This is a genomic window from Enterobacter vonholyi, from assembly GCF_040834095.1.
In the GTDB taxonomy this organism is placed as follows: Bacteria; Pseudomonadota; Gammaproteobacteria; order Enterobacterales; family Enterobacteriaceae; genus Enterobacter; species Enterobacter vonholyi.
Map to the genome: position 1 here is coordinate 229,312 of NZ_CP162152.1, position 454,371 is coordinate 683,682.

General features: G+C 56.2%; 421 protein-coding genes, 8 tRNA genes, 6 rRNA genes, 3 pseudogenes and 1 other annotated feature (2 of these 439 cut by a window edge). Of the genes and pseudogenes, 231 read left to right on the forward strand and 207 right to left on the reverse strand.

Features of this window, described 5'->3' with window-relative positions:
- From nfi to AB3N39_RS01075, 4 genes are all read left to right on the forward strand, one after another.
- Positions 1-297: the final stretch of a deoxyribonuclease V gene (gene nfi / locus AB3N39_RS01060; RefSeq protein WP_025910411.1), read on the forward strand. 375 nt of this gene lie to the left of the window's left edge; only the last 297 of its 672 coding nucleotides appear in the window; the start codon falls outside the window, past its left edge; its stop codon occupies positions 295-297.
- A 41-nt stretch (positions 298-338) separates the two neighbouring features.
- Positions 339-929 carry a YjaG family protein gene (locus AB3N39_RS01065; RefSeq protein WP_008503468.1) on the forward strand — a complete coding sequence of 197 codons (591 nt, stop codon included), beginning with the start codon at positions 339-341 and terminating at the stop codon, positions 927-929.
- A 186-nt stretch (positions 930-1,115) separates the two neighbouring features.
- Positions 1,116-1,388, forward strand: a complete 273-nt coding sequence (hupA, locus tag AB3N39_RS01070; RefSeq protein WP_002445246.1) for a nucleoid-associated protein HU-alpha — start codon at positions 1,116-1,118, stop codon at positions 1,386-1,388.
- An 11-nt stretch (positions 1,389-1,399) separates the two neighbouring features.
- Complete coding sequence (locus AB3N39_RS01075; protein WP_115877041.1) at positions 1,400-2,092, forward strand: DUF1481 domain-containing protein; 693 nt, start codon at positions 1,400-1,402, stop codon at positions 2,090-2,092.
- A 58-nt stretch (positions 2,093-2,150) separates the two neighbouring features.
- On the opposite strand, the gene purD is transcribed toward AB3N39_RS01075, so the two are convergent.
- Both purD and purH read right to left on the reverse strand, forming a co-directional pair.
- Positions 2,151-3,443 carry a phosphoribosylamine--glycine ligase gene (gene purD, locus AB3N39_RS01080; protein WP_325848763.1) on the reverse strand — a complete coding sequence of 431 codons (1,293 nt, stop codon included), beginning with the start codon at positions 3,441-3,443 and terminating at the stop codon, positions 2,151-2,153.
- Between the two features lie 15 nt (positions 3,444-3,458).
- Positions 3,459-5,048, reverse strand: a complete 1,590-nt coding sequence (gene purH / locus AB3N39_RS01085; RefSeq protein ID WP_127729212.1) for a bifunctional phosphoribosylaminoimidazolecarboxamide formyltransferase/IMP cyclohydrolase — start codon at positions 5,046-5,048, stop codon at positions 3,459-3,461.
- A gap of 560 nt (positions 5,049-5,608) precedes the next feature.
- On the opposite strand from purH, the gene AB3N39_RS01090 reads away from it, so the two are divergent.
- The 8 genes from AB3N39_RS01090 to aceK all read left to right on the forward strand — a co-directional run bounded on the left by AB3N39_RS01090 (position 5,609) and on the right by aceK (position 16,737).
- Positions 5,609-7,150, forward strand: a 16S ribosomal RNA gene (locus AB3N39_RS01090).
- Positions 7,151-7,235: 85 nt separating this feature from the next.
- Positions 7,236-7,311 (forward strand) — tRNA-Glu (locus AB3N39_RS01095).
- Positions 7,312-7,494: 183 nt separating this feature from the next.
- A 23S ribosomal RNA gene (locus AB3N39_RS01100) occupies positions 7,495-10,399 on the forward strand.
- Positions 10,400-10,471: 72 nt separating this feature from the next.
- Positions 10,472-10,587 (forward strand): 5S ribosomal RNA (gene rrf, locus AB3N39_RS01105).
- Together the 16S, 23S and 5S rRNA genes with 1 tRNA gene alongside form the textbook arrangement of a ribosomal RNA operon.
- Positions 10,588-10,812: 225 nt before the next feature.
- Positions 10,813-11,742 (forward strand): homoserine O-succinyltransferase, encoded by a 930-nt coding sequence (metA, locus tag AB3N39_RS01110; protein ID WP_136195985.1) that lies wholly within the window; start codon positions 10,813-10,815, stop codon positions 11,740-11,742.
- Between the two features lie 270 nt (positions 11,743-12,012).
- Positions 12,013-13,614, forward strand: a complete 1,602-nt coding sequence (gene aceB, locus AB3N39_RS01115; RefSeq protein WP_367897010.1) for a malate synthase A — start codon at positions 12,013-12,015, stop codon at positions 13,612-13,614.
- Positions 13,615-13,645: 31 nt separating this feature from the next.
- Entirely contained in the window at positions 13,646-14,950 is a 1,305-nt protein-coding gene (gene aceA / locus AB3N39_RS01120) for an isocitrate lyase (protein WP_143344513.1), read from the forward strand.
- Between the two features lie 50 nt (positions 14,951-15,000).
- Positions 15,001-16,737, forward strand: a complete 1,737-nt coding sequence (gene aceK / locus AB3N39_RS01125; protein WP_367897011.1) for a bifunctional isocitrate dehydrogenase kinase/phosphatase — start codon at positions 15,001-15,003, stop codon at positions 16,735-16,737.
- Between the two features lie 37 nt (positions 16,738-16,774).
- On the opposite strand, the gene iclR is transcribed toward aceK, so the two are convergent.
- On the reverse strand, positions 16,775-17,602 hold the full coding sequence (gene iclR / locus AB3N39_RS01130; protein WP_223562133.1) for a glyoxylate bypass operon transcriptional repressor IclR: 828 nt from the start codon (positions 17,600-17,602) through the stop codon (positions 16,775-16,777).
- A 193-nt stretch (positions 17,603-17,795) separates the two neighbouring features.
- Between iclR and metH the strand changes: the two genes are divergently transcribed.
- The 5 genes and pseudogenes from metH to rluF all read left to right on the forward strand — a co-directional run bounded on the left by metH (position 17,796) and on the right by rluF (position 24,520).
- Positions 17,796-21,479, forward strand: coding sequence for a methionine synthase (gene metH, locus AB3N39_RS01135; protein ID WP_367897012.1), 3,684 nt, complete (start codon positions 17,796-17,798; stop codon positions 21,477-21,479).
- Between the two features lie 116 nt (positions 21,480-21,595).
- Complete coding sequence (locus AB3N39_RS01140; protein ID WP_111965810.1) at positions 21,596-23,227, forward strand: Na/Pi cotransporter family protein; 1,632 nt, start codon at positions 21,596-21,598, stop codon at positions 23,225-23,227.
- Between the two features lie 49 nt (positions 23,228-23,276).
- Positions 23,277-23,480: a type II toxin-antitoxin system CcdA family antitoxin gene (locus AB3N39_RS01145; RefSeq protein ID WP_127729223.1), complete on the forward strand. Its 204-nt coding sequence runs from the start codon at positions 23,277-23,279 to the stop codon at positions 23,478-23,480.
- A gap of 11 nt (positions 23,481-23,491) precedes the next feature.
- A pseudogene (locus AB3N39_RS01150) lies at positions 23,492-23,593 on the forward strand (taxon MazF); the annotation flags it as partial.
- A gap of 54 nt (positions 23,594-23,647) precedes the next feature.
- Positions 23,648-24,520 carry a 23S rRNA pseudouridine(2604) synthase RluF gene (rluF, locus tag AB3N39_RS01155; protein ID WP_111965811.1) on the forward strand — a complete coding sequence of 291 codons (873 nt, stop codon included), beginning with the start codon at positions 23,648-23,650 and terminating at the stop codon, positions 24,518-24,520.
- Here rluF and AB3N39_RS01160 read toward each other — a convergent pair whose 3' ends face one another.
- The 3 genes from AB3N39_RS01160 to rtcR all read right to left on the reverse strand — a co-directional run bounded on the left by AB3N39_RS01160 (position 24,521) and on the right by rtcR (position 27,468).
- Positions 24,521-24,793 carry a DUF3811 domain-containing protein gene (locus AB3N39_RS01160; protein WP_023309994.1) on the reverse strand — a complete coding sequence of 91 codons (273 nt, stop codon included), beginning with the start codon at positions 24,791-24,793 and terminating at the stop codon, positions 24,521-24,523.
- A gap of 50 nt (positions 24,794-24,843) precedes the next feature.
- On the reverse strand, positions 24,844-25,788 hold the full coding sequence (gene panS, locus AB3N39_RS01165) for a ketopantoate/pantoate/pantothenate transporter PanS (RefSeq protein WP_143344516.1): 945 nt from the start codon (positions 25,786-25,788) through the stop codon (positions 24,844-24,846).
- A gap of 105 nt (positions 25,789-25,893) precedes the next feature.
- Positions 25,894-27,468, reverse strand: coding sequence for an RNA repair transcriptional activator RtcR (gene rtcR, locus AB3N39_RS01170; protein ID WP_143344517.1), 1,575 nt, complete (start codon positions 27,466-27,468; stop codon positions 25,894-25,896).
- A 440-nt stretch (positions 27,469-27,908) separates the two neighbouring features.
- Here rtcR and AB3N39_RS01175 point away from each other — a divergent pair, with 440 nt between their 5' ends.
- Genes AB3N39_RS01175 through AB3N39_RS01185 form a run of 3 tightly spaced genes read left to right on the forward strand, consistent with a single transcriptional unit; the run spans position 27,909 to position 31,060 of the window.
- Positions 27,909-29,036: a slipin family protein gene (locus AB3N39_RS01175; RefSeq protein WP_133293567.1), complete on the forward strand. Its 1,128-nt coding sequence runs from the start codon at positions 27,909-27,911 to the stop codon at positions 29,034-29,036.
- Between the two features lie 4 nt (positions 29,037-29,040).
- On the forward strand, positions 29,041-30,267 hold the full coding sequence (locus tag AB3N39_RS01180) for an RtcB family protein (RefSeq protein WP_143344518.1): 1,227 nt from the start codon (positions 29,041-29,043) through the stop codon (positions 30,265-30,267).
- Positions 30,268-30,271: 4 nt separating this feature from the next.
- Positions 30,272-31,060 carry a nucleotidyltransferase domain-containing protein gene (locus tag AB3N39_RS01185; RefSeq protein ID WP_115876950.1) on the forward strand — a complete coding sequence of 263 codons (789 nt, stop codon included), beginning with the start codon at positions 30,272-30,274 and terminating at the stop codon, positions 31,058-31,060.
- Between the two features lie 41 nt (positions 31,061-31,101).
- Here AB3N39_RS01185 and lysC read toward each other — a convergent pair whose 3' ends face one another.
- A complete protein-coding gene (gene lysC / locus AB3N39_RS01190) occupies positions 31,102-32,451 on the reverse strand; it encodes a lysine-sensitive aspartokinase 3 (protein ID WP_033144379.1) in 1,350 nt (449 codons plus the stop codon).
- A 374-nt stretch (positions 32,452-32,825) separates the two neighbouring features.
- Between lysC and pgi the strand changes: the two genes are divergently transcribed.
- The 6 genes from pgi (at position 32,826) to psiE (ending at position 39,221) form a co-directional block, all read left to right on the forward strand.
- A complete protein-coding gene (pgi, locus tag AB3N39_RS01195; RefSeq protein WP_115876949.1) occupies positions 32,826-34,475 on the forward strand; it encodes a glucose-6-phosphate isomerase in 1,650 nt (549 codons plus the stop codon).
- A gap of 367 nt (positions 34,476-34,842) precedes the next feature.
- Positions 34,843-35,085 carry an exopolysaccharide production protein YjbE gene (gene yjbE / locus AB3N39_RS01200; protein WP_008503423.1) on the forward strand — a complete coding sequence of 81 codons (243 nt, stop codon included), beginning with the start codon at positions 34,843-34,845 and terminating at the stop codon, positions 35,083-35,085.
- A gap of 63 nt (positions 35,086-35,148) precedes the next feature.
- Entirely contained in the window at positions 35,149-35,787 is a 639-nt protein-coding gene (locus AB3N39_RS01205) for a YjbF family lipoprotein (RefSeq protein ID WP_127729233.1), read from the forward strand.
- Positions 35,784-36,521 (forward strand): capsule biosynthesis GfcC D2 domain-containing protein, encoded by a 738-nt coding sequence (locus AB3N39_RS01210; RefSeq protein WP_133293570.1) that lies wholly within the window; start codon positions 35,784-35,786, stop codon positions 36,519-36,521. Before AB3N39_RS01205 ends, AB3N39_RS01210 begins: the two co-directional genes overlap by 4 nt.
- Positions 36,521-38,617, forward strand: a complete 2,097-nt coding sequence (locus AB3N39_RS01215) for a YjbH domain-containing protein (protein WP_133293571.1) — start codon at positions 36,521-36,523, stop codon at positions 38,615-38,617. Before AB3N39_RS01210 ends, AB3N39_RS01215 begins: the two co-directional genes overlap by 1 nt.
- Before the next feature lie 193 nt (positions 38,618-38,810).
- Positions 38,811-39,221 carry a phosphate-starvation-inducible protein PsiE gene (gene psiE / locus AB3N39_RS01220; protein WP_000202963.1) on the forward strand — a complete coding sequence of 137 codons (411 nt, stop codon included), beginning with the start codon at positions 38,811-38,813 and terminating at the stop codon, positions 39,219-39,221.
- Between the two features lie 97 nt (positions 39,222-39,318).
- On the opposite strand, the gene malG is transcribed toward psiE, so the two are convergent.
- The 3 genes from malG to malE all read right to left on the reverse strand — a co-directional run bounded on the left by malG (position 39,319) and on the right by malE (position 43,085).
- A complete protein-coding gene (gene malG, locus AB3N39_RS01225) occupies positions 39,319-40,209 on the reverse strand; it encodes a maltose ABC transporter permease MalG (RefSeq protein ID WP_023310002.1) in 891 nt (296 codons plus the stop codon).
- A 14-nt stretch (positions 40,210-40,223) separates the two neighbouring features.
- Positions 40,224-41,768 carry a maltose ABC transporter permease MalF gene (gene malF / locus AB3N39_RS01230; protein ID WP_136195996.1) on the reverse strand — a complete coding sequence of 515 codons (1,545 nt, stop codon included), beginning with the start codon at positions 41,766-41,768 and terminating at the stop codon, positions 40,224-40,226.
- Between the two features lie 126 nt (positions 41,769-41,894).
- Entirely contained in the window at positions 41,895-43,085 is a 1,191-nt protein-coding gene (gene malE, locus AB3N39_RS01235; protein ID WP_045909150.1) for a maltose/maltodextrin ABC transporter substrate-binding protein MalE, read from the reverse strand.
- 370 nt (positions 43,086-43,455) lie between these two features.
- Between malE and malK the strand changes: the two genes are divergently transcribed.
- From malK to ubiA, 5 genes are all read left to right on the forward strand, one after another.
- On the forward strand, positions 43,456-44,565 hold the full coding sequence (gene malK / locus AB3N39_RS01240) for a maltose/maltodextrin ABC transporter ATP-binding protein MalK (protein WP_023310005.1): 1,110 nt from the start codon (positions 43,456-43,458) through the stop codon (positions 44,563-44,565).
- A 71-nt stretch (positions 44,566-44,636) separates the two neighbouring features.
- A complete protein-coding gene (locus tag AB3N39_RS01245; RefSeq protein ID WP_047173657.1) occupies positions 44,637-45,962 on the forward strand; it encodes a maltoporin in 1,326 nt (441 codons plus the stop codon).
- Positions 45,963-46,073: 111 nt separating this feature from the next.
- Entirely contained in the window at positions 46,074-47,033 is a 960-nt protein-coding gene (malM, locus tag AB3N39_RS01250; RefSeq protein ID WP_133295391.1) for a maltose operon protein MalM, read from the forward strand.
- Between the two features lie 180 nt (positions 47,034-47,213).
- Positions 47,214-47,711: a chorismate lyase gene (ubiC, locus tag AB3N39_RS01255; RefSeq protein WP_021242729.1), complete on the forward strand. Its 498-nt coding sequence runs from the start codon at positions 47,214-47,216 to the stop codon at positions 47,709-47,711.
- A 12-nt stretch (positions 47,712-47,723) separates the two neighbouring features.
- Positions 47,724-48,593, forward strand: coding sequence for a 4-hydroxybenzoate octaprenyltransferase (ubiA, locus tag AB3N39_RS01260; RefSeq protein WP_111965826.1), 870 nt, complete (start codon positions 47,724-47,726; stop codon positions 48,591-48,593).
- A gap of 87 nt (positions 48,594-48,680) precedes the next feature.
- Here the strand turns inward: ubiA and zntA are convergent, their stop codons facing one another.
- A complete protein-coding gene (zntA, locus tag AB3N39_RS01265; protein ID WP_367897013.1) occupies positions 48,681-50,852 on the reverse strand; it encodes a Zn(II)/Cd(II)/Pb(II) translocating P-type ATPase ZntA in 2,172 nt (723 codons plus the stop codon).
- Between the two features lie 76 nt (positions 50,853-50,928).
- On the reverse strand, positions 50,929-51,555 hold the full coding sequence (locus AB3N39_RS01270; protein ID WP_024906687.1) for a lysoplasmalogenase: 627 nt from the start codon (positions 51,553-51,555) through the stop codon (positions 50,929-50,931).
- Positions 51,556-51,684: 129 nt separating this feature from the next.
- Between AB3N39_RS01270 and AB3N39_RS01275 the strand changes: the two genes are divergently transcribed.
- Positions 51,685-52,041: a DUF2500 domain-containing protein gene (locus tag AB3N39_RS01275; protein WP_325814447.1), complete on the forward strand. Its 357-nt coding sequence runs from the start codon at positions 51,685-51,687 to the stop codon at positions 52,039-52,041.
- A gap of 60 nt (positions 52,042-52,101) precedes the next feature.
- Here the strand turns inward: AB3N39_RS01275 and AB3N39_RS01280 are convergent, their stop codons facing one another.
- Both AB3N39_RS01280 and rsmD read right to left on the reverse strand, forming a co-directional pair.
- Positions 52,102-52,383, reverse strand: a complete 282-nt coding sequence (locus AB3N39_RS01280; RefSeq protein ID WP_008500088.1) for a DUF1145 family protein — start codon at positions 52,381-52,383, stop codon at positions 52,102-52,104.
- On the reverse strand, positions 52,367-52,969 hold the full coding sequence (rsmD, locus tag AB3N39_RS01285) for a 16S rRNA (guanine(966)-N(2))-methyltransferase (protein ID WP_325814448.1): 603 nt from the start codon (positions 52,967-52,969) through the stop codon (positions 52,367-52,369). Before rsmD ends, AB3N39_RS01280 begins: the two co-directional genes overlap by 17 nt.
- A 127-nt stretch (positions 52,970-53,096) precedes the next feature.
- Here rsmD and ftsY point away from each other — a divergent pair, with 127 nt between their 5' ends.
- The 6 genes from ftsY (at position 53,097) to livJ (ending at position 60,082) form a co-directional block, all read left to right on the forward strand.
- Positions 53,097-54,557 (forward strand): signal recognition particle-docking protein FtsY, encoded by a 1,461-nt coding sequence (gene ftsY, locus AB3N39_RS01290; protein ID WP_325814449.1) that lies wholly within the window; start codon positions 53,097-53,099, stop codon positions 54,555-54,557.
- 2 nt (positions 54,558-54,559) lie between these two features.
- Positions 54,560-55,225 (forward strand): cell division ATP-binding protein FtsE, encoded by a 666-nt coding sequence (ftsE, locus tag AB3N39_RS01295; protein ID WP_045402529.1) that lies wholly within the window; start codon positions 54,560-54,562, stop codon positions 55,223-55,225.
- Positions 55,218-56,273, forward strand: coding sequence for a permease-like cell division protein FtsX (gene ftsX, locus AB3N39_RS01300; protein WP_111965831.1), 1,056 nt, complete (start codon positions 55,218-55,220; stop codon positions 56,271-56,273). Before ftsE ends, ftsX begins: the two co-directional genes overlap by 8 nt.
- A 251-nt stretch (positions 56,274-56,524) precedes the next feature.
- Positions 56,525-57,382, forward strand: a complete 858-nt coding sequence (gene rpoH, locus AB3N39_RS01305; protein WP_115876938.1) for an RNA polymerase sigma factor RpoH — start codon at positions 56,525-56,527, stop codon at positions 57,380-57,382.
- A 136-nt stretch (positions 57,383-57,518) separates the two neighbouring features.
- Positions 57,519-58,784, forward strand: coding sequence for a 4-aminobutyrate--2-oxoglutarate transaminase (locus AB3N39_RS01310; RefSeq protein ID WP_133293574.1), 1,266 nt, complete (start codon positions 57,519-57,521; stop codon positions 58,782-58,784).
- Between the two features lie 197 nt (positions 58,785-58,981).
- Positions 58,982-60,082: a branched chain amino acid ABC transporter substrate-binding protein LivJ gene (gene livJ / locus AB3N39_RS01315; RefSeq protein WP_143344528.1), complete on the forward strand. Its 1,101-nt coding sequence runs from the start codon at positions 58,982-58,984 to the stop codon at positions 60,080-60,082.
- A 177-nt stretch (positions 60,083-60,259) separates the two neighbouring features.
- Here livJ and panM read toward each other — a convergent pair whose 3' ends face one another.
- A complete protein-coding gene (gene panM, locus AB3N39_RS01320) occupies positions 60,260-60,643 on the reverse strand; it encodes an aspartate 1-decarboxylase autocleavage activator PanM (RefSeq protein WP_023334145.1) in 384 nt (127 codons plus the stop codon).
- Positions 60,644-61,067: 424 nt separating this feature from the next.
- On the opposite strand from panM, the gene livK reads away from it, so the two are divergent.
- The 10 genes from livK (at position 61,068) to ugpQ (ending at position 71,144) form a co-directional block, all read left to right on the forward strand.
- Positions 61,068-62,177 carry a high-affinity branched-chain amino acid ABC transporter substrate-binding protein LivK gene (livK, locus tag AB3N39_RS01325; protein WP_047653117.1) on the forward strand — a complete coding sequence of 370 codons (1,110 nt, stop codon included), beginning with the start codon at positions 61,068-61,070 and terminating at the stop codon, positions 62,175-62,177.
- Between the two features lie 46 nt (positions 62,178-62,223).
- Entirely contained in the window at positions 62,224-63,150 is a 927-nt protein-coding gene (gene livH, locus AB3N39_RS01330; RefSeq protein ID WP_133293577.1) for a high-affinity branched-chain amino acid ABC transporter permease LivH, read from the forward strand.
- Positions 63,147-64,424, forward strand: coding sequence for a branched chain amino acid ABC transporter permease LivM (gene livM / locus AB3N39_RS01335; protein WP_048226437.1), 1,278 nt, complete (start codon positions 63,147-63,149; stop codon positions 64,422-64,424). The genes livH and livM overlap by 4 nt, the downstream gene beginning before the upstream one ends.
- Positions 64,421-65,188 (forward strand): high-affinity branched-chain amino acid ABC transporter ATP-binding protein LivG, encoded by a 768-nt coding sequence (gene livG, locus AB3N39_RS01340; protein WP_024906698.1) that lies wholly within the window; start codon positions 64,421-64,423, stop codon positions 65,186-65,188. The genes livM and livG overlap by 4 nt, the downstream gene beginning before the upstream one ends.
- A 1-nt stretch (position 65,189) precedes the next feature.
- Positions 65,190-65,903 (forward strand): high-affinity branched-chain amino acid ABC transporter ATP-binding protein LivF, encoded by a 714-nt coding sequence (gene livF, locus AB3N39_RS01345; RefSeq protein ID WP_008500102.1) that lies wholly within the window; start codon positions 65,190-65,192, stop codon positions 65,901-65,903.
- 252 nt (positions 65,904-66,155) lie between these two features.
- On the forward strand, positions 66,156-67,472 hold the full coding sequence (gene ugpB, locus AB3N39_RS01350; protein WP_023310025.1) for a sn-glycerol-3-phosphate ABC transporter substrate-binding protein UgpB: 1,317 nt from the start codon (positions 66,156-66,158) through the stop codon (positions 67,470-67,472).
- A 127-nt stretch (positions 67,473-67,599) separates the two neighbouring features.
- The gene (gene ugpA / locus AB3N39_RS01355) at positions 67,600-68,487 is read left to right on the forward strand and encodes a sn-glycerol-3-phosphate ABC transporter permease UgpA (RefSeq protein WP_133293578.1); all 888 of its coding nucleotides are present in this window, start codon (positions 67,600-67,602) and stop codon (positions 68,485-68,487) included.
- On the forward strand, positions 68,484-69,329 hold the full coding sequence (ugpE, locus tag AB3N39_RS01360) for a sn-glycerol-3-phosphate ABC transporter permease UgpE (RefSeq protein ID WP_111964220.1): 846 nt from the start codon (positions 68,484-68,486) through the stop codon (positions 69,327-69,329). The genes ugpA and ugpE overlap by 4 nt, the downstream gene beginning before the upstream one ends.
- Before the next feature lies 1 nt (position 69,330).
- Positions 69,331-70,401: a sn-glycerol-3-phosphate import ATP-binding protein UgpC gene (locus AB3N39_RS01365; protein ID WP_133293579.1), complete on the forward strand. Its 1,071-nt coding sequence runs from the start codon at positions 69,331-69,333 to the stop codon at positions 70,399-70,401.
- Positions 70,398-71,144 (forward strand): glycerophosphodiester phosphodiesterase, encoded by a 747-nt coding sequence (ugpQ, locus tag AB3N39_RS01370; RefSeq protein ID WP_008503355.1) that lies wholly within the window; start codon positions 70,398-70,400, stop codon positions 71,142-71,144. Before AB3N39_RS01365 ends, ugpQ begins: the two co-directional genes overlap by 4 nt.
- Here ugpQ and AB3N39_RS01375 read toward each other — a convergent pair.
- Positions 71,128-71,505, reverse strand: coding sequence for a DUF2756 family protein (locus AB3N39_RS01375; RefSeq protein ID WP_021242742.1), 378 nt, complete (start codon positions 71,503-71,505; stop codon positions 71,128-71,130). The two genes, ugpQ and AB3N39_RS01375, sit on opposite strands and share 17 nt — an antisense overlap.
- 123 nt (positions 71,506-71,628) lie before the next feature.
- On the opposite strand from AB3N39_RS01375, the gene ggt reads away from it, so the two are divergent.
- Complete coding sequence (ggt, locus tag AB3N39_RS01380) at positions 71,629-73,374, forward strand: gamma-glutamyltransferase (protein ID WP_172621899.1); 1,746 nt, start codon at positions 71,629-71,631, stop codon at positions 73,372-73,374.
- A gap of 86 nt (positions 73,375-73,460) precedes the next feature.
- Here ggt and yhhY read toward each other — a convergent pair whose 3' ends face one another.
- Positions 73,461-73,949, reverse strand: coding sequence for an N-acetyltransferase (yhhY, locus tag AB3N39_RS01385; protein ID WP_021242744.1), 489 nt, complete (start codon positions 73,947-73,949; stop codon positions 73,461-73,463).
- A 256-nt stretch (positions 73,950-74,205) separates the two neighbouring features.
- Here yhhY and AB3N39_RS01390 point away from each other — a divergent pair, with 256 nt between their 5' ends.
- From AB3N39_RS01390 to gntU, 5 genes are all read left to right on the forward strand, one after another.
- Positions 74,206-75,243 carry an oxidoreductase gene (locus AB3N39_RS01390; protein ID WP_367897014.1) on the forward strand — a complete coding sequence of 346 codons (1,038 nt, stop codon included), beginning with the start codon at positions 74,206-74,208 and terminating at the stop codon, positions 75,241-75,243.
- A gap of 123 nt (positions 75,244-75,366) precedes the next feature.
- Positions 75,367-76,062 carry a pirin family protein gene (locus tag AB3N39_RS01395; protein ID WP_021242746.1) on the forward strand — a complete coding sequence of 232 codons (696 nt, stop codon included), beginning with the start codon at positions 75,367-75,369 and terminating at the stop codon, positions 76,060-76,062.
- A 101-nt stretch (positions 76,063-76,163) separates the two neighbouring features.
- On the forward strand, positions 76,164-77,159 hold the full coding sequence (gntR, locus tag AB3N39_RS01400) for a gluconate operon transcriptional repressor GntR (protein ID WP_021242747.1): 996 nt from the start codon (positions 76,164-76,166) through the stop codon (positions 77,157-77,159).
- 126 nt (positions 77,160-77,285) lie between these two features.
- A complete protein-coding gene (gene gntK / locus AB3N39_RS01405; RefSeq protein WP_008503362.1) occupies positions 77,286-77,813 on the forward strand; it encodes a gluconokinase in 528 nt (175 codons plus the stop codon).
- A gap of 3 nt (positions 77,814-77,816) precedes the next feature.
- Complete coding sequence (gene gntU, locus AB3N39_RS01410) at positions 77,817-79,157, forward strand: gluconate transporter (RefSeq protein ID WP_023310036.1); 1,341 nt, start codon at positions 77,817-77,819, stop codon at positions 79,155-79,157.
- A 116-nt stretch (positions 79,158-79,273) separates the two neighbouring features.
- On the opposite strand, the gene plsB is transcribed toward gntU, so the two are convergent.
- A complete protein-coding gene (gene plsB, locus AB3N39_RS01415) occupies positions 79,274-81,694 on the reverse strand; it encodes a glycerol-3-phosphate 1-O-acyltransferase PlsB (RefSeq protein WP_115876928.1) in 2,421 nt (806 codons plus the stop codon).
- 153 nt (positions 81,695-81,847) lie between these two features.
- On the opposite strand from plsB, the gene AB3N39_RS01420 reads away from it, so the two are divergent.
- From AB3N39_RS01420 to AB3N39_RS01435, 4 genes are all read left to right on the forward strand, one after another.
- Positions 81,848-82,216 carry a diacylglycerol kinase gene (locus AB3N39_RS01420; RefSeq protein WP_111964212.1) on the forward strand — a complete coding sequence of 123 codons (369 nt, stop codon included), beginning with the start codon at positions 81,848-81,850 and terminating at the stop codon, positions 82,214-82,216.
- A gap of 108 nt (positions 82,217-82,324) precedes the next feature.
- Positions 82,325-82,933 carry a transcriptional repressor LexA gene (lexA, locus tag AB3N39_RS01425; RefSeq protein WP_111964211.1) on the forward strand — a complete coding sequence of 203 codons (609 nt, stop codon included), beginning with the start codon at positions 82,325-82,327 and terminating at the stop codon, positions 82,931-82,933.
- A 62-nt stretch (positions 82,934-82,995) separates the two neighbouring features.
- Positions 82,996-84,333, forward strand: coding sequence for an MATE family efflux transporter DinF (gene dinF / locus AB3N39_RS01430; protein ID WP_143344532.1), 1,338 nt, complete (start codon positions 82,996-82,998; stop codon positions 84,331-84,333).
- A 120-nt stretch (positions 84,334-84,453) separates the two neighbouring features.
- On the forward strand, positions 84,454-84,663 hold the full coding sequence (locus AB3N39_RS01435; protein ID WP_024906712.1) for a CsbD family protein: 210 nt from the start codon (positions 84,454-84,456) through the stop codon (positions 84,661-84,663).
- Between the two features lie 47 nt (positions 84,664-84,710).
- Here the strand turns inward: AB3N39_RS01435 and zur are convergent, their stop codons facing one another.
- Positions 84,711-85,223, reverse strand: a complete 513-nt coding sequence (gene zur, locus AB3N39_RS01440) for a zinc uptake transcriptional repressor Zur (protein WP_008503369.1) — start codon at positions 85,221-85,223, stop codon at positions 84,711-84,713.
- Positions 85,224-85,338: 115 nt separating this feature from the next.
- On the opposite strand from zur, the gene AB3N39_RS01445 reads away from it, so the two are divergent.
- The 4 genes from AB3N39_RS01445 to pspG all read left to right on the forward strand — a co-directional run bounded on the left by AB3N39_RS01445 (position 85,339) and on the right by pspG (position 88,767).
- Positions 85,339-85,827 (forward strand): cupin domain-containing protein, encoded by a 489-nt coding sequence (locus AB3N39_RS01445; protein WP_115876925.1) that lies wholly within the window; start codon positions 85,339-85,341, stop codon positions 85,825-85,827.
- Positions 85,828-85,999: 172 nt separating this feature from the next.
- A complete protein-coding gene (locus AB3N39_RS01450; RefSeq protein ID WP_115876924.1) occupies positions 86,000-87,310 on the forward strand; it encodes a conjugal transfer protein TraF in 1,311 nt (436 codons plus the stop codon).
- A gap of 82 nt (positions 87,311-87,392) precedes the next feature.
- Positions 87,393-88,388 carry a tRNA dihydrouridine(20/20a) synthase DusA gene (gene dusA / locus AB3N39_RS01455; protein WP_136196007.1) on the forward strand — a complete coding sequence of 332 codons (996 nt, stop codon included), beginning with the start codon at positions 87,393-87,395 and terminating at the stop codon, positions 88,386-88,388.
- Positions 88,389-88,524: 136 nt separating this feature from the next.
- Complete coding sequence (gene pspG, locus AB3N39_RS01460) at positions 88,525-88,767, forward strand: envelope stress response protein PspG (RefSeq protein WP_111964222.1); 243 nt, start codon at positions 88,525-88,527, stop codon at positions 88,765-88,767.
- 184 nt (positions 88,768-88,951) lie between these two features.
- Here pspG and AB3N39_RS01465 read toward each other — a convergent pair whose 3' ends face one another.
- Positions 88,952-89,935 (reverse strand): quinone oxidoreductase, encoded by a 984-nt coding sequence (locus AB3N39_RS01465; protein ID WP_133293585.1) that lies wholly within the window; start codon positions 89,933-89,935, stop codon positions 88,952-88,954.
- A 66-nt stretch (positions 89,936-90,001) separates the two neighbouring features.
- Between AB3N39_RS01465 and dnaB the strand changes: the two genes are divergently transcribed.
- A complete protein-coding gene (gene dnaB, locus AB3N39_RS01470) occupies positions 90,002-91,414 on the forward strand; it encodes a replicative DNA helicase (protein ID WP_023310046.1) in 1,413 nt (470 codons plus the stop codon).
- Positions 91,415-91,430: 16 nt separating this feature from the next.
- Complete coding sequence (alr, locus tag AB3N39_RS01475) at positions 91,431-92,510, forward strand: alanine racemase (RefSeq protein WP_136196008.1); 1,080 nt, start codon at positions 91,431-91,433, stop codon at positions 92,508-92,510.
- Between the two features lie 51 nt (positions 92,511-92,561).
- Here the strand turns inward: alr and AB3N39_RS01480 are convergent, their stop codons facing one another.
- Positions 92,562-93,704 carry an ENY2 family protein gene (locus AB3N39_RS01480; protein WP_254208642.1) on the reverse strand — a complete coding sequence of 381 codons (1,143 nt, stop codon included), beginning with the start codon at positions 93,702-93,704 and terminating at the stop codon, positions 92,562-92,564.
- Positions 93,705-94,008: 304 nt separating this feature from the next.
- Here AB3N39_RS01480 and AB3N39_RS01485 point away from each other — a divergent pair, with 304 nt between their 5' ends.
- A complete protein-coding gene (locus AB3N39_RS01485) occupies positions 94,009-94,602 on the forward strand; it encodes a response regulator transcription factor (protein ID WP_240741472.1) in 594 nt (197 codons plus the stop codon).
- A gap of 80 nt (positions 94,603-94,682) precedes the next feature.
- On the opposite strand, the gene AB3N39_RS01490 is transcribed toward AB3N39_RS01485, so the two are convergent.
- The 6 genes from AB3N39_RS01490 to AB3N39_RS01515 all read right to left on the reverse strand — a co-directional run bounded on the left by AB3N39_RS01490 (position 94,683) and on the right by AB3N39_RS01515 (position 97,631).
- On the reverse strand, positions 94,683-94,973 hold the full coding sequence (locus AB3N39_RS01490; protein WP_111967849.1) for a hypothetical protein: 291 nt from the start codon (positions 94,971-94,973) through the stop codon (positions 94,683-94,685).
- Positions 94,974-95,381, reverse strand: a complete 408-nt coding sequence (locus AB3N39_RS01495) for a hypothetical protein (RefSeq protein WP_115876918.1) — start codon at positions 95,379-95,381, stop codon at positions 94,974-94,976.
- Between the two features lie 65 nt (positions 95,382-95,446).
- Positions 95,447-95,929, reverse strand: coding sequence for a ribonuclease domain-containing protein (locus AB3N39_RS01500; protein ID WP_115876917.1), 483 nt, complete (start codon positions 95,927-95,929; stop codon positions 95,447-95,449).
- Positions 95,930-95,946: 17 nt separating this feature from the next.
- Complete coding sequence (locus AB3N39_RS01505) at positions 95,947-96,396, reverse strand: lysozyme (protein WP_213802735.1); 450 nt, start codon at positions 96,394-96,396, stop codon at positions 95,947-95,949.
- On the reverse strand, positions 96,396-96,998 hold the full coding sequence (locus AB3N39_RS01510) for a DUF2589 domain-containing protein (RefSeq protein WP_087450023.1): 603 nt from the start codon (positions 96,996-96,998) through the stop codon (positions 96,396-96,398). Before AB3N39_RS01510 ends, AB3N39_RS01505 begins: the two co-directional genes overlap by 1 nt.
- Positions 96,999-97,073: 75 nt before the next feature.
- The gene (locus AB3N39_RS01515; RefSeq protein ID WP_045335167.1) at positions 97,074-97,631 is read right to left on the reverse strand and encodes a DUF2589 domain-containing protein; all 558 of its coding nucleotides are present in this window, start codon (positions 97,629-97,631) and stop codon (positions 97,074-97,076) included.
- Between the two features lie 206 nt (positions 97,632-97,837).
- Here AB3N39_RS01515 and tyrB point away from each other — a divergent pair, with 206 nt between their 5' ends.
- From tyrB to AB3N39_RS01535, 4 genes are all read left to right on the forward strand, one after another.
- Positions 97,838-99,031, forward strand: a complete 1,194-nt coding sequence (gene tyrB, locus AB3N39_RS01520) for an aromatic amino acid transaminase (protein WP_288460235.1) — start codon at positions 97,838-97,840, stop codon at positions 99,029-99,031.
- A gap of 216 nt (positions 99,032-99,247) precedes the next feature.
- Positions 99,248-99,961, forward strand: coding sequence for an acid phosphatase AphA (gene aphA / locus AB3N39_RS01525; RefSeq protein WP_133293590.1), 714 nt, complete (start codon positions 99,248-99,250; stop codon positions 99,959-99,961).
- Between the two features lie 113 nt (positions 99,962-100,074).
- The gene (locus tag AB3N39_RS01530; protein ID WP_111964202.1) at positions 100,075-100,491 is read left to right on the forward strand and encodes a secondary thiamine-phosphate synthase enzyme YjbQ; all 417 of its coding nucleotides are present in this window, start codon (positions 100,075-100,077) and stop codon (positions 100,489-100,491) included.
- A gap of 2 nt (positions 100,492-100,493) precedes the next feature.
- Positions 100,494-100,847: an MmcQ/YjbR family DNA-binding protein gene (locus AB3N39_RS01535; protein ID WP_111964201.1), complete on the forward strand. Its 354-nt coding sequence runs from the start codon at positions 100,494-100,496 to the stop codon at positions 100,845-100,847.
- 3 nt (positions 100,848-100,850) lie between these two features.
- Here the strand turns inward: AB3N39_RS01535 and uvrA are convergent, their stop codons facing one another.
- Positions 100,851-103,673, reverse strand: coding sequence for an excinuclease ABC subunit UvrA (uvrA, locus tag AB3N39_RS01540; protein WP_136196010.1), 2,823 nt, complete (start codon positions 103,671-103,673; stop codon positions 100,851-100,853).
- Positions 103,674-103,923: 250 nt separating this feature from the next.
- Here uvrA and ssb1 point away from each other — a divergent pair, with 250 nt between their 5' ends.
- On the forward strand, positions 103,924-104,454 hold the full coding sequence (gene ssb1 / locus AB3N39_RS01545) for a single-stranded DNA-binding protein SSB1 (RefSeq protein WP_023310055.1): 531 nt from the start codon (positions 103,924-103,926) through the stop codon (positions 104,452-104,454).
- Positions 104,455-104,517: 63 nt separating this feature from the next.
- Here the strand turns inward: ssb1 and AB3N39_RS01550 are convergent, their stop codons facing one another.
- Positions 104,518-104,799, reverse strand: a complete 282-nt coding sequence (locus AB3N39_RS01550; protein WP_136196011.1) for a YjcB family protein — start codon at positions 104,797-104,799, stop codon at positions 104,518-104,520.
- 644 nt (positions 104,800-105,443) lie between these two features.
- Here AB3N39_RS01550 and AB3N39_RS01555 point away from each other — a divergent pair.
- Positions 105,444-107,009, forward strand: coding sequence for an EAL domain-containing protein (locus AB3N39_RS01555; protein ID WP_133293592.1), 1,566 nt, complete (start codon positions 105,444-105,446; stop codon positions 107,007-107,009).
- A gap of 6 nt (positions 107,010-107,015) precedes the next feature.
- Here the strand turns inward: AB3N39_RS01555 and soxS are convergent, their stop codons facing one another.
- On the reverse strand, positions 107,016-107,342 hold the full coding sequence (gene soxS / locus AB3N39_RS01560; RefSeq protein ID WP_008503387.1) for a superoxide response transcriptional regulator SoxS: 327 nt from the start codon (positions 107,340-107,342) through the stop codon (positions 107,016-107,018).
- Positions 107,343-107,440: 98 nt separating this feature from the next.
- Here soxS and soxR point away from each other — a divergent pair, with 98 nt between their 5' ends.
- From soxR to AB3N39_RS01580, 4 genes are all read left to right on the forward strand, one after another.
- Positions 107,441-107,899: a redox-sensitive transcriptional activator SoxR gene (gene soxR / locus AB3N39_RS01565; protein WP_008503388.1), complete on the forward strand. Its 459-nt coding sequence runs from the start codon at positions 107,441-107,443 to the stop codon at positions 107,897-107,899.
- Positions 107,900-108,187: 288 nt separating this feature from the next.
- On the forward strand, positions 108,188-108,859 hold the full coding sequence (locus AB3N39_RS01570) for a glutathione S-transferase family protein (RefSeq protein WP_367897015.1): 672 nt from the start codon (positions 108,188-108,190) through the stop codon (positions 108,857-108,859).
- Positions 108,860-109,152: 293 nt separating this feature from the next.
- On the forward strand, positions 109,153-110,502 hold the full coding sequence (gene ghxP / locus AB3N39_RS01575) for a guanine/hypoxanthine transporter GhxP (RefSeq protein ID WP_115876909.1): 1,350 nt from the start codon (positions 109,153-109,155) through the stop codon (positions 110,500-110,502).
- Positions 110,503-110,652: 150 nt separating this feature from the next.
- A complete protein-coding gene (locus AB3N39_RS01580; protein ID WP_008503391.1) occupies positions 110,653-112,299 on the forward strand; it encodes a Na+/H+ antiporter in 1,647 nt (548 codons plus the stop codon).
- A gap of 66 nt (positions 112,300-112,365) precedes the next feature.
- Here AB3N39_RS01580 and AB3N39_RS01585 read toward each other — a convergent pair whose 3' ends face one another.
- Positions 112,366-113,253: a LysR family transcriptional regulator gene (locus AB3N39_RS01585; RefSeq protein WP_133293593.1), complete on the reverse strand. Its 888-nt coding sequence runs from the start codon at positions 113,251-113,253 to the stop codon at positions 112,366-112,368.
- 102 nt (positions 113,254-113,355) lie between these two features.
- Here AB3N39_RS01585 and AB3N39_RS01590 point away from each other — a divergent pair, with 102 nt between their 5' ends.
- The gene (locus tag AB3N39_RS01590) at positions 113,356-113,766 is read left to right on the forward strand and encodes a CidA/LrgA family protein (RefSeq protein ID WP_021242769.1); all 411 of its coding nucleotides are present in this window, start codon (positions 113,356-113,358) and stop codon (positions 113,764-113,766) included.
- On the forward strand, positions 113,759-114,448 hold the full coding sequence (locus tag AB3N39_RS01595) for an LrgB family protein (RefSeq protein ID WP_325848861.1): 690 nt from the start codon (positions 113,759-113,761) through the stop codon (positions 114,446-114,448). The genes AB3N39_RS01590 and AB3N39_RS01595 overlap by 8 nt, the downstream gene beginning before the upstream one ends.
- Positions 114,449-114,480: 32 nt before the next feature.
- Here AB3N39_RS01595 and actP read toward each other — a convergent pair whose 3' ends face one another.
- From actP to acs, 3 genes are all read right to left on the reverse strand, one after another.
- The gene (gene actP / locus AB3N39_RS01600) at positions 114,481-116,130 is read right to left on the reverse strand and encodes a cation/acetate symporter ActP (RefSeq protein ID WP_133293594.1); all 1,650 of its coding nucleotides are present in this window, start codon (positions 116,128-116,130) and stop codon (positions 114,481-114,483) included.
- Positions 116,127-116,441: a DUF485 domain-containing protein gene (locus AB3N39_RS01605; protein WP_008503396.1), complete on the reverse strand. Its 315-nt coding sequence runs from the start codon at positions 116,439-116,441 to the stop codon at positions 116,127-116,129. The genes actP and AB3N39_RS01605 overlap by 4 nt, the downstream gene beginning before the upstream one ends.
- An 82-nt stretch (positions 116,442-116,523) precedes the next feature.
- Positions 116,524-118,482, reverse strand: coding sequence for an acetate--CoA ligase (acs, locus tag AB3N39_RS01610; RefSeq protein WP_063144971.1), 1,959 nt, complete (start codon positions 118,480-118,482; stop codon positions 116,524-116,526).
- Between the two features lie 423 nt (positions 118,483-118,905).
- Between acs and gltP the strand changes: the two genes are divergently transcribed.
- Positions 118,906-120,219 (forward strand): glutamate/aspartate:proton symporter GltP, encoded by a 1,314-nt coding sequence (gltP, locus tag AB3N39_RS01615; protein ID WP_024906735.1) that lies wholly within the window; start codon positions 118,906-118,908, stop codon positions 120,217-120,219.
- A gap of 53 nt (positions 120,220-120,272) precedes the next feature.
- Here gltP and AB3N39_RS01620 read toward each other — a convergent pair whose 3' ends face one another.
- The 3 genes from AB3N39_RS01620 to fdhF all read right to left on the reverse strand — a co-directional run bounded on the left by AB3N39_RS01620 (position 120,273) and on the right by fdhF (position 123,691).
- Positions 120,273-120,947 (reverse strand): tetratricopeptide repeat protein, encoded by a 675-nt coding sequence (locus AB3N39_RS01620; RefSeq protein WP_115876905.1) that lies wholly within the window; start codon positions 120,945-120,947, stop codon positions 120,273-120,275.
- A 121-nt stretch (positions 120,948-121,068) separates the two neighbouring features.
- On the reverse strand, positions 121,069-121,221 hold the full coding sequence (locus tag AB3N39_RS01625; RefSeq protein WP_059386360.1) for a Hok/Gef family protein: 153 nt from the start codon (positions 121,219-121,221) through the stop codon (positions 121,069-121,071).
- A gap of 322 nt (positions 121,222-121,543) precedes the next feature.
- Positions 121,544-123,691, reverse strand: a complete 2,148-nt coding sequence (fdhF, locus tag AB3N39_RS01630; RefSeq protein ID WP_133293596.1) for a formate dehydrogenase subunit alpha — start codon at positions 123,689-123,691, stop codon at positions 121,544-121,546.
- Between the two features lie 256 nt (positions 123,692-123,947).
- On the opposite strand from fdhF, the gene AB3N39_RS01635 reads away from it, so the two are divergent.
- Positions 123,948-124,679, forward strand: a complete 732-nt coding sequence (locus AB3N39_RS01635; protein WP_133293597.1) for a response regulator — start codon at positions 123,948-123,950, stop codon at positions 124,677-124,679.
- Positions 124,680-124,682: 3 nt separating this feature from the next.
- On the opposite strand, the gene lpxO is transcribed toward AB3N39_RS01635, so the two are convergent.
- The 7 genes from lpxO to AB3N39_RS01670 form a co-directional block, all read right to left on the reverse strand.
- Positions 124,683-125,591, reverse strand: a complete 909-nt coding sequence (gene lpxO, locus AB3N39_RS01640; RefSeq protein WP_115876902.1) for a lipid A hydroxylase LpxO — start codon at positions 125,589-125,591, stop codon at positions 124,683-124,685.
- 143 nt (positions 125,592-125,734) lie between these two features.
- The gene (locus tag AB3N39_RS01645; RefSeq protein ID WP_111964190.1) at positions 125,735-126,739 is read right to left on the reverse strand and encodes a carbohydrate kinase family protein; all 1,005 of its coding nucleotides are present in this window, start codon (positions 126,737-126,739) and stop codon (positions 125,735-125,737) included.
- Entirely contained in the window at positions 126,739-127,599 is an 861-nt protein-coding gene (locus AB3N39_RS01650; RefSeq protein WP_136196018.1) for a ketose 1,6-bisphosphate aldolase, read from the reverse strand. The genes AB3N39_RS01645 and AB3N39_RS01650 overlap by 1 nt, the downstream gene beginning before the upstream one ends.
- A gap of 10 nt (positions 127,600-127,609) precedes the next feature.
- Positions 127,610-128,296 (reverse strand): D-lyxose/D-mannose family sugar isomerase, encoded by a 687-nt coding sequence (locus tag AB3N39_RS01655; protein WP_133293599.1) that lies wholly within the window; start codon positions 128,294-128,296, stop codon positions 127,610-127,612.
- A 49-nt stretch (positions 128,297-128,345) separates the two neighbouring features.
- Positions 128,346-129,287 carry an ABC transporter substrate-binding protein gene (locus AB3N39_RS01660; RefSeq protein WP_021242935.1) on the reverse strand — a complete coding sequence of 314 codons (942 nt, stop codon included), beginning with the start codon at positions 129,285-129,287 and terminating at the stop codon, positions 128,346-128,348.
- 30 nt (positions 129,288-129,317) lie between these two features.
- Positions 129,318-130,313, reverse strand: a complete 996-nt coding sequence (locus tag AB3N39_RS01665) for a ribose ABC transporter permease (protein WP_133293600.1) — start codon at positions 130,311-130,313, stop codon at positions 129,318-129,320.
- Positions 130,314-130,315: 2 nt separating this feature from the next.
- Positions 130,316-131,830: a sugar ABC transporter ATP-binding protein gene (locus tag AB3N39_RS01670; protein WP_133293601.1), complete on the reverse strand. Its 1,515-nt coding sequence runs from the start codon at positions 131,828-131,830 to the stop codon at positions 130,316-130,318.
- Between the two features lie 181 nt (positions 131,831-132,011).
- Between AB3N39_RS01670 and AB3N39_RS01675 the strand changes: the two genes are divergently transcribed.
- The gene (locus AB3N39_RS01675; protein ID WP_143344541.1) at positions 132,012-134,294 is read left to right on the forward strand and encodes an ATP-binding protein; all 2,283 of its coding nucleotides are present in this window, start codon (positions 132,012-132,014) and stop codon (positions 134,292-134,294) included.
- 69 nt (positions 134,295-134,363) lie between these two features.
- The gene (yjdP, locus tag AB3N39_RS01680) at positions 134,364-134,687 is read left to right on the forward strand and encodes a DDRRRQL repeat protein YjdP (RefSeq protein WP_033144428.1); all 324 of its coding nucleotides are present in this window, start codon (positions 134,364-134,366) and stop codon (positions 134,685-134,687) included.
- A 51-nt stretch (positions 134,688-134,738) separates the two neighbouring features.
- Here the strand turns inward: yjdP and phnP are convergent, their stop codons facing one another.
- From phnP to AB3N39_RS01760, 16 genes are all read right to left on the reverse strand, one after another.
- On the reverse strand, positions 134,739-135,497 hold the full coding sequence (phnP, locus tag AB3N39_RS01685) for a phosphonate metabolism protein PhnP (RefSeq protein ID WP_111964183.1): 759 nt from the start codon (positions 135,495-135,497) through the stop codon (positions 134,739-134,741).
- Positions 135,498-135,506: 9 nt separating this feature from the next.
- A complete protein-coding gene (gene phnO / locus AB3N39_RS01690; RefSeq protein ID WP_133293603.1) occupies positions 135,507-135,941 on the reverse strand; it encodes an aminoalkylphosphonate N-acetyltransferase in 435 nt (144 codons plus the stop codon).
- Positions 135,934-136,485 (reverse strand): ribose 1,5-bisphosphokinase, encoded by a 552-nt coding sequence (gene phnN, locus AB3N39_RS01695; RefSeq protein ID WP_115876894.1) that lies wholly within the window; start codon positions 136,483-136,485, stop codon positions 135,934-135,936. The genes phnO and phnN overlap by 8 nt, the downstream gene beginning before the upstream one ends.
- A complete protein-coding gene (gene phnM, locus AB3N39_RS01700) occupies positions 136,482-137,618 on the reverse strand; it encodes an alpha-D-ribose 1-methylphosphonate 5-triphosphate diphosphatase (RefSeq protein WP_115876893.1) in 1,137 nt (378 codons plus the stop codon). The genes phnN and phnM overlap by 4 nt, the downstream gene beginning before the upstream one ends.
- A complete protein-coding gene (phnL, locus tag AB3N39_RS01705) occupies positions 137,615-138,295 on the reverse strand; it encodes a phosphonate C-P lyase system protein PhnL (RefSeq protein WP_133293604.1) in 681 nt (226 codons plus the stop codon). The genes phnM and phnL overlap by 4 nt, the downstream gene beginning before the upstream one ends.
- A gap of 9 nt (positions 138,296-138,304) precedes the next feature.
- The gene (phnK, locus tag AB3N39_RS01710) at positions 138,305-139,060 is read right to left on the reverse strand and encodes a phosphonate C-P lyase system protein PhnK (RefSeq protein ID WP_133293605.1); all 756 of its coding nucleotides are present in this window, start codon (positions 139,058-139,060) and stop codon (positions 138,305-138,307) included.
- Complete coding sequence (locus tag AB3N39_RS01715; protein WP_133293606.1) at positions 139,057-139,902, reverse strand: alpha-D-ribose 1-methylphosphonate 5-phosphate C-P-lyase PhnJ; 846 nt, start codon at positions 139,900-139,902, stop codon at positions 139,057-139,059. The genes phnK and AB3N39_RS01715 overlap by 4 nt, the downstream gene beginning before the upstream one ends.
- On the reverse strand, positions 139,895-140,959 hold the full coding sequence (locus AB3N39_RS01720) for a carbon-phosphorus lyase complex subunit PhnI (RefSeq protein WP_133293607.1): 1,065 nt from the start codon (positions 140,957-140,959) through the stop codon (positions 139,895-139,897). Before AB3N39_RS01720 ends, AB3N39_RS01715 begins: the two co-directional genes overlap by 8 nt.
- The gene (gene phnH, locus AB3N39_RS01725) at positions 140,959-141,543 is read right to left on the reverse strand and encodes a phosphonate C-P lyase system protein PhnH (RefSeq protein ID WP_127729318.1); all 585 of its coding nucleotides are present in this window, start codon (positions 141,541-141,543) and stop codon (positions 140,959-140,961) included. Before phnH ends, AB3N39_RS01720 begins: the two co-directional genes overlap by 1 nt.
- Positions 141,540-141,992 (reverse strand): phosphonate C-P lyase system protein PhnG, encoded by a 453-nt coding sequence (gene phnG / locus AB3N39_RS01730; protein ID WP_133293608.1) that lies wholly within the window; start codon positions 141,990-141,992, stop codon positions 141,540-141,542. Before phnG ends, phnH begins: the two co-directional genes overlap by 4 nt.
- Positions 141,993-142,718 carry a phosphonate metabolism transcriptional regulator PhnF gene (gene phnF, locus AB3N39_RS01735; protein WP_133293609.1) on the reverse strand — a complete coding sequence of 242 codons (726 nt, stop codon included), beginning with the start codon at positions 142,716-142,718 and terminating at the stop codon, positions 141,993-141,995.
- A 20-nt stretch (positions 142,719-142,738) separates the two neighbouring features.
- Positions 142,739-143,518 carry a phosphonate ABC transporter, permease protein PhnE gene (phnE, locus tag AB3N39_RS01740; protein WP_136196024.1) on the reverse strand — a complete coding sequence of 260 codons (780 nt, stop codon included), beginning with the start codon at positions 143,516-143,518 and terminating at the stop codon, positions 142,739-142,741.
- 50 nt (positions 143,519-143,568) lie between these two features.
- Positions 143,569-144,585, reverse strand: coding sequence for a phosphonate ABC transporter substrate-binding protein (phnD, locus tag AB3N39_RS01745; RefSeq protein ID WP_133293610.1), 1,017 nt, complete (start codon positions 144,583-144,585; stop codon positions 143,569-143,571).
- A 24-nt stretch (positions 144,586-144,609) separates the two neighbouring features.
- On the reverse strand, positions 144,610-145,398 hold the full coding sequence (phnC, locus tag AB3N39_RS01750) for a phosphonate ABC transporter ATP-binding protein (protein WP_023618659.1): 789 nt from the start codon (positions 145,396-145,398) through the stop codon (positions 144,610-144,612).
- A gap of 172 nt (positions 145,399-145,570) precedes the next feature.
- Positions 145,571-146,011: a VOC family metalloprotein YjdN gene (yjdN, locus tag AB3N39_RS01755; protein WP_133293611.1), complete on the reverse strand. Its 441-nt coding sequence runs from the start codon at positions 146,009-146,011 to the stop codon at positions 145,571-145,573.
- An 80-nt stretch (positions 146,012-146,091) separates the two neighbouring features.
- Positions 146,092-146,427 (reverse strand): zinc ribbon domain-containing protein YjdM, encoded by a 336-nt coding sequence (locus AB3N39_RS01760; RefSeq protein ID WP_111964171.1) that lies wholly within the window; start codon positions 146,425-146,427, stop codon positions 146,092-146,094.
- 595 nt (positions 146,428-147,022) lie between these two features.
- On the opposite strand from AB3N39_RS01760, the gene crfC reads away from it, so the two are divergent.
- The gene (gene crfC / locus AB3N39_RS01765) at positions 147,023-149,377 is read left to right on the forward strand and encodes a clamp-binding protein CrfC (protein ID WP_367897016.1); all 2,355 of its coding nucleotides are present in this window, start codon (positions 147,023-147,025) and stop codon (positions 149,375-149,377) included.
- Entirely contained in the window at positions 149,374-150,249 is an 876-nt protein-coding gene (locus tag AB3N39_RS01770) for a diguanylate cyclase regulator RdcB family protein (RefSeq protein ID WP_111964169.1), read from the forward strand. The genes crfC and AB3N39_RS01770 overlap by 4 nt, the downstream gene beginning before the upstream one ends.
- Positions 150,250-150,307: 58 nt before the next feature.
- Here AB3N39_RS01770 and kdgT read toward each other — a convergent pair whose 3' ends face one another.
- Entirely contained in the window at positions 150,308-151,300 is a 993-nt protein-coding gene (gene kdgT / locus AB3N39_RS01775; protein ID WP_143344549.1) for a 2-keto-3-deoxygluconate transporter, read from the reverse strand.
- 649 nt (positions 151,301-151,949) lie between these two features.
- On the opposite strand from kdgT, the gene proP reads away from it, so the two are divergent.
- Complete coding sequence (gene proP / locus AB3N39_RS01780) at positions 151,950-153,452, forward strand: glycine betaine/L-proline transporter ProP (RefSeq protein WP_023334221.1); 1,503 nt, start codon at positions 151,950-151,952, stop codon at positions 153,450-153,452.
- 33 nt (positions 153,453-153,485) lie between these two features.
- Here the strand turns inward: proP and AB3N39_RS01785 are convergent, their stop codons facing one another.
- Positions 153,486-154,439 carry a nickel/cobalt transporter gene (locus AB3N39_RS01785; RefSeq protein ID WP_133293613.1) on the reverse strand — a complete coding sequence of 318 codons (954 nt, stop codon included), beginning with the start codon at positions 154,437-154,439 and terminating at the stop codon, positions 153,486-153,488.
- A gap of 494 nt (positions 154,440-154,933) precedes the next feature.
- Between AB3N39_RS01785 and AB3N39_RS01790 the strand changes: the two genes are divergently transcribed.
- From AB3N39_RS01790 to rrf (AB3N39_RS01805), 4 genes are all read left to right on the forward strand, one after another.
- Positions 154,934-156,475, forward strand: a 16S ribosomal RNA gene (locus tag AB3N39_RS01790).
- Between the two features lie 85 nt (positions 156,476-156,560).
- A tRNA-Glu gene (locus AB3N39_RS01795) sits at positions 156,561-156,636 on the forward strand.
- A gap of 183 nt (positions 156,637-156,819) precedes the next feature.
- Positions 156,820-159,724, forward strand: a 23S ribosomal RNA gene (locus AB3N39_RS01800).
- A gap of 72 nt (positions 159,725-159,796) precedes the next feature.
- A 5S ribosomal RNA gene (rrf, locus tag AB3N39_RS01805) occupies positions 159,797-159,912 on the forward strand.
- 235 nt (positions 159,913-160,147) lie between these two features.
- Here rrf (AB3N39_RS01805) and AB3N39_RS01810 read toward each other — a convergent pair.
- Positions 160,148-160,223: transfer RNA gene (locus AB3N39_RS01810), tRNA-Phe, on the reverse strand.
- 170 nt (positions 160,224-160,393) lie between these two features.
- Between AB3N39_RS01810 and AB3N39_RS01815 the strand changes: the two genes are divergently transcribed.
- Positions 160,394-161,239, forward strand: a complete 846-nt coding sequence (locus AB3N39_RS01815; protein ID WP_133293614.1) for an AraC family transcriptional regulator — start codon at positions 160,394-160,396, stop codon at positions 161,237-161,239.
- A 37-nt stretch (positions 161,240-161,276) separates the two neighbouring features.
- On the forward strand, positions 161,277-161,867 hold the full coding sequence (locus tag AB3N39_RS01820; RefSeq protein WP_248175597.1) for a LysE family translocator: 591 nt from the start codon (positions 161,277-161,279) through the stop codon (positions 161,865-161,867).
- Here AB3N39_RS01820 and AB3N39_RS01825 read toward each other — a convergent pair.
- From AB3N39_RS01825 to aspA, 5 genes are all read right to left on the reverse strand, one after another.
- Positions 161,864-162,439 (reverse strand): transcriptional regulator, encoded by a 576-nt coding sequence (locus AB3N39_RS01825; RefSeq protein ID WP_248175599.1) that lies wholly within the window; start codon positions 162,437-162,439, stop codon positions 161,864-161,866. The genes AB3N39_RS01820 and AB3N39_RS01825 overlap by 4 nt on opposite strands.
- A 49-nt stretch (positions 162,440-162,488) precedes the next feature.
- Positions 162,489-164,180: a protein-disulfide reductase DsbD gene (locus AB3N39_RS01830; RefSeq protein ID WP_252093323.1), complete on the reverse strand. Its 1,692-nt coding sequence runs from the start codon at positions 164,178-164,180 to the stop codon at positions 162,489-162,491.
- Positions 164,156-164,479 carry a divalent cation tolerance protein CutA gene (cutA, locus tag AB3N39_RS01835; RefSeq protein ID WP_111965412.1) on the reverse strand — a complete coding sequence of 108 codons (324 nt, stop codon included), beginning with the start codon at positions 164,477-164,479 and terminating at the stop codon, positions 164,156-164,158. Before cutA ends, AB3N39_RS01830 begins: the two co-directional genes overlap by 25 nt.
- A 113-nt stretch (positions 164,480-164,592) precedes the next feature.
- A complete protein-coding gene (locus tag AB3N39_RS01840; RefSeq protein ID WP_024907357.1) occupies positions 164,593-165,894 on the reverse strand; it encodes an anaerobic C4-dicarboxylate transporter in 1,302 nt (433 codons plus the stop codon).
- 115 nt (positions 165,895-166,009) lie between these two features.
- Positions 166,010-167,446, reverse strand: a complete 1,437-nt coding sequence (aspA, locus tag AB3N39_RS01845; protein ID WP_003855923.1) for an aspartate ammonia-lyase — start codon at positions 167,444-167,446, stop codon at positions 166,010-166,012.
- Between the two features lie 334 nt (positions 167,447-167,780).
- Between aspA and AB3N39_RS01850 the strand changes: the two genes are divergently transcribed.
- Positions 167,781-168,245, forward strand: coding sequence for an FxsA family protein (locus AB3N39_RS01850; RefSeq protein WP_023616652.1), 465 nt, complete (start codon positions 167,781-167,783; stop codon positions 168,243-168,245).
- Positions 168,246-168,269: 24 nt separating this feature from the next.
- Here the strand turns inward: AB3N39_RS01850 and yjeH are convergent, their stop codons facing one another.
- Positions 168,270-169,520: an L-methionine/branched-chain amino acid transporter gene (gene yjeH / locus AB3N39_RS01855; RefSeq protein WP_143344555.1), complete on the reverse strand. Its 1,251-nt coding sequence runs from the start codon at positions 169,518-169,520 to the stop codon at positions 168,270-168,272.
- 179 nt (positions 169,521-169,699) lie between these two features.
- On the opposite strand from yjeH, the gene AB3N39_RS01860 reads away from it, so the two are divergent.
- The 3 genes from AB3N39_RS01860 (at position 169,700) to AB3N39_RS01870 (ending at position 172,156) form a co-directional block, all read left to right on the forward strand.
- Positions 169,700-169,993 carry a co-chaperone GroES gene (locus AB3N39_RS01860; RefSeq protein ID WP_003855929.1) on the forward strand — a complete coding sequence of 98 codons (294 nt, stop codon included), beginning with the start codon at positions 169,700-169,702 and terminating at the stop codon, positions 169,991-169,993.
- Positions 169,994-170,024: 31 nt separating this feature from the next.
- Entirely contained in the window at positions 170,025-171,668 is a 1,644-nt protein-coding gene (groL, locus tag AB3N39_RS01865) for a chaperonin GroEL (RefSeq protein ID WP_023310114.1), read from the forward strand.
- A gap of 134 nt (positions 171,669-171,802) precedes the next feature.
- The gene (locus AB3N39_RS01870; RefSeq protein WP_023310115.1) at positions 171,803-172,156 is read left to right on the forward strand and encodes a DUF4156 domain-containing protein; all 354 of its coding nucleotides are present in this window, start codon (positions 171,803-171,805) and stop codon (positions 172,154-172,156) included.
- Positions 172,157-172,203: 47 nt separating this feature from the next.
- On the opposite strand, the gene epmB is transcribed toward AB3N39_RS01870, so the two are convergent.
- Positions 172,204-173,232 (reverse strand): EF-P beta-lysylation protein EpmB, encoded by a 1,029-nt coding sequence (gene epmB / locus AB3N39_RS01875; protein ID WP_111965409.1) that lies wholly within the window; start codon positions 173,230-173,232, stop codon positions 172,204-172,206.
- A 40-nt stretch (positions 173,233-173,272) separates the two neighbouring features.
- On the opposite strand from epmB, the gene efp reads away from it, so the two are divergent.
- The 3 genes from efp (at position 173,273) to ecnB (ending at position 174,284) form a co-directional block, all read left to right on the forward strand.
- Positions 173,273-173,839: an elongation factor P gene (gene efp / locus AB3N39_RS01880; protein WP_008502940.1), complete on the forward strand. Its 567-nt coding sequence runs from the start codon at positions 173,273-173,275 to the stop codon at positions 173,837-173,839.
- 58 nt (positions 173,840-173,897) lie between these two features.
- Positions 173,898-174,029 carry an entericidin A/B family lipoprotein gene (locus AB3N39_RS01885; RefSeq protein WP_024907352.1) on the forward strand — a complete coding sequence of 44 codons (132 nt, stop codon included), beginning with the start codon at positions 173,898-173,900 and terminating at the stop codon, positions 174,027-174,029.
- 108 nt (positions 174,030-174,137) lie between these two features.
- A complete protein-coding gene (ecnB, locus tag AB3N39_RS01890; RefSeq protein ID WP_003025482.1) occupies positions 174,138-174,284 on the forward strand; it encodes a lipoprotein toxin entericidin B in 147 nt (48 codons plus the stop codon).
- Between the two features lie 35 nt (positions 174,285-174,319).
- On the opposite strand, the gene AB3N39_RS01895 is transcribed toward ecnB, so the two are convergent.
- Positions 174,320-174,919 carry a LuxR C-terminal-related transcriptional regulator gene (locus AB3N39_RS01895; protein ID WP_115876639.1) on the reverse strand — a complete coding sequence of 200 codons (600 nt, stop codon included), beginning with the start codon at positions 174,917-174,919 and terminating at the stop codon, positions 174,320-174,322.
- 261 nt (positions 174,920-175,180) lie between these two features.
- Between AB3N39_RS01895 and sugE the strand changes: the two genes are divergently transcribed.
- Positions 175,181-175,498, forward strand: a complete 318-nt coding sequence (gene sugE / locus AB3N39_RS01900) for a quaternary ammonium compound efflux SMR transporter SugE (RefSeq protein WP_006178944.1) — start codon at positions 175,181-175,183, stop codon at positions 175,496-175,498.
- On the opposite strand, the gene AB3N39_RS01905 is transcribed toward sugE, so the two are convergent.
- Positions 175,495-176,025, reverse strand: a complete 531-nt coding sequence (locus tag AB3N39_RS01905; protein ID WP_045888999.1) for a lipocalin family protein — start codon at positions 176,023-176,025, stop codon at positions 175,495-175,497. The genes sugE and AB3N39_RS01905 overlap by 4 nt on opposite strands.
- A 105-nt stretch (positions 176,026-176,130) precedes the next feature.
- Positions 176,131-177,276, reverse strand: coding sequence for a cephalosporin-hydrolyzing class C beta-lactamase MIR-14 (locus AB3N39_RS01910; protein ID WP_063860838.1), 1,146 nt, complete (start codon positions 177,274-177,276; stop codon positions 176,131-176,133).
- A gap of 132 nt (positions 177,277-177,408) precedes the next feature.
- On the opposite strand from AB3N39_RS01910, the gene ampR reads away from it, so the two are divergent.
- A complete protein-coding gene (ampR, locus tag AB3N39_RS01915; protein WP_143344557.1) occupies positions 177,409-178,284 on the forward strand; it encodes a LysR family transcriptional regulator AmpR in 876 nt (291 codons plus the stop codon).
- A gap of 29 nt (positions 178,285-178,313) precedes the next feature.
- Here the strand turns inward: ampR and frdD are convergent, their stop codons facing one another.
- Genes frdD through frdA form a run of 4 tightly spaced genes read right to left on the reverse strand, consistent with a single transcriptional unit; the run spans position 178,314 to position 181,607 of the window.
- Positions 178,314-178,673 (reverse strand): fumarate reductase subunit FrdD, encoded by a 360-nt coding sequence (frdD, locus tag AB3N39_RS01920; RefSeq protein WP_020882959.1) that lies wholly within the window; start codon positions 178,671-178,673, stop codon positions 178,314-178,316.
- Between the two features lie 10 nt (positions 178,674-178,683).
- Complete coding sequence (gene frdC / locus AB3N39_RS01925) at positions 178,684-179,079, reverse strand: fumarate reductase subunit FrdC (RefSeq protein WP_133295394.1); 396 nt, start codon at positions 179,077-179,079, stop codon at positions 178,684-178,686.
- A gap of 10 nt (positions 179,080-179,089) precedes the next feature.
- Positions 179,090-179,824: a succinate dehydrogenase/fumarate reductase iron-sulfur subunit gene (locus AB3N39_RS01930; RefSeq protein ID WP_023310124.1), complete on the reverse strand. Its 735-nt coding sequence runs from the start codon at positions 179,822-179,824 to the stop codon at positions 179,090-179,092.
- Positions 179,817-181,607: a fumarate reductase (quinol) flavoprotein subunit gene (frdA, locus tag AB3N39_RS01935; protein ID WP_136195723.1), complete on the reverse strand. Its 1,791-nt coding sequence runs from the start codon at positions 181,605-181,607 to the stop codon at positions 179,817-179,819. Before frdA ends, AB3N39_RS01930 begins: the two co-directional genes overlap by 8 nt.
- A gap of 310 nt (positions 181,608-181,917) precedes the next feature.
- On the opposite strand from frdA, the gene epmA reads away from it, so the two are divergent.
- The gene (gene epmA / locus AB3N39_RS01940) at positions 181,918-182,895 is read left to right on the forward strand and encodes an elongation factor P--(R)-beta-lysine ligase (protein ID WP_133293621.1); all 978 of its coding nucleotides are present in this window, start codon (positions 181,918-181,920) and stop codon (positions 182,893-182,895) included.
- 44 nt (positions 182,896-182,939) lie between these two features.
- Here the strand turns inward: epmA and mscM are convergent, their stop codons facing one another.
- The 3 genes from mscM to rsgA form a co-directional block, all read right to left on the reverse strand.
- Positions 182,940-186,263, reverse strand: coding sequence for a miniconductance mechanosensitive channel MscM (gene mscM / locus AB3N39_RS01945; protein ID WP_133293622.1), 3,324 nt, complete (start codon positions 186,261-186,263; stop codon positions 182,940-182,942).
- Positions 186,264-186,282: 19 nt separating this feature from the next.
- Positions 186,283-187,251: an archaetidylserine decarboxylase gene (asd, locus tag AB3N39_RS01950; RefSeq protein WP_115876634.1), complete on the reverse strand. Its 969-nt coding sequence runs from the start codon at positions 187,249-187,251 to the stop codon at positions 186,283-186,285.
- A gap of 97 nt (positions 187,252-187,348) precedes the next feature.
- A complete protein-coding gene (rsgA, locus tag AB3N39_RS01955; RefSeq protein WP_367897017.1) occupies positions 187,349-188,401 on the reverse strand; it encodes a small ribosomal subunit biogenesis GTPase RsgA in 1,053 nt (350 codons plus the stop codon).
- A gap of 107 nt (positions 188,402-188,508) precedes the next feature.
- On the opposite strand from rsgA, the gene orn reads away from it, so the two are divergent.
- The 4 genes from orn to AB3N39_RS01975 all read left to right on the forward strand — a co-directional run bounded on the left by orn (position 188,509) and on the right by AB3N39_RS01975 (position 189,551).
- Positions 188,509-189,054: an oligoribonuclease gene (gene orn / locus AB3N39_RS01960; RefSeq protein WP_367897018.1), complete on the forward strand. Its 546-nt coding sequence runs from the start codon at positions 188,509-188,511 to the stop codon at positions 189,052-189,054.
- A 196-nt stretch (positions 189,055-189,250) separates the two neighbouring features.
- Positions 189,251-189,326, forward strand: a tRNA-Gly gene (locus AB3N39_RS01965).
- A gap of 37 nt (positions 189,327-189,363) precedes the next feature.
- Positions 189,364-189,439 (forward strand) — tRNA-Gly (locus AB3N39_RS01970).
- Between the two features lie 36 nt (positions 189,440-189,475).
- Positions 189,476-189,551: transfer RNA gene (locus AB3N39_RS01975), tRNA-Gly, on the forward strand.
- Between the two features lie 270 nt (positions 189,552-189,821).
- Here AB3N39_RS01975 and queG read toward each other — a convergent pair.
- On the reverse strand, positions 189,822-190,961 hold the full coding sequence (queG, locus tag AB3N39_RS01980) for a tRNA epoxyqueuosine(34) reductase QueG (RefSeq protein ID WP_133293623.1): 1,140 nt from the start codon (positions 190,959-190,961) through the stop codon (positions 189,822-189,824).
- Here queG and nnr point away from each other — a divergent pair.
- The 14 genes from nnr (at position 190,960) to rlmB (ending at position 206,725) form a co-directional block, all read left to right on the forward strand.
- The gene (gene nnr, locus AB3N39_RS01985; protein ID WP_143344558.1) at positions 190,960-192,483 is read left to right on the forward strand and encodes a bifunctional ADP-dependent NAD(P)H-hydrate dehydratase/NAD(P)H-hydrate epimerase; all 1,524 of its coding nucleotides are present in this window, start codon (positions 190,960-190,962) and stop codon (positions 192,481-192,483) included. The two genes, queG and nnr, sit on opposite strands and share 2 nt — an antisense overlap.
- Positions 192,476-192,937, forward strand: a complete 462-nt coding sequence (gene tsaE, locus AB3N39_RS01990; RefSeq protein WP_143344559.1) for a tRNA (adenosine(37)-N6)-threonylcarbamoyltransferase complex ATPase subunit type 1 TsaE — start codon at positions 192,476-192,478, stop codon at positions 192,935-192,937. Before nnr ends, tsaE begins: the two co-directional genes overlap by 8 nt.
- Before the next feature lie 16 nt (positions 192,938-192,953).
- A complete protein-coding gene (amiB, locus tag AB3N39_RS01995) occupies positions 192,954-194,288 on the forward strand; it encodes an N-acetylmuramoyl-L-alanine amidase AmiB (RefSeq protein WP_136195719.1) in 1,335 nt (444 codons plus the stop codon).
- 9 nt (positions 194,289-194,297) lie between these two features.
- Complete coding sequence (gene mutL, locus AB3N39_RS02000) at positions 194,298-196,142, forward strand: DNA mismatch repair endonuclease MutL (RefSeq protein ID WP_348942550.1); 1,845 nt, start codon at positions 194,298-194,300, stop codon at positions 196,140-196,142.
- Positions 196,135-197,085: a tRNA (adenosine(37)-N6)-dimethylallyltransferase MiaA gene (gene miaA, locus AB3N39_RS02005; RefSeq protein WP_023310135.1), complete on the forward strand. Its 951-nt coding sequence runs from the start codon at positions 196,135-196,137 to the stop codon at positions 197,083-197,085. Before mutL ends, miaA begins: the two co-directional genes overlap by 8 nt.
- Before the next feature lie 85 nt (positions 197,086-197,170).
- The gene (gene hfq, locus AB3N39_RS02010) at positions 197,171-197,482 is read left to right on the forward strand and encodes an RNA chaperone Hfq (protein ID WP_023334248.1); all 312 of its coding nucleotides are present in this window, start codon (positions 197,171-197,173) and stop codon (positions 197,480-197,482) included.
- Between the two features lie 74 nt (positions 197,483-197,556).
- The gene (gene hflX, locus AB3N39_RS02015) at positions 197,557-198,837 is read left to right on the forward strand and encodes a ribosome rescue GTPase HflX (protein ID WP_133293627.1); all 1,281 of its coding nucleotides are present in this window, start codon (positions 197,557-197,559) and stop codon (positions 198,835-198,837) included.
- A 56-nt stretch (positions 198,838-198,893) separates the two neighbouring features.
- On the forward strand, positions 198,894-200,150 hold the full coding sequence (hflK, locus tag AB3N39_RS02020; protein WP_133293628.1) for an FtsH protease activity modulator HflK: 1,257 nt from the start codon (positions 198,894-198,896) through the stop codon (positions 200,148-200,150).
- A gap of 2 nt (positions 200,151-200,152) precedes the next feature.
- The gene (hflC, locus tag AB3N39_RS02025) at positions 200,153-201,157 is read left to right on the forward strand and encodes a protease modulator HflC (RefSeq protein WP_111965392.1); all 1,005 of its coding nucleotides are present in this window, start codon (positions 200,153-200,155) and stop codon (positions 201,155-201,157) included.
- 71 nt (positions 201,158-201,228) lie between these two features.
- Positions 201,229-201,426: a DUF2065 domain-containing protein gene (locus tag AB3N39_RS02030; RefSeq protein ID WP_003855996.1), complete on the forward strand. Its 198-nt coding sequence runs from the start codon at positions 201,229-201,231 to the stop codon at positions 201,424-201,426.
- 104 nt (positions 201,427-201,530) lie between these two features.
- Positions 201,531-202,829, forward strand: coding sequence for an adenylosuccinate synthase (locus AB3N39_RS02035; protein ID WP_006178975.1), 1,299 nt, complete (start codon positions 201,531-201,533; stop codon positions 202,827-202,829).
- A 192-nt stretch (positions 202,830-203,021) separates the two neighbouring features.
- Positions 203,022-203,447 carry a nitric oxide-sensing transcriptional repressor NsrR gene (gene nsrR / locus AB3N39_RS02040; protein ID WP_111965420.1) on the forward strand — a complete coding sequence of 142 codons (426 nt, stop codon included), beginning with the start codon at positions 203,022-203,024 and terminating at the stop codon, positions 203,445-203,447.
- Between the two features lie 38 nt (positions 203,448-203,485).
- Positions 203,486-205,927, forward strand: a complete 2,442-nt coding sequence (rnr, locus tag AB3N39_RS02045; protein ID WP_115876625.1) for a ribonuclease R — start codon at positions 203,486-203,488, stop codon at positions 205,925-205,927.
- Positions 205,928-205,993: 66 nt separating this feature from the next.
- Positions 205,994-206,725, forward strand: a complete 732-nt coding sequence (gene rlmB / locus AB3N39_RS02050; protein WP_058840431.1) for a 23S rRNA (guanosine(2251)-2'-O)-methyltransferase RlmB — start codon at positions 205,994-205,996, stop codon at positions 206,723-206,725.
- 82 nt (positions 206,726-206,807) lie between these two features.
- Here rlmB and AB3N39_RS02055 read toward each other — a convergent pair whose 3' ends face one another.
- The gene (locus AB3N39_RS02055) at positions 206,808-208,082 is read right to left on the reverse strand and encodes an MFS transporter (RefSeq protein WP_133293629.1); all 1,275 of its coding nucleotides are present in this window, start codon (positions 208,080-208,082) and stop codon (positions 206,808-206,810) included.
- 193 nt (positions 208,083-208,275) lie between these two features.
- On the opposite strand from AB3N39_RS02055, the gene AB3N39_RS02060 reads away from it, so the two are divergent.
- On the forward strand, positions 208,276-209,898 hold the full coding sequence (locus AB3N39_RS02060; RefSeq protein ID WP_133293630.1) for an isovaleryl-CoA dehydrogenase: 1,623 nt from the start codon (positions 208,276-208,278) through the stop codon (positions 209,896-209,898).
- Here AB3N39_RS02060 and AB3N39_RS02065 read toward each other — a convergent pair.
- The 3 genes from AB3N39_RS02065 to bsmA all read right to left on the reverse strand — a co-directional run bounded on the left by AB3N39_RS02065 (position 209,895) and on the right by bsmA (position 212,752).
- A complete protein-coding gene (locus tag AB3N39_RS02065) occupies positions 209,895-211,826 on the reverse strand; it encodes a methyl-accepting chemotaxis protein (protein WP_367897019.1) in 1,932 nt (643 codons plus the stop codon). The two genes, AB3N39_RS02060 and AB3N39_RS02065, sit on opposite strands and share 4 nt — an antisense overlap.
- Before the next feature lie 172 nt (positions 211,827-211,998).
- Positions 211,999-212,274, reverse strand: coding sequence for a DUF1471 family protease activator YjfN (gene yjfN / locus AB3N39_RS02070; protein WP_143344565.1), 276 nt, complete (start codon positions 212,272-212,274; stop codon positions 211,999-212,001).
- A 148-nt stretch (positions 212,275-212,422) separates the two neighbouring features.
- The gene (gene bsmA, locus AB3N39_RS02075) at positions 212,423-212,752 is read right to left on the reverse strand and encodes a biofilm peroxide resistance protein BsmA (RefSeq protein ID WP_111965385.1); all 330 of its coding nucleotides are present in this window, start codon (positions 212,750-212,752) and stop codon (positions 212,423-212,425) included.
- A gap of 137 nt (positions 212,753-212,889) precedes the next feature.
- Between bsmA and yjfP the strand changes: the two genes are divergently transcribed.
- A complete protein-coding gene (gene yjfP / locus AB3N39_RS02080; protein WP_367897020.1) occupies positions 212,890-213,612 on the forward strand; it encodes an esterase in 723 nt (240 codons plus the stop codon).
- 165 nt (positions 213,613-213,777) lie between these two features.
- Here the strand turns inward: yjfP and yjfY are convergent, their stop codons facing one another.
- Positions 213,778-214,053, reverse strand: a complete 276-nt coding sequence (gene yjfY / locus AB3N39_RS02085) for a DUF1471 family protein YjfY (RefSeq protein ID WP_010427445.1) — start codon at positions 214,051-214,053, stop codon at positions 213,778-213,780.
- 341 nt (positions 214,054-214,394) lie between these two features.
- Between yjfY and rpsF the strand changes: the two genes are divergently transcribed.
- From rpsF to rplI, 4 genes are read left to right on the forward strand one after another with little or no spacing between them, the layout of a single operon-like run.
- A complete protein-coding gene (gene rpsF, locus AB3N39_RS02090; protein ID WP_014068637.1) occupies positions 214,395-214,790 on the forward strand; it encodes a 30S ribosomal protein S6 in 396 nt (131 codons plus the stop codon).
- 6 nt (positions 214,791-214,796) lie between these two features.
- On the forward strand, positions 214,797-215,111 hold the full coding sequence (priB, locus tag AB3N39_RS02095) for a primosomal replication protein N (protein ID WP_008502895.1): 315 nt from the start codon (positions 214,797-214,799) through the stop codon (positions 215,109-215,111).
- A gap of 4 nt (positions 215,112-215,115) precedes the next feature.
- A complete protein-coding gene (rpsR, locus tag AB3N39_RS02100; protein WP_000135199.1) occupies positions 215,116-215,343 on the forward strand; it encodes a 30S ribosomal protein S18 in 228 nt (75 codons plus the stop codon).
- A gap of 41 nt (positions 215,344-215,384) precedes the next feature.
- Complete coding sequence (rplI, locus tag AB3N39_RS02105) at positions 215,385-215,834, forward strand: 50S ribosomal protein L9 (RefSeq protein ID WP_024907318.1); 450 nt, start codon at positions 215,385-215,387, stop codon at positions 215,832-215,834.
- A 68-nt stretch (positions 215,835-215,902) separates the two neighbouring features.
- Here rplI and AB3N39_RS02110 read toward each other — a convergent pair whose 3' ends face one another.
- Positions 215,903-216,547, reverse strand: a complete 645-nt coding sequence (locus tag AB3N39_RS02110) for an OapA family protein (protein WP_133293634.1) — start codon at positions 216,545-216,547, stop codon at positions 215,903-215,905.
- Between the two features lie 233 nt (positions 216,548-216,780).
- On the opposite strand from AB3N39_RS02110, the gene fklB reads away from it, so the two are divergent.
- Positions 216,781-217,401, forward strand: coding sequence for an FKBP-type peptidyl-prolyl cis-trans isomerase (fklB, locus tag AB3N39_RS02115; RefSeq protein ID WP_008502892.1), 621 nt, complete (start codon positions 216,781-216,783; stop codon positions 217,399-217,401).
- Between the two features lie 311 nt (positions 217,402-217,712).
- Positions 217,713-219,122, forward strand: a complete 1,410-nt coding sequence (gene cycA, locus AB3N39_RS02120) for a D-serine/D-alanine/glycine transporter (protein ID WP_367897021.1) — start codon at positions 217,713-217,715, stop codon at positions 219,120-219,122.
- Between the two features lie 95 nt (positions 219,123-219,217).
- On the opposite strand, the gene ytfE is transcribed toward cycA, so the two are convergent.
- Positions 219,218-219,880 carry an iron-sulfur cluster repair protein YtfE gene (ytfE, locus tag AB3N39_RS02125; RefSeq protein WP_143344566.1) on the reverse strand — a complete coding sequence of 221 codons (663 nt, stop codon included), beginning with the start codon at positions 219,878-219,880 and terminating at the stop codon, positions 219,218-219,220.
- Between the two features lie 245 nt (positions 219,881-220,125).
- On the opposite strand from ytfE, the gene AB3N39_RS02130 reads away from it, so the two are divergent.
- Positions 220,126-221,775: a methyl-accepting chemotaxis protein gene (locus AB3N39_RS02130; RefSeq protein ID WP_111965380.1), complete on the forward strand. Its 1,650-nt coding sequence runs from the start codon at positions 220,126-220,128 to the stop codon at positions 221,773-221,775.
- Between the two features lie 79 nt (positions 221,776-221,854).
- Here AB3N39_RS02130 and AB3N39_RS02135 read toward each other — a convergent pair whose 3' ends face one another.
- The 3 genes from AB3N39_RS02135 to AB3N39_RS02145 all read right to left on the reverse strand — a co-directional run bounded on the left by AB3N39_RS02135 (position 221,855) and on the right by AB3N39_RS02145 (position 224,812).
- Positions 221,855-222,820, reverse strand: a complete 966-nt coding sequence (locus AB3N39_RS02135; RefSeq protein WP_252093330.1) for a DMT family transporter — start codon at positions 222,818-222,820, stop codon at positions 221,855-221,857.
- A gap of 75 nt (positions 222,821-222,895) precedes the next feature.
- Positions 222,896-223,720 carry an AraC family transcriptional regulator gene (locus AB3N39_RS02140; RefSeq protein ID WP_143344569.1) on the reverse strand — a complete coding sequence of 275 codons (825 nt, stop codon included), beginning with the start codon at positions 223,718-223,720 and terminating at the stop codon, positions 222,896-222,898.
- 48 nt (positions 223,721-223,768) lie between these two features.
- Positions 223,769-224,812, reverse strand: a complete 1,044-nt coding sequence (locus AB3N39_RS02145) for a GlxA family transcriptional regulator (RefSeq protein ID WP_232057364.1) — start codon at positions 224,810-224,812, stop codon at positions 223,769-223,771.
- Positions 224,813-225,066: 254 nt separating this feature from the next.
- On the opposite strand from AB3N39_RS02145, the gene AB3N39_RS02150 reads away from it, so the two are divergent.
- Positions 225,067-226,884 carry a beta-ketoacyl synthase gene (locus tag AB3N39_RS02150; RefSeq protein WP_232057365.1) on the forward strand — a complete coding sequence of 606 codons (1,818 nt, stop codon included), beginning with the start codon at positions 225,067-225,069 and terminating at the stop codon, positions 226,882-226,884.
- 85 nt (positions 226,885-226,969) lie between these two features.
- Here AB3N39_RS02150 and AB3N39_RS02155 read toward each other — a convergent pair whose 3' ends face one another.
- Entirely contained in the window at positions 226,970-227,818 is an 849-nt protein-coding gene (locus AB3N39_RS02155; RefSeq protein ID WP_367897022.1) for an SDR family oxidoreductase, read from the reverse strand.
- Between the two features lie 84 nt (positions 227,819-227,902).
- Here AB3N39_RS02155 and AB3N39_RS02160 point away from each other — a divergent pair, with 84 nt between their 5' ends.
- Positions 227,903-228,289, forward strand: a complete 387-nt coding sequence (locus AB3N39_RS02160) for a helix-turn-helix domain-containing protein (protein ID WP_111965375.1) — start codon at positions 227,903-227,905, stop codon at positions 228,287-228,289.
- Positions 228,290-228,380: 91 nt separating this feature from the next.
- Here AB3N39_RS02160 and AB3N39_RS02165 read toward each other — a convergent pair whose 3' ends face one another.
- Positions 228,381-230,324 carry a bifunctional 2',3'-cyclic-nucleotide 2'-phosphodiesterase/3'-nucleotidase gene (locus AB3N39_RS02165; protein WP_325849515.1) on the reverse strand — a complete coding sequence of 648 codons (1,944 nt, stop codon included), beginning with the start codon at positions 230,322-230,324 and terminating at the stop codon, positions 228,381-228,383.
- Between the two features lie 190 nt (positions 230,325-230,514).
- On the opposite strand from AB3N39_RS02165, the gene cysQ reads away from it, so the two are divergent.
- Positions 230,515-231,255 carry a 3'(2'),5'-bisphosphate nucleotidase CysQ gene (gene cysQ, locus AB3N39_RS02170; RefSeq protein ID WP_111965373.1) on the forward strand — a complete coding sequence of 247 codons (741 nt, stop codon included), beginning with the start codon at positions 230,515-230,517 and terminating at the stop codon, positions 231,253-231,255.
- On the opposite strand, the gene AB3N39_RS02175 is transcribed toward cysQ, so the two are convergent.
- Positions 231,249-231,806 (reverse strand): YtfJ family protein, encoded by a 558-nt coding sequence (locus AB3N39_RS02175; RefSeq protein WP_136195706.1) that lies wholly within the window; start codon positions 231,804-231,806, stop codon positions 231,249-231,251. The two genes, cysQ and AB3N39_RS02175, sit on opposite strands and share 7 nt — an antisense overlap.
- A 323-nt stretch (positions 231,807-232,129) precedes the next feature.
- On the opposite strand from AB3N39_RS02175, the gene AB3N39_RS02180 reads away from it, so the two are divergent.
- On the forward strand, positions 232,130-232,336 hold the full coding sequence (locus tag AB3N39_RS02180) for a DUF1107 domain-containing protein (protein ID WP_008501430.1): 207 nt from the start codon (positions 232,130-232,132) through the stop codon (positions 232,334-232,336).
- 71 nt (positions 232,337-232,407) lie between these two features.
- Here the strand turns inward: AB3N39_RS02180 and AB3N39_RS02185 are convergent, their stop codons facing one another.
- Both AB3N39_RS02185 and msrA read right to left on the reverse strand, forming a co-directional pair.
- Positions 232,408-233,745: a hemolysin family protein gene (locus AB3N39_RS02185; RefSeq protein WP_023310162.1), complete on the reverse strand. Its 1,338-nt coding sequence runs from the start codon at positions 233,743-233,745 to the stop codon at positions 232,408-232,410.
- A gap of 254 nt (positions 233,746-233,999) precedes the next feature.
- Positions 234,000-234,641 carry a peptide-methionine (S)-S-oxide reductase MsrA gene (gene msrA, locus AB3N39_RS02190; RefSeq protein ID WP_023310171.1) on the reverse strand — a complete coding sequence of 214 codons (642 nt, stop codon included), beginning with the start codon at positions 234,639-234,641 and terminating at the stop codon, positions 234,000-234,002.
- Positions 234,642-234,864: 223 nt separating this feature from the next.
- Between msrA and tamA the strand changes: the two genes are divergently transcribed.
- Genes tamA through AB3N39_RS02205 form a run of 3 tightly spaced genes read left to right on the forward strand, consistent with a single transcriptional unit; the run spans position 234,865 to position 240,718 of the window.
- Positions 234,865-236,598: an autotransporter assembly complex protein TamA gene (tamA, locus tag AB3N39_RS02195; RefSeq protein WP_127729377.1), complete on the forward strand. Its 1,734-nt coding sequence runs from the start codon at positions 234,865-234,867 to the stop codon at positions 236,596-236,598.
- Complete coding sequence (gene tamB, locus AB3N39_RS02200) at positions 236,595-240,371, forward strand: autotransporter assembly complex protein TamB (protein WP_133293643.1); 3,777 nt, start codon at positions 236,595-236,597, stop codon at positions 240,369-240,371. Before tamA ends, tamB begins: the two co-directional genes overlap by 4 nt.
- Positions 240,372-240,373: 2 nt before the next feature.
- Positions 240,374-240,718 carry a gamma-glutamylcyclotransferase gene (locus AB3N39_RS02205; RefSeq protein ID WP_111965369.1) on the forward strand — a complete coding sequence of 115 codons (345 nt, stop codon included), beginning with the start codon at positions 240,374-240,376 and terminating at the stop codon, positions 240,716-240,718.
- 157 nt (positions 240,719-240,875) lie between these two features.
- On the opposite strand, the gene ppa is transcribed toward AB3N39_RS02205, so the two are convergent.
- A complete protein-coding gene (ppa, locus tag AB3N39_RS02210; RefSeq protein WP_111965368.1) occupies positions 240,876-241,406 on the reverse strand; it encodes an inorganic diphosphatase in 531 nt (176 codons plus the stop codon).
- Positions 241,407-241,715: 309 nt separating this feature from the next.
- Between ppa and ytfQ the strand changes: the two genes are divergently transcribed.
- The 5 genes from ytfQ to AB3N39_RS02235 all read left to right on the forward strand — a co-directional run bounded on the left by ytfQ (position 241,716) and on the right by AB3N39_RS02235 (position 247,921).
- Positions 241,716-242,672, forward strand: coding sequence for a galactofuranose ABC transporter substrate-binding protein YtfQ (ytfQ, locus tag AB3N39_RS02215; RefSeq protein WP_014882271.1), 957 nt, complete (start codon positions 241,716-241,718; stop codon positions 242,670-242,672).
- A 57-nt stretch (positions 242,673-242,729) separates the two neighbouring features.
- Complete coding sequence (gene ytfR, locus AB3N39_RS02220; protein ID WP_367897023.1) at positions 242,730-244,232, forward strand: galactofuranose ABC transporter, ATP-binding protein YtfR; 1,503 nt, start codon at positions 242,730-242,732, stop codon at positions 244,230-244,232.
- A gap of 10 nt (positions 244,233-244,242) precedes the next feature.
- Positions 244,243-245,268, forward strand: a complete 1,026-nt coding sequence (gene ytfT / locus AB3N39_RS02225) for a galactofuranose ABC transporter, ATP-binding protein YtfT (protein WP_181574041.1) — start codon at positions 244,243-244,245, stop codon at positions 245,266-245,268.
- Positions 245,255-246,256 carry a galactofuranose ABC transporter, permease protein YjfF gene (gene yjfF / locus AB3N39_RS02230; RefSeq protein WP_023293434.1) on the forward strand — a complete coding sequence of 334 codons (1,002 nt, stop codon included), beginning with the start codon at positions 245,255-245,257 and terminating at the stop codon, positions 246,254-246,256. Before ytfT ends, yjfF begins: the two co-directional genes overlap by 14 nt.
- Positions 246,257-246,349: 93 nt before the next feature.
- Entirely contained in the window at positions 246,350-247,921 is a 1,572-nt protein-coding gene (locus AB3N39_RS02235) for a methyl-accepting chemotaxis protein (protein WP_367897024.1), read from the forward strand.
- Here the strand turns inward: AB3N39_RS02235 and AB3N39_RS02240 are convergent.
- Together AB3N39_RS02240 and fbp are read right to left on the reverse strand one after the other, a co-directional pair.
- Positions 247,893-248,249 carry a LysR family transcriptional regulator gene (locus tag AB3N39_RS02240; RefSeq protein ID WP_248175271.1) on the reverse strand — a complete coding sequence of 119 codons (357 nt, stop codon included), beginning with the start codon at positions 248,247-248,249 and terminating at the stop codon, positions 247,893-247,895. The genes AB3N39_RS02235 and AB3N39_RS02240 overlap by 29 nt on opposite strands.
- A gap of 150 nt (positions 248,250-248,399) precedes the next feature.
- A complete protein-coding gene (fbp, locus tag AB3N39_RS02245) occupies positions 248,400-249,398 on the reverse strand; it encodes a class 1 fructose-bisphosphatase (protein ID WP_023310178.1) in 999 nt (332 codons plus the stop codon).
- 197 nt (positions 249,399-249,595) lie between these two features.
- On the opposite strand from fbp, the gene mpl reads away from it, so the two are divergent.
- The gene (gene mpl, locus AB3N39_RS02250; RefSeq protein ID WP_367897025.1) at positions 249,596-250,975 is read left to right on the forward strand and encodes a UDP-N-acetylmuramate:L-alanyl-gamma-D-glutamyl-meso-diaminopimelate ligase; all 1,380 of its coding nucleotides are present in this window, start codon (positions 249,596-249,598) and stop codon (positions 250,973-250,975) included.
- Between the two features lie 77 nt (positions 250,976-251,052).
- Here mpl and yjgA read toward each other — a convergent pair whose 3' ends face one another.
- Positions 251,053-251,604, reverse strand: a complete 552-nt coding sequence (gene yjgA / locus AB3N39_RS02255; RefSeq protein WP_008501414.1) for a ribosome biogenesis factor YjgA — start codon at positions 251,602-251,604, stop codon at positions 251,053-251,055.
- A 95-nt stretch (positions 251,605-251,699) separates the two neighbouring features.
- On the opposite strand from yjgA, the gene pmbA reads away from it, so the two are divergent.
- The 12 genes from pmbA (at position 251,700) to AB3N39_RS02315 (ending at position 262,378) form a co-directional block, all read left to right on the forward strand.
- Positions 251,700-253,052 carry a metalloprotease PmbA gene (gene pmbA / locus AB3N39_RS02260; protein ID WP_008501413.1) on the forward strand — a complete coding sequence of 451 codons (1,353 nt, stop codon included), beginning with the start codon at positions 251,700-251,702 and terminating at the stop codon, positions 253,050-253,052.
- A gap of 38 nt (positions 253,053-253,090) precedes the next feature.
- Positions 253,091-253,477 carry a cytochrome b562 gene (gene cybC / locus AB3N39_RS02265; protein WP_008501412.1) on the forward strand — a complete coding sequence of 129 codons (387 nt, stop codon included), beginning with the start codon at positions 253,091-253,093 and terminating at the stop codon, positions 253,475-253,477.
- Positions 253,478-253,792: 315 nt separating this feature from the next.
- Complete coding sequence (locus AB3N39_RS02270) at positions 253,793-254,131, forward strand: glycine dehydrogenase (protein WP_115876605.1); 339 nt, start codon at positions 253,793-253,795, stop codon at positions 254,129-254,131.
- Positions 254,132-254,141: 10 nt separating this feature from the next.
- On the forward strand, positions 254,142-254,504 hold the full coding sequence (locus tag AB3N39_RS02275; RefSeq protein WP_010427372.1) for an SFCGS family glycine-rich protein: 363 nt from the start codon (positions 254,142-254,144) through the stop codon (positions 254,502-254,504).
- Between the two features lie 2 nt (positions 254,505-254,506).
- Complete coding sequence (locus tag AB3N39_RS02280) at positions 254,507-254,806, forward strand: DUF4312 family protein (RefSeq protein WP_006810338.1); 300 nt, start codon at positions 254,507-254,509, stop codon at positions 254,804-254,806.
- Between the two features lie 22 nt (positions 254,807-254,828).
- Positions 254,829-255,605, forward strand: coding sequence for a DUF4311 domain-containing protein (locus AB3N39_RS02285; RefSeq protein WP_024907277.1), 777 nt, complete (start codon positions 254,829-254,831; stop codon positions 255,603-255,605).
- Between the two features lie 13 nt (positions 255,606-255,618).
- On the forward strand, positions 255,619-256,260 hold the full coding sequence (locus AB3N39_RS02290; protein WP_003856081.1) for a DUF4310 family protein: 642 nt from the start codon (positions 255,619-255,621) through the stop codon (positions 256,258-256,260).
- 42 nt (positions 256,261-256,302) lie between these two features.
- Complete coding sequence (locus AB3N39_RS02295) at positions 256,303-257,436, forward strand: amidohydrolase/deacetylase family metallohydrolase (RefSeq protein WP_367897026.1); 1,134 nt, start codon at positions 256,303-256,305, stop codon at positions 257,434-257,436.
- Positions 257,420-258,538, forward strand: a complete 1,119-nt coding sequence (locus AB3N39_RS02300) for a DgaE family pyridoxal phosphate-dependent ammonia lyase (RefSeq protein ID WP_367897027.1) — start codon at positions 257,420-257,422, stop codon at positions 258,536-258,538. Before AB3N39_RS02295 ends, AB3N39_RS02300 begins: the two co-directional genes overlap by 17 nt.
- Positions 258,535-259,275, forward strand: coding sequence for a KDGP aldolase family protein (locus AB3N39_RS02305; protein WP_136195699.1), 741 nt, complete (start codon positions 258,535-258,537; stop codon positions 259,273-259,275). The genes AB3N39_RS02300 and AB3N39_RS02305 overlap by 4 nt, the downstream gene beginning before the upstream one ends.
- Before the next feature lie 36 nt (positions 259,276-259,311).
- Entirely contained in the window at positions 259,312-260,448 is a 1,137-nt protein-coding gene (locus AB3N39_RS02310) for a lactonase family protein (RefSeq protein ID WP_367897028.1), read from the forward strand.
- A 19-nt stretch (positions 260,449-260,467) separates the two neighbouring features.
- The gene (locus tag AB3N39_RS02315; protein ID WP_367897029.1) at positions 260,468-262,378 is read left to right on the forward strand and encodes a transcription antiterminator; all 1,911 of its coding nucleotides are present in this window, start codon (positions 260,468-260,470) and stop codon (positions 262,376-262,378) included.
- Positions 262,379-262,410: 32 nt separating this feature from the next.
- On the opposite strand, the gene nrdG is transcribed toward AB3N39_RS02315, so the two are convergent.
- The 5 genes from nrdG to treR form a co-directional block, all read right to left on the reverse strand.
- A complete protein-coding gene (gene nrdG / locus AB3N39_RS02320) occupies positions 262,411-262,875 on the reverse strand; it encodes an anaerobic ribonucleoside-triphosphate reductase-activating protein (RefSeq protein ID WP_325848676.1) in 465 nt (154 codons plus the stop codon).
- Positions 262,876-262,980: 105 nt separating this feature from the next.
- Positions 262,981-265,119, reverse strand: a complete 2,139-nt coding sequence (gene nrdD, locus AB3N39_RS02325; RefSeq protein WP_008501397.1) for an anaerobic ribonucleoside-triphosphate reductase — start codon at positions 265,117-265,119, stop codon at positions 262,981-262,983.
- A 375-nt stretch (positions 265,120-265,494) separates the two neighbouring features.
- The gene (gene treC, locus AB3N39_RS02330; protein WP_143344582.1) at positions 265,495-267,138 is read right to left on the reverse strand and encodes an alpha,alpha-phosphotrehalase; all 1,644 of its coding nucleotides are present in this window, start codon (positions 267,136-267,138) and stop codon (positions 265,495-265,497) included.
- A 51-nt stretch (positions 267,139-267,189) separates the two neighbouring features.
- Entirely contained in the window at positions 267,190-268,608 is a 1,419-nt protein-coding gene (gene treB / locus AB3N39_RS02335) for a PTS trehalose transporter subunit IIBC (RefSeq protein ID WP_029739268.1), read from the reverse strand.
- A 128-nt stretch (positions 268,609-268,736) separates the two neighbouring features.
- Positions 268,737-269,684 carry a trehalose operon repressor TreR gene (gene treR, locus AB3N39_RS02340; RefSeq protein WP_032651468.1) on the reverse strand — a complete coding sequence of 316 codons (948 nt, stop codon included), beginning with the start codon at positions 269,682-269,684 and terminating at the stop codon, positions 268,737-268,739.
- A gap of 391 nt (positions 269,685-270,075) precedes the next feature.
- Here treR and mgtA point away from each other — a divergent pair, with 391 nt between their 5' ends.
- Together mgtA and AB3N39_RS02350 are read left to right on the forward strand one after the other, a co-directional pair.
- Positions 270,076-272,784, forward strand: coding sequence for a magnesium-translocating P-type ATPase (gene mgtA / locus AB3N39_RS02345; protein ID WP_367897030.1), 2,709 nt, complete (start codon positions 270,076-270,078; stop codon positions 272,782-272,784).
- Positions 272,785-273,006: 222 nt separating this feature from the next.
- On the forward strand, positions 273,007-275,391 hold the full coding sequence (locus tag AB3N39_RS02350) for a beta-N-acetylhexosaminidase (RefSeq protein ID WP_367897031.1): 2,385 nt from the start codon (positions 273,007-273,009) through the stop codon (positions 275,389-275,391).
- Between the two features lie 50 nt (positions 275,392-275,441).
- On the opposite strand, the gene ridA is transcribed toward AB3N39_RS02350, so the two are convergent.
- From ridA to AB3N39_RS02370, 4 genes are all read right to left on the reverse strand, one after another.
- Positions 275,442-275,828 carry a 2-iminobutanoate/2-iminopropanoate deaminase gene (gene ridA / locus AB3N39_RS02355; RefSeq protein WP_008501391.1) on the reverse strand — a complete coding sequence of 129 codons (387 nt, stop codon included), beginning with the start codon at positions 275,826-275,828 and terminating at the stop codon, positions 275,442-275,444.
- A gap of 73 nt (positions 275,829-275,901) precedes the next feature.
- A complete protein-coding gene (pyrI, locus tag AB3N39_RS02360; RefSeq protein ID WP_023310197.1) occupies positions 275,902-276,363 on the reverse strand; it encodes an aspartate carbamoyltransferase regulatory subunit in 462 nt (153 codons plus the stop codon).
- 13 nt (positions 276,364-276,376) lie between these two features.
- The gene (pyrB, locus tag AB3N39_RS02365; protein ID WP_288462622.1) at positions 276,377-277,309 is read right to left on the reverse strand and encodes an aspartate carbamoyltransferase; all 933 of its coding nucleotides are present in this window, start codon (positions 277,307-277,309) and stop codon (positions 276,377-276,379) included.
- Positions 277,310-277,343: 34 nt separating this feature from the next.
- Positions 277,344-277,448, reverse strand: coding sequence for a pyrBI operon leader peptide (locus tag AB3N39_RS02370; protein ID WP_022646880.1), 105 nt, complete (start codon positions 277,446-277,448; stop codon positions 277,344-277,346).
- Between AB3N39_RS02370 and AB3N39_RS02375 the strand changes: the two are divergent.
- A pseudogene (locus tag AB3N39_RS02375) lies at positions 277,428-277,552 on the forward strand (hypothetical protein). The gene AB3N39_RS02370 and the pseudogene AB3N39_RS02375 overlap by 21 nt on opposite strands.
- Here the strand turns inward: AB3N39_RS02375 and AB3N39_RS02380 are convergent.
- From AB3N39_RS02380 to arcA (AB3N39_RS02400), 5 genes are all read right to left on the reverse strand, one after another.
- Positions 277,549-278,028 carry an arginine repressor gene (locus AB3N39_RS02380; protein WP_029739272.1) on the reverse strand — a complete coding sequence of 160 codons (480 nt, stop codon included), beginning with the start codon at positions 278,026-278,028 and terminating at the stop codon, positions 277,549-277,551. The pseudogene AB3N39_RS02375 and the gene AB3N39_RS02380 overlap by 4 nt on opposite strands.
- Before the next feature lie 80 nt (positions 278,029-278,108).
- Positions 278,109-279,512, reverse strand: a complete 1,404-nt coding sequence (locus AB3N39_RS02385; RefSeq protein WP_047742986.1) for a YfcC family protein — start codon at positions 279,510-279,512, stop codon at positions 278,109-278,111.
- A 46-nt stretch (positions 279,513-279,558) separates the two neighbouring features.
- A complete protein-coding gene (gene argF, locus AB3N39_RS02390) occupies positions 279,559-280,563 on the reverse strand; it encodes an ornithine carbamoyltransferase (RefSeq protein WP_133293664.1) in 1,005 nt (334 codons plus the stop codon).
- Between the two features lie 26 nt (positions 280,564-280,589).
- Positions 280,590-281,501 (reverse strand): carbamate kinase, encoded by a 912-nt coding sequence (gene arcC, locus AB3N39_RS02395; protein WP_133293665.1) that lies wholly within the window; start codon positions 281,499-281,501, stop codon positions 280,590-280,592.
- 10 nt (positions 281,502-281,511) lie between these two features.
- On the reverse strand, positions 281,512-282,732 hold the full coding sequence (gene arcA / locus AB3N39_RS02400; protein WP_008501384.1) for an arginine deiminase: 1,221 nt from the start codon (positions 282,730-282,732) through the stop codon (positions 281,512-281,514).
- Between the two features lie 675 nt (positions 282,733-283,407).
- Between arcA (AB3N39_RS02400) and AB3N39_RS02405 the strand changes: the two genes are divergently transcribed.
- The 5 genes from AB3N39_RS02405 (at position 283,408) to AB3N39_RS02425 (ending at position 290,205) form a co-directional block, all read left to right on the forward strand.
- Positions 283,408-283,860: a YhcH/YjgK/YiaL family protein gene (locus AB3N39_RS02405; protein WP_367897032.1), complete on the forward strand. Its 453-nt coding sequence runs from the start codon at positions 283,408-283,410 to the stop codon at positions 283,858-283,860.
- Between the two features lie 223 nt (positions 283,861-284,083).
- Positions 284,084-284,992: a 2-keto-3-deoxygluconate aldolase gene (gene yagE / locus AB3N39_RS02410; protein WP_367897033.1), complete on the forward strand. Its 909-nt coding sequence runs from the start codon at positions 284,084-284,086 to the stop codon at positions 284,990-284,992.
- Positions 284,993-285,006: 14 nt separating this feature from the next.
- Positions 285,007-286,974, forward strand: a complete 1,968-nt coding sequence (yagF, locus tag AB3N39_RS02415) for a xylonate dehydratase YagF (protein ID WP_367897034.1) — start codon at positions 285,007-285,009, stop codon at positions 286,972-286,974.
- Between the two features lie 226 nt (positions 286,975-287,200).
- Positions 287,201-288,583 carry an MFS transporter gene (locus AB3N39_RS02420; RefSeq protein WP_367897035.1) on the forward strand — a complete coding sequence of 461 codons (1,383 nt, stop codon included), beginning with the start codon at positions 287,201-287,203 and terminating at the stop codon, positions 288,581-288,583.
- Between the two features lie 11 nt (positions 288,584-288,594).
- Positions 288,595-290,205: a glycoside hydrolase family 43 protein gene (locus AB3N39_RS02425; RefSeq protein WP_367897036.1), complete on the forward strand. Its 1,611-nt coding sequence runs from the start codon at positions 288,595-288,597 to the stop codon at positions 290,203-290,205.
- Between the two features lie 4 nt (positions 290,206-290,209).
- Here AB3N39_RS02425 and xynR read toward each other — a convergent pair whose 3' ends face one another.
- The 4 genes from xynR to AB3N39_RS02445 form a co-directional block, all read right to left on the reverse strand.
- A complete protein-coding gene (gene xynR / locus AB3N39_RS02430; protein WP_133293670.1) occupies positions 290,210-290,968 on the reverse strand; it encodes a DNA-binding transcriptional repressor XynR in 759 nt (252 codons plus the stop codon).
- Positions 290,969-291,199: 231 nt separating this feature from the next.
- Positions 291,200-291,898, reverse strand: coding sequence for a DUF3828 domain-containing protein (locus tag AB3N39_RS02435; protein ID WP_306434533.1), 699 nt, complete (start codon positions 291,896-291,898; stop codon positions 291,200-291,202).
- A gap of 396 nt (positions 291,899-292,294) precedes the next feature.
- A complete protein-coding gene (argF, locus tag AB3N39_RS02440; RefSeq protein WP_367897037.1) occupies positions 292,295-293,299 on the reverse strand; it encodes an ornithine carbamoyltransferase in 1,005 nt (334 codons plus the stop codon).
- On the reverse strand, positions 293,269-293,364 hold the full coding sequence (locus AB3N39_RS02445; RefSeq protein ID WP_213014347.1) for a hypothetical protein: 96 nt from the start codon (positions 293,362-293,364) through the stop codon (positions 293,269-293,271). The genes argF (AB3N39_RS02440) and AB3N39_RS02445 overlap by 31 nt, the downstream gene beginning before the upstream one ends.
- Before the next feature lie 99 nt (positions 293,365-293,463).
- Between AB3N39_RS02445 and rraB the strand changes: the two genes are divergently transcribed.
- The 5 genes from rraB to AB3N39_RS02470 all read left to right on the forward strand — a co-directional run bounded on the left by rraB (position 293,464) and on the right by AB3N39_RS02470 (position 297,065).
- Positions 293,464-293,889 carry a ribonuclease E inhibitor RraB gene (gene rraB, locus AB3N39_RS02450; RefSeq protein ID WP_023334329.1) on the forward strand — a complete coding sequence of 142 codons (426 nt, stop codon included), beginning with the start codon at positions 293,464-293,466 and terminating at the stop codon, positions 293,887-293,889.
- Positions 293,890-293,935: 46 nt separating this feature from the next.
- Complete coding sequence (gene miaE, locus AB3N39_RS02455) at positions 293,936-294,694, forward strand: tRNA isopentenyl-2-thiomethyl-A-37 hydroxylase MiaE (protein ID WP_367897038.1); 759 nt, start codon at positions 293,936-293,938, stop codon at positions 294,692-294,694.
- Positions 294,695-294,724: 30 nt separating this feature from the next.
- Complete coding sequence (locus tag AB3N39_RS02460) at positions 294,725-295,447, forward strand: topoisomerase II (protein ID WP_143344595.1); 723 nt, start codon at positions 294,725-294,727, stop codon at positions 295,445-295,447.
- Between the two features lie 104 nt (positions 295,448-295,551).
- Positions 295,552-295,636, forward strand: a tRNA-Leu gene (locus tag AB3N39_RS02465).
- A 163-nt stretch (positions 295,637-295,799) separates the two neighbouring features.
- On the forward strand, positions 295,800-297,065 hold the full coding sequence (locus tag AB3N39_RS02470) for an integrase arm-type DNA-binding domain-containing protein (protein WP_032433398.1): 1,266 nt from the start codon (positions 295,800-295,802) through the stop codon (positions 297,063-297,065).
- A 45-nt stretch (positions 297,066-297,110) separates the two neighbouring features.
- Here AB3N39_RS02470 and AB3N39_RS02475 read toward each other — a convergent pair whose 3' ends face one another.
- Genes AB3N39_RS02475 through AB3N39_RS02485 form a run of 3 tightly spaced genes read right to left on the reverse strand, consistent with a single transcriptional unit; the run spans position 297,111 to position 300,005 of the window.
- Positions 297,111-298,826, reverse strand: a complete 1,716-nt coding sequence (locus tag AB3N39_RS02475) for a DUF2326 domain-containing protein (protein ID WP_032433400.1) — start codon at positions 298,824-298,826, stop codon at positions 297,111-297,113.
- Positions 298,810-299,052: an ABC-three component system middle component 6 gene (locus tag AB3N39_RS02480; protein ID WP_071994415.1), complete on the reverse strand. Its 243-nt coding sequence runs from the start codon at positions 299,050-299,052 to the stop codon at positions 298,810-298,812. The genes AB3N39_RS02475 and AB3N39_RS02480 overlap by 17 nt, the downstream gene beginning before the upstream one ends.
- Positions 299,046-300,005, reverse strand: coding sequence for an SMEK domain-containing protein (locus AB3N39_RS02485; protein WP_087847520.1), 960 nt, complete (start codon positions 300,003-300,005; stop codon positions 299,046-299,048). The genes AB3N39_RS02480 and AB3N39_RS02485 overlap by 7 nt, the downstream gene beginning before the upstream one ends.
- Positions 300,006-300,167: 162 nt before the next feature.
- Here AB3N39_RS02485 and AB3N39_RS02490 point away from each other — a divergent pair, with 162 nt between their 5' ends.
- Positions 300,168-300,311 carry an acetyl xylan esterase gene (locus tag AB3N39_RS02490; RefSeq protein ID WP_367897039.1) on the forward strand — a complete coding sequence of 48 codons (144 nt, stop codon included), beginning with the start codon at positions 300,168-300,170 and terminating at the stop codon, positions 300,309-300,311.
- 5 nt (positions 300,312-300,316) lie between these two features.
- Here the strand turns inward: AB3N39_RS02490 and AB3N39_RS02495 are convergent, their stop codons facing one another.
- From AB3N39_RS02495 to AB3N39_RS02505, 3 genes are read right to left on the reverse strand one after another with little or no spacing between them, the layout of a single operon-like run.
- Entirely contained in the window at positions 300,317-300,880 is a 564-nt protein-coding gene (locus tag AB3N39_RS02495) for a phage polarity suppression protein (protein WP_199160796.1), read from the reverse strand.
- A 28-nt stretch (positions 300,881-300,908) separates the two neighbouring features.
- Positions 300,909-301,127 carry an ogr/Delta-like zinc finger family protein gene (locus AB3N39_RS02500; protein WP_063923957.1) on the reverse strand — a complete coding sequence of 73 codons (219 nt, stop codon included), beginning with the start codon at positions 301,125-301,127 and terminating at the stop codon, positions 300,909-300,911.
- A 2-nt stretch (positions 301,128-301,129) separates the two neighbouring features.
- A complete protein-coding gene (locus AB3N39_RS02505; protein ID WP_201510888.1) occupies positions 301,130-301,873 on the reverse strand; it encodes a capsid protein in 744 nt (247 codons plus the stop codon).
- Positions 301,874-302,421: 548 nt separating this feature from the next.
- On the opposite strand from AB3N39_RS02505, the gene AB3N39_RS02510 reads away from it, so the two are divergent.
- Genes AB3N39_RS02510 through AB3N39_RS02530 form a run of 5 tightly spaced genes read left to right on the forward strand, consistent with a single transcriptional unit; the run spans position 302,422 to position 306,121 of the window.
- Complete coding sequence (locus AB3N39_RS02510) at positions 302,422-302,688, forward strand: AlpA family transcriptional regulator (RefSeq protein WP_013095392.1); 267 nt, start codon at positions 302,422-302,424, stop codon at positions 302,686-302,688.
- Positions 302,685-303,233: a host cell division inhibitor Icd-like protein gene (locus AB3N39_RS02515; protein ID WP_367897040.1), complete on the forward strand. Its 549-nt coding sequence runs from the start codon at positions 302,685-302,687 to the stop codon at positions 303,231-303,233. The genes AB3N39_RS02510 and AB3N39_RS02515 overlap by 4 nt, the downstream gene beginning before the upstream one ends.
- Positions 303,230-303,457, forward strand: a complete 228-nt coding sequence (locus tag AB3N39_RS02520) for a hypothetical protein (protein WP_336215784.1) — start codon at positions 303,230-303,232, stop codon at positions 303,455-303,457. The genes AB3N39_RS02515 and AB3N39_RS02520 overlap by 4 nt, the downstream gene beginning before the upstream one ends.
- Positions 303,454-303,774 carry a DUF5375 domain-containing protein gene (locus tag AB3N39_RS02525; RefSeq protein ID WP_367897041.1) on the forward strand — a complete coding sequence of 107 codons (321 nt, stop codon included), beginning with the start codon at positions 303,454-303,456 and terminating at the stop codon, positions 303,772-303,774. Before AB3N39_RS02520 ends, AB3N39_RS02525 begins: the two co-directional genes overlap by 4 nt.
- Before the next feature lie 13 nt (positions 303,775-303,787).
- On the forward strand, positions 303,788-306,121 hold the full coding sequence (locus AB3N39_RS02530) for a primase-helicase zinc-binding domain-containing protein (protein ID WP_367897042.1): 2,334 nt from the start codon (positions 303,788-303,790) through the stop codon (positions 306,119-306,121).
- A gap of 544 nt (positions 306,122-306,665) precedes the next feature.
- On the opposite strand, the gene AB3N39_RS02535 is transcribed toward AB3N39_RS02530, so the two are convergent.
- Positions 306,666-307,535, reverse strand: coding sequence for a phosphorothioated DNA-binding restriction endonuclease (locus AB3N39_RS02535; RefSeq protein ID WP_143344604.1), 870 nt, complete (start codon positions 307,533-307,535; stop codon positions 306,666-306,668).
- A gap of 87 nt (positions 307,536-307,622) precedes the next feature.
- Between AB3N39_RS02535 and AB3N39_RS02540 the strand changes: the two genes are divergently transcribed.
- The 4 genes from AB3N39_RS02540 to AB3N39_RS02555 all read left to right on the forward strand — a co-directional run bounded on the left by AB3N39_RS02540 (position 307,623) and on the right by AB3N39_RS02555 (position 309,607).
- The gene (locus tag AB3N39_RS02540; protein ID WP_288462468.1) at positions 307,623-308,090 is read left to right on the forward strand and encodes a SymE family type I addiction module toxin; all 468 of its coding nucleotides are present in this window, start codon (positions 307,623-307,625) and stop codon (positions 308,088-308,090) included.
- Between the two features lie 216 nt (positions 308,091-308,306).
- On the forward strand, positions 308,307-308,765 hold the full coding sequence (locus AB3N39_RS02545) for an STM2901 family protein (protein ID WP_325814047.1): 459 nt from the start codon (positions 308,307-308,309) through the stop codon (positions 308,763-308,765).
- Positions 308,759-309,091 carry a DUF1493 family protein gene (locus tag AB3N39_RS02550; RefSeq protein ID WP_064673157.1) on the forward strand — a complete coding sequence of 111 codons (333 nt, stop codon included), beginning with the start codon at positions 308,759-308,761 and terminating at the stop codon, positions 309,089-309,091. Before AB3N39_RS02545 ends, AB3N39_RS02550 begins: the two co-directional genes overlap by 7 nt.
- A gap of 18 nt (positions 309,092-309,109) precedes the next feature.
- Positions 309,110-309,607 carry a type VI secretion system tube protein Hcp gene (locus tag AB3N39_RS02555; RefSeq protein WP_023315311.1) on the forward strand — a complete coding sequence of 166 codons (498 nt, stop codon included), beginning with the start codon at positions 309,110-309,112 and terminating at the stop codon, positions 309,605-309,607.
- 50 nt (positions 309,608-309,657) lie between these two features.
- Here AB3N39_RS02555 and AB3N39_RS02560 read toward each other — a convergent pair whose 3' ends face one another.
- Entirely contained in the window at positions 309,658-310,005 is a 348-nt protein-coding gene (locus tag AB3N39_RS02560) for a hypothetical protein (RefSeq protein WP_047059065.1), read from the reverse strand.
- Positions 310,006-310,179: 174 nt separating this feature from the next.
- The gene (gene trpS / locus AB3N39_RS02565) at positions 310,180-311,184 is read right to left on the reverse strand and encodes a tryptophan--tRNA ligase (protein WP_288462480.1); all 1,005 of its coding nucleotides are present in this window, start codon (positions 311,182-311,184) and stop codon (positions 310,180-310,182) included.
- A 199-nt stretch (positions 311,185-311,383) separates the two neighbouring features.
- Between trpS and fosA the strand changes: the two genes are divergently transcribed.
- A complete protein-coding gene (fosA, locus tag AB3N39_RS02570; protein ID WP_133293691.1) occupies positions 311,384-311,809 on the forward strand; it encodes a FosA/FosA2 family fosfomycin resistance glutathione transferase in 426 nt (141 codons plus the stop codon).
- A gap of 108 nt (positions 311,810-311,917) precedes the next feature.
- On the opposite strand, the gene AB3N39_RS02575 is transcribed toward fosA, so the two are convergent.
- The 4 genes from AB3N39_RS02575 to AB3N39_RS02590 are packed head-to-tail and all read right to left on the reverse strand — an operon-like array spanning position 311,918 to position 316,664.
- Positions 311,918-312,739 (reverse strand): alpha/beta fold hydrolase, encoded by an 822-nt coding sequence (locus AB3N39_RS02575; protein WP_367897043.1) that lies wholly within the window; start codon positions 312,737-312,739, stop codon positions 311,918-311,920.
- A 30-nt stretch (positions 312,740-312,769) separates the two neighbouring features.
- A complete protein-coding gene (locus AB3N39_RS02580; protein WP_367897044.1) occupies positions 312,770-314,389 on the reverse strand; it encodes an MFS transporter in 1,620 nt (539 codons plus the stop codon).
- Positions 314,386-314,793: a DoxX family protein gene (locus AB3N39_RS02585; RefSeq protein WP_058648446.1), complete on the reverse strand. Its 408-nt coding sequence runs from the start codon at positions 314,791-314,793 to the stop codon at positions 314,386-314,388. The genes AB3N39_RS02580 and AB3N39_RS02585 overlap by 4 nt, the downstream gene beginning before the upstream one ends.
- On the reverse strand, positions 314,793-316,664 hold the full coding sequence (locus AB3N39_RS02590) for an amidohydrolase (RefSeq protein ID WP_367897045.1): 1,872 nt from the start codon (positions 316,662-316,664) through the stop codon (positions 314,793-314,795). Before AB3N39_RS02590 ends, AB3N39_RS02585 begins: the two co-directional genes overlap by 1 nt.
- Before the next feature lie 218 nt (positions 316,665-316,882).
- Between AB3N39_RS02590 and AB3N39_RS02595 the strand changes: the two genes are divergently transcribed.
- The 5 genes and pseudogenes from AB3N39_RS02595 to AB3N39_RS02615 all read left to right on the forward strand — a co-directional run bounded on the left by AB3N39_RS02595 (position 316,883) and on the right by AB3N39_RS02615 (position 324,188).
- Positions 316,883-317,569, forward strand: coding sequence for a hydrolase (locus AB3N39_RS02595; protein WP_133293695.1), 687 nt, complete (start codon positions 316,883-316,885; stop codon positions 317,567-317,569).
- A gap of 61 nt (positions 317,570-317,630) precedes the next feature.
- Positions 317,631-317,852, forward strand: a complete 222-nt coding sequence (locus AB3N39_RS02600; RefSeq protein WP_133293696.1) for a DUF1427 family protein — start codon at positions 317,631-317,633, stop codon at positions 317,850-317,852.
- Positions 317,849-318,109 (forward strand): XapX domain-containing protein, encoded by a 261-nt coding sequence (locus AB3N39_RS02605; RefSeq protein ID WP_111964146.1) that lies wholly within the window; start codon positions 317,849-317,851, stop codon positions 318,107-318,109. Before AB3N39_RS02600 ends, AB3N39_RS02605 begins: the two co-directional genes overlap by 4 nt.
- 23 nt (positions 318,110-318,132) lie before the next feature.
- Entirely contained in the window at positions 318,133-318,513 is a 381-nt protein-coding gene (locus AB3N39_RS02610; RefSeq protein ID WP_133293698.1) for a response regulator transcription factor, read from the forward strand.
- Positions 318,514-318,522: 9 nt separating this feature from the next.
- Positions 318,523-324,188: pseudogene (locus AB3N39_RS02615) on the forward strand (ATP-binding protein).
- Between the two features lie 3 nt (positions 324,189-324,191).
- On the opposite strand, the gene AB3N39_RS02620 reads toward AB3N39_RS02615, so the two are convergent.
- Positions 324,192-324,809, reverse strand: a complete 618-nt coding sequence (locus AB3N39_RS02620; protein ID WP_111964143.1) for a response regulator transcription factor — start codon at positions 324,807-324,809, stop codon at positions 324,192-324,194.
- Between the two features lie 284 nt (positions 324,810-325,093).
- On the opposite strand from AB3N39_RS02620, the gene AB3N39_RS02625 reads away from it, so the two are divergent.
- Positions 325,094-325,696 (forward strand): ATP-dependent Clp protease proteolytic subunit, encoded by a 603-nt coding sequence (locus AB3N39_RS02625; RefSeq protein WP_008501342.1) that lies wholly within the window; start codon positions 325,094-325,096, stop codon positions 325,694-325,696.
- Between the two features lie 59 nt (positions 325,697-325,755).
- On the opposite strand, the gene AB3N39_RS02630 is transcribed toward AB3N39_RS02625, so the two are convergent.
- The 15 genes from AB3N39_RS02630 to AB3N39_RS02700 all read right to left on the reverse strand — a co-directional run bounded on the left by AB3N39_RS02630 (position 325,756) and on the right by AB3N39_RS02700 (position 344,505).
- Positions 325,756-326,064 carry an SH3 domain-containing protein gene (locus AB3N39_RS02630; protein WP_367897046.1) on the reverse strand — a complete coding sequence of 103 codons (309 nt, stop codon included), beginning with the start codon at positions 326,062-326,064 and terminating at the stop codon, positions 325,756-325,758.
- Positions 326,065-326,193: 129 nt separating this feature from the next.
- The gene (locus AB3N39_RS02635) at positions 326,194-327,444 is read right to left on the reverse strand and encodes a hypothetical protein (RefSeq protein ID WP_367897047.1); all 1,251 of its coding nucleotides are present in this window, start codon (positions 327,442-327,444) and stop codon (positions 326,194-326,196) included.
- 1 nt (position 327,445) lies between these two features.
- Complete coding sequence (locus AB3N39_RS02640; protein ID WP_127729460.1) at positions 327,446-327,874, reverse strand: IrmA family protein; 429 nt, start codon at positions 327,872-327,874, stop codon at positions 327,446-327,448.
- 25 nt (positions 327,875-327,899) lie between these two features.
- Positions 327,900-328,376 carry a hypothetical protein gene (locus AB3N39_RS02645; RefSeq protein ID WP_367897048.1) on the reverse strand — a complete coding sequence of 159 codons (477 nt, stop codon included), beginning with the start codon at positions 328,374-328,376 and terminating at the stop codon, positions 327,900-327,902.
- Positions 328,377-328,427: 51 nt separating this feature from the next.
- Complete coding sequence (locus tag AB3N39_RS02650; RefSeq protein ID WP_367897049.1) at positions 328,428-328,910, reverse strand: hypothetical protein; 483 nt, start codon at positions 328,908-328,910, stop codon at positions 328,428-328,430.
- A gap of 11 nt (positions 328,911-328,921) precedes the next feature.
- The gene (locus tag AB3N39_RS02655; RefSeq protein ID WP_133293703.1) at positions 328,922-329,620 is read right to left on the reverse strand and encodes a hypothetical protein; all 699 of its coding nucleotides are present in this window, start codon (positions 329,618-329,620) and stop codon (positions 328,922-328,924) included.
- An 18-nt stretch (positions 329,621-329,638) separates the two neighbouring features.
- The gene (locus AB3N39_RS02660) at positions 329,639-331,174 is read right to left on the reverse strand and encodes an SUMF1/EgtB/PvdO family nonheme iron enzyme (RefSeq protein WP_367897050.1); all 1,536 of its coding nucleotides are present in this window, start codon (positions 331,172-331,174) and stop codon (positions 329,639-329,641) included.
- The gene (locus AB3N39_RS02665) at positions 331,164-332,345 is read right to left on the reverse strand and encodes an ABC transporter permease (protein ID WP_232057367.1); all 1,182 of its coding nucleotides are present in this window, start codon (positions 332,343-332,345) and stop codon (positions 331,164-331,166) included. The genes AB3N39_RS02660 and AB3N39_RS02665 overlap by 11 nt, the downstream gene beginning before the upstream one ends.
- Before the next feature lie 31 nt (positions 332,346-332,376).
- Positions 332,377-333,063: an ABC transporter ATP-binding protein gene (locus AB3N39_RS02670; RefSeq protein WP_136195670.1), complete on the reverse strand. Its 687-nt coding sequence runs from the start codon at positions 333,061-333,063 to the stop codon at positions 332,377-332,379.
- Positions 333,063-335,018: a vWA domain-containing protein gene (locus AB3N39_RS02675; RefSeq protein ID WP_133293705.1), complete on the reverse strand. Its 1,956-nt coding sequence runs from the start codon at positions 335,016-335,018 to the stop codon at positions 333,063-333,065. The genes AB3N39_RS02670 and AB3N39_RS02675 overlap by 1 nt, the downstream gene beginning before the upstream one ends.
- Positions 335,019-335,026: 8 nt before the next feature.
- Positions 335,027-335,986 carry a hypothetical protein gene (locus AB3N39_RS02680; RefSeq protein WP_252093360.1) on the reverse strand — a complete coding sequence of 320 codons (960 nt, stop codon included), beginning with the start codon at positions 335,984-335,986 and terminating at the stop codon, positions 335,027-335,029.
- Between the two features lie 6 nt (positions 335,987-335,992).
- A complete protein-coding gene (locus AB3N39_RS02685) occupies positions 335,993-338,656 on the reverse strand; it encodes a putative virulence factor (RefSeq protein WP_133293706.1) in 2,664 nt (887 codons plus the stop codon).
- Positions 338,656-341,661, reverse strand: a complete 3,006-nt coding sequence (locus AB3N39_RS02690) for a virulence factor SrfB (protein WP_248175318.1) — start codon at positions 341,659-341,661, stop codon at positions 338,656-338,658. The genes AB3N39_RS02685 and AB3N39_RS02690 overlap by 1 nt, the downstream gene beginning before the upstream one ends.
- Entirely contained in the window at positions 341,662-343,035 is a 1,374-nt protein-coding gene (locus tag AB3N39_RS02695) for an SrfA family protein (protein ID WP_133293708.1), read from the reverse strand. It abuts the gene before it with no gap.
- A gap of 249 nt (positions 343,036-343,284) precedes the next feature.
- A complete protein-coding gene (locus AB3N39_RS02700) occupies positions 343,285-344,505 on the reverse strand; it encodes a VWA domain-containing protein (protein ID WP_127729467.1) in 1,221 nt (406 codons plus the stop codon).
- 331 nt (positions 344,506-344,836) lie between these two features.
- Between AB3N39_RS02700 and AB3N39_RS02705 the strand changes: the two genes are divergently transcribed.
- Positions 344,837-345,958 (forward strand): cupin domain-containing protein, encoded by a 1,122-nt coding sequence (locus tag AB3N39_RS02705; protein WP_133293709.1) that lies wholly within the window; start codon positions 344,837-344,839, stop codon positions 345,956-345,958.
- 61 nt (positions 345,959-346,019) lie between these two features.
- On the opposite strand, the gene AB3N39_RS02710 is transcribed toward AB3N39_RS02705, so the two are convergent.
- Positions 346,020-347,438, reverse strand: a complete 1,419-nt coding sequence (locus tag AB3N39_RS02710; protein ID WP_111964141.1) for a PLP-dependent aminotransferase family protein — start codon at positions 347,436-347,438, stop codon at positions 346,020-346,022.
- 176 nt (positions 347,439-347,614) lie between these two features.
- On the opposite strand from AB3N39_RS02710, the gene AB3N39_RS02715 reads away from it, so the two are divergent.
- Positions 347,615-347,776 (forward strand): DUF1127 domain-containing protein, encoded by a 162-nt coding sequence (locus AB3N39_RS02715; protein WP_045357378.1) that lies wholly within the window; start codon positions 347,615-347,617, stop codon positions 347,774-347,776.
- Positions 347,777-347,815: 39 nt separating this feature from the next.
- Here AB3N39_RS02715 and AB3N39_RS02720 read toward each other — a convergent pair whose 3' ends face one another.
- Positions 347,816-349,204: a PLP-dependent aminotransferase family protein gene (locus AB3N39_RS02720; protein ID WP_367897051.1), complete on the reverse strand. Its 1,389-nt coding sequence runs from the start codon at positions 349,202-349,204 to the stop codon at positions 347,816-347,818.
- A gap of 101 nt (positions 349,205-349,305) precedes the next feature.
- Between AB3N39_RS02720 and AB3N39_RS02725 the strand changes: the two genes are divergently transcribed.
- On the forward strand, positions 349,306-349,785 hold the full coding sequence (locus AB3N39_RS02725) for a carboxymuconolactone decarboxylase family protein (RefSeq protein ID WP_133293712.1): 480 nt from the start codon (positions 349,306-349,308) through the stop codon (positions 349,783-349,785).
- On the opposite strand, the gene AB3N39_RS02730 is transcribed toward AB3N39_RS02725, so the two are convergent.
- Positions 349,772-350,674, reverse strand: a complete 903-nt coding sequence (locus AB3N39_RS02730; RefSeq protein ID WP_127729475.1) for a LysR family transcriptional regulator — start codon at positions 350,672-350,674, stop codon at positions 349,772-349,774. The two genes, AB3N39_RS02725 and AB3N39_RS02730, sit on opposite strands and share 14 nt — an antisense overlap.
- A 100-nt stretch (positions 350,675-350,774) precedes the next feature.
- Between AB3N39_RS02730 and AB3N39_RS02735 the strand changes: the two genes are divergently transcribed.
- From AB3N39_RS02735 to AB3N39_RS02765, 7 genes are all read left to right on the forward strand, one after another.
- On the forward strand, positions 350,775-352,190 hold the full coding sequence (locus tag AB3N39_RS02735) for an aldehyde dehydrogenase family protein (RefSeq protein WP_133293714.1): 1,416 nt from the start codon (positions 350,775-350,777) through the stop codon (positions 352,188-352,190).
- A 75-nt stretch (positions 352,191-352,265) separates the two neighbouring features.
- Positions 352,266-352,589: an antibiotic biosynthesis monooxygenase gene (locus AB3N39_RS02740; RefSeq protein ID WP_033144543.1), complete on the forward strand. Its 324-nt coding sequence runs from the start codon at positions 352,266-352,268 to the stop codon at positions 352,587-352,589.
- A complete protein-coding gene (locus AB3N39_RS02745; protein ID WP_367897052.1) occupies positions 352,582-352,959 on the forward strand; it encodes an amino acid-binding protein in 378 nt (125 codons plus the stop codon). The genes AB3N39_RS02740 and AB3N39_RS02745 overlap by 8 nt, the downstream gene beginning before the upstream one ends.
- Complete coding sequence (locus AB3N39_RS02750) at positions 352,952-353,647, forward strand: helix-turn-helix transcriptional regulator (protein WP_133293716.1); 696 nt, start codon at positions 352,952-352,954, stop codon at positions 353,645-353,647. Before AB3N39_RS02745 ends, AB3N39_RS02750 begins: the two co-directional genes overlap by 8 nt.
- Before the next feature lie 146 nt (positions 353,648-353,793).
- Complete coding sequence (locus AB3N39_RS02755; RefSeq protein WP_136195663.1) at positions 353,794-354,264, forward strand: MarR family winged helix-turn-helix transcriptional regulator; 471 nt, start codon at positions 353,794-353,796, stop codon at positions 354,262-354,264.
- Positions 354,261-355,328, forward strand: coding sequence for an HlyD family secretion protein (locus AB3N39_RS02760; protein WP_133293718.1), 1,068 nt, complete (start codon positions 354,261-354,263; stop codon positions 355,326-355,328). The genes AB3N39_RS02755 and AB3N39_RS02760 overlap by 4 nt, the downstream gene beginning before the upstream one ends.
- Positions 355,318-356,394 (forward strand): DUF2955 domain-containing protein, encoded by a 1,077-nt coding sequence (locus AB3N39_RS02765; protein ID WP_133293719.1) that lies wholly within the window; start codon positions 355,318-355,320, stop codon positions 356,392-356,394. The genes AB3N39_RS02760 and AB3N39_RS02765 overlap by 11 nt, the downstream gene beginning before the upstream one ends.
- Here AB3N39_RS02765 and AB3N39_RS02770 read toward each other — a convergent pair.
- The 7 genes from AB3N39_RS02770 to AB3N39_RS02800 form a co-directional block, all read right to left on the reverse strand.
- Positions 356,391-357,662, reverse strand: a complete 1,272-nt coding sequence (locus AB3N39_RS02770) for a DUF445 domain-containing protein (protein WP_032660921.1) — start codon at positions 357,660-357,662, stop codon at positions 356,391-356,393. The genes AB3N39_RS02765 and AB3N39_RS02770 overlap by 4 nt on opposite strands.
- Before the next feature lie 105 nt (positions 357,663-357,767).
- A complete protein-coding gene (locus AB3N39_RS02775) occupies positions 357,768-358,691 on the reverse strand; it encodes a DUF5655 domain-containing protein (RefSeq protein ID WP_367897053.1) in 924 nt (307 codons plus the stop codon).
- The gene (locus tag AB3N39_RS02780) at positions 358,684-361,944 is read right to left on the reverse strand and encodes a type I restriction endonuclease subunit R (protein WP_367897054.1); all 3,261 of its coding nucleotides are present in this window, start codon (positions 361,942-361,944) and stop codon (positions 358,684-358,686) included. The genes AB3N39_RS02775 and AB3N39_RS02780 overlap by 8 nt, the downstream gene beginning before the upstream one ends.
- A complete protein-coding gene (locus tag AB3N39_RS02785; protein WP_367897055.1) occupies positions 361,941-363,323 on the reverse strand; it encodes a restriction endonuclease subunit S in 1,383 nt (460 codons plus the stop codon). Before AB3N39_RS02785 ends, AB3N39_RS02780 begins: the two co-directional genes overlap by 4 nt.
- Positions 363,323-365,590 (reverse strand): class I SAM-dependent DNA methyltransferase, encoded by a 2,268-nt coding sequence (locus tag AB3N39_RS02790; RefSeq protein ID WP_136195657.1) that lies wholly within the window; start codon positions 365,588-365,590, stop codon positions 363,323-363,325. Before AB3N39_RS02790 ends, AB3N39_RS02785 begins: the two co-directional genes overlap by 1 nt.
- A gap of 177 nt (positions 365,591-365,767) precedes the next feature.
- Positions 365,768-366,406, reverse strand: a complete 639-nt coding sequence (locus AB3N39_RS02795; RefSeq protein ID WP_367897056.1) for a LysE family translocator — start codon at positions 366,404-366,406, stop codon at positions 365,768-365,770.
- A gap of 47 nt (positions 366,407-366,453) precedes the next feature.
- Positions 366,454-367,197 (reverse strand): AraC family transcriptional regulator, encoded by a 744-nt coding sequence (locus AB3N39_RS02800; RefSeq protein ID WP_136195655.1) that lies wholly within the window; start codon positions 367,195-367,197, stop codon positions 366,454-366,456.
- A gap of 151 nt (positions 367,198-367,348) precedes the next feature.
- Here AB3N39_RS02800 and AB3N39_RS02805 point away from each other — a divergent pair, with 151 nt between their 5' ends.
- Positions 367,349-368,719 (forward strand): NAD-dependent succinate-semialdehyde dehydrogenase, encoded by a 1,371-nt coding sequence (locus AB3N39_RS02805; protein WP_367897057.1) that lies wholly within the window; start codon positions 367,349-367,351, stop codon positions 368,717-368,719.
- Between the two features lie 51 nt (positions 368,720-368,770).
- On the opposite strand, the gene AB3N39_RS02810 is transcribed toward AB3N39_RS02805, so the two are convergent.
- Positions 368,771-369,316, reverse strand: coding sequence for a YfaZ family outer membrane protein (locus AB3N39_RS02810; protein WP_133293723.1), 546 nt, complete (start codon positions 369,314-369,316; stop codon positions 368,771-368,773).
- A gap of 410 nt (positions 369,317-369,726) precedes the next feature.
- On the opposite strand from AB3N39_RS02810, the gene AB3N39_RS02815 reads away from it, so the two are divergent.
- Complete coding sequence (locus tag AB3N39_RS02815; RefSeq protein ID WP_367897058.1) at positions 369,727-371,085, forward strand: esterase-like activity of phytase family protein; 1,359 nt, start codon at positions 369,727-369,729, stop codon at positions 371,083-371,085.
- Between the two features lie 62 nt (positions 371,086-371,147).
- Here AB3N39_RS02815 and yjiA read toward each other — a convergent pair whose 3' ends face one another.
- The 14 genes from yjiA to hpaG form a co-directional block, all read right to left on the reverse strand.
- A complete protein-coding gene (yjiA, locus tag AB3N39_RS02820) occupies positions 371,148-372,101 on the reverse strand; it encodes a GTPase (protein WP_115876542.1) in 954 nt (317 codons plus the stop codon).
- Between the two features lie 10 nt (positions 372,102-372,111).
- Positions 372,112-372,315: a YbdD/YjiX family protein gene (locus AB3N39_RS02825; RefSeq protein WP_003856610.1), complete on the reverse strand. Its 204-nt coding sequence runs from the start codon at positions 372,313-372,315 to the stop codon at positions 372,112-372,114.
- A gap of 65 nt (positions 372,316-372,380) precedes the next feature.
- Positions 372,381-374,534 (reverse strand): carbon starvation CstA family protein, encoded by a 2,154-nt coding sequence (locus tag AB3N39_RS02830; protein WP_111964124.1) that lies wholly within the window; start codon positions 374,532-374,534, stop codon positions 372,381-372,383.
- A gap of 191 nt (positions 374,535-374,725) precedes the next feature.
- Positions 374,726-375,643 carry a YafY family protein gene (locus AB3N39_RS02835; RefSeq protein WP_115876541.1) on the reverse strand — a complete coding sequence of 306 codons (918 nt, stop codon included), beginning with the start codon at positions 375,641-375,643 and terminating at the stop codon, positions 374,726-374,728.
- Between the two features lie 179 nt (positions 375,644-375,822).
- On the reverse strand, positions 375,823-376,335 hold the full coding sequence (locus tag AB3N39_RS02840; protein WP_111964122.1) for a 4-hydroxyphenylacetate 3-monooxygenase reductase subunit: 513 nt from the start codon (positions 376,333-376,335) through the stop codon (positions 375,823-375,825).
- A gap of 17 nt (positions 376,336-376,352) precedes the next feature.
- Entirely contained in the window at positions 376,353-377,915 is a 1,563-nt protein-coding gene (gene hpaB, locus AB3N39_RS02845) for a 4-hydroxyphenylacetate 3-monooxygenase, oxygenase component (protein ID WP_008501307.1), read from the reverse strand.
- A 184-nt stretch (positions 377,916-378,099) separates the two neighbouring features.
- Entirely contained in the window at positions 378,100-379,026 is a 927-nt protein-coding gene (gene hpaA / locus AB3N39_RS02850) for a 4-hydroxyphenylacetate catabolism regulatory protein HpaA (RefSeq protein ID WP_367897059.1), read from the reverse strand.
- Between the two features lie 9 nt (positions 379,027-379,035).
- Positions 379,036-380,388, reverse strand: coding sequence for a 4-hydroxyphenylacetate permease (hpaX, locus tag AB3N39_RS02855; RefSeq protein ID WP_325849481.1), 1,353 nt, complete (start codon positions 380,386-380,388; stop codon positions 379,036-379,038).
- A gap of 21 nt (positions 380,389-380,409) precedes the next feature.
- Entirely contained in the window at positions 380,410-381,207 is a 798-nt protein-coding gene (gene hpaI / locus AB3N39_RS02860) for a 4-hydroxy-2-oxoheptanedioate aldolase (RefSeq protein WP_367897060.1), read from the reverse strand.
- Between the two features lie 9 nt (positions 381,208-381,216).
- A complete protein-coding gene (gene hpaH, locus AB3N39_RS02865; protein ID WP_133293727.1) occupies positions 381,217-382,020 on the reverse strand; it encodes a 2-oxo-hept-4-ene-1,7-dioate hydratase in 804 nt (267 codons plus the stop codon).
- Positions 382,021-382,087: 67 nt separating this feature from the next.
- Entirely contained in the window at positions 382,088-382,468 is a 381-nt protein-coding gene (locus tag AB3N39_RS02870) for a 5-carboxymethyl-2-hydroxymuconate Delta-isomerase (protein ID WP_133293728.1), read from the reverse strand.
- A gap of 9 nt (positions 382,469-382,477) precedes the next feature.
- Positions 382,478-383,329 carry a 3,4-dihydroxyphenylacetate 2,3-dioxygenase gene (hpaD, locus tag AB3N39_RS02875; protein ID WP_115876535.1) on the reverse strand — a complete coding sequence of 284 codons (852 nt, stop codon included), beginning with the start codon at positions 383,327-383,329 and terminating at the stop codon, positions 382,478-382,480.
- A 2-nt stretch (positions 383,330-383,331) separates the two neighbouring features.
- Entirely contained in the window at positions 383,332-384,798 is a 1,467-nt protein-coding gene (hpaE, locus tag AB3N39_RS02880; RefSeq protein ID WP_367897061.1) for a 5-carboxymethyl-2-hydroxymuconate semialdehyde dehydrogenase, read from the reverse strand.
- Positions 384,795-386,072, reverse strand: coding sequence for a 4-hydroxyphenylacetate degradation bifunctional isomerase/decarboxylase (gene hpaG, locus AB3N39_RS02885; protein WP_248175333.1), 1,278 nt, complete (start codon positions 386,070-386,072; stop codon positions 384,795-384,797). Before hpaG ends, hpaE begins: the two co-directional genes overlap by 4 nt.
- Positions 386,073-386,342: 270 nt before the next feature.
- Here hpaG and hpaR point away from each other — a divergent pair, with 270 nt between their 5' ends.
- A complete protein-coding gene (hpaR, locus tag AB3N39_RS02890; RefSeq protein ID WP_023334396.1) occupies positions 386,343-386,783 on the forward strand; it encodes a homoprotocatechuate degradation operon regulator HpaR in 441 nt (146 codons plus the stop codon).
- 83 nt (positions 386,784-386,866) lie between these two features.
- Positions 386,867-388,531 carry a methyl-accepting chemotaxis protein gene (gene tsr, locus AB3N39_RS02895; RefSeq protein WP_133293732.1) on the forward strand — a complete coding sequence of 555 codons (1,665 nt, stop codon included), beginning with the start codon at positions 386,867-386,869 and terminating at the stop codon, positions 388,529-388,531.
- A gap of 92 nt (positions 388,532-388,623) precedes the next feature.
- Here the strand turns inward: tsr and AB3N39_RS02900 are convergent, their stop codons facing one another.
- The 18 genes from AB3N39_RS02900 to AB3N39_RS02985 form a co-directional block, all read right to left on the reverse strand.
- Positions 388,624-389,130 carry a GNAT family N-acetyltransferase gene (locus AB3N39_RS02900; protein ID WP_248175344.1) on the reverse strand — a complete coding sequence of 169 codons (507 nt, stop codon included), beginning with the start codon at positions 389,128-389,130 and terminating at the stop codon, positions 388,624-388,626.
- Between the two features lie 29 nt (positions 389,131-389,159).
- Positions 389,160-389,633, reverse strand: a complete 474-nt coding sequence (locus AB3N39_RS02905; RefSeq protein WP_023615762.1) for a hypothetical protein — start codon at positions 389,631-389,633, stop codon at positions 389,160-389,162.
- A 1-nt stretch (position 389,634) separates the two neighbouring features.
- A complete protein-coding gene (locus AB3N39_RS02910) occupies positions 389,635-390,375 on the reverse strand; it encodes a transcriptional regulator (RefSeq protein ID WP_367897062.1) in 741 nt (246 codons plus the stop codon).
- Positions 390,376-390,500: 125 nt separating this feature from the next.
- Positions 390,501-391,457, reverse strand: a complete 957-nt coding sequence (locus tag AB3N39_RS02915; protein ID WP_023326652.1) for a spore coat protein U domain-containing protein — start codon at positions 391,455-391,457, stop codon at positions 390,501-390,503.
- Entirely contained in the window at positions 391,448-393,736 is a 2,289-nt protein-coding gene (locus tag AB3N39_RS02920) for a fimbria/pilus outer membrane usher protein (protein WP_367897063.1), read from the reverse strand. Before AB3N39_RS02920 ends, AB3N39_RS02915 begins: the two co-directional genes overlap by 10 nt.
- The gene (locus AB3N39_RS02925; RefSeq protein WP_143344620.1) at positions 393,657-394,433 is read right to left on the reverse strand and encodes a molecular chaperone; all 777 of its coding nucleotides are present in this window, start codon (positions 394,431-394,433) and stop codon (positions 393,657-393,659) included. Before AB3N39_RS02925 ends, AB3N39_RS02920 begins: the two co-directional genes overlap by 80 nt.
- A 2-nt stretch (positions 394,434-394,435) precedes the next feature.
- Positions 394,436-394,930 (reverse strand): spore coat protein U domain-containing protein, encoded by a 495-nt coding sequence (locus tag AB3N39_RS02930; protein WP_143344621.1) that lies wholly within the window; start codon positions 394,928-394,930, stop codon positions 394,436-394,438.
- A 32-nt stretch (positions 394,931-394,962) separates the two neighbouring features.
- Entirely contained in the window at positions 394,963-395,505 is a 543-nt protein-coding gene (locus AB3N39_RS02935) for a helix-turn-helix transcriptional regulator (protein WP_115876527.1), read from the reverse strand.
- Positions 395,502-396,140, reverse strand: a complete 639-nt coding sequence (locus tag AB3N39_RS02940; protein ID WP_115876526.1) for an EAL domain-containing protein — start codon at positions 396,138-396,140, stop codon at positions 395,502-395,504. The genes AB3N39_RS02935 and AB3N39_RS02940 overlap by 4 nt, the downstream gene beginning before the upstream one ends.
- 180 nt (positions 396,141-396,320) lie before the next feature.
- Positions 396,321-398,612: a phosphatidylglycerol--membrane-oligosaccharide glycerophosphotransferase gene (gene opgB, locus AB3N39_RS02945; protein WP_367897064.1), complete on the reverse strand. Its 2,292-nt coding sequence runs from the start codon at positions 398,610-398,612 to the stop codon at positions 396,321-396,323.
- A 270-nt stretch (positions 398,613-398,882) separates the two neighbouring features.
- On the reverse strand, positions 398,883-399,365 hold the full coding sequence (locus tag AB3N39_RS02950; RefSeq protein WP_073001066.1) for a DUF2501 domain-containing protein: 483 nt from the start codon (positions 399,363-399,365) through the stop codon (positions 398,883-398,885).
- Positions 399,366-399,447: 82 nt separating this feature from the next.
- Complete coding sequence (gene dnaC, locus AB3N39_RS02955) at positions 399,448-400,185, reverse strand: DNA replication protein DnaC (RefSeq protein ID WP_014168503.1); 738 nt, start codon at positions 400,183-400,185, stop codon at positions 399,448-399,450.
- Positions 400,182-400,727: a primosomal protein DnaT gene (dnaT, locus tag AB3N39_RS02960; protein WP_248175340.1), complete on the reverse strand. Its 546-nt coding sequence runs from the start codon at positions 400,725-400,727 to the stop codon at positions 400,182-400,184. Before dnaT ends, dnaC begins: the two co-directional genes overlap by 4 nt.
- A 148-nt stretch (positions 400,728-400,875) precedes the next feature.
- Positions 400,876-401,304, reverse strand: coding sequence for an organic hydroperoxide resistance protein (locus AB3N39_RS02965; protein ID WP_013095463.1), 429 nt, complete (start codon positions 401,302-401,304; stop codon positions 400,876-400,878).
- 84 nt (positions 401,305-401,388) lie between these two features.
- Positions 401,389-401,841: a MarR family winged helix-turn-helix transcriptional regulator gene (locus AB3N39_RS02970; protein WP_111964164.1), complete on the reverse strand. Its 453-nt coding sequence runs from the start codon at positions 401,839-401,841 to the stop codon at positions 401,389-401,391.
- Positions 401,842-401,882: 41 nt separating this feature from the next.
- On the reverse strand, positions 401,883-402,524 hold the full coding sequence (locus AB3N39_RS02975; RefSeq protein ID WP_111964103.1) for a TetR family transcriptional regulator: 642 nt from the start codon (positions 402,522-402,524) through the stop codon (positions 401,883-401,885).
- Between the two features lie 67 nt (positions 402,525-402,591).
- Positions 402,592-403,065, reverse strand: coding sequence for a threonine/serine exporter (locus AB3N39_RS02980; RefSeq protein WP_020885295.1), 474 nt, complete (start codon positions 403,063-403,065; stop codon positions 402,592-402,594).
- The gene (locus AB3N39_RS02985) at positions 403,056-403,832 is read right to left on the reverse strand and encodes a threonine/serine exporter ThrE family protein (RefSeq protein WP_115876516.1); all 777 of its coding nucleotides are present in this window, start codon (positions 403,830-403,832) and stop codon (positions 403,056-403,058) included. Before AB3N39_RS02985 ends, AB3N39_RS02980 begins: the two co-directional genes overlap by 10 nt.
- Before the next feature lie 409 nt (positions 403,833-404,241).
- Here AB3N39_RS02985 and AB3N39_RS02990 point away from each other — a divergent pair, with 409 nt between their 5' ends.
- Together AB3N39_RS02990 and bglJ are read left to right on the forward strand one after the other, a co-directional pair.
- On the forward strand, positions 404,242-404,979 hold the full coding sequence (locus tag AB3N39_RS02990; RefSeq protein WP_367897065.1) for a LuxR C-terminal-related transcriptional regulator: 738 nt from the start codon (positions 404,242-404,244) through the stop codon (positions 404,977-404,979).
- Positions 404,976-405,611, forward strand: a complete 636-nt coding sequence (bglJ, locus tag AB3N39_RS02995; protein ID WP_115876511.1) for a DNA-binding transcriptional activator BglJ — start codon at positions 404,976-404,978, stop codon at positions 405,609-405,611. The genes AB3N39_RS02990 and bglJ overlap by 4 nt, the downstream gene beginning before the upstream one ends.
- Before the next feature lie 38 nt (positions 405,612-405,649).
- Here bglJ and AB3N39_RS03000 read toward each other — a convergent pair whose 3' ends face one another.
- A complete protein-coding gene (locus AB3N39_RS03000) occupies positions 405,650-406,108 on the reverse strand; it encodes a YbaK/EbsC family protein (RefSeq protein ID WP_115876508.1) in 459 nt (152 codons plus the stop codon).
- A 328-nt stretch (positions 406,109-406,436) separates the two neighbouring features.
- On the opposite strand from AB3N39_RS03000, the gene AB3N39_RS03005 reads away from it, so the two are divergent.
- Positions 406,437-407,783 carry a PTS sugar transporter subunit IIC gene (locus AB3N39_RS03005; RefSeq protein ID WP_133293741.1) on the forward strand — a complete coding sequence of 449 codons (1,347 nt, stop codon included), beginning with the start codon at positions 406,437-406,439 and terminating at the stop codon, positions 407,781-407,783.
- A gap of 127 nt (positions 407,784-407,910) precedes the next feature.
- Here the strand turns inward: AB3N39_RS03005 and fhuF are convergent, their stop codons facing one another.
- Both fhuF and AB3N39_RS03015 read right to left on the reverse strand, forming a co-directional pair.
- A complete protein-coding gene (gene fhuF / locus AB3N39_RS03010; RefSeq protein WP_133293742.1) occupies positions 407,911-408,699 on the reverse strand; it encodes a siderophore-iron reductase FhuF in 789 nt (262 codons plus the stop codon).
- Positions 408,700-408,794: 95 nt separating this feature from the next.
- Complete coding sequence (locus tag AB3N39_RS03015) at positions 408,795-409,859, reverse strand: diguanylate cyclase (RefSeq protein WP_029740020.1); 1,065 nt, start codon at positions 409,857-409,859, stop codon at positions 408,795-408,797.
- A 215-nt stretch (positions 409,860-410,074) separates the two neighbouring features.
- Here AB3N39_RS03015 and AB3N39_RS03020 point away from each other — a divergent pair, with 215 nt between their 5' ends.
- A complete protein-coding gene (locus AB3N39_RS03020; protein WP_367897066.1) occupies positions 410,075-410,344 on the forward strand; it encodes a DUF1435 domain-containing protein in 270 nt (89 codons plus the stop codon).
- A 69-nt stretch (positions 410,345-410,413) separates the two neighbouring features.
- Here the strand turns inward: AB3N39_RS03020 and AB3N39_RS03025 are convergent.
- Positions 410,414-410,499, reverse strand: a tRNA-Leu gene (locus tag AB3N39_RS03025).
- A gap of 172 nt (positions 410,500-410,671) precedes the next feature.
- Entirely contained in the window at positions 410,672-411,700 is a 1,029-nt protein-coding gene (rsmC, locus tag AB3N39_RS03030) for a 16S rRNA (guanine(1207)-N(2))-methyltransferase RsmC (RefSeq protein WP_111964095.1), read from the reverse strand.
- Positions 411,701-411,802: 102 nt separating this feature from the next.
- Here rsmC and AB3N39_RS03035 point away from each other — a divergent pair, with 102 nt between their 5' ends.
- From AB3N39_RS03035 to AB3N39_RS03070, 8 genes are all read left to right on the forward strand, one after another.
- On the forward strand, positions 411,803-412,216 hold the full coding sequence (locus AB3N39_RS03035) for a DNA polymerase III subunit psi (protein ID WP_008502079.1): 414 nt from the start codon (positions 411,803-411,805) through the stop codon (positions 412,214-412,216).
- Positions 412,185-412,628, forward strand: a complete 444-nt coding sequence (gene rimI, locus AB3N39_RS03040) for a ribosomal protein S18-alanine N-acetyltransferase (RefSeq protein ID WP_111964094.1) — start codon at positions 412,185-412,187, stop codon at positions 412,626-412,628. The genes AB3N39_RS03035 and rimI overlap by 32 nt, the downstream gene beginning before the upstream one ends.
- A 19-nt stretch (positions 412,629-412,647) precedes the next feature.
- Positions 412,648-413,325: a pyrimidine 5'-nucleotidase gene (gene yjjG, locus AB3N39_RS03045; RefSeq protein WP_127729548.1), complete on the forward strand. Its 678-nt coding sequence runs from the start codon at positions 412,648-412,650 to the stop codon at positions 413,323-413,325.
- Between the two features lie 91 nt (positions 413,326-413,416).
- Positions 413,417-415,006: a peptide chain release factor 3 gene (gene prfC / locus AB3N39_RS03050; RefSeq protein ID WP_008502076.1), complete on the forward strand. Its 1,590-nt coding sequence runs from the start codon at positions 413,417-413,419 to the stop codon at positions 415,004-415,006.
- A 299-nt stretch (positions 415,007-415,305) separates the two neighbouring features.
- Positions 415,306-415,923 (forward strand): molecular chaperone OsmY, encoded by a 618-nt coding sequence (osmY, locus tag AB3N39_RS03055; protein WP_039260909.1) that lies wholly within the window; start codon positions 415,306-415,308, stop codon positions 415,921-415,923.
- A 127-nt stretch (positions 415,924-416,050) separates the two neighbouring features.
- Positions 416,051-416,212, forward strand: a complete 162-nt coding sequence (locus tag AB3N39_RS03060) for a DUF1328 domain-containing protein (protein WP_003856556.1) — start codon at positions 416,051-416,053, stop codon at positions 416,210-416,212.
- 120 nt (positions 416,213-416,332) lie between these two features.
- Complete coding sequence (locus AB3N39_RS03065; RefSeq protein ID WP_024908268.1) at positions 416,333-417,385, forward strand: patatin family protein; 1,053 nt, start codon at positions 416,333-416,335, stop codon at positions 417,383-417,385.
- On the forward strand, positions 417,382-418,164 hold the full coding sequence (locus AB3N39_RS03070; RefSeq protein ID WP_367897067.1) for a TatD family hydrolase: 783 nt from the start codon (positions 417,382-417,384) through the stop codon (positions 418,162-418,164). The genes AB3N39_RS03065 and AB3N39_RS03070 overlap by 4 nt, the downstream gene beginning before the upstream one ends.
- Here the strand turns inward: AB3N39_RS03070 and AB3N39_RS03075 are convergent.
- Both AB3N39_RS03075 and AB3N39_RS03080 read right to left on the reverse strand, forming a co-directional pair.
- Positions 418,159-419,019 carry a YjjW family glycine radical enzyme activase gene (locus tag AB3N39_RS03075; protein ID WP_143344628.1) on the reverse strand — a complete coding sequence of 287 codons (861 nt, stop codon included), beginning with the start codon at positions 419,017-419,019 and terminating at the stop codon, positions 418,159-418,161. The genes AB3N39_RS03070 and AB3N39_RS03075 overlap by 6 nt on opposite strands.
- On the reverse strand, positions 418,994-420,541 hold the full coding sequence (locus tag AB3N39_RS03080) for a YjjI family glycine radical enzyme (protein WP_133293747.1): 1,548 nt from the start codon (positions 420,539-420,541) through the stop codon (positions 418,994-418,996). The genes AB3N39_RS03075 and AB3N39_RS03080 overlap by 26 nt, the downstream gene beginning before the upstream one ends.
- A 262-nt stretch (positions 420,542-420,803) precedes the next feature.
- Here AB3N39_RS03080 and deoC point away from each other — a divergent pair, with 262 nt between their 5' ends.
- The 4 genes from deoC (at position 420,804) to deoD (ending at position 425,096) form a co-directional block, all read left to right on the forward strand.
- Positions 420,804-421,583, forward strand: coding sequence for a deoxyribose-phosphate aldolase (gene deoC / locus AB3N39_RS03085; RefSeq protein WP_023303054.1), 780 nt, complete (start codon positions 420,804-420,806; stop codon positions 421,581-421,583).
- A gap of 101 nt (positions 421,584-421,684) precedes the next feature.
- Positions 421,685-423,007 (forward strand): thymidine phosphorylase, encoded by a 1,323-nt coding sequence (deoA, locus tag AB3N39_RS03090; RefSeq protein WP_288459185.1) that lies wholly within the window; start codon positions 421,685-421,687, stop codon positions 423,005-423,007.
- A 53-nt stretch (positions 423,008-423,060) separates the two neighbouring features.
- On the forward strand, positions 423,061-424,284 hold the full coding sequence (gene deoB / locus AB3N39_RS03095) for a phosphopentomutase (protein WP_288459182.1): 1,224 nt from the start codon (positions 423,061-423,063) through the stop codon (positions 424,282-424,284).
- Positions 424,285-424,373: 89 nt separating this feature from the next.
- Entirely contained in the window at positions 424,374-425,096 is a 723-nt protein-coding gene (deoD, locus tag AB3N39_RS03100; RefSeq protein WP_032643987.1) for a purine-nucleoside phosphorylase, read from the forward strand.
- A 61-nt stretch (positions 425,097-425,157) separates the two neighbouring features.
- On the opposite strand, the gene lplA is transcribed toward deoD, so the two are convergent.
- Positions 425,158-426,174, reverse strand: a complete 1,017-nt coding sequence (lplA, locus tag AB3N39_RS03105) for a lipoate--protein ligase LplA (RefSeq protein WP_367897068.1) — start codon at positions 426,172-426,174, stop codon at positions 425,158-425,160.
- 39 nt (positions 426,175-426,213) lie between these two features.
- Entirely contained in the window at positions 426,214-426,858 is a 645-nt protein-coding gene (locus AB3N39_RS03110; RefSeq protein WP_367897069.1) for a YtjB family periplasmic protein, read from the reverse strand.
- Between the two features lie 117 nt (positions 426,859-426,975).
- Between AB3N39_RS03110 and serB the strand changes: the two genes are divergently transcribed.
- From serB to nadR, 3 genes are read left to right on the forward strand one after another with little or no spacing between them, the layout of a single operon-like run.
- Positions 426,976-427,944, forward strand: coding sequence for a phosphoserine phosphatase (gene serB / locus AB3N39_RS03115; RefSeq protein ID WP_136195634.1), 969 nt, complete (start codon positions 426,976-426,978; stop codon positions 427,942-427,944).
- An 11-nt stretch (positions 427,945-427,955) separates the two neighbouring features.
- On the forward strand, positions 427,956-429,341 hold the full coding sequence (gene radA, locus AB3N39_RS03120; RefSeq protein WP_136195633.1) for a DNA repair protein RadA: 1,386 nt from the start codon (positions 427,956-427,958) through the stop codon (positions 429,339-429,341).
- A 35-nt stretch (positions 429,342-429,376) separates the two neighbouring features.
- Positions 429,377-430,609: a multifunctional transcriptional regulator/nicotinamide-nucleotide adenylyltransferase/ribosylnicotinamide kinase NadR gene (nadR, locus tag AB3N39_RS03125; RefSeq protein WP_006810194.1), complete on the forward strand. Its 1,233-nt coding sequence runs from the start codon at positions 429,377-429,379 to the stop codon at positions 430,607-430,609.
- Between the two features lie 64 nt (positions 430,610-430,673).
- On the opposite strand, the gene AB3N39_RS03130 is transcribed toward nadR, so the two are convergent.
- The gene (locus tag AB3N39_RS03130; RefSeq protein WP_136195632.1) at positions 430,674-431,675 is read right to left on the reverse strand and encodes a zinc-binding alcohol dehydrogenase family protein; all 1,002 of its coding nucleotides are present in this window, start codon (positions 431,673-431,675) and stop codon (positions 430,674-430,676) included.
- A 108-nt stretch (positions 431,676-431,783) separates the two neighbouring features.
- On the opposite strand from AB3N39_RS03130, the gene AB3N39_RS03135 reads away from it, so the two are divergent.
- Positions 431,784-432,683, forward strand: coding sequence for a LysR family transcriptional regulator (locus tag AB3N39_RS03135; protein WP_367897070.1), 900 nt, complete (start codon positions 431,784-431,786; stop codon positions 432,681-432,683).
- Between the two features lie 90 nt (positions 432,684-432,773).
- Here the strand turns inward: AB3N39_RS03135 and ettA are convergent, their stop codons facing one another.
- On the reverse strand, positions 432,774-434,441 hold the full coding sequence (ettA, locus tag AB3N39_RS03140; RefSeq protein ID WP_006810191.1) for an energy-dependent translational throttle protein EttA: 1,668 nt from the start codon (positions 434,439-434,441) through the stop codon (positions 432,774-432,776).
- Positions 434,442-434,668: 227 nt separating this feature from the next.
- On the opposite strand from ettA, the gene sltY reads away from it, so the two are divergent.
- Positions 434,669-436,606 (forward strand): murein transglycosylase, encoded by a 1,938-nt coding sequence (gene sltY, locus AB3N39_RS03145; protein WP_367897071.1) that lies wholly within the window; start codon positions 434,669-434,671, stop codon positions 436,604-436,606.
- Positions 436,607-436,661: 55 nt separating this feature from the next.
- On the forward strand, positions 436,662-436,988 hold the full coding sequence (gene trpR, locus AB3N39_RS03150; protein WP_047747961.1) for a trp operon repressor: 327 nt from the start codon (positions 436,662-436,664) through the stop codon (positions 436,986-436,988).
- On the opposite strand, the gene yjjX is transcribed toward trpR, so the two are convergent.
- Complete coding sequence (gene yjjX / locus AB3N39_RS03155) at positions 436,985-437,500, reverse strand: inosine/xanthosine triphosphatase (RefSeq protein WP_048961786.1); 516 nt, start codon at positions 437,498-437,500, stop codon at positions 436,985-436,987. The two genes, trpR and yjjX, sit on opposite strands and share 4 nt — an antisense overlap.
- A gap of 50 nt (positions 437,501-437,550) precedes the next feature.
- Here yjjX and gpmB point away from each other — a divergent pair, with 50 nt between their 5' ends.
- Positions 437,551-438,198, forward strand: coding sequence for a 2,3-diphosphoglycerate-dependent phosphoglycerate mutase GpmB (gene gpmB / locus AB3N39_RS03160; RefSeq protein ID WP_008502057.1), 648 nt, complete (start codon positions 437,551-437,553; stop codon positions 438,196-438,198).
- Here gpmB and robA read toward each other — a convergent pair.
- A complete protein-coding gene (robA, locus tag AB3N39_RS03165; RefSeq protein ID WP_111964082.1) occupies positions 438,195-439,064 on the reverse strand; it encodes an MDR efflux pump AcrAB transcriptional activator RobA in 870 nt (289 codons plus the stop codon). The genes gpmB and robA overlap by 4 nt on opposite strands.
- A 211-nt stretch (positions 439,065-439,275) precedes the next feature.
- On the opposite strand from robA, the gene creA reads away from it, so the two are divergent.
- Positions 439,276-439,749 carry a protein CreA gene (creA, locus tag AB3N39_RS03170; RefSeq protein WP_008502054.1) on the forward strand — a complete coding sequence of 158 codons (474 nt, stop codon included), beginning with the start codon at positions 439,276-439,278 and terminating at the stop codon, positions 439,747-439,749.
- 46 nt (positions 439,750-439,795) lie between these two features.
- Here creA and arcA (AB3N39_RS03175) read toward each other — a convergent pair whose 3' ends face one another.
- Entirely contained in the window at positions 439,796-440,512 is a 717-nt protein-coding gene (gene arcA, locus AB3N39_RS03175; RefSeq protein WP_003856501.1) for a two-component system response regulator ArcA, read from the reverse strand.
- 95 nt (positions 440,513-440,607) lie between these two features.
- Between arcA (AB3N39_RS03175) and yjjY the strand changes: the two genes are divergently transcribed.
- The 7 genes from yjjY to AB3N39_RS03210 all read left to right on the forward strand — a co-directional run bounded on the left by yjjY (position 440,608) and on the right by AB3N39_RS03210 (position 447,421).
- Positions 440,608-440,748 (forward strand): protein YjjY, encoded by a 141-nt coding sequence (gene yjjY / locus AB3N39_RS03180; protein WP_085928893.1) that lies wholly within the window; start codon positions 440,608-440,610, stop codon positions 440,746-440,748.
- 399 nt (positions 440,749-441,147) lie between these two features.
- Entirely contained in the window at positions 441,148-441,834 is a 687-nt protein-coding gene (locus AB3N39_RS03185; RefSeq protein WP_133293754.1) for a tRNA/rRNA methyltransferase, read from the forward strand.
- A gap of 211 nt (positions 441,835-442,045) precedes the next feature.
- Positions 442,046-442,114, forward strand: a complete 69-nt coding sequence (thrL, locus tag AB3N39_RS03190; protein WP_015572623.1) for a thr operon leader peptide — start codon at positions 442,046-442,048, stop codon at positions 442,112-442,114.
- Positions 442,053-442,170, forward strand: a sequence feature (Thr leader region). It overlaps the preceding gene by 62 nt.
- Before the next feature lie 24 nt (positions 442,171-442,194).
- Entirely contained in the window at positions 442,195-444,657 is a 2,463-nt protein-coding gene (thrA, locus tag AB3N39_RS03195) for a bifunctional aspartate kinase/homoserine dehydrogenase I (RefSeq protein WP_136195628.1), read from the forward strand.
- Between the two features lies 1 nt (position 444,658).
- Positions 444,659-445,588, forward strand: coding sequence for a homoserine kinase (gene thrB, locus AB3N39_RS03200; protein ID WP_048225593.1), 930 nt, complete (start codon positions 444,659-444,661; stop codon positions 445,586-445,588).
- A 3-nt stretch (positions 445,589-445,591) separates the two neighbouring features.
- Positions 445,592-446,878 (forward strand): threonine synthase, encoded by a 1,287-nt coding sequence (gene thrC / locus AB3N39_RS03205; RefSeq protein WP_069720140.1) that lies wholly within the window; start codon positions 445,592-445,594, stop codon positions 446,876-446,878.
- A gap of 246 nt (positions 446,879-447,124) precedes the next feature.
- Positions 447,125-447,421, forward strand: coding sequence for a DUF2502 domain-containing protein (locus tag AB3N39_RS03210; protein WP_115876475.1), 297 nt, complete (start codon positions 447,125-447,127; stop codon positions 447,419-447,421).
- A 32-nt stretch (positions 447,422-447,453) separates the two neighbouring features.
- Here AB3N39_RS03210 and yaaA read toward each other — a convergent pair whose 3' ends face one another.
- Both yaaA and AB3N39_RS03220 read right to left on the reverse strand, forming a co-directional pair.
- On the reverse strand, positions 447,454-448,227 hold the full coding sequence (gene yaaA, locus AB3N39_RS03215) for a peroxide stress protein YaaA (protein WP_045355099.1): 774 nt from the start codon (positions 448,225-448,227) through the stop codon (positions 447,454-447,456).
- Between the two features lie 66 nt (positions 448,228-448,293).
- Positions 448,294-449,724, reverse strand: coding sequence for a sodium:alanine symporter family protein (locus AB3N39_RS03220; protein WP_133293756.1), 1,431 nt, complete (start codon positions 449,722-449,724; stop codon positions 448,294-448,296).
- Positions 449,725-449,986: 262 nt separating this feature from the next.
- Between AB3N39_RS03220 and tal the strand changes: the two genes are divergently transcribed.
- From tal to AB3N39_RS03235, 3 genes are all read left to right on the forward strand, one after another.
- Complete coding sequence (gene tal / locus AB3N39_RS03225; protein WP_023310342.1) at positions 449,987-450,940, forward strand: transaldolase; 954 nt, start codon at positions 449,987-449,989, stop codon at positions 450,938-450,940.
- A gap of 110 nt (positions 450,941-451,050) precedes the next feature.
- The gene (mog, locus tag AB3N39_RS03230; RefSeq protein ID WP_111964074.1) at positions 451,051-451,638 is read left to right on the forward strand and encodes a molybdopterin adenylyltransferase; all 588 of its coding nucleotides are present in this window, start codon (positions 451,051-451,053) and stop codon (positions 451,636-451,638) included.
- Positions 451,639-451,760: 122 nt separating this feature from the next.
- A complete protein-coding gene (locus AB3N39_RS03235; RefSeq protein ID WP_325814085.1) occupies positions 451,761-453,083 on the forward strand; it encodes an MFS transporter in 1,323 nt (440 codons plus the stop codon).
- Here AB3N39_RS03235 and satP read toward each other — a convergent pair.
- A complete protein-coding gene (gene satP, locus AB3N39_RS03240) occupies positions 453,060-453,626 on the reverse strand; it encodes an acetate uptake transporter (RefSeq protein ID WP_367897072.1) in 567 nt (188 codons plus the stop codon). The genes AB3N39_RS03235 and satP overlap by 24 nt on opposite strands.
- A 296-nt stretch (positions 453,627-453,922) precedes the next feature.
- Between satP and dnaK the strand changes: the two genes are divergently transcribed.
- Positions 453,923-454,371 carry the beginning of a molecular chaperone DnaK gene (gene dnaK, locus AB3N39_RS03245; protein WP_008502041.1) on the forward strand. The gene runs 1,465 nt beyond the window's last position, so the window shows 449 of its 1,914 coding nt (coding positions 1-449); the start codon lies at positions 453,923-453,925; the stop codon falls past the right edge of the window.

Here is a 454,371-nt window from a genome sequence, read left to right on the forward strand (position 1 = left end):
CCGACCATTGGCGTCGCCAAGAAACGCCTGTGCGGCGCGTTTGAACCTCTTTCATCCGAGCCGGGTGCGCTGGCGCCGCTCATCCATAAAGGCGAGCAGCTGGCGTGGGTCTGGCGCAGCAAGGCACGCTGTAACCCGCTCTTTATCGCTACCGGGCACCGTGTGAGCATGGACAGCGCCCTCGCGTGGGTGCAGCGCTGCATGAAGGGCTACCGCTTGCCGGAGCCGACGCGCTGGGCAGACGCCGTGGCGTCTTCACGTCCGGCTTTTGTTCGTTGGCAGGAAATTCAGCGATGATTCAGGTAAACTGCGCCTAATTTTCGATTCGAGAGATCATCATGCTACAAAACCCAATTCACCTGCGCCTTGAAAAGCTGGAAAGCTGGCAGCACGTCACCTTTATGGCTTGCCTGTGCGAGCGCATGTATCCCAACTATGCCGCGTTCTGCAAGCAGACGGGTTTTGGTGATGGCCATATCTACCGCCGCATTCTGGATCTGATCTGGGAAACGCTGACGGTGAAAGACGCGAAGGTGAATTTCGACTCTCAGCTCGAAAAGCTGGAAGAGGCGATTCCGGTGGCGGATGATTTTGACCTGTACGGCGTCTACCCGGCAATTGATGCCTGCGTGGCGTTAAGCGAACTGCTGCACTCCCGACTGAGCGGTGAAACGCTGGAGCACGCTATTGAAGTCAGTAAGGCATCTATTACGACCGTCGCGATGCTGGAAATGACCCAGGAAGGTCGGGAAATGACCGACGAAGAGCTGCGTGCGAACCCGGCGGTTGAGCAAGAATGGGACATTCAGTGGGAAATTTTCCGCCTGTTAGCAGAGTGTGAAGAACGCGATATTGAGCTGATAAAAGGGCTGCGCGCGGACTTACGAGAGGCTGGCGAGAGCAATATTGGTATAATTTTTAACCAATGAGACAATAAATCTTGAGATAACGCCCGTTTTGTCGCTCCTCGACTCTTCCCTTTCGCCCCTTGTCTGGTCTACATTTGGGGGGCGAAAAAAAGTGGCTATCGGTGCGTGTATGCAGGAGAGTGCTTTTTTGGCATTTTCGTCGCACTCGATGCTTAGCAAGCGATAAACACATTGAAAGGATAACTTATGAACAAGACTCAACTGATTGATGTAATTGCGGACAAGGCTGATCTGTCTAAAGTGCAGGCTAAAGCTGCTCTGGAATCTACCCTGGCTGCTATTACTGAGTCTCTGAAAGAAGGTGATGCTGTACAACTGGTTGGTTTCGGTACCTTCAAAGTGAACCACCGCGCTGAGCGTACTGGCCGCAACCCGCAGACCGGTAAAGAAATCAAAATCGCCGCAGCTAACGTGCCGGCATTTGTTTCTGGTAAAGCACTGAAAGACGCTGTTAAGTAAGACGCGTGGCAGTGAACAGTTTTAGCGAAGGGGCGGTAACGCCCCTTTTGTCTTTCTGGCGTGGAACGCTCGCGCTGGCAGGCATGCTGCTGCTGTCAGCCTGTAGCCACGACACCTCCCTGCCGCCGTTTACCGCCAGCGGTTACGCGGACAACCAGGGCGCGGTTAGGGTCTGGCGCAAAGATTCCGGCGGCGAAGTTCATCTGCTTTCTGCCTTCAGCCCGTGGCATAACGGCAATACGTCGACTGCGGAATATCGCTGGCAGGGAGATGACCTGTCGCTGATTGAACTGAACGTCTACAGCAAAACCCCCGAACATGTGAAAGTGCGTTTTGACGACCATGGCGAGCTGAGCTTTATGCAGCGCGAAGTCAGCGGTCAAAAACAGCAGCTTTCCAGCGATCAAATCGCCCTCTACCGTTATCGTGCCGAACAAATCCGCCAGACCAGCGATGCGCTTCGTCTGGGACGCGTTGTGCTGCGCCAGGGGCGCTGGCATGCCGATGGGTCGGTGACAACCTGCGAAGGGCAGACGGTCAAGCCTGAGCTCGAATCCTGGGCAACCGAACACATTCAACGCCGTCAGCGTCATTCATCAATGGAAGTGAGCGTGGCGTGGCTTGAGGCGCCGGAAGGCTCTCAGCTGCTGCTGGTGGCGAACGAAGACTTCTGCACCTGGCAGCCGACAGAGAAGAGTTTCTGAGGTAAATCCCCTCTCCCTTGAGGGAGAGGGTCAGGGTGAGGGGGAACAGACGGTTCCGTTACTCCCCCTGCTCGCGTGCAATCGCGCGATAGCCGATATCCTGACGGCTAAAGCTACCGTTCCAGTGAATATCTGCCATCAGCGCATAGGCGCGCTTCTGCGCTTCTGCCACGGTATGGCCCAGCGCGGTTGCACACAGCACGCGGCCGCCGTTGGTGAGGACGCGATCGTCGCCAGCCAGCTTCGTACCGGCGTGGAACACCTTCGCACCTTCAATCTCTTCCAGCGGCAGGCCGTGGATTTCATCACCGGTGCTGTAGTTGCCCGGATAACCACCCGCAGCAATCACCACGCCGAGAGACGCACGCTCGTCCCACTCGGAGGTTTTCTCGTCCAGCTTGCCATCGCAGGCTGCCAGGCACAGATCCACCAGATCGGATTTCATGCGCAGCATGATTGGCTGCGTTTCCGGATCGCCAAAACGGCAGTTGAATTCGATGACCTTAGGGTTACCCTGCTTGTCGATCATCAGACCTGCGTAAAGGAAACCGGTGTAGGTATTACCTTCTGCCGCCATTCCCTTCACGGTAGGCCAGATGATGCGATCCATGGTGCGCTGGTGAACTTCGTCAGTCACTACCGGAGCGGGGGAGTAAGCCCCCATTCCACCGGTATTCGGGCCGGTATCGCCATTGCCCACACGCTTGTGGTCCTGGCTGGTGGCCATCGGCAGAACGTGCTCACCGTCGACCATCACGATGAAGCTTGCTTCTTCACCGTCGAGGAACTCTTCGATCACGATGCGGTGGCCCGCATCACCGAAAGCATTGCCCGCCAGCATATCCTGAACTGCGGCTTCGGCTTCGTCGAGCGTCATCGCGACGATCACGCCTTTACCGGCGGCCAGACCGTCGGCCTTGATAACAATCGGCGCGCCCTTCTCACGTAAGTAGGCCAGAGCAGGCTCCACTTCAGTGAAATTCTGATATTCCGCCGTCGGGATGTTATGACGCGCGAGGAAATCTTTGGTGAAGGCTTTGGAGCCTTCCAGCTGCGCGGCGCCTTCCGTTGGGCCGAAAATTTTCAGGCCCGCTGCGCGGAACGCATCCACCACGCCAATCACCAGCGGCGCTTCCGGGCCGACGATGGTCAGGTCGATTTTCTCGCTCTGGACAAAACTCAGCAGCGCCGGAATGTCGGTCACGCCGATAGCCACGTTCTGCAGCGCGGGTTCCAGTGCGGTACCGGCGTTGCCCGGTGCCACGAAGACCGTTGTCACCAGCGGAGACTGCGCCGCTTTCCACGCCAGCGCGTGCTCGCGTCCGCCGTTACCAATCACTAATACTTTCATTTTCAGCTCCGGGAATTAATGGCGGAAGTGGCGCATGTCGGTGAAGATCATCGCGATGCCGTGTTCGTCGGCAGCGGCAATCACTTCGTCGTCGCGGATTGAACCGCCTGGCTGGATCACGCAGGTGATGCCCACAGCGGCTGCGGCGTCGATACCGTCACGGAACGGGAAGAAGGCGTCAGAGGCCATGGCGGAGCCTTTGACTTCCAGACCTTCGTCACCTGCTTTAATACCCGCGATTTTCGCAGAGTAAACGCGGCTCATCTGGCCTGCGCCTATCCCGATAGTCATGTTCTCTTTCGCATAGACGATGGCGTTGGATTTTACGAACTTCGCCACTTTCCAGCAGAACAGCGCGTCACGCAGTTCCTGTTCGGTCGGCTGGCGTTTGGTCACCACGCGCAGGTCGGCTTTTGTCACCATGCCCAGATCGCGGTCCTGAACCAGCAGGCCGCCGTTTACGCGTTTGAAGTCCAGGCCCGGCACGCGTTCTGCCCACTGGCCGCAAATCAGTACGCGCACGTTCTGTTTTGCCGCGGTGATTTTCAGCGCTTCTTCGGAGGCCGATGGCGCGATAATCACTTCGACAAACTGGCGGGAGATAATGGCCTGTGCGGTTTCAGCATCCAGTTCGCGGTTGAAGGCGATAATGCCGCCGAACGCGGAGGTCGGGTCGGTTTTGTAGGCGCGATCGTAGGCATCCAGAATAGAGGTGCTTACCGCCACGCCGCATGGGTTGGCGTGCTTGACGATAACGCAGGCCGGCTCGCTGAACTCTTTCACGCATTCCAGCGCCGCGTCGGTGTCGGCAATGTTGTTATAGGAGAGCGCTTTGCCCTGAACCTGCTGAGCGGTCGCAACAGAGGCTTCTTTTACCTCTTCTTCTATATAGAAGGCAGCCTGCTGGTGGCTGTTCTCACCGTAACGCATATCTTGTTTCTTAATGAAGTTCAGATTCAGGGTACGCGGGAAGCGGCCAGAAGGATCTTTGCTTTCACCGTGGTAAGCCGGCACCAGGCTACCGAAGTAGTTGGCGATCATGCTGTCATACGCTGCGGTGTGCTCGAAAGCTTTAATGGCGAGGTCGAAACGGGTATCCAGAGTCAGCGACCCTTCGTTGGCATCCATCTCATTAATAATGGTCTCGTAATCGCTGCTCTTCACCACGATAGCCACATCTTTATGGTTCTTGGCTGCTGAGCGCACCATGGTTGGGCCGCCAATATCAATATTCTCTACGGCATCTTCCAGAGAGCAGCCTTCGCGGGCAACGGTCTGGGCAAACGGGTAGAGGTTAACGACAACCATATCGATCGGCGCGATGTCGTGCTGTTCCATAATGGCGTCGTCCTGGCCGCGACGGCCAAGAATACCGCCGTGGACTTTCGGATGCAGGGTTTTGACGCGTCCATCCATCATTTCCGGGAAACCGGTGTAATCGGACACTTCGGTTACCGGCAGACCTTTATCTGCTAACAGGCGAGCGGTACCGCCTGTAGAAAGCAGTTCTACACCGCGTGCAGAAAGTGCCTGAGCGAATTCGACGATACCGGCTTTATCAGAAACACTGAGCAGAGCGCGGCGGACTGGACGACGTTGTTGCATGGTAAATCCCCTGGATTTCACGATTACAGAGAGCGTTAGATGAATTTTCCTGCGAAAAACTCATCTAACACACCTGACGAGGCATCCTTGTTAAGCGCGAGCATTTTAACGAAAACGTTTGCGCAACGCTCGTACATTTTCACTTTTTCGCATCACTGTGGATAACTTTGTGCATAAAAGGGTATAAGGCGGGGTTTTGCTGGGGAATGCAGCAGTCAGTCATTTTTTTGCAACTTTTCGGTTGCGGTCGTTCGCGAACTCCCTATAATGCGCCTCCATCGACACGGCGGATGTGAATCACTTCACAAACAGCCCGGTCGGTTGAAGAGAAAAAATCCTGCAATAACGGGTTGACTCTGAAAGAGGAAAGCGTAATATACGCCACCTCGCAACGGTGAGCGAAAGCCGCGTTGCACTGCTCTTTAACAATTTATCAGACAATCTGTGTGGGCACTCAAAGTGACATGGATTCTTAATGTCTTCGGACAATAAATGAATACCAAGTCTCTGAGTGAACATGCGTAATTCATTACGAAGTTTAATTCACGAGCATCAAACTTAAATTGAAGAGTTTGATCATGGCTCAGATTGAACGCTGGCGGCAGGCCTAACACATGCAAGTCGAGCGGCAGCGGAAAGTAGCTTGCTACTTTGCCGGCGAGCGGCGGACGGGTGAGTAATGTCTGGGAAACTGCCTGATGGAGGGGGATAACTACTGGAAACGGTAGCTAATACCGCATAACGTCGCAAGACCAAAGAGGGGGACCTTCGGGCCTCTTGCCATCAGATGTGCCCAGATGGGATTAGCTAGTAGGTGGGGTAACGGCTCACCTAGGCGACGATCCCTAGCTGGTCTGAGAGGATGACCAGCCACACTGGAACTGAGACACGGTCCAGACTCCTACGGGAGGCAGCAGTGGGGAATATTGCACAATGGGCGCAAGCCTGATGCAGCCATGCCGCGTGTATGAAGAAGGCCTTCGGGTTGTAAAGTACTTTCAGCGGGGAGGAAGGCGTTGAGGTTAATAACCTCAGCGATTGACGTTACCCGCAGAAGAAGCACCGGCTAACTCCGTGCCAGCAGCCGCGGTAATACGGAGGGTGCAAGCGTTAATCGGAATTACTGGGCGTAAAGCGCACGCAGGCGGTCTGTCAAGTCGGATGTGAAATCCCCGGGCTCAACCTGGGAACTGCATTCGAAACTGGCAGGCTAGAGTCTTGTAGAGGGGGGTAGAATTCCAGGTGTAGCGGTGAAATGCGTAGAGATCTGGAGGAATACCGGTGGCGAAGGCGGCCCCCTGGACAAAGACTGACGCTCAGGTGCGAAAGCGTGGGGAGCAAACAGGATTAGATACCCTGGTAGTCCACGCCGTAAACGATGTCGACTTGGAGGTTGTGCCCTTGAGGCGTGGCTTCCGGAGCTAACGCGTTAAGTCGACCGCCTGGGGAGTACGGCCGCAAGGTTAAAACTCAAATGAATTGACGGGGGCCCGCACAAGCGGTGGAGCATGTGGTTTAATTCGATGCAACGCGAAGAACCTTACCTACTCTTGACATCCAGAGAACTTTCCAGAGATGGATTGGTGCCTTCGGGAACTCTGAGACAGGTGCTGCATGGCTGTCGTCAGCTCGTGTTGTGAAATGTTGGGTTAAGTCCCGCAACGAGCGCAACCCTTATCCTTTGTTGCCAGCGGTCCGGCCGGGAACTCAAAGGAGACTGCCAGTGATAAACTGGAGGAAGGTGGGGATGACGTCAAGTCATCATGGCCCTTACGAGTAGGGCTACACACGTGCTACAATGGCGCATACAAAGAGAAGCGACCTCGCGAGAGCAAGCGGACCTCATAAAGTGCGTCGTAGTCCGGATTGGAGTCTGCAACTCGACTCCATGAAGTCGGAATCGCTAGTAATCGTAGATCAGAATGCTACGGTGAATACGTTCCCGGGCCTTGTACACACCGCCCGTCACACCATGGGAGTGGGTTGCAAAAGAAGTAGGTAGCTTAACCTTCGGGAGGGCGCTTACCACTTTGTGATTCATGACTGGGGTGAAGTCGTAACAAGGTAACCGTAGGGGAACCTGCGGTTGGATCACCTCCTTACCTTAAAGAACCTGCCTTTGTAGTGCTCACACAGATTGTCTGATGAAAAGTAAATAGCAAGGCGTCTTGCGATTGAGACTTCAGTGTCCCCTTCGTCTAGAGGCCCAGGACACCGCCCTTTCACGGCGGTAACAGGGGTTCGAATCCCCTAGGGGACGCCACTTGCTGGTTCGTGAGTGAAAGTCACCTGCCGTCATATCTCAAAACTGACTTACGAGTCACGTTTGAGATATTTGCTCTTTAAAAATCTGGATCAAGCTGAAAATTGAAACGACACATCTTTAATGGTGTGTTTGAGTCTCTCAAATTTTCGCAATCAGAAGTGAAACATCTTCGGGTTGTGAGGTTAAGCGACTAAGCGTACACGGTGGATGCCCTGGCAGTCAGAGGCGATGAAGGACGTGCTAATCTGCGAAAAGCGCCGGCGAGGTGATATGAACCTTTGACCCGGCGATGTCCGAATGGGGAAACCCAGTGCAATTCGTTGCACTATCGTTAACTGAATACATAGGTTAACGAGGCGAACCGGGGGAACTGAAACATCTAAGTACCCCGAGGAAAAGAAATCAACCGAGATTCCCCCAGTAGCGGCGAGCGAACGGGGAGCAGCCCAGAGTCTGAATCAGCTTGTGTGTTAGTGGAAGCGTCTGGAAAGTCGCACGGTACAGGGTGACAGTCCCGTACACGAAAGCACACAGGCTGTGAACTCGAAGAGTAGGGCGGGACACGTGGTATCCTGTCTGAATATGGGGGGACCATCCTCCAAGGCTAAATACTCCTGACTGACCGATAGTGAACCAGTACCGTGAGGGAAAGGCGAAAAGAACCCCGGCGAGGGGAGTGAAAAAGAACCTGAAACCGTGTACGTACAAGCAGTGGGAGCACCTTCGTGGTGTGACTGCGTACCTTTTGTATAATGGGTCAGCGACTTATATTCTGTAGCAAGGTTAACCGTATAGGGGAGCCGAAGGGAAACCGAGTCTTAACTGGGCGTTAAGTTGCAGGGTATAGACCCGAAACCCGGTGATCTAGCCATGGGCAGGTTGAAGGTTGGGTAACACTAACTGGAGGACCGAACCGACTAATGTTGAAAAATTAGCGGATGACTTGTGGCTGGGGGTGAAAGGCCAATCAAACCGGGAGATAGCTGGTTCTCCCCGAAAGCTATTTAGGTAGCGCCTCGTGAACTCATCTTCGGGGGTAGAGCACTGTTTCGGCTAGGGGGCCATCCCGGCTTACCAACCCGATGCAAACTACGAATACCGAAGAATGTTATCACGGGAGACACACGGCGGGTGCTAACGTCCGTCGTGAAGAGGGAAACAACCCAGACCGCCAGCTAAGGTCCCAAAGTCATGGTTAAGTGGGAAACGATGTGGGAAGGCACAGACAGCCAGGATGTTGGCTTAGAAGCAGCCATCATTTAAAGAAAGCGTAATAGCTCACTGGTCGAGTCGGCCTGCGCGGAAGATGTAACGGGGCTAAACCATGCACCGAAGCTGCGGCAGCGACACTATGTGTTGTTGGGTAGGGGAGCGTTCTGTAAGCCGTTGAAGGTGTGCTGTGAGGCATGCTGGAGGTATCAGAAGTGCGAATGCTGACATAAGTAACGATAAAGCGGGTGAAAAGCCCGCTCGCCGGAAGACCAAGGGTTCCTGTCCAACGTTAATCGGGGCAGGGTGAGTCGACCCCTAAGGCGAGGCCGAAAGGCGTAGTCGATGGGAAACAGGTTAATATTCCTGTACTTGGTGTTACTGCGAAGGGGGGACGGAGAAGGCTATGTTAGCCGGGCGACGGTTGTCCCGGTTTAAGCATGTAGGCGGAGGTTCCAGGTAAATCCGGTACCTTATTAACGCTGAGGTGTGATGACGAGGCACTACGGTGCTGAAGTAACAAATGCCCTGCTTCCAGGAAAAGCCTCTAAGCATCAGGTAACACGAAATCGTACCCCAAACCGACACAGGTGGTCAGGTAGAGAATACCAAGGCGCTTGAGAGAACTCGGGTGAAGGAACTAGGCAAAATGGTGCCGTAACTTCGGGAGAAGGCACGCTGATATGTAGGTGAAGCCCCTGCGGGTGGAGCTGAAATCAGTCGAAGATACCAGCTGGCTGCAACTGTTTATTAAAAACACAGCACTGTGCAAACACGAAAGTGGACGTATACGGTGTGACGCCTGCCCGGTGCCGGAAGGTTAATTGATGGGGTTAGCGGCAACGCGAAGCTCTTGATCGAAGCCCCGGTAAACGGCGGCCGTAACTATAACGGTCCTAAGGTAGCGAAATTCCTTGTCGGGTAAGTTCCGACCTGCACGAATGGCGTAATGATGGCCAGGCTGTCTCCACCCGAGACTCAGTGAAATTGAACTCGCTGTGAAGATGCAGTGTACCCGCGGCAAGACGGAAAGACCCCGTGAACCTTTACTATAGCTTGACACTGAACACTGGTCCTTGATGTGTAGGATAGGTGGGAGGCTTTGAAGCGTGGACGCCAGTCTGCGTGGAGCCGTCCTTGAAATACCACCCTTTAATGGCTGGTGTTCTAACGTAGACCCGTGATCCGGGTTGCGGACAGTGTCTGGTGGGTAGTTTGACTGGGGCGGTCTCCTCCCAAAGAGTAACGGAGGAGCACGAAGGTTAGCTAATCCTGGTCGGACATCAGGAGGTTAGTGCAATGGCATAAGCTAGCTTGACTGCGAGAGTGACGGCTCGAGCAGGTGCGAAAGCAGGTCATAGTGATCCGGTGGTTCTGAATGGAAGGGCCATCGCTCAACGGATAAAAGGTACTCCGGGGATAACAGGCTGATACCGCCCAAGAGTTCATATCGACGGCGGTGTTTGGCACCTCGATGTCGGCTCATCACATCCTGGGGCTGAAGTAGGTCCCAAGGGTATGGCTGTTCGCCATTTAAAGTGGTACGCGAGCTGGGTTTAGAACGTCGTGAGACAGTTCGGTCCCTATCTGCCGTGGGCGCTGGAGAATTGAGGGGGGCTGCTCCTAGTACGAGAGGACCGGAGTGGACGCATCACTGGTGTTCGGGTTGTCATGCCAATGGCACTGCCCGGTAGCTAAATGCGGAAAAGATAAGTGCTGAAAGCATCTAAGCACGAAACTTGCCCCGAGATGAGTTCTCCCTGAGACTTTAAGTCTCCTGAAGGAACGTTGAAGACGACGACGTTGATAGGTCGGGTGTGTAAGCGCAGCGATGCGTTGAGCTAACCGATACTAATGAACCGTGAGGCTTAACCTTACAACGCCGAAGGTGTTTTGGCGAAGAGACAGAACAATCAATTTCAGCCTGATACAGATTTAACAGAATTTGCCTGGCGGCTTTAGCGCGGTGGTCCCACCTGACCCCATGCCGAACTCAGAAGTGAAACGCCGTAGCGCCGATGGTAGTGTGGGGTCTCCCCATGTGAGAGTAGGGAACTGCCAGGCATCAAAATAGAAGAACCCCGTACCGAAAGGTGCGGGGTTTTTTGCTTTTGTTTTTCACCCTCTCCCTGCGGGAGAGAGACGGGGCGAGGGGCATCAAACCGTACCATTCTCTCCTTGAAACTTTCTCACCTTCCGCTTGCAGACTCGACATTCAAACCATTTCTGGGTATCGTTAGCTATCTGGATGTCTAAACGTTTATACGTATGCTGTGAGGATATAAAGCTATGCCGATTCGGGTGCAGGACGAGCTACCAGCCGTCAATTTCTTGCGTGAAGAAAATGTCTTTGTCATGACGACTTCACGTGCGACAGGTCAGGAAATTCGCCCGCTGAAGGTGCTTATTCTCAATCTGATGCCAAAAAAGATCGAAACAGAAAACCAGTTCCTGCGTCTTCTGTCGAACTCCCCGCTGCAGGTCGATATTCAGCTGCTGCGAATCGATGCCCGTGAGTCACGTAACACGCCTTCCGAGCATCTGAACAACTTCTACTGTAACTTCGATGACATTCAGGGTGAAAATTTCGACGGACTGATTGTGACCGGCGCGCCGCTGGGCCTGGTGGAATTTAACGATGTCGCTTACTGGCCGCAGATCAAACAGGTTCTGGAGTGGGCAAAAGATCACGTCACGTCCACGCTGTTTGTCTGTTGGGCGGTACAAGCCGCACTGAATATTCTCTATGGCATCCCCAAGCAAACCCGCACTGAAAAGCTCTCCGGCGTATACGAACACCACATTCTCCATCCACATGCGTTGCTGACGCGTGGTTTCGATGATTCTTTCCTGGCCCCGCATTCTCGCTACGCCGATTTCCCGGCCCAGCTGATTCGTGATTACACCGATCTGGAGATTCTGGCTGAAACGGAAGATGGGGACGCTTACCTGTTTGCCAGTAAAGATAAGCGCATTGCCTTTGTGACCGGACATCCTGAGTACGATCCGCACACCCTTGCGGCAGAATATTTCCGTGATGTCGAAGCGGGTCTTAACCCGGATGTCCCGTACAACTATTTCCCGAAGGACGATCCACAAAACAAACCGAGAGCGACCTGGCGCAGCCACGGGAATTTGCTTTTTACTAACTGGCTCAACTATTACGTCTACCAGATCACACCATACGATCTGCGTCACATGAATCCAACGCTGGAGTAATCGTCTGCACTAAACGATCCTAAAGCGTTTCAGCTATTCAAATCAGGCACCTTCGGGTGTCTTTTTTATTTTCGAAATACCACTCATCATTCTTTAAAACTTTAATTTCAATAAAATCAATCAATTAAATTCAATTTATAATTAAAATGGAAATTGTTTTTGATTTTAGAAAAAATGGAGATAGTCTTAATTCTGCTGAGCGAAAACTACCCAACGATCTTTCGTTCGCATCGGGAGCGTGATTTTGGATCTTTGATGAGGAGCAGAGTAATGACTCAACAGGCAACGACGGTCGATGAACTGGCCTTTACCCAGCCGTATGGTGAGCAAGAACAGCAGGTATTGACGGCAGAAGCGGTAGAATTTCTGACTGAACTGGTGACCCGCTTTACGCCGCAGCGTAATAAGCTGCTGGCGGCACGCATTCATCAGCAGCAGGAAATTGATAACGGCAAGTTGCCTGGTTTTATTTCGGAAACCGCTTCCATTCGCCGTGGCGAGTGGAAAATCCGCGGCATCCCTGAAGATTTACAGGATCGTCGCGTTGAGATCACCGGTCCGGTAGAGCGAAAAATGGTGATCAACGCCATGAACGCGAACGTTAAGGTCTTCATGGCCGATTTTGAAGATTCCCTGGCGCCGGACTGGCGTAAGGTCATCGAGGGGCAGATCAACCTGCGCGACGCCGTGAACGGCACCATCAGCTATACCAACGAAGCCGGTAAAATTTACCAGCTCAAACCGAACCCGGCGGTGCTGATCTGTCGCGTACGCGGCCTGCACCTGCCTGAAAAACATGTCACCTGGCGTGGGGAAGCCATTCCGGGCAGCCTGTTTGATTTCGCGCTCTATTTCTTCCACAACTATAAAGCCCTGCTGGCGAAGGGCAGCGGCCCGTATTTCTATCTGCCTAAAACGCAGGCCTGGCAGGAAGCAGCCTGGTGGAGCGAGGTCTTCAGCTACGCGGAAGAACGTTTCAATCTGCCGCGCGGCACCATCAAAGCTACCCTACTGATTGAAACGCTGCCTGCCGTATTCCAGATGAATGAAATTCTGCACGCCCTGCGTGACCACATTGTCGGTCTGAACTGCGGACGCTGGGACTATATTTTCAGCTACATCAAAACCCTGAAAAACTATCCCGATCGCGTACTGCCGGATCGCCAGGTCGTGACCATGGATAAACCGTTCCTGAGCGCCTACTCGCGTCTGCTGATCAAAACCTGCCACAAGCGCGGCGCCTTTGCGATGGGCGGCATGGCGGCTTTTATCCCGAGCAAAGACGCAGAGCGCAACAATCAGGTGCTCAACAAGGTGAAAGCCGATAAAGAGCTTGAAGCCCGGAACGGTCACGACGGCACGTGGATTGCGCATCCCGGCCTGGCCGATACGGCAATGGAGGTCTTCAACCGCGTCCTCGGTGACAACAAAAACCAGCTGTTTGTCACGCGTGAAGACGATGCCCCAACGGCTGAAGAACAGCTGCTGGCCCCGTGCGCGGGCGAACGGACGGAAGAGGGGATGCGGGCCAATATTCGCGTTGCGGTGCAGTACATCGAAGCGTGGATCTCCGGCAACGGCTGCGTGCCGATCTACGGCCTGATGGAAGATGCCGCGACGGCGGAGATCTCACGTACCTCTATCTGGCAGTGGATCCACCATCAAAAAACGCTCAGCAACGGCAAGCCGGTGACCAAATCCCTGTTCCGCCAGATGCTGGCCGAAGAGATGCGGGTGATCCAGGACGAGCTGGGCGGACACCGCTTCAGCAGCGGACGCTTTGACGACGCCGCGCGCCTGATGGAGCAAATCACGACATCAGATGACTTAATCGACTTCCTGACCCTGCCGGGCTACCGCTTGCTGGCGTAATCCACCACATAACAATATGGAGCATCTGCACATGAAAACCCGTACCCAACAAATCGAAGAATTGAAGAAAGAGTGGACACAACCTCGCTGGGAAGGCATCCGCCGTCCTTACAGCGCTGAGGAAGTGGTGAAATTACGCGGCTCGGTCAATCCGGAATGCACGCTGGCGCAAAATGGCGCGGCGAAAATGTGGAAGCTGCTGCACGGTGGCTCTAAAAAAGGCTACATCAACAGCCTCGGCGCGCTGACCGGCGGTCAGGCGCTGCAGCAGGCGAAGGCCGGTATTGAGGCGATTTACCTCTCCGGCTGGCAGGTTGCGGCGGACGCCAACCTGGCCTCCAGCATGTACCCGGATCAGTCGCTCTATCCGGCTAACTCCGTGCCGGCGGTTGTGGATCGGATCAACAACACCTTCCGCCGTGCGGATCAGATCCAGTGGGCGGCGGGCATCGAACCCAACGATCCGCGCTTTATTGACTACTTCCTGCCGATCGTCGCGGATGCGGAAGCGGGCTTCGGCGGCGTGCTGAACGCCTTTGAGCTGATGAAATCGATGATTGAGGCCGGTGCAGCGGCCGTTCACTTCGAAGACCAGCTGGCGTCAGTGAAGAAGTGCGGACATATGGGCGGTAAGGTGCTGGTTCCCACACAGGAAGCGGTTCAGAAGCTGGTTGCCGCGCGTCTGGCTGCTGACGTGCTCGGCGTGCCGACGCTGGTCATTGCCCGTACCGATGCGGACGCGGCTGACCTGATCACCTCTGACTGCGATCCGTACGACAGCGAGTTCATCACCGGCGAGCGTACCAGTGAAGGTTTCTATCGTACCCACGCGGGTATCGAGCAGGCGATCAGCCGCGGTCTGGCGTACGCGCCGTACGCGGATCTGGTCTGGTGTGAAACGTCCACGCCGGATCTGGCGCTGGCAAAACGCTTTGCTGATGCCATTCATGCGAAGTATCCGGGCAAACTGCTGGCCTATAACTGCTCGCCGTCCTTCAACTGGCAGAAAAAGCTGGATGACAAAACCATCGCCAGCTTCCAGCAGCAGCTGTCCGACATGGGCTACAAATACCAGTTCATTACCCTGGCCGGTATCCACAGCATGTGGTTCAACATGTTCGACCTGGCGCACGCCTACGCGCAGGGTGAGGGCATGAAGCACTACGTTGAGAAGGTGCAGCAGCCGGAGTTTGCGGCGGGCAAAGATGGCTACACCTTCGTCTCTCACCAGCAGGAAGTGGGCACCGGCTACTTTGATAATGTGACCACGATTATTCAGGGCGGCACCTCCTCCGTCACCGCCTTGACGGGTTCAACGGAAGAAGCACAGTTCTAATCTTTTCCCCCTCTCCCCCTGGGGAGAGGGCTGGTGGTGAGGGGGAATATATGTCGCGTGGCCTGGAATTACTGATTGCCCAAACTATTTTGCAGGGCTTCGATGCCCAGTATGGTCGTTTTCTTGAAGTGACCTCCGGCGCGCAGCAGCGCTTCGAACACGCAGACTGGCATGCGGTTCAGCAGGCCATGAAGCAGCGTATCCATCTTTATGACCACCACGTGGGTCTGGTGGTGGAGCAGCTGCGCTGTATTACCGACGGTAAAAGCCCGGACGCGGAATTTTTACTGCGCGTGAAGGAGCACTACACCCATCTGTTACCCGATTACCCGCGCTTCGAGATTGCGGAGAGCTTTTTCAACTCCGTCTATTGCCGGTTATTTGACCACCGCTCATTATCTCCTGAGCGGTTATTTATCTTCAGCTCCCAGCCTGAACGGCGCTTTCGTACCATTCCGCGTCCGCTGGCGAAAGATTTCTTTCCCGATCGCGGATGGGAAAAGCTCCTGCACCGCGTGCTAACGGATTTGCCGCTGCGCCTGCCCTGGGAGAATAAAACCCGGGATATCGGGTATATCCACGCCCATCTCAAGGAAGCCTTCGGCGCGGAGGTGCTCAGCCACAGCCATTTGCAGGTGGCCAACGAGCTTTTCTACCGCAATAAAGCGGCCTGGCTGGTGGGGAAACTGGTTACGCCGACGGCCATTGTGCCGTTTCTGCTGCCCATTCACCGCACCGACGGCGGGGAACTGTTTGTCGATACCTGCCTGACCACCAGCGCCGAGGCGAGCATCGTGTTTGGCTTCGCCCGCTCCTATTTTATGGTCTATGCACCGTTACCTGCCGCGCTGGTGGAGTGGCTGCGCGAGATCCTGCCGGGTAAAACCACCGCCGAGCTGTATATGGCTATTGGCTGCCAGAAGCACGCTAAAACGGAAAGCTACCGGGAGTACCTGCGCTATGTCACCACGGCCGATGAGCAGTTTATCGAAGCGCCCGGCATTCGCGGCATGGTGATGCTGGTGTTTACGCTGCCGGGTTTCGACCGGGTATTTAAGGTGATCAAAGACAGATTCGCGCCGCAGAAAGAGATGACCGCCGCGCACGTCCGCGCCTGCTACCAGCTGGTTAAGGAGCATGACCGTGTCGGGCGCATGGCGGATACTCAGGAATTCGAAAACTTTGTGCTGGATAAGCAGCAGATCGATCCGGCACTCATGGCGCTTTTAATGCAGGAAGCACCTGCCAAAATCACCGATCTTGGGGACAAGATCGTCATTAGCCATCTCTATATTGAACGACGCATGGTGCCGCTGAATATCTGGCTGGAGCAGTCCGACGGTCAGGCTTTAAGAGATGCGATTGAAGAGTACGGCAACGCGATTCGCCAGCTTGCCGCCGCCAACATCTTCCCGGGCGATATGCTGTTTAAAAACTTCGGCGTCACCCGTCACGGTCGGGTGGTGTTCTACGATTACGACGAAATTTGCTACATGACCGAGGTGAACTTCCGCGATATCCCACCGCCCCGCTACCCGGAAGATGAGCTTTCCAGCGAGCCGTGGTACAGCGTTTCGCCGGGCGATGTGTTTCCCGAAGAGTTTCGCCACTGGTTGTGCGCCGATCCGCGCATCGGGCCGCTATTCGAAGAGATGCATGCCGATCTGTTTCGCGCCAGCTACTGGCGCGGACTGCAAACGCGGATCAAAAATGGGCATGTCGAAGATGTGTATGCATACCGCCGCAAGCAGCGGTTTTGCATCAGGTTTTCAGAGGGCATCATGTAGACCGGGTATGGCGAAGCCGCCACCCGGCAATGCATGCTTAACGAATCCCACCGTACGCCAGCGTCACCTCTTTCGCCGCCTTAATTACCAGTGCGCCCAGCTCGGTAACCCGGTCATCGGTCATGCGCGAAATCGGTCCGGAGATGGAGATGGCGGCAAACGGCTCGCGGTGCTCGTCAAAAATACAGGCTGCGATACAGCGCAGGCCCAGAGCATGTTCTTCATCATCAAACGAATAGCCGCGCTTGCGGGTCAGAGCAAGATCTTCTTTTAAATGCACGGGCGAGACCAGGGTGGCGTGGGTATAGGCGTGTAGCCCTTTACGGTGCAGCAGGCCTGTCACCTGCTCTTCGCTCAGCTGCGAGAGAAATGCCTTTCCCGCGCCGGAGGCGTGCATCGGCAGCTTGCCGCCAATCGGCGCGGACATGCGCATCAGCTGCGTGCACTGCACCTGGTCGATGATAATCGCCTGATGGTCGCTCTGGTCCAGCACCGCCAGGTTTACGGTCTCGCCGGAGTCCTCCATCAGCTTGCGCAGAATCGGGTGAACAATCGCCAGCAGGTTGCGGCTCTGCAGGAAGCTGCTGCCAACAATAAATGCATGCGCGCCCACCGCCCAGTGCCCCAGCTCGCCCACCTGGCGGACAAAGCCCAGCTGCTGCATGGTGGTCAGAAGACGGTGCGTCGTGGAGTTCGGCAGGCCAGCCTGCTGGGCAAGCTCCGTCAGGGCCACGCTGCTGTGCGACTCGGCTATCCACTCCAGCAGCTTCAAACCGCGCGTGAGCGATTGAACCTGTCCGCCCTGTTGTGCGGCGGTGGTGGCAGCAGGTTTTCTGCCGCGTTTAGCGGGAACGGTCGCGACCATGACGATCTCCTTTTTCTGTATCGTGGAAATCATTTTCGTTTTATTTGGTGAATTTGCAACCGTTATCCTGACTGATCGGAGGAGTGATGGTGAACATGTCTCATGTTACCGCTGAGCGGCTTTTCCACCCTGCGAGATTGTGCCAGTATGGAACGCAGCCTTTTGGCCTTGTTGAGCGTTGTCGGGAGCAAGTGTGAGCAGCAAAGTAGAGCAACTGCGTGCGCAGTTAAATGAACGAATTCTGGTGCTGGACGGCGGCATGGGCACCATGATCCAGGGGTATCGTCTGAGTGAAGATGATTTCCGCGGCGAACGCTTCGCTGACTGGCCATGTGACCTGAAAGGGAACAACGACCTGCTGGTGCTCAGCAAGCCGTCCGTGATTAAAGATATCCACAACGCCTACTTCGAAGCGGGTGCGGATATCGTTGAAACCAACACCTTTAACTCGACAACCATCGCCATGGCGGATTACCAGATGGAATCCCTGTCGGCTGAAATCAACCTGGAAGCCGCGAAGCTGGCGCGCGCCTGCGCCGACGAGTGGACGGCCCGCACGCCGGACAAGCCTCGCTACGTTGCCGGGGTGCTTGGCCCAACCAACCGCACCGCGTCGATTTCACCGGACGTCAACGACCCGGCGTTTCGTAATATCACCTTTGACCAGCTGGTTGCTGCCTACCGTGAATCGACCAAAGCGCTGGTGGAAGGCGGTTCCGATCTGATCCTGATTGAAACGGTATTCGACACCCTCAACGCCAAGGCCGCGATTTACGCGGTAAAAGAGGAGTTTGAGGCGCTGGGCGTTGACCTGCCGATCATGATTTCCGGCACCATCACCGACGCTTCCGGGCGCACTCTGTCCGGCCAGACCACCGAAGCGTTTTATAACTCCCTGCGTCACGCCGACGCGCTCTCCTTCGGCCTGAACTGCGCGCTGGGGCCGGATGAACTGCGCCAGTACGTGCAGGAGCTTTCGCGCATTGCGGAATGCTACGTCACCGCCCACCCGAACGCCGGTCTGCCGAACGCCTTCGGCGAATACGATCTTGATGCCGATACCATGGCGGCGCAAATCCGCGAGTGGGCCGAGTCTGGGTTTCTGAACATCGTCGGCGGCTGCTGCGGCACCACGCCTGAACATATCGCTGCTATGAGCAACGCCGTGGCGGGGCTGCCGCCGCGCAAGCTGCCCGAGCTTCCGGTTGCCTGTCGTCTCTCCGGCCTTGAGCCGTTGACCATCGGCGAAGACAGCCTGTTTGTGAACGTGGGCGAGCGTACGAACGTTACCGGTTCCGCGAAGTTCAAACGCCTGATCAAAGAAGAGAAGTACAGCGAAGCGCTGGACGTCGCGCGTCAGCAGGTGGAAAACGGCGCGCAGATTATTGATATCAACATGGATGAGGGGATGCTCGACGCCGAAGCGGCGATGGTGCGTTTCCTCAACCTGATTGCCGGTGAGCCGGACATTGCCCGCGTGCCGATCATGATCGACTCCTCCAAATGGGAAGTGATCGAGAAGGGGCTCAAGTGCATTCAGGGAAAAGGCATCGTCAACTCTATCTCGATGAAAGAGGGCGTGGATATCTTTATCCACCACGCGAAGATGGTGCGCCGCTACGGTGCCGCCGTGGTGGTGATGGCTTTTGACGAAGTGGGCCAGGCCGATACCCGCGCGCGTAAAATCGAGATTTGCCGCCGGGCATATAAAATTCTGACCGAGGAGGTGGGCTTCCCGCCGGAAGACATCATCTTTGACCCGAACATCTTCGCCGTGGCGACCGGTATCGAAGAGCATAATAACTATGCTCAGGACTTTATCGGGGCATGTGAAGATATTAAACGCGAGCTGCCGCATGCGCTGATCTCCGGCGGCGTGTCGAACGTGTCGTTCTCGTTCCGCGGTAACGACCCGGTGCGCGAAGCGATCCACGCCGTGTTCCTCTACTACGCCATCCGCAACGGGATGGACATGGGGATCGTCAACGCCGGCCAGCTGGCGATTTACGACGACCTGCCCGCAGAGCTGCGCGACGCGGTTGAAGACGTGATCCTTAACCGTCGCGATGACGCCACCGAGCGCATGCTGGACCTGGCGGAAAAATACCGCGGCAGCAAATCGGATGAATCGGCCAACGTTCAGCAGGCCGAGTGGCGCGCCTGGGACGTGAAAAAGCGTCTGGAATATTCGCTGGTAAAAGGCATCACCGAGTTTATCGAGCAGGATACCGAAGAGGCGCGTCAGCAGTCAGCCCGCCCGATCGAGGTGATCGAAGGGCCGCTGATGGACGGCATGAACGTGGTAGGCGATCTGTTCGGTGAGGGCAAAATGTTCCTGCCGCAGGTGGTGAAATCTGCCCGCGTGATGAAGCAGGCCGTGGCGTACCTGGAGCCGTTTATCGAGGCCAGCAAAGAGAAAGGCTCCAGCAATGGCAAAATGGTCATTGCCACCGTCAAGGGCGACGTGCACGACATCGGCAAGAACATTGTCGGCGTGGTGCTGCAGTGTAATAACTACGAGATTATCGACCTCGGCGTGATGGTCCCGGCGGATAAAATCCTCAAGACCGCGCGCGAAGTGAACGCCGATCTGATTGGCCTCTCCGGGCTGATCACCCCGTCGCTGGACGAAATGGTTAACGTGGCGAAGGAGATGGAGCGCCAGGGCTTCACCATTCCTCTGCTGATTGGCGGCGCGACCACCTCCAAAGCGCACACGGCGGTGAAAATCGAGCAGAACTACAGCGGGCCGACGGTCTACGTTCAGAACGCCTCGCGCACGGTGGGCGTGGTCTCCGCACTGCTCTCTGACGCCCAGCGCGACGAGTTTGTTGAGCGCACCCGCAAAGAGTACGAAACCGTTCGCATCCAGCACGGGCGCAAGAAACCGCGCACCCCGCCAGTTTCACTCCAGGCGGCGCGCGATAACGATCTGGCGTTTGACTGGTCGAGCTATACGCCGCCGGTCGCGCATCGACTGGGCGTTCAGGAGGTCAGCGCCAGCATAGAAACGCTGCGCAACTACATCGACTGGACGCCGTTCTTTATGACCTGGTCGCTGGCGGGCAAATATCCGCGCATCCTGGAAGATGAGGTCGTAGGTGAAGAAGCGAAACGCCTGTTTAAAGATGCCAACGATATGCTCGACACGCTGAGTGCTGAGAAAACCCTCAATCCGCGCGGCGTGGTGGGGCTGTTCCCGGCCAACCGCGTGGGAGACGACATCGAAATTTATCGCGATGAAACCCGCACCCACGTGCTGGCGGTCAGCCGCCATCTGCGTCAGCAAACCGAGAAAGTGGGCTTTGCCAACTACTGCCTGGCCGATTTTGTCGCGCCGAAGCTGAGCGGAAAAGCCGACTATATCGGCGCCTTTGCGGTAACCGGCGGTCTGGAAGAAGATGCGCTGGCGGACGCGTACGAAGCGCAGCACGACGATTACAATAAAATCATGGTGAAAGCGATAGCCGACCGCCTGGCAGAAGCCTTCGCCGAGTACCTGCACGAGCGCGTGCGCAAGGTGCACTGGGGCTACGCGGCGAATGAAAACCTCAGCAACGAGGAGCTGATCCGCGAAAACTACCAGGGTATTCGTCCGGCACCGGGATATCCGGCCTGTCCGGAACACACCGAAAAGGGCACTATCTGGCAACTGCTGGACGTCGAAGCCCATACCGGAATGAAGCTCACCGAGTCGTTCGCCATGTGGCCGGGTGCGTCCGTCTCCGGCTGGTACTTCAGCCACCCGGACAGCAAGTACTTTGCCGTGGCGCAGCTGCAGCGCGATCAGATTGAAGATTACGCCCTGCGCAAAGGCATGAGCGTATCAGAAGTCGAGCGCTGGCTGGCACCCAATTTAGGCTACGACGCAGACTAACGTCACTTTTCCTTACAACAAACAGGGCACCTCAAGGGTGCCTTGTCTCTTTCTTACGCTTAAACCCTTATACTGAACCTATGGAAAACGAATAACGATAAGGAGGAAAACCTTTCGTGCTGACCTTGTTACACCTGCTTTCTGCAGTCGCACTGCTCGTATGGGGCACCCATATCGTTCGTACCGGCGTGATGCGCGTCTTTGGCGCGCGCTTGCGTACCGTTCTCAGCAGCAGCGTTGAGAAGAAGCCGCTCGCCTTCTGCGCGGGTATTGGCGTAACGGCACTGGTGCAGAGCAGTAACGCCACAACCCTGCTTGTCACCTCCTTTGTGGCGCAGGATCTGGTGGCGCTGGCTCCGGCGCTGGTCATTGTGCTGGGGGCCGACGTGGGGACCGCGCTGATGGCGCGTATCCTGACCTTCGATCTCTCCTGGCTGTCGCCGCTGCTGATTTTTGTCGGCGTCATCTTCTTCCTCGGCCGCAAACAGACGCGGGCCGGCCAGCTTGGACGCGTGGGCATTGGCCTGGGGCTGATTCTGCTGGCGCTGGAGCTGATTGTGCAGGCGGTCACCCCTATTACCGAGGCCAACGGCGTTCAGGTCATCTTCGCTTCCCTAACCGGGGACATTATGCTCGACGCGCTGATTGGCGCGGTGTTTGCCATCGTCAGCTACTCCAGCCTGGCCGCCGTGCTGCTGACGGCCACGCTTACTGCCGCCGGGGCGATCTCCTTCCCGGTGGCGCTGTGTCTGGTGATAGGTGCCAACCTCGGCTCTGGCCTGCTGGCGATGCTCAATAACAGCGCGGCCAACGCTGCCGCCCGCCGCGTGGCGCTCGGTAGCCTGCTGTTTAAGCTGGTGGGCAGCCTGATTATCCTGCCCTTTATCCATCCGCTGGCGAACCTGATGGACAACCTCCCGCTGCCGAAGGCGGAGCTGGTGATCTACTTCCACGTGTTTTATAACCTGGTGCGCTGCCTGGCGATGGTGCCTTTTGCCGGGCCGATGGCCCGCTTCTGCGAACGTCTCATTCAGGACGAACCGGAGCTGGATGCGCGCCTGAAGCCGAAGCACCTGGATACGTCCGCGCTGGATACCCCGGCACTGGCGCTGGCGAATGCCGCGCGCGAGACGCTGCGCATGGGCGACGCGATGGAAACCATGCTCGAAGGCCTGCAAAAGGTGATGCACGGCGAGCCGCGAGAGGAGAAAGAGCTGCGCAGACTGGCGGACGATATCAACGTGCTCTATACCGCCATTAAGCTTTACCTGGCGCGCATGCCGCAGGACGAACTGGCGGAAGAGGAGTCCCGCCGCTGGGCGGAAATCATTGAGATGTCGCTTAACCTTGAGCAGGCCTCCGATATTGTTGAGCGCATGGGCAGCGAGATAGCCGATAAATCGCTGGCCGCACGCCGGGCGTTCTCCGTTGAAGGCTTAAAAGAGCTTGAAGCGCTGCACGAACAGCTGGTCAGCAACCTCAAGCTGGCGATGCTGGTCTTCTTTTCCAGCGACGTGCCGAGCGCGCGCCGCCTGCGCCGCAACAAGCATCGTTTCCGTATCCTGAACCGCCGCTATTCGCACGCCCACGTTGAGCGTCTTCACCAGCAGAACGTGCAGAGCATCGAAACCAGCTCGCTTCATCTGGGGCTGCTGGGGGATATGAAGCGTCTCAACTCGTTGTTCTGCGCGGTGGCCTACAGCGTGATGGAACAGCCGGATGAAGATGACGAGCGGGATGAGTATTAATCTCTGAAAGCGCCTCGCAAAACTTTTTTGCGAGGCGTGACACCTTATCATGCGCCATTTACACACTACACTTCGCCAATTCATGCGCATTCCGATGGGGGGCTCATGCGCACTACTCATGGCTGCACTGCAGGAGCAGTTTCGTGCGCATCAGCGCGCAGAGTGGTTAGCAGAAAATAAAGTTTCTATCGAGGCCATTAACCAGTGGGTTGATGAAAACGGCTCCTTTAGTGACTTTCAGAGGTCATTCTGATGGATCAATAGGCAGGCATATCGCCAAAAGAGTTAGGCGAGCGTGTCGCCGATCTTACGCAAAACAGTGCTTCATTGCGGGATGCACTCGATTTTTTGATCAACGGTTACTAACACTTTTTTGTCAGCCGCAAGGTAAGGTATATTTCGCCCTTCACAGGAGAAACTATGCTGCCAACTCAATCAACCCGATTAAACAAATACATTAGCGAGAGCGGAATCTGCTCACGTCGCGAGGCTGACCGTTACATTGAACAAGGTAACGTGTTTCTTAACGGCAAACGCGCCACCATCGGCGACCAGGTGGTCCCTGGCGATGTGGTTAAAGTGAATGGTCAGGTCATCGAACCGCGTGATGCTGAAGACCTGGTGTTTATCGCGTTGAACAAACCGGTTGGGATTGTCAGCACCACGGAAGACGGCGAGCGGGACAACATCGTTGATTTCGTGAACCACAGCAGCCGTATCTTCCCGATCGGCCGTCTGGATAAAGACTCTCAGGGGCTGATTTTCCTCACCAACCACGGCGATCTGGTCAACAAGATCCTGCGTGCCGGTAACGATCACGAAAAAGAGTACATTGTGACGGTGAATAAGCCGGTCACGGACGACTTTATTCGCGGCATGGGCGCCGGTGTGCCGATCCTCGGTACCGTCACGAAAAAGTGTAAGGTGAAGAAAGAAGCGCCGTTCGCGTTCCGCATTACCCTGGTGCAGGGCTTAAACCGCCAGATCCGCCGCATGTGCGAGTACTTCGGTTATGAAGTGACGAAGCTGGAGCGCACGCGCATCATGAACGTTAGCCTGTCCGGCATCCCGCTGGGTGAGTGGCGCGACTTAACGGACGACGAGCTGATCGAGCTGTTCAAGCTTATCGAGAACTCCTCGTCCGAAGCGAAGCCGAAGGCCAAAGCAAAACCGAAAGCTCAGGCGATTAAGCGCCCGGTCGTGAAGGCGCCGCAGGCGGAAGAGAAAGGGCGAGGCAAGCCGGGCAACGGAAAACGCTTTACCCAGCCGGGGCGTAAAAAGAAAGGGCGCTGATTAGCGCCTTCCACGGGTTGATGTGGTGGCGGACCAGGAAAAGGTCGCTTCTGCATCAGGTTTATAAGCCTGCTCTTTTTTCAGCTTGCGGGCCTTTTTCGCCGCGGCGTCACGTTGCGCCATCAGCTTATCGATGTACTCTTTTTTCACCTGATTGGTTTCGGCGTTCGTCAGCGTGCGGCCATGTGCGATACGAGCGCGGTCGAGAAGCGTTTTCAGCTCGCGCTGCTCGGCTTCCGTCATGTCTTTCTGGGTCAAACGTGGTGTAGCCATTGCTGAAGCCTCCTGATGTGGAGGCTTCAGTGTAAAGCAAGCAGCGTAAATTAACCCTGCTTCACCGCATCTTTTTTCGTTTGTTCATCAATCGGTTTGCCGGACCAGTAGCCCGCCAGCAGAGAGCCGGAGAGATTGTGCCAGACGGAGAACAGCGCACCCGGCAGGGCCGCCAGCGGCGAGAAGTAGATTTTACCGAGCGCCGCCGCCAGGCCGGAGTTCTGCATCCCTACCTCGATTGCCAGCGTGCGGCAGGTCGATTCGTCGAAGCCAAACAGTTTCCCGCCCCAGTAGCCGCCCAGCAGGCCGATGGTGTTATGCAGCACAACCGCGACGATCACCACAAAGCCTACGGAAGCAATGTGCGAGGCGGAGCCCGCCACCACGGCGCTGATGATGGCCAGAATGCAGATCATCGAAAACGCGGGCAGATACGGCTCAACGGCCTTCACCACGCGAGGGAACAGGTGGTGAATGACCAGCCCAAGCGCAATCGGGATCACCACGATTTGCAGAATGCTCAGCAGCATCCCCATCACGTCCACCTGAATATGCGCATCCACGTACAGGCGGGTTAACAGCGGCGTGGCAATCACGCCCACCAGCGTGGAGACGGACGAGATAGTGACGGAGAGCGCCACGTCGCCTTTCGCCAGATAGATCATGACGTTGGACGCCGTGCCGCTGGCCACGCTGCCCACCAGCACCATCCCGGCGGAGAGATCGGGCGGCATCTTAAAAGCCATCGCCAGCAGCCACGCCGCGAGCGGCATCACCAGGTAGTGCAGAAATATCCCTGCCGCGACGGGCGCAGGGCGAGACAGCACGCGCTTAAAATCGTCTACTTTCAGATGCACACCCATACCGAACATGATCAGCATCAGCAGCGTGGCGACCCACGGACCAATACCGGTGAACGTGGTGGGCGTGTAATACGCGAGTACGGAGAGCAGCAGCGCCCATAACGGGAACAGCCGCGTAATAGCGGATAACATAATGATTTCCTTGCGATGAATGTTGCGTGTGTTTGTTATAAAAAGCCGGGATCGAGCCCGGCTATAGTTATTGTTTATCGCGTAAGGAAGTAATATTCAAATGAATTATGACCGGATGCTTTCCCAGCTCAGACTAAAGCGAGCCAGATATTTACGCAGTCGGTCGGCGTCGTTAGGATTGGCTTTTTTGAGCCGTGAAACGGCAAACAGCTCACGTCCGGCTTCAGACAACGATGCGCTGCGGCGACATACCTCCAGCACCGTTTCCAGTTGCCGCTGGTCAAAGAGGTCAATCTCCATGTCAGTTGCAGGCTGCGTCACGTCAGTTTGCCAGTCGGTCTGAAGACGTGAGATCTCCTCCAGCACCAGATCCTGAGTAATACGCCCTCGTTCCGCCAGCGTCGCCATGCGTGCGACGCTGGCGCTCAGTTCGCGAAAGTTGCCCCGCCACAGCGCTCTGCTGGAACAGGCAAAGGCCAGATAGCCTTCGCGTGCCTCTTTATCGAAGCGGATTTGCGTCTGGCTTGCGCGAGAGAAACGTTGAAGTTCGTAGTCAACATTCGGCGTGATGTCTTCTTTCCGTTGGGCAAGGCCGGGTAATGCAAAGCTCCACATATTAATACGGGCATAGAGATCTTCACGAAAACGTCCTTCTGCCACCCACTGGCGCATATCACGGTGGGTTCCGGCGATAAGTTGAAAATCGCTGTGAACTTCTTTATCGGAGCCAAACGGGAAAAAAGTTTTCTCTTCAATGGCTTTGAGCAGCATCGCCTGTTCATCCAGGCCTAGTTCGGCAATCTCGTCGAGGAAAAGGACACCGCCATCGGCTTCACGCAGCAGGCCGCTGCGCGCCGACAGTGCGCCGGTAAAGGCCCCTTTCACATGGCCGAACAGCGTGGACATGGCGTTATCACCGCGCAGGGTCGCGCAGTTGACGGAAACCAGTTTGCCGGAAACCTGATGGCGTGACTGCTTAAGCTGATAAATGCGGTTCGCGAGGAACGACTTGCCCGCGCCGGTGGGGCCGGTCAGCAGGATCGGGGCTGTTGAACGTAGCGCCACGCGTTCAATCTTGTCGATCAGACTGTTAAAGGTGGCATTTCGCGTCTCAATACCCGCTTTCAGAAATGAGATTGACTGCTGCTGCTCGCGCTGAAAACGGTTGGTAAGGGTCGTGTAGCGGCTTAAATCCAGGTCGATAATTGAGTAAGTTCCGGCTGCAGTCTCCTCAGCAGAGGCTTCTTTTCTGGCAGGGCCAGTCTGCAAAAGGCTGGCGGGAAGATAGCGGGCTTCCGTCAGCAGGAACCAGCAGATCTGCGCCACATGCGTGCCGGTGGTGATGTGGACGAAATACTCTTCGCGATCGGTATCAAAAGTGTACTGGGTGGCGAAATCGAGAAACGCGGCATAAACCTCTTCGAAATCCCACGGGTCTTCAATGATTACCGTGCTGGGACGCACCTCGGTGTGGGGGGAAACCAGCACAATATCTTCCGCCAGTTGCTGAGCCATGCCGAGATCTCGCGGTTGATGTAGCAGCTCCAGCCTGTCGACCGGGAAATCCGGCTGTTGGCACAGCCCGACGGTCGGTCGCCATTTGCGAAAGCGATTAGCCCGCTTTCCCCGTTTATCCATCACGGTGCCAAGCACCCCGATCACCACCTTCCGCTTCTTCATGTTTATCCAGAAAGATAATTGTCGATATAGCAGGATAAGAAATGTTGAGCCGAACGGCAATGCATGAAAAGCGCGATAAATAAAAATCATTAATTATCAATAAAATAAAAAAATAAAACAGCGATTTTTGTTTTTGGCACGCTTCTGGCAATAAAGATAACGTCACGACGTTGAGCACACTGGGGTTAAGGCCCCGTCGGCGCACCAGGAACGGCAAGGCTGTTTTCCGGGGGCGTTCCGTCAACCAATGACAGATAGAAGGGTTCGATTCCCGATTCATTCTCCCAATGAAAACTGGTTGTAAACATCAAAGTAAAAACGGGTATTGCGCAGTCAGTAATCCCAATGAAGGTCGCCGGTAATGGCGCCGGATCGCAGGCGAAAAGGCATTCCCCTGTGATTTCGTGCCTGCACCCGCGCCTGACTTTAAGGAATATAAAATGGCTAAAAAAATCACGATAAAAAAAGGTCAGTTAGGACTGGTAGCAAAAGCTGGCGATTATTACCGGGTACTGGAGGCGGGTGAACACCGTCTGGGTTGGTTCAATACTGACGACGTGCTGGTGGTGAGCCAGGATGGCAGCGAGGTGCCGGGTGCGCTGGCGGATTATCTGCGCCGCTTTCAGCCTGACTGGGTGGTACGTTACTGCCTGGCGGTTGACCTTACTGCAGATGAAATCGGGGTGTTATCGAACAACGGCGTATTGCAGGAAATTGTGCCGCCTTCGACTCGTCGTCTGTACTGGCAGCAGGATGCGGCGTTGAGCCTGCAAAGAATCGATACCCGCGACGTGCGGGTGCCGGTGGACGTGATGAATGCTGCTCTGCAACCGCGTCGTAATGGTGCGCTAAAGGGGCGCGACGCGATGCTGGTCGTACAGGTACCTGCCTGGCACGTCGGGGTGGTGAAAATCGACGGAGAAATTCAGGCACTGTTACCGCCGGGACTGACGGCTTACTGGAAAATTAACCATCTGGTTGAGGCAGAGGTAGTGGATACGCGCCTTCAGGTGGTGGAAGTGAGCGGGCAGGAGATCCTGACGAAGGACAAAGTTAACCTGCGCCTGAACCTGGCGGCTAACTGGCGCTACAGCGACGTGCTGCAGGCCTGCGGACAGCTTACGAAACCGCTGGAACATTTGTACCGCGAACTCCAGTTCGCACTGCGTGAGGCGGTCGGCACCCGCACGCTCGATGAGTTACTGGAAGATAAGCAGATCATTGATGAGGTGGTCAGCAAACAGGTGCAAGGCCGCCTGTCATCCTTTGGAATGGAAATTGCGTCGCTTGGGGTAAAAGATATTGTTTTACCTGGTGATATGAAAACAATTTTATCCCGTCTGGTAGAGGCCGAAAAATCGGCCCAGGCGAATGTTATTCGCCGACGTGAAGAAACGGCGGCGACACGATCGCTGTTAAACACCGCAAAGGTGATGGAGAACAACCCGGTGGCGCTGCGTTTAAAAGAGCTGGAAACCCTGGAAAGGGTCGCGGAGCGTATCGACAAAATTTCAGTATTTGGTGGCCTGGACCAGGTATTACACGGCCTTGTTAACCTGAAAGGATAACGCAATGCAACAGAATGATTTTGAATTACTGACGGCGTCAAACGGCGCCCCGATCAAAATGTGGACTCACGGCGTTCCCGTGGAGCCAGAGGCACAGGCGCAGTTACTGAATACTGCAAAGATGCCGTTTATTTTCAAACACCTTGCGGTGATGCCCGACGTTCATCTCGGTAAAGGCTCAACCATCGGCAGCGTGATTCCGACCAAAGGGGCAATTATTCCTGCGGCGGTTGGCGTGGATATTGGCTGCGGGATGATTGCCGTTCGCACGTCGCTGGTGGCCGGTGATTTGCCGGATAATCTCAGCGGTTTACGTAGCGCCATTGAACAGGCAGTACCGCATGGGAGAACCAATACGCGTTCTCGACGGGATAAAGGCGCGTGGGAAACGCCACCGAAAGAAGTGGACGATCGCTGGTTGGTGTTGGCCCCACGTTTTAAACAACTCACGGATAAATACCCGCAGTTGCGGAAAACCAACAACTACCAGCATCTGGGCACGCTGGGTACCGGAAACCACTTTATTGAAATTTGCCTCGATGAGCAGCAGCGCGTCTGGGTGATGTTGCACAGCGGCTCGCGCGGCGTAGGAAACGCCATCGGTAATTTGTTTATCGCCCTGGCACAGCAGGATATGCAGCATCACCTGGGACATCTGCCGGATAAAAATCTGGCCTATTTTCAGGAGGGGAGTCGTCACTATGAGGACTACATTGAGGCGGTGGAGTGGGCGCAGGATTTTGCCCGCCACAATCGGGAAGTGATGATGTCGCGCGTGCTGGCGGCGCTCTCTCGCGAAGTGACAAAGCCCTTTATTACGCAGCAGGAGGCGGTTAACTGCCATCACAACTATGTGCAGAAAGAGCATCACTTTGGGGAAGAGGTACTGATCACGCGCAAAGGTGCGGTGTCGGCGCAGAAAGGGCAGATGGGGATTATTCCGGGCTCAATGGGCGCAAAGAGCTTCATCGTGCGTGGCCTCGGCAACGAGCAAAGCTTCTGTTCCTGCAGCCACGGCGCCGGGCGAGTGATGAGCCGAACGGCGGCAAAAAAACGCTATACCCTTAGCGACCATATTCAGGCGACCTCTCACGTAGAGTGTCGCAAAGACAATGAGGTGATCGATGAAACGCCGATGGCCTATAAAGACATTGACGCCGTGATGGCCGCGCAATCGTCGCTGGTGGAGATCGTTCACACCCTGCGTCAGGTAGTGTGTGTAAAAGGATAAAAAAATGAGCAACAACGATGTTGATAGCGCGATGCGCGCACGTGTCTGCGCGCAACTTCGCGATATAGAGCAGCGCTATAACGTGCGCGTGCTCTACGCCTGTGAATCGGGCAGCCGGGGATGGGGATTTGCCTCACCGGATAGCGATTATGATGTGCGGTTTTTGTACGTTCACCACCCAGAATGGTATCTGCGCGTCGAATCCCAGCGGGATGTGATCGAGCTGCCGATAGATGATGAACTGGACGTTTGTGGCTGGGAATGGCGCAAGGCACTGGGCCTGCTGAAGGGGGCAAACCCGACGCTTATCGAGTGGCTGGATTCCCCTGTTGTTTATCAGGAGGATGAGACGGTAGTGGCCGAGTTGCGTGCGCTGATACCTGCGTGGTTTTCGCCATTGCGCGCCCGCTGGCATTATTACTCAATGGCCCGAAAAAACTTCCGTGGATATTTACAGGGGGAAACGGTTCGGCTGAAAAAGTACTTTTATGTTCTGCGACCTTTGCTGGCGGCGCGGTGGGTAGAAGCGGGGAAAGGCGTTCCACCGATGCGTTTTGCCGAACTGCTTGCCGGGAGCGAACTGTGTGCGCCGTTACGTGCGGAAATCGATGCATTGCTGGAAATAAAACAGCGCGCAGGTGAAGCGGAATATGGTCCTAAACGGCCCTTACTCCACGCTTTTTTGCAAAGTGAGCTGGTGAGAGGAGAAGTGCCGCCGGTACTACCCGACAGCAGAGAAGGAAATTTAAAAGATCTGGATTCGCTGCTGATGAGAACAGTAATGAAAAGCTAAAGAATGGCCCGGTAGTGAAAACGCCCGGGCCACTCTTGCGCTTATTCAAACAAATTCTGATGAAGTTTCTGCACGACCTGCTCGGCCTGATCGGCTGGCACCAGGAAGCAGAGGTTATAGCTGGACGCACCGTAGCAAATCATGCGGATGTTGAACGGGTCGAGCACGCCAAATACCTCTTTGCCCACGCCGCAGGCGCGCGACAGCTTGTTGCCAATGATGGCAACCAGCGCCAGGTCTTCTTCCACTTCCACGCGGCACAGCTCAGACAGCTCAATCAGCAGCGACTGCGTCAGCAGGGTGTCACCCGTTGAGGTTGAACCGGTGGTGTCCAGCGTCAGCGCAATGCTCACTTCCGAGGTGGTGATCAGATCCACGGAGATGTTGTGGCGTGCCAGAATGCCAAACACTTCCGCCAGGAAACCGCGGGAGTGCAGCATATTGTGGCTGTGCAGGGTGACCAGCGTCTGGCGACGGCGCAGGGCCAGGGCGCGGAACAGCGGCGGGTTTTCCGTTTTCTTGCAGACCAGCGTCCCGCCCGCTTTCGGATCTTTACTGGAGCCGACAAAGACCGGAATATCGCTGCGTACGGCTGGCAGCAGCGTGGCCGGGTGCAGCACTTTCGCGCCGAAGGTGGCCATTTCCGCCGCTTCTTCAAACGCGATCACATCAATACGTTTCGCCGCAGAAACGACGCGCGGGTCGGTGGTGTAAATACCCGGAACGTCAGTCCAGATATCCACGCGCGTGGCATGCAGGGCCTCGCCCAGCAGCGCGGCGGTGTAGTCGCTGCCGCCACGGCCAAGCGTGGTGGTGCGGCCCTTCGCTTCACTGCCGATAAAGCCCTGGGTGATCACGATGCCGTCTGCCAGACGCGGGGCCAACTGCTGATTGGTCAGCTCGGCCAGTGCTTCAACGTCTGGCTCGGCGCGGCCAAAGCGGTCGCTGGTGCGCATCACTTTACGCACGTCAAACCACTGCGCCTGAACGTTACGCTCGCGCATGATTTCAACAAACAGCAGGGTGGACATCAGCTCACCGTGGCTGACCAGCTCGTCGGTCAGGGCGGTGGAGGTTGCCAGAGAAGCCGCTTCTGCCAGGGTGGTGATATTTTCCAGCAGACGTTCCACTTCCTCGCGGATGACGTTAGGGTTCTGCAGACGTTCAAGAATGTCGAACTGAATTTTGCGCAGTGCATCCAGCTTCACGAAACGTTCTGTCGCTTCCAGTCCTTCAGACAGAGAAACCAGCAGGTTCGTCACGCCGGCTGATGCAGACAGCACCACCAGGCGGGTATTCGGATCGGCCAGCACCACATCGGCGCTGCGGTTCATGGCATCGTAATCGGCCACACTGGTGCCGCCAAACTTGGCGACCACAAAACTCGTCATAACAACCTCGTGTCAGGGAATGAATAAGCGACCTTGGCACAAGAGTGAAACGAAAACAGGTGCAGGCGCAAAATACGGCCCTATAAATAAAATGCGGGGGAGGTCCTGTCAATGCTGGGATTATGCGGATTTTTTATGGGGGGGTACCCCTGAGAAACAGGACTTATAACAGGGCCAGATTTTATGCTCCGTTTTAGGGCATTTTGACCGACATTTCTCCGCTCCGGGAGGGCGCTTCAGCAGCTATACTTTTCGGGTCTTTTCACCTGTGTTTGATGCAGGCCAGGGCAATGGCATAAAAACCATCACAATTTTTATTTGCAGGCGCTACAATCGACCGCAGTCACAATTCTCAAATCAGAAGAGTATTGCTAATGAAAAACATCAACCCAACGCAGACCGCTGCCTGGCAGGCACTCCAGAAACATTATGATGAAATGAAAGACGTCACCATCGCGGATCTTTTCGCGAAAGATGCCGATCGTTTCAACAAGTTCTCCGCGACCTTCGACGACCTGATGCTGGTGGATTTCTCCAAAAACCGCATTACCGAAGAGACGCTGGCAAAACTGCAGGATCTGGCGAAAGAGACTGAGCTTGCAGACGCCATCAAATCCATGTTCTCCGGCGAGAAGATCAACCGCACCGAAGACCGTGCCGTGCTGCACGTGGCCCTGCGTAACCGTAGCAATACGCCAATCATCGTTGACGGCAAAGACGTCATGCCGGAAGTGAACGCGGTGCTGGAAAAGATGAAAGCGTTCTCCGAAGCGATTATCTCCGGTAGCTGGAAAGGCTACACCGGCAAACCGATCACCGACGTGGTTAACATCGGTATCGGCGGTTCTGACCTCGGCCCGTTCATGGTGACCGAAGCGCTGCGTCCGTATAAAAACCACCTCAATATGCACTTTGTGTCTAACGTCGATGGTACCCACATCGCCGAAGTGCTGAAGAACGTGAACCCGGAAACTACCCTGTTCCTGGTTGCGTCCAAAACCTTCACCACTCAGGAAACCATGACCAACGCCCACAGCGCGCGCGACTGGTTCCTGAAAACCGCTGGCGACAACAAGCACGTGGCGAAACACTTCGCGGCGCTTTCTACCAACGGTAAAGCCGTCAGCGAGTTCGGTATCGACACCGCGAACATGTTCGAGTTCTGGGACTGGGTTGGTGGCCGCTACTCCCTGTGGTCTGCGATTGGCCTGTCCATCATCCTGTCCGTGGGCTTCGACAACTTCGTCGAGCTGCTCTCCGGCGCGCACGCGATGGACAAACACTTCTCCACTACCGCGCCTGAGAAAAACCTGCCGGTACTGCTGGCGCTGATCGGGATCTGGTACAACAACTTCTTCGGCGCTGAAACCGAAGCGATCCTGCCGTACGACCAGTATATGCACCGCTTTGCGGCTTACTTCCAGCAGGGCAACATGGAATCCAACGGTAAGTACGTTGACCGTAACGGCAACGCGGTGGACTACCAGACTGGCCCAATTATCTGGGGCGAGCCGGGCACTAACGGTCAGCATGCTTTCTACCAGCTGATTCACCAGGGCACCAAAATGGTACCGTGCGATTTCATCGCTCCGGCTATCACCCATAACCCGCTGTCCGACCACCATCCGAAGCTGCTGTCCAACTTCTTCGCCCAGACCGAAGCGCTGGCGTTCGGTAAATCCCGCGAGGTGGTTGAGCAGGAATACCGTGACCAGGGTAAAGATCCTGCCACGCTGGAGCACGTGGTACCGTTCAAAGTGTTTGAAGGCAACCGTCCAACCAACTCCATCCTGCTGCGCGAAATCACGCCGTTCAGCCTGGGCGCGCTGATTGCCCTGTACGAGCACAAAATCTTCACGCAGGGCGCGATCCTGAACATCTTCACCTTTGACCAGTGGGGCGTTGAGCTGGGCAAACAGCTGGCAAACCGTATTCTGCCAGAGCTGGGTGACGATAAAGCGATTACCAGCCATGATAGCTCGACAAATGGTTTGATCAACCGTTATAAAGCATGGCGTGCGTAATTAAAACGACATGAAAACGTGCCGGCTTAATGCCGGCATTTTTTTATCGGATAATTCCTGATGTCTGTTAGTTAACTCAAATTCTGGATCTGAGTTTAATCCGAAAAAGACGCTTAACCCGTTAATTGCTGCGGTTTATTTTAAGAAAATACGCAGAAATCAGATAATGTAAATATATTATAAGTATTTGTTTTGTATTTCTTTTGTATTTTTTGGATTTGTCCTTCATTTCCATTTTAACCATTATTCCGAAAACCCGCTCCCTATTTCCCCTTACGGCAAACCCACGGCATGAGTTGTGTATACTCGATTCCGCCTGAAATTCTTTTCGGGCAAATCTCCATTCATTCATTGAAGGGAAATTGTTATGAAGAAAGTACTGTATGGCATTTTTGCCATATCTGCGCTTGCGGCGACATCTGTTTATGCAGCTCCGGTTCAGGTCGGGGAAGCGGCAGGGTCGGCTGCGACGTCTGCGTCTGCGGGAAGTTCTACCGCAGCCAGCGCCAGCACCGTAAGTTCAGCCGTGGGTGTCGCGCTGGCGGCAACCGGTGGCGGTGATGGCTCCAACACCGGAACCACGACCACCACGACAACCAGCACCCAGTAATAGCGGGTGTTTTAATCATAACCACACTTCGGTGTGGTTATTTCGCCCCTTCGGAGAAGAGTCGTGAAGCGACCTGCAATCATTCTGATTTGCCTGCTGCTGCAGGCGTGCTCGGCCACCACTAAAGGGCTGGGAAATTCACTGTGGGAAAGCATGTTCGGCACGCCGGGCGTGCATCTGACCGATGACGAACTTCAGAACATGCCTTATGCCAGTCAGTACATGCAGCTTAACGATGGCCCGCAGCTTTTTGTGGTGCTCGCTTTCGATGAAAACGGGCAGCAGAAATGGGTGACGCAGGATCAGGCCACCATCGTGACGCAGCATGGCCGTATCGTGAAAACCCTGCTGGGCGGCGACAACCTGCTGGAGGTGAATAATCTCGCCGACGACCCGCTGATCAAGCCGAACCAGATCGTCGACGGCGCAGGCTGGACGCGCACGATGGGCTGGACTGAACACAAGCAGGTGCGTTACGCCACGGCACGCTCGACCTTCCGCTGGGACGGCACCGACAGCGTGAAGGTCGGCAGCGACGAAACGCAGGTTCGCGTGCTGGATGAAGAGGTCATCACCGACCAGGCCACCTGGCACAACCGCTTCTGGATTGACGAGGAAGGGCAGATCCGCCAGTCATTACAGTATCTTGGTGCCGGATTCTTTCCGGTCAAAACCACCCTGATCAAGGCGGCGAAATCATGAAAATGCTCATCCACGCTGCGCTTATCGCCAGTTTTGCCGCGCCGCTGGCATGGTCCGCCGGGACTGTGAAGGTCTACACGCCGGACAGTGAAAAACCCAAAACCTTAACCCACGCCGAGCATCTTCTCGATCTCGTCGGACAGCCAAGGCTCGCCAACAGCTGGTGGCCAGGCGCGGTCATCGCTGAACGGCAGAAGACCGCTGAAGCGGAACAGCAGCACAAGGCGCTCCTTGCCAGGCTAACGGGATTAGCGGAGCAGGAAGACGGCGACGACGCGGCGGCGATTAATAGCGTTCGCCAGCAGCTGCAGGCGCTGAAGGTGACGGGCCGACAGAACGTCAATCTTGACCCGGATGACGTGCGCGTCACGGAAAACGGCAACCCGACCCTGGAAGGGGACTATACGCTCTGGCTTCCGGCGAAGCCGACGACGGTGACCGTGATGGGGCTGATCGGCAGCCCGGGTAACAAGCCCTTTACCCCCGGTCGTGACGTGGCGAGTTATCTCGACGAGCAGAGTCGGCTGAGCGGCGCGGATAACAGCTACGCCTGGGTGATTTACCCCGACGGCCACACGCAAAAAGCCCCCGTTGCTTACTGGAATAAACGTCATATCGAACCCATGCCGGGCAGCATTATTTTTGTCGGTTTTGCCGACCATTTCTGGACGAAGGCGTATGACGGGCTTAACGCCGATATCCTTCACTCCCTGATTCAGCGGATACCGGAATAATGAAAAGAACCTATCTCTACAGCATGCTGGCGCTCTGCGTGAGTGCCGCCTGCCATGCAGAAACGTATCCGGCACCCATTGGCCCGTCTCAGTCAGACTTCGGCGGCGTCGGTTTACTGCAAACGCCCACCGCGCGTATGGCGCGCGAAGGGGAAATTAGCCTTAACTACCGTGATAACGACCAGTATCGCTACTACTCGGGGTCAGTGCAGCTGTTCCCGTGGCTTGAAACCACGCTGCGCTATACCGACGTGCGGACGAAACAATACAGCAGCGTCGAGGCGTTCTCAGGCGATCAGACCTACAAAGATAAAGCCTTCGACGTCAAGCTGCGCCTGTGGGAAGAGAGCTACTGGATGCCGCAGGTCTCCGTGGGCGCCAAAGATATCGGCGGTACCGGCCTGTTTGATGCGGAATACATCGTGGCCAGCAAGGCCTGGGGGCCGTTCGACTTCTCGCTTGGCCTGGGATGGGGCTATCTCGGCACCAGCGGAAACGTGAAAAACCCGTTTTGCTCCTACAGCGATAAATACTGCTACCGCGATAACAGCTATAAGAAAGCGGGCTCCATCAACGGGGATCAGATGTTCCACGGTCCAGCATCGCTGTTTGGCGGTGTGGAGTATCAAACCCCATGGCAGCCGTTACGCCTGAAGCTGGAGTACGAGGGGAATGATTACTCGCAGGACTTCGCCGGGAAGATTGAGCAGAAGAGCAAGTTTAACGTCGGCGCAATTTATCGCGTCACCGACTGGGCCGACGTTAACCTCAGCTACGAGCGCGGCAATACGGTGATGTTCGGCTTCACGCTGCGCACCAACTTTAACGACATGCGGCCGCACTACAACGACAACGCGCGGCCTGCATACCAGCCGGAACCGCAGGATGCGATTCTGCAGCACTCAGTGGTGGCAAACCAGCTGACGCTGCTGAAATACAATGCCGGCCTGGCGGATCCGAAAATTCAGGTGAAAGGCGATACGCTTTACGTCACCGGCGAGCAGGTGAAATACCGCGACTCGCGGGAAGGGATCGAGCGCGCCAACCGGATCATCATGAACGATCTGCCAGAGGGGATCCGCACGATCCGCGTGACCGAGAATCGTCTCAACCTGCCGCAGGTGACGACGGAAACGGATGTTGCCAGCCTTAAGCGCCACCTCGAAGGCGAGCCGCTGGGACATGAAACCGAGCTGGTGCAAAAACGCGTTGAGCCGATCGTCCCAGAAACCACAGAGCAGGGCTGGTATATCGACAGGTCGCGCTTCGATTTCCATATCGATCCGGTGCTGAACCAGTCCGTCGGTGGGCCGGAAAACTTCTACATGTATCAGCTGGGCGTCATGGCGACGGCGGATCTGTGGCTGACCGACCATCTGCTGACCACCGGCAGCCTGTTCGGCAACATCGCCAATAACTATGACAAGTTCAACTACACCAACCCGCCAAAAGACTCGTCGCTGCCGCGCGTGCGTACCCGCGTGCGTGAGTACGTGCAGAACGATGCTTACGTGAACAACCTGCAGGCCAACTACTTCCAGTACTTCGGCAACGGCTTCTACGGCCAGGTGTACGGCGGGTATCTGGAAACCATGTACGGCGGCGCGGGGGCGGAAGTGCTTTATCGTCCTGTCGACAGCAACTGGGCGTTCGGGATTGATGCTAACTATGTTAAACAGCGTGACTGGCGCAGCGCGCAGGACATGATGAAGTTCACCGACTACAGCGTCAAAACCGGTCACCTGACCGCCTACTGGACGCCGTCGTTCGCGCCTGACGTGCTGGTGAAAGCCAGCGTAGGCCAGTACCTGGCGGGCGATAAGGGCGGTACGCTGGACATCTCCAAACACTTCGATAGCGGCGTCGTGGTGGGCGGCTACGCCACCATTACGAACGTCTCGCCGGACGAATACGGGGAAGGGGACTTCACCAAGGGAGTCTATGTGTCGATTCCGCTGGATCTCTTCTCGTCAGGCCCAACCCGCAGCCGTGCAGCGGTTGGCTGGACGCCGCTGACGCGCGACGGCGGCCAGCAGCTTGGACGTAAGTTCCAGCTGTACGACATGACCAGCGATAAGAACATTAACTTCCGCTGATGCCCCTCACCCTAACCCTCTCCCCAAAGGGGAGAGGGGATCGCTCGGTGCTGTCTTTTCCCCCTCGCCCCTTTGGGGAGAGGGCCGGGGTGAGGGGAATCCTCTCCGGTGCGCTAAACATAAACAAAAAATATAGATCTCCGTCACATTTTTGCGTTATACAGAAACCTCGCCCTGGAGAATGAGGTGCTGTATGACATCCCTGACTCGCCCGCGCGTTGAGTTTATCTCAACTATCCTCCAGACCGTGCTGAACCTCGGTCTGTTGAGCCTTGGCCTGATACTGGTCGTCTTTTTGGGTAAAGAGACGGTGCATCTGGCGGATGTGCTGTTTGCCCCTGAACAAACCAGCAAATATGCGCTGGTGGAAGGCCTGGTGGTCTACTTTCTCTACTTTGAATTTATCGCCCTGATTGTGAAGTATTTTCAGTCCGGCTTTCACTTCCCACTACGTTATTTTGTCTACATTGGGATCACCGCCATTGTGCGGCTGATCATCGTCGATCATAAATCCCCGCTCGACGTGCTGATCTACTCGGCGGCGATCCTGCTGCTGGTGATCACCCTCTGGCTGTGCAATTCGAAGCGGCTGAAACGGGAATAAAAAAATGGCGCTCCGAAGAGCGCCTAACAACAGTCACAAGTTGGGTCAATACAATACGTCTAAAGTTGAGGGTTGCAGTGGCATAACAAAATGAAACTTAACCTTTCACACCGCCCGCCGTCAGGCCGTTCACCAGCCAGCGCTGCGCCAGCAGGAACACCACGGTAATCGGGATGGCAGAGAGTACGGCCGCCGCGGCAAAGTCGCCCCACAGGTAGTTTTGCGGGTTGAGGTATTGCTGCATACCCACGGCCAGGGTGTAGCTGTTCACATCACGCAGTAACAGTGAGGCAACCGGTACTTCAGTGATCGCAGCGATAAACGACAGGATAAACACCACCGCCAGAATCGGCACCGACAGCGGCAGCAGCACCAGGCGGAACGCCTGCCACGGGGTAGCCCCATCCAGCGCGGCGGCTTCTTCCAGCGAGCCGTCGATAGTTTCGAAATAGCCTTTAATGGTCCACACATGCAGTGCGATACCGCCAAGGTAGGCGAAGATCACGCCGCCGTGGGTGTTCAGGCCGATAAACGGGACGTACTGGCCCAGGCGGTCAAACAGGGCATACAGCGCCACCAGCGACAGCACCGCCGGGAACATCTGGAAAATCAGCATCCCTTTCAGCAGCGTCGCTTTGCCCGGGAAACGCATACGGGCAAAGGCGTAGGCGCAGGTGGTGGAAAGTGCCACGATACCAATGGCGGTAATGCCTGCGATTTTCACCGAGTTCCACAGCCACAGCAGCACCGGGAACGGCGGCGGCGTGACGCGGCCATCCGCGTGTTCCACGCTAAAGCCCAGCGCGAGCTTCCAGTGCTCCCAGGAGATTTCGTCCGGGATCAGGCTTCCTGTCGCGAAGTTACCCGAACGCAGGGAGATGGCGATAACCATCAGCAGCGGGAACATGATCGCCGCGATGAAAATCAGCAGGCCTAAGTGCGTCGCCAGGAGGCGCAACTTCTGAGATTTGGGTTGTACCATTGCCATGATCGATGCCCTCCTTAGTCAAATTTCATACGTGTAGCTTTCAGGTTCACAATCGCCAGTGCGCCTACCAGCAGGAAGATCAGGGTGGCAATCGCTGCCGCCAGACCGAAGTCCTGGCCGCCGCCGCCTTCGAAGGCGATACGGTAGGTGTAGCTCACGAGCAGGTCGGTATAGCCTGCCGGCGTCGTAGTGCCGAGGCGGTCCGGGCCGCCGTTGGTCAACAGCTGAATCAGCACGAAGTTGTTAAAGTTAAAGGCGAAGCTGGCAATCATCAGCGGGGTGAGCGGCTTGATGAGCAGCGGCAGCGTAATCTTAAAGAAGTTCTGGAACGGACCCGCACCGTCCATCGCCGAAGCTTCGTACAGGTCATCCGGGATGGCCTTCAGCAGCCCCATGCACAGGATCATCATGTACGGATAACCCAGCCAGGTATTCACGATGATGATCATCGAGCGGGCGGTGGTTGGGTCGCTGAACCAGGCCGGTTTGATGCCGAACAGGGCGCTCAGCATCATGTTGATTTCACCGAAGCTCTGGTTAAACAGCCCTTTGAAAATCAGAATCGAGATAAACGACGGCACGGCATACGGCAGAATCAGCAGCACGCGGTAGATTGCTTTGCCCTTCAGGGATTCCCACTGGACCAGACAGGCCAGAACCATGCCCACGGCAACGGTCAGTATCACCGTCAGCACCGAGAAGACCACCGTCCAGACAAAGATGGCGAAGAAGGGTTTCTGAATGCCTTCGTCGGTAAACACGCGGGTAAAGTTGTCCCAGCCGATGGTGACTGTGTAGCCCGGGCTGAGCTTGTCATCACCCCATTTGCCGTCGGCAGTAATGGACTGATAGAAACCAATGTCGTTATTCGGACGGTACTTCACGCCGCTCTGGTTGTTGGTCAGCGTGCCGTCATCCGCCAGGGTATAGAGCGGTTGGGTGCCTGAGAACTGGCGCAGCGAGCTCATGGTCACTTTGCTTTCATCTGGCAGCACGGCGGTGAGCTGGGTCAGCGCCTGGCGGTTCTGGGTAATGACGCGCAGGTTGGCACGTTCACCTTCCGGCAGGGCCTCGGCCTCTTTTAAGGCCAGCTTCTGCTCGCCGCCAAATTTGAACGCGTCGGAAACGTAGTATTTGCCGCTTGCTTCGTCAGTAAGCGCTAACTTCCACTCGTTCCCCGCAGGATAGAGGCCGAAGTTAAAGGTCTTGCCTGCCTGATATGAGCGATCCAGCAGGACCTGCTGGGCGCGTTCCTGCGCAAGCTGGTTGGTGCTGCTGTAGTTGGTAAACGCAATGGCGATGGTGCAAATCAGCGGGAACAGGACAAACAGCCCCATCCCGGCCACGCCCGGGTAGACATAACGCCAGGCATAGGCTTTACGGTTGGCGAAAATATACAGGCCAGCAGAGCTTAAAATCAGCGTCATGATGGCGAACAGATATTCCCCTTGTACGTACATTAAAACAACAAGGTAACCCACCAGCAGACACAGCAGACCTATCGCTGACCACTTCAGCGCGTCGCTTTGCCACCAGCGTTTCTTTTTAATGACATCCATGGGGTTTTTCCTCTACAACGTTTGATCTTTTCTCCCTCTCCTGGGGGGAGAGGGCCGGGGTGAGGGCGTGCGAATAGCGACAACCCTCACCCTAACCCTCTCCCAAAGGAAGAGGGGACTACGTCATTACTTAGTAATACGACCCTGAGCATCTTTCAGCGCGGCATCAACGGTCTGGCGACCGCTTGCAGCGTTGATGACCGCGGTACGGGTGGCGTACCAGAACGCAGCCATCTGCGGGATGTTCGGCATGATTTCGCCTTTCTGGGCGTTATCCATGGTAGCCGCGATACGTGGGTCTTTCGCCAGCTGATCCTGGAAGGATTTCAGCGCAACGGCGCCCAGCGGTTTGTCCTTGTTCACTTCATCCAGACCCTGATCGGTCAGCAGGTAGTTTTCCAGGAACTCTTTCGCCAGCTCTTTGTTCGGGCTGGCGGCGTTGATACCCGCGCTCAGCACGCCAACGAACGGTTTAGACGGCTTGCCTTTGAAGGTTGGCAGCAGCGTCACGCCGTAGTTGATTTTGCTCTTGTCGATGTTGGTCCAGGCCCACGGACCGTTGATGGTCATCGCGGTTTCGCCTTTGTTGAACGCCGCTTCCGCGATGGAGTAATCGGTATCCGCGTTCATGTGTTTGTTCTTGATAAGGTCAACCAGGAAGGTCAGGCCCGCTTTCGCGCCCGCGCTGTCGACGCCCACGTCTTTCACGTCATACTTGCCGTTTTCAAACTTGAACGCGTAACCGCCGTCGGCAGCTATCAGCGGCCAGGTGAAGTACGGCTCTTGCAGGTTGAACATCAGGGCGGATTTACCTTTCGCCTTCAGCTCTTTATCCAGTTTCGGGATCTCTTCCCAGGTTTTCGGCGGGTTAGGTACCAGGTCTTTGTTATAAATCAGAGACAGGGCTTCAACCGCGACAGGATAAGCGATCAGCTTGCCGTTATAGCGAACAGCGTCCCAGGTGAACGGGAACAGTTTATCCTGGAAAGCTTTGTCCGGGGTGACTTCAGCCAGCAGGCCAGACTGCGCGTAACCACCGAAACGGTCATGCGCCCAGAAGATGATGTCCGGGCCGTCGCCGGTTGCCGCAACCTGCGGGAATTTCTCTTCCAGTTTGTCCGGGTGTTCTACGGTAACTTTGATGCCGGTGTCTTTCTCGAATTTTTTGCCCACTTCGGCCAGGCCGTTATAGCCTTTGTCGCCGTTAATCCAGATAACCAGTTTGCCTTCTTCAATTTTGGCGAGCGCCGGTGCGGAAATCATCATTGCTGCGAGGGCGGACAATGCGAAAACGCGTGCGCCAGTCTTGATATTCATAGCTGCCATCCTTTTTGGTGATGTCTCATGGTATGACTTCAGTGGTTCAACGTGTCTCAGTCTCCTTATTTGACATCCTCTTTCCATCCTCCCAACCCCTACGCCCCACCCCCCGTTTGTGTGATCTCCGTTGCATAAATTTAAGTTATGAGTGCTGGCGCACATAAAAACCCACCGAATTTTGCAGGCGGCTTCACGAATTTTGCCTCAGCCCTCCCGCGGCGGTCGCAGAGCCTGCTCTCTCATCCTCCCGCCTCCTCCCCCATAAAAAAGGCGGGGGGTGGAGGATTCGGGAAAGTAATGGATACCCCATAGTGAACTTATCTTGAATGTTTCTGTCGGTGACAGGTTGTAACGAAGGGAGAAGGGCATGGCGAGCGTACAGCTGCGTAATGTAACGAAAGCCTGGGGTGACGTTGTGGTGTCGAAAGACATCAATCTGGACATCAACGAAGGCGAATTCGTTGTGTTTGTTGGCCCATCAGGCTGTGGTAAATCTACTCTGCTGCGTATGATTGCCGGTCTTGAAACCATCACCAGCGGCGACCTGCTGATTGGTGATACCCGAATGAATGACATCCCGCCTGCCGAACGTGGCGTAGGCATGGTGTTCCAGTCTTATGCACTCTATCCCCATCTTTCCGTTGCCGAGAACATGTCCTTTGGCCTGAAGCTGGCCGGCGCGAAGAAAGAGGTCATTAACCAGCGCGTGACGCAGGTAGCTGAAGTATTACAGCTGGCGCACCTGCTGGAGCGTAAGCCGAAAGCGCTTTCCGGCGGTCAGCGTCAGCGCGTGGCGATTGGCCGTACCCTGGTCGCCGAGCCGCGCGTCTTCCTGCTCGACGAACCGCTTTCCAACCTGGATGCCGCCCTGCGCGTCCAGATGCGTATCGAAATCTCCCGTCTGCACAAGCGTCTTGGCCGCACGATGATTTACGTCACCCACGATCAGGTCGAAGCGATGACCCTCGCCGACAAAATCGTGGTGCTGGATGCCGGTCGCGTGGCGCAGGTGGGTAAACCGCTGGAGCTGTATCACTACCCGGCAGACCGCTTTGTTGCGGGCTTCATTGGCTCGCCAAAGATGAACTTCCTGCCCGTCAAAGTGACCGCGACAGCCATTGAACAGGTACAGGTGGAGCTGCCAAACCGCCAGCAGGTCTGGCTGCCGGTCGACAGCGCCAACGTACAGGTCGGGGCAAACATGTCCCTCGGTATTCGTCCTGAGCATCTGCTGCCGAGCCACATCGCTGATGTGACCCTGGAAGGTGACGTTCAGGTCGTCGAACAGCTTGGTCACGAAACACAGATTCATATCCAGATCCCCGCCATCCGTCAGAACCTGGTCTACCGCCAGAACGACGTGGTGTTGGTAGAAGAGGGTGCCACATTCGCTATCGGCTTGCCGCCAGAGCGTTGCCATCTGTTCCGTGAGGATGGCACTGCATGTCGTCGGTTGCATAAAGAGCCAGGCGTTTAAGCAATCCCAAAAGAAGACACGAAACCGACAGGTGAAGTGTTCAAAGAAAAGCAATGATCTCAGGAGATAGAATGATGATTACTCTGCGCAAACAAGTCCCTCTGGCAATCGCCATTGCGGCAGGCATCCTGTCTGCCCAGGCGGGTGCTGTAGATTTTAAAGGTTATGCTCGTTCTGGCATCGGCTGGACCGGGAGTGGTGGTGAACAACAATGTTTCCAGACCACCGGTGCGGATTCTAAATATCGTCTTGGTAACGAGTGTGAAACCTATGCGGAAGTTAAATTAGGCCAGGAAGTGTGGAAAGAAGCGGACAAGAGCTTCTATTTCGATTCCAACATCGCCTATAAAACTGCTCAGCTTAACGACTGGGAAGACAGTAACACGCCAGCAGTGCGTGAGTTTAACGTCGTAGGTAAAAACCTGATTGATTCACTGCCAGGGGCAAATATTTGGGCAGGTAAGCGTTTCTATCAACGTCATGACGTTCACATGATCGACTTCTACTACTGGGATATTTCTGGTCCTGGTGCAGGTCTGGAAAACGTTGATGTCGGTATAGGTAAACTCTCTCTCGCAGCAACTCGTTCTTCTGAATCCGGCGGCTCCTCGGCTTTTGGCGATCGCGATCCGAATACCGGTCTGCGTACCTATAACAACAAAGTGCCAAACGACGTGTTTGATGCGCGTTTAGCCGGTATGGAAATTAACCCGGGCGGTACTCTGGAACTGGGTGTTGACTACGGCCATACCAACATTCCTGACGATTACTACCTGCAGCCTGGTGCATCGAAAGATGGCTGGATGTTCACTGCAGAACACACCCAGAGCATGATGAAAGGCTTCAACAAGTTTGTGGTGCAGTACGCCACCGACTCCATGATTTCTCAGGGTAAAGGTCAGGCGCGTGGGGGTGCTGTTGATAATGACGGCAGCCTGATCCGTATCCTCGACCACGGTGCGATCACGCTGGCGGATAAATGGGACCTGATGTACGTCGGTATGTATCAGGATATCGATCGTGACAACAATCAAGGTACCACCTGGTACACCGTGGGCGTGCGTCCAATGTACAAATGGACGCCTATCATGAGCACCTTGCTGGAAGTGGGATATGACAACGTCAAATCTCAGCAAACCGGCGATCGTAACGACCAATACAAAATCACTCTGGCACAACAGTGGCAGGCGGGTGACAGCATCTGGTCCCGTCCAGCGATTCGCGTGTTTGCTACCTACGCCAAGTGGGATGAGAAATGGGGTTACGTGAAGACCGACTCTGAGGGTAACTTCTCTTCCACTGCTGCAAGCAACAGCACTGTAACTCCGTTCGGTACGACCAGCCGTGGTGACAGCGATGAGTGGACCTTCGGTGCTCAGATGGAAATCTGGTGGTAATTTTAGACGTTAATGTATTTAAAAGAGGGGCTTAGGCCCCTCTAACTCATAACGCATTTCTCGGAAAGTATGCGCTATTGCCTGGCTACCATGCTTTCGAATAATGAGGTCATAACGATGAAAAAAAGTCTCTTAGCACTCTGTCTGACGGCGGGCATGTTTGCTGCATTACCAGCAGTGAGCTTGGCTGATGTCAATATCGTTCCGCAGAACACGACTGCTGCGCCTGCGATCCCCTCTGCCACACTGCAAAGTCTGAACTGGGTGCCCGTGAATGTGGCACAAACCCAGACCATCGAGTTGGGGAATACAGGACAGACCCTGAATGTACCGGGAATTTCAGGACCGGTTGCTGCATGGAGTGTCCCTGCAAATGTGGGTGAGTTAACGTTAACGCTTGTCAGTGAAGCCGACAAAACACCCTCTGTATTTGCACCAAACGTGTTAGTGCTTGATCAAAACATGTCGCCTTCAGCTTTTTTCCCAAGCAGTTATTTTACCTATCAGAAACCCGGCGTCATGTCGGCTGACCGCCTTGAGGGCATACTGAAACTGACACCCGCTTTAGGCCAGCAAAAGATTTATATCCTCGCGTTTACTACGCCCGAAGATCTGCAGCGCACCACCAAAATGATTGATCCGGCAAAATCCTATGCTCAGGGGGCGGGTAACGCTATTCCTGATATTCCTGATCCGGTCGCACGCCACGTGACGAACGGTACGCTAAAACTCAAAGTTCAAACAAACACCAGCTCCAGTATTCTGGTCGGGCCGTTATTCGGATCCTCTGGCCCTGCTGCTGTCACCGTTGGCAACACTGCGGCACCTGCACCTGCCTATACCGCACCCGCTGCCACGGCAGCCGCACCGGTAGCGACTGCAGCGCCTGCCCCGGCGAAGAAAGCCGAGCCGGTACTGAACGACACCGAAGAGTACTTCAACAACGCCATTAAGCAGGCGGTGAAGCGCGGCGATGTCGATAAAGCGCTGAAGCTGCTTGATGAAGCCGAACGTTTAGGTTCAACCACTGCCCGTTCCACCTTTATCAGCAGTGTAAAAGGCAAGGGGTAACCGTTTCCCCACAGTGCTGATTTGTTAGTAGTTTGGTGCGCCTGAGTGGGCGCACTTTTTTTCGTATCGGCCAGGCTGTTGCGCCCATGTTGCGATCGTGATCGTTAAATAACGTTTGGCCCCCCTCAATCCGTGTTTCTGCGATACAATGCCATTACGTTATGTATCGGAGAGTCTGGCATGTCACACCCTGCGCTAACGCAACTGCGTGCGCTGCGCTATTTCGACCAAATACCTGCGCTTGATCCGCAGCAGCTGGACTGGTTGCTGCTGGAAGATTCCATGACGAAACGTTTTGAGCAACAGGGTAAAACGGTCACGGTGACCCTGATTCAGGAAGGGTTTGTCTCTGGCGATGAGATCGCCAACGAGCTGCCGCTGCTGCCGCACGAGCCACGTTACTGGCTGCGCGAAATTTTGCTCTGTGCCGATGGCGAGCCGTGGCTTGCCGGACGGACGGTAGTGCCTGAGTCCACCCTTTCCGGGCCAGAACTGGCACTGCAACGTCTGGGGAAAACGCCTCTGGGGCGTTACCTTTTCACCTCGTCTGAGCTTACCCGGGATTTTATTGAGATTGGTCGTGATGCTGAACTGTGGGGGCGTCGTTCCCGCCTTCGCCTGAGCGGTAAACCGTTAATACTGACGGAGCTTTTTTTACCGGCATCACCGTTGTACTAAGAGGAAGAAAAAATGGAGTGGAGCCTGACGCAGAATAAGCTGTTGGCGTATCACCGCTTAATGCGTACCGATAAACCCATTGGCGCGTTGCTGCTGCTGTGGCCGACCCTCTGGGCGCTGTGGCTTGCCACGCCGGGCGTGCCGCCGCTGTGGATCCTGGGCGTGTTCGTTGCCGGCGTCTGGCTGATGCGCGCGGCGGGCTGCGTGGTGAATGACTATGCCGATCGTAAATTCGACGGTCATGTTAAGCGTACTGCCGGTCGTCCGTTACCCAGCGGGCAGGTCACCGGGAAAGAAGCCCGCGTGCTGTTTATTGTTCTGGTGCTGCTCTCTTTCCTGCTGGTGTTAACCCTGAACACCATGACCATTTTGCTTTCCGTTGCGGCGCTGGCCCTGGCCTGGGTTTATCCGTTTATGAAGCGCTATACCCACCTGCCTCAGGTGGTGCTGGGCGCGGCGTTTGGCTGGTCGATTCCGATGGCGTTTGCGGCGGTTAGTGAGTCCTTACCGCTCAGCTGCTGGCTGATGTTCCTGGCGAACATTCTCTGGGCGGTGGCTTACGACACGCAATATGCAATGGTAGACCGCGACGATGACCTGAAAATCGGCATCAAATCCACCGCCATCCTCTTTGGTCGTCACGACAAGCTGATTATCGGTATCCTGCAGGTCGCGGTATTGGCGCTGATGGTGGCGATTGGCCGCCTGAACGGGCTGAACTGGGAGTTTTACTGGTCCGTGCTGGTGGCGGGGCTGCTGTTTGCTTATCAGCAGAAGCTGATCGCTAAGCGTGAACGTGATGCCTGCTTCAAGGCGTTTATGAACAATAACTACGTCGGTCTGGTGCTGTTTTTAGGCCTGGCGATGAGCTATTTCTTATAAAAAAGTCGGGTGGCGGCTTCGTCTTACTCGATCCACGATCTGGCAGGAAATGTAGGCCCGGTAGCGTTAGCGCCACCGGGCGTTTTTTTACCGGCGACGCAGCAGCCGAAGCGCGTTCGCCGTCACCAGCACCGTTGCCCCGGTATCCGCCAGCACCGCCAGCCACAGTCCGGTCATGCCGAGCAGGGTCGTTACCAGGAAAATCCCCTTCAGCCCGAGCGCGATGCCGATGTTCTGACGGATATTGGCCCGCGTCGCGCGCGCAAGATCGATCATCTGGGCCAGCCCGGTCAGGCGGTTGTGGGTCAGCGCCGCGTCGGCGGTCTCCAGCGCCACGTCAGTACCGCTACCCATCGCAATACCAATGGTGGACGCTTTCATCGCCGGGGCATCGTTGATCCCGTCACCGACCATCGCCAGCGGAGCCTGAGCGTTCAGCTCCGTCACCGCGCTGACCTTATCCGCAGGCAGCAATCCGGCTTTAAACGCCAGCCCCAGCTCACCGGCAATCGCTGCCGCCGCGCGAGGGTTATCACCGGTGAGAATCACGCCCTTCACGCCCAGCTGATGCAGCGCCGCCACGGCCTCTTTTGCGTCATCGCGCAGGGTGTCGCGTAGCGCCAGCATCCCTTTTGCGGTGCTGTCCTGCATGACGGTCACGACCGTCTGTCCGGTCTGTTCTAACGTCTCCACCTCTGGAGTAGAAGACTTACCCGCCGCGACAATCAGCACCTTTTTACCGTCAACGGTGGCCTCAATCCCTGACCCTACCAGCGCCCGCTGGGCGGTTGCCGGAGGTATGTTTAGTCCGCGCGACTGCGCTTCACGCACAATCGCCTGCGCCAGCGGATGGGTGGAGCCCTGTTCAACGGCGGCGGCCAGGGCCAGCAGTTCATCCTCACTGATATCCTGCGGATACACGCCGGTCACCTGCGGCTTGCCCACGGTCAGCGTACCGGTTTTATCAAAAGCGATATGCTGGACCTGGCTGAGCTGCTCCAGCGCCGCGCCGCCCTTAATCAGCGCCCCGCGACGTGCCGCAGCCGCCAGACCGGACGTAATCGCCGCCGGGGTGGAAATCACCAGCGCGCATGGGCAGCCGATCAGAAGCAGCGTCAGCCCTTTATAAATCCAGCCCTCCCACGGCGCGCCAAAGAACAGCGGTGGGACGACGGTAACCAGCAGAGCCACCAGCATAATGGCGGGCGTGTAGATCCGGCTGAAGCGGTCGATAAAGCGTTCGACCGGCGCGCGGCGCTCCTCAGCCTCTTCAATCAGCTTCAGGATACGGTCGATGGCGCTGTCGCCTGGCTCGGAAAGAACCTTAAGCTGCACCAGACGATCGACGCTGGTGGCGCCTGCAGGCACTTTTTCACCCGCCTCACGTTCAACCGGAATGGACTCGCCGGTCAGGGCGCTTTCATCAAAGCTTGCGGTGGCGGTAAGCAGCGCGCCGTCTGCAGGCAGGCGTCCGCCTGCCGCGACTTCTATCACGTCGCCCGGACGCAGCGTAGTGATGGCGACCGTTTCACGCGTACCGTTTACCACGCGCGTGGCGGTTTCCGGCTTCAGCGCCATCAGCGCGCTGACCCCTTTACGCGCCCGGCTCGCCGCCCAGCCCTCAAGACGTTCGCCGATTAAGAACAGCAGCAGCACCATCGCCGCTTCTGCCGTCGCGCCAATGAACAGCGCGCCGATGGCCGCCACGCTCATCAGCGTTTCGATGGCAAACCAGCTGCCGCTTTTCATCAGGCGCAGCGCCTGACGGGCAATCGGGAACAGACCGACCAGGGTGGTGGCGATAAACGCCAGATTGCCGAACGGGTGGTTAATCTGCTCCAGACCCCAGCTCAGGGACATCATGATGATGAGGGTAATGAGCGGCAGATTTTCTTTCAGGGAGGAGACTTTTTCAACGGGCGCCGTTTCGCTGCGCAGGGTATAACCCGCCTTGCTGACGGCGGCTTCAACCTGCTTGCTGACGTCGTTATCGGCGCTAACCAGCAGCTTTTCGGTGGCGAACAGCACCTGAACGTGACTCACGCCCGGCACCTGTTTGACGGCGTTTTCCACTTTGCGCGCGCAGGCGGCGCAGTCCATGCCGTTGACGACCCAGCTGTAGCGGTTGCCGCTTTCAGGAAGGGGTTGAGTTTGCGTTTCGCACGCGCCTTCGCAGCAGCAGTCGTCTTTCGACGGAGCCGGGCTGAGCTTAAGTGCCGAGAATTGAGGAACTTTTTTAGGTATTTCTGGAGTCGACATGGCAGTCTCCGGCAATGATAATTTTCTCATTAACCGCAGCATACACTCTGGAGTCGACTCCAGAGTCAAGCGCTATTTAGATATACAGCGAACGCACAATAAGGAAATGCCCGGCAAAGTAACAGGCGGCGGCAATCGCGTTATCCGCCCGGAAGCGGCGGCGATAGTGGCTGCCCAGCCAGACGACGTTACCTATCAGCAGCAGTGCGGCGCCGAAGAACGCTGACATCGCCGGAGCGGTCGGACGGAAGAACCACAGTTCACCTGCCAGCCATACCATTACCAGCGTCATGGCGATAAACGTACAAACCGGCAAACGCATCTCTTCCAGACGCGACCAGATCACCGCGATCAGCAGGGCGCCAATCACCAGCAGGACCAGCGGCAGCGGCCAGAAGAAAGAGAGCGTCATCTGGCTGGCGAAGTAGATGGTATACAGCAGATGCGACAGGAAAAATGCCCCTACGGCATACAGCAGGCGCTGGCGCGGCAGCAGGGTCAGGGCATCGCCAATCAGAGAGGCGCACAGCCCTGCGAGCACCAGATAGCTGACGGCGTTAAACATTGGCGCTTGCCAGGCCAGCAGCAGCAGGAGCAGCAGCGTGACCGGTTTAAACAACCAGCGCTGCCAGGTGGGACCACGGTACGACGCATCGACATAAAGCCATGCGGAAAAACAGACAGCGATAAATGACCAAAGCATATTAACTCCCTGTATCTGTTAAGCCTGAATAATCAGTTTCTGATCCAGTGTAGTGACGCGGGCGGGCGTTTGGCAATGGTGGGGAAGGCAAGGTATCCTGAATTCCGCATAATCTGATGGGATTTTTCAATGAGCAAGATGCCGCTTTTTTTCATTATCGTGGTGGCGATTATCGTCATTGCCGCCTCGTTTCGTTTCGTGCAGCAGCGCCGCGAGAAGGCGGATAACGATGCCGCACCGCTGATGCAAAAGCGCGTGGTGGTGACGAACAAACGCGAAAAACCGCTCAATGACCGCCGCTCGCGCCAGCAGAAGGTGACGCCTGCGGGCACAACAATGCGCTATGAAGCGAGCTTTAAGCCGGAAACGGGCGGCCTTGAGATGACCTTCCGCCTGGAGGCGCAACAGTACCATCAGCTGACGGTGGGAGAGAAAGGAACGCTGAGCTACAAAGGGTCGCGATTCGAAGGTTTTACGCCTGAATAAGGCGCGATTGGTTCCCTCTCCCTGTGGGAGAGGGTAAAGGTGAGGGCATCAGGCCGCACCTTACTTCTTCACCTGCGCCTTAAATTTTTTCATCCACACCAGCAGCTCAAACACGCCGAAAATAAAGACGCGCAGCTGCTGCCAGCCCGTCATCTGCGGGCCGTCTTTCGGCAGGCCGTTTTTCAGCATCACCATCTGAAGGGCGTGCATAAACGACGTGAAAATCAGCGCCACGTTAACAAAAATATTCATCGGACGCGGGAACGGGTGCACCAGGTTGAGCAGCAAAAACGCCCAGACGCCCAGCATCAGCAAACGTCCCAGATTAATCAGTACCGGCATCGGATCCTCCTTGTGCCTGACGGTGATACAGACGATAAGCAACCTGACCTGCCACTTTTTCACGGTGCAGATCCCAGTGGGCGGGAACCGGCGGCAAACCGTTTTCCACTTCGCTTTCCACGTAAATCAATGCGTCATCCGCCAGCCAGCCGTTTTGCTCCAGCAGGGATAACGTCTCTTCAAGCAGCCCCTTGCGGAACGGCGGATCGACAAACACCACGTTATGCGGCGTGCCCTTTTGCGCGAGGAAGCTCAGCGTGTTGGTGTTCACCACTTTGGCGTTGCTCGCCTTCAGCGTCGCCAGATTTTGCTGCAGCGTCTGCGCAACGCCGCGCTCCATCTCCAGCAGCGTGGCGCTGGCGGCAAAGCGCGACAGCGCTTCCAGCCCGAGGGCGCCGCTGCCGGCGAAGCAGTCAAGACAGTGGGCGTCTACCACAGACGGAGCCAGCCAGTTAAACAGCGTCTCGCGCACGCGGTCGGTAGTTGGGCGTAAACCGGGGCTGTCCGGCACCGGTAATTTCCGGCCTCGCCACTGACCGCCGATAATACGAATTTGACCGGCCGGGGCGCGGTTGGGTTTCTTCATCTCAGGAAAGCTCTGTTAACAATTGGCCTGCGATTGCGGGCGGTGATGTCAATTAAGTAAAGTGTTAGACTATTTCATCATTTTTTTAGCTTCCATGTATATAGCGCCGCGAGGAGTGTAGTCGCAGATGGCAAAACAAAAAAAACGTGGCTTCTTTTCCTGGCTGGGCTTCGGTGAAAAAGAGCAAGAAACAGAACAGAAAACCGAAGAGCAACAAGCCGTTGAAGAGTCATCGCAGCCTGAAACGCCAGTAGAAACCGCCGCGGTTGTTGACGCGGAAGAAACGGCGCACAGCAAAGAAGAGATTGAAACCTTTGCTGAAGAGGTGGTTGAGGTCACTGAACGGGTTCAGGAGAGCGAGAAGCCAGAACCGGTTGTCGTAGAAGCCGCTATCGAAGCACCACAGGCCGCTATCGAACACGAAGAGCTGCCGCTGCCGGAAGAGGTCAAAGCCGAAGCGGTGTCTGCCGAAGAGTGGCAGGCCGAAGCGGAAACCGTTGAAATCGTTGAGGCGGTGGAAGAAGAAGCGGCGCTCGAGCCGGAGCTGACCGACGAAGAGCTGGAAGCCCAGGCGCTGGCGGCGGAGGCAGCTGAAGAAGCGGTCATCGTTGTGCCGGTAGAAGAGCAGGCCGAAGACGAGATCGTTCAGGAGCAGGAAAAACCGACCAAAGAAGGTTTCTTCGCGCGCCTGAAGCGCAGCCTGCTTAAAACCAAAGAAAACTTAGGTTCCGGATTTATCAGTCTGTTCCGCGGCAAGAAGATCGACGACGATCTGTTTGAAGAGCTGGAAGAACAACTGCTGATTGCTGACGTTGGGGTAGAAACTACCCGTAAGATCATCGCCAATCTGACCGAAGGGGCGAGCCGCAAACAGCTGCGCGACGCCGAAGCGCTGTACGGCCTGCTGAAAGACGAGATGGGTGAAATTCTCGCAAAAGTTGACGAACCGCTTAATATTGAAGGCAAAACGCCATTTGTTATTCTGATGGTCGGCGTGAACGGCGTGGGTAAAACCACCACCATCGGCAAGCTGGCGCGCCAGTTCGAGCAGCAGGGCAAATCGGTGATGCTGGCGGCGGGCGATACCTTCCGTGCAGCGGCGGTTGAGCAGCTGCAGGTGTGGGGCCAGCGCAACAACATTCCGGTGATTGCCCAGCATACCGGCGCGGATTCCGCGTCCGTGATCTTTGACGCCATCCAGGCGGCGAAGGCGCGCAACGTGGACGTGCTGATTGCCGATACCGCAGGGCGTTTGCAGAACAAATCGCACCTGATGGAAGAATTGAAGAAAATCGTTCGCGTCATGAAGAAGCTGGACGAAGACGCACCGCATGAAATTATGCTGACCATCGATGCCAGCACCGGACAGAACGCCATCAGCCAGGCGAAGCTGTTCCATGAAGCGGTAGGACTGACGGGGATCACGCTGACCAAACTGGACGGCACCGCGAAAGGCGGGGTGATTTTCTCCGTGGCTGACCAGTTCGGCATTCCTATCCGTTACATCGGTGTGGGCGAGCGTATTGAGGATTTACGTCCGTTTAAGGCGGACGACTTTATTGAGGCATTATTTGCCCGAGAGGACTAACAATGATTCGCTTTGAACACGTCAGCAAGGCCTATCTCGGTGGGAGACAAGCGCTGCAGGGGGTCACATTCCACCTGCAGCCGGGCGAGATGGCATTCCTGACCGGCCATTCCGGCGCGGGGAAAAGTACCCTGCTCAAGCTTATCTGTGGGATCGAGCGGCCAAGCGCCGGGAAGATCTTTTTCAGCGGCCATGAGATCAGCCGCCTGAAAAACCGTGAGGTGCCGTTCCTGCGTCGCCAGATCGGCATGATTTTCCAGGATCACCACCTGCTGATGGATCGCACCGTTTTCGATAACGTGGCCATTCCGCTGATTATTGCCGGCGCCAGCTATGACGATATCCGCCGCCGCGTCTCTGCGGCGCTGGATAAGGTCGGGCTACTGGACAAAGCGAAGAACTTCCCGATCCAGCTCTCCGGCGGTGAACAGCAGCGCGTGGGTATCGCCCGCGCGGTGGTGAACAAGCCTGCGGTGCTGCTGGCGGATGAACCGACCGGTAACCTGGACGATGCTCTGTCAGAAGGGATTTTGCGTCTGTTTGAGGAATTTAACCGCGTAGGGGTTACCGTATTGATGGCAACGCACGACATCGGGCTGATTTCCCGTCGTTCGTACCGCATGCTGACCCTGAGCGACGGTCATTTGCACGGAGGCCACGGTGAATAAGCGTGATGCAATAAACCAGATTCGGCAGTTCGGGAACCGGTTTGACCGTTTCCGTAAGCCGCAGGGCGGGGGTGACGGCAATCGTAATGCGCCGAAGCGCCAGAAGGCCGCGCCAAAACCGGCCTCCCGTAAAACCAACGTCTTTAACGAGCAGGTGCGCTACGCGTTCCACGGCGCGCTGCAGGACCTGAAAAGCAAACCGCTGGCGACGTTCCTGACGGTGATGGTGATCGCCATCTCCCTCACGCTTCCAAGCGTCTGCTATATGGTCTATAAAAACGTCAACCAGGCGGCCTCCCAGTATTATCCGTCCCCGCAGATCACGGTCTATCTGGATAAAGCGCTCGACGATAACGCGGCGGCCCAGGTGGTTGGGCAAATTCAGGCCGAGCAGGGCGTAGAGAAGGTCAACTATCTCTCACGTGAAGACGCGCTGGGCGAGTTCCGTAACTGGTCTGGCTTTGGCGGCGCGCTGGATATGCTCGAAGAGAACCCGCTGCCCGCCGTGGCGGTGGTGATCCCGAAGCTGGATTTCCAGGGGACCGAGTCGCTTAACACCCTGCGCGATCGCATCACGCGCATTAAGGGCATTGATGAAGTGCGCATGGATGACAGCTGGTTTGCGCGCCTTTCTGCTCTCACCGGGCTGGTAGGCCGCGTCGCGGCGATGATTGGCGTGCTGATGGTGGCGGCGGTCTTCCTCGTCATCGGCAACAGCGTGCGCCTGAGCATCTTTGCCCGTCGCGATACCATCAACGTGCAGAAACTGATTGGTGCGACGGATGGCTTCATCCTCCGACCGTTCCTTTACGGTGGCGCACTGCTCGGTTTTTCCGGCGCATTTCTTTCACTGATATTGTCAGAAATTTTGGTGATGCGGCTTTCGTCTGCCGTGACTGAAGTGGCGCAGGTTTTCGGAACGAAGTTTGATATCAGTGGCTTAGGGTTCGATGAGTGCCTGTTACTGCTGCTGGTGTGTTCGATGATTGGGTGGGTGGCAGCGTGGCTGGCAACCGTTCAACATTTACGTCACTTTACTCCCGACTAATAAAAGCGTGATATAATCTTTCCCTGCACCGAGATGTTCGCTCTGCAGGGAAAGCGTCCCTGTTGTCTCTTCCCCTGTTATCATCTCCATGTCACATTTTGTGCGTAATTTATTCACCGTTGCACCTGGAACTTGTGGATAAAATCACTGTCTGATAAAAGAGTGAATGCTAATCTCGTTGCTCAAACGCTTTGGCATGGTTGTTGCCTGACGGGGACAACCTGGACCAGAAGAAACACTGAGAGGAATGAATGACCAAAGAAATGCAAACTTTAGCTTTAGCCCCTGTTGGTAACCTGGAATCTTATATCCGGGCTGCGAACACCTGGCCGATGTTAACGGCCGAGGAAGAAAAGGAGCTTGCTGAAAAGCTGCATTACCAGGGCGATCTGGAAGCAGCGAAAAAGCTGATCCTGTCTCACCTGCGCTTTGTTGTTCACATTGCTCGTAATTATGCGGGCTATGGCCTGCCGCAGGCGGACTTGATTCAGGAAGGTAACATCGGCCTGATGAAGGCTGTGCGTCGCTTCAACCCGGAAGTGGGTGTGCGACTCGTCTCCTTCGCCGTACACTGGATCAAGGCAGAAATTCATGAATACGTGCTGCGCAACTGGCGTATCGTGAAAGTCGCCACGACAAAAGCGCAACGCAAACTGTTCTTTAACCTGCGTAAAACCAAGCAGCGTCTGGGCTGGTTCAACCAGGATGAAGTGGAAATGGTGGCGCGCGAGCTGGGCGTAACCAGCAAAGACGTGCGTGAGATGGAATCCCGTATGGCCGCGCAGGACATGACCTTTGATATGTCCTCCGACGACGACGCCTCCGACAGCCAGCCGATGGCACCGGTTCTGTATCTGCAGGATAAAACCTCTAACTTTGCTGATGGCATCGAAGAGGACAACTGGGAAGATCAGGCCGCGAACAAGCTGACCCATGCGATGGAAGGCCTCGACGAACGTAGCCAGGATATTATCCGCGCCCGCTGGCTGGACGAAGACAACAAGTCCACGCTGCAGGAGCTGGCTGACCGTTACGGCGTCTCTGCAGAACGTGTGCGTCAGCTTGAAAAGAACGCCATGAAAAAACTTCGCGCCGCTATCGAAGCGTAATTTCCGCGAAGTACACCGAGAACCCCTGGATGAGAGTCTGGGGGTTTTGTTTTTTTAGCGCCCGCTCTGGCGAATTCCCTCCCCCTGGCAAACACTTACTGATGCGCTAAGCAGGCGACTTTCTCAGGGGGACAGGGTGAAAAACAACGAACTGAACGACCGGCGTTTACAGGCGACGCCGCGCGGCATCGGCGTGATGTGTAACTTCTATGCCGATAAAGCCGAAAACGCCACGGTGTGGGACGTGGAAGGCAATGAGTATATCGACTTCGCCGCCGGGATCGCGGTGCTGAATACTGGCCATCGGCATCCCAAAGTCATTTCCGCCATCGAAAAACAACTTCACGCGTTTACCCACACGGCCTACCAGATTGTGCCGTACGAAGGCTACGTGGCGCTTGCCGAGCGTATCAACGCACGCGTGCCCGTAGAAGGTCCTGCCAAAACGGCGTTCTTCTCCACGGGGGCTGAGGCGGTCGAAAACGCGGTCAAAATTGCGCGCGCCTATACCAAACGTCCTGGCCTTATCACCTTCGGCGGCGCGTTCCACGGCCGCACCTTTATGACTATGGCGCTGACCGGCAAAGTTGCGCCGTACAAGATCGGCTTCGGACCCTTCCCCGGCTCGGTTTACCACGCGCAGTATCCGAATGACCTACACGGCGTCAGCACCGCTGAGGCGTTAAAAAGCCTGGAACGTATCTTTAAAGCGGATATTGCTCCTGACCAGGTCGCGGCGATTATTCTCGAACCGGTTCAGGGGGAGGGCGGCTTCAACATTGCGCCTGCTGATTTTATGCAGGCTCTTCGCGCCCTGTGCGATACCCACGGTATTTTGCTGATTGCCGACGAGGTGCAAAGCGGCTTCGCCCGCACCGGCAAGCTTTTCTCGATGGAACACCACTGCGTGAAGCCGGACCTGATCACCATGGCAAAAAGCCTGGCGGGCGGGATGCCGCTCTCGGCGGTATCGGGCCGTGCCGACGTGATGGACGCGCCTGCGCCGGGCGGGCTGGGCGGCACCTACGCGGGTAATCCGCTGGCGATTGCCGCAGCGCACGCGGTGCTGGACGTGATTGACGAGGAAGATCTCTGCACGCGCTCGGCGCATCTCGGCCATCACCTGGTGGAAGTGCTCAACAAAGCCAAGGAACACTGCCCGTATATCGCTGACATTCGCGGGCAGGGCTCGATGGTGGCGGTAGAGTTTAACGACCCGCAAACGGGCCAGCCTTCTCCGGAATTTACCCGCCAGGTGCAGGAACGTGCGTTGAACCAAGGGCTGCTTCTGCTGAGCTGCGGCGTCTACGGCAACGTCATTCGTTTCCTCTATCCGCTGACTATCCCTGAAGCGCAGTTCCGGAAAGCGCTGGATATAATCTCCGCGTCGCTGACACGTTAAAGCCGCAAGCCCGGCGGTAAATCCTGCCGGGCTTATCATATATTCATTTCAAATTAGCTATTCCAAAATCATAAAAATCGGGTATGTTTTAGCAGAGTATGCTGAAAAAGCGCGGACAGCACACCTATAACTGACATAAAGCGCTGCACAACAACATCACAACAATCGTAATAACCATAATAATGGGGAATCTCAGGATGAACATGAAGGGTAAAGCGTTACTGGCAGGATGTATCGCGTTGGCATTCAGCACCATGGCACAGGCAGACATCAAGGTGGCTGTGGTTGGCGCGATGTCCGGTCCGGTAGCACAGTACGGCGACCAGGAATTTACCGGCGCTGAACAGGCGGTTGCAGACATTAATGCTAAGGGCGGTATCAAAGGCGAAAAACTGCAGATCGTAAAATATGATGATGCCTGTGACCCGAAACAAGCGGTCGCGGTCGCGAACAAAGTGGTGAACGACGGGATCAAATACGTTATCGGTCACCTGTGCTCTTCCTCTACTCAGCCCGCGTCTGACATCTACGAAGACGAAGGTATTCTGATGATCACTCCGGCAGCGACCGCACCGGAGCTGACTGCGCGTGGCTACAAGCTGACCCTGCGCACCACCGGCCTGGACTCAGACCAGGGCCCAACCGCGGCGAAATACATCGTTGAAAAAGTGAAGCCGAAGCGCATTGCTATCGTTCATGACAAGCAGCAGTACGGTGAAGGTCTGGCGCGTTCAGTGCAGGACAACCTCAAGAAAGCCAATGCCGACGTGGTGTTCTTCGACGGGATCACCGCCGGTGAGAAAGACTTCTCCACCCTGGTGGCGCGTCTGAAGAAAGAGAATATCGACTTCGTATACTACGGCGGCTACCATCCGGAAATGGGCCAGATCCTGCGTCAGGCGCGCGCTGCGGGCCTGAAAACCCAGTTTATGGGCCCGGAAGGCGTGGCGAACGTTTCTCTGTCTAACATTGCGGGTGAATCAGCCGAAGGTCTGCTGGTGACCAAACCGAAGAACTACGACCAGGTCCCTGCGAACAAACCTATCGTAGATGCCATCAAGGCGAAGAAACAGGATCCAAGCGGCGCGTTCGTCTGGACCACCTACGCGGCGCTGCAGTCTCTGCAGGCAGGTCTGAACCAGTCAGCCGATCCGGCTGAAATTGCCACCTGGCTGAAAGCGAATACGGTTCAGACCGTTATGGGGCCACTCTCCTGGGACGAGAAGGGCGACCTGAAGGGCTTCGAGTTCGGCGTGTTTGACTGGCATGCCAATGGCACGGCGACAGACGCAAAATAATTTTCCCGTCTCCTTTCGCGCCGCAGGTGCGTTGGCTGCGTTATTCAACCCCGGTCACTTACTTATGTAAGCTCCCGGGGATTTCATAACTTGCCGCCTTCCTGCAACACGAAATGCTTGGGAAAATACAGTGGAGAATGTAGGCCGGGTAAGGCGCAGCCGCCACCCGGCTTTCTTTTAGCGCTTCTCCCACCCGCTCTCCTGCGCCGTAAAGCCTAACGCCTGCATAAACGCTGCCATCACGCCGCGGTCTTCCACGCCCACGTCGGCCATCCACCATGAGGTCACGCTTGGGTTTTCGCGGATCACTTCTTCAATTAAATACTGTCCCACGCCGCGACGACGGGTGACGTCACGAACGCGCAGTGAGTCCAGCGCTCCTTCTGTACCGCTCAGGGTGACGCGAACCGCAGCCAGCAGGCGCTCGTTAAAACGCGCGGCATAAATGCGGTGGGTCTCATCAACGCGCAGCGACGAAGGGGAATATTCCGGCCAGATCTTGCCCAGGTCGATATGATCCTGGTCGCTAAAGGTCACCAGACGCACGATAGTCAGTTTCATTAGCTACTTGTCCAAATCAAATTGAGTAGAGGCAGTGTACTCAATTTATTCACTCAGCGGCTTCCTCTTTTTATTCTCATTAACCAGGTGATTAGTTTTTTGGCAACGCGATGGGCAGTTTGAAAACACATGGATCGAAAAATAAGCAGAATTTTAACCTGAATGGTAGTGATTTATTCGGCGCTTTGTACCGTTATTTTATGCTGCAAACTGCACTTTTATTTGTTTATCTCTGCCTGATTTCAGAATATTATCTTTGCTTAATCGCCTGAAAAATAGAGATTTTAGTCTGGTTTTTGACAAAAACCTGCGCTAAACCATTAAAGGCACTGGTAAAAATAGCGTTGTTCATTAAAAGTACAGAATGCTTTTTAACCATAATAAAACAAAATATAAACACGACATCACGAATGGGGATTCAGAGATGAAAAGGAACGCGAAGACGTTAATCGCGGGGATGGTCGCACTGTCGATCTCGCATGCCGCCATGGCGGAGGACATTAAAGTTGCGGTAGTGGGCGCGATGTCCGGCCCTGTTGCCCAGTGGGGTGATATGGAGTTCAACGGTGCGCGCCAGGCCATCAAAGACATCAACGCTAAGGGCGGCATCAAAGGCGACAAGCTGGTGGGCGTAGAATATGACGACGCCTGCGATCCGAAACAGGCCGTCGCGGTCGCCAACAAAATCGTTAACGACGGCATCCAGTATGTTATCGGCCACCTGTGCTCGTCGTCCACCCAGCCCGCTTCTGATATCTACGAAGACGAAGGCATTCTGATGATCACCCCTGGCGCCACTAACCCTGAGCTGACCCAGCGCGGATACCAGCACATCATGCGTACCGCGGGGCTGGACTCCTCTCAGGGGCCAACCGCCGCCAAATACATCCTTGAAACCGTCAAGCCGCAGCGTATCGCCATTATTCATGACAAGCAGCAGTACGGCGAAGGCCTGGCGCGCTCCGTTCAGGACGGCCTGAAAAAAGGCGGCGCAAACATCGTCTTTTTCGACGGGATTACCGCCGGTGAGAAAGACTTTTCCGCGCTGATCGCCCGCCTGCAAAAAGAGAATATCGACTTTGTTTACTACGGCGGCTACTACCCGGAGATGGGCCAGATGCTGCGTCAGGCGCGCGCCACCGGTCTGAAGACCCAGTTTATGGGGCCAGAGGGCGTGGGCAATGCCTCTCTGTCAAACATCGCCGGGGATTCTGCTGAAGGCATGCTGGTGACGATGCCAAAACGCTATGACCAGGATCCGGCCAACAAGGCTATCGTGGATGCGCTCAAGGCGCAGAAGAAAGATCCGAGTGGTCCGTACGTCTGGATCACCTACGCCGCCGTACAGTCTCTGGCCACCGCGCTGGAACGCTCCGGCAGCAAAGAACCGCTGGATCTGGTGAAAGATTTAAAAGCACACGGGGCGAACACCGTGATTGGGCCGCTGAACTGGGATGAGAAAGGCGATCTGAAGGGATTTGAGTTTGGTGTCTTTAAGTGGCACGCCGACGGTTCATCTTCGGCCGCCAAATAATTATCCCACCGCCCGGACTGACGGGCGGGTATAAAAAGGTTTGCATATGTCCGAGCAGTTTCTCTATTTCCTGCAGCAGATGTTTAACGGCGTTACGCTGGGAAGCACCTACGCGCTGATCGCCATCGGCTATACGATGGTTTACGGCATTATCGGCATGATCAACTTCGCCCACGGCGAGGTCTACATGATCGGTAGCTATGTCTCCTTTATGATCATCGCCGCGCTGATGATGATGGGCATCGACAGCAGCTGGCTGCTGGTCGCCGCCGGGTTTGTTGGCGCGATTGTGATTGCCAGCACCTACGGCTGGAGCATCGAGCGCGTGGCCTACCGGCCGGTGCGCAGCTCCAAGCGTCTGATTGCGTTGATTTCCGCGATCGGGATGTCGATCTTCCTGCAAAACTACGTCAGCCTGACCGAAGGCTCGCGCGACGTGGCGCTGCCAAGCCTGTTTAACGGCCAGTGGATTGTGGGGGCCAGTGAAAACTTCTCGGCCTCAATCACCACCATGCAGCTGGTTATCTGGGTCGTGACCTTTATTGCGATGCTGGCCCTGACGCTGTTCATCCGCTACTCGCGGATGGGACGCGCCTGCCGCGCCTGCGCAGAAGACCTGAAGATGGCGAGCCTGCTCGGCATCAACACCGACCGCGTGATTGCCCTGACCTTCGTGATTGGCGCCGCGATGGCGGCCGTCGCAGGCGTGCTGCTCGGCCAGTTCTACGGCGTGATCAACCCGTACATCGGCTTTATGGCCGGGATGAAAGCGTTTACCGCGGCGGTTCTGGGCGGTATCGGCAGTATTCCGGGGGCGATGATCGGCGGCCTGATCCTGGGTGTGGCGGAAGCGCTCTCCTCGGCGTATCTGAGCACTGAGTATAAAGATGTGGTGTCGTTTGCCCTGCTGATTCTGGTTCTGCTGGTGATGCCTACCGGTATTCTGGGCCGTCCGGAGGTAGAGAAAGTATGAAACCGATGCATTTTGCAATGGCGCTGCTCTCTGCCGCCATGTTCTTCGTGCTGGCGGGCGTCTTTATGGGCGTCCAGTTAGGTCTGGACGGGACGAAGCTGGTGGTAGACGCCGCCCCCGACATCCGCTGGCAGTGGGTATTTATCGGCACTGCCGTGGTGTTCCTGTTCCAGCTGCTGCGTCCGCTGTTCCAGAAGTCGCTGAAAAACGTCTCCGGGCCGAAATTCGTTCTGCCGGCCATCGACGGGTCAACCGTTAAGCAGAAGCTGTTCCTCGTGGCGCTGCTGGTGGCCGCCGTGGCGTGGCCGTTTGTGGTCTCTCGTGGAACCGTAGATATCGCTACCCTGACCATGATCTACGTGATTCTTGGTCTTGGTCTGAATGTGGTGGTGGGGCTATCTGGCCTGCTGGTGCTTGGCTACGGCGGCTTCTACGCCATCGGCGCCTACACCTTCGCGCTGCTGAACCACTATTACGGCCTCGGCTTCTGGACCTGTCTGCCGCTGGCGGGGCTGGTCTCCGCCGCAGCCGGTTTCCTGCTTGGCTTCCCGGTGCTGCGCCTGCGCGGTGACTACCTGGCGATCGTGACCTTAGGCTTCGGTGAAATCGTCCGTATCCTGCTGCTGAACAACACCGAAGTGACCGGCGGCCCGAACGGCATCAGCCAGATCCCGAAACCGACCTTCTTCGGTCTGGAGTTCAGCCGTACCGCCCGCGAAGGCGGCTGGGATACCTTCAGTAACTTCTTCGGCGTGAAGTATGACCCGTCCGACCGCGTGATCTGGCTCTATCTGGTAGCGCTGCTGCTGGTGGTGATCACCCTGTTCGTGATTAACCGCCTGCTGCGCATGCCGCTGGGCCGCGCGTGGGAAGCGCTGCGCGAGGATGAGATCGCCTGCCGTTCCCTGGGCCTGAACCCGACACGCATCAAGCTGACCGCGTTCACCATCAGCGCCGCGTTTGCCGGTTTCGCCGGGACGCTGTTTGCCGCGCGTCAGGGCTTCGTCAGCCCGGAATCGTTCACCTTTGCCGAATCCGCTTTTGTGCTGGCGATTGTGGTGCTCGGCGGGATGGGCTCGCAGTTCGCCGTTATCCTCGCGGCCATCCTGCTGGTGGTTTCGCGCGAGCTGATGCGCGACTTTAACGAATACAGCATGTTAATGCTGGGTGGTTTGATGGTGCTGATGATGATCTGGCGTCCGCAGGGCTTGCTGCCGATGACCCGTCCACAGCTGAAGCTGAAGAACGGGCAAGCGAAAGGAGAGCAGGCATGAGTCAGCCATTATTATCCGTTAACGGTCTGATGATGCGTTTTGGCGGCCTGCTGGCGGTCAACAATGTGTCACTGGATCTGCACAAGAAAGAGATTGTCTCCCTGATTGGCCCGAACGGCGCGGGGAAAACCACGGTCTTTAACTGCCTGACCGGCTTCTACAAGCCGACGGGCGGCACCATCATGCTGCGCGACAAGCACCTTGAAGGGCTGCCGGGCCAGCAGATTGCCCGCATGGGCGTGGTGCGTACCTTCCAGCACGTGCGTCTGTTCCGCGAGATGACGGTGATTGAGAACCTGCTGGTTGCGCAGCATCAGCAGCTGAAAACCGGGCTGTTCTCCGGTCTGCTGAAAACCCCGGCCTTCCGCCGCGCCCAGGATGAAGCGCTCGATCGCGCCGCCACCTGGCTCGACCGAATTGGCCTGCTGCAGCACGCTAACCGCCAGGCGAGCAATCTGGCCTACGGCGACCAGCGTCGTCTGGAGATTGTGCGCTGCATGGTCACCCAGCCGGAAATCCTGATGCTCGACGAACCGGCGGCGGGCCTCAACCCGAAAGAGACCAAAGAGCTGGACGAGCTGATTGCTGAGCTGCGCGATCACCACGACACCACCATTCTGCTGATTGAGCACGACATGAAGCTGGTAATGGGCATTTCCGACCGTATCTACGTGGTTAACCAGGGTACGCCGCTGGCAAACGGCACGCCGGAAGAGATCCGCAACAACCCGGACGTGATCCGCGCATACCTGGGTGAGGCATAAGATGGAAAAAGCGATGTTAACGTTCGACAAGGTCAACGCGCACTATGGCAAGATCCAGGCGCTGCACGACGTCAGCCTGCATATCAATCAGGGTGAAATCGTGACCCTGATTGGCGCCAACGGCGCGGGCAAAACCACGCTGCTCGGCACCCTGTGCGGCGACCCGCGCGCCACCAGCGGGCGGATTGTGTTTGATGGCAAAGACATTACCGACTGGCAGACCGCCAGAATCATGCGCGAGGCGGTGGCGATTGTTCCGGAAGGGCGCCGCGTGTTCTCGCGTATGACGGTGGAAGAGAACCTGGCGATGGGCGGGTTCTTCGCCCACCGCGATGAATACCAGACCCGCATCAAATGGGTGTACGAACTCTTCCCGCGCCTGTGGGAGCGCCGCATTCAGCGTGCGGGCACCATGTCCGGCGGTGAGCAGCAGATGCTGGCGATCGGCCGCGCGCTGATGAGCCAGCCACGCCTGCTGCTGCTGGATGAGCCGTCGCTCGGCCTGGCGCCAATCATCATCCAGCAGATATTCGACACCATCGAGCAGCTGCGCAAAGAGGGGATGACCATCTTCCTCGTCGAGCAGAACGCCAACCAGGCGCTGAAGCTCGCCGACCGTGGCTACGTGCTGGAGAACGGCCGCGTGGTGCTGGAAGACACCGGCGACGCGCTGCTGGCGAACGAAGCGGTGCGGAGCGCGTATCTGGGCGGATAGGTAAAAGCAAAAAGGCAACGCAAGTTGCCTTTTTTAGTGTTTTCTCCCTCTCCCTGTGGGAGAGGGCCGGGGTGAGGGCACCAGACCGCACCCAACCATCCAACCCCCTTCACATAACCATCATCCCCCTGACCCTTTACTGTCACTTATCTGTAAACAAACAGTTATTTTTCTGTCATTCGAGCATGTCATGTTACCTCGCGAGCATAAAACGCGTGATATCGCGCATCCGGCACAATAAGAGAGATGACAATGACATCGTTACGACACACAGCTTTGGGTCTGGCACTGGGTCTGGCTTTTGCGACGAACGCAATGGCTGTGACGACCATTCCGTTCTGGCATTCCATGGAAGGGGAGTTGGGTAAAGAAGTTGACTCCCTGGCGCAGCGTTTCAACGACACCCACCCGGATTACAAAATTGTGCCGGTGTACAAAGGCAACTACGAGCAGAGCCTGAGCGCGGGCATCGCCGCCTTCCGTACAGGCAACGCGCCTGCACTGTTACAGGTTTATGAAGTGGGCACCGCTACGATGATGGCCTCCAAAGCCATCAAGCCGGTCTATGAAGTATTCAAAGAAGCGGGTATCAACTTCGATGAATCCCAGTTTGTACCGACCGTAGCGGGTTACTACACCGATTCCAAAACCGGCCATCTGCTGTCCCAGCCGTTTAACAGCTCTACGCCGGTGCTGTACTACAACAAAGACGCATTCAAAAAAGCCGGTTTAGACCCGGAGCAGCCGCCAAAAACCTGGCAGGACCTGGCCGAATACACCGCGAAGCTGAAAGCGGCGGGAATGAAGTGCGGCTACGCCAGCGGCTGGCAGGGCTGGATCCAGATTGAAAACTTCAGCGCCTGGCACGGCCTGCCGGTTGCGACCAAAAACAACGGCTTCGACGGCACCGATGCGGTACTGGAGTTCAACAAGCCGGAGCAGGTGAAGCACATTGCGCTGCTTGCCGATCTGAACAAGAAGGGCGACTTCAGCTACTTCGGGCGTAAAGACGAATCCACCGAGAAGTTCTACAACGGCGACTGTGCCATTACCACCGCCTCGTCCGGCTCGCTGGCGGACATCCGTCACTACGCCAAATTCAACTACGGCGTGGGCATGATGCCGTATGACGCTGACGTGAAGGGCGCGCCGCAGAACGCCATCATCGGCGGGGCGAGCCTGTGGGTGATGCAGGGTAAAGACAAGGGCACCTATAAAGGCGTGGCCGAGTTCCTCGACTTCCTGGCGAAGCCGGAAAACGCCGCCGAATGGCACCAGAAGACCGGCTACCTGCCGATCACCAAAGCCGCGTATGACCTGACCCGCGAGCAGGGCTTCTACAGCAAGAACCCAGGGGCGGACATCGCGACGCGCCAGATGCTGAACAAGCCGCCGTTGCCGTTCACCAAAGGCCTGCGCCTGGGCAACATGCCGCAGATCCGCACCATTGTGGATGAAGAGCTGGAAAGCGTCTGGACCGGGAAGAAAACGCCACAGCAGGCGCTGGATTCCGCGGTAGAGCGCGGGAATCAGCTGCTGCGCCGCTTTGAGCAGTCGACGAAATCGTAATTCAAACCTGCCCCTCACCCCGGCCCTCTCCCCAAAGGGGCGAGGGAGAAAAGACGGCTCCGTGCAGTCCCCTCTCCCCTCTGGGGAGAGGGCTAGGGTGAGGGGTGAATACCTACAGAGCTAACCTATGTCATCATCCCGTCCGGTGTTCCGTTCCCGCTGGCTGCCGTACCTGCTGGTCGCGCCTCAGCTGGTCATCACCGTTATCTTCTTTATCTGGCCTGCGGGCGAAGCGCTGTGGTACTCGGTACAAAGCGTCGATCCGTTTGGGCTTTCCAGCCAGTTTGTCGGGCTGGACAACTTTACCGCGCTGTTCAATGACAGCTACTACCTGGAGTCCTTCTGGACGACGATGAAGTTCAGCGCGCTGGTCACCGTCAGCGGCCTTGTTGCCTCGCTGTTTTTCGCCGCGCTGGTGGACTACGTGGTGCGCGGAAGTCGTATTTATCAGACCCTGATGCTGCTGCCATACGCCGTGGCGCCCGCCGTCGCTGCCGTACTGTGGATTTTCCTGTTTAACCCGGGGCGAGGGTTGATTACCCATTTCCTGGCAGAGTTCGGCTACGACTGGAACCACGCCCAGAACAGCGGCCAGGCCATGTTCCTGGTGGTGTTCGCCTCGGTGTGGAAGCAGATTAGCTATAACTTCCTGTTCTTCTTTGCCGCGCTGCAGTCCATTCCGCGTTCGCTGGTGGAAGCCGCCGCGATTGACGGCGCAGGGCCGATTCGTCGCTTCTTCAGGCTGTCGCTGCCGCTGATCGCCCCGGTAAGCTTCTTCCTGCTGGTGGTTAACCTCGTTTACGCCTTCTTCGACACCTTCCCGGTAATCGATGCGGCCACCGCAGGCGGCCCGGTGCAGGCGACCACCACGCTGATTTACAAAATCTATCGCGAAGGCTTCGCCGGGCTGGATCTCTCCGCCTCTGCCGCGCAGTCGGTTGTGCTGATGTTCCTCGTCATCATCCTCACGGTGGTGCAGTTCCGCTATGTCGAAAGTAAGGTGCGCTACCAATGATTGAGAACCGTCGCGGGCTGACGATTTTCAGCCATACCATGCTGATTTTAGGGATCATCGTCATCCTCTTCCCGCTGTACGTGGCCTTTGTCGCCGCCACGCTGGACACCAAAGCGGTGTTCGATACGCCGATGACGCTGATCCCCGGCGGCCACCTCTTTGAGAACATGAAGACCATCTGGACCCAGGGCGTGGGCGTCAACAGCGCACCGTTCTGGCTGATGATGCTCAACAGCTTCATCATGGCGTTTGGCATTACGGTCGGCAAAATTACGGTGTCGATGCTTTCGGCGTTCGCCATCGTCTGGTTCCGCTTTCCGCTGCGTAACCTCTTCTTCTGGATGATCTTCATCACGTTGATGCTGCCGGTTGAGGTGCGTATCTTCCCGACGGTGGAGGTGATCGCCAACCTGAAGATGCTCGACAGCTACGCGGGCTTAACCCTGCCGCTGATGGCCTCGGCGACCGCCACCTTCCTCTTCCGCCAGTTCTTTATGACTCTGCCGGACGAGCTGATTGAAGCCGCGCGCATCGACGGCGCCTCACCGATGCGCTTCTTCCGCGACATCGTGCTGCCGCTGTCGAAAACCAACCTTGCGGCGCTGTTTGTGATCACCTTTATCTACGGCTGGAACCAGTACCTGTGGCCGCTGCTGATTATTCAGGACGTCAATCTCGGCACCGCCGTGGCGGGCATCAAAGGCATGATTGCCACCGGCGAAGGCACCACCCTCTGGAACCAGGTGATGGCGGCGATGCTGCTCACCCTTATCCCACCCGTAGTCATTGTTTTAGCCATGCAGCGCGCGTTTGTCCGCGGCCTGGTCGATAGCGAGAAATAAGATGGCAGGTTTAAAACTTCAGGCAGTAACCAAAAGCTGGGACGGCAAAACCCAGGTGATCCAGCCGCTGACGCTCGACGTGGCGGACGGGGAGTTTATCGTGATGGTCGGCCCGTCCGGCTGCGGCAAATCCACCCTGCTGCGCATGGTGGCGGGGCTGGAGCGCGTGACGTCCGGGGACATCTGGATTGACCGCCAGCGCGTCACCGAGATGGAGCCGAAAGACAGAGGTATCGCGATGGTCTTCCAGAACTACGCTCTCTACCCGCACATGAGCGTGGAGGAGAACATGGCCTGGGGGCTGAAAATCCGCGGCATGGGCAAAGGCCATATCGAGGAGCGCGTGAAAGAAGCCGCCCGCATTCTGGAGCTGGACGGCCTGCTCAAGCGCCGCCCGCGCGAGCTCTCAGGCGGCCAGCGCCAGCGCGTAGCGATGGGGCGCGCCATCGTGCGCGATCCGGCGGTATTCCTGTTCGACGAGCCGCTCTCTAACCTCGATGCCAAGCTGCGCGTGCAGATGCGTCTTGAGCTGCAGCAATTGCACCGTCGTCTGAAAACCACCTCGCTGTACGTTACCCACGATCAGGTCGAAGCCATGACCCTCGCCCAGCGCGTGATGGTGATGAACAAAGGCGTTGCCGAGCAGATTGGTACCCCGGTGGAAGTGTATGAGAAACCGGCTACCCGCTTTGTGGCGAGCTTTATCGGCAGCCCGGCGATGAACCTGCTCGAAGGGCGCATCAGCAGCACGGGCACGCACTTTGAGCTGGAAAGCGGGATGGCATTGCCGATCAACTGGTACTATCGTGGCTACGCCGGGCGTAAGATGACGCTCGGTATCCGCCCGGAACATATCGGTTTAACCTCTCAGGCGGAAGGCGGCGTGCCGCTGGTGATGGACACGCTGGAGATGCTAGGTGCAGATAACCTGGCGCACGGGCGCTGGGGCGAGCAAAAGATGGTGGTGCGTCTGGTGCATCAGGAGCGCCCTAAAGCAGGCAGCACGCTGTGGCTGCACCTGCCGGAAAATCATCTGCACCTTTTTGACGGTGAAACAGGACAACGAGTATGAGCAACTGGCCTTATCCCCACGTCGTCGCCCACCGCGGCGGCGGTAAACTGGCGCCGGAGAACACCCTGGCGGCGATTGATGTTGGCGCGCGTTACGGCCACACCATGATCGAGTTCGACGCCAAGCTGTCGAAAGACGGCGAGATTTTCCTGCTGCATGACGATAACCTCGAACGCACCAGCAACGGCTGGGGCGTCGCGGGCGAGCTGCCGTGGCGCGATCTGCTGAAAGTCGACGCCGGAAGCTGGTACAGCGGCGAATTCAAAGGCGAACCGCTGCCGCTGCTGGCGGAAGTGGCCGATCGCTGTCGCCAGCACGGCATGATGGCCAATATCGAAATTAAACCGACCACCGGCACCGGGCCGCTGACCGGCAAAGTGATTGCCCTTGCCGCGCGCGAGCTGTGGGAAGGGATGACCGCGCCGCTGCTCTCCTCGTTTGAAATCGACGCGCTGGAGGCGGCGCAGGCTGCCGCGCCGGAGCTGCCGCGCGGGCTATTGTTGGACGAGTGGCGCGAAGACTGGCGCGAGCTGACGACGCGCTTAGCGTGTGTCTCTATTCATCTTAATCACAAGCTGCTGGATGAGGCGCGGGTGAAGATGCTGAAAGATGCGGGACTGCATATTCTGGTTTACACCGTTAACAAACCCCAGCGTGCAGCCGAACTGCTGCGCTGGGGCGTGGACAGCATCTGTACCGATGCAATCGACCTGATCGGCCCGGACTTTAGTTCTGCGGATTAAGCATACTGCCATTCGACTGCGGCGGCAGCATATGCTGCTGTCCGCTGCCTGACGAGGTCATCCCGCCTAACATTCCGCCGTTTCTGTTCGGCAGCGGCTGCTCGCGCACCTGACCCTGCTGCACCCGCTGGGTGTTGGCGTTCATCTGATTTTGCAGGCTCTGCTGCTGCATCTGGGTCTGCGTTCTCAACTGCTGGTTAAGCATCCCTTTTTGCTGCTGTTGCTGGCTCATCATCTCGGTCTGCATACGCTGCTGGCTCGGGATGACGTAACCCTGCTGGTTCGGGTTATTCATGGTGTTGAGTGGCTGTGCGAGCGCGGCAAAGGGGATCAGCGCCGTAAGAATCAATAAGCGTTTCATTGTCATTTCCTCCTTTTGAGGTCTCTCTTAAGTTTACCCTGATTTCACCATGACGATGATTTTTTAGGAGTTGTGAACCAGGCTTAAGCGGGGAATATGGATCCCTTCACCTGGAGAACAATAATGATGAAACCAACGTTTTTGCGCTGGGTCGCCCTCGCCGCGCTGATGGCAGGCGGTACATTTAGCGTGGCGGCCAACCCGCCCGCGGCGCCTCCGGTCTCTTACGGCGTGGAGGAAGATGTCTTTCATCCCGTGCGGGCAACCCACGGCATGGTGGCGTCGGTGGATGCGCTGGCGACCCGCGTGGGTGTCGATATTCTCAGGCAGGGCGGTAACGCGGTGGATGCGGCGGTCGCCGTCGGCTATGCTCTGGCGGTGACGCACCCGCAGGCGGGGAACCTGGGCGGCGGCGGCTTTATGATGCTGCGCACCAAAGACGGGAAAACCACCGCCATCGACTTCCGTGAAATGGCGCCTTCTCAGGCGTCACGCGACATGTTCCTCGATGACCAGGGCAACCCGGACAGTAAAAAATCCCTGACCTCGCACCTGGCCTCCGGCACGCCGGGCACCGTTGCGGGCTTCTCGCTGGCGCTGGAAAAATACGGCACGATGCCGCTGAACAAGGTGGTGCAGCCTGCTATCAAGCTGGCGCGGGAGGGCTTTGTGGTGAATGACGCGCTGGCAGACGACCTCAAAACCTACGGCAGCGAAGTCATTCCGAATCATGAAAACAGCAAGGCCATCTTCTGGAAAGACGGCGAGCCGCTGAAGAAGGGCGATAAGCTGGTGCAAAAAAACCTCGCTAAAAGCCTGGAGCTGATTGCGGAGCACGGTCCGGACGCCTTCTACAAAGGGGCGATTGCCGACCAGATTGCGGAAGAGATGCAGAAGAACGGCGGGCTCATCACCAAAGCGGATCTGGCGGACTACAGGGCGGTGGAGCGCGAGCCGATTAGCGGCACCTACCGCGGCTACGAGGTGTTCTCCATGCCGCCGCCGTCTTCCGGGGGCATTCACATCGTGCAGATCCTCAACATTCTTGAAAACTTCGATATGCACAAGTTCGGCTTCGGCAGCGCGGATGCCATGCAAATAATGGCGGAAGCGGAAAAACGCGCCTACGCCGACCGCTCGGAATATCTCGGCGATCCGGACTTCGTGAAGGTGCCGTGGCAGGCGCTGACCAACAAGGCGTACGCCAAATCCATTGCCGATCAGATCGACATCAACAAGGCTAAGCCGTCGAGCGAGATCCGCCCCGGCAAGCTGGCGCCGTATGAAAGCAACCAGACCACCCACTTCTCGGTGGTGGATAAAGACGGTAACGCGGTGGCGGTGACCTATACGCTCAACACCACGTTTGGCACCGGGATTGTGGCGGGCAACAGCGGCATTCTGCTGAACAACGAGATGGATGACTTCTCCGCCAAGCCGGGCGTGCCGAACGTCTACGGGCTGGTCGGCGGCGATGCGAATGCGGTAGGACCGAAGAAACGTCCGCTGTCGTCCATGTCGCCCACAATCGTGGTGAAAGAGGGCAAAACCTGGCTGGTAACCGGCAGCCCGGGCGGCAGCCGAATTATCACCACAGTATTGCAGATGGTGGTGAACAGCATCGACTTTGGGATGAACGTCGCCGAAGCCACCAACGCACCGCGCTTCCATCATCAGTGGCTGCCGGACGAGCTGCGCGTCGAGAAGGGCTTTAGCCCGGACACCATTAAACTGCTGGAGCAGCGTGGGCAGAAGGTGGCGGTGAAAGAGGCGATGGGCAGCACCCAGAGCATTATGGTAGGGCCGGACGGAGCGCTGTTTGGCGCATCAGATCCGCGTTCGGTGGATGATTTGACGGCGGGGTATTGATGTATTGCCCGGTGGCGCTGCGCTTACCGGGCCTACAACTGCACGAACGTAGGCCGGGTAAGGCGAAGCCGCCACCCGGCAAATCACTACTTCATTCTCGCCATATAATACGCGTCCACATATTCGCCGTTGCGCAGGGCAAATTTCTTGCCGGTCCCTTCGATTTCAAAACCAAAATTTTTATAGAGGGCAACTGCCGCGGGGTTATCGGCAAAGACCGTCAGTTCGATACGTTCAATGCGCAACCAGTTGTCACACAAGTTGATCATCTCGCTCATGAGCCTGCGGCCTACGCCGCGTCCCTGCATATCCGCAGCCACGCTGATGCCGAATGTGGCAACATGGCTGCGACGCGGGTTTTCCATTACGTCCAGCGCCATATGTCCAATAACGCGCTGGTCCAGACAGGCAACGAGATGGCGCCGGCCTGGTTTTGTCGCAACGCGTTCGTGCCACATTTCCATAGAAGGATGAGGGAGTTGTAGCGTGTCGTGATACACATCAGGATGCGACATGATGTCACGTAAAGCTTCTGCATCGCTGGGTTCGATATGGCGTATCACTATCTCACTCATTCCTTGTTCCTCAGTCAGTTAAAAGTCCCTTCCAACATCAATGACTTTAAAATTTGAGTCAACCGCTATTTTTTGCAAAAAGTATTGGACAAGTGCGAATGAGAATGATTATTATTGCTCTGCATTCAGGAAGACCGCTACGGGAACCTGAAAGCACGACATTGCTCACATTGCTTCCAGTATTACTTTAGCCAGCTTTTAGCTGGCTTTTTTTTTGTTATGGTTAGACTCAGTAACCTTCCAAAAGGACTGAGCCATGACACTACATTGCGCATTTATTGGATTTGGTAAAAGCACCACCCGCTACCACCTGCCGTATGTCCTCAACCGTAAAGATACCTGGCATGTGGCCCATATCTACCGCCGCCGCGCGAAGCCGGAAGAGCAGTCTCCGCAGTACTCCCGCATCCACTTCACCAGCGATCTCGATGAGGTGCTTAACGACCCGCAGGTGAAGCTGGTGATTGTCTGCACCCACGCCGACAGCCATTTTGACTATGCCAAACGCGCGCTCAATGCGGGTAAAAACGTGCTGGTAGAAAAGCCGTTCACCCCGACTATTGCCGAAGCGAAAGAGCTGTTCGCGCTGGCGAAAAGCAAAGGCCTGACCGTCACGCCGTATCAGAACCGTCGCTTTGACAGCTGCTTCCTGACGGCGAAAAAAGCGATTGAAAGCGGCAAGCTCGGCAACATCGTGGAAATCGAAAGTCACTTCGATTACTACCGTCCGGTGGCGGAAACGCAGCCCGGACTGCCTCAGGATGGTTCGTTCTATGGTCTGGGCGTGCACACCATGGACCAGATCATCTCCCTGTTTGGCCGCCCGGACCACGTGGCGTATGACATTCGCAGCCTGCGCAACAAAGCCAACCCGGACGATACCTTCGAAGCCCAGCTGTTCTACGGCGACCTGAAGGCCATCGTCAAAACCAGCCTCCTGGTGAAGATCGACTACCCGAAATTTATCGTTCACGGTACCCGGGGTTCGTTCATTAAGTACGGCATTGACCAGCAGGAGACCAGCCTGAAGGCCAATATCATGCCGGGCGAGCCGGGATTTGCCGCAGACGATTCCGTGGGCGTGCTGGAGTATGTGAACGACGAGGGCATGACGGTCAAAGAAACGCTGAAGCCGGAAACCGGCGACTATGGCCGCGTCTACGATGCGCTGTTTGAGACCCTCACAAACGGCACGGCGAATTACGTCAAGGAATCTGACGTTCTGACCAACCTCGAAATCCTTGAGCGGGCCTTCGAACAGGCTTCTCCTGCCACGATAACCCTCGCGAAATAAGCAAAAACGGCTCCTCTGAACTTGTTCACAATTTTTGAACAGAGGAGTCAATTTTCACCCTCTATGATCCCAGGCCGTTTGCGTCCACACTTACTCCATCGAAACGAACTGAGGGTGAAAACAATGATCTACTTACGCAAAGCAAACGAACGTGGTCACGCGAATCATGGCTGGCTGGACTCATGGCATTCATTCTCGTTTGCCGACTACTACGACCCGAACTTCATGGGCTTCTCCGCGCTGCGCGTGATTAACGACGACGTGATTGATGCAGGCCAGGGCTTCGGTACCCACCCGCACAAAGACATGGAAATCCTTACCTATGTGCTGGAAGGCGCGGTTGAGCACCAGGACAGCATGGGCAACAAAGAGCAGGTTCCGGCGGGCGAGTTCCAGATTATGAGCGCGGGTACCGGGGTGCGTCACTCCGAGTACAACCCGAGCAAAACGGAAAAACTGCACCTGTATCAAATCTGGATCATTCCAGAAGAGACCGGCATCACGCCGCGCTACGAGCAGCGCCGCTTCGACGCGAAACAAGGCAAACAGCTGGTGCTGTCCCCGGATGCGCGTGAAGGTTCCCTGAAAGTGCATCAGGATATGGAGCTGTACCGCTGGGCGCTGGCGAAAGATGAACAGTCCGTGCATCAGATTGCCGCTAACCGCCGCGTCTGGATCCAGGTGGTGAAAGGTGACGTGTCCATCAACGGGACCAAAGCGACAACCGCCGATGGTCTGGCCATCTGGGACGAGCAGGCGATCTCCGTGCACGCCGACAGCGAAAGCGAAATTCTGCTGTTTGACCTGCCGCCGGTGTAATAAAACATAAATAAATCCCCATCCTTCCCTTTGACAGGGGAAGGATGGGCTTTGTCCGTGGTAAACTGAGCAAATCTATCACTTCAAGATTTCTCAGGACGATGAAAAAGAAACGCCCCGTACTTCAGGATGTCGCCGATCGCGTCGGTGTGACCAAAATGACGGTCAGCCGTTTTTTACGTAACCCGGAACAGGTTTCCGTAGCGTTACGTGGCAAGATTGCCGCTGCCCTTGATGAACTGGGTTATATCCCCAACCGCGCGCCCGATATTCTCTCCAATGCGACCAGCCGCGCGGTGGGCGTTCTGCTTCCTTCTTTGACCAACCAGGTTTTCGCCGAAGTATTACGTGGAATAGAAAGCGTCACCGATGCGTTTGGCTACCAGACCATGCTCGCCCACTACGGGTACAAGCCGGAACTCGAAGAGGAACGTCTTGAGTCGATGCTTTCCTGGAACATTGACGGCCTGATTTTAACCGAACGAACCCACACTGCCCGCACGCTCAAAATGATTGAAGTGGCCGGTATTCCGGTCGTGGAGCTGATGGACAGCCAGTCGCCGTGCCTCGACATCGCCGTCGGCTTTGATAACTTCGAAGCGGCGCGCCAGATGACGGCGGCCATTATCGCCCGCGGGCATCGTCATATCGCCTATCTGGGTGCGCGTCTTGATGAACGTACTATCATCAAACAGAAGGGATACGAGCAGGCGATGCTCGACGCGAACTTAACCCCGTACAGCGTGATGGTGGAGCAGTCCTCTTCCTATACGTCGGGTATTGAGCTGATGCGTCAGGCGCGACGCGAGTATCCGCAACTGGACGGTATTTTTTGTACCAACGATGACCTTGCGGTCGGCGCAGCGTTTGAGTGCCAGCGTCTGGGGCTGAAGATCCCTGATGATATGGCGATCGCTGGTTTCCACGGCCATGACATCGGTCAGGTGATGGAGCCGCGTCTGGCGAGCGTCCTGACGCCGCGTGAACGTATGGGCCGCATTGGCGCAGAACGCCTGCTGGCGCGCATTCGTGGCGAGACGGTTACCCCGAAAATGTTAGATTTAGGTTTCACCTTGTCACCGGGTGGATCTATTTGAACTGACAAATTTGAAGTAGCTCACACTTATTCACTTCGCGCACGTTTGGATATTGCTTCTCTTTTGCCCCAGCAGGACAATGTTACCGATAACTGTTACCCGTAACAATTGACTGAGGGACACCCTTTGAGCACGACTAATCACGATCACCACGTCTACGTCCTGATGGGCGTTTCCGGTAGCGGGAAATCAGCCGTGGCCAGCGAAGTGGCGCATCAACTCCAGGCTGCGTTTCTTGATGGCGACTTCCTCCATCCGCGCAGCAACATCATGAAAATGGCCTCCGGCGAGCCGCTGAACGATGACGACCGCAAACCGTGGTTGCAGGCGCTGAATGACGCCGCGTTCGCGATGCAGCGTACCAATAAAGTCTCCCTGATCGTCTGCTCCGCGCTGAAAAAAACCTACCGCGACCTGCTGCGTGACGGCAACCCGAATCTCTCTTTCATCTACCTGAAAGGGGATTTCGAAGTGATTGAAAGCCGCCTGAAGGCGCGTAAAGGTCACTTCTTCAAAACCCAGATGCTGGTGACGCAGTTTGAAGCGCTGCAGGAGCCGGGTGAAGACGAAAAAGACGTCTTAGTGGTTGATATCGATCAGTCACTGGAGGGTGTTGTTGCCAGCACCATCGAGGTCATTAATAAAAGGCAGTAAGTTTTGAGTACATTAACGCTAGTTTTGACAGCAGTGGGTTCGGTATTGCTGCTGCTGTTTTTAGTGATGAAGGCGCGCATGCACGCCTTTGTTGCTTTGATGGTGGTTTCTATTGGTGCTGGTCTCTTTTCCGGTATGCCGCTCGACAAGATCGCCGCGACGATGGAAAAAGGGATGGGCGGTACGCTGGGCTTCCTGGCGATTGTGGTCGCGCTGGGCGCGATGTTTGGCAAGATTTTGCACGAGACGGGCGCGGTCGACCAGATTGCAGTGAAGATGCTGAAATCCTTTGGCCACAGCCGTGCGCACTACGCGATTGGCCTGGCAGGGCTGATTTGCGCGCTGCCGCTGTTCTTCGAAGTGGCCGTTGTGCTGCTGATAAGCGTCGCATTCTCCATGGCGCGCCATACTGGTACTAACCTCGTGAAGCTGGTCATTCCGCTGTTTGCGGGGGTGGCGGCGGCTGCGGCGTTTCTGCTGCCGGGGCCTGCGCCGATGCTGCTTGCCTCCCAGATGCACGCCGACTTTGGCTGGATGATCCTGATTGGCCTGTGCGCGGCAATCCCGGGGATGATTATCGCCGGTCCGCTGTGGGGCAACTTCATCAGCCGTTACGTTGAGCTGCATATTCCGGATGACGTCACCGAGCCGCACCTGGGCGAGGGCAAAATGCCGTCCTTCGGCTTCAGCCTGTCGCTGATCCTGCTGCCGCTGGTTCTGGTGGGTCTGAAAACCATCGCCGCGCGCTTTGTGCCGGTGGGTTCCAGCGCCTACGAATGGTTCGAGTTCATCGGTCACCCATTTACGGCGATCCTGGTGGCCTGTCTGGTGGCGATTTACGGCCTGGCGATGCGTCAGGGGATGCCGAAAGACCGGGTGATGGAGATTTGCGGTGCGGCGCTGCAGCCTGCGGGCATTATCCTGCTGGTGATCGGTGCCGGCGGCGTGTTCAAGCAGGTGCTGGTGGATTCCGGCGTGGGCCCGGCTCTGGGTGAAGCGCTGACCGGGATGGGCCTGCCGATTGCGGTAACCTGTTTTGTGTTGGCTGCGGCGGTTCGTATCATTCAGGGTTCCGCCACCGTGGCGTGTTTAACCGCCGTGGGTCTGGTGATGCCGGTGATTGAACAGCTGAACTACTCCGGTGCCCAGATGGCCGCGCTCTCTATCTGTATCGCGGGCGGTTCGATTGTGGTCTCTCACGTTAACGACGCCGGCTTCTGGCTGTTCGGTAAGTTTACCGGCGCCACCGAAGCGCAAACCCTGAAAACCTGGACGCTGATGGAAACCATACTCGGCACGACGGGTGCGATTGTCGGGATGATTGCCTTTACGCTGCTCAGCTAAATGCAATGATTTAACAAGGCAGAAAAAAAGGCCCGGTAGCGTTAACGCTTACCGGGCCTTTTATTATGCAGAACGTCAGGCCGGGTCAGGTGAAACCATCACCCGGCTTTTTAACATCACTCGCCCTGCGTGGCGCTCTCAATCGTCAAGCGCACGTCCGAGGTAATCAGCTCTGCGAGCATCTGGTAAACCTTCAGCGTCTCTTCCGGCTCGGCATCGCCTGTATCGCTGATGAAGCCTTCATCACGCAGCGTCAGTACCAGAGAACTAAAGACTGCTTTGTCGAAGAATTCAGGGGCGTTAATGCCGTGCAGAACGGACAGGCGCTGGGCCAGCGTCCGGCTTTCTTTCTCCAGCGTACCGCGGTTGATGGACGGGTTCGCACTCAGCAGCCAGAACGTAATGGCGTAGCGCTGCAGCGTTTCACGCGCACCGGCCGCCAGCAGCTGCAGGGTACGGGAGCGTGACGGATTGATGTGCAGCTCGTCGTTTGAAACGGCGATCAGCCCCTGGCGACGCATCTCTTCCGTCATCTTATCCAGTTCTGTCGCCAGCTCATCCTTACTCCAGCGCAGGAACAGCTCCGCTTTCAGCATCGGATAGATGGTCTCAAGATGGCGCAATAGCTCCTGACGGGAGATATGACGATGCTGGGTAATAATGGCGGCCATGAGCGACGGCAGCATCAGCATATGCGTGATGTTGTTGCGGTAGTAGGTCATCAGCACCGCCTGCTCGCGCGGCAGAATGATGATGTCGCCGATCGTGTCCTTTTCGACTTCAAACTTGTTCATCTGAAGCGCGTGATCGATAAGCTCACTGGCGGTCGCAGAAGGTACGGTCGAATCAACCGAATACGGCACGTTACGCATCATATCCAGATAGCAATCCAGCTGCTCTGTGAGCTGTTCACGGGTCAGCGAGCGCTGGCGCGAAGCCAGAAGCGCCGTACAGCACAGGTTCATGGCGTTAGCCGCACCGGCGTTGTTAATGCGCACCATCAGCTCGGACGCGATGCCGTTAACCGTTGGCGTCAGCCAGGCCGGACGCACCGCTTCGATAGGATCGATGGACTCGCGCCACTCCGGAACGTGATGGTTCAGGTACGTCATCAGCGGCATCGGCTCGCCGAAGTTCACGTAGCCCTGACCAAGATTGCGCAACTTGCTCAAGCCGCGCAGCATCTGCGGCAGGCTCTCTTTCTCTTTGGTCGCGCCACGCAGCTCTTTCGCGTACGTGCCCACTTCCATCACGTGCTCGTAGCCGATGTAGATAGGCACCAGCGTGATCGGACGGGTACCTCCGCGCAGCATGGCCTGGATGGTCATCGACAGCGTGCCGGTCTTCGGATCGAGCAGACGACCGGTACGGGAACGCCCGCCCTCCACGAAGTACTCCACGGAATAGCCGCGGCTGAACAGCTCGCCCAGATACTCGCGGAACACGGTGGAGTAGAGCTTGTTACCCTTGAAGGTACGACGAATAAAGAACGCGCCCAGGCGGCGGAAAATCGGACCTGCTGGCCAGAAATTCAGGTTGATACCGGCAGCAATGTGCGGCGGTACCAGCCCCTGATGATAGAGCACGTAGGAAAGGAGCAGGTAGTCCATGTGGCTGCGGTGGCAGGGGACATAGACAATCTCATGGCCATCATGCGCCAGCTGACGCACGCGCTCGGCGTTATGGACGTTGATGCCCTGATAGAGGCGGTTCCACGTAAAGCCGAGGATACGATCGGAAAGGCGAATCATCTCGTAAGAGAAGTTCGCTGCAATCTCTTCCATCAGCGCAATGGCGTTCTGCTGAGCTTTCTCATGCGAAATTTTCTTGCTGCGCGCTTCATCTTCAACGGCGCGGGCAATCGCTTTGGAAGCCAGCAGCTTGTTGAACAGATCCTGACGCGCCGGGAGGCGTGGCCCTACGGCAGCGAGGCGCTGACGAGCGAAGTGCATACGCGCTACGCGCGCCAGTTTTTGCGCGATGATCTTGTCGGTGCCGTGCTCGTCCGCCATGCGACGCAGCGAAACGGAAGGGGAGAAACGTACAAAGCTGTCGCGTCCCAGCCAGGAGACCGCAAAGAACTTCTGGATGCCGTTAAGCATGCGCAGCGGCGGGTTCTCTTCACCTTTTTCGCGGCCCGGACGACGACCAAACATCACCGATACCGGCACCATCTGCACATCCAGATCGGGGTTGCTGCGGTGCAGGTCGAGATAGTCATGGAACAGCTTGATGGACTCTTCTTTCGGCGTGTAATAGGTAAACACGCGCGGCCCGCCGTGGATGAACACGTAGCGCGGCAGCAGCGTACCGTCAACTTCCAGCGGTTCAAGCGGATCTGGTAAGTCATGCGCCAGACACTGGGCGCGAAGCGTCAGTAAGTCAGCCTTCGAGTTATAAGGCAAAACGTACATAATGGGACGCGACGTATCGAGCCCCAGTTCCAGCGCGGGTTCTGCTGGGATAGACTTGCTTTTTACCAGGATGCTTAATGGTAAATTAAGTAATTTGTAGTAAATTCGTGGCCAGCCGGACATAAACGATGTAAAGCCTCTGGTTAATAATGCAATTGCGGCGCAAGGATAACAGAAAGCGCGCAAAATTTCTGTTGTTACCCGTCATACTTCAGGCTGTAGCGAAACGCGCTACGGCTCCTGTTACTGACGCTCTTTTTTAAAAAGGTTCTTTTAATGGCCAATAATACCACTGGGTTAACACGTATCATCAAAGCCGCCGGCTATTCATGGAAAGGTTTCCGTGCCGCATGGGCCAACGAGGCCGCGTTTCGCCAGGAGGGCGTCGCCGCTATCATCGCGGTGATCGTCGCCTGTTTCCTTGATGTTGATGCTATTACCCGCGTACTTCTTATCGGTTCCGTACTTCTGGTGATGATAGTGGAAATTCTTAATAGCGCTATTGAGGCCGTTGTGGATCGCATCGGTTCCGATTTCCATGAGCTTTCTGGCCGCGCAAAAGACATGGGATCTGCTGCCGTGTTACTGGCGATTATCACTGCCGTTATCACCTGGGTCACGCTGCTTTGGTCACATTTCCGATGAGCCTCGAGGAATAATTAAGTCCCTGGTTTTTTGTGCAGTTTTTGGTTCCAAAATCGCCTTTGACTGTATATACTCACAGCATAACTGTATATACACCCAGGGGGCGGAATGAAAGCGTTAACGACCAGGCAGCAAGAGGTGTTTGATCTCATCCGGGATCATATCGGCCAGACGGGTATGCCACCTACGCGTGCGGAAATCGCGCAGCGTCTGGGTTTCCGTTCTCCGAATGCTGCCGAAGAACACCTGAAAGCGCTGGCGCGTAAAGGCGTGATTGAGATTGTATCAGGCGCGTCACGCGGTATCCGACTGCTAGTAGAAGAAGAGACGGGCATTCCGCTGGTAGGTCGTGTTGCTGCCGGTGAGCCTTTACTGGCACAGCAGCATATTGAAGGTCATTACCAGGTCGATCCAGCCATGTTCAAGCCGAGCGCTGATTTTCTGCTGCGCGTTAGCGGCATGTCGATGAAAGACATCGGTATTCTTGACGGCGATCTGCTTGCGGTACATAAAACGCAGGATGTGCGTAACGGCCAGGTGGTTGTCGCGCGCATTGACGATGAAGTCACCGTCAAACGTCTGAAAAAACAGGGTAACACCGTTCAGTTGCTGCCTGAAAACAACGAGTTCACCCCAATTGTGGTCGATCTCCGCGAACAGAACTTCTCTATCGAAGGTCTGGCAGTAGGCGTGATTCGTAACGGTGAATGGCTGTAATCTCTTCCTGACAGGCTACGCTTCCGCTGTAGCCTGTTCATCTACCTTTCCCGGTATTTCGCATGTCACTACTGACGGCATCAGATAAGGCATTGTGGCGTCTTGCCCTGCCGATGATTTTCTCCAATATTACCGTGCCTTTACTGGGACTGGTTGATACTGCCGTTATAGGCCATCTTGATTCATCAGTTTATCTTGGCGGCGTGGCGATTGGCGCGACGGCAACCAGCTTCCTGTTTATGCTGTTGCTCTTTTTACGCATGAGCACCACCGGTCTTACCGCACAGGCTTATGGTGCGAAAGATCCGCTGCGTCTGGCGCGCGCGCTGGTGCAGCCGCTGATACTCGCGCTTGGCGCGGGTGCATTAATCGTTGTATTGCGGACACCCCTGATCGATCTTGCGCTTCATATCGTTGGCGGCAGCGAGGCGGTACTGGATCAGGCGCGACGTTTCCTTGAAATCCGGTGGCTCAGCGCGCCAGCGTCGCTGGCTAACCTGGTTCTGCTGGGGTGGCTACTGGGCGTTCAGTATGCCCGGGCGCCAGTGATTTTGCTGGTGGTGGGCAACCTTCTCAACATTGTGCTGGATATCTGGCTGGTGATGGGCCTGCATATGAACGTGCGGGGCGCGGCGCTAGCGACGGCGATTGCCGAATACGGGACCTTTATCATTGGCTTGTGGATGGTCTGGCGCGTGCTGTCGATGCGCGGGATCTCACTGGCGCTGCTCAAAACCGCATGGCGCGGCAATATCCGTAAGCTGCTGGCCCTCAACCGTGACATCATGCTGCGCTCGCTGCTTCTTCAGCTCTGCTTCGGCGCGCTGACGGTTTTCGGGGCTCGACTGGGGCCAGAAATCGTGGCGGTCAACGCGATATTGATGACGCTTCTGACCTTTACCGCCTATGCGCTGGACGGTTTTGCCTACGCGGTTGAAGCGCATTCCGGGCAGGCGTACGGTGCGCGAGAAAGCGGGCAGCTTCGGGATGTCTGGCGGGCAGCCTGCCGTCAGTCGGGACTGGTGGCGCTGGCCTTTGGTCTGGTTTACGCCTGCTTTGGTGAGCAGATCGTTGCATTGCTGACGTCTATACCTGCTCTGCGCGAGTTGGCGAGTCACTATCTCCTCTGGCAAGTCATCTTACCGGTGGTCGGCGTCTGGTGTTATCTGCTGGACGGCATGTTTATTGGTGCGACGCGCGGAGCGGAAATGCGCAACAGCATGGCGGTCGCGGCGGCAGGGTTTGGTCTGACGCTGCTAACGCTTCCCTGGCTGGGTAATCACGGTTTGTGGCTGGCCCTGGCCGTCTTCCTCTCGCTGCGCGGGTTATCGCTGGCGTTTATCTGGCACCGCCACTGGCAAAACGATACCTGGTTCTCTTCGCGCCACGATATATCGTGACGGTTAAAGATTCCGAATATGAAATTAACTACGGAATCCTTAACTACAATAATTATCACGTCCAGCAGAAAAGAACGTAACGGACGTTACGACCCGACGCTTAACTAAGAGGACACGATGATGAATAAAGACGAAATCGGCGGCAACTGGAAGCAGTTCAAAGGTAAAGCGAAAGAAAAGTGGGGTAAGCTGACTGATGACGATATGACCGTCATTGAAGGTAAACGCGATCAGCTTGTCGGTAAAATTCAGGAACGTTACGGCTACGCGAAAGATCAGGCGGAAAACGAAGTCAAAGACTGGGAAACCCGTAACGACTACCGCTGGTAACGCTGAATAACCCACAGGGCGGCTCCAGGCCGCCTTTTCTTTTGCCGTTAACGCGGCTTTTTCTTCACCAGGATAGAGTGGTCGTGCTGACACGCGTCCTGATGGCGACAGGCTTCCACCTCCACGCACGCGGAACAGAGCCCGTGCGCCTCAATCACGTTATGACGCAGGGCAAACCCCATTTTCGCTGCCAGCGTATGCATAATGTCTTCCACGCCTTCCGCAGCCTCTTCTTTCACCACGCCGCAGCGGTCACAGATAAACATAGCCGATGTGTGGGTGGGCTGATCGAACAGATGGCACAGCACATAGCTGTTGGTGGATTCCACCTTGTGCACGAACCCTTGTTCAAGCAGGAAATCCAGAGCGCGATAGACCGTCGGCGGCTTTGCCTGCGGCTCGCTTTCGCGGAGCAGGTCGAGCAGATCGTAGGCGCTGATGGCACCCTGCTGCAGGCTCATCAGGCGTAATACTTCAAGGCGCTGCGGAGTCAGGCGCACATTGCGTTGCGCACACAGCTTTTCGGCCTGCGCTAACAGCTCTTTTGTGGACTTATCCATGTAGCACCCCGGATGTTATAGGACGGAAAACCCTCACTTTATCATGTTCTGGTAAAAACGCCGAGATCCACCAGTCTGTGCTATACCTGACCCATTACAAACCGGGAAATAAACAATGAAAAAACCTGACTGTATTCGGCACTGGCGCGACGTAGAAGTCGCGGATGATTCGACCTATCCAGATAGCGATGAGCTTTTTTCTATCGGCGCCCCGTTGGCTCGAAAGCTTGGGCTCGGGCGTATTGGTATCCATCATGAGCGCCTGCCGCCTGGGCGCAGGACGTCCTATCCGCATGCGGAGAGCGACGAAGAAGAGTTTATTTACGTGCTTGAAGGCCACCCTGACGCCTGGATTAATGGCTACTTGTGGAAGCTGGAGCCTGGCGACAGCGTAGGTTTTCCCGCCGGTACCGGCATCTGTCATACCTTTATCAACAACACGGACGACGAGGTTCGGCTCCTGGTCGTTGGCGAGGCTAACAAGAAGCATAACCGCATATACTATCCGCTTAACCCGGTTTATGCCGCTACCCGAGAGGATCGCTGGGTAGACCACCCGCCCCAGTTTTTTGGACCGCATGATGGAAAACCTGGGAAAAAATAATTTCCTCTTCTATAAATATTGAGGGCCGTCACAAAATATAACAGGCCGTAAGGGAGTTTTACTTAGGGATAGAAATAGCGGGTCTTTTACTACTTATTCACAGCAATAGTTCGTTCCTGTTTGGGTGATAACAGACAGGGGTTATTTCATAACAGACTATAACGGGCATACTGTGAAAAAAAATTTTAAATTTTCGGTGGTTAGTATCGCTGTTTCCTTGTTTATGGCAAATCAGGCGGGAGCAGCCAATACCTGGACAGAATCACGAAGCGACGCAATGGGTGGCACTGGCGTTGCCTCCGGGAGCTATGGCAGTGGGGCATTAATCAACCCCGCGCTGCTGGCAAAGGCAAAACCTGACGATGATGTGACGGTCATTTTGCCGTCCGTTGGCGTACAGGTAACGGATGAGGACAATCTTCAGGACGAGATTGATACCATCAACGACAAAATCAATCACTACAAGGATGTGGTTGATAATCTCACGCCAAGAGAAATTATCACCAATCCATTAGGTTCCATTAATCAATTCCAGGGCGCGGCCAAAGATCTGGCCGATGAGCTGGACTATCTCAAAGGCAAAACCGCACGCGCAACGGCTGGTGCAGGGCTTGCGGTGAGTATCCCTAACGATGTCCTTTCGGTAGCCTTCATGGCGAAAGGCTATGCCCATGGCCGGGTGAGCTCGTCTATCGATCAGCAGGATATTGATTATCTGCGCGGTATTCAACGCAGTAATGTGGTGGCTGCCGGTGTTGCCCTGGACGCTGCGCTGAACGGCACGGATCAGATCACTAAAAACCTCAACTCAACCGCGTCTGGCCGGGCAGCGATTGTCTCCGACTATGGTGTTGCCGTTGCCCGCCAGTTTGACCTCGGCGGCGTCCCTGTTTCCGTGGGCGTGACGCCAAAGCTGCAAAAAACCTGGGTCTATAACTACACCACGTCAATCTACGATTACGACAGTAACAAGTGGAACGACAGCCGCTACCGTACTGACGATACGGGCTTCAACGTGGATGCCGGTATTGCGGCCGATTTCGGCGAACACTGGACCGTTGGCGTGAGCGGACAAAACCTGATGTCGCGCGATATCGACACCAAAGATATCCGTATCCGCAATGGCCGTACGGGAGAAGTGGTGAGCTATAAAGACACCTATCAGATCCGCCCGCTGGTAACCGCCGGTGCCGCCTGGCACAACGACCTGGTGACGCTGACCGCCGATGGCGATCTGACCGAAACCAAAGGCTTCAAGAGCGAAGATACGTCGCAGTACGTGGGTGTCGGTGCCGAGGTGACGCCGCTGAGCTGGCTGGCGGTCCGTGCGGGTTATCGTGCAGACGTGAAGGGTAACGACAGCAATGTCTTTACCGGCGGTGTCGGTTTCGCGCCGTTTAGCACCGTGCATGTTGACCTGATGGGCCTGTACGGTGAAGATGAAACCTGGGGCGCAGGGGCTCAGCTGAGCATGACGTTCTAAAGTCAACCGGAGGCGCTGCGCCTCCGGCTTTTCTTTGTGCTATAGTAGCGCCCCTTTTCCACCAGATGCTTAAAACTTCGCCATGTCGTCAGAATCACAGACCGCTTTCCCCGCACACCGTTTCTCCATTGCGCCGATGCTCGACTGGACGGACAGACACTGCCGCTATTTCCTGCGCCAGCTCTCCCGCCATACGCTGCTGTACACCGAAATGGTGACCACGGGCGCAATTATTCACGGGAAGGGCGACTATCTGGCCTACAGTGAGGAAGAGCATCCGGTTGCCCTGCAGCTGGGCGGCAGCGATCCGGCCGCGCTGGCGCAGTGTGCGAAGCTGGCGGAAGCGCGCGGCTACGACGAGATCAACCTGAACGTTGGCTGCCCGTCCGACCGTGTGCAAAACGGTATGTTCGGTGCCTGCCTGATGGGGAACGCGCAGCTGGTAGCGGACTGTATCAAGGCGATGCGCGACGTCGTTTCCATTCCGGTGACGGTCAAAACCCGTATCGGGATTGACGACCAGGACAGCTACGAATTCCTGTGCAACTTCATCGATACGGTCTCCGGAAAGGGCGAATGCGAGATGTTCATCATCCACGCGCGAAAAGCCTGGCTCTCCGGCCTGAGCCCGAAAGAGAACCGTGAGATCCCGCCGCTGGACTACCCGCGCGTGTATCAACTGAAGCGTGACTTCCCGCACCTGACGATGTCGATCAACGGCGGCATTAAGTCGCTGGAAGAGGCCAAAGCGCATCTGGCGCATATGGATGGCGTGATGGTCGGCCGCGAGGCGTACCAGAACCCAGGCATTCTGGCGACGGTCGATCGCGAAATCTTTGGCATTGAAGGCGCAGACACCGATCCGGTTGCCGTCGTGCGGGCGATGTATCCTTATATTGAGCGCGAGCTGAGCAACGGTACGTATCTCGGCCATATCACCCGCCATATGCTGGGTCTGTTCCAGGGTATACCGGGCGCGCGTCAGTGGCGCCGCTACCTGAGCGAGAATGCGCATAAAGCCGGAGCCGATATTGAGGTGCTGGAACATGCGCTGCGACTGGTGGCAGACAAGCGATAACTTTCGCTAAAAGTTCGTCAAATTCACCACGCCCTGCGAGTTCTCGCGGGGCGTTTTGCTTTAAGAACAAAACGTTAGCTTTGGCATGGATCTTGTAATGCTTAATGCATTACTCGGGAACTCGTGGGAGAGCACCATGCTGGAACTACTTTTTGTGATTGGCTTTTTTGTCATGCTGTTAGCGACAGGCGTTTCGTTGCTCGGCATTCTGGCGGCTATCGTGGTGGCGACGGTGGTCATGTTTATTGGCGGACTGTTTGCGCTGACGATCAAACTGCTGCCGTGGTTACTGCTGGCCGTTGCTGTGGTGTGGGTGATTCGGTCGATTAAATCGCCAAAAGTGCCCGGTTATCAGCGCAATAACCGCTTCCGTTACTAAGGTATTGAGGGGTTCGTCACATAGTTGTAACTTTTCCGGCAGCATGGCTTAGAACAGAATAGGATTTACTTATCGAATCTGTCACTATGACTGCCGTTAAAGAATTCATCGTGCTGTACCCTACATACAGCCGAACTAAAAAAAGAAAGGGCTTCCCACGGGAAGCCCAATTTCTTTTTGGGGCTCAGGGAATCAACAGGCTCGACCCCTGCGTCGCCCGGCTCTCCAGCACCTCATGCGCGCGCTGCGCATCGGTCAGCGCGAATTTCTGCGCATCTGCCACGTCCACTTTGATGACACCGCTGGCGATCAGCGAGAACAGCTCGTTGCTGGCTTCCTCAAGTTCTTCCCGGTTGGTGATGTAGCCCTGCAGGGAAGGGCGCGTGACGTATAGCGAACCTTTCTGATTCAGAATACCGAGATTCACGCCGGTGACAGCGCCTGACGCATTGCCGAAGCTCACCATCAGCCCACGACGCTGCAGACAGTCCAGCGACGCTTCCCAGGTGTCTTTCCCAACCGAGTCATACACGACGCGCACCTTTTTGCCGCTGGTGATCTCCTTCAGCCGTTCGACAATGCTCTCTTCACGATAGTTAATCACCTGCCAGGCGCCCGCCTGCAGCGCGCGCTGCGCTTTTTGGGCATTGCCCACGGTGCCGATCAGTTTTGCGCCCAGGGCTTTTGCCCACTGACAGGCGATGAGCCCGACGCCGCCCGCCGCGGCATGAAACAGGAACTGCTCGTCGGGTTTAATTTCATAGGTTTTACGCAGCAGGTAGTAAACGGTTAAGCCTTTCAGGAACGAGGCCGCCGCCTGTTCGAAGGAGATAGCGTTAGGCAGCAGGGCGGCTTTATCCGCCGGAACGTTGTGGACGGAGCTGTAAGCGCCCAGCGCAGACTGCGCATATACCACGCGGTCGCCCTCTTTAATATGCTTAACCGCGCTGCCCACTTTGACGACGACGCCGGCTGCCTCGGTGCCGAGGCCGCTCGGCATTGACGGAGGCGGGTAGAGCCCGCCGCGAATATAGGTGTCGATGTAGTTTATGCCTATGGCTTTGTTTTCAACCTGCACTTCGTTTTCGCCAGGCGCGGTGGGGGTGAACTCCACCGCTTTGAGTACGTCTGGCCCACCGTGTTTCTGGAATTCAATGCGCGTTGCCATGCTCCCTCCATAAGAAAAATATGGTAATCTTTCGACCCACTCTTTATCTCGGTAACTCCATTCACTATGGCAGGAAACAAACCCTTCAACAAACAGACTGAACCTCGCGAGCGTGATTTCCAGGTCGCAGGGTTAAAGGTCCCGCCGCACTCGATTGAAGCGGAACAGTCGGTGTTGGGCGGTTTAATGCTGGATAACGAGCGCTGGGACGACGTCGCCGAGCGCGTCGTGGCGGAAGATTTCTACACCCGCCCGCACCGCCACATCTTTACTGAAATGGCGCGTCTGCAGGAGTCGGGCAGCCCGATTGATCTGATCACGCTCGCAGAATCACTGGAGCGTCTTGGTCAGCTCGACAGCTGCGGTGGGTTTGCCTATCTGGCAGAACTGTCAAAAAACACGCCTAGTGCGGCGAACATCAGCGCTTATGCCGATATCGTGCGCGAACGTGCCGTCGTCCGCGAGATGATCTCGGTGGCGAACGAGATCGCCGAAGCGGGTTTTGATCCGCAGGGTCGCACCAGTGAAGACCTGCTCGACCTTGCCGAGTCCCGCGTCTTCAAAATCGCCGAAAGCCGCGCCAACAAAGACGAAGGCCCAAAAAATATCGCCGATGTGCTCGACGCCACCGTCGCCCGTATCGAACAGCTGTTCCAGCAGCCGCACGATGGCGTCACCGGAGTGAATACCGGCTATGATGATTTGAACAAGAAAACCGCCGGCCTTCAGCCGTCGGATTTGATTATCGTCGCCGCGCGTCCGTCGATGGGTAAAACCACTTTTGCGATGAACCTCGTCGAAAATGCGGCGATGTTGCAGGATAAGCCGGTGCTTATCTTCAGTCTTGAGATGCCCTCCGAGCAGATTATGATGCGTTCTCTGGCGTCGCTGTCGCGTGTGGATCAGACCCGCATTCGTACCGGCCAGCTTGACGATGAGGACTGGGCGCGCATCTCCGGCACCATGGGCATTCTGCTGGAAAAACGTAACATCTATATCGATGACTCTTCCGGCCTGACGCCGACGGAAGTGCGCTCCCGCGCGCGCCGTATCGCCCGTGAACACGGCGGCATCGGCCTCATCATGATCGACTACCTTCAGCTGATGCGCGTTCCGTCGCTTTCAGACAACCGTACGCTGGAGATTGCGGAGATTTCCCGCTCGCTCAAGGCGTTAGCCAAAGAGCTGCACGTGCCGGTGGTCGCGCTGTCGCAGCTGAACCGCTCCCTGGAACAACGCGCCGACAAGCGCCCGGTCAACTCCGACCTGCGTGAATCCGGCTCCATCGAGCAGGATGCCGACTTAATCATGTTTATCTACCGTGATGAGGTTTATCACGAGAACAGCGACCTGAAAGGGATCGCCGAAATTATTATTGGTAAACAACGTAACGGCCCAATCGGAACGGTGCGTCTGACCTTTAACGGACAGTGGTCGCGTTTCGACAACTATGCCGGTCCTCAATATGATGATGAGTAATTTCTAAGGAATTCAAATGCAAGCGGCAACTGTTGTTATTAACCGCCGCGCTCTGCGACACAACCTGCAACGTCTGCGTCAACTGGCGCCTGCCAGCAAGCTCGTTGCAGTCGTGAAAGCGAACGCTTACGGACACGGTCTTCTTGAGACCGCGCGAACGCTCCCCGATGCCGATGCCTTTGGCGTCGCCCGTCTTGAAGAAGCCCTCCGCCTGCGCGCGGGGGGGATTACCCAACCGATTCTTCTCCTCGAAGGTTTTTTCGAAGCCAGCGATCTGCCAACCATTGCTGACCAGCATCTGCACACGGCGGTACACAATGAAGAACAGCTGGCCGCACTTGAAACCGCCGAGCTGAGCGAGCCGGTGACCGTCTGGATGAAGCTAGACACGGGCATGCACCGTCTGGGCGTGCGTCCGGAAAGCGCGGAAGCGTTTTACCAGCGTCTATGCCGGTGCAAAAACGTGCGCCAGCCGGTGAATATTGTCAGCCACTTCGCCCGTGCCGATGAGCCCGAGTGCGGTGCAACCGAGCGGCAGCTGGATATCTTTAATACCTTCTGCGAAGGCAAGCCGGGGATGCGCTCGATCGCAGCTTCCGGCGGGATCCTGCTGTGGCCGCAGTCGCACTTCGACTGGGCGCGACCGGGCATCATTCTTTACGGCGTATCACCGCTGGAGAACAAGCCCTGGGGGCCGGATTTTGGCTTCCAGCCGGTCATGTCGCTGGTCTCTAACCTGATTGCCGTGCGTGACCATAAAGCGGGTGAGCCGGTGGGCTACGGCGGTACCTGGACCAGCGAGCGTGATACCCGCCTTGGCGTGGTGGCGATGGGCTATGGCGACGGTTATCCCCGTGCCGCGCCGTCGGGTACGCCGGTTCTCGTCAACGGTCGCGAGGTGAAGATCGTTGGTCGCGTGGCGATGGACATGATTTGCGTCGATCTGGGGCCAGAAGCGCAGGATAAACCCGGCGACGATGTGGTGATGTGGGGGGAAGGTTTACCCGTTGAACGTATTGCTGAAATTACTAAAGTGAGTGCTTACGAACTTATTACCCGCCTGACGTCTCGGGTGGCGATGAAGTACGTCGACTGAAACGTGTACGTAACAGTCCAACGGCATACGTTGCCGTTGGACAAGTAACGCTTATTTCAACACGTTATAAATCGCCTGATTCGTTAAATAATCTGACGCCAGCCCTGACTCTGGACTGAAGCGCGCGCCCTGAATGGATGAGAAGCGTTTTCCTGTGTTGCCCAGTGAGACATAGCGTTCTCCCCCATCGTTTTCCGAAATGGTGTACACCGTTTTCTGCATTTCGGCGAACAGCGGAGCGTTACGCTGAATGACCTGATGCAATTCCAGCAGCTGCACACCATCAAGATTGAGCTTTTTATCCAGCGTGACCCCCCATCTTTGCAGGCAAACTTCGGCAAAATGACGCACGATCGTGCCCGGTTCATGCACCACTTTTTCCCCGCTATTCCCATTAGCCGACGCATTTCCCACCAGCGTAGCGTGACGACCAGACATAGGATAAATATGTACCTTTGTCGTGCTATCGGTCTGTGGAATGACGCACGAGAAACCTTTTGAACGCTCGTGTCGGGCATAGAAAGCCACATACTCCTTCACGTTGCTGCCCAGAGTGACTTTTTCCGGCTGGAAATTACCCATTCCCGGAACCGGATCGACAGCAAAAATATTCACCGGAATAGTCGTCAAAAGGGGATCGGCCAGCATCGCATTCGCAAGCATATGGCAGCTAATTCCGCCCCGGCTCCATCCCACAAGGTTCACCTGAGTGGGCAGAATCTGGCCCTGACGGAAGGTTTTAATAATTTGCTGCTGCAGCGCCTGCTGGGTCACTTTACGGTCACCATAATCATACTTGCGCCACCAAAACGATCCGGTAACCTCAACGTCCTGAATCGGCACGCCCGCCTTTTTGAGCTGCTCATAGTTCTCTTTTGTGAGCTTTTCTCGCTGCCAGTCAACGTGCCCTTTAATAATATTGATCGCGTGCTTAACATTCTCATTCCAGCCGCTGCCCAGAAGCTGGGCCCGAAGCTGAGAATATTCTCCGCTTTTGACCCAAAGTTCATCGCTTTGAAGATTACCGCTTCCCGGGCCATCAAGAATGACCCATTCGGCGAACTCTTTACCCTTGTTATTGGCGGCCAGAGAAGAAATGAGCTCGCCGTTCCAGTAATTAGCATGAGACTCATCAAACTTATTAGAACCAGTACCACAGAAATACACTGTTAGTATTGTCATAAATGACCTCATTGAAATATTAATATGTAGGTGGATGGCACGCGTGCGGTTAAATAATACGTGTCGGCAATATTTCGAGAAATATGCTATTAAGCCCAGGGTATTTTTGATAGCGATAAGTTCGTTCTTAATTAAATATGGCTATGTTTAATGTGTAGCACTGCTTAACTTTGTGCTTAGGCATATGACATTTGCCTTATGCCGAATGCTGTTTTTACAGTTCTGCAATAGCACGCATACTTAATTTCGGAATAAGTTAGTTGAATAATCTAAGAAAATAGATTTCACACGGGGTTATGCTACAATGAACATATTAATGATCGATGAATTACCGATCTTCATTCACGGTATGAAAACAGAGCTGGAACGCGTAATGCCGGAATGCACTGTTTTTTCAGCGAACAACTTTGAAGATGCACACGCAATTTTAACCTCTATGCCAGTCAGCATTATTTTGCTGGATGGTGAAATGAAATGCCGTGATTTTATCACAAATTTGATGTCAAACTGGCCTGAGCTACCGATCGTGGTAATGTTACGAAAAACGACGGATAAGATATTCAACTTCTACATTCGTCAAAGCATTAAGGGCATTTTTACTAAGGATCTTCCCGCCGAGAAAATCAGCCAGATACTTAGCATGGTTTCCTCGGGTGTGGTCTGCTTTCCGGAGCAGGCCGTGATTCAGCGAGAACAACCCACTGGCGGTTTACCGATTCATACTCTGAGTCGTCGGCAGAAGGAAGTGCTCAAGCTGCTGGCGAATGGAGGAACAAATAAGCAGATCAGCAGACAACTGAATATCAGTGCTGGTACGGTCAAAGTACATCTGGAATCCATTTTTCACCGATTGCAGGTCAACAATCGAACACAGGCTGCAATGCTCTATTTTAAATATATGGGCAATTAGGCCGTTTTTGTAAGACGCAGGATTGGTATCAAACTATGTTTAGTGAAAAGCGCGACAGGCAGAATACTGTCGCGCTTTTTTTAATGATACTGAGATTTGAAATAGTATATCACGACCACCAGAGTTCCAAAGTCCTGCAATAGCCAGAAGGGAAAACTGTCACTCAGTATATCAGCCCCAGTAAGGATAAATTTCATGTTTAAACTGCTCTCACCAAAAAAGCCAAAGGCGAGGGCAGCTAAGCCGACTTTACACATTACCGGCAGAGCATGGACTCTTCGACTATAGGCTGCAAACAAAATGAGCAGCGAGGTGACAAGGTCGACGAGGATAATAAAGGGAAGAACCCAGCCATTCATTATGTTAAGCATTTACTCTCCATCGGGATTGTTATGGGTTAAATCAGGCGGAGAAAGTGACTCGTGCCTGACTTTGCTTTTGATGACGCTGGCGACATCAAAAATATCGCGCTGTTCGTGCCGGCGGAAAAAGTTTGCCAGCCAGACGATCAGACCATTACTCATTGCCCCGAGGATATAACCTAAACCAAGCGTGATATCGGCCTGGTTAAGGTCTATCTTTAACCAGCGGGCTGATAAGCCACCTAATGCGACGGCCGCACCCATGCTGATTCCGCCAAAAATAATGCCTGCCATAAATCGGCTGTGCTGATGCAGCCGCTGCGGTTGCCAGAAAAACGAAATACTGACGCCGCCAAATAAGCCTGAAAATGCCAGCAAGGCTTCGCTGATGAGGGTCGGGAGATAGATGTCAGACATACATTCATCCTCTGCAAGGATAAACCCCCTCGAAAAAGGGGATTTATTATCGTAACGGGCGCTTATTATTGGCAGGGATCCAGCTCAACAATATGCTGATACTTATCGGTAGTGATAAAGCGCTGTTGCCCTGACAGGCTGTAAATCAAACGTTCAGGAGAGCGATAGCCCTTTACGACATCCACATCCGCGCTAAGCCAGGGCTGATCGGCAGGAAGAGCGCTATGGCTGTATTTGTCGCCTCCGATCCATTTTTGATGAGTGAGTTTCAACCCCCAAAGTGACTCGCTTTCACTCCCCGACCAGCCGAGGCGTTTGGCTTCTTCCGACGTGATATAGCGGTCGGGCAGGCGGCCAAAATTTTTTATATGGCGAAGGGTTGTCGCCAGCTCGGTCACATTATTGACGGGCGGTACACCCTGAGAAGATAAAAAGGCGTTAACTTCCTTTATTTCATCTTCGCAGGTTGGCATGGCGGCAGTAGCCTGTAAAACGGCGAATAAGGAAGCAGAAAGAACGGCCATTTGCACTATGGATAATGATTTCATGTGTTTTTCCTGTCGAGTTAACTGAGAAATAACTTCATTTCCGCCTCGCGGCGACGCGTCAGACCAGCCAATACCTTCCCGCCTGCCTTATTCCAGCTTTTGAACTGCAGTGCGGCGCCCTGAACATCGCCAGCGTTGAATTTTTTGAGCAGCGTTGATTTCTTCAAATTGCCAACGCCGAGGTTGAAGGCGAAGGAAACCAGCGCGTCGAATTGCGCCTGCGTTGCTGGCTGGTTCAGCAGCTTTTTCACGCCGTCCTCGGTGCGTTTTAGATCTTTGCGCAGCAGATCTTTGGCTTCGCCGGTAGTAATTTTAGTGAGCTTTTCCATCTCCTCTTTGAGGATCAAATGGCCATAGCCGATGGTCCATAAACCTACGGCATCGCGATAACGCTCCAGCTTTAGTCCTTCAAACTGGCAAATCAGCTGAATACCCTTGTCACCTGTACGTTCTGGTTGTGTGTGCATTACGGAGTCTCCTCTGCTTTCGGACGGGGAATCACCTTGTTGGTGTATTCGTCAATCAAGCGCATAACGCTTTCCGGTGGCTCAAGCGCGGTAAACTGCATCTCCACATCGACGTGGCGGCTGTCACGCCCGCCTTTGTTATCGCTGGAAGGCGAAAGGCTGACGTGAAAGCGACCAAATTCGTTTTCACCGGACTGGCGGGAAGGTGCCTGCATGCCTTCCGTACGGATCGTCAGGTTGACCTTCATTTTCTCCAGCATCAGCCCGCGCGGCGTTGAAAGTGCGACCAAGGGCAGGTCAAAGTAGTGCTTTTCATCCAGTGCTAGCTGTACCGTGCGTGGAACCAACGAACCGTCCTCAGCAGGTTCGAAAAAGGGATCCAGCGCTTTCATATACTGTTGAGCAATCAGTTCGTTGGCCGCCGTGGCCGCGTACTGCATCCCGCGGGTAATATCTTCAAGCGAGATCGGCACGCCGGGAATATCGGCTGGCGGCGTAGGGGGCGTGTTTTCCTGTACAGGCGGCGTGCCTTCATCCTCTTTGCCCGTCCTGTTTTCCGGCTCTTCATCCTTGCCGCCGCGCAGCCATTTTTTAAAAGACATATTTCGCTCCTGGAAAAAGGGCTACCCGGGTAGCCCCTGCGTTACGGAATCGCACGTATGTCGCGGCGTGGAAGATTATTGCGCGGCGACAGGCTTGGTTTTGGCGTTGGTCAGGTAGTCAATTACGCGCTGCAGAGCTTCTGGTGGCTCCTGGCGTTTGATCTGGGTATGAATGGAGTATTTCGCGCGTGTGTCGGTCGAACGGGTCTGCTCCGATTTATGGGAGACTTTGCCGGTCATTTTGGCTTTAAAGACACCCCAGCCGACGGACGCTTCCACGGATGCCTCCGCTTCGGTACTGCTGGAACTGGCTTCGCTCTGGCTCACTTCCAGTTCAAAGTCGATAGTGCCGTCTTCGATACAGATGATAGGGTGCGTGATCGCCGCCAGTAGCGGAATGCTCATCTTGCGGGTCACGCTGCCTTTGTTCACGCCTTGTTCGTCTACCACGGTTTCGTCGTAGTCGAACTCGATCGCGACGGCTTTGCCGTCTTTAATGCAGACAGAGAGCAGGAAGTCGGTATAGGACTTGCTCGCCTGAACCTGTGCTTTGATCATCGCCTGCAGCGGACCGCCGATCATATGCTCCAGCGGCAGGGCGTTAATAACTGAACCAATAAATTGTGAATCCATGATGTGAACTCCTTGAATCAGTGAATGCGCGGTTGCGCAGGAGTCACATTACGGAAAGCGAGAAGGGGAAAATATTGGGTAAATGTCATGGCTAAAGGACGCAAAAAACCTATGCCGATCGCAGGATAATCCTAAGGGGTGGTGTTGCGTGATATTCCGGTTTATTGTTGAAATCCCTGCCTCATCGAATTCCGGAGAACCATCGCGTGTTTCAGAAAGTTGACGCCTATGCCGGCGACCCTATCCTCTCCTTAATGGAGCGTTTCAAAGAAGATCCTCGCAGCGACAAAGTGAACCTCAGCATCGGTCTGTATTACAACGAGGATGGCATTATTCCTCAATTAAAAGCCGTTGCCGAAGCCGAAGCGCGTCTGAACGCTGTTCCACACGGCGCTTCTCTTTATCTGCCAATGGAAGGGCTAAACGCTTATCGCAACACCATTGCACCGCTGCTGTTCGGCGCCGATCACGCGGTGCTCGCGCAAAAACGCGTGGCGACCATCCAGACGCTGGGCGGCTCGGGTGCGCTGAAAGTGGGTGCAGACTTCCTGAAAAAATACTTCCCGGATTCAGGCGTGTGGGTCAGTGACCCGACGTGGGAAAACCACGTTGCGATCTTCGAGGGCGCAGGCTTCAAGGTCGAGACCTATCCGTGGTTCGACAGCAAAACTAACGGCGTGCGCGTTGAAGCGCTGCTGGAAAAACTGAACACGCTGCCGGCGCGCAGTATTGTGCTGCTGCACCCATGCTGCCATAACCCGACCGGTGCAGATCTCACTAACGCCCAGTGGGATACGGTGATTGAGGTACTGAAGGCCCGTGACCTGATCCCATTCCTCGACATTGCCTACCAGGGCTTTGGCGCGGGCATGGAAGAAGATGCTTACGCCATCCGCGCCGTAGCCAGCGCCGGGCTGCCTGCTCTGGTAAGTAACTCCTTCTCTAAAATTTTCTCCCTGTACGGTGAACGCGTTGGCGGTCTGTCAGTAGTCTGTGAGGATGCCGAAGCAGCCAGCCGCGTGCTCGGCCAGCTGAAAGCGACGGTACGCCGTATCTACTCCAGCCCGCCAAACTTTGGTGCGCAGGTGGTGGCGACGGTTCTCGGTGACGAGCAGCTGAAAGCGTCCTGGCTTGGCGAAGTGGAGGCGATGCGTAAGCGCATTCTGTCGATGCGTCAGGAACTGGTTAACGTCCTGAAAGAGGCCGTGCCGGGACATAACTTCGACTATCTGCTCAAGCAGCGCGGGATGTTCAGCTATACCGGACTGAGTGCGGCCCAGGTCGATCGTCTGCGCGAAGAGTTCGGCGTCTACCTGATTGCCAGCGGCCGTATGTGCGTGGCGGGCCTGAATGCCAGCAACGTTCATCGCGTGGCGCAGGCGTTTGCTGCTGTAATGTAAGTACTTACCAACTCACCCTCTCCCTGTGGGAGAGGGTCGGGGTGAGGGCATCAGGCCGCACAAAAACGTTGCCCGGCTTTTGTGATCGTCTTCTTTTTATTCCCCTTCATAAGCAAAAACTCCTTCCCTTCACCTCCCGCTGGGGTTATGGTCGGATAGTTTTTTGACCATCCGCTCAAATTAAAACGATAACAAACTGAATTTTCAGGGGAAAACATGCGCAAGATCACACTGGCGCTCAGCGCCGCCTGCTTATTGTTCTCGCTTAATAGCGCCGTCGTCGCGCGAGCTTCTGCCCCGACGCCGCTTTACACCGGTACCACTGCAGCCATGCTTGCCGAGCAGGCGCCCATTCACTGGGTTTCCGTGGCTCAAATCGAAAACAGCCTGATGGGCCGTGCGCCAATGGCCGTGGGTTTTGACATTGACGATACCGTTCTCTTCTCCAGCCCGGGCTTCTGGCGCGGCAAAAAAATGTATTCGCCCGACAGCGAAGCGTATCTGAAGAACCCGGAATTCTGGGAAAAAATGAATAACGGCTGGGACGAATTCAGCATCCCGAAAGAGGTTGCCCGTGCGCTTATTGCTATGCACGTGAAGCGCGGAGACAGCATCTACTTTGTCACCGGCCGCAGTCAGACCAAAACGGAAACCGTCTCCAAAACCCTGCAGGATGATTTTCAGATCCCGGTAGCCAGCATGAATCCGGTGATTTTTGCCGGTGACAAAGAAGGGCAAAACACCAAAACCCAGTGGCTGGAAAAGAAAAATATCAAAGTATTCTACGGCGATTCGGATAACGACATCACTGCCGCGCATGACGTGGGTGCCAGAGGGATCAGGGTATTGCGTGCCTCTAACTCGACCTATCGACCGCTGCCGATGGCCGGAAAGTTTGGCGAAGAGGTCATTGTGAACTCTGAGTATTAAACCGCAGGCGACGAGTTTGACTCTTTTTTAAACAAATCTCGTCGCTGCGGGTTTTACCTTTCGCCTTCTTGCTGCACACTTAGAAAGATTCATCTTTCATTACGGAGCAGCACATGTGGTATCAACAGACCCTGACCTTAAGCGCTAAACCACGCGGATTTCATCTGGTGACGGACGAAGTCATCGGGCAAATCCGCGACCTGCCGCGGGTCAAAACGGGTTTGCTGCATCTGCTCCTTCAGCACACGTCTGCCTCTCTCACGCTTAATGAAAATTGCGATCCCACCGTCCGGTCAGACATGGAGCACCATTTTCTGAAGAGCGTCCCGGACAACGCTCCTTATGAGCATGACTATGAGGGGGCAGACGATATGCCTTCGCATATTAAATCCTCCCTGTTGGGCGTATCGCTTATGCTGCCGGTTCACAACGGGCGGCTGCTGTTGGGAACGTGGCAGGGGATCTGGCTGGGAGAGCATCGCATTCACGGTGGTTCGCGTAAAATTATCGCCACGCTACAAGGGGAATAAAGATGACAATTTCGGAGATACTTCAGTACTGCATGAGCAAGCCCGGCGCGGAGCAGAGCGTCCATAGCGACTGGAAAGCCACGCAGGTTAAGGTGGGGGATGTGCTGTTTGCGATGGTGAAAGAGGTGGAAGGCCGTCCTGCGGCGTCGCTGAAAACCAGCCCTGAACTGGCGGATTTGCTACGTCAACAGCATGATGACGTGAGGCCGAGCAAGCACCTCAATAAGGCGCACTGGAGCACCGTCTATCTGGATGGATCGATTCCAGGCTCGCAAATTTACTACCTGGTGGACGCATCCTATCAGCAGGCGGTTGAGCTGCTGCCGGAAACGACCCGACAGCAGCTCTCCGTGTGACAATTACAGCAACGGTTTAAGGAAGCGCGCGGTGTGCGAGGCTTCGCACTCTGCAACCGTCTCTGGCGTACCGGAGACGAGGATTTCACCGCCGCCGCTGCCGCCTTCCGGGCCGAGATCGACAATCCAGTCCGCGGTTTTAATCACGTCCAGGTTATGTTCGATGACCACGATAGTGTTGCCCTGATCGCGCAGCTGATGCAGCACGTCGAGCAGCTGCTGGATATCGGCAAAGTGCAGGCCGGTGGTCGGCTCGTCCAGAATGTAGAGCGTCTGACCGGTGCCGCGTTTTGACAGCTCGCGCGCCAGCTTCACGCGCTGCGCTTCGCCGCCGGACAGCGTGGTTGCTGATTGCCCCAGACGAATGTAGGTCAGGCCCACGTCCATCAGCGTCTGCAGCTTACGCGCCAGCGCAGGAACGGCATCAAAGAATTCGCGCGCCTCTTCGATGGTCATGTCCAGCACTTCGTGGATGGTCTTGCCTTTGTACTTAATCTCCAGCGTTTCTCGGTTATAGCGCTTGCCTTTGCACTGGTCGCACGGGACGTAGATATCCGGCAGGAAGTGCATCTCAACCTTGATCACACCGTCGCCCTGGCACGCTTCGCAGCGGCCACCGCGTACGTTAAAGCTGAAACGTCCTGGCGTATAGCCGCGGGAGCGTGCTTCCGGCACACCGGCAAACAGTTCACGTACGGGCGTGAAGACGCCGGTATAGGTTGCCGGGTTAGAGCGCGGGGTACGGCCAATCGGGCTCTGGTCAATGTCGATAACTTTATCGAAATGCTCCAGCCCCTGGATGTCACGGTACGGCGCCGGCTCGGCCAGCGTCGCGCCGTTCAGCGCCGTCTGCGCAATCGGGAACAGCGTATCGTTGATCAGCGTCGATTTACCGGAACCGGATACGCCGGTGATACAGGTAAACAGGCCAACAGGCAGCGTCAGGGTGACGTCTTTGAGGTTGTTGCCGCGCGCGCCGGTCAGCTTCAGCACTTTTTCTGGATCTGCCGCTACGCGCTGTTTTGGCACCTCAATCTTACGCTTGCCGCTCATGTACTGGCCGGTCAGCGATTCGGGCACCGCCATGATGTCCTTCAGCGTCCCTTCTGCAACCACCTGCCCGCCGTGTACGCCTGCGCCCGGACCAATATCGATCACGTGATCAGCCGCGCGGATCGCATCTTCATCGTGCTCGACCACGATTACCGTGTTGCCGAGATTGCGCAGGTGGACCAGCGTGCCGAGCAGACGCTCGTTGTCGCGCTGGTGCAAGCCGATGGACGGCTCATCCAGTACGTACATCACGCCTACCAGACCCGCGCCAATCTGGCTCGCCAGACGTATACGCTGCGCTTCACCGCCGGAGAGCGTTTCTGCCGAGCGGGATAACGTCAGGTAGTTCAGGCCGACGTTCACCAGGAATTTCAGGCGATCGCCAATCTCTTTCAGCACTTTTTCGGCTATTTTCGCGCGCTGGCCGGAGAGCTTCAGGTTATTGAAGAAGTCCATCGCGTGGCCGATGCTCATGTCTGAGATGGTCGGCAGCGCCGTGTTTTCCACAAACACGTGGCGCGCTTCGCGGCGCAGGCGCGTTCCTTCACAGGTGGCACAGGAGCGGTTGCTGATGAACTTCGCCAGCTCCTCGCGCACCGCGCTGGATTCAGTCTCTTTGTAGCGGCGCTCCATGTTGTGCAGCACCCCTTCGAACGGGTGGCGACGCACGGAGGTATCGCCGCGATCGTTCATGTATTTGAACTCGATGTGCTCTTTACCGGAACCGAACAGGATCACTTTGTGCACGTTCGGGCTCAGGCTGGCCCACGGCGCTTCAACGTCGAACTTGTAGTGTTCTGCCAGCGATTTCAGCATCTGGAAGTAGTAGAAGTTACGCTTGTCCCAGCCGCGAATGGCCCCGCCCGCCAGCGACAGCTCCGGGTTCTGGATCACGCGATCCGGATCGAAATACTGCTGCACGCCCAGGCCGTCACACGTCGGGCACGCGCCCGCCGGGTTGTTAAAGGAGAACAGGCGCGGTTCCAGCTCGCGCATGCTGTAGCCGCAAATCGGGCAGGCAAAGTTGGCGGAGAAGAGCAGCTCTTCCGCTTCTGGATCGTCCATGTCGGAGACCACGGCCGTACCGCCAGAGAGTTCCAGCGCCGTTTCAAAGGATTCCGCCAGGCGCGTGGCGAGATCGTCGCGCACCTTAAAGCGGTCAATCACCACTTCGATGGTGTGCTTCTTCTGCAGCTCCAGCTTTGGTGGATCGGACAGGTCACACACTTCGCCGTCGATACGGGCGCGGATATAGCCCTGGCTTGCCAGATTTTCCAGCGTTTTGGTGTGTTCGCCCTTACGCTCTTTGATGATTGGCGCAAGGAGCATCAGGCGTTTGCCTTCCGGCTGCGACAGCACGTTATCGACCATCTGGCTCACGGTTTGCGCCGCCAGCGGGACGTCGTGGTCCGGGCAGCGCGGCTCGCCCACGCGGGCATACAGCAGACGCAGGTAGTCATGAATTTCGGTAATGGTACCGACCGTTGAGCGCGGGTTATGCGACGTGGACTTCTGCTCAATAGAGATAGCAGGTGACAACCCTTCAATATGGTCGACATCCGGTTTTTCCATCAGCGACAGGAACTGACGAGCGTACGCCGAGAGCGATTCAACGTAACGACGCTGTCCTTCGGCATACAGAGTGTCGAAAGCCAGTGAGGATTTGCCAGACCCCGAAAGCCCGGTCACGACAATGAGTTTGTCGCGAGGGATTATCAGGTTGATATTCTTGAGATTGTGGGTGCGGGCGCCCCGAACTTCGATCTTATCCATTCACCTTTCCCGGTTGGAACACGGATTGCCTGGTTTGTTTGAAGGACAAACGGCTGTCAGAAACGGCTAATTATGACACAATTTGACCTGTTTGAATATACAGTATTGGAATGCATTTTCTGATTCGCTGTGTAACAATGTTGAGTTGCGGGAGAACTCTGGAACGTGCTACGCAACTATCAAAGTGCAGCATGGAAATGGTACACTCGCGCGTTTACACTATTAAGAAACGTATTCAGGAGACACGAACATGGCCAGCAGAGGCGTAAACAAGGTGATTCTCGTCGGTAATCTGGGCCAGGACCCGGAAGTACGCTACATGCCGAGTGGTGGCGCAGTTGCCAACATTACGCTGGCTACTTCCGAATCCTGGCGTGATAAAGCGACCGGTGAGATGAAAGAGCAGACCGAATGGCACCGTGTTGTGCTGTTTGGCAAACTGGCCGAAGTGGCCGGAGAATATCTGCGTAAAGGTTCTCAGGTCTATATCGAAGGCCAGCTGCGTACCCGCAAATGGACCGATCAGTCCGGTGCTGAGAAGTACACGACTGAAGTAGTGGTCAACGTGGGCGGCACCATGCAGATGCTGGGTGGCCGTCAGGGCGGTGGCGCACCTGCAGGTGGCGGTCAGAGCCAGCAGCAGGGCGGTTGGGGTCAGCCTCAGCAGCCGCAGGGTGGCAACCAGTTCAGCGGCGGCGCACAGTCTCGTCCGCAGCAGCAGTCTGCTCCGGCGCCGTCTAACGAACCGCCAATGGATTTCGACGACGACATTCCGTTCTGATTTCCGCGTGCTAAAAACAAAAAACCCAGACCATCGTCTGGGTTTTTTTTATTCCGTAAGGGATCAGGTAATCACCATCGGCCAGTCTGGCGGCGTGTGGCTCATCGCCTCAACCATCACCACTTTAATGTTTTCCCAGACGGCAGCGATATCCAACAGGGTGATACCAAGCAGACCCGTTGCAAACCAGCAGGCCGCACCCAGCCCCAGCAGGGTGCTGATGACAGCAAGACCCGCATAGTCAGATTTACGAAACTGAATGTTCAGCGTGCTGGCTAAAAACATCAGTACCGCACTTAACAAAGGCCAGCGCATGAGAACCATGCTGGTAGTAATGGTTGCCATAAAACCCATCCTCTACAAATCAGACGAACTGAATGAAACAGTGTTTCTCGTTACAAAATATGTGTGAACTATATCACAATTGATGATTTATTCGCCAGTGCCTGTGCGATCAAAAAAGAGGATTTTATTCCCCAGGAAAAGCGATTCTGTAGGCAGGACCAGCCTCGGCGCATGAGGAGATGAACCCACAACGTGCCGGAAACGCCCGTCGGGCAAGTGGGGATACCGCAAATTCGGTTTTTATAACAGGGGCGTTATTCTCCGCCATTACTGAAAATAGTGTGGTAAAGACCGATTATTTATAAATCAACAAACACAGTACCTGGAGCAAATAGCATAAAACGTCATGACGATGTTGTACTTTTTTCATGCTGTTAGACGTTTGGCTTAATCAACGATCGTCTGTTGTGTTATCTTTCCGTCGGCCCCGGCGGGCTGGATAATTATTTCCCTTAATTGAAACGGAACGAATACTTACAGTTTAACTTACGGGAAAATATTATCGTCATAACGAAATTTAAGATTTTTAATACTAAAAGTCAGTTGCTAACTTTGCATGATTCATGCAACGTAATCACCTGTTTAACAAAGCATCCGGCCTTCATTACTACAGGCGTACAACATGCAGGGATATAGGGCGGGAAATGAATCGTAGCGCGCGGCGCAAAATGCTCAGGGTGGTAGGGATCATCATGGTAGTTATGCTGCCGGTGATGCTTGCCCTATGGTTTGCCCAGCTACGCGCCGTGTCTGAAACAAGCGCACAGCTACGCACATTTGCTGAACTGGCTTTAGACAAAACAGAGCTGGTTATTCAACAGGTTGAGCTGGCCCGGGACGAGGCTGAAAAATATCAGGGTGAGCTTTGCACGCCGGGACACCGTCAATATATGCTGAACGTTGTTCGTGGCCGCCTGTTTGTCGCCGATTTAATTTACGCTGAAGGTCAGAATTTTCTTTGTTCGACCGTTTTTACACCGGATCATCCCTACGCCATTCCTGTCGCTAATTACACGCGTAAACCTGACGTCGCTATCTATTATTATCGCGATACCCCATTTTATACTGGCTATAAAATGACATATATGCAGCGCGGAAATTATGTGGTGGTCGTCAATCCGCTTTCATACAGCGAAGTCATGTCAGCGGATCATTCTCTCTCGTGGGGTGTGTACGACACGGTAACCAATGCTTTCTTTTCGGTTAGCCAGAAAGCCAATGTTTCTTTATTAAATTCGATGATTCGAGATAAGGAATCGGTATTTCAAAAAGATAACCGCTTTTATACGATCGTAACGTCCCCCAAAAGACCTATTGCGGCCATTGTGTCGACATCGAATAAACGCTTTTATGAAACGCTTTATCACCAGGCGACGTTGACGCTACCGCTGGGCATGATCTGCAGCATTATTATTTTGCTGGTATGGTCCCGTACCCATCGTGAGCTTAATTCGCCGGGGCGCTTACTGCACCGGGCGCTGAACAAGCGACAGCTTTGCGTCCACTATCAGCCGATTATTGATATCAAGAACAACCAGTGTGTGGGTGCGGAAGCGTTGTTACGCTGGCCGGGTTTTAACGGGCAGGTGATGAGCCCGGCTGAGTTTATTCCGCTGGCGGAAAATGAGGGAATGAGCGAGCGGATTACGGACTATGTCGTTGAGGAGGTGTTCAACGATCTGGGCCATTTCCTGGCGGAGCATCCGTATCTCTATATTTCGATTAACCTGTCGGCCACGGATTTCCACTCCTCGCGGCTGATCGCCATGATTTCCGACAAGGCTCGCCACTACGCCGTCCGCGCGCAGCAAATCAAAATTGAAGTGACGGAACGTGGTTTTATCGATGTGCCAAAAACCACGCCGGTGATTCAGGCTTTCCGTCAGGCGGGTTATGAAGTCGCGATCGATGACTTCGGTACCGGCTACTCGAACCTGCACAACCTCTACTCGCTGAACGTGGATATCCTGAAGATCGATAAATCGTTTATCGATACCTTAACGACCAACAGTACCAGCCACCTGATCGCCGAGCATATTATCGAGATGGCGCAGAGCCTGCGCCTGAAAACCATTGCGGAAGGGGTAGAGACGGCAGAGCAGGTGAGCTGGCTGTTGAAGCGCGGCGTCCAGTTTTGTCAGGGATGGCACTTCGCGAAAGCGATGCCGCCCCAGGAATTTATGACCTGGCAGCAGCAGCCTTTGCACTGAGAGTGATTAATTCAACTGGTGGCGATAGTCGCTTGGCGTACGGTCAAACTCGCGGCGAAACACGCGGGAAAAGGTTTGTTGCGACACATAGCCAAGGTCCATCGCGATATCAAAAATGGGCCGCTGCGTTGAGCGTAGCGCCTGCGCTGCCAGCAGAAGTCTGCGCTGGCGAATGTACTCACCCAGCGTCTGATGCATGACCGTGCGGAACATTCTCTGTAAATACCATTTCGAATAGCCCGACTTTTTCGCGACCACATCAATGTTCAACGGTTGGTCGATATGGTCATCAATCCATTCAATAAGCGTCTGAATAATCTGCTGATGCGACATAAGGTTGCCCCTCTGTAGATACAACTATCTCGGTTAATTCGTCGTTTTCTCTGCGGGGGAGTATAATTCCTCAAGTTAACTTGAGGTAAAGAGGTTTTATGGAAAAGAGATTGCCGCGAATTAAAGCGCTTTTAACTCCCGGTGAAGTGGCGAAGCGAAGCGGCGTTGCGGTATCGGCGCTCCACTTCTATGAAAGCAAAGGTTTAATCAAGAGCATCCGTAACGGGGGTAACCAGCGTCGCTATACTCGCGACGTGCTCCGCTACGTGGCGATAATCAAAATTGCGCAACGAATCGGAATTCCCCTGGCCACGATCGGTGAGGCCTTTGGGGTACTGCCGGAAGGGCACACGCTGAGTCCGAAAGAGTGGAAAGAGCTGTCGTCCCAGTGGCGTGAAGAGCTGGACAGGCGTATTCACACGCTGGTCGCTCTGCGTGACGAGCTGGATGGCTGCATCGGCTGCGGCTGCCTGTCGCGCAGCGACTGCCCGCTGCGTAACCCCGGCGACAAACTGGGCGAGCAGGGGACGGGGGCGCGGCTGCTGGAAGAGGATTGAGATTGCGCGGCAAAAAGCACATAAAGAACTAAAGCGCCACATAAGGGCGCTTTAGTTTTTCCCGGTCTTTGTCTTTCACTCTATCCCGCTGGTTCACGGGAGGGTTTCCCCCGACGTCAGCACCCCTCAGTGTCGAGCTGGTTGGGGAGGTTCCGGATTGTGCTGACACTTTAATTCTATGCAAGACCCGTTTTTTCGCCAGCGTCGCTGACCGGTTTTTAGCCGAATTTTTTTCGCGGTGTTGTTCAATTTTCTATAGTTAAAAAGTATGAATAACAGGAGAAAGCCATGCTCACGATACACCACCTTAACCAGTCGCGCTCGCACCGCGCGATCTGGGCGCTGGAAGAACTCGGCCTGCCTTATGAGATCGTTCACTATCAGCGCCAAAAAAACATGCTGGCGCCGGAGGCTCTCAAAAAGGTACATCCGTTGGGTAAATCACCGGTTATCGAAGATAACGGGCTGATCCTTGCGGAGTCTGGCGCCATTCTGGAGTACCTGCAGGAAACTTACGATCCCGAGTCGCGGCTTAAGCCTTTAGATCCGGCGCATAAGGTGCAGTACCGCTTCTGGCTGCACTACGCGGAAGGATCGCTGATGCCGCTGTTGTTAATGAAGCTGGTCTTCAGCAGCCTCGGAAAACCGCCGGTGCCGTTTGGTATCCGAACCCTGGGGAAAGCGCTGGGGCAGGGGGTGCAGAAAGCGTACCTCAACCGCCAGCTGGAAACCCATGCGCGCTTTATTGAATCACATCTGGCTAAAAACAGCTGGTTTGCCGGGGATACGCTCAGCATGGCCGACATCCAGATGAGCTTTCCGATTTTTGCCCTGCTGGCGCGCGGCGGTATTAACAACCTGCCGCATATTCAGGCATGGAAAAGTAAGGTTGAGAACAGCCCTGGCTGGCAAAGAACTCTGGAGCAAGGGGGGCCGTTATCCATCCCGGGTGAGGATTAAATGTAAACAAATTGCGCATTGACGATAACGTTTGCGCATCCTCTGTTTATTTCTTCAGCGTCATAAGTGAATTTTAGCGAAAAACGATAAAGTTCAGTTGAAAAGGGCGGGGATTAGGCTGGATAATCGTTTGCCTTAATTTGACCACCCGTTTGTAAGCGCGGAGCTAAACGTTTGCTTTTTTTGTGACGCCCTTTCGTCGCAAACGCAACACAAGGATTTGACGTTTAGCTGGCAGTGGCGTCTCCACCTCGCTTACGGACTTCCTAAAAAACTCTCAGGGGATGTTTTCTATGTCTACGCCATCTGCGCGTACTGGCGGTTCACTTGACGCCATGTTTAAAATTTCGGCCCGCGGCAGCACCGTGCGTCAGGAAATCGTTGCTGGTTTGACAACGTTTCTGGCGATGGTTTATTCCGTCATCGTTGTGCCGGGCATGCTGGGCAAAGCGGGCTTCCCGCCAGCGGCTGTCTTTGTAGCGACCTGTCTTGTGGCCGGCGTGGGCTCTATCGTGATGGGCCTGTGGGCGAACCTGCCGCTGGCGATTGGTTGCGCCATCTCCCTGACCGCGTTTACCGCGTTCAGCCTGGTGCTGGGTCAGCACATCAGCGTACCGGTTGCGCTGGGCGCCGTGTTCCTGATGGGTGTGCTGTTTACCATTATTTCAGCGACCGGCATCCGTAGCTGGATCTTGCGCAACCTGCCGCAGGGCGTGGCGCACGGTACCGGCATCGGCATCGGCCTGTTCCTGCTGCTGATCGCCGCCAACGGCGTCGGTCTGGTCATCAAGAACCCGCTGGACGGCCTGCCGGTGGCGCTCGGCCATTTCGCCAGCTTCCCGGTGATCATGTCGCTGATCGGCCTGGCGGTGATTATCGGTCTGGAAAAACTGAAAGTCCCGGGCGGCATCCTGCTGACCATTATCGGCGTGTCGATTGTGGGCCTGATTTTCGATCCGAACGTCCACTTCTCCGGCATTTTCGCCATGCCGTCGCTGAGCGATGACAAAGGCAACTCCCTGATTGGCAGCCTGGATATCGTTGGCGCGCTGAACCCGGTGATCCTCCCAAGCGTGCTGGCGCTGGTGATGACCGCCGTGTTTGACGCGACCGGTACTATTCGTGCGGTGGCCGGTCAGGCGAACCTGCTGGATAAAGACGGTCAGATTATTGACGGCGGCAAAGCGCTGACCACTGACTCCCTGAGCAGCGTCTTCTCTGGTCTGGTGGGTGCGGCGCCTGCGGCGGTATACATCGAGTCCGCGGCGGGTACGGCGGCAGGCGGTAAAACTGGCCTGACGGCGATCACCGTCGGCGTGCTGTTCATGCTGATCCTGTTTCTCTCTCCACTCTCGTACCTGGTTCCGGCGTACGCGACCGCGCCAGCGCTGATGTACGTTGGCCTGCTGATGCTGAGCAACGTGGCGAAAATCGACTTTGCGGATTTTGTGGACGCGATGTCTGGCCTGATTACTGCGGTCTTCATCGTACTGACCTGTAACATCGTGACCGGCATTATGATCGGCTTCGCGTCGCTGGTGATCGGTCGTCTAGTCTCCGGTGAATGGCGCAAGCTGAACGTTGGCACCGTTGTTATCGCCGTTGCGCTGGTGGCGTTCTACGCGGGCGGCTGGGCAATCTAAGTTGTCCTTTGATGCGAAAACGGGTGGCTCAGGCCGCCCGTTTTTATTTTCAGGACTCATCCTGTTGCCTTTTGCGTTACTCTGGGGAAGATAGAATAAAAGGCACGACGCCTTCCGGAGTACATAAGCAACACAGCAAACAGGGAACGCATGGAAATCTTCTTCACAATACTCATCATGACCCTTGTGGTCTCGCTATCCGGGGTGGTTACACGCGTACTGCCCTTTCAGGTCCCCCTGCCATTAATGCAAATTGCCATCGGCGCGCTGCTGGCGTGGCCGACGTTTGGCCTGCACGTGGAATTTGACCCCGAACTGTTCCTCGTGCTGTTTATTCCGCCACTGCTGTTTGCCGATGGCTGGAAAACGCCCACGCGCGAATTCCTTGAGCACGGGCGAGAGATCTTCGGCCTGGCGCTTGCGCTGGTGGTGGTCACCGTCGTCGGGATTGGTTTCCTGATCTACTGGACGGTGCCGGGCATTCCGTTAATACCGGCTTTTGCGCTGGCCGCCGTGCTGTCGCCAACCGATGCCGTGGCGCTGTCCGGCATTGTGGGTGAAGGCCGTATTCCGAAGAAAATCATGGGGATTTTACAGGGTGAGGCGCTGATGAACGACGCCTCCGGCCTGGTCGCCCTGAAGTTTGCCGTGGCCGTAGCGATGGGTACGATGGTCTTTACCGTCGGCGGCGCAACGCTGGAATTCTTCAAGGTGGCGATTGGCGGTATTCTCGCAGGCTTCGTGGTGAGCTGGCTGTACGGCCGCTCGCTGCGCTTCCTCAGCCGCTGGGGCGGCGATGAACCCGCTACGCAGATCGTACTGCTGTTCCTGCTGCCGTTTGCCTCTTATCTGATTGCCGAACATATCGGCGTGTCGGGCATTCTGGCAGCGGTTGCGGCAGGGATGACCATTACCCGTTCCGGCGTAATGCGCCGCGCGCCGCTGGCCATGCGCCTGCGTGCAAACAGCACCTGGGCCATGCTGGAGTTTGTCTTTAACGGCATGGTGTTCCTGCTCCTGGGCCTGCAGCTGCCTGGCATTATGGAGTCCTCGCTGGTGGCGGCGGAGGCCGACCCGAACGTTGAGGTCTGGATGCTGTTTACCGACATCGTGCTGATCTACCTGGCGCTGATGCTGGTTCGTTTCGGCTGGCTGTGGACGATGAAAAACTTCAGCGTCCGCTTCCTGAAGAAAAAACCGATGGAGTTCGGCTCGTGGACAACGCGTGAACTGCTGATTGCCTCTTTTGCGGGCGTACGCGGGGCGATCACCCTTGCCGGTGTGCTCTCCATTCCGCTGCTGCTGCCGACAGGCGATGTCTTCCCGGCGCGCTACGAGCTGGTCTTCCTGGCGGCGGGCGTGATTCTCTTCTCACTGTTTGTCGGCGTGATTATGCTGCCGATCCTGCTGCAGCATATTGATGTCGGCGATTCGACCCAGCAGCACAAGGAAGAGCGCATTGCGCGTGCCGCCACCGCCGAAGTGGCCATTGTCGCCATCCAGAAAATGGAAGAGCGTCTGGCCGCAGATGCGGAGGAGAACATCGACAATCAGCTGCTGACGGAAGTGAGTTCCCGCGTGATTGGTAACCTTCGTCGCCGCGCGGACGGGCGTAACGATGTGGAAAGCTCGCTGCAGGAGGAGAACCTGGAACGCCGGTTCCGCCTGGCGGCGCTGCGCTCAGAGCGCGCCGAACTGTATCACCTGCGCGCCACGCGCCAGATCAGCAACGAGACGCTGCAAAAGCTGCTGCACGATCTGGACCTGCTGGAAGCGCTGTTGATAGAGAATCAGTAGCGCTGTTTGTGCCCCTCACCCTGGCCCTCTCCCCTTAGGGGAGAGGGAACCGATCGAGCCCAGGGGTTAGGGTGTGGGCACCCAAAACCCCTCACAACACTGCAGCCACGCCTGCGCGCTCTGCGACAAATAGACCCCTTCACGCCAGATCATGCCCAGTTGCCAGTGCAGATCGCTCTCCAGTGGGATCCAGCGCAGCGTGTTTTTATCCAGACGCTCGCAAATCGGCTGCGGCAGAATGGCAATCCCCACGCCGGCCTGCACCATCGCCGCCAGGAAATCCCACTGTCCGCTGCGCACCGCAATGCGCGGCTTGACGTTATGTTGGTTAAACAGCGTCATCAGCTGGCGGCTGAGAGCGAAGTCTTCGTTGTAGATCAGCAGAGGATGCTCGCCGAGCAGTTCAGGCTTCACCGAGTTTAACTTCAGCCAGTCGCCGGAGCGGGGAACCAGCACGCACAGCGGGTGGCTAAAGAGCGGAAGCGTCGCCAGGCCGCTCTCTTCCTCAACGGGGAGGGCGGTCATTGCCACGTCGAGCTCTCCGTTAGTGACGGCCTGCTGGACGGTTAACCCGCCGAACTCCGAGATCTTCAGCTCTACGCCGGGATAGCGCTGGCGAAACAGGCTAATCGGCCCGGCCATCATCATCCCCACCATCGGTGGAATGCCGAGGCGAAGCACTCCTTTGGTCAGATGATTAATATCGTCCAGCTCTGCTTTCAGCTGGCGGAACTCCGCCAGAATCGCCAGCCCACGCTCGAACACCACGCGTCCGGTGTCGGTCAGCAGCAGCTTGCGCCCGTCGCGGATCAGCAGGGTACAGTTCAGTTCATCTTCGAGGTTTTTCAGCATCTTGCTGATGGTGGGCTGGGTAACAAACAACTTCTCCGCTGCGCGGGTAAAACTTTGCTGACGAACCACTTCGACAAAATAGCGCAGCGTTCTTATGTCCATGATTATTCCTCGAAACTATACCTTTGATGATTTTAATTCATTTCAGTCCACACCGTGCGCTCACTATACTGGCGCTTCGTCTCATTTTTGAGGAAAACCCCCATGGCCGTGGCGTTAAGCCGTGTTACGCCTGCCGTTGTACAACGACTCCAGGTCCCGGTTCAGGTACTGCTCTACGCGGGACTGTTTGTTTTCGCCGAATATCTTGTCGGCTGGCTCCACCTGCCGCTGCCTGCCAACCTGGTGGGGATGCTGCTGATGCTGACGCTCATCCTCTGTCGCGTGATCCCCCTTAACTGGGTGCGCGCCGGGGCGCGCTGGCTGCTGGCGGAGATGCTGCTGTTCTTTGTCCCTGCCGTGGTGGCGGTGGTGAACTATGCGCAGCTGCTGATGGTGGACGGCTGGCGAATCTTTGCGGTCATCGCGCTGAGTACGCTGATGGTGCTGGGGGCGACCGCCTGGGTCGTGGATAAAGTCTACCGGTTTGAAATCAGCAGGCACAAACATGACTAACTTTCAGATAAGCGTCCTGTGCCTGATTGCGACGCTCGGGATCTACTTTGCCAACAAGCGGCTGTATCGCCGTTTTCATGCCCTGCCGCTGATGCCGCTGGTCTTCACGCCGATCCTGCTGGTGCTGATGCTGGTCTTCGGCCATATCTCCTGGCAAAACTATATTGGTGAATCCCACTGGCTGCTGTGGCTGCTCGGCCCGGCGACCATTGCCTTTGCCGTGCCCGTTTACGACAACCTGGCGATTATCAAACGCCACTGGATGTCGCTCAGCGCAGGCGTGATTACCGCCACGGTGGTCGCGGTCTGTAGCTCCGTCTGGCTGGCGCGGCTGTTTACGCTGCCCGACGAAATTCAGCGCAGCCTGGCCGTGCGCTCGGTGACCACGCCGTTCGCGCTGGCGGCGGCTAACCCCCTCGGCGGACAGCCGGACCTGGTGGCGCTGTTTGTGGTGGTGACGGGCGTCTTTGGGATGGCGGTGGGCGATATGCTCTTTCTGCGGCTTTCTATTCGGGAAGGGATGGCCAAAGGCGCGGGGTTTGGCGCGGCGTCGCACGGCGCGGGCACGGCACGTTCCTATGAGCTGGGCCAGCAGGAGGGCGTTGTCGCGAGCCTGGTCATGATGCTGTCGGGCGTGGTAATGGTGCTGGTTGCGCCGCTGGTGGCGTGGGTGATGTTTTAAGCTCCCCGGCCAGAATGACCGGGGAGAAAGGCTTAGTGCGCGCGGCCCTGCTCAACGCCGAGACCGGTTTGTGAACGGATAAACTGGGCGCGGAATTTCTCACGCTCCAGGTTACCCTCCGGCGAATTGTCGGTGGACGAGAAGACCCAGATACCGATAAACGCCACGGCAATAGAGAACAGCGCCGGGTATTCATACGGGAAGATGGCGCTTGCGTGACCGAGGATCTGCACCCAAATGGTTGGTCCCAGAATCATCAGGATCACCGCCGTCAGCAGCCCCAGCCAGCCGCCAATCATCGCCCCACGGGTGGTCAGTTTCGACCAGTACATGGAGAGCAGGATGATCGGGAAGTTACAGCTGGCCGCAATCGAGAAGGCTAGCCCCACCATAAAGGCGATGTTTTGCTTCTCGAACAGAATGCCCAACAGAATCGCCACGACGCCCAGCACCAGCACGGTAATTTTCGAGACCTTCAGTTCATCGCGCTCGCTTGCGCCTTTGCGGAAGACGTTGGCGTAGAGGTCATGCGAAACCGCCGACGCGCCGGCCAGCGTTAAACCCGCAACTACCGCAAGAATGGTGGCGAAGGCCACGGCGGAGATAAAGCCGAGGAACAGGTTGCCGCCCACCGCGTCCGCCAGATGCACCGCCGCCATGTTGTTACCGCCAATCAGCGCGCCCGCCGCGTCTTTAAACGCCGGGTTCGCCCCCACCAGCATGATCGCGCCAAAGCCGATGATAAAGGTCAGGATATAGAAGTAACCCATGAAGCCGGTAGCGTAGAAGACGCTCTTGCGCGCTTCACGCGCATCGCTCACGGTGAAGAAGCGCATCAGGATATGCGGCAGACCCGCCGTGCCAAACATCAGGCCCAGACCGAGCGACAGGGCCGATATCGGGTCTTTCACCAGCCCGCCCGGGCTCATGATGGCTTCCCCTTTCGGGTGGACCGCCATCGCTTCGGTGAACAGGTTATTGAAGCTGAAGCCAACGTGCTTCATCACCATAAAGGCCATAAAGCTGGCGCCGAACAGCAGCAGAACGGCTTTGATGATCTGCACCCAGGTGGTGGCGAGCATGCCGCCGAACAGAACGTACATCACCATCAGCACGCCCACCAGCACTACCGCGATGTGGTAGTTCAGGCCGAACAGCAGTTCGATCAATTTACCCGCGCCGACCATCTGCGCAATCAGGTACAGCGCCACCACCACCAGCGAGCCGCAGGCGGAGAGGGTGCGAATCGGCCCCTGCTTCAGGCGATACGAGGCCACGTCGGCGAAGGTATAGCGGCCCAGATTGCGCAGGCGCTCGGCAATCAGGAACAGAATGATCGGCCAGCCGACGAGGAAGCCGAGGGAGTAGATCAGACCATCATAGCCGGAGGTGTACACCAGCGCGGAGATCCCGAGGAACGAGGCGGCGGACATAAAGTCACCCGCAATCGCCAGCCCGTTCTGGAAGCCGGTAATATTGCCGCCTGCGGTGTAGTAATCGTTACGGGAGCGCACGCGTTTCGACGCCCAGTAGGTGATGTACAGCGTCAGCACCACGAAAATCAGGAACATCACAATCGCCTGCCAGTTGGTTGGCTGGCGCTGTACCTCGCCGGTAATGGCATCCGCCGCGTGGGCGGCAAAGGGAAGTGTGGCGGCTAGCGCCGTCAGGACTCGCTTCATGATGCTTTTACCTCTTGCAGTACCGCTTTATTAAGACGATCGAATTCACCGTTCGCGCGCCAGACGTAGACGCCGGTCAGCACAAATGAAATCACGATCACGCCAATGCCAATGGGGATACCGCGCGTCACGCTGGTGCCCTCGTGTAACGGGGTGCCCAGCCAGTGCGGCGCAAAGGCAATCAGCAGAATAAAGCCGACATAGATAATCAGCATGATGATGGAAAGGGTGAAGGCAAACCGTTGCCGCTTATCGACGAGCTCCCTGTAGTGCGCACTATTCTCTATCTGCTGACAAATATGGTCATTCATCACAGAGTCTCCAAAGGTAAGGTTGGTTTGTTTTTATCCCCTCTCCCCTATGGGGAGAGGGTGAGAGGAGAGGGAGAAAACACTAGGAAGGCATTGCGATGGCCTGCTTCTCTTCGAGCAGTTTTTCCACCACGCCAGGATCCGCGAGCGTTGAGGTATCACCGAGGTTGCTGGTGTCCCCTGCCGCGATTTTGCGCAAGATACGACGCATAATTTTGCCGGAGCGGGTTTTCGGCAGAGAGTCGGTCCAGTGCAACACGTCCGGCGTGGCCAGCGGGCCAATCTCTTTACGCACCCAGTTGCGCACTTCGGTGTACAGCTCTGGCGACGGCTCTTCCCCGTGGTTCAGGGTGACGTACGCGTAAATCGCCTGGCCTTTAATGTTGTGCGGAATGCCCACAACAGCCGCTTCGGCAATCTTCGGATGCGACACCAGCGCAGATTCAATCTCCGCGGTGCCCAGACGGTGGCCGGAAACGTTCAGCACGTCGTCCACGCGTCCGGTAATCCAGTAATAGCCATCTTCATCACGGCGCGCGCCGTCGCCGCTGAAGTACATGTTTTTAAAGGTCGAGAAGTAGGTCTGCTCGAAGCGATCGTGATCGCCGAACAGGGTACGCGCCTGACCCGGCCACGAGTCCGTGATCACCAGGTTGCCTTCGGTGGCGCCTTCCAGCGGGTTGCCTTCGTTATCCACCAGCGCAGGCTGCACGCCGAAGAACGGACGGGTTGCCGAGCCTGCTTTCAGCTGCGTGGCGCCCGGCATTGGGGTGATCATAAAGCCGCCGGTTTCGGTCTGCCACCAGGTGTCCATGACCGGGCATTTCTCGTTGCCGATTTTCTTCCAGTACCACTCCCAGGCTTCCGGGTTGATGGGCTCACCCACGGAACCGAGGATGCGCAATGAAGAGCGGTCAGTGCCTTCGATGGCTTTATCGCCTTCCGCCATTAATGCGCGGATCGCCGTTGGCGCGGTGTAGAGAATATTGACCTGATGCTTGTCGACCACCTGACACATCCGCGCCGGAGTCGGCCAGTTCGGTACGCCCTCAAACATCAGCGTCGTTGCGCCACAGGCCAGCGGGCCGTACAGCAGGTAGCTGTGTCCGGTAACCCAGCCCACGTCGGCTGTACACCAGTAGATGTCGCCCGGATGGTAATCAAAGACGTATTTGAAGGTGGTGGCCGCGTAGACCAGATAGCCGCCGGTGGTGTGCAGCACGCCTTTCGGCTTACCGGTCGAGCCGGAGGTGTAAAGAATGAAGAGCGGATCTTCTGCGTTCATCTCTTCGGGCTGATGCTGGTCGCTCGCCTTTTCAATCAGGTCGCTCCACCACAGGTCACGCCCCTCGTTCCAGTCGATTTTGCCGCCGGTACGCTTAAGGACGATGACGTTGCTGACCGTTTTGACGTTCGGGTTTTTCAGCGCTTCGTCGACGTTTTTCTTCAGGGGGATTCCGCGTCCGGCGCGCACGCCTTCATCGGCGGTGATCACCAGTTTTGAACTGGAATCGACAATACGGCCCGCAACCGCTTCTGGTGAGAAACCGCCAAAGATAACGGAGTGGATCGCACCAATACGCGCGCAGGCCAGCATGGCTACCGCCGCTTCCGGCACCATCGGCATATAGATAGCGACCACATCGCCTTTTTTAATGCCTTTTTCCAGCAGGACGTTGGCGAAGCGGCACACGTCGCGGTGCAGTTCTTTATAGGTAATGTGTTTGCTCTGGGAGGCATCATCGCCTTCCCAGATAATCGCCGTCTCGTTTCCGCGTTCGGCAAGGTGACGATCAAGGCAGTTTGCCGCCAGGTTCAGAGTGCCATCTTCATACCATTTAATGGAGACATTGCCAGGCGCAAAGGAGGTGTTCTTCACCTTCTGGTAAGGTTTGATCCAGTCAAGGATATGACCCTGCTCACCCCAGAAGGTGTCCGGGGCGGTGATAGATTGCTGATATTTCTCGTGGTACTGCTCCGGGGTGATCAGGCAACGGTCCGCAATATTTGCGGGAATGTCATGTTTGTGTATTTGGCTCATGGCTTTTTTTCTCCTTGTAAGATGTTAATAATATGTCGCAAAAACGTTAATTGTAGGGGCTTTACAAGCTTTGTTTATTATTTGGGCTACAGATCACGCATTGTTTGAAGAGTATGAAAATTGAGCGAATGAATCTTTGAAGGAAAATAATTTATGCTGACGATTATTCACATTTATGTTTAAAAAAGCGTTTTTATAACAAAAGGTTATTTATCAGAATTAGAACAAACTGCCGTCATCGTCGCTTTTGTGAGTGAAACGCGTCGTTCTTTAAGGCTTGCGCAACAGGTCGCGCAAATGATACTCATACGCCGCGTTAAAAAATCCCATAAACCAACGCAACACAATTCATACCCTTTCAGTATGTCTCCATATTCATGCAGTTTGAGTGAATAAGGCGCTTCATTGAGGAAGTCAGTTTCTATGAAAAACGTTAAAGTCAGCCTTGCCTGGCAGATCTTAATCGCCCTTGTGCTGGGCATCTTGCTGGGCAGTTACCTTCACTATCACAGCGACAGCCGCGAATGGCTGATTGCGAACCTGCTCTCACCGGCAGGGGATATCTTCATTCATCTGATCAAGATGATTGTGGTTCCGATTGTGATCTCGACGCTGGTGGTCGGTATTGCGGGCGTCGGCGATGCGAAGCAGTTAGGTCGTATTGGTGCAAAAACCATTATCTATTTCGAAGTGATCACTACGGTTGCGATCATTCTTGGTATCACTTTGGCGAACGTGTTCCAGCCGGGTTCCGGGATCGATATGTCGCAGCTGGCAACGGTGGATATTTCGAAATACCAAAGTACGACCGCTGACGTGCAGAGCCATGCGCATGGCCTGATGGGCACAATCCTGTCGCTGGTGCCGACCAACATCGTGGCGTCGATGGCGAAGGGCGAAATGCTGCCGATCATCTTCTTCTCGGTACTGTTTGGTCTGGGGCTCTCTTCTCTGCCCGCGACGCACCGTGAACCGCTGGTGACCGTGTTCCGCTCTATTTCCGAGACCATGTTTAAAGTGACCCACATGGTGATGCGTTACGCGCCGGTAGGGGTGTTCGCGCTTATTGCCGTCACCGTGGCGAACTTCGGTTTTGCCTCCCTGTGGCCGCTGGCGAAGCTGGTGATCCTGGTGCACTTCGCCATCCTGTTCTTCGCACTGGTGGTGCTGGGCATCGTGGCGCGTCTGTGCGGGCTGAGCATCTGGATCCTGATCCGTATCCTGAAAGATGAGCTGATTCTGGCCTACTCCACGGCAAGCTCTGAGAGCGTACTGCCGCGTATTATTGAGAAGATGGAAGCCTACGGCGCGCCTGCCTCTATTACCAGCTTCGTGGTACCAACCGGTTACTCCTTTAACCTGGATGGTTCCACGCTGTACCAGAGTATCGCCGCTATCTTTATTGCCCAGCTGTACGGCATTGACCTGTCGCTGTGGCAGGAGATCGTCCTGGTACTGACGCTGATGGTGACGTCTAAAGGTATCGCAGGCGTACCGGGCGTTTCGTTCGTGGTGCTGCTGGCGACGCTGGGCAGCGTAGGCATTCCGCTGGAAGGTCTGGCCTTTATCGCCGGTGTGGACCGTATCCTCGACATGGCGCGTACGGCGCTGAACGTGGTGGGTAATGCGCTGGCGGTGCTGGTTATAGCCAAATGGGAACACAAATTCGATCGTAAAAAGGCGCTGGCGTATGAACGCGAGGTGCTGGGTCGTTTTGATAAGACTGCTGACCAGTAATGTAACGTTGTCTTCCCTCTCCCCTTTGGGGAGAGGGTTAGGGTGAGGGGATTTTATTCCCCGCTCAACGCATCAAACTCTTCGCACCCCGTATCAAACCCTTCCGTACAGCTCAGGTTCAACCAGTACAGTGCTTTCTGTTTATTGGGCGTGATAAAGCCTTTCTCACCCTGCCTGAACAGCATCCCAGCCCAATACTCGGCATAGCCGGTACGCGAAAGGGCTGAACTCCGCTTGAACCAGGAGGCAGCCTGCACGTCATCCTGCGCTACCTCACCGCCGTTGGCATAAATCAGCCCCAGGAGCAGTTGGGCATCGACCGCAGAGTCGCTGTCGATATCTTCGGTCGCCGTTTGCAGCAGTCTGATGGCCTGGGGATAGTCAGTTTTCCCCGCCTGAGTATTCACCAGAATGCGCGCCAGCATGATCGCACCGCGTTTGCTGCCAGCAATGTTTGCCTGTTGGGCCAGGGCTTTGGCCTGTGCGTAATCACCTTGCGTAAAGAGGATTTGCGAGAGCAACCCCATGGCGTCGACATCGCCGCCTTTCGCGGCTTTCTCGGCCCACAGCGCGGCCTGCTTGCTGTCGCCGGAGCTGAAGTACGTATCGGCAAGATAATACTGGGCGCGGGCATCGCCGGCTTCCGCCTGTTTCCGATACTGGCTGCCTATCTCATCCGCGCGGGCAAAGGACGTTAAAAACAATAACAACAGAAAAATGGCTTTCATGGACTCTTATCATCTGGGTACACGCCGCGCAGTATAATCGCGGGCGCAAAAGAAAAAAACGGGTGCATTAAGACCCCAGCATCCTACAAGCCGGGCGGAACCGTTGTTCCGCCCGTAGAGATTAGCCTGCGTTGCAGGCTAATTTTGCCGCCACCTCCTGATGCTCACTCTTTATTGAGAACTCGCAGAGCTTACCGCGAGTAATAAAGGTAAAAATCACTATCGTCAGGCAAACAATAAAGACGATGCCTAACGCAGTTTTTAATGGCGTCATGCCTTTTACTCCTTGTCAAAAAAAGAATAAGAGGCTACTCTCAACCTGTTGGGAGTTGAGGGAGTAGCCTCGGGTAAATGAAAATTTCCCGGGGCTTTCCACTTTCTGTCCCTCAACAATGCTCAAGACAGAAAGTCTTAAGCACCCGCCGCATATCTTATCTCTCTGAATTAAAATGCAAAGATGTAATTTTATTCTGCGTAAATTACATTATTTCTGCGAGCCGCTTTACAGAATAATAATTTCTATTTCTTATGAATTAATTGGAAATAAAAAGGGAGTGAATATATCACTCCCTTTATTCAACGTTCAATTAACGGCTTTAACCCATTGCGCTTTCGCGCAGTCGGGCTTTTAGCTTGTTATATTCCTCTATCACGTATTGTTCCGCCGCGTGCTGATCCGCAATCGGCTCAACGTTAACGGCGCAGTATTTATACTCCGGCGTTTTGGTTATCGGGCTTAAGTTCTCCGTCACCAGCTCGTTGCAGGCACCAATCCACCACTGGTAGGTCATATAGACCGCCCCTTTGTTCGGGCGATCGCTGACCTGCGCGCGGGTGATGATCCGCCCTTTGCGCGAGTTCACCCACACCAGGGCTTCGTCCTCAATACCAAGGCGTTCAGCATCTGCGGTGTTGATTTGCGCATAGCCCGGTTCGTCCGCCAGCGCGGCCAGCGCGGCGCAGTTACCGGTCATTGAGCGGCAGGAGTAATGGCCCACTTCACGTACGGTGGAGAGCACCATCGGATACTCGTCGGTGAGTTTATCGATCGGCGCGACCCAGTCGCAGGTGAAGAACTGCGCCAGCCCGTTCGGGGTGTCGAATTTCTCCTTAAAGAGATAGGACGTGCCTTGATCGGCCTCTGACTCATCCCTGCACGGCCACTGGATGTACCCCAGCTCACCCATTTTTTCATAGGTGGCGCCGTAGAAGTCCGGACACAGACTGCGCAACTCGTCCCAGATCTCCTGGGTGTTGTTGTAGTGCATCGGGTAGCCCATGCGGGTGGCGATTTCGCTGATGATCTGCCAGTCCGTTTTCAGATCCCACTTCGGCTCGACCGCCTTGAAGAAGCGCTGGAAGCCGCGGTCCGCCGCCGTATAGACGCCTTCATGCTCGCCCCAGGAGGTCGACGGTAAAATCACATCCGCCGCCGCCGCAGTTTTGGTCATGAAGATATCCTGGACAATCACCAGCTCCAGATCCTCAAACCCTTTACGCACTGCAGAAAGCTCGGCGTCGGTCTGAAGTGGATCTTCACCCATGATGTAGGCCGCACGCACTTCGCCATGCGCCGCGCGGTGCGGCAGCTCGCTGATGCGATACCCGGTGTGTTCCGGCAGGCTTTCCACGCCCCAGGCCTTCGCGAACTTGGCGCGGTTTTCCGGAAACTTCACGTACTGGTAGCCCGGATAAGTATCCGGCAGCGCGCCCATATCGCAGGCGCCCTGCACGTTATTCTGACCACGCACCGGGTTCACGCCAACGTGGGCTTTACCCAGATTACCGGTCAGCATCGCGAGGCTGGTGAGCGAGCGCACGGTTTCCACGCCCTGGTAGAACTGGGTTACGCCCATACCCCAGAGAATGGCGGCGGTTTTTGCCCCGGCATACATTCTGGCCGCCTGACGAATCTCCTGTGCGCTGACACCGGTTATCGCTTCGACGGATTCAGGCGTATAGCCCTCGACTATTTTCTTATACTCTTCAAAGCCTTCTGTACGGGTCGCGACAAACGCCTGGTCGTACAGGTTCTCCTCAATAATGACGTGCCCCATTGCGTTCAACAGCGCGATGTTTGAGCCGTTTTTCAATGCAATGTGCATATCCGCAATGCGCGCGGTTTCAATTTTGCGCGGATCGCAGACGATGATTTTCGCCCCATTCTGTTTAGCGCGAATAACGTGGTTCGCGACGATAGGGTGAGAATCCGCCGGGTTATAACCAAAGATGAAGACGAGATCGGTATTATCTATCTCGTTGATGGCGTTACTCATTGCGCCGTTACCGACCGACTGGTGCAGACCTGCAACCGATGGGCCGTGTCAGACGCGAGCGCAGCAGTCGACGTTATTAGTACCAATAACGGCGCGCGCGAATTTTTGCATCACATAGTTGGTTTCATTTCCCGTCCCGCGGGAAGAGCCGGTAGTCTGGATGGCATCCGGGCCATACTTGGCCTTGATGGCGCTCAGGCGCGCGGCGACGTAATCCAGCGCCTCGTTCCAGGAGACGGCTTCCAGCTTGCCGCCGCGCTCGCGGCGGATCATAGGGGTTTTCAGGCGCGGGGTAAGGATTTGGGTATCGTTAATAAAATCCCAGCCGTAGTAACCTTTCAGGCACAGCGTGCCCTGATTGGTTTTCCCCTGTGCGGCCTCCGCCCGGACGATTTTGCCGTTATCGACCACCAGGTGGATCTTGCAACCTGAGGCACAATAAGGGCAAACCGTGACGACTTTTTTCATCAGTCTGCTCCAGTTAATCGAATCGTTCGCACCCACTATGCAGCTTCTATGCCATGTTTTTTGTATGGGTATCCCCTGACTTTACGGCCCATCCGGGGTGAAAACCCTGACAAAAAGCAGTCAATCGTCAAAATTGACGTGTCGACGGGGCGGCGGATGTGACATGGGTTGAATTTCCGTCACTGAAAAAACCTTTTGACTGGAGCCGACGGCAGAATAGTTCAGACTTAACATAATCCCCTGACGGAAGCATACGATGAAACCGGCGATTCTGGTGGTTGATGACGATACGGCAGTCTGCGAACTGCTTCAGGATGTGCTGAGCGAGCACGTCTTTAGCGTGCTTGTCTGCCATAACGGCCAGGATGCACTGCGGCAGGTGCAACAGGAGCCAAATATCGCGCTGGTACTGCTGGATATGATGCTGCCGGATATTAATGGACTGCAGGTTCTGCTGCAGCTGCAAAAGCAGCGTCCGGCGCTACCGGTTGTGATGTTAACCGGCCTGGGCAGCGAGTCAGACGTGGTGGTGGGGCTGGAGATGGGGGCCGACGATTATATTGGCAAGCCGTTCAACCCGCGCGTGGTGGTCGCCCGCGTAAAAGCGGTACTGCGCCGTACGGGCGTGCTGGCTGCGGAACCCTCCGCAGCGCCCGTTGCGGGCATTGCGTTTAACGGATGGACGCTTGATACCACCCGCTGCGAGCTGAGCGATCCGCAGCGTAATCCCGTCCCCTTAACCCAGGGCGAGTATGGCCTGCTGCTGGCGCTCACGCAGAATGCCCGTCGGGTGCTAAGCCGTGACAGGCTGCTTGAGCTGACCCACAGCGAAAGCGCCGACGTGTTCGACCGCACGATTGACGTGCTGATCATGCGCCTGCGCCGGAAAATAGAGGCTAACCCGCATCAGCCTGCGCTCATCAAAACCATTCGCGGGCTGGGTTACGTGTTTGCCACCGACGTGAGCCGGCCCGAGCAGGCGGCATAAGGCTTACGTTATTGCCGGAACAATGATGGCGGCAAAAATTGCGATGATGCACAGATACTTGAGGGCGTAATAAGCCTTACGGTTTCTTTTTTTCAGACGCTGCCCCCGCTCGCGGCCCGCATGAACGTATTTAAAAATGCGGTTTATGCCGCCGGTGCTGTCATTTTCGTCATTCGGTGAGCTGGCTGCAGACATCAGCGTGGTCCCCACCCAATGGTTAACCGCCTGCGCCCAGCGCCATTTCATCGGACGCTCAATATCGCAGAAGAGAATAATGCGCGTTTGATCCGATTTATTCTCTGCCCAGTGGACGTAGGTCTCATCAAAAATAACGGCTTCACCATCCCGCCAGCTGTGGCGCTGCCCGTCGACTTCAATAAAGCATCGGTCGTCATTCGGTGTGAATAACCCCAGATGGTAACGAACCGAGCCCGCATAGGGATCACGATGCTTGCCAAGCTTTGCACCCGCCGGCAGCTCGGCAAACATGGCCGCCTTCACCGAGGGGATTTCACTCACCAGCCGGGTCGTCACCGGGCATAAAGACTGCGCGGAGGGATGGGCATCGGCATACCATTTCAGGTAAAACCGTTTCCAGCCGCGTTTAAAAAAGGTGTTAAAGCCGGCGTCGTTATTATTTTCCGCCGCCTTAATATGGTGCTGCAAACGCAGCGCCTCTTCGCGAATAATCAGCCAGTTTTCCGTCAGCTTATTTAATTCAGGAAAACGTTCTGTTTCAAAGAAAGGCTGCCTGGCGGGCAGGGAAGAAAAAGCCGTCATAAACATATTGATGGGCGCCATGAACGTCGAATGGTCGAAGAGCTGACGGGAAAGCGTCTGTTTTTCTTTGCCGCGTGAATGCGCATAAATAACGCTGATAATGAAAATACCGATGATGATGGCTGCGAACATTTTTCCCTTGTCCTCTTTCTATCTCATTTCGGAAAAGCGTGCGGACAAAGTGCTGCCCACGCCGAATATGCCAGATGGAGAGAGTGTAGTTCGGAGATGTAAAATTCATAGATCTGTAATGAAAAATCGCAATTATTGTTAAATTAAACACTCTCGCGAATAAACGCCTGCAGCTCGGCCAGCGTTTTTGCGCCATCAATCGCATTGGCGGCCAGCAGGCTTGCTCGCGCGCAGGCGTGCGCCAGATAAATACTCTCTGTTAGCGGCAGCGATTCATGGCAGCCGTATAAAAAGCCTGCGCAAAAGGCATCGCCCGCGCCGACGCTGCCGATAATCTCTTCCTGCTCCAGCATCCATGACGGGATCCAGCGACCCTCTTCACCATGTGCTTCTCCCCATGCGCCTTCCGGACAGTGGATCACCACCCGCTGGCGTACGCCTGCCGCCAGCAGCTGCGCCGCGGCGTCGGCGATATGGGCAACGTGCGGGGCGTCGTTTTCATCACGCATTGTCAGGCCGCTAAACTCACCGGCCTCCAGCTCGTTAATGACCAGATAGTCGAGATGGCGCAGGGCAGGGAGCACCAGCGGCTGATAGCGTGGGTCGCCCTTGCGGGAAACCAGATCGAGCGAGGTTTCATACCCCTGGTCGCGCATCTGCGCCAGCAGCCGCGCGCTGCGGGTGCCAAATTCGTCATCGGGCATATCCAGGCTGTCGAGCAGCAGGAGATAGCCGAGATGGAAGATCTTCATCGATCCGTCTAAGCGATCGAAGGCGGGTAGATCCAGCAGGCGGTTGGCCCCCGGCGAGTGGAAAAAGGTGCGCTGTCCGCTGGGATCGGTCATCACCTGCGACATGGAGGTTGGCGCAAATGTGGTGCGCTGAACGCGCTGGCGGTTGACGTGGTACTGGTCGAGCATTGCCAGAATGTAGTCCCCGTCGCCGTCTTCGCCAATCAGCCCCACCGCCTGCAGCGGCAGGCCAACGTGCATTTTCGCCAGCGTCAGCAGGACGTTGAGCGGCGCGCCGCCGGTTGAGCGTTCGCTGTGGGTGATTTCCGCCAGCCAGCCGCGCTCTGGCCACTGCACGATCTGGTGGACGTGGTCCACCAGCATATTGCCTGCGGCGATGATGCCTTTACGTTCCATTATGCCTGCCCCGCGCTGCCGAAGATGCGCATCTGTTCGGCGACCGTATCCGTAATCGCCTCTTCTATCCCCAGCAGCAGCTCGGCAAACTCGTCGTACAGCGGCTGGCGGTTAGCCATGCGCTGCTCCACGGCGGCGAGCGCGGCCTGCGACATCCCGGTATAGAAATTGATTTTATGAATGCCCAGCTCGATGGCGCGGCGGAAGTCAGCATCGCTAATCCCGGAGCCGCCGTGTAAAACCAGCGGCAGCCCCGTCTGCTGACGAATGGCGTCCAGGCGCGGGAAATCGAGCTTCGGCTCGCCTTTATACTTGCCGTGCGCGTTGCCGATGGCGACGGCCAGCGCGTCGATGCCGGTTGAATCAACAAATTCGCGCGCCAGCTGCGGATCGGTGAAGAAGGCTTCATCCGCATGTCCGTAAAGCGAGCCGCCTTCATCGCCACCGACCGCGCCCAGCTCCGCCTCCACCGACACGCCGACCGCGTGGCACATTTTCACCACTTCCCGCGTCTGGCGGATGTTTTCCTCGTAGCTCAGCGTAGAGCCGTCGAACATCACCGAGCTGAACCCTAAGCGCAGGGCGCGCACGACGGCGTCAAAATGCAGGCCGTGGTCGAGGTTGAGCACCACGGGAATATCGTGACGGGCGGCTTCGAACTTAACCGCTTCGACAAGAGAATCCAGCGACACGTACTTAAAATGCACTTCGGCGATGTTGATGATAAACGGCGAGCGTTCCTGTTTTGCGGCGGCGAACAGCGCGCGCAGGAAGTGGGAGTCGAGCACGTTAAACGCGCCCAGCGCGTAGCGGTGCTGTCTGGCGTGCGCAAGACCGTCGGCAAGAGAAATTAATGGCATTATTTACCCCTTATATCCGAAACAGGTTGTACTCGTTGCACAGCACCAGCAGCGCCGGTTCGTCTTCTTCGATGTTGTTATAGCGGGCAACGGGCTGCAAAAAGTGGTTGTCGTGTTCATCGTCATTGACCGAGGACACTTCCCCGACCAGCACGTCACCGAAGCCGCGTTCGCCCCAGAAACTGTGGTAAAGACCGGGCGTCAGGCAGATGCTTTCCCCTGGTGTGAGGCGTAGCTGGCTGCCGGGCGCGTGGGTCTGACGGCAGCCGTCGACGGTGACCGTCACGTCGGTGTTTTCCGTCTCTTCATGCGCCCCGGCATTCCACAATTCTACAATCAGGTTCCCGCCGCCCCGGTTGATAATGTCTTCCCGTTTACGCCAGTGAAAATGCATCGGCGTCACCTGGCCGTCGCGCACGTGCATGATTTTTTCGGCATAGCATTTTTCATAAGGTACGCCGTTGGGCGAGCCGTTGCGCAGGGTAAACAGCGTCAGGCCCTCTGCGGCAAAGCTGTTGCCGCCGAACGCCGTCACGTCCCAGCCGAGCCTGAGATCGAACACTTCCTGCCACGCGGCCTGGTCAAGCTGCTGCCATTTTGTTGGCGGAAAGCTGGCAAAAGGCGGGAGATGCACGTCGTGCATGGAAAAGAACTGTCGCGTGTGGCCGAGAATTTCATTGATGTCGGAGCGTTTCATGGGGACTCCTTGAAAACAGTTCCCTCTCCCTGTGGGAGAGGGAAAAGGATCATTTAACCGTCCACCCCTTATACGTGCCGACGTTCTTTTTATCGATCATCGTCACCGGGATCAGCACGGGCGCTTTCGGCGCAGGTTTGCCCTGAAGAATGTCATAGCCGATCTCCACCGCTTTTGCCGCCATAACCTGCGGATCTTGCGCCGGGGTCGCGACAAACAGGGAGTTTTCGCGCTTCAGCGCTTCCTCACCATCCGGGCTGCCATCCACGCCGACAATAAAGAACTCATTGCGCTGCGCCTGCTTCGCGGCCAGATCGGCGCCGATCGCGGTCGGATCGTTAATCGCAAACACGCCGTCGATCTTCGGATTGGCCGCCAGCAGGGAGGTCATGACTTCCAGGCCGCCTTCACGACTGCCTTTGGCGTTCTGGTTATCCGAGAGCACCTTGATATCCGGATGTTTTTTGAACTCCGTCTGGCACCCTTCCACGCGGTTTTGCACCGCTGAGACCGGCGGTCCGTTGATGATCACCACGTTGCCTTTCCCTTTCAGGCGGTCAGTAATGTACTTACAGGCCATCTCACCCGCCTGGGTGTTATCGGAGGTGATGGTGGCATCAGCCCCTTCCGCCGCGACGTCAACCGCCACGACCACGATCCCGGCGTCCTTCGCGCGCTTCACCGCCGGGCCGATCCCTTTGGAGTCCGCGGCATTGAGGATGATCATGTCCACCTTCGCGGCGATGAAGTTGTCGATCTGCGCCACCTGCTGGCCCAGATCGTACCCGCTGGAGACCAGCGTCACCTTGACGTTATCCCCCGCCAGCTTGCGCGCTTCCAGCTCGGCACCTTTGGTGATCTGCACGAAGAACGGGTTAGCCAGGTCACCCACCGTCACGCCAATGGACTTCAGATCTTTCGCCTGCGCAAACGGCGTTGCGGCAAGCAGCGCGCCAGCACAGAGCGCGGTTACTAACGGTTTCAAACGCATCTTGTCTTCCTCACTCGTAGGGTATTGTTGTTATGCACTTTGATGATGTCGGGTACGGTATTTGTCGATCAGCACCGCAATGATGATCACCGCCCCTTTGATCACCAGCTGCCAGAAGTAGGAGACGCCCATCAGCGTCATGCCGTTATTGAGGGTGGCGATGATCAATGCGCCGACCAGCGTGCCGGTGATCGTGCCGATCCCGCCGACAAAGCTGGTGCCGCCGAGGATCACCGCTGCAATTGCATCCAGCTCGTAACCCGTGCCGAGGTTGCCGTTAGCGCTGTACAGGCGTGAGGCGCTCATGACGCCGCCGAGGCCGGAGAGCAGGCCGCTCATGCCGTAGACAAACAGCAGCACCAGCCAGACCTTGATGCCCGTTAAGCGCGCCGCCTGCATGTTGCCGCCCACGGCGTAGATGTGAACGCCGAGCGTGGTGCGTCGCAGGATGAACCAGCACACCGCAATTACCGCCAGGGCGATCACCACCAGCCAGGGGATCGGGCCGAGGTAGTTATTGCCGATCCACTCGAAGTTGATGTTGGAGTTAATGACCGTCGTACCGTCGGCCAGCAGATAGGCCGCGCCGCGCAGCGCCGTGTAGGTGCCGAGCGTGACGATAAAGGGCGGCAGCCCGGCAAAGGCCACCAGCGCGCCGTTGAACAGGCCCAGCACCATGCCGAGCATTAGCGCGGCCGGAATGGACAGCCCGGCGAATTCGGGAATGAGCGACACCACCATCGCCGCCACCGCCGTGGTGCCGAGAATCGACCCCACCGAGAGGTCAATCCCGCCGGTCAGGATAATGAAGGTCATTCCCGCCGCGAGCACGATGTTGATCGACGCCTGACGGGTGATGTTGAGCAGGTTGCTCTCGGTAAAGAAGTTCGGGGCGATAAAGCCAAATACCGCCACAATCAGGATAAGAATCGGCAGGATACCGACCGTTTGCATCAGATCGCTCATCAGCATTTTTTTGGCGGAGGCGGATTTCGCCACCTGCTGCGGACTGGTTGAATGTGTCATGGTTACACCGCCTGATGATGAGTGTCGTTTACGCCGGTTGCCAGCGTCATGATGTTTTCCTGAGAGATGTCGCGCCCGTGAAGCTCGCCCGCGATGCTGCCTTCCCGCATCACGTAAACACGGTCGCTCATCCCCACCACTTCCGGCAGCTCGCTGGAGATCATCAAAATCGCCACCCCTTTGCGCGCCATCTGGTTCATGATGCGGTAGATCTCGCTTTTCGCCCCGACGTCCACGCCGCGCGTGGGTTCGTCCAGAATCAGAATGCGTGGGCCAATCGCCACCCAGCGGGAGATGAGCAGCTTCTGCTGATTTCCGCCGGACAGCCCGCCCGCGCGCACCTGCGAATGGGGCACGCGGATGTTGAGCAGGGCGATGGCGTCATCGGAAATCGACTGGGCTTTTTTGCGGTTTAACATACCGAAGGTCGCGTCGCGCTCCAGCGTCGCCATAGTGATGTTCTCCTGCGCCGCCAGCTCCAGAAACAGCCCCTGCTCCTTGCGGTTCTCGGTGAGAAAACCGATGCCGTTTTCGATGGCCGCGCGCGGGGAGTGGATCACTACCGGCTCGCCGTCGACCTCAATCATGCCGCCGGTGGCTTTACGCACGCCGAAGATGAGCTGCGCCAGCTCGGAACGTCCGGCCCCCACCAGGCCCGCCAGCCCGACGATTTCGCCGGAACGCACCTGCAGGCTGCACGGCTGTACTTTTTTACCGTCGGTGAGGTGGTGGACGTTGAGACGCGGGCTGCCGAGGGGAATATCACGCTCCTTGTTGAACAGGTCGCTTAGCGGGCGGCCCACCATCATCTTCACCAGTTCCGACGCGTTCAGCTTGTCGCGCGTCAGGCTGCCGACGTACTGCCCGTCGCGCAGAACGCTGACGCGGTCAGAGAGTTCATAGACCTCCGCCATGCGGTGGCTGATATAGATGATCGCCATCCCTTCATCGCGCAGGCGCAAAATCAGTTCAAACAGGCGATGCGTTTCCCGTGAGGAGAGGGCGGCGGTGGGTTCATCCATCACCAGAATACGGCTGTTGCGGTGCAGCGCGCGGGCAATTTCCACCTGCTGCTGTTCGGCAATGGTCAGCTTCATCACCCGATCGGTGGCGCTGAACTGTGCGCCGAGGCGGTCAATCACCGCCTGCGCCTGGGCTGCCATCTCCTTGCGCTGGACCAGCCCGCCGCGCGACAGCTCGCTGCCGAGGAAGATATTTTCGGCTACGGTCAGATTGGGCGCGAGCTGCATCTCCTGATAAATCAGAGTGATGCCTGCGGCCAGCGCATCTTTCGGCCCTTTAATGTGAAACGGCTTGCCGTCGATCAGGATCTCGCCGCCGGTCGCGGTATAGGCCCCCGCGAGGATTTTCATCAGCGTGCTTTTTCCCGCGCCGTTTTCGCCCATCAGGGCGTGGATCTCACCGGAAAACACCGTCAAATCCACGCCCTTGAGCGCGTGGAAACTGCCAAACGTTTTGGCAATGCTGCGCATCTCTAATACCGGGGTTCTGCTCATGGCGGATCTCCTGTGAATGCCGATTTCTGCACTTCATCACAGGTGCGTAAATGCAAAATGTCAGAAGCTGTTCATATTTGTCATAGTTATGAATAGCTAATCGCCATCACATTTTCCTTTTCCCTCTCCCTGTGGGAGAGGGGCAGGGTGAGGGTAGCAAACCGCAAAGGAGCCTCAATCCATGCCATCACGCCGCCCCCCGTTCTTCGCCAGCGCCCGCGGTCGCCTGCTGATTTTCAATCTGCTGGTGGTCGCCGTGACGCTGATGGTGAGCGGCGTGGCGGTGCTCGGCTTCCGTCACGCCAGTCAAATCCAGGAGCAGGTGCAGCAGCAAACGCTGGACGATATGACCGGCAGCATGAACCTGGCCCGCGATACCGCCAACGTGGCGACGGCGGCGGTGCGGCTCTCGCAGGTGGTGGGGGCGCTCGAGTACAAAGGGGAAGCCGAGCGCCTGAAGCAGACGCAAATGGCCCTGCGCCATTCGCTGGAGCAGCTTGCGGAGGCGCCGCTGGCGCAGCAGGAGCCGGCCCTGGTGGCGCGTATTATTCAACGAAGCAATGAGTTACAGCAGAGCGTGACGGAGATGCTGGAGCGAGGACAGCGACGCCATCTGGAGCGTAACGCGCTGCTGAGCTCGCTGTATCAAAGCCAGAGCTACCTGCGCCATCTGCAGGACATCAACAGCCGTTATGACAGCAACGTACCGAATGCGCAGCAACTGATGGAGATGGACCGGCTGATCGCCGCCGCCATTGACACCCCTTCGCCGCGCGCGACCGTTCAGCAGCTGGACGCAGTTGCCGCAACGCTGCTCCGGAGTGCCGCACAGCCGGTTGTGAAGGAAGTTCTGCCTGATTTTAATGCCGAGCTAGGTAAGCTAGGCCCGCTGTCGAAGCAGCTGGAGGAGAGCGATCTGGCGATAAGCTGGTATATGTTCCACATCAAGGCGCTGGTGGCAATCCTCAACAGCGACATCAATCAGTACGTGGAGCAGGTGGCGCAGGCCTCCCGGCTTCGCACCGCCCAGAGCCATCACGAACTGCAATCCATCAGCGTGTTTATCAGCATCTTCGCCGTGCTGGCGTTGATCATCACCGGGTGTGCCTGCTGGTATATCTACCGCCATCTGGCCTCAAACCTGACGGCCATTTCCCGGGCGATGTCGCGTCTTGCTCACGGCGAACAGGATGTCTCCGTTCCCGCCCTGCAGCGGCGCGATGAGCTGGGCGAGCTGGCGCGCGCGTTCAACGTTTTTGCCCGCAACACCGCCTCGCTTGAACACACCACGCGTCTGCTGAAAGAAAAAACAACGCAGATGGAGATCGACCGCATTGAGCGTCAGGGGCTTGAAGAGGCGCTCCTGCACAGCCAGAAGATGAAGGCCGTCGGACAGCTGACGGGCGGGCTGGCGCATGATTTTAATAACCTGCTGGCGGTGATCATCGGCAGTCTTGAGCTCACCGACCCTGAATCAAAAGACGCGCCGCGCATTACCCGGGCGCTAAAGGCGGCCGAGCGTGGCGCCTTGCTGACCCAGCGACTGCTGGCGTTTTCCCGCAAGCAATCCCTGACCCCGCATGCTGTAGAGATGCTGCCGCTGCTGGAGAACCTCCGGGAACTGCTGCGCCACTCCCTGCCTGCTACCCTGACCCTGGAGATTGAAGCGCAATCCCCTGCATGGCCCGCCTGGATAGACGTCAGCCAGCTGGAAAACGCCATCATCAACCTGGTGATGAACGCGCGCGATGCGATGGAAGGGCAAAGCGGAGTGATTAAAATTCGGACCTGGAATCAGCGCGTCACCCGCAGCGACGGGCGCAGGCAGGATATGGTGGCGCTGGAGGTCATTGACCGCGGCAGCGGCATGTCGCAGGAGGTGAAATCCCAGGTCTTTGAGCCGTTCTTCACCACCAAGCAGACCGGGAGCGGAAGCGGATTAGGCCTGTCGATGGTCTACGGCTTTGTCCGCCAGTCCGGCGGTCGCGTGGAGATCGAGAGCGCGCCGGGGCAGGGAACGACCGTGCGGCTTCACCTCCCGCGCTCGACGCTGCCCGCTGCTGCAGTTGATGAAGCATTATCTGCCACCGCCTCCGTCGATAGCGAGCGGCTGGTGCTGGTGCTGGAAGATGAGGCGGATGTCCGTCAGACCCTGTGCGAGCAGCTGCACCAGCTTGGCTATCTGACGCTCGAAGCGGAAAACGGCGAGCAGGCGCTGAACATGCTGGCGGCGTCGCCGGATATTGGCATGTTTATCAGCGACCTGATGTTGCCGGGAAGCCTGAGCGGAGCCGAGGTGATTAGCCATGTGCGCAGCCACTATCCGCAGCTTCCGGTGCTGCTGATCAGCGGCCAGGATTTACGGCCTGCGCATAATCCTCAGCTGCCGGACGTTCCGTTACTGCGTAAGCCGTTTACGCGGGTGCAGCTGGCGCAGGCGCTGCGTAAGGTAATGGTAATTTGAGATTCCTCCGCTACCCCCGTTTCCTGCCGTTGATTATCGTAAAGCCAGTTCACCTGCGAGTCTGGCCTTATGAAACGTTACTCAACTGCTCTGTTATTTGGTCTGCTGTCTCTCACCAGCCAACTGGCTCATGCCGACATTGTTGATGATGCTATTGGCAACATTCAGCAGGCGATCAACGATGCCTACAACCCCAGCAGCAGCCGCAGCAATGACGACGACGATCGTTATGACCGCAGCCGTCAAATCGACAGTCGACAGTACGACGATCGTCGTCGGCAGCTCGAAGACAGGCGCCGCCGTTTAGACGAGCGCCAGCGCCAGCTGGATGACGACAGACGTCGTCTGGAAGAGGACGAGCGCAGGTTGGAAGACGATTACGATCGAGGCTAAGTGCGGCCTCTTGCCCTCACCCCAACCCTCTCCCACGGGAGAGGGAGAAAACTAATCCAGGACCAGCACCATCCCGTCATACCCTGCTTCAATGCCGTCGGGCAGCGGGTTATCCATCATCCACACGTCAAACTGATGGCTGATGTGGGTCAGGATCACCTGCGGACAGCCAATCACCTCGTTTAGCGCAATTACGGTATTTAAATCGCAATGGTTTCGCGGCGTTTCGTCGCGCGGTGCATGGCTGCAGTCGATAATCATCGCCTGCGGCTGATTGTTGAGCAGGAACTTCACCGTTTTTTCCGGCAGCCCGGCGGTATCGGAAAGCCAGGCTACGCGGCTGTGGGCCGACTCCAGCAAATACCCGAAGGTCAGTTTCGAATGGTTGAGCGGCAGCGGCGTAACCCGCATTCCCTGAAGTTCAAACATCACAAACGGTTCGACCGTATGGCTGAAATCCAGAATCCCCGGATGTTTAAACAGGTCGTCACAGCCCGCTTCATCCGGCGGACCGTAAACGGGGATCGTCGCGCCCACGCCCCAGCGCAGGGGGAACAGCCCCTGAACGTGATCCATATGGTAATGGGTCAGCAAAAACTGCTGAAAGCTGCCTGCGGGCCAGTCGTCCATCAGGTGCGGAATACCCGCGTCCAGCAGGGTCACCGCATCGTTGAATTTGACCACCGCGCTACAGGGGCGACGGCGATAGGTCTCCTGCAGACGCGCCCGGCGGCACGCCGCGCAGTCGCAGCCAAAGACCGGCACGAGTTGCGCGCTTCCGGTTCCTGTTAACGCGATCGTCAGACTCATAACGCACCTCTACAGCGGTTTAGTGAATCGAAAATGGCTCTGTGTATATCCTTCACGGACGTAAAAACGATGGGCATCGGTGCGCTTCACGCTGGTGGAGAGCTCGGTCAGCTCAGCGCCGGCCTGTCTCGCGACGTCCTCTGCCCAGGCGAGCAGATGGCTGCCCACTTTTAGCCCGCGCGCCTGCGGCATCACCACCAGCTCCTGGATCTCGCCGATCCAGCGCGCGTGATGGAGGTGAAACTGCAGGTGCAGGCCGATCATGCCGATGACCTGCCCGTCCAGCTCGGCAAGCTGGTAGCGCATATTGTGATCCTGCAGATTGGCAAGATAGCCCGCGTGAAACGCCTGGCGATCGAATTCCGCCTGTTTCAATTCGCAGATTAACGCATAGACGATTTGCGCATCGTCGGCGGTGGCGGGACGAAGCCTGCAGTCAGGCATGCTGTTTCTCCTTCTGACGGATAAGCGATAAAAAGGTCTCGACTGACTGTAGCAAACTTCCGTCGTTATTAAGGATATGGCAGTCGGACGGGGTGTAGCGCGCCGCACGCTCCAGCCGCTGGTCGATCTCGCGGGCGGATTCACGACCCCGTATCTGCAACCGGCTGCGCAGGACCTCCGGTGAAACCTGCAGGCAGACCGGCAGCAGGGCCGCCCCATAGCGGGCGCGCGCTTGCGAAAGATGCGCACGCGAGCCGTTGACCAGCACGTCGAACCCCGCATGCAGCCACAGATCGGTCTCGATGCCGATTCCGTAGTAATAGCCATTGGCGTGCCAGCTCAGCGCCAGCAGATTTTGCCCGGCACGGGTAAAAAACTCCTGCTCGCTCAGGGCGATATGGTTTTCACTCCCCGCATTGGCCGCCCGGGTAATGTAACGGTGCGCCACCAGCAGCTGGGGATGCTCCTGCTGCCGTAAGGCGGACAGCAGGCTGTCCTTACCGGAGCCGGACGGCCCCATTAGCCAGATAAGTCTTCCCATCAGAACACCCTCTTTCCCTGACGCCAGACGTGGTCGATATGAACGTTCTCGCCCCTGCGGTGGGCCAGGACCAGATCCGCCCGCTTGCCTTCGGCTATCTCGCCGCGATCCTGCAGATTAAGCGCCGAGGCCGGGTTTTTTGTCACCAGGCGAATCGCCTGCGGCAGCGTAAAGCGATTGCCCTCGTCGTCGGCCACCCGGAACGCCGCGTCGAGCAGGCTGGCGGGGTAGTAGTCGGACGAGAGGATATCCAGCAGGCCAAGGGACGCGAGCTTGCTTGCCGCGACGTTGCCGGAGTGTGAACCGCCGCGCACGATGTTCGGTGCGCCCATCAGCACGTTCATGCCGTGCTTGCGGGAGGCTTCAGCCGCCTCGAACGTGGTGGGAAATTCGGCGATCACGCTGCCAAGCTGGTGGGATTCGAGCACGTGATCGTGCGTGGCATCGTCATGGCTGGCCAGCGCGATATTGCGGTCCCGGCACATCGCCGCAATCCTGAGACGGTTAGGCTGCGACCACCGTGCCGCAAGCGCCAGCTGCTCTTCTTCGTAACGCGCCATCTCCGCATCGCTGAGAGAATATTTGCCCTGATAGTATTCGCGATACTTTTCAATGTTGGCGAACTGGCGCTGCCCCGGCGAGTGGTCCATCAGGGAGACCAGCGAGACCGGCTCGCGGCCTACCAGCTTCTCAAACAGCGGCAGGGTGGTGTGGTGCGGCAGCTCGCAGCGCAGGTGCAGACGGTGCTCGGCGCGGTTGAGGCCGCGCTTTTGCGTCTCCTCCACGGCGTTGATCATCTTCTCCAGGTTCTCCAGACGGTCGCCGCCGTCGCGCACGTCACCAATGGCCACCGCGTCCAGTACGGTGGTGATGCCGCTGGCGACCATCAGCGCGTCGTGGCTGCTCATCGCAGAATGAGCGGGCCAGTCGACCTTCGGGCGCGGGGTGAAGAATTTATCCAGATTATCGGTATGCAGTTCAATCAGCCCCGGCAGCAGCCAGCCGCCTTCACCGTCCATCGCCTCGGGCGAGCGGCTCTGGGTTTCAGCAAACGCGCGGATTGTTCCGTCCTGGATCTCAATCGAGCCGTCAACCACCTCATTATCCAGCACCAGCTTGACGTTATTGATAATCATACGTTTGTCCCCATCGGGTGCATTCTGTCCGCGACGCGGGTGCGAACGCTCTCATCGTGGAAGATCCCGACGATCGCCGCCCCGCGCGCTTTGGCCTGCTCGATCAGTTCCACCACGGCCGCGCTGTTTTTAGCGTCGAGCGAGGCGGTGGGTTCATCCAGAAGTAAAATCGGGTAGTCGACAATAAAGCCGCGGGCGATATTGACGCGCTGCTGCTCGCCGCCGGAAAAGGTCGACGGGGCAAGGTGCCACAGGCGCTCGGGCACGTTGAGGCGCGTCAGGAGGCTGGCGGCTTTGGCGGCACAGGTTTCGCGCGGCACGCCAAGATCCAGCAGCGGCTGCATGACCACATCCAGGGCGGAGATCCGCGGGATCACCCGCAGAAACTGGCTCACCCAGCCGATCGTTGAGCGGCGCACCTCCAGCACCTTACGCGCGGGGGCCTGAACCAGGTCGACCCATTCTTCGCCGTGGCGAATATGAATATGGCCTTCGTCGGGCAGATAGTTGGCGTACAGGGAGCGCAGCAGGGTCGATTTTCCGCTGCCGGAGTGGCCGTGCAGCACCACGCATTCGCCGCGATTAACCTCCAGAGAGGCATTTTGCAGCACCGGCAGGCGTACGCCGTTTTGCTGGTGGAGCACAAAGGTCTTACTTACGTTTTGTACGTGGATCATGTTGGCCTCTTAGTTCTGCAACACGGACGACACCAGCAGCTGGGTATAGGGATGGTGGGGATCGTCGAGCACGCGGTCAGTTAACCCACTTTCCACCACCTGACCCTGCTTCATCACCAGCAGACGGTCCGCCAGCAGGCGCGCAACACCTAAATCGTGGGTGACAATCACCACCGCAAGGTTCAGTTCCACCACCAGGCCGCGCAGCAGGTCGAGCAGGCGCGCCTGCACCGAGACGTCCAGCCCGCCGGTGGGTTCATCCATAAACACCAGCTTCGGATGGGTGACCAGGTTGCGGGCGATCTGCAGGCGCTGCTGCATCCCACCGGAGAAGGTCGTCGGCAGGTCGTCGATGCGCGAGGCGGGGATTTCCACCTCTTCAAGCCAGTGCTGGGCGGTGGCGCGGATATTGCCGTAGTGGCGCGCGCCGGTGGCCATCAGGCGTTCGCCAATATTGCCCCCCGCAGAGACCTGACGGCGCAGGCCGTCCATCGGGTGCTGATGCACCACGCCCCACTCGGTGCGCAGCAGGCGGCGGCGCTCGGCCTCGCTCATGCCGAAGAGGGAGTGTCCCTGGTAGAGTATCTCGCCGTGTTGCGGCGTAAGGCGCGCGGAGATGGACTTCAGCAGGGTGGTTTTGCCGGAGCCGGACTCGCCGACAATGCCCAGCACTTCGCCCGGCCACAGCTCGAACGACACGTCGCTAAAGCCTTTGCCCGGCGCATACAGGTGGGTCAGGTTATTAACCGAAAGCAGCGGTTTCATTGGCCGTTCGCCTCGCTCTGTTGGCGGCAAAAATCGGTGTCGGAGCAGACAAACATCCGTTTGCCAGTGTCATCCAGCACCACTTCATCCAGATAGCTGTGTTTGGATCCGCAGATGGCGCACGGCTCGTCCCACTCCTGCACCGTAAACGGGTGATCGTCGAAATCCAGGCTTTCCACGCGGGTGTAAGGTGGAACGGCGTAGATGCGTTTTTCGCGCCCGGCGCCGAAAAGCTGCAGGGCCGGCATCATGTCCATCTTCGGGTTATCGAATTTTGGGATTGGCGACGGGTCCATGACGTAGCGCCCGTTGACCTTCACCGGGTAGGCGTAGGTGGTGGCGATATGGCCGAAGCGGGCGATATCCTCATACAGCTTCACCTGCATGACACCGTACTCTTCCAGCGCGTGCATGGTGCGGGTTTCCGTTTCGCGCGGCTCGATAAAGCGCAGCGGCTCCGGAATCGGCACCTGGAAAATCAGAATCTGATCTTCAGTCAGCGGGGTTTCCGGAATGCGGTGGCGGGTCTGGATCAGCGTCGCGTCTTCGGTTTTTTCGGTGGTCGCGACGCCCGTTACCCGCTGAAAGAAGCTGCGGATCGACACGGCGTTGGTGGTGTCGTCGGCGCCCTGGTCGATGACCTTCAGCACGTCCGCCTCGCCGATCACGCTGGCGGTAATCTGGATGCCGCCCGTGCCCCAGCCGTAGGGCATCGGCATTTCGCGGCCGCCGAAGGGCACCTGATAGCCCGGAATCGCCACCGCTTTAAGTATCGCTCGGCGGATCATGCGTTTGGTTTGCTCATCCAGATAGGCAAAGTTGTAGCCGCTTAAGTTAGCCATGTTTGCGCTCCCGTTGCAGGCGTTTCAGCAGTTCCAGTTCGGCCTGGAAATCGACGTAGTGCGGCAGCTTGAGGTGCGAGACGAAGCCCGCGGCCTCGACGTTGTCCGCGTGGGCCAGCACAAACTCTTCGTCCTGCGCCGGGCCTGCAACGTGCTCGCCGTAGTCCGGTGCCTGCAGGGCGCGGTCGACCAGCGCCATGGCCATGGCCTTGCGCTCGCCGAGGCCGAATACCAGCCCGTAGCCGCGGGTAAAGTGCGGGTCTTCGTCTTCCGGGGCGACGAAACCGTTGACCATTTCACACTCGGTCATCAGCAGTTCGCCGACGTTCACCGCGAAACCCAGCTCTTCCGGCACGATTTCGACGTCGATATAGCCGCTGCGAATTTCGGCGGCAAACGGGTGGTTGCGCCCGTAGCCGCGCTGGGTGGAGTAGGCTAGCGCCAGCAGATAGCCTTCGTCGCCGCGCATCAGCTGCTGCAGGCGGGACGAGCGCGAGCACGGGTAAACCGGCGGCGTGCGGGTGATGTCATCCGGCTGCGCGCCAGAATCTTCTTCCGCCTTCGCCAGGCCCTGTTTTGCCAGCAGGCTGAAGACGTGCGGAGACGGTTCCTGTTCGGCATCGGAGGTGCTGAGCGTCGGCGCTTCGCCGTTCGCCAGCAGGGTAAAATCCAGCAGGCGGTGGGTGTAGTCGTACGTGGGGCCAAGCAGCTGGCCGCCGGGGATGTCTTTATAAACGGCAGAAATGCGGCGCTCCAGGCGCATCTCCGCGGTATTGACCGGCTCGCTCACCGCCAGTTTGGCAAGCGTAGTGCGGTAAGCGCGCAGCAGGAAGATCGCTTCCACGTTATCGCCGCTGGCCTGCTTCAGGGCCAGCGCCGCCAGCTCGCGGTCAGCGATGCCGCCTTCGGTCATCACCCGGTCGACGGCGAGATTGAGCTGCTGTTCAATCTGGGCGACGCTTAGCTCAGGGAGCTGTTCATCACCCCGTCGTCTGTGCGCCTGCAGCGCATGGGCGGCGGCGATAGCCTTCTCGCCCCCTTTGACGGCAACGTACATCAGCACACCTCCACGTGGGTGGTCCGCGGGATGGCCAGCAGGCGCTCACCGCAGGTCAGGATCAGGTCAATGCCCAGCGGGAACGGGTGCGGGCGCTCGGTCAGCTCGTGAATGATGCACTCCGGCAGCTGCGGCGCAACCATGCGCTCATCGGCGATGCCTGCCCCCGTCAGGCGCAGCATGCGGCCACCGCTCAGGCTGGTGACCTGCAAAATCAGCGTGGCGCTGGTTTCCGGGGCGACGGCGGAGCCTTCGCTCAGGGCATTCAGCTGTTCATGACTGATTTGTTCGTCGGCCACGGCAAAGATTGCCTGCTGCGGCTGTTCAACCAGCGGGGCGCCGGTGTGAAAACGCAGGTTCTGGCTGGCGATATCGTTAGACAGGGCGCCCGAAAGCCATACCGGGGTATCGTTGTCGGCCAGGGTCAGCAGCACGCTGGTGGTCGCCAGGTTCAGCGGCAGCCAGCCCTGAGAGAGCTGGTGCAGCGAGACAATCACGCCCGGCTCGCTCATGGCTTTCAGCAGGCGACGAAAACTGTGTTGGGCATCCTGGACGGCCAGGGTAAAAGCGGGTTGAAGCGTCATGCGTTGTCTCCGCGAACGAGCGTAAAGAAGTCGACCCGGCTGGTATTCACTTCGGCCTGACGCGCGGCAAGACGTGCGGCGCGGTCGGCCTCCAGCGGGGAAATAAGGGTTTCCATCAGCGTCTGGAAATGGGGTTGTTCCTGTAAAAGCGCGTCGATGACCGCGCAGCGCTCGGCGTGCGCTTTATCACGCCCCAGCACGTAGCCGTAGCCCAGCGTGCCGCTGTGCAGGCGGATCGCTGCGCGGGTGAGGGTGGCATCTCCGGCGAAAAAGCGTTCTCCGGTGCCGCCCATGCGCGCCTGGATCTGAACGAGGCCGATCTCCGGTGCGCGAAGGGTGTCGTAGTCTGGCGTCAGGCTGAGCGCGTTCATGCGGGCAGCCAGCGCAGCAGGCTGGCTGTGGGCCAGCACGCGCATCCAGCGTTGTCGGGTGGCGGTGTCGAAGTGCATTCAGTGCTCCATGGTGAATTCGATCATGTCGGCGCGGGTCAGGCTGACGGAGTATTCCGTCGCGTCGATCTCGCCGTCACGGTGGTTGAGGGTGCGCACGCAGAGCAGCGGGGCCATATTGGGAATTTCGAGTACTTTGCTCTCTTTCGCCTGCGCGCGGCGGGCGCTGATGCGCGTCTGGGTGCGTTTCAGCGCAATGCCTGTTGCATTCTGGAGAAAATCATGCAGCGATCCGCTGGAGAAATTCTGCAGCACCGGCCAGAGGGTGAGGTCCGCGAAGTAGTGATCGATCTGGCACACCGCCACGCCGTTGACGCGGCGCAGCGTGCGCAGGTGGATGACGTTGTCGCCCTCCTTAATGCCCAGCGCGTCCGCCACGTGGCTGGAGGCCGGTCTTAATACCGAGAGCAGCTTTTCGCTGGTCGGATGGCTGCCCTGATCCAGCAGGTTCTGGCTAAAGCGCGCCTGGGCGTTCAGCGGGTAGTCGAACGGGCGCATCAGCACCAGCACGCCCACGCCCTGACGGCGCTGCACCCAGCCGCGCTCGACCAGCTGGTCAATGGCGCGACGCAGGGTGTGGCGGTTCACTTCATAGCGGTCAGCAAGCTGCTGCTCGGCAGGGAGGTAGTCCCCGCAGCGGTAGTGCGTGCGCAGCTCCACTTCGAGCTTTGCCGCGATCTCTTGCCATCGGGTGGGGTAACTGGTCGGATGTCTGGATAAGTGCATAGAAAACAAAGCCTCGCTTCTCAGATGAAGTGCTTACGCAAACGTTGAGAGAGGAAATCCAGCAGGCTGACGGTGACGATGATGAGCACCATCAGGGCGCAGGTTTGCTGGAACTGGAAACCGCGAATCGCTTCCCACAGGGTGACGCCAATCCCGCCTGCGCCCACCATACCGACCACGGTGGCGGAGCGAACGTTGGATTCGAAGCGGTACAGCGAGTAGGAGATCAGCAGCGGCATCACCTGCGGCAGGACGCCGTAGAGGATCTCTTCGATTTTGTTGGCGCCGGTTGCGCGAATACCTTCCACCGGGCCGGGTTCGATGGCTTCGACCGCTTCCGAGAGCAGCTTGGAGAGCACGCCGGTGGTGTGGATGAACAGCGCCATCACGCCCGCGAACGGACCCAGGCCAACGGCGACCACGAACAGCATCGCAAAGACCATTTCGTTGATGGCGCGACAGGCGTCCATCAGGCGGCGCATGGGCTGGTATATCCACCACGGCACGATGTTTTCAGCGCTCATCAGGCCAAACGGAACGGAGAGAATGACGGCAAGCGCGGTGCCCCAGACGGCGATTTGCAGGGTGACCGCCATTTCACTGAGGTAGTCCTGCCACTGGCTGAAGTCCGGCGGGAAGAAGTCGGCGGCGAAGGTCGCCATATTGCCCGCGTCTTTGAAGAGCAGCAGCGGATCCATTTCCGCGCCCTTCCAGGAGATAACCAGCACCGCCAGCAGGATGGCCCAGCTTATGAGCGAGAACCAGCCGCGCTTTGGCGGCGGGAGAGTGATGGTTTGCATGTTGGCTCCTTAATCTGTTCTCCCTCTCCCTCAAGGGAGAGGGGAGAAAGTTACTGCACCGCTTTATTCACGCTAGTCATCGCGCCGAGCGCGGCGGTCAGGCGGTCGAGGTCTTCAAGCTGGGCCTGAATCTCGGCCACTTTGCTGGTCTTTTCCTCGTCCTTCAGTCCCTTGCTGTCCTTGACGCCCTGCATCTCTTTAAACAGCGCCAGCTGGCGAATCGGAACCAGCTGCAGGTCGCTTGACGGGCGGAACGGTGCCCAGCCCAGACGTTCGAGAACCGCTTTCTCTTCCGGCGTTTTGCCATAGGTCATAAAGAAGTCGTACACCTTGTCCTTGGTGCTTTCGGACAGGTTTTTACGCCACACGATTGGGTCGCCCGGGATCAGCGGCGATTTCCAGATAACCTTGATCTCTTTAAGCTTGTCCGGCGCTGAGGTTTTCAGCTTGTCGAGGTTCTCGGTGTTGTTGGTGGCAACGTCCACCTGCTTGTTGGCCACCGCCAGAGCGTTGGTTTCGTGGCTGGCGTTTACGGTGCGCTTGAAGTCACTGGCGGAGGCGTTGTTTTTGGCGAAGACGTAGTAGCCAGGGACAAGGTAGCCGGAGGTAGAGTTCGGGTCGCCGTTGCCGAAGGTCAGCTCTTTGCGTTTGGCGAGCATGTCATTGAGGTTGTTGATCGGGCTGTCTTTGTTGACGATCAGCACGCTCCAGTAGCCAGGGGAGCCATCGGCCGCGACGGTCTGGGCAAAGACCTGGCCGTTCGCGCGGTCCACCGCTTCCATGGCGGAGAGGTTGCCGTACCAGGCGATGTCCACTTTATTAAAGCGCATCCCCTGGATGATGCCCGCGTAGTCCGGGGCGAAGAAGGCGTTCACTTTGATCCCCAGTTTGGTTTCCATATCTTTCAGGAACGGTTCCCACTGAGGTTTCAGGTTCTGCTGTGATTCCGTCGAAATAATGCCGAAGTTCAGCGCTTTTTCCTGCTCTTCCGCATACGCCGGGCTTAACAGGGTGCTGAGGCTGAACATGCTGGTAAAGGCCAGCGCGGCAACGGCTTTGTAGCTCATGTACTTTCCTCGGATCGGGTTTATTTAAGCAGCCTGCGCGTTCTCTTCGACGCGGTTAATGCTGCGGTAGAGATGGTCAAAACGTTCGTTATCAAACTGATGGCTCGCGCCATCAAAGAACACGTGCCCCTGACGCAGGGCGACGATGCGTTCGCAGTAGCGCAGGGCGTAATCCACCTGATGGAGCGTGACCACCACGGTAATGCCGTCGTTCTGGTTAATGTCGCGCAGGGTCTCCATCACGATGCGGGCGGACTCCGGGTCCAGCGAGGCGATGGGTTCGTCAGCAAGAATGATTTGCGCTTTCTGCATCAGCGCGCGCGCAATCGCCACGCGCTGCTGCTGCCCGCCGGACAGGGTGGAGACGCGCTGGTGGGCGAAATGCGCCATACCGACGCGGGTCAGCGCCTGTAAGGCTTCCTGCTTCTGGGAAGGGGTGAACCAGCGCAGACAGGTGCGCCAGAACGGGGTGCTGCCGAGCGCGCCAATCAGCACGTTCTCCAGCACCGTCAGGCGGTTTACCAGGTTGAACTGCTGGAAGATGTAGCCCGTCTGGGCGCGGCTCTTGCGGATATCGCTCGCCAGACGCCCGGCGCGCTGTACGGTATTACCCAGCAGCTCGACGTGGCTTTCCGGCGTTTTATCGCCGGTGATAAGCCCGCTCAAATGGCGCAGAAGGGTGGATTTACCCGAGCCAGAAGGCCCGAGAAGCGCCACCATGTCGCCCTGCCGGACGGTCAGATCAACGGCATGCAGAGCCTTGTTGTGATTGAAGGTCTTGCTCAGTTTCTCGACGCGGATGACAGTTTGCATGTGCTGGGCCTCACGATAAATGTGGCCTCATGCTGGCGCATCAATGTGACATTTGGGTTAAGTGCAGGTTGCGGGAGTTTGAAGAGTTGAGCGGAGTTTGATGACAATCACCGTAGGCCCGGTCAGCGCAGCGCCACCGGCGCTGTGGGCGGATGCGCTGCGCGTGTCCTGCCTACGACGTTTGTTGCTTGACGACGTTAATCATCCACGGCACGCCGTATTGGTCGGTGACTTTACCGAAACCGTGCGCCCAGAAGGTCTCCTGCCACGCCATGTCGATGTTCCCGCCCGCGGCGAGGTTGTCGAACCAGCGCTTGCCTTCATTGACGTCCTGGGTGTCAAGCACCAGCGTAAAACCCGCGTACTGCGCGTTGCTGCCGGGCGGCATCCCGTCGCTCATCATGATATCGCTGCCCGCAATGCGGACGTTGGAGTGGGCGATAGCCGAATCCGGAAATTGCATACCGGACGGACAGCCTTCTTCGCTGTTATCGCTTTTTGGCATTTCACCGAAGGTGATTTTATAGAGAAGTTCTGCGCCGACGGCTTGCTGGTAAAAGACGGTGGCCTCAGCGCAGTTGCCGGCAAAAGAGATGTAGGGACTTAACGGCATAATCTTTACCTCACGTAAGATAAGCCCGTTAAGTGTAGTGCCCGAAAGCCCGGTAAGCGAAGCGCCACCGGGCGGGTAAATCAGTTCTTTTTCACAAACTCTGATTTCAGCTTCATCGGACCGAAGCCGTCAATTTTGCAGTCGATATTATGATCGCCTTCAACCAGACGGATATTCTTCACTTTGGTGCCGATCTTCAGCATGGAAGAGCTGCCTTTCACTTTCAGATCTTTAATCACGGTGACGCTGTCGCCGTCCGCCAGCAGATTGCCGTTCGCATCTTTGACGACAAGTGCATCAGCATCGTTTGATGGTTCGGCATCATTCCATTCATGAGCGCATTCCGGGCAGATGAACATGCCATTATCTTCATAGGTGTATTCAGAATTGCATTTTGGGCAGTGTGGGAGTGACATATCGGTATCCTCAAAAAGTGTAAACGCGCTGGAAAGTGCCAGCTAAATGACGGCAGCGTGCCGAAAAAGGCGGCAAGTATAGCGCAAATCCACACGTTTGTCGGTGACATTGTGAATTAAAAAAATGCAAAAAACGTATCGGGAGTGACACTTCCTGTCAGTCAGTTAAGCGATGCTTACCTCATTAACACGGTGGGAAGAAATGACGCTAAATATATCGAATATTTTATTGCGGCAAATTGCTACGTTCCTTCATTTCGGATAAGGTGAAGCGACACATTGTTATTTATCTCTGGACTTCGCTGCTCTACATATCTTATGGCAGTGGGGTATTACCTCTCTTTTTAGGGGGGAAATAATGATGATATATCCTGAAGTTTCTTAAAAATGGGCTACGCTTTTTTTCTTTTGGCTGTCAGGCCAGGAGGGAAGCTATACACGCCATGCAAGGATAGTGAATTATTTCTGATTATCATCAATCAGTTATATTTCGGCGAACATGTTTTCCACACGTAATCATATAAGCCTGAACAACATAATTAATACCAGTGGCTTAATAAAAGTAATAAATTTGCGTTAAGGAAAGGCTTTTATCATGCACACACAGACCATTTTTGAATTAAGCCAGGAAGCTGAGCGTTTGCTACAGCTCGCCCTGCAAAACCTTGATACGTTGAAATCAATGCCGACTGCGATGCTGGAGAGCACCGCGGCTGCTATTACGGGTGAAAAGAACAACGTTTTACCTTTGCATTTTAGCGCGCGCGGCGTCGAAGCGCAGCAGGCGATGCTGAATAATGAATTACGAAAAATAACCCGGCTGGAAATGGTCCTGGCCATTGTGGGCACCATGAAGGCGGGAAAATCAACCACCATTAATGCGATTGTGGGGACCGAAGTGTTGCCGAATCGCAATCGTCCGATGACGGCACTTCCTACTCTGATTCGCCACACGCCGGGTCAGAAGGAGCCGGTGCTGCATTTCTCGCATGCCTCGCCCATTGATGAATTGATCCAACTGCTCCAGAAAAAGCTATGCGATTACGACCGCGGGAAGCTGGCTCAGCGTCTGGAAATTGATAAAGACATGAATACGCTGCTGGAGCGCATTGAAAAAGGGGAAGCGTTTGAGAAGCATCACCTGGGCGCACAGCCGATATTTCACTGTCTGAAAAGTCTCAACGACCTGGTGAGGCTTTCCCAGGCATTAGGTGTAGAGTTTCCGTTCTCTGAGTATGCGGCTATCGAACATATCCCGGTAATTGAAGTGGAGTTCGTGCATCTTGCGGGTCTGGATGCTCACCTCGGACAGCTGACGCTGCTCGATACGCCCGGGCCGAATGAGGCCGGACAGCCGCACCTGCAAAAAATGCTCAGCGAGCAGTTGTCCCGCGCGTCGGCGGTGCTGGCCGTGATGGATTATACCCAGCTTAAATCCATCTCTGATGAAGAAGTCCGCCAGGCCATTTCTGCGGCGGGAAAATCCGTGCCGCTGTATGCGCTGGTCAATAAATTCGATCAGAAAGATCGCAATAGCGACGATGAAGAGCAGATCCGGGCGATGATCTCCGGCACCTTAATGAAAGGCAATATTTCGCCTGGCCAGATCTACCCCGTTTCGTCCATGTGGGCCTACCTGGCGAACCGCGCTCGCTACGAGATGAGTACCCACGGACAACTGCCGGATCATCAGGAGCAACCCTGGGTGCAGGATTTTGCTGAAGCTGCGCTTGGACGTCGCTGGCGCACGGCGGACCTGGACGATATCGACCATATTCGTCATTCTGCCGATTTGCTCTGGGAAGATTCGCTATTCGAACAACCGATACGCAAACTGATTTACGCCGCCTATGCCAATGCTTCGCTTTACGCGCTGCGTTCGGCCTCGCATAAGCTGCTTAACTACGCGCAAAATGCCCGGGAGTACCTCGACTTCCGCTATCAGGGATTGACGGTGGCTTTTGAGGCGCTGGAACTGAACATCGCACGTCTGGAAGAGGACATGGCGCTTCTGCAGACGCGTCAGAGCGTGGTGAGCGATGAGGTGAAACATGAGGTTGAAGAGGCTCTGAACGCCACTACGGACTTTATGGGAGCCCAAAAAACTGCGCTTCACCAGGCGATTGGTGAGGTGTTCAGCGCTCAGCATATTCTTGATTTGGCAGGTATCGATCGGCAGAACCTTCGCGGTGACGAGCTGCACGAGCTGAAACAGCTGGTTCTGGAAGATGAAGGGCAGGCGCAGATCGCGCTGAGTAAAATCCGCTCCTCCTGCGAGCTGGTGATGCTGGATGCACAGACGAAGATTTGCCGGGAGCTGGCGTTACGCTTCGACCAGCTTGAATCTACGCTGGCGCGTTCCCTGAACGAAGCCGTGCGCCCCATCGAAACGCGTATTAAAGAGCATCTGAGCCATGCGGGTTTTCGGGCGCGGATAAGTTTCCCCGCGTTTCAGGCAAGCCAGCTTAACTTCAATACGCGAGCGCTGTTCAACGATGCGATTGCACAGGACGACAGCCAGGCCGCCCCTCCCTCCGGTGGGAGCAGCATGCGTGAAACGGTCTCTCGTTGGCTCAATAATCCGGGCTGGGGCTGGGATGAGTATGTGGAAACGCGCACGCGCTATGTTATCGACATTGCGCAGCTACATGACAAATTTAAGCAACATATTGATCAGTTTTGTGAACAAATACGTAAAGCTTTGTCCGCGCAGGTCGATGTCTCTGTTACGGCAGGAATGGCAACGTTCTTTGCAGAATTTTCGTTGTGCCTGACCGGGTTACAGGAAAGCTTGCGTGATAGCCTCGCAGTGCGTCAACAGAATGAGCATTCAACCCGAGCGCTCTGCCAGTTGTTGAAGCAAAGTATTACTACTGCGACGTGGATACAGGAAGATACCCGACTGTTACGCGATGATATTCAAACTCTATTCGCGGCAGAGCAACCATGACAACACCACTACTGGATGGCCCCGGGCGAACGCTGGAGTGTATTAATCCAAAATTTATGGTCGATCTGGTTCAGGGAGTGGACGCGGCGCGTCATCCTCACCTGGGACCTCAACAGCTTCAGTTTCGTGAGCGTTTGACTCAGGAAATCATGACGCATACCCGGCTACGCCCCTGGGCGATGGCGGGTATGCTCAATGAAAATGCGGCGCTGCGCCTGGGGCTGGCGGAAAAACTGGCCGGCATGCTTGACCCGGGTCATCTCGCGCTGACGCTGATGGCAGAGAAACTGATTGCTTTGCGCCAGCAGACGCACCCGCGCGCCCAGCAGTCCCCCGGACTGATGCAGCAGTACGCTGAACTCTCTTCTCATTTTACCCAACGCGCCGCCTGGAAAGAGAAGGCGCTAACCCAGCGCGGGCTGACGGTGCAGGCGGGCGAGCACAGCGAGCAGATTTTTACCCGCTGGCGGGCCGGACATTATGATGGCTGGTCGCTGGCCGGGCGCTGTTTTATCGTCCTCGAAGAGCTGCGCTGGGGGGCATTTGGTGACGCATGCCGCCTCGCGAATGAAGATGTGGCGGCAATGCTTAAGGATAACCTGCGCAGCATGGCGGCTAACTATCTGGCGCAGGGTATCAATGCGTCACCCACGACCCGCCATTTCTATCACCAGTGGCTTACAACGCCGGCCTCTCCGGGCTTAATCGATCATAAAGATATGCTGGGCTGGCTGGGGGACTGGTGTCAGGCGGATCAACATCCGGTGAGCTGGTCAGTGACGCAAAACTGGCAGACCGTCGCGCTGGGCATGCCGAGGCTTTGTTCGGCAAAACGGCTGGTGGACGGGATGGTGGAAGAAATTTTTGGATGAATCCCTTATCACCCCGATCCTCTCCCCAAGGGGAGAGGGGATGATCTGGTGCGGTGTGTTAATGATTCGCTTCTATTGGCTCCGGTTCAGGCTGGGTCTCATGCATATTCCCGTAGCGCTTCGCATACAGCGCCGTGATGATGGGCACCAGAATCGCGGTGACAATCACGCTCGCGGCAACCAGTGCTGTCGCTGAAGCAGCGACCGGTTCGAAGGCCGGGTTAATCTGAGCAATAATCATCGGGTTTGCGACAGCAGCACCTGCGGCTGAAGAGGCGGCGACGCCCGCCGTGCCGTTTCCTCCTCCGATTACGCGGTCAGCAATAATCAGCGGAATGCCGGTGATGACGATCACGGCGACACCCAGCACAATCCCCAGCAGGCCTGTATCGAGAATGACCTTCAGGTTGATGGTGTTCCCCAGTGCGAAACCGAAGAAAGGGATCAGCACCGGCGTGGCTTTGCTGAAGAAATCACGCAGATCGCGATCGAGATTGCCAAGGGCGAAACCGACCAGGAAGGGCAGGATCGCGCCGACAAAGTGGTGGGGTTCAAACGAGGCCAGGCCAGCAGACCCCAGGATCAGCATCGTCATTAATGGGCCGGACTCCAGTGACATCAACACAAATGCGCCGGACTCTTCTTTCGTTCCGTACTGGTTCATCAGGCTGGCGTATAATCCGCCGTTGGTCATGTCCATCGCCGAGACAATTGCCAGGACCGTTAATCCCGCGAAGAACCCGGTCTGAATTCCATTCTCCGGAATGAACATTGCGCATATCATTGCCGCCGCCCAGGCTACCGCTATTTTGGTTATCACCAGCGTTCCGGATTTCCGTAATACGGTACCCGTTGCCCGCAAATTAATGGACGCGCCGATACAAAAAAACCAGACGGCAAGAATCGGAACCGTGCCCGTTATCATGCCTTTAGTGAAACCGCCAAAATAAGCTCCGGTATTGGGAGCAAGGGTATTCAGGATCGCGCCCAGCACCAGCGGAACCAGCATCATACCGCCAGGAATGCGTTCTATCGTGGCTTTAATCTTCATAGACAAACCTCACATCGGATCCCGCAGCACGGGGGATAGGTGTTAAAAATTAGTCAATAAATTCAATTGATTGCTCTTATTGCTTGCCGTCTTTTTTCGATGGCCCAGCAACATAATTAAATGTGTGCTCGCGATTAGCCTCTTTTGAAAACACATAAAACGTTGTATTCGGATTTATCATGCGATCATTGGAATATTGATTCAATGAAAATAAAACATCGTTTTAGTTATCTTTGTCACATATTCAATGTAAAGCTTGAGGCCGGATCCTGTTGATGAAAATTTATGTAAAGTTGATGTGAATTAACGTGGTTTGTTTTTCTGTTACGAAAGAAATAAAAACGCGCGTGAGGATGTTCTTTTGGGGAGGGTAAGGAAGTGCTTATTGGCATTCCTTGACAAAAATTGGACTGAGTTGACCAGACGCAAAAATATATGTGAAGTTGATCACAAATATAAACGCTGGTAGGGTAAAAAGGTCATTAACTGCCCAGGCAGGCGTCAACAGGTTCGGTTGTATCGATGTAAAACGTCAATGTAAGTAAACCTGCTACGCTTGAATAAGGCGATTCGCATGGAGCGGATCCCATGGTTCACAGAACGCATACTGGACTGTGAAACAGACAGGGCCGAGTCAACGAGGATAGCTATGCTGAGAAGGAAAAAGATTAAACCCATCACGCTTCGCGACGTCACCATTATTGATGACGCAAAGCTGCGTAAAGCGATTACCGCAGCCTCGCTCGGTAATGCGATGGAATGGTTCGATTTTGGTGTCTACGGTTTTGTGGCCTATGCGTTAGGTAAAGTGTTTTTCCCCGGGGCCGATCCCAGCCTGCAGATGATTGCCGCACTGGGTACGTTCTCCGTTCCCTTCCTGATTCGCCCGCTGGGTGGTCTGTTCTTCGGTATGCTCGGCGATAAATATGGTCGCCAGAAGATCCTTGCTATCACCATCGTTATTATGTCGATCAGTACATTCTGTATCGGCCTTATACCGTCTTACGCCACCATCGGCATTTGGGCACCCATTCTCCTGCTGATTTGTAAGATGGCCCAGGGCTTCTCCGTAGGCGGTGAATATACCGGTGCCTCGATCTTCGTTGCCGAGTATTCCCCGGACCGTAAGCGCGGTTTTATGGGAAGCTGGCTGGACTTCGGCTCGATTGCCGGGTTTGTCCTGGGGGCGGGCGTCGTGGTGTTGATTTCAACCGTGGTGGGTGAAGATAACTTCCTCGACTGGGGCTGGCGTATTCCGTTCTTCCTGGCATTGCCGCTGGGGATTATTGGCCTCTACCTGCGTCATGCGCTGGAAGAGACGCCTGCCTTCCAGCAGCACGTCGATAAACTGGAGCAGGGTGACCGCGAAGGGCTGCAGGATGGTCCTAAGGTATCGTTCAAAGAGATTGCCACTAAGCACTGGCGCAGCCTGCTGACCTGTATTGGTCTGGTGATTTCGACCAACGTGACCTACTACATGCTGTTGACCTACATGCCGAGCTATCTGTCGCATAACCTGCACTATTCGGAAGATCACGGTGTGCTGATTATTATCGCCATCATGGTGGGTATGCTGTTTGTGCAGCCGATTATGGGCCTGTTGAGTGACCGTTTTGGTCGTCGACCGTTCATTATTCTGGGAAGCGTTGCGCTGTTTGCTCTGGCAATCCCGGCATTTATTCTTATTAACAGTGATGTGCTGGGGCTGATTTTTGCCGGTCTGCTGATGCTGGCGGTGATCCTTAACTGCTTTATCGGGGTGATGGCCTCAACGCTGCCCGCAATGTTCCCGACCCACATTCGCTACAGCGCGCTGGCCGCAGCCTTTAACATCTCGGTGCTGATTGCCGGTCTGACCCCAACGCTTGCCGCCTCGCTGGTGGAGAGCACACAGAACCTGATGATGCCTGCTTATTACCTGATGGTGATCGCGGTGATTGGTTTGATTACCGGTATTACCATGAAGGAGACGGCAAATCGTCCTCTGAAAGGCGCAACGCCTGCGGCATCGGATATCCAGGAAGCGAAAGAGATCCTGCGTGAGCACTACGATAATGTAGAGCAGAAGATTGAGGATATTGACGCTGAGATTGAAGAGCTGCAGAAAAAACGCTCCCGACTGGTGGATCAGCATCCACGCATCAACGAGTAATAAAGAAACCCGCCAACGGCGGGTTTTCTTTTATTAGCATCCGGCGGCGATGTAGTCGCCATTGGCACTGATGGGGATCACCGTCAGGAACAGCACTGTCGCGAATAGGATCAGGACTATCCCTCCGGCTATTTTGACTGCCGGTACCAGCCATCTTAATGAGGCGCTTTCTCCGAACCAGGTCACCGTGCGTTCGCGGGCGTACCTTACAGCAAGGGACAGCCCCACAATAGAGAGGGCGGTTCCCAGAGACATGGTCATGACTGCGGCCACCCCCCAGGTGACAATGCCCAGCGCGTTCGAAAACATCAGAATCATGATCGCCCCGCTGCACGGGCGTGCGCCAATCGCCAGAATCACGCCCAGACGGGTTTTCCAGTCGCCCTGCGTCAGGTCTGTACCTACGCCGTGATGGCCGCAGCCACAGTGTTCGCCGTGCTGATGAAGTGGCTTAATGGCAGAGACAGACATTCTGCGCGGACGCAGACTTTTCAGCGCCTGGTAAATGACAAATGCGCCGAATGCGCCAATAAGCACTGCGCTGATCTTCTCCACATACCAGCGGCTGGTACTAATATCCCCTGAGGCGAGGTTAAATCCTACCGCCAGAATAAAGACAAACAGAATGGCGCTGACGCCCTGCATCAGGCTGCCCAGGAAGGGAACGACCCGGGTGGCCAGCTCGCTTTCCTTATTGGTAGTCAGATAGGTTGTCACAATGAATTTTCCGTGCCCGGGTCCGATGGCGTGAAGGACACCATAAAGGAAAGCCCCCGTTAACAGCCATAATCCTCCGCTGTACTGGTGATTATTAAGCTGCAGCAGATACATCACCAGATAACGGTGCAGGGTAATTTGTGTGGCAAGACACCACTGGATAAAGGCGTTCCAGTGCGTATGCAGGGTAAAACCGGCAAAGAGAATTACCAGAAGCATCAACCCAGCGGTAGGGAGACGCCAGTCACGGGTGAGGCGTTGTGTGGTCATGATGCGGCCTGCACAGAGGAGAGTATTTGCCGCTAGTATAGTTGATCTTACCGCTCAATTCGTGGGATCGCGTCGGGAACCGTGCATGATTGTGGATAACTTTGTGCATAAAAGGGTATAAGGCGGGGTTTTGCTGGGGAATGCAGCAGTCAGTCATTTTTTTGCAACTTTTCGGTTGCGGTCGTTCGGGAACTCCCTATAATGCGCCTCCATCGACACGGCGGATGTGAATCACTTCACAAACAGCCCGGTCGGTTGAAGAGAAAAAATCCTGAAATAACGGGTTGACTCTGAAAGAGGAAAGCGTAATATACGCCACCTCGCAACGGTGAGCGAAAGCCGCGTTGCACTGCTCTTTAACAATTTATCAGACAATCTGTGTGGGCACTCAAAGTGACATGGATTCTTAATGTCTTCGGACAATAAATGAATACCAAGTCTCTGAGTGAACATGCGTAATTCATTACGAAGTTTAATTCACGAGCATCAAACTTAAATTGAAGAGTTTGATCATGGCTCAGATTGAACGCTGGCGGCAGGCCTAACACATGCAAGTCGAGCGGCAGCGGAAAGTAGCTTGCTACTTTGCCGGCGAGCGGCGGACGGGTGAGTAATGTCTGGGAAACTGCCTGATGGAGGGGGATAACTACTGGAAACGGTAGCTAATACCGCATAACGTCGCAAGACCAAAGAGGGGGACCTTCGGGCCTCTTGCCATCAGATGTGCCCAGATGGGATTAGCTAGTAGGTGGGGTAACGGCTCACCTAGGCGACGATCCCTAGCTGGTCTGAGAGGATGACCAGCCACACTGGAACTGAGACACGGTCCAGACTCCTACGGGAGGCAGCAGTGGGGAATATTGCACAATGGGCGCAAGCCTGATGCAGCCATGCCGCGTGTATGAAGAAGGCCTTCGGGTTGTAAAGTACTTTCAGCGGGGAGGAAGGCGTTGAGGTTAATAACCTCAGCGATTGACGTTACCCGCAGAAGAAGCACCGGCTAACTCCGTGCCAGCAGCCGCGGTAATACGGAGGGTGCAAGCGTTAATCGGAATTACTGGGCGTAAAGCGCACGCAGGCGGTCTGTCAAGTCGGATGTGAAATCCCCGGGCTCAACCTGGGAACTGCATTCGAAACTGGCAGGCTAGAGTCTTGTAGAGGGGGGTAGAATTCCAGGTGTAGCGGTGAAATGCGTAGAGATCTGGAGGAATACCGGTGGCGAAGGCGGCCCCCTGGACAAAGACTGACGCTCAGGTGCGAAAGCGTGGGGAGCAAACAGGATTAGATACCCTGGTAGTCCACGCCGTAAACGATGTCGACTTGGAGGTTGTGCCCTTGAGGCGTGGCTTCCGGAGCTAACGCGTTAAGTCGACCGCCTGGGGAGTACGGCCGCAAGGTTAAAACTCAAATGAATTGACGGGGGCCCGCACAAGCGGTGGAGCATGTGGTTTAATTCGATGCAACGCGAAGAACCTTACCTACTCTTGACATCCAGAGAACTTTCCAGAGATGGATTGGTGCCTTCGGGAACTCTGAGACAGGTGCTGCATGGCTGTCGTCAGCTCGTGTTGTGAAATGTTGGGTTAAGTCCCGCAACGAGCGCAACCCTTATCCTTTGTTGCCAGCGGTCCGGCCGGGAACTCAAAGGAGACTGCCAGTGATAAACTGGAGGAAGGTGGGGATGACGTCAAGTCATCATGGCCCTTACGAGTAGGGCTACACACGTGCTACAATGGCGCATACAAAGAGAAGCGACCTCGCGAGAGCAAGCGGACCTCATAAAGTGCGTCGTAGTCCGGATTGGAGTCTGCAACTCGACTCCATGAAGTCGGAATCGCTAGTAATCGTAGATCAGAATGCTACGGTGAATACGTTCCCGGGCCTTGTACACACCGCCCGTCACACCATGGGAGTGGGTTGCAAAAGAAGTAGGTAGCTTAACCTTCGGGAGGGCGCTTACCACTTTGTGATTCATGACTGGGGTGAAGTCGTAACAAGGTAACCGTAGGGGAACCTGCGGTTGGATCACCTCCTTACCTTAAAGAACCTGCCTTTGTAGTGCTCACACAGATTGTCTGATGAAAAGTAAATAGCAAGGCGTCTTGCGATTGAGACTTCAGTGTCCCCTTCGTCTAGAGGCCCAGGACACCGCCCTTTCACGGCGGTAACAGGGGTTCGAATCCCCTAGGGGACGCCACTTGCTGGTTCGTGAGTGAAAGTCACCTGCCGTCATATCTCAAAACTGACTTACGAGTCACGTTTGAGATATTTGCTCTTTAAAAATCTGGATCAAGCTGAAAATTGAAACGACACATCTTTAATGGTGTGTTTGAGTCTCTCAAATTTTCGCAATCAGAAGTGAAACATCTTCGGGTTGTGAGGTTAAGCGACTAAGCGTACACGGTGGATGCCCTGGCAGTCAGAGGCGATGAAGGACGTGCTAATCTGCGAAAAGCGCCGGCGAGGTGATATGAACCTTTGACCCGGCGATGTCCGAATGGGGAAACCCAGTGCAATTCGTTGCACTATCGTTAACTGAATACATAGGTTAACGAGGCGAACCGGGGGAACTGAAACATCTAAGTACCCCGAGGAAAAGAAATCAACCGAGATTCCCCCAGTAGCGGCGAGCGAACGGGGAGCAGCCCAGAGTCTGAATCAGCTTGTGTGTTAGTGGAAGCGTCTGGAAAGTCGCACGGTACAGGGTGACAGTCCCGTACACGAAAGCACACAGGCTGTGAACTCGAAGAGTAGGGCGGGACACGTGGTATCCTGTCTGAATATGGGGGGACCATCCTCCAAGGCTAAATACTCCTGACTGACCGATAGTGAACCAGTACCGTGAGGGAAAGGCGAAAAGAACCCCGGCGAGGGGAGTGAAAAAGAACCTGAAACCGTGTACGTACAAGCAGTGGGAGCACCTTCGTGGTGTGACTGCGTACCTTTTGTATAATGGGTCAGCGACTTATATTCTGTAGCAAGGTTAACCGTATAGGGGAGCCGAAGGGAAACCGAGTCTTAACTGGGCGTTAAGTTGCAGGGTATAGACCCGAAACCCGGTGATCTAGCCATGGGCAGGTTGAAGGTTGGGTAACACTAACTGGAGGACCGAACCGACTAATGTTGAAAAATTAGCGGATGACTTGTGGCTGGGGGTGAAAGGCCAATCAAACCGGGAGATAGCTGGTTCTCCCCGAAAGCTATTTAGGTAGCGCCTCGTGAACTCATCTTCGGGGGTAGAGCACTGTTTCGGCTAGGGGGCCATCCCGGCTTACCAACCCGATGCAAACTACGAATACCGAAGAATGTTATCACGGGAGACACACGGCGGGTGCTAACGTCCGTCGTGAAGAGGGAAACAACCCAGACCGCCAGCTAAGGTCCCAAAGTCATGGTTAAGTGGGAAACGATGTGGGAAGGCACAGACAGCCAGGATGTTGGCTTAGAAGCAGCCATCATTTAAAGAAAGCGTAATAGCTCACTGGTCGAGTCGGCCTGCGCGGAAGATGTAACGGGGCTAAACCATGCACCGAAGCTGCGGCAGCGACACTATGTGTTGTTGGGTAGGGGAGCGTTCTGTAAGCCGTTGAAGGTGTGCTGTGAGGCATGCTGGAGGTATCAGAAGTGCGAATGCTGACATAAGTAACGATAAAGCGGGTGAAAAGCCCGCTCGCCGGAAGACCAAGGGTTCCTGTCCAACGTTAATCGGGGCAGGGTGAGTCGACCCCTAAGGCGAGGCCGAAAGGCGTAGTCGATGGGAAACAGGTTAATATTCCTGTACTTGGTGTTACTGCGAAGGGGGGACGGAGAAGGCTATGTTAGCCGGGCGACGGTTGTCCCGGTTTAAGCATGTAGGCGGAGGTTCCAGGTAAATCCGGTACCTTATTAACGCTGAGGTGTGATGACGAGGCACTACGGTGCTGAAGTAACAAATGCCCTGCTTCCAGGAAAAGCCTCTAAGCATCAGGTAACACGAAATCGTACCCCAAACCGACACAGGTGGTCAGGTAGAGAATACCAAGGCGCTTGAGAGAACTCGGGTGAAGGAACTAGGCAAAATGGTGCCGTAACTTCGGGAGAAGGCACGCTGATATGTAGGTGAAGCCCCTGCGGGTGGAGCTGAAATCAGTCGAAGATACCAGCTGGCTGCAACTGTTTATTAAAAACACAGCACTGTGCAAACACGAAAGTGGACGTATACGGTGTGACGCCTGCCCGGTGCCGGAAGGTTAATTGATGGGGTTAGCGGCAACGCGAAGCTCTTGATCGAAGCCCCGGTAAACGGCGGCCGTAACTATAACGGTCCTAAGGTAGCGAAATTCCTTGTCGGGTAAGTTCCGACCTGCACGAATGGCGTAATGATGGCCAGGCTGTCTCCACCCGAGACTCAGTGAAATTGAACTCGCTGTGAAGATGCAGTGTACCCGCGGCAAGACGGAAAGACCCCGTGAACCTTTACTATAGCTTGACACTGAACACTGGTCCTTGATGTGTAGGATAGGTGGGAGGCTTTGAAGCGTGGACGCCAGTCTGCGTGGAGCCGTCCTTGAAATACCACCCTTTAATGGCTGGTGTTCTAACGTAGACCCGTGATCCGGGTTGCGGACAGTGTCTGGTGGGTAGTTTGACTGGGGCGGTCTCCTCCCAAAGAGTAACGGAGGAGCACGAAGGTTAGCTAATCCTGGTCGGACATCAGGAGGTTAGTGCAATGGCATAAGCTAGCTTGACTGCGAGAGTGACGGCTCGAGCAGGTGCGAAAGCAGGTCATAGTGATCCGGTGGTTCTGAATGGAAGGGCCATCGCTCAACGGATAAAAGGTACTCCGGGGATAACAGGCTGATACCGCCCAAGAGTTCATATCGACGGCGGTGTTTGGCACCTCGATGTCGGCTCATCACATCCTGGGGCTGAAGTAGGTCCCAAGGGTATGGCTGTTCGCCATTTAAAGTGGTACGCGAGCTGGGTTTAGAACGTCGTGAGACAGTTCGGTCCCTATCTGCCGTGGGCGCTGGAGAATTGAGGGGGGCTGCTCCTAGTACGAGAGGACCGGAGTGGACGCATCACTGGTGTTCGGGTTGTCATGCCAATGGCACTGCCCGGTAGCTAAATGCGGAAAAGATAAGTGCTGAAAGCATCTAAGCACGAAACTTGCCCCGAGATGAGTTCTCCCTGAGACTTTAAGTCTCCTGAAGGAACGTTGAAGACGACGACGTTGATAGGTCGGGTGTGTAAGCGCAGCGATGCGTTGAGCTAACCGATACTAATGAACCGTGAGGCTTAACCTTACAACGCCGAAGGTGTTTTGGCGAAGAGACAGAACAATCAATTTCAGCCTGATACAGATTTAACAGAATTTGCCTGGCGGCTTTAGCGCGGTGGTCCCACCTGACCCCATGCCGAACTCAGAAGTGAAACGCCGTAGCGCCGATGGTAGTGTGGGGTCTCCCCATGTGAGAGTAGGGAACTGCCAGGCATCAAAATAGAAGAACCCCGTACCGAAAGGTGCGGGGTTTTTTGCTTTGTGCTCAGAAAAAAACGGTGTCGCTGCGCTTGCCGGATCTACGGGTTTAGTAGGCCCGATAAGGCAAAGCTGCAAATTGGCAATACAGACCGCACGATCCCACGACAAAGAGAAACAAGAATACAAAGAAGGGATTTATAAACGCAGAAAAGCAAAAACCCAGCCATAGGCTGGGTTCTTTAAATAGTGGTGCCCGGACTCGGAATCGAACCAAGGACACGGGGATTTTCAATCCCCTGCTCTACCGACTGAGCTATCCGGGCAACGGAGCGCATTAAACCGCAATCACGCGCTATCGTCAACATTATTTCGGGAAAAGCTGTTCAACTGCTTAAGTTTACGGCAATCTGTCCGCTTTCGCCGCGAAAATGCACAAATCTTCCAGACAGAACCAGTGTAATACGGCAATGCTGATAGTAAGAGGAGGGCAGTAATGGTGAATGACTGGCTTGAACTGCGTCAGCATGCAGATACGGGTATTGAGACGATTAAAGCGCATTTCGAAGGGCATGCATTTGATCCGCACTGGCACGATAGCTACCTGGTAGGGATAACCCTCTCCGGCACGCAGCAGTTTCACTGCCGCCGTGAGCGTCATCGCAGCCAGCCGGGCGACGCTTTCCTCCTCGAGCCTGGTGAAATCCACGACGGAGATGCGCCTGTAGAGGGTGGTTTTACCTATCTGACCTTCTATCTTGATGAGCGCTGGCTTATCCGTGCGCTACAGGGGCTTTACGAATCTACTCCCGGGAGTTATTCACTCCACTTTGCCCAAACGCTGACGCGGGAGCCGCAGCTGGTGCGCGCTATCGGCGAGACATTTTCCACCCTGCATAATAATGAGTTGAAGATCGTTCAGCAGAGCGCAATGGATAATCTGCTCTCCCGGATCACCGCCCATTGCCACTGGCGTAAAAAGCTGCCGTCGCAGTTACAAAGTGCTGCCGTGGCGTACCGTGCGCGCGACTATCTCTATGCTCATATCGGCGAGAACGTAGGGCTATCAGACCTTGCGCGCGAGACGGGCACCGATCGCTTCACCCTGACGCGCTGTTTTAAGCGCGAGTTCAACCTGGCGCCTCACGCATGGCTTATTCAACTGCGTCTGGCAAAGGCCCGACAGCTGCTTGCGTGTGGCGACCAGCCTGTTGATGTGGCTGCCGCAGTGGGATTTGCCGATCAAAGCCATCTGGGGCGCTGGTTTCAGCGGGCTTACCGTATCTCTCCTGCACACTACCGCAGGTTGTGCACAAACCTTCCAGACGTTTCCAAAAAATAGCGGCACATTCATGGCTCTAATAAAAAAGGAGCCACCTGTGAGTTTGATACCCTTTCTGTTGTTCGCCTTTGTCGCCTCCATTACGCCGGGGCCAACCAATATTCTGGTGCTGACGAACAGCCAGCGCTTTGGCGTTAAAAATACCGTACCAGCTATTCTGGGCGGGTGTATCGCGGCCAGTGCGATTGTGCTGATATCAGGCGCCGGCGCAGGGGAAGTGCTGCGTCAGTATCCTCTAATACGTCAGCTCATGAGCTGGACAGGCGTGCTGTGGCTAAGCTGGATGAGCTGGCAGCTGTTTCGCGCCCCGGCCGCTCGTCTCTGCGCTGAGAACCATATCCAATTTACCGCTAAGGCGGCTGCACTGCTGCAGATCGTGAACCCTAAAACCTGGATGATGGCGCTGGCCGTCGTCAGTCTGTTTGCGCCTGCTGGCGATCAGGCATTGCGGGATATTGCGCTAATGGCGCTATGGTTTCTGCTGATCTCAATAGCCTGTTTGATGTGCTGGGCGTGGCTGGGTAAAGCGGTGAACCGAATTTTTCGCACCACCGTAGCGATGGTGCGGTTTCAACGCCTGATGGCGCTGTGTCTTATCGTCTCTGCCTGGGCTGGCATGCTGGCTTAGGTCAGTGCCCCGCCCATACGGCACCGAGCAAAGCGCAGAATATCTTCCGCCAGGCGGTGCGCTGTATCCACATCGGCCTGGCTACGGTTTACCAGCATGCGGCTGAGGCAACCTTCCAGCACCAGTTCCATCTGCTTCGCCACCATCGCCGGATCGTCGACTTCCAGGGTGGTTAACAGCTCATGGGTGAAGTCATGAGCCGCCCGTTTTTGCTGATCTGCTAACTGGTGGATAGGATGCCCAGGGTCGGGAAAATAAGTGCAGGCGGCGATAAACAGACAACCCGGGTACCGGTTGTTGCTGACACATTCCGTCAGGGCGGTATAGCGCGCCAGCAGCTTCTGCTCCGCAGTCAGTTCTTCATTCAGCATCAGCTGCCTGCGCCAGATATCAACCTGCTGGCTGAGATAGCGCAGGGCATCATAGAGTAGCGCCTCTTTATCCGGCCAGAAGCGCTTAAGCTCATCCAGGGGGTAATCGATACGGTCGGCTACCATCTCAAGCGTGGTGCTGGCGATCCCTTGAATCTCAAGTAATTGCAGGGCTTGTCCCAGTACGTCTTCACGTTGCACGGTTATCTCCTCCGCTATTCCCAACGGTTTGTCCCGTTTAAAGTGTTGTTTACGGTTGGCGATTGCGCAAATGCGCGCTAAATGCCGCTGCATCCATAAACCCGGTTACACGCTTTTCTGGCTGCTCCTGGCCCTGTTGATTGAAGAAAAGAATGGTTGGCAGTCCGAGGACGTTAAGCTGCTTCAGCAGAGCCTTATCCTGGGCTTTGTTGGCTGTCACGTTTGCCTGGAGCAGAACAGTCTCTTTCAGGGCATTTTGCACCTGTGGATCGCTAAAGGTGTATTTTTCAAACTCTTTGCAGGCGACGCACCAGTCGGCATAGAGATCGAGCATCACCGGTTTGCCTTTTGCCTGTACGAGCGCGCTGCTGAGCTCATCAACGTTCTTAATCTGGATGAAGTTCAAATGCGCCTGCGTCTGGCCGACCGGCGAGCCGAACGCCCAGTCCTGAAGAGGACGCACGCTTACCAGCGCGGCAGCCAGCAGCAGGATTTGTACCAGACGCATCCACGCTTTTTTCGCCCCCAGGCTGACGATAAACGCCCAGGTAAAGAACGCTACCCCGAGCATTGCCCACAGGCGCATACCCCAGACGTCACCGATGATACGCTCCAGCAGGAACACCGGCAGCGCCAGAATGACAAAGCCAAATGCGGTTTTCACCGTTTCCATCCACGGGCCGCTCTTCGGCAGCAGTCGATTGCCGAAAACCGTGACCAGAATCAGCGGCAGACCCATGCCCAGGGCATACAGGTACAACGTTCCGCCGCCGAGCCACATGTTTCCGCTCTGGGCGATATAGAGCAGGATGGCGCTAAGCGGCGCGGTGGTGCAAGGGGAACAAATCAGCCCGGCAATGGCACCCATTGCGAACACGCCGCCTGCCGAACCACCCTGCTGGCGATTACTCATCAGCGTTAAGCGGGTTTGCAGCGAGGAGGGCAACTGCAGCGTGAACAGGCCAAACATCGACAGCGCCAGCAGGATAAATATCGCCGACAGGCCAATCAGCACATAAGGATGCTGCAGTGCAGCCTGGAACTGTAACCCGGCAGCGGCAACCACAAGTCCAAGGGCCGTGTAGGTCAATGCCATACCCTGCACGTAAATTAAGGCCAGCAGCAGCGCGCGGGCTGTGGAAAGGCGCTGTTTGCCGCCCAGCACGATGCCAGAGATGAGCGGATACATGGGCAGCACGCAGGGTGTAAAGGCAATGCCAATCCCAATCAGGAAGGCCCAGAGCGCCGAGAATGGAAGGTCTGCGCGGTCTTCGCTCTTCTCGTCCGAGGGGAGAGGGGAAACTGCAGCAGCCGCTTTCACTTCGCTGAGCGGAACAACCTTCGTTTCCGGCGGATAGCAGAATCCGGCATCCGCGCACCCCTGATAGGTCACCGTCAGCGTCGCGCCTTTATCCGCCTGATTCACCGTAACAGGCACGTTCAGGCGCTGGCGATAGATCTCGCTTTTGCCGTAAAACTCATCTTCATGCCACTCGCCAGCGGGCATCTGTAATGCGCCCACGCTGGCCTGAGCAGGCGTAATGCTCACCTGCTTGCGATAGAGGTAATAGCCCTCTTTCACCTGCCAGTTGAGCGTAAGGTCATGCTGGTTTTGCTGAAAATCGAAAACAAACGCCTGGTCGGCAGGGATGAAGTTCGAACGGCCGGGCGCGTCAAATAACCCGGCAAATACTGATGTGCTGCACAGCAGCAGAATCAGCGTAAGGAAGCGTTGAGCCATGAGAGATAGTCGTTATCGCCATGAACCACTGGCACCACCAGCAGCTCCGGGGTTTGGTAAGGATGATGAGATTTGAGGCAGTCCAGGAGTGCCTGCTGATTTGCCAGATTGGTTTTGAGCAACATCTGGACCTCGTACTCTTGCTCCAGCTTACCTTCCCAATAGTAAAGAGAGGTGGCACCGGGGAGGAGCGTAACGCAGGCTGCCAGTTTTTCGGCCAGCACTTTAGCGGCGAGATCCTGGGCAGAGGCTTCATCAGGGGCGGTACAAAGTACGACAACAGCATCAGGCGTGTTCACAAGTCGACCTCCTCATCACGAAAGGTTTAACTATATCACGCAAGGCGGTTGGTCATTAATGAAACGGGCCGCAGAGCGGCCCGATTTTAACTATTTTTACAACCGGGAGCGGTTTACAGCACCACGCCACCGATGATAAAGCCGAGGATCACGCAAAGTGAAATGGCGACCACGCCCGGGATCAGGAACGCATGGTTAAACACATACTTACCGATACGGGTTGAGCCGGTGTCATCCATCTCTACAGCCGCCAGCAGAGTTGGGTAGGTAGGCAGCACGAACAGGGCGGAGACAGCAGCAAACGAGGCGATGGCGGTCAACGGCGTTACGCCCAGCATCAGTGCCGCAGGCATCAGCGCTTTGGTGGTCGCGGCCTGAGAGTAAAGCAGGGTCGCAGCAAAGAACAGCACGACCGCCAGCAGCCATGGATAGTTGTGCAGCAGGTCCCCGGCCACGGTCTGAATGTCGCTAATGTGCGCTTTCACGAAAGTATCACCGAGCCACGCCACACCCAGCACGCACACGCAGGCGCTCATACCGGATTTAAAGGTGCTGGCGTTCAGCACTTCGCTGGTATCAATTTTACAGGTGATGCTAATCAGCGTGGCGATGGTCAGCATAAACACCACAATCGCTTCGTTACGCGGCAGAACCGGGTTCTGGATCAGACCTACGGTATCGCTGATGGCGGTCGCGTAGAACATGACGGCAACGATACCAATCAGGAACAGCAGCACGGAGCGTTTCGCGTGTGGCTTCAGTTCGAAAACCTGACTGCCGCGCAGGCTCACTTCACCTTTTGCCAGACGCTCCTGATAAACCGGATCGTCTTTCAGTTCAGCGCCGAGGAAGTTACACAGCACGGCGGTAATCATCACCGCGATCAGCGTCACCGGGATACAGATCGCCAGCAGCGTCAGGTAGCTCACGCCCATCGGCTCAAGGATACCGGCGAAGAAGACCACCGCCGCGGAAATCGGTGAAGCGGTAATGGCGATCTGGGACGCGACGACCGCAATGGAGAGCGGACGCGACGGACGGATACCCTGTTCTTTCGCCACTTCGGTAATCACCGGTAACGTGGAGAAAGCGGTGTGGCCAGTACCGGCGAGAATGGTCATAAACCATGTCACCAGCGGAGCAAGGAAGGTAATGTATTTTGGATGGCGGCGCAGCATACGCTCCGCCAGGCTTACCAGGTAGTCCATACCGCCTGCCACCTGCATGGCGGCAATAGCGGCAATAACAGCCATGATGATTTCGATAACGTCGAACGGTATAGCGCCGGGTTTAATCTGAAAGATAAGGGTAAGAACGAGCACTCCAAGACCGCCGGCAAAACCGATGCCGATACCCCCGAGTCGTGCTCCCAAATAAATCGCCAACAAGACGATGACGAGTTCTGCTCCAAACATAAGGACCTGCCTTGCTTATTAACAAGTTGATATTGAATTGTTGTATTTTGGTAACGCCTAAAAAGAAAAAAGGCACGTCACAAGTGACGTGCCTTAAGAAGCCTAGCCTGAACGGTTACTGTTCGCTTTCATCGGTATATCGTTTCGCTTTATATGCCGGGTGCATCAGGTTTTGGGCCGAGAAGATATCGTCCAGCTCGGCTTCGGTCAACAGCCCGCGCTCCAGTACTACTTCACGTACGCTCTTACCGGTTTCGGCACAAATCTTACCGACGATGTCGCCGTTGTGGTGACCGATGAACGGGTTGAGGTAGGTGACGATCCCGATGGAGTTGTAGACATAACCTTCACAGACTTCTTTATTCGCCGTGATGCCGTTAATGCATTTTTCCAGCAGGTTGTAGCAGGCGTTCGTCAGGATGTGGATAGATTCAAACATCGCCTGGCCAATCACCGGCTCCATCACGTTCAGCTGCAGCTGACCCGCTTCAGAGGCCATGGTCACGGTCGTATCGTTACCGATGACTTTGAAGCAAACCTGGTTCACCACTTCTGGCACCACCGGGTTCACTTTGGCCGGCATGATGGATGAACCCGCCTGCAGTTCTGGCAGGTTGATTTCATTCAGGCCAGCGCGCGGACCGGAAGAGAGCAGGCGCAGGTCGTTACAGATTTTGGACAGTTTCACCGCCAGACGTTTCAGCGCGCTGTGTACCATGACGTAGGCGCCGCAGTCGGAGGTCGCTTCAATCAGGTCTTCTGCAGGCACAACCGGCAGGTTGGACACTTCAGCCAGCTTCTGTACCGCCAGTTGCTGATAGCCATCCGGGGTGTTCAGACGCGTACCGATAGCGGTGGCGCCCAGGTTCACTTCCAGCAGCAGCTCGGAGGTACGCAGCAGGTTTTTGGTCTCTTCGTTCAGCAGTACGTTAAACGCGTGGAATTCCTGACCGAGGGTCATCGGCACCGCATCCTGCAGCTGGGTACGACCCATTTTCAGAATGTCCTGGAACTCAACCGCTTTACGCTGGAAGCCATCGCCCAGCTGGTTAATCGCATCCACCAGTTTCACCACGGAGGCATACACCGCAATTCGGAAGCCGGTTGGGTAGGCGTCGTTGGTGGACTGGCATTTGTTGACGTGGTCGTTCGGGTTCAGGTACTGGTATTCACCTTTCTGGTGACCCATCAGCTCCAGGCCAATGTTTGCCAGTACTTCGTTAGTATTCATGTTGACGGAGGTGCCCGCGCCGCCCTGATAGACGTCAACCGGGAACTGGTCCATGCATTTGCCGTTGTTCAGCACTTCATCGCAGGCTGCGATAATCGCATTTGCCGCGCTTTTAGGAATGGTTTGCAGCTCTTTGTTGGCCAGTGCTGCGGCTTTCTTCACCATCACCATGCCACGGACAAACTCAGGGATGTCGCTGATTTTGCTGTTGCTGATGTAGAAGTTTTCAATCGCTCTCAGAGTGTGGACACCGTAGTAGGCATCCGCTGGAACTTCCCTGGTACCCAACAAGTCTTCTTCGATACGAATGTTGTTTAACATGTGAACCTTCTTTTCAAGCTGCCGATGGATTGTACTAAACACACAGTATTTATGTGGTTTTGAATATTTTCTGGCCGACGATTATTCCCTCAATCAGCCAGATGCTCGAGATCATATGCTGATGATAGCGAATTGCCGTAAGCTGGATCACTTATTATCGAGCCGATTCCATGATAATTATTAATCTGTGAAATGGGTCACCGCTTTAAAATTTCCAAAAAAAATATCCGTGCAAACTGATTGAATTTTCGCTAACCGTCACCATTTCATACAAACGCGCGTCGCGAACACATTCAGACAGGGGCCGATGGCCCTTGCCATACAGGAGATGCCAGTGCGCTGGATACCGTTTATTGCTTTCTTCCTCTATGTTTACATTGAGATTTCCATTTTTATTCAGGTTGCCCATGTGCTGGGCGTCCTGCTGACGCTGATTCTCGTGATTTTCACCTCCGTCATCGGCATGTCGCTGGTGCGTAATCAGGGTTTCAAAAATTTCCTGATAATGCAGCAGAAGATGGCCGCAGGGGAAAGCCCGGCGGAAGAGATGATCAAAAGCGTGTCGTTGATTATTGCGGGGCTGCTGCTGATCCTGCCGGGGTTCTTCACTGACTTCCTCGGCCTGCTGCTGCTTCTGCCGCCGGTGCAAAAACACCTGACCATGAAGCTGCTGCCGCATCTGCGCTTTAGCCGAATGCCGGGGGGCGGATTTAGCACCGGACCGGGCGATACCTTCGAAGGGGAGTATCAGCGTAAGGATGAACAGCACGACCGTTTAGACCATAAAGACGATCGGTAATGTTTTTGCCCGGTGGCGCTTCGCTTACCGGGCCTCCGGGAGCGCACCGCGCCTCGGCAAAAACACCCACAGCCCTGCCAGCATGACAATTGCGTACAAACTCTTCCAGCCCACCATCGCCAGCAGCAGCAGGCAAAGCACACCCCCGACGACCGCCAGAGCTTTATAGCGACCTTTTAGCAAACGGCATCCCGCCAGCATGCACAACAGGTAGATCATGATGAAAATGCCGTTGGCGTAGACGATCAGCGCGTCCAGATTAATCTTCAGTGCGTAAATACAGAGCGTGCTCACCACGCAGCAGCCCAGTACGGCATTCAGGGCATTCAGCGGAAGCTGGCGTTTAGACAGGCGCGCGAGGAGATTCTCAGGTTTGTCGAGCGCCTGCGACCACACCAGACGGGCAAAGCTCTGGATATAAATGTTGAGGCTGGCAAAACAGGCCAGATAGCCGATGACGCAGGCTATCCACAGCGCCTTCACGCCAAACAGATCAACCACGATACCCGGCAGCGATGCCGCGGCGGCGAGATCCGCTCCGAACGCGTGGAAGTGTAAGACCAGCACGGTACACGCCCAATAGACCGTGCCAGCCAGCAGCAGGCCTATCATCAGGGCGCGGGGGAAATCACGTTCAGGCTGCTTAAATTCAGACGCCAGATGGGCAAAGGCTTCCAGGCCGACAAAACACCAGAACATGACGGAGAGCGCGGCGAAAAGCTGTGAATGGTCGACGTCTGTCAGCGCAGGGAAGGGAATTTCCTTGATGGTGATATCGCCCGCCCACCAGATAGCGACAACGAGCGCGACAATCAGCACCGCAACCAGCGTCTGCAGGTTGGCGCTCGAGCTGGCGCCGCGAGAGCCCACCCACCATACGATTGCCAGCGTACCCAGCTCGGCCAGCAATAACTGCTCGTTATGCCAGCCAAACAGCGCCTGACCAAATCCGGTCGCAATATGCAACGCCGCAGGAAGGCCAACCGGAATGACGGAGAGAAACAGCCAGCCGGTTACACGCTGCAGCCGCGGGCCAAAGGCCAGTCCGACAAAGTGCGCCACGCCGCCCGCGCTGGGGAAATGCCGCCCCAGGATGGCAAACACAATGGCTATCGGGAAAACCAATACAATCAGCGCCGGCCACGCCCACAGGCTGTTATTTCCAGCCACCAGCGCCGCCAGTGCGGGTACGGCAAACACGCCCGTACCTAACAAGGAGGTTGAGAGCAGTCCGACGCCCTGCGCCAGTCCCAACTCCTGCTTGAGTCCACTCATTGACATCGCCCTGCCAGTACCAAAAGAGAGGCGATGGTAACACTTTCGCAAATTTTTTTTTCAACTCCCCCTTGAAGGGGGAAAAAGCTATCCCCATCTCTCAGGGCACTAGTCGGAAAACCGCATGCGGGCCGGCGTCATCCATAACTGATAATGACTTTCTCAAAGGAGAGCTATCAATGAGTATTCGTCCGTTACATGATCGTGTGATCGTCAAACGTAAAGAAGTTGAAACCAAGTCTGCTGGCGGCATCGTTCTGACCGGTTCTGCAGCAGCCAAATCAACGCGTGGCGAAATCATCGCTGTCGGTAAGGGCCGCATCCTGGAAAACGGAACTGTGCAGCCGCTGGACGTTAAAGTTGGTGACATCGTAATTTTCAACGATGGCTACGGCGTGAAATCCGAGAAGATCGACAATGAAGAAGTGTTGATCATGTCCGAGAGCGACATTCTGGCAATTGTTGAAGCGTAATTTACGCACGAGAATTTGAGGAAATAAGAACATGGCAGCTAAAGACGTAAAATTCGGTAACGACGCTCGTGTAAAAATGCTCCGCGGCGTAAACGTACTGGCAGATGCAGTTAAAGTGACTCTGGGCCCGAAAGGCCGCAACGTAGTGCTGGATAAATCCTTCGGCGCGCCAACCATCACCAAAGATGGTGTTTCTGTAGCACGTGAAATCGAGCTGGAAGACAAGTTCGAAAACATGGGTGCTCAGATGGTGAAAGAAGTTGCCTCTAAAGCGAACGACGCTGCAGGTGACGGTACCACCACCGCGACCGTTCTGGCGCAGGCGATCATCACCGAAGGTCTGAAAGCCGTTGCTGCGGGCATGAACCCAATGGATCTGAAACGTGGTATCGACAAAGCTGTCGCCTCCGCTGTTGAAGAACTGAAGGCGCTGTCCGTGCCGTGCTCTGACTCTAAAGCCATTGCTCAGGTTGGTACTATCTCCGCTAACTCCGACGAAACCGTAGGTAAACTGATCGCTGAAGCGATGGACAAAGTCGGTAAAGAAGGCGTAATCACCGTTGAAGACGGTACCGGTCTGGAAGACGAACTGGACGTGGTAGAAGGTATGCAGTTCGACCGCGGTTACCTGTCCCCATACTTCATCAACAAGCCAGAAACTGGCGCTGTTGAGCTGGAAAGCCCGTTCATCCTGCTGGCTGATAAGAAAATCTCCAACATCCGCGAAATGCTGCCAGTACTGGAAGCCGTTGCGAAAGCAGGCAAGCCTCTGGTTATCATCGCTGAAGACGTTGAAGGCGAAGCGCTGGCGACCCTGGTGGTTAACACCATGCGCGGTATCGTGAAAGTGGCTGCGGTTAAAGCACCTGGCTTCGGCGATCGCCGTAAAGCGATGCTGCAGGATATCGCTACCCTGACTGGCGGTACCGTGATCTCTGAAGAGATCGGTATGGAGCTGGAAAAAGCGACCCTGGAAGACCTGGGCCAGGCGAAACGCGTTGTGATCAACAAAGACACCACCACCATCATCGATGGCGTGGGTGAAGAAGCCGCTATTCAGGGCCGCGTTGGTCAGATCCGTAAGCAGATCGAAGAAGCGACTTCTGATTACGACCGTGAAAAACTGCAGGAGCGCGTAGCGAAACTGGCAGGCGGCGTTGCGGTAATCAAAGTCGGTGCTGCTACCGAAGTTGAAATGAAAGAGAAAAAAGCACGCGTTGACGATGCTCTGCACGCGACCCGTGCTGCGGTAGAAGAAGGCGTGGTTGCTGGTGGTGGTGTCGCGCTGGTGCGTGTTGCCGCTAAACTGGCTGGCCTGACCGCTCAGAACGAAGACCAGAACGTAGGTATCAAAGTTGCGCTGCGCGCAATGGAAGCCCCTCTGCGTCAGATCGTTTCTAACGCCGGTGAAGAGCCATCTGTGGTTGCGAACAACGTGAAAGCGGGCGAAGGTAACTACGGTTACAACGCAGCAACTGAAGAATACGGCAACATGATCGACTTCGGTATCTTGGATCCAACTAAAGTGACCCGTTCTGCTCTGCAGTATGCGGCCTCTGTTGCTGGTCTGATGATTACCACCGAGTGCATGGTGACCGACCTGCCTAAAGGCGATGCGCCTGATTTAGGTGCTGCTGGTATGGGCGGCATGGGCGGTATGGGCGGCATGATGTAATCGTGCGCTCTACGTCGTAGAATGTGAAAAACCCCCGGGCAGAAATGCTCGGGGGTTTTTCTTTTGGTCATCTTTTAGGTATAAGATTTACACACGGACAACTACTGTCCAGCTTATTGAAAACGAGGAATAACATGCGCGTAAAAGTCTGTGCAGGGATTGTAGGGGCAGCATTGCTGCTGGCGGGTTGTAGCTCCAGCAATGAGCTGTCGGCAGCGGGCCAGGGCGTTCGCTTTGTGGAAGATAAGCCTGGCAGTGAATGCCAGCTGTTAGGCACGGCAACCGGTGAGCAAAGCAACTGGATGTCAGGTCAGCATGGCGAAGAAGGTGGCTCGATGCGCGGTGCGGCGAATGCCCTGCGTAACCAGGCTGCGGCAATGGGCGGTAACGTCATTTACGGCGTGAGCAGCCCAACGCAGAGTATGCTGTCCAGCTTCGTGCCGACCGCCAGCCAGATGAACGGCCAGGTCTACAAGTGCCCGAACTGATTGCCTTTTCCCCTCTCCCTGTGGGAGAGGGTTAGGGTGAGGGGAAACTAGTGCTGTCGCAGCTGCAAATCCAGCGGCGTCTTGCTCGGCTCTCCGCCAATCTCCCGTGCCAGCTTCGGCACCATATAGCCTGAAACTAGCGTTAACAGTTCGCGCATAATCTGCCGGGCTTCTTCATCCGTTACCATGAAATGGGCCGCGCCCTGAACGCGATCCAGCACGTGCAGGTAATAGGGCATCACGCCCGCATCAAACAGGGCATTGCTCAGGTCAGCCAGCACGCGGGCGCTGTCATTCACGCCGCGCAGCAGCACGCTCTGGTTCAGCAGCGTTACGCCCGCTTTACGCAGACGCGCCATCGCCGCGCGAAAATCATCGTCAATTTCGTTCCCGTGGTTGATATGGTTCACCAGCAGCACCTGCAATCTTGACTGCTCCAGGCGTGACACCAGTCCGTCGGTGATCCGCGCGGGAATAACAATCGGCAAACGGCTATGAATGCGCAGACGTTTAATGTGCGGGATGGCTTCCAGCTGTGTCAGCAGCCAGTCCAGCTCGTGATCTTTTGCCATCAGCGGATCGCCTCCGGAAAAAATAATCTCATCCAGCTCTGAGTGGGCGGCAATATAGTCCAGCGCGACCTGCCAGTTGCGTTTATTGCCCTGGTTTTCGGCATATGGGAAGTGCCGACGGAAGCAATAACGACAATTTACCGCGCAGCCGCCCTTTACCAGCAGCAGGGCACGGTTGAGATATTTGTGCAGTAAACCAGGCACCACGCTGTTCTGCTCTTCCAGCGGATCGGTGCTGTATCCCGGCGCGGTGATAAACTCATCCTGCGAAGTAAGCGTTTGTTTTAATAGCGGATCGTCGGGGTTGCCTTTCTCCATCCGCGCCACAAACGCACGGGGAACGCGCAGGGCGAAAAGGCGCTTTGCCTCGCGGCCAGCAAGCAACTCTGGGTGCTGATCGAGGTCTAAAAGACGCAGCAATTCATCAGGACTGGTGATTACATCGGCAAGTTGCGATAACCAATCTTCTCTGGACGGGGTGTTTAGGGTTACAATATGCGCCATTTTGTGGCTTAGCTACCAGTTAACAAATTTAGAGGGCCTTATGGCAACGTACTATAGCAACGATTTTCGTGCTGGTCTTAAAATCATGATGGACGGCGAACCGTACGCGGTTGAAGCCAGCGAATTCGTTAAACCAGGTAAAGGCCAGGCATTCGCACGCGTTAAGCTGCGCCGTCTGCTGACCGGTACCCGTGTTGAGAAAACCTTCAAGTCTACTGACTCCGCTGAAGGCGCTGATGTTGTTGATATGAACCTGACCTATCTGTACAACGATGGCGAGTTCTGGCATTTCATGAACAACTCCACTTTCGAACAGCTGTCTGCTGATGAGAAAGCGGTAGGTGATAGCGCTAAATGGCTGCTGGACCAGGCTGAGTGCATCGTAACCCTGTGGAACGGTCAGCCTATCGCTGTGACCCCACCAAACTTCGTAGAACTGGAAATCGTTGAAACCGATCCAGGTCTGAAAGGTGATACCGCAGGTACCGGCGGTAAACCAGCCAAACTGTCTACCGGCGCAGTGGTTAAAGTTCCACTGTTCGTACAGACTGGCGAAGTGATCAAAGTGGATACCCGCTCCGGCGAATACGTGTCCCGCGTGAAGTAATTTACGTCATGATTGAAGGCGCAGCGCCCGCTGCGCCTGATTTTTGCAGGCAGGGATGATGAAACGTACCGTTAAAATTCTGCTTCTGTTAGCGCTTTCCAGTGCATTGCTTTCCGGCTGTAACACCACCCGTGGAATGGGACAAGATATCCAGGATCTCGGTCATATCATTTCTCACGCCGCCAGCTAAGTTCGTCTAATTTTCCTAAAAATGCTTCCTTTTCCGTCATCCGGCGGGATCTTGTCTATCCTTAAGTTGCTATACACAAAACAACTTTGGCTATAAAAGGAAGATATTATGGTTAAGAAGACAATTGCAGCGATCTTTTCAGTCCTGGTACTTTCTTCAGTATTAACAGCCTGTAATACCACGCGTGGCGTTGGTCAGGATATTTCTGAAGGTGGTAGCGCAATCTCTGGTGCGGCAACTAAAGCTCAGCAGTAATTAACCCACGGTACGAGACCAGCCGTTTCGTACCGTCAGCTTTTTGATTCCTGCAGGGATAAGAACGGAGAAAAACGCGTATCCATATGCAATTTCATGCGGATATTGCGTTTATAGGTATAGACCGTTTTTCCGTTGATACTCAGGTGGGCAGCAATCTTTTGATTGCTCGCGCCGTCCATCCATAATGTAAGCACTTTCTCTTCCTGCCGGGTCAGCAAGGGGGCGGCTGCCGTGGGCCTTTCAGCGCATGAGCGCGAGGTTAATGCATCATTTATAGTCGTTGCCACTTCTTCGAGACTGGCGTTTTTCAACAGCGACGACCACACCGGGAAGTGTCCGAGCCAGTCTGTCATGCCGTTGTCCTCTCCCGATTGCAGCAAAATAAACGGTAAGCGTTCACTGGCGTTGAGCAAAGACGAGAGCTGCTGAAAATGATGAATATCCTGCCTGAAGCCGTACAAATCGGCGATAACCAGCGTGGGTTTCCATTGCAGAATGTGCTCCCTGGCAAGGAACAGATTATTCAGCCCGGTCACAACGTAGTGTCCCGGGAACAAACCGGAATGATTGAGCCATGCTTCAAACCCCGTGCGGGTAAAGTGACAACGGTCAATCAAGAGAATTTTGAACATATTTTATTCGCAGTCGGCTAGTGGTTTGGCTTCCTGCCATCAGAAAGCACATCATCATAGAGAAGTCGGATGAGTGCTAAATGCCGGAACTACGCGCCATACTGCGGCTATTTCTTGCCTTAACGTGTTCAGCAAAAAAAGATTGAAAAAAAATAGCACGCTAACCAAAATATGGGGCGTAATCTCTGCCTTACGGGACGACCCGTAAGCGTTTCTTTCACCGGGGACGGCCCCAACTTCTATTAAGTTAAGGAGCCTGAAATGTCCTGGATCATTCTTTTTATTGCCGGTCTGCTCGAAGTGGTTTGGGCGATTGGTCTCAAGTACACCCACGGATTTACCCGCCTGACGCCCAGCGTTATTACCGTAACCGCGATGATCGTGAGTATTGTCCTGTTATCCTGGGCGATGCGCTCGCTACCTGTGGGAACGGCTTATGCCGTCTGGACGGGCATTGGTGCGGTGGGGGCCGCCATCACCGGCATTCTGCTACTGGGAGAGTCAGCGAGTCTGGCGCGTATCGCCAGCCTCGCCTTGATTGTAGCGGGGATCATTGGGCTTAAGCTCAGCACCCATTAATGGGGTTGTTTTACCCAGATCAGTTTTGACACATCAAACCCTTGCCGGGTCGCGACGTCCAGCATCTGCTGTTTCATTTCTGACGAAATAGTTGGCGTGCGGGAAAGTATCCACAGATAGTCGCGATCCGGCCCGCAGACCAGCGCGTGACGGTACTCTCTGTCGAGCGCGATCACGTTATAGCCACCATAAAACGGGCCAAAGAAAGAGACTTTTAGCGCGGCCCGTCGCGGGTCGCCCGTGAAGTACGCTTTCCCAATCGACTGCTGCCACATCTCCCGATCGGGATTATAGCCCCGGTTGATCACCTGAATACCGCCATCATCCATCGGGCTGTAATTTGCAGTGACCTTCTCTAAGCCCTGCTCAAACCGATGGTCGAGGCGCGCGATTTCATACCATGTTCCAAGGAAGCGTTGTGCATCAAAAGGCGTGACGACGGTAACGCCAGGCGGTGGGGTAGGGGAACTGCAGGCAACCACTAAAAACGCGGCTGTCACCGCGGCGATAACAGGCAGAATGCGCATAGGAGTTTCCTTACTGTTTTTTGTTAAGTGTAGATGACGGCAAGGAAAATGTGGTTTTTGTGCGGTGTGTTTCGCCGGGTAAGCGCAGCGCCACCCGGCAATGTTTTACTGCAGCGCGTCGAGGATACGGTATGCCGCCTCAACGCGGGCAGGGTTCGGATAGCTTTTATTCGCCAGCATCACAATGCCGAGCTGTTTTTCAGGAATAAATGCCACGTAGCTGCCAAACCCGCCGGTTGAGCCTGTTTTATGGACCCAGGACGCGTTGACCAGCGGTGCCGGTGGATTCACTTCTCTCGCAGGCAGCGGTGCCAGCGCCACCTTATTGTCGCTGCCTTCAACCACGGTTTTGGCATCGACCGGCCAGTTAAGCATTTCCCAACCTAACCCTTGATACATGGCCCCCACGCGCCAGTAGCGAGACTGCGCCAGGGCAATGCCTTTCCTGAGTGAACTATCCTGAAGCGAGTCCGGCTTCATGTTGACCATCACCCAGCTTGCCATATCCTGCACGTTGGTTTTTACGCCATAGGCTTCTGCATCCAGCATTCCTGGCGAAACGTGGACCGCTTTACCGTCGCGGTATCCCCAGGCGTAATGCGCCTCTTCCGTTTTCGGAACGTTAATCCAGGTATGGTTCAGATTGAGCGGCTTAAAGATTCGCGTCGTCATGGCCTGCTCATAGCTCATGCCGGAAGGTTTAACCGCCAGCGCGCCAAAAAGACCGATGCTGGCATTGGCGTAAAGACGCGTGGTGCCCGGCTTCCACTGCGGCTGCCAGTTTTGATAAAAGCGCAGCAGAGAGGCGTTATCCGTGACCTCATCCGGTACCTGTAACGGCAGACCGCCTGCGGTATAGGTTGCCAGCTCCAGCATGTGAATGCCCTGCCACTGCTTGCCCGTCAGTTCAGGCCAGTATTTTGTCACCGGATCGCCGAGCGATATTTCACCGCGAGCAATGGCATCGCCACCCAGTACGCCGGTGAAGGTTTTACTTATAGAACCTAGTTCGAACAAGGTTTGTGGGGTGACGGGTTTGTTTGCCGCAACATCGGCTTTACCGAAGGTAAAGTAGTGCGGCTGACCCTGATAAATCACCGCCACCGCCATGCCCGGAATGGCCTGCGCTTTCATCAGCGGCGTAACGGTACGTTCCACCACCTCAGCCAGCTGTTTTTCGGACATCGGTGCGGCGAATGCAGAGCTGGCAACGCTGAGCAGCAGGGCACAGCTTAGGGATTTTGTCATCATCAGTTATCTTCCGTAATAGCAGTTCAAGGGAGTGTCCGGGCCCGTCAGACCGCTGTAGTCTGTTGGATTTGACTATGGCTGACAAACGGTTAAATTTAGCATTAGCTGTTAATTTTTCTAACGGACGAGACCATGACGCGCAGCTATCTTCCTCTGAACTCCCTGCGGGCGTTTGAAGCAGCCGCCAGGCACCTCAGTTTTACGCATGCCGCTATTGAGCTGAATGTCACCCATTCCGCGATTAGCCAGCACGTCAAGACGCTGGAGCAGCACCTTAACTGCCAGCTTTTCGTTCGCGTTTCGCGAGGGCTGATGTTGACTACCGAAGGCGAGAATTTGCTGCCGGTGCTGAATGACTCGTTCGATCGTATCGCCGGAATGCTGGATCGCTTTGCCAGCCAGCGCGCGCAGGAGAAGCTCAAAATTGGCGTGGTCGGGACATTTGCGACGGGGGTGTTATTCTCGCAGCTCGCGGACTTCCGCCGCTGCTATCCGCATATTGATCTTCAGCTTTCCACCCATAACAACCGTGTCGATCCGGCGGCTGAAGGACTTGATTACGCCATTCGTTATGGCGGCGGGGCGTGGCACGGCACGGAAGCGACGTTTCTTTGCCCCGCACCGCTTGCGCCGCTTTGCACACCTGACATTGCTGCCGCGTTGCACACCCCTGCCGATATCCTGAAGTTTACCCTCCTGCGCTCTTACCGGCGCGACGAGTGGACAGCCTGGATGCAGGCTGCGGGTGAAAATCCGCCTTCACCGACGCACCGGGTAATGGTATTTGATTCGTCCATCACCATGCTGGAAGCCGCGCAGGCAGGTACGGGCATCGCGATTGCCCCTGTCGATATGTTCACCCATCTGCTGAACAGCGAGCGCATCGTGCAGCCATTTGCAACGCAGATTGACCTCGGCAGCTACTGGCTCACGAGGCTGCAGTCACGGGCAGAAACGCCCGCAATGCGCGAGTTTGCCCAGTGGCTGGTGGGGAAGATGCAGAAATAAAAGGCCCGCCTGATGGCGGGCCTGAAGCGTCAGATGGTGACCACGGCAATCAGCGTTACTACGGTCAGGATGGTTGCCAGACCGTAGAAAACCCATTTCCCGCTCGGGACATGGATTTTCAGGTCATGCATCGCATGGTGAATACGGTGCAGGCCACACCACAGCGGCAGGACGATCATCAGGAAGATGAACACGCGGCCGATAAAGCTGCTCGCGAACGCCAGTACGCGTTCGTAGCCCAGCGCATCTCCCGGGAAGAGCCCCAGCGGTAGCATAATGCCGACCAGCAGTATGATGACGGGGGCGATGATGGCACTCCACATGCCGCCTGCGCCAAACAGACCCCAGAAGACCGGCTCGTCAGAACGTTTTGGATTTGGATTGATCACAGTAGTCTCCTTACCAGTACAGTGCGACAAACAGAATGACCACAGTGACCAGAATCGTCACTGCCCAGAGCCCTTTAATCACCGGCTCTGGCCCCATTTTCTCGTCTTTTACGATGATGTTCGCCGCTTTTGGCGCCAGCTCAAACCAGGTTTTGGTATGAAGCAGCGCGGCCGCGAGCACGATCAGGTTCAGAACAACAATGATCGGGTTTTGCAGGAAACCGACGAAGCTGGCCCAGGCTTCCGGGCCATGCTTGAGGGCAAAAACGCCGTACATCAGCTCAAGGCTGAACCAGACCGCCGGTACCGCCGTGCCTTCACGCAGCATGTAGAAGCGATAAAACGGCAGATTTTTCCACCAGGTTGACGGCACAGGCCGCACGTAGGCTTTGCGTTTAGTCGTCATCATGCACTCCTTAGCGTGGTTTCAGGGTAGCGATAAGAAAGTCTTTCGAGCTTTCCACTTTACCCTGCTGAATTGCGGCGGCCGGGTCGACGTGCTTCGGACAGACTTCGGAGCAATAACCCACAAAGGTACAGCTCCAGACGCCGTTCTGGCTATTGAGCTGCGCCATACGTTCTTTTTTACCGTGATCGCGGCTGTCCTCGTTATAGCGGTGCGCCAGGGTAATGGCGGCCGGGCCGATGAACTCCTTGTTCAGGCCAAACTGTGGACAGGCGGCGTAGCAAAGACCGCAGTTGATGCAGCCTGAGAACTGATGGTATTTCGCCATCTGCGCCGGCGTCTGGGTGTTTGGCCCCTGATCCGGCGTGCGCGGGTTACCAATGATGTATGGCTTAATGGCTTCCAGGCTTTCGATAAAGTGGGTCATATCGACCACCAGATCGCGTTCAATCGGGAAGTTGCCCAGCGCTTCGACCTTAATGCCCTTGGTGTATTCGCGCAGGAAGGTCTTACAGGCCAGCTTCGGCACTTTGTTGACCATCATGCCGCAGGATCCGCAGATTGCCATGCGGCAGGACCAGCGGTAGCTCAGGTCTGGCGCCAGGTTGTCTTTGATATAGCCGAGCGCATCCAGCAGGGAGGTTTGCTCATCATAAGGGACTTCATAGAAAGCGCTGTGCGGTGCGGCGTCCACTTCCGGATTGTAGCGCACCACTTCAACCTTCATTTTTTGCATCTCAGCCATTCGCCTTCTCCTTCTTCTCGGCGGCTTCTGCTTCTGCACCGTACACGCGTTTAGCCGGCGGCAGCGTGGTGATTTTCACGTTGCTGTAGTCCAGACGTGTGGTGCCATCCGCATCGCGCCAGGCGAGAGTGTGTTTCAGGAAATTGACGTCGTCACGTTCGGTGCAGCCTTCGTCCAGACGCTGGTGGGCTCCACGCGACTCTTTACGCGCCAGCGCAGAGTGCGCCATACATTCCGCTACGTTCAGTCCGTGGCCCAGCTCGATAGTGTAGAGCAGGTCGGTGTTGAATACGCTGGAGGTATCGGTGATGCGCACGCGCTTGAAGCGCTCCTGCAGTTCCGCCAGCTTGTCGACGGTTTTTTGCATCAGCTCTGGCGTACGGTAGATACCGCAGCCTTCTTCCATCGACAGGCCCATCTCGTCGCGGATCTTAGACCAGTTCTCGTTACCCTCCTGGTTCACCAGATCTTTCAGGCGTTTTTCAACGTCTGTAACCTGCGCATCCAGTGCGGCACCGTTGGCTTCGCCTGCGGTAGCCGCCCGCTCCATCGCGCGCTCGCCCGCCATGCGGCCAAAGACGACCAGCTCTGCCAGCGAGTTAGACCCAAGACGGTTGGCGCCGTGCAGGCCCACAGAGGAACACTCGCCGACGGCGAACAGGCCTTTAATTCGGGTTTCGCACTGCTGGTCGGTTTCGATCCCGCCCATGGTGTAGTGCGCCGTTGGACGTACCGGAATCGGCTCTTTCACCGGGTCGACGCCAACGTAGGCTTTTGCCAGCTCGCAGATGAACGGAAGACGTTCCAGCAGCTTCTTCTCGCCCAGATGACGCAGGTCGAGGTGAACGACGTCGCCTCGCGGCGTGGAGATAGTGTTGCCTTTGCGCCACTCGTGCCAGAAGGCCTGAGAGACTTTGTCGCGCGGGCCAAGTTCCATGTATTTGTTCTTCGGCTCGCCGAGCGGGGTTTCCGGGCCCATGCCGTAATCCTGCAGATAGCGGTAGCCGTTTTTGTTGACCAGAATACCGCCCTCACCGCGGCAGCCTTCCGTCATCAGAATGCCGGAGCCTGGCAGGCCGGTTGGGTGATACTGGACGAACTCCATATCGCGCAGGGGTACGCCATGGCTGAGCGCCATGCCCATGCCGTCACCGGTGACGATGCCGCCGTTGGTGTTATAACGATAAACGCGACCCGCACCGCCCGTCGCCATCACTACCGCGTTGGCGCGGATCTGGACAAGCGTGCCTTCCATCATATTCATCGCCACCAGGCCGCGCGCGTGTCCGTCATCAACCAGAATGTCGAGGACGAAATGTTCATCGAAGCGCTGAATTTGTGGGAACTGAAGGGAGGTCTGGAACAGGGTGTGCAGCATGTGGAAGCCGGTTTTATCAGCGGCGAACCAGGTGCGTTCAATCTTCATTCCGCCAAAGCGGCGAACGTTGACGCTGCCGTCCGGACGGCGGCTCCACGGACATCCCCACTGTTCAAGCTGGGTCATTTCCGTTGGACAATGATGCACAAAGTAGTCAACGACATCCTGTTCGCAAAGCCAGTCGCCCCCTGCAACCGTGTCGTGGAAATGGTATTCAAAGCTGTCATGATCCTGCGCAACGGCGGCGGATCCTCCTTCTGCTGCCACAGTGTGGCTACGCATTGGATAGACTTTTGAAATCAATGCGATTTTAGCGTTGGGATTAGCTTGTGCTGCAGCAATCGCAGCACGTAATCCAGCCCCGCCAGCGCCTATTACGGCAAGATCGGCTTGAAAAGTTTGCACGACATTCCTCCAGATTTTTGTTATTTCGCAACGCGACAAACTAAAGGTAGTTCACCCGTCCAAAAGGACGATTGCGAAAGCGTTTCCACTGCTCCTTTATGGGTAAAACAGTATAACCGTGTAGATGTCAGGGAAATTTGACGTGTTCGATTTTTTTGCTGTTCTGTACGGCGATTTATCATGAAGATTGATGAAATACGTCACGAAAAAGTTCACCTAAATGAAATGCGCTTTTTTACTGCGCAAAATTTGTCTCTGCCCCTGCTAACGAGTAGACTTCGTGCCCTTGTCTGAAATCGGAGAACAACTCATGAGCGAAACGGCCACCTGGCAGCCGAGCGCATCCATCCCTAATCTGTTAAAACGCGCTGCAATTATGGCGGAGATCCGCCGTTTCTTTGCCGACCGCGGAGTCCTTGAGGTGGAAACGCCGTGCATGAGTCAGGCAACGGTAACGGATATTCATCTGGTCCCGTTTGAAACCCGTTTTGTTGGCCCCGGCCACTCTCAGGGGATGAATTTGTACCTGATGACCAGCCCGGAATATCACATGAAACGCCTGCTGGCGGCGGGGTGTGGTCCGGTCTATCAGCTGTGCCGCAGTTTCCGTAATGAAGAGATGGGTCGTCACCACAACCCGGAATTCACCATGCTGGAGTGGTACCGCCCGCATTATGATATGTACCGCCTGATGAATGAGGTGGACGATCTGCTCCAGCAGGTGCTGGACTGTTCAGAAGCCGAAACGCTCTCCTATCAGCAGGCTTTCCAACGCCATCTGGAAATCGATCCGCTGTCGGCGGATAAAACCCAGCTGCGTGAAGTAGCGGCAAAGCTGGATCTGAGCAACGTGGCGGATAACGAAGATGATCGCGACACGCTGCTGCAGCTGCTGTTCACCTTCGGCGTAGAACCGCAGATTGGCAAAGACCGTCCGACGTTTGTCTATCACTTCCCGGCAAGCCAGGCTTCACTGGCGCAGATCAGTACCGAAGATCATCGTGTCGCAGAGCGTTTTGAGGTCTATTACAAAGGCATCGAACTGGCGAACGGCTTCCACGAACTGACTGATGCCCGCGAGCAGCAGCAGCGCTTCGAGCAGGATAACCGCAAGCGCGCCGCGCGCGGTCTGCCGCAGCAGCCTATTGATGTTAATTTGCTTGAAGCCTTAAAAGCGGGTCTGCCGGATTGCTCCGGCGTGGCGCTGGGTGTGGATCGTCTGGTGATGCTGGCCCTGGGCGCAGAGCAGCTTGGCGATGTGATTGCGTTTACCGTAGATCGCGCCTGACGGCAGTTAACCCTCTCCCGTGGGAGAGGGTCGCCCTGCTTATCTTACAAACTCCCCGCCGGGCGCGTACGCGCCGCTGACGTCAACGTTCTTCCCGTTTTACGCCCGTCCAGGCTTTCCAGACGCATCTGGAACGGTGGGAACGGCATATCAATACCGTGCTCGCGGAAGCCTGCCAGAATCAGCTGGTGGATCTCATGGCGCAGCGGCATACGGTGGCCCATTTCGGCGGCGTAGATACGCAGCTCGAAAATCTGGATCCCCTGCTGTAAATCCACCAGGAACACTTCCGGTGCCGGGTTATCGATCACCAGCGAGCAGCGCTCTGCGGCTGTGTAGAGGATCTGGGTGACCTCTTCGCTGTTGGCGTCCGACGGCGCCGGTACCGTCAGCACCACACGGGTAACGGAGTCTGACAGCGACCAGTTGATGAACTGCTCGGTAATAAACGCCTTATTCGGTACGATGATCTCTTTGCGATCCCAGTCGCTGATCGTTGTCGCACGTGTGTTGATCTTCGTGATGCTGCCGGTCAGATCGCGGATCGTGACGGTATCGCCAATACGGATCGGTTTTTCGAACAGAATGATCAGGCCAGAGATGAAGTTGGCGAAAATCTCCTGTAAACCAAAACCTAACCCTACACCAAGGGCCGCCACCAGCCACTGCAGCTTCGACCACTCAATACCGATCATCGAGAAGCCAACCAGTCCGCCAAACAGCATGATCAGATATTTGGTTATGGTCGTAATCGCATAACCCGTCCCCGGCGTTAAATCCAGATGCTGCAGCAGCGCCAGCTCCAGCAGCGCCGGGAAGTTGCGCACCAGCTGCGTGGTAATGATCAGCACCAGAATGGCAATCAGCACCGCCCCTAAGGTGATCGGCTCCAGGCTTTCAACACCCTGCACCGTGGACGTCACGTCCCAGAGAGAGATGTTCTCCAGGAAGCCGAATGCGGAGTGGATCTCTGACCACAGGAAGATCACCGACAGGAGGGCAATCAGCATCAGTATGGAACGAACCAGACGCAGGGACTGGGTGCTGATGGCATCCAGATCCAGTTCGACCTCGTCCGCCTCCGTCGTGCCTTCCGTACTGTTGACGTGGTTTGGCTCTTCCTCACCTCGCGCGCGCTGGGCGAGGATCTCTGCCCGGCGATGCTTGGCTCGGTCAAAGGCCAGACGGCGGCGCTGGATCAGCATCCAGCGGCGGATCACGTGGTACACCACCAGCAGCAGGAACCAGATTGCCACCGAGGTTTCCAGCCTTGCCAGCAGCGCCTGCGCGGTTGCCAGATAGCCCACCGCGGCCGCCAGCATCGCAAACAGCGGCGCGCTAAGCAGCAGGTTCCAGAGCAGCCGGTTGAACATGTTTTCGCCGCTGCCGGATTTATCGAGATAGAGCGGAATACCCGCGCGTTTCAGGCTGAGCGTGACGATGGCCAGCGCCCCGCATATCAGCATAAAGCAGAGACGGCCCAGCGAGCCTGAGAATTCCCGATCGTTGAGATTGTCGAACATGATCAGCGCCATAATCAGCGGCACAATCAGCCCGATGCTCATCAGGTAGTAACGCATGGCGCGCGCAACGCGATTACGCGGCCAGCCAAAGTGGGTGATAAACAGGCCATTGGGGCGCGCGAAGGTGGCGCAAATCATGACTACCCACAGCAGCGGCACCGTGGCGGTGACGCCATCGCCAATCGCGACCGCGAGCGGATAGGGCCAGGCTTCCCGCAGGCCATACCCCAGCGTCATCCACAGCACCGGCAGCGGGGAGGCGACAAGAATCGACCAGAATACGGTGCGCAACGTTAGCCAGAAGTGATCCTGGGTGACTTTCCCGACCCTGGAGCTGGAACGCTCCAGGAAGCGAGTGAAATGTCTGCGCGAGTAAATGCTGAAGCCCACCAGAATCAACGCCCCCAGCAGCGGGAAAATGGTCTCTTTGCTGGTGAACATCATCACGCTGGCCTGTCCCAGCTGGCTGAAGGTGTCCAGCGAAATCAGGCGGCGCAGGTCCTGGACGATCTCAATCGGCCACGAGAAGGTCATCGGACGCACGTCGGACGTCCAGAAGAGATAACGGTGCGTCGCCTCGTTCACCTCTTTCAGCGCATCTTCCAGCTGGCTATTGGAGACTTTTAGCTTGGTCAGCTCCAGAATCAGCGTATCCCCGCCCTGGAGCAAAGAGTTCAGCAGTTCACGCTGGGTACGCAGCTGGGCTTCCAGAATACGGTTTTGCTCGCTGGTCAGGGGCTGTCCGTCAGCCTGACGGATCTGGCGGATTTGCGGCTGTTTATTAAGGAGATCTTCAAAGTGCAGTCGCTGAACGCGCAGCTGGGCCATCTCGGTATCCAGCTGTTGCGGCTTCGGCATTTCCGGCAGGCGTGCGACCTGGGCACGTAGCGCTTCGCCCAGCAGGTTTGATGACCCGAGCCACTGGGACTGCTCGCGCAGGGTGTTGAGCGCCTGGCGAACCTGAAGGGTTTGATTGGTGGCCTGACGCTGCTGCGAGGCAACCAGATCCATACGCTGCGCCTGCTGATTCAGCGCGGCAGAAAGCTCGCGGTTGACCTTAAACTGTTCGACGATTCCGGCAGGCAAGTTATCGCTGTTTTCTGCCAGCAGTTCGGTACTTTCCAGCGCGCGCTCCGCCTCGCGTTGACGCTGACTGTTGAGCTGATTGCGCAGGGCCTGGAGATACGCATCCAGTTGCTCGCTCTGCTTCTGAGCGAGTTCAGAGCGCATCCGCGACAGCTCCTGGCGGTTATTGGCGGAAAGCTGCGCCAGCTCAAGCTCATCGACAAGGGCCTTCAGGCGAGCCGATTCTGCCTGAAAGCCCAGATTTTGGGCCTGAGCCTGTGGCGTATTGCCGCTTTGCGTGCCCACGCGGCGCTCAACTTCATTTAGCTGGCGACGGGCGTCGGTTTGCTGCTGCGGAAGCTGGCTGAGGGAGTCGGCAATTTCGCGCGCGCGCTCCTGCTCCTGCTGAGCAAGGCGGCTCTTTTCCAGAAGCTGGCTGCTGACCTGCAGGATCTCCTGGTTCAGCGCATCGGAGGTCATCCCTGCGGGAACATCGCGCGGTTCGTCACGCAGATTATTGAGCTGCGCGCGCAGCGTCTGCGAGAGTTTGGGGAAGTTGTCGATAACCTGCTGATACTGCTGAGCGCGCTCAAGAGAGCCTTTCCGCTCCTCAAGCGCGTTCAGGGCAGCCTGGAGCGACTCGACGGTCTCTGGCTGAGCGGGTTTGGCCGCTTTTGCCTGCTCCAGTTCCTGGGTTATCTGTTTGGCGTCGGGGGCTGTCGCTGCGTACGCCCCCATGCTGAGGCACCAGGCCATCAGTAGAACGATAATCGGGCGCACGTCAGCGATCCTTCTGTTGTTAGCCTTCGTCTTTTTTGTCGTCAACCAGCGGGCTGGCGTCGTGCTCGGCGTTAATCTCTTCCTGTGACAGCGGTGCTGGTTCTGCTTCCGGCGTCACGAAGGTTTCGGTTGAGACCGCCAGCGGCTGACCCAGCTTGGTGACCGACAGGCTTTCGAGCTGTTCAGCCAGCTTCACTTTGCCAGGTGCAAACAGGTTGATCACGGTGGAGCCCAGCTTAAAGCGACCCATCTCCTGACCTTTGAGCAGGGCCACAGAGCCTTCCGCTTCACCGGCAGGCCAGGTCCAGCGTTTGATCACGCCTTCGCGCGGTGGGGTGATGGTGCCGGCCCAGACGGTTTCTATGCTGCCTACGATGGTTGCACCCACCAGAATCTGTGCCATAGGGCCAAATTCAGTATCGAACAGACAGATGACGCGCTCGTTACGGGCAAACAGGTTCGGCACGTTCTGCGCGGTCAGGTGGTTTACGGAGAACAGGTCGCCCGGGACGTAAATCATTTCACGCAGGATACCGTTACACGGCATATGCACGCGGTGATAGTCGCGCGGTGACAGATAGGTAGTGGCAAACGTACCGTTGCGGAACAGATCCGCCATCAGGTAGTTACCTGCCAGCAGCGCTTCCAGACTGTAGTTATGGCCCTTCGCCTGCAGGATTTTGTCGTCTTCGATGTTACCCAACTGGCTGATCACGCCGTCTGCTGGCATCACCAGGACGTTAGGATCGGTGTTCAGCGGGCGCACTTCGTCACGCAGCGGGCGCACGAAGAACTCGTTGAAGGTGCGGTAGCTGGCGGTGTCCGGCTTTTGCGCCTCTTTCATGTCGACCTTGTAATATTTTACGAAAAGATCGATGACCAGTTTGGTCAGCCAGCCTGCGCGTTTGCTCGCGCCCCAGCCCGCCAGGCGAGTGAGCCACAGTTTTGGCAGAATGTATTGAAGCGAAAGTTTAAATGCGTTTAACAAGGTAGCCTCCAGGCCATTGTTTTGTCGTTCCTGATCCGGCGTTAAGCCGCCGGAACCTGAAAAAAGGGGACGATTTTAGCGATGCTTAGCTTAGTTGTCAGTTATCAGAATCAGAAAAGCTTTTACGCGTTTTTACCTGATCCATGCTCTCAAGAATGCGGTGGTAATTCTCGAAGCGGGTCTCCGCGATCTCGCCTTTCTCAACCGCTTCACGAATAGCGCAGCCTGGGTCATTATCGTGTTTACAGTCGCGGTACTTGCAAGCGCCTAAATAGTCATGGAATTCGACAAATCCGTTAAAGATTTGTTCCGGCTCCAGATGCCATAAACCGAACTCACGCACCCCTGGGGAGTCAATCACGTCGCCGCCGTGCGGGAAGTGGTACAGGCGTGACGCGGTGGTGGTGTGCTGGCCCAGACCCGAGACATCAGAGACATCGTTGGTCAGGATCTCTTGCTGGAGGCCAAGCAGGTTGTTCAGCAGGCTTGATTTACCTACGCCGGACTGGCCCGCAAAGATACTGATGCGGTCGGTAAGCGCCTCTTCCAGCGGTTTAAGACCATCTTTGGTGTGGCTGGAGACCATCAGCACGCGATAACCAATTTTGCGGTAGATATCCATCTGCTCATTCACGAAGGCCATGCCGTCGTCATCCAGCAGATCGATTTTGTTCAATACGATAATCGGTTCAACCTGCAGCGTTTCGCAGGCGACAAGGTATCGATCGATAATATTGAGCGAAAGTTCAGGCAAAATCGCCGATACGATAACAATCTGGTTAATATTAGCGGCAATCGGTTTGACCCCGTCGTAGAAGTCGGGACGGGTTAACACGGACGTGCGCTCATGGACCGCTTCAACGATACCTTTTACCGTCACGCCTTCCGCCGCCTCTTTGCCCGGTCTCCAGACGACGCGATCGCCGGTCACCAGGGAACGAATGGTCCGGCGGATATTGCAACGGTGAATATCCCCGTCGGCGGATTCGACATCGGCATGCATACCGAAACGGCTGATGACTACGCCTTCTGTCGCTTCACCAAACAGGTTGTCGTCATAATCCGGCTTCTCCGAAGTGGTTTTAAGACGGCGCTGGTGGTTGGCGTTTACGCGGCGCTGCTGCCCTTTGGAGAGTTTATTTTTACTCAATCGCGCTGGCTCCTGGTCGCCCGTAAGGGGCAAAACCTCTATGATACACTCTAATTAATACTAGTTAACCTGCTACTGCCGGTTATGCGAGAAGGGTGGAAAATAACATGAGCGCGGATGAAAACAACCTGATTTGGATCGATCTCGAAATGACCGGGCTGGATCCCGAGCGCGATCGCATCATTGAAATTGCAACTCTGGTGACGGACGCCAACCTGAATATCCTGGCTGAAGGGCCAACGATTGCGGTGCATCAGTCCGACGACCAGCTGGCTTTGATGGATGAATGGAACGTGCGTACCCACACCGGAAGTGGCCTGGTGGAGCGCGTGAAGGCGAGCACGTTCGGCGACCGTGAGGCGGAGCTGGCGACGCTTGAGTTCCTGAAAGAGTGGGTTCCGGCAGGCAAATCCCCTATCTGCGGCAATAGCATCGGCCAGGATCGCCGTTTCCTGTTTAAGTACATGCCGGAGCTGGAATCTTACTTCCACTACCGTTATCTGGATGTCAGCACTTTGAAAGAGCTGGCGCGTCGCTGGAAGCCTGAAATCCTCGACGGCTTTAAAAAGCAGGGGACGCACCAGGCAATGGACGATATCCGAGAGTCCGTGGCGGAGCTTTCTTACTACCGTGAAAACTTTATTAAGCTGTGATTTTGCGATCCGGCGCCTTGCGTGGCCGGGTTTTTGTCGTTAAATTGTTCAGCTTGCCGATTTAATAAGCATTTGAACTTAATTTCGAAAAAATCGCTTTAAGGGGGGTTGCAGCTAAAAGGATTTCTCGTATAATGCGCCTCCCGTAACGACAGAGAATTACACGTTACGACAGCAACAAAAGCAGTGCAGATTTGCGGGAATAGCTCAGTTGGTAGAGCACGACCTTGCCAAGGTCGGGGTCGCGAGTTCGAGTCTCGTTTCCCGCTCCAAAATTTGAAAAGTGCTTTCACAGCACAGACTGCCCAAGCGGGAATAGCTCAGTTGGTAGAGCACGACCTTGCCAAGGTCGGGGTCGCGAGTTCGAGTCTCGTTTCCCGCTCCAAAATTTGAAAGTGCTTCCACAGCACGGACCACCCAAGCGGGAATAGCTCAGTTGGTAGAGCACGACCTTGCCAAGGTCGGGGTCGCGAGTTCGAGTCTCGTTTCCCGCTCCAAATTCTTCTTCATCTCTAAAATATCCACAGCGAAAAGCGTCGCTGGGGAAGTTTTCTATTGTCTCTGAAATAATCTTGTGAACAGAGTTATCCACAGAAACTGCGCTTAACCGAAACAGGGTTAAAACTTAGCAGGGTGAATAATATCTCCATAACGCGCTGTATTTAAAACATAAAATTTGATTTCAAAATGTTATTGAGATCACTTGACCTCTTCTCCAGCCCAGATGGCGCTTGAGTTTGTAATTTTATTCACAGGCTGTGAATAGTTCAGACATCCCGCGGAAGCCCTTTTTCAATCACCCTCACCAGACGCTGTTTCTTCGGCAGCTGCACCTCGACAACGCAGGCATTACGTTTCTCAATTTGCTGCGCAATCGCCCACTCGATGTGCTCATCAAGAAGTGGGTGCTCACCTCGACGGCTTTCAAGCGCCCGTATATTCGCTTCCTCCCACGGGGCATTCCCCAGCGCGACGGCAACATTACGCAGCCAGCGCAAATGACCAATACGGCGAATGGCCGAACCCTCCGTCACTTTCAGGAACCATGCTTCGCTCCAGGCGAACAGTTCAATGAGCTGCGGCGCATGCAGCGCCTTACGCGGGCTGAAATCCTCTTCGTCCGTTAGCTGCGAATAGCGGTTCCACGGGCAGATGAGCTGGCAATCGTCGCAGCCGTAGATGCGGTTGCCGATAAGCGGCCGGAACTCCTCTGGAATAGCCCCTTCCAGCTCGATAGTGAGGTAGGAGATGCAGCGGCGTGCATCAACAGTGTAAGGCTCGACGATAGCACCCGTCGGGCAGATGGTCATGCAGGCCACGCAGCGCCCGCAGCCTTCTTCGACCGGGCCGTCTACCGGCAGCGGTAAATCAATCAGCAGTTCGCCCAGGAAGAAGAACGATCCGGCGTCACGGCTGAGGATAAGTGAGTGCTTACCTGTCCATCCAAGCCCGGCTTTTTCGGCGATCGGGCGCTCAAGAATAGGCGCAGAATCGACAAAGGGTCTAAAATTCAGCGAAACACAGTGCTGCTGAATGGTTTCCCCGAGTTTTTTTAAGCGGTTACGCAAGAGCTTATGGTAATCACGACCCAAAGCGTACCGGCTGACGTAACCCAAAGAGGGATTTTTTAGCGTGCGCGCAAAGGCCGCGTTGGCGGGTAGATAGTTCATGCGCACGCTGATGACGCGTAATGTGCCCGGCAAAAGCTCGTGAGGACGGGCGCGCATCATGCCATGACGCGCCATCCATTCCATTTCGCCGTGGTATTGTTTGTCCAGCCAGGCCTGCAGTTTCGGCTCGCTGGCGGAAAGGTCGGTATCGGTAATGCCCACCTTCTGGAAGCCAAGCTCAGCACCCCACTGTTTTATTTTTTGCGCTAATTCATTGAAATCGAGGGGCTGTGACATGACGGACCATACGGTGAAGAAAAACCCCGCAAGTATACCACATTCCATCTGGCATGCGGATGACCTCCGGCGTGCCGAAAAAGAGGCCGCAGACAGCCTCGGGATTACCCTCTATGAACTGATGCTACGTGCGGGTGAGGCGGCGTTTAACGTTGCCCGCAGCGCGTACCCGCAGGCTGCTCACTGGCTGATTCTGTGCGGGCACGGCAATAACGGCGGTGACGGCTACGTCGTCGCCCGTTTGGCGGTTGTGGCCGGTATCCGCGTGACCTTGCTGGCTCTCGAAAGTGATAAACCGCTGCCGGAAGAGGCTGGCGCGGCGCGGGAGGCATGGCTTAACGCAGGCGGTGTAATTCATGCGCCTGATATCGTCTGGCCGGAAGAGGTGGATCTGATTGTTGATGGTCTTCTGGGCACCGGGCTGCATAGCGCGCCGCGCGAAAATATTGCCGCGCTTATTGAACACGCTAACAGACATTCCGCGCCGGTAGTCGCCCTGGATATTCCCTCTGGCCTGATTGCACAAACCGGCGCGACGCCGGGAGCGGTCATTGAGGCTGCACATACGGTGACCTTCATCGCCCTCAAGCCGGGGCTACTGACCGGTAAAGCACGAGACGTCGTTGGCGTTTTGCACCACCATGCGCTGGGGCTGGAGAGCTGGCTGTCCGGGCAGGAAACGCACCTGGCGCGTTTTGATGCGTCGCAGCTTGCAGCGTGGCTCCCGCCGCGCCGACCAACGTCCCATAAGGGCGATCACGGCAGGCTGGTGATTGTGGGAGGAGACCACGGTACGGCTGGTGCGATTCGTATGACGGGTGAAGCGGCTCTGCGCAGCGGTGCCGGATTAGTGCGAGTGCTCACTCGCATTGAGAATATTGCGCCCATAATCACCGCTCGGCCGGAACTGATGGTCCATGAGCTTACGCCCCAGGCGCTTGAAGAATGCCTGGAATGGGCGGATGTGGTGGTGATTGGCCCCGGGCTTGGGCAGCAGTCATGGGGTAAACAGGCCCTGCAAAAGGTCGAGAATTTTCGTAAACCGATGCTGTGGGATGCCGACGCGCTTAACCTTCTGGCAATAAACCCGGATAAGCGTCACAATCGCATTCTGACACCACACCCCGGCGAAGCCGCGCGCCTGCTTAACTGCAGCGTGGCAGAAATTGAAAACGATCGCTTACTTTCTGCTCAGCGTCTGGTAAAACGTTACGGAGGTGTTGCTGTTTTAAAAGGGGCAGGAACCATTGTTGCCAGTGATGAGATGCTGGGCATTATTGATGCCGGAAATGCGGGCATGGCGAGCGGCGGAATGGGCGATGTGCTTTCCGGCATCATTGGCGCATTGCTTGGACAGAAACTTCCCCTTTATGATGCAGCCTGTGCGGGCTGCGTGGCCCACGGTGTCGCGGCGGATAAACTGGCTGCGCGTTACGGTACACGCGGTATGCTGGCCACGGATCTTTTTTGCACGCTGCGGCGTGTTGTTAACCCGGATGTGATTGACGTAGAAAATGACTAATCGAGCGATTCCTTTACCTGATGAACAAGCCACTTTAGAACTCGGCAAGCGCGTGGCGCAGGCCTGTCAGGGGGCAACCGTCATTTATCTGTATGGTGATTTAGGTGCGGGTAAAACCACCTTCAGCCGGGGTTTTTTGCAGGCGTTAGGGCATAACGGGAATGTGAAAAGCCCAACCTACACGCTGGTAGAACCGTACACCCTTGAAAATCTCATGGTGTACCACTTCGATTTATACCGCCTTGCGGATCCTGAGGAGCTGGAATTTATGGGGATCCGTGATTATTTTGCCAACGACGCCATTTGCCTGGTGGAGTGGCCGCAACAAGGTGCGGGTGTGCTGCCTGACCCGGATGTCGAAATTCACTTAAATTACCAGGCTCAAGGGCGTGAGGCACGCATCAGTGCTGTTTCCTCATCAGGCAGTTCCTTACTGGCGCGTCTGGCCGGTTAAGCGTAGGGATGACGGGATGATAAATCGCGTTAAAGGTTGGGTGTTGGCTGCCACCGTGCTGCTGTGCGCGCAGGCCGGGGCGGCAAACCTCTCAGATATTCAGGTATCTAACGGCGAAAGCCAGGCTCGAATCACGTTCAGCTTTATGGGCGATCCTGAGTATGCGTTTTCACAGCCAGACAGCCACAGCGTGGCGCTGGATATCAAGCAGACAGGCGTGATCCAGGGATTACCGCTGCGGTTTAGCGGCAACAACCTGGTGAAAAGTATCCGTTCGGGTACGCCGCAGGATAGCCAGTCGTTACGCCTGGTGGTCGATCTGACCGAAAAGGGCAAAACGAAGGCGGTGAAGCAGCAAAACGGGGCGAACTATACGGTGGTCTTTACCATCAATGCCGACGCACCGCCACCGCCACCACCGGTCGTAGCGAAGCGGGTGGAAGAACCGGTGTATACGCCGCGTCCTGCTGAACCTGCGCGTAATCCGTTTAAATCGCAGAACGATCGCATCACTGCGGCAACCAGCAGCGATACGGTGACGCGTCCGGCGGCCAGCGCGCGACGCGCGACGGTCAGTGGTGACAAAGTGATTATCGCCATTGATGCGGGTCACGGCGGGGAAGATCCCGGGGCGATTGGTCCTGGCGGCACGCGAGAGAAAAACGTAACTATCGCTATCGCGCGTAAACTGCGTTCGCTACTCAATGACGACCCTATGTTTAAAGGCGTGTTGACCCGCGATGGGGATTACTTTATCTCCGTAATGGGGCGCTCGGATGTGGCGCGTAAGCAAAACGCAAACTTCCTGGTCTCCATTCATGCGGACGCCGCACCGAATCGTAGCGCCACCGGCGCCTCGGTTTGGGTGCTGTCGAACCGTCGCGCTAACAGCGAAATGGCCAACTGGCTGGAAGAGCATGAAAAGCAGTCTGAACTGCTAGGCGGTGCGGGCGACGTGCTGGCGAACAGCCAGTCCGATCCGTACCTCAGCCAGGCGGTGCTGGATTTACAGTTCGGTCATTCTCAGCGCGTCGGGTATGATGTCGCCACTAACGTATTGAACCAGCTGCAAAGCGTTGGCGTGCTGCATAAGCGTCGTCCGGAACATGCCAGCCTCGGCGTTCTGCGCTCGCCGGATATTCCGTCCATCCTTGTAGAGACGGGCTTTATCAGTAACAACGGTGAAGAGCGTCTGTTGGGAAGCGACAGTTACCAGCAGCAAATTGCCGAAGCGATTTATAACGGTTTACGCAAATATTTTGAGGCGCATCCTCTGCAGTCTGCGCCGCAGAGCGGCGCTGCCCAGACGGCCAGCGCAGCGCTGCCGGGTGAGATGACCGCGACCAACTAAGGAGAATTCATGCCGATTCAGGTTCTACCGCCGCAGCTCGCGAACCAAATCGCCGCCGGTGAGGTGGTGGAACGCCCTGCGTCGGTGGTGAAGGAGCTGGTGGAAAACAGCCTCGATGCGGGCGCAACCCGCATCGATATTGATATCGAACGCGGTGGCGCGAAGCTTATCCGCATTCGGGACAACGGCTGTGGCATTAAAAAAGAGGAGCTGTCGCTGGCGCTGGCTCGTCACGCCACCAGTAAAATCGCCTCTCTGGACGATCTGGAAGCGATTATTAGCCTCGGTTTTCGCGGTGAAGCGCTGGCCAGTATCAGCTCGGTTTCGCGTTTAACGCTGACCTCCCGTACCGCTGAACAGCAGGAAGCCTGGCAGGCTTACGCCGAAGGGCGCGACATGGATGTGACGGTCAAACCGGCGGCGCATCCTGTCGGGACGACGCTTGAAGTATTAGATCTCTTCTACAACACCCCCGCCCGACGCAAGTTTATGCGTACCGAGAAGACCGAGTTCGGCCATATCGACGAGATCATTCGCCGTATCGCGCTGGCCCGTTTCGATGTCACCATCAACCTCAGCCACAACGGCAAGGTGATGCGCCAGTACCGCGCGGTGGCAGAAGGTGGACAGAAAGAGCGCCGCCTGGGCGCTATCTGCGGTACGCCGTTTCTGGAACAGGCGCTGGCCATTGAGTGGCAGCACGGCGATCTGGCTTTACGCGGCTGGGTTGCCGATCCAAACGCGAGCAGTGCTGCGTTCTCGGAAATTCAGTATTGCTACGTGAACGGCCGCATGATGCGCGATCGTCTTATCAATCACGCGATTCGCCAGGCCTGCGAAGACAAGCTCGGGGCCGATCAGCAGCCTGCTTTCGTCCTTTATCTGGACATCGATCCGCATCAGGTGGATGTGAACGTTCATCCTGCCAAGCATGAGGTGCGGTTCCACCAGTCGCGTCTGGTTCACGACTTCATTTATCAGGGCGTGGCCGCTGTGTTGCAGCAGCAGGCAGCACCAACGCTGCCGCTGGAAAACGACGCTCCAGCGCCGCGTCCGCTGCCGGAAAACCGAGTGGCGGCAGGGCGTAACCATTTTGCGGAGCCTGCCGCCGCGCGTGAACCGGAGACCCCGCGTTTCTCCCCGGCAGGGAGCGCACCGCGTTCAACGGGCGCGAACTACCCGAATGCCCAGCCTGGTTATCAGAAGCAGCAGGGAGCGTTGTACCGCAAACTGCTGGAAACGCCAGCCGTGGAGCGTAAAGAGCACATTCCTGCCGCACAGCCTTCTCTGGATAGGCATAGCCAAAGTTTTGGCCGGGTGCTGACGATTATCGCGCCCGACATGGCATTGCTTGAGCGTGACGGCAAACTGATGCTTATGGCACTGCCGGTCGCCGAACGCTGGCTTAAACAGGTGCAGCTCACGCCTGGCGAAAATGCAGCCTGTGCGCAGCCGCTCTTGATTCCGGTTCGCCTGAAAATATCCCCTGATGAAACAAGGGTATTGCAGCGTGCTGAGCCGCAGCTGGCGCAGATGGGTATTGAAACTGTGCTCGAACCACAACATGTGACAATTCGTGCAGTGCCTTTACCCTTACGCCAACAAAATTTACAAAACTTGATTCCTGAACTGATAGGCTACCTGGCGCAGCAAACATCGTTTGATGCCGCCAACACCGCGCAGTGGATCGCCCGCCATCTGGCAAGCGAACACGCGCCGTGGAGCATGGCACAGGCCATCAGCGTGCTGGCTGAGGTTGAACGCCTCTGTCCGCATCTGGTGAAAGCGCCGCCGGGTGGGTTATTACAACCTGTTGATTTACAAACGGCGATGAACGCCCTGAAACATGATTGACGCAAGTAAGGCGAGCCTGCCTAAGGCAATTTTTTTAATGGGCCCAACGGCCTCCGGCAAAACGGCGCTAGCCATTGAGTTGCGTAAAGTTTTGCCTGTAGAGTTGATTAGCGTCGACTCTGCCCTCATCTACCGAGGGATGGATATCGGCACGGCGAAGCCTGACGCAGAAGAACTGCGCGCGGCACCGCACCGTTTGCTGGATATACTCGACCCGGCTCAGGCTTACTCCGCAGCGGATTTTCGCCGGGATGCCTTAGCCGAGATGGCAGAGATAACGGCGGCGGGGCGTATACCTCTGTTGGTTGGCGGAACCATGCTCTACTTCAAGGCGCTGCTGGAGGGGTTGTCACCTCTGCCATCCGCGGATCCGGAAATAAGAGCAAAAATTGAGCAGCAGGCGGCAGAGCAGGGTTGGGACGTTTTGCATCAGCAACTGGCGGAGATTGACCCGGTTGCTGCAGCGCGGATCCATCCAAATGATCCGCAAAGGCTTTCCCGGGCACTGGAAGTTTTTTTCATTTCGGGTAAAACTTTAACGGAACTGACGCAAACGTCAGGAGACGCTCTGCCGTATCAGGTGCATCAGTTCGCCATCGCCCCGGCGAGCCGTGAACTGCTCCATCAGCGGATTGAGCAGCGTTTTCATCAGATGTTAGCTTCAGATTTTGAAGCAGAAGTGCGGGCGCTTTTTGCCCGTGGAGATTTGCATACGGACATGCCTTCCATTCGTTGTGTGGGATACCGCCAGATGTGGTCGTATCTTGAAGGTGAGATTTCATACGATGAAATGGTTTATAGAGGTGTTTGCGCCACGAGACAGTTAGCGAAGCGCCAGATCACCTGGTTGCGCGGTTGGGAGGGTGTTCACTGGTTAGACAGTGAAAAACCGCAACAGGCGTTAAACGAAGTGATTGAGGTTGTTGGTGATATCGCTCACTGAATGTGTACAATTGAGGCGTATCGTGCGCAATTTTTCAGAATCGCAAGGTTCTAAGTACAAAACAAGCATATAAGGAAAAGATAGAATGGCTAAGGGGCAATCTTTACAAGATCCGTTCCTGAACGCATTGCGTCGGGAACGTGTTCCAGTTTCTATTTATTTGGTGAATGGTATTAAGCTGCAAGGTCAGATTGAGTCTTTCGATCAGTTTGTGATTCTGTTGAAAAACACGGTCAGTCAGATGGTCTACAAGCACGCTATTTCTACTGTTGTTCCGTCCCGTCCGGTATCTCATCACAGCAATAACGCTGGCGGCGGCACTGGTAGTAACTACCATCATGGCAGCAGCGCGCAGGGTTCTTCAACGCCGGCGCAGGACAGCGACGAGACCGAATAAGGTTTCGCACTGTTATCCACACGGGGAGCCAGGGATCCTGCGTTCCCCGCTGATCTTTTTAGAGAGGTTTACGCTTGTTTGACCGTTATGATGCCGGTGAGCAGGCGGTGCTGGTACACATCTATTTTTCGCAAGACAAAGATATGGAAGACCTCCAGGAGTTTGAATCTCTGGTCTCTTCCGCCGGTGTCGAAGCAATGCAGGTGATTACCGGTAGCCGTAAAGCGCCGCACCCAAAGTATTTTGTTGGTGAAGGTAAAGCAGTCGAAATTGCGGATGCCGTAAAAGCAACCGGCGCGTCAGTCGTGTTGTTTGATCATGCGCTGTCTCCAGCCCAGGAGCGCAACCTGGAAGCCCTTTGCGAATGCCGTGTTATCGATCGCACGGGTTTGATTTTAGATATTTTTGCTCAGCGTGCACGTACCCATGAAGGGAAACTGCAGGTTGAGCTGGCGCAGCTGCGCCATCTGGCAACGCGTCTGGTGCGTGGCTGGACACACCTTGAAAGACAAAAAGGCGGGATTGGTTTGCGCGGTCCGGGTGAAACCCAGCTCGAAACCGACCGTCGTTTACTGCGTGGCCGAATTACCCAGATCCTCTCACGTCTGGAACGTGTAGAGAAACAGCGTGAACAGGGGCGTCGGGCGCGCACCAAAGCCGACATCCCGACGGTGTCGCTGGTGGGCTATACCAACGCCGGTAAATCCACCCTGTTTAACCAGATAACTGAGGCCCAGGTGTATGCCGCAGACCAGCTGTTTGCGACCCTGGACCCTACGCTGCGCCGTATTGACGTTGCAGACGTCGGTGAAACGGTGCTGGCGGATACCGTAGGTTTTATTCGCCACCTGCCGCATGACCTTGTGGCGGCGTTTAAAGCCACCCTGCAGGAGACGCGACAGGCGACTCTGCTGCTGCACGTGATTGATGCAGCAGACGTGCGCGTGCAGGAGAACATTGACGCGGTGAATGTGGTGCTCGAAGAAATCGATGCTCACGAGATCCCAACGCTGTTGGTCATGAACAAGATCGATGTGCTGGACGATTTCGAACCGCGTATCGACAGAGATGAAGAAAACAAACCAATTCGGGTCTGGCTTTCTGCCCAGACCGGTATTGGTGTGCCACTGCTTTTCCAGGCTTTGACAGAACGTCTTTCCGGTGAGGTAGCTCAGCACACGCTGCGACTGCCGCCACAGGAAGGCAGGCTGCGCAGCCGGTTTTATCAGCTTCAGGCGATAGAAAAAGAGTGGATGGAGGATGACGGCAGCGTGGGGATGCAGGTGCGTATGCCGATCGTTGACTGGCGTCGCCTCTGTAAACAAGAACCTGCGCTGGTCGACTATATAGTCTGATCAGAAAGGGGATGCCTGAATAATTCGCCCTTGCATAACAAATATGGAGCATATACATGGCGTGGAATCAGCCCGGTAATAACGGACAAGACCGCGACCCGTGGGGAAGCAGCAAACCTGGCGGCAACTCTGAGGGAAATGGCAACAAAGGTGGTCGCGAGCAGGGGCCGCCGGATCTGGATGATATCTTCCGCAAACTGAGCAAGAAGCTTGGTGGCCTTGGCGGAGGAAAAGGTTCTGGCTCGGGTGGCAATTCCACTCAGAGTACGCGCCCGCCAATGGGGGGCCGCGTAGTGGGCATCGTGGCCGCTGCGGTAGTCATCATCTGGGCAGCCAGCGGGTTCTACACCATTAAAGAAGCAGAACGCGGCGTAGTCACCCGTTTCGGTAAGTTCAGCCATCTGGTTGAGCCGGGTCTGAACTGGAAGCCAACCTTCATTGACGACGTGACCGCGGTAAACGTGGAATCTGTCCGTGAACTGGCCGCCTCCGGCGTGATGCTGACCTCTGACGAAAACGTGGTGCGCGTTGAGATGAACGTGCAGTACCGCGTGACCGATCCTGAGCGTTACCTGTTTAGCGTGACCAGCGCCGATGACAGCCTGCGTCAGGCGACTGACAGCGCCCTGCGTGGTGTCATCGGAAAATACACCATGGACCGTATCCTGACCGAAGGTCGTACCGTTATTCGTAGCGATACCCAGCGCGAGCTGGAAGAGACCATTCGTCCGTACAACATGGGTATCACCCTGCTGGACGTCAACTTCCAGGCTGCGCGTCCGCCGGAAGAGGTGAAAGCCGCATTTGACGATGCGATTGCTGCCCGTGAAAACGAACAGCAATACATCCGTGAAGCAGAAGCGTACACCAACGAAGTTCAGCCACGCGCTAACGGTCAGGCGCAGCGTATTCTGGAAGAAGCGCGCGCGTATAAGACCCAGACCATCCTGGAAGCTCAGGGTGAAGTGGCTCGCTTTGCGAAGATCCTGCCTGAATACAAAGCGGCGCCGGAAATTACCCGTGAGCGTCTCTATATCGAGACCATGGAAAAAGTGCTGAGCCACACCCGCAAAGTGTTGGTTAACGATAGTAAAGGCGGAAACCTGATGGTGCTGCCGCTGGATCAGATGCTGAAGGGCAGTTCTGCACCGGCAGCAAAAGATACCAGCGGAGCGAACAACCTGCTGCGTCTGCCGCCAGCCTCAACAGGCAGCGCCAGTACGAACACAACGCCTTCTTCGAACGATGGTGACATTATGGACCAACGCCGTGCTAACGCGCAGCGTAACGACTACCAGCGTCAGGGGGAATAAGGATGCGTAAGTCAGTTATTGCGATCATCGTCATCGTACTGGTCGTGCTTTATACCTCGATCTTTGTGGTGAAAGAGGGCGAGCGTGGGATCAAGTTCCAGTTCAGCAGCGTCGTGCGTGATGGCGACAAACGCCCGGTGATTTACGAGCCGGGTCTGCACTTCAAGGTGCCGTTCATTCAGTCCGTAAAAACGCTTGATGCGCGTATCCAGACCATGGATAACCAGGCAGATCGTTTTGTGACCAAAGAGAAGAAAGACCTGATCGTTGATTCCTATATCAAATGGCGCATCAGCGATTTCAGCCGTTACTTCCTGGCAACGGGCGGCGGTGACGTTTCTCAGGCAGAAGTGCTGCTGAAACGTAAGTTCTCTGACCGTCTGCGTTCTGAGATTGGTCGTCTGGATGTGAAAGACATCGTGACCGACTCCCGTGGTCGTCTGACCCTGGAAGTTCGCGATGCGCTAAACTCCGGCACAGCGGGCACTGAAGATGAAGTTTCAACGCCGGCAGCAGACGATGCGATTGCCAAAGCGGCTGAACGTGTTCAGGCGGAAACCAACGGTAAAGTGCCGGTGATCAATCCGAACAGTATGGCTGCACTGGGTATCGAAGTCGTTGACGTGCGTATCAAGCAGATCAACCTGCCGGTGGAAGTGTCCGAGGCGATTTACAACCGTATGCGCGCCGAGCGTGAAGCGGTAGCCCGTCGTCACCGTTCACAGGGCCAGGAAGAGGCTGAGAAGCTGCGTGCTGCAGCAGACTACGAAGTCACCAAGACGCTGGCGGAATCTGAGCGCCAGGGCCGTATCCTGCGCGGTGAAGGTGATGCGGAAGCCGCGAAGCTGTTTGCTGATGCCTTCAGCCAGGATCCTGACTTCTATGCCTTTATCCGTAGCCTGCGTGCCTACGAGAATAGCTTCCAGAGCAGCCAGGATGTGATGGTGCTTAGCCCGGACAGCGATTTCTTCCGTTATATGAAGACGCCGACTAACGCAACGCGATAAACTCAGGCTCGTTTGAGTATTCAAACCACCGCTCTCAACGGAGCGGTGGTTTTCTTTTATAAGGAACAAAAATGAATTCAACGATCTGGCTCGCGCTGGCCCTGGTCCTGGTGCTTGAAGGCCTGGGACCGATGCTCTATCCACGCGCCTGGCGTCGAATGATCGCCACCATGAGCCAACTGCCGGATAATATTTTACGTCGTTTTGGCGGCGGTCTTGTGGTTGCGGGCATCGTGATCTACTACATGTTGAGGAAAACGATTGGCTGATCAAAAAGTAGGCGCAATCGGCGTATTTTGAGGTCAAAAAGTGCTGTATATCTGAAAAAGCGATGGTAGAATCCATTTTTAAGCAAACGGTGATTTTGAAAAAAATGGGTAACAACGTCGTCGTACTGGGCACCCAATGGGGTGACGAAGGTAAAGGGAAGATTGTTGATCTTCTGACTGAACGGGCTAAATATGTTGTGCGCTACCAGGGCGGTCACAACGCAGGCCATACTCTCGTAATCAACGGTGAAAAAACCGTCCTCCATCTTATTCCATCAGGCATTCTTCGCGAAAACGTCACCAGCATCATCGGTAACGGCGTTGTGCTGTCTCCAGCGGCGCTGATGAAAGAGATGAAAGGTCTGGAAGACCGTGGTATCCCTGTTCGTGAGCGTCTGCTGCTCTCCGAAGCCTGCCCGCTGATCCTGGATTATCACGTGGCGCTGGACGTAGCGCGTGAGAAAGCGCGTGGCGCGAAAGCGATCGGCACCACCGGTCGTGGTATCGGCCCGGCTTACGAAGATAAAGTTGCACGCCGCGGTCTGCGCGTGGGCGATCTCTTCGACAAAGCGACCTTCGCTGAAAAACTGAAAGAAGTGATGGAATATCACAACTTCCAGCTGGTGAACTTCTATAAAGCTGACGCTGTTGACTACCAGAAAGTGCTGGATGACGTCATGGCGATTGCAGACATTCTGACCGGTATGGTTGTTGATGTGTCCGATCTGCTGGACCAGGCGCGCAAGCGTGGCGATTTCGTCATGTTCGAAGGTGCGCAGGGTACGCTGCTGGACATCGACCACGGTACCTATCCGTACGTCACCTCCTCTAACACCACCGCGGGTGGCGTGGCGACCGGCTCTGGCCTGGGTCCACGTTATGTGGATTACGTCCTGGGCATCATCAAAGCGTACTCCACTCGCGTGGGTGCGGGTCCATTCCCGACCGAACTGTTTGATGAAACCGGCGAGTTCCTGTGCAAGCAGGGTAACGAGTTTGGCGCGACCACCGGTCGTCGTCGTCGTACCGGCTGGCTGGATGCGGTTGCAGTGCGTCGTGCTGTGCAGATCAACTCCCTGTCTGGCTTCTGCCTGACCAAGCTGGACGTACTGGACGGCCTGAAAGAAGTGAAAATCTGCGTCGGCTACCGTATGCCAGATGGCCGCGAAGTGACCACCACTCCGCTGGCTGCTGACGACTGGGAAGGCATTGAGCCAATCTACGAAACCATGCCGGGCTGGTCTGAGACCACCTTCGGTGTGAAAGAGCGTAGCGGCCTGCCGCAGGCGGCGCTGGATTACATCAAGCGCATTGAAGAACTGACCGAAGTGCCGATCGATATTATTTCTACCGGCCCGGATCGTACTGAAACGATGATCCTGCGCGACCCGTTCGACGCATAATCTTCGTGACTGCTGGCCTGCGGGGAGACCCGTAGGCCGGATAAGTGTAGCGCCATCCGGCGACCGCTCCTGGATCTCCGCTTTTTCGCCCCGTCTGTCAAATAAATTAGCCGCTAACTATCTGGCTGGTTTATCATCATTAATGAATATCTCTGCGGTTTGTCCGCGATTTCCCTTTTTCCTGAGGTTGATGTGCAGTTAACAAGTTTCACCGATTACGGCTTACGTGCGCTGATTTACATGGCGTCGTTACCCGAGGGGAAGATGACCAGTATCTCTGAAGTGACAGAGGTCTACGGCGTATCCCGTAATCATATGGTCAAAATAATCAATCAACTTAGTCGTGCCGGATACGTTGCTGCCGTCCGCGGGAAGAATGGTGGGATCCGTCTCGGTAAACCGGCACAGAGTATTCGTGTTGGCGATGTGGTACGTGAACTGGAGCCGCTGTCTCTGGTGAACTGCAGCAGCGAGTTCTGCCACATCACGCCCGCTTGCCGCCTCAAACAGGCGCTTTCTAAGGCCGTGCAAAGTTTTCTCATGGAACTGGATAACTACACGCTGGCCGATTTGGTTGAAGAGAATCAACCGCTTTATAAATTATTGCTGGTGGAATGAAGAAAATTTCCACCGGAGCTGACAACGGAGGAACCGACATGTCACACGATCCTTTCCAGGAACGCGAAGCCGAAAAATACGCGAATCCTATCCCCAGCCGCGAGTTCATCATTGAACACTTAACAAAACGCGAAAAACCCGCCAATCGTGAAGAACTTGCCGTTGAATTAAATATTGAAGGTGAAGAGCAGATTGAAGCCCTTCGCCGCCGCCTGCGCGCGATGGAGCGCGACGGGCAACTGGTCTTTACCCGCCGCCAGTGCTACGCGCTGCCGGAACGCCTCGATCTGCTGAAAGGGACCGTCATTGGTCACCGCGATGGCTTCGGCTTCCTGCGCGTGGAAGGCCGTAAAGACGATCTGTATCTCTCATCTGAACAGATGAAAATGTGCATCCACGGCGACCAGATCCTGGCACAGCCGCTGGGCGCCGACCGTAAAGGTCGCCGAGAAGCGCGCGTCGTGCGCGTTCTGGTGCCAAAAACCAGCCAGATTGTCGGCCGCTACTTTACCGACGCGGGCGTTGGGTTCGTGGTGCCGGACGACAGCCGTCTGAGCTTCGACATCCTGATCCCACCTGAAGAAGTGATGGGCGCCCGCATGGGCTTTGTGGTGGTGGTGGAACTTACCCAGCGCCCAACCCGTCGCACCAAAGCGGTAGGTAAAATCGTCGAAGTGCTGGGCGATAATATGGGCACCGGCATGGCCGTTGATATGGCGCTGCGCACCCACGAAATTCCGTACATCTGGCCGAAAGCGGTTGAAGAGCAGATCGAAAGCCTGCGTGAAGAAGTGCCGGAAGAATCCAAAGTGGGCCGCGTGGATCTCCGCTCCCTGCCGCTGGTTACGATCGACGGTGAAGACGCCCGTGACTTCGATGACGCCGTCTACTGCGAGAAAAAACGCGGCGGCGGCTGGCGTCTGTGGGTCGCTATTGCAGACGTAAGCTACTATGTTCGTCCGCACACTCCGCTGGATAACGAAGCGCGCAGCCGCGGTACCTCGGTCTACTTCCCGTCCCAGGTCGTGCCGATGCTGCCGGAAGTGCTCTCTAACGGCCTGTGTTCCCTGAACCCGCAGGTTGATCGCCTCTGTATGGTTTGCGAGATGACCATCTCCACCAAAGGGCGCTTAACCGGCTACAAGTTCTACGAAGCGGTGATGAGCTCGCACGCGCGTCTGACCTATACCAAGGTCTGGCATATGCTGCAGGGCGACCAGGATCTGCGCGAACAGTACGCGCCGCTGGTCAAACACATCGAAGAGCTGCATAACCTCTACAAAACGCTGGATCAGGCGCGCGAAGAGCGCGGCGGGATCTCGTTTGAGAGTGAAGAAGCGAAATTTATCTTCAACGCCGAGCGCCGCATTGAGCGTATCGAACAGACCCAGCGTAATGATGCGCACAAGCTGATCGAAGAATGTATGATTCTGGCGAATATCTCGGCGGCACGCTTCGTTGAGAAAGCCAAAGAGCCTGCGCTGTTCCGTATCCACGATAAACCGTCGACGGAAGCCATCACCGCGTTCCGCTCCGTGCTGGCTGAACTGGGCCTGGAGCTGCCGGGCGGCAACAAGCCAGAGCCGCGCGATTACGCCGAGCTGCTGGAATCCATTAGCGATCGTCCTGATGCAGAAATGCTGCAGACGATGCTGCTGCGCTCAATGAAGCAGGCGATTTACGATCCGGAAAACCGCGGACACTTCGGCCTGGCGCTGCAGTCTTACGCCCACTTTACGTCGCCGATCCGTCGTTATCCTGACCTCTCCCTGCACCGTGCGATCAAGTATCTGCTGGCGCAGGAGCAGGGACATAAAGGGAACACCACCGAAACCGGTGGCTACCACTATTCGATGGAAGAGATGCTGCAGCTGGGTCAGCACTGCTCCATGACCGAACGCCGTGCCGATGAAGCCACCCGCGACGTTGCGGACTGGCTGAAGTGTGACTTTATGCTGGACCAGGTCGGTAACGTCTTCAAAGGTGTGATTGCCAGCGTGACCGGCTTTGGCTTCTTCGTTCGTCTGGACGAGCTGTTCATCGACGGTCTGGTGCACGTCTCCAGCCTGGATAATGACTACTACCGCTTCGACCAGGTCGGCCAGCGTCTGATTGGCGAATCTGGCGGCCAGACCTATCGTCTGGGCGACCGTGTGGAAGTGAAGGTTGAGGCCGTGAATATGGACGACCGTAAAATCGACTTCAGCCTGATCTCCAGCGAGCGCGCCCCGCGTAACGTCGGTAAAACCGAACGCGAAAGAGCGAAAAAAGGCGGAAACGGCAAAACGAGCGGCAAGCGCCGTCAGGCCGGTAAGAAGGTGAACTTCGAGCCGGACAGCGCGTTCCGCGGTGAGAAGAAGCAGAAGCCGAAGGCGGCGAAGAAAGAAGCCCGTTCAGCGAAGAAACCTTCCGCGAAGACACAGAAAATAGCGGCCGCCACCAAAGCGAAGCGCGCGGCCAAGAAAAAGCAGGCGGAGTAAAATCTCCCCTCATCCTGACCCTCTCCCCAACGGGGGGAGGGGAAATACTTATTACGAGAACCATCAATGAGTGAAATGATTTACGGCATCCACGCGGTGCAGGCCCTTCTCGAGCGCGCACCGGAGCGTTTTCAGGAAGTGTTTATTCTGAAAGGGCGTGAAGATAAACGTCTGATGCCGCTGATCCACGCCCTGGAAGCGCAGGGCGTGGTGATCCAGCTGGCGAACCGCCAGTTCCTGGATGAAAAAAGTGAAGGCGCGGTTCACCAGGGGATCATTGCCCGCGTGAAGCCGGGCCGTCAGTATCAGGAAAACGATCTGCCGGATCTGATCGCTGAGCTGGATAACCCATTCTTCCTGATCCTCGATGGCGTAACCGATCCGCACAACCTCGGCGCGTGTCTGCGCAGCGCCGATGCAGCGGGCGTGCATGCGGTGATCGTACCGAAAGATCGCTCCGCGCAGCTGAACGCGACGGCGAAGAAGGTGGCCTGCGGCGCGGCGGAAAACGTTCCGCTGATCCGCGTGACCAACCTGGCGCGCACCATGCGTCTGCTGCAGGAAGAGAACATCTGGATCGTCGGGACTGCCGGTGAAGCGGATCATACTCTGTACCAGAGCAAAATGACCGGCCGTCTGGCGCTGGTGATGGGGGCGGAAGGTGAAGGCATGCGTCGTCTGACCCGCGAGCACTGCGATGAGCTGATCAGCATCCCGATGGCGGGCAGCGTGTCCTCCCTGAACGTGTCTGTTGCGACGGGTATTTGCCTGTTTGAAGCGGTGCGTCAGCGTAGCTGATTTTCGCCCGGTGGCGCTTCGCTTACCGGGCCTACGGTTTTGTAGGCCGGGTAAGGCGAAGCCGCCACCCGGCAAAACAACCTCACTCCTCTAACGACCGCAAATGGTCATCCTTCCTCAGAGTCATCAGCGCGAAAATACTCACCACCGCCGTTGCCATCACGTAATACGCCGGAATATCCAGGTTACCCGTCTGCTTAATCAGCCCGGTAATGATTAACCCTGCGCATCCCGAGAAAATCGCGTTCGATAACGAGTAGGCCAGCCCCAGCCCGGTATAGCGCACGCGCGTCGGGAACATCTCAGAGAGCATCGCCGGGCCCGGCCCCGCCAGCATGCCCACCAGACCGCCCGCAATCAACACCACAACAGCCTTCACCGCCAGCGTGCTGGACTCCGCCTGCAGAAGTTTCAGCAGCGGCAGGGCGAGGATCAGCAGCAGCGCGGTGGCGATAATCATCACCGTGCGACGCCCGATCCTATCGCTCAGGATCCCCGACGGAATGATGGTCAGCGCAAACCCAACGTTCGAAATCACCGCGATCAGCAGCGCCTGGTTAAACCCGGTGTGTAGCGCCGACTGGAGATAGGTCGGCATAATCACCAGGTAAGTGTAACCCGCCGCAGACCAGACCATTACGCGCCCAATCCCCATCACGATGGCCCTGAGCGTAGCGGCAATATCCGCCTGAGCGACAGCCGGTTTGTCCTGCTGCTGCACAAAGCTGGGCGTCTCCTCCATGCTGACGCGAAGCCACAGCGCAACAACACCCATGGGCAGCGCCAGGAAGAAAGGAATGCGCCAGCCCCAGTCGTGCAGGGCTTCAGGCGTGAGGAGGGCGGAGAGCAGCGCCACGATGCCTGCGCCCGCCAGCAGCCCCAGCGCCACGGTAAAGGACTGCCACGCGCCATAGAGGCCGCGCCTGCCGCGCGGGGCGAACTCCGTCATCAGCGAGACCGCACCGCCGTACTCGCCGCCGGCGAACAGTCCCTGCAGGATGCGAAGCAGCGTAACGATCAGCGGTGCGGCAATGCCGATGCTGGCATAGACCGGCACAATGCCGATGGCGGCGGTGGCCAGCGTCATGAGTACCAGCACAATAATGAGCGTCGGCTTTCGGCCAATTCGGTCGCCGATGCGGCCAAACACCACCGCACCCAGCGGACGGAAGAAGAAGGCGATGGCGAATGAGGCGTAGGTGAGGATCAGGCTGGTAAGCCCAGCTTCCCCTTCAAGCTGGAAGAAGTTCTTCGCAATGACGGTCGCCAGAAAACCGTAGACCGCAAACTCATACCACTCGATAAAGTTACCAATGGAGCCGGCAATTAATGCTCGCTTGTGCGCATCCGGTTGCATAACGATCCTCATTGAAAAGGGTAAGAATAAATTATTCAACAAAAGCGAAGTCATGAAATAGTTTATTCTTATGTTCTGTGAGCTATTTCACGAATGATATCAGCGGGATCGTGAACGTGTGACTCCCCTCCCATGCAGCGTGTGCGCGGTCTGTCCATACTTATCGTCATTGCCACTGAAGAAGGGAGACAGTATGCACTGGCAGACCCATACCGTTTTCAATCAACCCGCACCGCTTTCCAACAGCAACCTTTTCCTCTCGGACTGCGCGCTGCGTGACGCAGTTTCGCGCGAGGGGGCCGAGTGGGATATCGAACTGCTCGCCAGCATCGGGCAGCAGTTAGGTACCGCAGAGTCGCTGGAGCTGGGCAGGCTGGCGAACGTGAATCCGCCGGAGCTGTTACGCTATGACGCCACGGGCGAGCGGCTGGACGACGTGCGTTTTCACCCGGCATGGCACCTGCTGATGCAGGGGCTGTGTGCCAATCGGGTACATAACCTGGCGTGGGAAGAGGAGGCGCGTAAAGGGGCGTTTGTCGCGCGGGCCGCACGCTTTGTGCTGCATGCGCAGGTGGAAGCGGGCACGCTTTGCCCGATCACCATGACGTTTGCCGCCACGCCGCTCCTGCAGCAGGCGCTTCCCAAAATATTTCACGACTGGCTGACGCCGCTGCTCAGCGATCGCTACGATCCGCATCTGGCTCCTGGCGCGCAAAAGCGCGGCCTGCTGATCGGTATGGGGATGACGGAAAAACAGGGCGGCTCGGACGTGCTGAGCAACACCACCAAAGCGGAAAAATGCAGCGACGGCAGCTACCGGCTGGTGGGCCATAAATGGTTTTTCTCCGTCCCGCAAAGCGATGCGCATCTGGTGCTGGCCCAGGCGAAGGGCGGGCTGTCCTGCTTTTTTGTGCCGCGCTTTTTACCTGACGGACAGCGCAACGCCGTCCGGCTGGAGCGCCTTAAGGACAAGCTCGGGAACCGCTCCAACGCCAGCAGCGAGGTGGAGTTTCTTGATGCCTCCGGCTGGCTGCTGGGGGAAGAGGGCGAAGGGGTACGGCAGATCCTCAAAATGGGCGGTCTGACGCGCTTTGACTGCGCGCTGGGCAGCCACGGACTGATGCGTCGGGCGCTCTCGGTGGCGCTGTACCATGCCCACCAGCGTCAGACCTTCGGCAAAAATCTTATCGATCAGCCGCTCATGCGCGAAGTGCTAAGCCGGATGGCGCTGGTGCTGGAGGGGCACACGGCGCTGCTGTTCCGCCTGGCCCGCGCGTGGGATAAACGCGCGGATCCGCAGGAGGCCGCCTGGGCGCGGCTGTTTACCCCGGCGGCGAAATTTAGCGTGTGCAAAGCGGGCATCCCGTTTGTCGCTGAGGCGATGGAGGTGCTGGGTGGGATCGGTTATTGCGAAGAGAGTGAACTTCCCCGCCTGTACCGCGAGATGCCGGTGAACAGCATCTGGGAAGGGTCAGGAAATATCATGTGCCTGGACGTGCTGCGCGTGCTGGCGAAGCAGCCGGGCATTCACGACCTGCTTGCCGACGAGTTTGCGCAGGTGAAAGGGCAGGACAGACACTTCGACCGCAGCTGGCGACAGCTTCAGCAAAAACTGCGTAAACCGCAGGAGGCGCAGGGGCGGGAGATCGCGCAGCAGCTTTTCCTGCTGGGTGCCGGAAGCCAGATGCTGCGGCATGCGTCGCCCCCGGTGGCGCAGGCGTGGTGCCGCATGATGCTGGATACCCGTGGCGGCACGCTGATGAGCGAGCAGGTGCAAAGTGACCTGCTGCTGCGTGCGACGGGCAGAGTCGGTTAATCTTTTAGCTGGAACAGACTCACCAGCTGGGCCAGATGTGATCCCTTCTCGCGCAGCGTTTGAGCCGTTTGTTCGCTGCGTGAGATACGATCGGCATTGATATGCGACGCTTCGCCAATGTGGGTCATGGCGAGATTAACCTGGCCAATCCCTGCGGACTGCTCGCGTGAGGCATGGTTAATCTCGGTGACCAGCTGGCTGATGTTATCGATATGAATGATGATGTCATCCATCGCCAGGCGGGTCTTTTCAGACAGCGCATGGCCCTCACTCACTTTTCTGAGCGTATCGCCAATCAGCTGTTCAATCTCCTTCACCGCGTTAGCGCTGCGTCCCGCCAGGGCGCGAACTTCCTGAGCGACTACCGCAAACCCTTTTCCGTGCTCACCCGCGCGGGCCGCTTCCACTGCCGCATTCAGCGCCAGAATATTGGTCTGGAAAGCGATGGATTCGATCACGCGCGTGATGTCTTCGATGCGTTTTGACGCTTCGCGAATATCGTCCATGGTCGACACCGCGTGGGTGACCGTCTCACCGCCCTGATGGACCGCGAGCGAGGTTTCACCGACCAGCTGCTGCGTTTGCTCCATGTTGGCGGCATTTTGCTGCACGGTGGCGGCCAGCTGCTCCATGCTGGCGGAGGTCTCTTCCACGCTGCTCGCCTGCTTGTTGATCTGCTCTGAAATCTCGCCGGTGTCGGCGGCCAGCGCGTTGGTGCCCAAATGGATCTCGCCAGCGGCCTCGCGGACCTGCAGGACAATTTTTTGCAGGCCGCCGCCGATGCCGTTGATGGCGTCGATCAGCTGGCCGACCTCGTCCTGGCGCGTCACGGGCAGGCTGGAACGGAGATCCCCTGCGGCATATTGCCGGGCAAGATGGATCACATTGCGCAGCGGTCGGGTCAGCACGCGGCGAATAAGAATCACGAACAGGCCAGCAAACAGGATGGATAAGACCACGCCGGCCAGCAGGAAGCGATCGCGCATGGCGGTAACGCTTGAGAGCAGCACCGATTTATCCACTTCGCCGACGATAGTCCAGTTCCAGCCTGGCAGCGGGGTATAGGCCATTTTCAGCGTGCGGCCGTCGTCGCTTACGCGTTCCAGCGTGCCGGGCTTGTCACTCAAAAGCTGTTGCTGCGTCGCGCCGTCCCACTTCGGCAGCTGTCCCTCTTCACCGGCATGGAACAGGTATTGCCCGCGCGTTTTGCCGTTGCTGCGATCCAGCACGAAGAAGTGGCCGCTCTCGCCCAGGCGACGGGTGAGGATTTTCTCGCGCATGACGTTCCAGGAATGCGTAATGTCCACGCCAACAAAGACGATCGCAATGACCTGGCCTTCGGCGTTTTTAACCGGCTGATACTGGGTGATATAGCGTTTGCCAAACAGCAGCGCCAGGCCACGGTAGACTTCCCCTCTGTTGACTGCGGCAAAGGCCGGGCTGGCGGTATCCAGCACGGTGCCCATCGCCCGCTCGCCGTTCTCTTTGCGCAGGGAGGTGGCGACGCGAACAAAGTCGTTACCGCTGCGTACAAACAGCGTGGAGATTGCTCCCGTACGGCTCAGAAAATCATCGGAAAAAGAGGTATTTTCATGGAGTTCAGCTTCTCCCCCTTTCAGTAGGGGAACGGTGAGCCCGTTAATGGTCCGGGGCTGCTGAGTATCGACGCTAAAAGGCTGGGGCAGAAATGTCGTAAACAGTTTGGTGTAGCTTTCGACTTCTTCGCTCAGGCTGGTATTAAACATCTGCACCATGTCGACCATGCCTGTGGACTGATTATGCAGATCTTCGACGGCGAGGGCTTCAAGCTGCTGGCTGGCTTTTTGACTGAGCAGAAAAGTGAAAAGCAGAAACAGCGTGGCGACACTGATGCCCGTAAGCAGCGACAGCTTTGCCCCCAGGCCTGCACGGCGAAAAACGTTGATCATAAATTGCTCATCATTGAAAAGGTATGGTTCTTCAACGGCAGAGCGGGGATTACGTTTACTGAATTAATGTAACAAAATGTTATTTTCTTGTTATTGATTGGTTTTTCATAAGATAAAAGATTTGCAAAAACGAAAAGCCACTAAAAATAAGTGGCTTTTATCAGGAGGGATATTACACGTAAAGAATGGCCTGTACTCGCCAGTGGTCGATGTGGTGATCTTCCTGCATCTGGATGATGCGATACCATGAAGCACCCTGCTCATCGGCCTTTAATGCCACAACGCGTTCAACGTCCTGCGGGCTCCCCGAGATATTATTCACGGAGATCTGGCCAATTTCATTCAGGCCAGTCACACAGTCAGCACTGGCGAATTCTGCTGACTGCGCGGTGGTGCTCACCAGGCCTGCTGAGAGCAACAGAGAGGTCAAAGCAAGAGTTCGTTTCATCGTCAGCTCCATTTCACATATCTCCGGTATCCGCCGGGCAATCCTTCGCGAATAAACTCCCTTCCATTGACGCGGGCATGGAGTTTATTGTGGACAGGAAAATGTCTATGGACGCAAAGCAGTGTAAATCTCGTTCAAAGGAAAACCATTATTTACGGTACAAAATGGCCTGTGAATACCACTGTCCCGTTATGATGGTTTCGTCGATCATAATGATGACGTAATAATCTGCTTTGGCGGCGACGGCCTGTGCTTTTATTGCCGCTTCTGCGTCATCCGGGGAGCCGCGTACCAGCGCGGAAATCGTGCCCATTCGTTGTAATCCTTCCGTCTGATTACGACGAATCTCCTGTGGATGATCGGCGACCGGTGGAGCGGGTTGCGGCGTTCCCTGCAGCGCGCTACAGCCACTAAGCAGAAACACCAGCACTAAAGCAGCAAACCTGCGCATAACCATATCTCGTTTCCTGATAGCCATAGTGTAGTTGTCTGTGAATTTAGTTTTGGGGGAATGTTCCCGAAGTGTTATCTGGGACGTATATTTCGAATGAAAATGACGTGAAAGCGTAACCCAGTTCTCAACATTATGAATCATACATTCGCACAGGGTCGACAATGATTGAAATTGAAATACGCCACCTCGGCGACCATGAAATTTTACACGCGATGCCTGCGGGTAAACGTGATAAACCGCTGCCTGTTGTGGTTTTTTATCACGGGTTTACCTCATCGAAGCTGGTTTACAGTTATTTTGCGGTTGCGCTGGCGCAGGCGGGTTTTCGCGTGGTGATGCCGGATGCGCCTGACCACGGCGCCCGCTTTACGGGCAATGAACAGGCGCGACTTGGGCAGTTCTGGCACATTCTGCACGGGAGTCTGACCGAGTTTGCCGGGGTGCGCGATGCGCTTTATGAGGCCGGCCTGGTTGCCGACAATCGTCTGGCTGTCGCCGGGGCGTCGATGGGCGGTATGACGGCGCTGGGGATTATGACGCATCATCCGGAAGTGAAGTCGGTCGCCTGCCTGATGGGCTCGGGCTATTTTACGTCGCTGGCGAAGACGCTCTTTCCCCCTAAGGAATTAGCGGAAATCACCGCGACGCTCGAAGAGTGGGATGTGTCCCGGTCATTGCCGCGCGTGGCCGATCGCCCATTGCTGCTATGGCACGGTGATGCAGATGATGTGGTCCCGCCCGAGGGAACCTTCCGTCTGCAGCAGGCGTTAATAAATGCAAGCCTGGACGGTAATCTGACCTGTCTGTGGGAAGCGGGCGTCCGCCACCGCATCACGCCAGCGGCGCTGGACGCCACGGTGGCATTTTTCCGCCAGCACCTTTAAATGCGCAGCACCTTAACTCCCGATCTTCCAGTTTCAGGAGGATCTCAGGGGTCTTTTACCGATGGTATTCCGGAGCCTTTCTCAAAAAAAAGCCCCCGGGCAGGGGGCAACGTCAACTATGGCTATGTTCTCGTTGTTGGCTTTCCTGGTGCTAGCGTTAAAGCGTTATCGGTAAATATCTGCACTGGCGTGCATGTTGCCGTTGCTGCCGGGCTCACGGGTTAACATCACGTGGTAATAGGTTGCGCCCTGCGCATCGGTTTCTTCGTTTAGGGCCTGATCTGCTTCACTTTCCGTGGCGAAATTATGATTGATGTAAATGACGCCCAAGCTTTGCACATCATCCATGTTTCTGGCCTGTCGGCTGTCTATCTTGATGGCTGCCATCGCGTTTGCACTGAGCAAAAGCGCCGCCATTATGGCTAGTGCGATTTTTTTCATGATATGCGCTCCACGATTACGTGCTGCGAGAGGGGGGATGCTCCTTCTTTAATTCAGGCGATCTCTGATTAAAGTGTAATCACTCATCCAGCGGGGATGCGTGACCATTTCTGATGCAGTTGTTCAAAAAAACAACGCTTCCGGGTGTGACCAATTTTAAATCACCTACTTAGACCCGCTTCGCGCTTTGTGCGAATTATTTGTGCAATCAGCTTGAGTTTCCAGGGGCGCGCAAGTATTATGACGCGTCAATTTTTCAGCCGACCTTTAACACGTTCCTTGCCTCCCCGGGCCTCGGCTGACCCAGACAGGAGGCTGAATAATCCGTAAGGAGCAATTCGATGCGTCATTACGAAATCGTTTTTATGGTCCATCCTGACCAGAGCGAACAGGTTCCGGGTATGATCGAGCGTTACTCTGCTGCCATCACTGGTGCAGAAGGTACGATCCACCGTCTGGAAGACTGGGGCCGCCGTCAGCTGGCTTACCCGATCAACAAACTGCACAAAGCACACTACGTTCTGATGAACGTTGAAGCGCCGCAGGAAGTTATCGATGAGCTGGAAACTACCTTCCGCTTCAACGATGCCGTTATCCGCAGCATGGTTATGCGTACCAAAAACGCAGTTACCGAAGCATCTCCGATGGTTAAAGCGAAAGACGAGCGCCGTGAGCGTCGCGATGATTTCGCAAACGAAACCGCAGATGATTCTGATGCTGGGGATTCTGAAGAGTAATTTCTGATGACCAACCGTCTGGCGTTGTCCGGCATCGTATGCAGGGCTCCCCTTCGAAAGGTCAGTCCATCAGGAATTCCGCATTGCCAGTTCGTGCTTGAGCATCGTTCTGTGCAAGAGGAAGCCGGGTTTCACCGGCAGGCGTGGTGCCAAATGCCCGTTATTATTAGCGGACACGAAAACCAGGCCATTACTCACAGTTTAACGGTCGGTAGCGCAGTAATCGTTCAGGGGTTCATCTCTTGCCACAAGGCAAAGAACGGCCTGAGCAAAATGGTTCTGCATGCCGAGCAGATTGATTTGATAGATTCTGGAGACTAGCCATATGGCACGTTATTTCCGTCGTCGCAAGTTCTGCCGTTTCACCGCGGAAGGCGTTCAAGAGATCGACTATAAAGATATCGCAACGCTGAAAAACTACATCACCGAAAGCGGTAAGATTGTCCCAAGCCGTATCACCGGTACTCGTGCAAAATACCAGCGTCAGCTGGCTCGCGCTATCAAACGCGCTCGCTACCTGTCCCTGCTGCCGTACACTGATCGTCATCAGTAATCGGGCACGGTCCATTAATACGACTTTAAGAGGATAAGGTAATGCAAGTTATTCTGCTTGATAAAGTAGCAAACCTGGGCAGCCTGGGTGATCAGGTTAACGTTAAAGCGGGTTACGCACGTAACTTCCTGGTTCCACAGGGTAAAGCTGTTCCAGCTACCAAGAAAAACGTAGAGTTTTTCGAAGCACGTCGCGCTGAACTGGAAGCCAAACTGGCTGACGTTCTGGCGGCTGCTAACGCTCGCGCTGAAGCAATCAACGCACTGGGCACCGTTACCATCGCGTCTAAATCAGGCGACGAAGGTAAACTGTTCGGTTCCATCGGTACCCGCGATATCGCTGATGCAGTAACTGCTGCAGGCGTTAAAGTGGCTAAGAGCGAAGTTCGTCTGCCGAACGGCGTTCTGCGTACCACTGGTGAGCACGAAGTTGACTTCCAGGTTCACAGCGAAGTGTTCGCTAAACTGGTTGTTAACGTTGTAGCTGAGTAATTTTTTACTCTGCTCACGTTGAAACGCCGGCCTTGTGCCGGCGTTTTGCTTTTTACAGCGCCGGGCCCTTAACGCGCCCTGATAAAACTGCCGTCTGGCTGGCGGGTAAACAGCACCTGTTGTCCGTTTCCTGTATCAATCGTTAATCCTGTCACCACACCGCTGGCATTCTGACGAACCTGCACCATCTGTCCATTCTGCAGGTTACTGAGCGGCTTACCTGCACCTTCCACCTTCGCCATGGCATACACGTCGGTTGGCGGCAGGTTATGGTCGCGGAACAGCTGTGCCAGGGTTTTTCCCGGCTCCACGCGATAGGAACGCCACTGTTGCTCAATGCCGGTAGGCTGTTGCGTCTGAGGCTGAGACGGGGCGGCGGCTTGATCCTGTGGTTGTTCATCCTGAATGGGCTCTGGCTCAACCGGTGCAACCTGACCCGGATCGTTAGACGGGGTGACAAGCTGCGTTTGCATCGGCTGTGCATCAGGCTGCGGTCGCGTCTGCGACTGAATGTCCAGTTGAGCATTGCGGGTAACGGGTGCGGTATCGACATCATCGCTCCCGGAAGGAAGCAGGAAGCCCACGATCACCATCAGCGCGCCAATGATGATCCCTCTGCGATGCAAAGGAGGCAGCGGGTCCATGATGCGAAAATTGTCCGGCGCCTGCCAGATTTTCGCCAGGGTAGGTTTCAGTTCAAATCGCCCGGGCATGGCACTCCTCCTGCTCCGCGTCTTTTTTATCCTGTGTTCCGAAGTATAGTTCGCTAACTGCCTGAACGGCGTAGCAAACCCGACATCCGTGACATCAGTTCGGGATTAATCCTGGTTATCTCTATTGTTTCTGTTTCGTCGCGGTTTGTCACCTTAACTTCAGACAAAGTTTTACCCATAAGGGCATGGCTGATATGCTGCCCGCTACTTTAAATGTGATGGAAGGAAAACCCATGACCACCCCGACTTTTGACACTATCGAAGCGCAGGCAAGTTACGGTATCGGCTTGCAGGTAGGACAGCAGCTGAGCGAATCCGGCCTGGAGGGTCTGTTACCAGAAGCGCTGGTGGCGGGTATCGCTGACGCACTGGAAGGCAAACAGCCTGCCGTTCCGGTTGACGTTGTGCACCGTGCGCTGCGTGAAATCCACGAGCGTGCTGACGCCGTGCGTCGCGCACGCTTTGAAGAGATGGCCGCCGAAGGTGTGAAATATCTGGAAGAGAACCGTGAGCGTGAAGGCGTTAACAGCACCGAGTCTGGTCTGCAGTTCCGCGTGATCAATCAGGGTGACGGCGCAATCCCGGCGCGTACCGACCACGTTCGCGTACACTACACCGGTAAGCTGATCGACGGTACCGTGTTCGACAGCTCCGTGGCGCGCGGCGAACCGGCTGAGTTCCCGGTGAACGGTGTTATCGCAGGCTGGATTGAAGCGCTGACCCTGATGCCAGTCGGTTCCAAATGGGAACTGACTATTCCGCATAACCTGGCCTACGGCGAGCGCGGCGCTGGCGCGTCCATCCCGCCATTCAGCACCCTGGTATTTGAAGTCGAGCTGCTGGAAATTCTGTAATCGACTTTTCTTATTTCCTCTCTCCGGTTGGGGAGAGGAAAATAGTGTAAAAACCTATAGTTATGGTGCAATCAACATTTTATCTTGCAAACGAAACTGTTGCGTGTATTTTTGTGAGCTGTTTCGCGCTGTATGAGTGATATGACACTCACTTTCAACATATTATTAACATAATATCTAAATCATAGTATTCATCCCGCCGATTCTTACCTAATATCGATTAGCCCTTACAAGGGAACGTCATCTTTTGACGTATTTAAAGGCCAGAAGAGCCTTAACAACACAGACAGGCATAAACAGGAAAATATCACATGGTAGATCAGGTTAAAGTCGTCGCCGACGAAGGGGCGTCGTCTGAACAGTCGCTACGGCGCAATCTCACAAACCGTCATATTCAGCTCATTGCCATCGGGGGTGCCATCGGTACCGGGCTGTTTATGGGTTCAGGCAAAACTATTAGTCTCGCCGGGCCGTCAATCATATTCGTTTATATGATTATCGGTTTTATGCTGTTCTTCGTGATGCGTGCAATGGGTGAACTGCTGCTCTCGAACCTCGAATACAAATCCTTTAGCGACTTCGCTTCTGACCTGCTCGGGCCGTGGGCGGGCTATTTCACCGGCTGGACCTACTGGTTCTGCTGGGTTGTCACCGGTATGGCGGACGTCGTGGCGATTACCGCCTACGCGCAGTTCTGGTTCCCGGGTCTGTCGGACTGGGTCGCCTCGCTGGCGGTTATTGTTCTGCTGCTGAGCCTGAACCTCGCCACCGTTAAAATGTTCGGTGAGATGGAGTTCTGGTTCGCGATGATCAAAATCGTGGCCATTGTCGGGCTTATCGTTGTGGGTCTGGTGATGGTGCTCACCCACTTCCAGTCACCAACGGGCGTTCAGGCGTCGTTTACCCATCTGTGGAATGACGGCGGCTGGTTCCCGAAAGGCATGAGCGGCTTCTTTGCCGGCTTCCAGATCGCGGTATTTGCGTTCGTGGGCATTGAGCTGGTGGGCACGACGGCAGCGGAGACCAAAGATCCCGAGAAGTCTCTCCCGCGCGCGATAAACTCTATTCCGCTGCGTATCATCATGTTCTACGTCTTCGCGCTGATCGTCATTATGTCCGTGACGCCGTGGAGCTCCGTGGTGCCAACCAAGAGCCCGTTCGTTGAGCTGTTCGTGCTGGTAGGCCTGCCTGCTGCCGCGAGCCTGATTAACTTCGTGGTGCTGACCTCTGCGGCATCTTCCGCGAACAGCGGCGTGTTCTCCACCAGCCGTATGCTGTTTGGCCTGGCGCAGGAAGGCGTGGCGCCGAGCGCGTTCGCCAAGCTCTCTAAGCGTGCCGTACCGGCAAAAGGGCTGACCTTCTCCTGCATGTGCCTGCTGGGCGGCGTGGTGATGCTCTACGTGAACCCAAGCGTGATTGGCGCGTTCACCATGATCACCACGGTCTCAGCGATCCTGTTTATGTTCGTCTGGACCATCATCCTCTGTTCATATCTGGTGTACCGCAAGCAGCGCCCACATCTGCATGAGAAATCGATCTACAAGATGCCGCTGGGCAAGCTAATGTGCTGGGTGTGCATGGCGTTCTTCGTCTTCGTGCTGGTTCTGCTGACGCTGGAAGATGATACCCGTCAGGCACTCATCGTCACGCCGCTGTGGTTTATCGCGCTGGGGCTGGGCTGGGTGTTTATCGGTAAGAAACGTATGGCAGGCGTACGGTAAAAGCAAAACGGCAACTTCGGTTGCCGTTTTTAGTTTTTGCACCCTCTCCCGTGGCAGAGGGGCGGGGTGGGGGCATCAGGCCGCAGCGGCCTTTTTTATTCCCCCGCTAATGCCCGCGGGAACAGAACGTTGTTCTCGAGACTGATGTGTTCCATCAGGTCGTCAATCATCTCGTTAATGCCGTTGTACATCGCTTTCCACGTTGTGCACGCTTCTGGCGGTGGCGTAACGTTGTGGGTGGTGTGTTTGATCACTTCCAGCAGTTCGCCCGCGTCATCATGCTCGCTTTCCATCACGCTGATGGGCCCCATCGCCTGGCTTCCCATACCCTGTTTAATCATCGGGAAGAGGATCTGCTCTTCCTTCATCATGTGGCTTGAAAGCTCTTCGTGCAGCAGGGTCAGGTACTTTGCCAGACCGCGCGGTACGGAAGGTTTGTCGGCATGGACGCGCTCGACTTTGGTCGCCTGAAGAATCAGTTCCGGCAGTTGCTCACGGTGACGATCATGATAACGCACGATGATATGGTCGATGATTTCCGCGAGCGGGGCGGTTCGCCAGTCTTTATCGACGGGCTGCTCGGCCAGCTGCGCCAGCTCTGCTTCAATAACCTCAACGTCCAGCTCTTTGCGTGAGGCCGCACGCTCCAGTGTTTGCTTACCGCCGCAGCAGTAGTCCATATCGTATTTACGGAACAGCGCAGAAGCGCGAGGAATGGAGAGCGCCAGCTCGCCAAGGGGTTGGTCGCGAAAGGCCATAGCAGTTACCTCGTCATCAATAATATAAAGTGCATATTAAATGCATCTTTAGGCCAGCGCTATAACCCTTTAGAGGGAAGGGGGAAAGTGAGATGTGGATCACAAAAAAAATCCCACTTTTAACTCTCTGAATGGGCTCAGGAAAGTGGTTTCGAAACTTTTTAAAGGTGGAGGAACAGTAAACAACCCGCCGCGCCTGCCGATATATCCACGTCAGACAAACCTGCATAAAACAAAGGCAACGCATGTTTAAACGTATAAAAGTCATTACCCTTCTGATTTCGGTGCTGCTTGTGCTCGGCATCATGCAAGTGATTTCCGCCGGTATCTTTATCAACGCCCTGAATAACGATAAAGACAACTTCACCGTGTCGCAGCTCTCCAGCAAGAACGTGGCGGAGTTTACCGATGCGTGGATCAGTCTGAACCAGGCTCGCGTCACCCTGAACCGCGGGATGCTGCGCCTGCAAAGCAGCATGGCCTCACAAATTAACGGCGGTCAGCTGAATGAGCTGGTGACCACGGCGAAAAATCTGCTGACTGAAGCGCAGGTTCATTACGATAAATACTATGCCCTGCCGAACACGCCTGGCCTGGATGAGAACCTGACCAACCAACTCGAAGAGCAGTACCGCATTTACTCTGCAACGCTGACGCAAATGAACGTTCTGCTGAGCCAGGGCAATCTGGAAGATATGTTCAAGCAGAATGCCGAACAGAAACAAAACGCGATGCAGACGGTATATCGTGAATGGCGCGAAGCGCAGGCAATGCTTACCGATAAAGGCATCCAGGACAATGAAAGCGACTACAAGCGCATCCTGTGGATCCTTTCTGCGGTTATGCTGCTGGTGATTGTGGTGATTATCTCCAGCTGGATCGCCATGCGCCGCGTGCTGCTGCTGCCTCTTGAAGAGGTGATTAACCATATTCGCGCTATTGCGGCAGGCGATCTCACCCAGCCGATTCAGGCAGACGGTAATAATGAAATGGCTATCCTTGCGCGCAACGTGCAGGAGATGCAAACTTCGCTGGCAAACACCGTGGGCGTGGTGCGTGAAGGCGCAGATACCATTTACACCGGTGCAGGCGAAATCTCCGCTGGCAGTAACGACCTCTCTTCCCGTACCGAGCAGCAGGCCGCGTCTCTGGAAGAGACGGCAGCCAGCATGGAACAGCTGACGGCGACCGTGAAGCAGAACGCCGATAACGCGCGTCAGGCTTCCCGTCTGGCACTGGATGCCTCCTCAACGGCGAAGAAGGGCGGTAACGTGGTTGAAGGCGTCGTGCGGACGATGGACGAAATCGCCACCAGCTCCAGCAAAATTGCGCAAATTACTAACGTGATCGACGGCATTGCCTTCCAGACGAATATCCTGGCGTTGAACGCGGCGGTGGAAGCCGCGCGTGCGGGCGAGCAGGGCCGTGGTTTTGCGGTTGTGGCAGGCGAAGTGCGTACTCTTGCCCAGCGTAGCGCCCAGGCGGCGAAAGAGATTAAAGCGCTGATCGACGATTCCGGTGAACGCGTGAACGCGGGCTCTCAGCTGGTTAACGAAGCCGGGGAGACGATGGCAGAGATCGTCAATGCGGTCACCCGCGTCACCGACATCATGGGCGAAATTGCTTCGGCCTCTGACGAGCAGAGCCGTGGTATCGACCAGGTGGGTCAGGCGGTAGCCGAGATGGACCGCGTGACCCAGCAGAACGCCTCGCTGGTGGAGGAGTCTGCGGCCGCGGCGGCGGCGCTGGAAGATCAGGCTGCACGCCTGAACGAAGCGGTGGCGGTGTTCAAAATTACCCGCAACCAGGCGGTAAAAGCGGCCCCGGTAAAAACCTATGTGCCAAAAGCGCAGCCTGTCGCGGCGGCGTCTGAAGGGAACTGGGAAACGTTTTAAGGGCTTGCCCGGTGGCGGCTACGCCTTACCGGGTCTACGGTTTTGTAGGCCCTGCAAGCGCAGCGCCGCCGGGCAATACTCACATCTCCGATGCCGGAACAACCCTCGGTTTTTCCGGCTTCGCTCTCACCGCCATCACTACCCCCACCACCAACAGCACGATCCCACAGGTCGTGAACAGCGGCGGTACGCTCTGGCGCATCAGAAAGGTATAAAGCAGTCCGGCCAGGGTTTCGAAGACAATCAGCGGCCCTAATATCACCGTCGGCAGCTTCTGGCTGGCAATATTCCAGCACAGCGCGCCCACCCATGAACACAGCACGGCGATCGCAACCATCAGCCCAATAAATACCCACGGTTTTGGCCCGAAGGGCTGGGCGAAGTCCGGCTGCTGATGGCCCAGCCAGAGGCATGCGCCGAGATATCCCACGACGGATACGGGCAACGTGACCAGCGCCTGCGCCGTCGCCCACATCATCGGATGTTTGTCCGGATTCTCCCGCAGCCAGCGCGCGTTGCGCAGGGCATACCATGCCCAGCACGCCACGGAAATGAACGCCAGCAGAATGCCAGAACCGTAACGCCACAGATCAACATTCGCCTGGCCATGACGCAGCTCGGCAATATTGACGCATATCAGCCCCAGGGCAGTGCAGACCAGCGCCGGCGCCATTTTAGTCCACGCCAGTTTGCCATCGCGCTGGCTGTAGAGTAGGTTAGCAAAGACGGGGATGACGACCGGCAGCGTGCCGATAATCATGGTTGATACCGGCGCACCGGTACGCTGAATGGCACTCGCGAGGCAAACGTAATAGATAAGATTACCCATCATGGTCAGCGCCAGCGCGGTGGCCCAGTCCTGACGGCTGAGCTGACGCAAGCGCGCGCGTCCCAGCCACGCCAGAGGCAGGGCAATCAGCCCCAGCGCCAGATAACGTCCGGTCGACTGCAATATTGCCGGATACTCGGGCACGATCAGCGGGCCGACGAAAATCAGACCCCACATCATCCCGGCCAGCAGGGCATACAACACTCCACTAATCATTTTTCCATCCACAGGTATTTACGCTGTATGCAGTGTAGGAGGGGAAAATACGCGCGTATTGTATGAGATTGCGCATTAGCGCCGGATGACTTGCTTCTGGTAGCGCACGGGCGTAATGCCGTAGCGGCGGGTAAACGCGCGGGTGAGATGCGACTGATCGGTCAGCCCGGTTGCGGCGGCGACCTCTGCGGCGGGCATGCCGTGCGTGAGGAATGCTTTGGCGCGCCAGAGGCGAATGGCCATCAGCATCTGATGCGGCGTCACGTGAAAATGGGCTTTGAACTGGCGCTGAAAATGATACGGGCTGAGTGAAACGACGCTGGCCAGCTCGTCAAGCGTCAGGGGGTGCATGTAGTTGTCGTGCAGGTACTCGCGTACGCGTTCGAAGCGGTGCGCGCCCTCCTGAATCACCGGCGCGTGATGGGCCAGAGGCTGGAAGGTCTCAATCAGATCCAGCAGTAATCCTTTTTGCGCAAGCGGATCGTCCGTGTGCCACAGGCCGTAAATCAGCCTGCCGATTTGCTGTGAGCGCAACGGGTCATGGCGGGTCACGTCGCTAAACCACCAGTGCCTGAGGCCGGTCACCTCTTCAAGCAGATCGGGTTCGATATAGACCATCCGGTAGCGCCAGCCGCCCTCGGTGGCGGATTCACCGGTGTGGATCTCGTCCGGGTTCATGGTGACGACGGATTTTTCCGCCGCGAGATGCTGGGTACCGCGATAGCGAAAGCGTTCGGCACCGGTTTCAATCGTGCCGATCCCGAAGGCTTCATGGGTGTGAGGCTCAAAGGCGTAGTCAGAAATGTGCGCGTGATACAGCTCCAGACCCGGCAGCTGCGCCAGATGGCGAAAGCGCGCGCTGTCTCTTTCATCATTAAACTGTTCCGGTACGCCTTGCACGTTAAACCTCCTCGTGGTCATCTTTTCATTATCAGAGATGACCGGCGTTTATGCACTAAACATCTTTGCCCGGACGGTCTTACGGTAATCCCCCGGTGAAACCGTTGTTTTATGCTTAAACTGGCGATTAAAGTGCGCAATATCCTGATATCCCACCGCATTCGCGATCTCCTGAATGCACAGATTGGTGGATTGCAGCATTGTCATGGCGGATTCAATTCTGGCGGTTAATAAATACTGCAGGGGGGATATGTCGGTGGCATTTTTAAAGCGACGGTTGAAGTTGCGCAAACTCATGCCAGCCATATCGGCAAGATTCTGCATGGATATATCCGAGGCGCAGTTGGCTTTTATCCAGGTTTGAATTTGAACAATATCTTCATCCGGGTGGGGTTTGTTTTCTTCACTGTAACACTGGCGATCGAACTGACTACGAATTTCATGAAAAAATGTCCGTTGAGTATGTGTGGCTACACGTTTCCCGTATATCGTTTCGATAAAATGAATCGTCAGATCTGACAGGGCCTTAACGCTGGCGGCACAGTAAATATTATCGGCCTGCGTGAGAAAATGTTTGGTTTGTAATTTTACGCTGGGGTAGTCGCGCGAGAATTGTTTGAAGTAGTGCCAGTGGGTGGTGGCGGGCTTTCCGTTGAGCAATCCCGACTCCGCCAGAAAACAGCAGCCCGTTCCGACGGCGGCGATACGGGTTCCTCGCACAGCCTGCTCGGTCAACCATTTCAGAAGTTCAGGCTTTTGTCTGACCACTGCTCGAGGGTTGCGCCACAGGGCAGGAAGATAGATAACGTCATAGTGCCTGTCTGCGGCAAGCGTAGTATCGGCGGTAATGCTAAAGCCACTTTGCGTCAGGATGGGCTCGTTATTTATGCCAATAGTATGAACTTTCAGTATATTCTCCGGACGACAGAGCCTGAACGCAGATGTCTCCGTTTTGTGCGTGTCTGCGTGGGATGTTGTTTTTTGCTCGGCTAAATAGCTGCTGGCTGCGGCTTTCCACATTTCAATCGGCAGACTGAGACCGGAACTTAGCATGCGTTCACATAACACAAATCCAATTTGTGTATTTGTCATTTTCGATTAATACCTGTTTTGACTATTATTTTTGGTGACTCATCGTTGCCCTGGCCAAAAAAGTCAGCATTTTGGCTGGATTTTCATATTAGCTTTTGTCGGTAATTTGTAAACTAATATCTGAAATTATCGCATTTGCACAATATAAATCCACGACCACTACAGGATGAATTATGGTGAAATTACCCGTAATAACGGCTTTTGGCGGCTATAGTCCAGCTGGTCGTAGTTCTTTTCATCATGCATTTCGCCGAATGATTATTAATTCATTATCGGAAGAGGAAAGGCAGGAGACGTTATTATCGTTAGCTATTCTGATGGGCGTGCTTAAATATGATGAAGGTGGGTATTGCGACATTTCAGGTAAAAGATTTACGCCCGCTCAGGCTGCCGAGAAGATAAAAGACGAGACGCTGGAAGGAACCCTTATCAGAATAATTACGCGCGACTATTTTGATGTCGATGCTATCACCAGCCATGCAAAATTGAATATGGTTTCTGGCGAAGAAGGATTCAGCTTTAATATCTCTGCCAGACAGTTACCGCATCCCTTACCGGCGGGATGGCAGGTTGAGGAATTAGCGGATCGGCGCGTGCGTATTACCGTTCAGGGAGAGATGGACTGTAAAATTGAGGCGTTGTTGCGCACGGAGGTTCAGGCTGCAGGTTTGCTGCCGCAGGGATTCCGGCCGGGTGACCATTACAATTCGCAGTTCCATCCGCGGGCGCTACAAATGGCGATTGTCGGGGCATCGGACGCCATCAACGCTCTGGGGATCCCGTGGCGCGAGATACAGGCAGCGATCGCGCCGGATCAGCTCGGGGTCTATTCGGGCAATATCATGGGACAGCTCGACGATTATGGCTTTGGCGGTATGCTCCAGTCGCGCCTGAAAGGCCAGCGCGTCAGCGCCAAACAGTGTCCGCTGGGCCTGAACAGCATGTGCGCTGATTTCCTCAATGCGTATGTGCTGGGTAGCGTTGGCCATACCAGCGCCACGCTGGGGGCGTGCGCCACGTTTCTGTATAACCTCAATGCGGCAGTCGAAGATATCAAAGCGGGGCGCATTCGCGTGGCCGTTGTGGGCAGTGCCGAAGCGCCGGTCACCTCCGAAGTGATTGAAGGATTCGACGCCATGGGCGCCCTGGCAACGGAGAGCAAGCTTAAGCATATTGATGAAACGGAAACGCCCGGCTGGCGCAGCAGCAGCCGTCCTTTTGGCGACAGCTGTGGTTTTGTGATCGCAGAATCCAGCCAGTATGTCGTGTTAATGGACGACGAGCTGGCGCTGCAGCTTGGGGCAGAGATCCATGGTTCGGTGGGGAATGTCTTTATCAACGCTGACGGCTTTAAGCGTTCTATTGCCTCACCGGGACCGGGGAACTACATCACCATGGCGAAAGCCGTGGCTTCGGCAGTGTCGATGGTCGGAATGGAAGCGGTGCAAAAGGGATCGTTTATTCAGGCGCACGGTTCAAGCACGCCGAAGAATTGCGTCTCCGAGGCCGATATTTTTGACCGCGTTGCGCAAGCCTTTGCGATCCGCGACTGGCCGGTGACGGCGGTGAAATCGTATCTCGGTCACTCCCTGGGACCCGCCAGCGGCGACCAGCTCATCAGCTGCCTCGGCGTCTTCCGCTATGGCATTTTACCGGGAATTAAAAGCGTAACCCAGATCGCGCCGCAGGTGAATAACGCACGCTTATCCATTCCTCTTCAGGACTACAAATTAGAGCAAGGCCAGGGGCAAATTGCCTTTATTAATTCAAAAGGCTTTGGCGGTAATAATGCCACGGGGGTGGTTTACTCGCCAAAGCTTACCCATCAATGGTTGCGCAAACGCTACGGGGACGCGGTATTTGCGGATTATCAGCAGCGTAACCGCGAGGTGCGACATCAGGCGAACGCGTACGACGAGTCGGCTTCGCAGGGTGAACTCAACGTTATTTATCTGTTTGGCCAGCAGGGGATAAATGAGGAAGATATTAAGATTGCCAGGGATGGCATCACCATTCCCGGATTTGAAAAACCGATAATGTACGCGACGGAAAAAGAATACCCGGACTTTTAATCGTTATATCTGTTTTTATTATTAATCAATATGTGTGGGCCGGGTAAGGGGAATCACCCGGCCGCGGGAGAAAACGGTCAGACCGTTACAGGATGGCTTTAATGCTCTGCGCCAGCGGTGTCGTTGCGCGCCCGATCAGTTTGCTCAGCGTATGGCCATCGTCAAACAGTCCCCCTTTGGACGCGCCCACATCGGAATCCGCCAGCATATCAGCCAGCCCGGCAGGCAGACCGACGCTTTTAAGCGCGGCGGCAAAATCCGCTTCACTGAGATTCTGGTAGCTGACCGGCTTCCCGCTCTGTTTGCTGAGTTCAGCTGCCAGTTCGCTCAGCGTCCAGCCGTGGTCGCCCGCCAGTTCATACACCTTGCCCGCATGGCCCTCTTCAGCGATCACTTTGGCTGCCGCCGCGGCATAGTCTGCGCGGGTAGCAGAGGCAATTTTGCCATCGCCTGCCGCACCGATAAACACGCCGTGCTCCAGCGCAGGCGGCGCGCTCGCCAGGTAGTTTTCGGTATACCAGCCGTTGCGCAGCAGGGCATAAGGAATGCCGGACGCCGCCAGAGCTTTTTCAGTCGCAACGTGTTCAACGTGCAGACCGAGCGGCGATGTATCCGCATGCAGCAGGCTGGTGTAGGCGATAAATTTCACGCCTGCCGTTTTAGCGGCGTTAATCACGTTCTGGTGCTGGGTCGCGCGCTGTCCGACTTCGCTGGAGGAGATCAGCAGAAGCTTTTCCACGCCGCTCAGCGCGGCGGCGAAGGTGGCTTCATCCGTGTAGTCTGCCTGACGCACCACAATACCCTGCTGGCTTAAGGCTTGCGCTTTCGCCGGGTTACGTACGATGGCCACAATCTGGCTGGCCGGTACGGTTTTCAGCAGCTGTTCAATAACGAGATGGCCAAGCTGGCCGGTAGCGCCGGTAATCGCGATCATGATGAATCTCCTTCGTGTTTGTCTGATGTTGTGGCACACTAGCACCATAGCTAACTTTTAGTAAGTACGTACAAAAAGGTAAGTATGAAAACAATGATACCGACGCTCAGCGAACAAATGCGCGATGGCAATCTTTTCGCGGAGCAGTGCCCTTCAAGAGAGGTGCTCAAACACGTAACCAGCCGCTGGGGGGTACTGATTCTGCTGGCGCTGCGCCAGGGAACGCATCGCTTTAGCGATCTGCGCCGCAAAATGGGCGGGGTGAGCGAAAAGATGCTCTCCCAGTCGCTTCAGGCGCTGGAGCAGGACGGGTTTGTCGATCGCGTATCGTATCCGGTCGTGCCGCCGCACGTAGAGTATAGCCTGACGCCGATGGGTATTGAGGTCAGCGAGAAAGTTGCCGCGCTGGCTGACTGGATTGAGGTGAATACGCCGAAGGTGATGGCGAACAGGGACGATCGCGCGGCGTAAAAGCCGGGTGGCGGCTTCGCCTTACCCGGCCTACCCGTACTCTTTCATCCCGTAGGCCGGGTAAGCGAAGCGCCACCCGGCACAATCGCCGCTACTTGCTTAAATCCACCTGATAAATCGCGAACCCAATATCATCCGTCGCGACCTGTTTCATTGGATACTGCGCCTTCTCCTTGATAAACGTGGCTGCCTTATCGGATGGCGACGTTTCAAAGCGAATATCCAGTTTCGTATCGCTGTGGATCGGTGCCAGACGCCAGTTGTTATCCACCGCAGGATGAATTTCGCCCGCCTTCTTCGACTCCGCGCTGATCCACGCCGCAAGCACCGAGCGGTTCTCGTCCGGCGAGGCAAAGGCGATATGGCTATCTCCCGTACCGGCAAACTTACCGCCGTAGGCACGGTAGTTATTGGTCGCCACCAGGAAGGTGGCATTCGGGTCGATCGCCTTGCCGTTGAAGGTCAGGTTTTTGATGCGCTCCGCCTGCGGGTTAACCGCCTGGCACTCGCCGTCATATTTCGCCGGCTGGGTGACGTCAATCTGGTAGTTAACGCCGTCGATCACGTCGAAGTTATAGGTACGGAAGCCGTCCCAGTTAATCAGCGACTGCGGCTTACTGCTGTGCGGGTCAATCTGGTTAAACTGTCCGGCAGAACACTCCAGCCACTCTTTTACCTCTTTCCCGGTGGCTTTAACCACGACCAGCGTGTTCGGGTAGAGATAGAGGTCGGCGGCGTTACGGAAGGTCAGCTGGCCCTTTTCGACTTCAACATAGCTGGCCGGGTCATTCTTACGCCCGCCCACTTTGAATGGCGCAGCGGCTGACAGGACCGGCAGTTTTGCCAGATCCGGATCGCCCTGCACAAAGTGTTCGGCATAGGCTTTCTGCGCCATGTTGACGACCTGAACGGTCGGGTCGTCCTGAACCAGCGCCAGGAAGCTGTACATGTTATCGACGGATTTGCCAATCGGTTTGCTGACGAATTCGCGCGTGGCGTCGTGATCGTGCTTCAGCACGTTGATCAGTTTTTTATCTTCAGCCGCCAGAGATTTTTTTGCTGCAGCGTCGTAGATCGGGCGCGCTTCGGCTTTTGACTGCGTCACCTTCCAGCTGCCACCGTCGTTATTCAGCACCAGATCCACTACGCCAAGATGGTCGCCCCACATGCCTGGCATCACCGACGGCACGCCGTTGAGCGTCCCTTTCTCAATGTCAGCCCCTTTGATGCTGACGAAATCTTTACCCGGGAAGACCGCGTGGGCATGGCCGAACAGGATCGCGTCGACGCCAGGGACTTCACTCAGATAGTAAACGGAGTTTTCTGCCATGGCCTGATACGGATCGGCAGAGAGACCCGAGTGGGCGACAACGACCACCAGATCGGCGCCTTTTTTGCGCATTTCCGGCACGTATTTACGCGCGGTTTCGGTGATATCGTTGACGGTCACCTTACCGTCGAGGTTGGCCTTATCCCACGTCATGATCTGCGGCGGGACAAAACCGATATAGCCGATTTTGAGCGTTTGTTTTTTCCCGTCCCGATCGACAACCTCGGTATTTTTAATCAGGTATGGGGTAAAGAGCGGCTTTTGCGTTTTAACGTCGATGATATTGGCGTTAACGTACGGGAATTTCGCGCCGGCCAGGGCATCGTGAAGGTATTTCAAACCGTAGTTGAATTCGTGGTTGCCGAGGTTGCCGACGGTGTAATCCAGGGTGTTCATCGCTTTATAAACAGGATGGATCTCGCCTTTTTTCAACCCCCTGGTCGCCATGTAGTCCCCAAGCGGGCTGCCCTGAATGAGATCGCCATTGTCGACCAGCACGCTGTTATTCACTTCGCCGCGTGCGGCATCGATCAGGCTCGCCGTGCGTACCAGTCCGAATTTTTCCGTCGGGGTATCTTTGTAGTAATCGAAGTCCATCATGTTGCTGTGCAGATCGGTCGTTTCCAGAATACGCAGATCTACCGTCGCCGCCTGCACGCTCGCTGCAATCAGCGTCGCAAGAAGCGTTGCACTAAACTTAATCATCAGAGGAGTCCTTTTTTCGATGCAGACCACAAAAGAGTATGTATCTATAGCTTGTTGCTTACAGAAATGTGAATCCTGACAGAAAAAAGTAACCTGAAACCGGAATTGCTTCACAGATAGCGGAATTGTTCACATTACGATATAACTAAAACAAAGAGTTAACCTCACTGCGTTAACAAAGAGGTGGAAAATGCTAGAAAAAATTTGTCAGCTCGCACGGGATGCGGGAGATGCCATCATGCAGGTGTATGACGGTATTAAACCTATGGAGGTTGTCAGCAAAGCCGACGATTCTCCGGTCACGGCGGCGGATATTGCCGCGCATAAGGTGATCCTCAAAGGGTTACAGGCCTTAACGCCGGACATCCCCGTCCTGTCAGAAGAAGCGCCGCAAAGCTGGGACGAGCGCCAGCACTGGCAGCGCTACTGGCTGGTCGATCCGCTGGACGGGACAAAAGAGTTCATCAAGCGCAACGGTGAATTCACCGTCAATATCGCCCTGATTGAGAAAGGGAAAGCGGTGCTGGGTGTGGTTTACGCGCCGGTAATGAAGGTGATGTACAGCGCCGCAGAAGGGAAGGCGTGGAAGGAAGAGTGCGGCGTGCGCAAGCAGATCCAGGTGCGCGATGCGCGTCCGCCGCTGGTGGTAATTAGCCGCTCGCACAGCGACAGCGAACTGCAGGAGTACCTGCAGCAGCTGGGTGAACACCAGACCACCTCGATCGGCTCGTCGCTGAAATTCTGCCTGGTGGCGGAAGGCCATGCGCAGCTGTATCCTCGCTTTGGGCCAACCAATATCTGGGATACCGCCGCCGGGCATGCCGTTGCTGCGGCCGCCGGGGCGCATGTTCATGACTGGCAGGGCAAACCGCTGGACTACACCCCGCGCGAATCCTTCCTTAACCCCGGCTTCCGCGTCTCTATTTATTGAGCCAGCAGCTTATGCAGCAGGTCGACAACCTGCTGCACCTCTTCCTGGGTTAACGCCCCGTCTTTCACCCACTGCACGCGACCTTCCTTATCCAACACAATAATCGCTGAGCTTTCTTCCTCCAGCTGCCAGGCCTTACGGGTTAAGCCGTTGCTGTCGACGATAAACTGCGACCACGGATAGAGCTTTTTATTGCTCTCAAGGCTTGAGCGCACAAACATCCCGGAGCCCGGAATGGCGTCATCGGTATTAACAATAGTGGTCGTCTGGTAGCGGTCGTGCGGGAATTTCGCAGCCTTGATCGCTTCCACCAGGTTGGCATTTTTCTCTTTTGCAGATGTACGACCGGCAATATGTTGTACAACTCTCACTTTGCCCGCGAGCTGCGCGCTATTCCAGGGTTTGTAGCTAAACTTATCATTGTCGAGAATCAATTCTCCCCGGTCAGCAATGCCGACTGGCGGTACACGTTGTCCTTTTTCAATGTTGTGAGCGGAAGCCCACAGAGGCAGCAGCAGGCAGGCTGCTGCAAGGATATTACGTAGGGTCATGGCGTTTCCTTATTGTTTGCAGGTGATCCGACCACTTGGTCTTACGCTTTAATCATAAGTGCGATCAATGTGGTTTTCCCGCAATCCCGATGCCAGTTTGCGGGTGAACGCACATATCCATGAAAAAACGACGGCTTATACTGCGCCCGGTCACGCTTTGCAAAGATTATTCTGAATAATTGTAATCAAACGGTAAATAAACTTATGCACACTGGGTAACACCGTAGTTCTGGTCTATAGTCATTGGGCATTAAAATTTGCGCTCAGGACAGTCGGGCCGATTGTGGCACCGCAAGAGCGTATGATTCGCAGGAGATACAAGAATGAAAATTTTCCAACGCTACAACCCGCTTCAGGTGGCGAAGTACGTGAAGATCCTGTTCCGTGGACGGTTGTATATCAAGGATGTTGGCGCTTTTGAGTTTGATAAGGGCAAGATCCTTGTCCCAAAAGTGAAGGACAAACAGCACCTGTCTGTGATGTCCGAAGTCAACCGTCAGGTTATGCGTCTGCAAACTGAGATGGCTTAACCAACGTGCTATGCAGTAGTTAAAAAAACGGCTCCCAATGGGAGCCGTTGATGTTTGTGGAGGCTGGAACCTTACGCCGATACCTTCTCTTCCGCATCCGGCAGCTTCGGAACCAGTACGGTCGGTTTGTTGTCGATGCGCGTCACCAACAGCTGGTCGATGCGGTAGTTATCAATATCCACCACCTCAAACTTGTAGCCGGAGAACTTCACCGAGTCGGTACGTTTCGGGATTTTACGCAGCATAAACATCATAAAGCCGCCGATGGTCTCGTAGTTACCGGACTGCGGGAACTCGTCGATATCCAGCACGCGCATCACGTCTTCAATCGGCGTGCCGCCATCAATCAGCCATGAATTATCGTCACGCTGAACAATCTGCTCTTCCAGCCCCTGGCCAACCAGGTCGCCCATCAGCGTGGTCATCACGTCGTTCAGGGTGATAATACCCACCACCAGGGCGTATTCGTTCATGATAACCGCGAAGTCTTCCCCGGCGGTTTTGAAACTTTCCAGCGCTTCTGAGAGCGTCAGAGTGTCCGGCACAATCAGGGTATTGCGGATCTGCACGCCGCTGTTGAGCGCCAGGCTCTGGTTTGCCAGTACGCGGTTCAGCAGGTCTTTGGAGTCGACGTAACCGATGATGTGGTCGATATCTTCATTACAGACCAGGAACTTAGAGTGTGGATGCTGCGCCACTTTGTTCTTCAGGCTCTGCTCATCTTCATGTAAATCGAACCAGATAATGCTTTCACGGCCCGTCATGGAAGACGGTACGGTACGGGATTCCAGTTCGAACACGTTCTCAATTAGCTCGTGTTCCTGCTTGCGCAGCACCCCGGCCAGCGCGCCGGCTTCCACTACCGCATAGATGTCGTCAGACGTGATGTCGTCTTTACGCACCATAGGCAGCTTAAAGATGCGGAAAATCACGTTCGCCAGGCCGTTGAAGAACCACACCAGCGGACGAAACACGTACAGACAGAAGCGCATCGGGTTGATGATACGCAAAGCCACAGCTTCTGGCGCAATCATACCGATGCGTTTCGGGGTCAGGTCTGCAAAGAGGATGAACAGGCCGGTTACCAGCGAGAAGGAGAGGATAAAGCTGAGCTGTTCGGCCAGTTCAACGGACATGTACTTAACAAACAGGCTGTAAAACGCCGGAGAAAACGCCGCATCACCCACGATACCGCCGAGTATGGCCACCGCGTTGAGGCCAATCTGCACTACGGTGAAGAACATCCCGGGGTTTTCCTGCATTTTCAGGATGCGGGTGGCATTGATGTTGCCTTCATCGGCAAGCAGCTTCAGTTTGATTTTACGGGACGCGGCCAGCGAGATCTCAGATATCGAGAAAAATGCGCTGACGGCAATCAGACAAAGTATTACTAAAATACTGTTTAACATAGTTTATCCGGCTTCTCGCCAGATCCTCAGAAGGGGAGTTGATACCATTTGTGTGAAAACACATTGAACACCAGCTCGTAGCGTTGAGCCGATTATTTCAGCGGGTAGTATAGCGTAAAGAGATGTAAATCTGCCAGAGGTCACATTTTGGCGAAGATAGCTGGAGGGGGCGGCCAACTCGTGGTGGTTAGGTTATGAGACAACGCTGTCGCTGCCGTGTGCGCCACGCTGCTCGCGTGGCGCTGGATCGGAAATCAGGCAAGCTGTGGCGGCAGGCAGACGCCGATGCCCCCGATACCGCAGTAGCCGTAAGGGTTTTTATGCAGATACTGCTGGTGATCGTCTTCCGCATAGTAGAATGGTTTCGCGGTTGTGATTTCCGTCGTCACCTCGCGCGTGTCGCCCGCTTCACGCATGGCCTGCTGAAAACGCTCAAGGCTGGCGCGCGCGGCGGCATCCTGCTCCGGCGTGAGCGGATAAATGGCCGAGCGATACTGTGTGCCGTGGTCGTTGCCCTGACGCATGCCCTGCGCCGGGTCGTGGTTCTCCCAGAAGACCTGCAGCAGCTGTTCGTAGCTGATTACCGCAGGGTCATAGACCACGCGCACCGCTTCCGCATGCCCGGTTTCGCCGGAGCAGACTTCGCGATAGGTAGGATTCGGCGTGTAACCGCCCGTGTAGCCAGCCGCCGTGCTGTAAACGCCGGGGAGTTGCCAGAAGAGGCGCTCAACGCCCCAGAAACAGCCCATGGCGAACAGGGCGATTTCCATTCCCTCCGGCACGTTCGTCATGGAGTGGTTATTGACGGCGTGTAAGGTCGCCACAGGCATAGGGGTGTTGCGTCCCGGTAATGCATCAGCTTGTGAAACCAGATGCTTTTTGTCGAATAAACTCACGATGGGGCCTCCCGGGGTGCGATGTTTCAGTTAAGGTTGTCACGAAGCGTTTAATTGAACACAATAAATGCGCTGAATCAGTCTAGATTTAATCATAAGAAATATTTGGGTGTTACACCCATTTTCAACCCGCGATTCGGGTTTTTGGCCACAGGCCGTATTTTGCCGCGGAGCGGCACTTCATTTGCTTCCAGGGTGGAAACAGGGATATTCAGGAGAAAACGTGACAAAAATCCGCCAGTTATGTTTAGTCAGTGTGTTGCTGACAAGCGGGATTGCCAGCGCGGCGAATGTCCGTTTGCAGGTTGAGGGGTTATCCGGGGCGCTACAAAAAAACGTGCGTGCGCAGTTGTCGACCATCCAGAGTGATGAGGTGACGCCGGACCGGCGTTTTCGCGCGCGCGTAGATGATGCGATCCGTGAAGGGCTGAAAGCGCTGGGGTATTACGAACCCACCATTGATTTTGACCTCCGTCCGCCGCCAAAGAAGGGGCGCCAGGTCCTTATTGCCCGCGTTTCGCCGGGTGAGCCGGTACTGATTGGCGGTACGAACGTCATCCTGCGCGGCGGGGCGCGTACCGACCGGGATTATCTGGACCTGCTCAGCACGCGGCCGAAAATCGGTACCGTGCTTAACCACGGTGACTACGACCATTTCAAAAAAGAGCTGACGAATGTTTCCCTGCGTAAGGGCTACTTTGACAGCCAGTTCAATAAAAGCCAGCTGGGCATTGCGCTGGAGAGACGTCAGGCCTTCTGGGATATCGACTACGACAGTGGAGAGCGCTACCGCTTTGGCGACGTGACGTTTGAAGGTTCGCAAATTCGCGAAGAGTACCTGCAAAACCTCGTGCCTTTCAAAAAAGGGGATTACTACCAGTCGAGCGATCTCGGAGAGCTGAACCGACGCCTCTCCGCTACCGGCTGGTTTAACTCCGTAGTTGTCGCACCGGAATTTGAGAAGTCTCGCAAAACCAAGGTGTTGCCGCTGCATGGCGTTGTCTCGCCGCGCACCGAGAACACCATTGAGACCGGTGTTGGCTACTCGACGGATGTCGGACCACGCGTGAAAACCTCGTGGAAAAAACCGTGGATGAACTCTTACGGCCACAGCCTGACCACCAGCCTGAGCCTCTCTGCGCCCGAGCAGCAGCTGGATTTCAGCTACAAAATGCCGCTGCTGAAAAATCCGCTTGAGCAATATTACCTTCTGCAGGGCGGTTTTAAGCGCACCGATTTAAACGACACAAAGCAGGACTCTACGACGCTTGCGGTCTCCCGCTTCTGGGATCTCTCCAGCGGCTGGCAGCGCGCCATTAACCTGCGCTGGAGCCTGGACCACTTTACCCAAGCCAACGTCACCAATACCACCATGCTGCTTTATCCGGGCGTAATGATCAGCCGAACCCGCTCGCGCGGGGGGCTGATGCCGACCTGGGGCGACTCACAGCGCTACTCGATCGATTATTCCAACTCCGCCTGGGGCTCCGACGTGGATTTCTCGGTGATTCAGGCGCAGAACGTCTGGATCCGCACGCTATATGACAAACACCGCTTTGTGATGCGCGGCAATCTCGGCTGGATTGAAACCGGAGACTTCGAGCGCGTTCCGCCGGATCTGCGCTTCTTCGCCGGGGGCGACCGCAGCATTCGTGGATATAAGTACAAATCGATCTCACCTGAGAACGAAAAGGGCCAGCTAACCGGTGCGTCAAAACTGGCGACGGGATCGCTGGAGTATCAGTACAACGTCAGCGGAAAGTGGTGGGGCGCCATGTTTGTTGACGGCGGTGAAGCGGTGAACGATATCCGCCGCAGCGACTTTAAAACCGGCGCGGGCGTGGGCGTACGCTGGCAGTCGCCCGTCGGACCCATCAAGCTCGACTTCGCCGTGCCTGTCGGCGACAAAGATGAACACGGATTACAGTTTTACATCGGTCTGGGGCCTGAATTATGAGTTTATGGAAGAAAATAAGCCTCGGGGTGCTGATTTTTATCGTGCTGCTGCTCGGTACGGTGGCGTTTCTGGTTGGAACGACGACCGGGCTGCATCTGCTGTTTAACGCCGCGAACCGCTGGGTGCCGGGGCTGGAGATTGGTCAGGTGACGGGCGGCTGGCGCGATCTGCGTCTGAAGAACATCCGCTACGAGCAGCCGGGCGTGGCGGTGAACGCCGGGGAGTTCCATCTCGCGGTGAAGCTGGGCTGTCTGCGTGACAGTAAGCTCTGCGTCAACGACCTGTCGCTTAAAGACGTCAACGTGGCGATAGATTCGAAAAAAATGCCGAAGTCTGCGCCGGTCGAGGAAGAGGACAGCGGCCCGCTGAATCTCTCCACGCCTTACCCGATCGCGCTCTATCGGGTGGCGCTCGATAACGTCAATATCAAAATCGACGACACCACCGTGTCCGTGATGGATTTCACCTCCGGCCTGCGCTGGCAGGAGAAAAACCTGACCCTGACGCCCACGTCGTTGCAGGGCTTGCTGATCGCGCTGCCGAAGGTGGCCGACGTGGCGCAGGAAGAGATCGTCGAGCCGAAAATTCAGAACCCGCAGCCGGAAGAGAAGCCGCTGGGCGAAACGCTGAAAGATCTCTTCTCGAAGCCTGTCCTGCCGGAAATGACCGACGTTCACCTGCCGCTGAACCTCAACATTGAGGAGTTCAAAGGCGAGCAGCTGCGCCTGACCGGGGATACCGATCTGACGGTCTACAATATGCTGCTGAAGGTCAGCAGCATTGACGGCAACATGAAGCTCGACGCGCTGGATATCGACACCAACCAGGGCTCGGTGAATGCGTCAGGGAATGCCCTGCTGCGCGATAACTGGCCGGTAGATATTACGCTGAACAGTGCCCTCAACATCGATCCGCTGAAAGGCGAAAAGGTGAAGGTTAAAGTGGGCGGAGCGCTGCGCGACAAGCTGGACGTCGGGGTCAATCTCTCCGGCCCGGTGGACATGGTCCTGCGCGCGCAAACCCAGTTGGCGGAAGCCGGGCTGCCGCTCAATCTTGAGGTGGTCAGCAAGCAGCTTTCTTGGCCGTTCACCGGCGAAAAACAGTTCCAGGCCGATGATCTTAAGCTGAAGCTGAGCGGCAAGATGACCGACTACACGCTCTCGTTCCGCACCGCGGTGAAGGGGCAGGGCGTGCCGCCCGCGAACATTACGCTGGATGCGAAGGGCAACGAACAGCAGGTCAACCTCGACAAGCTGACCGTCGCGGCGCTTGAAGGCAAAACCGAGCTGACCGCGCTGCTCGACTGGCAGCAGGCGATCAGCTGGCGCGGCGAGCTGAAGCTGACGGGCATTAATACCGCCAAAGAGGTGCCGGACTGGCCGTCAAAACTGGATGGCCTGATCAAAACCCGCGGCAGCCTGTACGGCGGTACGTGGCAGATGGACGTGCCGGAAATTAAGCTCACCGGGAACGTGAAGCAGAACAAGGTTAACGTTGAAGGCTCGGTGAAAGGCAACAGCTATCTGCAGTGGGTTATCCCGGGGCTGCACGTTGCGCTGGGCCGCAACACGGCGGATATCAAAGGCGAGCTGGGGGTGAAAGATCTCAATCTGGACGCCACCATCGACGCGCCGAATCTGGATAACGCCCTGCCGGGGCTTGGCGGCACGGCGAAAGGACTCGTGAAGGTGCGCGGCACGGTAGACGCGCCGCAGCTGCTGGCGGACATTACCGCCAATAACCTGCGCTGGCAGGAGCTGAGCGTTGCCCGAGTACGTGTGGAAGGGGATGTGAAATCCACCGATCAGATCGGCGGTAACCTGAACCTGCGCGTGGAGCGCATTTCTCAGCCGGACGTGAACATTAGCCTGGTCACCCTGGATGCCAAAGGGAACGAGAAGCAGCACGATCTCCAGCTGCGCGTGCAGGGCGAGCCGGTCTCCGGCCAGCTTCACCTCACCGGCAGCTTTGACCGCAAAGAGGAGCGCTGGAAAGGTACGCTGGATAACACCCGTTTCAATACGCCGGTCGGGCCGCTTGCGCTCTCGCGCTCCATCGCCCTGGACTACCGCAACGCCGAGCAGAAGATCAGCATTGGGCCACACTGCTGGACCAATCCGAATGCGGAGCTGTGCGTGCCGCAGACCATCGATGCGGGCGCGGAAGGGCGGGCGCAGATCAACCTCAACCGCTTCGATCTGGCGATGCTAAAGCCGTTTATGCCGGATACAACACAGGCGAGCGGCGTCTTCAGCGGAAAAGCCGATGTCGCCTGGGATACCACCAAAGAGGGGCTGCCGCAGGGCAGCGTCACGCTGTCCGGGCGTAACGTGAAGGTGACGCAGGAGGTCAACAACGCGCCCCTTCCGGTAGCGTTCGATACTCTGAACCTGAGTGCCGATCTGCATAACAATCGCGCACAGCTGGGGTGGACAATCCGCCTGACCAACAACGGCCAGTTGGATGGGCAGGTCCAGATTACCGATCCGCAGGGACGGCGTAATCTGGGCGGTAACGTGAACATCCGTAACTTCAACCTGGCGATGGTGAACCCGATTTTCGCCCGCGGGGAAAAAGCCGAGGGCATGCTGAACGCTAACCTGCGCCTGGCCGGCAACGCGCAAAGCCCGCAGCTGTTCGGTCAGATGCGGCTTAGCGGCGTGGATATTGACGGCAACTTTATGCCGTTTGACATGCAGCCCAGCCAGATCGCGATGAATTTCAACGGCATGAGTTCGACGCTGAGCGGCTCGGTACTGACGCAGCAAGGGCAAATCAACCTGAGCGGCGACGCGGACTGGAGCCAGCTCGATAACTGGCGCGCGCGTATTGCCGCGAAAGGCAGCAAGGTGCGCATCACCGTACCGCCGATGGTACGCCTGGACGTCTCGCCTGATGTGGTCTTTGAAGCCACGCCAAGCCTCTTCACGCTTGACGGACGCGTCGACGTGCCGTGGGCGCGCATCGTGGTTCACGACGTGCCGGAAAGCGCGGTCGGCGTCTCAAGTGATGAAGTTATGCTCAATGAAAATCTGAAACCTGTCGAACAGAAGAGCGCGGGCATACCGATTAATAGTAATCTTATCGTGCACGTGGGGAATAACGTGCGGTTGAATGCGTTTGGGCTGAAGGCGAGGCTCACGGGCGACCTGAAGGTGGCGCAGGATAAACAAGGGCTTGGACTGAACGGGCAAATTAATATTCCTGAAGGGCGTTTCCATGCGTATGGTCAGGATCTGATCGTCCGTAAAGGCGAGCTGCTATTCTCCGGTCCACCGGATCAGCCTCTGTTGAACATCGAAGCGATTCGTAACCCTGAAGCGACGGAAAACGACGTTATTGCTGGCGTACGCGTTACCGGTTCCGCCGACGAACCGAAGGCGGAGATCTTCTCTGACCCGGCGATGTCGCAGCAGGAAGCCCTCTCTTATCTGCTGCGTGGACAAGGTCTGGACAGCGGTCAGAGCGACAGCGCGGCGATGACCTCGATGTTAGTGGGTCTGGGGGTTGCACAAAGTGGGCAGGTTGTGGGTAAAATCGGCGAGACGTTCGGCGTAAGCAATCTGGCGCTGGACACCCAGGGCGTGGGTGACTCCTCGCAGGTGGTGGTCAGCGGCTATGTACTGCCGGGTCTGCAGGTAAAATATGGTGTGGGGATCTTTGACTCACTGGCAACACTCACGTTACGCTATCGCCTGATGCCTAAGCTATATCTGGAAGCAGTGTCCGGCGTAGACCAGGCACTTGATCTGCTCTATCAGTTTGAGTTTTAGCAATGCGAATATTTGTCTACGGCAGTTTACGAACCAGGCAAGGCAACAGTCACTGGATGACCAATGCCCAGCTACTGGGGAATTACGATATCGAGAACTACCAGTTGTACAGCCTGGGCCACTATCCAGGCGCGGTTCCGGGCGAAGGAACAGTACAGGGTGAAGTTTATCGTATTGATAACGCGACACTTGCCGAACTTGATGCCTTGCGCACCAGGGGCGGTGAATACGCACGCCAGTTGATCCAGACGCCGTACGGAAGCGCGTGGATGTATGTCTACCAGCGTCCGGTCGAAGGGTTAACGCGGATTGTAAGCGGTAACTGGTTAGACAGAGACCAGTACTGAAAAAAAACAGCGCCACCGTGAGGTGGCGTTGTTTTTTTACGCCTCTTGCCGGGTGGCGCTACGCTTACCCGGCCTACATGTTCACTGTAGACCCAGCTGCGCGCCCGCCACAAAAAAAGCCCCGACGTGCGGGGCTTTCATCAATCGGCAGTAAGAATTACTTCTTAGCAGCGCGTTCGAAAGAGGAGATGATTTCCGCTTTCGCTGCTTCTGCGTTGTCCCAGCCGTCAACTTTAACCCACTTGCCTTTTTCGAGGTCTTTGTAGTGCTCGAAGAAGTGAGTGATCTGCGCTTTCAGCAGCTCTGGCAGGTCGTTCACATCTTTGATGTGATCGTACTCTTTGCTCAGCTTGGTGTGCGGTACCGCAACCAGCTTCGCATCTTCACCGGATTCGTCGGTCATTTTCAGCACGCCAACTGGACGGCAGCGAATGACGGAGCCTGGCTCCAGTGGGTATGGCGTTGGGACCAGCACGTCAACCGGGTCACCGTCCAGAGACAGGGTATGGTTGATGTAACCGTAGTTACACGGATAGAACATCGCGGTAGACATGAAACGGTCTACGAACAGGGCGCCGCTCTCTTTGTCAACTTCGTATTTGATCGGATCTGCGTTAGCCGGGATTTCGATAACTACGTAGATGTCTTCTGGCAGTTCTTTACCCGCTGGGACGTTGAGTAAGCTCATGTCGGTGTCCTTTAAAATGGATGGTAAACAAGTGGCAGGTATTATAGCCAACTCGCGCTGAATGTCTCCGCCTGTTTTCGCCTTCTCTCCACGTTCTTCCCACTTTTCAGACCGATTCCATGACAGAAAAATCCATAAACTCAGCCGCATTTTTCATGGAGAAATGAAAGCGATTACAAACTTGTGATTAACGTTTTATTCACTTTTCTGAAGTGTGATGTAACGCAATTCGTTACATATTTCATGGGCTATAGTCATTCCGCAGAACATCTTTTAACCAACAATAACTCACCCTACGAGGACGTTCATATGTGGAAGCGCTTACTCCTGGTCACAGCAGTTTCGGCAGCCATGTCGTCTATGGCGATGGCCGCTCCCTTAACCGTAGGTTTTTCGCAGGTCGGCTCTGAATCTGGCTGGCGAGCGGCAGAAACCAACGTGGCGAAAAGCGAAGCTCAGAAACGCGGTATTACCCTGAAAATCGCCGATGGTCAGCAAAAACAAGAGAATCAGATCAAAGCCGTGCGCTCCTTTATCGCCCAGGGCGTGGATGCCATCTTTATTGCACCCGTCGTGGCAACCGGCTGGGAACCCGTCCTGAAGGAAGCGAAAGACGCTGAGATCCCGGTCTTCCTGCTCGACCGTTCCATCGACGTCAAAGACAAATCTCTTTATATGACAACCGTCACCGCTAACAACGTGCTTGAAGGGCAGTTGATTGGCGACTGGCTGGTGAAACAGGTCGACGGCAAGCCGTGTAACGTCGTTGAGCTGCAGGGCACCGTCGGCGCGAGCGTGGCCATCGATCGTAAAAAAGGCTTTGCTGAAGCCATCGCGAAAGCGCCAAACATCAAGATCATCCGCTCTCAGTCCGGCGACTTTACCCGTAGTAAAGGTAAAGAGGTCATGGAGAGCTTCATTAAGGCTGAAAACAACGGCAAGAATATCTGCATGGTTTACGCCCACAACGATGACATGGTAATCGGCGCGATTCAGGCAATTAAAGAAGCGGGCCTGAAGCCGGGCAAAGATATCCTCACCGGCTCTATCGACGGCGTGCCGGATATCTACAAAGCGATGATTGACGGCGAAGCCAACGCCAGCGTGGAGCTGACGCCAAACATGGCGGGCCCGGCATTCGACGCGCTGGAGAAATTCAAGAAAGACGGCACGATGCCGGAGAAAGTGACGGTTACCAAATCCACGCTCTACCTGCCTGACACGGCGAAAGAAGAGTTAGAGAAGAAGAAAAATATGGGCTACTAAGCCTGTCTGAACATGCCGGGTGGCGCTGCGCCATCCGGCTTGATGCAGGGGGAAACCATGACCACTGAACAACACCAGGAAATCCTCCGCACAGAGGGCTTGAGTAAATTCTTCCCCGGCGTAAAAGCGCTGGATAACGTTGATTTTAGCCTGCGGCGTGGGGAGATCATGGCGCTGCTGGGCGAGAACGGCGCGGGAAAATCGACGCTGATTAAATCCCTGACCGGCGTTTATCACCCCGACCGCGGCACCATCTGGCTGGAAGGCAACGCCATTTCGCCAAAAAATACCGCCCATGCCCAACAGCTGGGGATCGGGACGGTCTATCAGGAAGTGAACCTGCTGCCTAATATGTCGGTGGCGGATAATCTGTTTATTGGCCGTGAGCCGCGACGCTTTGGCCTGCTGCGCCGCAAAGAGATGGAGGCGCGGGCGACAAAGCTGATGGAATCCTACGGCTTCTCCCTCGACGTCCGCGAGCCGCTGAACCGCTTTTCCGTGGCGATGCAGCAGATCGTTGCCATCTGTCGCGCGATCGATCTCTCCGCGAAGGTACTCATCCTGGACGAACCCACCGCCAGCCTCGATACCCAGGAAGTGGAGATGCTCTTTACCCTGATGCGCCAGCTGCGCGATCAGGGCGTAAGCCTGATCTTCGTTACCCACTTCCTCGATCAGGTATATGAGGTGAGCGATCGCATTACGGTGCTGCGCAACGGCAGCTTTGTTGGCTGCCGCGAAACCCGCGAGCTGCCGCAGATCGAGCTGGTGAAAATGATGCTGGGTCGTGAGCTGGAAACCAACGCCCTCCAGCGCGCAGGGCGCACGCTGCTGAGCGAGAAACCGGTCGCCGCGTTCAGCGATTACGGCAAAAAAGGAGTGATATCGCCGTTTAACCTTGAGGTGCGGCCGGGCGAAATTGTCGGGCTGGCGGGCCTGCTAGGCTCGGGCCGAACCGAAACCGCCGAGGTGATCTTCGGGATCAAGCCCGCGGACAGCGGCAGCGCGCTGATCAAGGGCAAACCGCAAACCCTGCGATCGCCGCATCAGGCCTCCTGTCTGGGCGTTGGATTCTGCCCGGAAGATCGGAAAACGGACGGTATCATTGCCGCGGCCTCGGTGCGGGAGAATATCATTCTGGCGCTGCAGGCCCAGCGCGGCTGGCTGCGCCCGATCCCCCGTAAAGAGCAAAACGCCATAGCCGAGCGCTTTATCCGCCAGCTCGGCATCCGCACCCCGAACGCGGAACAGCCGATCGAGTTCCTCTCCGGCGGCAACCAGCAGAAGGTGCTGCTGTCGCGCTGGCTGCTGACCAAACCGCAGTTCCTGATCCTCGACGAACCGACCCGCGGCATTGACGTGGGGGCGCACGCCGAAATTATCCGGCTTATCGAAACCCTGTGTGCAGACGGTCTGGCCCTGCTCGTCATTTCGTCCGAGCTGGAGGAGCTGGTAGGTTATGCCGATCGCGTCATTATCATGCGCGATCGCAAGCAAGTGGCAGAGATCCCGCTGGATAAGCTGTCCGTTCCGGCGATCATGAATGCCATTGCGGCATAAGGAGTGAATCGTGATGTCCCGTTCGCTTTCGCAAACCGGTGAGTCAAAGCGCCGCTTCAGCTGGCCAACCGGCACGCCGCAAATCGCGGCGCTGCTGGTGGTACTGATGGTTGACAGCCTTGTCGCACCGCATTTCTTCCAGATTATCGTGCAGGATGGTCGCCTGTTTGGCAGCCCGATAGACATCCTGAACCGTGCTGCGCCCGTGGCGCTGCTGGCCATCGGGATGACGCTGGTCATTGCCACCGGCGGGATTGATCTCTCCGTCGGCGCGGTGATGGCTATCGCCGGGGCCACTGCAGCCTCCATGACCGTGGCCGGACACAGCCTGCCGGTGGTACTGCTGGCGGCGTTAGGCACCGGCGTGCTGGCCGGATTATGGAACGGTATTCTGGTGGCGGTGCTGAAAATTCAGCCCTTTGTCGCCACGCTTATCTTAATGGTGGCCGGGCGTGGGGTGGCGCAGCTGATTACCTCCGGCCAGATTGTCACCTTTAACTCCCCGAGCCTGGCGTGGCTTGGTAGCGGCAACCTTCTGTTCTTCCCGACGCCGGTGATTATTGCCCTGGCCACGCTCGTTGTCTTTTGGCTCTTCACCCGTAAAACGGCGCTCGGCATGTTCATTGAAGCGGTTGGGATCAACATTCGCGCCGCGCGCAACGCCGGGGTCAACACGCGGCTGATGGTGATGCTGACCTACGTGCTGAGCGGTATCTGCGCCGCCATCGCAGGGGTGATCGTCGCGGCGGATATCCGCGGAGCCGATGCCAACAACGCCGGGCTTTGGCTGGAGCTGGACGCAATCCTGGCTGTGGTCATCGGCGGCGGGTCGCTGATGGGCGGGCGCTTTAACCTGCTGCTCTCGGTGATCGGCGCGCTGATCATTCAGGGCATGAACACCGGGATCCTGCTCTCCGGTTTTCAGCCGGAACTCAACCAGGTTGTGAAAGCGGTGGTCGTACTCTGCGTGCTGATCGTCCAGTCGCCGCGCTTTGTCAGCATCATTAAGGGGATCCGTGGCCATGATAAAACGTAATTTACCGTTGATGATCACGCTGGGCGTATTTGTGCTGGGGTATCTCTACTGCCTCACCCAATTCCCCGGCTTTGCCTCGACGCGCGTGATCTGCAATATCCTGACCGATAACGCCTTTTTAGGCATCATCGCCGTCGGAATGACCTTTGTGATCCTCTCCGGCGGGATCGATCTCTCCGTCGGCTCGGTGATCGCGTTTACGGGCGTGTTCCTCGCGAAGGCGATCGGCTTCTGGGGGATCTCTCCCCTGGTGGCGTTTCCGCTGGTGCTGGCGATGGGCTGCGCGTTTGGTGCCTTTATGGGGCTGCTGATCGACGCGCTGAAAATCCCGGCGTTTATCATTACCCTCGCGGGGATGTTCTTCCTCCGTGGGGTAAGTTATCTGGTGTCGGAAGAGTCGATCCCGATTAACCATCCGGTGTATGACACGCTCTCCAGCCTGGCGTGGAAAATTCCCGGCGGCGGTCGTCTGAGCGCGATGGGGCTGCTGATGCTGGGCGTGGTGGTGATCGGCATCTTCCTCGCCCACCGTACCCGGTTTGGCAATCAGGTTTACGCCATCGGCGGTAACGCCACGTCGGCAAACCTGATGGGGATCTCGACCCGCAGCACTACCATCCGCATCTATATGCTCTCGACAGGCCTGGCGACGCTGGCGGGTATCGTCTTCTCGGTGTACACCCAGGCGGGCTATGCCCTTGCAGGCGTTGGCGTTGAGCTGGATGCGATTGCTTCTGTGGTCATCGGCGGTACGCTGCTTAGCGGCGGCGTGGGTACGGTGCTGGGGACGCTGTTCGGCGTGGCTATACAGGGGCTGATACAAACCTATATCAACTTTGACGGCACGCTCAGCTCCTGGTGGACGAAGATCGCCATCGGCATATTGCTGTTTATCTTTATTGCCCTGCAGCGCGGTCTTACGGTGCTCTGGGAGAACCGCCAAAGCTCACCTGTTACCCGCGTAAACACATCGGTAACAGAGCGATAACACGCTGAATTTGCTTAAAGTCTAAACATTTTCCGGTAGCGGCCGATACTCTTTTTTTATGCCCAGAAATATCTCGCTACCGGAAATAATATCATGCTTAAAACGCTATCGATTCGTACCGGCTTGCTCTCTTTACTGGCCGTTATGACCCTTCTGCTGCTGATTGTCAGCGGCATTGGCATTTATGCCCTCACACAGAGTTCTTCTTCGCTGCAGCGCATTAATCACCTTCAGGGTGAGCAGATGGTGCAGCTAAATTCAGGCTATACGCTGATCCTGCGCGCCCGCAATGAAGCGGGTCAGGCCGTCCGCATGATGGAAATCGGCATGCTGGACGATGCGGCCAAAGCGGTAAAAAACATCAATCAGGAAGTTGCCCTGGCCCAGAAAACGCTGAAAGGCGTGATCGACGGCGGCGTGGCTGACGAGCAGGGGCAACAGCTGCTCGATAAAGTGGCGGCCAGCCTGGCGACGTATAGCCAGCAGGGGATCAACCCGATGTTGAAAACCCTGAATGACCAGAGCGCGGACGGGTATTACGATCTGCTGGAGAAGACGCTGATCCCGGTGGCAAAACAGTTTGATAACGATATGCAGGCGTTTCAGAAATGGAGCGAAGCGCGTGGTCAGGCGGAAGTGAGTGCCGTGCAGGCGAGTAAAACCCGCGTGCTGATCCTGATTATCGTCGCAGCGCTGCTGACGGCGGGCATTATCGTGCTCGCGTGGCTGGTGCTGCGCCATATGCTGCTCCAGCCGCTCTCGGCCTCCATTGCTCAGCTGGAGAACGTGGCGGCGGGGGATTTAACCCATACGCTTGCCGCGCCCGCGAGTCAGGAGTTTAACCGCCTCAACGCGGTGATAGAGGAGATGCGACAGTCGCTGATGAACTCGGTAATGCGGGTACGCGATGCCAGCTCGCAAATTGACACCGGCAGCCGCGAACTGACCCTGGGAAACCGCGATCTTGCCGAGCGTACGGAATCCACCGCCACGTCGCTGGAGCAGACGGCGGCCAGCATGGAACAAATCACCGCGACGGTGAAACTCAACGCGGATAACGCCGAGCAGGCGCACCAGCTGGCGAAGTCGGTGTCCGATACGGCCGATCACGGCAGCGAAATGGTCTGCTACGTGATTGAAAAAATGCGCGATATCTCCGGCAGCTCGGCGCGCATCGCCGACATCCTGAGCGTGATCGACGGTATTGCCTTCCAGACCAATATTCTGGCGCTTAACGCCTCCGTGGAAGCGGCGCGTGCGGGCGAGCAAGGGCGTGGTTTTGCCGTCGTCGCGGGCGAGGTGCGAAACCTTGCCAGCCGCAGCGCCGACGCGGCGAAAGAGATCCGATCGCTTATCAGTGATTCGCAGACCCACGTTAACGAGGGCAGCGAACTGGCTCAGCAGGCTGGCGAAACGATGGATGAGATCGCAACAGAAGTGCTGCGCATGACCAAACTGATGCGTGAGATTGCGACCGCGTCCCAGGAGCAGAGCCGCGGCATTGAGCAGGTGAATATTGCGGTGAATCAGATGGACGAAACCGCGCAGCAGAATGCGGCGCTGGTGCAGCAATCCTCCGCTGCGACCCGCTCCCTTGAGGAGCAGTCGCGTCAGCTTATGGAAGCGATGTCATCATTCAAAGTGACGACTCAGACCGCTGCATAATATTACTCAACCCCGGTACGTTCTGTGCCGGGGTTTTATTTTTCCCGGAATTAACTGCCGCAATATTATCGTGAATTTCACCCATTAATATTTCCAGCGAGCTGGTTAAGGCTAACGCTTTTTCCGTCGGTTCAAGATATAAACCTTTTCGGAAAAATAATGGTTCATCAAAGAGTTGATTAAAACGCTTTAAGGCCAGGCTCACCGCGGGGCGTGACATCTCCAGACGCAAAGAGGCTTTTGCCATGCTGCCGCAGCGGACGACTTCAATAAATACAGGGATAAGATTTAAATCAATGCCGGTATTAGCACGGGAATAATTTTTCATTGCGATTCTGCTCCACGAAATATATATCAAACTGTTATGGAAATAATGCAGGAGCAGTGGTGAATATTAAAGCATGTTTTTTATAAACACTTATACGGTAAAATATATAAATGACCAAGGGAGCCAGAACGGCTCCCCTGTAGAGAGGTATTACGCGTCCGGGTACTCACGGATAAAACGTTCAACGTCTTCAACCATGTGGTTGTTGCCGACGAAGAATGAACGGCGCTGGTGAAGGCTTTCCGGCACGATATCCAGAATACGCTCTTTACCGTCGCTCGCCTTGCCGCCCGCCTGTTCGGCGAGGAATGCCATCGGGTTGCACTCGTACAGCAGACGCAGTTTCCCGTCCGGATGGCTGGCGGTGCTTGGGTAGAGGTAGATACCGCCTTTCAGCAGGTTACGGTGGAAATCAGCGACCAGAGAGCCGATATAGCGGGACGTGTAAGGGCGCTGGGTCGCTTTATCTTCTTCCTGGCAGAATTTAATGTACTTCTTCACGCCGTTCGGGAATCGGATGTAGTTGCCTTCGTTGATGGAGTAGGTGTTGCCCTTTTCCGGGAAGCGCATGCGTTCCTGGCTCAGACAGAAAACGCCCAGTGAAGGATCGTACGTAAAGGCGTGAACCCCGCATCCGGTGGTATACACCAGCATGGTGGACGAGCCATAAACGACGTAACCGGCAGCAACCTGATTAATGCCAGGCTGCAGGAAATCTTCTTCGGTCACCGGCGTGCCAACAGGCGTGACGCGGCGATAGATGGAGAAAATGGTACCGACAGAAACGTTAACGTCGATGTTTGAGGAACCGTCGAGCGGATCCATCAGAACAACGTATTTAGCGTGTTCACACCCTTCGAAAACAACAATTTCATCTTCTTCTTCAGAGGCGATACCCGCAACGATGTCGCGCGCGCGCAGTGCAGCTTTCAGTTTTTCATTTGCGAACAGATCGAGTTTCTGTTGAACCTCGCCCTGAACGTTCTCGGCACCGCTGGCACCCAGGATATCGACCAGACCGGCCTTGTTGATATCACGGTGGATGATCTTAGCGCCCAGCTTTATTGCCGACAGCAAAGCAGTGAGTTCACCGGTAGCATGAGAGAACTCGTGCTGCTTTTCGACAATAAATTCACCTAACGTTTTCATAACACTTTCCCTGCATCTTTGTGAGTAGAGCGATTGTATGTTCACTAAAACGACTAAAGCCCAACAATCTTAACAAATATTCAAATAGTAGCGCAGAGGTGAATCGCGCCAGCAACATACGGATTTACCTGAAATGCGTTTCACAGCCGCTAACATGTGAGTAAAATGTGCGCCACATTGAAGAAGGATAGTGACGTATGCGCATTCATATATTGGGGATTTGTGGCACTTTCATGGGCGGACTGGCAATGCTGGCGCGCTCGCTGGGCCATGAAGTGACAGGTTCGGACGCCAATGTGTATCCGCCAATGAGCACACTTCTGGAAAAACAGGGCATCTCTTTAATTCAGGGCTACGATGCCAGCCAGCTGGATCCCGAGCCGGACCTGGTGATCGTTGGTAACGCGATGACCCGCGGCAATCCGTGCGTCGAGGCGGTACTGGAACGCAATATTCCGTTCATGTCCGGCCCGCAGTGGCTGCATGACTTCGTCCTGCGCGACCGCTGGGTGGTTGCCGTTGCCGGTACTCATGGCAAAACCACGACTGCGGGCATGGCAACCTGGATCCTCGAAGCCTGCGGCTACAAGCCGGGCTTCGTGATCGGCGGCGTACCGGGTAATTTCGACGTTTCTGCGCGTCTGGGTGACAGCCCGTTCTTCGTGATCGAAGCCGACGAATACGACTGCGCGTTCTTCGACAAGCGCTCCAAGTTCGTGCATTACTGCCCGCGCACCCTGATCCTCAACAACCTTGAGTTCGACCACGCGGATATTTTTGACGATCTGAAAGCGATTCAGAAACAGTTCCACCATCTGGTGCGCATTGTTCCGGGTCAGGGGCGCATCATCCTGCCGGAGAACGATATCAACCTTAAGCAGACTCTGGCGATGGGCTGCTGGAGCGAGCAGGAGCTGGTGGGCGAGCAGGGCCACTGGCAGGCGAAGAAACTCAACGCCGATGCCTCCGAGTGGGAAGTGCTGCTCGACGGTGAAAAAGTGGGTGAGGTGAAGTGGGGCCTGGTGGGCGAGCACAACATGCACAACGGCCTGATGGCCATTGCTGCGGCGCGTCACGTCGGCGTTCTGCCTGCGGATGCAGCCAACGCGCTGGGCTCGTTTATCAATGCCCGCCGCCGTCTGGAGCTGCGCGGTGAAGCCCACGGCGTTACCGTGTATGACGATTTCGCGCACCACCCAACGGCCATTCTGGCGACGCTTGCCGCCCTGCGTGGCAAAGTTGGCGGTACCGCGCGCATTCTGGCGGTGCTGGAACCGCGCTCGAACACCATGAAGATGGGCATCTGCAAAGACGATCTCGCGCCGTCATTAGGACGCGCCGATGAGGTCTTCCTGCTGCAGCCGCAGCATATTCCGTGGCAGGTGGCGGAAGTGGCCGATGCCTGCATCCAGCCTGCGCACTGGAGCGCGGATGTGGATGCGCTCGCGGATATGGTGGTGAAAGCCGCTCAGCCCGGCGACCATATTCTGGTGATGAGCAACGGCGGTTTTGGTGGGATCCATCAGAAGCTGCTGGACGGTCTGGCGAAGAAAGCGGAAGCGGCCGCCGAGGCGTAAAAAAAAGCCCGGTGGCGCTCACGCTTACCGGGCCTACGTTCTTTTCCCCCTCGCCCCTCCGGGGTGAGGGGAACGGATTACTCTTCGTTCTCAGACAGCTCGCGCAGATACTGGAAAATCAGGCGCGCAGACTTCGGCGGCTTATTCCCTTCTTTCTCTTTCTTCGCGTTGCGGATAAGCGATCGCAGCTGCTGGCGGTCGGCATCCGGCCACAGGTTCAACACTTCCGGTACGGCGTCATCACCCTGTTCAATCAGACGATCGCGGATCTGCTCCAGCTTGTGGAACAGCGCAACCTGCTGGTTGTGGCGGTTTTTCAGCTTGTCCAGCGCCTGGCGGATCGGATCGACGTCGCGCTGACGCAGCATTTTCCCGATAAGCTGAAGCTGGCGACGACGGCCTTCTTTTTTGATTTTCTGTGCCAGTTCAATGGCATCGCGCAGATCCTGGTCGAGCGGGATCTTATCCAGCGCGTTTTTACCCAGTTCTACCATTTCCGCGCCAAGCTGTTTTAACTCTTCGGCGTCACGTTTAATTTCACTTTTACTGACCCAGATGATCTCATCATCTTCGTCTTCGATGTCATCACCGGGAACGTCGTCGAGCCAGTCTTCGGGCTGCTTAGTCATGTCAGGCTCCTTAAAAAAAGAGGCTAATGTTACCAGTTAAGACGCGCACTGAAAAACGGTTCTCTGTTAGACTTCAGTTAACTCTCTCTTACAGTATGGCATTTGCGATGAAAGTAACCTCACAAGTTGAAGCGCAGCGTAAGATTCTTGAAGAAGCCGTCTCCACCGCGCTGATGCTTGCTTCAGAAAAATCAGATGGCGCCGAAGTGGCGGTCAGCAAAACCACCGGCATCAGCGTGAGTACCCGCTATGGTGAAGTGGAGAATGTAGAATTCAACAGCGATGGCGCGCTTGGGATCACGGTGTATCACCAGAATCGCAAAGGCAGCGCGTCATCCACCGATCTCAGTCCGGATGCCATTGCCCGCACGGTGCAGGCCGCGCTGGATATCGCCCGTTATACCTCTCCGGATCCTTACGCAGGCGTGGCGGATAAAGATCTGCTGGCGTTTGACGCGCCGGATCTCGATCTGTTCCACCCTGCGGAAGTGACCCCGGACGAAGCGATCGAGCTGGCCGCGCGCGCGGAGCAGGCGTCCCTGCAGGCGGATAAGCGCATCACCAATACCGAAGGCGGCAGCTTCAACAGCCACTACGGCATCAAAGTCTTCGGCAACAGCCACGGCATGCTGCAGGGCTACTGCTCTACCCGCCACTCGCTCTCCAGCTGCGTCATCGCCGAAGAAAACGGTGACATGGAGCGTGACTACGCCTACACCATTGGCCGCGCGCTGGGGGATTTGCAGTCTCCTGAGTGGGTGGGTAAAGAGTGTGCCGAACGTACGCTGTCTCGCCTGTCGCCGCGTAAACTCTCCACCATGAAAGCGCCTGTTATCTTTGCCAACGAAGTGGCGACCGGTCTGTTTGGCCATCTGGTGGGCGCTATCGCGGGCGGCTCCGTTTACCGTAAGTCGACCTTCCTGCTCGACTCGCTGGGCAAGCAGATCCTGCCGGAATGGCTGACCATCGAAGAGCATCCGCATCTGCTGAAGGGGCTTGCCTCCACGCCGTTCGACAGCGAAGGCGTGCGCACCGAACGTCGCGATATCGTTAAAGACGGCATTCTGACCCAGTGGCTGCTGACCAACTACTCCGCGCGCAAGCTGGGTCTGAAAAGCACCGGGCACGCGGGCGGCATTCACAACTGGCGTATTGCCGGACAGGGCCTGAACTTTGAGCAGATGCTGAAAGAGATGGGCACCGGTCTGGTGGTCACCGAGCTGATGGGTCAGGGCGTCAGCGGCATCACCGGAGACTACTCGCGCGGCGCGGCGGGCTTCTGGGTGGAAAACGGCGAAATCCAGTATCCGGTGAGCGAAATTACTATCGCCGGCAACCTGAAGGATATGTGGCGCAATATCGTTACGGTCGGTAACGATATTGAAACACGCAGCAATATACAGTGTGGTTCTGTATTACTCCCGGAAATGAAAATCGCCGGACAATAGAGATAGCGTTTTGTTAATAATAAAAAAGGAAGTGAGCAATGCGTAAACATCTGTTAGCGATCGTCGCGGCTTCAACGCTGGTTCTTGGCTCTTCTGCGTTTGCTGCCGATCTTGAAGACGACATGGGCATCCTCGGTCAAAACCTGAAGGTGGTGCAGAAAACCGACAATGCGGCGGAAATGAAAGACGCGCTGACCAAAATGCGTGAAGCGGCGCTGGACGCACAAAAAGCGACGCCTCCAAAGCTGGAAAGCAAAGCGGCAGACAGTGCAGAGATGAAAGACTACCGCCACGGCTTTGACGTGCTGGTCGGCCAGATCGACGGCGCGCTGAAGCTGGCTAACGAAGGCAAAGTGAAGGAAGCCCAGGCGGCAGCCGAGCAGTTTGTGACGACCCGTAACACGTATCACAAGAAATACCGTTAACTGATCGCGCATCTGACAAACAACCAGCGGGGGCCAGCGGCCCCCGTTTTTTTTACGCGGTAATAAGTAAACCCTATCGCCATCACATTTTTGCGTCACCACGCCTGAACGTTTCGTTTCCCCGACGCGCGTTTTGCCGCTGGAATACGTGATATTCATCACGCGAATACCGTCATTAATTCAGATTCACCGCATTTATGTGGCACAGATCACTGCCGCGGCTCGCCTTTCCACTTCGAAGTGGAAAACAACTCGCTACAAACAATTCCCCCCCAACGTTAGTTTTATTCCAGAGCCATTAACGGGGTAAGACCAGTGATTAACGGAGCGGTAATGAACGACGTTGGGGAACAGGCGGAGCAAACAGAACAGCTCGCGAACACCATGCTGCAGCAGGTTTATGCCCTGCTGTCCCGGAACAACATCATCCCCAATGCGGTACAGGAGCAGATGCTCACCTCCCACGTGCGCGCCATGGCGCACCGGTCCGTGACCGGCGAGCCGCTGCCGGAGGTTGAAGCAGAGCTGTTTGACGAAATTTCACCGGATTCAATGCGGCTCGCCCGTGAAGTGGTCGCGCAGTTTGGCAATCTTCCTGATGAAGAAGCCTGGCTGCTCTCCGTTCACTTTGAAGTCGCGAAAGACAACCTTTAAGGAGCAACACATGGAACAGATTACAGTCGTGATTGGCGATCGCCTGGGTAAAGGTCAGAAAGTGGCTGCCGGTGTGGAAAAAGCAGGTGGACGCGCGGTGGTCGTGCCGGGCATGGCGGCGGACATGAAGCTCGGCGACATGATGAAAGCGGAAAACGCCACCTTCGGTATTTCCTTTTGCGGCAGCGGCGGCGCGGGCGCTATCACCGCCCAGACCAAATATGGCTACAAAGCGAAATACGGCATGCGTTCCGTGGAAGAGGGCGTGACCGCCATCAACGAAGGCTGCAACGTGCTGGGCTTCGGCTTTATGGATAAAGAAGAGCTGGGCGAGCGTCTGGTGCAGGCGTGGCAGAAGAAATACGGCGCATAAGCATGAAAGAACAGTTCACAACCACGGTGAGAGTGAAGGGCAAAGGCGACGCCAAAGCGCGCGCCTTTGCCGACGCGCTCAACCACGTTCAGGCCGCGGTGATGAAAGCCTCACCGCATATCTTACTGCGTATTGAGCCACAGGATGTGCAGGTCGTTCAGGCGCAAGAAGCGGTGCGTAAAGAAGCGTTTCTGTTCTTCTTTCTGCGCCGGGAAAGACGCACCTACAGCGTGGAGCTGGATGTGACCGTCAACGTGACCGCTATCAATCTTGACCAGGTGGATTTCGTCACGCAACGCTGATTATTCATAAAAGGGCAGACTGATGTTCTTAATTATATTAATAAAATCGCTCATCATTGGCGGCCTGGTTGGCGTCGGTGTCGGAGCCGGGGCTGCACGCATGTTTCATGCGCCTACCACTCAGGGTATGGGCGCGTTTCGTACGTTGGGGGAACTGAACTCCTGTGAAGGGGATCCGGCGTCCCACTTCTCCTTTGGGTTAGGTTTCTTCTTTAACGCCTGGGCCTCTTCCGTGGCCGCAGGTGCCTTCACACAGGACGTTGACCACCGCATCATCCCGAACTGGGGTGCTGCTGCACTGATGATCAAAAACCGTAACGTCGGCGAAACGCTGCACGACCCGCGCAAAATGGCGATTGCCTGCGGCCTGATCGGCATGATTGTCGTGACCTTCCTTAACCTTACCGCCTCCTCCGTGCCGGCTGCCCTTCAGGTCACCGCCGTGAAGGTGCTGGTGCCGGCGGCAAACCTGCTGGTGAACACCGTGATGCCGGTGATCTTCTGGCTGGCGGCTATCGATGCGGGTAAAAAATCGGGCTTCTGGGCCACCATTTTTGGCGGCGCGGCGCAGCTGATTATGGGGAACGCCGTACCGGGCCTGGTGCTGGGGATCCTGATCGGTAAAGGCGTGGAAGAGAGCGGCTGGAACCACGTCACCAAAGTGATGATGGCGGCGATCGTCCTGCTCTTCGTGCTGAGCGGCTTCTTCCGCGGCTTCGACATGAAGATGATCGAATCCTTCCATCTGACCGTGCCGAACTGGCTCGACATGATCCACAACTCGCTCAGCGGTAAATAACAGGAGCCTCTAAATGGAACAGAATAAAGGTTTTTGGTATGCCGACTGGTCGTTCCCGATCTTCGTTGGCCTGCTCTCTTCCGGCGTGTTTGCCGGGACGCACATGTACTACCTCTACGGCATCGGCGCGTTTAACGAAGTGGCCTTCGTGGCGATGCTGAAAGCGGGCATTGATACCGGCGTTTACGGCGCGGTGGCGGCGTTTGGCGCGAGCTTCCTGTTCGCCCGTATTATCGAAGGGTCGCTGGTTGGTATTCTCGACATCGGCGGCGCGATCCAGACCGGCGTGGGCCTTGGCGTTCCGGCGCTGCTGCTGGGCGCGGGGATCATGTTCCCGGTGACCAACTTCATTGCTTCGCTGATCACCGGCCTGGTGATTGGCCTGGCGATTGGCTACGTCATCATCCTGGCGCGTAAGTTCACTATCAACCAGAGCAACTCCACCTACGGCGCAGACGTGATGATGGGCGCGGGCAACGCCTCCGGCCGCTTCCTCGGGCCGTTGATTATTCTCAGCGCCATGACCGCCTCCATTCCAATCGGCGTCGGTTCGCTGGTGGGTGCGCTGCTGTTCTACATCTGGCAGAAGCCGATTACCGGTGGCGCTATCCTCGGCGCGATGATTCTGGGCTGGCTGTTCCCGGTCGCCCTTTAATACCCGCGGGCGCTCCGGCGCCCGCCTTTTCAGGAGATCCTCATGTTTGATTTACTCCTGCGCCGCGCGCGCCTCGCCGACGATACCCTGACCGATATCGCGATTCAGGACGGGAAGATTGCCGCGACGGGCGACATTGACGCTCCCGCTCGCAAGACGGTTGATCTTAACGGTGACGTGTTCGTCAGCGCAGGCTGGATTGACTCCCATGTACACTGCTATCCGAATTCCCCGATTTACCACGACGAGCCGGACAGCGTGGGCATTGCCACTGGCGTCACCTCCGTAGTGGACGCGGGCAGTACCGGTGCCGACGATGTGGACGATTTCTATGACATTACCCGCAGGGCCTCCACTGAAGTCTTTGCCCTGCTGAACATCTCCCGCGTGGGGCTGATTGCCCAGAACGAGCTGGCCAACATGGCCAATATTGACGCCGACGCGGTGAAGCAGGCGGTGACGCGCCACCCTGATTTTATCGTCGGCCTGAAGGCGCGCATGAGCAGCAGCGTGGTCGGTGAAAACGGCATCACGCCGCTGGAGCGTGCCAAAGCGATTCAGAAAGAGAACGGCGACCTGCCGCTGATGGTGCACATTGGCAACAACCCGCCGAACCTCGACGAGATTGCCGAGCTGCTGAGCTCCGGCGACATTATCACCCACTGCTATAACGGCAAGCCTAACCGCATTCTTACGCCGTCCGGCGAGCTGCGCGCCTCCATTTCCTCCGCCCTGAAGCGCGGCGTGCGTCTGGACGTCGGGCACGGTACGGCGAGCTTTAGCTTTGAGGTGGCGAAACGCGCCATCGCGATGGGTATTCTGCCGCACACCATCAGCTCGGATATCTACTGCCGCAACCGCATCAACGGACCGGTGGGCTCGCTGGCAAGCGTGATGTCGAAGTTTCTCGCCATCGGCATGTCACTTCCGCAGGTGATTGACTGCGTCACCGCGAACGCCGCCGACGGCCTGCGCCTGACGCGCAAGGGCCGCATTCAGCCGGGTCTCGACGCCGATCTGACGCTATTTACCCTCAAGCGCCAGCCGACGGTGCTGACGGATGCCGAAAACGACAGCCTGCAGGCTGAACACATTCTGGTGCCGCTTGCCGCGATCCGCGCGGGCAAGGGCTACATGACCGAACAAGGGAGCACGGAACATGCCTTCGATTTATGAGAAGTACCATTTAAAGCAGGTTATCAACACCTCTGGCCGCATGACGGCGCTCGGCGTTTCCACGCCGCGCCCGGAAGTGGTGCAGGCGGCGATGGACGGCATGAATCACTATTTCGAGATGAAGGATCTGGTCAACAAAACCGGGGAATACATCGCGAAGCTGCTGGACGTGGAAGGGGCGACGGTGGTTTCCTGCGCGTCGGCGGGCATTGCCCAGTCCGTGGCGGCGGTGCTGGTAAAAGACAGCGACTGGCTGCTGGAAAACCTGCACGTCACACCGATTGAAAATAACGAAATCGTCCTGCCGAAAGGCCACAACGTGAACTTTGGCGCGCCGGTGGGCACCATGGTGGCGTTGGGCGGCGGCAAGCTGGTGGAAGCGGGCTACGCCAACGAATGTTCCGCCGATCAGCTGGCGGCGGCAATCACGCCGCGTACGGCGGCGATCATGTACATCAAATCTCACCACTGCGTGCAGAAAAGCATGCTCAGCGTCGAGCAGGCGGCGGTTATCGCACGTAAACACGACTTGCCGCTCATCGTCGATGCCGCGGCGGAAGAAGATCTGCACGTGTACTACCGCGCCGGCGCGGACCTGGTGATCTACAGCGGCGCGAAGGCGATCGAAGGCCCCACCAGCGGTCTGGTGATCGGCAAAACCCGGTACGTTGAGTGGGTGAAGCGCCAGACGGCGGGGATTGGCCGCGCCATGAAGGTGGGTAAAGAGGGCATTCTTGGCCTGACCTGCGCCATCGAACACTATCTGACGGCCACCAAAGAGAGCGGCGCCGAGATGGTGGCGAAAATGACGCCGTTTATCGAGGCGCTCAACACCCTGAACGGCGTTACCGCACGCGTGGTCTGGGACAGCGCCGGACGCGATATTGCCCGCACCGAGATTAAGTTCGACGAAGTCACGACCGGCGTCGGCACGGGCGATCTGGTGGCGAAGCTGAAGCAGGGCGAATACGCCATTTACTTCCGTGGCTACAAGGCCAACGAAGGGATAATCGAAGCGGACGTGCGCAGCGTGAATGCTGACCAGCTGAACATCGTGTACCGCCGCATTAGCGAAGTGTTAGGACAGGAGAAAAACGCATGAAACTGACCCCCAACTTTTACCGTGACCGCGTCTGCCTGAACGTGCTGGCCGGCTCAAAGGCCAACGCCAGCGCTATTTACGAGGCGGCGGAAGGTCACGTGCTGGTGGGCGTGCTCTCCAAAAACTACCCGGACGTGGCGAGCGCTGTTGCTGATATGCGCGAATACGCGAAGCTGATTGATAACGCGCTGTCTGTTGGGCTGGGCGCGGGCGACCCGAACCAGTCGGCGATGGTGAGTGAAATCTCCCGCCAGGTGCAGCCGCAGCACGTTAACCAGGTCTTTACCGGCGTGGCCACCAGCCGCGCGCTGCTGGGGCAGAATGAGTCCGTGGTCAACGGTCTGGTCTCTCCGACAGGCACCGTTGGCATGGTAAAAATCTCCACCGGCCCGCTGAGCAGCAAAGCGCCGGACGGTATCGTGCCGGTTGATACCGCGATTGCCCTGCTGAAAGATTTCGGCGGCAGCTCCATCAAATACTTCCCGATGGGCGGCCTCAAGTACCGTGACGAGTACAAGGCGGTAGCGGAAGCCTGCGCCCGCCACGACTTCTGGCTGGAGCCGACCGGAGGTATCGATCTGGAAAACTATGAGGAGATCCTGCAGATCGCCCTCGACGCGGGCGTGAGCAAGATCGTCCCGCATATCTACAGCTCGATTATCGATAAAGCCAGCGGCGATACGCGTCCGGAAGACGTGCGTACGCTGCTGGCGATGACGAAGAAGCTGGTTAAATAAAACAAAACTAAACCGCACATACCTGAAGGAGCCACCATGCACACCCGTACCCTGCTTGTCGCTTCACTCTCAATGTTCGCCACCGCCGCTGTCGCCCAGACGCAATACGCCTGGGTGGGTACCTATAATCCGAACGGTGAAGGGCTGTACCGTTTTACTGTTAACCCGCAAACCGGCGCGCTGAAAGATAAAACGCTGGTGAGCAAACTGCCGAATGCGGCGCAGTTGACCCTTTCACGGGACGGCAGAACGCTGTATCTGGCAAGCGAAGTGGAGCAGGGCGTGGTGCAGGCGCTGCGCGTCGGCGATAACGGTGAGCTGAGCGAGCTGAATCAGGTGGCCTCCGGCGGTGCGGGGCCGGTGTATCTCTCCCTGACGCCGAACGGCAAGCATCTTCTGGTGGCGAACTACGTCAGCGGAAGCGTCGCGGTGCTGCCCGTTAAAGCAGACGGCAGCCTGGGGGAAGCCACGGACAAACGTCAGGATCAAGGCGAACCGGGCGCGGCGAAGCCGGAAGCTGCCGTCGAGGGCAGTTTCGCGATCAGCGATCATAACGGCCCGCATGCGCACATGATCGCCGCCGATCCGAGCGGGAAATACGTGTTTTCGACCGATCTTGGGCTGGATCGCATCTATCAGTACCGCTTTGACGATCGGACAGGAAAGCTGACGCCAAACGATCCGCCGTTTATCAGCGCCTCCTCAAAAGGGGCCGGGCCGCGCCACTTTGTCTTTACGCCGAAGGGCGATGCCCTGTGGCTGATTAACGAAGAGGCGTCTACGCTCACCCATTATACCGTGAACGCCAACGGCACCTTAAAAGAGGGCAAAACGCTTTCAGCCCTGCCTGAAGGTTACAAAGGCACCAGCTTTGCTGCCGGTCTGGCGTTAAGCGCTGACGGCAAACAGCTGTATGTGGCTAACCGTTTGCATAACAGCATCGGGCACTTTACCGTAACGGCGGAGGGCACGCTGACGCATCAGGATGACGTGTGGACGCGTGGTGATTATCCCCGCACCCTGACGCTCGATAAGCAGGGACGCTGGCTGTACGTCATGAACCAGCGCAGCGACAACATTACCCGTTTCCGCGTGGCGCAGGACGGGAAATTGAGCTTCGAACCTGACTATACCCCGGTTGGCAGCCCATCCCAGATGGTCATTTCACCTTAAGCCGTAAGAGGACAACGACGTGCGATTTCCGAACCAACGTTTAGCGCAACTTTTCGAACTGTTGCAAAACGAGACGCTGCCGCAGGACGAACTGGCGCAGCGGCTGTCGGTTTCCACGCGAACCGTCCGTGCCGATATCACCGCCCTGAACGCGCTGCTGGCAAGCCACGGCGCGCAGTTTATCTTGAGCCGGGGCAATGGCTATCAGCTCAAAATTGACGATGCGGCGCGGTATCAAGAGCTGCAGGCCTCCCATCCGCGCGCGCTGCGTATCCCCCGCACCGGGCCGGAGCGCGTGCATTATCTGGTGGTGCGTTTTCTGACCTCGGCATTTTCTCTTAAGCTGGAGGATCTGGCGGACGAGTGGTTCGTCAGCCGCGCCACGCTGCAAAGCGACATGGCGGAGGTGCGCGAGTGGTTTCATCGTTACAACCTGACGCTGGAAACGCGTCCGCGCCATGGCATGAAGCTGTTTGGCAGCGAGATGTCGACCCGCGCGTGCCTGACCGATCTGCTCTGGGAGCTGGCGCAGCAGGACAGCCTGAACCCGCTGGTGACCGACGTGGCGCTGAATGCGGGCGTGGCGGAGCAGATGGTGCCGGTGCTACACGACGCCCTGACGCGTCACCACATTCGCCTGACCGATGAAGGCGAGCTGTTCCTGCGCCTGTACTGCGCGGTGTCGGTACGGCGCATCAGCGAGGGCTATCCGCTGCCGGAATTCCACGCCGAAGACGTTGAAGAGAACGTGCGCGAGGCTGCTAAGGATATCGCCGTCACCATCCAGCAGCTGGCGGGCAAGGCGCTTTCGCCATCAGAGGAGAGCTGGCTGTGCGTGCACATTGCGGCGCGGCAGATTCAGGAGATCGCGCCCAGCGCCATTAACGCCGACGACGACGAAGCGCTGGTCAACTACATCCTGCGCTACATCAACATCCACTATAACTACAACCTGCTCAGCGACGAACAGCTGCACGCGGATCTGCTCACGCACATCAAAACCATGATCACCCGCGTGCGGTATCAAATTATGATCCCCAATCCGCTGCTGGATAACATCAAGCAGCACTACCCGATGGCGTGGGACATGACGCTGGCGGCGGTGTCGAGCTGGGGCAAATACACGCCGTATGCGATCAGCGAAAACGAGATTGGCTTCCTGGTGCTGCACATTGGCGTCGGGCTCGAGCGCCACTACAACATCGGCTACCAGCGCAAGCCGCGCGTGCTGCTGGTATGCGACGCCGGTAACGCGATGGTCCGCATGATTGAGGCGGTGCTGCAGCGTAAATATCCGCCGATAGAGGTGACGCGCACGCTCACCCTGCGCGAGTACGAGGTTGCGGAAACCATTGGCGAAGACTTTGTGATAGCCACCGCACGCGTCAGCGAAAAGTCGAAACCGGTAGTAACGATCGCCCCGTTCCCGACCGACTATCAGTTAGAACAGATTGGCAAACTGGTGCTGGTGGACCGCACCCGCCCGTGGATGCTGGATAAATACTTCGACGCGGCCCATTTCCGCATTATCGACAAGCCGATCGATCAGCAGACGCTCTTCCGCGAGCTGTGTGAACAGCTTGAAGCAGAAGGCTTTGTCGGCGCGGAGTTTCTGGATTCGGTTGTTGAACGTGAAGCTATTGTCAGCACCATGCTCGGCGACGGCATCGCGCTCCCGCACTCCCTCGGCCTGCTGGCGCAGAAAACGGTGGTCTACACCGTGCTCGCCCCGAACGGCGTTCAGTGGGGCGACGAAACCGCTCACGTCATCTTCCTGCTCGCCATCAGCAAAAGCGAGTACGAAGAGGCGATGGCGATTTACGATATCTTCGTCACCTTCCTGCGCGAGCGGGCGATGTCGAGGCTTTCTAGCTGCGGAGATTTTGCCGGGTTTAAGGCGGTGGCGATGGAGAGTTTGAGTCGGTTTTGAGGTAAGGGCGGATGGATAACATCCGCCTTTGATCAACGCAAATGATGTACAACCTGGTTACTGCTGCCGCGCCAGATCAAAGACGGGTCTTTTAAATCCTGCACGAACTTGCCGTCGACCAGCACGTTAATCAGATCCACCACTTCCATCTGCTGCGTATTCAGTTCATCCAGCCTGTAGCCTGTCCAGACCCAGATATCTTTTCCCGCACACTCTGCACGAATGCGCTTCACCAGCTTCAGGATATCCGGCACGTTTTGCGGGTGCAGCGGATCGCCGCCGGAGAGCGAAACCCCCTGGCGTTTGATGCGCGTGTCGTTCAGATCGCGGATGATTTTATCTTCCATCTCCGCGGTGAACGGCATGCCGGAGTTCAGACGCCAGGTGCTTTTGTTGTAACAGCCGGGGCATTCGTGGACGCAGCCTGAAACGAACAGGGTGCAGCGGGTGCCGGGGCCGTTGACGATGTCGACAGGGTAGTACTGGTGATAGTTCATAGCGAATAACCACACCGGGTGGCGCTGCGCTTACCCGGCCTACAAAAGAGAGCGGTCCGTAGGCCCGGTAAGCGCAGCGCCACCGGGCATTAACGTGGCTGAGGATTAACCGATCTGCCCATTCCCCAAATGCTTGACGCGACGCTTCACCTCTTCCTGCTTGCCGGCGTTAAACGGACGCGCGTCCGGGCTACCGAGATAGCCGCATACGCGACGGGTCACGGATACGCGAGCCGCATCGTGGTTGCCGCATTTCGGGCAGGTAAAGCCTTTACTCGTACACTCGAACTCACCGGTAAAGCCGCATTCGTAGCACTCGTCGATAGGCGTGTTGGTCCCGTAATACGGCACGTGCTGGTAGCTGTAATCCCACACGTCCTCCAGCGCCTTAAGGTTGTGCTGAATGTTCGGGTACTCGCCGTAGCAGATGAAGCCGCCGCTGGCGATCGGCGGATACGCCGCTTCGAAGTCGATCTTGTCGTACGGGTTGACCTTTTTCTCCACGTCGAGGTGGAAGCTGTTGGTGTAGTACCCTTTGTCGGTCACGCCTTCCACAATCCCGAACTCGGCGGTGTCCAGACGGCAGAAGCGGTCGCACAGGTTCTCGCTCGGCGTGCTGTACAGGCTAAACCCGTAGCCAGTTTCCTCTTTCCACTGGTCTACCGCGTCGCGCAGGCGCTGAACGATGGCGATCCCTTTTTCGCGCAGGGCTTCGCTGTCGTACATGTGCGTGTCGCCAAACAGCGCGTTGATGGTTTCGTGAATACCGATATAGCCCAGCGAAATGGACGCGCGACCGTTTTTGAAGATCTCGGATACGTCATCGTCCGCCTTCAGGCGCACGCCGCAGGCCCCTTCCATATAGAGGATCGGCGCGACGCGGGCTTTCACCCCTTCCAGACGGGCAATGCGGGTCATCAGCGCTTTGCGCGCCAGCTGCAGACGTTCATCCAGCAGTTTCCAGAACTCAGCTTCATTACCTTTCGCCTCCAGCGCGATGCGCGGCAGGTTGAGGCTGATGACGCCCAGGTTGTTGCGCCCGTCGTGGATCTGCTCGCCGTTTTCATCCTCGTACACGCCGAGGAAGCTGCGGCAGCCCATTGGCGTTTTAAACGAACCGGTAACTTTCACAACCTGGTCGTAGTTCAGGATGTCCGGATACATGCGCTTGCTCGCGCACTCCAGCGCCAGCTGTTTGATGTCGTAGTTCGGATCGCCAAACTTGTGGTTCAGGCCGTCGCGGATGGCGAACACCAGTTTCGGGAACACCGCCGTTTTGCGGTTTTTGCCGAGGCCAGAAATACGGTTGCGAAGGATCGACTGCTGGATCAGGCGTGATTCCCAGCTGGTGCCCAGGCCAAAGCCGAAGGTCACAAACGGCGTCTGGCCGTTGGCGGTGTGCAGCGTGTTCACCTCATATTCCAGCGACTGGAAGGCATCGTAGCACTCTTTCTCGGTACGGGAGTGCGCGTAGCCGTCAGCGTCCGGGATCTGCCACTCTTCGGCCGTTTTACGGTGCTTGTTGAAGCTTGCCGTCACGAACGGGGCCAGCACTTCATCAATGCGGTTAATGGTGGTGCCGCCATAAATATGGCTGGCGACCTGGGCGATAATCTGCGCCGTGACCGCGGTGGCCGTGGAGATCGACTTAGGCGGTTCAATCTCCGCGTTACCCATTTTAAAACCGTGGGTCAGCATGCCTTTCAGGTCGATCAGCATGCAGTTGAACATCGGGAAGAACGGCGAATAGTCGAGATCGTGGTAGTGAATTTCGCCGCGCTCGTGCGCCGAGACTACGTCGCGCGGCAGCAGATGCTGACGGGCATAGTGTTTGGCGACGATGCCGGCCAGCAGGTCGCGCTGGGTCGGGATCACTTTACTGTCTTTGTTGGCGTTTTCATTGAGCAGGGCAGAGTTGGTCTGCTCTACCAGACCACGGATCTCCTGGTTCAGACGCCCGCGCTTCTCACGCTGCACGTCACGATCGTGGCGGTACTCAATGTAGGCGCGCGCCAGCTGCTTGTAGGGCCCCGCCATCAGCTGGTTTTCAACCGCGGTCTGGATCTCATTGATATCGACCTGGCTGCGTTCGTTCATCTGGCTGCTAACGACTTCTGCGACGGTGGCGCAGTAATCTGCGTCATCGACTCCCGCTGCTTTAGCTGCACGCAGAATGGCTTCCTGGATGCGCTCTGATTTAAACGGCACTTTACAGCCATCACGTTTCATCACATGCGGTGTCATGATCACTCCATTTTTGAAAACAGGTTATCCACAGAGGTGGAGAAGTCTTCTCCGGGCGTATTCCCCGCCAGGCCAAAGACTTCCCGCGTACCCAGCTCGTGTTATCCACAATTCCGGCCAGCGTAAGCGCCGTCTTGTTGTTGGAATAGTAGACGATAAATACAAGATGTTGGGTTGGCGTGCATTTTAAGTGCTACATATAGTGATTTGCATCAAACATGTTTGCGATTTATTTGATGCAGAACAAAGTAAAAAAACGAGAGTACAAACGACGGGCGCTTCAGCGATTGTAAAGGCGCGAGAGAAAAATCTGATTAATTACTCAACAAAAACAGTTAAGTAAGCCGGGTGCTGAGCCGCACCCGGCAGGGAATGCTACTGCTGCAACCACCAGACGGCTTCAAATGGACGCAGCGACGTCGTTTGCGGTGTCGGGTAGTTACTCATCAGCACCTGCAACTTACCGCTGAGAAGGTCTGTCTGCCATTCCTGAGGCGTATTACTCAGGTTTGCCGCAACAATCAGGGTCTGTCCCTGCCACTGGCGGCGATAGCACCACAGAGAAGGATGCTCCGGCAGGAGATCCTCATAATCCCCCCACGTCAGCACCGGCAGGGTTTTGCGCAGGCTAATCAGCGACTGGTAGGTATAGAACACCGAATCCGGGTCGTCCAGCGCCGCGCGGGCGTTCACCGTCTCGTAGTTATCGCAGACGCCAATCCACGGCTCGCCCTCGGTAAAGCCCGCATTGTGCGACGCGTCCCACTGCATTGGGGTTCGCCCGTTATCGCGGGACTTACTCGCCAGAATCGCCAGCAATTCCTCAGGCTCGCGGCCGTTGGCGCGCAGTTCGGCGAACATGTTCAGGCTCTCCACGTCGCGGTAATCGGTGATGCGGCTGAAGTGTGGGTTGGTCATCCCCAGCTCCTCCCCCTGGTAGATATACGGCGTGCCCTGCATGCCGTGCAGCACCATGCCGAGCATCTTCGCGGCGTGAACGCGGTATTCTCCTTCGTCACCGAAGCGCGACACAATGCGCGGCTGATCGTGGTTACACCAGAACAGCGCGTTCCAGGCTTTGTTGTGCATCCCCTGCTGCCAGTGGCGGAAGAGGGTTTTGAGCGCCACGAAGTCCGGCTTCGCCAGCGTCCATTTTTCGCCGCCCGGGTAGTCCACCTTCAGGTGGTGGAAGTTAAAGGTCATCGACAGCTCGCGCCCGTCGAGCGATGCATACTGCTGGCAGTTTTCCAGCGAGGTCGAGGACATCTCGCCCACCGTCATCAGGTTGCGCGGGGTGAAGACGTCGCGGCTCATTTCCTGCAGATATTCGTGGATGCGCGGGCCGTCCGTGTAGAAGCGGCGGCCGTCGCCTGTGTTATCGTCAGGGAAATCCTGATCTTTCGAAATCAGGTTAATGACGTCGAGGCGCAAGCCGTCCACGCCGCGATCGGCCCAGAACTCGCACACCTTTTTCAGCTCGCCGCGCACCGCCGGGTTTTCCCAGTTGAGATCGGCCTGCTCCGGCGCGAAAAGGTGCAGGTAATACTGCTCGCTCTCCGCGTGCCAGCGCCAGGCGTTGCCGCCAAACTTGGAGCGCCAGTTATTGGGCAACTGCTCCGGCGTGCCGTCTCGCCAGATGTAGAACTGGCGGTACGGGCTCGCTTTGTTCAGCGACTCGCGGAACCAGGCGTGCTGCGTGGAGGTATGGTTAAACACCATGTCCAGCACGATGCGAATGCCGCGCGCGTGCGCCTCAGCGACCAGCTCGTCGAAATCATCCAGCGTGCCGTAGGCCGGGTCGATGGCGGTGTAGTTTGCCACGTCGTAGCCGTTGTCCACCTGCGGGGAGATATAAAACGGCGTCAGCCAGATGGCGTCGATACCGAGGGTTTTCAGGTAGTCCAGACGCTGCGTCACGCCGCGCAGATCGCCGGTGCCGCTGCCGGTGGTGTCCTGGAAACTCTTGGGGTAAATCTGGTAGATAACGCCGTTTTGCCACCAGTGAGGAAGGGTATTCATAGTGTGTTCCTGCAAATGCGAAGGGGCGCAACTGCGCCCCGAAAGAGAGAGTTAAACAATCTGCAGCGAGCCCTGACGGAACTTACGCTGGTAAACCACGGTGGTGAGCGCCATTGGGACGATAATCGCGATGGCCATCGCCAGGGCAAACACCTGCCAGTAAGCGGGCTGGATGGAGAGGATGCCCGGCAGGCCGCCGACGCCAATCCCGTTTGCCATTACGCCGTTCAGTCCGCATACCAGGCCAGCCAGACCGGAACCGATCATCGCGCAGAGCATCGGGAAGCGGTATTTCAGGTTGATACCGTACATCGCCGGTTCGGTGACGCCGAGGTAGGCGGAGATGGCCGCCGGAACGGAGATCTCGCGTTCGTTGTGCTTGCGGCTGACGATGATGATGCCGGTCACCGCTGACGCCTGAGCAATGTTAGACAGGGCGATAATCGGCCAGACCGGCGTGCCGCCGAGGCTCTGGATCATCTGCATATCAATGGCCAGCGTGGTCTGATGCACGCCGGTGATCACCAGCGGGGCGTACAGGAAGCCAAACAGCGCGGCGCCAATCGGGGCGAAGCTGCCGGTCATCAGGTGACGCACCGCGAAGGCCACGCCGTCGCCAATCATGCGGCCAAACGGACCGATAAAGGCATGCGCCAGGAACACCGCCAGAATCAGCGAGCAGACCGGCACCACCACCAGATAAAGGTAATCCGGCACGATACGCTTCAGTCGGGTTTCAATAAAGCCCAGCGCCAGCCCCGCCAGCAGGGCCGGAATGACCTGCGCCTGATAGCCCACTTTGGCGATGGTAAACAGGCCGAAGTTCCACACCTCAGGCACCTGCTGACCAAGTAAGTAAGCGTTCATTAACTGCGGAGAGACCAGCGTGACGCCCAGCACGATTCCGAGAATCGGCGTGCCGCCCATTTTACGCACCGCAGACCAGCAAATCCCGACCGGCAGATAGAAGAAGATCGCCTCGCCAATCAGCCACAGGAAGTCGTACACGGTTTTCAGCGCCGGATACATCTGCGCCAGGGTTTTACCGTCGCTCATCGGCACATCGCCGATGACGTTACGGAAGCCTAAGATCAAGCCCCCGCTGATCAGCGCGGGCAGCAGCGGGAAGAAAATTTCCGCGAAGTGGGAAATCAGCTGCTCGTGCCACTTCATGTTCTGGCGCGCGGCCTTCTTCGCCTGCTCTTTATCGGCGGAGGAGTGCCCGGTTGTCGCCAGCAGAGCCTGATAGTAATCGCCCACTTCGGTACCAATAACGACCTGGAACTGCCCGGCGTTGGTGAAGCAGCCTTTGACCATGGAAAGTTCTTCAATGGCCTTCGGGTTGGCTTTGGCCGGATCGTTCAGCACGAAGCGCAGGCGGGTAATGCAATGGCTGACGGTGGCGATGTTTTCGCGGCCGCCGACCAGGACGATCAGCCGATCGATATCTGCTTGTTTGACTTTACTCATCATGAAACCTCATGACAGATGGTGAGGGGGGGAATGACCTGAGCGCAAGCCTACTCCTTCAGCGTGACGGCGAAAATGGGAACGTTCCCTAAATCGGGCGAAGATCACAATAATCTGTTTTATGGCGATTACGAAAGGTGAGCGGGAATGACGATCTGACGCGGCTCAGCGCGCCCGTTTATCTGCTCGATCAGCTGCGCGGCGGCCTGTCTGCCGGATTCGGCGTAGCCCGGGTCGACGGTGATGATCTCCGGGTGCAGGAACTTCATCAGCGGCGTGCTGCCGACGCTCGCCACCTGCAGGTTATCGATACGCTGCTCCTGCAGATATTTGCTGGCACCCAGTGCAAGGGTATCCGTGGCGCACACCAGCGCGGTGGTCTGCGGCGTCAGTACGCTGGCGACCTGCTCGTAGCCCTGCTTCATGCCCAGACCCGGCAGGGAGGCCACGGCGGAAAGATTGTGCTTTTTGCAAAAGGCCAGGTAGGCCTCATGACGACGCTTGCCGGTGGTGACGTCCGCGTGCGGGACGCCGAGGAAGCTGATGTGGCGATGGCCTTCGTCAAACAGGCGCTGCATCAGGGTGATAATCGCGCCCTCGTCGTCATAGCAGACGGAGGCAAACCCGTGGGCATCGCGCGCCAGCAGCACCAGCGACGGCTGCCAGGGTTTTAGCATCTCGTCTTTGATGCCGGTAAAGCCGAACAGCACCACGCCGTCAATGTTGCGCCGCTGGAGCATGCCCAGATGCTCTTCCACCAGCTGTGGCGAGAACTGGCTCTCCATCATGATCGGATCATATCCCTGCTCGTAGAAGGCGGGCAGCATCGTCTGCACGGCGAGGTTTTCAGACAGAGAGTCCAGACGCGAGACAATGATGGCGACGACTTTGTCACTCTGCCCGCGCATGGCGCGCGCGGAGCGGGAAGGGGAAAAACCGTGCTGATTCATAACCGCCTCGACGCGCTCGCGGGTGCGTTCGCTGACGCCGCTTTCGTTATTCAGCACGCGTGAGACGGTCGATTTCCCCACGCCGCTTAAACGCGCGATGTCTTTAATCGTAAGGCGGTTCTGCATGCTGTATTCCCTGTAACAACGACGATGTAGTGAATTGAGCCTAATGCTATAGCGCGATTTCGCTATGGGCAAAGTCTGGTTTACGTTCGGTTTATTTGCAGGGGGGTATAATACCGCCCGAATCGTCATAAAGGGTATGCCTAAATCCCTGGACTGCGCGGCGACACCCTGTTTTTTTACTTACCGGAGGCTTCATGGATCCCGATCCCACACCTCTCCTGAACGGGAGAATGCGTTCTTTCCGGTAAGCCAGCTTTTGCTGTCTCACCGGTGATGTGAGGCAGCAACGTCCCAAACGTTCCTGCTTGAAAAATTGAGTGCCTCTCAGGTACGGCTTTGCCACGCCTGAAGGAATTGCTGCGTCCGCATTCGCGGATGCGGAGGAATGACTATGTTTAAAAGTATCACCCGGCAGCTGCAGGCCCTGCTGAGCCGCCACCTGCCACACCGTCTTGTTCAGCGCGACCCGCTGCCTAATGCCAAAAACATGGCGGGGGCGGCGATCCCCGCGTCCCTGACCGAACGCTGCCTGAACGTGGCGGCGATGGATGAAAACGAAGTCTGGCGCGCCTTTGGCGGACACCCGGAAGGTCTGAACGCGGCAGAAGTGGAAAAAATCCGCGCCGTGCATGGCGATAACCTCATCCCGGCGCAAAAGCCGTCTCCGTGGTGGGTGCATCTGTGGCTCTGCTACCGCAACCCGTTCAACCTGCTGCTGACCGTGCTCGGCCTCATCTCCTACGCGACGGAAGATCTGTTTGCCGCAGGCGTCATTGCCCTGATGGTCGGTATCTCCACGCTGCTGAACTTTATCCAGGAAGCCCGCTCTACCAAAGCGGCGGACGCCCTGAAGGCGATGGTCAGCAACACCGCGACCGTCTCGCGGGTGATTAACGATCTCGGCGAAAACGCCTGGGTGGAGCTGCCGATCGACCAGCTGGTGCCGGGCGATCTGGTGAAGCTGGCCGCGGGTGACATGATCCCGGCGGATTTACGCATCATCCAGGCGCGCGATCTTTTCGTCGCGCAGGCCTCCCTGACCGGGGAATCCCTGCCCGTTGAAAAGGTGGCGCGCAGCCGCGACCCGCAGCAGATGAATCCGCTCGAGTGCGACACCCTGTGCTTTATGGGCACCACGGTAGTCAGCGGTACCGCGCAGGCGATTGTCACCGCCACCGGGGGCAACACCTGGTTTGGCCAGCTTGCCGGACGCGTCAGCGAGCAGGAGAACGAGCCGAATGCCTTCCAGAAAGGGATTGGCCGCGTCAGCATGCTGCTGATCCGCTTTATGATGGTGATGACGCCGATCGTGCTGCTGATCAACGGCTACACCAAAGGAGACTGGTGGGAAGCGGCGCTGTTTGCGCTCTCCGTGGCGGTCGGCTTAACGCCGGAAATGCTGCCGATGATCGTCACCTCCACGCTGGCGCGCGGTGCGGTGAAGCTCTCTAAACAAAAAGTGATCGTTAAACACCTCGATGCCATTCAGAACTTTGGCGCGATGGACATCCTTTGTACCGATAAAACCGGCACCCTGACGCAGGACAAAATCGTGCTGGAGAACCACACCGATATCTCCGGCAAAACCAGCGAGCGCGTCCTTCACAGCGCGTGGCTGAACAGCCATTATCAGACCGGGCTGAAAAACCTGCTCGACGTTGCGGTGCTGGAAGGGGTGGATGAAGAGTCCGCCCGCACGCTCTCCGGCCGCTGGCAGAAGGTGGATGAAATCCCGTTCGACTTTGAGCGCCGCCGCATGTCGGTGGTGGTGAGCGAGCAGACGGACGTCCACCAGCTGATCTGCAAAGGCGCGCTGCAGGAGATCCTCAACGTGTCGACGCAGGTTCGCTATAACGGCGACATCGTGCCGCTGGACGACACCATGCTGCGCCGCATCAAGCGCGTCACCGACAACCTGAACCGTCAGGGGCTGCGCGTCGTGGCGGTCGCGAGCAAGTTCCTGCCCGCGCGAGAGGGTGATTACCAGCGTATTGACGAATCCGATCTGATCCTTGAGGGCTACATCGCCTTCCTCGACCCGCCGAAAGAGACCACCGCACCGGCGCTGAAGGCGCTGAAGGCGAGCGGTATTACCGTCAAAATTCTCACCGGCGACAGCGAGCTGGTGGCGGCGAAAGTGTGCCATGAAGTGGGGCTGGACGCGGGCGACGTGGTGGTGGGGAGCGATATTGAACATCTCTCTGATGACGAGCTGGCGAAGCTTGCCCAGCGTACCACGCTGTTTGCCCGTCTGACGCCGATGCACAAAGAGCGCATCGTCACCCTGCTCAAGCGCGAAGGGCACGTGGTGGGCTTTATGGGCGACGGCATTAACGACGCGCCCGCGCTGCGTGCGGCGGATATCGGTATTTCCGTCGACGGGGCGGTGGATATCGCCCGCGAAGCGGCGGATATCATTCTGCTGGAAAAAAGCCTGATGGTGCTGGAGGAGGGCGTGATTGAAGGGCGCCGTACCTTTGCCAATATGCTCAAGTACATCAAGATGACCGCCAGCTCCAACTTCGGTAACGTCTTCAGCGTGCTGGTGGCGAGCGCGTTTCTACCGTTCCTTCCGATGCTGCCGCTGCACCTGCTGATCCAGAACCTGATGTACGACGTGTCTCAGGTGGCGATCCCGTTTGATAACGTGGACGACGAGCAGATCCAGAAGCCGCAGCACTGGAACCCGGCAGATCTCGGGCGCTTCATGCTGTTCTTTGGCCCGATCAGCTCCATCTTCGACATCCTGACCTTCTGCCTGATGTGGTTTGTGTTCCATGCCAACACCCCGGAACACCAGACGCTGTTCCAGTCCGGCTGGTTCGTGGTAGGCCTGCTGTCGCAGACGCTAATTGTGCATATGATCCGCACCCGCCGCATTCCGTTCATCCAGAGCCGTGCCGCGTGGCCGCTGATTGTGATGACGGGGATTGTGATGGCGCTCGGCATCGCGCTGCCGTTCTCACCGCTGGCAAGCTACCTGCAGCTGCAGGCGCTGCCGCTGAGCTACTTCCCTTGGCTGGTGGCGATCCTCGCCGGTTATATGGTGCTGACCCAGATGGTGAAAGGGTTCTATGCGCGTCGGTATGGGTGGCAGTAAAAACATACCCTCACCCTAACCCTCTCCCTGAAAGGGAGAGGGGACCGCTCGGTGCCGCCTTTCACTCTCGCCCCTTTGGGGAGAGGGCCGGGGTGAGGGGACTGGCTTTCCTCCCAAATTCAATAACCTGTGATCTCCGTCGGCGCATTCGCTTGACGACAAATTGAGCGCATGTTAACAGAATGTTTTGCCTTTATTTGGCCCGTCAGATAAGGAACATTCATGTTACGGTACAGTCTCTTAACCGCCGGGCTGATGCTCGGCGCCTCTGCCTTTGCTGCCCCGGCAGGCGATCTCCCCTTAATGCCCTGGCCTGCCAAGGTCGAACGCCCGACGACCCAGGGTGCGCTGGTGCTCAGCAACAACGTATCCATTAGCGTCAGCGGGGACGATCTCGGTGACGCCGTCAGCCGCCTGCGCCAGCGCATCGCCCTGCAAACCGGCTGGACGCTGCAGCCGCAGGCTGAAAAGCCGGACAAACCAACTATCCGCATCGCGATTGCCAAAAAGGTCAAGCCGCAGCCGCTGCCGGACAGCGATGAAACCTATAGGCTCACGGTAGACGCCAACGGCGTCGATATCTCCGCCAACACTCGCTTCGGCGCGCTGCGCGCCATGGAAACGCTGCTCCAGCTGATGCAGAACGGCGCGGAAAACACCTCGCTGCCGTGGGTCACCATTGAAGATTCGCCGCGCTTCCCGTGGCGTGGGCTGCTGCTCGACTCGGCGCGCCACTTTATCCCGCTGCCGGATATCAAGCGCCAGATCGACGGCATGGCCGCGGCGAAGCTCAACGTCCTGCACTGGCACCTGACCGACGACCAGGGCTGGCGCTTCAGCTCGAAGCGCTATCCTAAGCTGACGCAGCTTGCCAGCGACGGGCTGTTCTACACGCCTGAACAGATGCGTGAGGTGGTGCGCTACGCCGCCGAACGCGGTATCCGCGTGGTGCCGGAGATCGACATGCCGGGCCACGCCTCGACGATTGCCGTAGCCTATCCGGAGCTGATGAGCGCGCCGGGGCCGTACTCCATGGAGCGCCACTGGGGCGTGCTGAAGCCGGTGCTGGATCCCACAAAAGAGGCAACCTACGCCTTTGCTGACGCGATGGTCAGCGAACTGGCGGCGATCTTCCCCGATCCGTATCTGCATATCGGCGGTGACGAGGTGGATGACAGCCAGTGGAAAGCGAACCCGGCCATCCAGCAGTTTATGCGCGACAACAGGCTGGCGGACAGCCACGCGCTGCAGGCCTATTTTAACCGCAGGCTGGAAACGATCCTCGAGAAGCATCACCGCCAGATGGTCGGCTGGGATGAGATCTACCATCCCGATCTGCCGAAAAGCATTCTGATTCAGTCCTGGCAGGGGCAGGACGCGCTGGGGCAGGTGGCGCAGAACGGCTACAAGGGCATTCTCTCCACCGGTTTCTATCTCGATCAGCCCCAGTCCACCGCCTATCACTACCGCAACGAGATCGTCCCGCAGGGGCTGAACGGCGTGGATGTGATTGCCGACACCGACAGCGTCCAGAGCTGGGCCTTCTCCATGCCGCGCCTGAAGGGCAAGCCGGTGGAGGGGAGCTTCACGCTGGTGAAAGGGGACGCAGGCTGGCGCGGGTTTATTGATTTTGCCGGGAAATCGCGCCGTGCGGTGCAGAACATCGAGTGGCGCGATGACAGCCAGGTCACGTTTACCGTCGATACGTGGATGGGCGAAACGCGCCCGGTCGTCACCGTCGATAACGACAAACTCGCCGGTTATTTCCTCGTCGGGAATACGCGCTACCCGATTAGCGGCACGCGTCTGGACGACGTGCCGAAAGGCGTTCCGCCCGTCGTGCCGGACGTGGCGAATCAGGCCAACCTGCTCGGCGGCGAAGCGGCGCTATGGGCGGAAAACGTGGTGGCGCCGGTGCTGGATATCCGCCTGTGGCCGCGCACCTTTGCGGTGGCGGAGCGGCTGTGGTCCGCGCAGGACGTCAACGACGTCGATAACATGTACACCCGCCTGCAGGCGATGGACAGCTGGTCGACGGTGTCGGTCGGGCTGCAGCAGCATACCCAGCAGCAGGTGCAGTTCACGCGCCTTGCCGGTAATGCCGACACGCTGCCGCTGCAAATCCTCGCACAGGCGGTAGAGCCTGCGCAGTATTACACCCGCCAGCACCTGAAGTTCCAGGCCGGAAACTACCATCAGTTTGAGCCCCTCAACCGCTTTGCCGATGCGCTGAACGCTGAAAGCGCCACCGTGCGCCAGATGCACAAATGGGCGGACCGCCTGGTGAGCGATGCGGAAGACGCGGAAAGCGCCGACGCGCTGCGCCACGTCTTTAACCGCTGGCAGAGCAACACCAGCGACGCGCTGGCGCTAAGTGAAAACAGCTATCAGCTAAAGGCGATGAAGCCGGTGATCCAGGAGGTGGATAAGCTGGCGTCGATTGGCCTGCGGCTCACCGACCTGGTGGCGCGCCAGGGCACGCTGGATGATAAAGAGATAGCCTCGATTCAGAGCGAGCTGGATAACGCGGCGAAGGTGCAGGACGAAGTGGTGATTGCGGCGGTCTATCCGCTGGAGACGCTGCTCAGGGCGACGCGGAATCAGTAGCAAGCAACAAAAAAGGCAGCCTGGGCTGCCTTTTTTATAGCCAAAGCGAATTAACGACGAACGGCAATCGCTTCGATTTCAATTTTCACGTCTTTTGGCAGACGCGCCACTTCCACGCAGGAGCGCGCCGGGAAGGTGGCGTTGTGCTCGGTGAAGAACGCTTCGTAGGTGGCGTTAACGGTCGCGAAATCGTTCAGATCCTTCACGAAAACGGTAGTTTTCACGATATCACCCACTTTCAGACCGGCAGATTCAACGATAGCCTGCACGTTTTCCAGCGACTGACGCGCCTGTGCCGCGACATCTTCCGGCACCGCGCCGGTTTTTGGGTTCACCGGGATCTGCCCGGAAGTGATGATCATGCTACCCAGATCAACGCCCTGAACGTAAGGGCCGATAGCCGCTGGTGCATTTTCCGTCGCGAGTACTTTGCTCATGTTTTCTCCAGAATTACAGCGTTAAGAATGTTCCCGGCCATTATAACAGCCGGGATTTCATTACCAACCTCAATTAGTTGGCCAGCACCACATAATGAGAAAACTCTTTTTCGCAGTATTTGCATTTGAGCGCGATGTCATCGGCGCGTTTTTTCACTGCAAAGCTGGAGGAAACCGGCTCAGCGTGACTGATGCAGTTGCTGTTCGGGCAGACCAGCACGCTTTCGATGCGATCCGGCAGGCTCGGACGGGATTTGCCGACCACTTCATACTCGTCGATGCGGTTGACGGTAGCGTCCGGCGCGTACAGCGACAGCTGGTTGACCTGCTCGTCGGTCAGGAAGGTGTTCTCGATTTTAATCAGGTCTTTGCGGCCCATCTCGCCCGACGGCAGGTTCAGGCCGATGGTGATGCGCTGGTCGGTTTCGGTCAGTTTGAACAGCGTCAGCAGCTTAAAGCCCACCTGCGCAGGGATGTGGTCAATCACGGTGCCGCGCTTGATGGCTTCAACCTGGAGTTTGTTATCGTGTGTCATGGTCGTTTTCCCCTTACAGTGCCAATTCGCGATTCAGAACCAGTGCCAGTAACGCCTGGCGGGCGAAGATGCCGTTTCCGGCCTGCTGGAAGTACCAGGCGTGCGGCGTCTTATCCACGTCTGTGGTGATCTCATCGATGCGCGGCAGCGGATGCAGCACCTTCATGTTGTCGCGCGCGCCCTCGAGGTCGCTGGCGCGCAGCACGAACTGTGCCTTCACGTTGGCGTATTCGGACGGATCCAGACGCTCTTTCTGCACGCGGGTCATGTACAGAATATCCACGTGGCTCATCACCTCTTCGATGCTGGCGTGCAGGCTCCACTGAATGCCTTTCTCATCCAGCATGTCGAGAATGTACTGCGGCATCGCCAGCGCGTCCGGGGCGATGAAGAAGAAGCGGTTGCCGTTAAATTTCGCCAGCGCCTGGGTCAGGGAGTGGACGGTGCGGCCATACTTCAGGTCGCCGACCATGGCGATATTCAGGTTCTCGAGCTTGCCCTGCGTCTCATGAATGGTGAACAGATCCAGCAGGGTCTGCGTCGGGTGCTGGTTGGCACCGTCACCGGCGTTCAGTACCGGAATGCCGCCGGAGAACTCGGTCGCCAGACGCGCCGCGCCCTCCTGCGGATGACGCATCACAATCGCGTCGACGTAGGTGCTGATCACTGAAATGGTGTCCGCCAGGGTTTCGCCTTTTTTACCCAGCGACGTGTTGCTGCTGTCCGAGAAACCCACCACGCTCGCGCCCAGGCGGTGCATGGAGGTCTCAAAGGAGAGACGGGTGCGGGTCGAGGCTTCAAAGAAGCAGCTCGCAATCACCTTGTGCTTCAGCAGCTCCGGTTGCGGATTGGCCTTCAGTTTTGCCGCGGTTTCCAGAACCAGTTCCAGCTCTTCGCGGCTGAGGTCGTTTATGGAAATGATGTGTTTTTGATAAAGCGGATTCATGTTTATCTCCTGACGCCGGGCAAAAAAAAGCCCCTCAAATGAGGGGCTCTGGGAATAGGTTTAGCAACGGGAAGAAAAACGGCAGGCCAGCGTCTGATTTCAGACGCGGTAAGACGTTATGTCGTACACGCTTGACCATGCTTCCTCCCGGCAAATTGTCGGGCATTATACGCAGCTCGCTTTTCGGATCAAGCGATTTAATGCACGCTTTACTCAATGCAAACGGTTCTTTATGAATATTAATGCGTTCTGAGTAAATAATTAATTTGCTTATGCACCAGTGCGGTGCGCTTCACGACCCGGGGAGCGACCCAGACGATACTGCTGCCGGCCACCACGCCTAAAATTTCCGGTAGCTGGTGATAATCCAGAATACGCGCCACCGCGCGGCCATATCCGGCAACGGTATGAACAAGGATAAACTCGCTATTGTGCTCGACGCTGACCACCATTTCGGACACGGTACGCGCGGCGTCGGGGGCAGGGCGCAGCTGGGGATTCAGCGAATAAATCTTAAGCCCTTTGGCATTTCGAATTTTTATGACGCCGAGCAATTTAAGCAGACGTGAAACGGTGGACTGGCTGATGGTTTCAAAACCACGCTCCTGCAAATCCCGGCGGATCTCCTCCTGAGAAAGATAGCTCTTTTCTGCGATCAGGCGCTGGCAGACCGTCAGCTGTAGTTGCTCTTTGGGAGAGTACTCTTCGTAATCCATCATAGTTCCCATATCAGTTCCTGAAATAACCGGTGGCACCGCACCGATCCGTAGGCCGGATAAGCGCAGCGCCATCCGGCAAATCACAACAAGGCACCCAGACTTAACGCCACCATAATCACCACCGTTAAAATGCCCAGCAGCGGCGCCACCCATTTCAGATAACGCACGTAGGGCACGCGGGCGATAGCCAGTCCGCCCATCACGACGGCAGAAGTGGGCGTGACGAGGTTAACGATGCCGGAGGCCGACTGGTAAGCCGTCACCACCAGGTCGCGGTTGACGTTAGCGAAATCGGCAAGCGGCGCCATGATCGGCATCGTCAGAACGGCCAGGCCGGATGAAGAAGGCACAAGAAACGACAGCACGACCTCCAGCCAGTACATCACGTTGATAAACGCTACCGTGGACAACCCGCTGACCAGCCCTTCCGCGCTGTGCAAAATGGTGTGGGTAATCATGCCCTTATCCATGATGACTACGATACCGCGCGCGATGCCGATAATCAGCGCGACGCCCAGCAAATCTCGCGCGCCGTTGATAAACGTCGACGTCAGCTCCTCTTCGCTCATGCGGGCAATCAGGCCGACGATAATCGCGCTGGCGAGAAACACCGCTGAGATCTCTGCCATCCACCAGCCCAGCACCGCCACGCCGTAGATCATCACCGCGAAGGCGAGGGCGAAAATCACCAGGATGATTTTGCGCACCAGGGTGAATTCCAGCGACTGTTCGCCCTTGTCGCCGAGAAAATGGGCGCGGTTCTCTTCCTGCTTATCCGCGACGATCGACAGCGACGGATCCTGGCGCACCTTACGGGCGTAACGCATCACCCACGCCACGCAGATGATCCAGCCGATAACCAGCAGCGCCACGCGCAGGGCGATACCGTTAGTGAAGGGGATCCCGGCGGCGTTGGCGGCGATCACCGTGGCAAACGGGTTAATGGTAGAGCCGAGCGTGCCGATCCCCGCCCCGAGCAGCACGGTAGAGGCGGCGACAACCGGATCGAACCGGGCGGCCAGCATCACCGGCACCAGCAGGGTGTAGAACGGCAGAGACTCTTCGGCCATGCCGTAAATCGTGCCGCCCGCGGCAAACAGCGCCATAAGGATCGGGATCATCCACTCCTCGCGCCCGCGTAGTCGCGTAGTGACGCGTTCGATCCCCGCATCAATCGCCCCGGTTTTGGTGACGATCCCGAGAAAACCGCCGATGATCAGGATAAACAGCGCGACGTCGATCGCCCCGGCCTGGCCGGAGACCGGATCGTACAGCCCGGCGATGGGCGCCATCAGGACGGAAACCAGCCCCTGCGGATGTGCCGCCACGTGCGCGTAGGTGCCGGCAATCGGGACTTCTTTACCGAGGGTTTCGTTCATCGCCATCTGGTACTGACCGGCGGGGACGACCCAGCTCAGCGCCGCCACAACGGCAATCAGGAAAAAGAGAATGGTGTAAGCGGAGGGAAACTTGAACTTGCCCATGATGTTCTCCTTAAACCCGGCGCACCCGCGGCGCGCCGGGCGGTGATTAGTCGCCGAGTGTCGCCACCATGACCGCTTTAATGGTGTGCATGCGGTTCTCTGCTTCGTCGAAGACGATGGAATTCGGCGATTCGAAGACCTCTTCCGTCACTTCCAGCCCCTTCAGGCCGTACGCCATCTCGATCTCGCGGCCCACTTTGGTGTGTTCGTTGTGGAACGCCGGCAGGCAGTGCATGAATTTGACGTTCGGATTGCCGGTGGCCTTCATCACCTGGGCGTTAATCTGATACGGCTTCATCAGGCTGACGCGCTCGGCCCAGGCTTCCTTCGGCTCGCCCATGGAGACCCACACGTCGGTGTAGAGGAAATCGGTCCCCAGCACGCCTTCTTCCACGTCGTCGGTGAGGGTGATGCGCGCGCCCGTCTCTTTCGCGATGGCGCGGCACTGTTCAACCAGCCCCGCTTCCGGCCAGAAGGATTTCGGCGCGACGAGGCGGATATCCATCCCCATCTTGGCCGCGCCTACCATCAGGGAATTGCCCATGTTGTTGCGCGCGTCGCCGAGATAGGCAAAGCTCAGCTCCGGCAGGGTTTTGCCCGGGGCGTGCTCCAGCATGGTCATCAGGTCGGCGAGAATTTGCGTTGGGTGGAACTCGTCGGTCAGGCCGTTCCACACCGGCACGCCCGCGTACTCGCCCAGCTCTTCGACGATGGCCTGACCATAGCCGCGGTATTCGATGCCGTCGTACATGCGGCCCAGCACGCGGGCGGTGTCTTTCATCGACTCTTTATGGCCAATCTGCGATCCGCTTGGGCCGAGATAGGTCACCTGCGCGCCCTGATCGAACGCGCCCACTTCAAAGGCGCAGCGGGTGCGGGTGGAGGTTTTTTCAAAGATCAGGGCGATGTTTTTCCCGACCAGGGTTTGCTTCTCGCGCCCGGCTTTTTTGGCGGCCTTGAGCTCAATAGCGAGGTCAATCAGGTACTGGATCTCCGCCGGGGTATAGTCCAGCAGTTTCAGGAAGTTGCGGTTTTTCAGGTTGATGGTCATGGCTAAATCCTTTTTAAAATGAGTGTTCAGTTACGAATCAACGTGCCTTTCTCGCCCGCGAGGATCTCCGCGCCGTCGGCCAGCGCGCCGATCCCGGCAATGCCGTTGCAGGCTTCAACGAACTCGCGGCAGGCGGCCACTTTCGGCCCCATCGATCCGGCGTCGAACTGCATGCCCCTGAGCAGCTCCGGCGTCACCTGCGCCAGCGGACGCTGGGTTGGTTTGCCCCAGTCGAGGTACACCGCGTCGGCATCGGTGAGGATCAGCAGGGCATCGGCTTCGATCTGGCGCGCCAGCAGGGCGGCGGAGAGGTCTTTGTCGATCACCGCCTCAATGCCGCGATAGCCGTTGGCGTGTTCCACCACCGGCACGCCGCCGCCGCCGTTGCAGATCACCAGGTGGTCACGCTGGATCAGCGCCGTGATGGCGTCGCTCTCGATGATGCGCTTCGGCTGCGGAGAGGGCACCACGCGGCGGACGTAGCTGCCGTCGGCCCTGAACACCCAGCTTTTTTCCGCTGCCAGCGCTTTTGCCTGGGCTTCGCTGTACACCGGGCCGATGTACTTGGTCGGGTTGCTGAAGGCCGGGTCGGCGGCGTCCACTTCTACCTGGGTGAGCAGAACGCTCACCTCGCGCTGCGGCAGATTGTTTTTCAGCGCCTGCTGGAGCATGTAGCCGATCATTCCCTGGCTTTCGGCGCCGAGAACGTCCAGCGGGTAGGGCGTGACTTTGTCGTAGGCGCTGTTCTGCAGCGCCAGAAGCCCGACCTGCGGCCCGTTGCCGTGCACCAGCACCACGCGCCACTGTTCTGTTAATCCGGCGATGGTGCGGGCGGCCTGCTCAATGTTCTGGCGCTGGATCTCCGCTTCCAGCGGCTCGCCGCGCTTGAGCAGCGCGTTGCCGCCCAGGGCCACAACCAGAGTGGGTTTTCGTTCCATGATGGCTCCTTTAAATTCCGTCGCGTTCAAGCGGGCAGCTCATGCAGCGCGCGCCGCCGCGGCCGCGTCCGAGTTCGTCGCCCGGAATGGGCAGCACGGTGATACCCGCTTTGTCGTACTTCTCGTTGGTCCATACGTTGCGCTCGTAGCCGATCACCACGCCGGGGCGGATGGTCAGGACGTTATTGGCGTCGTTCCACTGCTCGCGTTCGGCCTCAAAGGCGTCGCCGCCGGTGGTGATCAGACGCACCTGGTTAATGCCGAGCGCTTTCTCGATGGCGTGCAGCAGGTCGGTTTCCTGGGTGCGCAGCAGGCCGCCGCGTCCGTCCGGGGTGAGCGTCCAGCACTGGGCGTCCTTGCGCACCACTTCCGGGTAGACGGAGAAGGTGTCCACGTCGATGTGGGTCATGACGGTGTCGAGGTGCATGCAGGAGCGGTGTTTTGGCAGCTCAACGGCGATTACGCGCTCGGCCTGACGGTGTTTGAACAGGCTGTTGGCGAGGAACTCCACGCCCTGCGGGGTGGTGCGTTCAGACATGCCGATCAATACCGCGCCGCGGCCAATAACCAATACGTCGCCGCCTTCTAAAGTGGCGTGGTCGTAATTAATATTCTCGTCGCCGAAATACTTAATAAAATCGCCGTCGGCGAACGCCGGGTGCCAGCGATATATTGCCCGCAGGTTATTGGTTTCACGCTGACGCGCCGGTTTGGCCATTGGGTTAATAGAGACGCCGTTATAGATCCAGCAGGAGGTATCGCGGGTAAATAAATGGTTCGGCAGTGGCTTCATAATAAAATCATTCGCCGTGTGGGTATCCACCACCATATTTTTAATGGCCGCCGGAATTTCACCGTAGGTTAATCCGCCGCTTAATCTGCGCGCCAGTTCCCGGTGCGGCATATCCGCCAGCCAGCCGCGTACGTCGCCAGCAAAGGTTGGGCCGAGGCGGTAATCAGAGATTTGCGTCTCCAGCAGCCAGGCTTTCGCCTCAGCGATATCAAGGGTTTGTGTCAGCAGGTCGGTCAGCAGCAGGACTTCCACCCCCTGCTCGCGCAGCGTGTTGGCGAAGATGTCATGCTCCTCACCCGCCCGCTCAACCGAGAGCACGTCATCAAATAGCAGCTCCTGACAGTTTGAGGGGGTTAACCGTTTCAGACTTAAATTTGGGCGGTGCAGCATAACGCTACGCAATTGACCAATTTCAGAACCGACGTAATGCTTTTCCATAATTATTCCTTTAACTGTTTTTCAGAATAAAAAGGGCATGCGCCATGTCATGTATTTAATTGCATGGCGGCTAAGCTCAATTGATTTCGTGGTTCATACTAGGCAGTTAAATAATCCGTATTGTGATATTGCTCACGCGAAAATGGATATTAAGCGGTTTGTTTTCATTTGCATGATTCGCATCAGATAATGATTAATTGGCTATTCTGGCGAGGTGAATAGCTAAGCACTATCCGTTGTCATTATTTGCAGTTGTTAGTGTTTTGTAGAATTTCATGCTTTGAAATATTTTGTTAAAACATTGATTTTAAATGTCTTTGTGGTTTTCGTGGAATGACTATGCAATATTGCTAATTAACTATTTTTGGCTTAAGGAAAATCAATAAATATTTATTGAATTTAATAGCAAATTATCAAAGTGCTAAAATGTGAAGCGGTAGCGAGTTTTGTTGTTAAGGCCTGACGATCAATGAGTTAGCGCAAGGGCGGGATAACGAAGAGCTGAAGATATGCATAATGACTGCATAAATGCCTGCGAGGGCTTAACAGCAAATTAACACCATTCCCGATAAACATGCGTTCGCGCAAAACCCGTCTAAAAAGCGCTGGTATGGCAGCCAGGATTCTCGTATAAAAGATAAAAATGAAACGTTGTTTTATATCGAGGGTTTTCTGATGATTATCGGCAACATCCACCATCTGCACTCCTGGCTGCCTGACGAACTGCGACAGGCCATTGAGCACGTTAAAACTCACGTCACCGACGCCACGCCGCTCGGCAAGCACGACGTCAACGGCAACAGCCTGTTTTATCTTGTCTCCGAAGACACGACCCAGCCGTTCGCCGAGCGCCGCGCCGAGTACCACGCGCGCTATCTGGATATTCAGATCGTGATGAAGGGTCAGGAAGGGATGACCTTCAGCACCCTGCCGCACGGCACGCCGGACACCGACTGGCTGGCGGATAAAGATATCGCCTTCCTGCCGGAAGGCGAGCAGGAGAAAACCGTGGTGTTGAGCGAAGGGGATTTTGTGGTGTTCTGGCCGGGTGAGGTGCACAAGCCGCTGTGCGCGGTGGGGGCACCTGCTAAGGTCAGGAAAGTGGTGGTGAAGATGCTTGTAGAGTAACTCCTCTCCCAAGGGGAGAGGGTGTAAAAGTCCCCTCTCCCTGTGGGAGAGGGTTAGGGTGAGGGCATCAGGCCGCACCTTCCAATATGTGATCCAGCTTAAATTTCCCGCACTCCCTCTCCATCTCTCATTTACCTGCGCTTTTCCTGCGTCATAGTATGATCGTTAATTTAATGAACGCTGTTCTATAATGTAGAACATCATGATTCAGCAAGGAGATCTCATGCCGCAGTCCGCGTTGTTTACGGGAATCATTCCCCCTGTCTCCACTATTTTTACTGCCGATGGCCAGCTTGATGAGCAGGGCACCGCCGCGCTGATCGACGATCTGATCGCGGCAGGCGTTGACGGCCTGTTCTTCCTGGGCAGCGGCGGCGAGTTTTCCCAGCTCGGCGCCGAAGAGCGTAAAACCATTGCCCAATTTGCTATCGATCATGTCGATCGTCGCGTGCCGGTCCTGATCGGCACCGGCGGCACCAACGCCCGGGAAACCATTGCGCTCAGCCAGCACGCGCAGCAGGCGGGGGCGGACGGCATCGTGGTGATCAACCCTTACTACTGGAAAGTGTCGGAAGCGAACCTGATCCGCTACTTTGAGCAGGTGGCCGACAGCGTCACGCTGCCGGTAATGCTCTATAACTTCCCGGCGCTGACCGGGCAGGATCTGGCCCCGGCGCTGGTGAAAACCCTGGCCGACTCGCGCAGCAACATCGTCGGCATCAAAGACACCATCGACTCCGTCGCCCACCTGCGCAGCATGATCCACACCGTCAAAGCCGCCCATCCGCACTTCACCGTGCTGTGCGGCTACGACGATCATCTGTTTAATACCCTGCTGCTCGGCGGCGACGGGGCGATTTCGGCGAGCGGCAACTTTGCCCCGCAGGTGTCGGTGAATCTTCTGAAAGCCTGGCGGGATAAAGACGTGGCGAAAGCGGCTGAGTATCATCAGACCCTGCTGCAAATCCCGCAGATGTATCAGCTGGATACGCCGTTTGTGAACGTCATTAAAGAGGCGATAGTGCTCTGCGGTCGCCCGATCTCCACGCACGTGCTGCCGCCTGCCTCGCCGCTGGACGAGCCGCGCAAGGCGCAGCTGAAAACCCTGCTGCAACAGCTCAAGCTCTGCTGAGCCGGACGATAACCATGACCATCGAGAAAATTTTCACCCCACAGGACGATGCGTTTTATGCGGTGATTACCCATGCCGCGGGGCCGCAGGGCGCGCTACCGCTGACCCCGCAGATGCTGATGGAATCCCCCAGCGGCAACCTGTTCGGCATGACGCAGAACGCAGGAATGGGCTGGGACGCCAACAGGCTGACCGGGAAAGAGGTGCTGATCATCGGTACCCAGGGGGGCATTCGCGCCGGGGACGGACGCCCGGTTGCGCTGGGCTACCACACCGGGCACTGGGAAATCGGTATGCAGATGCAGGCGGCGGCGAAGGAGATCGCCCGCAACGGCGGGATCCCGTTTGCTGCCTTCGTCAGCGATCCGTGCGACGGGCGCTCTCAGGGCACGCACGGCATGTTCGACTCTCTACCGTACCGCAACGACGCGGCGATCGTGTTTCGCCGTCTGATCCGCTCTCTGCCCACGCGGCGGGCGGTGATCGGCGTCGCCACCTGTGATAAAGGGCTGCCCGCCACCATGATTGCCCTGGCCTCGATGCACGACCTGCCGACCATTCTGGTGCCGGGCGGGGCGACGCTGCCGCCGACCGTGGGGGAAGACGCGGGCAAGGTGCAGACCATCGGCGCGCGCTTTGCCAACCACGAACTCTCCCTGCAGGAGGCCGCCGAGCTGGGCTGTCGCGCCTGCGCGTCGCCGGGCGGTGGGTGTCAGTTCCTCGGCACGGCGGGTACCTCGCAGGTGGTCGCGGAAGCGCTCGGTCTGGCGCTGCCGCACTCCGCGCTGGCGCCGTCCGGGCAGGCTGTGTGGCTGGAAATTGCCCGCCAGTCGGCGCGCGCGGTCAGCGACCTGGATAACCGCGGCATCACCACGCGCGATATCCTCACCGACAAAGCCATCGAAAACGCGATGGTGATCCACGCGGCGTTCGGCGGCTCCACCAACTTACTGCTACACATTCCGGCCATCGCCCACGCGGCGGGCTGCACGATCCCGGACGTTGAGCACTGGACGCGCGTCAACCGTAAAGTGCCGCGCCTGGTGAGCGTGCTGCCCAACGGCCCGGACTATCACCCGACCGTGCGCGCCTTCCTGGCGGGCGGCGTGCCGGAGGTGATGCTCCATCTGCGCGATCTCGGCCTGCTGCATCTGGACGCCATGACCGTGACCGGCCAGACGGTGGGCGAAAACCTCGACTGGTGGCAGGCGTCCGAACGCCGGGCGCGCTTCCGCCAGTGCCTGCGCGAGCAGGACGGCGTGGATCCGGATGACGTGATCCTGCCGCCGGAGAAGGCAAAAGCGAAAGGGCTGACCTCAACGGTTTGCTTCCCGACGGGCAACATCGCGCCGGAAGGTTCGGTGATCAAGGCCACGGCGATCGATCCGTCGGTCGTCGGTGAAGATGGCGTTTACCGCCACACCGGCCGGGCGAGGGTGTTTGTCTCGGAAGCGCAGGCAATCAAGGCTATCAAGCGGGAAGAGATCAAGCAGGGCGATATCATGGTGGTGATCGGCGGCGGGCCGTCCGGCACCGGCATGGAAGAGACCTACCAGCTTACCTCCGCGCTGAAGCATATCTCGTGGGGCAAGACGGTATCGTTAATCACCGATGCGCGCTTCTCGGGCGTGTCAACGGGCGCCTGCTTCGGCCACGTGTCGCCGGAGGCGCTGGCGGGCGGGCCGATTGGCAAGCTGCGCAATAATGACATTATCGAGATAGCCGTCGACCGGCTGACATTAACAGGTAGCGTGAACTTTATCGGCACGGTGGACAACCCGCTGACGCCGGAGGAGGGCGCGCGCGAGCTGGCAATGCGGCAGACGCACCCGGACCTGCACGCCCACGACTTTTTGCCGGACGACACCCGGCTGTGGGCAGCATTACAGTCGGTCAGCGGCGGCACCTGGAAAGGCTGTATTTATGACACCGATAAAATTATCGAGGTAATTAACGCCGGTAAAAAAGCGCTCGGTATTTAATTATTTTTCACGCGATTGTCGTCTACGGAATATATTCCGTGGACGGCTTTTGCTTGTCTTTATTTTATTAATTTAAACAATAACTTGTGATATATCGCTGGCGTCACAAAAGCAAAATAACGTAATTCAGAAATAAGATATGACCATTGCTGGTTAATTGAACAGCTCATTACACTCCATTAACACGATGTTGTAATTCAGCACACTACATAAGGGTGTAATTCTGATGACGCAATTAACCATGAAAGACAAAATTGGCTACGGGCTGGGTGACACCGCCTGCGGCTTCGTCTGGCAGGCCACGATGTTCCTGCTGGCCTACTTCTACACCGACGTCTTCGGCCTGTCGGCGGGCATTATGGGGACGCTGTTTTTAATCTCCCGCGTGCTCGACGCCGTGACCGACCCGCTGATGGGGCTGCTGGTAGACCGCACCCGCACGCGGCACGGCCAGTTCCGCCCGTTCCTGCTGTGGGGCGCCATCCCGTTTGGCATCGTCTGCGTGCTGACCTTCTACACGCCGGACTTCTCCGCGCAGGGCAAAATCATCTACGCCTGCGTGACCTACATTCTTCTGACCCTGGTCTACACCTTCGTTAACGTGCCCTACTGCGCCATGCCCGGCGTCATCACCGCCGACCCGAAAGAGCGTCACGCTCTGCAGTCCTGGCGCTTCTTCCTTGCCGCCGCTGGTTCGCTCGCCATCAGCGGCATCGCCCTGCCGCTGGTGAGCATCATCGGCAAAGGGAACGAGCAGGTGGGCTATTTCGGCGCCATGTGCGTGCTGGGGCTGAGCGGCGTGGTGCTGCTCTACGTCTGCTTCTTCACCACCAAAGAGCGCTACACCTTTGAGGTGCAGCCGGGCTCGTCGGTATCCAAAGATCTCAAGCTGCTGCTCGGCAATAGCCAGTGGCGCATCATGTGCGCGTTCAAGATGATGGCCACCTGTTCCAACGTGGTGCGCGGCGGGGCGACGCTCTACTTCGTCAAATACGTGATGGATCACCCGGAGATGGCGACCCAGTTCTTACTCTACGGCAGCCTCGCCACCATGTTTGGCTCGCTCTGTTCGTCCCGTCTGCTGGGACGCTTCGACCGCGTCACTGCCTTCAAGTGGATCATCGTCGCCTACTCGCTCATCAGCCTGCTGATTTTCGTCACCCCGGCGGAGCATATCGCCCTGATTTTTGCCCTCAACATCCTGTTCCTGTTCGTCTTTAACACCACCACGCCGCTGCAGTGGCTGATGGCCTCTGACGTGGTGGATTACGAAGAGAGCCGCAGCGGGCGACGCCTCGACGGGCTGGTGTTCTCCACCTACCTGTTCAGCCTGAAGATTGGCCTGGCGATTGGTGGGGCGGTGGTGGGCTGGATCCTGGCGTACGTCAACTACTCCGCCAGCAGCAGCGTGCAGCCGGTCGAGGTCCTTACCACCATCAAAATTCTGTTCTGCGTGGTGCCGGTGGTGCTCTACGCGGGCATGTTCATCATGCTGTCGTTCTACAAGCTCACCGACGCCCGCGTGGAGGCCATCAGCCAGCAGCTGATCAAGCACCGCGCGGCGCAGGGCGATGCCGTTCCCGACGCTGCGACAGCCGCATCCCATTAACCGGAGGCACTATGCAAATCACTAACCCTATTCTGACCGGCTTCAACCCGGACCCGTCCCTGTGCCGCCAGGGCGAGGACTACTACATCGCCACCTCCACCTTCGAGTGGTTCCCGGGCGTGCGCATCTACCACTCCCGCGACCTGAAAAACTGGTCGCTGGTCAGCACCCCGCTGGACCGCGTGTCGATGCTGGACATGAAGGGCAACCCGGACTCCGGCGGCATCTGGGCGCCGTGCCTGAGCTATGCCGACGGCAAATTCTGGCTGCTCTACACCGACGTGAAGATTGTCGACTCGCCGTGGAAAAACGGCCGCAACTTCCTCGTCACCGCGCCGTCCATTGAGGGGCCATGGAGCGAGCCGATACCGATGGGCAACGGCGGGTTTGACCCGTCCCTGTTCCACGACGACGATGGCCGCAAATACTATATCTACCGCCCGTGGGGGCCGCGCCACCACAGCAACCCACACAACACCATCGTGATGCAGGAGTTTGATCCGCTGACCGGCACGCTCTCGCGCGAGCGCAAAACCCTGTTTACCGGCACGCCGCTCTGCTACACCGAAGGCGCGCACCTGTACCACCACGCGGGATGGTACTATCTGATGGTCGCCGAGGGCGGCACCAGCTACGAGCACGCCGTCGTGGTGCTGCGTTCAAAAAATATCGACGGGCCGTACGAGCTGCACCCGGACGTGACGATGATGACCAGCTGGCACCTGCCGGAGAACCCGCTGCAGAAGAGCGGCCACGGCTCGCTGCTGCAGACCCACACCGGAGAGTGGTACATGGCCTACCTCACCAGCCGCCCGCTGCGCCTGCCCGGCGTGCCGCTGCTGGCCGCCGGCGGGCGCGGCTACTGCCCGCTGGGGCGCGAGACCGGTATCGCCCGCATTGAGTGGCGCGACGGCTGGCCGTACGTGGAAGGCGGCAAGCATGCGCAGCTGACCGTGAAAGGCCCGCAGGTGGTGGAACAGCCTGCAGCCGTTCAGAGCAGCTGGCGGGACGATTTCGACGCCAGTTCGCTTGACCCGGAACTGCAGACCCTGCGCATTCCGTTCGACGACACCCTCGGCTCGCTCACCGCGCGCCCGGGCTATTTACGGCTCTACGGCAACGACTCGCTCAACTCGACCTTTACCCAGTCGACCGTGGCGCGCCGCTGGCAGCACTTCGCCTTCCGTTCAGAAACGCGGATGCAGTTTTCGCCGGTCCACTTCCAGCAGAGCGCGGGGCTGTCCTGCTACTACAACAGCAAAAACTGGAGCTACTGCTTTGTGGACTACGAGGAGGGGCAGGGCAGAACGATTAAGGTTATCCAGCTCGACCACAACGTACCGTCATGGCCGCTGCACGAGCAGCCCATTCCGGTGCCGGAGAGCGCGGAGAGCGTCTGGCTGCGGGTAGATGTGGATACGCTGGTCTACCGCTACAGCTACTCGTTCGACGGCGAGACGTGGCACACCGTGCCGGTAACGTATGATGCGTGGAAGCTGTCGGACGACTACATCGGCGGGCGCGGCTTCTTCACCGGCGCGTTTGTGGGGCTGCACTGCGAGGACATCAGCGGCGACGGCTGCCACGCGGACTTCGACTATTTCACCTACGAGCCGGTCTAACGGCTCAGGCCGGGTAGCCCAGCGCGCGTGAGAGCTCGAGCCCGGCCTGCTGAAGCTGCTCGCGGAAATTAGCCAACTCCGCGTCGTCCACGCGGGAGGTCAGCGTCGACAGGCTCAGGGCGGCGATGACGCGAGATTCATGGTTCCACACCGGCACCGCCACGCAGCGCACGCCCTGCTCGTTCTCTTCGCGGTCCAGGGCAAAACCCTGATCGCGGGTCTGCGCCAGGGCGGCCACTAAGGCTTCGCGAGAGGCGAGGGTCGCGGGCGTAAAGGTGGTGTACTGATAGCCCTCCAGCAGGGCGTTCAGCTCGGTCTCGCCCAGCCAGGCAATCAACACCTTGCCGATGGCGGTGGCGTGAACCGGCAGGCGGCGGCCAATGCGCGAATAGGCGATGGCGGCCAGCTTGCCTTCAATCTTCTCGATATAGACCCCTTCACGCCCGTCCAGGATCCCCAGATGGGTGGTCTGCCCGGTCCGCTGGGACAGCTCCGTCAGCCAGCCTTTCGCCTTCTGGCGAATATCGATGGAGCCCACGACAAAATGACCGCGCTCGACCAGCTTCATGCCGAGGCGATATTTGCCGTTCTCCGGGTTCTGATCGATATAGCCGTGAAGCTGCAGGGTTTTCAGCAGCGAGTGGAGGGTACTCTTGCTCAGCCCCATCAGTTTGCTGATGTCGGTGATCTTAAGCTCGGTGGCCTGCTCGTTGAACAGGTCGAGGATCTGCAAAGCACGTTCAACAGACTGAATAATCGGCATAATGCTGGTATGTCCACGCTGGAATTAAGGCGAAAACGTACCTTTTTCAGGGTGAAAAATCAATTGAGTAGAGCGGGTTGTGGGAGAAAGGGCATCAGCCGCATCGTCGCCTGATTCGCCCGGCGGCGCAGCGCTTGCACGGGCCTACGGGTTTTGTAGACCGGGTAAGCGCTGCGCCACCCGGCAAAAAGAGCGCGCAGTATCAATATTATTGCCGGTACGTCGTTTGGCTCAGTTCGGTATAGTCAGGTTTCTTGAAAATTCAACAGCAGAAACTGACTGTACCTTCCATAAGTTGTCTTCTTTAACCATGCAGTCTATGACTATGTGGTCCTGCTTTTTACCGAATGCAATGTATACGTTGACACAGACTGGATCGGTATCCCCGGCTATGGCTGTTACATTCTGCGGCCAGTCATCGCCGATGTATTGCGCTTTTAAAAATATATCGGCCTCGTAAAACTCTTCGTCTGCATAGCGAGGATCCTGCGCGTGACGGAGTTTTTTCATTGTTGATGCTGTGACATATTTATCTATTTCGTTTCCATCAGTAATGGGAAATACGTCTTTGTTGATTTGATTTACGTACCAGCTGTTAAATTTTACAGCACGCTCAATCGGGTCAGAATGGCCGGCCATAGCAGAGAAAGAAAACAGGCAGCAAAGAAGTAAGGTGCTTTTCATATCAGTAGTGCCTGTAAAAGGTGATTTTTGGCTGTATCTTCCGATATCTCTGGCCGGGATAAAGACTATTCTGTTTAAAATCTGAATACCAGGTACCCGAACCGTCATAGATGCATGCATGCCCGTTCTGATGCGCACCAGGCAATGCGTCAATGACTGCAACATCACCCTCAATGAGGGTGCCGTACACCTTGCTGAATCCTGCTTTCTCAAGAGAGCGCCAGAAGTTTTTTGCATCAGCGCCATTAATTTCTAATCCTCCGGCGCGGATAGCCGCGGCTACGGCGCGAGCGCAGTAACCCGTGCTGTAATGGTGCGCGTGGCTGCGAGCATAAGACACAGCCTCGTGCTTATTCCATGACATACAATCATCCTTATTAATGAAATGAAGTAATAAGGAAACATTACACCGAATATATACAATGTTTTGTAATTGATAATGACCTGATATTAACCATTATCTACTCAGTAAATAATGGTTAATAAAAATATAAATATCTATTATGGTTAATGCCTATCTGAGAAAGCGTCAGTAAAATGTATTTTTCTGTCAGACGATAACGCTGTTGTCGTTTTTAGGGTTTTCTCCCTCTCCCCGTGGGAGAGGGCCGGGGTGAGGGCACCAGACCGAAGAGGAGTCAATCACTCCCCAAGCGTCGCCACCATCACCGCCTTAATCGTATGCATCCGGTTTTCCGCCTGGTCAAACACGATGCTCGCCGCCGACTCAAACACCTCGTCCGTCACTTCCATCCCGCCGTGCAGATCGAACTCTTTCGCCATCTGCTTGCCGAGCGTGGTCTGGTCGTCATGGAACGCCGGCAGACAGTGCAGGAACTTCACGTCCGGGTTGCCGGTCAGCGCGATCATCTGCGCGTTCACCTGATACCCGCGCAGCAGCGCGATACGCTCCGCCCACTTCTCTTTGGCTTCGCCCATCGACACCCACACGTCGGTATAGATAAAGTCCGCGCCCTTCAAGCCCGCCGCCACGTCTTCCGTCAGGGTAATTTTCCCGCCGTGTTTTTCCGCCAGCGCGCTGCACTCCGCCACCAGGCTCTCTTCCGGCCAGCAGGCCTTCGGGGCCACCAGGCGCAGATCCAGCCCGGTCAGCGCCGCCGCTTCCAGCATTGAGTTGCCCATGTTGTTGCGCGCGTCGCCCGCGTAGACCAGCGTCATCTCGTTAAACGCCTTGCCCGGCAGGTGCTCCTGCATGGTCAGCAGGTCCGCCAGCAGCTGCGTCGGGTGGAACTCATTGGTCAGCCCGTTCCACACCGGCACGCCCGCATACTGCGCCAGCGTTTCGACCACTTCCTGGCCATGGCCGCGATACTGAATGCCGTCGTACATCCGCCCGAGCACGCGCGCGGTGTCTTTAATTGACTCTTTATGCCCAATCTGGCTGCCGCTCGGCCCTAAATAGGTTACGCGTGCGCCCTGGTCAAATGCGGCAACTTCGAAAGAGCATCGTGTACGGGTTGAGTCTTTTTCGAAGATGAGCGCGATGTTTTTACCGGTAAGCTTCTGTACTTCCTTGCTATTTTTTTTATCGGCTTTGAGCTGTGCGGCAAGGGTCAGCAGAGAAGTGAACTGTGCAGGGGTAAAGTCGAGCAATTTCAGAAAGTGTTTCTTGTACAGATCAGACATTTTATCCTCACATGGCGAACGCCACTTATTGAATTAAAATTCACTTTATATGTGTAATTATTCATTTGCAACCCCGTTTCACAATTCTTTCTTACAAAGGTGGAGGCAAACCCGTCCGTGTGTGAAAATAGAAGTATCTGCCGCACTTTAAAGAGGATTGAGCCATGGCAAACCCGGAACACCTGGAAGAGCAACGCGAAGAGACGCGTCTGATTATTGAAGAACTGCTGGAAGACGGTAGCGATCCGGACGCGCTGTACACCATCGAGCACCATTTCTCTGCGGATGATTTCGACGCGCTGGAAAAACTGGCCGTGGAAGCCTTCAAGCTGGGTTACGAAGTGACCGAGCCGGAAGAGCTGGAAGTGGAAGAGGGCGACACCGTCATCTGCTGCGACATCCTGAGCGAAGGCGCGCTGAAGGCGGAGCTGATCGACGCGCAGGTAGAACAGCTGATGAACCTGGCCGAGAAGTTTGACGTGGAGTACGACGGCTGGGGAACCTACTTCGAAGATCCGAACGGTGAAGACGGCGAAGAAGGCGACGACGAAGATTACGTCGACGAAGACGACGACGGCGTGCGTCACTAAGCGTTTCAGGCGGTGGCGCGCGCCACCGCTTTTTCAAGGCAGAACCATGGATTACCCGCAGATACTCGCCCCCGTACTCAACTTCCTCCAGTGCCCGACCCCGCAAGCATGGATTGATAAAGCCCGCGACCCGGCGAACCTGCCGCTGCTGCTTACCGACCACATGGTGTGCGAGCTCAAGGCCGCCCAGACCGCGCTGCTGCTGGTGCGTAAATACGTCGCCGACGAAAGCGGTGCCGACGCGCTGCTCGACTGGCTCAAACCCTACGAACAGTTCACCTTCCGCGACGGCCCGGAGCCGGACTTCATCGCCCTGCACAGGCAGCTTGGCAAAAGCGTGATGCCCAAAACCGACGACCCGTGGGGCCAGGCGCTCATCGACAGCATGGTGCTGCTGATTAAAGAGGAGCTGCACCACTTCTGGCAGGTGCGCGAGGCGATGCTGGCCCGCGACATTCCGTACGTCAAAATCACCGCCAGCCGCTACGCCAAAGGGATGCTGAAGGAAGTGCGCACCCACGAGCCGCTGACGCTGATCGACAAGCTCATCTGCGGCGCGTACATCGAAGCCCGCTCCTGCGAACGCTTCGCCGCGCTGGCCCCGTTCCTCGACGACGACCTGCAGAAGTTCTATCTCTCGCTGCTGCGCTCGGAAGCGCGCCACTATCAGGACTACCTGACGCTCGCCCGGCAGGTGAGCGACGACGATATCTCACCGCGCATAAAGCTTTTTGGCGAAATTGAAGCCACACTTATCTCGACACCGGACAACGAGTTTCGCTTCCACAGCGGCGTGCCGGTGTAAACCGGCACAACTCAAGGATAAGGATGCGAGATGAATAAAACGTGGACCCGTATTGTTATTGTCGTCATTGCGGCTGCCGCCGTGGCGTTCTGGGTGTTTTTCGACAGGCAGCGCGCCCCGGAACGGCAGATGGATAACGCCCTCAACGCGATGCCCGCCTGGCAGGTGATTAAGGAGCAGGAGCCCGCGCTGCATCAGCGCATCCTCGACCAGATGGCCGCCCTGCAAAAAGCGGGCGAGCCGGAGCAGCAGATTATCGACACCATCCAGCCGCAGATCCTGCATCTGCAGATGTCGCGCCTGCAAAACGCCCCGGACGCCAACGTGGTGAACTACATGACCATCAATATGGAGCAGACCGCCGCCATCCAGAAGGTGAGCGACGACGCCTGCTTCCGCTTCCTCTACCCGATGGTGAAGGGCGGCGTGAACCCGATGCGCATGCTGGATAAAGACCTGATGACGCGGCGCATGCAGGCCGACGCCGACATGATGCGCGCGGCCTACGGCAAAAACCGCCACACCGTGACCCCGGCCGAACGCGAGGCGGCCGTCGAGGATGTGCGACCGATTATGAAGGCGCTTGCCGATAAGTACGGCGAGGACATCCAGCTGCTGCAGATGCCTGAGAAGGCGGCGGGCAAAGAGAAGCTCTCCTGCGATATGGTGCAGGAGATGTGGGCCAAGGTGCTGGCGCTGCCGGAGCAGAAGGCGGCGAGGGTGATTCGACTGGCGGTGTCTGAGCTGGAGTGAAAGGGCGCTGGTTTTTTGGGCACTTAGCGTGGGTTTCGCGCGTCGTCGCTTGCATGGCGGCGCGCGACAGGTATAATCCACAACGTTTCCGCATCCCCTTCAGTGCCGAAGTGGCGAAATCGGTAGACGCAGTTGATTCAAAATCAACCGTAGAAATACGTGCCGGTTCGAGTCCGGCCTTCGGCACCATTAGTATTTCCCAGACCATCCGAGAAAGTCCAATTACCCCTTTAAAATCAATGCGTTCAGCGATTTTCACGTCCTGAGTCGTCCGAGATAGTCCGTTGAAATCCGGATGTCATTGGGGGCATAATTGGGGGCATCTTAACTTCGATTAGAAATGTGCCCCCAAATGAAGCTCAACGCCAGACAGGTCGAGACCGCAAAGCCAAAAGACAAAACCTACAAAATGGCCGATGGCGGAGGTTTGTATCTTGAGGTTTCGGCTAAGGGGTCCAAATATTGGCGCATGAAATACAGACGTCCCTCCGACAAAAAAGAAGATCGCCTCGCTTTTGGTGTTTGGCCAACTGTGACGCTTGCTCAGGCAAGAGCAAAGCGCGACGAAGCTAAAAAGCTGTTAGTACAGGGCATTGACCCAAAAGCTGAACAGAAAGAAGCTCAAGCTGAGAATTCGGGGGCATACACTTTCGAAACAATTGCTCGTGAATGGCATGCCAGTAACAAGCGCTGGAGTGAAGACCACCGATCGCGCGTTCTACGCTATCTTGAGCTTTATATCTTCCCTCATATCGGTTCGTCCGACATTCGCCAGCTCAAAACCAGCCACCTGTTAGCCCCGATTAAAAAAGTTGACGCCAGTGGTAAACACGACGTTGCTCAGCGCCTGCAACAGCGCGTCACAGCCATTATGCGGTATGCCGTACAGAACGATTACATCGACTCAAATCCAGCCAGTGACATGGCCGGTGCGTTATCGACAACCAAAGCACGACACTATCCAGCTTTACCCTCTATCCGTTTCCCTGAGTTCCTTGAACGTCTTGCTGCATATCGTGGCCGTGTAATGACACGGATCGCGGTTGAGCTTTCCTTACTAACTTTTGTACGTTCAAGTGAGTTACGTTTCGCGCGTTGGGATGAATTCGACTTCGATAAATCTCTTTGGCGTATACCGGCAAAACGAGAAGAAATTAAAGGTGTTCGTTACTCGTACCGTGGCATGAAGATGAAAGAGGAGCATATCGTTCCTCTTAGTCGGCAGGCGATGATTTTGTTAGATCAGTTAAAACAGATTAGTGGTGATAAAGAGCTGCTCTTTCCGGGGGATCATGACGCAACTAAAGTCATGAGTGAAAACACGGTAAACAGCGCATTGCGTGCGATGGGCTATGACACGAAAACCGAAGTCTGCGGCCACGGATTTAGGACGATGGCGCGTGGTGCGCTAGGTGAGTCAGGGTTATGGAGCGATGACGCGATAGAACGGCAGTTGAGTCATTCAGAGCGTAATAATGTGCGTGCAGCATATATCCATACCTCGGAGCACTTAGACGAGCGTCGATTAATGGTCCAATGGTGGGCTGATTATTTAGATATGAATAAAGTTAATCCTTTGACTCCTTATGAGTTTGCACAAAAAAGTAAAACGGAATAGTTTTTTTATTTAAAAGTACGAGGTTATTAACCTCGTACTACTGTTTTATTTCTCTTGATACTGACGGCCTAAAAATCTATGAGATTTAGTTAAAGTTGCCCTTCTGTATTCCTTAATATCTAGTTTTAACTCATCCTTTCCTATTTCATTAAGTTTATCTATGTTTAGTGTCAAAATGTATTGCGCATCTTCCAGACAACTGGATTTTGAAGAGATATAGTTAAGGCTTTTAATTAAAGTATCTCTGTCAACATCAAAAATATTGTCATGAATGAGTAGTTTTGGATGTCTTACAAAAGTATCATGCGTTAGCAACAATGACATGTCATAAATAAATACTTTTTCGCGTTCATTACTATGACTACCGTCATCAAAGATTCTTAAATCAAAATCAACAATACTACTCTTCTCATTTGCAGAAATGCTAAATGAACATTTTCTATTTTCCATGACATAATCATGAATAGCAGATATAGTGTCTCTGAATTCTGAAATAGTTGACTCTTGAAGTGATATATCTATGTCTAGCTCGACAACTCTAGTTGCTTTCTCGGCTTTTTTTGCTTTCGACTTAGATTCATAATCATCAAATTTTTTTATAAATGAGGATAGCTGTGAAAGTTCTTCCAATTTTTTTTCATATGCAAGGAACAATGTTTTAATGTTTCTAAGATGACCATTCTGCTTTATTATTGCTGTTTTTGAATTCAGCTTAATTGATATTTCAGAAATAGACGCTTCGATCTTTTCAAGATCAGATAAAATAGAGTCTTTGCGTGCATCAATAAGAACACGTTGAAAATCATCAATTTTTTTCTTGAATCCTAAAACATCCTTTAGTTCTTTCCCTATGTTATCACCAAGTCCAGCTTTTAGCTTATTATAAAGATCTATTACTTCATCTTCATCAATATAATTATCCCCAATCAGAGCTTGTATCTTGTTGAGTTCTGACTTTAAAATGGCTTTTTTATTTCTCAAGTTATCTAAGCTATCTTCGTAGAGTACTATTTCATCACGAACAAAATCAAAAGTTTTATCACCTTCAAGCAATTCCATTTCTTGCTTTATAATCTTTACCTGATGATCAAGGTCATTAACCTCAGCTCTGGCATTGGCTATTTTTTTTCCAGAAATGGATTCTATGTCATCCTTTATTTTACGTTTTGCAATACCCAGTTCAGATATTGATTTATTAATTTCTTTTATTTTTTTATAAAGCTGTAAACTAATTCCGAAAAGGTAAAGATGTGGTGCAAAATCAGGAGGTATTCTTGCTTTTGTATCGTAACAATCAATAATAGATTTGAACTCCGAACGTTCATCTCTAATCAGAGGGCCTAACATGCTTCTAAAAGTCGGGTGTAAATTTGACTTATTGTCATGGAACATTAAAAGAGTCAAGAAATGATTTACATCATCAATTGACGTGAAATTCTTTTTGATTCCATTAATGAACAAAGTAGGAGTATTTTCTTCTGAAATGCTTCGTTTTGTAATGATGTGATTTTTATTAATAAGGAAATCAAGACAAACATATGTCTTATCAGAAAAAACGGTATTGGGTATTTTCGAAAGCCTACTGCGATTGTAATCCTTCATCAGTCCGAAATTTATGAACTCTACAAGAAGCGATTTTCCTACGCCATTAGTCTTATTAGATGAATCATCCTGCTCACCTAAAATAAGATTAATTCCTTTTTTGAACTCGATAGGCTCAAAAGAATAAGGTTCGCTGTATAATTTATTTATTCTTATCATGTTTTAAAACCACATAAGGTTCGTTAAAATCGACCAAATCAAGCGCGTATAAAAAAATCATTCCATAGTATATAGAACGAACTCCAATTAGTCTATTCTTGCGCAAATTTTTTGCTAGCTCGAAGATGCTAATGCAGTTTCTATCCTCAAGTAGTTTTAATATATATGAACCGACTATAGGAGCTGATTTCTCTATACGTTCATCTTTTGAGAAAAGTTTTAACATGGTGCTATTACCTTATTAGGGAAAACGTTACATCTTATCATGTTATCTATGAGGTAATATTGGATTGCTGAGTCATCATAATCTATTCCATTTGAAAGAAGACGAGCCGCATAATAATCAGTCATTTTGTTTAACGCATCAACAGGATCACCATTACATTCATCTAACGCTGTATTGCTGGCTCGTTTTAAATATGCTGAAAGTTTACTTATGTTTACTATCCCGGCATCGCTTGAGTTACTGATTTCATGGAGAATTCCTGCGTAAGTTGTCATTAGTGGAACATATATATCCATTAAATAATCTGCATACGCAGAAAAACGTTTATTTATTTTTCCATTAGGGTCTGGCTCTTCCTGAAATCCATTTCCACACTGAGGGTGCTCATCTGTACTCAGAATTTTTATCATTTCTAAAATCGTAGTGACTTCTTTCGGCGCTTTTTGCGTTGGCGTATCAAAAATCTGAGATGATAAATAATCGCAAATCTGCTGTATTTTTACAGGTGGCAAACCCATTATGGTTTTAATCAAGTCTGTATAATCTATAACATCATCTGAAATGGATATTTTGAATTTTTCGCCATAAGTTTTGGCATGGTATCTTTTCTTTTTTGTCAATATTAAAACAATAAGTCTATCTATTTTTTTTACATTATCAGTTTCTATGAACCCATCGACTGTTTTTTTTATTTTTGCAAAGTCTGGGGTTGATGTGACTTGAATAGCAAGTCTTTTTGTCTCATCAATAAGATCAATTGATTTTGCGTTTGCATTAATGCTATTCAAATTTACTAATGATATATCATATATCATGTTTAGTAGTTCGCAGAAGAAATATTCAGCATGTATATTTAAATCCATTAAATTCAAACTGGTATTTAATTCCACTTTATGAGCCAAAATCGCAAGTTTTGTGCTGATTTTATCAATATTATCTTTTCGCTGTAACATGGGCTTGTTCCTGGTTGCGCCTGCTCAATACGAATAATGTAATCCATAATAAATATGAGGTTAGAAACTTACCAGTAATATTTGGTAATGTTAAAACAATGCGACATCGCTAGCGCGCAATGCTCTCCCCGCCCCGCCTGCCCGCTTAAGGGGGCGCATTTAATGCAGGTGCATGACCTGCCTCAGGGCGCGCCAGTGCTGGTGCTGGCGGGGATTCCAGTATCGGTAAAACGCATGCAAAACCATGCACCTTATGCATGCATGGCTTTTTTAGGGGAAAAAGGCGGGATTTTCGGGAATTTTTGAAAGGACTACTGCGCGGCCAGCTCTGCGCGTCGGCGGGTGTAATTCAGGTTCTGTGCGGGTGTGAATTTTTCACGATTATCATCGCGCGAAGCCGCGTCAGGCCTGAATCCGATGGCCGTTAAAATGTCATTATCCTGCGCCGAATAATTAATTTTTTCACCGGCAGCCAGCCAGACCTGAAGCGCCTCACGAAGATAGTCGACTGAGTGCTGCATGGCGCAGCGCTGAATGGCGGAATGCTGCCCGGAATAATTCATCAGCTCCGGGGCAAGGGCGGCGGCCAGCTCCGCGCCGTGTGCCTGCATAAAATCATTCAGACGGTTACGGATGCTGATGCGCTGCACCTCCTCATGCGAGCGGATATAACGCCCGGCAGCCTGATTTATTTCCCACTTTTTCACATCGATAATTTCGCGCAGGGTTTGCAGGCTCCGGCCGCTGTGGCCGTTACCGGCAAGCTGTTCGCGGTATGCCTGTTCGGCCTGCTTCAGTTCATCCCGGCGTTGCAGCCAGGCGGATTTATTTGCCTGACAGGCCTCAAAGGCTTTCTGTAGCGTCAGTGTGGTCACGTATGTCTCTCCTGATGTCTGGCCGTGCTCACGCACCGGCACGGTTAACGGTGGCCGCCGGTGCGGGTACAGGGATAAGCGGCTCAGTAACCGGTGAACGGATAATCCCGTCAACGGATTCAAGCGTACGGAAGGTCGCCGAGCACTCGACGTTCACGCACTGGTGATAGCGCTGTTTGACGTTCTCAGACAGATAGCGACTGGTGCGGGCGTGCGCACTGGTTTTGCAGAACGGGCAGTGAAACATGCTTATACCTCCGCTTTTGTCTCGCCATTATCAGCCAGTTTTCTGGCGATCATCATTCTCTTCGCCGGGCTGCGTAACAGCTCCATATCCACACCGTTAATCTGCGGCCGGTGCATGCCCGTCACAAACAATACCGGCTCCTGCTTCATATCGAAGTGATACAGGCTGCCCTGACGGCTCAGCGCATCGCGCAGCTCGCCGACGACAACGGACTGGGGTGCACTGTCACCCTGCATTTCGAGGGCGCGAATGCGCAGCAGGAAAGCACGAATGAGCGCGGCGGGGAGCGTGTTGACCGCCTGAGCCCATTCCGCACCGGCATAAGTGGTAAAGGCATCAACATGCGCTGACAGGTATTTACTGGCGGTCGAGCAGGCATTCAGCATGGCGCGTGTCCGGTCAGTTTCCAGCTCCGCAATCAGGCCGGTGAACTCGTCGGCCAGCTCGCGACTGGCGATACGCTTGCTGTGCTCAGCTTTCATTTCAGGGGTGAGATTGCCGCGCAGGGTGCGGAAGCGACTGCGCCAGTCCTGCTCCGCCTCTGCACTCTCACTGAGGGCGGTCTGCCGCTCCTGCTTACAGCGTTCAATGGACGTATCAATCTCTTTCAGTTCCTGCATGCTGGCCACGTGCGTGTCTCTGGCCGCAGTGAATGCGCTCAGCTTGTCGGTGATGCGCTGGCTGCTCTCTGCTGACTGTTGAGCGGCTGCATTCTGCAGGGCGGTAATGACTGTTTCGGGTTTCATGTTCAGGCTCTCCGTGTGTTCAACCTGAAATGATTCTGCCCTTCATCACACAACATCTCGATTCATTGCAGTTGTGGCAGTTCTGGCACAAACAGCACTTTAAACCCGGCTTGCCAGAGAAAGGTCTCAGCAAAACCTTACTCATCGTTTGTTTTTTTACTGATAACTGTTCACCACTGTTCACCATAAATAAAAATATAATTAATACAGTAATTTAAAGGGTGAACAGTTGCAGGTCTGACTGTTCACCGTCTGTTCACCGTCTGTTCACCACTGTTCACCCTCCTGTTTTGCTCTGTCTATACCACTTAGATTTTATTTCGATTAAAAAAGAAAAACGTATAACTAAAAGCAATAGAAATTGCTGCATTGTAATGCAGTGATTTGCATATGTTTGCCAGCGTTTTCCTTTGTTTGCCATAGCGAAAAGTCAATGTTTGTTTCCCCGAAAATCTCACATGACCTGAGGAAAAATATAGACATAATAAGGAGCTACCCGAAGCCGGACGGACACGACCGGCACAGTATGGATTTTATGAGGTAGCCCGATGCACACCGCTTTTTCTTCCCCGTCTTCTGCCCCTGCCGCCCCAATGATGCCGGTCTCTGATGCGGTTCAGGAACGCTTTATCCGCCTGCCCGAAGTGATGCATCTGTGCGGTCTGTCCCGGTCGACCATTTACGACCTCATCAGCCGGGAGGCTTTCCCGAAACAAATCAGCCTCGGCGGAAAAAACGTGGCGTGGGCGCAGTCTGAAATCACCGCATGGATGGCGGATCGCATTGCCGAGCGCAACCGGGGCTGTGACGCATGATGATGACCGTTCAGCAAACAGCCCCTTTTTCTGGCTTGCTTCCTGTCGACGTTTCCAGGTATAGTTTTCCCGCTGTCGCAAAATCGGCAGCCGGGCGTGAGAACCCGAGTTTAACTATGGCGACACCGGACGCGCCATGCGTCTTTTTTTGTGTCTATGCTTTTGTGCACCCATTTATCGGGCAACGGTTCTTTGTCTGTTGCGCCGTCAAAATAATGGTGGCTCAGGCGGGGCAGCTTTCGGGCTGGCCGGTTTCCATAGTTGCCGGTTTCTCACCCCCGTCTGGGCTACCACCATTGCGTGAGAACTTCGGTGGTAGCTGTAAACAGCTAACTATGGAGGTTGCCGCTATGGCTACGACCCTCACCCCGTCACATCCGCAGTTTGTCTTTGTGTTTGCCGCCGTTCGTCGCGCAGACCTTAAACCCCGCATTTGTATGCTTCGCACCGTTGCTGGTGATGAACACGCCGCACGCCTTTCTCTTGTTCGCGATTACGTCCTCTCGTTTGCCGGCCGTCTGCCGGTTGCGGAGGTGCGCGCATGAGACACACCACCATTACCGCCCGTGACCTCGAATGCCTTGAGCACATGCGCAACGTCGGCCAGCTCGTCAATGAGCTGATGCAGGTGCAGGACTGCGCCAACGTTCGTCGTGACCCTGCGCAGCAGTTACAGCTCACCTCCGTGATTTACCTCATGACCGCCCAGCTCGACGGCGTGGTCGAACGCTGCAATCAGCGCTGGCTGACCGGGGAGGGCAACGTATGAAAAAGCCATTACAGCCCGTATTACGCGCCGCGCTGTATCGTCGCGCCGTGGCCTGTGCATGGCTGACCCTGTGCGAACGCCAGCACCGCTACCCGCAACTCACCCTCGACGCGCTGGAAAGCGCGATTGCCGACGAGCTGGAGGGCTTCTACCTGCGCCAGCACGGCGAGGAAAAAGGCCGTCAGATTGCCTGTGCACTGCTGGAAGATTTAATGGAAGACGGACCACTCAAGGCCGCGCCCTCACTGTCCTTTCTCGGGCTCGCAGTGATGGATGAACTCTGCGCCCGTCACATTCAATCGCCTGTTGTGCACTGAGGGAGAAAAAAAGATGAAAATGAACGTAACGGAAACCGTAAAACAGGCGTGCGGCCACTGGCCGCGCATTCTCCCGGCGCTGGGTGTGAAGGTCATTAAAAACCGCCATCAGGCCTGCCCGGTGTGCGGCGGCTCTGACCGCTTCCGCTTTGATGATAAAGAGGGGCGCGGGACGTGGCTCTGCAATCAGTGCGGCGCGGGTGACGGGCTTAAGCTGGTTGAAAAGGTTTTCGGTGTAAAACCGTCAGAGGCAGCCCAAAAGGTGAATGCCGTGACCGGCAACCTGCCGCCGGTTGCCCCGGAAGTGATTGCGGCCGCAGAGGCTGAAACGGAGGCTGACCGCAAAGCGGCGTCCGCACTGGCCGTCAGGCTGATGGAGAAAACCCGCACGGCCTGTGGCAACGCCTATCTGACCCGCAAGGGCTTCCCCGACCGGGAATGTCCGGTAATGACGGTAATGCATAAAACCGGCGGCGTGACGTTCCGCGCCGGTGATGTGGTTATCCCGCTGTATGACGAGACCGGCGCACTGGTTAACCTTCAGCTCATCAATTCTGAGGGGCTCAAACGCACCCTGAAAGGCGGGACGGTAAAAGGGGCGTGCCACACCATCGAAGGGAAAAAACAGGCAGGAAAACGCCTGTGGATTGCGGAGGGCTATGCGACGGCACTCACCGTGCATCACCTGACCGGCGAAACCGTCATGGTGGCACTGTCGTCCGTGAACCTCCTTTCTCTGGCGAGCCTTGCCCGTCAGAAACACCCGGCCTGTCAGATTGTCCTCGCTGCTGACCGTGACCTTAACGGCGACGGCCAGAACAAAGCCACCGCGGCCGCAGAAGCCTGTGAGGGCATTGTCGCCCTGCCGCCGGTGTTTGGTGACTGGAATGATGCGTTTATGCAGCACGGCGGGGAGGCCACCCGAAAAGCGATTTATGATGCCATCCGGCCACCGGTACAAAGTCCGTTCGACACCATGAGTGAGGCGGAATTTACGGCCATGAGCGCCAGCGACAAGGCTCTGCGGGTGCATGAGCATTACGGTGAAGCGCTGGCGGTGGATGCGAACGGCCAGCTCCTGTCCCGTTATGAAGCAGGGATATGGAAAGTCGTTCAGCCGTCCAGTTTCGAACGCGACGTAGCCGGGCTTTTCCAGCGCCTGCGTGCCCCGTTCTCGTCGGGGAGAATCACCTCAGTGGTGGAGACGCTGAAGCTGATTATTCCTCAGCAGGCCGCACCGGCACGCCGTCTGATTGGTTTTCGCAATGGGGTGCTCGATACCCAAAGCGGCCTGTTCAGCCCACACAGCAAATCACACTGGCTGCGCACGCTGTGCGACGTGGATTTTACTCCGCCGGTCGAGGGGGAAACGCTGGAAACCTATGCCCCGAATTTCTGGCGCTGGCTCGACCGTGCTGCCGGTAGCAGACCAGAAAAACGCGACGTGATTCTGGCCGCGCTGTTTATGGTGCTGGCGAACCGCTACGACTGGCAGCTCTTTCTCGAAGTCACCGGTCCCGGCGGAAGTGGGAAAAGTATTCTGGCCGAAATCGCGACCCTGCTCGCCGGAGAGGATAACGCCACGTCGGCCGACATCGACACGCTGGAAGACCCGCGCAAGCGTGCCTCCCTGATTGGCTTCTCGCTGATACGTCTGCCTGACCAGGAAAAATGGAGCGGTGACGGCGCAGGACTCAAGGCCATCACCGGCGGCGATGCAGTTTCAGTTGACCCGAAATACCAGAATCCGTATTCAACGCATATTCCGGCTGTGATTCTGGCCGTGAATAACAACCCGATGCGCTTCACCGACCGCAGCGGCGGTGTGTCACGTCGCCGGGTGATTATTCACTTCCCGGAGCAGATTGCGCCGGAAGAGCGTGACCCGCAGCTCAGGGATAAAATTGCGCGCGAGCTGGCCGTCATCGTGCGCCAGCTTATGCAGAAATTCAGCGACCCGATGGCCGCGCGCGCACTGCTCCAGTCGCAGCAGAACTCCGACGAGGCGCTCAGCATCAAGCGCGATGCTGACCCGACGTTTGATTTTTGCGGCTATCTGGAAATGCTGCCGCAGACTAACGGGATGTTTATGGGCAATGCCAGCATTGTCCCGCGTAATTACCGTAAATATCTCTATCACGCGTATCTGGCCTATATGGAGGCCAACGGGTACAGAAACGTGCTCAGCCTGAAAATGTTCGGGCTGGGGCTGCCCATGATGCTGAAAGAGTACGGCCTGAATTATGAGAAGCGGCACACAAAGCAGGGGATACAGACCAACCTGTCGCTGAAAGAGGAAAGCTACGGCGACTGGCTGCCGAAATGCGATGAACCTGCAGCGACTTAACCCACTCCAGACCGGCTACTGCCGGTCTTTTTCTTTCCGGCAATTGCCACAGGGTGAACACTCCACTGTTCACCCTTCACCGTATATTCACCCTGTATCCATATGAAATTATTGATAAAAAAGAAAAGGTGAACAGTGTGAACAGTAAAACCGGAAAAAACTTTTTATACCCCCCGTGTATTGCCTGACCGGGCGCAGCCAGAACGAGCAAAACGAACAAAGGTGAAGAGTCGACTGTTCACCCTTCACCAACTCATCACCACTTAACTTCATGATATAGAATGAGAAATAACTGAGGTGAACAGTGTGAACAGTAAAATGCAAAAAAACTTTTTTGTGGGCATTGAGTCCCGGTTAGGATCCGGATTTCGGATCCTAACCGAATAGGGCGTTAATCTTGAATTTGGTAGCAATATCAAATAGCTAAGTTTGATATGTTCAAAAAAATCGTTGGGGGCACAAAAGGGGGCATATTACTTATGATTGTTGTGAATGTTATTGTATTTCAGTTGCTTAAGTTGTGATTTGAGTCCGGCCTTCGCACTCATCCTCTAAACACCTCCCTCCGATGCCATTCCACAAACCCTTCCCTTGGATAATTCCCTTTCACCATCGGCAAAGCAATCTGCCTCCCGGCAAAATCCCAAAAAAGCCTCCCAACAATTCCATTCCCATTCACCGCCTCAGACACGAGCACCCGCATACTCTCATCCAGCCCAATAGATCCTTTATCAAACGCCTTATGATGAATCGCACACAACGCCAGTCCATTCGGGATCTCACATGGTCCACCAAACTGCTTCCACTTGATATGCGCTGCCTCAAGTCCAACGGAGGCGTTATCATGCCGCATGTTAAATCCGCAGATGGCACACTCGTAGTTATAAGCTCGCAGCACCTGCTGGCGGAACAGCGGATCTCGAACCTTACGGATCTGCCGGATATCAAAACCCATCTCATCCGCGATCTCTTCCTGAATGCTTTCAGGAAAATGCGCTTCAAGGATCTGCTGCGCCAGCGAGCCGATCAGGTTTTTGTTCTTACTCAGCAGCGCAAAGTGTTCTTCATCAAACCCGCCTGCAACGTTATGTTCCACAAGCTCTTTAACAGGCGGTTGCTTGCTGCCTGTGGTCGAACAGAACTCAGTATTCTTCAGATCCCAAAATCCATCCCCTTTGAGCCGCCAGAAAGGCATATTCGGGTAATGCGCCTTCCTCTGTGGGCCAAAGCGTTCTAACAGGCTAAGAAGCTGCTCATGGACCTCGGTACCATAATCAAATAGTCGCGCATGCCCCTGCTGATAGTTCGCCAGCACGTACAGAAGCAATAAAGGCTTATGCGGCGCACGCTGTTCGCCTTTGCGCCAGATGGTGATGTCGGCAATTGCCTGTTCGAGAGTTTTGCTGGAAGCCATCGCGTTACTTTAAAGAAGAATTCGCGATATGAAGGTGCTGCAACACCCCCATACCGCTAACCACAAACAACTGAAAAGGAGTTGAAAATGGCTGCGACGAATTTTAAGCCAGAGTTTACCGTTTGCAAAACAGAATCAGACGCTTTCACCGGCATGATTGAAAACCACGAGCTGATCCGCAAAAACAGCGCCCGCCGTTTACACGGCAACCAGCTCAACGCGGCGCCCGTCCATCCGCGCGCGGAAACGCCTCAGGACAGTGCCGCCTGCTGTGAACTCTATGCACGCATAGACATGAAATACCTTCTCCTCGGCGGCGACTGGTTAACCCGTGCAGGCTTTATCAACGGCATGCCCGTAAAAATCCGCGCCATGAAAGACTGCATTGTGATTACACCACAACATACAAGAGAATTATGGGGATGCCTGGAAGGTATGAGTGTGGTGAATATAAATAAACAGAAAGTTGCACAGTGGTTAAAAACGTTTCCGGGAGCGCTGAATGATACTGGAGATATCCCGGTAGTTAAGTGCACTATAGGGCAGGCAAAATAATAACGTATTTAAACACCCTTGCTCCTGAATCGAGGGTGTTTAAATTAGTAGAAGGGGCAATTTGTTTTTTCAATAATATTATTGAGCTGAATGGTATGGCTGTATTTTTATCATTGTGGATATATAAGGAGGCTTTTCAGAAGTATGTTGGAGATCTCAATTTAATTATTGTCCAACATTTATGATTCTTCCTGGAGCAACTCAATGGAATGAACTATGGACACAACAGAAGAACTAAATGGAACGTATTTTTATGCTGGCAGAACCAATCTTACCGCGGCAGGACTTTTCTTTATGATTTACTGTGAGTCAATTGCCGATCATTTTGGTATTGACGATGTGGCAGGAATTGCTGCGTTATACAGTGGTGCTAATAATCAAACGACTAGAAAGAAACCCGCAGGAGCTACGGAAGGAACGTCCCGAGCCTCGAAAGCCATGAGGTACTATTTCAAACAGGCGAAATTTCCTTATGGCATTAAGCTGCCTACCTGGGTTGGTGGGTACACTCCGTGGACAGTAAAGTGTCGAATGGTATCGAAAGTTAGTGCGTTTGTTGGCAGGACAATACCGTTAATAGGCATAGTGATATTAGTCGCTGATGTATCACTAATCACCTATGCTGCAATACGTGATTATAATCGAATCGCACGGGGCAGCGACAAACTATGGTAGAGGATATTGAGCAGCGCATCTACGCCTTAGCCAGACGCTATAACGGCGTTTATCTGATGAATAACGAAGCGAAGCAGAAATTACTGAATGCAAAAACTGACTTGGATACTGACATGCAGCTTGATGTCACTGAAGCAGAAGATTTAATGGAAGAATTTTTTAAAGAATTTGATGTTGATAGAGGGAATTTTAACATAAACACCTACTATCCTGATGAGCCTTTTTCATGGAATCCATTCAAAAAAAGCCCGGTGGTGATGGTTCCAGATTTCACTATTGGAATGCTTATCGAATCCGCAAAAGCGGGCAAATGGTTATACGACTAAAACGCAAGGAGCAATAGAATGGCCGTACCTGTACATCTCTTTTTAACCAATGACGGCGGCACAATGATTTGTGGTTCTTGTGACGTTGCACAAAGGGAAGGAAGTATTGAGCTAAGAGGATTACAACATAACCTCAGCCTGCCAACCGACTCGGCAACGGGAAAGGTCACTGGCACTCGTCAACATTCGCCGTTTCAGTTTACCAAGGAATTGGATAGCTCTTCGCCCTATCTGTTCAAAGCGGCAGCAACGGGTCAGACCCTTAAAACGGCAGAATTCAGGTTTTACCATATTAACTATTCTGGGCAAGAGGAGGAGTATTACCGAATCACGCTCGAGAATGTTAAGGTCATTTCTGTGAGTCCAGTAATGTACGACACCCGAGGCTGTCCGGGGACGGGGCATATGGAGGAAGTGGCGTTTAATTATGAGAAGATTACCCATTTGTACAAGGACGGTAACTTGTTAGCGCACGATGCGTGGAACGAACGTCCAACATCGGGTTCCGCTGCTTGATGCTATCTTGAACTTGCCCGCCAGCGTTTCGTTTGTGCGGGCAGAGAATATCATTCTTTATTCCTTTTCGTAAATGATGGCAGAAACATCATAAAAATAACCCACGCAAAAATTCCAATAATCTTCATAGGCCAGGGTTCAAACACATCCAGACACACAATTGCGCCAATAACTAATAGCGGACCTTCTATCAGTTCAGCTATCCCCCCTAAAACATGTAACTTATGAGGCAGTGCCCGATTAAGTAATGTCGCAATAAGTTGTGCACTTCCTAAGATTATTGTTATTGCGATTATACGGTCCTCCCAGTTATCAAAACTAACCAAAGAAATGAGGCATGTAGCCAGTACATAACCACAGAATAATATATTCAGCATGTAAATAATAAACTTGCCCATAGCATTTTCCGAGACAGTTAAAAAATAAAGAGTCTATGACAATAGCGCTCTTAACAGAATGACAAACGACAATGGCTAATAATGCATTTAAGAATTTTTGCTCCTCGCTTATTTACGCAATAATCAAGTTAGCGGCTTCATGCCAGTCTCACGCATTCCACCGCTAAATCGACTTTAACTAAACACCGGCACCCCCAGCCCAACCTTCACCTCCCTCAACGTCTCCTGCGTCACCCCCTGCGCCCGTTCGGTCCCGCGCTTCAGCATCGCCATCAACTCGCCCCTGTCACGCATATACATCGCCCTCCGCTCCCGCATCGGCGCAATCAGCTCCTGCAGGCACGCTTCAAGCTCGTTCTTACACACCCGATCCCCCAGCCCGCCCGCCTGATAGTGCGCCTTCATCGCCGCCACTTTCTCCTTGTCCGGATGAAACGCGTCGAGATACGTAAACACCACGTTCCCCTCAATCTGCCCCGGGTCGCTCACCTTCAGGTGGTTCGGGTCGGTGTACATCGCGCTGACCGCGCGGTGAATGGTCTCTTCGCTGGCCGAAAGGTGCAGCGTGTTGCCCAGCGATTTCGACATCTTGGCGCTGCCGTCGATGCCGGGCAGGCGGCTGGTGTCGCTCAGCATCGCCTTACAATGGCGCAGCACCGGGGCGGGCAGCAGGCTGTTCATCTTGTGCACAATCTCGTTGGTCTGCTCAATCATCGGCAGCTGATCGTCGCCGACGGGCACGCACTCGGCCTTAAACGCGGTGATGTCCGCCGCCTGGCTGATGGGGTAGGCCATAAACCCGACCGGTAGCGAGCGGGCGAAGCCCTTCTGCGCAATCTCGTTCTTCACCGTCGGGTTACGCTCCACCCGGGCGACGGTGACGATGTTCATATACAGCATCGTCAGCTCGGCGAGGGCGGGCAGGGCGGACTGCAGGCAGATCGTGGTCAGGTTCGGGTCGATGCCGGCGGCGAGGTAGTCGGCCAGCACTTCGGGGATGTTGTCGCGGATTTTTTGCGGGTTGCTGCCGTTGTCGGTCAGCCCCTGCAGGTCGGCAATCAGCACAAACTGGCTGTGCGTCTGCTGGAGCGCCACGCGCTGGCGCAGCGATCCGACGAAGTGGCCGAGGTGCAGCGGGCCGGTTGGGCGATCGCCGGTGAGGATAGTTGGTGCGTTCATAAAGACTCCTTAATGGGCAGTTGCCGAAAGGGGTCTTAGATGTGAGAAAGCCGCCTTTCGGCGGCTATCTGAAAATGGGAAAAACTACTCCGTGCCGCCTTTAAGAAGGCAGCCACCAGCGGTTTACGGTGAGAACGGCGTGGTTTATGTTCATGCTTTTACCGTACCACGTCCGGCGCGAAAAACAAAAGGGCACGTCATGCTGCAATCACTCAACCATCTGACCCTCGCGGTCAGCGACCTGCAAAAAAGCGTCACCTTCTGGCACGAGCTGCTGGGGCTTGCGCTGCACGCCCGCTGGAATACCGGGGCCTATCTCACCTGTGGCGATCTGTGGGTCTGCCTGTCGTACGACGAGGCGTGCAAGTATGTGCCGCCGCAGGAGAGCGACTACACCCATTACGCGTTTACCGTCGCGGAGGAAGATTTTGAACCGTTCTCGCACAGGCTTGAGCAGGCGGGCGTCACCGTCTGGAAGCAGAACAAAAGCGAGGGGGCGTCGTTCTATTTTCTCGACCCGGACGGGCACAAGCTGGAGCTGCACGTGGGCAGCCTCGCCGCGCGGCTGGCGGCGTGTCGCGAGAAACCCTACGCGGGCATGGTGTTTACCTCAGACGAGGCTTGAGGCGCGCACCTTCAGCCTGCAGGTCCTGTCTCAGCAATCACTGGCTACGTGCCGCTGGCGGAGCGAAAGCGCCGGGTGGCGGCTGCGCCTTACCCGGCCTGGAAAAAATTACAGCGACTTCACAAACGCCAGCAGATCTTCGTTGAGCTGGTCCTGGTGGGTCAGCGCGAAGCCGTGCGGTGCGTTGTCGTACACCTTCAGCGTGGCGTTTTTGATCATCTCAGCCGCCAGCTTGCCGGTGCTTTCAAACGGCACGATCTGGTCGTTGCTGCCGTGGATCACCAGCGTCGGCACGTCGATTTTCGCCATATCCTGGCGGAAGTCGGTTTCGCCGAAGGCGGTCACGCAGTCGATGGTGCCCTTCAGGGAGGCCAGCAGGGCGATGTTCAGCGTCTGGGTCAGGGCACCGGCAGAAACGGTCTGCCCGGCGTTGATGCCGTAGAACGGCGTCGCGAAGTCGCTGATGAACTGGGCGCGATCTTTACGCAGTCCGTCGCGAATGCCGTCGAACACGCTCTGATCCACGCCCTGCGGGAAGGAGTCGGATTTGCCGAAGATCGGCGTCACCGCGCCCAGCAGCGCCAGACCGGCGACGCGCGCGCTGCCGTAGTTGTTGATGTAGCGGGTCACGTCGCCGCCGCCCATGGAGAAGCCCACCAGCGTCACTTCGCGCAGGTCCAGGGTGGTGATCAGATCGTTGATGTCGGACGCAAAGGTGTCATAGTCGTAGCCGTTCCACGGCTGATCCGAGCGGCCAAAGCCGCGGCGGTCAAAGGCGATGGCGCGGAAGCCGCGCTCGGCCAGGTAGTTCAGCTGGCTGTCCCACATGTCGCCGTCCAGCGGCCAGCCGTGGCTGAAGAGAACCGGTTTGCCCGCGCCGCAGTCTTTGTAGTAAATCTGCGTGCCGTCTTTTGCCTTAAACGTTGCCATAGTGTGTTCCTGTGCAGGTGATGGTTGTGGTTATACCGGCGCGACCAGGTAGCGAATAGCCGGTGATGTTGTGCCCTGATGAAAAGCCAGAACGCGGCTCTGCAGCAGGAGGTCATTCATGGTGTGGCGCTCCTGCTGGCGCAGATGTTCAATCCAGGAGCCCATCAGGAAGGTCTCGATAAACAGGCCGGGACGCTCGATATCCTCGTACACCGCCCAGCTCATCGCCCCGGCGCGGCGGCGTACCCGGCGCAGCTCGTGGACCGCCTCCAGGAAGGCCTTCGCGTTGTGCGGGTCAATGATGTACTCGTGTGAGACCAGCACCGGGCCACGCTCGTTCGGCAGGTCGATCTCCACGCCGTCCAGCGGCTGGCCGCTCAGGTCGAGGTTTAATTCCGGGTCTTTCTCCAGCTTCCAGCGGAACACGGTGGCGCTTGCCAGCACCATCCCCAGCGTGGCGACAACCAGCGCGGTCGGGGTGCCGAACCGGGAGGCTATCTGCCCCCAGATGGCGCTGCCCGTGGTCATCGAGCCGAAGAACACCGTCAGGTAGACCGCCAGCGCGCGGGCCTTCACCCAGCGGGCAGCGCTGCGCTGCGCGCCGAGGTTCAGCGTCGAGAGCACCGCAATCCACGCGAAGCCGGTGAAGAACTCAAACAGGTTGAGCAGCCAGACGTGGCGCACGAACGCCAGCGCCAGCATGGTGAGGGCAAAGGTCAGGCTCGCGGCCACCATCAGCCGGTCGGCGTTCAGCCGCTGGCGCAGGCGCGGCAGCAGGATGGCCCCGGCAATGGCCCCCAGGCCAATGCACGCCAGCATCACGCCGTAGCCCGCCGGGCCTAAACCCAGCTCGCGGCGCGCCACCAGCGGCAGCAGCGCCCAGCCCGCGCTGCCGAAAACGAAGAACGCTACCGTGCGCACCAGCACGTTGCGCAGCACCGGCGCGGCGTGCACGTAGCGAATCCCGGAGCGCACCGCGGAGAAGAAGTGCTCCGGCGGCAGACGCTGTATGGACGGGGCCGGACGCCAGCGCCACAGCACCCACGCCACGCCGACCACGGACAGCGCGTTCAGGGCAAACACCATCCACGGCCCGGCGAACGACAGCAGGAAGCCCCCCAGCGCGGGGCCAATCGCCCGGCTAATGTTCACCCCGAGCGAGTTCAGCGCCACGGCGGCGCCCAGCTCCGGCTTGCTCACCAGATCGGGCACCACGGCCTGGAACGGCGGCGAGCTCATCGCCGCCCCCACGCTCAGCAGAAACGTCGCCACCAGCAGAACGGCGGGGGTGACGTGTCCGGTGAAGGAAAGCACCGTCAGCCCGGCGGCGGCGATGAACACCCACAGCTGGGAGAAGAGCAGGTATTTACGCCGGTCAACGATGTCCGCCATCACCCCGGACGGCAGGGCGAAGAGGAACATCGGCAGGCTGCTGGCCGCCTGCACCAGCGCGATATCCAGCGGGTCGGCGCTCAGGGTCAGCATGCTCCAGTTGATGCCGACGTCGCTCATCCATGAGCCGACGTTAGAGACCACCGTGGCGATCCACAGCATGCGGAACACCGGCTGGCTCAGCGGCTGCCAGGGAGAAACCGTCGATGCGGGCGTCGTCTCGACGTGTGCGTCGCGAACGTCGTTAACCTGGGTCATGCGAACCTCTCCGCTGCCTTACGCTGCAACCGCCACTGGCCCGGCCCGGTGAGGGCGAGAGTGGTGAAGATAATCAGCAGCAGCCAGCCAAACTGCCCTTCGGCAATCGACCAGTTCGGGTGGACCGCCAGCATCGCCACCAGCAGCACGGCGATAATCGGCAGGCACGCCAGGCGGGTGTAGACGCCCGCAATGATAAACAGCGGGCAAATCACCTCGGCGACAATCGCCGGGATCAGGCTGGCGTAAGGCCCGAAGCCGAACGGATCTTCAATGCGCGTCAGCTCTTCGCTGAAGTGCAGCACCTTCGGCAGGCCGTGCACGTAGAGCAGCAGCAGGCTGCCGGTCAGGCGCAGGAAGAACAGCCCCAGGTCGATCCGGGGCGGCATAGTGGTGTTTTTCATCAGAATGCAAAGCAGCTGCAGCCCAGCGCCCCCCAGAAAGCGTTATCGTCGGACACCGGCATCGCTGACGTGCGGGCGAAATCATGCTGGTGGCTGTGAACCCCGCACGGCCCGCTGCAGTGGTGGACGGCGCTCATACCCACGCGTGCGGCCTGCGGCGGCGCGCTGCGGTAGTGGCCAGGCACCTTGACCACCGGGGACCACTCGGGCAGGACCGGGATGGCCGGCGGCGCGAGCGGGCCAAAGCTGCCCGCGGCGTAGACGATGTGGCCGTTGACCACCGTGAGAACGGACTCGATGCCCTTGATCTCCTCTTCCGGCACGCGGAAGTAGTCTTTGCTCAGCACGGCCAGGTCGGCGAGCTGGCCGACTTTAATCTGTCCCTTCTGGTTCTGCTCGCTGGAGAACCACGCGCTGCCCTGGGTCCAGAGCATCAGGGCGGTATCGCGGTCCAGACGGGCGCTGTGATCGTACATCTGCATCCCGCCGACGGTGCGGCCGGAGACCAGCCAGTAGAGCGCGGTCCACGGGTTGTAGCTCGCCACGCGGGTGGCGTCCGTCCCTAAGCCCACCGGTACGCCGGTCTCGAGCATTTTCGCCACCGGCGGCGTATGGCGGGTGGCTTCGATGCCGTAACGCTCGGCAAAGTACTCGCCCTGGAAGGCCATGCGGTGCTGGACGGCAATGCCGCCGCCGAGCGCTTTGATGCGGTCGATGTTGGCCTGTGACACGGTTTCCGCATGGTCGAAGAACCAGTGCAGGCCGTTGAACGGAATGTCGCGGTTCACCTTCTCGAAGACGTCCAGCATGCGGCTGATGGATTCGTTATAGGTGGCGTGCAGGCGGAACGGCCAGCGGTGCTCCACCAGATGGCGCACCACGCGCTCCAGCTCGTCCTCCATGCCCGGCGCGAGGTCCGGGCGCGGCTCGAGGAAGTCTTCAAAATCGGCGGCGGAAAAGACCAGCATCTCGCCCGCGCCGTTGTGGCGGAAGAAGTCGCTGCCCTGGCCCGGCGTGAGCATGTCGGTCCATTTTTCAAAGTCTTCCAGCTCGTGGCCCGGACGCTGGGTAAACAGGTTGTAGGCGATGCGGATGGTCATCTGCTTTTTCTCGTGCAGCTCGGCAATCACCTCGTAATCTTCCGGGTAGTTCTGGAAGCCGCCGCCCGCGTCGATGGCGCTGGTCAGCCCCAGACGGTTCAGCTCGCGCATGAACTGGCGGGTGGAGTTAACCTGCTGCTCCAGCGGCAGCTTCGGCCCTTTGGCCAGCGTAGCGTAGAGGATCATGGCGTTCGGACGGGCGATCAGCATCCCGGTCGGGTTGCCGTTGGCGTCGCGCTGGATCTCGCCGCCCGGCGGGTTTGGCGTGTCTTTGGTGTAGCCGACCACCTTCAGCGCGGCGCGGTTGAGCAGGGCGCGGTCATACAGGTGCAGGATGAAGACCGGGGTGTCAGGCGCGGCGTCGTTAATTTCGTCCAGGGTCGGCATGCGGCGCTCGGCAAACTGGAACTCGGTCCAGCCGCCCACCACGCGCACCCACTGGGGCGACGGCGTGCGCAGGGCCTGCTCTTTCAGCATCCGCAGGGCGTCGGCCAGCGACGGCACGCCTTCCCAGCGCAGCTCGAGGTTGTAGTTCAGCCCGCCGCGGATCAGGTGCAGGTGCGAGTCGTTGAGGCCGGGGATGGCGGTGTGGCCTTTTAAGTCGACCACTTTGGTGCCGTCGCCGTGGTGCTGCATCACCTCGGCGACGGTACCCACTTCCAGAAATTTTCCGTCGCGCACGGCAACGGCTTCCGCGACAGGATTCTCGCGATCGACGGTGTGAAACTGGCCGTTAACCAGAATGAGATCGGCTTTACCGAGGGTAACCATAACTGCTCCTGACTGAGAGGGGAATGGTCAGGATTATGGGAACCGGTTTCGGCAAAGATCCAGTTATACAATAGGATAGGTATACCAAAGTATAACTATACCTAAGGTTAACTATACGAAGAGATAATTACGCGCGGAGAAGGAAAACCGCAGGATGAGGGTGACTTTATCGCCGTGGCACTCGCGGCGATTTCTACCCTTAACCACTGGAAAATGCTATGACCTCTTCAAAGCTCGAAGTGTTAACCCCTGCGAACTGTCAGATCATCTTTATCGATCACCAGCCTCAGATGGCGTTTGGCGTGCAGTCTATTGACCGTCAGGTGCTGAAAAACAACACCGTGGCGCTGGCGAAAGCGGCTAAGGTGTTCAACATTCCAACCATCATCACCACCGTTGAGACCGAAAGCTTCTCCGGCAATACCTATCCTGAGCTGCTGGACGTGTTCCCGGGCCAGGACGTTCTGGAGCGTACCTCCATGAACTCCTGGGACGACCAGAAGGTGCGCGACGCGCTGAAGGCCAACGGCAAGAAGAAGGTGGTGGTTGCCGGTCTGTGGACCGAAGTGTGCAATAACAGCTTCGCCCTCTGCGCGATGCTCGAAGGCGACTACGAAATTTATATGGTGGCGGACGCGTCCGGCGGCACCTCCAAAGAAGCCCACGACTACGCGATGCAGCGCATGATCCAGGCGGGCGTGATCCCGGTGACCTGGCAGCAGGTGATGCTGGAGTGGCAACGCGACTGGGCGCGTAAAGAGACCTATACCGCGGTAATGGACATCGTGCGCGAGCACTCCGGCGCGTACGGCATGGGCGTGGATTACGCCTACACCATGGTGCACAAAGCGCCGTCTCGCCAGAAGAGCGAGCACCGCACCTTAGCGCCGGTCCCGGCTCGCTAAGTTCCGCTGGCGGGCTGGTCCCTCATCCGGCTCGCCGCTGCCTCTTTCTCTGGAGTTCACAATGAGTACAGGGCTGATATCCCTTGCGGCAGGCGTGTTGATTGGCCTGATGTATGCCGTGCTGAAGGTGCGCTCCCCCGCGCCGCCCGCGCTGGCGTTGATTGGCCTGCTGGGGATGCTGGCGGGTGAACAGGCGACGCGTCATCTGTTATCCCGGGACGGCGCGCCTCCTCCTCAGGTGACCGTGCCGGAGGCTAAATCGCAGACGGGAGCGTCCTCATGAAGGCATGGATAATTTCGCTGGTGTGCGGCGTGGTTGCTGGGGTAATTTACGCCCTGCTCGACGTTCATTCCCCGGCACCGCCGGTTGTCGCCCTGCTTGGCCTGTTCGGCATGCTGGTGGGCGAACAGCTCATCCCGGTGGGACGACGTTTACTGAGTCGCGAACCGCTCACCCTCGCCTGGTTTCGTCACGAATGCGTACCGAAAATCAGCGGCTCGGCGCCCCCTGCGCCCGCGAAGGACGATCGCGACGTATAATGATTTTTTAGAGGAAAGACAGCATGACGCTGCCGTGGCGCATTGCCATCATTGATGACGAACGTTCCGTCCGCAGCGGGCTGAGTAATCTCCTGGAGTCGGAAGGGTATTCGACCGATACGTTTGATTCGGCAGAGGTATTTCTGAGCCATCCGCTTGCCCTGTCCGGCGCGGCGCTGGTGATCACCGACATCAAGCTGCGGGGCATGAGCGGCCTGGAGCTGTTTGAAAAGCTGCGCCTGCTGGCCGTACCGCCTCCGCCCGTGCTCTTTATCTCCGGTCATGCTGATGAAAATATGCAGCGGTACGCTCTCGGTCTGGGCGCCGCTGCTTTTTTGCGTAAGCCCATTAACATCGATATTCTGCTGGGTCATATTCAGCGGGAGCTGGCCCGCCGACAATAAGGATCGCGGATGAACGAAAACGAGCAGCCTGCATTCTGGCCCGCCCAGGGGAATCTTCACCAGGGGCGGGTTTTTGTCCTTAAAGAGGATGTGATTTTTACCGTGCTGGCGCAGGAGGGCGGAATCGCCTGGATGCACGCGCGACATCCTCATTCCGGCGGCTCATTTATTATCGCCACCGCGGTCAGCGACGAAGAGGAAGAGCGGGCCACCCGGCTGCTGAAAAACGAGTTTGCGCTGCGTGACGCGCTGCAGGACAGCTGGGCCATTCGCGCCGTCGCATCCACCCAGTACCGGGGGCGCTTCGCGCTGGTGTATGCGCCGTTTGCGTTTGAGCTGCTGGCGCGGCGCGCGGGCAGGGCGATCTCGGGTATCACGCGCTTTATCGAGATGGCGATTCAGATCTGCGTTCCCCTGCGCCAGATGCATCTGCAAAACCTGATCCACGGCGATATCAAGCCCGGCAGTATTTTTGTTCATCACGATGCCACCTGCCGTCTGGGCAGCTTTGGCCTTTCCAGCAGCCTTTCCGATGCCGTCACCCAGACCCGGCTTGCCGTTTCAGGCGGTACGCCCGCCTGGATGTCTCCAGAGCACACCACCCGCACCCAGCGCCCCGTCGACAGCCGCAGCGATCTCTACAGCCTCGGCATGGTGCTGTATGAACTCCTGACCGGACGCCTGCCGTTTGAACTGGGAGAGGACGAGCAGACCAACTGGGCGCACTACCATATTGCCTCGGCGCCGCTGGCCCCGGATGCGATCCGCCCGGACGTGCCGGGAATGCTGTCGACCATCATCCTGAAGCTGCTGGAAAAGAACCCTGATAACCGCTACCAGACGGTCGACGGGCTGATTGCCGACCTCCGCCGCTGTCAGGCGACGTTAACCTGCGAGGGCGAGATCGTCGCCTTTACCCCCGGTCAGCAGGATCGCACTCCGGCGATCCATCTGGCGGACTCCCTGTTCGCGACGCATCCGCAGGCGAATGATGTCGTTGCCGCGTTTGAGCGGGTGGGGCAGAGCCTGGTCCCAGAGCTGGTGACGATCGGCGGGCCGTCCGGGATCGGCAAATCCTCCATTATCGCGACGGCGCTTAAAACGCTGCAGCAGCGTACGGTGCTGCTGGCGGTGGGCAAAGTCGATCAGTTTTCACCGTCGTTGCCTTACGGCGTATTAAGCTCCGCGTTCCGCACCCTGACGCTGCACCTGCTGGGGCTGCCCGCAAACGACGTGGCGAAGTGGAAAATCCGCCTGTCTCGCGCCCTGGAGGGACACGAGGCGCTGGCCGTCAGCCTGGTGCCCGAGCTGGGACTGCTGCTTGAGAGCAAGCCGCGCTTCTCGACGGATACGTTTTCCATTGATGCCCGGGCGCGCTTCAGCCATATGGTGCTGGCGCTGGTGAAGACCTTTGCCTCGCAGGGCTGCCCGCTGGTGCTGGTGCTCGACGATCTCCAGTGGAGCGACGCTGCCAGCCTGCACACGCTCAAATATCTGCTGATGAACTGCGGCGCTATCCCGCTGCTGGTGGTCGCGGCCCACCGGGATATCGGCTCTGTGACCGACGCCTCCCTGCAGGCGCTGCTGGCAGGCCTGCCGGAGGCGGCGCAAAACGCGAGCGAGATTGTTCCGCAGGCGCTTTCCGTGAAAGCGGTGGCGCGCTGGCTGGCGACGGTATTTCGCACCCGTAGCGCGGCGACGGCCGATCTCGCCACGCTGATCCACGAGAAGACCGGGGGTAACCCGCTCTTTGTGCACGAGTTTTTCCGCCGTATCGTTGATGACGGGCTGGTGGTACACAACAAATATCAGGACAAGTGGCATTACGATCTGCAGGCGATCCGCGCCCGGCATTACACCGAAAACGTGGTCACCCTGGTGCTGGAGCAGCTCGAAGAACTGCCCGACGAGACGCGTCGCCTGCTGGGCAGCATCGCCTGCCTTGGCGGCACGGGCGAGATGGAGATGGTCTGCCGCGTGGTCGGCATGTCGATGGCAGAAATGCGCTATGCGCTGCACCCGGCGGTGATGGCCCAGCTCATCGTGCTGACGGAAAAAGCGTATTCCTTCACCCACGACCGGGTACAGGAGGCCGCCTTCGCGCTGCTGGATCGGCATGAGAAAAGCCATATTCACCTGACGACTGCCAGCCTGCTGGCCGACGCCGCGCGCCAGGCGGCCGGGAACGAACTGCTGTTCCGCGCCGTTCACCACGTCACGGCCGCGCTGGACAGCATTCAGCCCGCGCCGCGCGCCAGGCGGCCGGGAACGAACTGCTGTTCCGCGCCGTTCACCACGTCACGGCCGCGCTGGACAGCATTCAGCCCGCGCCGCAGCGCCAGATGTTCCGCGAGCTGAGCCTGCTGGCCGCGCGGCGCGCGAAGCGCTCGGGAGATTCCCCGTCGGCACTCAGCTATATCCAGACCGCCAGAGCGCTGGGCAACGCCGGGACGGTGTCGGACTTTATGCTCGATATCGAAGAGGCGGGCTGCGAGTTTGCGCTGGGGCACCTGGAGCGGACCCGCGAGCTGTGTGACGCCATCCTCGGCTGCCCCGGCGGGCTGACCGAAAAGGCGCTGGCGGCCAACCTGCTGGTGGAGGTGTACATTCGCCAGTCGGACAGCCGTCTGGCGCTGGAGGCGGCGCTCTGCTGGCTGGGGGTCTTTGGTATTAAGATCGGCCGCTATCCGGAAGATGCCGACTGCGACGAGGCCTGGGTGCTCTTTTGCAACCGCACGGCAGACGCGCCGCAAAACCTGTTTGCCCAGCTGTCGCGGATGGATAACCCTGAAACCGAAGCGGTGATGAACCTGCTCTACAGCGCCAGCATTTGCGCCAGCTTCATCTGCCCGCGCCTGCACTTTTTACTGCTCTGCCGCATGATGCACCTGACCCTCGACCACGGCATTACCGGCGCGTCCACCACGGCGATGGCCTGGTTTGGCGTGCTGATTGGCCACCGCTACGCCGAGTACCGCCTCGGGTTCCAGTACGGCACGCTGGCCCGCGAGCTGGTGAATCGCCACGGCTACGATGCGTTCGAAGCCAAAACCCTGCTGCCGCTCGACCAGCTCAGCGTCTGGACCCAGCCTTTGTCGTTCACCATCGAGTGCGCGAAAGCCTGTTTTACCTCAGCGGTGACCCACGGGGATATGACGATGGCCTGCTTTGCGGCCTGCCACCAGGTGATTAACTTCCTCTCGCGGGGCGATCACCTGGACGGGGTGCTGACCAGCATCGATCGCGGCCTGGCGTTTGTGCGTAAAACCCACTTCCAGGACGTGGAAACCATTTTGATGGTTCAGCGCGGGTACGTTGAGTTCCTGCGCACGCCGGTCATCGGCACCTGGACCGCGTCGCAGGTGCTGCCGGAGGCGCTGCTTCCCGCGTCGCCGGAGCAGGCCCCGGAGCAGACCTCCACCATGCTGTTCTGGTACTGGCTCTACCGCGGTATGGCCCACTTTACCTGCGGGGAGTATGCCGACGCGCAGGCGGATCTGGAGATGGCGGGGAGGTACGCGTGGTCTGCGCCGGGGCACATCCATCTGCTGGATTACCATCTTTACAGCGCGCTGGCGCTTTCCCGTCAGCTGACGCCGGAGACCTTCTCGGCGAACCACCGTCGCAGCATTCACGCCCACTATGACAAAATCGCCCTCTGGGCGCGCGTTAATCCCGGCACGTTCGCGGATAAAGAGGCGCTGATCTACGCCGAAATCGTGCGTCTGGACGGGATGAACAGCATTGCGCTTGAGCAGTATGAGAAGGCGGTCCGGCTCTCCCGCGAGGGCGGGTTTAACCCGATCAACGCCCTTGCCCACGAGCTGGCGGGGCGCTTTGCGCTGGCCTGCGGCTATCCGACTGCCTCGGACGCCCACTTCCGCGGCTCTATTGCCGCCTGGGGTCGCGCGGGCGCGCAGGCCAAGGTGCGCCAGCTGGAGCAGGATTTCCCGCACCTGCTGGCCTCCGGGCAGGCCAGCGCCTACGACACGGTGGCGTTCGCCCAGAACGAGACCATCCGCGATCTCCAGAGCGTGATCAAAGCATCCCGCGCGCTGTCGGAAGAGATTAATCTTGAGCGCCTGATCGAAAACCTGATGACTATCCTGCTCGAACGCGCCGGGGCGCAGCGTGGCCTGCTGCTGCGCGTGAGCGATAACCTTATTCCTGAGATCGAGGCCAGCGCCTGGACCAGCACCGAGGGCGTGCGGGTGCGGATCCTGAAAGACGTGCCGACGGCGACCGACCTGCCGCTGTCGGTGCTGGCGGCGGTGATCCGCACCGGGCAGGAGATCCGCACCGGCAGGCCGGAGGAGTTCCATCCCTTCAGCCAGGACCCTTATCTTGTGACCTCGGGGGCGGCGGTTATGTGCGTTCCGATGTTCAAACAGGCGCGGCTGGTGGGCGTGCTCTATCTCGAAAACCGCCTGATGCCGGAGGTCTTCACCGCCGAGCACTCGCGCGTGGTGAGCCTGCTGGGCGCGCAGGCAGCGGTATCCCTGGAGACGGCGCGGCTGTACGCCGAGCTGCTGGCGGAGAACATCCAGCGCCGCCGGGTGGAGAAAGAGCTGCGATCCAGCAAGACCTCGCTGATGCTGGGCGAGCAGATCAGCCACACCGGCAGCTGGCGCTGGGAGCTGGAGCAGGATCTGATGTATGTCTCGGAAGAGTACGCCCGCATTCTCGGCCTGCCCGAGCAGCAAAAGATGATCTCCATGGCGGAGTTTTTGACCTTCGTCCATGAGGACGATTACGCCCGCATCAGCGCCATCGTCACCCAAAGCGTGCGCGAAGGTCTCTCCATGCGCGCGGAGTTTCGCGTCAAGCGTCCCGATGGCTCGACGCGCTACATCCTCGGAATTGGCGATCCGGTGGGCGTGGGCAGCGAGGTGAACGAGTACTACGGCATTATCACCGATATCACCAGCCAGCGCGCCGCGGAGGATGCCATGCGGGTGGCGCAGGCGGATCTGGCGCGGGTGTCCCGGGCCACCACCGTCGGACAGCTGACCTCCTCCATCGCCCATGAGATCAACCAGCCGCTGATGTCGATCGTCTCGAACGCCGGAGCGAGCCTGCGCTGGCTCAGCCGCGAGCCCGCCCGGCTGGATAAAGTGCGGGAAGGGCTGGAGGAGATCGCCGCGGAAGGCGCGCGGGCGGGGGAGATCATTCGCAGCATTCAGTCCCTGACGCGCAAGCAGGATCCCACCTTCTCGCGCATCGATCTGCACTATCTGATCCACCATATCATCGCGCTTTCGCGCAGCGAGCTGGAGCAGCGACACATAAGCGTTGATTATCTGTTGAAAGCCAGCGACAGCTTTATCACCGGCGATAGCGTGCAGATCCAGCAGGTGCTGTTGAATCTGGTGATGAACGCGGTAGAGGCGATGGCCGAGGTGAAGGATCGCGCCTGCACCATTACCCTCAGCACCGCCAACGCGGACGGGAAAGCGATCGTCGAGATTGCCGATACCGGCAGCGGCATTGAGCCCGAGCGGCTGGAGCAGATTTTTGACTCGTTCTATTCCACCAAGCCACAGGGAATGGGGATGGGGCTGACCATCAGCGCCAGCATCATCGAGCGCCACTGCGGGAAGCTGAGCGCGCGCCGCCGGGAGCCGTACGGCACTGTGTTTGCGTTTGCGCTGCCGCTGGCGGCGCAGGAAGGGTAAACGTTACTCCGCAGGCTGGCTTTTGGTCAGGCGCTCAACGGCCCTGACCAGCTCTGCCACAGAGCGCACCTGCATTTTCTCCATCACGCGGCGGCGGTGCACCTTCACCGTGATCTCGCTAACGCCCAGCTCGGCGGCAATTTGCTTGTTCAGCATGCCGCTTATCGCCAGCGTCAGCACCTCGTGTTCGCGCGGGGTGAGGGACATATGGCGCTGCTTCAGGGCGTAGTGCTCTTTATTGCGCACGGCGTTGTGTTCCGCCAGCTGAAGCGCGGATTCAATGGCGTCGATAAGCGCGTTAGATTCGACGGGCTTGGTGAGGAATTCGTACGCGCCGCCTTTAATGGCGCGCACCGACATCGGGATGGTGCCGTGGCCGGTGAGAAAAATAATCGGGATCTCGCGCCCGCTATCCTTAAGGGCGTCAGCCACCTCAAAACCCGAGATGGTGGGCATTTGCATATCAAGAACCACGCACGACGGGAGCTCTTCAAAGCGGTACTGAAGAAACGCTTCTGCCGATGAAAAGCCGACGGCGTTTAGGCCTGCCGATTCCAGCAGCCCAATCACGGACTGCCTGACTGCGTCATCGTCATCTACAACATACACAATGTGTTCCATTCACCGCCCCGGTGCTGATTGACATGTCGAGGATGCAAACAATCACTACGGCGACGTAAGAGACTGTTTATGCTGACTTTCATCTTAACACATTAACTATCATTATCATTTAACAATATGATAACCGTATGAAGTATAGCGAGCCGGGGCGGGAGTGGTGAAGGAACGAAACGCGTGCAACATGGGCAGTATGCCCCAGCGCCCTCGTTATTTGTCGGTGAGGACTTTGATCGGTAAAACAGGCTACACTCTGGTTTTGAGCGCTAAATGCTGAGGACATAACAATGCACTACACACTGAAAGAGAGCGACAAGGATAAAGCTGAAGGGTCAAACGGCGCGGGCGCTCTGCAGCAAAAACTGCTGGAGTCTCGTTCGATTGTGATCTCCGGTGAGATCAATCAGGAGCTGGCGCAGAAAGTGATCACCCAGATGATCCTGCTGCAAAGCGTCAGCAACGATCCGATCAAGCTGTACATCAACAGCCAGGGCGGCCACGTGGAAGCGGGCGACACCATTCACGACTTCATCAAATTCATTCGCCCGGAAGTGCACGTTATCGGCACCGGCTGGGTGGCGAGCGCCGGGATAACCATCTTCCTGGCAGCGAAAAAAGAGCACCGCTACTCGCTGCCGAATACCCGCTTTATGATCCACCAGCCGCTGGGCGGCGTGCGCGGTCAGGCAACGGATATTGAGATCGAAGCGCGCGAGATCATCCGCATGCTGGATCGCGTGAACAAGCTGATCGCTGACGCCACCGGCCAGCCGCTGGAAAAAGTGAAAAAAGACACCGACCGCAACTTCTGGATGTCTCCGGCAGAAGCGCTGGACTACGGCATCGTGGGCAAGCTGATCACACATTATGACGAGCTGAAGCTGGATTAAGGTTTTATCGCCGTGTACGTGTCGGGTGGCGGCTTCGCCTTACCCGACCTACGCCGGACCTATCGTACCTCGAACACCACCACCATCCAGTTCGTTCGCGTGCCTGGCGGAAACGCCGGGTAAGGATCGAGCCGTGTGCATGCCCCCTCCCAGATGTATGTATCCTCACCAATGCGATACCAGTGCGCGTTGCCTTCCACCGCATCCCCCATCACCGCAGCCTGCACCGTCAGTTGGCTTCCCGCAGAGAGTTCACACGCCACGGGCGAGAATACCGAGGGGCTCTGTTTACGCGTGTAGACCGCTGTTGTGGTCTTAACAGAGCCAGTGACCGGCAGTTCAGTGAAATCGCTCATTTTAGACCTCATGACAGTTCTCTCTTAACGTAACGATATAAGCCGCTGTAAATATGGCGATCACGATAAAGCGTGAAACTGTCAGAATGTGTCATGCGGAAGTCTGAAAGGCACCCGTTGAGCGGGTGCCTGGAGGATTACTTAATTCTGGGCTGCGATGCTGATAAGTTCGTAGATTTTTTTTGCCCCGGCATTTGATTGAGTCAGTTCAATATTATGTTTCTGGCCATTCTTCATATGCAGGACAATTTTTTTATTAAAGGATCCTTTTATGACTACGCTACTGACTTCTCTGAAGCGGGCGTAGAAAGTTTCATACAATTTTCCCAACACGCAATAAACACCGTCATCAGTTAATACCACACCATGATCCCCTTGGCCGAAAACCGTTTCGTCGTAGTAGAACAGGATCGCATCTTCCGTGAGAGGAGGCAGCGATTGACGATGACTTGCCGCCTGGACGAAATTGCTTATTTTTTTCGCGTTGAGATTGTCGTAGCGGTAAAAATTGTGGTCTTTGTTCGTCGCATACTGTGTTAATTCACCCCCGGCTGGTTTGTGCTCCAGCGCTGGCAAGGTTTGCTGTGGCTGTTGTGGTGTTGTTATCGTTGCCTCCGATACGGAACCAACCATAGAGGCACCAACAGCTCCCATCCCCGGAAGTGTCTGTGAGGTCACGCTATGTTGAATGGTGGTAACAGTTCGGGTGTAAGCGTTGACATGGCTCCCGCCTCGCATATGCGATGATACGTTTTGCGGGGTTTTGACCACGGTCTGCACCGGGGTCAGCACGGTTCTGAATGCCGCGCGTAGGGATGCCACAATCGAGACGATCAGAAGTGCGATAAGTGGGACCGAAAGCCACATAATTGAAAAATAGAAAATACTTTGCTTAGTGTTGGTTGCCAGCTGCGTTAACCTGGAACAATAAAGCCCTGCAGTTATCACGTACACGACACCACAAGCGATAGTGGCAGCCATGTTGCTCTCCCCGTCCATTGCCATTTCCTGGATAACGGGAAAGAGCAAACATCCATAGAGAACAGCGCTAAAGAGCGCATCGGGAAGTAATGTTTTTATCGTCTCAAAGGCTTTTGCAATATTGTAGAAGATCCACAGAAGTAACAATATCCAGCCAATGACAGGAATAGCTGCGGCGATAGCCATAAGTATCATGCTGACGATCATACTGCCAAGAATATTGCCTAAATGCCCTTCCGAAATAAGATACCAGATAAAATACAGGAAGGAACCGGCGAGAACGGCCGGGAAGGCGACCACAACGCTTGCAGGTATAAAGAAAACGAACCCGCCAAAGATAAGTAATAACAAAAAGCAAAGGCCAGGCCCATTATTGTCAGGTGTTGAGTTTGCTTCAGCGTCTATAGACATATTAGTGATCTGCCTGCGGGTTAATGATAGGGAATGGAATAAATGGCCTTGGTGTAAGCAAACTGAGAGGTAAAGGCTGTTTGGTCTTTCCGTTAACTAACGCCAGTGACGTCAGGCGCAGCGTGAGATTGCTTTCGCAATAATGCTCGCCTTCGGCGAAAGCCGTTTGGTATCGCGTGGCATCAGAATCGCCGAATGGCTCTACCTGCAAAGTATCATGAGCTACAAGGTTATTTTTTGCATCAACGAGGTCAAAGCCTATCTCTAACGAACCGACGCTTTCCATGCCACTGTCCAGCGTGAAAGTGGCGCTGCACATCCCTTGATTTGCCCAGACGGTGTTTGAGTGCCAGATCTCAATCGCATGAGATGGAGCAGCGAATAAAAGACATGCGAATACTGTGCTACAGTGTAAGTAACGGCTCATCATATTTTACCATCCTGAAAATGATGTATTAATCAACATAACCGTATGTTGCATCATCACCGGTGTCCGCTTCTTTTACGAGGCCTTGACCGCGATATTCATTAGGTAAAAACCCCCCATTAGTGCACTCTTTTTTCATGATGAGCTTTTGGTTTTTATATACTTTCAGGCCGGTATAATTCCATCCTTTTCCCGTACCGCTATAAACAACATAGCTGTAGTTGCCATTGATGAAACGATAATAATAAGCGCCTCCACCCGAGAACGTCATTTCACCCAGGCGAACCTGCGTTTTGTCTCCCTTATTTTGGGGGAGAGTCATTTCTACTTTTTCAAGTGAGCCGTAATAATAAGTAGGAACATCGTGCTCTAGACGGACGATAACGTATTTTCCGTTCGTGAGTTCGCAGTTGAAAATAAGTTCAGGCTCAGGCGGTGCAGCATGAACGCTTGGAATTGTCGCCAGAAGGGTCAATAATCCAGCAGAGAGTAATTGAGATTTCATCGTTATTTTTCCTTAGCAGGTAAAGCAGCCGGTAACCCGGCTGCTATTTTATTATTGTGAAGCCAGTGTTTCTTGTAATTCATTCAGCTGTCCCTGCAGCTTCTGCAGTTCCATCTGTTTTTGCAATTCGGAAACGCTTGGTTTGTTTTGCGCCTCCTTCATATTTTTTTCCAGGTCTGCAACTTGCTTTTGAGCATCAGCCCGGCCAGCTGTTTTTTTCTTCAACTGGGCGAGCAGATTGTTCATCGACTTTTGCAGTTCTTGCTGCGATTTTTGTTTACTGGCTACGTTGGCATTGCTCAGTGCTTTCTCTTTTTCAATCGCATCATTCACCGCTTTGAACTCTTTATTCAGTTCCTGATCGTATTGCAGCGTTTTTTGTTTATCTTCAACGCGCTTATCCCAGGTGCCGGAGTAGTTGCAGTTAAATTTGGTAATAATGCTGACATCACCGGTTGTCGGGTCACAATCTCGCGCGTTAGTGGCACAGCCGGCTAATATGAGGGCGCTGAGTGCAAGAAAAATATAACGCATTGCTATTCCCCTCAACCGACTTTCAGCGCGGTGCGCTGGGTATAGAGGCTATCGAGCTCGCCCTGCAGAGAGCCAATTTTGTCGCGCATCAACGCTATCTCGCTATCCAGATTTTGGGTATCACTGCCGGATTTGCTCATGTCTGCAGAAACGTCCTGCCACTGCTTCTCATGTTTTTTCATGTCGGTGATGGTGCCACGAAGGTAAGCAATGTTGGCGTCCACTCCTTTAATTTGCTTCTGTACGGCGTCTTTTTTCACCGTGTTTGCAGCCATATCTTTTTCTATTTGAGCGAGGGTCTTTTTATCAGAGTCGATAACCGATTTTGCAACGCTGGTTGCGTTCTGAATGCGTTTGTTTTCGGCTTCAACATCCTTAATCGTTGCGTTTAACTGCAGCTCTTTGGAGGCGTATTTTTTGCGCTGATTATCCAGATAGGCGTTAGCCCCCATACCCACACCGCAACCGGCGATAGCGGCGGCGGCCATACATACTGCTTTGTTGCTGGAGTTACTGACAGCGCAGGCCAGTGCGCCGATTACCGCGCCGCCAGCACAGGCCTGCCAGCCTGATTTATTGAAAAACTCAACATCCTGATTATTGGCAAGGCGCGGGTCGACGCCGCCACTACTTCCCGTACTGCCATTCTGGCACCCCGCCAGAAATACCATCATTCCTGCTATCACCGCTGTGCGAATAACCTTTAACATTCCATTCTCCTGAACTATTTAATTATTTTTTTTACATGAATTAAGCCACGCCTCGCGCGCAACTTTTCCATCTTTCCAGTACCCTTGAAGGTTCTTCCAGTAGGTATCGAGATAACCGTTAAGGTTGGTTTTTCCGCGTGCAGCCATCTGTTGCAACACGACAGCGACCTGCGGTTCGATGAGGGGTTTGTCATAGGTTGTGCCCATGTCTACCAGAGTGTCAGCATAATAACTGCTAATAAAATCAAGGGCTTTTTGATGTTGACCAAGCTGTTCCTGACGGCGGGAGCAATTAGCATCAAGCTGGCTGCCAGCGGCACAGGTTTTGGTAAAGAGCTGGTTGAGACGATCGTAAAACTCGCCGTCATCTTTCATTTTTGTGCACAAAAAGGCGCCCAACTGTAACGATGTGCGTATTGCCTGATCCCGTTGTTCATCCCGAAGCTGGCTATTTGCGCGCAGCTCACCGCGCAGTTGCTCAAGTTGTTTCTTCAGTGCGTCATCCTGGACTTTTGCCGAGATAGCATTCAGGTTTTTTAGCGAATCATCAGCTTTGCCTGCAGGTGTCTCCTTTTTACCCGTGCCTAATGATTGCCACTCTTTTTCAATCTCTTTCACCCGCTCGCGTGATGTCAGGGTTGTGGAAACTAAAACCAGACGAACACCGGTGCTTTTGGTTGTATTCTCGCCTGCATTGGCATAGTACGGCTCTTCTCCACGCAGTGAACTGCGGATATCCGCCTGAGGAGTCATATAACTGCCCCCCCGAACGACATAGCCCCCAGCCTTACCATGCAGGCGATCGAGCTTGTTCAGGCGGAACGGGTCAAACATCATCTCTGCTGCGTTGCCCAGTATGTCGTGCAATCCGAGCGGGTTAGGTTTCAGCAGGCCGGTAAGCTGAAGTTTTCCATTTGCAGACTGTGCCCCCGCAAACCAGACATAACCGTTTAATCCTTCAGGCATCGGGAAGTGGCGATCGCGGAACTCTGCGGGGGAAACCGCGAGCCCGCCGCGTGCGGCAAACTCCCACTCGGTTTCTGTCGGAAGCCGTAAAAATCCCGCCTGACCATCATCTTCAGGCAGTGCAGAAAGTTTTTCTTTTCGTAACCACAGGTTGTATTGATTTGCGAATACCATGGCATCCATCCAGCCAATACTCACCTTCGGTAAACGTCCTTTCATATCCGTCGTCGGGCATTCCCCAGAAAGTGCGCGATACTGCAGGTCGCTCAGTTCATATTTGGCCATCAGGTAATAACGGCCCTTACCACCCTTCTCCGGGAAACTGCCTGCAATGTGTTCCTGGCGAGATTGTTCAACGTATCCCCAGTCGTCGCCTTCTTGCCCCAGCGTGATGTTGTAATCTTCCAGCGGTTTATTCAGCGGGATAGCGACTTTGCGAAATGCCATGGCACCGTCGCACGGCATAGGCAATATCACGTCATCGGCCAGAGGTTTTGGGTTCCAGAACTTTTCATCCCAGGTGGCATTAGCCGCCCAGGCGTACCCGAGTCCAATGATAGCCAGGCTCATCGCCAGTTTAGATTTCACGTAAACTCTCCGCAGGTTCGATTTTCAGTGCGCGCAGTGCTCCGATAGCGGCCACGCCTAACGCCACGGCAAGGACACAGAGCAATGCTGCGATAAAATGAAGGGGGTCAAGGTGACAGACGAATGCCTGGTCCGGTAAAGAACTGCCCAACACATGGTTGAACAATGCACTGCCCAGCAGGTAGATGATCACACCCAGTCCGTATGAGACGCCGGTCAAACACAGCGCCTGAATAATAATAAAAAGCGTCACAGAGCGACGGCGAAAACCCAGAAGGCGCAGCACGGCCATATCTTTGCGCTTACGATCAATGTTGGCGATGAAGGCACCGACTAACGAGGCGATGCACCCTGATGCAGAGATCCAGGCAATCACGCCAAAGATAATACCCAGCACTCGGTCGATGGCACGCACAGACTCAATTTGAGCTGACTGAGTGATAGCCTCAATGTTTTGCGTCTCCAGCCACCGCGCGAGGAGTGAAACGTCATCTATCGAACTGGCATAGATACGTGCCCTTGAATAGCGGGTTCTCTCTCTGAACGGCTTGCCATCGCTGACCCCCAGCAAGGGAACCTGAAAGCCATCGCGGTAGTCTTCCAGAGCAACAAGCAAAGGCAATGTAATAAAGGCACCTTGACGTGAAAATTTTGCGTCATCCAGCACGCCGGTAACGGTTAAAGCGAACGTGGCGCGTTGGTTTTTCCCTTCGCTTTTTCGGCTCACCATCAGGCGCAGGATATCTCCTGTCTGCACGCCAAGGCGGCGTGCCGCACTGGCGCTGAGTACGGTATCGCTGTCTTTGACCGGAGCTCTGACATCCTGCAAAAGAGGATCGCCTTTGGCCGTCGGGATCACTTCAGCACCCGGGACAAAGTGTTGCCCGTCTCGGACCAGATCGGCCTGAGTGTTCAGCGAACGAGTCAACGGAATCGAAAATCCGACTTCTGAACGGCGGGCGAGCTTATCAAGCCAGGCAAAATCATAATTACCATTACCCGTCATACGTACTTCCCGGGTGCGAGGGTCGTCGAGAAGCTGATGGCGAAGCTGGCTGACAATGCCATTCTTCAAGCCGAACAGCAGCAATAACGGTGCGATAACGGCAATCAAAGAGAAGATGATGCACAGCGCGACCTTGCGATCGTGAATGAGATCGCGCAGAGCCATACGGCACAGCAGGGTGCCTGACGCTGGCATATCAGCTGGGTAAGAAGACACTTTTTCCCTCTCCGGTCACGGCCTGATATCGGTCAATCCCAAAATGTGTCACGCGCTGCCAGTCGTGGCTCACAATGATGGCTGCCATATCCAGTGAGCGCACCAAACCGATCATCAGGTCAAACAGCCGGTCTGCATTATCAGGATCCAGCGCCGCAGTCGGTTCATCGGCAAGGAGTAAGCGTGGCTGGTGGGCAATCGCACGGATGAAGGCAACGCGCTGGCGCTCGCCGATAGAAAGCCGGGAAGGCATTCTTGTCAGCAGCGGCCGCACGCCCAGGGTGTCGATGGCCTTATCGAGCCAGGCTGACTGTAGGCCAAGTCCTGCCAGCCTGCGAACCAGAGTGATGTTTTCTATCACGGGTAACCAGGGCAACAAGCCGCCGTGCTGTAGCATAAACCCAAGCTCGCGTGCGCGAAGCGCGGCCAGGGCAGGCTCGTTTTCAGCCATGAGCGGTATTGAAATATCGCGACCGGCGAGCCGGTACTCGGCAAGATGCGCTGGGCGGAGGATCGCCCCTATCATCTCCAGAAGCGTGCTTTTACCGCACCCGCTAGGCCCGGTTAGAGCGACCACCTCTCCCTTTTTCAACGAGAGGTGCGGGAGGGCGACGCTATAGCCATGCGTCCCGCCCCGGCTGATCTCCATATCGCGGATCCTCAACATCAGGGCAGGTTCTCCAGAGGTACCGGATAAACGTTATCGCGTGGGTCGCTATCGGGCGCTAATGCCACCCAACGGTCTACATCCTGGTTGTAGCGTTGATAGTAATTAAGCTTGGTGTTCAGCCTGCGGATAAAACGCTCCTGCTCAAGGCCATCCCAGCTTTTCCAGGTTTCTTCATCCAGGCTCAATACTTCACTGAGGTAAGGTAAGCTCTCGATATATTCACCGAGCAGTCCCATCTCTCCGAGGCGGGTCGCATTTTTCCCTTTCGCCTGGTTTGGATCGTTGCCCATGGTTGCCGCCAGAGAACGCAGACTGGCAAACATGTCATCCGGAGAAATCATCCCCTCATTGGCGGCATTGACGATCTTCTTCATGACATCGCTCAGATCGCTGAGCTCGCTTTTCGTGAGCAGTACGCGCACCTCGGTCGCCGGGATGTTTTGGTCAATCAGATCGCGGTCGCTTATCCATGACTTGAATACCGGTGGTGCCGTGGTGCCTTGCTTTTCACCCAGATAGGCAAGACGCATTGCCTTACTTAACTTGTCGGCATCACTGAGCAGGGGATCTTCTTTCTTACCGGCATATTTAGGGCTTGCCCCCAGCGCACTCCCCGCCGTTTCTTCGCCGCTCCAGGCTGTTTTAATCTGGCCGGTAATGGCATTCGCCAGCTTATCGACCATACTACCGAAGCTATTTACATCACCTGAATCAATAGGATAGTAGAGCGGTTTGTGCAGGAATGGATTTAACGTCAGTTCCTGATACTGGGCTTCAGCAGAACTGTGATTTTTCTTACCGTCAGAGGTTTTCAGATGTAACGCATACAGCGCAACGCCACGATAGGCGGCTTCCTGACGCACCTGGGCGGCATCCAGATGGGTTGACGAGAGCTTATCTGTGCCATCAAGCGCGCCTGCGTCAGTAATCAGTACAACGTAGCGGGCGCCAAACTGCGTCCAGTCCACTTTGTCCAGCGCTGTCATGACCCCGCCGTAAGCATCTTCATCAACCTTGCTGCTGGAAACGGTAGCCTGCTTCAGGTCATGTACTTTAGCGAGGAAGTCTTTACCATCTTTAACGGTATTGGGGTCGACATACATCTTGCTGTCGTATTCAAGACCCGGAACCGCTTTCACGCTGGAGCGAAAAGCTACCAGGCCAAACTTGACCTGATCCTGTAAGTGTTCCTTCTCGATCCTCTTGTAGATCTTATCGATCGCCTCTTTGGTGCGATCGATATACGGCCCCATCGAGATGGTGGAGTCGATCACAAAGACAACCGAGGCGGAGAACCCTTTCATCATGTTCTTTTCATCAGCAGCGGACGCGGCCTTTTTTGCGGGCGACTTTTCGCTGACGGAGGCAACGTTGAGTACACGTACCTGGAAGCCGGTATCGGTAAACACATCATCTGAGCCAAGAACAGGTAAGAGATAAAAGTTTTTTAACTGATCCACCATGTAATCAGGCTCGCGTGCCAGAACCTGCGGGACCGGTTTATGGCTGCTCAAACTGTTGAGCATTGGTTGCAATGTTGCCGCAGGGTTTTTGCTGTTCAGAAGAGACTCAACGTCGGATTTCTCTTTAAAGAACAGCATCGGGTGACGGCCAGCAGGATTGGTAAACGCCAGCGTCAGCTGCATTTTCCAGTCAACGGTGCAGGAGGATTTCATCCAGCCAGCGGTATGACCAAAGCTGTCCGGCCCAACCTGCAGCCACGTGTCCTGACCCTGCGTTGTCCTTTGGTAAACATAGAATCGACTAAAGGCCGGCTGCTCTTTACCTGCTTCACCTGCTTTGGCGGACAGCTGGCAGCCTGGGTAAGTCAGTACCCGCTGGAATAACGCATGTTTACCTTCCTGCAAAAGCGGCTGTTTACCCGCGGCACAGACGGGGGATGCCAGCGTTGCGGCACACACCAGGCTACTGAACCAATGCATGTATTTCATTATTTATCCTATTTCTTCAGCTCAGCTAAACGGGCTTTGGCCTCGTTATTCTGCGGATCCTGATTTACAACCGACTCATACCAATACGCCGCTGTCTCTGCGTCAGGATTGAAGCATCCCCCAGGTTTTGCGGTTTTAGGGTCATATTCTTGTGCATAACGAACGGCCATCTGCGTATCGCCGGACTGGGCTTTATAGGCGTAAAGGCGCTGAGCGATATCGCAATGTTTTGCCGCTTTCGCTTTTGCGATGACTTCCAGCAGTTGTGCACCACTTGGCTGGCTACGCAGGCACCCTTTAACGAACGCCATTTCATTGCCGCTCGCCATTTGTTCATCACCACACGGCCCGGTAGTTTTCGCGACGGGTGCGGGAGGTGCCGCTGGAATTGCAGGCTCTGGCTTACGGGTAAACCACCACCCAGCAGCGGCCAGCAGGAGCAATAGAATGGCTAATCCTGCAAATAACGGCAGCTTGCTTTTCGGCTTCTGCGGCAGTTGAGATACAGGCTTTTCTGCGACAGGTTCTAAAACGACAGGTTCCGGTTCTTGAACGGACATCGGCTGCACGATGGGGGTATCATTCAGCGTCTGTATATTTTCCGGGAGTGGGTTTTCACCACCGGCCTGGGAGCTAAGTAGCCCTTCAGCGATGGTCAGAATCCCCATATCCTTATTACTTCCATCTTTGATGGTGATGCGATAGGCCGCCTGGCGGTTAGCGAGTAGTGGATCGATCAGAGAAGGGCCGACCTGAACGCAGGGCGTCTCCTCATTTTGTATCAGTGGAGGGAGGGCGAGGAAAATCTCGCCACTGACCCAATCACCGTGGCTGTCCAGATACAGGCGATCCTGATTACGTACTACCGAGATTGTGACGCCCTCGGCATCGCCTTTCCAGCCTTTCAACAAGAGTAATGCGAATCCTGGTTGTATAGGGGTCAGCGTCTTAAGTTCAGGTTTGATCACGTCCAGTTACTCCTTTGCCGATTTAATCTGGCGGAGAATGACGCCCAGATTTTCGTTCTGCGCGACGCTAATCTCGCGTCCGGCAGAATGACCTGCGTTTTCGGTAATGAGTGCTTCCAGGCCAACCAGCCAGTCGATGATAAAGAAGGCACTGTAGTTCAGCTGTTGCGGCGTCAGGCGTGCCAGGCGTTCATCACCTTTCCAGACCACACTGTCGCACGTTGGTGGACGGGTAAAGATCGGCTGTTCGGGCTGGTTGAGACGGGCCGGGCGTTTCGATTCCGGCATATTTTGATAGCCCAGCCAGGTGATGAAATCGCTCATCACGTGAAGCACGCGTGAAACCTGACGCTCGACCATACGTTCACGACGAACGCCAGCCTGCTCGGTATTTTTCATTGCATTGACCAGCGCGTCCTCGACACGTGAACGCAATAACCCCGTGATCAATTCGTCTACCAGCGCTTCGGCAATCGGGCGCGGAAGACTGATGTAGTTGAGCATGGCGGCGGTTTCAGGCAGGCCGCGCAGATGGTTAATCCAGAGCTGAACGCTCTGGTGCGCGAAAGCGACCTCATGGCTGTGCGTCGTCACCGCAGTTGCGCTGCTTTCGAAAGCATCTTCCACACCGATATCAAAGAATCCTGCATCTTCTTCTGCTTCAGGCGCAGACAGGGTCGTTTGCTGCATGTAAAGTGCATGGAGATCGCGGCGTGCCGGAACCAACCGCGCCAGCAGTTCGCCGTGCATGCCGCTGCGTTTTTTCAGGGTGGCAAGGATCTCTTGCGCAATTCGGGATTTTCTGGACAGCTCTTCTTCGCCGTCCGGTTGGTACCAGTTCCCCAGTCCCCCTTCGACCAGTTCGTGGCGGATCTCGTCGAGCTGTTCTGCGATCCGCTCCAGTTTCAGTTCAGGGCGGGCGACGCGGGCCAGATAATCGGCCATTCGGCGCATACCACCGTCGTTGAGGGTGAGCATCGCATCCCAGGCTTCAGCAGGGTTCGCGATGTAGCGAGCGACAGCTTCATCTTCAAGGAAGGTTTTCCGCATCAGTGCAAGCTGCCCGCCATTGTCGTCGTTGAAAGCCGCTTCACTACCTGCGTTCATGCGGATAAAGGGCGTTTGCTGGCGCGGTTTGCGCACCAGGAACGTGTTATTGAACGCCTGACCCTGGCTCCATTCCTGCATCCATTTGTACTGGCCAAAACGCTCGGTCATCGCCATTTTGATCATCCCGCCAAGCCCCCAGGACTGGCGAAGAAGTGCTTCGTCATGGGAAAGGTTTTGGCTAATGCGCAGATCAAACATGGTTAATGCCCAGACAAGGCCTGGTAAGCGACGACCACGCGCGTCGGCATCGGCGCCCTGGGTGTAACGGATCCACTCGTCCAGCACGCCGCCCACTTCTTTGACATCAGACTGTTTTGTTGAGGCCGTACACACCACCAGGACATTCATCTCCTGGTTTTCGGTATAACGTTCAAAAAGATAGGCCACTTTTCCGCGCAAAATTAACTGCGCTAGCGGGTTGCTCTCTGCATTTTTAACCTCGCGGGTGACATCACCCATGGACTCCACCGCCAGACGGCCGCGATAACCCGGGAAATCAAGCAAGTCGACGGCTTCGAAGATTGTTTCGCGAGGCGGAGCCATTAACGGGATATGCAATTCAACGGTAAGCGCGGTGAGCTCTGCCAGCGATAGCGAAATAGACGCACCCGTTTGCCCATTTACCACAGGACAGACTTCAATAGTCTGATCTGACGGGGTATTCAGCCGCTCCAGCATATCGACGTTCATGATGCTATCCCGTTGGAGAAGCATGCCGTTTTCGTTACGAACCAGCGTGCTCAGTGGGGCACGCAGCTCCTGCACTCCACCGAGACGCTGTAGCGTGTTGGCAAAACGGATATAGGCATTGGTTAGTTCTGGTACTTCGCCCCATAAAACGGAGAAAAGCTGGCCGCGATCTTCAACAGAAAGCCATGGTGCGAGGCTTACTGCCTGTGGCCAGTAGGTCAGGGCAAAACGGCTTTGCGTTTTCTCAGAATGGCGGATGAGGTAATCCCAAAAAGAAACTACGTCATCTTCGGTCACGCCAGGGCTGCGGGAGGTCAGGCGTCGTTTCGACAGGGACGTTAACAGATCGCTGATACGTTTTTCATCGAACTGCCAGTCAAATTTTTCCTGGTTGAAGTCATGGATGAATGCGTTGGCGAGGATCTTCCCCATTTCCACTTCGTTGAAGAGCTGTAACGTTACAGGCCAGCGTTCGTCCGTGCTCTGATCACTGCGGCTAAACCGGGTAACAAGACCCGTCGCCTCTTTGCCGCCGCCAGGCGGGTTGATGTGGGTCAGAAAATCGAGCTGATTGCCGCCGAGGCGTGTTTCCAGCTTTCCGTTTTCACCCGCAGCCAGCGCGGAAATGAGATACGATTTGCCTGCCTGCGACAAGCCAAAGAAGCCGATTGTCATCGGTTTCGCTGCGGCCTGCGCCAGCCTGCGTGCTTTGTTACGGCTGCGGCGCAAGTTCATGGTCAGGCGATCGGCTTCAGTGTTCAGGCGCGGTGCGTCCTGACGAACGCTTGCGATCCAGTCAATAGCCCGGCCTGCACCTTGTTCGACGCCATTCCAGCCCTGGATAATGGTGTTGGGATGAATAGTGCTCATTAGCTTTTAATACTCCCGCTATCCAGCCAGTAATGGGTTTCACTCAGCCCGTTACCGACCATTGTGTTCAACTGGAATGCAACATCTCTACGGCCATAACCGCGCTGTGCGTTTTCCATTTCCATCGAGCCAATCTGGAAGCGCTCCGGACTGACCGGTTCTTCGCTACTACGTCCACGTCCGTGTTCTGCGGTTAAACCGATGCTTATTACAGCATCACCCGACAGCTCGCTTGCCAGGTTCGCACTGGTAATTTTTAGGGTATAAAGTGCGGTCGATGGCCAGCGTTCGTTATCAAGCTGGCGGAAACCGATACGCACTTCCCCCCGTGCTTCAAAGCCTTTCCCTTCGGGTAACTGGAAATCAGCGGAGTCCAAATCAACATCGCGATAGGCGACATTGCTGTCTTTAATCACATTGTTTCCATCAAGCATCCCGACATAGCGGATGGTTGAATAAGGCTTAAAGTTCGCAGTGCGGAAGAAGAAGTTGTTGAGTCTGGATTTCTCCGCTAACAGGCAGAGCATCGCCCCCACAACGGCTGTCGATTTCGGATCGTCAATGCATCCTTTCTTGTTAAACGGATACCAGCCACCGGTTTCATAACCGTGGAGTGGCAGTACGCGAGAAGGGGGAACAGGTTGAAGCTGGCGAATGAGCGCTTGAATTCCCGGCAGGCGAGATGGACGACCGGTTAAAAGTAATACATCGCAGTTGTAGTGCCAAAGCACTTCGCACAACGCGCGCAGGCTGTGGCAAATGTTCATTCGCCCGCTGCGAGGGTCGATAAATTCATTGTGCAGACGCGCAAGATCCAATTCCAGCGGTACATCCAGAATGGAGAACGGTACTTCGCTCGCAAGCTGTCCGGAACGGGCAACGTCGTTTACATAATCCTGTACTTTCTCGGTTGGAAGATTATCGGCAAGTAGCTCACGGAAGGTGTAATTCAGTATCTCCCGCCCATTTTCCGGGGAGTACTCTTCATAGCGATGCAAAATAGATAACGCCAGAGGCGCGAAGATCTGCAATGTAAGCTGCTGACGTAATACCTGTTTTCCGGCTTCGATAGATTCACTACCGAAGAGTTGTGACATCATTGATTCGGCTGCAAGATCGCTGTGGCCGACTTTGGTCATGGCCGCTTTTACTGCTGGCTGGAGGAAAAGCCGTATAACATCCAGCAGTATGTCGTCGCCTGCTACCTTAAACCCTTCACGGAAAAGCTGTTTCGGGGTAATTCGGACGTTAATGCCCTGGCCTTCATCCAGCGTGTAGCGAGAAATGACGAGGTCGGTCGTTCCTCCGCCAATGTCAATCGACGCGATTTTTAATGATCGTGTATCGCTGGTGTCTTTTTGAGTATCGGGACGGCGAGTAGCTGCAAAAAATTCGTCCGTGCGACCGCCAAAGTAGTTCTGCGTTTCGTTATAGAGATATACCAACTGCCCACAGGTGGCTTCGTCCCACTTCACGTGTACGCCTGGATGGGCGTACTTCAAGCACTGCGGGTCATCGCCTTCATAATCCATCTCTTCCCAGCCGAGCGCTTTCCAGACCATGCGGATAGCGTCATGCATGCTCTCCTCAAAGATAGCGCGCTCAGGCTTTGGCATCGCCGGAGGGACAGTCATAATGACATTTCGTAAACGACGCGGTGTGCTGGCGTGGTTCATCTTCAGCCGCTGTGAAGGGCTGTTGATTTGCATGAGAGCCTGGCTTAATACCTCTGACAACATCATCGTCATCAGCGAGCTACGACTGTATACCGGCGTGAAGACGGGCATACGGTCTTCTTCATTTTTCAGGCGAATGAGCAATTTCCCCTGATCGTTGACCATATACAGCAGCGGTGCTGCAGTGGCTAACGGCTCTCTGTCACTTTTCACGAAGGCCTGGCTAAAGCGCCATCCCGGTGAATAGGGTTGATCGTCCCAGAGGTAGCGTTTAGGGCTGGAGATCCCTGTTGAGCCCTCGGTACCCAGGCGTTGAGCCGCCATTCTGAAGGCTTCTCCGCCGACGCGTCCAATGGTTGGCCATGTGAAGGCATCGCTGCGCCCGCTTTTTAGCGAGAAATCCTGCTTGCCGAATTCGGCCTGGGCAAACTCGAGACGGCTGTCAAAAGGCTCGTTATAAACAAATTGCGGTTGGCTCAAATCGCGGAGCTGAAGCTGATAAAGTTGAGAAAGCCCTTTATTGTCGTCACGATGTTCTTCGATCAGGATGCCGCAGCTACGTGAGTTACCAATGTCCAGCACGAGGTCTACAGGAATCGCTGAGTCCCGGATTTTTACGTCATTGACCTGTACTTCAGGAACGACAATCGTCGTCGCCAGGACATGCAGCAGGTTAAGATAATGCGCCTGATGTTCCTTCTGCAGCAGTTTTTCATCAATGTCATCAATATGTTGGCGTAATACTTCGCGAGCCTGAGTACTGAAAATTTCCCGTAGCCATTCATCCACCCATGGCAGTGAGAGAAACTCCCTCATCTCGTGAGGATGGCGTGCCAGAGCAAATCCCGCACCTGAACGGATATCATCCTCGCCCGGTGCGAGATACTGCGTATTCTCGCGATCCGGGAAAATTTTGGTATCAAAAATCAGAGTAGCGCGCCAGGTATTACCCTTTTCATCCGGCTCAGGCAGCTCATGGAACTGGACGCGTGACCAGTTATAGGGCCCATGAGCAAAGGCTCGTGGCGGGTTGAAGCGGAAAAATGGCAGCGGTAACCAGAGGCCGCGATAGAGGCGTAGCGACTCTTCGGTCGTCAATGTGTAGTCGGAGTCTGCGTAGCGAGGAGGTTCGCTGTCAGGCAGAGGGAGCTGCAGCTTATCTTCCCTCTCATTATAGATAAGCCGCATAATAGCCTCGTCACCCTGTTGACGAAGAAATTCCCCATATTCTTTACGCGTTGGCAGGGTAAAGGCGAAATCAAGGAACTGGATCCCGCTGTCGCGAATAAGTTTGACCTGTTTTTTAAAATCAGTGAGTTCAGCGAGCATTTACTGACTTGCCTCCTGCTTCATCGAAATAGGGAAAAGTGTTTTGGCGTCGTAACGGCCTTTGCAATTCGCAATGTTTTGCGCGCCGGGAGCACACAGAATTTCTGGCATTTGGTAGCGTGAGCCATCGGAGCACTGTGCTTCTCCCTGATTGTTAATGGCGAGATGACCTGACTGAATGGCCGCATTGACCGCGCCACGACAGGTCACACCGTCGCCACGGATCATCTGTACTTCGCCCTTACCGTCATTGATTTGGTAACTCAGACTAAGGGGCTTTCCTGTGCGTTGATCCTGAATACCAGCCCCTGCGTGCCAGTTCCCGTCCAGAAAACGGGTATTTCCTTGTGCCAGTGAAGATGCAGGCAGGGTCAACGGGACTTTAGCACCAGCTGAGGTATTGGCTGATGGCGCTTCGAGAGCAGGTGCTGTTCCGCCGGGATGAGGGCTATTCGTGGCTGACGCAGGATCCACAGCAGATGCCGTTGCTGCTGCGCTTTGTGACGGCGTTTGTAATGCTGATTGCTCTTGTGACGTTGTGAGTGAAGTGCCCGTGGCGCTTAAAATCTCACTGCCCGTTGTCGAATGCAGGTTCGCCTTAGACGTTGTTGTGCTGATGATGGCCCTTGACGACGGCGCAAGAGATTCGGCTGTTGGAAGGTGGGGCGCGGGCAAAGCGGGTACAGAAGATGAAATACCAGGGATCGTTATGCCTGGCATGCAACCCCGTAAGAACAGTAGCGCTAAAAGGAGTAACAGAAGTAGCGGCAGTAGCCAACGCAACCATGCGGGTAAGAGCAACCACCAGCGTCTTTTGGCGGGCCTTTGATGCGTAAAGGTGCGTTCTGGTATCACCGGTTCAATACTTGCTGATTGCGGAGGCAAGGCTGTAGATATTGGACGCAAACAGTCTAGCGGCTCGATGCGGGCCTGGTTAGTGGCGTTCACAAATCCCCAAAAACTGATGACCGGCTTTCCACCTACCAGCCACACGTGCTGCTGATCGGGGAATTGCATCGCTTTTTCAAGTAATTTCCCAAAGAGCCGGCGTTCCGGCTGCTGGCTTTGGGCAAATTCATTACTTATCTGGCGAAACGCTGCATGGGTGGTTTCGAGTTGCGCGAGCGCGGCCTGGCGCTCAGCTTCCGTTGCGGCCGTCCATGGAATAACGTCACCGGCCAGCGGGGCATACCAGTCGATTCGATCGCCATGCTCGCTGATTTGCGGGATGGCTAAAGTGTCAGCAACCGCCGTTTGTTTTCTAAGTCGTAGGGTTTCACGCAGCTGTAATGCGGAAATATATACTGCCTGTCCATTCTCACCCATCGACTGATATTTATCGAGCTTGTCACTGCATAGAAAAATTTCTTTCACGCTGCATGCCTTTGCTGTTAAACGAACAAGTGAAAGCTGGTTCCACTGTGGAAAAGGACGCCGCAAATACGCCTTGTAATCTGCGTCATTTGTTTATAGCAACAAAATATTGAGTATTATCGGCAAGTGGCCGAAAACGTTTAGACCTAAACTAAACTTATTATTGGGACGTGCGCATATCCGATTACCGCAAAAAAAGTTTCGCTGTGAAACTATATTTCTGGCAATGTATTCATTTTCTCTAATGTGTTAGTCACAACCCTGCGGTATATATTCCTTCACGGCGTTGTTCATCATCTTATTAAATTCCTGCGTATTATTGACAGCAAATACCTTTCCACCTGTATTGCTGGCAATACAGTTTCCGGCGCCGGTATTCATGATATCGACAACATTGACCTGTAATCGGGGCTTACGTTTTTTTAGCTCAAGCGCGACATCGCAAGGCGAGCCTCCGCATGTCTCTTCCCCATCCGTCACCAGTAGAATTATGGCATCACGGTCAACGCCATTAACTCGTTTCCCCGCCTCTTCTAACGCCTCTGCCAGAGCGGTTTTACCCACCGGCTGGATTTTATCAATTAACTTTTTTAGCTCAGCGCGTTGTTCCGGCAGGAAAGCCGGAGTTGCGCTCACCTGGTGGCAGTTAGCTGCGGCAATAAGACTAATGTCCATGTCATTTGGCACGTCATCGATAATGTGTTTAGCGGATTGATGCGCGAGCGTAATGCGGCGAGGTTCACGATCGATACCGGGTACAGGTTTATCCTGCATCCACCGCATTATCTCTTCTGGTGTGGCATCCATGCTCATGGCCATAGAGCCAGAAGCATCAAAAATAATAACCATTTCAGGTGCCTGCTGTTTTGTCCGCTGTGCCGGGCAGAGCATTTTGACCTGATGCTCAGGGGCTGGCTGGACGGGAGAAACGGCAGGAGTGACTACTTTGACAGTCGGCCAGCAGCCGCGCAGGAGAACAAGAGCCAGAAGCAGAGCCAGCGCTAAAAGCCCCAGCCATAACCACCCACGCTTTTTAGGCAGCTGTTCTGCCGGCAACTTAGTTGCCGGCATGATGTCCCAGCCTGTAATCACAGGCTGACCGTCAACGATCCATATTCTTTCTGGTGAGGGCTGTCTGGCTATTTTTGCCAGTAACTGCAGTGTTTCGGGAGAAGTCTGCGCGCTAGTCGAGAGTGTTTGATGAAGTTGAGTGAGTGCCGCCAGCTTTTGTGAGAGGAGTATGGCGATTTTGTCTCGCTCAACGACGTTTAAAGCGTTAAAGCGTTGGGGCTTACCATTTATTTCGCTATACCATTCAACCGCACCATCTTCAGCCTGCTGAGGGCGGGCAAAAAGATTTAGATAAGTTTTAGAAAGGTGTCGGTCAATAAGATTATTTACGACAGAAAACGTTGAAATATATTCTTGTAAGCAATGTTCGCTCTCAACGGTCCTTGTGATTCTAATCATTGCCTTTAATGAGCCAGGTATGCAAAAGAAAATAGCTTAGAGCTAAATATAAAAAATGACAATCTCTAATACTAATCTTGTTCTTAAAATTAAAAAACTACCAGTTTTAAGAGGTAAGATGTTTTGAGTAAAAGTAAACATCGGACAGGGGAAAAGGTTCAGGAAAAATTATCATTTAAGTTTTACTTTAATACCACTTCACCTAATGACCAGGTTTATCATTGCCAACACGCGCGTGGCAGGCAAATCATCTGCGCTTGACCCACGACAAAGCAGCCCTCCACGCTCTCCACCATAATCGCGCCTGTTTCCCTTCTCACTGGTGCTACCCATGGCGTATCAACTGAACCTGAACTGGCCGGAATTTCTTGAGAAATACTGGCAAAAACAACCCGTTGTGCTGAAAAATGCCTTCCCGAATTTTGTCGACCCGATTACACCGGACGAGCTGGCGGGTCTGGCGATGGAGCCGGAGGTCGATAGCCGTCTGGTAAGCCATTTCAACGGTAAATGGCAGGCCAGCAACGGTCCGTTTGAGCACTTCGACGATCTGGGCGAAACCGGCTGGTCGCTGCTGGCGCAGGCGGTGAACCACTGGCATATGCCCGCCGCGGAGCTGGTGCGTCCGTTCCGCGTTCTGCCGGACTGGCGTCTGGACGACCTGATGATCTCCTTCTCCGTGCCCGGCGGCGGCGTGGGTCCGCATATCGATCAGTACGACGTGTTTATCATTCAGGGGATGGGCAGCCGCCGCTGGCGCGTGGGCGACAAGCTGCCGATGCGTCAGTTCTGCCCGCATCCGGCACTGCTGCATGTGGATCCGTTCGAGCCGATTATTGACGAAGATCTGGCCCCGGGCGATATCCTCTACATCCCGCCAGGATTCCCGCACGACGGCTTTACCCATGAAACGGCGCTCAACTACTCCATCGGCTTCCGCGGGCCGAACGGCCGCGATCTGATCAGCAGCTTCGCCGACTACGCGCTGGAGAACGATCTGGGCGGCGAGCACTACAGCGATCCGGATCTGACCTGCCGCGAACACCCGGGCCGCGTGGAGCAGTACGAGCTCGATCGCATTCGTCAGATGATGATCGACATGATCGGCAAGCCTGATGATTTCACAAAATGGTTCGGCAGCTTTGTCTCCACGCCGCGTCACGAGCTGGATATCGCCGCCGCCGAGCCGCCTTACGCGCCGGAAGAGGTGCTGGACGCGCTGCAGGGCGGCGAAACGCTGTCTCGCCTGAGCGGCCTGCGCGTGCTGAACGTCAACGGCAGCTTCTTTATCAACAGCGAACAGCTGGAGACGGTAGACGCGAAGGCGGCGGATGCGCTGTGCCGCTACACGGAACTCGGCCAGGCCGAGCTGGGCGATGCGCTGAAAAACCCGGCATTTGTTGAAGAGCTCACCGGGCTGATTAACCAGGGATACTGGTACTTCGACGAGTAGTGCAGCACGGTTTTCTCCCTCTCCCTGTGGGAGAGGAGCGGGGTGAGGGCATCAGGCCGCACTAGCCCTCCTCCATCGCAATCACAATCGCTTCACCCAGCTTCTTCAGCGCCTCGCGATGTTTCTCCGTCGGCGGCAGCGCCACGTTGATCCGCAGGCAGTTGCGGTACTTCCCTGATGCGGAAAACAGCGACCCGGCCGCGGCCTGGATCTTCAGCCGGCACAGCTGCTTGCTGACGCACACCATGTCGACCTTCTCCGGCAGCTCAATCCACAGCAGGAAGCTACCCTGCGGGCGCGTGACGCAAATCTCTGCCGGAAAATACTGCCGTACCCAGCAGGTGTAGGTTTCCATATTCTGCTGATAAATCTGGCGCATGCGGCGCACGTGGCGATGGTAATGACCGTCGCGAATAAACGCCGCCACCGCCATCTGCGTGCCCGGCACGTTAAACCCGCCGGCGGCGTATTTCATGTGCATCACCCGGTCGTAGTAGCGTCCCGGTACAATCCAGCCGACGCGCAGGCCCGGCGCCACGGTTTTGGTAAACGAGCTGCAGAGGATCACGCGGCCGTCGATATCCATCGAATGAATGGTGCGCGGGCGCGGGTACTCCGCTGCCAGCTCGCCGTAAATGTCATCCTCAACAATCACGATATCGTGCCGCTGGGCGAGGGCCAGCACCTGCTTTTTCCGCGCCTCCGGCATGATAAACCCGAGCGGGTTATTGCAGTTGGGCACCAGAATCACCGCCTTGATTGGCCACTGCTCCAGCGCCAGCTCTAACGCTTCGATGCTGATCCCGGTTTCAGAGTCGGTAGGAATTTCAATCGCCTTGATGTCAAACCCGCGCAGCATCTGCATGGTGCCGTGAAACGACGGCGATTCCACCGCCACGATATCTCCAGGTTTGCATACCGAGAGCAGGGCGATTGATAGCGCACCGTGGCAGCCGTTGGTAATCACAATGTCGCTTGCCGAGACGGTAGAGCCGCCGTCCAGCATCAGGCGCGCGATCTGCTCGCGCAGCTCCAGGCGCCCGTCGAGCACGTCATAGCTCAGCATCTCACCGGGGTTATGCTGCGCGATGCGGCTCATCTCGCGCCACAGGGGCTTCAGGCTCGGCTGGTTAATGTCCGGCGAACCGCCGCCAAAGGAGATCATCTCTTTGTCGGCGCGGGCGTCCAGCAGCATCATCACCTCATCCCACTGGGTAACGTCCACCGGGCGCTGCACCGGGCGCGTCATTGCCGGTACGGGCGGCTGGGCCTTGCGCGGCGAGACAAAATAGCCGGAGCGCGGCTGAGGGGTTATCAACTGGAGGTTTTCGAGGATCTGGTAGGCCTGCTGTATGGTGCTGATGCTCACGCCGTGCTCCTGGCTCAGCGCACGCACCGACGGCAGACGTTCGCCGCTGCGATACAGACCTTGTTGAATGCGTTCTGCCAGAAGGTTGGCGAGATGTTGATAGCGCGTCATGCTGTATCCTTTGTTTTCACCATACAGATTATAAAACCAGTACAGATTGCTGCGAAAATTGGCATGCAGATACTGTTTTAGCGGATCTGTATGTTAAACAAAAGCTGTTTTTGCATCTGTATTGCACGGGTGGATTTCCGGGATGATAACCCCACTGGCACAGTGAGGAGAGCATCATGGAATTTTACGAGAATCGTTCAAAACGTCCGTTCGTCGTGTTTGTCTGGATCGGAAAAACGATCTGCAACTGGTATCGCATCAACCGTACCCGCCGCATCCTGAGCCAGATGAGCGACGAGCAGCTGAAGGACGTTGGTTTATCCCGCAATGATATTTAAACCCCTGGCCGGGTAAGGCGCAGCCGCACCCGGCGATGTTCAGCGCAACAGCTCAAACGTCTGCCGCTTCGGCCTTTCCAGTAAATCCAGCGCCTCCTGATACGACCGCACGTTGTTATAGCCCATCACCAGTCCGTAGCGTTTGCCCGACCCGCGATACCACTCCGAGAGCGCATTGACCTGCAGCTGCTGTTCCTGCCAGCAGCGCGCCACTTCCCGGTCACGGCTTCCTTTGGTCAGGAACGCCACGATATGCATCCCGCCGTCGTTTTGCTCGGTGAAAAACAGATCGCCATACACCTCCTGCAGGGCGGCAATCATCCAGTCGCGGCGGGTCTGATACAGCGCGCGCATCTTTTTCAGGTGACGGAAAAAGTGCCCTTCGTTGAGAAACGCGGTGAGGATCTTTTGCGTCAGCACCGGCTGGCCGCTGGTGGTGATGTCCGCGCAGTCGGTAAAGGCCCCGACGGTGCTGGCGGGCATCACCACGTAGCCCATGCGCAGCGACGGCATGATGGTTTTACTGAAGGTGCCCATAAAAATCACCCGGTCGTGCTGGTCGAGGCTTTTCAGCGACGGCAGCACCTTGCGGGTGTAGTGGAATTCTCCGTCGTAATCGTCTTCGATGATCCACGCCTCGTTCTGGCTGGCCCAGTCGAGCAGCTGCTGCTTGCGCGGCAGGGAGAGCGTCACCGCCAGCGGGCTCTGATGCGACGGGGTGACGATGACAAAACGTGCGTCGCGATGGTGGTGGAGCAGGTAGTCCGTATCGATGCCGCAGCGATCGACCGGCACGGTGTGCAGGCGCGGCACGATCCGCTTGAGCAGCTGCTGGCCCATAAAATAGCCCGGATCTTCAAACAATACCTTGTCGCTGCGGCTGGCTAGGGTGTCGAGGATCAGCCGCAGGCTACCGCTGTAGCCGCTGGTGATCAGCACCTGTTCGGCGCTGCAGGACAGCCCGCGCGAAATGTTGAGATAGCTGGCGATGGCCTGGCGCAGCGGATACCAGCCCAGAACGGGCGGGTTGAGCATCTCCTCCTGACGCATGGCCCGCGTCGCCTGGCCCGCCAGCAGCAGCCATTTTTTATATGGAAAGCTGTCGAGGGCCGGGATGCCGGGGCGCAGAAACCCCGCCCGCTCGCGCTGGCTGATGAGCGATGCCGGAAGCGTGCCGGTGGGCTGTTCCGCGGGGGCTGTCTTGTCCGGCAACAGTAAGTCCGGGTTAACCCGCGTACCGCGCGCCCCCTGGCTCACCAGATACCCTTCGCCCGTCAGAATGGCATACGCCGTTTCGACGGTTTTACGCGCCACCTTCAGCTCTTCGGCCAGCACGCGGATGGCAGGCACCTTATCGCCCGGCTTCAGCACGCCGCGCATGATGTTATCGCGGTAGCGGGAATAAATCTCGTGATAGCCCGGCTTCATGTCCTACCTCATTTCACGCTTTTTGTATCTTTTTACTATGTCATGAACGGCGTAGATTTGCCTCATCGCACGGCACATGCCGCACAAAAAGAGGAAAGACAATGAGCACTCGCGTTAACCACCATAAAGTTACACCTGTCCTCGCCAACGCGCTGTCTGCCCTGAGCATGGAGGTGGCAAAAACCTCCATCGACCCGGCGCTGAAACACCTGATTGACATTCGCGTGTCGCAGCTGAACGGCTGTACGTTCTGTCTGGATATGCACTCAAAAGAGGCCAAAATCGCCGGCGAGCGCGAGCTGCGCCTGTACCATCTGGCGGCCTGGCGCGAGTCCCCGCTGTTCAGCGCCCGCGAGAAAGCGGCGCTGGCGTTCACCGAAGCGCTGACCCAGATTAGCGTTCACGGCGTAAGCGATGCGCTGTACCGCAGCGTGGCGGAGCACTTCTCGGATGTCGAGATTTCAGAGCTGAACTTCGCCATCGTGGCGATCAACGCCTGGAACCGTCTGGGGATCACCTCCCGCATGGCGCCCGGCGCGCTGGACGCGGCGTACGGGCTGAACAAGGCTAACCTGGAATAATTCCGCGCTCGCGGATCATCGCCACCAGCGCCCGCAGTCCCGGCGGGACGTGGCGATGGCCGGGGTAGTACAGGCGCAGCCCGGCAAACGGCTGCGCCCAGTCGTTTAAGACGCTCACCAGTTCCCCGCTTTTCAGCTCGTCCCGAATATAGAGTTCCGGCAAAAATCCCACCCCTAATCCTGCTTTCACGGCGCGGATCGAGGCAAAAAGATCGGACGTCGCAAAGCGCGGCGGCACGGCAAGGGCGTACGTTTCCCCCCGACGCGCCAGCTCCCAGCGGTAGATCCCGCCGTGGGCCATGCGCATGCCGATCCCCTGGTGTGAAAGCAGATCGTCCGGCGTTTCGGGTATGCCGTGACGGGCGAAATAGTCCGGCGTGGCGGTGACGAGCTGGCGGATCTCACCGGTCAGCGGCACGGCGATCATGTCCTGCGGGACGGACTCTTCGAGGCGGATCCCCGCATCATAGCCTTCCGCGACGATGTCGATCATTCGCGCTTCGCTGACGGTCTCTACGCGCATCTTCGGGTAGCGGATCATGAAGTCGATCAGCAACTGGTCCAGAAACAGCGTGCCGATATGGTTCGGCACGTTCAGCCGTAGCGTACCGGCGGGTTCCCCGGTGTCGCTGTGGATCTCCTCGCTGGCGAGACGGATCTCCTGCAGGGCAGGGCCGATACGCGCCACGTACCGTTGCCCGGCGTCGGTGAGGGCCACGCTGCGGGTGGTGCGGTTGAAAAGTCGCGTCTCAAGGCGGCTTTCCAGCCCGGCGATGGCGTTGCTGACCGCCGTGGCGGACATCCCCAGCTCCTGTGCCGCGCCGCGAAAACTGCCGCGCCGCACCACCGCCATCACTACTTCCAGCTCTGTCAGACCTGAACGATGCATAGATTATCCTGAAAATCGAAACAACCCTTGCAGCATAGCGTGGATTATCGCAACGGAGAAGCCGTGACAGACTGGGCTCACACAGCCTGAGGAGGTTTATATGCACACCATCGAACAGATCTTTATTAACGGCGAGTTTGTTACCCCGCACGGTACCGAGTGGTTTGATTTGTACAATCCGGCGACGGCGCAGGTCATCGGCCAGGTTCGTCTGGCGGATGAGGTTGACGCAACGCGCGCCATTGCGGCGGCAAAAGCGGCGTTTCCGGCGTGGTCGCAGACCACAAAACAGGAACGCATCACCGCGCTGAAGCGCATGCACGCCGCCGTGGCCGCTCGCCACGACGATCTGCTGGAAGCGGTCATTGAAGAGTACGGCGCGCCCGCCTCGCGCTCGGCGTGGATGGCCAGCTATCCGGCGGAGGTGATTGCTCAGGCCATCGAGGCGCTGGAGGCGTTTGAGTTTGTCACCCCCGCAGGTGCAGCGACGGTGCAGATGACGCCGCTTGGGGTGGCCGGGTTGATTACGCCCTGGAACAGCGACGCGGGCTTTATCTGCGGCAAGCTGGCAGCCGCGATGGCTGCGGGCTGCACGGCGGTGATCAAGCCGAGCGAAATGAGCGCCTTGCAAACGCAGATTGTCACCGAAGCGCTGCGCGATGCTGAATTACCGCCAGGGGTATTTAATATCGTCACCGGACGCGGCGAGACGGTAGGCGAAACGATTAGCCGTCATCCGAACGTGGCAAAAATCTCGTTCACCGGCTCCACGAATACCGGTAAGGCGATCCTGCGTAACGCGGCGGAAAGCTTTAAGCGCGTGACGCTGGAGTTGGGCGGTAAATCGCCGACGATCCTGCTGGATGATGTGGATCTCGCGCAGGCGATCCCGCTGGCGATCCAGGCCGGGTTTATGAACAGCGGGCAGGCGTGCGTGGCCGGAACGCGCATTCTGGTGCCGCAGGCGCGCAAGGCAGAGATCGAAACCGCGCTGGCGCAGGCCGTGGCGGCGGTGAAATCCGGCGGCCCGCGCGATAGCGCAACGGACGTCGGCCCCATGGTCAGCGAAAAGCAGTGGCTGCGGGTGCAGGGCTATATCCGGAAAGGTATCGAAGAGGGGGCACGCCTGCTGGCGGGCGGTGAAGGGCGACCGGAAGGCACGCGGGACGGCTGGTTCGTGCGTCCGACGCTGTTTGCCGACGTGAACAACCGGATGACGATTGCCCGTGACGAGATTTTCGGCCCGGTGCTGTGCGTGATCCCCTATCGTGACGAGGCGGAGGCGATCGCCATTGCCAACGACACCGACTACGGCCTGAGCGCGATGGTGCTGGGTAGTGATGTAAACCGCGCGCGACGCGTGGCGCAGCAGATTGTTTCCGGTCGCGTGCTGGTGAACACCCTGGCTCATGAACCGAAAGCACCATTCGGTGGCTTCAAGCACTCCGGTTTGGGGCGCGAGATGGGCGAGTGGGGAATTCGGGCGTTTATGGAGCCGAGGTCGATTGTGGGCTAAAACTTCGCTCTTTACCGAAGCATTGTGCTTTTCCATCCCGCATGCTCTCCCCAACATCGCAACGGAGAGAAAACCATGATCGCAGTCATTTTCGAAGCTAAAGCCGCGCCTGCCCATCAGGCGCGCTATCTTCAGCTTGCCGCAGAGCTTAAGCCGCTGCTGGCGGACATCGACGGCTTTATTGATATCGAACGGTTCCAGAGCCTGACCACCGACGGCAAAATCCTGTCCCTTTCCTGGTGGCGGGATGAAGAGGCCGTCCGCCGCTGGAAGCAGAACGTCTTTCATCAGGCGGCGCAGGCCGAAGGGCGTGAGTCAATTTTTGCGTACTACCGCATCCGGGTGGCGCAGTTGGTGCGGGAATACAGTTCCGAAACCGGAGGGCATGCCGATGTATGACGTTCATGTCATTTTTCGCGATACCCCGGGTGAACTGGCGCGGTTTGGACAGCTGCTGGGCCGCAACGGCGTGGGGCTGGAGGGCGGTGGCGTATTTGGTACACATGCCCATTTCCTGGTGGAAGACGGGGAAAAAGCGCGACGCGCGCTGCTCGACGCCGGGTTTACCGTACAGGCGGTGCGACAGCCGGTGGTCAGAAAGCTTAAGCAGGAACGCCCCGGTGAGCTGGGTGAAATCGCGGCGGCGCTGGCGGCACGCGGCGTGTCTATCCTGACTCAGTACAGCGACCATGCGAATCACCTTATTCTGCTGACGGATGATGATAAGCTGGCCGCAGAGATCACCGAACCCTGGGCGGCCCATGCTTAAGACGAGTTTACCCCCCGATAACAGCGCGATGCTGGAAAAGGCGATTGCCGCGGTGGCGGCTGCCATGGCCGATCCGTCGCGCGTGAAGATGCTCTGTGCGCTAATGGACGGGCGGGCGTGGACGGCCACCGAACTGAGTGCGGCGGCAGACGTCGCCCCGTCGACCGCCAGCGGGCATCTCGCCCGGCTGGTTGAAGGTCAGCTAATTACCTGCCTGTCGCAAGGGCGGCATCGCTATTATCGTCTTGCCGGGCACGACGTGGCGGCGCTGGTGGAGCAAATGATGGGGCTTTCCTGGAGCCGTATTACCCCGCCGGAAACCACCGCGCCGAAAGCCATGCGTGAAGCCCGGACCTGCTACGACCATCTTGCCGGTACGGTGGCGGTGCAGATCTATGATTTCATGCAGGCGGAAAGCTGGCTGGAGGCAGACGGTTCAGCGCTCACGCTGTATGGCCGGGAGCAGTTCCTGGCGCTTGGCGTTTCGTTAAGCGATCACCCGCGCCGGAAGGCCTGCTGCGCCTGCCTGGACTGGAGCGAGCGGCGGTTTCATCTCGGCGGTGAGGCGGGGGCTGCGTTGCTCATCCACATGGAAAGCAAAGGCTGGATACAGCGGGTGGCGGGGTATCGGGAGGTGGTGGTGACGGCGTCGGGGAAGGCCGCTGTAAAGAGGTTTTTTAGCCGCTAAAAACGCCCGGTGGCGCTGCGCTTACCGGGCCTACGCGTACATCGCCTCCAGTAACACCTTTCGCAATTCCTGCGCTTTTGCCTCTCGTTTCTTGATACTTACCCTGATAACTATTATCTTGACCGCGTGTGACGAGAGGTTTCCCCATGAGAGAAGAAGAACTGTTCTGTCGAAGGCCGATGGGCATGCGGATGGCGATGATCGTGCGCCAGTGGCGTGCCGTCATCGACGACGCCATTCTCGATACCGGTTTAACCCAGTCGAGCTGGACGGTGATGATGCAGCTTCATCAGCTCGGGGATAACGTCTCAATGAGTGAGCTGGCGGAGGTGCAGGGCATTGAACTGCCGCCGCTGATGCGCACCCTGACACAGCTGGAAAAGCAGGGTTACCTGCTGCGCACCACATCGCCTTATGACAAGCGCATCCGGCTTCTGACGCTGACGCCTGAGGGAAAAGCCCTGTTACAAAGGCTCACTCAGGTGATTGAGACGTATCAGGCGCGCGTATCGCAAAACATCGCGCCGGAACATCTCGATATTTTCAGCGCCACGTTGAATCAAATCGCCTGCAATTTGCGGACAATCCGCGAAGAAGATAACAAGATCGAAAAATAATGACCCCTGAACAAAAGTTTGCCCGCTGGGTAAGGGTGAGTATTGCCTCTTTCCTGCTGATGTTTGTCTACTTTATCGTCGCGGATATCTGGATCCCGCTGACGCCGGACTCCACCGTGATGCGCGTTGTGACGCCGGTGTCTCCGCGCGTCTCCGGCTACGTGGCGGCGGTACATGTCCATAACAACAGCCAGGTGAAGAAAGGCGATCTGCTGTTTGAACTCGACGACACGCCGTTTCGCAATAAGGTGGAAGCGGCGCAAATCGCGCTCGAGCAGGCTCGCCTGTCTAACGAACAGCTGGATGCGCAGATCGCCGCCGCGCAGGCCAGCCTGAAAACCGCCGTGCTGACCGCGCGTAACGACAAAGTGACCTTTGACCGCTACCAGAAGCTGAGCACGCTGCAGAACGTCTCGCAGGCGGATCTGGATAAGGTTCGCACCACCTGGCAGAGCAGCGAGCAGTCCGTCAGCACGATTCAGGCCAACATCCGCAACCTGCGCATCCAGCGTGGTGAGCGCGAAGAACACCGCAACGTGACGCTGCAAAAATACCGCAACGCGCTGGATGACGCTGAGCTGAACCTCGGCTGGACGAAGGTCTACGCCCAGGCGGACGGCACGGTCAGTAACCTGCAGCTGAGCCCCGGCTTCTACGCTTCCTCCGGTTCCGCCGCGCTGGCACTGGTGAACAACCAGACCGATATCGTGGCCGATTTCCGTGAGAAGAGCCTGCGCCATACCCATCAGGGCACCGATGCGGCCGTGGTGTTTGACGCCTTCCCGGGGCGCGTTTTCCGCGCCCACGTCACCAGCAGCGACGCGGGGATCCTGGCGGGTCAGGAGGCCGTTAACGGTCAACTGTCCGAACCGGAAACCTCCAACCGCTGGGTGCGCGACGCCCAGCGCATGCGCATTCACGTCGCGCTGGACGAAGAATTGCCGAAGTATCTGCCGACCGGCGCCCGCGCGACCGTACAGCTCTACAACAGCGAAGGGCCGTTTGCGCGCTTCTTCTCCGGGATGCAAATCCACCTGGTGAGCCTGCTTCACTATGTCTATTAGCACCCTTGCGCGGGTCTTTACCCCGCACGGCAACATCGTCTACACGGCAAACGACTTTCGCCAGACCCTGCGCATCGTCTTTGCCGGGATGATTGCGCTGAGCATCTCCAGCTTTTACAACACCAGCTACGGCGTGTTTTTTGTGGTCTATCCGATCATGCTGCTGTCGCTGGTGCCGGTCTTTAATCGCCACGTGGCGAAGCAGTTTATCTTCAGCGCCGCGCTTAACTGCGTCGAAATGATCTTCATTATCGGCTATCTGTCGCAATGGCCGGTAATCATGACGCTGGTGGTTTTTGCCCTGTACGTGATGCGCTTTCGCTTTATGAGCAAGGGGCCGCTGTTCCTGTTTGGCTCAATGGGCGTGGTGTGCCAGAGCGTGATGCTCAACTTTATGAGCTACCCCACTACCAACTGGCACACGCTGCTGTTTTCCAACATCGAGGCGAGCGTCATGGCGGTGTGCCTGAGCGCGCTGATGAACTATCTCCTGCCGGACGTGGAGCCCCGCAAGCCGCCGCCGCTGATTGAGAAAGACGACGCCCGGGTGCGCCACGAGTCGCTGCTCTCCGGCACCGTCGCGACGCTGATTTTCGTCGTGTTCCAGATTAGCGACTTAAGCGATTCGCTTTCGGCGCTGATGGCGGGGATTTTGATTCTGTTCCCAATGCACTACCGAGGTTCGGTGATGAGCTCGATCTGGCGCGTGGTCGGCGTGGTGCTGGGCTGTCTCTACATTCTGGTGGTGCAGCTAATACTCTACGATCACAGCAGCCATATGCTGCTGATGATGCCGCTGATTGGCCTCGGGCTGGCGTTTGGCGCACGACTCCACGTGATGGAAAAGGTGGGGGCGGGCGTGGGCTTTTCCAGCATCACCACCATCGGCATTATGTTCGGGCAGAACATGCACCCTGACACTGACCTGGTGTTCAGCGATCTGTACCGCATCACCTCTGTCACCTTTTCGCTGGTGGCGACGCTGACGATGGTCTTTCTGATGCACCTGATCCTCAACCGCTTCGAGGCGACCCGCTACGTCATCGCGCCGCCAAAAGCAGATTAATGCCCCAGCACGGCAGGCAGCTGCGAGAGTAAAAACAGGATCAGGCCAATCGTCCCGCCCACCAGGGTTCCGTTGACGCGGATAAACTGCAGATCCTTGCCAATGTTCAGCTCAATCTGGCGTGACATGTCTTTGGCGTCCCAGCTTTTCACCGTGTCGCTGATGTGGCGGGTCAGAAACGCCGCGAAGTCCGGCGCGAGGCGGTGTGCGGCCTGCTCCAGATGCTCGTTCAGCGATGCCCGCAGGCTGGCGTCGTTAGACAGCGTTTCGCCAAACCACAGCCCGGCGTTGGCGATGCGCTGCTTCACGCGCGAATCTTCACTCTGCATATCTGCCTTCAGCCACTGGCGCAGATCGGCCCACATCTCGCCCAGATAGCGGTTAAACGCCTCATCGTTTTTCAGGTAGTGCTTGATGTTGTCGGCTTTTGCCGCCATCTCCGGATCGTTTTTCAGATTGTCGATAAGCTTCAGCGTGGCGCGGTCGAATGCCTGACGGATCTGGTGCGTGCGGTCGTGGCTGATATCGTCCAGCAGCGTATTCACCGCGTTCGACACCATCTCCGCGCTCTGATCGCCCAGCCACTCGGTGGGCAGCACCATCGCCTTGCGTGGATGCTCGGTCTTCAGCCAGTGGACAATCTGATCGGCAATAAAGTCCCGCGTGCTTTCCCGCTGAATCAGGGTAATCAGGCGATTGATGATGGCGTCGAGCAGCACCTGATGGCGGTTGTTTTTGGTCATGCTCTCCAGCATCACGGCGCTGGTTTCAGTGAAATCGACCTTATCAATGGCCTTATGCACAGCGCGTTTGAGCAGGCGCTGAATGCGCCCGTCGTCGGTCAGTTCGAGAAAACCGCTCATCACCTGCATCAAGTGCAGCCCGACGCGCTGAGCGTTGTCGGGCTTGCTGAACCAGGCGCCGATCATCTGCGCAGGTTCATAGCGACGGATCAACGCCACCAGCGACTGGGTATCCAGAAACTTCTCCTGAACAAACTGGCCGAGATTGTCGCCGATCCGGTCTTTATTGCGCGGGATAATCGCCGTATGGCGCGAGATAAACGGAATGGGCACCCGGCGGAACAGCGCAACCACCGCAAACCAGTCAGCCAGCGCGCCGACCATTGCCGCCTCGGCAATGGCCTTGACGCCGCGCACCCAGAAGGTCTGCGGTAGGAACAGGGTGGTGATAAAGGCCGCGGCGGCAACCAGCAGCAGCGACAGCGCCAGCAGCTTGGCGCGTTTGAGTTCAGCTATTTTTTCCATGGGTTAAGGATAGAGGGTTGTGGGAGAGAAGTGCAAAGTACCCTGACAGACAGTTTTTGTATGCCGGTTAAGGCAACGCCGCCACCCGGCATGTGCACTACCGTATCAATTCTCCTGATAAGCCTTTTCGATTAGCAGTTTCGCTTTCATCAGATCATGTTCATCGCGAACGACCAGCTCAACGTTACCCGTTCCCCAATGCCCAATATGAGTTACATCCCGGCTAAATCCCTCTTCTAGCTGAATATGCTCAGGATCCAGCTTCAGCCATAAGCGGATATGCGGATCGGTCACGGGGTAAACGCCGGCGCAAACAAAATTCCTCAGACGGCGGAATGCGCCGTATAGCTTTAGCTCTTTGTATTGCACTTCATCCCCAAGAGACAGGACGTAGCTTTTTAGCTGTTCGAAAAGAAGGGCTAATTCTGTGGATGCGCTGGCGAGCTGTTCGCTATGCGATCGTGTGTTACGCTTGCCAGCAGCAGCGGTTAGCGTATCGGTTGCACCCTCTGAAAACGCGTTTTCAACCACGGCATTGACCAGTTCGAACATCAGCAGATCGTCAGAAAAAAGCTTGTAACGAATCAGGCTGATGTTGCGGTTAATCTGCTGTACGGCATGTTCGTCATACTTATTGAAATCAGCGGCAATACAGAGCAGGCGCGTACCAGACCAATCGATAGCCTCCGCCGTCTCTTTTCCGAGCTTCTCCATCACCAACCACTTAAATTCAGCCTTATGATCGAGGAGCCAGTCCAGATAAAACAGCCCCTGGTTGATCACATTTTCGTTGCTGTGACGTTTGTATTCGATAATGACCGGGCAGTTATTTTCGTCCAGACCCAGTGAATCAATGCGTCCACGGTGGGTCTTACCGGTACTGTATTCACTGTCGAGAAAACGAACCCCGAGAAAGGTCTCCATTCGGGATTCGATCAAGGATTGCAGCTCTTTTTCGATGGTTGCTGCTTTACCGGAAAGTTCTTTTACGCCGCTAGCACTATAGCGGAAGAGTTGGATATCACTCATGAGTCGATTCCCTGCGCATTTTTGCGATGTCATACATTAAATGAGCAAACCCTCTGGCAACGTCAGGAGACGATAAGTACTGCATCATCATCTCCTTGTGCGCTTCGTTGCTGTCTATCACGGCGTCATCAATGGCTTTCGTAAAGTCGCCCAGCATCGCCTGCTCACGGGTGTTGTTGTCGAGTTGGGTCATGACAAGTTTGTTTTCTGCGAGCTTATCGTAAACCACAAAGGCGTAGTTGAGCATATCTTTGTCGGTCAGGTTTTGGGTGATAAACAGCTCGTTGAGCTGCGCCAGCACCTGCGACATAAACTCCTCTTTCTTATCTTTTGCTTTTGCGGTGCCGACGTCATTGACCGGGTTAAGCTTATACTCTGCCGCATCCTCCTGAAGCTTTATATGCTGCTCCATGATTTTTGAAAGCCGATAGTGACTCATTTCAACATTGGATAGATCGACGTCATCTTCATCTGTTGCCTCTTCACGAAGTAAGGGGCGTAGGTGTCGACAATAGAGGCTTAACTTCTCCAGCGACTTGTCATCGTAGGCGACGATCTGGGACATAAATTCGTAAAAGCGTACAAAGCTGCCGAGATCTTTTTTGAAGATCTCCAGACGATCTTTTTCCTGCTTGCAGGCTTTAAAACTGTTTTCCGCGTTCGCGAGCAAAATGGGGTTAGGAGAATCCCTTTTTGTTAACTCATAGATCTGTTTGGCGCTGATATACGCCTCTTTCGCGGAGGCATACCGCATTGCCCAGCGGTTTACTGCGGGCAGGCAAATATTGCTGAGCGTCGCATTCGATTTCTTCTTACTGTAAAAAGCCTCGCACAGCTGTTCGACTTCGTGCCATAAAAATATCCCCGTCGCGCGAAGTTTCTCGTACAGATCGAACACCAGACCCGGATCGCTGACATCGGTCAATTCAGCCTTTTGATAGTAGGGCTGAAAGGCAGCGAGAATATCGTCAGGTTCGTTATAAAAATCGAGTACAAAGGTGCCGGATTCCTTTTTGCCGGGATAGGTTCGGTTCAGCCGCGACAGCGTCTGTACGCACTCCACGCCGCCAAGCGCCTTATCCACGTACATGGCGCACAGTTTCGGCTGGTCAAAGCCGGTCTGGAACTTGTTGGCCACCAGCATTACCTGATAGTCATCGGTATCAAAAGCCTTACGCATATCGCGGCCTTTGAGCGCCGGGTTCATATTGATTTCAGTAAATTTCTTGTGCAACAGCGCAAGGCTGTTCATGTCATTTTCCTGAAACTCAACTTCGCCTGAGAACGCCACCATCGCAGTGATCTTTCCGTAGCCCATGTCGGCAATGTATTTATCAAACGCCAGCTTATAGCGCACAGCTGCTTTGCGAGAGCTGGTGACCACCATCGCTTTTGCTTGTCCACCGAGCAGATGCATCACGTGCTGGCGGTAATGCTCAACGATGACTTTTACCTTTTGCGCGACATTGTGTTCATGCAACGTCACCCACTGGTTGAGCCTGATCTTCGCCCGATTGCTGTCCACTTCCCGATCTTTATCACCCATTTTTTGCAGCAGCTTATAGGCGACTTTGTAATTGGTGTAATTCTTCAGCACGTCGAGGATAAAGCCCTCCTCGATGGCCTGACGCATGGAGTAAACATGGAACGCCGTAGGTTTGTTGGTTCTGGATGCGGGTTCGTGCGGGTTGGGTCTGCGGCCAAAAAGCTCCAGGGTCTTCGCCTTCGGCGTTGCGGTGAAGGCGTAGAAATTAAGGTTGCTGCTCCCGCTGCGTGCGGCAAGGGTGGCGTCGAGGATATCTTCAGAGGTCAGGACCACATCCTCGTCGGCCCCTTCGCTCATCAGCACTTCTTTCAGCTGGCGCGCCGTGGAGCCGCTCTGGGAGGAGTGCGCTTCATCTGCGATGATCGCGTAGGTTCGTTCTTTGAGGCTGGTGCTGTTTTCGATCGCTTTGAGTACGAACGGGAAAGTCTGAATAGTGACGATGATGATGGGCTGCGAGTGCTCCAGCGCGCTGGCAAGCTTCTCCGATTTCGAGCCTTCCCCCTCGCGGTTGTTGATTCGCCCGACCACCCCATCCGCATGTTCAAACTGATAGATGGTGTCCTGCAGCTGATCGTCCAGCACGGTACGGTCAGTCACAACAATCACCGAGTGGAAGCGTTTTTCACCCTTTTCGTTATGCAGGCAGGAGAGCTGATGCGCCGTCCAGGCGATGGAGTTTGATTTTCCGGATCCGGCGCTGTGCTGGATAAGGTATTTGTTGCCGGTGCCTTCTTCGTCTGCGGCGGCAATCAGCTTGTTCACCACGTCCCACTGGTGATAGCGCGGGAAGATCAGGCTCTCTTTTTTGACCTTTTTACCGTCCCAGTCCTCTTTCTCCTCGATTTGAAGATGCACAAAGCAGGCAAGGATTTTCAGCAGGTTCTCAGGGAGTAATACCTCGTTCCACAGATAGCTGGTGGCGTATTCCTGGTTATCTTCCGGGATGTCGTTCCCCGCGCCGCCTTCTTTGGTGCCTTTGTTAAACGGCAGGAAGAACGTGTCATCACCTGCCAGTTTGGTGGCCATGTAGACCTCATACTGGCTGACGGCGAAATGCACCAGCGCGCCGCGCTTGAAGGTCAGCAGCGGCTCAGGCTTGTTGGTCGCCGGATCTTTCGGCAGGCGCGTTTTTTTGTACTGGTTAATGGCGCTGTTGACCGTCTGCTTGAACTCGGATTTCAATTCGAGAGTGGCAACGGGAAGGCCGTTAATAAACAGCACCAGATCGATGCGCCAGCGTTTGGCTTTCGCCTCCGTCTCGGTGCCGCTCGCGTGGGGGCTGTAAACCAGTTCCGGAACGATGCGGCAGATGTTCTGCCGATAGCGCGCAAGGGTGCCCGGGTTGAGGTTGTGATCCGGCTTAAACTGGCATAATGAGAAGCGCGCATTATGGCTTTTGATGCCGTGGCGCAGCACCCCCAGAGTACCGTAGGTCCGGGACTGGAGATCGGTGGCGTTGGCATCGGCTTTTTTAAGCTGCGCGACCAGCGCATCGAGAAAATGACGCTCGGTGTCGTTGGGATAGATGCGGGTGAATTTTTCCCACTCCTGCGGCTGGGTGATTTGAACAAAGGTCAGCGCATCCTGCGGATAGAGGGCCCGTTCGCGATCGTACTTGCTGCCCGTGCCGGGAACCCAGCCGTTTTGGCACATCTGGTTTATGATATCGCCCTGCAGATTAACTTCTTTGGTGACGTCGGCGATCATGCGGTGGCCTCCTCAGCGGTGAGGGATGATTCGGTGCTGCTGGCGGGAGGCGTCCAGTCGCGGAGATCGATTTTGCCGGTGACTGCGGCGGAGATAAGGGCGGTGCGACGTTCTTTCAGAAGCTCAATTTGCTGAAGTTGTTTTTGGATTAGGGTGTCGATTTGTGTTGTCTGATTATCAAGTAATTTTGATATATACTCTTGCTCATTCTTTGGTGGGAGCCAAATAGATAATCCGCGTAAGATAGCTTGAGTGATGCTAAATACTTTTACGCCCTTAACAGCATGTTTTATTTGCGATCTTAATTCCTGGCAATCGAAAAGATAAGCAAGGAAACGATAGTTTTTTCGATCTATAGGGCGAGCGATAATTGTATGATAACCAGCGAAGATACTAGAGTCAGTAGTGAGTTGTGAGAAATTTCCTGCCCCTTCAACATCTTCTGATGTGTCGGCGAAAATAATGTCACCTTTTATAAGTAATGAGTTTTTGTCATTTTTTAAATATGCTTTATTAACATACTTCAATTTGTGAATGTTTGGGTTAATCTCAAAACCGTACCTGGAATGTATTTCTCCATAGTTGATACAAGGTATACCCTCATCCTGGAGGTTTTCTTTAGTAATAGTAAGGCCTTTGTCAAATAAGAAGCAATATCGAACTTTGCTTATTGACCAATGTGTGGGAATTTGCCCCAACCACTCAACCCCAGAATCTTTCATCGGTGCGTCAGGGTTTAACCCTTTGGTTACGGTATGGCTTATTACTGCCTGACGTTTTTCTTTTAGCAGTTCGATGAGTCGTTGTTGTTTTTCGATCAGATTATCAATTTTTTTTGATTCGTTATTTATGAAGCTAGCGATTGTATTTTGTTCAATAATGGAAGTGAAAGGTAAAGAGATTGCGCCAAACTGCTCATAATTTATAGATTTACCATCTCTCAAACTATCTGTCGATGCTTGTAAAGCAGAAATGAAGGGTCTGCATTTAAAAATATACTGATAATAGTTAAAGCTTATAGGCTTTGCATTTTTCAAAAAAGTATATGCGGGTGAAACACAGCCAGAATACTTACTATATTCAATGCCACCTTCAAAACTACGGAGGCTTATTACAAAATTATCCTTTTCAACATGCCGAAATGAATCCGTACCTTTTAGTGCAAGCATTACTTTTGAATCATTTAGTTGCATCATTAAGGACTGAGGTATTACCCCGTATTTTTGACTTGCTGCAAGTTGTTCATCATTTTTAAAAGCGTAAGTACGCACACTATGAAACAACCTTTTCCCCATTAATATATTCCAATGCTCGGGAATCTCCCCCAACCACTCAACCCCAGAATCCTTATATTCCGGATACGCCTTATACTTAGCCATCAGGAGTGTACCTCCTGCAGCAGCTTCATAATTTCCGCGCTCAGCGCATCCAGCTCCGCGTCAATCTCCTCCAGCGGGCGCGGTGGCTTATAGACATAAAAATGTCGGTTAAATGGAATTTCGTACCCAACAACCCCAACCTCGCCGTCGCGGGCGTCGCGCTTATCGGCATTAATCCAGGCGTCCGGCACGTGCGGCAGCACCTCCGCCTTCACGTAGCCTTCAATCAAATCGCTGGTCGAAGCAGACGGATTGAGCGCAACGTTCTCGTTGTCGCGCAGGTCGGCATCCTGCTCAAACTCCACCACCTGTCCGCGGTAAGCAAACGCGCCGTACAGCGGCTGCGCATCCTCCTTGAGCACCTTTTTGACGACCGGCTCCGCGTCCGGGTTTTTGCGGGTAATGGCCTCGATGAACTGCTTATGCTCTTTGGCATCCAGCTTAACGGCGGCGGTTTTAAACGCCTCTTTGAGCGTCAGCTGGAACTGGTTGAAATCATCGCTCGGCTGAGCGCGACCGCCTGGTTTCCCGTCGAGAACCGTCTGGATTTTTTGCGCTTTGATCATCAGCGCGCGCTGTTGTCGCCACAGCGTTGCGTCGAGCAGATCTTTAATCTGCTTCTCTTTAAGCTCAGGGAATTCAGCCTTGATAACGGAGCGTGCTTCCACCTCGAACTCGGCAAAGCTGCCGTAGTTCTCGTCCTGCCAGAAGGCACCGAACGCGTCGTACAGGCACGCCATCGGTGCGTTAAGCGGTTTTGGCGCAAAGCGCAGCGCGGCAATGGATTCGTCCGTGACCTGAGCCGTTAAACGCAGCGGGCGCTCAATGGTCAGGCGGCGGAAGCCAAAGTCGGTACTGTTGAAAATCTTGCAGGCGAAAGTGCGTTTGTCATCGGCGTCTTTAAGATCCACGACCTCGAAGTCGCCAAAGGTACGGGTGATAAGCCGAATATCCTCCTCGCTCATCATGTTGCGCTTCGCGCCCAGTGACTTACGCATTTTGCTGCACAGCTTGCTGGCGTCGATCAGCTGGATCTTGCCCTTACGCTCCGCCGCCTTTTTGTTCGACAGGATCCACACGTAGGTGGCGATCCCGGTGTTGTAGAACATGTCGGTGGGCAGCGCGACGATCCCTTCCAGCAGATCGGCTTCAAGGATGTAGCGGCGGATCTCGCTTTCGCCGCTGCCCGCACCGCCCGTGAACAGTGGCGAACCGTTGAGGATGATCCCGATGCGCCCGCCGCTATCCGCATCGCGCATTTTGCTGATCAGATGCAGCAGGAACAGCAGCGAGCCGTCGGAAACGCGCGGCAGGCCAGGGCCGAAACGGCCATCAAATCCTTTGCGATGTTCGTTGTTAACGTCGGCTTCTATCTTCTTCCAGTCCACGCCAAACGGCGGGTTCGATAGCATGTAATCAAAGCGGTCGGCGGGAAGCTGATCGTTAGAAAGGGTGTTGCCCAACTTGATGCGGCTGACGTCCTGACCTTTTATCAGCATGTCGGCCTTGCAGATAGCGTACGATTCCGGGTTTAGCTCCTGCCCAAACGCGCGCATCACCGCTTTCGGATTCAACTCGTGGACGTACTCCATCCCGGCAGAGAGAAAGCCCCCCGTGCCCGCCGTCGGGTCGTAAAGGGTTCGAATAACACCCTCTTTGGTGAGCGCCTCGTCATCTTCCATAAACACCAGCGAAGTGGTGAGGCGCACGATATCGCGCGGCGTGAAATGCTCACCGGCGGTTTCGTTCGAGCTTTCGGCAAAACGACGGATCAGCTCCTCGAAGACCAGCCCCATATCATGGTTGGAGATGGCCTGCGGGCTAAGATCGGTGGTGGCAAACTTCTGCACCACCTTGTAGAGGAGATTAGCATCGTCCAGCAACCCGATGAATTCGCTGAATTTAAAGTGCTCGAAAATTTCCCGCGCGTCTCTGGAAAAATATTGAATGTAGTTTTCCAGGTTGGCCCTGATGTCGTTTTGGCCCATTTTGCTCAGGTCCAGCGGCGAGGCGTTAAAGAACGTCAGTCCGTTGGTGGCGCGCAGGATTAACTTTTCTTTCGCTTCTTCAGGCAGGGGAGAAGAGCGGACTTTTTGAGCCTCAATAACGACGGCCTCTTTAGTTTCTTCAAGCACGCATTCCAGGCGGCGCAGCAGGGTGAACGGGAGAATAATACGCCCATATTGAGATTGCTTAAAATCACCGCGCAGGAGATCTGCGACAGACCAGATAAAGGCTGCTGTTTGGGAGAAATTCAGGGTACTCATAAAAGCGTCCTTGCCCATATTTCAGGCATTTTTAATGATGATTAAAACCCTCTTTTTATCATGGCTAAAAGTATTGATCGACTAAAAAGTCGATCTAAATCAATGCTTTATATTTATTGGTCGCAATAATTTATAGTTATCATGAATGTGTGTTTCAATACAAATGATGGAGCTGGGTTATATAGCATTAACGCATAATCGCCACAGCACCCACCCGCCAAACCCCATCAGCACCACCCCCGCTGTGCGCTCAATCAGCCAGAGCGAACGGCTGAGCTTCTGTTGAACCACCGATAGCCCCAACAGCGACACCAGCGCTAAATCCCACGCCAGCACCGCCATCACCATCCAGATGCCGCATGTAGCCTGCTGAAGCAGCGTGACATCCGGCCCCAGTAGCGCCGTCATCAGGGCCAGATAGAACAGCGCGTTCTTCGGATTAAGCAGCGCCGAGCCGAGCCCCAGCAAGATCTGCTTACGCAGCGAGGGGCGATGCTGTCGGGTTTCATTCAGCGCCAGTGCCCGCGGTTGGCTGCGCACCAGATGCGAGCCTATCCACAGCAGGTACAGCGCCCCGCAAAGCTCGATAAGCGTAAACAGCCAGGCAAACTGGCGCAGCGCGCTCCAGCCGATTATCACCAGTAAGATATACAGCCCGTTGCCCGCGGCGATACCGACGCACACTCCGGCGCTGCCGCGCAGCCGATAGCGCGCGGCGTAGCCCACCAGCAGGAAGAAGTCCGGGCCAGGGCTTAGCAGGGCAACAAAGTGCGCCAGCGCCAGGGCGAGAAAAGCGGAAGGGAATAACAGTTCCATAGCAACCTCGGTTAACAATCCGAGGTCAGGCTACAGCGCTGAAGAACCTATTTATTGTCGGATATTGATCGGCCCGTAGCGTACTGGCGCGGCGTGGCGGCGGTATAGCTGACGAAGGTCTTATGAAAATGGCTCTGATCGGCAAAGCCGCTCTGGTAGCCAACGTCGGCGATGTCGTCCCCGGCACGTAGCCGCGCTTTGGCGAACTCCACGCGGGAGATGTTGAGGAAGCTGCCCGGCGTCAGGCCGGTGTCCTGCCTGAAGGTGCGGATCAGCGTCTCCTTGCGCAGCGAGAAGCGTTGGGCAAGCTCGTCGAGGGAAGGCGGAGCGGCCAGGTCGGCAAGAAACGCCTGCCGCACGTGCTGGCTGGTTGAGCGAAGCGCATCTGCGTTTTTCTCGCATCGGGGAAGGGCTGAAAGCAGCGTATCCACGGATGCAGGCGACATCGTCTCAACAATATCAAGGTAGCGCTTAAAGAGCGTAGGGTCGCGAATCATCTGGAGCGCCAGAGGAAGATCGGTGTCGATATAGAGCATATGGTAGCTGCGCGGTTGCCCGGCGACGGGGTTGCAGCTGTGCGGCGCAGAGGCCGGGATCACAATGAGGTCCCCGGGGTTAAGGATGTATTCTCTGTCATGGCACACGCAGCAGGTCTGGCCTTCCATAATCGCGCCGATAGAGAGCTGAGGGTGACTATGGCGTTTGTACGCCTGCGTGCTCCGCCACGTGCTGCGCAGCTCAAGGCCTGAGGCGCGGTGAAAAGTCTGCCGGATGTGTCGGGTATCGGTCATAAGCACTCCTTCTGGACGTTTTTTATACCACGTCAGCGAACCGTCTGGCAGCGCTTCATTAAGAACCTTCCGGATATACCCAACTTTACGTCCACGGCCAGTCATGTTGACTACCCTTAATACCCTAAGCGGTAAAACAAGGAGATTCGACATGGCTTATCAGACAGTAAACCCTGCCACTAACCAGCTCATCAAAGAATACCCCTCGCATACCGACGCGGATATCGAAGCGGCGCTGAAGGCGGCCGATGCGCTTTACCATTCGGACTGGGCGAAAGGCGACATCAGCCAGCGTCTGCCGGTGCTGCATAAGCTTGCCGACCTGATCGACGAGCGCACCGAGGATCTGGCGAAAATCGCCAGCCAGGAGATGGGTAAGCTCATCGAACAGAGCCGCGGCGAGGTGAAGCTGTGCGCGCAGATCGCCCGCTACTACGCCGACAACGCGAAGAAGTTTCTGGCCCCGGTGAAGTATCAATCCGAACTCGGGGAAGCGTGGGTGGAGCATCATCCCATCGGCGTGCTGATGGCCGTTGAGCCGTGGAACTTCCCGTATTACCAGCTGATGCGCGTTCTGGCGCCAAATCTGGCGGCGGGTAACCCGGTGATCGCCAAGCATGCCAGCATCGTGCCGCACTGCGCCGAAACCTTTGTCCATCTGGTCCGCGAGGCGGGCGCGCCGGAAGGTGCATGGACCAACCTGTTTATCTCGTCCGAGCAGGTGGCGAACATCATTGCCGACGATCGCGTGCAGGGTGCCGCATTAACCGGCTCCGAAAAAGCCGGTAGCGTGGTGGCCGCACAGGCGGCGAAGCACATTAAGAAATCCACGCTTGAGCTGGGCGGTAACGACGTATTCGTGGTGCTGGACGATGCGGACCTGGACAAAGCCGTCAAGATTGGCGTGAATGCGCGGCTCAACAACGCCGGGCAGGTCTGTACCGCGGCGAAGCGCTTTATCCTGCATGAAAAGATCGCCGACGCTTTCCTGAGCAAATTCACCGAGGCGTTTAAGCAGGTGAAGATTGGCGATCCGCTGGACGAAAGCACTACGCTGGGGCCGCTGTCGTCGAAAGATGCGCTAGAAACGTTGACCAAACAGGTTAACGAGGCGGTGAAAAACGGCGCGACGCTGCACTATGGCGGCAAGCCGGTGCAGCGCGACGGCAGCTTTTTTGAACCGACGATCCTGACGAACATCTCGCGCGACAACCCGGCGTACTTCGAAGAGTTCTTCGGCCCGGTGGCGCAGATGTACGTGGTGAAAAACGACGAAGAGGCGGTCGCGCTGGCGAACGACTCCCACTACGGCCTGGGCGGGGCGGTATTCAGCCAGGATATCGAGCGCGCGAAGAAGATGGCGTCGCGTATCGAGACGGGGATGGTGTACATCAACTGGCTCACCGATACCGCGCCAGAGCTGCCGTTCGGCGGCGTGAAGCGCTCCGGTTACGGACGCGAGCTGTCGGATCTGGGGATTAAAGAATTTGTGAACCAGAAGCTGGTGGTGGTGCGTAAGTAACGTAGTAATAAAAAACCTGCCGAATGGCAGGTTTTTTATTTATCAGGTGGATTAGAAGCTCACGCCGCCGCCGAAGTAAGCGCCGTCTACCAGCGTGTGGTTTGGACGACCGTCTTTGCCATCAACGCTCACGTGACGATAACCCACCTTCAGCGTCACCGGCTTCACTGGCGTCCAGCTTACGCCGCCGTTCGCTTCAACGTAGTTTTTCACGCTGTTGTTCAGGCCGTCTGGAGCAACGTAGCCTTCACCGAATACCCTGATGCTGTCGGTCAGGGCAACGTTCACACCGCCGCCGACCGGGAACGCCACGCCGTTATCGCCTTTCTTCGGGCCAACGTAGAGGGCCTTAGCGCCTGCGTTCAGCATCACCGGGCCGACCTCGAAGTTGTAGCCTGCACCCACGCCACCGGTCGTGGTGCCGTCGTCGGTGTTTTTCAGCCAGCTACCTTCGGTGTACAGACCAGAGGTTGATTTACCCATTTCGACGTTCAGGTTAGTGAAGTTCTTACCCTGCTCAATGCTGCCGCCCATGGCCAGTGCGGAGCCTGATACGGCGGTCAGAGCGGAAAGAAGGAGAACGTTGAGCTTTTTCATGAGTTTTTCCTCTTCATCAAATTAATCTGAGGGCACCTTAACAAGAGCTGTTTATCACTGCAAATGTGATGTTTGTCGAGTTTTTAAGCTGATTTTGTTGGGTTTTTGAATTTTAAATGTTGGTTGAATGTTGAGCCGGCAAGGAGTCAATACGTAATGCATTCGCGTTTAGGGATGGTTCAGGGTTTTGATTAAACGTACGCTGAACGAGCCGGAGAATGTAGTTCGTGTTGAATTAATTGAGTTTCTAATAATTTCCAAAAGTGTTTCAGTTGTCACAGATTAAGACACAGGTTTACATTTCTGGAGGTGGTTATACGTCCCGCAACGCCAGGTCGCTTTCCGCCATGTCATTTTTCTGACACGTTCCTTCTTTACGTTGTTGGCTTCACTTCCTGGACACTAACAATATGAAAAGAAAAATTATTCCTGTGCTTATCGGCTGTGCGCTCTCTTTCTCTGGCCTCGCGGCGCAGCCCACTGCTGAGCGCTATGTCGTCAGCTTCCCTGAAGGCTCCCACGTGAGCTACAGCGGCGCGTTTGCCGATGCGTTTCCGAACGGACTCCCTGTGGGAATCGGCTCCGGCCTGCTGTTTACGGGCAAGCAGGGCGATGCCCTGACCTTTGCGACCGTGACCGATCGCGGTCCCAACGCCGATGCGCCAAAAATGGGTAAAAACGAAGCCAAAATATTTGTCACGCCTGATTTCGCGCCGCTGCTGATGACCATCCGCGTCCAGAACGGCAAAGCGGAGGCGGTTGATGCCCGCCCGCTGCATGATGATAAAGGCGAGATTAACGGTCTGCCGCTGCAAAGCGGCGTGATTGGTTCCACCAATGAAGTGGCGTTCAGCGATACCTTAAAGACGCTCAGGGGTGACAACCGTGGCCTGGACACAGAAGGCATCACCCCGGACGGAAAAGGCGGCTACTGGCTGTGCGACGAATATGGTCCGTTCCTGATTAACGTCGACAGCAAAGGGAAGATCTTGGCGATCCACGGGCCGCAGGCCGCGGAAGGGGAGAAATCCATCGCGGGCGGCCTGCCAAACATCATCAAATGGCGCCAGCCGAACCGGGGCTTTGAAGGCCTGACCCGGATGCCGGACGGACGCATTATCGCCGCCGTGCAGAGCACGCTGGACATCGACGGTAAGAGCAAAAAGCAGGGGCTGTTTACGCGTCTGGTGAGCTTCGATCCGGCAACCGGCAAAACCGCAATGTACGGTTACCCCATCGACAGCGCGGCCTACGACAAAAACAGCGACGCCAAAATCGGCGATATCGTGGCGCTTGATGACCAGCACATCCTGCTGATTGAGCAGGGAAGCGATAAAAACGACGGAATGCGTAACCTGATTTACAAGGTGGATCTCAGCAAGGCGAGCGACCTTTCCGCCTTCGACAAGCCGGGCGAGTACCCTGAGTTTGATGATGAGAAAACCCTGGCGCAGCGCGGCATTACCCTTGCGGCTAAAACGCAGGTCGTCGATTTGCGCGCGTTGGGCTGGCAGCAGGAGAAGGCCGAAGGGCTGGCGCTGATCGACAGCAAAACGCTTGCGGTGGCGAACGATAACGACTTTGGCGTAAAGGTAGCGATGCAAAACCCGGTCGAGGGCAAGAAGCTCAAGGATTATCGGGTGAACGCGGAAGGCAAGCTGACGCTGGATGATAAACCGGTGGAAACCACGCTCAGCGTGAAGCCGCTGAAGAAGCCGGAGTCGGACAGCGAGCTGTGGATTGTGACGCTTCCGGAGGCGGTGAAATAATACCAGGGCTTACCCTTCACCCTAGCCCTCTCCCCATAGGGGAGAGGGGATGTTCGATGCGGTTATTTCTTCAGACCCGCAAACGCCGCCCGAATTTCTTCCTCCGGCAGTTGTATGCCGATAAACACCATCACGCTGTGCGGCGCTTCATCGCCCCACGGGCGGTCCCAGTCGGCGCTGTACAGGCGCTGCACGCCCTGGAACAGCAGGCGGTTGGGTTCGCCGTCAATCCACAGCATTCCTTTGTAGCGCAGCAGCCTGTCGGCAAACGACAGCAGCAGGTTCTCCATCACGCGGGAGACCTCGCTGATATCCACCGGATAATCCAGCTCCACCACAATCGACGCCACGTCGTTTTGCTTGTCTCCCATAAAGTGGAAGCGCGGTTTCGCGGTGACGTTCTCCTCCAGCATAAAGCCGTTGGTGTTGAACAGCTGGGACAGGTCGATATCGCCGTGCGTCACCGTGTAAATCGGCGCGCGGGAGTTAATGCGGGTCAGGCGCTCGCGAAGCTTTTCGCTTTCGCCCGCCACGTCGGTTTTGGTCAGCAGGATGCGGTCGGCGTAGCCCACCTGAGACTGGGCGATGGTGAACTGGTTCATCTGTTCGTCGGCGTGGACCGCATCAACCAGGGCAATCACGCCGTCCAGCAGATAGCGCTGACAAAGGATCTCATGGGAGAAAAAGGTCTGAATAATCGGGCCGGGATCGGCCATGCCGGTGCACTCGATCACCAGGCGGTCAAAGTCGATTTCCCCGCGATCGCGGCTGTCGAGCAGGTCCAGCAGGGCATCTTCTAATTCGTTAGAGCGGGTGCAGCAGATGCAGCCGTTGGTCAGGGTTTTGATCTGCGTGGCGCGATCGCCAATCAGCTGGTCGTCTACGGAGACTTCGCCAAATTCGTTTTCGATGACGGCGATTTTGAAGCCGTGCTGCTCGTTCAGAATGTGGCGCAGCAGGGTGGTTTTACCGGCGCCGAGGAAACCGGTCAGCAGGGTAACGGCAATCGGGGTCATGGTCTCTCCTTTAGCAGCAGCGGACGCCGCCTTCTCCACTTCCGCCGTAGCGCGCTTCCTGACGCTCGCGGAAGAATTCAGTGTAGGTCATGTACGGCTTATCCGGATGGTTGGTCTTCATATGCTCAACGTAGTTGTCATAGTCCGGAATGCCAATCAGCATTTTCGCCGCCTGACCGAGGTATTTTTTTGCTTCGCCTAAGTTACCAAACATAACGGGTCCTGATAAGAAAAAGCCCGGTGGCGCGCAGCGATCCGGGCCTGGAGTGACATGCTGGATTAATGGTGTGAAGAGGTCTTCACGCCGCCTTCAGGCACCGGCACGTACGGGGTTTCTTTGTCCGTACGGCCGTCGGCGTTACGCACTTTCAGCCAGGTTTTGATGCCATAGAAGATGATGCTGTACACCACCACCAGGAACAGAATGCTCAGACCCGCGTTGGTGTAGTTGTTCACCACGATATGGTTCATGTTGGCAATCTGCTGGGCGGTCAGATCCGCGCCGCCTGCGGCAATCTTCTCTTTGTACTGGTTAGCCATGAAGAAGAAGCCTTCCAGCTGCGGGTTGGCGCTGAACAGCTTCAGGCCAAGCGCCCAGGTGGTGCAGAGCAGCAGCCACAGCGCAGGGACCACGGTGACCCAGATGTATTTGGTGCGTTTCATCTTCACGAGGACAACGGTACCGAGCACCAGAGCTACAGCCGCCAGCATCTGGTTAGAGATACCGAACAGCGGCCACAGGCTCTTCACGCCGCCGAGCGGGTCGACAACGCCCTGATACAGCAGGTAGCCCCACAGGCCGACGCAGCCCGCCGTACCCAGAATGCCTGCTACCAGAGAGTCGGTTTTCTTCAGGAACGGCACGAAGTTACCCAGCAGATCCTGCAGCATGAAGCGGCCCGCACGGGTACCGGCGTCCAGCGCGGTGAGGATGAACAGCGCTTCGAACAGAATACCGAAGTGGTACCAGAAGCCCATGTCCGCCCACGGCAGCACTTTGTGGAACACGTGTGCGATACCGACAGCCAGCGTCGGTGCGCCACCGGCGCGGTTCAGCACGGACGGTTCGCCGATGTCCTTCGCGGTCTGCATGATCTGCTCAGGCGAAATCACGAAGCCCCAGGAGCTGACGGTCGCAGCCGCGTGTGCGCTGGCGTCTTTCAGCTGCGCCATAATCAGCGCCGCGTTGTCGCCGCCCATCTCGTGCAGGTTCGGCATGGTAATACCGAGACCCGCCGGAGGGGTGTTCATCGCGAAGTACAGACCCGGTTCGATGATAGACGCGGCAACCAGCGCCATGATCGCCACGAAGGACTCCATCAGCATGGCGCCGTAGCCGATGAGGCGTGCGTCTTTCTCGTTTGCCAGCAGCTTAGGCGTGGTACCGGAGGAGATCAGGGCGTGGAAGCCGGAGACCGCACCGCAGGCGATGGTGATGAACAGGAACGGGAACAGGGCGCCTTTCCACAGCGGACCGGTACCGTCGATGTACTGGGTCACCGCCGGCATTTTCAGTTCAGGGTTGATGATCACAATCCCGATTGCCAGCCCGACGATCACGCCGATTTTCAGGAAGGTCGCCAGGTAGTCGCGCGGGGCCAGAATCAGCCAGACCGGCAGCAGCGCGGAGATAAACGCATAGCCAATCAGCGCGAAGGTGATGGTGGTGTCCTTGAAGGTCAGCGCCGGGCCCCAGTACGGGTCGTGCGCGATGACGCCGCCGAAGTAGATAGAGGCCACCAGCAGCACGATACCAATGACCGACACCTCACCTACGCGTCCCGGACGCAGGAAGCGCATGTAGATCCCCATGAACAGCGCAATCGGCACGGTAGAGCAGACGGTGAAGACGCCCCACGGGCTTTCGGCCAGGGCTTTCACCACGATCAGGGCCAGCACCGCGAGGATGATGATCATAATCAGGAAGCAGCCGAACAGGGCGATAGTCCCCGGCACGCGGCCCATCTCTTCTTTGACCATCTCACCCAGAGAGGCGCCGTTACGGCGAGAAGAGATAAACAGCACCATAAAGTCCTGCACCGCACCCGCCAGCACCACGCCAGCGAGCAGCCAGAGCGTACCCGGCAGGTAGCCCATCTGCGCGGCCAGTACCGGGCCGACCAGCGGGCCTGCCCCGGCGATAGCGGCAAAGTGGTGACCAAACAGCACGTAGCGGTTGGTTGGCACGTAGTTCAGGCCGTCATTGTTAATGACCGCCGGCGTGGCGCGCGTCGGGTCGAGCTTCATGACCTTCTGCGCGATGTATAAGCTGTAGTAGCGATAAGCCACAAGATAGACGGAAACGGACGCGACCACGATCCACAGGGCGCTTACGTGTTCGCCCCGGCGTAATGCGACAACCGCCAGACAAAAAGCGCCGAGGATCCCGAGTAAGGCCCAGGGCACGTGCTTCAGTAGTTTTTTAGTATCCATAGTAAGACCTGGTTTTTTATGTAAAGAAAAAAGGGTCAGGGTTCGTTGTGAGGAGGTATTGATTAATGCTGGAGCGATCGTGCCAGATCAACGCGCGCGTAAAGGACGGTAAATGAATGAGTGGTTGAAAGTGCCGGGTGAGCGGTCAAAGGCGGCGACGAGCGGTTTCGGCTCGCCGCCAGTGGGCGAAATTATGTGATTGAGATCACTTGATTATTCGGGTTGCGTTCCACTGCCAGATAGTTCTCCAGCGTTCTGATGAGCTTCTCCTTCAGCCAGCTCGGTTCCAGTATCTGAATATGGGGGAGCCAGTAGAACAGCAGCGGCAGGATCTGGTTCTCGTGTGCCGCCTGGCAGCGCAGCGTGACGCCGCCCTGTTGCTCCTCCAGCAGCTCCTGTTCCGGCAGAAGATCGCGGCGCAGGAAGTAATGTGAAATATTATCTTTAATAAATATTTTCACTGCGAAAGTATCTTCAGATACCCAGGGGTCGAGGCTTTTCTCCAGCAGCTCAAGAACGTTTTCTTCAGGAGTGAAGGTCGTTTTCTGAATATCAAACCAGCTAATCTGGCTCAAGGAGAAGGATTTCAGTCGGCTATTTTCGGTGGCTTGTAAATACCATATATTTTTTTTGTTAATGAGTTTATAGGGATTAATCAGACGGGTTTTACCCTTATAAACGATCTGACAAACATTATGGTTTTTAATCGATTTCTCGATTTTCGTTAAATGACGGCGAATATCACGCTCTACCGTGTGTTCTGCTTCATTGCCAAGAATAAGAATATGGTTTTCGTCAACGCGCGTTTCAAGCTTCTGCCAGAATTCCGTATTTCTTTCAGGGAAAAAGCTGTCAGCATTCAGGAAGTTAGCAAGGGTGTGATGTAAGCCTTGTCCGCCGGGCGATTGTGCAGAATGGATCAGCCGATATAGCCCGTTACCGAAATGTTCAACAATGGGAGAGAGGGCATTTAAATCCCGGTAGACGGTACGCTCGGTAATTTTAAATTTCTCCATTAGCGCACTGCGGTTTACCACACCGTTTAAATGTAGCTCAACCAGAATATCGACCAGACGTTCAGCCGAGCGGCTACGCGTCGTTTTAGCCATAAGGTCATCCTGTATATTTAGGTATGCGCTGAATGATGCGGATGCACTGACAGGTAGTGTCAGTATTCAGTCGCAGAAAATTTCTCTTATGGCTATATAACGGCGTGATTTAGGGGAAACCTTAGGAGTTTTTGTAGAAAGCGGCGCTGGCCGGAAAAAAAGGCCAGCGCGAGGGGGCATCACAAGGCGGCTTCTGCCTCCAGCATGACCGGGTGGAAACGGCGCCTGAAGTAGATCAGGCCGTGTCCCGCGTCACTCAGGATAATGTTTTTAACTTCAACAAGGTAGACAAGATGCGTGCCGATGGTTTGCACCTGGCTAATCTCACCTTCAAGGCTGGCGAGCGCACCCTTGAGCACAGGCTGCGCCAGCGGCCCTTTCTGCCAGCAGGAGAGTGCAAAGCGCTCTTCCATCGTCATACCGGTCATCCCGGCGAAATGGCGAGCCATGATCTCCTGCTCGTGGTTCAGCACGTTAACGCACAGCCTGCCGTTGCCCTGGAATACCGGGTTCATGGCGCTGTTGGCGTTGATGCACACCATGACCGACGGCGGGGTGTCCGTGACCGAACAGACGGCGGTGGCGGTAATGCCGCAGCGGCCCGCCTCGCCCTCGGTGGTGACCACGTTTACCGCCGCCGACAGGCTACTCATTGCGTCGCGAAAACGCAGGCGTTGTTCATCTGAATGCATTGCAACCTCCCGCTGCGCTATTTCAGCAGCTTGTCGAGCATGTTGATATCGCTGTTGTTGTGCAGGTGCGGTACGGTCCAGCCGTGCTGGTCGTATTCGGACATGCAGCGGTCGACCATCGCCATCATCTTGTCCATGTTGCCGGAGCTCTGCGCCTGGCGCAGACACTGCAGGCGAATTTCATCCTGGCTGCCGGAGTAGTTAATTTCGTACAGCTCGTGACGACCGCCGAACTCGCTGCCGATGGCGTCCCACATCAGTTTCAAAATCTTGATACGTTCAACGTGATCCATGCCGTTGGAGCCGCGCACGTATTTCGCCAGATACTGGTCGATCTGCGGATTGTTCAGATCCCGGGCGCTGGACGGCAGGTAAATCAGGCCGGACGTCACGTTACGCTCGATGATGTTCTTGATTTTGGCGTAGGCCATCGGCGCCATCACGCGGTAGGTTTGCAGCGCGGCGTGATCCGGCAGATACGCGCCGTTGACCCACGGGGTGGCTTCGGAACACATGGAGTCGCTCAGCGCCCAGAACATGTTGCGCCAGGCCACCACTTCGCCGAGATCTGCCTGCACGCCGCGGAACTCCAGGGTACCGGTGCACTCCAAGGATTTCTTCAGCAGGGCGGTGATGAAGTCGAGCTTCACCGCCAGGCGCACGCAGGCCTGCAGCGGGTACATGCGGGCGAAACCGCCTTCCATCGTCCAGCGACGGCAGCGGTCGAAATCGCGGTAGATCAGTACGTTTTCCCACGGGATAAGCACGTGATCCATCACCAGGATCGCGTCGTTCTCGTCAAAGCGGCTGGAGAGCGGGTAGTCGTAAGGGGAGCCGGTCGCGCCTGCCACCATCTCGTAAGAGGCGCGGGAGATCAGCTTCACGCCCTCGGCATCCATCGGCGCGACGAACATCAGCGCGAAGTCCGGGTTTTCGCCCATCACCTGCGCGGAGCCGAAGCCGATCATGTTGTAGTGGGTCAGCGCCGAGTTGGTGGCTACCACTTTCGCGCCGCTGACGATAATCCCGGCGTCGGTCTCTTTCTCCAGCTTGATGTAAACGTCTTTTACCTCGTCCGCCGGCTTGTGGCGGTCGATCGGCGGGTTAACGATGGCGTGGTTGAAGTACAGGCCGGTTTCCTGAATGCGGGTGTACCAGTTCCGGGCGTTCTGTTCGAACTGGCCGTAGAAGGCCGGGTTAGCGCCGAGCGCGCAGCCGAAAGCGGCTTTGTAGTCCGGCGTGCGGCCCATCCAGCCGTAGCTCAGGCGCGACCACTCGGCGATGGCGTCACGCTGCTGGCGCAGGTCGTCGGCGCTTTTCGCCACGCGGAAGAACTTGTGGGTGTAGCCGCCGCTGCCGGTGTCGGTGCCCCAGCACAGCGTGTCCTGCATGTCCGGCTTGTGCAGCGCGTCGTACATCTGCGCGATGGAGGCCGCCGCATTGCGAAACGCCGGATGGGTAGTGACGTCTTTGACGCGCTCGCCGTAGATATAAATCTCACGACCGTCCTGCAGGCTTTTTAAATACTCTTCACCGGTTAACGGGCGTTTGGCGTCTGCGCGGAACTCTTCAGGCTTCATAGGGACCTCGTATCGGAATAGTGTTGTTAAATTTATGTTTTGTTTTTGTTGTTTAATTGAAGCCTGAGAGGGGCGTAACGTGAAGGGACGATTGGGACAACGACGGGTACTTTTCGGGTGGGATTGGGATTTGTGATCGTTGTCCCCTCACCCTAACCCTCTCCCCTTTGGGGAGAGGGAACAATTACACCCTCTCTCCTTTGGAGAGAGGGCCGGGGTGAGGGGAAACCGGTACTTTCTGAGCCCGATACGCGCTGGGCGAGCATCCCACTATGCGGTTAAAAAAGCGGGCGAAATAGGCCGGATCTTTGAACCCCAGCTGCCAGGCAATTTCGCTGACCGTGCTGTCGGAGAAGAGCAGCAGGCGCCTGGCCTCCCGCAGCTGGCGGTCGAAGATCAGCCGTTTTGGCGGACGGTTGGCGAAGCGGCGGCAGATATCGGTCAGACGGGATTCGGTCAGGTGCAGCTCGCTGGCGTATTCCGGCACCGTCCAGTGCTGGTGGTAGTGGGTGTCGATCAGCTGGGTAAAGCGCTGGAACAGCTTCAGCTCGCCGCGCATGCCGCCCGAAGCGTGGTCGTCGAGCTTCGCGTTGCGCAGCAGCAGGGTAAACACCGCCTGCGCCAGCAGGACCAGGGTATGCCCGCGCCCGGGCAGCTGTTCCGTGGATTCCCGGGCAATCAGCTGCCAGTAGTGCTTCAGCGCCGCCAGCTCGTCCGGCTTATCCGCCAGCGAGAGGCAGAGCCCCGGCAGGCCAAACGCCTCCCGCGTGCCGGGGTAGAGCACCTCCAGCAGCGGCCAGATCAGATCCTCACGGACCGTCAGAACGTGTCCGTCGCTGTCGGATTCGGTGATAAACGCGTGCGGCACCGACGGCGGCGTGAGGACGAACAGCGGGGCCTGCACCGAATAGCGGTGATCGTCGAGCTGGAGCTCAATCTGCCCGGTATCGAGAAAGTGCATCTGAAAGTACTGGTCGTGACGATGCGCCTGCATGTCGCGGCCAAAAAAGGCCGCCATGCGGGCAAACGACTGGTAGTGCACATCGTCGGTGCCCAGACTTTCGTCGTACTCCTTGCTGATATCGATGTTGGTAATGGGGCTCTGGCACATAACGGCTTCCTAGTGGATCTTCTGCGCCGCGATGCCCGGCTCGCGTTCAAGGCTTTCGCGCTGCGTCATCGGGATGCGCGTCAGCACCAGCGCGCCGACCACCAGCAGCCCGGCCACAAACCACAGCCCCGAGCTGAAGCTGCCGGTCGCGTCGCGCAGGATCCCGATCAGCAGCGGGCTGACGGCGGAACCGACGTTGCCGATGGCGTTGATCACCGCCAGCGCCACCGCGCGGGACTGCAGGCTAATAACCCGATCCGGCGTGGTCCAGAATATCGCCATGGCGGTAAACGATCCGGTTGAGGCCATGATGATGCCAAGCAGCTGGATCAGGCTGTGATCCGTCGCGGAGGCCAGCATCCATCCCGCCGCGGCGAACAGGTACGGCAGGATGGTGTGCTTTTTTCGCTCTTTCAGCCTGTCGGAGCGGCGGCTCCACCAGATCATCCCGAGGATGGTGCAAAACTGCGGGATCGCTGCCAGCAGGCCGATGACGATATTGCTGCTTCCCATGTTGAAGCTTTGCAGGATCTGCGGCGTCCAGATGTTGATTGCACTCAGCGTATTGGTCAGGCAGAAGTAGGCCAGCGTGTAGAGCAGCACCGCCGGGGTCAGCACCTCGCGCAGCGTCGAACGCGGCGTGACGGATTGGGCAATCGCAACCTCCTGCTCGCGGGCGATCATCGTTTTGAGCGCCTGCTTTTCGTCCTCATCCAGCCAGGTGGCCTGGTCCGGCGTGTCGTTGAGGTAAAACCAGGTCACTACGCCGAGCACCACCGACGGCAGCCCTTCCAGCAGGAATAGCCACTGCCAGCCCTTGAGGTTCCACAGTCCGTCCATCGCCAGAATGTACCCGGAGAGGATCGAGCCGAGCATCATTGTTACCGGCATGGCGATCATAAACAGCGCGTTGGCGCGGGCGCGGTGATAGGCCGGGAACCACCAGGTGAGGTAGACCAGAATACCCGGCAGGAAACCGGCTTCGGCAATGCCCACCAGCATGCGCAGGACGTAGAGGGTTTCGGGGCTGGTGGCGAACATGGTGCAGGTGGAGGCAATACCCCACACCACCATGATCCCGGCGATCCAGCGGCGTGCGCCGATCTTCGCCAGCATGATGTTGCTCGGAATGCCGCACAGCACGTAGGTGACGTAAAACAGCGTCGCGGCCAGGCCAAACATGGTTGACGTGAGGCCAAGATCTTTACCCATCGTCAGCCCGGCGAAGCCGATGTTGATGCGATCGAGAAACGAGAAGACAAACAGGATAAAAAGAAAAACGATCAGGCGACGGAACAGCTTGTGAATGACGCGGTGTTCAACAGCTTTATTATCATGGGCTTGCAGGGTAGAGGTCGTCATGGTGCGCTCCAGATCTTACGTTTAGTAGACGGATTTATTGTTATGAACTGACGTAACCGGTTTTTCGATAAAGCGTGCCGCCAGCGCTTCCGCGCCGCGGGCAAGCAGGGTAGTGTCGACCCCGACGGCAACAAACAGCGCGCCGAGCTCAAGATAGCGTTTTGCCAGCGGCTCGTTCGCCATCAGGATGCCGGGTGCTTTACCGGCGGCGCGTATCTGCGCAATCGCCTGCTCGATGGCGGCCTGCACCTCCGGGTGCTGCGGATTGCCTGCAAAGCCCATGTCTGCGCTGAGATCCGCAGGGCCGATAAACACGCCGTCGACGCCTTCCACGTCCAGGATTTCCGGCAGGTTTTTCAGCGCCTCGCGGGTTTCAATCTGCACCAGCACGCACATGGCGTCGTTGGCCTGCTGCAGGTAATCGGGAATGCGGTTCCAGCGCGACGCGCGCGCCAGGGCGCTGCCCACCCCGCGAATGCCCGCAGGCGGGTAGCGGGTGGCACGTACCGCCAGCCGCGCTTCGTCGGCGTTTTGCACCATCGGCACCAGCAGGGTTTGCGCACCCACGTCCAGCAGCTGTTTGATCTGCACCGGGTCGTTCCACGATGGCCGGACCACCGGCTGGCTGGGATAAGGGGCGATAGCCTGCAGCTGGGTTAAGACGGTCTGCACGCTGTTCGGCGCGTGCTCGCCGTCGATCAGCAGCCAGTCGAAGCCTGCCCCGGCCAGCAGCTCGGCGCTGTAGCTGCTGGTCAGCCCCAGCCATAAACCGATTTGCGGACGGCCCGCCTGCAGCGCCGCTTTGAATGCGTTTTGCATCGTGCTCTCCTAGACAAAGCGGCAGCTGATGGAGCCCATGCTGCCGTAGTCGACGTGGAAGGTGTCGCCCCTGCTGGCGGGCACCGGGCGGGTAAACGAGCCGCCGAGAATAATCTGGCCGGGCTCAAGCTGCACGTCGTACGGCGCCAGCCTGTTCGCCAGCCACGCCACGCCGTTCGCCGGGTGGTTAAGCACGCCTGCGGCCACGCCGGTCTCTTCGATCACGCCGTTGCGGTAGAGCAGGGCGGAGATCCAGCGCAGGTCCAGCTCGTCGGGCTTAATCGGACGGCCGCCGAGGATCACGCCCGCGTTGGCGGCGTTATCGGAGATGGTGTCGAAGACCTTGCGCGGACGCTGGGTCTCCGGGTCGACGTTGTGGCAGCGGGCGTCGATCAGCTCCAGCGCGGGGATGACGTAGTCCGTGGCGTTGTAGACGTCGAAGATAGTGCAGTTCGGGCCGCGCAGCGGTTTTGCCAGCACGAAGGCTAGCTCCACTTCAATGCGCGGGACGATGAAGCGGTCGACCGGGATGTCGCTGCCGTCGTGGAAGAACATGTCGTCCAGCAGCGCGCCGTAGTCCGGCTCGCTGATCTGCGAGCTGGCCTGCATCGCTTTGGACGTCAGGCCGATCTTGTGGCCCTTCAGCACGCGGCCTTCGGCAATCTTCAGGCTGACCCATTCGCGCTGAACGGCGTAGGCGTCTTCAATGGTAATCTCCGGGTAGTCCAGCGAGATCGCGCGGATCTGCTCCCGGGACTGTTCCGCCTGATGCAGACGATGGGCGATCAGGGTATGGGTATGTTTGTCGAGCATGGCGATATCCTGTTTTATCTTTGTTTTCACCCTCTCCCTGTGGGAGAGGGGACTGACCGTGCCGGTATTACTTAAACAGCGCGTGCACGTTGTTCTGTTTGTAATTAAGGGTCGGGTGCAGCTCGTCAAGCTCGAACGACAGCGCCAGGTAGCGGCTCGCCATCAGCTCCGCGAAGTGCGCTTTGATAAGGCCAAACAGCATCTCCCCCACGGCTTCCCGGCTCTCCAGGCTGCGCCCGGCGCCGATTTTCAGCGTCATATGCACAAAGGCGTAATCGTGCCTGCCGTCGGCCATCTGCCAGGTGTCCAGCCAGTGGGCGCGGCTGCGGATACCGCCGATAGGGAAGATGCCCGTGGCGGCGAGTGCCTCGTTCACTTTGGCGAACAGCCCCGGCAGGTCGGCCTGCTCGCGGATGTTCTCGGTACATTCAGCAATAAAGTGCGGCATGGTGGCTCCTTAGGCGGGCAGCGGGAAAACGGCGTTGACCTGGCCGGTTCCGGAGCTGGCGAACAGCTCGGTGAGAAACTCCACCTTGCCGTCGTATTTGTCCCAGCCGAGCATCCCCAGCAGCATCACCGTGTCGTGCATGTTGCCCTCGCCGTAGCAGTAGTTGGCGTACTCCGGCAGCATGCTGCAGAATTCTTTAAACTGACCCTCACGCCACAGCTTCACCACGCGCTCGTCCATCTGACGGTCGAACTCCCGGGTGTAGCTGTTCATCCCTTCTTCCGCGCGCTGGTCGTCGATAAAGCGGTGCGACAGCGAGCCGCTGGCGAGCACCGCCACGGTGCCGTCGTATTTTTCAATGGCGCTGACGATGGCCTCGCCCAGCCTGCGGCTGTCGGCGAAGTCGTGAACCGTGCAAAACGCCGAGATGGAGACCACCTTGAAGTGCTTATCCGCGTTCATGTAGCGCATTGGCACCAGCGTGCCGTACTCCAGCTTGAGGCTCGGAATGTTGTGCGCTTTGGCGCGCACGCCAAGCTTCACCGCCTCGTCGGCGATGAGCTGACCGAGTTCCGGATTGCCGTCGTAGTCGTAGGTCATGTCGCGGATAAAGTGCGGCAGCTCGTTGCTGGTGTAGACGCCCGAAAAATGGTCCGCACAGTTGATGTGGTAGGCGCTGTTCACCAGCCAGTGGGTGTCGAAGACGATAATGGTATCGACGCCCAGCTCCCGGCAGCGCTTGCTAATTTCTTTATGCCCATCGATAGCGCCCTGGCGGCAGCCGTGGTTTTTGCCCGGCAGCTCGGAGAGATACATCGACGGCACGTGGGTGATTTTTGCCGCTAGCGCTAATTTGCCCATTTTCAGATCCCCCACTTTGGAATCGGATGGTCGCCCATGGAGATGCAGACGTTCTTCATCTCCGCGAATACCTCGAAGCTGTACTCGCCGCCCTCGCGGCCGGTGCCGGAGGCCTTCACGCCGCCAAACGGCTGGCGCAGGTCGCGCACGTTCTGGGTGTTGACGAACACCATGCCCGCTTCGATATTGCGCGCCAGGCGCAGTACCTTGCTGACGTCCTGGGTCCAGATGTACGACGCCAGGCCGTACTCCACGTCGTTGGCCAGGCGCAGCCCTTCCGCTTCGTCCTTGAACGGCAGCAGGCAGGCCACCGGCCCGAAGATCTCCTCCTGCGCCACGCGCATGCGGTTGTCGACGTCCGCCAGCACGGTCGGGCGCAGGAAGTTGCCGCCCTTCAGGTGCGCAGGCAGGTCGGTCGGTTTGTCCGGGCCGCCCGCCAGCAGGGTTGCACCCTCTTCAATGCCGAGGCGGATATAGCCGGAGACTTTTTCCCAGTGCTGCTGGCTAATCAGCGCGCCAATCTGGGTGCTCGGATCGGTCGGGTCGCCCACGCGCAGGCGGTTGGCGCGCTCGGCGAAGCGCTTGACGAATTCCGGGTAGATGCTCTGTTGGATAAAGATGCGCGAGCCCGCGGTGCAGCGCTCGCCGTTGATGGAGAAGATGGTGAACAGGGCGGCGTCCAGCGCGCGCTCGATATCCGCGTCTTCAAAAATCAGTACCGGGGATTTGCCGCCCAGCTCCATGGAGTACTTCTTCAGCCCGGCGTTTTTCATGATGTTGCGCCCGGTGGCGGTGCCGCCGGTGAAGGAGACCGCGCGCACGTCGTGATGCCGCACCAGCGCATCGCCTGCCGTCGCGCCGTAGCCCTGCACCACGTTGAGCACGCCCGCCGGAATACCCGCTTCGAGGGCCAGCTCGCCCAGACGGTCGGCGGTCAGCGGGGAGAGCTCGGACATCTTCAGCACCGCTGTATTACCTAAGGCGAGGCACGGCGCGACCTTCCAGGTGGCGGTCATGAACGGCACGTTCCACGGCGACACCAGCGCGCAGACGCCCACCGGCTGCACCAGGGTGTAGTTGAGCATCTTGTCGTCGACCGGGTAGGTTTTGCCGTTCATCTGCTGGCACACCTCGGCGAAAAATTCGAAGTTGTGCGAGGCGCGCGGAATTAGCACGTTTTTGGTCTGGTGGATCGGCAGCCCAGTATCGGCGGTTTCCATGGCGGCGATCTCCGGCACGTTCTGGTCGATCAGATCGCCCAGACGACGCATCAGGCGCGCGCGCTCCTTCATCGGCAGGTTGGCCCACTTCGGAAACGCCTCCTTGGCGGCGGCAACGGCCTGATGGATTTCGGCTTCGCCGCCTGAGGCCACTTCTGCCAGGACCTCGCCGGAGGCCGGGTTAGTGGTGTGGAAGTAGTCGCTGCCCGCGACGTTTTTACCGTTGATCCAGTGGTTAATCTTTTTCATTTTGCCGTCTCCTCACTCACAATTCGGTTCACCAGGCGTCCCACGCCTTCCACTTCCACCACCACCTCATCGCCCGGCACCACGTCGGAGAGCCCCTTCGGCGTGCCGGTGGCAATCATGTCGCCCGGCTGCAGGGTCATAAAGTCGCTCAGGTAGGCGATCAGGTACGGGATGCTGAAGATCAGATCCGCCGTGGTGCCTTCCTGACGCAGCTCGCCGTTGACGAAGGTGCGCAGGGCGAGGTTGTGCGGGTCGGGAATGGCTTCTTTTGGCACGACGTTTGGGGAAATGGGGGTCAGCCCGTCGCGGCTTTTTACCCGCAGGTTCGGGCGGTAGTAGTTTTCCAGGTAGTCGCGGATGGCGTAGTCGTTGCAGACCGTGTAGCCCGCAACATAGTCCATCGCCTCGGCTTCGCTCACCTTACGCGCGGTTTTGCCGATGACCACCACCAGCTCCGCTTCATAGTGCATGTACTCGATATTGTTCGGGCGCACCGACGTCTGGCCGTCGCCGTTGAAGGTGTTTGGCGCTTTGATAAATACCAGCGGCTCGGTGGGCGGCTTGAAGTCCAGCTCGCTGGCGTGGTCGGCATAGTTCAGACCGAGGGCAAACAGCGTGGCGTGCGGCGGCGTGCGGTGCGTGTGAGCGACGTCGCGTTCATCTACCACCGGGTTTTCCAGCGTCGGAAAGCCTGCCGCCAGAATACGCACGCGATCGCCCGGACGGATCTCAACGCGGCTTTGCGGGGTACCGAGCAATATCGCATCGCCGGGATTGAGGGTAGCGAACTCGCTCAGGGCGCTCAGCAGTTCGGCTGCGGTACGCTGAAGGTCGGCCGTGTTCCAGTGGTCCGCTTCGCGGCCGTTGATCTCGGTGATGATGGTCAGGTTATCCACGTTACCAACGGCGACCATCTCACCGAGCGGGCAAAATCCGTCACGGCATTTCGCCTTGATGGCAGGGCGGTAGAAGCTCTCTTCCGGCAGGCTCACCTCGTTGGCGAGCGCGTATCCCGCAATGTATTCCGCGGCGTCCTCCACGCGCACCTTGCTGGCGGTTTTGCCCACGACCAGCGCCACCGTCGCGCCGCTCAGCACCGTTTCACCCTGCGGGAAGGGGATCGGCTCGCCCGCGCGGATCACCGTGTTATGCGGTTTGATAAACCACACCGCTGTTTTCGGCGGCGTGTTGTAGGGGGCTTTTTCAAAGGCCTCACGCCAGGCTTCACGCTGGCTTTGATGGTTGAGGGCGACGGCAAAAACGGTACCTTTCATTTACATACTCCTCAGGCCGGATGTCCGGTTTGGATTTCATTAATATGTTAATGATCTGGTTTTATGCTTTTGCTGTTTATTTCGCAATCAGAAGTGAAAAATTTGTGATATGAATAACAATAAATTTACATGTTGGACTTTATTAATATTTAAATCATAGGGTTAATAAAATTGACGGGTTTCTGTTAGACTTTTTGACGGAAAACGCGTTGTTTATAAAAACATCTTTTAGTGATTGTTTACTTGTTAATGATGTGAAGGGGAGACGCTATGCATGATTCATTAACCATCGCGCTGCTGCAGGCGCGGGAAGCGGCGATGTCCTATTTCCGCCCAATCGTGAAGCGCCATAACCTGACCGAGCAGCAGTGGCGCATTGTGCGCGTGCTGGCTGAACATCCGTCGATGGATTTTCACGATCTGGCGTTTCGCACCTGTATTTTGCGCCCGAGCCTGACCGGCATCCTGACGCGGATGGAGCGCGACGGCCTGGTGCTGCGCTTGAAGCCGGTGAACGACCAGCGCAAGCTGTACGTATCGCTGACCAAAGAGGGAAATGCGCTGTATGAACACGCCCAGGCGCAGGTCGAAGAGGCGTATCAGCAGATCGAGGCGGAATACACGCCGGAGAAGATGAAACAGCTGACGGCGCTGCTGGAAGAGTTTATTGAACTCGGAAACCGGCATAACGCAGCGCGGGAAGAAGAGTAAAAACCACAAATTCCAGGATGATTTTCGTAAAGTTTTCCCTTTCCAGGCCGAAAATTCTGTATCTGTCTGAGGAAAGAGAAAACATGTTAAACCGTATCAAGATTGTCACCAGCTTAATGCTGGTTTTAGCGATATTTGGCCTTTTACAACTCACGTCCGGTGGTCTTTTCTTTAATGCCCTTAAGAATGACAAAGAGAATTTCACCGTCCTGCAAACCATTCGCCAGCAACAGTCCACGCTGAACGCCAGCTGGGTAGCATTGCTGCAAACCCGTAATACCCTGAACCGTGCGGGTATCCGCTATATGATGGATCAGAGCAATATCGGCAGCGGCGCGACCGTTAACGATTTGATGCAAATCGCGTCTTCGTCTCTGAAACAGGCGGAAAAAAACTGGGCTGCCTATGAAGCCCTGCCGCGCGATCCGCGTCAAAGCGATGCGGATGCCATGGAGATCAAGCGTAACTATGATATTTACCACGGCGCGCTGGCGGAGCTGATTCAGCTGCTGGGCGCGGGCAAAATCAACGCCTTCTTCGACCAGCCGACCCAGAGCTATCAGGACGGTTTTGAGAAGCAGTATGTGAGCTACCTGCAGCAGAACGACAAGCTGTATCAGACGGCGGTCGAAGACAGCAACAGCTCCTACAGCCAGGCTATCTGGGTGCTGATTAGCGTCCTGATTGCCGTGCTGGTGGTTATCGTGGCCGTCTGGCTGAACATCAAGCAGACGCTGATCTCTCCGCTGAATCGTCTGATCGACAACATTCGCCATATCGCCAGCGGCGACCTGGTGAAGCGCATTGAGGTTCAGGGCACCAACGAGATGGGTGAACTGGCCGACTCGCTGCGTCATATGCAGGGCGAACTGGTGCGTACCGTTGGCGACGTGCGTAACGGCGCGAACGCTATCTACAGCGGCGCGAGTGAAATCGCGATGGGCAACAACGACCTCTCCTCCCGTACTGAACAGCAGGCCGCTTCCCTGGAAGAGACCGCTGCCAGCATGGAACAGCTGACGGCGACCGTTAAGCAGAACGCCGAGAACGCTCGTCAGGCAAGCCATCTTGCGCTGAGCGCCTCTGAAACCGCGCAGAAAGGCGGCAAAGTGGTGGATAACGTGGTGCAGACCATGCGCGATATCGCGGGCAGTTCGCAGAAAATCGCCGACATTATCAGCGTGATTGACGGGATTGCCTTCCAGACAAACATTCTGGCACTGAACGCGGCGGTAGAAGCGGCGCGTGCGGGCGAGCAGGGCCGTGGTTTTGCGGTGGTGGCAGGTGAAGTACGTAACCTGGCCCAGCGCAGCGCCCAGGCGGCACGCGAGATCAAGAGCCTGATTGAAGACTCCGTGGGCCGCGTGGAAGTAGGCTCAACGCTTGTCGAAAGCGCCGGTGAAACCATGGGTGAGATCGTGAATGCGGTAACACGCGTCACGGACATCATGGGTGAAATCGCCTCTGCGTCTGACGAGCAGAGCCGCGGTATCGACCAGGTGGGTCTGGCGGTAGCAGAGATGGATCGCGTGACCCAGCAGAACGCCTCGCTGGTTGAGGAATCTGCCGCAGCGGCGGCCGCCCTTGAAGAGCAGGCAAGCCGTCTGACTCAGGCCGTAGCGGTATTCCGCATTCAGCAGGAGCAGATGAAAGCGCGCGAATTCGCTTCTGCGAAAACCGTTTCAGCACCGGCGATGACGCGTAAAGCGGTTACCGCTGACGCAGGTGATAACTGGGAAACCTTCTAACGCCGTGTGTTGTGCCGGGTGGCGGCTGCGCCTTACCCGGCCTACGATTCAGGGTTTTGTAGGCCCGGTAAGCGCAGCGCTACCGGGCGATATTACAGAGGCAGGCGCATGGCGCAGCGCGTTTCATACGCGAAGCCGTGCGCTGTCTCTTCTTCCCTTTTCCGACGCAGTTCAGGCGTCAGCGTCGTCATTTTTTCAAACCCCAGCCGAGCATAGAACGGCGCATTCCACGGGACGTCCCTGAACGTCGTCAGCGTCAGCGCTGTCAGCCCCCTTTTACGTGCATGGTCTGCCACGCAGGCGATGAGCAGCCTGCCGATCCCTTTTCCCTGCCAGTGCAGATTGACCGAGAGTTCGACAATAAACAGTGATGACGGATGGGCTTCGGCGAGGATAAACCCGACGGGCTGGTCGTTTGCCAGCGCCAGCCAGCTTAGCCCGCGTTCGACATAGCCGAGGTGTTGGTCAGTGGAAATGACCTCGCCGTCGGCAAGCCAGGCGAGTGCCGGGAAGCCACGGAAGCGCCCGGCCGCCGCGCGTTCAATGGCGGGCAGGGCGGCAACGTCGTTGCGGGTGGTAGGGCGAATGCGAATGGTCATGGCGGCAAGTATAGCCTGACCCGTCGACATTATTCCGAGCAGATCAGCACCGGCGAATAGAAATTGCTGATCACCAGCGCGTCTTCCGGCGTGCGCTCTATTGTCAGGAGCCTTTTATTGCCCAGCGTCAGGCCGGCAACGTATTTTTCAAAGACCCCGGGCGGCATGGCGTCATGGCTAAAACGCTCCACTTTTTGAATAGCAATCTCATACAGTTCGCCCTCCACGTGACGCCATTTAAACATCTCCTGGCGGGAAACCTCCCAGCTGCGCGGGGCATTCACCACGCTGCCGTTAACCGTGATATACCCCGTTTTGTCGGGATGAAAACGCATAATGATCTCACCGTCAAAGGTGAAATCGTGGCTGTCGCGCCGGTCGGAGAAGGTCAGGTTTCCATCGCAGGCCACCGACAGCGGGGGCGTGTGAAAGTACCACGCCGTCACGGCGCCCAGCAGCAGCAGGTTGAGGAACAGGATTAGCCAAACTTTTTTGTGTCTCATATCACCACTCGTAATAGTAAAGCGTACGACAGGCGCTGGCTTTACCCCGCGTGAGGGAACATTGGGAGAGCACCAGCCGCCCTTCGTGGCCGTAGAAAAGCGTTCTCTGAATGTGCATGTAGAAAATTGAATTTTTCAGGCACGGAAGATGGCCGTCCTTCTGAAGCGTTTGCGCCAGCGTTATTGCCTTCCCGTGAAACACGTCCGCCAGCGGCGTAAAGGTGTAGACCGGGCAGGTGCCGATATGCGTCAGCAGATGGATCTCCCTTTGTGAATTTTCTGGCTTGATCAGCGCGATCCAGAGGCATAGCGCAACGACGACCAGCGTGAGCGCGCCGCAGAACAGCCATTCCGGGCGAACGCGCCATGCAGGTTTTGCCGTTTCGGCGGTCGGCGGAGCCTCCTCCAGCGGAGTGACCGTGACGTCCGCGCTGAGCATAAAGCCCGTTTTCGGTACGGTAACGATAAGCAGCGCGTCGGGAAGCAGGGCCGCCAGCATCTTGCGCAGAATGCTGATGTACTGGTTTAAGGAGTTGTTAGATCCCTGGAGCCCTCGCCGATCCCAGACTTCCTGGAGAAAGGTTTCCCGTTCAACCACGTTCCCATGATGCTGAACCAGCAGCTTCATGATGGTATTGGCCGTACAGGTGAGGAGCTGCGCATTCTCATCCGGCGCATTGATAAGAGAAACAGAACCGTCCTCGTCGTTATAGACGATGGCGTCAGCAAGCAGGTATTTCATAAGTTGTTGTAATAAAAACAGAGATAAAAAATAAAAGAGAAGATCTACGCCTTCCGGGCTGCATTGCTGGCTATTTTAACGCCATTGTTACCGATAACATTGATCCAGACAGGATTTTGGGTGGTTTAATAAGTCAGCGTGATAATCACGTCATCAATAAATTCCCCGGTACCGGTTAGCGGCTGTGCCGGGACCTCGCCATAAACGGTGTAGTTCTGGGTGCCGCCAGCGGGATTGGTGACCTGCAGCGCATCGCCGCTGCTTTGATCTCCCCAGCGTTGCGTGGCCGCCTCATCCTGCCAGAGCCCGTAGCGCAGGCACTGGCCCTCGCTGTTGCAGAGCTGCCGCTGGTTACCGCTGGCATGGTTGCCTTTGCCCATGGCAAGGGTGAACGCGGTTCCGGCCGGACAGCGCGTGGTGAGGGTGGCGGTGGAACGCGTCGGACGCAGGGTCGCGGTGCTGGTCAGGGTGCCGAAGTTAAGGGGCGTCACGCGCTCGATGTAGCACCCCTGGCTGATTTCAGCCTGCGCGCTGGTGCCGCCCTGCACCTGCTCCCCCTCTGCGGAACCGTCCGAGCAGTTTTGCAGGGCATCCTGACGCAGGGCGCTGTGCCAGGCGATACGCAGATTCATGTTGTAGTTGTAATAGTGGTAGGCCGGAAGCTGGCTTTGCCCTGCCGGAATGGTAGCGATAAGCGGAAAGGTACCGCTGACGTTGGCATTGCTTTGCGCGGCCAGAGTCTGCTGAATCAGGTTCCCGCTGCTGGCAGGCCCCAGCTCCTGAGAGCGCGCTGCGCCGTTCAGCAGGCGGAAGAGGAGGGTGTACTGTTTTCCCTCCTGGTCCCCCGGCGAGATCATCTCAAAGGGCGGGGCGTCTACGCTGCTCAGGCAGACGTTGAGATATTCCGTCCTGCCCTCGTTGTCGGCCTGGCAGCTAAACTTGACCTCGGTGTTGACGGAGGTGGTATTGCCCGCCACGACGTTGCCAAAGTTAATGGCGGGCATGGAGGTTATCCAGCAGGCTGCCGCCATCGCCTTCACGGACAGGACGAGCAGCAATAATAACGGTGCTCTTAATGACACAGTTGTTCTCCGATATTCTGTATAGATGACGCGGTACGGGGCGCCGGAAGCGTGACCCGGCACGCTCCCTCACCGGTTTTCACCACCAGTTCACCCGGCAGGGGCGGATCTTCAAGCCAGATAAAGCCATCGCGTCCCACGATGGTGGCACCCTGCGGCGTTGACACGACGCTGCCCAGCGGGAGCGGCCTGCGGCGGCTGTCGACCAGCCGGGCCTGAACCGTGACGGCGTGATGGACGTTAAAATCGACTTTGACCGCGCTGCTGTTGCCCGGCCTGGCATGCATGTCGGTGACGGGGGCGATCACATCGGCGGGCAGATCGAGCGGGTTAATGCTGACTTTGCTGTTGTGGTAGCGCGGCAGGTCGGTCAGCAGGAGATAACCGTCCTCATCCGTTTCACCGGCCGGGCGGTTTTCCAGCATCACCGGTACGTGCCCAATACCGTGCGTGGAGACCAGCGCCATGCCCTGCTGGATGTAGCGCAGCGCGTGCAGGCTGCCGTCCAGCAGCGTCAGGCTACCTTCGGCGGAGGCGTACTGGTTGCCCTGGCTGGCACCCTGCTGCAGCCCAACGTGCCATTCGCCCGCTCGGCCCAGATAGCCTACGTCCGCATATCTTTCACGTCGTTCGCCAAAGCCCTGGCCCAGCTCCCATGACCAGCCGCCGGCCTCATCGTCCGGCTGGTGGCGGTAATCCATGCGCGGCGTATCCCGGCTGGCCTGAGCGGAGAGCGTGTCCTCGCGACTCAATGGGACGGAAAACAGCAATTGAACGTGACTCGACGCATCCGTAAACGAGCGGGTATAGCTCAGCGTGGTGGAGATGTGTGCCGGCAGCGACACCGACCAGGAGGCGTTGAGGTAGCGCTCTGTGCTGCCCTGAATGTTCTGCTGTACCCAGCCCGCGCCCACGGTACCGAAATGGGGGACGGACTGGCTTACCCACACGCTGTCGCTGCGCCTGACGGGCGCGGCACCGCTCATGCGGGCGTTGTCGGCGAAATCCGCCCCGGTACGGACGGTGCTGGCAGAAATGCCCGTTCCTCTGCCGTTCCACTGCCAGCCGAGGCCCCACTGAACGCCCTGACCGTAAGGGCTATCGCTCACGGCAACGTGCTGGCTGACCACCCCTACGGCGGGGGAGACCAGCCAGTCAGCGCCCGTGCCCACGTTGTGCAGCCTGCGCTGCTGCTCCGTATGCAGCGCCAGCGTCAGGTGATTATTCACTCCATAGCGCCAGCCCGCGTCCAGCAGCGGCGAGGCGGCATAGTCGTCGGAGTGCAGGGCGTAGTTTTCCCGCATCCAGCCGATGTCCAGCGAACCGCTGCTGAGCCCTTCCGCCAGCATGCCCGGGGCGCCGTAGAGATCGAGCTGTACGGCGCGACGCTGACCGTTGATATCGGTAATCACCACCTCCGCCTGCCCGCTGCCGGTGAAGGACGGCAGGGTATCCAGCAGAAAGTCTCCCGGCGTGACGCGCTGGCTGCTTTGCTTTAGGCCGTCGATATATAGATCGACCGTGGAAGGTAGCACGGCCGTGTCGCTGTAGCGGCTGCGCGGTTCGGTATTGAGCTGGGGATTAAGCTCAAAGTTACGTGCCCAGTGCAGACCGCCAAAGCGTACCTGCCGGCTCCAGCGGGTGCCGGTGGTGATGCTGTCGCCCAGCGCCAGCGTGGTCAGCGAGTCGGTGTTGTCCCACTGCCAGCGGGTTTCGAGACGGGTGTGGGTAGGCCGACCGGCGCTGTTTTCCTCCCCGGCATGGCTTGAAAAACTGCTGCTGAACGTTCCGGGTAGCCCTCCGGACGCGGTCAGCATGGTCTGGGCGTTAAGCTGGCGCTTCCCCTGCACGTCGCTGGCGTAGAGCGCGTATCCGAGCGTATAGGCGTTGACGGGCTGCGCATCAGGATAGCGGTACATCGGCGTGGGCCTTGAGACGGTCAGATGCTGCTGGCCCTCGAGCGCGTCTGCTTCTGCGGTAATCGACAACTGCTGGGACAGCACGTCGAGATTGACCTTCAGGCCCGGCAGGGAGGTCAGCTCAACCCACTCTGCGCGATCGTCCGGGGCGTGAAGCCCCAGCTTTTTCATGTCGCTGCGCCTTATCCATAGCGCATTATCCACCACCCGGCAGGCCCACAGCTCGCCTCGCGGGGCGTGGTTCACGGTAATGGCCAGCCATTGTACGGTGTCGGTGGGTTCAGCCCTGGCTGACAGCATGAGCGGTAGCCAAAACAGGAGCGCGAGAAGCGAGCGGGCGCAGGGGTATCTGGCTGGCATGATGGTCATCATTGAGATAGACGCGCAGCGAGCTGAGCGCGTGTCGTGAGGGCTGCTTGAGCGATAAAAGGGCGATTTGTCCCGGGAGCACATAGCCCGCCAGGCCTTTAATCGACCCTACAACCTGCCCATCGGCCGTCAGGGCCTCAAGGTGGCTCAGGCGGATATGGCGGTTTCCGGCGTTAAAGCAGCGGAGAGTGGCCGGTATGTCTGCCTGCTCACAGCTCAGGGCATCGTGGCTGACGGGCGCGCTCTGGTTCCCGGCAATAAACACCGGAATCGAGTAGCGCAGCAGGAAGTGCACCGCGGTGGGATTGGCGGCGCGGGACGTGGCGTCCGGCAGTTCGTCGATGACCAGCCGGTAACTTTGCTCCTTTGCACGGTTGCCTGGCTGCATGACGATAATGCGCACCAGCTGCTGCTGGCCCGGCGCCAGTGATGTCATCGCCGGGCTGGTGACCACCTCCCCGGTGTTCACCAGAACATCTTTACCGTTTTTTTGCATCCATTCGTACACCCGAATCTGCGCATGGATGGCCTCTTTCCCACTGTTAGTGAGATAGACCGCCGCTGCCCGCTGGTCGCTCTGCAGATCGAGCGTTACCGGGGCCACCTGAAGCGTGGCGGCCAGCGCGTAGCGTGACAGCAGCGCCAGCATCATGAGCCATAGAATGAAGCAGGGAAGGTAGCGACGCACGATCAGTACTCCAGTTTTAACGTGATATCGTCGCTGTAGGTACCTGCCTGGGCGGTTGTCAGCGCCCCGGCTTCAATGACGCCATACAGCGTTTCCTCCTGTTCCACACCGTTGCCGGTATCGTCCAGGCCATTCGTGCCGGTGATTTGCGTCTGTTTGCCTTCGTCGGCAAAGAGTTTCCACGCAATCTTCTGTGCGCCCGTTTCGCCGTTTTCCGGCTTCAGCCAGAAGGTTCCGTTTTCGCCGTCGTTGCTGGTGGCGGTGAGGGTGAAAGGCGTGCCGTTGGTACAGACGATATCGACCTGCGTTTTGGCCTGGATTTCGCTCGACTCATCGGAGCCGTGACGCGAGAAGTTGAGGTCGTTGGCTTTGAGGGTGCACGACTTTACGACCTCAAGTGATACGTGCATCGTCGCGCTTGCGCTACTGTCTGCGGCGATCGCAGCAGCAGGAAGCAGGAGAACGGAACAACATGCAACGGTGGGAATAATTTTCATGATTTTATTTCCTGACGTGAGTAACAGTGGAATTACAAAGCGAATGACTGAGCGTCCAGCAGGCAGAGTTTTCGATGGAATTCCGCCAGGCTGTGGCAGCAAAATTTGTTCATCGCGTTACGCTTGTGGGTGTAGATCGTTTTAGGGGACTTATTCATGATTTTTGCGATGCGAACCGGACTGAATCCTTTATGGAGCAACATGCAAACCCGTCTCTCCTGATACGAGAGCATGGCGGCGTTTTCGAAGGCGAATGTCGTGTCGCTAAAACAGTGGCTTAGCTGCGCAAAAGAGAGGTTGTCCGCGACCACTCGGACCCGCTCGTTGCGCAGGAAGGCGTGAACGTCGCAGACCCGCGCTGCATCCGTAAATACCAGCCAGTTCTCTCCAGCGTGTGTATTGAGCAGCCGTTCCTGCAGGCGCAAAAGCCCTTCCGGATTAACGTCATGGATCCAATACATCTCCGGGCGAGGGGTTACGGCCGTCGAGATCATCGAAGTGAGGCCAAGCCATAAAAACGTATTCCCGCTCAGAACGATAACCTGATAGCCAGCATTCAGAATGAAAGGGGTCATTTTCTACCCCACAGATAGCCCTGGCCGTAATCGGCCGCGCTGGCGCGGGCCAGCGCGAAATCACCCGCGGTTTCGATGCCTTCGATCAGTACCTTGCTGGCGATGCGCTTGCACTGGCGGGTGAGATGCAGAAACTTTGCCTGCTCGATCCGTCCGTTCCAGAAGGTATGTTTGTCAATTTTGATGCCGCAGAAGCGGATCTGGCTGGTCAAAAGTTCGGGAAGAAGGTCTTCGCAAACATCGTCTGCCCACACTTCTATTCCCCACTGATGGAGCGTTGCGATGCATTTCCTCAGCGCCCGGCTTTGCGTATCGTCGAGTTGTACCATCGTATGGAGATCGGTGACCTCGATAGCAAGTCTCTCCGGGCAGGGTGTTTCTTCTTTGAGCCTGTCGAGGAAGTCCGTTTCCAGCAGTAAATCCGATGTCGCATTGAGGTAATACTTGTCGCCCTCTTCGCAAAACATGGCATGACGAAGCTGCGCAAAGAAGTGCGCCTTACGCAGCGTCGAGGACATCGAGCCAAAGTAGTCTTCAAGATCGACGTGGGGCTTTGCCGTGGACAATACCTCCCAGGCAATCACATTTTCGCTGCGCAGTGCCCGGATGGATTCGAACTTATAGCCGGTTAGCATGATAAAAGTGCGTAACGCTCCGTGGTGATTTCAGGAGCTGCACATTTTATTTATTTGGTTTTTGGCGGGATATTTATAGATAAAAACGGCTTATATAAAGTGTTTTTATCTAATTTATAAGGCTTGTAAAGGATTATTTATTTTCATAAGCGCCCGGCAGAACGCCGGGCGCGACGCGCATTAACCCGCTTTGCTGATGATTTTGATTTCGACCATGCCAATTCCGATCTCGCGCGGTGAGTGCCCAAGGATATTTCCCTCATTCGTGGACTGCGGGTCCGGCGGCACGATCACCAGGGTATTGCTGCGCGAAGGATTCTCAAAATGCAGCGTTTGTGTGCTCACGTCGTATCCAAGCGTTAACGTCTGCTCCCGATCCCCCACGCGCACGGGTACGGGCTTGTTAGCATTGGGGCCATACGCTCTGGCGGTGATCACCAGGTCGAACTGTTCCGGCAGCGGATGGGCGTATTCAATTTTCACCTCATTGCCCAGCTGCGCGTTGGACCAGCGCCCCCAGGACTCCGGACGCGAGATGCCGCTAAACTGCTTCACTTCTTCCGGTGCGCCGGCCACGTTAAAGATAAAGCTATCCGCTTTGTAGCGAATATCGTTATCGCTGATTTTCAGCATGTCGATGTTGTGCTGATAGCGCGCGGTATCAATCACCGTATCGTTGAACGCGGTTTTGCCCTTCCACTGCGCCTTATCAACGTGCTGCACGGTTTGCTCCCCGCCGAGCTGACCCTGAGAGACGCACCAGTCGGTAGAAAGCGCCAGCGGCTGCGACCAGAGCTGGCCCATTTTGTAGCATCGGTCGACCCAGACAAAATTATCGCGTGGCGCGAAATCGGCCAGCTGATAGCGCAGCGGCGCGGAATATTCGCTTTCCGGCAGCGGCTCAACGCGCCCTTCCGACACGCGCACCAGCAGCGGCAGACGGAAGCTGCTGCCCGAGAAGGCAATCGTGTTTTTATCCCGATCGACGGTGAAGTCCTTCATCTCTTTCGGGAAGTTCCACAGGCGGATAATGTCTGGCTTCCAGGCGAGGATTTTATCCTTCATGTTGAGGAACACTTCCGACAGGGACTGCCCCGACAGCGTGCTGCGGCCAAGGCCAATAAAGTTGTCGCCGCCCAGAATGTCCAGCACGGTTGCGCCGTTATCCATGGAGTTGCGTTTGGTGGCGATCGTCTCCTGCTGCGGCTGGTCACCGCGCAGGACGAAGAACAGGTTGCTGCGATCCTGCTTATTGAGCTGATCCCATGCGCTGTTTTTCATCGCCAGATGGTCAGACGAAACGACGATGACGGTGTTTTTAAACCAGGGCGAGGCTTTGATTTTCTCGACCAGCGCGGCAATGTGTTCCTGACTACAGGTGACGGCGCTGAAAGATTTGTTGTTTTTGCCGTCCACGTCATAGCTTTTGCGCGTGCAGCTGCGCGAGACGAACCCGTCCGGATGGTGTGTGTCCACCGTCAGCGCAAAGAGAGAGAAACGCTTGCCCGCGCGGGACAGCTCCTCGAATTTCTTCCAGGTTTCGTCGAGTACCGTATCGTCATAGAAGCCCCAGTCGTTGCGGTAGCTCGGATCGGCAACCGTCGTTTTTAACTCTTCTGAGCCATACAGGTGGTCAAAACCGTGGGATTTCAGGAACACATCTTTTCCGGCAAAGCGCAGGTTTGCCCCCTGCACAAAATAGTTTTCGTAGCCGGAGTTTTTCAGGATATCGCCGAGGCAAATATTCTGTGGGAAGAAGGTCGACATGGAGGCTGAGGCGTTACCTTCAAAAGGCGCGAACAGCGGAATACCGCACTGGGAGGCAACCATCCCGGCAATCGTATAATCCGTACCGGGCAGCTGCATGGTGTGGCTGAAATCGATCCCTTCATTTTTCAGCGCACCCAGGTCCGGCGTCAGGTTCGGGAATGCATCGTTATCAAAGTAAGTGCGTTCCAGGCTTTCACCGTAGATGTAGACCAGGTTGAGCTTCGGGTTGGCGATCGTTTTCGACGGTTCTTTGTAGTAAGCCACGAAATCCGGATCGCCATCGCGCGACTGCGATTTCACCAGCTCGGTGATCTGATGGAACGCCGGGCTGGCGTCGACGGAGGCCAGCGCCAGGAATAACGCCAGCAGGCTGTAGCCATGATGGTGCGGATGATGGCGACGTCGACGCAGCACCCAGGCCAGCGCGCCAAATATCGTCACCAGCGCGACGATAAGGCCGAGCCCCGGCAGAATGTACTTGCCCACACCCGCGCCCGTCAGGCTGTTTGTCAGCGTGTAGAGCACCGCATCGTTAATACCGTCACCGGTAAAGTAATCGCTGGCGTATAAGGTAATGTTTAAAATAATAAAAATGCCGAGCACCACCAGCGTGGCGATAAACCACCAGGTATGACGGCCTGCTTTCCAGGCGTAAACGCCGACGGAAGCCAGAAAAAGGATAAGAGACATGAATTCAGACAACAGCATATCCTCGTGACGCCAGATAATTCGCTGGCTAACTGTTTATTTTTTGGGTCATACAATGTAATTGCGATGTCGTTAAGCTGCAATTTTAGTGTCACGAAAGTGTGCTGTTGTTAGGATTTGGTTTAGAAAATCGTTTTTATGAAGACGTGCACATCCTGACAAACGGACGCTGAGGCGGTGGCAGGTGGGGAAAACGCTCATTTAGCGCCGCGCTGCAAGACTATCGCATTAAACGCGGCGTGTTGTGGCAGAAAATGGGGTGGATCAGGAGATGAAATTAACGCCTTGTTTCAGCACCAGATCGCAGGCTTTGGTTTTGACCTGTTTTGCCAGAGAAGAGTTGCCGAGGGTGCTCAGATTCAGCTGCTGCCCGTTTTGTGCGTTAAGCAGGCCCTGAATGCCGTCCATATAGTTGGTGTCCGCTTTTTGCTCCTGGGTATCCAGACCCAGTTTACCAAGCACCTGGTTTTTCACGTTTTGCGCGTCGGTCACGGAGGCCAGCTTTTGCTTCGCGCAATATTCCAGAATCCCCGCCGCGTTGTTCATCGTGCCCGCGCTAAGGCTCTGGGAGCTGTTGCCCAGCAGGCTGGTAAGAGAAGAGGCGGAGAGTCCACCCTGAGAGCTGCTGCTCTCTTTGGTCAGCTCATTTGCTGCGCTTGACAGGGACTCCTGCCAGGACGCCGCTTGCGCTGCACCGGTCACCAGCAGCGCGCCTAAAAAGGTGCTGATTAGAATCTGTTTTTTCATTATGGCTCTCTCAAAAAGGTCCGTTTTGGGCCGAGGGGTTCCAGTATATACCTATGCCCTGTCGGCGATTCCTGGAACTGTCTTAATACTCTTTGCCGGTAACGCGGCTGCGGTAACTTTCCCAGTCGAAGATGACATAAAGACTGTTACCCAGCTTCATGCGGTCCATAACGCGTTCCCCCAGCAGGCGGGTCATTTCGTCGATGTTGTGGTTCGTCAGCATGCCGGTGGGGCGTTTGGACGAGGAGCGGCGATCGACAATCTGGTTGATGATCACTTTTTCATAGCGGGATTCCGTCTGAACGCCAATCTCGTCGATGACCAGTAAATCGACATTGCTTAAATCATTAAGCAATTGCTCTTCACTGGTTTCGCGGTTGCTGAAGGTGTCTTTCATCGCGGACATGATATCGGCCACGGTGATGATGAGGACCGATTTACCGCGCAGAAGCAGCTCGTTGCAGATGGCGGCAGCAAGGTGATTTTTGCCGGTGCCCGGCTTGCCGCTAAAAATGAAGCTGGCGATATTGCCGTCGAATTCATCCACGTACTGACGGGCGGCGGCAAGGGCGTTCATCTGCCCGTTGGTCTCAATTTTATAGTTATCGAACGAGCAGTTCTGGTGCAGGGGACGGATACCGGAACGGTTAAAGGTGCGCTGCATTTTCATCGCCCGATTTTCGCGGGCAAGCGCGGCGGCGCGGATCTTACCTTGCTCTTTTTGCCACGCCAGCAGCTCTTCACCGGTGGTGAAAGCAGGCTTCACGTTGGCAGGCATCATTTTTTGCAGACGTTTCATCAGGTCGCCGACGTTCTTCATTTCGCACCTCGGAATCCGCTGGGGATCTGTTTATCCGGTTCTGAAAACGCGTTGATGTCGCGTTTTGGCTGGCCATTGTTGCCGGCGCGGGTAATTTGCAGATGACGCGCGAGCTTTTGCTGCCACTGAATATGGGTGAAGATTTTACCCTCCGCCTGCCACCAGGCGGTAAACGCGGCAAGCTCTTCCGCGGTGGCCGGTTGGGTTAACGCAATCCCCCACAGCGCGGCCTGCCGCTGAAAATCCGCATCCGGCTGCCAGCCCGTGTAAAGAGCAAATTTTCCCATTGGAACGGTCACGGGAACGTTAACCGGTTCATCAAAGAACTGGTTGTCCAGCGTGACATCGCTCGCCGGGCGTGACAGTTGCGCTTCAATCTCCAGAAGCAGTGCCAGACGTTCCGGCGTGATTGCGTAAAACGCCGGCGCGTTGTCGGCAAAAACGGCAACCGTGCCGCCTTCGGCGTGGGTCAACACACCGCGTGGGTCGCGCATAAAGGCATCAATGCCAGCAATGCTGGTGGTCAGAATTCTGGAGGACATAACGCTTACTCTACTGATTACTACGGGCGTGATATGGGCTTATGGTAGCACAGAGAGGGGAAAGGGAAGGAGGGGATTTCCCCGGTGGTGCTGCGCTTACAGGGGCTACAGTCGTAGGCCGAATAAGCGCAGCGCCATCAGGCAGTTATCACGCAATGATGTTCAGCGTGACGTCGATGTTGCCGCGGGTCGCGTTAGAGTACGGGCAAACAATGTGTGCCGCATCGACCAGCTTTTTAGCTTCCGCCGGATCCATACCTTCAACATGGATGTTCAGCTTTGCTTCGATACCAAAACCGGTTGGCAGCGGGCCAATCCCCACTTCGCCTTCAATAAAGGCTTCTTTTGGCAGGGTAAATTTGTCGCGTGCGGCCACGAACTTCATCGCGCCGAGGAAGCAGGCAGAGTAGCCCGCAGCAAACAGCTGCTCAGGGTTAGTCACTTCTCCGCCCATGCCGCCCATCTCTTTTGGCACACCCAGTTTGACGTCCAGTACGCCATCGGAGGAGGTGGCACGGCCGTCACGGCCACCGGTGGCTTTTGCTTTGGCGGTATAAACAACTTTTTCTAAAGACATGGCAGGTTCCTCATCTTGTTTTGATATGTGCTATTAAATAGCGTGCGATATATGTGGGTAAATAATAACGCGTAAAGTATAGCGTTACGCGCGGTGTAGCTGTTGTCGCAAAAGTTCGAGCTGCTGTTTGAGCGCCAGCAGGGTGTCAGTATCACACTGCGCTGCGCAACCAACCGCATCGGGAATACCCAATGCCTGCTGCTGGAGCTCACGTCCCGCTTCACTCAGGGTGACGGCGACCTGACGTTCGTCTTTACGCGAACGGTGACGGTTGATTAGGCCGGCACTTTCCAGCCGCTTCAACAGCGGCGTCAGCGTCGCAGAGTCCAGAAACAGCCGTTCGCCGATGTCCGACACCGTTATGTCATCCTGCTCCCACAGCACCAGCATCACCAGATATTGCGGGTAAGTCAGGTTCAGCGGTGCCAGCAGCTGCCGGTACAGCTTATTAAGCGCCAGATTTGCCGAATAGAGGGCAAAGCAGAGCTGGTTATCCAGCTTGAGCGCAGCGGTTGCGTCGTTCGTTTTCGCGTTCATGAGATGAATATAGATAGTGTACAATTTAATTGCAAGCAATTTTATGGGCAGGTGTAACGGAGCGCTACCTGAACGGCCATTTTGCGGTAGTGCTCGCGCTGAGCCTGTTCGTCTGCGCCATCTTCAAACAACAGCGTAAAGGTGTAGCTGTTGGCAACGTAGTGAAAGCTGAAGCTGCTTATCAGGCGGTGAAGATCGCGGGCGTCAACGGTCTGGCTGAATAGCTGTTTTTCTTTGCCCCGGTGCAGGATGCCCTCCAGCAGGTCGAGCGCGCTACGGTTGACCTGACGAAGATAGTTCGACTGCTGCATAAAGCGGCCGCGCTGCATGTTTTCCATGCAGATAATCCGGATGTAATCCGGATGGTCGGCATGATAGTCAAAGGTAGCTTCAACCAGATTGACCAGCGCTTCGACGGGAGGCATTCCCGCCAGGCTTAGCGCTTTTTCACTGGCGCGAATCTGAGTGTAAACATGTTCCAGGACCAGGAGATAGAGGTTCTCTTTATTCTTAAAATGGTAAACCACCATGCGTTTGGTCGTACCCGCTTTCTCCGCGATCTGCTCCATGCGGGCACCGTTCAATCCATACTCGGCAAAAAGCGCGATGGCGCTCTGAAAGATTTTCTCTTTCAGGCTAGATTCTTCGCTGTGCTCGGGGTGTTCGCTGCCAGGGTTAGCCACATCCTTTCCTTATTTTCACCAAACGGACCAGAAGGATTATCTCCACGGCAGCGAAATAACACAAATATCAAACGCGTGGGCGTTTGCGGTACAGCCACAGCCCGGGGATCGACAGCCCGATAGAGAGCGCGCCAACGATGGACGACGCCTTAAGAAAGTTGCTCAGAAGAAGGATCATCTGAGGTTCGGTGTAGCCAAAATGGCTGATTTTCACCGCGGAAATCATCGCTGTGTACGCAGATATGCCCGGGAACATCGGGATAACGGCGGCGACGGTGAACACTTTGGGATGCGCCAGATACCAGCGCGACCACTGGATACCGATACTGCCAACCAGCATGGAAGCCATAAATGTTGACCATTCGATGTTAAAACCCGCCGTCATCATCACCATGCGCGAGCCATGCCCAATCGCGCCCAGCAGTGCACACCATGGCAACGCGCGTTGCGGAACGTTAAATACCATCGCAAAGCCGACGGCAGGAATGGCGGCCAGAAGCATGTCCTGTGCCAGCGCCAGCAGAAAATCTATCACGCCCATCCGCGTAACCCCCAGAGTGTCATGGCCATGACCACGCCGATGCAGGTCGCCAGCGTCAGCAGGCTGGCAATAGCCCAGCGTGCCAGACCTGTATTGATGTGCCCTTTAAACATGTCGGCGACGGCGTTTATCAACGGAAAGCCCGGGACCAACAGAAGCACGCTGGCGGCCATAGCAATCGTCGGGGTGCTGGCAAACTGCGGCAGGCGCAGCAGCAGACCGGAAACCGTGGTGGCGACAAACGCGGTAATACAGAAGTTAATTTGCGGATGCAGCTGTCGGTGCGTCAGCAGCTGGCGAACATACATGGCGATGCTGCTGGCGAAAAAGGTGACGATCGCACCGTCCCAGCCGCCTTTATTGAGCTTACAAAAGCAGGCGCACGACAGCCCTACCATCAACACGACAAGCCAGCGCGGATAACGTAATGGCTTAATTTGGCTGAACCTTTTTTCAATCTCCCGAAGTTCGAGAAGCTTATGTTCAGCAAGGATGACGATGTGCTGCACTTCAGTCACGACGTGCATGTTAATGCCACGGTCATGGTTTTTGCGGGTGGAGGTCAGGCACTGACCGTCTTTGATCGTGGTCAGCACAATGGCGTTGGATGAAATAGCGCTTTCAACGCTATCCATACCCAGCGCCAGTCCCAGTCGGGTGGAAAGCTCCTCAACCAGCGCGCTTTCCGCGCCGTGCTGGAGCAGAAAAAGACCGCACTGGATACATAGCCGCGTGATAGCACGCTGCGTTGACCGATCTGCCTGCATGTATTGTCCTGAAAAAGGGTGAAAGTTGCCGGTTGGCCCATAGCGATTATTTTTAACACAAAGTGCAGTGTCTCTTGCTGTGGGCCAGATCAAGGTTTATGCAAACAGTTGCCGCCCCTTAGTGCGGAAGAGGTTGGGATTAATTTATCATTTTCATGAATAATTAATATTGAAAGATAAGTTATTTATATTTAGTTATTCTAATTTTATATTGTAGTTATTTTAATGGCACTGCAATTAAATTTTGTTTCGCTTTGTGAGATATTAGTGCTGTTTAGGCATTTCTTATACTAACAATACATCTCATCTTCTACTTGTATTAACCTGCATTACACTCAGGGACAAAAATACTCATACGTTGATGCGTTTTAACGTTACTCATCAAATGAAGAATGGACACGGAGGGTCTATGTTGTCTTTGCACGGTAAGCATAGCGTTATCATCAGCCGGATACCTGTGATGCAAAACGGGTTAGGGGGCGTGATGACTCGCCATTTCCCCGATTTTGAATTGACCTATTGCAGCTCATTGCAGGAGTTAACGCTGCTCCAGCTACGCCGCGCTGACGTCATCATTGCCGACATTTCAGGCGAATACTGGAATCCTCGAGGGGCGCTTGAAGAGTATTTCAGTTTATTGAATCAATACCGGAATATTCACTGGATCTTTTTAGTTTCGCGACCACTTAACCCTATTGCCGTTGAGTTACTTGTGCGCCCTGAAAGTACGTTGCTTTCTGATATGGAACCCATTGAAGGCCTGATTAACGCTGTACGGGCAGGTCGCGAACGCGCAGAGCGAGTAAGCCAGATGTTGTTAACCCCGGAACCTCTAAGTTCAGAGGAGGAAGACGAACATGTTATCGCCCTCACGCACTCCGAGCGCAAGGTATTGAGACTGTTAGGTAAAGGATGGGGGATCAACCAAATCGCCACATTGCTCAAGAAGAGCAATAAAACCATCAGTGCGCAGAAAAACAGTGCGATGCGACGACTTTCATTACGCAGTAACGCCGATATGTACGCCTGGATAAACAGTACACAGGGAATGCGAGAGCTGAGTTTGATGTCAGCCTATGGAGAGTTCGAAGAATGGAAAAAACCGATTCAACAAGCCATATTGCCATCGTCGAAAATTGCACGATGAGTGCTGTTGGGCTAAAGCATCTTTTTGCGATGCCCGGCCTGAATCATTACCAACTGCATCTGTTTAGTGAATTTGACAGTTTTAAGAAAGCACTTCAGCACGTCAATTTTTTCTCGCTGATCTATTCATATTCCGATGCGCGGGAAGAGCGTCGTAGCTGCCTGGCGCACCTGCGGGATTTTGCGTTTACGCATGGTCATATCCAGCGCATCATCCTGGTCGCTGACGAGATGGAAGCAAGATTAATTAGCTATCTTTCCCCGTCACGCCTTCACGGTGTGGTTAGTAAATCGTTGACGCTTGAGCTCCTGCAGAAGGAACTCATGGTGTTGTTGAGTGAAACCTTGTGCATCAATGACAATATGATGAATCACTGGTACCGGAGTCAAAGCAGAATGTTAAGCCCAACGGAAAGGGCAATATTGCGTTATATGTCTTGCGGGTATTCCATTCCTCAAATCGCGGCACGGCTTGAACGCAATATTAAGACCATCCGGGCGCATAAGTTTAATGCGATGGTGAAGCTGGGGGTGAACTCTGACGTAGGGTTGCTCGATGCGGCAGATATTATTACCCACCTTTCGGCAAGAGAACCGCGAAGTCCGACGCTTAGCAAGCCGACCTTTTTATAACCTGCCTGTTGCGCGCCAGACAGTTTCTGGCGCATCAATCAGATGCAAACATCCACCCATTTTGCGGAAGTCAGCTCTGCCATTCTGTCAGGTGAGATACGCACAGCGCTGTGAATTGCGCCTGCGGCGGGCAGCACTTCGGCGTACTGCTTTAACGAGACATCGCAGTAAACCGCGAGCGGGTTTTCCAGGCCGAACGGGCACACGCCCCCAACGGGGTGACCGGTTATGGTCACCACTTCATCACTGCTGAGCATGCGCGCTTTTGCACCAAAGGTGTCTTTCAGCTTTTTGTTATCCAGACGCGCATCGCCTTTCGCTACCACCAGAATCACCTCATTTTTCACCTTTAGTGACAAGGTCTTGGCGATTTGTCCCGGTTCCACACGGTGGGCGGCAGCAGCCAACGCAACGGTAGCGGTACTCTGGCTAAGTTCAATGACGTCTATATCCGGCGCGTTGTCGGCAAAAAACTGCTGTACAGACTGCAAACTCATTGTTTCCTCCTGACAAATATCCTGCGTAATCTGTCATAAGAATTTATGCTCTGTAAATATCTCTTCAGTAACAAATATACCGAACGGCTGATTTCTGGATCCTCTTCACAATCACGGAAACCGGTTACAGTAACCGGTTGCAGAGCGTGATGCGTCGATTAATACTGAGTACGTAACGTCCCCTGTATCTAATAATAAGAGCAAATTATGAAACCATTCCGTCTTAGCAGTACTACTGGTACACAAGCCAGCAAGGTTGTGAAGGTGATTTATGGAACAACGTGCGGCGCAAATGTGCCCGTAACAAACGTCTGACAGGAGATCTGCCATGTCTGCCAACCATGCTGCGTTTAACCTGATATTCCGTTTTGTTGAAAATTACGTCAGCCCGATTGCCGGGCGGATCTCTTCCCAGCGTCATGTGATGGCCATTCGTGATGGGTTCATCTCCGCGATGCCATTCATGATTGTGGGTTCATTTTTGTTAGTGTTCGCATACCCGCCGTTTTCGCCTGATACCACCTGGAGTTTCGCCCGCGCCTGGCTGGATATGGCGAAGCAGTTTGAAGGTCAGATCCTGACGCCGTTTGATATGACGATGGGCATTATGTCCATTTATATCTGTGCGGCCATTGCCTATAACCTTGGCAAACACTATGTCAAATCGCACCAGTTAGACCCGTTTATGTGCGCCATGCTGTCGCTGATGGCATTTCTGCTGGTCGCGGCACCGAAAACCAAAGGCACGCTGCCTGTCGACAGCCTGGGTGGAACGGGGATTTTTACCGCGATTCTGGTGGCGATCTACTGCGTTGAGATGATGCGTTTCCTCAAGGTGCACAACATCGGTATTCGCCTGCCAGACCAGGTACCTCCGATGATCAAAAACTCTTTTGATCTGCTCATCCCTGTGCTGGTGGTGGTCTTGACGCTTTACCCTCTGAGCCTGGTCATTCAGTCTCAGTTCGGCATGCTGATCCCGCAGGCCATTATGTCGGTCTTTAAACCTCTTGTTTCCGCAGCGGATTCCCTGCCTGCGATCCTGCTGGCCGTGTTGATTGGTCATCTGCTGTGGTTCGCCGGGATCCACGGAGCCGCCATCGTCTCCGGGATGCTTCAGATGTTCTGGCTCACGAACCTCGGCGCGAACCAGACCGCTCTGGCCGCCAGCCAGCCTCTGCCGCATATTTTTATGGAGGCGTTCTGGACGTTCTTTATCGTGATTGGCGGGTCCGGCGCCACGATGGGGCTGGTGATTTGCTATCTGCGTAGCCGTTCAGCGCATTTACGCTCTATCGGTCGTTTGAGCGTGGTACCCAGCTTCTTTAACATCAATGAACCTGTCATTTTCGGTACGCCGATTGTGATGAACCCGGTGTTCTTTATTCCGTTCCTGCTGGCACCGATGGTAAATGCCGTGCTGGCCTGGGCGGCGATGACGTTTGACCTGATTGGACGCGTCATCTCAGTAGTCCCCTGGACAGCACCGGCGCCAATAGGTGCAGCGTGGGCTCTGGGCTGGGATTTCCGCGCGGCTATTCTGGTTGTGGTTCTTGCCTGCGTATCGGCAATCATCTACTTCCCGTTCTTCAAAGTATACGAGAAACAGCTGCTGGAGCAGGAAGCGGAAGAAGCGCAGCGTAACGCGGAAGAGGACAATCAGCAGGTGGCATAGGTAAAAACAAAACGGCAACGCATGTTGCCGTTTTTAGTGTTTATTCCCTCTCCTTGTGTGAGAGGATTTAGGCCAGGCCCGGTTTTGTAGGCCCGGTAAGCAAAGCGCCACCGGGCAATTCACTGCTCTACTTCAGCGTACAGTCCCCACACTGCTTAACGTCCGGCAGGCGATAGCGCTGGCAGCAGGTGCGGCGAACCAGAAGCCCATCACGGAGCACGACGGTGCGGAATAGAGGGTTGTCACGGCCATCGGAAAGCTGTTTTGCAAAGAAACAGGACTGACGCAGGGCATCAACGTTCTCATCACCAAGCAGAGGCTTCATTTCCGTTAAATACCAGTGGATTAAATAGCCCGTATTGCTCCAGATAAGCTTTGCGTTAATCTCTCCCGTCGCTTCAAGCACTTCCACCACCGGAATCAGGGCCTGGATGATAAGCTGCTCCATACGTTCCTGAGCCGTCAGGCGTTCAGCGTTCTGGTCTTCGTGGAGATCAATCCAGAAACAGGCCGCACGCCCGGTTTCGTGGAACTCGACGTGGAAATTATCCGGCGAGAGTTCCAGCATGCTCTTCTGGGTTAACAGCGCCAGCATGAGGGGGGGCACCATCAGCCCGATATACCACTGCGCCCATAGAGAGAGCAGGGGTTTATTTTCCCGCGTAAGGGTGGGCTGATTGCGATAGATATGGTCGGAATAGGTAGCCAGCAGAGACCGCAGTTTTGTCGGGTGACGCCACTCTGAGAGCGTCATGGCGTGATTCGGGTGCGCTTCATCAAGCCGGATGAAGTCCAGCAGGTGGGCGCGCGTCTCCGCAATCTTATCCCGTATGGCATCCGCAAGCGAAACATTCCCGCTGGTGAGGGGCGCTCGCCAGAGGAGTGGTTCGACGATGTGTGCGGTATGCGTAGCCATAGTATAGATAGAAATCTAAATGATAATGATTGCCAATCCTAACTATTGCTTATACCAATGGCAAGACTTTTGTCCGGGTGACATCGTCGTGATGTTTAAGCCGTCTGCAGCTCTTCACTCAGCAGAATGTTATTGCGCCCCATATGCTTGGCTTCATAGAGGGCTTTGTCCGCTTTTTCCAGCGCACCTTCTACGTCTTCATCCTCGAAAATGGCAATACCAATGCTGATGGTGACGTTTGTCGCGACGCTCTCGTTAAACAGATGCGGGATTTTCAAATCGTAGACTTTCTGACGGATCCGCTCGGCCGTCTGGCGAGCATGTTCGAGAGAAATATTCGTCAACAGCACCATAAACTCTTCCCCGCCAAAACGCGCCACAATATCGCGAGAACGCACGGCGTCGCGGATTGCCGCAGAGACACGCTTCAGCGCCTGGTCGCCCATCATGTGGCCATAATGGTCGTTATAGGCTTTGAAGTGATCGATATCCATCAGCAGGACAAAATGCTCGCCATTTTCAACCGTCGGCAGATTCTCCAGACGGCTTTGCAGACCGCGACGATTATAAAGCCCGGTAAGCGGGTCCATCATGCTGAGATCGGTAAGGGTTTCTCGCTCTTCCAGAAGACGTGAGAGCAGCTCCTGAGCAAAACGGTCGTTACGTGTTTGCAAAATGTTATGAATAGCAATTGCCACCACAGGAAGTGCGAAAGAATAGGTCATTCTCAGCCATATATCGTGATCGCTTAACCACAGGCAGACAATAAACGTAGGCAGTGAATGCAGCGTAAAGGCTTTGATATTACTGGCGAATGCCAGCGTTCCGATAAAAAGCACCGTTAATAGGGCGATTAACAAATACGTCGCGTGATCGTGGGTAATTAAGGCGAATTTAGACACAATTTGCCAGGCCCACAAAATACCGAATATCCCTGAAACAACAGGAATATTTATCTTCCGCGCGCGCTTTCTCCAGTGCCAGACGAACAGGCCGGTGCTGATGGAGAAAATAGCAATAAGTGGGGCAGATAACAGGCGTACAGAATTGAGCGGATTTGTTACCGAGAACACTGCCGAGGTTGCGTTCAGAAATAAAAATAAACGTAACGACAATTGATATTTTCTGTGAACCAAAGACCGCCAGGATTGTGATGTCATAGTCGTGCGTTTTTATTAAAATTTAATTAAAACAAATAAGTAGGTGCTATATCGCAATAAAATATGAAAAAAACTCAAAGAGTAATTATCAGAAAATCTTTAGATGTTGTTAACAGGTGTGCAATTTATCACCTTAGGCAATTCCTGTCATTACGGGAAAGGTAAAGGACGATGGATTTTGATTCATTCAGCTGACAAATGATAATTCGTGTCATATGATATTGGTTATCATTATCGTTCCGAGAGGGCAGAGCATGTTGAACAGGGCGCTTGGCAGTGGTTGGGGGGTATTGCTACCGGGAGCCATTCTCGGCGGGTTGACGTTTGCCGATCTCTCCCTTGATACATGGAAAACGATCATTGTGTCAGGACTGTTAGTCACGTCAGGCATGATCTGGCATAAGCAATTGCGCCACTTTGTTTTACTACCATCATGTGTAGCACTGGTCAGTGGAATTCTGGTGATACTGATGAGCTTGAAATAACAGGGAAAAGAAGAGGAACTACAGAAGGGATGTAAGATAATTGATGCGAGAGAAGGGATGTAAGATAATTGGTGCGAGGGGGGGGACTCGAACCCCCACATCCTAAGGACACTAACACCTGAAGCTAGCGCGTCTACCAATTCCGCCACCTTCGCATACCATCGATACTGTAAAAGTATCGTAACCACGGAGGCGCATTCTAGATGTTTTCAGCTTTACGTCAACAGAAAAGTGCGCGCGACGCCTTGATTGCTGCAAAAATGGCCGATGCAGGCGCCATGCGGAGCCGGATGGTGCTTGCACTTATCCGGCCTGCATGAGTGGAGATTACTTTTTGGCCTGACGCGTCATCACGGTACGGTAGACCTTAAAGCGGCCGGTCTGGGCGATCACTTCGTGGAAACCGAAGGTTTCGTCAAGCACTTTCGGGTACGCCAGGAAGGCGTTCGCGACAATACGCAGCTCACCGCCGCTGTTGAGGTGACGGACCGCGCCACGGATCAGCGTTTGCGCGGCTTCCAGGCTGGTCTCCATACCGTCGTGGAACGGCGGGTTAGAGATGATCATGTCGAAGCGACCGGTGACGTCGGAGAAGACGTTGCTGGCAATCACCTCGCCTTCAATGCCGTTTGCGGCAAGCGTTGCGCGGCTGGCTTCTACCGCCGGAGCGCTCACGTCACACAGGGTTAAGCGCACTTTTGGTGAATGGCTGGCGAGCACGGTAGAGAGCACGCCCGCGCCGCAGCCCACGTCCAGCACTTTGCCTTTGGTGTGCGGCGTCAGAGTGGAAAGCAGCAACTTGCTGCCCGTATCCAGCGCATCGCGGCTGAACACGCCCGGCAGCGTTTTGATGGTCAGGCCGTCAAGCTGGTACTCGTCCCAGTAAGCCTGGGGATCAAACGTTGTCTGTTTTTCCAGACGGCCATGGTAGAGACCACAGCGGCGAGCGCTGTCGACTTTATTCAACGGCGCGTAGCCTTCCAGCATCTGTTCAGCGCTACGCACGCCGCTGCGGTTTTCACCGACCACGAAAATATCGCAGCCGACCGGCAGCAGGGAGAGCAGGTTCATCAGCTGGAACTGGGCCTCAGGTTTATTCTTCGGCCAGTAGTAGATCAGCGTATCGCAGTCGGCAATATCGCTCTGCTCTGCCACCAGGCTAAAGCGCGCGCGCTCGCCCATCTGGCGGCTCAGCACCTGCCAGTGGTGGTAGTATTGGGTATGGGCACGGCTTTCAGCACAGTCGAAACGCGCAGGCAGGTCATCCTGCATATCTCCGGCAAACAGAATACGGCTTTCTTCGAAATCATCACTGTGACGCAGCAAGACTTCACTTGCCGGGGTAAATGCAGACATGAATTGTTCCTCAATAAACTCAGGCGGGGATTATAGTAGGTAGATGGCGCACTTTCGACACATTTGCTATATTTGCGCGCCTGAGAGACAGGAGTTTTCCCTATGACATCCCGACGAGACTGGCAGTTGCAGCAGCTGGGCATTACCCAGTGGGCTTTGCGTCGCCCGACGGCGTTGCAGGGCGAAATCGCCATCTCCATCCCGGCGCACGTTCGTCTTGTGATGGTGGCGGAAGAACTGCCTGCCCTGAATGACCCCCTGATCGGTGATGTCCTTCGCAGCCTGAAGCTGACGGCCGACCAGGTTTTACCGCTGACGCCAGAGCGTGTCGCGATGCTGCCTCCTGATAGCCGCTGTAACAGCTGGCGTATCGGAGAGGCAAATGAGATCTCTCTTCAGGGGAGCCAGATCTGCTCGCCAGCGCTGGACGAACTGAAAGCCAACCCAAAAGCGCGCAGCGCGCTATGGCAACAAATCTGCGAATATGAACACGATTTCTTCCCTCACGACGCCTGACCTGTCCACCGCGTTCGCGATTGAAACACGCGCCCACGCGTTTCCGTGGAGCGAAAAAACCTTCGCCAGCAATCAGGGCGAACGGTATCTGAACTACCGCCTGGACGTTGACGGCACCATGGCCGCTTTCGCGATCACGCAGGTTGTTCTTGATGAAGCGACGCTGTTTAATATCGCGGTTGATCCCGCGTTTCAGCGCCGTGGGCTGGGAAGAGAACTGCTTGAGCACCTCATCCGTGAGCTCGAAACCCGTGACGTTTTCACCCTGTGGCTGGAGGTGCGCGCGTCGAATGTCGCCGCCATCGCGCTCTATCAAAGCTTAGGCTTTAACGAGGCGACAATCCGCCGTAACTACTACCCCACCGCAGAGGGACGTGAAGACGCCATTATCATGGCTCTGCCGATTGGATAACGAATATAAGGTTGTAACGATGAAATGGGACTGGATTTTCTTTGATGCCGACGAAACGCTGTTTACGTTTGATTCGTTCGGCGGCCTGCAGCGGATGTTTCTCGACTATAGCGTAACCTTCACCGCTGAAGATTTTCAGGACTATCAGGCGGTAAATAAGCCGCTGTGGGTGGATTACCAGAACGGTGCCATCACCGCGTTACAGCTTCAGCACCAGCGCTTTGACGTCTGGGCGGAACGCTTAAAGGTCAGTCCGGGGACGCTGAACGAGGCTTTCCTTAACGCCATGGCCGATATCTGTGCGCCGCTGCCGGGCGCGGTTTCCCTGCTGAATGCGTTGAAAGGCAAGGTGAAACTTGGGATCATCACCAACGGTTTTACCGCCCTGCAGCAGATCCGCCTTGAGCGCACCGGCCTGCGCGATCATTTCGACGCGCTGGTGATCTCGGAAGAGGTTGGCGTGCCGAAGCCGGATCCGCGTATTTTCGATTATGCGCTGGCGCAGGCCGGAAATCCCGACCGCGATCGCGTCCTGATGGTGGGTGATACGGCAGAGTCAGATATCCTGGGCGGCATGAAGTCAGGTCTGTCAACCGTGTGGCTCAACGCGCATGGCCGCGTGAAGCCTGAAGGCATCGAGCCGACCTGGACCGTCACGTCGTTGAACGAACTGGAGCAACTCCTGTGTAAACAATGATTGCCTGCCCCCCGTTGATGGGTAAAATAGCCGCAATTTTGTATTCCATGATGCGTGGCGTGCTGCCGCGCTTATAAAAGAAGATTTAATTATGACGTTGTCTCCTTATCTGCAAGAGGTGGCCAAGCGCCGCACTTTTGCCATTATCTCTCACCCGGATGCCGGTAAAACGACCATCACCGAGAAGGTGTTGCTGTTCGGACAGGCGATCCAGACTGCGGGTACCGTTAAAGGCCGTGGTTCCAGCCAGCATGCAAAATCCGACTGGATGGAGATGGAAAAGCAGCGTGGTATTTCGATTACCACCTCCGTGATGCAGTTCCCGTATCACGACTGCCTGGTGAACCTGCTGGACACCCCGGGCCACGAAGACTTCTCCGAAGATACCTACCGTACCCTGACGGCGGTGGACTGCTGTCTGATGGTGATCGACGCCGCGAAAGGTGTAGAAGACAGGACCCGTAAGCTGATGGAAGTCACCCGTCTGCGCGATACGCCGATCCTCACCTTTATGAACAAGCTCGACCGTGACATCCGCGATCCGATGGAGCTGATGGATGAAGTAGAAAACGAGCTGAAGATCGCCTGTGCGCCAATCACCTGGCCAATTGGCTGCGGTAAGCTGTTCAAAGGGGTGTATCACCTTTATAAAGACGAAACTTACCTGTACCAGACCGGTAAAGGCCACACCATTCAGGAAGTGCGCATTGTTAAAGGTCTGGACAACCCGGATCTGGACGCGGCGGTTGGGGAAGAGCTGGCCGCGCAGCTGCGCGACGAGCTGGAGCTGGTCAAGGGCGCGTCTCACGAATTCGACAAAGAGCTGTTCCTGAGCGGCGAAATTACCCCGGTCTTCTTCGGTACCGCACTTGGTAACTTCGGCGTTGACCACATGCTCGACGGCCTGGTGGAGTGGGCGCCGCAGCCGATGCCGCGCAAAACCGACACCCGTGAAGTGGAAGCAAAAGAAGAGAAGTTCACCGGCTTCGTGTTTAAGATTCAGGCCAACATGGATCCGAAACACCGTGACCGCGTGGCCTTTATGCGCGTGGTGTCCGGTAAATATGAAAAGGGCATGAAGCTGCGCCAGGTGCGTATCGGGAAAGACGTTGTAATCTCCGACGCGCTGACCTTTATGGCGGGTGACCGTTCGCACGTTGAAGAGGCCTATCCGGGCGACATCATCGGGCTGCACAACCACGGCACCATCCAGATCGGTGATACCTTCACCCAGGGCGAAATGATGAAGTTCACCGGTATTCCGAACTTCGCGCCGGAGCTGTTCCGTCGTATTCGTCTGCGCGATCCGCTGAAGCAGAAACAGCTGCTGAAAGGCCTGGTTCAGCTCTCCGAAGAGGGCGCCGTGCAGGTCTTCCGCCCAATCGCGAACAACGATTTGATCGTTGGCGCGGTCGGCGTGCTGCAGTTTGACGTGGTCGTTGCGCGTCTGAAGAGCGAGTACAACGTGGAGGCGATTTACGAATCGGTGAACGTCGCGACTGCGCGCTGGGTTGAGTGTTCTGACGTGAAGAAATTCGAAGAATTTAAGCGTAAGAATGAAGTTCAGCTGGCGCTGGATGGTGGCGATAACCTGACCTATATCGCGCCAACGATGGTGAACCTGAACCTGACGCAGGAACGTTACCCTGACGTTCAGTTCCGTAAAACCCGCGAGCACTAATCCCCTCTCTGAGCACGGCTTCCGCCGTGCTCTTCTTTAATTCCTGTCTTATTAATCCCTTGCGGAATGTTCTTAATTCAACGCAATTTCACGCTATTCGCGCGTTTTTTGCCCAATTCTGAAAGCGGCTCTGTGAGAGTGATCTATATTTAACTCAGTGTTTAACACCGGGCGTGGATAAATTAACTGTTCAATGCATGACTTTAGGTTATCCATTTTGCCCGCGTGTTTATTCGCAATATATAAAACTACTAAGGAAGTATGCAGCCCGAATAACGGGTCAACACAGGAATAGATCGATGAATATGACAAGACTGAAGATTTCTAAAACTCTGCTGGCTGTAACTCTGGGTAGCGTTCTGGTGAGCGGCTCCGCCCTGGCGGAAAGCAGCACCATGGATAAAGCACAATCCACGGCCGATAACGCAGGGCAAAAAATCGATAGCTCTATGAATAAAGTCGGCAACTTCATGGATGACAGCTCAATCACAGCAAAAGTGAAAGCCGCACTGGTGGATGATGAAGCCATTAAGAGCACCGACATTTCCGTTAAGACCGACAAGAAAGTGGTCACGCTGAGCGGCTTTGTCGAAAGCCAGGCTCAGGCTGAACAGGCGGTAAAAGTGGCGAAAGGCGTCGAAGGTGTCGCCTCCGTCAGCGATAAGCTGCACGTCCGTGACGGCAAAAACGCGTCGGTGAAAGGTTATGCCGGTGATGCAGCCACCACCAGCGAAATCAAAGCTAAACTTTTAGCGGATGACATCGTGCCGTCCCGTAAGGTGAAAGTAGAAACCACCGATGGCGTGGTTCAGCTTTCCGGTACGGTAGATTCGCAGGCGCAAAGTGAACGTGCCGAGTCCATCGCGAAAGCGATTGACGGTGTGAAAAGCGTTAAAAACGATCTGAAAACGAAGTAAATCTTGACCATTCGCCCGTCTGGCTAACACCAGCGGGCGAAATAAGAACGACTCTGGAAAAACGCCGGTGAGTGACCTGAGCGCTCACGTTTAGCGGCCGACATTAACTATGGTAAAGGAGAAGCTTATGTTTCGTTGGGGCATTATATTTCTGGTTATCGCGTTAATTGCCGCCGCATTGGGCTTTGGTGGACTGGCAGGTACAGCGGCATGGGCAGCTAAAATTGTCTTCGTTGTGGGTATTATTCTGTTCCTGGTCAGCCTGTTTACGGGACGTCGACGTCCGTAGCAAACGCAATATTCCTTCAACAAAATAAAGCCAGTCACTGTGACTGGCTTTTTCTTATTTGCGTAACAGGTCGGGTGCGTTACTGTGGTGTTATAAAATAATCAAAACAGGAAAGCAGAGGTGGGGCAACGAATTCCCGTTACGCTCGGCAATATTGCGCCGCTGACGTTAAAACCGTTCCGCGCAGGTCAACTCGCGCTGGTCTGCGAGGGTGGCGGACAGCGCGGCATTTTCACCGCTGGCGTGCTCGACGAATTTATGCGCGCGCAGTTCAACCCGTTTGACCTCTATTTCGGCACGTCTGCCGGGGCGCAGAACCTCTCTGCCTATGTCTGCAACCAGCCCGGCTACGCGCGAAAGGTCATCATGCGCTATACCACGGCGAAAGAATTTTTTAATCCGGTGCGCTTTGTGCGCGGCGGCAACCTGATCGATCTCGACTGGCTGCTGGAGTCGACCTCCAGCCAGATGCCGCTGGCCATGGACACCGCCGCGCGTCTGTTTGATAGCGGCAAAGAGTTCTGGATGTGCGCCAGCCGGGGCGATGACTATTCGCCGGGCTATTTTTCGCCTCAGAAAGAGAACTGGCTGGACATCATCCGCGCCTCCAGCGCGATCCCCGGTTTTTATCGTACCGGCGCCCTGCTGGACGGCATTAGCTATCTGGACGGCGGGATCAGTGACGCGGTGCCGGTGCAGGAAGCCGCCCGTCGCGGGGCGAAAACCATCGTGGTGATCCGCACCGTGCCGTCGCAAATGTATTACACCCCGCAGTGGTTTAAGCGGATGGAGCGCTGGCTGGGCGACAGCAGCCTTCAGCCGCTGGTGAATATCGCGAAGCAGCATGAAACAACCTACGGCGCGATGCAGCGATTCATTGAAAAGCCACCGGGTAAGCTGCGTATTTTTGAAATTTATCCGCCTAAGCCGCTGCTGAGCATGGCGCTGGGCAGCCGCGTCCCTGCGCTGCGCATGGATTACAAAACGGGGCGGCTGTGCGGACGCTACTTCCTGGCGACGGTGGGTAAAATGCTGGCAGAGCAACCACCTCTTCATCGCCATAAACGCATTATTACGCCGCCTGCGATTGTCGCTAACGATGCCCTGACGATGCCGCTTGTGGATATTCCGCAGGCGAATGACGCTTTACTGGATAACGAGGATCTGGCGTGACGCACCGCTTTATTGATACCCACTGCCACTTCGATTTCCCGCCGTTTACGGGGGATGAAGAACACAGTATTGCGAAAGCGGCCGAGGCAGGCGTTCAGGCCATCATTGTGCCTTCAGTGGAAGCAGCCTATTTTTCCCGCGTGCTGGATCTTTCCATGCGGCATTCCGCGCTCTATGCCGCGCTCGGCCTGCATCCGATTGTGATTGAGCGGCATCGGGATGAGCACATTGAGAGGCTTGATGAGGTACTGCAGACCGCAGGCGACAAGCTTGTCGCCATCGGTGAGATCGGCCTCGATCTTTATCGCGAGGATCCGCAGTTTGAGCGCCAGCAGACGATCCTCGACGCGCAGCTCAGGCTGGCGAAGCGCCACGATCTGCCGGTGATCCTCCACTCAAGACGCACGCACGATAAGCTGGCGATGCACCTGAAACGCATCGATCTGCCGCGCAGGGGCGTCGTGCACGGTTTCTCCGGCAGCCTGCAGCAGGCGCAGCGTTTCATTAAACTGGGCTATAAAATTGGTGTGGGTGGCACCATCACCTATCCGCGCGCCAGTAAAACCCGTGACGTGATGGCACAGCTGCCGCTGTCGGCGCTTCTGCTGGAAACTGACGCGCCGGATATGCCGCTGAACGGTTTTCAGGGACAGCCGAATCGCCCGGAACAGGCGGCGCGCGTGTTCACCACCCTGTGTGAACTGCGTCAGGAGCCGGAAGAGGTGATTGCCGATGCTCTGCTGGAAAATACGCGTTCGGTATTTGGCATCACGCTATAGATAAAGCGCCGGGCGGATCACCGTTATTTTCTGTTTTTCCAGCGCCCGCGCCAGCGGTTCAACGTCTTCTGGCGTGGCGCTGCGCCATGACGCTGCCTCACCGTATACGCCGTGCGCATGAAACGCGTTAAGGCGTACCGCCACGTTTCCCAGCCCGTGGATAAACGCCGTCAGCGGCTTCAGATGTTCCAGGTAATCACACTGCCCCGGAATCACCAGCAGGCGGAGCTCCGTCAAACGGTGACGATCTGCCAGCCAGCGGATGCTCTGCTTGATCTGCGGGTTTTCGCGCCCGGTCAGGAAGCGGTGGTGTTCGTTCCCCCACGCCTTCAGGTCCAGCATCGCGCCATCCAGTACCGGCAGCAGCTTTTGCCAGCCGGTTTCGCTTAACAAGCCGTTGCTGTCGACCAGGCAGGTCAGATGATTCAGGGCGGGATCGGCTTTGATCGCAGAGAATAGCGTCACTAAAAACGGCAATTGAGTTGTGGCTTCCCCGCCGCTTACGGTGATCCCCTCTATAAACGGTGCAGATTTGCGGACCTGGGTGAGGATCTCCTCCACGCTGAAGCGGTGCGCCATGGGCGTCGCCTGCTGCTGGCACAGGTGCAGGCAGGTGTCGCACTGCTGGCAGTCGCTCTCCTGCCACCAGACGCGCCCGGCCTGAATGGTCAGCGCGTCGTGCGGGCAGTGGGGCACGCAGTCCCCGCAGTCATTGCAGCGGCCGATCGTCCACGGGTTGTGGCAGGTTTTACAGCGCAGGTTGCAGCCCTGCAGGAACAGGGCCAGGCGGCTGCCCGGCCCGTCCACGCAGGAAAAAGGGATGACCTGACTAACTAAAGCGCATCTGCTGTTCATGGCTTATCACGCGCGGCTGACGTTCCAGAATACGGGTATTACGTGCGGCTTCTTCACCCAGCCACGTGGTGTTCGTTCTCGACCCTGCTTCGCGGTATTTCTCCAGATCCGATAGCCGCACCATATACCCGGTTACGCGCACCAGATCGTTACCCGCTACGTTGGCGGTAAACTCACGCATACCCGCCCTGAACGCGCCCAGGCACAGCTGAACCACCGCCTGCGGGTTGCGTTTTACTGTTTCATCCAGCGTCAGAATATCGCTTATCCCGGAAGAGTAGTGCTTGTGATGGGGAGCCACCGCCAGCAGGTGGCTGATGGGATCCGGCTCGTCGCCGTAGGGCAGGCGCGCGCCTGGCGTGGTACCCGAATCGGAGCTGATCCCCGACTGGGCATGAAGCATCGCGCGCTGCTTCCAGGCGTGCTTCACCGGCGTGTTTTCGACAAACGCCGCAAGCTGTTCGCTGATGCGATAGCCCAGCGCGTTGGCCTGCTCATCTTTTCCGTAGCGTCCCGCTATTCCTGCTTTCTCACAAAGCGAGTTTACCGCTTCCGCCAGGCCGTAAATGCCAAACATTGGCACAAACCGATCGGCATCAATCAGCCCCTCTTTCACCAGGAAGCTATTCTCAAAGAAGCCAGATTGCTCGTACAGGAAACCGCAGCGTGCATCGATGATGGCCATTTGCTGCTGGCAGTAGTGCGGGAGCGTGCGGGTGAAGAAGTCTTCAATGGATGTGCTGCGTTCAGCAATGGCTTTGAGGTTAAGGCGCACCAGGGTGCTGCCACCGCCTGCAAGCGGCAGGGAGTTGTAACAGCTCACCACGCCGTAACGGCCTTTTGTGAAAATTTTATCATTCACCGGGCCATAAGAAATATGCGGTTTGCTGCATTCACATATGTTTTTTGCTACCTCAAGCAGCAAGTCGTCCGGGGTGATATCGGGATCGTAGATAAAGGTCAGGTTTGGCGCGACCTGCTTCAGCTCTGCATCGGCCCGCAAAATGGCACGGGTGATGGGGCCGTCAGCAGGCCCGATGTTTGCGTGCATAAAGGCATCCGGCAGCGTACGGTCGAGATAGCGCCAGAAACGTTTTATTCGGCTATCGATCTCTTCTTGTGTTAGAATTCTAACATAAGGTTGCAGCAACGCATCAAGCTGACCGAGATAGACCGGCATCGATGTGACGGACGGAACATGATGGTAGAGGATGGTTAACAGCGAGAGGGCATCGTCGAGATCTTTTGCCCCTTCCAGCTCAAGCCATTCTGAACCATTAGCCAGAAATTTTGCGTAATCCGGCAGAACGTAACGGGGTTTGTAAGGCGCATGGCCTTCGAACATGTCGCAGATAAACCCCTCGTCCAGCGCGGCGCGCGCAGCTTCAGGAAGTGCCGGATACGGCAGGTTGTTTTCCGCTTCCAGCGCCAGAAAATGACGTTTTTGTTCCGGGGTTAACACCGGGCTTGTCACAATCTGCTGGCAACGTTGCTGCAGGGCGTCGGGGCTGGAGTGGGGCATATTCGCTTCCTTGAATGTTCTGCGGATGATGAACGGATTGTAGAAAGCCTGCCTGTTGGCGCTTTTGATCCCACAGGGGGTATTGCTGCTTTAGTCGGCAATTTGCGCACTAAAGTTTGAAGAAGATCTCATTACAGTAATGCAAATTAGTACGCAGTTTTCATTAACTGTGATGAATGTCGAAGTGTGGATGCGGGTGAATGTTAGAATACTCACAGACCCGCAAGGTAAAATTTATACGGCACTGCCGTTGGAGAATGTTATGACCGATTTAACTGCAAGCAGCCTGCGCGCGTTGAAACTGATGGACCTGACCACCCTGAACGATGACGACACCAATGAGAAAGTCATCGCCCTGTGCCATCAGGCGAAAACGCCGGTGGGTAATACCGCAGCCGTTTGTATCTACCCGCGCTTTATCCCGATTGCCCGTAAGACGCTGAAAGAGCAGGGCACCCCGGACGTGCGCATTGCAACCGTGACTAACTTCCCGCACGGCAACGACGATATCGACATTGCGCTGGCAGAAACCCGCGCGGCGATTGCCTACGGCGCAGACGAAGTTGACGTGGTGTTCCCGTACCGCGCGCTGATCGCCGGTAACGAGCAGGTCGGTTTTGACCTGGTGAAAGCCTGTAAAGACGCGTGTGCGGCGGCAAACGTGCTGCTGAAAGTGATCATCGAAACCGGCGAGCTTAAAGAAGAGGCGCTGATTCGTAAGGCGTCTGAAATCTCCATCAAAGCCGGTGCGGATTTCATTAAAACCTCTACCGGTAAAGTGCCGGTGAATGCGACCCCGGAAAGCGCGCGCATCATGATGGAAGTTATCCGCGACATGGGCGTGTCCAAAACCGTCGGTTTCAAACCTGCGGGCGGCGTGCGTACCGCTGAAGACGCGCAGCAGTTCCTGGCGATTGCCGACGAGCTGTTTGGTGCCGACTGGGCCGATTCTCGTCACTACCGCTTCGGCGCCTCCAGCCTGCTGGCCAGCCTGCTGAAAGCGCTGGGTCACGGCGACGGTAAGAGCGCAAGCAGCTACTAAGTTTGAATTGCCGGGTGGCGCTACGCTTACCCGGCCTACCCGGATCGTGGTCGGGTAAACCGTACCCGCCACCATTCACCCGATTCCTCATGGGGGTTACCGTGTTTCTCGCACAAGAAATTATTCGTAAAAAACGTGATGGTCATGCATTAAGCGACGAAGAGATCCGCTTCTTCATCAACGGCATTCGTGATAACACCGTCTCAGAAGGGCAGATTGCGGCTCTGGCGATGACCATTTTCTTCCACGATATGTCGATGCCTGAGCGCGTGTCGCTGACCATGGCGATGCGAGATTCAGGAACCGTTCTGGACTGGAAAAGCCTCAACCTTAATGGCCCGATTGTGGATAAACACTCCACCGGCGGCGTGGGCGACGTGACCTCCCTGATGCTCGGCCCAATGGTGGCAGCCTGTGGTGGTTACATCCCGATGATCTCCGGACGCGGCCTGGGCCACACCGGCGGTACGCTCGACAAACTGGAAGCCATTCCGGGTTTCGATATCTTCCCGGACGACAACCGCTTCCGCGACATTATTAAAGACGTTGGTGTGGCGATTATCGGCCAGACCAGCTCTCTTGCTCCGGCAGACAAGCGTTTCTACGCGACCCGCGACATCACCGCGACCGTTGACTCCATCCCGCTGATCACCGCCTCTATCCTGGCGAAGAAGCTGGCGGAAGGGCTGGATGCGCTGGTGATGGACGTGAAGGTGGGCAGCGGCGCCTTTATGCCAACCTATGAACTCTCTGCGCAGCTTGCCGAAGCGATCGTTGGCGTCTCCAACGGCGCGGGCGTGCGCACCACCGCACTGCTCACCGACATGAATCAGGTGCTGGCCTCCAGCGCCGGTAATGCCGTCGAAGTGCGTGAGGCCGTCCAGTTCCTCACCGGAGAATACCGTAACCCGCGTCTGTTTGACGTCACCATGGCGCTGTGCGTTGAGATGTTAATCTCCGGCAAGCTCGCCAAAGACGACGCTGACGCCCGCGCAAAACTGCAGGCGGTGCTGGACAACGGCAAAGCGGCGGAGATCTTTGGTCGCATGGTTGCCGCGCAGAAAGGCCCGACCGATTTCGTCGAAAACTATGCGAAGTACCTGCCAACCGCGACGCTCAGCAAAGCGGTGTATGCCGATAGCGAAGGGTTTGTCTCTGCGATGGACACCCGCGCGCTGGGTATGGCGGTGGTCTCGATGGGTGGCGGCCGCCGTCAGGCGTCAGACACCATTGACTACAGCGTCGGCTTTACCGATATGGCCCGTCTGGGCGATAGCGTTGACGGTCAACGTCCGCTGGCGGTAATCCACGCCAAAGACGAAGCCAGCTGGCAGGAAGCGGCTAAAGCGGTGAAAGCGGCAATTACGCTTGACGATAAAGCACCGGAAACCACACCGACTGTCTATCGCCGTATCACCGAATAGCGGTATACTGATCTGATCGATAATTTTTGAAGCACTACGTACGGAGAACAATTATGAAACGTGCATTTATTATGGTGCTGGACTCATTCGGCATCGGCGCAACCGAAGATGCGGAACGTTTTGGTGACGTGGGTTCCGATACCATGGGTCACATCGCGGAAGCCTGTGCGAAAGGCGAAGCGGACAACGGTCGTAAAGGCCCTCTGACTCTACCTAACCTGACCCGCCTCGGGCTGGTGAAAGCGCATGAAGGCTCTACCGGTAAAATCGCAGCCGGAATGGACGGCAACGCGGAAGTCGTGGGTGCCTACGCCTGGGCTCACGAGCTCTCCTCCGGTAAAGACACCCCGTCTGGTCACTGGGAAATTGCCGGTGTGCCTGTGCTGTTCGACTGGGGTTATTTCTCCGATCACGAGAACAGCTTCCCGCAGGAACTGCTCGATAAGCTGGTGAAGCGTGCCAACCTGCCGGGTTACCTGGGCAACTGCCACTCTTCCGGTACCGTGATTCTGGACCAGCTCGGCGAAGAGCACATGAAAACCGGCAAGCCAATTTTCTACACTTCTGCTGACTCCGTGTTCCAGATTGCGTGCCATGAAGAGACGTTTGGCCTGGATAAACTCTACGAGCTGTGCGAAATCGCCCGTGAAGAGCTGACCGAAGGCGGCTACAACATTGGTCGCGTGATCGCTCGTCCGTTTATCGGCGACAAAGCGGGTAACTTCCAGCGTACCGGTAACCGTCATGACCTTGCCGTTGAGCCACCGGCGCCAACCGTGCTGCAGAAGCTGGTTGAGGAGAAGGACGGTAACGTGGTGTCTGTGGGTAAAATCGCGGATATCTACGCCAACTGCGGCATCACCAAAAAAGTGAAAGCCACCGGTCTGGATGCGCTGTTCGATGCCACCATCAAAGAGATGAAAGAAGCGGGCGACAAGACCATTGTCTTCACCAACTTCGTGGACTTCGACTCCTCCTGGGGCCACCGTCGCGACGTCGCTGGCTATGCGGCCGGTCTGGAACTGTTCGACCGCCGTCTGCCGGAGCTGATGGAGCTGGTAGGTGAAGATGACATTCTGATCCTGACCGCAGACCACGGCTGTGACCCAACCTGGACCGGTACCGACCATACCCGTGAGCACATTCCGGTGCTGGTGTACGGCCCGAAAGTGAAGCCGGGCTCGCTGGGTCACCGTGAAACCTTCGCGGACATCGGCCAGACCCTGGCGAAATACTTTGGTACGTCTGACATGGAATATGGCAAGGCCATGTTCTGAATCATGTTGGGTGAGGTCTGATGCCCTCACCCCGACCCTCTCCCGCAGGGAGAGGGTGAAAAGAATAAACAATGTTAAAGGAACTGAAGATGGCAACTCCTCACATTAACGCAGAAATGGGTGATTTCGCTGACGTCGTATTGATGCCGGGCGACCCGCTGCGCGCGAAGCACATTGCAGAAACCTTCCTGGAAGACGTGCGTGAAGTGAACAACGTTCGCGGCATGCTGGGCTTCACCGGTACCTATAAAGGCCGCAAAATTTCCGTTATGGGCCACGGTATGGGTATCCCATCCTGCTCTATCTACACTAAAGAGCTGATCACCGATTTCGGCGTGAAGAAAATTATCCGCGTTGGCTCCTGCGGCGCGGTGCGCATGGACGTTAAGCTGCGCGACATCGTTATCGGTATGGGTGCCTGCACCGATTCCAAAGTTAACCGTATGCGTTTCAAAGACCATGACTTCGCAGCGATTGCTGACTTCGGCATGGTGCGCGACGCGGTTGACGCAGCAAAAGCGCTGGGCGTTGAAGCGCGCGTGGGTAACATCTTCTCTGCTGACCTGTTCTATGCCCCGGACGGCGGCGAGATGTTCGACGTGATGGAAAAATACGGCATCCTGGGCGTGGAAATGGAAGCGGCGGGTATCTACGGCGTCGCGGCTGAGTTTGGTGCGAAAGCGCTGACCATCTGTACCGTGTCTGACCACATCCGTACCCACGAGCAGACCACCGCTGCCGAGCGTCAGACTACCTTCAACGACATGATCAAAATCGCGCTGGAATCCGTTCTGCTGGGCGATAAAGCGTAATTCTGTCTCTTCCCTCCCTCTCCCTGTGGGAGAGGGCTGGGGTGAGGGCACCAGACCGCACCTAGCGCACGGCCTGCGCAATCCATGCTGACAAATCCCTTAACTCTTTCTCCTGCTCAGGGAAATCCCCAATCAACGCGTCACACTCCTGCTGCAGCATATCCGCCCGATACAAACAGCCCTGCAGACGAGCGGCCAGGGCCTCTAACGGTGCCGGATTGAGACTATCCGTAAAGACCTGCGTACGGGTAATGTGGCCCTTCTCCACGTCAAAGTGCAATTCCACGCCGCCCCAGGTAAAACGCTCATCCAGTAGATGGGAAAACGCAGGAGCCTGACCGAAGTTCCACTCCCAGCTGCTCTGGCGGGCGAAGGTGTCGGCGAAGTTGGGCAGATCCGGGGTTTTGTCTGGGGAGATCACTTCTGCTTCCACGCGCTCGCCGTAATGTTCAAAGAACGCTTCACGGATCGCGTGGCAAATCTGCTCGTGCGTAATCCCCGGCAGCAGCTCCACCAGATTTGCCACGCGCCCGCGTACGGACGTAATGCCCTTAGCCTGTAACTTTTTCTTATCAGGATTAAGGTAGTTCGCCAGACGGCTGAGATCGGCATTCAGCAGCAAGGTGCCGTGGTGGAACCCGCGATCCATCGTTTCGCGGTAGGCGGAGCCGGAGACCTTCCGGTCGCCCTCGGGGGTTTTCACCACCAGATCGTTACGTCCGGAGGCTTCAGCCGTCACGCCGAGTGAATTCAGCGCATTGAGGACAATCGAAGTTGAGATGGTTTTGTCGTATTCCGGTTTTCCCGCCATAAAGGTAAAGCAGGTATTGCCCAGATCGTGAAAGACCGCGCCACCGCCGCTGCTCCGGCGCGCGAGGCGGACGTTATCCTCTTCCATACGCCGCGTATTGCACTCTTTCCACGGGTTTTGCGCGCGGCCGATCACGACCGTATCGGCGTTACGCCAGAGAAACAGGACGCGCTGGGTGGCAGGCATCTGGCGGAAAATGCACTCTTCTACCGCGAGATTAAACCAGGGATCGTAAGAGTCAGAGATAAGCAGGCGTAACGTCGTCATGGCAAAGTTCCTTTTCCGAATCGTTCGCCTACTTTATCACTATTCTTTCTTCTCGCTCTCTTCGTCTTCGGGAACGGATCTGCTGGCGGTCAGCAGGAACGGGGATTGCTGCCATCGCGAGCGCTTGCCGCGAAGCAGGGTGCGCGCCAGCACAACGCCGATGGCGAGAGAAAGCAGTAGCATCAGGCGCAGAATATTGGTGGTATTATCGACCTGCTTGGCTTCAGTGGGCAGGGTGTGGGTGTCGAGCGTCAGGCGCAGATACCCCAGGGGGCCATTCTTACCCTGAATAGGTTCAACAAGCTGCTGGTTGAAGTAGCCGCCGGCTTTTTTACCGTCAAGCGCCAGCCTGTCGCGCACGTCAACATGTTCGCCCGCGCGGGCAATCAGGTTGCCTTGCTCATCATAGACGCCCGCATCAAGAATGCGGCTATTCTCCGTGAGCAGGAGTAAAACCTGGCCTATTCGCTTATCGTCCGGCGTTTCGGTTCGCATGGACGGTGCGACGTTGAGCGTCACCTGGCGTGCCAGCGTGCGGGCCAGCTCTTCAAACTGCGGGTTGCGTTGCCGTTGATGATTCTGGCTAAACCACGATGCCCCCTGCATCAGCACCACTAAGAGTGCGAGACAGGAAAGGACGATCACGGCGCGATGGAGCCGGAATTTCAGTTTTGCGCGAGCCATATTCCACCTGCTGAAAATTTACGGCTTAATGTTGCCAGAAGTGATGGTTACAGGGTAGCCTCATGCGTTATTTTCCCTCTGCAACCTTCCGGCGCGAACGAAATTACAGGAGCTTTAATGCCGAACATTACCTGGTGTGACCTGCCAACGGATGTCTCTTTATGGCCAGGATTGCCGCTCTCTTTAAGTGGCGATGAGGTGATGCCTCTGGATTACCATGCCGGTCGTAGCGGCTGGCTCCTCTATGGACGCGGTCTGGATAAGCAACGCCTGACCCAGTATCAAACCAAACTGGGGGCCGCGATGGTCATCGTCGCCGCCTGGTGCGTGGAAGACTATCAGGTCATTCGCCTGGCGGGCTCTTTGACGCAGCGCGCCACGCGTCTGGCGCATGACGCCGGGCTGGACGTCGCGCCGCTGGGTAAAATTCCGCACCTGAAAACGCCTGGCCTGCTGGTCATGGACATGGACTCTACCGCCATTCAGATCGAGTGTATCGACGAAATTGCGAAGCTGGCGGGCAGCGGCGAGCTGGTGGCGGAAGTCACCGAGCGTGCGATGCGCGGCGAGCTGGATTTCACCGCCAGCCTGCGACAGCGCGTGGCGACCCTGAAAGGGGCCGATGCCAACATTCTGCGCCAGGTGCGCGACGTGCTGCCGCTGATGCCAGGGCTGACGCAGCTGGTGCTGAAGCTGCAGTCCCTCGGCTGGAAGGTGGCAATCGCCTCCGGTGGCTTCACCTTCTTCGCAGATTACCTGCGGGAAAAACTGCATCTGACCACCGTGGTGGCCAATGAGCTGGAGATCATGGACGGCAAGCTGACCGGCCAGGTGATCGGCGATATCGTTGATGCCCAGTACAAAGCCAATACGCTGACGCGTCTGGCGGAAAAATATGAAATTCCGGTTATCCAGACCGTCGCTATCGGGGACGGCGCGAACGACCTGCCGATGATCAAAGCGGCCGGCCTGGGCATTGCCTACCATGCCAAGCCAAAAGTGAATGAAAAGACGGAAGTCACTATCCGTCACGCTGACCTGATGGGGGTGTTCTGCATTCTCTCCGGCAGCCTTAATCAGAAATAACGAGGTAAACCGTGGCGAAAGCTCCAAAACGCGCATTTGTCTGTAATGAATGTGGTGCGGATTATCCGCGCTGGCAGGGGCAATGCAGCGCCTGTCATGCCTGGAACACCATCACCGAAGTGCGTGGTGTGGCGGCTTCGCCGAGCGTGGCGCGCAATGAACGCCTGAGCGGCTACGCGGGCAATGCGGGCGTGGCGAAGGTGCAAAAACTTTCGGACATCAGCCTCGAAGAGCTGCCGCGCTTCTCCACCGGGTTCAAAGAGTTTGACCGCGTGCTCGGCGGCGGCGTGGTGCCGGGGAGCGCCATTTTGATCGGCGGTAACCCGGGCGCGGGTAAATCGACCCTGCTGCTGCAAACGCTCTGCAAGCTCGCCGAACAGATGAAAACCCTGTACGTCACGGGCGAAGAATCACTGCAGCAGGTGGCGATGCGCGCGCACCGTCTGGGCCTGCCGACCGGCAATCTGAACATGCTCTCCGAAACCAGCATCGAGCAGATCTGCATGATCGCCGAAGAAGAGCAGCCGAAGCTGATGGTGATCGACTCCATCCAGGTGATGCACATGGCGGACATTCAGTCCTCGCCGGGCAGCGTGGCGCAGGTGCGTGAAACGGCGGCCTACCTGACGCGCTTTGCCAAAACGCGCGGCGTGGCGATTGTGATGGTCGGCCACGTGACCAAAGACGGCTCGCTGGCGGGACCGAAGGTGCTTGAACACTGTATCGACTGCTCCGTCATGCTCGACGGCGACGCGGACTCCCGTTTCCGTACCCTGCGCAGCCATAAAAACCGCTTTGGGGCGGTGAACGAGTTAGGCGTGTTTGCCATGACCGAGCAGGGGCTGCGCGAAGTCAGCAACCCGTCGGCGATCTTCCTGAGCCGGGGAGATGAGACCACCTCCGGCAGTTCGGTGATGGTGCTGTGGGAAGGCACGCGCCCGCTGCTCGTCGAAATTCAGGCGCTGGTGGACGTGTCGATGATGGGCAACCCGCGGCGCGTGGCGGTCGGTCTGGAACAGAACCGTCTGGCGATCCTGCTGGCGGTGCTGCACCGTCACGGTGGGCTGCAGATGGCGGATCAGGACGTTTTCGTTAACGTGGTGGGTGGCGTGAAAGTCACTGAGACCAGCGCAGACCTGGCGCTGCTGCTGGCGATGGTCTCAAGCCTGCGCGACAGACCGCTGCCGCAGGATCTGGTCGTCTTCGGTGAGGTGGGCCTCGCCGGGGAAATCCGTCCGGTGCCCAGCGGCCAGGAGCGTATCTCCGAGGCGGCAAAACACGGTTTCCGCCGGGCTATCGTTCCCGCTGCTAACGTGCCGAAAAAAATCCCGGAAGGGATGCAGGTTTTCGGCGTGAAGAAACTCGCAGATGCGTTAAATGTCTTTGACGACTTATAATTACGTATTCGATTTTGCAGGAGGCACCGTAATTTATGTCATCATTTGACTACATCAAGACCGCTATCCGCCAGAAGGGCTGCACTCTGCAGCAGGTGGCGGACGCCAGCGGCATGACCAAGGGTTATTTGAGCCAGCTGCTGAACGCCAAAATCAAAAGCCCCAGCGCGCAGAAGCTGGAAGCGCTGCACCGCTTTCTGGGGCTGGAATTCCCGCGTATGCAAAAGAACATCGGCGTGGTGTTCGGCAAGTTTTACCCGCTGCATACCGGGCATATCTATCTGATCCAGCGAGCCTGTAGCCAGGTTGACGAGCTGCACATCATCATGGGCTACGATGAAACCCGCGATCGTCAGCTGTTTGAGGACAGCGCCATGTCGCAGCAGCCGACCGTGCCTGACCGCCTGCGCTGGCTGCTTCAGACCTTCAAGTACCAGAAAAACATTCGCATTCATGCCTTTAACGAAGAGGGCATGGAGCCGTATCCGCACGGCTGGGACGTGTGGAGCAACGGCATCAAAGCGTTTATGGAAGAGAAGGGCATTGCGCCTAACTGGATCTACACCTCTGAAGAGTCCGATGCGCCGCAGTTCCGCGAGCATCTGGGCATCGAGACGGTGCTGATCGATCCGAAACGCACCTTCATGAACATCAGCGGAGCGCAGATCCGCGAAAATCCGTTCCGCTACTGGGATTACATCCCGACCGAGGTGAAGCCGTTCTTTGTGCGCACCGTCGCGATCCTGGGCGGCGAGTCGAGCGGTAAATCAACGCTGGTCAACAAGCTGGCGAATATCTTCAATACCACCAGCGCATGGGAGTACGGCCGCGATTATGTCTTCTCGCACCTGGGCGGCGACGAGATGGCGCTGCAGTATTCCGACTATGACAAAATCGCGCTCGGTCACGCCCAGTACATTGATTTCGCAGTGAAATATGCCAACAAGGTGGCGTTTATCGATACCGATTTTGTCACCACTCAGGCGTTCTGTAAAAAATACGAAGGGCGCGAGCACCCGTTCGTGCAGGCGCTGATTGACGAATATCGCTTTGACCTGGTGATCCTGCTGGAAAACAACACCCCGTGGGTGGCCGACGGCATGCGCAGCCTAGGCAGCTCCGTTGACAGGCGTGAATTCCAGTCCATGCTGGTGGAGATGCTCAACGAAAACAACGTTGAGTTTGTGCACGTGGAAGAGTCGGACTACGACTCCCGTTTCCTGCGCTGCGTCGAGCTGGTGAAGGAGATGATGGGGGAGCAGGGGTAAAAACTTACTCCTCACCCTAACCCTCTCCCTGCGGGAGAGGGCCGGGTTGAGGGCATCAAGCCACTCAGAACTCCACCACCACTTTTCCGCGCATATGCCCGTCCAGTACCTTACGGTGCGCCTCGGTAATGCTCTCCACGCTCAGCCCGTGCAGCGTTTCACTCAGTGAGCTTTCCACCACGCCATTATCTACCAGCTTCGCCACCTCATTGAGGATCTCACCCTGACGCGCCATATCCGCGGTCTGGTACATGCTGCGGGTGTACATAAATTCCCAGTGCAGGGCGGCGGATTTGGATTTCAGCTTGTCCTGATTCAGCGGGTGTTCATTCTCGACGATGGAACAGATATGCCCCTGTGGGGCAATCAGTTCGCTGACCGCATCCCAGTGCCCGTCGGTGTCGTTGAGGATGAAAATGTAATCCACAAATTTGAGCCCGTGTTTCGCCAGTTCGCCTTTCAGATCGCGGTAGTTCACCACCACATCTGCACCGCGATCGCGGCACCACCGGGCGGAATCTTCGCGAGACGCGGTTGCGACGATCTTCACCTTGCTGTTGTGCTTCGCAAACGGGATCGCCAGCGATCCCACCCCGCCCGCGCCGCCAATGATCAGCAGGGTTTTGTCCGCGCCGGCATCCTGAATGTTCAGCCGTTCAAACAGGCCTTCCCACGCGGTGAGTGCGGTCAACGGCAGTGCAGCGGCAGCGGCCCAGCCGAGGCTTGCAGGCTTGCGCCCGACAATGCGCGCATCAATCAGCTGATGCGTGGTGTTGCTGCCCGGGCGGGTGATGTCGCCCGCGTACCACACTTCATCTCCCGGTTTGAATCCGGTGACGCCCGTCCCAACGGCTTTGACGATCCCGCTGGCGTCCCACCCGAGAATGCGCGGCTCTTTCAGCCCGTTTTTGGCAATGCCCGCGTGGACTTTGGTATCGACCGGGTTAACCGAGACGGCTTTGACCTCCACCAGCAGATCGTGCTCGCCGGGCTGTGGCATCGGTGGGGTGATTTCAATGAAGGTGGACGGATTTTCCGGGTTCACGGCAATGGCTTTCATTGACATGGTGTGCTCCTCAATGGCATGCGTTTTGTTGAGGCTAGTCTATTAAGTGGCCAGCTGCATGATAAGATGGACAATCAAGAACTCAGCGTTCGTACAGGATGAACAATCATGTTTAAACAGCTGCAGGATATGGCGCTTTTCGCGCTGGTGGCGGAGATGGGCAGCTTTACCGCGGCAGCCCAAAAAGCCGAACTGCCGAAATCCAGCGTCAGCCAGCGAATTAGCCAGCTGGAGCAGCAGTTGGGTATCCGCCTGCTTAACCGCACTACCCGCAGGCTGAACCTGACGTTTGCGGGCGAGCACTATCTGGTGCACTGCCGCGAAATGCTGGCGGCCAGCGAGCGGGCGGAGTATGCCATTCAGCGCCTGCGCGAAAACCCGAGCGGGCGGCTGCGCATCACCTGTCCGGCTGGGATTGGCGCGACGCTGCTGGCGCATATGAATGCCGAGTTCCAGCTTCGCTATCCTGAGGTTTCGCTGGACGTGTCGATCTCTGATGATGTGGTGGATCTGGTCGAGTCCGGCTTTGACGTGGCGCTGCGTACCGGCAAGCCGCAGGACTCCTCCCTGATTGGCCGAATGATCGGGCACTGTCCGCGCTACATGCTGGCCTCGCCGGAATATCTGGCGCGCCGGGCGCCGCTAACGCATCCCCGTCAGCTGGTGGAGCACCGCAGCATTACGCACAGAGCCTGGTCGGAGTGGCTTCTGCGAAGCGAGAATGAGGATTACCGCTACCTGCCGGATAACGCGCACATGACCGATAATCTGGTGTACGCCCGCGAGTGCGCGATGGCTGGGGCGGGGATCACGCTGCTTCCTGCATTTCTGCTGGGAGATAAGGTTGAAAAGGGCGCGCTGGTGCAGGTACTGCCGGAGTGGAACGTTGAAGGCAACGACCTCTGGCTGGCCTACCCGAGCCGCAAGCTGAATTCGCCCGCGCTGATGAGCTATATCGAGTTTGCGATGCAGTTTGACGAGGTGAAGCGGTATTACGTGGGTGGCTGAGTTTGTGCCGCCTGATGCCCTCACCCTGGCCCTTTCCCACGGGGAGAGGGTACAAACATAAAAACGGCAACCGAGGTTGCCGTTTTGCTTTTATTTCGCGATACGCTTGTACTTAATACGCTTCGGCTCCAGCGCGTCGGCGCCCAGCGTGCGTTTCTTGTACTCTTCGTATTCGGTGAAGTTACCTTCGAAGAACTCCACCTTACCTTCGTCCTGATAGTCCAGGATGTGGGTCGCGATACGGTCCAGGAACCAGCGGTCGTGCGAGATAACCATCGCGCAGCCCGGGAACTCCAGCAGAGCGTTTTCCAGCGCGCGCAGGGTTTCAATATCCAGGTCGTTGGTTGGTTCATCAAGCAGCAGAACGTTACCGCCCACCTGCAGCAGCTTCGCCAGGTGCAGACGACCGCGCTCACCGCCGGACAGTTCGCCCACGCGTTTGCCCTGGTCGGTGCCTTTAAAGTTAAAGCGGCCAACATAGGCGCGGCTTGGCATCTCGGTGTTGCCGATACGCATGATATCCAGACCGCCGGAGACTTCTTCCCACACGGTTTTGCTGTTGTCCATCGCGTCACGGAACTGGTCAACGGAGGCCAGCTTCACGGTCTCACCCAGGGTGATAGAGCCGCTGTCAGGCTGTTCCTGACCGGACATCATGCGGAACAGGGTCGATTTACCCGCGCCGTTCGGACCGATGATGCCAACGATAGCGCCTTTCGGTACGGAGAAGGTCAGGTCGTCGATCAGCAGACGGTCGCCGTAGGACTTACGCAGGTTGGTCACTTCAACCACTTTATCACCCAGACGTGCTCCAGGTGGAATAAACAGTTCGTTGGTTTCGTTACGTTTCTGGTATTCGGTGTTGTTCAGCTCTTCAAAGCGTGCCAGACGGGCTTTGCCCTTAGACTGACGGCCTTTCGCGCCCTGACGAACCCACTCCAGCTCTTTCTCGATAGACTTACGACGCGCCGCTTCCTGAGACGCTTCCTGCGCCAGACGCTGATCTTTTTGCTCCAGCCAGGAAGAGTAGTTGCCTTCCCACGGAATACCTTCGCCGCGGTCCAGCTCCAGGATCCAGCCAGCGACGTTGTCGAGGAAGTAACGGTCGTGGGTAATCGCCACAACGGTGCCTTCGAAGTCGTGCAGGAAGCGCTCCAGCCACGCCACGGATTCCGCATCCAGGTGGTTGGTTGGTTCGTCGAGCAACAGCATATCTGGTTTTTCCAGCAGCAGGCGGCACAGCGCCACGCGACGGCGTTCACCACCGGAGAGGTTAGCGATTTTCGCATCCCAGTCCGGCAGACGCAGGGCGTCAGCCGCGCGCTCCAGTTGCACGTTCAGGTTGTGACCGTCGTGCGCCTGGATAATCTCTTCATACTTGCCCTGCTGTGCAGCCAGCTTGTCGAAGTCCGCATCCGGCTCGGCGTATTTGGCATACACTTCATCGAGACCTTTCAGGGCGTTAACCACTTCGGATACCGCTTCTTCAACGGATTCGCGCACGGTGTGTTCCGGGTTCAGCTGAGGTTCCTGCGGCAGGTAGCCAATCTTGATGCCAGGCTGCGGACGGGCTTCACCTTCGATGTCTGTATCAATGCCGGCCATGATGCGCAGCAGGGTGGACTTACCGGCACCGTTGAGACCCAGAACACCGATTTTTGCGCCCGGGAAGAAGCTCAGCGAGATATTTTTAAGAATATGACGTTTCGGCGGGACAACTTTGCCGACACGATGCATGGTATAAACGAATTGAGCCACGTTGGACTTCGCCTCTTTTATCGTAATGAGAAGGAATTTCAGCCTCGAAGTGTAGCCTTTTTCACGTCCTAATCCCAGCCAGGAACGTCGGGAGTGTTAAAACGCGCAAGAAAGGTAAAAAAGTGTCCATGACGTGGCGCGTTGAAGGATGCCTGGTTAGCATAAGTTAATTAGACTTTGACGTGGCAAGACGCTGCAATTGACGAAAAAACAATGAGGAAGAGCTTGTGGAAAAAGCCAAACGGGTGGTCTGGCGTCTGCTGGCTGCCAGCGTATGCGTAATGGCGGTAAGCCAGGCGGTGCATGCCGATTCACTGGATGAACAACGCAACCGCTACGCTCAGATTAAACAGGCGTGGGACAACAAGCAGATGGATACCGTTCAGGCGCTGATGCCGACGCTAAAGGATTATCCGCTGTATCCGTATCTCGAGTATCGTCAAATTACGGACGATCTCATGAATCAACCCACCGTTACTGTGAATAACTTCATTCAGGCGAACCCGACCCTGCCGCCTGCCCGAAATCTCCAGTCTCGATTTGTGAACGAACTGGCGCGACGCGAAGACTGGCGCGGACTGCTGGCGTTTAGCCCTGAAAAGCCGAATACCACCGAAGCGCAGTGTAACTACTACTACGCGAAATGGGCGACCGGCCAGCAGGAAGAGGCCTGGGCCGGGGCGAAAGAGCTCTGGCTGACCGGGAAAAACCAGCCGAACGCCTGTGATTCCCTGTTCGGCGCGTGGCGCGCATCCGGCAAGCAGGATCCGCTGTCCTACCTTGAGCGCATCCGTCTGGCGATGAAAGCCGGCAACACGCGTCTGGTGACCACGCTGGCGGGGCAGATGCCGTCCGATTACCAGACGATCTCCACCGCGGTTATCTCGCTGGCTAACGATCCTAACAGCGTGCTGACCTTTGCCCGCAGTACGGGCGCGACCGATTTTACCCGCCAGATGGCGGCGGTGGCCTTTGCCAGCGTGGCGCGTGACGATGTGGAAAACGCGCGGCTGATGATCCCGCAGCTGGTGCAGGCGCAGCAGCTTAATGAGGAACAAACCCAGGAGCTGCGCGATATCGTGGCGTGGCGACTGATGGGCACGGATGTGACCGATGAACAGGCGCGCTGGCGTGACGATGCCATTATGCGTTCGAACTCCACGTCTCTGGTGGAACGTCGCGTGCGCATGGCGCTGGGTACGGGCGATCGCCGTGGGCTGAATACCTGGCTTGCGCGGTTGCCTATGGAGGCTAAAGAGAAGGACGAATGGCGCTACTGGCAGGCCGATCTGCTGATGGAGCGCGGTCGTGATGACGAGGCCAAAGAAATTCTCCATACGCTGATGCAGCAGCGCGGGTTCTACCCGATGGCAGCCGCGCAGCGCCTGGGCGAGGAGTACACCTTCCGCATTGATAAAGCTCCCGCTAACGCGAACCCGGCGCTGACGCAGGGGCCAGAAATGGCGCGCGTGCGTGAGCTGATGTACTGGAATATGGATAATACCGCGCGCAGCGAGTGGGCGAATCTGGTGACCAGCCGCAGCACCGACGAGAAAGCCCAGCTTGCCCGCTATGCTTTTGATAACCACTGGTGGGATCTGAGCGTGCAGGCGACGATCGCCGGTAAGCTTTGGGATCATCTCGAAGAGCGTTTCCCGCTGGCTTACAAGGATCTGTTCGATCGCTACACCAGCGGCAAAGATATCCCGCAAAGCTACGCGATGGCAATTGCCCGTCAGGAGAGCGCATGGAACCCGAAAGTCCGTTCCCCGGTGGGCGCCAGCGGCCTGATGCAGATTATGCCGGGCACGGCGACGCACACGGTGAAGATGTTTAATATTCCTGGCTACAGCAGCCCGTCACAGCTCCTGGATCCGGATACCAATATCAACATCGGTACCAGCTACCTGCAGTACGTGTATCAGCAGTTCGGCAATAACCGCATCTTCGCGTCGGCGGCGTATAACGCGGGGCCGGGTCGCGTGCGTACCTGGCTCGGCAACAGCGCCGGACGCATTGACGCCGTGGCGTTTGTCGAGAGTATCCCGTTCTCGGAAACGCGCGGCTATGTGAAGAACGTGCTGGCCTATGACGCCTACTATCGCTACTTCATGGGGCAGAAAGATACCCTGATGAGAGATGACGAGTGGCAGAGACGTTACTGATCGGCGCGGGTTGTGTTATGCTGTACTCGTTAATGAGTACAAGAGGCAGCATAACATGACCCAGCATTCCCCGTATTCCTCGGCAATGGCCGAACAACGTCATCAGGAGTGGCTTCGTTTTGTGGAGCTGCTTCGCCAGTCTTACGAGCAGGATTTGCACTTACCCCTTATGCAGCTGATGCTCACGCCGGACGAGCGTGAGGCGCTGGGCACGCGCGTGCGGATCATCGAAGAGTTGCTGCGCGGCGAGATGAGCCAGCGCGAGCTGAAAAATGAGCTCGGCGCGGGCATCGCAACGATTACCCGCGGATCGAACAGCCTGAAGTCGGCGCCCGTTGAGCTGCGCCAGTGGCTGGAAGCGGTATTGCTGAAAAATACCTAACGATAAATCGCGTTATGGAACGGGCTTAACGCCAGGATCACCGCCTGATGATAAACGCCTGAACGCGTCAGCGCGCCTGCGGTAAAGACGCCAATCGCCCCTTCTTTACGGCCAATCTCATCAATGCCGGTGTACTGCGACATCACCGGCCCGAGCGCTTCACCCGCGCGGACTTTTTCCAGAATAATCTCCGGCAGCGGCAGGGTGGCTGAACGCGCTTCACCGCGCTGTTCACGGCTTTCGATCACCACCCAGCTAAAGGTTGCGCCTTCGTCGATACCGGCTTCAATTGCCACCCAAAAGTCCGCATCCGGTGCCGCAGCCCTGGCATTTGCCACGCGGTTTCGTGCGCCAGCGCGCGTTTCCTCGCTGCCAAACGGCTGTTCAGGAACGCCACTCTCGACGCCGATGGCTTCAATATGGCAGGATCCTGCGCCGAAGATCTCTTCAAATGCCCTTAGAATTGCCTGAATTTTGGCAGGATTAGTGGTAGCAGAGACAACATGGTGCATAATTAAGCTCGATTCAAAAAAAACTCATCGCAGTATAACGGAAAAAAAGCATGTTACAGGTATACCTTGTTCGCCACGGTGAAACGCAGTGGAACGCCGAGCGACGTATTCAAGGCCAGTCAGACAGTCCTCTTACAGAGAAGGGCGTGCAGCAAGCGTGGCAGGTGGCAGAACGCGCCCGAACGCTGGGCATTACCCACGTCATTACCAGCGATTTAGGTCGCACACAGCAGACGGCGCGCATCATTGCAGACGCCTGCGGCTGTGACGTCATGCTTGAGCCGCGCCTGCGCGAGCTGGATATGGGCGTGCTGGAAAAACGCCATATCGATACGCTGACGGAAACGGAAGAGGGCTGGCGCCGCACGCTGGTGAACGGTACCGAAGATGGTCGTATTCCTGAGGGCGAATCCATGCAGGAGCTCAGCGTCCGTATGCATGCCGCACTGGCGGAATGCCTGAAGCTTCCGGCGGGAAGCCGTCCGCTGCTGGTGAGTCATGGGATTGCGTTGGGATGCCTGGTGAGCACCATTCTGGGATTACCGGCTTACGCTGAGCGCCGTTTGCGTCTGCGTAACTGCTCCATTTCCCGAATTGATTATCAGGAAAGCGCGTGGCTGGCGTCAGGTTGGGTCGTGGAGATGGCAGGGGACATTTCGCATCTCGATGCCCCTGCGCTTGACGAACTGCAGCGTTAACGACGTATTGGAATCAAAAATTCCATACGCAGATTAATTGGGCCTTCTTCCGGTTTGGCATCCTGCGCCGGGTAGTAGCGCTCAATGTCCTGACCTTTACGGCGATTCAGATTCAGCATTGGCATGCAGGTACCGTAAACGGTCAGGATAAACTCCTGTACCCCCGTTCCCAGCCCTTCATAGGCGAACATCACGTACTCGCCGCCTTCCAGCACGACAGGCTTCGAACCCTGAATATACCCGTTGGCCATCTCTGGCGTCAGCGCGGTGGTGTAGAACACCTCCTGCTCGTCGTCTTTTTCCTGGCTTGGATGCGTTTCGTTGAGGCCATACAGGATAGGCGGGATCGCCGGCGCGTGGCTCAGGAAGTCGCGCCAGAACTGGACGCGCATCTGATGTCGGAACTCAGAAATCTGCTCCAGTGAACAGGAGTAGCTCTGCGTCGTGCCGATCAGATGGGTTTCCGGCAGTGTAATAATGTCGTACTTCGGCATTGCGAACTCGCCCAGACGCAGTGGCGGACGCATGCCAAACGAGCTCCAGTCAGGCGAGCGACGATAAAGCGCTGGCGTCAACAAGAACTGTTTTTTAAAGGCGCGGGTGAATGTCTGCTGTGAATCGAAACGATATTGCAGGGCAATATCCAGAATCGGCCGCGCGGTGAGGCGCAATGCTACAGCAGATTTTGATAAACGACGTGCGCGAATATAGGCCCCGATGGCATGACCGGTGACATCCTTGAACATCCTTTGCAGATGCCACTTGGAATAGCCTGCTTTAGCCGCCACATGATCCAGTGACAAAGGCTGGTCGAGATGACCTTCCAGCCAGGTGAGCAGGTCGCGAATAATTCCAGCCTGATCCATATACTATCCTCATCCTTAAAACAGCAGGTGCCTGATAACAGGTTAGCGGATAATAGCATTTTTTGATGTTTTAGCATTCAGTGTTTTTTTTGCGCATTCATGCTTTTTCGAGCACATTACAGGCAGATATATTCTAATCCTGTGATCTTGCTACATTTTTGTCTAAAGTGTTGAATAATCGCTCACTGTAATTTTAAAGAATGGTAACAATATGAAATACAAGACTTTGCTCTTCACCGCGCTGATGTTGATGGTCGGGCGCGTTGCACAGGCGGAACAGATTGGTTCCGTCGATACCGTGTTCAAAATGTTTGGCCCGGACCACAAAATCGTGGTAGAGGCGTTTGACGATCCGGACGTGAAAAACGTCACCTGCTATGTCAGCCGCGCGAAAACGGGCGGTATCAAAGGCGGACTGGGGCTGGCGGAAGATACCTCCGATGCGGCGATCTCATGTCAGCAGGTGGGCCCGGTTGAATTGAGCGACAAAATTAAAAACGGCAAAGCGCAGGGCGACGTGGTATTCCAGAAACGGACCTCGCTGGTGTTCAAAAAGCTGCAGGTTGTGCGTTTCTACGATGCCAAACGCAATACGCTGGCCTACCTGGCCTATTCTGACAAAGTGGTGGAAGGGTCACCGAAAAACGCGATCAGCGCGGTGCCGATTATGCCCTGGCGGGAATAAAAAAAACGGCGCATAAGCGCCGTTTTTTAATGCATTAACTGCGGGATTATTCCTGCAAATCGCCGCAGAAACGGTACCCTTCGCCGTGAATGGTGGCGATGATTTCCGGCGTGTCTGGCGTAGATTCGAAATGTTTACGAATACGACGGATGGTGACGTCTACGGTACGGTCGTGCGGCTTCAGCTCACGGCCGGTCATTTTCTTCAGCAGTTCTGCACGGGACTGAATTTTTCCCGGGTTTTCGCAGAAGTGCAGCATCGCGCGGAATTCACTGCGCGGCAGTTTATACTGCTCACCGTTCGGGCTAATCAGCGAGCGGCTATTAATATCAAGTTCCCAGCCGTTGAATTTGTAGCTATCTACGCTACGACGCTCTTCGCTGACAGTACCCAGGTTCATGGTGCGGGACAGCAGGTTGCGTGCACGAATGGTTAACTCGCGAGGGTTGAACGGCTTGGTGATGTAGTCATCCGCACCGATTTCCAGGCCAAGAATTTTATCAACTTCGTTATCACGGCCCGTAAGGAACATTAACGCGACGTTCGCCTGCTCGCGCAGTTCGCGCGCCAGAAGAAGACCGTTTTTGCCCGGCAGGTTAATATCCATGATCACCAGGTTGATATCATTTTCAGAAAGGATCTGATGCATTTCTGCGCCATCGGTCGCTTCAAAGACATCGTAGCCTTCTGCTTCGAAAATGCTCTTTAACGTGTTGCGTGTTACCAACTCGTCTTCAACGATAAGAATGTGCGGGGTCTGCATGTTTGCTACCTAAATTGCCAACTAAATCGAAACAGGAAGTACAAAAGTCCCTGACCTGCCTGATGCATGTCGCAAATTAACATGATCGGCTTAACGTGACTAAAGTACGTAATTGCGTTCTTGATGCACTTTCCATCAACGTCAACAACATCATTAGCTTGGTCTTGGGTACTTTCCCTTTGGACCCGACAGTGTCAAAAACGGCTGTCATCCTAACCATTTTAACAGCAACATAACAGGCTAAGTGACACCAGACACCCAATAAAACTACGCTTCGTTGACATATATCAAGTTCAATTGTAGCACGTTAACAGTTTGATGAAATCATCGTAGCTGAATGCTAGCCTTTGTCACAATTTTTCAATAAACCAACTAGTTGCGGACATTGATTTATAAACGAAGCGAATCCAATCAGAATAGGGTATTCATGCTGCCATTATCATTATAAAACATAGGGATAATGGTGTTCTATTAACATTCTAACTGATTGTTCAGACACAGAATAGTTTAGCGTTTTTAATTTGTTATGAAACGCTATTTCGGTGATTTGTGTTGCAATTTTGTAAATTCGCGCTGCGTAATATGTTGAAGTGCATCACATTTTTGCCGGCTAACTGATTAAAAAGAGAGCATAAATGCATCTGTCGATTGTACTGGTTGCCCCAGCCAGAGCAGAAAATATAGGCGCAGCGGCGCGTGCCATGAAGACCATGGGTTTTACCGATTTGCGCATTGTGGACAGCACGGCCCATCTGGAGCCAGCCGCGCGTTGGGTGGCGCACGGATCGGGAGATATTCTCGATAATATAACCACTTACGCTACGCTTGCCGACGCGCTGCACGACATTTCGTTTACCGTTGCAACCACGGCGCGTAGTCGCGCTAAGTTCCACTACTATGCGACGCCAGCGGAGCTGGTGCCGATGCTGGAAGAGAAAAGCCAGTGGCTGGAGAAAGCGGCGCTGGTATTTGGTCGTGAAGATTCCGGATTAACCAACGAGGAGCTGGAACTGGCGGACGTGCTCACCGGTGCGCCGATGGTGGCCGATTATCCTTCCCTGAATTTGGGCCAGGCGGTCATGGTGTACTGCTATCAATTAGCCTCCCTAATACAAATTCACCAGCCTAAGGCTGAAAGGGCAGATGAAAATCAGCTGGCTGCGCTGCGCGCACGCGTTGAGCAGCTGTTAACGCAGTTGGAAGTAGCTGACGATCAAAAAATGGCTGACTGGCTGCAGCAGCGTTTGGGACGTCTTGAGCAGCGGGACACCGCAATGCTGCACCGTTTGCTGCATGATATTGAAAAAAAATTGGCCGAGTAAAATACTGCCATAAGTTTTTACTATGGCGAATAAGTCTGTCTGTATGGGTTGCATCTGGGGGAATCGGATGAAAATAAATCTGCACGCAGCGGGACGTGAGAGTCTTCCGAATTGTGATCAAATTAAAAATTCGTTGACTTAACGAGCCCGATCCTTTAACCCTAAAAGAATACAGCACAGACAGATAATAATGACAGAGTACACAACATCCATGAAACGCATCAGCATCACCACCATTACCACAACCATCATCATTACCACTGGTAACGATGCGGGCTGACGCGTACAGGAAAAACAAAAAAAAGCCCGCACCTAGACAGTGCGGGCTTTTTTTTCGGCTAAAGGAAACGAGGTAGAACCATGCGAGTGTTGAAGTTCGGCGGTACATCAGTGGCAAATGCAGAACGTTTTCTGCGTGTTGCCGATATCCTGGAAAGCAACGCCAGGCAGGGGCAGGTTGCGACCGTGCTCTCTGCCCCGGCAAAAATCACGAACCATCTGGTGGCGATGATCGAAAAAACCATCGGTGGCCAGGATGCACTCCCGAACATCAGCGACGCAGAGCGTATCTTCGCTGACTTATTGCAAGGGCTGGCAGAGGCGCTGCCTGGCTTCCCGCACGCTCAGCTGAAGTCCTTCGTTGAGCAGGAATTTGCGCAAATCAAACACGTTCTGCACGGTATCAGCCTCCTCGGCCAGTGCCCGGACAGCATCAACGCGGCGCTGATTTGTCGCGGTGAAAAACTCTCTATCGCCATTATGGCCGGCGTGCTGGAAGCGCGCGGCCATAGCGTGACCGTGATCGATCCCGTTGAAAAACTGCTTGCGGTGGGCCACTACCTCGAATCCACCGTTGATATTGCCGAATCAACCCGCCGTATCGCCGCCAGCAAAATTCCCGCTGACCACATGATCCTGATGGCAGGCTTTACCGCCGGTAACGAGAAGGGCGAGCTGGTGGTGCTGGGCCGTAACGGTTCCGACTACTCCGCCGCCGTGCTGGCCGCCTGCTTACGCGCGGACTGTTGCGAGATCTGGACTGACGTCGACGGCGTCTATACCTGCGACCCGCGCCAGGTTCCGGACGCCAGGCTGCTGAAGTCGATGTCGTACCAGGAAGCGATGGAGCTTTCCTACTTCGGCGCCAAAGTGCTTCACCCTCGTACCATCTCCCCGATTGCCCAGTTCCAGATCCCTTGCCTGATTAAAAACACCGGTAACCCGCAGGCGCCGGGTACGCTGATTGGCGCGAGTACCGATGAGGACGGTCTGCCGGTGAAAGGCATCTCCAACCTGAACAATATGGCGATGTTTAGCGTCTCCGGCCCTGGGATGAAAGGGATGGTCGGCATGGCAGCGCGCGTATTTGCGGCCATGTCCCGCAACGGTATCTCGGTGGTGCTGATTACCCAGTCCTCTTCCGAATACAGCATCAGCTTCTGCGTGCCGCAGGGCGACTGCCTGCGCGCCCGTCGCGCGCTGGAAGAAGAGTTCTATCTGGAGCTTAAAGAAGAATTGCTCGAGCCGCTCTCTATTCAGGAGCGTCTGGCGATTATCTCCGTGGTTGGCGACGGCATGCGCACGCTGCGCGGTATCTCCGCCAAGTTCTTTGCCGCGCTGGCGCGCGCCAATATCAACATCGTGGCGATTGCCCAGGGCTCGTCGGAGCGTTCAATTTCTGTTGTCGTGGACAATGATGACGCCACCACCGGCGTTCGCGTGGTTCACCAGATGCTGTTCAACACCGATCAGGTCATCGAGCTGTTCCTGATTGGCGTGGGTGGCGTAGGCGGCGCGCTGCTGGAGCAGGTGAAGCGTCAGCAGGCGTGGCTTAAGAAGAAACACATCGACCTGCGCGTCTGCGGGATTGCGAATTCCAAAGCGCTGCTTACCAACGTCCACGGCCTTAACCTGGAAAACTGGCAGGCAGAGATGAACGAGGCGAAAGAGCCGTTCAACCTGGGCCGCCTGATCCGTCTGGTGAAAGAGTACCATCTGCTTAACCCGGTCATCGTCGACTGTACCTCGAACCAGGCGGTCGCCGACCAGTACGCCGACTTCCTGCGCGAAGGTTTCCACGTGGTGACGCCGAACAAAAAGGCCAACACTTCGTCGATGGATTACTATCACCAGCTGCGTCTGGCGGCGAGCAAGTCGCGCCGCAAGTTCCTTTACGACACCAACGTTGGGGCTGGTCTGCCGGTTATCGAAAACCTGCAGAACCTGCTTAACGCGGGTGATGAACTGCAGCGTTTCTCCGGCATTCTCTCCGGCTCGCTGTCGTTTATCTTCGGCAAGCTGGATGAAGGGATGAGCCTTTCCGAAGCCACCCGCGCCGCGCGCGAGCTGGGCTACACCGAGCCGGATCCGCGTGACGATCTCTCCGGTATGGATGTGGCGCGTAAGCTGCTGATCCTCGCCCGTGAAACGGGCCGGGAGCTTGAGCTTTCTGATATCGTGATTGAACCGGTCCTGCCGGCAGAATTTGACAGCAGCGGTGACGTCAGCGCCTTTATGACCAGACTGCCGCAGCTTGACGACGCGTTTGCCGCGCGCGTTGCGAAAGCCCGTGATGAAGGTAAGGTATTGCGCTATGTTGGCAACATTGAAGAAGATGGCGTGTGCCGGGTGAAGATTGCCGAAGTGGATGGCAACGACCCGCTGTACAAAGTCAAAAACGGCGAAAACGCCCTCGCGTTTTACAGCCACTATTATCAGCCACTGCCGCTGGTGCTTCGCGGCTATGGCGCAGGGAACGATGTTACGGCGGCGGGTGTGTTTGCCGATCTGCTGCGTACCCTGTCATGGAAGTTAGGAGTTTAACATGGTCAAAGTTTATGCCCCGGCTTCCAGCGCGAATATGAGCGTCGGATTTGACGTGCTGGGTGCGGCGGTGACGCCGGTGGATGGTTCGCTGCTGGGCGATACGGTTACGGTGGAAGCGGCAGACAGCTTCAGCCTGAATAACGTGGGCCGCTTCGCCAGCAAGCTACCGTCCGACCCGCGCGAGAACATCGTCTATCAATGCTGGGAACGCTTCTGTCAGGAGATCGGTAAAAACGTGCCGGTCGCTATGACGCTGGAAAAAAGTATGCCGATTGGCTCGGGGCTGGGTTCCAGCGCCTGTTCGGTGGTCGCCGCTCTGGTGGCAATGAATGAGCACTGCGGCAAGCCGCTGAACAACAACCGCCTGCTGGGCTTAATGGGCGAGCTGGAAGGGCGTATCTCCGGCAGCATTCACTATGACAACGTGGCGCCGTGCTTCCTCGGCGGCATGCAGCTGATGATCGAAGAAAATGGCATCATCAGCCAGCAGGTGCCAGGGTTTGATGAGTGGCTGTGGGTGCTGGCCTATCCGGGCATTAAGGTCTCTACCGCGGAAGCGCGTGCGATCCTGCCCGCGCAATATCGTCGTCAGGACTGTATCGCCCACGGGCGTCATCTGGCGGGCTTTATCCACGCCTGCTACACCCGTCAGCCGCAGCTGGCGGCAAAACTGATGAAGGACGTCATTGCCGAGCCGTATCGCACGAAGCTGCTACCCGGCTTTAACGAGGCGCGACAGGCATCAATGGATATCGGCGCGCAGGCGTGCGGCATCTCCGGCTCCGGCCCGACGCTGTTCGCCCTGTGCGACAAGGCAGACACTGCGCAGCGCGTGGCGGACTGGCTCTCTAAACACTACCTGCAAAATCAGGAAGGCTTTGTTCATATTTGCCGTCTGGACACGGCTGGCGCACGAGTACTGGGATAATTAATGAAACTCTACAACCTTAAAGATCATAACGAGCAGGTCAGCTTCGCGCAGGCGGTGACTCAGGGACTGGGCAAAAATCAGGGGCTGTTTTTCCCGCATGACCTGCCGGAATTCCAGCTGACCGAGATTGATGACCTGCTGAAGCAGGATTTTGTCACCCGCAGCACCAAAATTCTGTCCGCGTTTATCGGCGATGAAATTCCGCAGGAGCTGCTGGAAGAGCGCGTGCGTGCGGCATTCGCGTTCCCGGCGCCGGTTCAGCAGGTTGAGCCTGACGTGGGCTGTCTGGAGCTGTTCCACGGCCCAACCCTGGCGTTTAAAGACTTCGGCGGCCGCTTTATGGCGCAGATGCTGACCCACATCAGCGGCGACAAGCCGGTGACCATCCTGACCGCAACCTCCGGCGATACCGGCGCGGCGGTGGCACACGCGTTCTACGGCCTGAAAAACGTCCGCGTGGTGATCCTCTATCCGAAAGGCAAAATCAGCCCGCTGCAGGAGAAACTGTTCTGCACCCTCGGCGGCAACATTGAAACCGTGGCAATTGACGGCGATTTCGATGCCTGCCAGGCGCTGGTCAAGCAGGCCTTCGACGACGAAGAGCTGAAGGTAGCTTTGGGTCTTAACTCTGCGAACTCCATCAACATCAGCCGTCTGCTGGCGCAGATCTGCTACTACTTCGAAGCGGTGGCGCAGCTGCCGCAGGAAGCGCGCAACCAGCTGGTGATCTCCGTTCCGAGCGGTAACTTCGGTGACCTGACGGCGGGCCTGCTGGCAAAATCCCTGGGTCTGCCGGTGAAACGCTTTATCGCCGCGACCAACGCCAACGACACCGTGCCGCGCTTCCTGAAAGACGGGAAGTGGGCGCCGAACGCCACGCAGGCGACCCTCTCCAATGCGATGGATGTGTCTCAGCCGAACAACTGGCCGCGCGTGGAAGAGCTGTTCCGCCGTAAGATCTGGCGTCTGGGCGACCTGGGCTATGCCGCGGTGACGGATGAAACTACCAAATCCACCATGCGCGAGCTGAAGGCGGTCGGGTATACCTCTGAACCGCACGCGGCGATTGCCTACCGCGCGCTGCGCGACCAGCTTAACCCGGGTGAATATGGCCTGTTCCTGGGTACCGCACATCCGGCGAAGTTCAAAGAGAGCGTGGAGGCAATCCTGGGCGAAACGCTGCCGCTGCCGAAAGAGCTGGCCGAGCGTGCCGACCTGCCGCTGCTGTCCCATGAACTGCCGGCAGACTTTGCCGCGCTGCGTAAGCTGATGATGTCCCGAGCATAATTTTTGTCGGGTGCGGCTTCGCCTTACCCGACCTACAACGGCTCAGAACGTAGGCCGGGTAAGGCGTAGCCGCTACCCGGCTTTTTTTATGGAGAAATTAAGGAGGAAAATAGCAGGGAAAAAGCAGAAATTCCCAATAAATGCGGTCACTTAGCGATTAGGATTGCAGAGAATAACATCCCCCGTTTCCCTCGCGTAATCTCCTTACATCGGCCCACGTAGGGCAAAGATAATAAGGAGTCACCGATGTCTACACTGAAACCTGTGCTGATTGCGCTTTCACTGATGCTGGTCGCTCCCATGGCGGTACAGGCATCCGAAATCACCCTCGTACCTGCGGTAAAACTGCAGATTGGCGACCGGGATAATAACGGGCACTACTGGGACGGTGGCCGCTGGCGCGACCACGACTGGTGGAAGGCGCATTATGACTGGCGCGATAACCACTGGCGTCCACATGATGAGCATCGCGAGCGTGACCACCATCATGACGACCGTCGCCATGACGATCATCGTCCGGGCCCGGACTGGAAACACCACTAATGCAAAACCCCGCCAGCCGGCGGGGTTTGTTTTTACTGCTCGTGGCGCTTAAACACCAGCTCGCCTTTCCCTGACGCTTCTTCGTCAAAGAAATAGCCTTCGCTGTTGAAGGCGGTTAGCTGCTCCGGCTTCGTCAGGCGGTTCTGGATAATGTAGCGGCTCATCAGACCGCGCGCTTTCTTGGCGTAGAAGCTGATCACTTTGAACTTACCGTTCTTCTCGTCGAGGAACACCGGTTTGATAATCTCCGCATCCAGCTTTTTCGGCTTCACCGACTTGTAGTATTCATCGGATGCCAGGTTAATCACCACGTTATCGCCCTGGGCGTGCAGCGCCGCATTCAGCTTGTCGGTAATGATATCGCCCCAGAAATGGTACAGGTCTTTGCCTTTGGCATTCTCCAGACGAATCCCCATCTCCAGACGATACGGCTGCATGAGGTCCAGCGGTCTCAGTACGCCGTACAGACCCGACAGCATGCGCAGATGCTGCTGGGCAAAATCGAAATCGGCTTCGCTAAAATCTTCCGCCTGCAGGCCGGTATAGACATCGCCTTTAAATGCCAGAATCGCCTGGCGAGCGTTAGCCGGGGTGAAATCCGGGTGCCATTCATGAAAGCGGGTCGCGTTAAGGTCTGCCAGCTTGTCGCTGATGCTCATCAGCGAGGCGATTTGCGGCGCAGAGAGCTTACGCGCTTCGCGGATCAGCTGTTGCGAGTAGTCCAGCAGTTCAGGCTGGGTATAGCGCTCGGTAGCGAGCGGGCTCTGGTAGTCGAGCGTTTTTGCAGGTGAAATCAGAATCAGCATATCCAGTCCTTGCAGGAAATTTAGAGCGACTTTAGCAAAAAATAGCCCTGAATTGATCGATAGCTGTTATTGCCGCGGCAAATCATCCCACGTGCCGGGGGCAAGCTGCGCCTTAATATCGGGATAACGGGCGGGATCAAATACCGGCGGAACGCCGAGTTTGCGCTGGCGCAGATAGTCTCTGGCAATCAGGGTCACCACGGGCGAGAGCAGCAGGATCGCCGTGAGGTTAGTGATCGCCATCAGCGCCATAATGATATCGGCCAGCTGCCAGACCAGCGGCATACTGAGCAGGGAGCCAGCGATCACCATCAGGATGACCCCCAGACGCAGGGTTCCGATTGCGGCGCGGGAGTCGAGCTTCAGGAAAATAAGGTTATTTTCGGCGTAAAGGTAATTCACCACTATCGAGCTGAAGGCAAACAAAACCAGGATTAGCGAGACAAACCCTGCACCCCAGCCGCCGGTCAGGTTCACCAGCGCCTGCTGGAGAAGCTGTATTCCGACGGTGCCCGACGCGTGCGGTACGGGGCCTGCCAGCAGCAAAATCATAGCGCTGGCGGAACAGATAATAATGGTATCTGTAAAGACGCCAATCATCTGCACAATGCCTTGCGCGGCCGGGTGCGGCGGCCAGGAAGAGGCGGCGGCTGCCGCGTTGGGGGTTGACCCCATACCGGCTTCATTGGAGAACATGCCCCGCTGAAAACCCGCCATCAGCGCCTGGCTGAAGGTATAGCCCAGCGCCCCGGAGGCCACTTCGCGCCAGCCAAAGGCGCTTTTGACGATGGTCGCAATCACGCCCGGCACCTGGTCGAGATGCAGGGCGGCAACGAACAGGCTCGCGGCAACCCAGAGCAGCGCCATAATGGGCACCAGCCACTGCATCAGACGGGCGATGCCCTTGAGACCGACCGAGATGGTAAGCAGAACGACGATGGCTAAAGCGAGACCCGCGAGCCACTCGGGGCAGGAGAAGGCATAGCGCAGGGCGTTGGCGACCGAGTTCGCCTGGACGGTATTAAAAATAAGGCCGTACGCGAGCAGTAAAAAAAGCGAGAACAGGACGCCCATCCAGCGCATCCCTAAGCCACGCGCCATGTACCAGGCAGGACCGCCGCGAAACTGGCCGTTTTTATCTTTCTCTTTATAAAGCTGGGCGAGCGAACTTTCGGCAAAGGAGGTGGCCATCCCGAGAAGCGCCGTCACCCACATCCAGAAGACTGCGCCTGGCCCACCGGCGCTGATGGCCAGCGCAACGCCCGCCAGATTGCCGCTGCCGAGGCGTGCCGCCAGGCTGGTACAAAGTGCCTGAAACGACGTTAATCCGCCCGGCTGAGGCGTGACGCTGTTTTTCAGACTTCTGCCAAACTTGCGAATATAACGAAACTGGATGAACCCACTGCGTAGCGTAAACCAAATACCTGCTCCCAGAAGCAGGTAAATCATTATCGAACCCCACAGGACTTCGTTAATAAAGAAAAAGAAATCAGGCATTAACGTCCCTCTTGTTGATGCCAAAGTGAATATGTAAGCGCTACCACTGATTGGGCATGCTGTTGCTTAGCAGCCTGTTAATATTCCGAGTTTACCATACTCTACCTAAGCGCACTGTCTGCGGTTGCGCTACCCCTCCGTCGTGTTATCATCAGGGCAGACCGGTTACATCCCCCTAACAAGTAAACCTGTCATTTTTCCGCTGCAGGCATGCTGTCGGTAGCGTGAATTATCCAGGGCACGTTAAAAGAGAAACACTATCATGACGGATAAATTGACCTCCCTTCGTCAGTTCACCACTGTCGTAGCTGACACCGGAGATATCGCGGCAATGAAGCTGTACCAGCCGCAGGATGCCACAACTAACCCTTCTCTGATCCTTAACGCCGCACAGATCCCTGAGTATCGCAAACTGATTGACGACGCAGTGACCTGGGCGAAAGCACAGAGCAACGACCGCGCGCAGCAGGTTGTGGATGCCACCGACAAACTGGCAGTGAACATCGGTCTGGAAATCCTGAAACTGGTTCCTGGCCGTATCTCTACCGAAGTAGATGCGCGTCTTTCCTACGACACCGAAGCGTCTATCGCCAAAGCGAAACGTCTGATCAAAATGTACAACGACGCGGGCATCAGCAACGACCGTATCCTGATCAAACTGGCTTCCACCTGGCAGGGTATCCGCGCGGCAGAGCAGCTGGAAAAAGACGGTATCAACTGTAACCTGACCCTGCTGTTCTCCTTCGCGCAGGCGCGTGCTTGTGCAGAAGCGGGCGTATACCTGATTTCTCCGTTCGTGGGCCGTATTCTGGACTGGTACAAAGCCAACACTGATAAGAAAGAGTACGCACCGGCTGAAGATCCAGGCGTAGTTTCTGTTACTGAAATCTACGAATACTACAAGCAGCACGGTTATGAGACTGTGGTTATGGGCGCAAGCTTCCGTAACGTCGGTGAAATCATCGAGCTGGCTGGCTGTGACCGCCTGACCATCGCTCCTGCGCTGCTGAAAGAGCTGGCAGAAAGCGAAGGTACCATTGAGCGTAAACTGTCTTACACCGGTGAAGTAAAAGCACGTCCAGAGCGCATCACTGAATCCGAGTTCCTGTGGCAGCACAACCAGGATCCAATGGCGGTAGACAAGCTGGCGGATGGTATCCGTAAGTTTGCTGTTGACCAGGGCAAACTGGAAAAAATGATCGGCGACCTGCTGTAATCATTCTGCGTGACCGGGCTCCCGGTCACGCGACTTCTTTCGTCCCCTGTCTGAATCTCCTCTCTGCGTGTATCATTCCCTTTAATCAGTACTCTTTGAATGGAATGGATATGAATACCTTACGCATCGGCTTAGTGTCGATTTCAGACCGCGCCTCCAGCGGTGTTTACCAGGATAAAGGCATCCCCGCTCTGGAAGAATGGTTGAGCAGCGCGCTGACCACCCCTTTTGAGATTCAGACACGCCTGATTCCTGACGAACAACCGATCATCGAGCAGACGCTCTGCGAGCTGGTGGATGAGATGAGCTGCCACCTTGTTCTGACGACGGGCGGAACCGGCCCCGCCCGCCGTGACGTGACGCCGGACGCGACGCTGGCTATCGCCGATCGCGAAATGCCGGGCTTCGGTGAACAGATGCGCCAGATCGGTCTACACTTTGTTCCGACGGCCATTCTTTCCCGCCAGGTGGGGGTGATCCGCAAGCAGGCGTTGATTCTGAACCTGCCGGGTCAGCCGAAGTCGATCAAAGAGACCCTGGAAGGGCTTAAAGCGGAAGACGGCAGCGTCATCGTTCACGGTATCTTTGCAAGTGTACCGTATTGTATACAGCTTCTTGACGGCCCGTATGTCGAAACCGATGAGAAAGTGGTAGCAGCTTTTCGTCCTAAAAACGCGCGTCGCGAAACAATCTCCTGAAATTAATCAATGTGAGACATAAGCTGAAGCGGCGATAGCGTGGGCAAGGTTTTACGGTATAGTAACTTTTTCTTTACGATTGCTGTAAAAATAAATCCACAACACACGCATAATGGTTCGCTATGTCACATAACGCCCGACCTCTGAATCGACAGGATTACAAAACCCTCACGCTTGCGGCCTTAGGCGGCGCGCTGGAGTTTTACGACTTCATTATCTTCGTCTTCTTCGCCGCCGTGGTGGGAGAGCTCTTCTTCCCGGCGGATATTCCGGAATGGCTGCGTCAGGTGCAAACCTTCGGCATTTTTGCCGCCGGGTATCTGGCGCGTCCGCTGGGCGGCATCATCATGGCCCACTTTGGCGATCTGGTCGGGCGTAAGAAGATGTTTACCCTTAGCATCCTGCTGATGGCCGTGCCGACGCTGGCCATTGGTCTGCTGCCCACCTATGCCTCGATGGGTATCCTTGCGCCGTTGCTGCTGTTGCTGATGCGCGTTCTTCAGGGCGCGGCGATTGGCGGTGAAGTGCCGGGCGCGTGGGTGTTTGTCGCGGAACATGTTCCGGCGCGCCGCATTGGTATCGCCTGCGGAACCTTAACCGCGGGCTTAACGGTAGGGATTTTGCTCGGGTCCGTCGTCGCAACGATCGTTAATACCAGCATGACGCAGCAGGCCGTGCACGACTGGGGCTGGCGTATTCCATTCCTGCTGGGCGGAGCGTTTGGCCTGGTCGCGATGTACCTGCGTCGCTGGCTGCAGGAGACCCCGGTTTTCCTCGAAATGCAGCAGCGCAAGGCGCTGGCGCAGGAGCTGCCGGTGAAGGCGGTCGTGGTACGCCATAAAAAAGCGGTAGTGGTGTCGATGCTGCTTACCTGGCTGCTCTCGGCGGGCATCGTGGTGGTGATATTGATGTCCCCGGTGTGGCTGCAAAAGCAGTATGGTTTCGCTCCTGCCGTGACGTTACAGGCGAACAGTATCGCGACAATCATGCTCTGCTTTGGCTGTCTTGCCGCCGGGCTGGCGGCGGATCGTTTCGGTGCCAGCGTTACCTTTGTTGTCGGGAGCCTGTTACTGGCCGCATCAAGCTGGGCGTTTTACCATCTGGCTGGCAGCCATCCTGAACAGCTGTTCCTGCTGTACGGCGTGGTAGGCCTGTGCGTGGGCGTTGTCGGGGCTGTACCGTACGTGATGGTGCGCGCGTTCCCGCCAGAGGTACGCTTCACCGGGATTTCTTTTTCCTACAACGTGTCGTATGCCATTTTCGGTGGGCTGACGCCGATTGCGGTGACGGTGTTGATGGGCGTGTCTCCCATGGCTCCGGCCTGGTACGTGCTGGCGCTGTCGATGATGGGGCTGGGATTAGGGATTTGGCTGGGGCAGAAGCGGGGATGTCGTGCCCGCGAGGCGGACACGACAGAAGGATCAGTGTTTTTCACCAATCGGTAAAACGGTGCGGTCAAACTGCTCGTTCAGCACTTCACCCATTGCAAGGTAGATAGCGCTTGCGCCGCAAACCAGACCAATCCAGCCTGCAACATGAACGATGCCTTCGTTATCCACCAGGTGACCGATCGCCAGCAGGGCGAACAGGACGGTCAGGTTCAGGAAAACGAACTGCAGCATGCGGTTGCCCTTCAGGGTACCGAAGAACATAAACAGGGTGAAAACGCCCCACAGACCCAGGTAAACGCCCAGGAAGTGGGCGTTTGCCGCGTCTGCCATGCCCATTTTAGGCAGCAGCAGAATGGCAACCAGGGTCAGCCAGAAAGAACCGTAAGAGGTGAATGCGGTTAAGCCGAAGGTATTGCCTTTCTTATATTCCAGCAGGCCCGCGAAGATTTGTGCGATACCGCCGTAAAAAATGCCCATCGCCAGGATGATGCCATCCATCGGGAACATCCCGATATTGTGCAGGTTCAGCAGAATAGTGGTCATGCCAAAACCCATCAGGCCCAGCGGAGCCGGATTAGCCAACTTAGTGTTGCCCATAAGTCCTCAAAAAAATCATCATTAATATGGTGAAATGGTTAAACCCGCGTCAGTTCTCCCTGACTGGGCGCGGCATCATAATGGGCGCAATCAATGGCGTCTATGATCTCATCAGGGTGAAATTAAAATTTTTTTTATGCTTGCCCCTTGATGGATGCCGTCGCGACCCCATCTTGTAGTCAACCGCAGTGTGTGGACCTGAAAAAAATCAAATCTGGGCAGTTGAAAAAGCACGTTCTGCCCTTATTACAGGTACACAACCACATGTTGACTGAATTTTTAGTGGAGACGTTTAGATGGGTAAAATTATTGGTATCGACCTGGGTACTACCAACTCTTGTGTAGCGATTATGGATGGCACTACTGCACGCGTGCTGGAGAACGCCGAGGGCGATCGCACCACGCCTTCTATCATTGCTTATACCCAGGATGGTGAAACTCTGGTTGGTCAGCCGGCTAAACGTCAGGCAGTGACAAACCCGCAAAACACCCTGTTTGCGATTAAACGCCTGATCGGTCGCCGCTTCCAGGACGAAGAAGTTCAGCGTGACGTTTCCATCATGCCTTACAAAATCATCGCGGCAGATAACGGCGATGCATGGCTTGATGTGAAAGGCACCAAAACTGCACCACCGCAGATTTCTGCTGAAGTGCTGAAAAAAATGAAGAAAACCGCTGAAGATTACCTGGGTGAGCCGGTAACTGAAGCTGTTATCACCGTACCTGCCTACTTCAACGATGCTCA

What these genes read in the sequence shown, in the direction of transcription:
- AB3N39_RS01065 (WP_008503468.1), top strand. Translation starts at nt 339, where the DNA reads ATGCTACAAAACCCAATTCACCTGCGCCTTGAAAAGCTGGAAAGCTGG.
- hupA (WP_002445246.1), top strand. Translation starts at nt 1,116, where the DNA reads ATGAACAAGACTCAACTGATTGATGTAATTGCGGACAAGGCTGATCTG.
- purD (WP_325848763.1), bottom strand. Translation starts at nt 3,443, where the DNA reads ATGAAAGTATTAGTGATTGGTAACGGCGGACGCGAGCACGCGCTGGCG.
- purH (WP_127729212.1), bottom strand. Translation starts at nt 5,048, where the DNA reads ATGCAACAACGTCGTCCAGTCCGCCGCGCTCTGCTCAGTGTTTCTGAT.
- metA (WP_136195985.1), top strand. Translation starts at nt 10,813, where the DNA reads ATGCCGATTCGGGTGCAGGACGAGCTACCAGCCGTCAATTTCTTGCGT.
- aceB (WP_367897010.1), top strand. Translation starts at nt 12,013, where the DNA reads ATGACTCAACAGGCAACGACGGTCGATGAACTGGCCTTTACCCAGCCG.
- aceA (WP_143344513.1), top strand. Translation starts at nt 13,646, where the DNA reads ATGAAAACCCGTACCCAACAAATCGAAGAATTGAAGAAAGAGTGGACA.
- aceK (WP_367897011.1), top strand. Translation starts at nt 15,001, where the DNA reads ATGTCGCGTGGCCTGGAATTACTGATTGCCCAAACTATTTTGCAGGGC.
- iclR (WP_223562133.1), bottom strand. Translation starts at nt 17,602, where the DNA reads ATGGTCGCGACCGTTCCCGCTAAACGCGGCAGAAAACCTGCTGCCACC.
- AB3N39_RS01145 (WP_127729223.1), top strand. Translation starts at nt 23,277, where the DNA reads ATGCGCCATTTACACACTACACTTCGCCAATTCATGCGCATTCCGATG.
- rluF (WP_111965811.1), top strand. Translation starts at nt 23,648, where the DNA reads ATGCTGCCAACTCAATCAACCCGATTAAACAAATACATTAGCGAGAGC.
- AB3N39_RS01160 (WP_023309994.1), bottom strand. Translation starts at nt 24,793, where the DNA reads ATGGCTACACCACGTTTGACCCAGAAAGACATGACGGAAGCCGAGCAG.
- panS (WP_143344516.1), bottom strand. Translation starts at nt 25,788, where the DNA reads ATGTTATCCGCTATTACGCGGCTGTTCCCGTTATGGGCGCTGCTGCTC.
- rtcR (WP_143344517.1), bottom strand. Translation starts at nt 27,468, where the DNA reads ATGAAGAAGCGGAAGGTGGTGATCGGGGTGCTTGGCACCGTGATGGAT.
- AB3N39_RS01175 (WP_133293567.1), top strand. Translation starts at nt 27,909, where the DNA reads ATGGCTAAAAAAATCACGATAAAAAAAGGTCAGTTAGGACTGGTAGCA.
- AB3N39_RS01180 (WP_143344518.1), top strand. Translation starts at nt 29,041, where the DNA reads ATGCAACAGAATGATTTTGAATTACTGACGGCGTCAAACGGCGCCCCG.
- AB3N39_RS01185 (WP_115876950.1), top strand. Translation starts at nt 30,272, where the DNA reads ATGAGCAACAACGATGTTGATAGCGCGATGCGCGCACGTGTCTGCGCG.
- lysC (WP_033144379.1), bottom strand. Translation starts at nt 32,451, where the DNA reads ATGACGAGTTTTGTGGTCGCCAAGTTTGGCGGCACCAGTGTGGCCGAT.
- pgi (WP_115876949.1), top strand. Translation starts at nt 32,826, where the DNA reads ATGAAAAACATCAACCCAACGCAGACCGCTGCCTGGCAGGCACTCCAG.
- yjbE (WP_008503423.1), top strand. Translation starts at nt 34,843, where the DNA reads ATGAAGAAAGTACTGTATGGCATTTTTGCCATATCTGCGCTTGCGGCG.
- AB3N39_RS01210 (WP_133293570.1), top strand. Translation starts at nt 35,784, where the DNA reads ATGAAAATGCTCATCCACGCTGCGCTTATCGCCAGTTTTGCCGCGCCG.
- AB3N39_RS01215 (WP_133293571.1), top strand. Translation starts at nt 36,521, where the DNA reads ATGAAAAGAACCTATCTCTACAGCATGCTGGCGCTCTGCGTGAGTGCC.
- psiE (WP_000202963.1), top strand. Translation starts at nt 38,811, where the DNA reads ATGACATCCCTGACTCGCCCGCGCGTTGAGTTTATCTCAACTATCCTC.
- malG (WP_023310002.1), bottom strand. Translation starts at nt 40,209, where the DNA reads ATGGCAATGGTACAACCCAAATCTCAGAAGTTGCGCCTCCTGGCGACG.
- malF (WP_136195996.1), bottom strand. Translation starts at nt 41,768, where the DNA reads ATGGATGTCATTAAAAAGAAACGCTGGTGGCAAAGCGACGCGCTGAAG.
- malE (WP_045909150.1), bottom strand. Translation starts at nt 43,085, where the DNA reads ATGAATATCAAGACTGGCGCACGCGTTTTCGCATTGTCCGCCCTCGCA.
- malK (WP_023310005.1), top strand. Translation starts at nt 43,456, where the DNA reads ATGGCGAGCGTACAGCTGCGTAATGTAACGAAAGCCTGGGGTGACGTT.
- AB3N39_RS01245 (WP_047173657.1), top strand. Translation starts at nt 44,637, where the DNA reads ATGATGATTACTCTGCGCAAACAAGTCCCTCTGGCAATCGCCATTGCG.
- ubiC (WP_021242729.1), top strand. Translation starts at nt 47,214, where the DNA reads ATGTCACACCCTGCGCTAACGCAACTGCGTGCGCTGCGCTATTTCGAC.
- ubiA (WP_111965826.1), top strand. Translation starts at nt 47,724, where the DNA reads ATGGAGTGGAGCCTGACGCAGAATAAGCTGTTGGCGTATCACCGCTTA.
- zntA (WP_367897013.1), bottom strand. Translation starts at nt 50,852, where the DNA reads ATGTCGACTCCAGAAATACCTAAAAAAGTTCCTCAATTCTCGGCACTT.
- AB3N39_RS01270 (WP_024906687.1), bottom strand. Translation starts at nt 51,555, where the DNA reads ATGCTTTGGTCATTTATCGCTGTCTGTTTTTCCGCATGGCTTTATGTC.
- AB3N39_RS01275 (WP_325814447.1), top strand. Translation starts at nt 51,685, where the DNA reads ATGAGCAAGATGCCGCTTTTTTTCATTATCGTGGTGGCGATTATCGTC.
- AB3N39_RS01280 (WP_008500088.1), bottom strand. Translation starts at nt 52,383, where the DNA reads ATGCCGGTACTGATTAATCTGGGACGTTTGCTGATGCTGGGCGTCTGG.
- rsmD (WP_325814448.1), bottom strand. Translation starts at nt 52,969, where the DNA reads ATGAAGAAACCCAACCGCGCCCCGGCCGGTCAAATTCGTATTATCGGC.
- ftsY (WP_325814449.1), top strand. Translation starts at nt 53,097, where the DNA reads ATGGCAAAACAAAAAAAACGTGGCTTCTTTTCCTGGCTGGGCTTCGGT.
- ftsE (WP_045402529.1), top strand. Translation starts at nt 54,560, where the DNA reads ATGATTCGCTTTGAACACGTCAGCAAGGCCTATCTCGGTGGGAGACAA.
- rpoH (WP_115876938.1), top strand. Translation starts at nt 56,525, where the DNA reads ATGACCAAAGAAATGCAAACTTTAGCTTTAGCCCCTGTTGGTAACCTG.
- livJ (WP_143344528.1), top strand. Translation starts at nt 58,982, where the DNA reads ATGAACATGAAGGGTAAAGCGTTACTGGCAGGATGTATCGCGTTGGCA.
- panM (WP_023334145.1), bottom strand. Translation starts at nt 60,643, where the DNA reads ATGAAACTGACTATCGTGCGTCTGGTGACCTTTAGCGACCAGGATCAT.
- livK (WP_047653117.1), top strand. Translation starts at nt 61,068, where the DNA reads ATGAAAAGGAACGCGAAGACGTTAATCGCGGGGATGGTCGCACTGTCG.
- livH (WP_133293577.1), top strand. Translation starts at nt 62,224, where the DNA reads ATGTCCGAGCAGTTTCTCTATTTCCTGCAGCAGATGTTTAACGGCGTT.
- livM (WP_048226437.1), top strand. Translation starts at nt 63,147, where the DNA reads ATGAAACCGATGCATTTTGCAATGGCGCTGCTCTCTGCCGCCATGTTC.
- livG (WP_024906698.1), top strand. Translation starts at nt 64,421, where the DNA reads ATGAGTCAGCCATTATTATCCGTTAACGGTCTGATGATGCGTTTTGGC.
- livF (WP_008500102.1), top strand. Translation starts at nt 65,190, where the DNA reads ATGGAAAAAGCGATGTTAACGTTCGACAAGGTCAACGCGCACTATGGC.
- ugpB (WP_023310025.1), top strand. Translation starts at nt 66,156, where the DNA reads ATGACATCGTTACGACACACAGCTTTGGGTCTGGCACTGGGTCTGGCT.
- ugpA (WP_133293578.1), top strand. Translation starts at nt 67,600, where the DNA reads ATGTCATCATCCCGTCCGGTGTTCCGTTCCCGCTGGCTGCCGTACCTG.
- ugpE (WP_111964220.1), top strand. Translation starts at nt 68,484, where the DNA reads ATGATTGAGAACCGTCGCGGGCTGACGATTTTCAGCCATACCATGCTG.
- AB3N39_RS01365 (WP_133293579.1), top strand. Translation starts at nt 69,331, where the DNA reads ATGGCAGGTTTAAAACTTCAGGCAGTAACCAAAAGCTGGGACGGCAAA.
- ugpQ (WP_008503355.1), top strand. Translation starts at nt 70,398, where the DNA reads ATGAGCAACTGGCCTTATCCCCACGTCGTCGCCCACCGCGGCGGCGGT.
- AB3N39_RS01375 (WP_021242742.1), bottom strand. Translation starts at nt 71,505, where the DNA reads ATGAAACGCTTATTGATTCTTACGGCGCTGATCCCCTTTGCCGCGCTC.
- ggt (WP_172621899.1), top strand. Translation starts at nt 71,629, where the DNA reads ATGATGAAACCAACGTTTTTGCGCTGGGTCGCCCTCGCCGCGCTGATG.
- yhhY (WP_021242744.1), bottom strand. Translation starts at nt 73,949, where the DNA reads ATGAGTGAGATAGTGATACGCCATATCGAACCCAGCGATGCAGAAGCT.
- AB3N39_RS01390 (WP_367897014.1), top strand. Translation starts at nt 74,206, where the DNA reads ATGACACTACATTGCGCATTTATTGGATTTGGTAAAAGCACCACCCGC.
- AB3N39_RS01395 (WP_021242746.1), top strand. Translation starts at nt 75,367, where the DNA reads ATGATCTACTTACGCAAAGCAAACGAACGTGGTCACGCGAATCATGGC.
- gntR (WP_021242747.1), top strand. Translation starts at nt 76,164, where the DNA reads ATGAAAAAGAAACGCCCCGTACTTCAGGATGTCGCCGATCGCGTCGGT.
- plsB (WP_115876928.1), bottom strand. Translation starts at nt 81,694, where the DNA reads ATGTCCGGCTGGCCACGAATTTACTACAAATTACTTAATTTACCATTA.
- AB3N39_RS01420 (WP_111964212.1), top strand. Translation starts at nt 81,848, where the DNA reads ATGGCCAATAATACCACTGGGTTAACACGTATCATCAAAGCCGCCGGC.
- lexA (WP_111964211.1), top strand. Translation starts at nt 82,325, where the DNA reads ATGAAAGCGTTAACGACCAGGCAGCAAGAGGTGTTTGATCTCATCCGG.
- dinF (WP_143344532.1), top strand. Translation starts at nt 82,996, where the DNA reads ATGTCACTACTGACGGCATCAGATAAGGCATTGTGGCGTCTTGCCCTG.
- AB3N39_RS01435 (WP_024906712.1), top strand. Translation starts at nt 84,454, where the DNA reads ATGAATAAAGACGAAATCGGCGGCAACTGGAAGCAGTTCAAAGGTAAA.
- zur (WP_008503369.1), bottom strand. Translation starts at nt 85,223, where the DNA reads ATGGATAAGTCCACAAAAGAGCTGTTAGCGCAGGCCGAAAAGCTGTGT.
- AB3N39_RS01445 (WP_115876925.1), top strand. Translation starts at nt 85,339, where the DNA reads ATGAAAAAACCTGACTGTATTCGGCACTGGCGCGACGTAGAAGTCGCG.
- dusA (WP_136196007.1), top strand. Translation starts at nt 87,393, where the DNA reads ATGTCGTCAGAATCACAGACCGCTTTCCCCGCACACCGTTTCTCCATT.
- pspG (WP_111964222.1), top strand. Translation starts at nt 88,525, where the DNA reads ATGCTGGAACTACTTTTTGTGATTGGCTTTTTTGTCATGCTGTTAGCG.
- AB3N39_RS01465 (WP_133293585.1), bottom strand. Translation starts at nt 89,935, where the DNA reads ATGGCAACGCGCATTGAATTCCAGAAACACGGTGGGCCAGACGTACTC.
- dnaB (WP_023310046.1), top strand. Translation starts at nt 90,002, where the DNA reads ATGGCAGGAAACAAACCCTTCAACAAACAGACTGAACCTCGCGAGCGT.
- alr (WP_136196008.1), top strand. Translation starts at nt 91,431, where the DNA reads ATGCAAGCGGCAACTGTTGTTATTAACCGCCGCGCTCTGCGACACAAC.
- AB3N39_RS01480 (WP_254208642.1), bottom strand. Translation starts at nt 93,704, where the DNA reads ATGAGGTCATTTATGACAATACTAACAGTGTATTTCTGTGGTACTGGT.
- AB3N39_RS01485 (WP_240741472.1), top strand. Translation starts at nt 94,009, where the DNA reads ATGATCGATGAATTACCGATCTTCATTCACGGTATGAAAACAGAGCTG.
- AB3N39_RS01490 (WP_111967849.1), bottom strand. Translation starts at nt 94,973, where the DNA reads ATGCTTAACATAATGAATGGCTGGGTTCTTCCCTTTATTATCCTCGTC.
- AB3N39_RS01495 (WP_115876918.1), bottom strand. Translation starts at nt 95,381, where the DNA reads ATGTCTGACATCTATCTCCCGACCCTCATCAGCGAAGCCTTGCTGGCA.
- AB3N39_RS01500 (WP_115876917.1), bottom strand. Translation starts at nt 95,929, where the DNA reads ATGAAATCATTATCCATAGTGCAAATGGCCGTTCTTTCTGCTTCCTTA.
- AB3N39_RS01505 (WP_213802735.1), bottom strand. Translation starts at nt 96,396, where the DNA reads ATGCACACACAACCAGAACGTACAGGTGACAAGGGTATTCAGCTGATT.
- AB3N39_RS01510 (WP_087450023.1), bottom strand. Translation starts at nt 96,998, where the DNA reads ATGTCTTTTAAAAAATGGCTGCGCGGCGGCAAGGATGAAGAGCCGGAA.
- AB3N39_RS01515 (WP_045335167.1), bottom strand. Translation starts at nt 97,631, where the DNA reads ATGGATTCACAATTTATTGGTTCAGTTATTAACGCCCTGCCGCTGGAG.
- aphA (WP_133293590.1), top strand. Translation starts at nt 99,248, where the DNA reads ATGCGCAAGATCACACTGGCGCTCAGCGCCGCCTGCTTATTGTTCTCG.
- AB3N39_RS01530 (WP_111964202.1), top strand. Translation starts at nt 100,075, where the DNA reads ATGTGGTATCAACAGACCCTGACCTTAAGCGCTAAACCACGCGGATTT.
- AB3N39_RS01535 (WP_111964201.1), top strand. Translation starts at nt 100,494, where the DNA reads ATGACAATTTCGGAGATACTTCAGTACTGCATGAGCAAGCCCGGCGCG.
- uvrA (WP_136196010.1), bottom strand. Translation starts at nt 103,673, where the DNA reads ATGGATAAGATCGAAGTTCGGGGCGCCCGCACCCACAATCTCAAGAAT.
- ssb1 (WP_023310055.1), top strand. Translation starts at nt 103,924, where the DNA reads ATGGCCAGCAGAGGCGTAAACAAGGTGATTCTCGTCGGTAATCTGGGC.
- AB3N39_RS01550 (WP_136196011.1), bottom strand. Translation starts at nt 104,799, where the DNA reads ATGGCAACCATTACTACCAGCATGGTTCTCATGCGCTGGCCTTTGTTA.
- AB3N39_RS01555 (WP_133293592.1), top strand. Translation starts at nt 105,444, where the DNA reads ATGAATCGTAGCGCGCGGCGCAAAATGCTCAGGGTGGTAGGGATCATC.
- soxS (WP_008503387.1), bottom strand. Translation starts at nt 107,342, where the DNA reads ATGTCGCATCAGCAGATTATTCAGACGCTTATTGAATGGATTGATGAC.
- soxR (WP_008503388.1), top strand. Translation starts at nt 107,441, where the DNA reads ATGGAAAAGAGATTGCCGCGAATTAAAGCGCTTTTAACTCCCGGTGAA.
- AB3N39_RS01570 (WP_367897015.1), top strand. Translation starts at nt 108,188, where the DNA reads ATGCTCACGATACACCACCTTAACCAGTCGCGCTCGCACCGCGCGATC.
- ghxP (WP_115876909.1), top strand. Translation starts at nt 109,153, where the DNA reads ATGTCTACGCCATCTGCGCGTACTGGCGGTTCACTTGACGCCATGTTT.
- AB3N39_RS01580 (WP_008503391.1), top strand. Translation starts at nt 110,653, where the DNA reads ATGGAAATCTTCTTCACAATACTCATCATGACCCTTGTGGTCTCGCTA.
- AB3N39_RS01585 (WP_133293593.1), bottom strand. Translation starts at nt 113,253, where the DNA reads ATGGACATAAGAACGCTGCGCTATTTTGTCGAAGTGGTTCGTCAGCAA.
- AB3N39_RS01590 (WP_021242769.1), top strand. Translation starts at nt 113,356, where the DNA reads ATGGCCGTGGCGTTAAGCCGTGTTACGCCTGCCGTTGTACAACGACTC.
- AB3N39_RS01595 (WP_325848861.1), top strand. Translation starts at nt 113,759, where the DNA reads ATGACTAACTTTCAGATAAGCGTCCTGTGCCTGATTGCGACGCTCGGG.
- actP (WP_133293594.1), bottom strand. Translation starts at nt 116,130, where the DNA reads ATGAAGCGAGTCCTGACGGCGCTAGCCGCCACACTTCCCTTTGCCGCC.
- AB3N39_RS01605 (WP_008503396.1), bottom strand. Translation starts at nt 116,441, where the DNA reads ATGAATGACCATATTTGTCAGCAGATAGAGAATAGTGCGCACTACAGG.
- acs (WP_063144971.1), bottom strand. Translation starts at nt 118,482, where the DNA reads ATGAGCCAAATACACAAACATGACATTCCCGCAAATATTGCGGACCGT.
- gltP (WP_024906735.1), top strand. Translation starts at nt 118,906, where the DNA reads ATGAAAAACGTTAAAGTCAGCCTTGCCTGGCAGATCTTAATCGCCCTT.
- AB3N39_RS01620 (WP_115876905.1), bottom strand. Translation starts at nt 120,947, where the DNA reads ATGAAAGCCATTTTTCTGTTGTTATTGTTTTTAACGTCCTTTGCCCGC.
- AB3N39_RS01625 (WP_059386360.1), bottom strand. Translation starts at nt 121,221, where the DNA reads ATGACGCCATTAAAAACTGCGTTAGGCATCGTCTTTATTGTTTGCCTG.
- AB3N39_RS01635 (WP_133293597.1), top strand. Translation starts at nt 123,948, where the DNA reads ATGAAACCGGCGATTCTGGTGGTTGATGACGATACGGCAGTCTGCGAA.
- lpxO (WP_115876902.1), bottom strand. Translation starts at nt 125,591, where the DNA reads ATGTTCGCAGCCATCATCATCGGTATTTTCATTATCAGCGTTATTTAT.
- AB3N39_RS01645 (WP_111964190.1), bottom strand. Translation starts at nt 126,739, where the DNA reads ATGGAACGTAAAGGCATCATCGCCGCAGGCAATATGCTGGTGGACCAC.
- AB3N39_RS01650 (WP_136196018.1), bottom strand. Translation starts at nt 127,599, where the DNA reads ATGCCATTAATTTCTCTTGCCGACGGTCTTGCGCACGCCAGACAGCAC.
- AB3N39_RS01655 (WP_133293599.1), bottom strand. Translation starts at nt 128,296, where the DNA reads ATGAAACGCTCCGACATCAATGAAATTCTCGGCCACACGCGACAGTTC.
- AB3N39_RS01660 (WP_021242935.1), bottom strand. Translation starts at nt 129,287, where the DNA reads ATGCGTTTGAAACCGTTAGTAACCGCGCTCTGTGCTGGCGCGCTGCTT.
- AB3N39_RS01665 (WP_133293600.1), bottom strand. Translation starts at nt 130,313, where the DNA reads ATGACACATTCAACCAGTCCGCAGCAGGTGGCGAAATCCGCCTCCGCC.
- AB3N39_RS01670 (WP_133293601.1), bottom strand. Translation starts at nt 131,830, where the DNA reads ATGAGCAGAACCCCGGTATTAGAGATGCGCAGCATTGCCAAAACGTTT.
- AB3N39_RS01675 (WP_143344541.1), top strand. Translation starts at nt 132,012, where the DNA reads ATGCCATCACGCCGCCCCCCGTTCTTCGCCAGCGCCCGCGGTCGCCTG.
- yjdP (WP_033144428.1), top strand. Translation starts at nt 134,364, where the DNA reads ATGAAACGTTACTCAACTGCTCTGTTATTTGGTCTGCTGTCTCTCACC.
- phnP (WP_111964183.1), bottom strand. Translation starts at nt 135,497, where the DNA reads ATGAGTCTGACGATCGCGTTAACAGGAACCGGAAGCGCGCAACTCGTG.
- phnO (WP_133293603.1), bottom strand. Translation starts at nt 135,941, where the DNA reads ATGCCTGACTGCAGGCTTCGTCCCGCCACCGCCGACGATGCGCAAATC.
- phnM (WP_115876893.1), bottom strand. Translation starts at nt 137,618, where the DNA reads ATGATTATCAATAACGTCAAGCTGGTGCTGGATAATGAGGTGGTTGAC.
- phnL (WP_133293604.1), bottom strand. Translation starts at nt 138,295, where the DNA reads ATGATCCACGTACAAAACGTAAGTAAGACCTTTGTGCTCCACCAGCAA.
- phnK (WP_133293605.1), bottom strand. Translation starts at nt 139,060, where the DNA reads ATGAAACCGCTGCTTTCGGTTAATAACCTGACCCACCTGTATGCGCCG.
- AB3N39_RS01715 (WP_133293606.1), bottom strand. Translation starts at nt 139,902, where the DNA reads ATGGCTAACTTAAGCGGCTACAACTTTGCCTATCTGGATGAGCAAACC.
- AB3N39_RS01720 (WP_133293607.1), bottom strand. Translation starts at nt 140,959, where the DNA reads ATGTACGTTGCCGTCAAAGGGGGCGAGAAGGCTATCGCCGCCGCCCAT.
- phnH (WP_127729318.1), bottom strand. Translation starts at nt 141,543, where the DNA reads ATGACGCTTCAACCCGCTTTTACCCTGGCCGTCCAGGATGCCCAACAC.
- phnG (WP_133293608.1), bottom strand. Translation starts at nt 141,992, where the DNA reads ATGCACTTCGACACCGCCACCCGACAACGCTGGATGCGCGTGCTGGCC.
- phnF (WP_133293609.1), bottom strand. Translation starts at nt 142,718, where the DNA reads ATGCACTTATCCAGACATCCGACCAGTTACCCCACCCGATGGCAAGAG.
- phnE (WP_136196024.1), bottom strand. Translation starts at nt 143,518, where the DNA reads ATGCAAACCATCACTCTCCCGCCGCCAAAGCGCGGCTGGTTCTCGCTC.
- phnD (WP_133293610.1), bottom strand. Translation starts at nt 144,585, where the DNA reads ATGAGCTACAAAGCCGTTGCCGCGCTGGCCTTTACCAGCATGTTCAGC.
- phnC (WP_023618659.1), bottom strand. Translation starts at nt 145,398, where the DNA reads ATGCAAACTGTCATCCGCGTCGAGAAACTGAGCAAGACCTTCAATCAC.
- yjdN (WP_133293611.1), bottom strand. Translation starts at nt 146,011, where the DNA reads ATGCCGTTAAGTCCCTACATCTCTTTTGCCGGCAACTGCGCTGAGGCC.
- AB3N39_RS01760 (WP_111964171.1), bottom strand. Translation starts at nt 146,427, where the DNA reads ATGTCACTCCCACACTGCCCAAAATGCAATTCTGAATACACCTATGAA.
- crfC (WP_367897016.1), top strand. Translation starts at nt 147,023, where the DNA reads ATGCACACACAGACCATTTTTGAATTAAGCCAGGAAGCTGAGCGTTTG.
- AB3N39_RS01770 (WP_111964169.1), top strand. Translation starts at nt 149,374, where the DNA reads ATGACAACACCACTACTGGATGGCCCCGGGCGAACGCTGGAGTGTATT.
- kdgT (WP_143344549.1), bottom strand. Translation starts at nt 151,300, where the DNA reads ATGAAGATTAAAGCCACGATAGAACGCATTCCTGGCGGTATGATGCTG.
- proP (WP_023334221.1), top strand. Translation starts at nt 151,950, where the DNA reads ATGCTGAGAAGGAAAAAGATTAAACCCATCACGCTTCGCGACGTCACC.
- AB3N39_RS01785 (WP_133293613.1), bottom strand. Translation starts at nt 154,439, where the DNA reads ATGACCACACAACGCCTCACCCGTGACTGGCGTCTCCCTACCGCTGGG.
- AB3N39_RS01815 (WP_133293614.1), top strand. Translation starts at nt 160,394, where the DNA reads ATGGTGAATGACTGGCTTGAACTGCGTCAGCATGCAGATACGGGTATT.
- AB3N39_RS01830 (WP_252093323.1), bottom strand. Translation starts at nt 164,180, where the DNA reads ATGGCTCAACGCTTCCTTACGCTGATTCTGCTGCTGTGCAGCACATCA.
- AB3N39_RS01840 (WP_024907357.1), bottom strand. Translation starts at nt 165,894, where the DNA reads ATGTTTGGAGCAGAACTCGTCATCGTCTTGTTGGCGATTTATTTGGGA.
- aspA (WP_003855923.1), bottom strand. Translation starts at nt 167,446, where the DNA reads ATGTTAAACAACATTCGTATCGAAGAAGACTTGTTGGGTACCAGGGAA.
- yjeH (WP_143344555.1), bottom strand. Translation starts at nt 169,520, where the DNA reads ATGAGTGGACTCAAGCAGGAGTTGGGACTGGCGCAGGGCGTCGGACTG.
- AB3N39_RS01860 (WP_003855929.1), top strand. Translation starts at nt 169,700, where the DNA reads ATGAGTATTCGTCCGTTACATGATCGTGTGATCGTCAAACGTAAAGAA.
- groL (WP_023310114.1), top strand. Translation starts at nt 170,025, where the DNA reads ATGGCAGCTAAAGACGTAAAATTCGGTAACGACGCTCGTGTAAAAATG.
- AB3N39_RS01870 (WP_023310115.1), top strand. Translation starts at nt 171,803, where the DNA reads ATGCGCGTAAAAGTCTGTGCAGGGATTGTAGGGGCAGCATTGCTGCTG.
- epmB (WP_111965409.1), bottom strand. Translation starts at nt 173,232, where the DNA reads ATGGCGCATATTGTAACCCTAAACACCCCGTCCAGAGAAGATTGGTTA.
- efp (WP_008502940.1), top strand. Translation starts at nt 173,273, where the DNA reads ATGGCAACGTACTATAGCAACGATTTTCGTGCTGGTCTTAAAATCATG.
- AB3N39_RS01885 (WP_024907352.1), top strand. Translation starts at nt 173,898, where the DNA reads ATGAAACGTACCGTTAAAATTCTGCTTCTGTTAGCGCTTTCCAGTGCA.
- ecnB (WP_003025482.1), top strand. Translation starts at nt 174,138, where the DNA reads ATGGTTAAGAAGACAATTGCAGCGATCTTTTCAGTCCTGGTACTTTCT.
- AB3N39_RS01895 (WP_115876639.1), bottom strand. Translation starts at nt 174,919, where the DNA reads ATGTTCAAAATTCTCTTGATTGACCGTTGTCACTTTACCCGCACGGGG.
- sugE (WP_006178944.1), top strand. Translation starts at nt 175,181, where the DNA reads ATGTCCTGGATCATTCTTTTTATTGCCGGTCTGCTCGAAGTGGTTTGG.
- AB3N39_RS01905 (WP_045888999.1), bottom strand. Translation starts at nt 176,025, where the DNA reads ATGCGCATTCTGCCTGTTATCGCCGCGGTGACAGCCGCGTTTTTAGTG.
- AB3N39_RS01910 (WP_063860838.1), bottom strand. Translation starts at nt 177,276, where the DNA reads ATGATGACAAAATCCCTAAGCTGTGCCCTGCTGCTCAGCGTTGCCAGC.
- ampR (WP_143344557.1), top strand. Translation starts at nt 177,409, where the DNA reads ATGACGCGCAGCTATCTTCCTCTGAACTCCCTGCGGGCGTTTGAAGCA.
- frdC (WP_133295394.1), bottom strand. Translation starts at nt 179,079, where the DNA reads ATGACGACTAAACGCAAAGCCTACGTGCGGCCTGTGCCGTCAACCTGG.
- AB3N39_RS01930 (WP_023310124.1), bottom strand. Translation starts at nt 179,824, where the DNA reads ATGGCTGAGATGCAAAAAATGAAGGTTGAAGTGGTGCGCTACAATCCG.
- epmA (WP_133293621.1), top strand. Translation starts at nt 181,918, where the DNA reads ATGAGCGAAACGGCCACCTGGCAGCCGAGCGCATCCATCCCTAATCTG.
- orn (WP_367897018.1), top strand. Translation starts at nt 188,509, where the DNA reads ATGAGCGCGGATGAAAACAACCTGATTTGGATCGATCTCGAAATGACC.
- nnr (WP_143344558.1), top strand. Translation starts at nt 190,960, where the DNA reads ATGACGGACCATACGGTGAAGAAAAACCCCGCAAGTATACCACATTCC.
- queG (WP_133293623.1), bottom strand. Translation starts at nt 190,961, where the DNA reads ATGTCACAGCCCCTCGATTTCAATGAATTAGCGCAAAAAATAAAACAG.
- tsaE (WP_143344559.1), top strand. Translation starts at nt 192,476, where the DNA reads ATGACTAATCGAGCGATTCCTTTACCTGATGAACAAGCCACTTTAGAA.
- amiB (WP_136195719.1), top strand. Translation starts at nt 192,954, where the DNA reads ATGATAAATCGCGTTAAAGGTTGGGTGTTGGCTGCCACCGTGCTGCTG.
- mutL (WP_348942550.1), top strand. Translation starts at nt 194,298, where the DNA reads ATGCCGATTCAGGTTCTACCGCCGCAGCTCGCGAACCAAATCGCCGCC.
- miaA (WP_023310135.1), top strand. Translation starts at nt 196,135, where the DNA reads ATGATTGACGCAAGTAAGGCGAGCCTGCCTAAGGCAATTTTTTTAATG.
- hfq (WP_023334248.1), top strand. Translation starts at nt 197,171, where the DNA reads ATGGCTAAGGGGCAATCTTTACAAGATCCGTTCCTGAACGCATTGCGT.
- hflK (WP_133293628.1), top strand. Translation starts at nt 198,894, where the DNA reads ATGGCGTGGAATCAGCCCGGTAATAACGGACAAGACCGCGACCCGTGG.
- hflC (WP_111965392.1), top strand. Translation starts at nt 200,153, where the DNA reads ATGCGTAAGTCAGTTATTGCGATCATCGTCATCGTACTGGTCGTGCTT.
- AB3N39_RS02030 (WP_003855996.1), top strand. Translation starts at nt 201,229, where the DNA reads ATGAATTCAACGATCTGGCTCGCGCTGGCCCTGGTCCTGGTGCTTGAA.
- AB3N39_RS02035 (WP_006178975.1), top strand. Translation starts at nt 201,531, where the DNA reads ATGGGTAACAACGTCGTCGTACTGGGCACCCAATGGGGTGACGAAGGT.
- rnr (WP_115876625.1), top strand. Translation starts at nt 203,486, where the DNA reads ATGTCACACGATCCTTTCCAGGAACGCGAAGCCGAAAAATACGCGAAT.
- rlmB (WP_058840431.1), top strand. Translation starts at nt 205,994, where the DNA reads ATGAGTGAAATGATTTACGGCATCCACGCGGTGCAGGCCCTTCTCGAG.
- AB3N39_RS02055 (WP_133293629.1), bottom strand. Translation starts at nt 208,082, where the DNA reads ATGCAACCGGATGCGCACAAGCGAGCATTAATTGCCGGCTCCATTGGT.
- AB3N39_RS02060 (WP_133293630.1), top strand. Translation starts at nt 208,276, where the DNA reads ATGCACTGGCAGACCCATACCGTTTTCAATCAACCCGCACCGCTTTCC.
- AB3N39_RS02065 (WP_367897019.1), bottom strand. Translation starts at nt 211,826, where the DNA reads ATGATCAACGTTTTTCGCCGTGCAGGCCTGGGGGCAAAGCTGTCGCTG.
- yjfN (WP_143344565.1), bottom strand. Translation starts at nt 212,274, where the DNA reads ATGAAACGAACTCTTGCTTTGACCTCTCTGTTGCTCTCAGCAGGCCTG.
- bsmA (WP_111965385.1), bottom strand. Translation starts at nt 212,752, where the DNA reads ATGGCTATCAGGAAACGAGATATGGTTATGCGCAGGTTTGCTGCTTTA.
- yjfP (WP_367897020.1), top strand. Translation starts at nt 212,890, where the DNA reads ATGATTGAAATTGAAATACGCCACCTCGGCGACCATGAAATTTTACAC.
- yjfY (WP_010427445.1), bottom strand. Translation starts at nt 214,053, where the DNA reads ATGAAAAAAATCGCACTAGCCATAATGGCGGCGCTTTTGCTCAGTGCA.
- rpsF (WP_014068637.1), top strand. Translation starts at nt 214,395, where the DNA reads ATGCGTCATTACGAAATCGTTTTTATGGTCCATCCTGACCAGAGCGAA.
- priB (WP_008502895.1), top strand. Translation starts at nt 214,797, where the DNA reads ATGACCAACCGTCTGGCGTTGTCCGGCATCGTATGCAGGGCTCCCCTT.
- rpsR (WP_000135199.1), top strand. Translation starts at nt 215,116, where the DNA reads ATGGCACGTTATTTCCGTCGTCGCAAGTTCTGCCGTTTCACCGCGGAA.
- rplI (WP_024907318.1), top strand. Translation starts at nt 215,385, where the DNA reads ATGCAAGTTATTCTGCTTGATAAAGTAGCAAACCTGGGCAGCCTGGGT.
- AB3N39_RS02110 (WP_133293634.1), bottom strand. Translation starts at nt 216,547, where the DNA reads ATGCCCGGGCGATTTGAACTGAAACCTACCCTGGCGAAAATCTGGCAG.
- fklB (WP_008502892.1), top strand. Translation starts at nt 216,781, where the DNA reads ATGACCACCCCGACTTTTGACACTATCGAAGCGCAGGCAAGTTACGGT.
- cycA (WP_367897021.1), top strand. Translation starts at nt 217,713, where the DNA reads ATGGTAGATCAGGTTAAAGTCGTCGCCGACGAAGGGGCGTCGTCTGAA.
- ytfE (WP_143344566.1), bottom strand. Translation starts at nt 219,880, where the DNA reads ATGGCCTTTCGCGACCAACCCCTTGGCGAGCTGGCGCTCTCCATTCCT.
- AB3N39_RS02130 (WP_111965380.1), top strand. Translation starts at nt 220,126, where the DNA reads ATGTTTAAACGTATAAAAGTCATTACCCTTCTGATTTCGGTGCTGCTT.
- AB3N39_RS02135 (WP_252093330.1), bottom strand. Translation starts at nt 222,820, where the DNA reads ATGATTAGTGGAGTGTTGTATGCCCTGCTGGCCGGGATGATGTGGGGT.
- AB3N39_RS02145 (WP_232057364.1), bottom strand. Translation starts at nt 224,812, where the DNA reads ATGACAAATACACAAATTGGATTTGTGTTATGTGAACGCATGCTAAGT.
- AB3N39_RS02150 (WP_232057365.1), top strand. Translation starts at nt 225,067, where the DNA reads ATGATTATTAATTCATTATCGGAAGAGGAAAGGCAGGAGACGTTATTA.
- AB3N39_RS02155 (WP_367897022.1), bottom strand. Translation starts at nt 227,818, where the DNA reads ATGATCGCGATTACCGGCGCTACCGGCCAGCTTGGCCATCTCGTTATT.
- AB3N39_RS02160 (WP_111965375.1), top strand. Translation starts at nt 227,903, where the DNA reads ATGAAAACAATGATACCGACGCTCAGCGAACAAATGCGCGATGGCAAT.
- AB3N39_RS02165 (WP_325849515.1), bottom strand. Translation starts at nt 230,324, where the DNA reads ATGATTAAGTTTAGTGCAACGCTTCTTGCGACGCTGATTGCAGCGAGC.
- cysQ (WP_111965373.1), top strand. Translation starts at nt 230,515, where the DNA reads ATGCTAGAAAAAATTTGTCAGCTCGCACGGGATGCGGGAGATGCCATC.
- AB3N39_RS02175 (WP_136195706.1), bottom strand. Translation starts at nt 231,806, where the DNA reads ATGACCCTACGTAATATCCTTGCAGCAGCCTGCCTGCTGCTGCCTCTG.
- AB3N39_RS02180 (WP_008501430.1), top strand. Translation starts at nt 232,130, where the DNA reads ATGAAAATTTTCCAACGCTACAACCCGCTTCAGGTGGCGAAGTACGTG.
- AB3N39_RS02185 (WP_023310162.1), bottom strand. Translation starts at nt 233,745, where the DNA reads ATGTTAAACAGTATTTTAGTAATACTTTGTCTGATTGCCGTCAGCGCA.
- tamB (WP_133293643.1), top strand. Translation starts at nt 236,595, where the DNA reads ATGAGTTTATGGAAGAAAATAAGCCTCGGGGTGCTGATTTTTATCGTG.
- AB3N39_RS02205 (WP_111965369.1), top strand. Translation starts at nt 240,374, where the DNA reads ATGCGAATATTTGTCTACGGCAGTTTACGAACCAGGCAAGGCAACAGT.
- ppa (WP_111965368.1), bottom strand. Translation starts at nt 241,406, where the DNA reads ATGAGCTTACTCAACGTCCCAGCGGGTAAAGAACTGCCAGAAGACATC.
- ytfQ (WP_014882271.1), top strand. Translation starts at nt 241,716, where the DNA reads ATGTGGAAGCGCTTACTCCTGGTCACAGCAGTTTCGGCAGCCATGTCG.
- ytfR (WP_367897023.1), top strand. Translation starts at nt 242,730, where the DNA reads ATGACCACTGAACAACACCAGGAAATCCTCCGCACAGAGGGCTTGAGT.
- yjfF (WP_023293434.1), top strand. Translation starts at nt 245,255, where the DNA reads ATGATAAAACGTAATTTACCGTTGATGATCACGCTGGGCGTATTTGTG.
- AB3N39_RS02235 (WP_367897024.1), top strand. Translation starts at nt 246,350, where the DNA reads ATGCTTAAAACGCTATCGATTCGTACCGGCTTGCTCTCTTTACTGGCC.
- AB3N39_RS02240 (WP_248175271.1), bottom strand. Translation starts at nt 248,249, where the DNA reads ATGAAAAATTATTCCCGTGCTAATACCGGCATTGATTTAAATCTTATC.
- fbp (WP_023310178.1), bottom strand. Translation starts at nt 249,398, where the DNA reads ATGAAAACGTTAGGTGAATTTATTGTCGAAAAGCAGCACGAGTTCTCT.
- mpl (WP_367897025.1), top strand. Translation starts at nt 249,596, where the DNA reads ATGCGCATTCATATATTGGGGATTTGTGGCACTTTCATGGGCGGACTG.
- yjgA (WP_008501414.1), bottom strand. Translation starts at nt 251,604, where the DNA reads ATGACTAAGCAGCCCGAAGACTGGCTCGACGACGTTCCCGGTGATGAC.
- pmbA (WP_008501413.1), top strand. Translation starts at nt 251,700, where the DNA reads ATGGCATTTGCGATGAAAGTAACCTCACAAGTTGAAGCGCAGCGTAAG.
- cybC (WP_008501412.1), top strand. Translation starts at nt 253,091, where the DNA reads ATGCGTAAACATCTGTTAGCGATCGTCGCGGCTTCAACGCTGGTTCTT.
- AB3N39_RS02275 (WP_010427372.1), top strand. Translation starts at nt 254,142, where the DNA reads ATGGAACAGATTACAGTCGTGATTGGCGATCGCCTGGGTAAAGGTCAG.
- AB3N39_RS02280 (WP_006810338.1), top strand. Translation starts at nt 254,507, where the DNA reads ATGAAAGAACAGTTCACAACCACGGTGAGAGTGAAGGGCAAAGGCGAC.
- AB3N39_RS02285 (WP_024907277.1), top strand. Translation starts at nt 254,829, where the DNA reads ATGTTCTTAATTATATTAATAAAATCGCTCATCATTGGCGGCCTGGTT.
- AB3N39_RS02290 (WP_003856081.1), top strand. Translation starts at nt 255,619, where the DNA reads ATGGAACAGAATAAAGGTTTTTGGTATGCCGACTGGTCGTTCCCGATC.
- AB3N39_RS02295 (WP_367897026.1), top strand. Translation starts at nt 256,303, where the DNA reads ATGTTTGATTTACTCCTGCGCCGCGCGCGCCTCGCCGACGATACCCTG.
- AB3N39_RS02300 (WP_367897027.1), top strand. Translation starts at nt 257,420, where the DNA reads ATGCCTTCGATTTATGAGAAGTACCATTTAAAGCAGGTTATCAACACC.
- AB3N39_RS02305 (WP_136195699.1), top strand. Translation starts at nt 258,535, where the DNA reads ATGAAACTGACCCCCAACTTTTACCGTGACCGCGTCTGCCTGAACGTG.
- AB3N39_RS02310 (WP_367897028.1), top strand. Translation starts at nt 259,312, where the DNA reads ATGCACACCCGTACCCTGCTTGTCGCTTCACTCTCAATGTTCGCCACC.
- nrdG (WP_325848676.1), bottom strand. Translation starts at nt 262,875, where the DNA reads ATGAACTATCACCAGTACTACCCTGTCGACATCGTCAACGGCCCCGGC.
- nrdD (WP_008501397.1), bottom strand. Translation starts at nt 265,119, where the DNA reads ATGACACCGCATGTGATGAAACGTGATGGCTGTAAAGTGCCGTTTAAA.
- treC (WP_143344582.1), bottom strand. Translation starts at nt 267,138, where the DNA reads ATGAATACCCTTCCTCACTGGTGGCAAAACGGCGTTATCTACCAGATT.
- treB (WP_029739268.1), bottom strand. Translation starts at nt 268,608, where the DNA reads ATGAGTAAAGTCAAACAAGCAGATATCGATCGGCTGATCGTCCTGGTC.
- treR (WP_032651468.1), bottom strand. Translation starts at nt 269,684, where the DNA reads ATGCAGAACCGCCTTACGATTAAAGACATCGCGCGTTTAAGCGGCGTG.
- mgtA (WP_367897030.1), top strand. Translation starts at nt 270,076, where the DNA reads ATGTTTAAAAGTATCACCCGGCAGCTGCAGGCCCTGCTGAGCCGCCAC.
- AB3N39_RS02350 (WP_367897031.1), top strand. Translation starts at nt 273,007, where the DNA reads ATGTTACGGTACAGTCTCTTAACCGCCGGGCTGATGCTCGGCGCCTCT.
- ridA (WP_008501391.1), bottom strand. Translation starts at nt 275,828, where the DNA reads ATGAGCAAAGTACTCGCGACGGAAAATGCACCAGCGGCTATCGGCCCT.
- pyrI (WP_023310197.1), bottom strand. Translation starts at nt 276,363, where the DNA reads ATGACACACGATAACAAACTCCAGGTTGAAGCCATCAAGCGCGGCACC.
- pyrB (WP_288462622.1), bottom strand. Translation starts at nt 277,309, where the DNA reads ATGAATCCGCTTTATCAAAAACACATCATTTCCATAAACGACCTCAGC.
- AB3N39_RS02370 (WP_022646880.1), bottom strand. Translation starts at nt 277,448, where the DNA reads ATGGTCAAGCGTGTACGACATAACGTCTTACCGCGTCTGAAATCAGAC.
- AB3N39_RS02380 (WP_029739272.1), bottom strand. Translation starts at nt 278,028, where the DNA reads ATGATGGATTACGAAGAGTACTCTCCCAAAGAGCAACTACAGCTGACG.
- AB3N39_RS02385 (WP_047742986.1), bottom strand. Translation starts at nt 279,512, where the DNA reads ATGGGCAAGTTCAAGTTTCCCTCCGCTTACACCATTCTCTTTTTCCTG.
- argF (WP_133293664.1), bottom strand. Translation starts at nt 280,563, where the DNA reads ATGACCATCAACCTGAAAAACCGCAACTTCCTGAAACTGCTGGACTAT.
- arcC (WP_133293665.1), bottom strand. Translation starts at nt 281,501, where the DNA reads ATGGAACGAAAACCCACTCTGGTTGTGGCCCTGGGCGGCAACGCGCTG.
- arcA (WP_008501384.1), bottom strand. Translation starts at nt 282,732, where the DNA reads ATGGAAAAGCATTACGTCGGTTCTGAAATTGGTCAATTGCGTAGCGTT.
- AB3N39_RS02405 (WP_367897032.1), top strand. Translation starts at nt 283,408, where the DNA reads ATGATTATCGGCAACATCCACCATCTGCACTCCTGGCTGCCTGACGAA.
- yagE (WP_367897033.1), top strand. Translation starts at nt 284,084, where the DNA reads ATGCCGCAGTCCGCGTTGTTTACGGGAATCATTCCCCCTGTCTCCACT.
- yagF (WP_367897034.1), top strand. Translation starts at nt 285,007, where the DNA reads ATGACCATCGAGAAAATTTTCACCCCACAGGACGATGCGTTTTATGCG.
- AB3N39_RS02420 (WP_367897035.1), top strand. Translation starts at nt 287,201, where the DNA reads ATGACGCAATTAACCATGAAAGACAAAATTGGCTACGGGCTGGGTGAC.
- AB3N39_RS02425 (WP_367897036.1), top strand. Translation starts at nt 288,595, where the DNA reads ATGCAAATCACTAACCCTATTCTGACCGGCTTCAACCCGGACCCGTCC.
- xynR (WP_133293670.1), bottom strand. Translation starts at nt 290,968, where the DNA reads ATGCCGATTATTCAGTCTGTTGAACGTGCTTTGCAGATCCTCGACCTG.
- AB3N39_RS02435 (WP_306434533.1), bottom strand. Translation starts at nt 291,898, where the DNA reads ATGGCGCTGATGCAAAAAACTTCTGGCGCTCTCTTGAGAAAGCAGGAT.
- argF (WP_367897037.1), bottom strand. Translation starts at nt 293,299, where the DNA reads ATGTCTGATCTGTACAAGAAACACTTTCTGAAATTGCTCGACTTTACC.
- AB3N39_RS02445 (WP_213014347.1), bottom strand. Translation starts at nt 293,364, where the DNA reads ATGAATAATTACACATATAAAGTGAATTTTAATTCAATAAGTGGCGTT.
- rraB (WP_023334329.1), top strand. Translation starts at nt 293,464, where the DNA reads ATGGCAAACCCGGAACACCTGGAAGAGCAACGCGAAGAGACGCGTCTG.
- miaE (WP_367897038.1), top strand. Translation starts at nt 293,936, where the DNA reads ATGGATTACCCGCAGATACTCGCCCCCGTACTCAACTTCCTCCAGTGC.
- AB3N39_RS02460 (WP_143344595.1), top strand. Translation starts at nt 294,725, where the DNA reads ATGAATAAAACGTGGACCCGTATTGTTATTGTCGTCATTGCGGCTGCC.
- AB3N39_RS02470 (WP_032433398.1), top strand. Translation starts at nt 295,800, where the DNA reads ATGAAGCTCAACGCCAGACAGGTCGAGACCGCAAAGCCAAAAGACAAA.
- AB3N39_RS02475 (WP_032433400.1), bottom strand. Translation starts at nt 298,826, where the DNA reads ATGATAAGAATAAATAAATTATACAGCGAACCTTATTCTTTTGAGCCT.
- AB3N39_RS02480 (WP_071994415.1), bottom strand. Translation starts at nt 299,052, where the DNA reads ATGTTAAAACTTTTCTCAAAAGATGAACGTATAGAGAAATCAGCTCCT.
- AB3N39_RS02485 (WP_087847520.1), bottom strand. Translation starts at nt 300,005, where the DNA reads ATGTTACAGCGAAAAGATAATATTGATAAAATCAGCACAAAACTTGCG.
- AB3N39_RS02490 (WP_367897039.1), top strand. Translation starts at nt 300,168, where the DNA reads ATGCAGGTGCATGACCTGCCTCAGGGCGCGCCAGTGCTGGTGCTGGCG.
- AB3N39_RS02500 (WP_063923957.1), bottom strand. Translation starts at nt 301,127, where the DNA reads ATGTTTCACTGCCCGTTCTGCAAAACCAGTGCGCACGCCCGCACCAGT.
- AB3N39_RS02505 (WP_201510888.1), bottom strand. Translation starts at nt 301,873, where the DNA reads ATGAAACCCGAAACAGTCATTACCGCCCTGCAGAATGCAGCCGCTCAA.
- AB3N39_RS02510 (WP_013095392.1), top strand. Translation starts at nt 302,422, where the DNA reads ATGCACACCGCTTTTTCTTCCCCGTCTTCTGCCCCTGCCGCCCCAATG.
- AB3N39_RS02515 (WP_367897040.1), top strand. Translation starts at nt 302,685, where the DNA reads ATGATGATGACCGTTCAGCAAACAGCCCCTTTTTCTGGCTTGCTTCCT.
- AB3N39_RS02520 (WP_336215784.1), top strand. Translation starts at nt 303,230, where the DNA reads ATGAGACACACCACCATTACCGCCCGTGACCTCGAATGCCTTGAGCAC.
- AB3N39_RS02525 (WP_367897041.1), top strand. Translation starts at nt 303,454, where the DNA reads ATGAAAAAGCCATTACAGCCCGTATTACGCGCCGCGCTGTATCGTCGC.
- AB3N39_RS02530 (WP_367897042.1), top strand. Translation starts at nt 303,788, where the DNA reads ATGAAAATGAACGTAACGGAAACCGTAAAACAGGCGTGCGGCCACTGG.
- AB3N39_RS02535 (WP_143344604.1), bottom strand. Translation starts at nt 307,535, where the DNA reads ATGGCTTCCAGCAAAACTCTCGAACAGGCAATTGCCGACATCACCATC.
- AB3N39_RS02540 (WP_288462468.1), top strand. Translation starts at nt 307,623, where the DNA reads ATGGCTGCGACGAATTTTAAGCCAGAGTTTACCGTTTGCAAAACAGAA.
- AB3N39_RS02545 (WP_325814047.1), top strand. Translation starts at nt 308,307, where the DNA reads ATGGACACAACAGAAGAACTAAATGGAACGTATTTTTATGCTGGCAGA.
- AB3N39_RS02550 (WP_064673157.1), top strand. Translation starts at nt 308,759, where the DNA reads ATGGTAGAGGATATTGAGCAGCGCATCTACGCCTTAGCCAGACGCTAT.
- AB3N39_RS02555 (WP_023315311.1), top strand. Translation starts at nt 309,110, where the DNA reads ATGGCCGTACCTGTACATCTCTTTTTAACCAATGACGGCGGCACAATG.
- AB3N39_RS02560 (WP_047059065.1), bottom strand. Translation starts at nt 310,005, where the DNA reads ATGGGCAAGTTTATTATTTACATGCTGAATATATTATTCTGTGGTTAT.
- trpS (WP_288462480.1), bottom strand. Translation starts at nt 311,184, where the DNA reads ATGAACGCACCAACTATCCTCACCGGCGATCGCCCAACCGGCCCGCTG.
- fosA (WP_133293691.1), top strand. Translation starts at nt 311,384, where the DNA reads ATGCTGCAATCACTCAACCATCTGACCCTCGCGGTCAGCGACCTGCAA.
- AB3N39_RS02575 (WP_367897043.1), bottom strand. Translation starts at nt 312,739, where the DNA reads ATGGCAACGTTTAAGGCAAAAGACGGCACGCAGATTTACTACAAAGAC.
- AB3N39_RS02580 (WP_367897044.1), bottom strand. Translation starts at nt 314,389, where the DNA reads ATGACCCAGGTTAACGACGTTCGCGACGCACACGTCGAGACGACGCCC.
- AB3N39_RS02585 (WP_058648446.1), bottom strand. Translation starts at nt 314,793, where the DNA reads ATGAAAAACACCACTATGCCGCCCCGGATCGACCTGGGGCTGTTCTTC.
- AB3N39_RS02590 (WP_367897045.1), bottom strand. Translation starts at nt 316,664, where the DNA reads ATGGTTACCCTCGGTAAAGCCGATCTCATTCTGGTTAACGGCCAGTTT.
- AB3N39_RS02595 (WP_133293695.1), top strand. Translation starts at nt 316,883, where the DNA reads ATGACCTCTTCAAAGCTCGAAGTGTTAACCCCTGCGAACTGTCAGATC.
- AB3N39_RS02600 (WP_133293696.1), top strand. Translation starts at nt 317,631, where the DNA reads ATGAGTACAGGGCTGATATCCCTTGCGGCAGGCGTGTTGATTGGCCTG.
- AB3N39_RS02605 (WP_111964146.1), top strand. Translation starts at nt 317,849, where the DNA reads ATGAAGGCATGGATAATTTCGCTGGTGTGCGGCGTGGTTGCTGGGGTA.
- AB3N39_RS02610 (WP_133293698.1), top strand. Translation starts at nt 318,133, where the DNA reads ATGACGCTGCCGTGGCGCATTGCCATCATTGATGACGAACGTTCCGTC.
- AB3N39_RS02620 (WP_111964143.1), bottom strand. Translation starts at nt 324,809, where the DNA reads ATGGAACACATTGTGTATGTTGTAGATGACGATGACGCAGTCAGGCAG.
- AB3N39_RS02625 (WP_008501342.1), top strand. Translation starts at nt 325,094, where the DNA reads ATGCACTACACACTGAAAGAGAGCGACAAGGATAAAGCTGAAGGGTCA.
- AB3N39_RS02630 (WP_367897046.1), bottom strand. Translation starts at nt 326,064, where the DNA reads ATGAGGTCTAAAATGAGCGATTTCACTGAACTGCCGGTCACTGGCTCT.
- AB3N39_RS02635 (WP_367897047.1), bottom strand. Translation starts at nt 327,444, where the DNA reads ATGTCTATAGACGCTGAAGCAAACTCAACACCTGACAATAATGGGCCT.
- AB3N39_RS02640 (WP_127729460.1), bottom strand. Translation starts at nt 327,874, where the DNA reads ATGATGAGCCGTTACTTACACTGTAGCACAGTATTCGCATGTCTTTTA.
- AB3N39_RS02645 (WP_367897048.1), bottom strand. Translation starts at nt 328,376, where the DNA reads ATGAAATCTCAATTACTCTCTGCTGGATTATTGACCCTTCTGGCGACA.
- AB3N39_RS02650 (WP_367897049.1), bottom strand. Translation starts at nt 328,910, where the DNA reads ATGCGTTATATTTTTCTTGCACTCAGCGCCCTCATATTAGCCGGCTGT.
- AB3N39_RS02655 (WP_133293703.1), bottom strand. Translation starts at nt 329,620, where the DNA reads ATGTTAAAGGTTATTCGCACAGCGGTGATAGCAGGAATGATGGTATTT.
- AB3N39_RS02665 (WP_232057367.1), bottom strand. Translation starts at nt 332,345, where the DNA reads ATGGCTCTGCGCGATCTCATTCACGATCGCAAGGTCGCGCTGTGCATC.
- AB3N39_RS02670 (WP_136195670.1), bottom strand. Translation starts at nt 333,063, where the DNA reads ATGTTGAGGATCCGCGATATGGAGATCAGCCGGGGCGGGACGCATGGC.
- AB3N39_RS02675 (WP_133293705.1), bottom strand. Translation starts at nt 335,018, where the DNA reads ATGAAATACATGCATTGGTTCAGTAGCCTGGTGTGTGCCGCAACGCTG.
- AB3N39_RS02685 (WP_133293706.1), bottom strand. Translation starts at nt 338,656, where the DNA reads ATGAGCACTATTCATCCCAACACCATTATCCAGGGCTGGAATGGCGTC.
- AB3N39_RS02690 (WP_248175318.1), bottom strand. Translation starts at nt 341,661, where the DNA reads ATGCTCGCTGAACTCACTGATTTTAAAAAACAGGTCAAACTTATTCGC.
- AB3N39_RS02700 (WP_127729467.1), bottom strand. Translation starts at nt 344,505, where the DNA reads ATGATTAGAATCACAAGGACCGTTGAGAGCGAACATTGCTTACAAGAA.
- AB3N39_RS02705 (WP_133293709.1), top strand. Translation starts at nt 344,837, where the DNA reads ATGGCGTATCAACTGAACCTGAACTGGCCGGAATTTCTTGAGAAATAC.
- AB3N39_RS02710 (WP_111964141.1), bottom strand. Translation starts at nt 347,438, where the DNA reads ATGACGCGCTATCAACATCTCGCCAACCTTCTGGCAGAACGCATTCAA.
- AB3N39_RS02715 (WP_045357378.1), top strand. Translation starts at nt 347,615, where the DNA reads ATGGAATTTTACGAGAATCGTTCAAAACGTCCGTTCGTCGTGTTTGTC.
- AB3N39_RS02720 (WP_367897051.1), bottom strand. Translation starts at nt 349,204, where the DNA reads ATGAAGCCGGGCTATCACGAGATTTATTCCCGCTACCGCGATAACATC.
- AB3N39_RS02725 (WP_133293712.1), top strand. Translation starts at nt 349,306, where the DNA reads ATGAGCACTCGCGTTAACCACCATAAAGTTACACCTGTCCTCGCCAAC.
- AB3N39_RS02730 (WP_127729475.1), bottom strand. Translation starts at nt 350,674, where the DNA reads ATGCATCGTTCAGGTCTGACAGAGCTGGAAGTAGTGATGGCGGTGGTG.
- AB3N39_RS02735 (WP_133293714.1), top strand. Translation starts at nt 350,775, where the DNA reads ATGCACACCATCGAACAGATCTTTATTAACGGCGAGTTTGTTACCCCG.
- AB3N39_RS02740 (WP_033144543.1), top strand. Translation starts at nt 352,266, where the DNA reads ATGATCGCAGTCATTTTCGAAGCTAAAGCCGCGCCTGCCCATCAGGCG.
- AB3N39_RS02745 (WP_367897052.1), top strand. Translation starts at nt 352,582, where the DNA reads ATGTATGACGTTCATGTCATTTTTCGCGATACCCCGGGTGAACTGGCG.
- AB3N39_RS02750 (WP_133293716.1), top strand. Translation starts at nt 352,952, where the DNA reads ATGCTTAAGACGAGTTTACCCCCCGATAACAGCGCGATGCTGGAAAAG.
- AB3N39_RS02755 (WP_136195663.1), top strand. Translation starts at nt 353,794, where the DNA reads ATGAGAGAAGAAGAACTGTTCTGTCGAAGGCCGATGGGCATGCGGATG.
- AB3N39_RS02765 (WP_133293719.1), top strand. Translation starts at nt 355,318, where the DNA reads ATGTCTATTAGCACCCTTGCGCGGGTCTTTACCCCGCACGGCAACATC.
- AB3N39_RS02770 (WP_032660921.1), bottom strand. Translation starts at nt 357,662, where the DNA reads ATGGAAAAAATAGCTGAACTCAAACGCGCCAAGCTGCTGGCGCTGTCG.
- AB3N39_RS02775 (WP_367897053.1), bottom strand. Translation starts at nt 358,691, where the DNA reads ATGAGTGATATCCAACTCTTCCGCTATAGTGCTAGCGGCGTAAAAGAA.
- AB3N39_RS02780 (WP_367897054.1), bottom strand. Translation starts at nt 361,944, where the DNA reads ATGATCGCCGACGTCACCAAAGAAGTTAATCTGCAGGGCGATATCATA.
- AB3N39_RS02785 (WP_367897055.1), bottom strand. Translation starts at nt 363,323, where the DNA reads ATGGCTAAGTATAAGGCGTATCCGGAATATAAGGATTCTGGGGTTGAG.
- AB3N39_RS02790 (WP_136195657.1), bottom strand. Translation starts at nt 365,590, where the DNA reads ATGAGTACCCTGAATTTCTCCCAAACAGCAGCCTTTATCTGGTCTGTC.
- AB3N39_RS02795 (WP_367897056.1), bottom strand. Translation starts at nt 366,406, where the DNA reads ATGGAACTGTTATTCCCTTCCGCTTTTCTCGCCCTGGCGCTGGCGCAC.
- AB3N39_RS02800 (WP_136195655.1), bottom strand. Translation starts at nt 367,197, where the DNA reads ATGACCGATACCCGACACATCCGGCAGACTTTTCACCGCGCCTCAGGC.
- AB3N39_RS02805 (WP_367897057.1), top strand. Translation starts at nt 367,349, where the DNA reads ATGGCTTATCAGACAGTAAACCCTGCCACTAACCAGCTCATCAAAGAA.
- AB3N39_RS02810 (WP_133293723.1), bottom strand. Translation starts at nt 369,316, where the DNA reads ATGAAAAAGCTCAACGTTCTCCTTCTTTCCGCTCTGACCGCCGTATCA.
- AB3N39_RS02815 (WP_367897058.1), top strand. Translation starts at nt 369,727, where the DNA reads ATGAAAAGAAAAATTATTCCTGTGCTTATCGGCTGTGCGCTCTCTTTC.
- yjiA (WP_115876542.1), bottom strand. Translation starts at nt 372,101, where the DNA reads ATGACCCCGATTGCCGTTACCCTGCTGACCGGTTTCCTCGGCGCCGGT.
- AB3N39_RS02825 (WP_003856610.1), bottom strand. Translation starts at nt 372,315, where the DNA reads ATGTTTGGTAACTTAGGCGAAGCAAAAAAATACCTCGGTCAGGCGGCG.
- AB3N39_RS02830 (WP_111964124.1), bottom strand. Translation starts at nt 374,534, where the DNA reads ATGGATACTAAAAAACTACTGAAGCACGTGCCCTGGGCCTTACTCGGG.
- AB3N39_RS02835 (WP_115876541.1), bottom strand. Translation starts at nt 375,643, where the DNA reads ATGGCTAAAACGACGCGTAGCCGCTCGGCTGAACGTCTGGTCGATATT.
- AB3N39_RS02840 (WP_111964122.1), bottom strand. Translation starts at nt 376,335, where the DNA reads ATGCATTCAGATGAACAACGCCTGCGTTTTCGCGACGCAATGAGTAGC.
- hpaB (WP_008501307.1), bottom strand. Translation starts at nt 377,915, where the DNA reads ATGAAGCCTGAAGAGTTCCGCGCAGACGCCAAACGCCCGTTAACCGGT.
- hpaA (WP_367897059.1), bottom strand. Translation starts at nt 379,026, where the DNA reads ATGTGCCAGAGCCCCATTACCAACATCGATATCAGCAAGGAGTACGAC.
- hpaX (WP_325849481.1), bottom strand. Translation starts at nt 380,388, where the DNA reads ATGACGACCTCTACCCTGCAAGCCCATGATAATAAAGCTGTTGAACAC.
- hpaI (WP_367897060.1), bottom strand. Translation starts at nt 381,207, where the DNA reads ATGCAAAACGCATTCAAAGCGGCGCTGCAGGCGGGCCGTCCGCAAATC.
- hpaH (WP_133293727.1), bottom strand. Translation starts at nt 382,020, where the DNA reads ATGCTCGACAAACATACCCATACCCTGATCGCCCATCGTCTGCATCAG.
- AB3N39_RS02870 (WP_133293728.1), bottom strand. Translation starts at nt 382,468, where the DNA reads ATGCCGCACTTTATTGCTGAATGTACCGAGAACATCCGCGAGCAGGCC.
- hpaD (WP_115876535.1), bottom strand. Translation starts at nt 383,329, where the DNA reads ATGGGCAAATTAGCGCTAGCGGCAAAAATCACCCACGTGCCGTCGATG.
- hpaE (WP_367897061.1), bottom strand. Translation starts at nt 384,798, where the DNA reads ATGAAAAAGATTAACCACTGGATCAACGGTAAAAACGTCGCGGGCAGC.
- hpaG (WP_248175333.1), bottom strand. Translation starts at nt 386,072, where the DNA reads ATGAAAGGTACCGTTTTTGCCGTCGCCCTCAACCATCAAAGCCAGCGT.
- hpaR (WP_023334396.1), top strand. Translation starts at nt 386,343, where the DNA reads ATGCATGATTCATTAACCATCGCGCTGCTGCAGGCGCGGGAAGCGGCG.
- tsr (WP_133293732.1), top strand. Translation starts at nt 386,867, where the DNA reads ATGTTAAACCGTATCAAGATTGTCACCAGCTTAATGCTGGTTTTAGCG.
- AB3N39_RS02900 (WP_248175344.1), bottom strand. Translation starts at nt 389,130, where the DNA reads ATGACCATTCGCATTCGCCCTACCACCCGCAACGACGTTGCCGCCCTG.
- AB3N39_RS02905 (WP_023615762.1), bottom strand. Translation starts at nt 389,633, where the DNA reads ATGAGACACAAAAAAGTTTGGCTAATCCTGTTCCTCAACCTGCTGCTG.
- AB3N39_RS02910 (WP_367897062.1), bottom strand. Translation starts at nt 390,375, where the DNA reads ATGAAATACCTGCTTGCTGACGCCATCGTCTATAACGACGAGGACGGT.
- AB3N39_RS02920 (WP_367897063.1), bottom strand. Translation starts at nt 393,736, where the DNA reads ATGCCAGCCAGATACCCCTGCGCCCGCTCGCTTCTCGCGCTCCTGTTT.
- AB3N39_RS02930 (WP_143344621.1), bottom strand. Translation starts at nt 394,930, where the DNA reads ATGAAAATTATTCCCACCGTTGCATGTTGTTCCGTTCTCCTGCTTCCT.
- AB3N39_RS02935 (WP_115876527.1), bottom strand. Translation starts at nt 395,505, where the DNA reads ATGACCCCTTTCATTCTGAATGCTGGCTATCAGGTTATCGTTCTGAGC.
- AB3N39_RS02940 (WP_115876526.1), bottom strand. Translation starts at nt 396,140, where the DNA reads ATGCTAACCGGCTATAAGTTCGAATCCATCCGGGCACTGCGCAGCGAA.
- AB3N39_RS02950 (WP_073001066.1), bottom strand. Translation starts at nt 399,365, where the DNA reads ATGAAAAAACAGATTCTAATCAGCACCTTTTTAGGCGCGCTGCTGGTG.
- dnaC (WP_014168503.1), bottom strand. Translation starts at nt 400,185, where the DNA reads ATGAAGAACGTCGGCGACCTGATGAAACGTCTGCAAAAAATGATGCCT.
- dnaT (WP_248175340.1), bottom strand. Translation starts at nt 400,727, where the DNA reads ATGTCCTCCAGAATTCTGACCACCAGCATTGCTGGCATTGATGCCTTT.
- AB3N39_RS02965 (WP_013095463.1), bottom strand. Translation starts at nt 401,304, where the DNA reads ATGTCTTTAGAAAAAGTTGTTTATACCGCCAAAGCAAAAGCCACCGGT.
- AB3N39_RS02970 (WP_111964164.1), bottom strand. Translation starts at nt 401,841, where the DNA reads ATGAACGCGAAAACGAACGACGCAACCGCTGCGCTCAAGCTGGATAAC.
- AB3N39_RS02980 (WP_020885295.1), bottom strand. Translation starts at nt 403,065, where the DNA reads ATGGGCGTGATAGATTTTCTGCTGGCGCTGGCACAGGACATGCTTCTG.
- AB3N39_RS02985 (WP_115876516.1), bottom strand. Translation starts at nt 403,832, where the DNA reads ATGCAGGCAGATCGGTCAACGCAGCGTGCTATCACGCGGCTATGTATC.
- AB3N39_RS02990 (WP_367897065.1), top strand. Translation starts at nt 404,242, where the DNA reads ATGTTGTCTTTGCACGGTAAGCATAGCGTTATCATCAGCCGGATACCT.
- bglJ (WP_115876511.1), top strand. Translation starts at nt 404,976, where the DNA reads ATGAGTGCTGTTGGGCTAAAGCATCTTTTTGCGATGCCCGGCCTGAAT.
- AB3N39_RS03000 (WP_115876508.1), bottom strand. Translation starts at nt 406,108, where the DNA reads ATGAGTTTGCAGTCTGTACAGCAGTTTTTTGCCGACAACGCGCCGGAT.
- AB3N39_RS03005 (WP_133293741.1), top strand. Translation starts at nt 406,437, where the DNA reads ATGTCTGCCAACCATGCTGCGTTTAACCTGATATTCCGTTTTGTTGAA.
- fhuF (WP_133293742.1), bottom strand. Translation starts at nt 408,699, where the DNA reads ATGGCTACGCATACCGCACACATCGTCGAACCACTCCTCTGGCGAGCG.
- AB3N39_RS03015 (WP_029740020.1), bottom strand. Translation starts at nt 409,859, where the DNA reads ATGACATCACAATCCTGGCGGTCTTTGGTTCACAGAAAATATCAATTG.
- AB3N39_RS03020 (WP_367897066.1), top strand. Translation starts at nt 410,075, where the DNA reads ATGATATTGGTTATCATTATCGTTCCGAGAGGGCAGAGCATGTTGAAC.
- rsmC (WP_111964095.1), bottom strand. Translation starts at nt 411,700, where the DNA reads ATGTCTGCATTTACCCCGGCAAGTGAAGTCTTGCTGCGTCACAGTGAT.
- AB3N39_RS03035 (WP_008502079.1), top strand. Translation starts at nt 411,803, where the DNA reads ATGACATCCCGACGAGACTGGCAGTTGCAGCAGCTGGGCATTACCCAG.
- rimI (WP_111964094.1), top strand. Translation starts at nt 412,185, where the DNA reads ATGAACACGATTTCTTCCCTCACGACGCCTGACCTGTCCACCGCGTTC.
- yjjG (WP_127729548.1), top strand. Translation starts at nt 412,648, where the DNA reads ATGAAATGGGACTGGATTTTCTTTGATGCCGACGAAACGCTGTTTACG.
- prfC (WP_008502076.1), top strand. Translation starts at nt 413,417, where the DNA reads ATGACGTTGTCTCCTTATCTGCAAGAGGTGGCCAAGCGCCGCACTTTT.
- osmY (WP_039260909.1), top strand. Translation starts at nt 415,306, where the DNA reads ATGAATATGACAAGACTGAAGATTTCTAAAACTCTGCTGGCTGTAACT.
- AB3N39_RS03060 (WP_003856556.1), top strand. Translation starts at nt 416,051, where the DNA reads ATGTTTCGTTGGGGCATTATATTTCTGGTTATCGCGTTAATTGCCGCC.
- AB3N39_RS03075 (WP_143344628.1), bottom strand. Translation starts at nt 419,019, where the DNA reads ATGAACAGCAGATGCGCTTTAGTTAGTCAGGTCATCCCTTTTTCCTGC.
- AB3N39_RS03080 (WP_133293747.1), bottom strand. Translation starts at nt 420,541, where the DNA reads ATGCCCCACTCCAGCCCCGACGCCCTGCAGCAACGTTGCCAGCAGATT.
- deoC (WP_023303054.1), top strand. Translation starts at nt 420,804, where the DNA reads ATGACCGATTTAACTGCAAGCAGCCTGCGCGCGTTGAAACTGATGGAC.
- deoB (WP_288459182.1), top strand. Translation starts at nt 423,061, where the DNA reads ATGAAACGTGCATTTATTATGGTGCTGGACTCATTCGGCATCGGCGCA.
- deoD (WP_032643987.1), top strand. Translation starts at nt 424,374, where the DNA reads ATGGCAACTCCTCACATTAACGCAGAAATGGGTGATTTCGCTGACGTC.
- lplA (WP_367897068.1), bottom strand. Translation starts at nt 426,174, where the DNA reads ATGACGACGTTACGCCTGCTTATCTCTGACTCTTACGATCCCTGGTTT.
- AB3N39_RS03110 (WP_367897069.1), bottom strand. Translation starts at nt 426,858, where the DNA reads ATGGCTCGCGCAAAACTGAAATTCCGGCTCCATCGCGCCGTGATCGTC.
- serB (WP_136195634.1), top strand. Translation starts at nt 426,976, where the DNA reads ATGCCGAACATTACCTGGTGTGACCTGCCAACGGATGTCTCTTTATGG.
- nadR (WP_006810194.1), top strand. Translation starts at nt 429,377, where the DNA reads ATGTCATCATTTGACTACATCAAGACCGCTATCCGCCAGAAGGGCTGC.
- AB3N39_RS03130 (WP_136195632.1), bottom strand. Translation starts at nt 431,675, where the DNA reads ATGTCAATGAAAGCCATTGCCGTGAACCCGGAAAATCCGTCCACCTTC.
- AB3N39_RS03135 (WP_367897070.1), top strand. Translation starts at nt 431,784, where the DNA reads ATGTTTAAACAGCTGCAGGATATGGCGCTTTTCGCGCTGGTGGCGGAG.
- trpR (WP_047747961.1), top strand. Translation starts at nt 436,662, where the DNA reads ATGACCCAGCATTCCCCGTATTCCTCGGCAATGGCCGAACAACGTCAT.
- yjjX (WP_048961786.1), bottom strand. Translation starts at nt 437,500, where the DNA reads ATGCACCATGTTGTCTCTGCTACCACTAATCCTGCCAAAATTCAGGCA.
- gpmB (WP_008502057.1), top strand. Translation starts at nt 437,551, where the DNA reads ATGTTACAGGTATACCTTGTTCGCCACGGTGAAACGCAGTGGAACGCC.
- robA (WP_111964082.1), bottom strand. Translation starts at nt 439,064, where the DNA reads ATGGATCAGGCTGGAATTATTCGCGACCTGCTCACCTGGCTGGAAGGT.
- creA (WP_008502054.1), top strand. Translation starts at nt 439,276, where the DNA reads ATGAAATACAAGACTTTGCTCTTCACCGCGCTGATGTTGATGGTCGGG.
- arcA (WP_003856501.1), bottom strand. Translation starts at nt 440,512, where the DNA reads ATGCAGACCCCGCACATTCTTATCGTTGAAGACGAGTTGGTAACACGC.
- AB3N39_RS03185 (WP_133293754.1), top strand. Translation starts at nt 441,148, where the DNA reads ATGCATCTGTCGATTGTACTGGTTGCCCCAGCCAGAGCAGAAAATATA.
- thrA (WP_136195628.1), top strand. Translation starts at nt 442,195, where the DNA reads ATGCGAGTGTTGAAGTTCGGCGGTACATCAGTGGCAAATGCAGAACGT.
- thrB (WP_048225593.1), top strand. Translation starts at nt 444,659, where the DNA reads ATGGTCAAAGTTTATGCCCCGGCTTCCAGCGCGAATATGAGCGTCGGA.
- thrC (WP_069720140.1), top strand. Translation starts at nt 445,592, where the DNA reads ATGAAACTCTACAACCTTAAAGATCATAACGAGCAGGTCAGCTTCGCG.
- AB3N39_RS03210 (WP_115876475.1), top strand. Translation starts at nt 447,125, where the DNA reads ATGTCTACACTGAAACCTGTGCTGATTGCGCTTTCACTGATGCTGGTC.
- yaaA (WP_045355099.1), bottom strand. Translation starts at nt 448,227, where the DNA reads ATGCTGATTCTGATTTCACCTGCAAAAACGCTCGACTACCAGAGCCCG.
- AB3N39_RS03220 (WP_133293756.1), bottom strand. Translation starts at nt 449,724, where the DNA reads ATGCCTGATTTCTTTTTCTTTATTAACGAAGTCCTGTGGGGTTCGATA.
- tal (WP_023310342.1), top strand. Translation starts at nt 449,987, where the DNA reads ATGACGGATAAATTGACCTCCCTTCGTCAGTTCACCACTGTCGTAGCT.
- mog (WP_111964074.1), top strand. Translation starts at nt 451,051, where the DNA reads ATGAATACCTTACGCATCGGCTTAGTGTCGATTTCAGACCGCGCCTCC.
- AB3N39_RS03235 (WP_325814085.1), top strand. Translation starts at nt 451,761, where the DNA reads ATGTCACATAACGCCCGACCTCTGAATCGACAGGATTACAAAACCCTC.
- satP (WP_367897072.1), bottom strand. Translation starts at nt 453,626, where the DNA reads ATGGGCAACACTAAGTTGGCTAATCCGGCTCCGCTGGGCCTGATGGGT.